Annotated in this window: 408 protein-coding genes, 2 tRNA genes, 3 rRNA genes, 2 pseudogenes and 1 riboswitch (2 of these 416 cut by a window edge); of the genes and pseudogenes, 255 read left to right on the top strand and 160 right to left on the bottom strand. The window is 40.9% G+C overall.

The window, feature by feature from the left end; all coding sequences use genetic code 11:
* The 4 genes from SJY38_RS10855 to glsB form a co-directional block, all read left to right on the top strand.
* Positions 1 to 899: ribosomal RNA gene (locus SJY38_RS10855) — 23S ribosomal RNA — on the top strand (it extends 1,988 nt beyond the left edge of the window).
* Between the two features lie 202 nt (positions 900 to 1,101).
* A 5S ribosomal RNA gene (rrf, locus tag SJY38_RS10850) occupies positions 1,102 to 1,216 on the top strand.
* Positions 1,217 to 1,279: 63 nt separating this feature from the next.
* Positions 1,280 to 1,394 (top strand): 5S ribosomal RNA (gene rrf / locus SJY38_RS10845).
* 575 nt (positions 1,395 to 1,969) lie between these two features.
* The gene (gene glsB, locus SJY38_RS10840; RefSeq protein ID WP_004588579.1) at positions 1,970 to 2,893 is read left to right on the top strand and encodes a glutaminase B; all 924 of its coding nucleotides are present in this window, start codon (positions 1,970 to 1,972) and stop codon (positions 2,891 to 2,893) included.
* Positions 2,894 to 2,927: 34 nt separating this feature from the next.
* Here the strand turns inward: glsB and SJY38_RS10835 are convergent, their stop codons facing one another.
* Positions 2,928 to 4,232, bottom strand: a complete 1,305-nt coding sequence (locus SJY38_RS10835; protein WP_004588578.1) for an inosine/guanosine kinase — start codon at positions 4,230 to 4,232, stop codon at positions 2,928 to 2,930.
* A gap of 178 nt (positions 4,233 to 4,410) precedes the next feature.
* On the opposite strand from SJY38_RS10835, the gene tadA reads away from it, so the two are divergent.
* Positions 4,411 to 4,914 (top strand): tRNA adenosine(34) deaminase TadA, encoded by a 504-nt coding sequence (gene tadA, locus SJY38_RS10830; RefSeq protein WP_004588577.1) that lies wholly within the window; start codon positions 4,411 to 4,413, stop codon positions 4,912 to 4,914.
* On the opposite strand, the gene SJY38_RS10825 is transcribed toward tadA, so the two are convergent.
* Together SJY38_RS10825 and mltF are read right to left on the bottom strand one after the other, a co-directional pair.
* A complete protein-coding gene (locus SJY38_RS10825) occupies positions 4,911 to 5,075 on the bottom strand; it encodes a hypothetical protein (RefSeq protein ID WP_004588576.1) in 165 nt (54 codons plus the stop codon). The genes tadA and SJY38_RS10825 overlap by 4 nt on opposite strands.
* A 246-nt stretch (positions 5,076 to 5,321) precedes the next feature.
* Positions 5,322 to 6,842, bottom strand: coding sequence for a membrane-bound lytic murein transglycosylase MltF (gene mltF / locus SJY38_RS10820; RefSeq protein ID WP_377109740.1), 1,521 nt, complete (start codon positions 6,840 to 6,842; stop codon positions 5,322 to 5,324).
* 211 nt (positions 6,843 to 7,053) lie between these two features.
* On the opposite strand from mltF, the gene purL reads away from it, so the two are divergent.
* The 4 genes from purL to SJY38_RS10800 all read left to right on the top strand — a co-directional run bounded on the left by purL (position 7,054) and on the right by SJY38_RS10800 (position 14,074).
* Complete coding sequence (gene purL, locus SJY38_RS10815) at positions 7,054 to 10,944, top strand: phosphoribosylformylglycinamidine synthase (protein WP_377109739.1); 3,891 nt, start codon at positions 7,054 to 7,056, stop codon at positions 10,942 to 10,944.
* Positions 10,945 to 11,077: 133 nt separating this feature from the next.
* A complete protein-coding gene (locus tag SJY38_RS10810; protein WP_377109737.1) occupies positions 11,078 to 13,534 on the top strand; it encodes a YdbH domain-containing protein in 2,457 nt (818 codons plus the stop codon).
* Positions 13,535 to 13,536: 2 nt separating this feature from the next.
* On the top strand, positions 13,537 to 13,734 hold the full coding sequence (locus tag SJY38_RS10805; protein WP_004588572.1) for a YnbE family lipoprotein: 198 nt from the start codon (positions 13,537 to 13,539) through the stop codon (positions 13,732 to 13,734).
* A gap of 10 nt (positions 13,735 to 13,744) precedes the next feature.
* Complete coding sequence (locus SJY38_RS10800; protein ID WP_377110210.1) at positions 13,745 to 14,074, top strand: YdbL family protein; 330 nt, start codon at positions 13,745 to 13,747, stop codon at positions 14,072 to 14,074.
* Between the two features lie 35 nt (positions 14,075 to 14,109).
* On the opposite strand, the gene SJY38_RS10795 is transcribed toward SJY38_RS10800, so the two are convergent.
* Both SJY38_RS10795 and waaA read right to left on the bottom strand, forming a co-directional pair.
* The gene (locus tag SJY38_RS10795) at positions 14,110 to 14,658 is read right to left on the bottom strand and encodes a DUF1415 domain-containing protein (RefSeq protein WP_377109736.1); all 549 of its coding nucleotides are present in this window, start codon (positions 14,656 to 14,658) and stop codon (positions 14,110 to 14,112) included.
* Positions 14,655 to 15,938 carry a lipid IV(A) 3-deoxy-D-manno-octulosonic acid transferase gene (waaA, locus tag SJY38_RS10790; RefSeq protein WP_377109735.1) on the bottom strand — a complete coding sequence of 428 codons (1,284 nt, stop codon included), beginning with the start codon at positions 15,936 to 15,938 and terminating at the stop codon, positions 14,655 to 14,657. Before waaA ends, SJY38_RS10795 begins: the two co-directional genes overlap by 4 nt.
* A gap of 182 nt (positions 15,939 to 16,120) precedes the next feature.
* On the opposite strand from waaA, the gene SJY38_RS10785 reads away from it, so the two are divergent.
* Positions 16,121 to 16,711: an SIS domain-containing protein gene (locus SJY38_RS10785; RefSeq protein ID WP_004588568.1), complete on the top strand. Its 591-nt coding sequence runs from the start codon at positions 16,121 to 16,123 to the stop codon at positions 16,709 to 16,711.
* Positions 16,711 to 18,150, top strand: coding sequence for a bifunctional D-glycero-beta-D-manno-heptose-7-phosphate kinase/D-glycero-beta-D-manno-heptose 1-phosphate adenylyltransferase HldE (hldE, locus tag SJY38_RS10780; protein ID WP_029773562.1), 1,440 nt, complete (start codon positions 16,711 to 16,713; stop codon positions 18,148 to 18,150). Before SJY38_RS10785 ends, hldE begins: the two co-directional genes overlap by 1 nt.
* A 98-nt stretch (positions 18,151 to 18,248) precedes the next feature.
* Here hldE and SJY38_RS10775 read toward each other — a convergent pair whose 3' ends face one another.
* Positions 18,249 to 19,754 (bottom strand): capsule assembly Wzi family protein, encoded by a 1,506-nt coding sequence (locus SJY38_RS10775; RefSeq protein ID WP_377110209.1) that lies wholly within the window; start codon positions 19,752 to 19,754, stop codon positions 18,249 to 18,251.
* Between the two features lie 211 nt (positions 19,755 to 19,965).
* Here SJY38_RS10775 and SJY38_RS10770 point away from each other — a divergent pair, with 211 nt between their 5' ends.
* Positions 19,966 to 21,039 carry a glycosyltransferase family 1 protein gene (locus SJY38_RS10770; RefSeq protein ID WP_377109734.1) on the top strand — a complete coding sequence of 358 codons (1,074 nt, stop codon included), beginning with the start codon at positions 19,966 to 19,968 and terminating at the stop codon, positions 21,037 to 21,039.
* The gene (locus SJY38_RS10765) at positions 21,036 to 22,118 is read left to right on the top strand and encodes a glycosyltransferase (protein WP_377109733.1); all 1,083 of its coding nucleotides are present in this window, start codon (positions 21,036 to 21,038) and stop codon (positions 22,116 to 22,118) included. The genes SJY38_RS10770 and SJY38_RS10765 overlap by 4 nt, the downstream gene beginning before the upstream one ends.
* Here SJY38_RS10765 and SJY38_RS10760 read toward each other — a convergent pair.
* The gene (locus SJY38_RS10760; protein ID WP_054983157.1) at positions 22,101 to 22,829 is read right to left on the bottom strand and encodes a 3-deoxy-D-manno-octulosonic acid kinase; all 729 of its coding nucleotides are present in this window, start codon (positions 22,827 to 22,829) and stop codon (positions 22,101 to 22,103) included. The two genes, SJY38_RS10765 and SJY38_RS10760, sit on opposite strands and share 18 nt — an antisense overlap.
* 124 nt (positions 22,830 to 22,953) lie before the next feature.
* Here SJY38_RS10760 and SJY38_RS10755 point away from each other — a divergent pair, with 124 nt between their 5' ends.
* From SJY38_RS10755 to glpG, 6 genes are all read left to right on the top strand, one after another.
* Complete coding sequence (locus SJY38_RS10755) at positions 22,954 to 24,015, top strand: glycosyltransferase family 9 protein (protein ID WP_289076023.1); 1,062 nt, start codon at positions 22,954 to 22,956, stop codon at positions 24,013 to 24,015.
* Positions 24,012 to 24,575 (top strand): D-glycero-beta-D-manno-heptose 1,7-bisphosphate 7-phosphatase, encoded by a 564-nt coding sequence (gene gmhB / locus SJY38_RS10750; protein WP_248531230.1) that lies wholly within the window; start codon positions 24,012 to 24,014, stop codon positions 24,573 to 24,575. Before SJY38_RS10755 ends, gmhB begins: the two co-directional genes overlap by 4 nt.
* A 168-nt stretch (positions 24,576 to 24,743) precedes the next feature.
* A complete protein-coding gene (locus tag SJY38_RS10745; protein ID WP_286740815.1) occupies positions 24,744 to 25,940 on the top strand; it encodes a glycine C-acetyltransferase in 1,197 nt (398 codons plus the stop codon).
* Positions 25,941 to 25,989: 49 nt separating this feature from the next.
* Positions 25,990 to 27,015 (top strand): L-threonine 3-dehydrogenase, encoded by a 1,026-nt coding sequence (gene tdh, locus SJY38_RS10740; protein WP_004588559.1) that lies wholly within the window; start codon positions 25,990 to 25,992, stop codon positions 27,013 to 27,015.
* Positions 27,016 to 27,079: 64 nt separating this feature from the next.
* Positions 27,080 to 27,397: a thiosulfate sulfurtransferase GlpE gene (glpE, locus tag SJY38_RS10735; RefSeq protein ID WP_004588558.1), complete on the top strand. Its 318-nt coding sequence runs from the start codon at positions 27,080 to 27,082 to the stop codon at positions 27,395 to 27,397.
* A complete protein-coding gene (gene glpG / locus SJY38_RS10730) occupies positions 27,394 to 28,215 on the top strand; it encodes a rhomboid family intramembrane serine protease GlpG (protein ID WP_096740041.1) in 822 nt (273 codons plus the stop codon). Before glpE ends, glpG begins: the two co-directional genes overlap by 4 nt.
* A 2-nt stretch (positions 28,216 to 28,217) precedes the next feature.
* Here glpG and SJY38_RS10725 read toward each other — a convergent pair whose 3' ends face one another.
* The gene (locus tag SJY38_RS10725; protein WP_024034357.1) at positions 28,218 to 28,616 is read right to left on the bottom strand and encodes a flagellar basal body-associated protein FliL; all 399 of its coding nucleotides are present in this window, start codon (positions 28,614 to 28,616) and stop codon (positions 28,218 to 28,220) included.
* A gap of 154 nt (positions 28,617 to 28,770) precedes the next feature.
* Here SJY38_RS10725 and SJY38_RS10720 point away from each other — a divergent pair, with 154 nt between their 5' ends.
* Positions 28,771 to 29,310, top strand: coding sequence for a chorismate lyase (locus tag SJY38_RS10720; protein WP_004588555.1), 540 nt, complete (start codon positions 28,771 to 28,773; stop codon positions 29,308 to 29,310).
* Positions 29,307 to 30,185 carry a 4-hydroxybenzoate octaprenyltransferase gene (gene ubiA / locus SJY38_RS10715; protein WP_377109732.1) on the top strand — a complete coding sequence of 293 codons (879 nt, stop codon included), beginning with the start codon at positions 29,307 to 29,309 and terminating at the stop codon, positions 30,183 to 30,185. The genes SJY38_RS10720 and ubiA overlap by 4 nt, the downstream gene beginning before the upstream one ends.
* A gap of 63 nt (positions 30,186 to 30,248) precedes the next feature.
* Here ubiA and SJY38_RS10710 read toward each other — a convergent pair whose 3' ends face one another.
* The 3 genes from SJY38_RS10710 to SJY38_RS10700 all read right to left on the bottom strand — a co-directional run bounded on the left by SJY38_RS10710 (position 30,249) and on the right by SJY38_RS10700 (position 32,882).
* Positions 30,249 to 30,869 (bottom strand): 2OG-Fe(II) oxygenase, encoded by a 621-nt coding sequence (locus SJY38_RS10710; RefSeq protein WP_377109731.1) that lies wholly within the window; start codon positions 30,867 to 30,869, stop codon positions 30,249 to 30,251.
* Positions 30,870 to 31,113: 244 nt separating this feature from the next.
* Positions 31,114 to 31,998, bottom strand: a complete 885-nt coding sequence (locus tag SJY38_RS10705; RefSeq protein WP_121637081.1) for a LysR family transcriptional regulator — start codon at positions 31,996 to 31,998, stop codon at positions 31,114 to 31,116.
* A gap of 446 nt (positions 31,999 to 32,444) precedes the next feature.
* Complete coding sequence (locus SJY38_RS10700; RefSeq protein WP_029773572.1) at positions 32,445 to 32,882, bottom strand: DUF2721 domain-containing protein; 438 nt, start codon at positions 32,880 to 32,882, stop codon at positions 32,445 to 32,447.
* A gap of 83 nt (positions 32,883 to 32,965) precedes the next feature.
* On the opposite strand from SJY38_RS10700, the gene SJY38_RS10695 reads away from it, so the two are divergent.
* The 3 genes from SJY38_RS10695 (at position 32,966) to tsaD (ending at position 35,085) form a co-directional block, all read left to right on the top strand.
* Positions 32,966 to 33,325: a DUF2007 domain-containing protein gene (locus SJY38_RS10695; RefSeq protein ID WP_024034351.1), complete on the top strand. Its 360-nt coding sequence runs from the start codon at positions 32,966 to 32,968 to the stop codon at positions 33,323 to 33,325.
* Complete coding sequence (locus SJY38_RS10690; protein WP_004588549.1) at positions 33,309 to 33,899, top strand: YjaG family protein; 591 nt, start codon at positions 33,309 to 33,311, stop codon at positions 33,897 to 33,899. Before SJY38_RS10695 ends, SJY38_RS10690 begins: the two co-directional genes overlap by 17 nt.
* Before the next feature lie 172 nt (positions 33,900 to 34,071).
* Entirely contained in the window at positions 34,072 to 35,085 is a 1,014-nt protein-coding gene (gene tsaD, locus SJY38_RS10685) for a tRNA (adenosine(37)-N6)-threonylcarbamoyltransferase complex transferase subunit TsaD (protein WP_054983164.1), read from the top strand.
* Between the two features lie 9 nt (positions 35,086 to 35,094).
* On the opposite strand, the gene plsY is transcribed toward tsaD, so the two are convergent.
* On the bottom strand, positions 35,095 to 35,703 hold the full coding sequence (plsY, locus tag SJY38_RS10680) for a glycerol-3-phosphate 1-O-acyltransferase PlsY (RefSeq protein WP_024034349.1): 609 nt from the start codon (positions 35,701 to 35,703) through the stop codon (positions 35,095 to 35,097).
* 230 nt (positions 35,704 to 35,933) lie between these two features.
* On the opposite strand from plsY, the gene folB reads away from it, so the two are divergent.
* The 8 genes from folB to SJY38_RS10640 all read left to right on the top strand — a co-directional run bounded on the left by folB (position 35,934) and on the right by SJY38_RS10640 (position 42,093).
* Entirely contained in the window at positions 35,934 to 36,293 is a 360-nt protein-coding gene (folB, locus tag SJY38_RS10675) for a dihydroneopterin aldolase (RefSeq protein WP_377109730.1), read from the top strand.
* Positions 36,294 to 36,782, top strand: a complete 489-nt coding sequence (gene folK / locus SJY38_RS10670; protein ID WP_377109729.1) for a 2-amino-4-hydroxy-6-hydroxymethyldihydropteridine diphosphokinase — start codon at positions 36,294 to 36,296, stop codon at positions 36,780 to 36,782.
* A complete protein-coding gene (locus SJY38_RS10665) occupies positions 36,779 to 37,579 on the top strand; it encodes an undecaprenyl-diphosphate phosphatase (protein ID WP_004588544.1) in 801 nt (266 codons plus the stop codon). The genes folK and SJY38_RS10665 overlap by 4 nt, the downstream gene beginning before the upstream one ends.
* 174 nt (positions 37,580 to 37,753) lie before the next feature.
* Complete coding sequence (gene mpl, locus SJY38_RS10660; protein ID WP_377109728.1) at positions 37,754 to 39,109, top strand: UDP-N-acetylmuramate:L-alanyl-gamma-D-glutamyl-meso-diaminopimelate ligase; 1,356 nt, start codon at positions 37,754 to 37,756, stop codon at positions 39,107 to 39,109.
* A 1-nt stretch (position 39,110) separates the two neighbouring features.
* The gene (locus SJY38_RS10655; RefSeq protein ID WP_004588542.1) at positions 39,111 to 39,731 is read left to right on the top strand and encodes a flavin prenyltransferase UbiX; all 621 of its coding nucleotides are present in this window, start codon (positions 39,111 to 39,113) and stop codon (positions 39,729 to 39,731) included.
* A complete protein-coding gene (locus tag SJY38_RS10650; protein WP_004588541.1) occupies positions 39,731 to 40,660 on the top strand; it encodes an ABC transporter ATP-binding protein in 930 nt (309 codons plus the stop codon). Before SJY38_RS10655 ends, SJY38_RS10650 begins: the two co-directional genes overlap by 1 nt.
* Positions 40,661 to 41,428, top strand: a complete 768-nt coding sequence (locus tag SJY38_RS10645) for an ABC transporter permease (RefSeq protein ID WP_004588540.1) — start codon at positions 40,661 to 40,663, stop codon at positions 41,426 to 41,428.
* Positions 41,428 to 42,093, top strand: a complete 666-nt coding sequence (locus SJY38_RS10640; RefSeq protein WP_054983169.1) for a tRNA (guanosine(46)-N(7))-methyltransferase TrmB — start codon at positions 41,428 to 41,430, stop codon at positions 42,091 to 42,093. Before SJY38_RS10645 ends, SJY38_RS10640 begins: the two co-directional genes overlap by 1 nt.
* Here the strand turns inward: SJY38_RS10640 and SJY38_RS10635 are convergent.
* Positions 42,090 to 43,970 carry an EAL domain-containing protein gene (locus SJY38_RS10635; RefSeq protein ID WP_377109727.1) on the bottom strand — a complete coding sequence of 627 codons (1,881 nt, stop codon included), beginning with the start codon at positions 43,968 to 43,970 and terminating at the stop codon, positions 42,090 to 42,092. The two genes, SJY38_RS10640 and SJY38_RS10635, sit on opposite strands and share 4 nt — an antisense overlap.
* A 276-nt stretch (positions 43,971 to 44,246) precedes the next feature.
* Here SJY38_RS10635 and panP point away from each other — a divergent pair, with 276 nt between their 5' ends.
* The gene (gene panP, locus SJY38_RS10630; protein ID WP_377109725.1) at positions 44,247 to 45,875 is read left to right on the top strand and encodes a pyridoxal-dependent aspartate 1-decarboxylase PanP; all 1,629 of its coding nucleotides are present in this window, start codon (positions 44,247 to 44,249) and stop codon (positions 45,873 to 45,875) included.
* Positions 45,876 to 45,947: 72 nt separating this feature from the next.
* Here panP and argE read toward each other — a convergent pair whose 3' ends face one another.
* The gene (gene argE / locus SJY38_RS10625; RefSeq protein WP_377109724.1) at positions 45,948 to 47,099 is read right to left on the bottom strand and encodes an acetylornithine deacetylase; all 1,152 of its coding nucleotides are present in this window, start codon (positions 47,097 to 47,099) and stop codon (positions 45,948 to 45,950) included.
* A gap of 218 nt (positions 47,100 to 47,317) precedes the next feature.
* On the opposite strand from argE, the gene argC reads away from it, so the two are divergent.
* The 12 genes from argC to SJY38_RS10565 all read left to right on the top strand — a co-directional run bounded on the left by argC (position 47,318) and on the right by SJY38_RS10565 (position 57,878).
* Entirely contained in the window at positions 47,318 to 48,328 is a 1,011-nt protein-coding gene (gene argC / locus SJY38_RS10620; protein WP_289076985.1) for an N-acetyl-gamma-glutamyl-phosphate reductase, read from the top strand.
* Positions 48,328 to 49,095 (top strand): acetylglutamate kinase, encoded by a 768-nt coding sequence (gene argB / locus SJY38_RS10615; RefSeq protein WP_024034342.1) that lies wholly within the window; start codon positions 48,328 to 48,330, stop codon positions 49,093 to 49,095. Before argC ends, argB begins: the two co-directional genes overlap by 1 nt.
* 7 nt (positions 49,096 to 49,102) lie before the next feature.
* Positions 49,103 to 50,035, top strand: coding sequence for an ornithine carbamoyltransferase (locus tag SJY38_RS10610; protein WP_024034341.1), 933 nt, complete (start codon positions 49,103 to 49,105; stop codon positions 50,033 to 50,035).
* A complete protein-coding gene (locus tag SJY38_RS10605) occupies positions 50,032 to 51,234 on the top strand; it encodes an argininosuccinate synthase (protein ID WP_004588532.1) in 1,203 nt (400 codons plus the stop codon). The genes SJY38_RS10610 and SJY38_RS10605 overlap by 4 nt, the downstream gene beginning before the upstream one ends.
* 51 nt (positions 51,235 to 51,285) lie before the next feature.
* Entirely contained in the window at positions 51,286 to 53,151 is a 1,866-nt protein-coding gene (gene argH, locus SJY38_RS10600) for an argininosuccinate lyase (protein WP_248442940.1), read from the top strand.
* Positions 53,152 to 53,441: 290 nt separating this feature from the next.
* On the top strand, positions 53,442 to 53,654 hold the full coding sequence (locus tag SJY38_RS10595; protein ID WP_377109723.1) for a hypothetical protein: 213 nt from the start codon (positions 53,442 to 53,444) through the stop codon (positions 53,652 to 53,654).
* A 1,039-nt stretch (positions 53,655 to 54,693) separates the two neighbouring features.
* Positions 54,694 to 55,185, top strand: a complete 492-nt coding sequence (locus SJY38_RS10590) for a hypothetical protein (protein WP_377109722.1) — start codon at positions 54,694 to 54,696, stop codon at positions 55,183 to 55,185.
* A 176-nt stretch (positions 55,186 to 55,361) separates the two neighbouring features.
* Positions 55,362 to 55,805, top strand: a complete 444-nt coding sequence (locus SJY38_RS10585; RefSeq protein ID WP_084554546.1) for a hypothetical protein — start codon at positions 55,362 to 55,364, stop codon at positions 55,803 to 55,805.
* Complete coding sequence (locus tag SJY38_RS10580) at positions 55,802 to 56,317, top strand: hypothetical protein (RefSeq protein ID WP_377110208.1); 516 nt, start codon at positions 55,802 to 55,804, stop codon at positions 56,315 to 56,317. The genes SJY38_RS10585 and SJY38_RS10580 overlap by 4 nt, the downstream gene beginning before the upstream one ends.
* Positions 56,310 to 56,831 (top strand): hypothetical protein, encoded by a 522-nt coding sequence (locus tag SJY38_RS10575; protein ID WP_377109721.1) that lies wholly within the window; start codon positions 56,310 to 56,312, stop codon positions 56,829 to 56,831. Before SJY38_RS10580 ends, SJY38_RS10575 begins: the two co-directional genes overlap by 8 nt.
* A complete protein-coding gene (locus tag SJY38_RS10570) occupies positions 56,824 to 57,336 on the top strand; it encodes a hypothetical protein (RefSeq protein ID WP_096042134.1) in 513 nt (170 codons plus the stop codon). The genes SJY38_RS10575 and SJY38_RS10570 overlap by 8 nt, the downstream gene beginning before the upstream one ends.
* Positions 57,336 to 57,878 (top strand): hypothetical protein, encoded by a 543-nt coding sequence (locus SJY38_RS10565; RefSeq protein ID WP_377109720.1) that lies wholly within the window; start codon positions 57,336 to 57,338, stop codon positions 57,876 to 57,878. Before SJY38_RS10570 ends, SJY38_RS10565 begins: the two co-directional genes overlap by 1 nt.
* Before the next feature lie 43 nt (positions 57,879 to 57,921).
* Here the strand turns inward: SJY38_RS10565 and coaD are convergent, their stop codons facing one another.
* Complete coding sequence (gene coaD / locus SJY38_RS10560) at positions 57,922 to 58,413, bottom strand: pantetheine-phosphate adenylyltransferase (RefSeq protein WP_004588523.1); 492 nt, start codon at positions 58,411 to 58,413, stop codon at positions 57,922 to 57,924.
* A gap of 327 nt (positions 58,414 to 58,740) precedes the next feature.
* On the opposite strand from coaD, the gene SJY38_RS10555 reads away from it, so the two are divergent.
* Positions 58,741 to 59,394, top strand: coding sequence for a TetR/AcrR family transcriptional regulator (locus SJY38_RS10555; protein ID WP_004588522.1), 654 nt, complete (start codon positions 58,741 to 58,743; stop codon positions 59,392 to 59,394).
* A gap of 97 nt (positions 59,395 to 59,491) precedes the next feature.
* Positions 59,492 to 60,949, top strand: a complete 1,458-nt coding sequence (gene thiI / locus SJY38_RS10550) for a tRNA uracil 4-sulfurtransferase ThiI (protein WP_004588521.1) — start codon at positions 59,492 to 59,494, stop codon at positions 60,947 to 60,949.
* Between the two features lie 26 nt (positions 60,950 to 60,975).
* Here thiI and SJY38_RS10545 read toward each other — a convergent pair whose 3' ends face one another.
* Positions 60,976 to 61,878, bottom strand: coding sequence for a ketopantoate reductase family protein (locus SJY38_RS10545; protein ID WP_273610685.1), 903 nt, complete (start codon positions 61,876 to 61,878; stop codon positions 60,976 to 60,978).
* Positions 61,871 to 62,224, bottom strand: coding sequence for a VanZ family protein (locus tag SJY38_RS10540; RefSeq protein ID WP_064386896.1), 354 nt, complete (start codon positions 62,222 to 62,224; stop codon positions 61,871 to 61,873). The genes SJY38_RS10545 and SJY38_RS10540 overlap by 8 nt, the downstream gene beginning before the upstream one ends.
* 150 nt (positions 62,225 to 62,374) lie before the next feature.
* Here SJY38_RS10540 and SJY38_RS10535 point away from each other — a divergent pair, with 150 nt between their 5' ends.
* From SJY38_RS10535 to SJY38_RS10525, 3 genes are all read left to right on the top strand, one after another.
* The gene (locus SJY38_RS10535) at positions 62,375 to 62,857 is read left to right on the top strand and encodes a YajQ family cyclic di-GMP-binding protein (protein ID WP_004588518.1); all 483 of its coding nucleotides are present in this window, start codon (positions 62,375 to 62,377) and stop codon (positions 62,855 to 62,857) included.
* Between the two features lie 267 nt (positions 62,858 to 63,124).
* On the top strand, positions 63,125 to 63,907 hold the full coding sequence (locus SJY38_RS10530; protein ID WP_288421949.1) for an ABC transporter substrate-binding protein: 783 nt from the start codon (positions 63,125 to 63,127) through the stop codon (positions 63,905 to 63,907).
* 86 nt (positions 63,908 to 63,993) lie between these two features.
* Positions 63,994 to 64,157, top strand: a riboswitch (cobalamin riboswitch).
* A 36-nt stretch (positions 64,158 to 64,193) separates the two neighbouring features.
* Complete coding sequence (locus tag SJY38_RS10525) at positions 64,194 to 66,023, top strand: TonB-dependent receptor domain-containing protein (RefSeq protein ID WP_288421947.1); 1,830 nt, start codon at positions 64,194 to 64,196, stop codon at positions 66,021 to 66,023.
* A gap of 245 nt (positions 66,024 to 66,268) precedes the next feature.
* Here SJY38_RS10525 and msrA read toward each other — a convergent pair whose 3' ends face one another.
* From msrA to SJY38_RS10510, 3 genes are all read right to left on the bottom strand, one after another.
* A complete protein-coding gene (gene msrA / locus SJY38_RS10520; RefSeq protein ID WP_273607304.1) occupies positions 66,269 to 66,805 on the bottom strand; it encodes a peptide-methionine (S)-S-oxide reductase MsrA in 537 nt (178 codons plus the stop codon).
* Positions 66,806 to 66,894: 89 nt separating this feature from the next.
* Positions 66,895 to 70,002 carry an efflux RND transporter permease subunit gene (locus SJY38_RS10515; protein WP_377109719.1) on the bottom strand — a complete coding sequence of 1,036 codons (3,108 nt, stop codon included), beginning with the start codon at positions 70,000 to 70,002 and terminating at the stop codon, positions 66,895 to 66,897.
* Between the two features lie 3 nt (positions 70,003 to 70,005).
* Entirely contained in the window at positions 70,006 to 71,058 is a 1,053-nt protein-coding gene (locus SJY38_RS10510) for an efflux RND transporter periplasmic adaptor subunit (protein ID WP_004587178.1), read from the bottom strand.
* A 246-nt stretch (positions 71,059 to 71,304) separates the two neighbouring features.
* Between SJY38_RS10510 and SJY38_RS10505 the strand changes: the two genes are divergently transcribed.
* The 6 genes from SJY38_RS10505 (at position 71,305) to SJY38_RS10480 (ending at position 76,884) form a co-directional block, all read left to right on the top strand.
* On the top strand, positions 71,305 to 72,009 hold the full coding sequence (locus SJY38_RS10505) for a DUF2982 domain-containing protein (RefSeq protein WP_286740229.1): 705 nt from the start codon (positions 71,305 to 71,307) through the stop codon (positions 72,007 to 72,009).
* 20 nt (positions 72,010 to 72,029) lie between these two features.
* On the top strand, positions 72,030 to 72,362 hold the full coding sequence (locus SJY38_RS10500; protein ID WP_024034321.1) for a hypothetical protein: 333 nt from the start codon (positions 72,030 to 72,032) through the stop codon (positions 72,360 to 72,362).
* A gap of 151 nt (positions 72,363 to 72,513) precedes the next feature.
* The gene (locus SJY38_RS10495) at positions 72,514 to 74,169 is read left to right on the top strand and encodes a DUF1566 domain-containing protein (protein ID WP_273607307.1); all 1,656 of its coding nucleotides are present in this window, start codon (positions 72,514 to 72,516) and stop codon (positions 74,167 to 74,169) included.
* 9 nt (positions 74,170 to 74,178) lie between these two features.
* Positions 74,179 to 74,697: a DUF1566 domain-containing protein gene (locus SJY38_RS10490; RefSeq protein ID WP_248442955.1), complete on the top strand. Its 519-nt coding sequence runs from the start codon at positions 74,179 to 74,181 to the stop codon at positions 74,695 to 74,697.
* A 175-nt stretch (positions 74,698 to 74,872) separates the two neighbouring features.
* Positions 74,873 to 75,790, top strand: a complete 918-nt coding sequence (locus SJY38_RS10485) for an ExeA family protein (protein ID WP_024034318.1) — start codon at positions 74,873 to 74,875, stop codon at positions 75,788 to 75,790.
* 11 nt (positions 75,791 to 75,801) lie between these two features.
* The gene (locus SJY38_RS10480) at positions 75,802 to 76,884 is read left to right on the top strand and encodes a general secretion pathway protein GspB (protein ID WP_377109718.1); all 1,083 of its coding nucleotides are present in this window, start codon (positions 75,802 to 75,804) and stop codon (positions 76,882 to 76,884) included.
* 49 nt (positions 76,885 to 76,933) lie between these two features.
* Here the strand turns inward: SJY38_RS10480 and SJY38_RS10475 are convergent, their stop codons facing one another.
* Together SJY38_RS10475 and putA are read right to left on the bottom strand one after the other, a co-directional pair.
* Positions 76,934 to 78,127 carry an HD-GYP domain-containing protein gene (locus SJY38_RS10475; RefSeq protein ID WP_377109717.1) on the bottom strand — a complete coding sequence of 398 codons (1,194 nt, stop codon included), beginning with the start codon at positions 78,125 to 78,127 and terminating at the stop codon, positions 76,934 to 76,936.
* Between the two features lie 119 nt (positions 78,128 to 78,246).
* The gene (gene putA / locus SJY38_RS10470) at positions 78,247 to 82,050 is read right to left on the bottom strand and encodes a bifunctional proline dehydrogenase/L-glutamate gamma-semialdehyde dehydrogenase PutA (protein WP_024034315.1); all 3,804 of its coding nucleotides are present in this window, start codon (positions 82,048 to 82,050) and stop codon (positions 78,247 to 78,249) included.
* Between the two features lie 207 nt (positions 82,051 to 82,257).
* On the opposite strand from putA, the gene SJY38_RS10465 reads away from it, so the two are divergent.
* Positions 82,258 to 82,740 (top strand): winged helix-turn-helix transcriptional regulator, encoded by a 483-nt coding sequence (locus SJY38_RS10465; RefSeq protein WP_004587169.1) that lies wholly within the window; start codon positions 82,258 to 82,260, stop codon positions 82,738 to 82,740.
* Between the two features lie 111 nt (positions 82,741 to 82,851).
* Here SJY38_RS10465 and SJY38_RS10460 read toward each other — a convergent pair whose 3' ends face one another.
* Positions 82,852 to 83,457, bottom strand: coding sequence for a TIGR04211 family SH3 domain-containing protein (locus SJY38_RS10460; RefSeq protein ID WP_024034313.1), 606 nt, complete (start codon positions 83,455 to 83,457; stop codon positions 82,852 to 82,854).
* A 215-nt stretch (positions 83,458 to 83,672) separates the two neighbouring features.
* Here SJY38_RS10460 and SJY38_RS10455 point away from each other — a divergent pair, with 215 nt between their 5' ends.
* The 3 genes from SJY38_RS10455 (at position 83,673) to SJY38_RS10445 (ending at position 88,399) form a co-directional block, all read left to right on the top strand.
* Positions 83,673 to 85,193 (top strand): CYTH and CHAD domain-containing protein, encoded by a 1,521-nt coding sequence (locus SJY38_RS10455; RefSeq protein WP_024034312.1) that lies wholly within the window; start codon positions 83,673 to 83,675, stop codon positions 85,191 to 85,193.
* Between the two features lie 163 nt (positions 85,194 to 85,356).
* Complete coding sequence (locus tag SJY38_RS10450; protein ID WP_377109716.1) at positions 85,357 to 86,166, top strand: phosphate/phosphite/phosphonate ABC transporter substrate-binding protein; 810 nt, start codon at positions 85,357 to 85,359, stop codon at positions 86,164 to 86,166.
* Positions 86,153 to 88,399, top strand: coding sequence for an ATP-binding protein (locus SJY38_RS10445; protein WP_377109715.1), 2,247 nt, complete (start codon positions 86,153 to 86,155; stop codon positions 88,397 to 88,399). The genes SJY38_RS10450 and SJY38_RS10445 overlap by 14 nt, the downstream gene beginning before the upstream one ends.
* 24 nt (positions 88,400 to 88,423) lie before the next feature.
* Here SJY38_RS10445 and SJY38_RS10440 read toward each other — a convergent pair whose 3' ends face one another.
* Complete coding sequence (locus tag SJY38_RS10440; RefSeq protein WP_377109714.1) at positions 88,424 to 89,941, bottom strand: S10 family peptidase; 1,518 nt, start codon at positions 89,939 to 89,941, stop codon at positions 88,424 to 88,426.
* Between the two features lie 337 nt (positions 89,942 to 90,278).
* Here SJY38_RS10440 and SJY38_RS10435 point away from each other — a divergent pair, with 337 nt between their 5' ends.
* The 5 genes from SJY38_RS10435 (at position 90,279) to SJY38_RS10415 (ending at position 99,267) form a co-directional block, all read left to right on the top strand.
* On the top strand, positions 90,279 to 91,499 hold the full coding sequence (locus SJY38_RS10435) for a response regulator (protein ID WP_029773860.1): 1,221 nt from the start codon (positions 90,279 to 90,281) through the stop codon (positions 91,497 to 91,499).
* Positions 91,500 to 91,720: 221 nt separating this feature from the next.
* Entirely contained in the window at positions 91,721 to 92,059 is a 339-nt protein-coding gene (locus SJY38_RS10430) for a P-II family nitrogen regulator (protein ID WP_004587162.1), read from the top strand.
* Positions 92,060 to 92,071: 12 nt separating this feature from the next.
* Entirely contained in the window at positions 92,072 to 93,301 is a 1,230-nt protein-coding gene (locus SJY38_RS10425) for an ammonium transporter (protein WP_154945526.1), read from the top strand.
* Positions 93,302 to 93,450: 149 nt separating this feature from the next.
* On the top strand, positions 93,451 to 95,793 hold the full coding sequence (gene mrcB / locus SJY38_RS10420; protein WP_377109713.1) for a penicillin-binding protein 1B: 2,343 nt from the start codon (positions 93,451 to 93,453) through the stop codon (positions 95,791 to 95,793).
* 453 nt (positions 95,794 to 96,246) lie between these two features.
* On the top strand, positions 96,247 to 99,267 hold the full coding sequence (locus SJY38_RS10415; RefSeq protein WP_377109711.1) for a carboxypeptidase regulatory-like domain-containing protein: 3,021 nt from the start codon (positions 96,247 to 96,249) through the stop codon (positions 99,265 to 99,267).
* Between the two features lie 76 nt (positions 99,268 to 99,343).
* Here the strand turns inward: SJY38_RS10415 and SJY38_RS10410 are convergent, their stop codons facing one another.
* From SJY38_RS10410 to SJY38_RS10390, 5 genes are all read right to left on the bottom strand, one after another.
* Entirely contained in the window at positions 99,344 to 101,185 is a 1,842-nt protein-coding gene (locus SJY38_RS10410) for a methyl-accepting chemotaxis protein (protein WP_377109710.1), read from the bottom strand.
* 157 nt (positions 101,186 to 101,342) lie between these two features.
* Entirely contained in the window at positions 101,343 to 102,623 is a 1,281-nt protein-coding gene (gene hemL, locus SJY38_RS10405) for a glutamate-1-semialdehyde 2,1-aminomutase (protein ID WP_377109709.1), read from the bottom strand.
* Positions 102,624 to 102,658: 35 nt separating this feature from the next.
* Complete coding sequence (locus SJY38_RS10400) at positions 102,659 to 103,675, bottom strand: aspartate carbamoyltransferase (RefSeq protein WP_004587156.1); 1,017 nt, start codon at positions 103,673 to 103,675, stop codon at positions 102,659 to 102,661.
* Positions 103,676 to 103,791: 116 nt separating this feature from the next.
* On the bottom strand, positions 103,792 to 104,226 hold the full coding sequence (locus SJY38_RS10395) for a CopD family protein (RefSeq protein WP_024034304.1): 435 nt from the start codon (positions 104,224 to 104,226) through the stop codon (positions 103,792 to 103,794).
* A gap of 7 nt (positions 104,227 to 104,233) precedes the next feature.
* Positions 104,234 to 105,916 carry a chloride channel protein gene (locus tag SJY38_RS10390; RefSeq protein ID WP_055252948.1) on the bottom strand — a complete coding sequence of 561 codons (1,683 nt, stop codon included), beginning with the start codon at positions 105,914 to 105,916 and terminating at the stop codon, positions 104,234 to 104,236.
* A gap of 248 nt (positions 105,917 to 106,164) precedes the next feature.
* Between SJY38_RS10390 and erpA the strand changes: the two genes are divergently transcribed.
* A complete protein-coding gene (gene erpA / locus SJY38_RS10385) occupies positions 106,165 to 106,503 on the top strand; it encodes an iron-sulfur cluster insertion protein ErpA (RefSeq protein WP_002958911.1) in 339 nt (112 codons plus the stop codon).
* Positions 106,504 to 106,551: 48 nt separating this feature from the next.
* Here the strand turns inward: erpA and SJY38_RS10380 are convergent, their stop codons facing one another.
* Positions 106,552 to 106,740, bottom strand: coding sequence for a hypothetical protein (locus SJY38_RS10380; RefSeq protein ID WP_004587152.1), 189 nt, complete (start codon positions 106,738 to 106,740; stop codon positions 106,552 to 106,554).
* 499 nt (positions 106,741 to 107,239) lie between these two features.
* On the opposite strand from SJY38_RS10380, the gene SJY38_RS10375 reads away from it, so the two are divergent.
* Entirely contained in the window at positions 107,240 to 107,479 is a 240-nt protein-coding gene (locus SJY38_RS10375; RefSeq protein WP_004587151.1) for a helix-turn-helix domain-containing protein, read from the top strand.
* 71 nt (positions 107,480 to 107,550) lie between these two features.
* Here SJY38_RS10375 and SJY38_RS10370 read toward each other — a convergent pair whose 3' ends face one another.
* Genes SJY38_RS10370 through SJY38_RS10355 form a run of 4 tightly spaced genes read right to left on the bottom strand, consistent with a single transcriptional unit; the run spans position 107,551 to position 111,301 of the window.
* Complete coding sequence (locus SJY38_RS10370; protein WP_004587150.1) at positions 107,551 to 108,930, bottom strand: AmpG family muropeptide MFS transporter; 1,380 nt, start codon at positions 108,928 to 108,930, stop codon at positions 107,551 to 107,553.
* 46 nt (positions 108,931 to 108,976) lie between these two features.
* Positions 108,977 to 109,594: a peptidylprolyl isomerase gene (locus SJY38_RS10365; protein ID WP_004587149.1), complete on the bottom strand. Its 618-nt coding sequence runs from the start codon at positions 109,592 to 109,594 to the stop codon at positions 108,977 to 108,979.
* A 2-nt stretch (positions 109,595 to 109,596) separates the two neighbouring features.
* Positions 109,597 to 110,157 (bottom strand): YajG family lipoprotein, encoded by a 561-nt coding sequence (locus SJY38_RS10360; protein ID WP_096042114.1) that lies wholly within the window; start codon positions 110,155 to 110,157, stop codon positions 109,597 to 109,599.
* Position 110,158: 1 nt separating this feature from the next.
* Complete coding sequence (locus tag SJY38_RS10355) at positions 110,159 to 111,301, bottom strand: methyltransferase (protein WP_273607318.1); 1,143 nt, start codon at positions 111,299 to 111,301, stop codon at positions 110,159 to 110,161.
* Positions 111,302 to 111,343: 42 nt separating this feature from the next.
* Between SJY38_RS10355 and SJY38_RS10350 the strand changes: the two genes are divergently transcribed.
* From SJY38_RS10350 to cyoE, 17 genes are all read left to right on the top strand, one after another.
* Complete coding sequence (locus tag SJY38_RS10350; protein ID WP_273607319.1) at positions 111,344 to 111,955, top strand: alpha-ketoglutarate-dependent dioxygenase AlkB; 612 nt, start codon at positions 111,344 to 111,346, stop codon at positions 111,953 to 111,955.
* A gap of 55 nt (positions 111,956 to 112,010) precedes the next feature.
* A complete protein-coding gene (locus SJY38_RS10345) occupies positions 112,011 to 112,322 on the top strand; it encodes a BolA family transcriptional regulator (RefSeq protein ID WP_004587145.1) in 312 nt (103 codons plus the stop codon).
* Positions 112,323 to 112,446: 124 nt separating this feature from the next.
* Positions 112,447 to 113,640 carry an enoyl-ACP reductase FabV gene (fabV, locus tag SJY38_RS10340; protein WP_024034299.1) on the top strand — a complete coding sequence of 398 codons (1,194 nt, stop codon included), beginning with the start codon at positions 112,447 to 112,449 and terminating at the stop codon, positions 113,638 to 113,640.
* Between the two features lie 353 nt (positions 113,641 to 113,993).
* Positions 113,994 to 115,337 (top strand): Na(+)-translocating NADH-quinone reductase subunit A, encoded by a 1,344-nt coding sequence (locus SJY38_RS10335; RefSeq protein WP_004587143.1) that lies wholly within the window; start codon positions 113,994 to 113,996, stop codon positions 115,335 to 115,337.
* A 3-nt stretch (positions 115,338 to 115,340) separates the two neighbouring features.
* Positions 115,341 to 116,543, top strand: a complete 1,203-nt coding sequence (locus tag SJY38_RS10330; RefSeq protein ID WP_004587142.1) for an NADH:ubiquinone reductase (Na(+)-transporting) subunit B — start codon at positions 115,341 to 115,343, stop codon at positions 116,541 to 116,543.
* Positions 116,536 to 117,288 (top strand): Na(+)-translocating NADH-quinone reductase subunit C, encoded by a 753-nt coding sequence (locus SJY38_RS10325; protein WP_004587141.1) that lies wholly within the window; start codon positions 116,536 to 116,538, stop codon positions 117,286 to 117,288. The genes SJY38_RS10330 and SJY38_RS10325 overlap by 8 nt, the downstream gene beginning before the upstream one ends.
* Positions 117,288 to 117,920 (top strand): NADH:ubiquinone reductase (Na(+)-transporting) subunit D, encoded by a 633-nt coding sequence (locus SJY38_RS10320; RefSeq protein WP_004587140.1) that lies wholly within the window; start codon positions 117,288 to 117,290, stop codon positions 117,918 to 117,920. Before SJY38_RS10325 ends, SJY38_RS10320 begins: the two co-directional genes overlap by 1 nt.
* 10 nt (positions 117,921 to 117,930) lie before the next feature.
* Complete coding sequence (gene nqrE / locus SJY38_RS10315) at positions 117,931 to 118,539, top strand: NADH:ubiquinone reductase (Na(+)-transporting) subunit E (RefSeq protein ID WP_004587139.1); 609 nt, start codon at positions 117,931 to 117,933, stop codon at positions 118,537 to 118,539.
* A gap of 18 nt (positions 118,540 to 118,557) precedes the next feature.
* Complete coding sequence (nqrF, locus tag SJY38_RS10310; protein WP_004587138.1) at positions 118,558 to 119,787, top strand: NADH:ubiquinone reductase (Na(+)-transporting) subunit F; 1,230 nt, start codon at positions 118,558 to 118,560, stop codon at positions 119,785 to 119,787.
* Positions 119,788 to 119,885: 98 nt separating this feature from the next.
* Positions 119,886 to 120,917: an FAD:protein FMN transferase gene (locus tag SJY38_RS10305; protein WP_377109707.1), complete on the top strand. Its 1,032-nt coding sequence runs from the start codon at positions 119,886 to 119,888 to the stop codon at positions 120,915 to 120,917.
* Positions 120,918 to 121,079: 162 nt separating this feature from the next.
* The gene (gene nqrM, locus SJY38_RS10300) at positions 121,080 to 121,292 is read left to right on the top strand and encodes a (Na+)-NQR maturation NqrM (RefSeq protein WP_004587136.1); all 213 of its coding nucleotides are present in this window, start codon (positions 121,080 to 121,082) and stop codon (positions 121,290 to 121,292) included.
* 1,162 nt (positions 121,293 to 122,454) lie between these two features.
* Positions 122,455 to 122,874 carry a hypothetical protein gene (locus tag SJY38_RS10295; protein ID WP_096042109.1) on the top strand — a complete coding sequence of 140 codons (420 nt, stop codon included), beginning with the start codon at positions 122,455 to 122,457 and terminating at the stop codon, positions 122,872 to 122,874.
* A gap of 310 nt (positions 122,875 to 123,184) precedes the next feature.
* Positions 123,185 to 124,138 carry a ubiquinol oxidase subunit II gene (cyoA, locus tag SJY38_RS10290; RefSeq protein ID WP_377109706.1) on the top strand — a complete coding sequence of 318 codons (954 nt, stop codon included), beginning with the start codon at positions 123,185 to 123,187 and terminating at the stop codon, positions 124,136 to 124,138.
* Between the two features lie 2 nt (positions 124,139 to 124,140).
* Positions 124,141 to 126,129: a cytochrome o ubiquinol oxidase subunit I gene (cyoB, locus tag SJY38_RS10285; RefSeq protein WP_004587446.1), complete on the top strand. Its 1,989-nt coding sequence runs from the start codon at positions 124,141 to 124,143 to the stop codon at positions 126,127 to 126,129.
* Positions 126,126 to 126,761, top strand: coding sequence for a cytochrome o ubiquinol oxidase subunit III (gene cyoC, locus SJY38_RS10280; protein WP_055252952.1), 636 nt, complete (start codon positions 126,126 to 126,128; stop codon positions 126,759 to 126,761). Before cyoB ends, cyoC begins: the two co-directional genes overlap by 4 nt.
* Positions 126,761 to 127,117 (top strand): cytochrome o ubiquinol oxidase subunit IV, encoded by a 357-nt coding sequence (cyoD, locus tag SJY38_RS10275; RefSeq protein WP_377109705.1) that lies wholly within the window; start codon positions 126,761 to 126,763, stop codon positions 127,115 to 127,117. The genes cyoC and cyoD overlap by 1 nt, the downstream gene beginning before the upstream one ends.
* Positions 127,118 to 127,126: 9 nt before the next feature.
* Positions 127,127 to 128,011: a heme o synthase gene (gene cyoE / locus SJY38_RS10270; protein ID WP_064386876.1), complete on the top strand. Its 885-nt coding sequence runs from the start codon at positions 127,127 to 127,129 to the stop codon at positions 128,009 to 128,011.
* Positions 128,012 to 128,078: 67 nt separating this feature from the next.
* Here the strand turns inward: cyoE and SJY38_RS10265 are convergent, their stop codons facing one another.
* From SJY38_RS10265 to SJY38_RS10250, 4 genes are all read right to left on the bottom strand, one after another.
* Positions 128,079 to 128,744, bottom strand: a complete 666-nt coding sequence (locus SJY38_RS10265; protein WP_377109704.1) for a hypothetical protein — start codon at positions 128,742 to 128,744, stop codon at positions 128,079 to 128,081.
* Positions 128,745 to 128,877: 133 nt separating this feature from the next.
* Positions 128,878 to 130,845, bottom strand: coding sequence for a phytase (locus tag SJY38_RS10260; RefSeq protein WP_377109703.1), 1,968 nt, complete (start codon positions 130,843 to 130,845; stop codon positions 128,878 to 128,880).
* Between the two features lie 11 nt (positions 130,846 to 130,856).
* Positions 130,857 to 131,831 carry a metallophosphoesterase gene (locus tag SJY38_RS10255; RefSeq protein ID WP_377109702.1) on the bottom strand — a complete coding sequence of 325 codons (975 nt, stop codon included), beginning with the start codon at positions 131,829 to 131,831 and terminating at the stop codon, positions 130,857 to 130,859.
* 63 nt (positions 131,832 to 131,894) lie between these two features.
* On the bottom strand, positions 131,895 to 134,189 hold the full coding sequence (locus tag SJY38_RS10250; protein WP_377109701.1) for a TonB-dependent receptor plug domain-containing protein: 2,295 nt from the start codon (positions 134,187 to 134,189) through the stop codon (positions 131,895 to 131,897).
* A gap of 285 nt (positions 134,190 to 134,474) precedes the next feature.
* Between SJY38_RS10250 and SJY38_RS10245 the strand changes: the two genes are divergently transcribed.
* Positions 134,475 to 135,392 carry a GGDEF domain-containing protein gene (locus tag SJY38_RS10245; protein WP_377109700.1) on the top strand — a complete coding sequence of 306 codons (918 nt, stop codon included), beginning with the start codon at positions 134,475 to 134,477 and terminating at the stop codon, positions 135,390 to 135,392.
* A complete protein-coding gene (locus SJY38_RS10240; protein WP_377109699.1) occupies positions 135,376 to 136,374 on the top strand; it encodes a helix-turn-helix domain-containing protein in 999 nt (332 codons plus the stop codon). The genes SJY38_RS10245 and SJY38_RS10240 overlap by 17 nt, the downstream gene beginning before the upstream one ends.
* A 22-nt stretch (positions 136,375 to 136,396) precedes the next feature.
* On the opposite strand, the gene SJY38_RS10235 is transcribed toward SJY38_RS10240, so the two are convergent.
* The 3 genes from SJY38_RS10235 to ettA form a co-directional block, all read right to left on the bottom strand.
* Complete coding sequence (locus SJY38_RS10235) at positions 136,397 to 137,305, bottom strand: histone deacetylase (RefSeq protein WP_377109698.1); 909 nt, start codon at positions 137,303 to 137,305, stop codon at positions 136,397 to 136,399.
* A gap of 62 nt (positions 137,306 to 137,367) precedes the next feature.
* Positions 137,368 to 137,724 carry a PilZ domain-containing protein gene (locus SJY38_RS10230; protein ID WP_029773844.1) on the bottom strand — a complete coding sequence of 119 codons (357 nt, stop codon included), beginning with the start codon at positions 137,722 to 137,724 and terminating at the stop codon, positions 137,368 to 137,370.
* A 119-nt stretch (positions 137,725 to 137,843) separates the two neighbouring features.
* Positions 137,844 to 139,517, bottom strand: a complete 1,674-nt coding sequence (gene ettA, locus SJY38_RS10225; protein ID WP_029773845.1) for an energy-dependent translational throttle protein EttA — start codon at positions 139,515 to 139,517, stop codon at positions 137,844 to 137,846.
* A gap of 235 nt (positions 139,518 to 139,752) precedes the next feature.
* On the opposite strand from ettA, the gene metA reads away from it, so the two are divergent.
* From metA to SJY38_RS10190, 7 genes are all read left to right on the top strand, one after another.
* Positions 139,753 to 140,700, top strand: a complete 948-nt coding sequence (gene metA, locus SJY38_RS10220; protein ID WP_377109697.1) for a homoserine O-succinyltransferase — start codon at positions 139,753 to 139,755, stop codon at positions 140,698 to 140,700.
* Positions 140,690 to 141,763, top strand: a complete 1,074-nt coding sequence (locus SJY38_RS10215; RefSeq protein WP_377109696.1) for a homocysteine S-methyltransferase family protein — start codon at positions 140,690 to 140,692, stop codon at positions 141,761 to 141,763. Before metA ends, SJY38_RS10215 begins: the two co-directional genes overlap by 11 nt.
* An 8-nt stretch (positions 141,764 to 141,771) precedes the next feature.
* Positions 141,772 to 144,402 carry a methionine synthase gene (metH, locus tag SJY38_RS10210; protein ID WP_377109695.1) on the top strand — a complete coding sequence of 877 codons (2,631 nt, stop codon included), beginning with the start codon at positions 141,772 to 141,774 and terminating at the stop codon, positions 144,400 to 144,402.
* Between the two features lie 153 nt (positions 144,403 to 144,555).
* Positions 144,556 to 145,314 carry a hypothetical protein gene (locus SJY38_RS10205; RefSeq protein ID WP_377109694.1) on the top strand — a complete coding sequence of 253 codons (759 nt, stop codon included), beginning with the start codon at positions 144,556 to 144,558 and terminating at the stop codon, positions 145,312 to 145,314.
* Positions 145,315 to 145,356: 42 nt separating this feature from the next.
* Positions 145,357 to 146,112: a hypothetical protein gene (locus SJY38_RS10200; RefSeq protein ID WP_377109693.1), complete on the top strand. Its 756-nt coding sequence runs from the start codon at positions 145,357 to 145,359 to the stop codon at positions 146,110 to 146,112.
* Between the two features lie 185 nt (positions 146,113 to 146,297).
* The gene (locus SJY38_RS10195; RefSeq protein WP_024034278.1) at positions 146,298 to 146,795 is read left to right on the top strand and encodes a (2Fe-2S)-binding protein; all 498 of its coding nucleotides are present in this window, start codon (positions 146,298 to 146,300) and stop codon (positions 146,793 to 146,795) included.
* Positions 146,792 to 149,053, top strand: coding sequence for a molybdopterin cofactor-binding domain-containing protein (locus SJY38_RS10190; RefSeq protein WP_377109692.1), 2,262 nt, complete (start codon positions 146,792 to 146,794; stop codon positions 149,051 to 149,053). The genes SJY38_RS10195 and SJY38_RS10190 overlap by 4 nt, the downstream gene beginning before the upstream one ends.
* A gap of 66 nt (positions 149,054 to 149,119) precedes the next feature.
* On the opposite strand, the gene SJY38_RS10185 is transcribed toward SJY38_RS10190, so the two are convergent.
* Positions 149,120 to 149,317, bottom strand: coding sequence for a CsbD family protein (locus SJY38_RS10185; protein WP_377109691.1), 198 nt, complete (start codon positions 149,315 to 149,317; stop codon positions 149,120 to 149,122).
* A gap of 273 nt (positions 149,318 to 149,590) precedes the next feature.
* Here SJY38_RS10185 and hrpB point away from each other — a divergent pair, with 273 nt between their 5' ends.
* The gene (gene hrpB / locus SJY38_RS10180; RefSeq protein ID WP_377109690.1) at positions 149,591 to 152,017 is read left to right on the top strand and encodes an ATP-dependent helicase HrpB; all 2,427 of its coding nucleotides are present in this window, start codon (positions 149,591 to 149,593) and stop codon (positions 152,015 to 152,017) included.
* Between the two features lie 94 nt (positions 152,018 to 152,111).
* Positions 152,112 to 152,576 carry a nuclear transport factor 2 family protein gene (locus tag SJY38_RS10175; RefSeq protein ID WP_377109689.1) on the top strand — a complete coding sequence of 155 codons (465 nt, stop codon included), beginning with the start codon at positions 152,112 to 152,114 and terminating at the stop codon, positions 152,574 to 152,576.
* 82 nt (positions 152,577 to 152,658) lie between these two features.
* Here SJY38_RS10175 and SJY38_RS10170 read toward each other — a convergent pair whose 3' ends face one another.
* Positions 152,659 to 152,874, bottom strand: coding sequence for a hypothetical protein (locus SJY38_RS10170; protein ID WP_004587424.1), 216 nt, complete (start codon positions 152,872 to 152,874; stop codon positions 152,659 to 152,661).
* 876 nt (positions 152,875 to 153,750) lie between these two features.
* Here SJY38_RS10170 and SJY38_RS10165 point away from each other — a divergent pair.
* The 8 genes from SJY38_RS10165 to SJY38_RS10130 all read left to right on the top strand — a co-directional run bounded on the left by SJY38_RS10165 (position 153,751) and on the right by SJY38_RS10130 (position 165,723).
* The gene (locus SJY38_RS10165; RefSeq protein WP_377109688.1) at positions 153,751 to 155,478 is read left to right on the top strand and encodes a DUF4856 domain-containing protein; all 1,728 of its coding nucleotides are present in this window, start codon (positions 153,751 to 153,753) and stop codon (positions 155,476 to 155,478) included.
* Between the two features lie 85 nt (positions 155,479 to 155,563).
* Positions 155,564 to 156,838: an imelysin family protein gene (locus SJY38_RS10160; protein ID WP_377109687.1), complete on the top strand. Its 1,275-nt coding sequence runs from the start codon at positions 155,564 to 155,566 to the stop codon at positions 156,836 to 156,838.
* Between the two features lie 8 nt (positions 156,839 to 156,846).
* The gene (locus SJY38_RS10155; RefSeq protein ID WP_273605680.1) at positions 156,847 to 159,081 is read left to right on the top strand and encodes a TonB-dependent receptor domain-containing protein; all 2,235 of its coding nucleotides are present in this window, start codon (positions 156,847 to 156,849) and stop codon (positions 159,079 to 159,081) included.
* Between the two features lie 10 nt (positions 159,082 to 159,091).
* Positions 159,092 to 160,132 carry a sterol desaturase family protein gene (locus SJY38_RS10150; protein WP_377109686.1) on the top strand — a complete coding sequence of 347 codons (1,041 nt, stop codon included), beginning with the start codon at positions 159,092 to 159,094 and terminating at the stop codon, positions 160,130 to 160,132.
* A 110-nt stretch (positions 160,133 to 160,242) separates the two neighbouring features.
* Positions 160,243 to 162,150 carry a DUF1800 family protein gene (locus SJY38_RS10145; RefSeq protein WP_096739978.1) on the top strand — a complete coding sequence of 636 codons (1,908 nt, stop codon included), beginning with the start codon at positions 160,243 to 160,245 and terminating at the stop codon, positions 162,148 to 162,150.
* Between the two features lie 9 nt (positions 162,151 to 162,159).
* Positions 162,160 to 163,500: a DUF1501 domain-containing protein gene (locus tag SJY38_RS10140; protein WP_126006262.1), complete on the top strand. Its 1,341-nt coding sequence runs from the start codon at positions 162,160 to 162,162 to the stop codon at positions 163,498 to 163,500.
* Positions 163,501 to 163,756: 256 nt separating this feature from the next.
* Positions 163,757 to 164,470 carry a DUF1499 domain-containing protein gene (locus tag SJY38_RS10135; RefSeq protein ID WP_377109685.1) on the top strand — a complete coding sequence of 238 codons (714 nt, stop codon included), beginning with the start codon at positions 163,757 to 163,759 and terminating at the stop codon, positions 164,468 to 164,470.
* Between the two features lie 203 nt (positions 164,471 to 164,673).
* Positions 164,674 to 165,723: an NAD(P)-dependent alcohol dehydrogenase gene (locus SJY38_RS10130; protein WP_273605684.1), complete on the top strand. Its 1,050-nt coding sequence runs from the start codon at positions 164,674 to 164,676 to the stop codon at positions 165,721 to 165,723.
* 69 nt (positions 165,724 to 165,792) lie between these two features.
* Here SJY38_RS10130 and SJY38_RS10125 read toward each other — a convergent pair whose 3' ends face one another.
* On the bottom strand, positions 165,793 to 166,995 hold the full coding sequence (locus tag SJY38_RS10125; RefSeq protein WP_004587418.1) for an MFS transporter: 1,203 nt from the start codon (positions 166,993 to 166,995) through the stop codon (positions 165,793 to 165,795).
* Between the two features lie 370 nt (positions 166,996 to 167,365).
* Here SJY38_RS10125 and SJY38_RS10120 point away from each other — a divergent pair.
* The 3 genes and pseudogenes from SJY38_RS10120 to SJY38_RS10110 all read left to right on the top strand — a co-directional run.
* Positions 167,366 to 168,136, top strand: a pseudogene (locus SJY38_RS10120) (PAS domain-containing protein); the annotation flags it as partial.
* Positions 168,137 to 168,184: 48 nt separating this feature from the next.
* Positions 168,185 to 168,667 carry a methyl-accepting chemotaxis protein gene (locus SJY38_RS10115; RefSeq protein ID WP_232510987.1) on the top strand — a complete coding sequence of 161 codons (483 nt, stop codon included), beginning with the start codon at positions 168,185 to 168,187 and terminating at the stop codon, positions 168,665 to 168,667.
* A gap of 98 nt (positions 168,668 to 168,765) precedes the next feature.
* The gene (locus tag SJY38_RS10110) at positions 168,766 to 170,892 is read left to right on the top strand and encodes a TonB-dependent receptor plug domain-containing protein (RefSeq protein WP_377109684.1); all 2,127 of its coding nucleotides are present in this window, start codon (positions 168,766 to 168,768) and stop codon (positions 170,890 to 170,892) included.
* 42 nt (positions 170,893 to 170,934) lie between these two features.
* Here the strand turns inward: SJY38_RS10110 and SJY38_RS10105 are convergent, their stop codons facing one another.
* Positions 170,935 to 171,108, bottom strand: a complete 174-nt coding sequence (locus SJY38_RS10105; RefSeq protein ID WP_004587415.1) for a DUF2986 domain-containing protein — start codon at positions 171,106 to 171,108, stop codon at positions 170,935 to 170,937.
* A gap of 215 nt (positions 171,109 to 171,323) precedes the next feature.
* On the opposite strand from SJY38_RS10105, the gene SJY38_RS10100 reads away from it, so the two are divergent.
* Positions 171,324 to 172,811 (top strand): dipeptidase, encoded by a 1,488-nt coding sequence (locus SJY38_RS10100; protein WP_377109683.1) that lies wholly within the window; start codon positions 171,324 to 171,326, stop codon positions 172,809 to 172,811.
* Between the two features lie 74 nt (positions 172,812 to 172,885).
* Here the strand turns inward: SJY38_RS10100 and SJY38_RS10095 are convergent, their stop codons facing one another.
* Entirely contained in the window at positions 172,886 to 173,671 is a 786-nt protein-coding gene (locus SJY38_RS10095) for a putative porin (protein ID WP_377109682.1), read from the bottom strand.
* A gap of 238 nt (positions 173,672 to 173,909) precedes the next feature.
* On the opposite strand from SJY38_RS10095, the gene SJY38_RS10090 reads away from it, so the two are divergent.
* Positions 173,910 to 174,098 (top strand): 2TM domain-containing protein, encoded by a 189-nt coding sequence (locus SJY38_RS10090; RefSeq protein WP_024034257.1) that lies wholly within the window; start codon positions 173,910 to 173,912, stop codon positions 174,096 to 174,098.
* 58 nt (positions 174,099 to 174,156) lie between these two features.
* Here the strand turns inward: SJY38_RS10090 and SJY38_RS10085 are convergent, their stop codons facing one another.
* From SJY38_RS10085 to SJY38_RS10075, 3 genes are all read right to left on the bottom strand, one after another.
* On the bottom strand, positions 174,157 to 174,594 hold the full coding sequence (locus SJY38_RS10085) for an OsmC family protein (protein ID WP_024034256.1): 438 nt from the start codon (positions 174,592 to 174,594) through the stop codon (positions 174,157 to 174,159).
* 147 nt (positions 174,595 to 174,741) lie between these two features.
* Positions 174,742 to 174,879, bottom strand: coding sequence for a DUF2256 domain-containing protein (locus tag SJY38_RS10080; RefSeq protein WP_126006276.1), 138 nt, complete (start codon positions 174,877 to 174,879; stop codon positions 174,742 to 174,744).
* A gap of 1 nt (position 174,880) precedes the next feature.
* Positions 174,881 to 176,383, bottom strand: a complete 1,503-nt coding sequence (locus tag SJY38_RS10075) for a deoxyribodipyrimidine photo-lyase/cryptochrome family protein (RefSeq protein WP_377109681.1) — start codon at positions 176,381 to 176,383, stop codon at positions 174,881 to 174,883.
* Positions 176,384 to 176,467: 84 nt separating this feature from the next.
* Between SJY38_RS10075 and SJY38_RS10070 the strand changes: the two genes are divergently transcribed.
* The 4 genes from SJY38_RS10070 to SJY38_RS10055 all read left to right on the top strand — a co-directional run bounded on the left by SJY38_RS10070 (position 176,468) and on the right by SJY38_RS10055 (position 181,476).
* Positions 176,468 to 177,076 (top strand): flavin reductase family protein, encoded by a 609-nt coding sequence (locus SJY38_RS10070; protein ID WP_289106556.1) that lies wholly within the window; start codon positions 176,468 to 176,470, stop codon positions 177,074 to 177,076.
* 70 nt (positions 177,077 to 177,146) lie between these two features.
* Positions 177,147 to 179,075, top strand: coding sequence for a prolyl oligopeptidase family serine peptidase (locus tag SJY38_RS10065; RefSeq protein ID WP_377109680.1), 1,929 nt, complete (start codon positions 177,147 to 177,149; stop codon positions 179,073 to 179,075).
* Between the two features lie 262 nt (positions 179,076 to 179,337).
* Positions 179,338 to 180,792, top strand: coding sequence for an ATP-binding protein (locus SJY38_RS10060; protein WP_248443043.1), 1,455 nt, complete (start codon positions 179,338 to 179,340; stop codon positions 180,790 to 180,792).
* 9 nt (positions 180,793 to 180,801) lie between these two features.
* Positions 180,802 to 181,476: a response regulator gene (locus tag SJY38_RS10055; protein ID WP_121637146.1), complete on the top strand. Its 675-nt coding sequence runs from the start codon at positions 180,802 to 180,804 to the stop codon at positions 181,474 to 181,476.
* Between the two features lie 18 nt (positions 181,477 to 181,494).
* Here the strand turns inward: SJY38_RS10055 and SJY38_RS10050 are convergent, their stop codons facing one another.
* Positions 181,495 to 182,349: a PA4780 family RIO1-like protein kinase gene (locus SJY38_RS10050; protein ID WP_024034251.1), complete on the bottom strand. Its 855-nt coding sequence runs from the start codon at positions 182,347 to 182,349 to the stop codon at positions 181,495 to 181,497.
* A gap of 254 nt (positions 182,350 to 182,603) precedes the next feature.
* Between SJY38_RS10050 and SJY38_RS10045 the strand changes: the two genes are divergently transcribed.
* Positions 182,604 to 182,879, top strand: a complete 276-nt coding sequence (locus SJY38_RS10045; protein WP_004587403.1) for an EF-hand domain-containing protein — start codon at positions 182,604 to 182,606, stop codon at positions 182,877 to 182,879.
* Positions 182,880 to 182,890: 11 nt separating this feature from the next.
* Positions 182,891 to 183,343 (top strand): hypothetical protein, encoded by a 453-nt coding sequence (locus tag SJY38_RS10040; RefSeq protein ID WP_273605694.1) that lies wholly within the window; start codon positions 182,891 to 182,893, stop codon positions 183,341 to 183,343.
* A gap of 128 nt (positions 183,344 to 183,471) precedes the next feature.
* Here SJY38_RS10040 and SJY38_RS10035 read toward each other — a convergent pair whose 3' ends face one another.
* From SJY38_RS10035 to SJY38_RS10015, 5 genes are all read right to left on the bottom strand, one after another.
* A complete protein-coding gene (locus SJY38_RS10035; protein ID WP_096739964.1) occupies positions 183,472 to 184,773 on the bottom strand; it encodes an MFS transporter in 1,302 nt (433 codons plus the stop codon).
* A 4-nt stretch (positions 184,774 to 184,777) separates the two neighbouring features.
* Positions 184,778 to 186,718, bottom strand: a complete 1,941-nt coding sequence (locus SJY38_RS10030) for a putative bifunctional diguanylate cyclase/phosphodiesterase (protein ID WP_377109679.1) — start codon at positions 186,716 to 186,718, stop codon at positions 184,778 to 184,780.
* A gap of 146 nt (positions 186,719 to 186,864) precedes the next feature.
* Complete coding sequence (yghU, locus tag SJY38_RS10025) at positions 186,865 to 187,704, bottom strand: glutathione-dependent disulfide-bond oxidoreductase (protein WP_273605696.1); 840 nt, start codon at positions 187,702 to 187,704, stop codon at positions 186,865 to 186,867.
* A gap of 90 nt (positions 187,705 to 187,794) precedes the next feature.
* Complete coding sequence (locus SJY38_RS10020; protein WP_024034245.1) at positions 187,795 to 188,376, bottom strand: rhomboid family intramembrane serine protease; 582 nt, start codon at positions 188,374 to 188,376, stop codon at positions 187,795 to 187,797.
* Between the two features lie 104 nt (positions 188,377 to 188,480).
* Positions 188,481 to 189,164 (bottom strand): type 1 glutamine amidotransferase domain-containing protein, encoded by a 684-nt coding sequence (locus SJY38_RS10015; protein ID WP_029773419.1) that lies wholly within the window; start codon positions 189,162 to 189,164, stop codon positions 188,481 to 188,483.
* 164 nt (positions 189,165 to 189,328) lie between these two features.
* Between SJY38_RS10015 and SJY38_RS10010 the strand changes: the two genes are divergently transcribed.
* The gene (locus tag SJY38_RS10010; RefSeq protein WP_377110207.1) at positions 189,329 to 190,252 is read left to right on the top strand and encodes a LysR family transcriptional regulator; all 924 of its coding nucleotides are present in this window, start codon (positions 189,329 to 189,331) and stop codon (positions 190,250 to 190,252) included.
* Positions 190,253 to 190,264: 12 nt separating this feature from the next.
* Here the strand turns inward: SJY38_RS10010 and SJY38_RS10005 are convergent, their stop codons facing one another.
* The 5 genes from SJY38_RS10005 to SJY38_RS09985 all read right to left on the bottom strand — a co-directional run bounded on the left by SJY38_RS10005 (position 190,265) and on the right by SJY38_RS09985 (position 195,985).
* Positions 190,265 to 190,999, bottom strand: coding sequence for a dienelactone hydrolase family protein (locus SJY38_RS10005; RefSeq protein ID WP_273605697.1), 735 nt, complete (start codon positions 190,997 to 190,999; stop codon positions 190,265 to 190,267).
* Between the two features lie 77 nt (positions 191,000 to 191,076).
* Positions 191,077 to 192,408: a glycerophosphodiester phosphodiesterase family protein gene (locus tag SJY38_RS10000; RefSeq protein WP_377109678.1), complete on the bottom strand. Its 1,332-nt coding sequence runs from the start codon at positions 192,406 to 192,408 to the stop codon at positions 191,077 to 191,079.
* A gap of 55 nt (positions 192,409 to 192,463) precedes the next feature.
* Positions 192,464 to 193,327, bottom strand: coding sequence for a carboxylate/amino acid/amine transporter (locus SJY38_RS09995; protein ID WP_273605699.1), 864 nt, complete (start codon positions 193,325 to 193,327; stop codon positions 192,464 to 192,466).
* A gap of 103 nt (positions 193,328 to 193,430) precedes the next feature.
* Positions 193,431 to 195,566: a M3 family metallopeptidase gene (locus tag SJY38_RS09990; RefSeq protein ID WP_377109677.1), complete on the bottom strand. Its 2,136-nt coding sequence runs from the start codon at positions 195,564 to 195,566 to the stop codon at positions 193,431 to 193,433.
* Between the two features lie 212 nt (positions 195,567 to 195,778).
* Entirely contained in the window at positions 195,779 to 195,985 is a 207-nt protein-coding gene (locus SJY38_RS09985) for a hypothetical protein (protein WP_004587392.1), read from the bottom strand.
* A 197-nt stretch (positions 195,986 to 196,182) separates the two neighbouring features.
* On the opposite strand from SJY38_RS09985, the gene SJY38_RS09980 reads away from it, so the two are divergent.
* The 6 genes from SJY38_RS09980 (at position 196,183) to yegD (ending at position 203,138) form a co-directional block, all read left to right on the top strand.
* The gene (locus tag SJY38_RS09980; protein ID WP_024034237.1) at positions 196,183 to 197,046 is read left to right on the top strand and encodes a mechanosensitive ion channel family protein; all 864 of its coding nucleotides are present in this window, start codon (positions 196,183 to 196,185) and stop codon (positions 197,044 to 197,046) included.
* 409 nt (positions 197,047 to 197,455) lie between these two features.
* The gene (locus tag SJY38_RS09975) at positions 197,456 to 199,720 is read left to right on the top strand and encodes a TonB-dependent receptor (RefSeq protein ID WP_024034236.1); all 2,265 of its coding nucleotides are present in this window, start codon (positions 197,456 to 197,458) and stop codon (positions 199,718 to 199,720) included.
* 106 nt (positions 199,721 to 199,826) lie between these two features.
* On the top strand, positions 199,827 to 200,126 hold the full coding sequence (locus SJY38_RS09970; protein WP_004587389.1) for a hypothetical protein: 300 nt from the start codon (positions 199,827 to 199,829) through the stop codon (positions 200,124 to 200,126).
* A gap of 53 nt (positions 200,127 to 200,179) precedes the next feature.
* Positions 200,180 to 200,836 (top strand): HAD family phosphatase, encoded by a 657-nt coding sequence (locus SJY38_RS09965; RefSeq protein ID WP_029773425.1) that lies wholly within the window; start codon positions 200,180 to 200,182, stop codon positions 200,834 to 200,836.
* A gap of 33 nt (positions 200,837 to 200,869) precedes the next feature.
* Positions 200,870 to 201,712 carry a DNA ligase gene (locus SJY38_RS09960; RefSeq protein WP_377109675.1) on the top strand — a complete coding sequence of 281 codons (843 nt, stop codon included), beginning with the start codon at positions 200,870 to 200,872 and terminating at the stop codon, positions 201,710 to 201,712.
* A 61-nt stretch (positions 201,713 to 201,773) separates the two neighbouring features.
* On the top strand, positions 201,774 to 203,138 hold the full coding sequence (gene yegD, locus SJY38_RS09955; protein WP_154944780.1) for a molecular chaperone: 1,365 nt from the start codon (positions 201,774 to 201,776) through the stop codon (positions 203,136 to 203,138).
* Positions 203,139 to 203,149: 11 nt separating this feature from the next.
* Here the strand turns inward: yegD and SJY38_RS09950 are convergent, their stop codons facing one another.
* From SJY38_RS09950 to SJY38_RS09940, 3 genes are read right to left on the bottom strand one after another with little or no spacing between them, the layout of a single operon-like run.
* The gene (locus SJY38_RS09950) at positions 203,150 to 203,614 is read right to left on the bottom strand and encodes a methylglyoxal synthase (protein WP_004587385.1); all 465 of its coding nucleotides are present in this window, start codon (positions 203,612 to 203,614) and stop codon (positions 203,150 to 203,152) included.
* A 60-nt stretch (positions 203,615 to 203,674) separates the two neighbouring features.
* Positions 203,675 to 204,316, bottom strand: a complete 642-nt coding sequence (locus tag SJY38_RS09945) for a LysE family translocator (protein WP_154944778.1) — start codon at positions 204,314 to 204,316, stop codon at positions 203,675 to 203,677.
* Positions 204,313 to 205,506 (bottom strand): multidrug effflux MFS transporter, encoded by a 1,194-nt coding sequence (locus tag SJY38_RS09940; RefSeq protein ID WP_055252998.1) that lies wholly within the window; start codon positions 205,504 to 205,506, stop codon positions 204,313 to 204,315. The genes SJY38_RS09945 and SJY38_RS09940 overlap by 4 nt, the downstream gene beginning before the upstream one ends.
* Positions 205,507 to 205,689: 183 nt before the next feature.
* On the opposite strand from SJY38_RS09940, the gene SJY38_RS09935 reads away from it, so the two are divergent.
* Entirely contained in the window at positions 205,690 to 206,163 is a 474-nt protein-coding gene (locus SJY38_RS09935) for a hotdog fold domain-containing protein (protein ID WP_029773430.1), read from the top strand.
* 7 nt (positions 206,164 to 206,170) lie between these two features.
* On the opposite strand, the gene SJY38_RS09930 is transcribed toward SJY38_RS09935, so the two are convergent.
* The 3 genes from SJY38_RS09930 to SJY38_RS09920 all read right to left on the bottom strand — a co-directional run bounded on the left by SJY38_RS09930 (position 206,171) and on the right by SJY38_RS09920 (position 208,268).
* Positions 206,171 to 206,662 carry a polymer-forming cytoskeletal protein gene (locus tag SJY38_RS09930; RefSeq protein WP_004587381.1) on the bottom strand — a complete coding sequence of 164 codons (492 nt, stop codon included), beginning with the start codon at positions 206,660 to 206,662 and terminating at the stop codon, positions 206,171 to 206,173.
* Positions 206,652 to 207,815: a M23 family metallopeptidase gene (locus SJY38_RS09925; protein ID WP_273586186.1), complete on the bottom strand. Its 1,164-nt coding sequence runs from the start codon at positions 207,813 to 207,815 to the stop codon at positions 206,652 to 206,654. Before SJY38_RS09925 ends, SJY38_RS09930 begins: the two co-directional genes overlap by 11 nt.
* Positions 207,816 to 207,953: 138 nt before the next feature.
* A complete protein-coding gene (locus tag SJY38_RS09920) occupies positions 207,954 to 208,268 on the bottom strand; it encodes a YebG family protein (RefSeq protein ID WP_024034226.1) in 315 nt (104 codons plus the stop codon).
* A 345-nt stretch (positions 208,269 to 208,613) separates the two neighbouring features.
* Between SJY38_RS09920 and SJY38_RS09915 the strand changes: the two genes are divergently transcribed.
* Positions 208,614 to 208,910 (top strand): ComEA family DNA-binding protein, encoded by a 297-nt coding sequence (locus SJY38_RS09915; RefSeq protein ID WP_004587378.1) that lies wholly within the window; start codon positions 208,614 to 208,616, stop codon positions 208,908 to 208,910.
* An 11-nt stretch (positions 208,911 to 208,921) separates the two neighbouring features.
* On the opposite strand, the gene SJY38_RS09910 is transcribed toward SJY38_RS09915, so the two are convergent.
* Positions 208,922 to 209,224 carry a DUF6170 family protein gene (locus tag SJY38_RS09910; protein ID WP_004587377.1) on the bottom strand — a complete coding sequence of 101 codons (303 nt, stop codon included), beginning with the start codon at positions 209,222 to 209,224 and terminating at the stop codon, positions 208,922 to 208,924.
* Position 209,225: 1 nt separating this feature from the next.
* Complete coding sequence (gene dsbB, locus SJY38_RS09905) at positions 209,226 to 209,744, bottom strand: disulfide bond formation protein DsbB (protein WP_004587376.1); 519 nt, start codon at positions 209,742 to 209,744, stop codon at positions 209,226 to 209,228.
* A gap of 525 nt (positions 209,745 to 210,269) precedes the next feature.
* Between dsbB and fadR the strand changes: the two genes are divergently transcribed.
* On the top strand, positions 210,270 to 210,983 hold the full coding sequence (fadR, locus tag SJY38_RS09900) for a fatty acid metabolism transcriptional regulator FadR (protein WP_004587375.1): 714 nt from the start codon (positions 210,270 to 210,272) through the stop codon (positions 210,981 to 210,983).
* A 235-nt stretch (positions 210,984 to 211,218) separates the two neighbouring features.
* Positions 211,219 to 211,824, top strand: coding sequence for a peroxiredoxin (locus SJY38_RS09895; protein WP_004587374.1), 606 nt, complete (start codon positions 211,219 to 211,221; stop codon positions 211,822 to 211,824).
* A gap of 88 nt (positions 211,825 to 211,912) precedes the next feature.
* Here SJY38_RS09895 and SJY38_RS09890 read toward each other — a convergent pair whose 3' ends face one another.
* Entirely contained in the window at positions 211,913 to 214,504 is a 2,592-nt protein-coding gene (locus SJY38_RS09890) for a TonB-dependent receptor (protein ID WP_024031815.1), read from the bottom strand.
* A 378-nt stretch (positions 214,505 to 214,882) separates the two neighbouring features.
* The gene (gene smpB / locus SJY38_RS09885; RefSeq protein WP_004587371.1) at positions 214,883 to 215,362 is read right to left on the bottom strand and encodes an SsrA-binding protein SmpB; all 480 of its coding nucleotides are present in this window, start codon (positions 215,360 to 215,362) and stop codon (positions 214,883 to 214,885) included.
* 145 nt (positions 215,363 to 215,507) lie between these two features.
* Between smpB and SJY38_RS09880 the strand changes: the two genes are divergently transcribed.
* Both SJY38_RS09880 and SJY38_RS09875 read left to right on the top strand, forming a co-directional pair.
* A complete protein-coding gene (locus tag SJY38_RS09880) occupies positions 215,508 to 215,945 on the top strand; it encodes a type II toxin-antitoxin system RatA family toxin (protein ID WP_055253005.1) in 438 nt (145 codons plus the stop codon).
* Entirely contained in the window at positions 215,945 to 216,262 is a 318-nt protein-coding gene (locus tag SJY38_RS09875; RefSeq protein WP_029773434.1) for an RnfH family protein, read from the top strand. The genes SJY38_RS09880 and SJY38_RS09875 overlap by 1 nt, the downstream gene beginning before the upstream one ends.
* A 64-nt stretch (positions 216,263 to 216,326) precedes the next feature.
* On the opposite strand, the gene SJY38_RS09870 is transcribed toward SJY38_RS09875, so the two are convergent.
* The gene (locus tag SJY38_RS09870; protein ID WP_004587368.1) at positions 216,327 to 216,686 is read right to left on the bottom strand and encodes an outer membrane protein assembly factor BamE; all 360 of its coding nucleotides are present in this window, start codon (positions 216,684 to 216,686) and stop codon (positions 216,327 to 216,329) included.
* A 107-nt stretch (positions 216,687 to 216,793) separates the two neighbouring features.
* On the opposite strand from SJY38_RS09870, the gene SJY38_RS09865 reads away from it, so the two are divergent.
* Entirely contained in the window at positions 216,794 to 217,108 is a 315-nt protein-coding gene (locus tag SJY38_RS09865; protein ID WP_004587367.1) for a GIY-YIG nuclease family protein, read from the top strand.
* Here the strand turns inward: SJY38_RS09865 and SJY38_RS09860 are convergent.
* The 3 genes from SJY38_RS09860 to ilvC form a co-directional block, all read right to left on the bottom strand.
* Positions 217,094 to 218,272 (bottom strand): tetratricopeptide repeat protein, encoded by a 1,179-nt coding sequence (locus tag SJY38_RS09860; RefSeq protein ID WP_286741371.1) that lies wholly within the window; start codon positions 218,270 to 218,272, stop codon positions 217,094 to 217,096. The genes SJY38_RS09865 and SJY38_RS09860 overlap by 15 nt on opposite strands.
* Before the next feature lie 79 nt (positions 218,273 to 218,351).
* Positions 218,352 to 220,271, bottom strand: a complete 1,920-nt coding sequence (locus tag SJY38_RS09855) for a methyl-accepting chemotaxis protein (RefSeq protein WP_024031820.1) — start codon at positions 220,269 to 220,271, stop codon at positions 218,352 to 218,354.
* Positions 220,272 to 220,435: 164 nt separating this feature from the next.
* Complete coding sequence (gene ilvC, locus SJY38_RS09850; RefSeq protein WP_029773436.1) at positions 220,436 to 221,908, bottom strand: ketol-acid reductoisomerase; 1,473 nt, start codon at positions 221,906 to 221,908, stop codon at positions 220,436 to 220,438.
* A 139-nt stretch (positions 221,909 to 222,047) separates the two neighbouring features.
* On the opposite strand from ilvC, the gene ilvY reads away from it, so the two are divergent.
* The 6 genes from ilvY (at position 222,048) to SJY38_RS09820 (ending at position 227,455) form a co-directional block, all read left to right on the top strand.
* On the top strand, positions 222,048 to 222,953 hold the full coding sequence (ilvY, locus tag SJY38_RS09845; RefSeq protein ID WP_377109673.1) for an HTH-type transcriptional activator IlvY: 906 nt from the start codon (positions 222,048 to 222,050) through the stop codon (positions 222,951 to 222,953).
* A 121-nt stretch (positions 222,954 to 223,074) separates the two neighbouring features.
* Positions 223,075 to 224,121, top strand: a complete 1,047-nt coding sequence (locus tag SJY38_RS09840; protein ID WP_377109671.1) for a GGDEF domain-containing protein — start codon at positions 223,075 to 223,077, stop codon at positions 224,119 to 224,121.
* 110 nt (positions 224,122 to 224,231) lie between these two features.
* Positions 224,232 to 225,095 carry a MipA/OmpV family protein gene (locus tag SJY38_RS09835; protein ID WP_282451978.1) on the top strand — a complete coding sequence of 288 codons (864 nt, stop codon included), beginning with the start codon at positions 224,232 to 224,234 and terminating at the stop codon, positions 225,093 to 225,095.
* Between the two features lie 13 nt (positions 225,096 to 225,108).
* On the top strand, positions 225,109 to 225,477 hold the full coding sequence (locus SJY38_RS09830; protein WP_036963332.1) for a DUF3019 domain-containing protein: 369 nt from the start codon (positions 225,109 to 225,111) through the stop codon (positions 225,475 to 225,477).
* 14 nt (positions 225,478 to 225,491) lie between these two features.
* Positions 225,492 to 226,184 (top strand): response regulator transcription factor, encoded by a 693-nt coding sequence (locus SJY38_RS09825; RefSeq protein ID WP_024031826.1) that lies wholly within the window; start codon positions 225,492 to 225,494, stop codon positions 226,182 to 226,184.
* A 23-nt stretch (positions 226,185 to 226,207) separates the two neighbouring features.
* Positions 226,208 to 227,455 (top strand): ATP-binding protein, encoded by a 1,248-nt coding sequence (locus tag SJY38_RS09820; protein ID WP_377109670.1) that lies wholly within the window; start codon positions 226,208 to 226,210, stop codon positions 227,453 to 227,455.
* A gap of 312 nt (positions 227,456 to 227,767) precedes the next feature.
* Here the strand turns inward: SJY38_RS09820 and SJY38_RS09815 are convergent, their stop codons facing one another.
* Together SJY38_RS09815 and SJY38_RS09810 are read right to left on the bottom strand one after the other, a co-directional pair.
* Entirely contained in the window at positions 227,768 to 227,989 is a 222-nt protein-coding gene (locus tag SJY38_RS09815; protein ID WP_138577502.1) for a DUF3820 family protein, read from the bottom strand.
* Between the two features lie 353 nt (positions 227,990 to 228,342).
* Entirely contained in the window at positions 228,343 to 229,968 is a 1,626-nt protein-coding gene (locus tag SJY38_RS09810) for a cation:proton antiporter (RefSeq protein WP_377109669.1), read from the bottom strand.
* A 266-nt stretch (positions 229,969 to 230,234) separates the two neighbouring features.
* On the opposite strand from SJY38_RS09810, the gene SJY38_RS09805 reads away from it, so the two are divergent.
* Complete coding sequence (locus SJY38_RS09805) at positions 230,235 to 230,978, top strand: sporulation protein (protein ID WP_004587355.1); 744 nt, start codon at positions 230,235 to 230,237, stop codon at positions 230,976 to 230,978.
* 58 nt (positions 230,979 to 231,036) lie between these two features.
* Positions 231,037 to 231,486, top strand: a complete 450-nt coding sequence (locus SJY38_RS09800; protein WP_377109668.1) for a GNAT family N-acetyltransferase — start codon at positions 231,037 to 231,039, stop codon at positions 231,484 to 231,486.
* A gap of 101 nt (positions 231,487 to 231,587) precedes the next feature.
* On the opposite strand, the gene SJY38_RS09795 is transcribed toward SJY38_RS09800, so the two are convergent.
* The 6 genes from SJY38_RS09795 to SJY38_RS09770 form a co-directional block, all read right to left on the bottom strand.
* Positions 231,588 to 232,940: a sodium-dependent transporter gene (locus tag SJY38_RS09795; protein WP_377109667.1), complete on the bottom strand. Its 1,353-nt coding sequence runs from the start codon at positions 232,938 to 232,940 to the stop codon at positions 231,588 to 231,590.
* A 471-nt stretch (positions 232,941 to 233,411) separates the two neighbouring features.
* On the bottom strand, positions 233,412 to 234,704 hold the full coding sequence (locus SJY38_RS09790) for an ATP-binding protein (RefSeq protein ID WP_377109666.1): 1,293 nt from the start codon (positions 234,702 to 234,704) through the stop codon (positions 233,412 to 233,414).
* 17 nt (positions 234,705 to 234,721) lie between these two features.
* Positions 234,722 to 235,429, bottom strand: a complete 708-nt coding sequence (locus SJY38_RS09785; RefSeq protein ID WP_054982162.1) for a response regulator transcription factor — start codon at positions 235,427 to 235,429, stop codon at positions 234,722 to 234,724.
* A 196-nt stretch (positions 235,430 to 235,625) separates the two neighbouring features.
* Positions 235,626 to 236,009, bottom strand: a complete 384-nt coding sequence (locus tag SJY38_RS09780; protein ID WP_004587350.1) for a DUF3019 domain-containing protein — start codon at positions 236,007 to 236,009, stop codon at positions 235,626 to 235,628.
* Positions 235,999 to 236,856: a MipA/OmpV family protein gene (locus SJY38_RS09775; protein WP_004587349.1), complete on the bottom strand. Its 858-nt coding sequence runs from the start codon at positions 236,854 to 236,856 to the stop codon at positions 235,999 to 236,001. Before SJY38_RS09775 ends, SJY38_RS09780 begins: the two co-directional genes overlap by 11 nt.
* An 87-nt stretch (positions 236,857 to 236,943) precedes the next feature.
* A complete protein-coding gene (locus SJY38_RS09770; RefSeq protein ID WP_286741359.1) occupies positions 236,944 to 237,747 on the bottom strand; it encodes a hypothetical protein in 804 nt (267 codons plus the stop codon).
* 136 nt (positions 237,748 to 237,883) lie between these two features.
* Between SJY38_RS09770 and SJY38_RS09765 the strand changes: the two genes are divergently transcribed.
* Positions 237,884 to 239,008, top strand: coding sequence for a serine hydrolase domain-containing protein (locus tag SJY38_RS09765; RefSeq protein ID WP_377110206.1), 1,125 nt, complete (start codon positions 237,884 to 237,886; stop codon positions 239,006 to 239,008).
* Positions 239,009 to 239,142: 134 nt separating this feature from the next.
* Here the strand turns inward: SJY38_RS09765 and yhbY are convergent, their stop codons facing one another.
* The gene (gene yhbY, locus SJY38_RS09760) at positions 239,143 to 239,439 is read right to left on the bottom strand and encodes a ribosome assembly RNA-binding protein YhbY (RefSeq protein ID WP_004587346.1); all 297 of its coding nucleotides are present in this window, start codon (positions 239,437 to 239,439) and stop codon (positions 239,143 to 239,145) included.
* An 88-nt stretch (positions 239,440 to 239,527) separates the two neighbouring features.
* Here yhbY and rlmE point away from each other — a divergent pair, with 88 nt between their 5' ends.
* From rlmE to SJY38_RS09720, 8 genes are all read left to right on the top strand, one after another.
* The gene (rlmE, locus tag SJY38_RS09755) at positions 239,528 to 240,157 is read left to right on the top strand and encodes a 23S rRNA (uridine(2552)-2'-O)-methyltransferase RlmE (protein WP_004587345.1); all 630 of its coding nucleotides are present in this window, start codon (positions 239,528 to 239,530) and stop codon (positions 240,155 to 240,157) included.
* 66 nt (positions 240,158 to 240,223) lie between these two features.
* Complete coding sequence (ftsH, locus tag SJY38_RS09750) at positions 240,224 to 242,167, top strand: ATP-dependent zinc metalloprotease FtsH (protein WP_377109665.1); 1,944 nt, start codon at positions 240,224 to 240,226, stop codon at positions 242,165 to 242,167.
* Positions 242,168 to 242,237: 70 nt separating this feature from the next.
* Complete coding sequence (gene folP, locus SJY38_RS09745) at positions 242,238 to 243,083, top strand: dihydropteroate synthase (protein WP_286740029.1); 846 nt, start codon at positions 242,238 to 242,240, stop codon at positions 243,081 to 243,083.
* A complete protein-coding gene (glmM, locus tag SJY38_RS09740; protein ID WP_288421504.1) occupies positions 243,083 to 244,423 on the top strand; it encodes a phosphoglucosamine mutase in 1,341 nt (446 codons plus the stop codon). The genes folP and glmM overlap by 1 nt, the downstream gene beginning before the upstream one ends.
* Before the next feature lie 80 nt (positions 244,424 to 244,503).
* Positions 244,504 to 245,253, top strand: a complete 750-nt coding sequence (tpiA, locus tag SJY38_RS09735) for a triose-phosphate isomerase (protein ID WP_055253015.1) — start codon at positions 244,504 to 244,506, stop codon at positions 245,251 to 245,253.
* 1 nt (position 245,254) lies between these two features.
* A complete protein-coding gene (gene secG / locus SJY38_RS09730) occupies positions 245,255 to 245,602 on the top strand; it encodes a preprotein translocase subunit SecG (RefSeq protein ID WP_004587340.1) in 348 nt (115 codons plus the stop codon).
* Positions 245,603 to 245,683: 81 nt separating this feature from the next.
* Positions 245,684 to 245,768, top strand: a tRNA-Leu gene (locus SJY38_RS09725).
* Positions 245,769 to 245,977: 209 nt separating this feature from the next.
* Positions 245,978 to 247,603, top strand: a complete 1,626-nt coding sequence (locus tag SJY38_RS09720) for a methyl-accepting chemotaxis protein (RefSeq protein ID WP_024031841.1) — start codon at positions 245,978 to 245,980, stop codon at positions 247,601 to 247,603.
* Positions 247,604 to 247,828: 225 nt separating this feature from the next.
* Here SJY38_RS09720 and SJY38_RS09715 read toward each other — a convergent pair whose 3' ends face one another.
* Positions 247,829 to 248,236 (bottom strand): phosphate ABC transporter substrate-binding protein, encoded by a 408-nt coding sequence (locus tag SJY38_RS09715; protein ID WP_286742163.1) that lies wholly within the window; start codon positions 248,234 to 248,236, stop codon positions 247,829 to 247,831.
* A 12-nt stretch (positions 248,237 to 248,248) separates the two neighbouring features.
* Positions 248,249 to 249,394 carry a porin gene (locus SJY38_RS09710; RefSeq protein ID WP_286742165.1) on the bottom strand — a complete coding sequence of 382 codons (1,146 nt, stop codon included), beginning with the start codon at positions 249,392 to 249,394 and terminating at the stop codon, positions 248,249 to 248,251.
* A 513-nt stretch (positions 249,395 to 249,907) separates the two neighbouring features.
* Here SJY38_RS09710 and SJY38_RS09705 point away from each other — a divergent pair.
* From SJY38_RS09705 to SJY38_RS09680, 6 genes are all read left to right on the top strand, one after another.
* On the top strand, positions 249,908 to 250,378 hold the full coding sequence (locus tag SJY38_RS09705; protein ID WP_024031844.1) for a hypothetical protein: 471 nt from the start codon (positions 249,908 to 249,910) through the stop codon (positions 250,376 to 250,378).
* 55 nt (positions 250,379 to 250,433) lie between these two features.
* Positions 250,434 to 250,910, top strand: a complete 477-nt coding sequence (locus SJY38_RS09700; protein ID WP_024031845.1) for a hypothetical protein — start codon at positions 250,434 to 250,436, stop codon at positions 250,908 to 250,910.
* A gap of 54 nt (positions 250,911 to 250,964) precedes the next feature.
* Positions 250,965 to 251,663: a molecular chaperone gene (locus SJY38_RS09695; protein WP_286742168.1), complete on the top strand. Its 699-nt coding sequence runs from the start codon at positions 250,965 to 250,967 to the stop codon at positions 251,661 to 251,663.
* An 86-nt stretch (positions 251,664 to 251,749) separates the two neighbouring features.
* A complete protein-coding gene (locus tag SJY38_RS09690) occupies positions 251,750 to 252,391 on the top strand; it encodes a hypothetical protein (protein WP_286742170.1) in 642 nt (213 codons plus the stop codon).
* Positions 252,388 to 254,799 (top strand): fimbria/pilus outer membrane usher protein, encoded by a 2,412-nt coding sequence (locus SJY38_RS09685; RefSeq protein WP_377109664.1) that lies wholly within the window; start codon positions 252,388 to 252,390, stop codon positions 254,797 to 254,799. Before SJY38_RS09690 ends, SJY38_RS09685 begins: the two co-directional genes overlap by 4 nt.
* Positions 254,789 to 255,634 carry a hypothetical protein gene (locus tag SJY38_RS09680; protein ID WP_286742173.1) on the top strand — a complete coding sequence of 282 codons (846 nt, stop codon included), beginning with the start codon at positions 254,789 to 254,791 and terminating at the stop codon, positions 255,632 to 255,634. The genes SJY38_RS09685 and SJY38_RS09680 overlap by 11 nt, the downstream gene beginning before the upstream one ends.
* Here the strand turns inward: SJY38_RS09680 and SJY38_RS09675 are convergent.
* Positions 255,624 to 256,214, bottom strand: coding sequence for a LuxR C-terminal-related transcriptional regulator (locus SJY38_RS09675; protein WP_096042048.1), 591 nt, complete (start codon positions 256,212 to 256,214; stop codon positions 255,624 to 255,626). The genes SJY38_RS09680 and SJY38_RS09675 overlap by 11 nt on opposite strands.
* 414 nt (positions 256,215 to 256,628) lie before the next feature.
* Between SJY38_RS09675 and SJY38_RS09670 the strand changes: the two genes are divergently transcribed.
* Positions 256,629 to 258,851, top strand: a complete 2,223-nt coding sequence (locus SJY38_RS09670) for a TonB-dependent receptor (RefSeq protein ID WP_024031851.1) — start codon at positions 256,629 to 256,631, stop codon at positions 258,849 to 258,851.
* A gap of 278 nt (positions 258,852 to 259,129) precedes the next feature.
* Here the strand turns inward: SJY38_RS09670 and SJY38_RS09665 are convergent, their stop codons facing one another.
* Positions 259,130 to 259,894: an outer membrane protein assembly factor BamD gene (locus tag SJY38_RS09665; protein ID WP_024031852.1), complete on the bottom strand. Its 765-nt coding sequence runs from the start codon at positions 259,892 to 259,894 to the stop codon at positions 259,130 to 259,132.
* Positions 259,895 to 260,035: 141 nt separating this feature from the next.
* On the opposite strand from SJY38_RS09665, the gene rluD reads away from it, so the two are divergent.
* From rluD to clpB, 3 genes are all read left to right on the top strand, one after another.
* The gene (gene rluD, locus SJY38_RS09660) at positions 260,036 to 261,013 is read left to right on the top strand and encodes a 23S rRNA pseudouridine(1911/1915/1917) synthase RluD (RefSeq protein ID WP_004587336.1); all 978 of its coding nucleotides are present in this window, start codon (positions 260,036 to 260,038) and stop codon (positions 261,011 to 261,013) included.
* Positions 261,013 to 261,744, top strand: coding sequence for a peptidoglycan editing factor PgeF (gene pgeF, locus SJY38_RS09655; protein WP_004587335.1), 732 nt, complete (start codon positions 261,013 to 261,015; stop codon positions 261,742 to 261,744). The genes rluD and pgeF overlap by 1 nt, the downstream gene beginning before the upstream one ends.
* A 97-nt stretch (positions 261,745 to 261,841) precedes the next feature.
* Complete coding sequence (gene clpB / locus SJY38_RS09650; RefSeq protein ID WP_273586177.1) at positions 261,842 to 264,418, top strand: ATP-dependent chaperone ClpB; 2,577 nt, start codon at positions 261,842 to 261,844, stop codon at positions 264,416 to 264,418.
* A gap of 46 nt (positions 264,419 to 264,464) precedes the next feature.
* On the opposite strand, the gene SJY38_RS09645 is transcribed toward clpB, so the two are convergent.
* The gene (locus SJY38_RS09645; protein WP_273586176.1) at positions 264,465 to 266,012 is read right to left on the bottom strand and encodes a methyl-accepting chemotaxis protein; all 1,548 of its coding nucleotides are present in this window, start codon (positions 266,010 to 266,012) and stop codon (positions 264,465 to 264,467) included.
* 616 nt (positions 266,013 to 266,628) lie between these two features.
* Between SJY38_RS09645 and gshA the strand changes: the two genes are divergently transcribed.
* Both gshA and SJY38_RS09635 read left to right on the top strand, forming a co-directional pair.
* Positions 266,629 to 268,215, top strand: a complete 1,587-nt coding sequence (gene gshA / locus SJY38_RS09640) for a glutamate--cysteine ligase (RefSeq protein WP_273586175.1) — start codon at positions 266,629 to 266,631, stop codon at positions 268,213 to 268,215.
* Positions 268,216 to 268,348: 133 nt separating this feature from the next.
* Positions 268,349 to 268,960: a transglycosylase SLT domain-containing protein gene (locus tag SJY38_RS09635; protein WP_024031857.1), complete on the top strand. Its 612-nt coding sequence runs from the start codon at positions 268,349 to 268,351 to the stop codon at positions 268,958 to 268,960.
* Between the two features lie 60 nt (positions 268,961 to 269,020).
* On the opposite strand, the gene SJY38_RS09630 is transcribed toward SJY38_RS09635, so the two are convergent.
* Positions 269,021 to 270,289 carry an HlyC/CorC family transporter gene (locus tag SJY38_RS09630; protein ID WP_004587330.1) on the bottom strand — a complete coding sequence of 423 codons (1,269 nt, stop codon included), beginning with the start codon at positions 270,287 to 270,289 and terminating at the stop codon, positions 269,021 to 269,023.
* 61 nt (positions 270,290 to 270,350) lie between these two features.
* Positions 270,351 to 271,157 carry an inner membrane protein YpjD gene (locus SJY38_RS09625; RefSeq protein WP_024031858.1) on the bottom strand — a complete coding sequence of 269 codons (807 nt, stop codon included), beginning with the start codon at positions 271,155 to 271,157 and terminating at the stop codon, positions 270,351 to 270,353.
* A gap of 253 nt (positions 271,158 to 271,410) precedes the next feature.
* Here SJY38_RS09625 and ffh point away from each other — a divergent pair, with 253 nt between their 5' ends.
* The 6 genes from ffh to tyrA all read left to right on the top strand — a co-directional run bounded on the left by ffh (position 271,411) and on the right by tyrA (position 276,388).
* Positions 271,411 to 272,790: a signal recognition particle protein gene (ffh, locus tag SJY38_RS09620; protein WP_024031859.1), complete on the top strand. Its 1,380-nt coding sequence runs from the start codon at positions 271,411 to 271,413 to the stop codon at positions 272,788 to 272,790.
* 250 nt (positions 272,791 to 273,040) lie between these two features.
* Positions 273,041 to 273,289 carry a 30S ribosomal protein S16 gene (gene rpsP, locus SJY38_RS09615; protein ID WP_004587327.1) on the top strand — a complete coding sequence of 83 codons (249 nt, stop codon included), beginning with the start codon at positions 273,041 to 273,043 and terminating at the stop codon, positions 273,287 to 273,289.
* A 17-nt stretch (positions 273,290 to 273,306) separates the two neighbouring features.
* A complete protein-coding gene (rimM, locus tag SJY38_RS09610; RefSeq protein WP_004587326.1) occupies positions 273,307 to 273,843 on the top strand; it encodes a ribosome maturation factor RimM in 537 nt (178 codons plus the stop codon).
* Positions 273,843 to 274,610 (top strand): tRNA (guanosine(37)-N1)-methyltransferase TrmD, encoded by a 768-nt coding sequence (gene trmD, locus SJY38_RS09605; protein WP_004587325.1) that lies wholly within the window; start codon positions 273,843 to 273,845, stop codon positions 274,608 to 274,610. Before rimM ends, trmD begins: the two co-directional genes overlap by 1 nt.
* Before the next feature lie 33 nt (positions 274,611 to 274,643).
* Positions 274,644 to 275,003 carry a 50S ribosomal protein L19 gene (gene rplS / locus SJY38_RS09600; RefSeq protein ID WP_004587324.1) on the top strand — a complete coding sequence of 120 codons (360 nt, stop codon included), beginning with the start codon at positions 274,644 to 274,646 and terminating at the stop codon, positions 275,001 to 275,003.
* Positions 275,004 to 275,254: 251 nt separating this feature from the next.
* The gene (gene tyrA, locus SJY38_RS09595) at positions 275,255 to 276,388 is read left to right on the top strand and encodes a bifunctional chorismate mutase/prephenate dehydrogenase (protein ID WP_029773468.1); all 1,134 of its coding nucleotides are present in this window, start codon (positions 275,255 to 275,257) and stop codon (positions 276,386 to 276,388) included.
* A 104-nt stretch (positions 276,389 to 276,492) separates the two neighbouring features.
* Here tyrA and SJY38_RS09590 read toward each other — a convergent pair whose 3' ends face one another.
* Entirely contained in the window at positions 276,493 to 277,650 is a 1,158-nt protein-coding gene (locus SJY38_RS09590; RefSeq protein ID WP_054982179.1) for a chorismate mutase, read from the bottom strand.
* A 358-nt stretch (positions 277,651 to 278,008) separates the two neighbouring features.
* Here SJY38_RS09590 and SJY38_RS09585 point away from each other — a divergent pair, with 358 nt between their 5' ends.
* A complete protein-coding gene (locus SJY38_RS09585; RefSeq protein ID WP_273586174.1) occupies positions 278,009 to 281,023 on the top strand; it encodes an EAL domain-containing protein in 3,015 nt (1,004 codons plus the stop codon).
* A 12-nt stretch (positions 281,024 to 281,035) separates the two neighbouring features.
* Here SJY38_RS09585 and SJY38_RS09580 read toward each other — a convergent pair whose 3' ends face one another.
* On the bottom strand, positions 281,036 to 281,365 hold the full coding sequence (locus tag SJY38_RS09580; protein ID WP_029773471.1) for a translation initiation factor SUI1: 330 nt from the start codon (positions 281,363 to 281,365) through the stop codon (positions 281,036 to 281,038).
* 129 nt (positions 281,366 to 281,494) lie between these two features.
* Between SJY38_RS09580 and SJY38_RS09575 the strand changes: the two genes are divergently transcribed.
* The 4 genes from SJY38_RS09575 (at position 281,495) to SJY38_RS09560 (ending at position 285,436) form a co-directional block, all read left to right on the top strand.
* Entirely contained in the window at positions 281,495 to 281,800 is a 306-nt protein-coding gene (locus SJY38_RS09575; protein WP_004587319.1) for an STAS domain-containing protein, read from the top strand.
* Positions 281,800 to 283,449, top strand: a complete 1,650-nt coding sequence (locus SJY38_RS09570; RefSeq protein ID WP_029773472.1) for a fused response regulator/phosphatase — start codon at positions 281,800 to 281,802, stop codon at positions 283,447 to 283,449. Before SJY38_RS09575 ends, SJY38_RS09570 begins: the two co-directional genes overlap by 1 nt.
* Before the next feature lie 56 nt (positions 283,450 to 283,505).
* Positions 283,506 to 284,165, top strand: coding sequence for a GAF domain-containing protein (locus tag SJY38_RS09565; protein WP_273586173.1), 660 nt, complete (start codon positions 283,506 to 283,508; stop codon positions 284,163 to 284,165).
* Positions 284,166 to 284,245: 80 nt separating this feature from the next.
* Complete coding sequence (locus SJY38_RS09560; RefSeq protein WP_004587316.1) at positions 284,246 to 285,436, top strand: amino acid aminotransferase; 1,191 nt, start codon at positions 284,246 to 284,248, stop codon at positions 285,434 to 285,436.
* A 264-nt stretch (positions 285,437 to 285,700) separates the two neighbouring features.
* Here SJY38_RS09560 and SJY38_RS09555 read toward each other — a convergent pair whose 3' ends face one another.
* From SJY38_RS09555 to SJY38_RS09515, 9 genes are all read right to left on the bottom strand, one after another.
* Positions 285,701 to 286,546, bottom strand: coding sequence for a Tim44 domain-containing protein (locus tag SJY38_RS09555; protein ID WP_286740451.1), 846 nt, complete (start codon positions 286,544 to 286,546; stop codon positions 285,701 to 285,703).
* Positions 286,547 to 286,706: 160 nt separating this feature from the next.
* A complete protein-coding gene (locus SJY38_RS09550) occupies positions 286,707 to 287,459 on the bottom strand; it encodes a DUF3379 family protein (protein WP_054982184.1) in 753 nt (250 codons plus the stop codon).
* The gene (locus SJY38_RS09545) at positions 287,459 to 288,016 is read right to left on the bottom strand and encodes a sigma-70 family RNA polymerase sigma factor (protein ID WP_039972214.1); all 558 of its coding nucleotides are present in this window, start codon (positions 288,014 to 288,016) and stop codon (positions 287,459 to 287,461) included. Before SJY38_RS09545 ends, SJY38_RS09550 begins: the two co-directional genes overlap by 1 nt.
* Positions 288,017 to 288,079: 63 nt before the next feature.
* Positions 288,080 to 289,744 (bottom strand): BatD family protein, encoded by a 1,665-nt coding sequence (locus SJY38_RS09540; protein WP_286740446.1) that lies wholly within the window; start codon positions 289,742 to 289,744, stop codon positions 288,080 to 288,082.
* Positions 289,738 to 291,645 carry a VWA domain-containing protein gene (locus SJY38_RS09535; RefSeq protein WP_288422261.1) on the bottom strand — a complete coding sequence of 636 codons (1,908 nt, stop codon included), beginning with the start codon at positions 291,643 to 291,645 and terminating at the stop codon, positions 289,738 to 289,740. Before SJY38_RS09535 ends, SJY38_RS09540 begins: the two co-directional genes overlap by 7 nt.
* Entirely contained in the window at positions 291,645 to 292,631 is a 987-nt protein-coding gene (locus SJY38_RS09530) for a VWA domain-containing protein (RefSeq protein ID WP_024031872.1), read from the bottom strand. The genes SJY38_RS09535 and SJY38_RS09530 overlap by 1 nt, the downstream gene beginning before the upstream one ends.
* On the bottom strand, positions 292,624 to 293,058 hold the full coding sequence (locus tag SJY38_RS09525) for a DUF4381 domain-containing protein (RefSeq protein WP_055253030.1): 435 nt from the start codon (positions 293,056 to 293,058) through the stop codon (positions 292,624 to 292,626). The genes SJY38_RS09530 and SJY38_RS09525 overlap by 8 nt, the downstream gene beginning before the upstream one ends.
* A 2-nt stretch (positions 293,059 to 293,060) precedes the next feature.
* Positions 293,061 to 294,005 carry a DUF58 domain-containing protein gene (locus tag SJY38_RS09520; protein WP_286740443.1) on the bottom strand — a complete coding sequence of 315 codons (945 nt, stop codon included), beginning with the start codon at positions 294,003 to 294,005 and terminating at the stop codon, positions 293,061 to 293,063.
* Between the two features lie 3 nt (positions 294,006 to 294,008).
* Positions 294,009 to 294,965 carry an AAA family ATPase gene (locus SJY38_RS09515; protein ID WP_377109662.1) on the bottom strand — a complete coding sequence of 319 codons (957 nt, stop codon included), beginning with the start codon at positions 294,963 to 294,965 and terminating at the stop codon, positions 294,009 to 294,011.
* A gap of 329 nt (positions 294,966 to 295,294) precedes the next feature.
* Here SJY38_RS09515 and fadI point away from each other — a divergent pair, with 329 nt between their 5' ends.
* From fadI to SJY38_RS09500, 3 genes are all read left to right on the top strand, one after another.
* On the top strand, positions 295,295 to 296,605 hold the full coding sequence (fadI, locus tag SJY38_RS09510; RefSeq protein WP_024031879.1) for an acetyl-CoA C-acyltransferase FadI: 1,311 nt from the start codon (positions 295,295 to 295,297) through the stop codon (positions 296,603 to 296,605).
* Positions 296,605 to 298,827: a fatty acid oxidation complex subunit alpha FadJ gene (fadJ, locus tag SJY38_RS09505; RefSeq protein ID WP_377109661.1), complete on the top strand. Its 2,223-nt coding sequence runs from the start codon at positions 296,605 to 296,607 to the stop codon at positions 298,825 to 298,827. The genes fadI and fadJ overlap by 1 nt, the downstream gene beginning before the upstream one ends.
* Before the next feature lie 287 nt (positions 298,828 to 299,114).
* Positions 299,115 to 299,624, top strand: a complete 510-nt coding sequence (locus tag SJY38_RS09500) for a GNAT family N-acetyltransferase (RefSeq protein WP_377109660.1) — start codon at positions 299,115 to 299,117, stop codon at positions 299,622 to 299,624.
* 37 nt (positions 299,625 to 299,661) lie between these two features.
* On the opposite strand, the gene SJY38_RS09495 is transcribed toward SJY38_RS09500, so the two are convergent.
* Complete coding sequence (locus tag SJY38_RS09495; RefSeq protein WP_004587303.1) at positions 299,662 to 300,048, bottom strand: MmcQ/YjbR family DNA-binding protein; 387 nt, start codon at positions 300,046 to 300,048, stop codon at positions 299,662 to 299,664.
* 194 nt (positions 300,049 to 300,242) lie between these two features.
* On the opposite strand from SJY38_RS09495, the gene yeiP reads away from it, so the two are divergent.
* Positions 300,243 to 300,815 carry an elongation factor P-like protein YeiP gene (yeiP, locus tag SJY38_RS09490; RefSeq protein ID WP_004587302.1) on the top strand — a complete coding sequence of 191 codons (573 nt, stop codon included), beginning with the start codon at positions 300,243 to 300,245 and terminating at the stop codon, positions 300,813 to 300,815.
* Between the two features lie 405 nt (positions 300,816 to 301,220).
* On the opposite strand, the gene SJY38_RS09485 is transcribed toward yeiP, so the two are convergent.
* The gene (locus tag SJY38_RS09485) at positions 301,221 to 303,479 is read right to left on the bottom strand and encodes an EAL domain-containing protein (RefSeq protein ID WP_377109659.1); all 2,259 of its coding nucleotides are present in this window, start codon (positions 303,477 to 303,479) and stop codon (positions 301,221 to 301,223) included.
* A gap of 55 nt (positions 303,480 to 303,534) precedes the next feature.
* On the bottom strand, positions 303,535 to 306,258 hold the full coding sequence (locus SJY38_RS09480; protein ID WP_138577470.1) for an insulinase family protein: 2,724 nt from the start codon (positions 306,256 to 306,258) through the stop codon (positions 303,535 to 303,537).
* A gap of 183 nt (positions 306,259 to 306,441) precedes the next feature.
* On the opposite strand from SJY38_RS09480, the gene sixA reads away from it, so the two are divergent.
* Together sixA and SJY38_RS09470 are read left to right on the top strand one after the other, a co-directional pair.
* Entirely contained in the window at positions 306,442 to 306,912 is a 471-nt protein-coding gene (gene sixA / locus SJY38_RS09475; protein WP_004587298.1) for a phosphohistidine phosphatase SixA, read from the top strand.
* A gap of 15 nt (positions 306,913 to 306,927) precedes the next feature.
* The gene (locus SJY38_RS09470) at positions 306,928 to 307,278 is read left to right on the top strand and encodes a RidA family protein (RefSeq protein ID WP_004587297.1); all 351 of its coding nucleotides are present in this window, start codon (positions 306,928 to 306,930) and stop codon (positions 307,276 to 307,278) included.
* A 6-nt stretch (positions 307,279 to 307,284) separates the two neighbouring features.
* Here SJY38_RS09470 and SJY38_RS09465 read toward each other — a convergent pair whose 3' ends face one another.
* Both SJY38_RS09465 and smrB read right to left on the bottom strand, forming a co-directional pair.
* Complete coding sequence (locus tag SJY38_RS09465) at positions 307,285 to 308,217, bottom strand: AEC family transporter (protein WP_055253036.1); 933 nt, start codon at positions 308,215 to 308,217, stop codon at positions 307,285 to 307,287.
* Positions 308,218 to 308,232: 15 nt separating this feature from the next.
* Entirely contained in the window at positions 308,233 to 308,790 is a 558-nt protein-coding gene (smrB, locus tag SJY38_RS09460; protein ID WP_024031888.1) for an endonuclease SmrB, read from the bottom strand.
* Positions 308,791 to 308,941: 151 nt separating this feature from the next.
* Between smrB and prmB the strand changes: the two genes are divergently transcribed.
* The 8 genes from prmB to SJY38_RS09420 all read left to right on the top strand — a co-directional run bounded on the left by prmB (position 308,942) and on the right by SJY38_RS09420 (position 316,060).
* Complete coding sequence (prmB, locus tag SJY38_RS09455) at positions 308,942 to 309,877, top strand: 50S ribosomal protein L3 N(5)-glutamine methyltransferase (RefSeq protein WP_286741761.1); 936 nt, start codon at positions 308,942 to 308,944, stop codon at positions 309,875 to 309,877.
* Positions 309,878 to 309,935: 58 nt separating this feature from the next.
* Positions 309,936 to 311,033, top strand: coding sequence for a chorismate synthase (gene aroC, locus SJY38_RS09450; protein ID WP_024031890.1), 1,098 nt, complete (start codon positions 309,936 to 309,938; stop codon positions 311,031 to 311,033).
* 119 nt (positions 311,034 to 311,152) lie between these two features.
* Entirely contained in the window at positions 311,153 to 311,530 is a 378-nt protein-coding gene (locus tag SJY38_RS09445) for a DUF4112 domain-containing protein (RefSeq protein WP_273586162.1), read from the top strand.
* A gap of 118 nt (positions 311,531 to 311,648) precedes the next feature.
* Positions 311,649 to 312,296, top strand: coding sequence for a glutathione S-transferase family protein (locus tag SJY38_RS09440; RefSeq protein WP_138684538.1), 648 nt, complete (start codon positions 311,649 to 311,651; stop codon positions 312,294 to 312,296).
* A 101-nt stretch (positions 312,297 to 312,397) separates the two neighbouring features.
* The gene (locus tag SJY38_RS09435; RefSeq protein WP_054982196.1) at positions 312,398 to 312,952 is read left to right on the top strand and encodes an elongation factor P hydroxylase; all 555 of its coding nucleotides are present in this window, start codon (positions 312,398 to 312,400) and stop codon (positions 312,950 to 312,952) included.
* Complete coding sequence (locus SJY38_RS09430; RefSeq protein ID WP_273586161.1) at positions 312,942 to 314,072, top strand: ATP-NAD kinase family protein; 1,131 nt, start codon at positions 312,942 to 312,944, stop codon at positions 314,070 to 314,072. The genes SJY38_RS09435 and SJY38_RS09430 overlap by 11 nt, the downstream gene beginning before the upstream one ends.
* 4 nt (positions 314,073 to 314,076) lie before the next feature.
* A complete protein-coding gene (locus SJY38_RS09425; protein WP_004587288.1) occupies positions 314,077 to 314,352 on the top strand; it encodes a YfcL family protein in 276 nt (91 codons plus the stop codon).
* Between the two features lie 151 nt (positions 314,353 to 314,503).
* On the top strand, positions 314,504 to 316,060 hold the full coding sequence (locus SJY38_RS09420) for an AbgT family transporter (protein ID WP_377109658.1): 1,557 nt from the start codon (positions 314,504 to 314,506) through the stop codon (positions 316,058 to 316,060).
* An 80-nt stretch (positions 316,061 to 316,140) separates the two neighbouring features.
* On the opposite strand, the gene SJY38_RS09415 is transcribed toward SJY38_RS09420, so the two are convergent.
* The 3 genes from SJY38_RS09415 to SJY38_RS09405 form a co-directional block, all read right to left on the bottom strand.
* Entirely contained in the window at positions 316,141 to 316,731 is a 591-nt protein-coding gene (locus SJY38_RS09415; RefSeq protein ID WP_286936739.1) for a hypothetical protein, read from the bottom strand.
* Between the two features lie 132 nt (positions 316,732 to 316,863).
* On the bottom strand, positions 316,864 to 318,681 hold the full coding sequence (locus SJY38_RS09410; protein WP_004587284.1) for a DEAD/DEAH box helicase: 1,818 nt from the start codon (positions 318,679 to 318,681) through the stop codon (positions 316,864 to 316,866).
* A 162-nt stretch (positions 318,682 to 318,843) separates the two neighbouring features.
* Entirely contained in the window at positions 318,844 to 319,107 is a 264-nt protein-coding gene (locus SJY38_RS09405) for a GrxA family glutaredoxin (protein WP_004587283.1), read from the bottom strand.
* 261 nt (positions 319,108 to 319,368) lie between these two features.
* Here SJY38_RS09405 and SJY38_RS09400 point away from each other — a divergent pair, with 261 nt between their 5' ends.
* The 9 genes from SJY38_RS09400 to SJY38_RS09360 all read left to right on the top strand — a co-directional run bounded on the left by SJY38_RS09400 (position 319,369) and on the right by SJY38_RS09360 (position 329,040).
* Positions 319,369 to 320,400, top strand: coding sequence for a response regulator (locus SJY38_RS09400; protein ID WP_289157156.1), 1,032 nt, complete (start codon positions 319,369 to 319,371; stop codon positions 320,398 to 320,400).
* Positions 320,401 to 320,421: 21 nt separating this feature from the next.
* Entirely contained in the window at positions 320,422 to 321,018 is a 597-nt protein-coding gene (locus SJY38_RS09395) for a cysteine hydrolase (RefSeq protein WP_024031899.1), read from the top strand.
* Entirely contained in the window at positions 321,011 to 323,830 is a 2,820-nt protein-coding gene (locus SJY38_RS09390) for a PAS domain-containing protein (protein WP_377109657.1), read from the top strand. The genes SJY38_RS09395 and SJY38_RS09390 overlap by 8 nt, the downstream gene beginning before the upstream one ends.
* Before the next feature lie 539 nt (positions 323,831 to 324,369).
* A complete protein-coding gene (locus SJY38_RS09385; protein ID WP_024033795.1) occupies positions 324,370 to 324,660 on the top strand; it encodes a hypothetical protein in 291 nt (96 codons plus the stop codon).
* A gap of 298 nt (positions 324,661 to 324,958) precedes the next feature.
* The gene (locus SJY38_RS09380; RefSeq protein WP_235207553.1) at positions 324,959 to 325,780 is read left to right on the top strand and encodes a bifunctional diguanylate cyclase/phosphodiesterase; all 822 of its coding nucleotides are present in this window, start codon (positions 324,959 to 324,961) and stop codon (positions 325,778 to 325,780) included.
* 87 nt (positions 325,781 to 325,867) lie between these two features.
* The gene (locus tag SJY38_RS09375) at positions 325,868 to 326,239 is read left to right on the top strand and encodes an Hpt domain-containing protein (protein WP_024033793.1); all 372 of its coding nucleotides are present in this window, start codon (positions 325,868 to 325,870) and stop codon (positions 326,237 to 326,239) included.
* Positions 326,240 to 326,250: 11 nt separating this feature from the next.
* The gene (locus SJY38_RS09370; RefSeq protein WP_377109656.1) at positions 326,251 to 327,645 is read left to right on the top strand and encodes a sigma-54-dependent transcriptional regulator; all 1,395 of its coding nucleotides are present in this window, start codon (positions 326,251 to 326,253) and stop codon (positions 327,643 to 327,645) included.
* Positions 327,646 to 327,815: 170 nt separating this feature from the next.
* Positions 327,816 to 328,346 carry a peroxiredoxin-like family protein gene (locus SJY38_RS09365; protein WP_377109655.1) on the top strand — a complete coding sequence of 177 codons (531 nt, stop codon included), beginning with the start codon at positions 327,816 to 327,818 and terminating at the stop codon, positions 328,344 to 328,346.
* Positions 328,347 to 328,593: 247 nt separating this feature from the next.
* Positions 328,594 to 329,040, top strand: a complete 447-nt coding sequence (locus SJY38_RS09360; protein ID WP_004585880.1) for an Hsp20 family protein — start codon at positions 328,594 to 328,596, stop codon at positions 329,038 to 329,040.
* Between the two features lie 58 nt (positions 329,041 to 329,098).
* On the opposite strand, the gene SJY38_RS09355 is transcribed toward SJY38_RS09360, so the two are convergent.
* Together SJY38_RS09355 and SJY38_RS09350 are read right to left on the bottom strand one after the other, a co-directional pair.
* Entirely contained in the window at positions 329,099 to 330,655 is a 1,557-nt protein-coding gene (locus SJY38_RS09355) for a cryptochrome/photolyase family protein (RefSeq protein ID WP_377109654.1), read from the bottom strand.
* Between the two features lie 90 nt (positions 330,656 to 330,745).
* Complete coding sequence (locus tag SJY38_RS09350; protein WP_121637199.1) at positions 330,746 to 331,207, bottom strand: globin; 462 nt, start codon at positions 331,205 to 331,207, stop codon at positions 330,746 to 330,748.
* A gap of 376 nt (positions 331,208 to 331,583) precedes the next feature.
* Here SJY38_RS09350 and SJY38_RS09345 point away from each other — a divergent pair.
* From SJY38_RS09345 to SJY38_RS09225, 25 genes are all read left to right on the top strand, one after another.
* A tRNA-Met gene (locus SJY38_RS09345) sits at positions 331,584 to 331,660 on the top strand.
* Positions 331,661 to 331,940: 280 nt separating this feature from the next.
* A complete protein-coding gene (gene rimP / locus SJY38_RS09340) occupies positions 331,941 to 332,396 on the top strand; it encodes a ribosome maturation factor RimP (protein ID WP_004585883.1) in 456 nt (151 codons plus the stop codon).
* A 38-nt stretch (positions 332,397 to 332,434) separates the two neighbouring features.
* Positions 332,435 to 333,934 (top strand): transcription termination factor NusA, encoded by a 1,500-nt coding sequence (gene nusA, locus SJY38_RS09335; protein WP_004585884.1) that lies wholly within the window; start codon positions 332,435 to 332,437, stop codon positions 333,932 to 333,934.
* A 25-nt stretch (positions 333,935 to 333,959) separates the two neighbouring features.
* The gene (infB, locus tag SJY38_RS09330; protein ID WP_004585885.1) at positions 333,960 to 336,617 is read left to right on the top strand and encodes a translation initiation factor IF-2; all 2,658 of its coding nucleotides are present in this window, start codon (positions 333,960 to 333,962) and stop codon (positions 336,615 to 336,617) included.
* A 109-nt stretch (positions 336,618 to 336,726) separates the two neighbouring features.
* Complete coding sequence (rbfA, locus tag SJY38_RS09325; RefSeq protein ID WP_004585886.1) at positions 336,727 to 337,134, top strand: 30S ribosome-binding factor RbfA; 408 nt, start codon at positions 336,727 to 336,729, stop codon at positions 337,132 to 337,134.
* Entirely contained in the window at positions 337,134 to 338,078 is a 945-nt protein-coding gene (truB, locus tag SJY38_RS09320; RefSeq protein WP_377109653.1) for a tRNA pseudouridine(55) synthase TruB, read from the top strand. The genes rbfA and truB overlap by 1 nt, the downstream gene beginning before the upstream one ends.
* Before the next feature lie 109 nt (positions 338,079 to 338,187).
* Positions 338,188 to 338,457 (top strand): 30S ribosomal protein S15, encoded by a 270-nt coding sequence (gene rpsO, locus SJY38_RS09315; protein WP_004585888.1) that lies wholly within the window; start codon positions 338,188 to 338,190, stop codon positions 338,455 to 338,457.
* 500 nt (positions 338,458 to 338,957) lie between these two features.
* Complete coding sequence (gene pnp / locus SJY38_RS09310) at positions 338,958 to 341,084, top strand: polyribonucleotide nucleotidyltransferase (RefSeq protein ID WP_004585889.1); 2,127 nt, start codon at positions 338,958 to 338,960, stop codon at positions 341,082 to 341,084.
* Between the two features lie 140 nt (positions 341,085 to 341,224).
* Positions 341,225 to 342,103, top strand: a complete 879-nt coding sequence (nlpI, locus tag SJY38_RS09305) for a lipoprotein NlpI (RefSeq protein WP_029773956.1) — start codon at positions 341,225 to 341,227, stop codon at positions 342,101 to 342,103.
* Complete coding sequence (locus tag SJY38_RS09300) at positions 342,087 to 343,220, top strand: hypothetical protein (RefSeq protein WP_377109652.1); 1,134 nt, start codon at positions 342,087 to 342,089, stop codon at positions 343,218 to 343,220. Before nlpI ends, SJY38_RS09300 begins: the two co-directional genes overlap by 17 nt.
* Before the next feature lie 154 nt (positions 343,221 to 343,374).
* A complete protein-coding gene (locus SJY38_RS09295) occupies positions 343,375 to 346,167 on the top strand; it encodes a monovalent cation/H+ antiporter subunit A (RefSeq protein ID WP_024033786.1) in 2,793 nt (930 codons plus the stop codon).
* Positions 346,167 to 346,520 (top strand): Na+/H+ antiporter subunit C, encoded by a 354-nt coding sequence (locus SJY38_RS09290; protein WP_377109651.1) that lies wholly within the window; start codon positions 346,167 to 346,169, stop codon positions 346,518 to 346,520. Before SJY38_RS09295 ends, SJY38_RS09290 begins: the two co-directional genes overlap by 1 nt.
* Positions 346,517 to 348,034: a monovalent cation/H+ antiporter subunit D gene (locus SJY38_RS09285; protein WP_377109650.1), complete on the top strand. Its 1,518-nt coding sequence runs from the start codon at positions 346,517 to 346,519 to the stop codon at positions 348,032 to 348,034. The genes SJY38_RS09290 and SJY38_RS09285 overlap by 4 nt, the downstream gene beginning before the upstream one ends.
* A complete protein-coding gene (locus SJY38_RS09280) occupies positions 348,034 to 348,570 on the top strand; it encodes a Na+/H+ antiporter subunit E (RefSeq protein ID WP_029772199.1) in 537 nt (178 codons plus the stop codon). Before SJY38_RS09285 ends, SJY38_RS09280 begins: the two co-directional genes overlap by 1 nt.
* Positions 348,564 to 348,833 (top strand): K+/H+ antiporter subunit F, encoded by a 270-nt coding sequence (locus SJY38_RS09275; RefSeq protein ID WP_004585896.1) that lies wholly within the window; start codon positions 348,564 to 348,566, stop codon positions 348,831 to 348,833. Before SJY38_RS09280 ends, SJY38_RS09275 begins: the two co-directional genes overlap by 7 nt.
* 9 nt (positions 348,834 to 348,842) lie before the next feature.
* Entirely contained in the window at positions 348,843 to 349,175 is a 333-nt protein-coding gene (locus SJY38_RS09270) for a Na+/H+ antiporter subunit G (protein ID WP_004585897.1), read from the top strand.
* A 292-nt stretch (positions 349,176 to 349,467) separates the two neighbouring features.
* Complete coding sequence (locus SJY38_RS09265) at positions 349,468 to 349,965, top strand: DUF2059 domain-containing protein (protein ID WP_054982209.1); 498 nt, start codon at positions 349,468 to 349,470, stop codon at positions 349,963 to 349,965.
* Between the two features lie 150 nt (positions 349,966 to 350,115).
* Positions 350,116 to 350,553 carry a MerR family transcriptional regulator gene (locus SJY38_RS09260; protein WP_024033781.1) on the top strand — a complete coding sequence of 146 codons (438 nt, stop codon included), beginning with the start codon at positions 350,116 to 350,118 and terminating at the stop codon, positions 350,551 to 350,553.
* Positions 350,550 to 352,793, top strand: coding sequence for a heavy metal translocating P-type ATPase (locus SJY38_RS09255; RefSeq protein WP_286742700.1), 2,244 nt, complete (start codon positions 350,550 to 350,552; stop codon positions 352,791 to 352,793). Before SJY38_RS09260 ends, SJY38_RS09255 begins: the two co-directional genes overlap by 4 nt.
* 10 nt (positions 352,794 to 352,803) lie before the next feature.
* Complete coding sequence (locus tag SJY38_RS09250) at positions 352,804 to 353,154, top strand: cupredoxin domain-containing protein (RefSeq protein ID WP_024033779.1); 351 nt, start codon at positions 352,804 to 352,806, stop codon at positions 353,152 to 353,154.
* 101 nt (positions 353,155 to 353,255) lie between these two features.
* Positions 353,256 to 353,471 (top strand): TIGR02450 family Trp-rich protein, encoded by a 216-nt coding sequence (locus tag SJY38_RS09245; protein WP_024033778.1) that lies wholly within the window; start codon positions 353,256 to 353,258, stop codon positions 353,469 to 353,471.
* Between the two features lie 539 nt (positions 353,472 to 354,010).
* Entirely contained in the window at positions 354,011 to 354,223 is a 213-nt protein-coding gene (locus SJY38_RS09240; RefSeq protein WP_004585903.1) for a calmodulin-like protein, read from the top strand.
* Positions 354,224 to 354,645: 422 nt separating this feature from the next.
* Positions 354,646 to 354,849 (top strand): calmodulin, encoded by a 204-nt coding sequence (locus SJY38_RS09235; protein WP_286939063.1) that lies wholly within the window; start codon positions 354,646 to 354,648, stop codon positions 354,847 to 354,849.
* Between the two features lie 73 nt (positions 354,850 to 354,922).
* Positions 354,923 to 355,129 (top strand): EF-hand domain-containing protein, encoded by a 207-nt coding sequence (locus tag SJY38_RS09230; RefSeq protein WP_029772194.1) that lies wholly within the window; start codon positions 354,923 to 354,925, stop codon positions 355,127 to 355,129.
* A 231-nt stretch (positions 355,130 to 355,360) separates the two neighbouring features.
* Complete coding sequence (locus SJY38_RS09225) at positions 355,361 to 356,305, top strand: EAL-associated domain-containing protein (RefSeq protein WP_248462488.1); 945 nt, start codon at positions 355,361 to 355,363, stop codon at positions 356,303 to 356,305.
* 52 nt (positions 356,306 to 356,357) lie between these two features.
* On the opposite strand, the gene SJY38_RS09220 is transcribed toward SJY38_RS09225, so the two are convergent.
* Complete coding sequence (locus SJY38_RS09220) at positions 356,358 to 357,980, bottom strand: M28 family metallopeptidase (protein WP_377109649.1); 1,623 nt, start codon at positions 357,978 to 357,980, stop codon at positions 356,358 to 356,360.
* Positions 357,981 to 358,135: 155 nt separating this feature from the next.
* Between SJY38_RS09220 and SJY38_RS09215 the strand changes: the two genes are divergently transcribed.
* Positions 358,136 to 358,285, top strand: a complete 150-nt coding sequence (locus SJY38_RS09215; RefSeq protein WP_024033773.1) for a hypothetical protein — start codon at positions 358,136 to 358,138, stop codon at positions 358,283 to 358,285.
* A 55-nt stretch (positions 358,286 to 358,340) separates the two neighbouring features.
* On the opposite strand, the gene SJY38_RS09210 is transcribed toward SJY38_RS09215, so the two are convergent.
* Positions 358,341 to 359,366: an MBL fold metallo-hydrolase gene (locus SJY38_RS09210; protein ID WP_371370264.1), complete on the bottom strand. Its 1,026-nt coding sequence runs from the start codon at positions 359,364 to 359,366 to the stop codon at positions 358,341 to 358,343.
* Between the two features lie 182 nt (positions 359,367 to 359,548).
* Between SJY38_RS09210 and SJY38_RS09205 the strand changes: the two genes are divergently transcribed.
* A complete protein-coding gene (locus tag SJY38_RS09205; RefSeq protein ID WP_024033771.1) occupies positions 359,549 to 360,142 on the top strand; it encodes a TetR/AcrR family transcriptional regulator in 594 nt (197 codons plus the stop codon).
* Positions 360,143 to 360,198: 56 nt separating this feature from the next.
* On the opposite strand, the gene SJY38_RS09200 is transcribed toward SJY38_RS09205, so the two are convergent.
* Positions 360,199 to 360,438, bottom strand: a complete 240-nt coding sequence (locus SJY38_RS09200) for an RNA recognition motif family protein (RefSeq protein WP_024033770.1) — start codon at positions 360,436 to 360,438, stop codon at positions 360,199 to 360,201.
* A 215-nt stretch (positions 360,439 to 360,653) separates the two neighbouring features.
* Here SJY38_RS09200 and SJY38_RS09195 point away from each other — a divergent pair, with 215 nt between their 5' ends.
* Positions 360,654 to 361,931 (top strand): VCBS domain-containing protein, encoded by a 1,278-nt coding sequence (locus tag SJY38_RS09195; RefSeq protein WP_286742681.1) that lies wholly within the window; start codon positions 360,654 to 360,656, stop codon positions 361,929 to 361,931.
* Here SJY38_RS09195 and SJY38_RS09190 read toward each other — a convergent pair.
* On the bottom strand, positions 361,920 to 362,858 hold the full coding sequence (locus tag SJY38_RS09190; protein WP_024033768.1) for a LysR family transcriptional regulator: 939 nt from the start codon (positions 362,856 to 362,858) through the stop codon (positions 361,920 to 361,922). The genes SJY38_RS09195 and SJY38_RS09190 overlap by 12 nt on opposite strands.
* A gap of 148 nt (positions 362,859 to 363,006) precedes the next feature.
* Between SJY38_RS09190 and SJY38_RS09185 the strand changes: the two genes are divergently transcribed.
* Both SJY38_RS09185 and SJY38_RS09180 read left to right on the top strand, forming a co-directional pair.
* Entirely contained in the window at positions 363,007 to 364,239 is a 1,233-nt protein-coding gene (locus tag SJY38_RS09185) for an efflux RND transporter periplasmic adaptor subunit (protein WP_029772185.1), read from the top strand.
* Between the two features lie 2 nt (positions 364,240 to 364,241).
* Positions 364,242 to 367,370 carry an efflux RND transporter permease subunit gene (locus SJY38_RS09180; protein ID WP_377109648.1) on the top strand — a complete coding sequence of 1,043 codons (3,129 nt, stop codon included), beginning with the start codon at positions 364,242 to 364,244 and terminating at the stop codon, positions 367,368 to 367,370.
* A 64-nt stretch (positions 367,371 to 367,434) separates the two neighbouring features.
* Here SJY38_RS09180 and lipA read toward each other — a convergent pair whose 3' ends face one another.
* The 13 genes from lipA to leuS all read right to left on the bottom strand — a co-directional run bounded on the left by lipA (position 367,435) and on the right by leuS (position 380,562).
* Positions 367,435 to 368,400: a lipoyl synthase gene (lipA, locus tag SJY38_RS09175; RefSeq protein WP_004585911.1), complete on the bottom strand. Its 966-nt coding sequence runs from the start codon at positions 368,398 to 368,400 to the stop codon at positions 367,435 to 367,437.
* Entirely contained in the window at positions 368,397 to 369,050 is a 654-nt protein-coding gene (gene lipB / locus SJY38_RS09170; protein ID WP_004585912.1) for a lipoyl(octanoyl) transferase LipB, read from the bottom strand. The genes lipA and lipB overlap by 4 nt, the downstream gene beginning before the upstream one ends.
* Before the next feature lie 19 nt (positions 369,051 to 369,069).
* On the bottom strand, positions 369,070 to 369,348 hold the full coding sequence (gene ybeD, locus SJY38_RS09165; RefSeq protein WP_024033764.1) for a DUF493 family protein YbeD: 279 nt from the start codon (positions 369,346 to 369,348) through the stop codon (positions 369,070 to 369,072).
* A 341-nt stretch (positions 369,349 to 369,689) separates the two neighbouring features.
* Positions 369,690 to 370,850, bottom strand: coding sequence for a serine hydrolase (locus SJY38_RS09160; protein WP_004585914.1), 1,161 nt, complete (start codon positions 370,848 to 370,850; stop codon positions 369,690 to 369,692).
* Between the two features lie 311 nt (positions 370,851 to 371,161).
* On the bottom strand, positions 371,162 to 371,926 hold the full coding sequence (locus SJY38_RS09155) for a septal ring lytic transglycosylase RlpA family protein (RefSeq protein WP_054982217.1): 765 nt from the start codon (positions 371,924 to 371,926) through the stop codon (positions 371,162 to 371,164).
* A complete protein-coding gene (rodA, locus tag SJY38_RS09150) occupies positions 371,926 to 373,032 on the bottom strand; it encodes a rod shape-determining protein RodA (RefSeq protein WP_054982218.1) in 1,107 nt (368 codons plus the stop codon). Before rodA ends, SJY38_RS09155 begins: the two co-directional genes overlap by 1 nt.
* Positions 373,029 to 374,909 (bottom strand): penicillin-binding protein 2, encoded by a 1,881-nt coding sequence (mrdA, locus tag SJY38_RS09145; protein ID WP_004585917.1) that lies wholly within the window; start codon positions 374,907 to 374,909, stop codon positions 373,029 to 373,031. The genes rodA and mrdA overlap by 4 nt, the downstream gene beginning before the upstream one ends.
* A 9-nt stretch (positions 374,910 to 374,918) precedes the next feature.
* A complete protein-coding gene (gene rlmH, locus SJY38_RS09140; protein WP_004585918.1) occupies positions 374,919 to 375,389 on the bottom strand; it encodes a 23S rRNA (pseudouridine(1915)-N(3))-methyltransferase RlmH in 471 nt (156 codons plus the stop codon).
* Between the two features lie 36 nt (positions 375,390 to 375,425).
* A complete protein-coding gene (rsfS, locus tag SJY38_RS09135; protein ID WP_024033760.1) occupies positions 375,426 to 375,743 on the bottom strand; it encodes a ribosome silencing factor in 318 nt (105 codons plus the stop codon).
* A 54-nt stretch (positions 375,744 to 375,797) separates the two neighbouring features.
* The gene (gene nadD / locus SJY38_RS09130) at positions 375,798 to 376,433 is read right to left on the bottom strand and encodes a nicotinate-nucleotide adenylyltransferase (protein ID WP_286740581.1); all 636 of its coding nucleotides are present in this window, start codon (positions 376,431 to 376,433) and stop codon (positions 375,798 to 375,800) included.
* Positions 376,434 to 376,444: 11 nt separating this feature from the next.
* The gene (gene holA / locus SJY38_RS09125) at positions 376,445 to 377,482 is read right to left on the bottom strand and encodes a DNA polymerase III subunit delta (protein WP_286740583.1); all 1,038 of its coding nucleotides are present in this window, start codon (positions 377,480 to 377,482) and stop codon (positions 376,445 to 376,447) included.
* Positions 377,482 to 377,973 (bottom strand): LPS assembly lipoprotein LptE, encoded by a 492-nt coding sequence (lptE, locus tag SJY38_RS09120; RefSeq protein WP_024033758.1) that lies wholly within the window; start codon positions 377,971 to 377,973, stop codon positions 377,482 to 377,484. The genes holA and lptE overlap by 1 nt, the downstream gene beginning before the upstream one ends.
* Positions 377,974 to 380,562 (bottom strand): leucine--tRNA ligase, encoded by a 2,589-nt coding sequence (gene leuS / locus SJY38_RS09115; protein WP_029772179.1) that lies wholly within the window; start codon positions 380,560 to 380,562, stop codon positions 377,974 to 377,976.
* 174 nt (positions 380,563 to 380,736) lie between these two features.
* On the opposite strand from leuS, the gene SJY38_RS09110 reads away from it, so the two are divergent.
* The 3 genes from SJY38_RS09110 to SJY38_RS09100 all read left to right on the top strand — a co-directional run bounded on the left by SJY38_RS09110 (position 380,737) and on the right by SJY38_RS09100 (position 384,173).
* Positions 380,737 to 381,195, top strand: a complete 459-nt coding sequence (locus tag SJY38_RS09110) for a hypothetical protein (RefSeq protein ID WP_121637210.1) — start codon at positions 380,737 to 380,739, stop codon at positions 381,193 to 381,195.
* A 77-nt stretch (positions 381,196 to 381,272) separates the two neighbouring features.
* Positions 381,273 to 383,696 carry a Lon protease family protein gene (locus tag SJY38_RS09105; protein WP_240452951.1) on the top strand — a complete coding sequence of 808 codons (2,424 nt, stop codon included), beginning with the start codon at positions 381,273 to 381,275 and terminating at the stop codon, positions 383,694 to 383,696.
* The gene (locus tag SJY38_RS09100) at positions 383,697 to 384,173 is read left to right on the top strand and encodes an FKBP-type peptidyl-prolyl cis-trans isomerase (RefSeq protein ID WP_377109646.1); all 477 of its coding nucleotides are present in this window, start codon (positions 383,697 to 383,699) and stop codon (positions 384,171 to 384,173) included.
* Between the two features lie 139 nt (positions 384,174 to 384,312).
* Here SJY38_RS09100 and SJY38_RS09095 read toward each other — a convergent pair whose 3' ends face one another.
* On the bottom strand, positions 384,313 to 384,765 hold the full coding sequence (locus SJY38_RS09095) for a DUF302 domain-containing protein (RefSeq protein ID WP_377109645.1): 453 nt from the start codon (positions 384,763 to 384,765) through the stop codon (positions 384,313 to 384,315).
* A gap of 452 nt (positions 384,766 to 385,217) precedes the next feature.
* Between SJY38_RS09095 and SJY38_RS09090 the strand changes: the two genes are divergently transcribed.
* Positions 385,218 to 387,353, top strand: a complete 2,136-nt coding sequence (locus tag SJY38_RS09090) for a TonB-dependent siderophore receptor (RefSeq protein ID WP_286740591.1) — start codon at positions 385,218 to 385,220, stop codon at positions 387,351 to 387,353.
* 29 nt (positions 387,354 to 387,382) lie between these two features.
* Here SJY38_RS09090 and SJY38_RS09085 read toward each other — a convergent pair.
* The 6 genes and pseudogenes from SJY38_RS09085 to SJY38_RS09060 all read right to left on the bottom strand — a co-directional run.
* Positions 387,383 to 387,742 (bottom strand): annotated as a pseudogene (locus SJY38_RS09085) (mechanosensitive ion channel family protein); the annotation flags it as partial.
* 301 nt (positions 387,743 to 388,043) lie between these two features.
* On the bottom strand, positions 388,044 to 388,775 hold the full coding sequence (locus SJY38_RS09080; protein WP_286744508.1) for a mechanosensitive ion channel family protein: 732 nt from the start codon (positions 388,773 to 388,775) through the stop codon (positions 388,044 to 388,046).
* A 169-nt stretch (positions 388,776 to 388,944) separates the two neighbouring features.
* Positions 388,945 to 389,346 (bottom strand): DUF6691 family protein, encoded by a 402-nt coding sequence (locus SJY38_RS09075; RefSeq protein WP_286744510.1) that lies wholly within the window; start codon positions 389,344 to 389,346, stop codon positions 388,945 to 388,947.
* A 4-nt stretch (positions 389,347 to 389,350) separates the two neighbouring features.
* Positions 389,351 to 389,764: a YeeE/YedE family protein gene (locus SJY38_RS09070; RefSeq protein WP_054982225.1), complete on the bottom strand. Its 414-nt coding sequence runs from the start codon at positions 389,762 to 389,764 to the stop codon at positions 389,351 to 389,353.
* A 1-nt stretch (position 389,765) separates the two neighbouring features.
* Positions 389,766 to 391,025, bottom strand: a complete 1,260-nt coding sequence (locus tag SJY38_RS09065; protein ID WP_286744515.1) for an OmpP1/FadL family transporter — start codon at positions 391,023 to 391,025, stop codon at positions 389,766 to 389,768.
* A 221-nt stretch (positions 391,026 to 391,246) separates the two neighbouring features.
* Positions 391,247 to 392,671 (bottom strand): sugar porter family MFS transporter, encoded by a 1,425-nt coding sequence (locus SJY38_RS09060; RefSeq protein ID WP_377109644.1) that lies wholly within the window; start codon positions 392,669 to 392,671, stop codon positions 391,247 to 391,249.
* Between the two features lie 442 nt (positions 392,672 to 393,113).
* Between SJY38_RS09060 and SJY38_RS09055 the strand changes: the two genes are divergently transcribed.
* From SJY38_RS09055 to SJY38_RS09045, 3 genes are all read left to right on the top strand, one after another.
* On the top strand, positions 393,114 to 393,866 hold the full coding sequence (locus SJY38_RS09055) for a hypothetical protein (protein ID WP_273607707.1): 753 nt from the start codon (positions 393,114 to 393,116) through the stop codon (positions 393,864 to 393,866).
* Positions 393,867 to 394,177: 311 nt separating this feature from the next.
* Positions 394,178 to 394,870, top strand: a complete 693-nt coding sequence (locus SJY38_RS09050) for a hypothetical protein (RefSeq protein ID WP_273607708.1) — start codon at positions 394,178 to 394,180, stop codon at positions 394,868 to 394,870.
* Between the two features lie 79 nt (positions 394,871 to 394,949).
* Positions 394,950 to 395,369 carry an N-acetyltransferase gene (locus tag SJY38_RS09045; protein ID WP_248462470.1) on the top strand — a complete coding sequence of 140 codons (420 nt, stop codon included), beginning with the start codon at positions 394,950 to 394,952 and terminating at the stop codon, positions 395,367 to 395,369.
* 293 nt (positions 395,370 to 395,662) lie between these two features.
* Here SJY38_RS09045 and SJY38_RS09040 read toward each other — a convergent pair whose 3' ends face one another.
* Positions 395,663 to 396,157, bottom strand: a complete 495-nt coding sequence (locus SJY38_RS09040; RefSeq protein ID WP_377109643.1) for a dual specificity protein phosphatase family protein — start codon at positions 396,155 to 396,157, stop codon at positions 395,663 to 395,665.
* An 89-nt stretch (positions 396,158 to 396,246) separates the two neighbouring features.
* On the opposite strand from SJY38_RS09040, the gene SJY38_RS09035 reads away from it, so the two are divergent.
* From SJY38_RS09035 to SJY38_RS09025, 3 genes are all read left to right on the top strand, one after another.
* Positions 396,247 to 398,484 carry an exonuclease domain-containing protein gene (locus SJY38_RS09035; RefSeq protein WP_377109642.1) on the top strand — a complete coding sequence of 746 codons (2,238 nt, stop codon included), beginning with the start codon at positions 396,247 to 396,249 and terminating at the stop codon, positions 398,482 to 398,484.
* Positions 398,485 to 398,619: 135 nt separating this feature from the next.
* The gene (locus SJY38_RS09030; protein WP_377109641.1) at positions 398,620 to 399,513 is read left to right on the top strand and encodes a hypothetical protein; all 894 of its coding nucleotides are present in this window, start codon (positions 398,620 to 398,622) and stop codon (positions 399,511 to 399,513) included.
* 62 nt (positions 399,514 to 399,575) lie between these two features.
* Positions 399,576 to 400,529: a hypothetical protein gene (locus tag SJY38_RS09025; RefSeq protein ID WP_377109640.1), complete on the top strand. Its 954-nt coding sequence runs from the start codon at positions 399,576 to 399,578 to the stop codon at positions 400,527 to 400,529.
* Here SJY38_RS09025 and SJY38_RS09020 read toward each other — a convergent pair.
* Complete coding sequence (locus tag SJY38_RS09020) at positions 400,513 to 401,859, bottom strand: S8 family serine peptidase (RefSeq protein WP_377109639.1); 1,347 nt, start codon at positions 401,857 to 401,859, stop codon at positions 400,513 to 400,515. The genes SJY38_RS09025 and SJY38_RS09020 overlap by 17 nt on opposite strands.
* Positions 401,860 to 401,998: 139 nt before the next feature.
* Between SJY38_RS09020 and SJY38_RS09015 the strand changes: the two genes are divergently transcribed.
* From SJY38_RS09015 to SJY38_RS08995, 5 genes are all read left to right on the top strand, one after another.
* Entirely contained in the window at positions 401,999 to 402,490 is a 492-nt protein-coding gene (locus SJY38_RS09015; RefSeq protein WP_377109638.1) for an RNA polymerase sigma factor, read from the top strand.
* Positions 402,487 to 403,227 (top strand): anti-sigma factor family protein, encoded by a 741-nt coding sequence (locus SJY38_RS09010; RefSeq protein ID WP_377109637.1) that lies wholly within the window; start codon positions 402,487 to 402,489, stop codon positions 403,225 to 403,227. The genes SJY38_RS09015 and SJY38_RS09010 overlap by 4 nt, the downstream gene beginning before the upstream one ends.
* A gap of 25 nt (positions 403,228 to 403,252) precedes the next feature.
* The gene (locus SJY38_RS09005) at positions 403,253 to 403,765 is read left to right on the top strand and encodes a hypothetical protein (protein ID WP_377109636.1); all 513 of its coding nucleotides are present in this window, start codon (positions 403,253 to 403,255) and stop codon (positions 403,763 to 403,765) included.
* Positions 403,766 to 404,259: 494 nt separating this feature from the next.
* Positions 404,260 to 406,614, top strand: coding sequence for a TonB-dependent receptor (locus SJY38_RS09000; RefSeq protein ID WP_377109635.1), 2,355 nt, complete (start codon positions 404,260 to 404,262; stop codon positions 406,612 to 406,614).
* Between the two features lie 351 nt (positions 406,615 to 406,965).
* Entirely contained in the window at positions 406,966 to 409,368 is a 2,403-nt protein-coding gene (locus SJY38_RS08995) for a TonB-dependent receptor (RefSeq protein ID WP_377109634.1), read from the top strand.
* A 531-nt stretch (positions 409,369 to 409,899) separates the two neighbouring features.
* Here SJY38_RS08995 and SJY38_RS08990 read toward each other — a convergent pair.
* From SJY38_RS08990 to SJY38_RS08975, 4 genes are read right to left on the bottom strand one after another with little or no spacing between them, the layout of a single operon-like run.
* Complete coding sequence (locus SJY38_RS08990; protein ID WP_024033728.1) at positions 409,900 to 410,754, bottom strand: nuclear transport factor 2 family protein; 855 nt, start codon at positions 410,752 to 410,754, stop codon at positions 409,900 to 409,902.
* The gene (locus SJY38_RS08985) at positions 410,751 to 411,854 is read right to left on the bottom strand and encodes an ester cyclase (protein WP_377109633.1); all 1,104 of its coding nucleotides are present in this window, start codon (positions 411,852 to 411,854) and stop codon (positions 410,751 to 410,753) included. The genes SJY38_RS08990 and SJY38_RS08985 overlap by 4 nt, the downstream gene beginning before the upstream one ends.
* A gap of 9 nt (positions 411,855 to 411,863) precedes the next feature.
* A complete protein-coding gene (locus SJY38_RS08980) occupies positions 411,864 to 412,829 on the bottom strand; it encodes an ester cyclase (protein ID WP_054982244.1) in 966 nt (321 codons plus the stop codon).
* Between the two features lie 9 nt (positions 412,830 to 412,838).
* Positions 412,839 to 414,449, bottom strand: a complete 1,611-nt coding sequence (locus SJY38_RS08975) for a sodium/solute symporter (protein WP_377109632.1) — start codon at positions 414,447 to 414,449, stop codon at positions 412,839 to 412,841.
* Between the two features lie 238 nt (positions 414,450 to 414,687).
* Between SJY38_RS08975 and SJY38_RS08970 the strand changes: the two genes are divergently transcribed.
* Positions 414,688 to 415,701 carry an ester cyclase gene (locus SJY38_RS08970; RefSeq protein WP_024033724.1) on the top strand — a complete coding sequence of 338 codons (1,014 nt, stop codon included), beginning with the start codon at positions 414,688 to 414,690 and terminating at the stop codon, positions 415,699 to 415,701.
* Between the two features lie 55 nt (positions 415,702 to 415,756).
* Here the strand turns inward: SJY38_RS08970 and SJY38_RS08965 are convergent, their stop codons facing one another.
* From SJY38_RS08965 to hisD, 5 genes are read right to left on the bottom strand one after another with little or no spacing between them, the layout of a single operon-like run.
* On the bottom strand, positions 415,757 to 416,779 hold the full coding sequence (locus tag SJY38_RS08965) for an ester cyclase (RefSeq protein WP_286744568.1): 1,023 nt from the start codon (positions 416,777 to 416,779) through the stop codon (positions 415,757 to 415,759).
* Positions 416,766 to 417,545 carry an HpcH/HpaI aldolase/citrate lyase family protein gene (locus SJY38_RS08960; protein WP_029772148.1) on the bottom strand — a complete coding sequence of 260 codons (780 nt, stop codon included), beginning with the start codon at positions 417,543 to 417,545 and terminating at the stop codon, positions 416,766 to 416,768. The genes SJY38_RS08965 and SJY38_RS08960 overlap by 14 nt, the downstream gene beginning before the upstream one ends.
* Entirely contained in the window at positions 417,542 to 418,243 is a 702-nt protein-coding gene (locus SJY38_RS08955) for an alpha/beta fold hydrolase (RefSeq protein ID WP_286744573.1), read from the bottom strand. The genes SJY38_RS08960 and SJY38_RS08955 overlap by 4 nt, the downstream gene beginning before the upstream one ends.
* 14 nt (positions 418,244 to 418,257) lie before the next feature.
* On the bottom strand, positions 418,258 to 419,265 hold the full coding sequence (locus tag SJY38_RS08950) for a LacI family DNA-binding transcriptional regulator (RefSeq protein WP_286744578.1): 1,008 nt from the start codon (positions 419,263 to 419,265) through the stop codon (positions 418,258 to 418,260).
* Positions 419,266 to 420,540: a histidinol dehydrogenase gene (gene hisD / locus SJY38_RS08945; RefSeq protein ID WP_024033719.1), complete on the bottom strand. Its 1,275-nt coding sequence runs from the start codon at positions 420,538 to 420,540 to the stop codon at positions 419,266 to 419,268.
* A 129-nt stretch (positions 420,541 to 420,669) separates the two neighbouring features.
* Between hisD and SJY38_RS08940 the strand changes: the two genes are divergently transcribed.
* A complete protein-coding gene (locus SJY38_RS08940) occupies positions 420,670 to 421,410 on the top strand; it encodes an SDR family NAD(P)-dependent oxidoreductase (RefSeq protein ID WP_024033718.1) in 741 nt (246 codons plus the stop codon).
* 18 nt (positions 421,411 to 421,428) lie between these two features.
* Positions 421,429 to 422,427, top strand: coding sequence for a cupin domain-containing protein (locus SJY38_RS08935; protein WP_289053756.1), 999 nt, complete (start codon positions 421,429 to 421,431; stop codon positions 422,425 to 422,427).
* A 29-nt stretch (positions 422,428 to 422,456) separates the two neighbouring features.
* On the opposite strand, the gene SJY38_RS08930 is transcribed toward SJY38_RS08935, so the two are convergent.
* Positions 422,457 to 423,341, bottom strand: coding sequence for a DMT family transporter (locus SJY38_RS08930; RefSeq protein ID WP_286741793.1), 885 nt, complete (start codon positions 423,339 to 423,341; stop codon positions 422,457 to 422,459).
* Positions 423,342 to 423,446: 105 nt separating this feature from the next.
* Here SJY38_RS08930 and SJY38_RS08925 point away from each other — a divergent pair, with 105 nt between their 5' ends.
* Positions 423,447 to 423,971, top strand: a complete 525-nt coding sequence (locus SJY38_RS08925; protein WP_377109631.1) for a sel1 repeat family protein — start codon at positions 423,447 to 423,449, stop codon at positions 423,969 to 423,971.
* Between the two features lie 2 nt (positions 423,972 to 423,973).
* Here SJY38_RS08925 and rsmS read toward each other — a convergent pair whose 3' ends face one another.
* From rsmS to dinG, 6 genes are read right to left on the bottom strand one after another with little or no spacing between them, the layout of a single operon-like run.
* Entirely contained in the window at positions 423,974 to 424,126 is a 153-nt protein-coding gene (gene rsmS / locus SJY38_RS08920) for a pleiotropic regulatory protein RsmS (protein WP_024033713.1), read from the bottom strand.
* Positions 424,110 to 424,391, bottom strand: coding sequence for a late competence development ComFB family protein (locus tag SJY38_RS08915; RefSeq protein ID WP_004585951.1), 282 nt, complete (start codon positions 424,389 to 424,391; stop codon positions 424,110 to 424,112). The genes rsmS and SJY38_RS08915 overlap by 17 nt, the downstream gene beginning before the upstream one ends.
* A 49-nt stretch (positions 424,392 to 424,440) precedes the next feature.
* Complete coding sequence (locus SJY38_RS08910; protein WP_377109629.1) at positions 424,441 to 425,337, bottom strand: histone deacetylase; 897 nt, start codon at positions 425,335 to 425,337, stop codon at positions 424,441 to 424,443.
* Positions 425,337 to 425,945, bottom strand: coding sequence for a primosomal replication protein (locus tag SJY38_RS08905; RefSeq protein ID WP_377109628.1), 609 nt, complete (start codon positions 425,943 to 425,945; stop codon positions 425,337 to 425,339). Before SJY38_RS08905 ends, SJY38_RS08910 begins: the two co-directional genes overlap by 1 nt.
* Positions 425,946 to 426,722, bottom strand: coding sequence for a TSUP family transporter (locus SJY38_RS08900; RefSeq protein WP_096739873.1), 777 nt, complete (start codon positions 426,720 to 426,722; stop codon positions 425,946 to 425,948).
* Positions 426,722 to 428,797, bottom strand: coding sequence for an ATP-dependent DNA helicase DinG (dinG, locus tag SJY38_RS08895; protein ID WP_377109627.1), 2,076 nt, complete (start codon positions 428,795 to 428,797; stop codon positions 426,722 to 426,724). Before dinG ends, SJY38_RS08900 begins: the two co-directional genes overlap by 1 nt.
* Positions 428,798 to 429,029: 232 nt before the next feature.
* Between dinG and SJY38_RS08890 the strand changes: the two genes are divergently transcribed.
* From SJY38_RS08890 to SJY38_RS08855, 8 genes are all read left to right on the top strand, one after another.
* Positions 429,030 to 431,372 (top strand): DNA polymerase II, encoded by a 2,343-nt coding sequence (locus tag SJY38_RS08890; RefSeq protein ID WP_377109626.1) that lies wholly within the window; start codon positions 429,030 to 429,032, stop codon positions 431,370 to 431,372.
* A gap of 245 nt (positions 431,373 to 431,617) precedes the next feature.
* Entirely contained in the window at positions 431,618 to 434,239 is a 2,622-nt protein-coding gene (locus SJY38_RS08885; RefSeq protein WP_064386740.1) for a TonB-dependent receptor domain-containing protein, read from the top strand.
* A gap of 67 nt (positions 434,240 to 434,306) precedes the next feature.
* Complete coding sequence (locus SJY38_RS08880) at positions 434,307 to 435,176, top strand: class I SAM-dependent methyltransferase (protein WP_377109625.1); 870 nt, start codon at positions 434,307 to 434,309, stop codon at positions 435,174 to 435,176.
* Positions 435,177 to 435,631: 455 nt separating this feature from the next.
* The gene (locus tag SJY38_RS08875) at positions 435,632 to 438,469 is read left to right on the top strand and encodes a TonB-dependent receptor (RefSeq protein ID WP_029774022.1); all 2,838 of its coding nucleotides are present in this window, start codon (positions 435,632 to 435,634) and stop codon (positions 438,467 to 438,469) included.
* A gap of 60 nt (positions 438,470 to 438,529) precedes the next feature.
* Complete coding sequence (locus SJY38_RS08870; RefSeq protein ID WP_377109624.1) at positions 438,530 to 440,353, top strand: putative 2OG-Fe(II) oxygenase; 1,824 nt, start codon at positions 438,530 to 438,532, stop codon at positions 440,351 to 440,353.
* A 14-nt stretch (positions 440,354 to 440,367) separates the two neighbouring features.
* Entirely contained in the window at positions 440,368 to 440,598 is a 231-nt protein-coding gene (locus SJY38_RS08865; protein WP_029774020.1) for a hypothetical protein, read from the top strand.
* A gap of 232 nt (positions 440,599 to 440,830) precedes the next feature.
* Positions 440,831 to 441,133: an H-NS histone family protein gene (locus SJY38_RS08860; RefSeq protein ID WP_004585960.1), complete on the top strand. Its 303-nt coding sequence runs from the start codon at positions 440,831 to 440,833 to the stop codon at positions 441,131 to 441,133.
* Between the two features lie 178 nt (positions 441,134 to 441,311).
* Positions 441,312 to 443,063, top strand: coding sequence for a DEAD/DEAH box helicase (locus SJY38_RS08855; protein ID WP_377109623.1), 1,752 nt, complete (start codon positions 441,312 to 441,314; stop codon positions 443,061 to 443,063).
* A 16-nt stretch (positions 443,064 to 443,079) separates the two neighbouring features.
* Here SJY38_RS08855 and SJY38_RS08850 read toward each other — a convergent pair whose 3' ends face one another.
* Positions 443,080 to 443,415 carry a ribonuclease E inhibitor RraB gene (locus SJY38_RS08850; protein ID WP_024033700.1) on the bottom strand — a complete coding sequence of 112 codons (336 nt, stop codon included), beginning with the start codon at positions 443,413 to 443,415 and terminating at the stop codon, positions 443,080 to 443,082.
* 237 nt (positions 443,416 to 443,652) lie between these two features.
* Here SJY38_RS08850 and SJY38_RS08845 point away from each other — a divergent pair, with 237 nt between their 5' ends.
* From SJY38_RS08845 to SJY38_RS08835, 3 genes are read left to right on the top strand one after another with little or no spacing between them, the layout of a single operon-like run.
* Entirely contained in the window at positions 443,653 to 445,356 is a 1,704-nt protein-coding gene (locus SJY38_RS08845) for an autotransporter assembly complex family protein (protein WP_377110204.1), read from the top strand.
* On the top strand, positions 445,356 to 449,039 hold the full coding sequence (locus SJY38_RS08840; protein WP_377109622.1) for a translocation/assembly module TamB domain-containing protein: 3,684 nt from the start codon (positions 445,356 to 445,358) through the stop codon (positions 449,037 to 449,039). Before SJY38_RS08845 ends, SJY38_RS08840 begins: the two co-directional genes overlap by 1 nt.
* 20 nt (positions 449,040 to 449,059) lie before the next feature.
* Positions 449,060 to 449,941 carry a peptidylprolyl isomerase gene (locus SJY38_RS08835; protein WP_377109621.1) on the top strand — a complete coding sequence of 294 codons (882 nt, stop codon included), beginning with the start codon at positions 449,060 to 449,062 and terminating at the stop codon, positions 449,939 to 449,941.
* Positions 449,942 to 450,006: 65 nt separating this feature from the next.
* Here SJY38_RS08835 and queF read toward each other — a convergent pair whose 3' ends face one another.
* Entirely contained in the window at positions 450,007 to 450,852 is an 846-nt protein-coding gene (gene queF / locus SJY38_RS08830) for an NADPH-dependent 7-cyano-7-deazaguanine reductase QueF (RefSeq protein WP_054982267.1), read from the bottom strand.
* A 59-nt stretch (positions 450,853 to 450,911) separates the two neighbouring features.
* On the opposite strand from queF, the gene syd reads away from it, so the two are divergent.
* A complete protein-coding gene (gene syd, locus SJY38_RS08825) occupies positions 450,912 to 451,451 on the top strand; it encodes a SecY-interacting protein (protein ID WP_377109620.1) in 540 nt (179 codons plus the stop codon).
* A 225-nt stretch (positions 451,452 to 451,676) separates the two neighbouring features.
* On the opposite strand, the gene SJY38_RS08820 is transcribed toward syd, so the two are convergent.
* The 3 genes from SJY38_RS08820 to SJY38_RS08810 all read right to left on the bottom strand — a co-directional run bounded on the left by SJY38_RS08820 (position 451,677) and on the right by SJY38_RS08810 (position 453,237).
* On the bottom strand, positions 451,677 to 452,450 hold the full coding sequence (locus SJY38_RS08820; protein ID WP_248450999.1) for a Zn-ribbon-containing protein: 774 nt from the start codon (positions 452,448 to 452,450) through the stop codon (positions 451,677 to 451,679).
* Between the two features lie 13 nt (positions 452,451 to 452,463).
* Positions 452,464 to 452,727 (bottom strand): hypothetical protein, encoded by a 264-nt coding sequence (locus tag SJY38_RS08815; protein ID WP_004585969.1) that lies wholly within the window; start codon positions 452,725 to 452,727, stop codon positions 452,464 to 452,466.
* A 270-nt stretch (positions 452,728 to 452,997) separates the two neighbouring features.
* Positions 452,998 to 453,237 carry a DUF2789 domain-containing protein gene (locus SJY38_RS08810; RefSeq protein ID WP_004585970.1) on the bottom strand — a complete coding sequence of 80 codons (240 nt, stop codon included), beginning with the start codon at positions 453,235 to 453,237 and terminating at the stop codon, positions 452,998 to 453,000.
* Between the two features lie 211 nt (positions 453,238 to 453,448).
* On the opposite strand from SJY38_RS08810, the gene SJY38_RS08805 reads away from it, so the two are divergent.
* Positions 453,449 to 454,093 (top strand): GNAT family N-acetyltransferase, encoded by a 645-nt coding sequence (locus SJY38_RS08805; protein ID WP_024033694.1) that lies wholly within the window; start codon positions 453,449 to 453,451, stop codon positions 454,091 to 454,093.
* 740 nt (positions 454,094 to 454,833) lie between these two features.
* On the opposite strand, the gene SJY38_RS08800 is transcribed toward SJY38_RS08805, so the two are convergent.
* Both SJY38_RS08800 and SJY38_RS08795 read right to left on the bottom strand, forming a co-directional pair.
* Positions 454,834 to 455,133: a DUF3301 domain-containing protein gene (locus SJY38_RS08800; RefSeq protein ID WP_004585972.1), complete on the bottom strand. Its 300-nt coding sequence runs from the start codon at positions 455,131 to 455,133 to the stop codon at positions 454,834 to 454,836.
* A complete protein-coding gene (locus tag SJY38_RS08795) occupies positions 455,133 to 456,161 on the bottom strand; it encodes a DUF3549 family protein (protein ID WP_024033692.1) in 1,029 nt (342 codons plus the stop codon). Before SJY38_RS08795 ends, SJY38_RS08800 begins: the two co-directional genes overlap by 1 nt.
* 105 nt (positions 456,162 to 456,266) lie before the next feature.
* On the opposite strand from SJY38_RS08795, the gene SJY38_RS08790 reads away from it, so the two are divergent.
* Entirely contained in the window at positions 456,267 to 456,587 is a 321-nt protein-coding gene (locus SJY38_RS08790; protein ID WP_377109619.1) for a YqcC family protein, read from the top strand.
* On the top strand, positions 456,580 to 457,329 hold the 5' portion of the coding sequence (gene truC / locus SJY38_RS08785) for a tRNA pseudouridine(65) synthase TruC (protein ID WP_377109618.1). 15 nt of this gene lie beyond the right edge of the window; 750 of the gene's 765 nt are visible here — the first part of the coding sequence; it begins with the start codon at positions 456,580 to 456,582; the stop codon falls past the right edge of the window. The genes SJY38_RS08790 and truC overlap by 8 nt, the downstream gene beginning before the upstream one ends.

Raw genomic sequence — 457,329 nt, 5'->3', positions numbered from 1 at the left:
TCAGTGAAATTGAAATCGCAGTGAAGATGCTGTGTACCCGCGGCTAGACGGAAAGACCCCGTGAACCTTTACTACAGCTTGGCACTGAACATTGAACCTACATGTGTAGGATAGGTGGGAGACTTTGAAGCAGCGACGCTAGTTGTTGTGGAGTCGTCCTTGAAATACCACCCTTGTAGTTTTGATGTTCTAACGTTGGCCCCTGAATCGGGGTTACGGACAGTGCCTGGTGGGTAGTTTGACTGGGGCGGTCTCCTCCCAAAGAGTAACGGAGGAGCACGAAGGTTGGCTAAGTACGGTCGGACATCGTACGGTTAGTGTAATGGTAGAAGCCAGCTTAACTGCGAGACAGACACGTCGAGCAGGTACGAAAGTAGGTCATAGTGATCCGGTGGTTCTGAATGGAAGGGCCATCGCTCAACGGATAAAAGGTACTCCGGGGATAACAGGCTGATACCGCCCAAGAGTTCATATCGACGGCGGTGTTTGGCACCTCGATGTCGGCTCATCACATCCTGGGGCTGAAGTCGGTCCCAAGGGTATGGCTGTTCGCCATTTAAAGTGGTACGCGAGCTGGGTTTAGAACGTCGTGAGACAGTTCGGTCCCTATCTGCCGTGGGCGTTTGAGAATTGAGAGGGGTTGCTCCTAGTACGAGAGGACCGGAGTGAACGAACCGCTGGTGTTCGGGTTGTCATGCCAATGGCATTGCCCGGTAGCTACGTTCGGAACTGATAAGCGCTGAAAGCATCTAAGCGCGAAGCAGGCCTCGAGATGATTTCTCACTAGACTTTTAAAGTCTCTGAAGGGCCGTTGAAGACTACAACGTTGATAGGCAAGATGTGGAAGTGGTGTGAGCCATTAAGCTAACTTGTACTAATTACCCGTGAGGCTTAACCATACAACGCCAAACGCGTTTTGTGACAGAAACAAGCGACAGAAGTTAATAGCTAAAGTAGATAAATACTTAGACTTAAAAAATATTATCAGAATTTTCCAAATTTATGAGGTGACTCTTAGCGCGTAGCGTTAACATTGAGGCACCTTGCGCAAAGGAAAAAGAAGCACTACGTGCTTGTCCTTACTCCTTTGCACCTAATTTGCTTGGTAACCATAGCGTTTTGGACCCACCTGACCCCATGCCGAACTCAGTAGTGAAACGAAACAGCGCCGATGATAGTGTAGCATTTGCTATGTGAAAGTAGGACATTGCCAGGCTCCAAATTCAGTCGAAGGACTTAAAGCTTAATAAATAAAAATAAGAAAATTGAACAGAATTTTCTTGGTAACCATAGCGTTTTGGACCCACCTGACCCCATGCCGAACTCAGTAGTGAAACGAAACAGCGCCGATGATAGTGTAGCATTTGCTATGTGAAAGTAGGACATTGCCAGGATTCAAATTAAAGAAACCCGTTACAGCGATGTAACGGGTTTTTTTCTGTCTGGGGTTTAGTAAATAACCAAGAGCCCACGCCAAACTCAGTAGTCAAACAAAACAGCTTGAAGGCGAGCCCCGGCCAACGATAATGTAGCATTTGCTATTTGACCCTCCACCGCTGTGGGCACTATGACATTACCAGGATTCAAATTAAAGAAATCCGTTACAGCGATGTAATGGGTTTTTTGCTGTCTGGGGTTTAATAAAAAGCCAAGATCTCATGCTAACTCAGTCTTTGTAATGCCCGCGCTTGTAAATTCTTTGAGCCATAACATTCATATCCTTATAAAAAGCTAAGCCATTATAGGCAAAGCCACGGCGCACATCCTGCTGAGTGTAATCAGTTTATAGCCCCGCAAAATGATTAAGGCTTATTGCGGATTAGTATTGCTTTGATATAGAAAATATCACTTTGAAAATAAACATTAAGTTCATGCTTATCTGCTATTTTATTCATGTAACATAGCTAGGCGTGCAGAAGTTGTGCGTGTTAAAATCAAATTTTTATAAATGCCAAAATAGAGGTGTCAATTGCCCACTGCTGATTACCAAACTGTACTAGATGAAATAGCACACGAGGTGCGCCCTTTGTTATCACAAGGTAAGGTTGCGGACTATATACCTGCACTTGCTGAGGTTTCTAGCGAGCAGTTTTCTATTGCTATTTATACCACTGATGGCGAAACCATTTGTGCGGGGGATTGCTCAAAACGTTTTACTATTCAGTCAGTTTCTAAAGTAATGACACTTACAATGGCGCTACAGCGCTATGGCGACGAGCTATGGCATCGGGTAGGTAAAGAGCCCTCAGGAACCGCGTTTAATTCTCTTACGCAGTTAGAGTTCGAAAAAGGCGTACCACGTAACCCTTTCATTAATGCTGGCGCGATTGTGACGTGCGATGCTTTGTACAGTCGATTATCCGCACCTCGCCACTCAATGCTTGAAACGTTTAGGTTACTTGCAGGTAATAGTGCAATAGTGATTGATAAAAAAGTGGCCAATTCTGAGTACGAGTTTAGGCATAGAAATGCGGCAATGGCGCATTTAATGAAGTCGTTTGGTAATTTTGAGAATGACGTCGATGACGTACTTTGGTCTTACTTCAATTTTTGTGCAATTGAGCTTAACTGTATTGAGTTAGCTAGAGCGTATAACTTTTTAGCGAATAAAGGGGTTGATTACAGCTCGGGTAAGCGCGTTTTGAGTAGTCGCCAGAATAAACAATTAAATTCGATTTTATTCACCAGCGGCTTATATGATGCGGCAGGTGACTTTGGCTACAGAGTGGGTATGCCGGGTAAGTCGGGTGTGTCAGGCACTATATTAGCGGTATTACCGGGTAAGTTTACAGTGGCAGTATATTCACCAGGGCTTAATGAATTTGGTAACTCGGTGGCGGGGATAGCAGCATTAGAGCTGCTATCTAAAAAGCTCGATATTTCGATTTTCTAAAATACCGCAATAGGGAGCACGTAAAGCTCCCTATTTATTGGTCCCAGTACACTTGCTCAAGGCAGTCTTCGCGCTCTGGTAACCCACGTGATAAACGTGGAGAGTGCTGCACTAATACCTCGTAACTTGCGCGGTTAGCGTACTTACTAATTTGTGCAAGAGAAGAGTAGGTAATGGCCTTTTGTTCGTGTTTTGCTGAGTTAGCGACATTTAACTTATGATAAACGTTTGCTGATAAATCGTGTAACACGGCAGCCAACGCACAATCGCCAGCACCATTGGTGTTTTTGATTGAATCAGGCCCCCCCATGAATGGCGCCGTATGGCTATACGCTTTTATCGGGTTTTCGCAATCGGATTTTTTCATTGCACGAGAAAACTCATAGCGATTAAAATCGGCAATGGCACCTGGTAAAAGTGGGTACTCGGTTGCACGTTTAAAGCTCTCATCAACGTAACCGGCCATAAATAAGCCTTTTTCGCCAGCGGTACAAATAACTAAGTCTACCCAGTCAAGTGCTTTGTCTGCGGCTAATAGCGGGTCTTCAAAGCCAGTAATTGCTAACCCTTCTTCTTCGTTCATGGCAAGTATATCGACATGCTCGTTTACAAAGTTAGCCCACCAGGTTGGATCTTGCTCAATTAAAAACTTAGTGCCGAGTGTTAAAACTACCGGTACACCTGCATCGTTAGCGTATTTAACTGCTTGCATGGTTGCTTCAGTCATTGTTTCATCACCCTGTGTACGCATTAGGTAGGCGCTGATCACAAGTGCTGATGACTGCTCAATTAAGTGTTTATCGATAGACTCAGGCTTTAAGTGATTCATTAAACCGGCGCTAATTGCGAATGTACGCTCGCCTGTTTCATCAATTAAGGTAAAACAACGGCCAATAGGGCCATCTACTGGTTGTAAATAGTCTAAATCAACGCGGCTTGATGTGTTACATAAAAAGCGGTAGGCATAGCTGCCAATTTTTATGTTTTCACTCATAACACCGAGCAATACTGAACGGTCATCTGCTAGTACAGAGTAGTTATGCATTGTGTTACCAATGGTGCCACCGGCAAATTCGTAATCAACCATGTCGTTTAGTTTTAAACGGTCGTAAAGTGCGTTAGTAATATCGCTATCAATAACTTGCGACATTCCTCGGCGAAGTTGAAACTCGTCTAAAAAAGCCTGATCGACTTTGGCCTCAATATCAACAACGATCTGATCGATACCCGTAATGTAGCTACGTTGTAATCGCTCAGTTGCGTTTAGCTGATTAGTAAGTGGATCTTTAGCTTCCACTGGAAAATAATGTTTATGTCTGCGGCGTCCAGGAAATTTCATTTGCTACCTGTGTTGTGAGCTAAATAAAAAAAGCGTGAGATTATAGCGTAAATCACACTCTATGAGCCACGATAAACCACATTATTTTGTTTTATTTTTGCAATAATTAAATCAATTACGCATTTTAAACAGGCAAGTTGATATAATACCGAAAGAAAATTTATTTAAAGTAAGCACTATGAACGATCTTAAAAGCGATGAGTATTGGATGGAGCAGGCATTAGTTTATGCCAATAAGGCGCAGCAATTGGGCGAAATTCCGGTAGGAGCTGTCCTTGTTAAAGATAACACGCTTATTGCAGCGGGTTATAATCGTTCAATTACTGATAACGACCCCTCTGCGCACGCTGAAATGATTGCAGTTCGTGAAGGAGGGAGAGCTTTAAATAATTACCGTTTAATTGATTGCACTTTGTACGTTACGTTAGAGCCGTGCTCTATGTGTGCCGGGCTGTTAGTGCATAGCAGAATAAAGCGGCTTGTGTACGGTGCGCCAGATGCTAAAACAGGCTCGGCTGGGTCTATTATGAACTTATTGCAAGAGCCTAGGCTGAACCATCAGGTAGAAGTATTAGGTGGGGTGCTTGGTCAAACCTGTGGGAGTACTATTTCGGCGTTTTTTAAACAACGCCGAGAACAAATTAAAGCGGCTAAAAAAGCAGCTCGACAAATTAGTGACTAGTTAGCCTTATCTGAATCTACTTCTATCATTTGCTGCATTGCAAACATACGACGACGCCAAATAATTTTTTTATGTAAGTTACGTAGCATAATACGACGTCTGGTGGCTGTTGAATGAATAATATTGCGTTTTAGTTTTTGCGTGCGTCTACGTTTTAGCATGTGTTCTCCTAATGCGTGAGAGTGAGAAAGGCACAAGATATATATTAAAAATCAGTTAAATATACTATAAACACACATTAGTGATCATTTCATGACAAGTAAACAGATTTTTAATTTAGTTACTACAGTGGTTAAGCCTGAAGGGGAAATTAGCGCCTGCTAAAACGAGGAAAGAATCGTTTAATGCCCACATTTTAATGTTTCACAGGCCTGAGCAGCCCATTTAATAACGTAAATATAAACGCTTTACTGAGACTGCTGCGTGTTATTTTCACCTTGCTTACTTTTTTCTTCAGGTGAAAGCGAAGGGGTAGGTTCGGTTTTATCGTTGTTTATAGGCTCTTTGCTTGGTTGAGCTGCTTTTTCAACTTTAGGTGCTTCAGGTTCTGATTCAGGTTCTGATTCAGGTTCTGGCTCTAGGGCATTATTTTCATCAAGCCATACAAGTGCATCGTAATACCTGCGAATGTTATCAACATATTTTACCGCAACATCGCCACGCGCATAGCCGTAACGGGTTTTACGGTAATAACGTTTTTTGATTAAAAGTGGTAAGCGCTTTTTAACATCGGCCCATTTATCAGGGCTCGCCCCTTGTTGTTCAGTAATAATGCGCGCGTCGTTAACGTGCCCCCATCCTACATTATAGGCTGCCAGTGCAAGCCAAGTTCTATCAGGCTGCGGGATTCTATCGGGGATGCGTTTAACGAGCTTAGCTAAGTATTTAGCTCCGCCACGGATGTTTTGCTCTGGCTCTAACCTATTTGTTACGCCCACCTGTTTAGCGGTACTGCGTGTCAGCATCATAATGCCTCTTACACCTGTAGGCGATTTAGCGCGAGGGTTCCACATAGATTCCTGGTAGCTAAGCGCAGCAAGTAAGCGCCAGTCAAGGCTACCTGCATATTGCTCAAACCAAGGCCTGTAAGTGGGAAGTGTTTCTTTTATAGCCTCTATGTATGCAAGCGTATTAACGTAGTTAAACTGGCGTACGTGTCCAAAGTACTTTTCCTCAAGCACATACAGTTGGTTACTTTGTTTTACGTCACCAAAAAAGGGCACTAGCAGTGCATAAAGCGAATCATCTTTTGATTTATTAAGGATCCAAGCTATGGGGTCATTTCGGGTAACTGAAAAGCCAATACTTAAATTTGGGTGGTAACGTCTAAACAGCGAAAGCGTGTGTGAGTCGGCGAGGGTGTAATCTATTTCGCCATCGATAACGGCTTGTAAAAGCTCCTCTTCATCGAGTTCTTCGGTTTCTTGCCAAGTTAAATCTGGGTTACTCTTTTTTATTTTTTGTAAGGTTAAAGAGTGGCTACTTTTGGCTATAACTGTAAAGTTTCCATCAAGGTCGTCAAATTCACGTGGGCGAACTCGACCTTGTTTATAAACCAACTTTTGGCTAATTGTTCTGTAAGTGGGGCCATAGCGGTATTGCTGTGCACGCACTTTGTTGTAGGTAAGTCCTGAGGCTATTAAGTCTAAATCACCACTTTCAAGGCGCTCAAACATATCGGATAAATTAAAAAACGGCACTATTTCTAGTTCAACACCTAGGTAGTCGGCAAAAGCTTGAGATAGCTCGTATTCAAAACCTTGCTCGCCTTGCACGGCTTGATAATAGTTGCTAGCACTGGCAAGGGTACCTACACGTATTTTATTTTGTGCTTTAATTTGGGCAAGTTGAGTTTGTTGCTCCTGCATATTACACGCACACAACAACATAACTAAAGTGATGATAATTATTAGCTTTTCTTTCAACATTAACCGCCCCATAAAGCTCATACCCCGTTATACCAAAACTTCACTATGGCGTCACTTAGCGTTTAGCTTTTATTGGTAATTTTGCTGCTGTTTATATAAATAAAAAGTTAATTTTCTGAAAAGCGCAATTTGGAGTTAAAACTCGGTGCTACATAGACTATAATGCCCGCCTAAAATATCGTTCAATCCCTAACCCCGGATGAAATTATCTATGTTGATCCTTCGTGGTGCACCAGCACTTTCAGAGTTCAGAGTTAATAAAATTTTAGCGCGTTGCAAACTATCGCAACTTCCAGTCACCAATGTATATGCCGAGTATGCACATTTTGCCGATTTAACCTCGCCTTTGAGTGTTGATGAGCAAACTAAGCTTGAAAAACTACTTACTTACGGTCCAACTATTGCCGAGCATACCCCAGCTGGCACACTTATTTTAGTTACCCCTCGCCCTGGCACCATTTCACCATGGGCATCTAAAGCAACTGACATAGCGCATAACTGTGGCCTTAAACAAGTTCACCGTGTTGAGCGTGGTATTGCTTATTACGTAGAAGGTGAACTAAGTGCAGAGCAGCTTGCTCAAGTAACGGCGTTATTACACGACCGTATGACTGAGGCAACGCATAGCGAACTTGCTTCTGCAGCGCAGTTATTCCGCAATGACTCACCTCGCGAAATGTCATCAGTTGACATTTTAGGTGGCGGGCGCGAAGCATTGGCTGCGGCAAACGTTGAACAAGGTTTTGCGCTTGCTGATGACGAGATAGACTACTTAGTAGAAAACTTTAAAAAGTTAGGCCGTAACCCTAACGACATAGAGTTATTTATGTTTGCGCAAGCAAACTCAGAGCATTGCCGTCATAAAATATTTAATGCTGATTGGACAATCGATGGTATTGAGCAGCCTAAATCACTGTTTAAAATGATCAAAAATACATTTGAGCACAATCCTGAAAATGTGCTGTCGGCGTACAAAGATAACGCAGCAGTAATGAAGGGCTCAAAAGCGGGTCGTTTCTTCCCGAATGCGCAAGGTGAATATGCGTATCATCAAGAAGACATAGAAATTTTAATGAAGGTAGAAACCCATAACCACCCAACAGCTATAGCACCATTTTCTGGTGCGGCTACAGGCTCAGGTGGTGAAATTCGCGATGAAGGCGCAACAGGCCGCGGCTCTAAGCCAAAAGCGGGTTTAGTTGGTTTTACTGTTTCTAACTTACGTATTCCAGGTTACGAGCAACCGTGGGAAAGCGACTTTGGTAAACCTAATCGTATCGTAAATGCGCTTGATATTATGATGGACGGCCCTTTAGGCGGCGCGGCATTTAATAATGAGTTTGGACGTCCTAACTTATTAGGTTACTTCCGTACCTACGAAGAAAAAGTAACAAGCCACAATGGTGAAGAGGTGCGTGGTTACCACAAGCCTATTATGCTTGCCGGTGGTTTAGGTAATATTCGTGCTGATCATGTTCAAAAAGGGGATATTCCAGTAGGTGCAAAACTTATTGCACTAGGTGGCCCTGCAATGAACATTGGTTTAGGCGGCGGTGCAGCGTCAAGCATGGCATCGGGCCAATCAAACGAAGATTTAGATTTTGCTTCTGTACAGCGTGAAAACCCAGAAATGGAACGCCGTTGCCAAGAAGTGATCGATAAGTGTTGGCAACTAGGGGATGAAAACCCAATTGCGTTTATACACGATGTAGGCGCCGGTGGTTTATCGAATGCGTTTCCTGAGCTTGTAGATGATGGTGGCCGTGGTGGTAAATTCCAACTACGTGATATTCCTAACGATGAGCCGGGCATGGCCCCACACGAAATTTGGTGTAACGAATCGCAAGAACGTTATGTACTGGCTGTTGCTGTTGAAGACTTTGATCGCTTTGAAGCCATTTGTAAGCGCGAACGTGCGCAGTACGCAGTAATAGGTGAAGCCACAGAAGAGCGCCACTTGACTGTTGCCGACAGCCACTTTGATAACAGCCCTGTTGATTTGCCGCTTGATGTATTATTAGGTAAAGCACCTAAAATGCATCGCGATGTAACTTCAAAGCAAGTTACCGGTAAGGCAATTGATGCAGAGTCGATTGATATAGCTGAGGCTGCTCAGCGTTTATTACGCTTACCTACTATTGCAGAAAAAACATTCTTAATTACTATTGGTGACCGCTCGGTTACCGGTTTAGTAGCACGGGATCAAATGGTGGGCCCTTGGCAAGTACCTGTGGCTAACTGTGCAGTTACCGCAGCAACGTACGACACTTACCACGGTGAAGCTATGTCACTGGGTGAGCGCACGCCGGCAGCACTATTAAATTACGGTGCATCGGCGCGTTTAGCCGTGGCAGAGTCACTAACCAATATTGCCTGTGCCAACATTGGTAGCCTAGAGAACATTAAGCTATCGGCTAACTGGATGGCTGCAGCAGGTCATCCTGGTGAAGACGCCGGCCTTTACGAAGCTGTAAAAGCGGTAGGCGAAGAGCTTTGTCCTGCGCTTGGTTTAACTATACCTGTGGGTAAGGATTCTATGTCGATGAAAACGACATGGAAAAACGAGGATGATAGTGCTGAGCAATCAGTTACTTCTCCGTTATCACTTATTATTACTGCTTTTGGCCGTGTTGACGACGTGCGTAAAACAGTGACTCCGCAGTTACGTACTGATAAAGGCGATACATCACTTATTTTAGTTGACTTAGGCGCGGGTAAAAATCGACTGGGCGCATCTAGCCTAGCACAGGTTTACAAGCAGCTTGGTGATATTACTCCAGATGTTGACAGCCCTGAGTTACTGAAAGGCTTTTACAATGCCATGCAAGCACTTGTCGCGGATAGCAAGCTACTTGCCTATCATGACCGCTCAGACGGTGGTTTATTTACTACGGTAACTGAAATGGCGTTTGCTGGGCACACCGGTGTGACTGTTGATTTAGCTGGTTTAACCGGGACAGATCTAGAAGCACTTTATAACGAAGAGCTTGGCGCGGTAATTCAAGTTGCTAACAGCGATTTAGATGCCGTAAATGCTGTATTTGAACAACACGGTGTAGCTGCAATTAGCCACGTGATTGGCTCACTTAATAGCGACGATAGCATTGTATTTAAGCGCGGTGAGCAAACAGTACTTAATCATAGTCGTACTGAATTACGTACTATTTGGGCCGAAACAACGTACCAAATGCAAGCACGTCGTGATAACCCTGATTGTGCTAAGCAAGAGTTTGATGCCAAGTTTGATGCAAAAGATCCAGGCTTAAACGTAAAACTTAACTTTGACTTAAACGAAGATATAGCCGCACCGTACATCGCAACGGGCGCTAAGCCGCAAATGGCTATTTTACGTGAGCAAGGCGTTAACTCGCATTTAGAAATGGCTGCTGCGTTTAACCGTGCTGGTTTTGCCGCTGTTGATGTACACATGAGCGATATCCTCGAAGGGCGTTTAACCCTTGAGCAATTTAAAGGCTTAGTGGCATGTGGTGGTTTCTCTTATGGTGACGTATTAGGCGCCGGTGAAGGCTGGGCTAAGTCTATATTGTTTAACGATATGGCACGTGATCAGTTCCAAAACTTCTTCCACCGTGAAGACACCTTTAGCTTAGGTGTGTGTAATGGTTGTCAAATGTTATCAACATTGAAAGAGTTAATTCCGGGTACTGAGCATTGGCCACGTTTTGTAACAAATAAGTCAGAGCGTTTTGAAGCTCGCTTTAGCTTAGTTGAAATACAAGAAAACCCGTCTGTGTTCTTCAGTGGAATGGCTGGGTCGCGTATGCCAATTGCTGTATCTCATGGTGAAGGCCATGCAGAATTTGCAAACGATGCCGCCACTAAAGCTGCGCTTGAAAGCGGCACTGTTGCGGTTAAATTTGTAGATAACTACGGTAACCCGACAACGCAATATCCGGCTAACCCGAATGGTTCACCAGAGGGTATTACCGGTATTACCTCTACTGATGGCCGTGCCACTGTAATGATGCCGCATCCTGAGCGTGTATTCCGCGCTGTTGCTAACTCGTGGCACCCAGATGAGTGGAAAGAGGATAGCCCATGGATGCGTATGTTCCGCAACGTACGTAAAAATGTAGGTTAAAAACGACATATACAAGTTAGATTCATAATCTAGCTGTAAAATAAAAAAGGCTGCACTGTGCAGCCTTTTTTGATTGCGTAGATTTAAAATTACGATAGTTTGTAAAGTATAAATAAAAGCTTATAAGGACAGTATGTTAAAGCGCGTTGGTTTAATTATGGGTGCTGTATTGCTAAGTATAGTTTTGCTTGGCTATATATTTCGTTTGCCACTATTACAATGGGTTGTAGCGCCTGAGCTTGAAAGAGCAGGTGTTACCTTAAGCTGCTTAGATTTCTCGCTTACGAGTAAGTTAAATGTGCACGTACAAAAAGCCTGTTTAAGTTACCAAAATCAAGAGTTTGCTCTTACAGGCATTACTGCTAATACTAAGCATGTTAAAGTTAAACACGCAGTACTTAATGTAAATCCATTTCCTCAAACTAGTAAAACAAGCACTGCTGCCACAATTTTAGATTTAGCGCTTCCTAAAAAAAGGCCAACAATTACAGTTGAGCATTTAACTATACACAGTGCGCTTTTAAAGCGCCCGCTAATGCTAAATATCACCGAGCCCACGCTTAACCAGTTTGTAGTCAATGGTGATTTAAACGCAAGCGCAACGCTTTACAATAATAAGGTACAAGGACAGCTTAAAATAAATGATGGATTATTGAAGCAACTACTTAAAACAGATAATGAGTTATTAAGTGGACTTAGCTTTAATGCAGCGCAGGCATTTAGCTTTAACGGAGTAGAGGCAAGCCTAACTGGTGATTTACAAGCCCAGTATGACTATAAAATACAAAGCTGCGATATAACAAACAGCTCCAAAGGTGTGCTAAGTGCTACCTATAATTTAAATAGCCAAAACCTTGAGCTTGACCCAAGCACGCTTAAAAACAATGTAAAACTTAGTAATAACTGCCAATCTCTTATTCCTGAAAATGCCTACAAGTCATTTGCTGTAAAGCAGCTTCCACTTAATTGGCAGTGGGCTTTAGCTAAACCAATTAGCGTTGCAAATAACAACCTAACTTTACCGTTAATAACGCTCAAAAGTGCAGAGCAAGCCAAGCAAAATATAGATATAACGGTTACAGATACGTTTTTAAATACTGCAGCACCGTTACAAAGTGCACGCACACAGCTAAAAGTACAACTACATACAGATGAAATAGACGCTATAACGCTAAATACGCAGCTTAAAAACGCTCAATTAAGCGGTAATTACGATATTGCGCTTACCGCTTTGCCTGAATTTTTACCGGCTGAGGCTAATAATATTAAAGCCAAGGGGGACTTTACAGTCACTCAACTTATTGACTTTAAGCCCGAAGGGAACGCACGTATTGAGTTTAGCGTTGATAGCGCAGCTGCTTATGGCAGCACTCTTAACGGCTACACAGGTAACCTTGAAGCAAGTATGAATGAAAAGCTCGATGCAAAAGTAACGCTTAAAAGTAAGCTTAAAAGCGTGCAATACAACGAATATAAACTCACCGGTATTAATAACACCCTTAATGCAAGAGCAAACTTAGGTGTGGGTGAGTTATTTGCTCACTTAAATGCAAACACTCAAATAAATACACTCATTAGTCCAAATATCGATTTAAATACAATAAACGTAACGTCAACCGGGCTGCAAAGTCGTGCGCTTAAAGCGTCTCATCATGTATTTGCAAATGGTGTTGAGCTGGTGGCCAATCATCATGTTTCAAAGGTAGCGCATCCGTTTGAAGTGATTATACCGCAGCAAAGTGTGCTTTCGTTAAATTCAATCGTTAGCCAATTTGAGCCGTTAGCTCAGCTAACCCAAGGAAAATTGGGTGGGCGTATAAGTGGTGATGTGAATTTACAAAAAGCAAATTTTACTTTAACGATGACTGATACCAGTGCACTGTATAACGACTACTTAGCTAATCAATTTAGTATGCAGCTAGGTGGGCAGTACGATTCAGGGCAGCTTAATGTTGCCCCTACTACCTTTAATCTTAATGAATTACGTGCAGGCGCTGTAGTTAAAAGTATCACTGGTAATATTAAAGTGGTTAATAATAGCACGCAGGCCTTTGATGTTGAAGGCGATATTTTTGGTGGTAAATTTTCTTTAGATAAATACACGCTTTTAAAGCAGCAGCAAACAGCTAATGTTACGTTTGAAAATGTTGATGCCAGTAAATTAATAACGCTTGACGATAAGTCGGGTATTACCCTAACTGGTAGGTTAAAAGGGTCGTTGCCGTTTTATTTTGATGACACAGGGGTTGAGGTAAAAAATGGCAGCCTAGCCAATCAAGGCCAAGGTAAGCTTATTATTAGTAATAACGAAGCATTTGACGCTGTTATGCGCCAGCAACAAGAGTTACAACCTGTGCTTGGGTTGCTAAAAAACCTTGATATACAAAAACTTAATAGTACAGTGGCGCTTAAAAGTGATGGCTGGTTAAACTTAGGTGTTAACTTACAAGGCTTTAATGAGCCAGAGCAGCAACAAGTTAACTTTAATTATAATCACGAAGAAAACGTGTTTACGTTGCTAAGAGCGCTTAGACTGAGCGACGAAATAACGCAAAAAGTTGAGCAGCAATACTCTAAAAAAGGAAACTAATGATGAAAAATTTGTTGAGCATTAAGGCCGTTATTGCACTTGCTGCTATTAGCGCTTTAAGCGCGTGTACCCACAGAGTAGAGGTGGCAGCGAAAGAGCCGATAACGATCAATCTAAATGTAAAAGTAGATCACGAAATTCGAGTAAAAGTTGATAAAGAACTCGATAACTTATTCAGTGACGACAGTGAATTATTTTAGGAGCTAAATGATGACTATAAAAAATAAATTAAGTATTGCTACTCTAGCAAGTGCGGTATGTTTGTCGTTTTCGGCGTGGGCTATTAGTTTAGATGATGCTAAAAACCAAGGCTTAGTGGGTGAAGATAGCTCAGGTTACTTAGGGCTTGTGGTACAAAACAGCGAGGCAAAAGCCGTGGTTGAGGAAATTAACGCTAAACGTAAAGCACAGTATTTAAAGTTGGCTAAAAAGAACGATTTATCGCTGGCACAAGTAGAAGCACTCGCAGCAGCTAAAACAATCGAAAAGACCAAAAGTGGCCACTATATTGAAGTGAATGGTAACTGGATTAAAAAGTAATACAGCAGCTAAACATATTACTTAAAACCGAGCGTTTAGGCGCTCGGTTTTTTTATATTTGCTAAAAGTTGCTGCCAAAAGTCGAATCCTTTGCGCCTTGCAAGCTTTATATTGTGCTCTGGTATAGATTCAGGCTCGTTATAGTTAACAAGCGCTTCGCTCATACTCAGTTCGCGAATTAAATGCAGTGTAGGGTAGGGGGCTCGGTTAGTGTAATTTGCCGCATCATCTTCATCGCTGTCGGCAAATACGTAATCGGGATGAAAATTAGCAATTTGGTATTTACCTTCAAACCCTTGTGCTACCAGTAAGGCATTGGCTAAATCGACTAAATCTAAAAAGTCTTCAAAATCGCTAAAGCCGTTATCAAACAGTATTAATGTGGTTTCGCGCTCTGGGTTTTGATCAAGCTGCACACACTGCTCTAGCATGTCCATTACAGCGTCATCAATTTTTGTTGCAGGGCTAAGCACATAATGAATACAGTTATTTTCTACTTCTTTACGGGCAAATGGGCAAAAGTTATATTTTACAATAACGGATGACACCCACTCGCGGGTTTGGGCGATTGCTTGATGAGTCATGCTTTTGGCTCTAAATACTGATTTATAATGGTTAATGTTTTTTCAATGGCGCCTTGGTTTTTTACTACACATTGCTGCGCTTTAATACCCAAGCTTTGGCACGCTTTGGTGTTTTGGCTTAAATTAATTAATTGTTTAGCAAGCTCATCGGTATTTTCAACAACGACAGCCCCTTTAAGTTTAATTAGCTCAGGGTAGATATGATCAAAATTATACGTATGTGGGCCTGTAATAACACCAACCGAAAAAGCAGCAGCTTCTAGTGGGTTGTGCCCACCTCGGCGAATTAAACTGCCGCCTATGTAACTTACATTCGCTGCGCCATATAAACACTGTAGTTCGCCCAGTGTATCAGCTAATAGTACTTGCTCGTTTTGATAGTTATTGTTGCTGCGACGACTAAAGCTAAGTAGGCTTTGAGTTAACGTATCGGCTACTTTATCAAATTGCTCTGGGTGGCGCGGTGCAATAACTAAAAGTGCATTAGGGTATTTTTTTAATAGCTGCTGATGGGCGTTTAATATCATTTCGTGTTCAAGCGGGTGAGTAGAGCCTGCCACCCATACAAAACGTTCTTTGGTTTTATATTCGGCTTTAAGATTTGCTACTTTAGTTAGTTGCTCATTGTTTGGCGTAATGTCGAACTTTATTGAGCCTGTAACACGGCTTTTTGAAGGGGGTAAACCAAGTTCAATAAAGCGCTTAGCATCATTTTTATTATGACTTGCAAGCACTGAAATTGAACGCATAATTATATGCGTTAATCCTGCCACCTTTTGATACCCCTGTTGCGATTTTTCGCTTAGGCGAGCATTAAGCACTAATACCGGTATATTCATTTTATGGCTTATTGCCATTAAATTAGGCCACAGCTCAGTTTCTAAAATACACAGTGCTTGTGGATTTACGCGCTTTAAAAATCGAGCGCTCGAACCTGCAAAGTCTATAGGTAAATAACAACACGCCACGGTATTTTTAAATTGTTCACTAATTTGCGCACGCCCGGTAGGAGTATTGCAGGTAATAAGTATATTAAGCTGCGGGTGTTGTTTTTGCAGAGCTTTAATCAGTGGCGCTGCAGCAAGGACCTCACCTACAGAAGCGCAGTGGAACACAACCGGTTTAGCGCTATTATTAAATAAGTGTTTGCTAATAAAACCAAAGCGCCCTTTAAAGTGCGCGCGGTAGCCTTTATTTTTTTTACCTCTTAGTACATACAAGTAAAATACAATCAGTGGGCTAATTAAAATTAAAGCGAGTGAGTAAAAAATGCGTGCCATACTGAACTTTTATTAAGGTAAGTGGCGCTAGTTTAACGCGAAAGTGATAATTTCTGAACATGTGAAGCACTAAATTATAATTCAGTTCAGCTATATTCCCATAAAATACACACAACTAAATAAAACTATGGAATAATGGATTTAATTTTTTCCTGCCATTTCAGTTCCTAGAGGAATTTTTCATGTCAATTATCGATTCTGTGGCAACAAGCTACGTTGAAAGTTTAAACCGTCATCAAGCCTTATTTGAAACGATGGAGGCTTATCATCAAGAGTCTATGCAATTATTAGAAGCGTGCCACAGTGCATTGCAAGCTGGTGGTAAGGTTATTTGGTTTGGTAACGGCGGAAGTGCTGCCGATGCACAGCATTTAGCTGCCGAATTTGTTGTGCGTTATAAGTTAGAGCGTGGCCCGCTTGCCTCAATGGCGCTGACCACAGATACCTCAATATTAACTGCGCACAGTAACGACTACCACTTTGATACGGTATTTGAACGCCAAGTTCAGGCTTTATGTAAACCAGAAGATTTAGTGATTGGTTTAACAACCTCAGGTACCAGCGCCAATATTAATTTAGCACTGGAAGCAGCTAACAAAATTGGCGCGTTTACGGTTGCCTTAACCGGTCGCGAGGGCGGTAAAGTAAAAGACATAGCTAAATTGCCCATTATTATAAAAAATGATGAAACAGCCCGTATCCAAGAGGCACATATGTTTATTGGCCATTGGTTATGTGAAGCTATCGATATGGTTGTTGCGGAGCAGCAGTAATGGATTTATCGCTATTAAAAAACTTATCTAAAGCGCGTATTTTAGTTGTCGGCGATGTCATGCTAGACCGATACTGGTATGGCGATACAGGGCGTATTTCGCCAGAGGCTCCAGTACCCGTTGTTAAAGTAAGCAAGTTTGAAGATAAAGCGGGTGGCGCTGCAAATGTTGCAAAAAACATTGCGCGACTTGATGCCAAAGTGGGCTTACTTGGTTTAATTGGTGAAGATGAAAGCGGGCAAATCTTAGAAACTATTTTAAAGGGTGAAAAAATACATTCACAGCTTGTTAGTGTATGCGATTTACCCACTATTTCTAAAATGCGTGTAATTAGCCGCCATCAACAACTTGTGCGCCTAGATTTAGAAGAGACCTTTAGCGAGCAGCATAGCCAGTTGTTATTAAACCGTTTAGAGCTGGTGCTTGATGATTACGACTTTGTGGTATTTTCTGATTACAGCAAAGGCTCGCTGAGCTTAATTAAAGAAATGGTTAGCGTTGCTAAAGCGGCGGGTAAAACAGTGCTTATAGATCCTAAATCGCCCGATTTACACTTATACGAAGGCGCAGACTATATTACCCCTAATTTACATGAATTTAATTTGGCTGGGGGTAAAACAGGCTCTGAAGAAATATTAGCACAAAGCGCGCGTGAGCTAATTAGTAAAAATGGTATTAAAGCCATGCTACTTACACGCTCTGAGCAAGGTATGTCATTAATTAACGCTGATGAAAAACACGACTTTGCAGCGCAGCAGCTAGAAGTAAGTGATGTAACTGGCGCAGGCGATACTGTTATAGCTACGCTTGCGGTGATGCTCGGGGCAGGTATGGAGCCTAAAGATGCGGTAGAAATTGCTAATTTAGCCGCAGGCATTGTAGTAAGTAAGTTGGGGGCGGCAACGGTTTCACCAGAAGAGCTTAGCCAAAAGCTTGGCCAATACTTACACACCAATGGCGAGCACTACCAAACTCCGTTTGACGATGTGCTGCAACACATTGAGTTTGCAAAGCAAAATGGCGAAACGATAGTGTTTACCAATGGCTGTTTTGATATTTTACACGCAGGCCACGTACGCTATTTAGCCCAAGCCAAAGCGCGTGGAGATAGACTCGTTGTTGGTTTAAATAATGATGATTCAATTACGCGTTTAAAAGGCCCTGAGCGCCCTATAAATCCACTTGATGAGCGCGCAATGGTATTAAGTGCACTCGCCTCTGTAGATTGGGTAATTCCCTTTGGCAGCGCGGACGAAAACGACACTCCCGCTAAATTAATCGAGCAAATAAGCCCCGATATTTTAGTTAAAGGTGGTGATTACACTGTAGAGCAAATAGCTGGCGCCGATCATGTGCTACGCCATGGTGGCAAAGTAGAAGTGCTGACATTTTTAGATGGTTGTTCAACCTCTAAGGTGATTAGCAAAATAAAGCAGTAATATTTACTGATTAAATAAAAAAGGGTTGAAAACTGCGTTTTCAACCCTTTTTTTGTTATAAATAGCTGGCTTTAAAATGCTATTTTTAAATATACGGTTTAAAAATTATATTCGTACTTAGCAAACGCTGATGTGTCGTTTTCTGCGCCATCGTTGTTTGATGCAAAAGCGCCGAGCGTTAAGCGCCCACCCATAGCCAGCTGCCTGTAGCGTAGCTCAACTTGTTTTGAGTTATAACCGGTTTTGGTAATTGTATTACCTAAATCGGGGTTGCTAGGGTAACGGTCGCGATTATCGCTGTTGTAATCCACACTACGTAGTTTTACTTGCCAGTCATCGCCATTTGAAAGCTGACCTAAAAAAGTTAATACCACTGACTGCGCATCATTATCAAAAGTTGAGCCAATAGTGCGGCCGTAGTAACGATAGCCCGATTTATAATCGGAGTGTTCGTAGTAGCAGTTTTCATTGGTTGATTCGGCCGAGCACGATACACCTGTATCTATGTATTCAACGTTAACGAGCACATTTTGATTGTAAATGCGCTGCGTAGTTTGTACGCCAAATAAGTACGCTCTGTCGGCTGGTTTGAATTGCGAGCTGGCATCTTCGCCAATTGTACTTGCGTAGATTGCATACGGGTGACTAAATAAAGTGTCAGACCAACGCACATCTATGCCTGCAAGCTGATTACCAATTTTAGACTCCAGTGAGCTATCACAATTTTCATTGCCATCAATACAATTAGTTTGCCCAGTAATAACATCAATAAAATCACCTGCTGAGCTTGGCTGGCCTTCACCGGCCCACTGCGCAGACCAACTTAAAGCAATTTCAAGCTGTTGCATCGGGCGAAAGTTTACACGGCTGCTCCAAAGCAGCGCATCAGGAATAACGCGGGTCGATTCTAACTTTGCCATTTGCGCGGTAAAGCTCCATTGGCCTAGCCAACTTAACCAAGGTGTTTCAAACGCTGTGCTTTGCTCACGGGTTACACTTAGTGCCGGCAGTGGCTTTGCATTACCCGACATAATTAAACTGTTATCAACACCTGGGCCCCAAAACTGCTCTACGGCACCGGCTCTAAAAATCCAATTGCCCAAGCGGTAGGCTAAGTAGCTATCGTCAAATGAGGTATCGTTACAATCTTCAAGTGCTTGTTCGTTAGTGGCTATATCATCGGTTGTTTTGCCATCAACTAAGCATTGCTTACCATCGTTACGGTAATTAATGGCTACCTTCGCCGCAAAGTTATCGCCAAGGTAGGCGTAGGCCGCAGAAAGCTCAGATTCTTGTGTGTTGGTTGCCCCAAAGCTGGTGGCTATAATTGGGTCTGATGCGGCAAACGCTGAGAGTTGCACACTGTGCGAGCTGCTGTTTTCTGACTTATAACGATGTTTTACACGAAGCAGTGCATCTTGCAGGCTGGGAGATAAAAGTTCAAGCTTGCTCGATTCTAGCTCGCCAATAAAGCTTTTCCACATTAGCGGGTAGGTGGTTACAGGCGCTAAAATAACACCGGCATCAGCCAGTTGTTGAATGTCGGCTCGTAGACCGTAATCGTCTGGCTTTACCCAGGGCTCTGCTGTTACTGATGCGCTCATAGCGCAAAAAAGAGAAGAAAGTAGAAAGATTCTGTTTCGCAAAGTTCAGATCCTTGTGATTAAGATTGCGGCTAAGTTTACCAATCTAACATGGCTATTGCAGTAAATAATCTATTTTAGGGCGTTAAATTTGTGTATAAAAATGTAACCTAGCTATCGTAAAAACAATGGGATTGATATACTGCTGCGCAAATAGGAAATAGAGAATGCAATGAGCAACAAACGACTTTTATTTATACCCGTATCATCGCCACAAGGAATAGGTGAATACATGCGCTCGTTGTTGCTAGCCCAAAGCCTTGAAAGTGAATGTCTAGGTTCACTTACCATCCACTTTGTTTTAAATAAATACACGAACTACGCTAAAAACTGCCCATATGATACCACCTTGCTTGAGCGCTCTGCGACTAAAGAGCGCGATAAAGTGTGTGAAGTTATAGCCGATTTTAAACCTGACATTGTAATATTTGATTGTGCAGGGCGCGCTGCTCACATGAAAGCTGCAAAAAAAGTGGGTGCCAAAGTGGTGTTTATTTCTCAGCATGCGAAAAAGCGAGCGAAAGGTTTAAAACTTAACCGTATCAACCTAATTGATAGCCATTGGGTGGTACAGCCCGATTACTGCATTGAACCGCTGAGCTGGGCTGAAAAAGCTAAAATAGATATGTTTTCTTTGGCTATGCCTAAAAATGTGGGCCCTTACATAGCATTTTCATCAGCGTGCGATACCAAACAGGTGTTAAAAAAGTATCAGCTTGATGAACAAGGCTACTTTATCGTGAGTGCAGGCTCTGGCGGTCATGTGCTAGATAATCAAAACTGTGCAGATGTATTTTTTGCCGCCGCAGAGCAAATTTCATTGCAAACAGGGTTAAAGGCGGTGGTGGTATTTGGCCCTAATTATAATAAAGCGTTGCCAGCATCAAATACGGTTATAAATTTGGATACGTTAGAAAATAGTGAGTTTTTGTCGCTTATGGAGCAAGCTAAATTTGCATTGTTAAGTGCTGGCGACACGCTATTGCAGGCGGTTGCTGTTAAAACGCCTGCTGTGGCATGTGCTATTTCAAAAGATCAAACACAGCGCCTAGCAAGTTGCGCCACAACTGGCGTGGTAATTAAAGCAAACTTTGAGATTGAAGACATAGTAAATAAAGCCAGCGCTTTACTAATAGAGCCGCATTTTAACCAGCTACTAGAAAAATACTCTTTGCTTGAAAGCGCGCATAGCTATGAAGAAATAACGCAAGGGGTTAAAAGCATGCTGATGGTTGCCGATAGATGAATATAGTGATTGTAATAGATTCGTTAGCGGGTGGTGGCGCCGAAAAAGTGATGCTAACCCTTGCTCAGCAGCTAGTAAAAACGCATAGCGTTACTATTTTATCGTTGGCTAATAAATATGAATACACGCTCCCTGCGAATATAAAGGTTGAAAGTCTATTCAGTGATAAAGCCACTAAAGTGGATCGTTTTTGGAAAATAAATAAAAGTGTAGCAAAACTAGAGGCGTGGTTTAATAACAAACAAAAACAAACTGGCCCCATAGATTTAGTACTTAGCAATTTAGATAGAAGCAATAACTTATTGGCTAAAAGCCAGATTAAAAATGTTCACTTTGTTATGCATAACTCTGTTAATGCAGAGCTAGCTAGGCAAAAAAAGTTAGGCCCGTTTTCTTATTACTATCTTAAAAAGTCAAAGCAAAACTTAAACGGGAAATCCTTGGTGTGCGTGTCTAAAGGGGTAGAGCAAGAAATTACCCAAGGGCGTTTAATTAGCCCAAGCGCCATCACAACTATTTATAATCCCTTTAATTTAGTGGATATAAAGCGCCTCTCAGATGAGGTTAATACGCAAATTCCACAATCGCCGTATGTTATTCATGTAGGGCGGTTAGCTAAACAAAAGCGCCACGATATTTTATTTGCGGCATTTGCAAAGCTTGATAAAAAATACAAATTAGTCCTTTTATGCAATAAGCCTAGCAAAGCATTCAAGCTTGCAAAAACGTATGGCATTGAGGGACAACTTATAGTGCCAGGGTTTGAACAAAATCCGTATAACTGGATTAAGCAGGCTGAGGCATTAGTATTAAGCTCTGATTTTGAAGGGCTCCCTACAGTGTTAATTGAAGCATTAGCTGTTGGCACGCCTGTAGTAAGTACTAACTGTACGTTTGGACCGAGCGAAATTTTAACAAACGACTTGGCTAAATATTTAGCGCCTGTAGGGCATAGCGATGAGCTAGCGGCTAAAATTGAGCTGGTTTTAAACACTAAGCCTAATGTAGATAATGCCGACATTTTACAAAAGGTAACGGCCGAACAAGTTGCTAAGCAATACCTAGCTTTGTGTGGTTAATTGCTCTTTATAAATAGCCAATAAAGTTTGCCAGTCATTACTTTGCCAATAAAAAGCGTTGTTACGTCCTTGCTCTTTTAAAAATGAGCGCTCTAAACGTGCCATATTACTTTGTTGCCATTGCTTGTTAGGTGGTTTTATTTCGCCGCGATCAAAGTCGATAATATAAACCTCGCCCGTTTCATTAAATAAAATATTATTTATATTCAAATCAGCGTGGTACACACCTTTTGAGTGAAATAGCGCAACAGTATTGGCAATGCGCTTGAGCTCATCTTCTGTTAGTGGGCGTTCAATTAAAATATCGAGCAGGCTTTTAGCCCCTTTTACAGCCTCTGTAATTATATCGCCACGATAAATTAAGCCTGTGGTTGTTACCTTAGCGGCAATGGGTTTTGGTACATTTAAGCCAAGCTCAATAAGCCTTATCATTAAGCTGAACTCTTTATACACACGGGTGTTTTTAAGCCCAGGGTAGAGATACTGATCGCTTAACAACTTGCCAACTAAACCGCCGCGCCAATAGTGCCTAAGTACAGCGGTTAAATCATCGTGTTTAAAAAACCAGGCTGTGGCGCGGCCTTTTTTAGCACCGACTATTTTATTTTGCTGTTGCCAATAATCTGCATTGAACCAGTTTAAATCAACCTCGTTAAAATAATCTGGGTGGCTTAAAATAGTGTGCTTACCTTGCGTTAGTGTTTTAAACATAGCTCGTTAAAATAATTCAATAATGCGTGTATATTAACGTGTTTTATAGCGCAGCATAAGTGCTTGCATTAGTGCGAGTATAATTTAAGATCGCAGTCTATTATTTAAAGCCAAAGTGGAACGCGTGACTCAAGTGCCTAATTACTCCTCAATTTGTATTTTAAGACTCTCTGCCATTGGTGATGTGTGTCATGCCGTTAGTGCTGTACAAGCCATTCAAAAAGCACACCCCAATGCAAAAATAACGTGGGTAATGGGTAAAATAGAAGCCATGTTACTTGCCGATTTACCTGGGGTTGAGCTGGTAGTTTTTGATAAAAAACAAGGTAAGGATGCACTTAAAAAGTTAACACATTCTTTTAAAGGGCATCAGTTTGATGTGCTGCTTAATATGCAAGTCGCATTAAGAGCTGGCTTTGTTGCACGCTGTATACCAGCTAAAGTAAAAATAGGCTTTGATTGGGCACGTTCAAAAGAATTACATAGCTTGTTTATAAATAAACGAATAGCCCCACAAAAAGAAGCGCATGTGCTAGAGGGATTTAAAGGCTTTGCGGGTGCCATTGGAGTTAAAGACTATTCACCTACCTGGGATATGCCTTATACCTTAGCGGATGAGAACAAAGCAGATGCATTATTAGGGCCTGCGTATTTGGCAAATAAGTTATTGGTAATATCGCCAGCGGCCAGTAAAGCACAGCGAAATTGGTTGCCTGAGCGCTACGCTGCCCTTGCTGATTACGCGCATGAGCAGGGCTTTAACGTGGTACTAACGGGCGGCCCAACTGAGCTTGAGATTAATTTAGCTAATCAAATTATAAAACACAGTCACTGCACTATTTTAAACTTAGTCGGTAAAACAAAACTTAAAGAGCTGTTATGTGTGCTTAAGCGCGCTGATTTAGTTTTAGCCCCCGATACCGGCCCTGCACATATGGCGGTAACGGTAGGTACGCCGGTTATTGGTTTATATGCGCATTCTAATCCTGCACGTACAGGCCCTTATTTATATCAAGACTACGTAGTTGAGGTGTATCATCAAAATCTGCTAAAGCAAACGGGTAAAACAGCTCAACAATTGCCTTGGGGTACGCGCGTTAAGGGAGATGACCTTATGAGCCAAATAACCGTAGACAGTGTTAAAGCTATGTTTGATCATGTGGTACAAAAAGAGTCTATAAAATGAGTGTAACAGAAAAAAACAAAGCGCTTTTTTTAGACCGAGATGGCGTGGTAAATATTGATCATGGCTATGTGTATCAAAGTGAAAAATTTGAATTTATAGACGGTGTGTTTAGTACCTGTAAAGCATTTTATGATGTAGGTTATAAAATTATCATAGTGACTAATCAATCAGGAATAGGGCGAGGTTACTACACTGAAGATGACTTTTTAGCTTTAACTCAGTGGATGAAAACACAATTTAGTAAGCACAATATTAAAATTACAGATGTGTATTTTTGCCCGCACCATCCCAAAAAAGCGATGGCGCAATATTTAAAACAGTGCCAGTGCAGAAAGCCAGCTCCAGGTATGTTGTTACAAGCTATGCAAGAGCATAATATTGACCCTTCGAGCAGTGTTATGGTGGGTGATAAGCTTAGCGATATTCAAGCGGCACAAAAAGCGGCTATTAGCACGCGAGTGCTAGTTCGCTCTGGCCAACAATTTGACGAAAACGCTAAACAATACGCCGATTTAGTGATTGACTCTATTAACGATTTACCAGCACACTACTTGGTATAAAGTGCGTTTATATTTTCGCAACTAAAGTGTTAAGTATTGCTACCATTACCTGTATTAGCGACGAGCTGCAAACAGTGCATTTTACTTGTTAAACTTTTACAATACACCCCAACATAAACAGTGGCTTTAATGTTGTTGTTTACCCGTTCATTTAATTGGAGACTACAGATGAGAGCATCTGCTTTTTTTAGCCAACTACAAGAGCAAATTGAAGACGTTAAAGCGCAAGGTTTGTATAAAAGTGAGCGTATTATTACCTCGCAGCAACAAGCTCAAATAGAAGTTGCATCTGGCGATAAAGTTATTAATTTTTGTGCTAACAATTACTTAGGCTTAGCAAATAGCCCTGAGCTAATTAAAGCAGCGCAAGGTGGTTTAGATGACCATGGCTTTGGTGTTGCTTCAGTGCGTTTTATTTGTGGCACGCAAGATATTCATAAAACACTAGAGCAAAAAATTAGTGCGTTTTTAGAAACCGAAGATACAATTTTATACTCGTCTTGTTTTGATGCTAACACGGGCCTATTTGAAACTATTTTAGGCGCTGAAGATGCTATTATTTCTGATTCTCTAAATCACGCATCAATTATTGATGGCGTACGCTTATGTAAAGCTAAGCGTTTTCGTTATGCTAATAACGATATGGAGGATCTTGAAAAGCAACTTATTGCAGCTGATGAAGCGGGCGCTAAAACAAAATTAATTGCCACCGATGGCGTGTTTTCTATGGATGGCGTAATTTGTAACCTTGAAGCTGTGTGTGACCTTGCTGATAAGTATGATGCATTAGTGATGGTTGATGACTCACATGCGGTAGGCTTTGTTGGCGAAAACGGTAAAGGCACGCCTGAGTACTGTAATGTGCTTGACCGTGTAGACATTATTACCGGTACGCTAGGTAAAGCGCTGGGCGGTGCATCAGGCGGTTATACATCAGGTAAAAAAGAAATTGTTGAATGGCTACGTCAGCGTTCGCGCCCTTACTTATTCTCAAATTCATTAGCGCCTTCAATTGTAACTGCGTCAATTAAAGTACTCGAAATGCTTGAAAATGGTGGCGAGTTACGCGCTAAACTTTGGTCAAATGCTAAATATTTCCGTGAGCAAATGGAAGCCGCTGGCTTTACGTGTGCGGGTAAAGAGCATGCCATTATTCCTGTAATGCTTGGCGATGCTAAAGTTGCTTCATTAATGGCAGACAAACTACTCGCTGAAGGCATTTATGTAACCGGCTTTTCGTTCCCTGTTGTGCCAAAAGGCCAAGCGCGTATTCGTACACAAATTTCTGCTGCGCACAGTATTGAACAACTAGACACCGCAATTGCTGCCTTTACCCGTATTGGTAAAGAAATGGGCGTTATTTAATTTTTTATAAACCGAAGTATTGCTTCGGTTTTTTAGTTGAGTGTTAACTATGAAAGCTTTATCAAAATTAAAAGCCGAAACCGGCATCTGGATGACCGACGTACCCAAGCCTGAAGTAGGGCATAACGATCTACTCATTAAAATTCGTAAAACCGCGATTTGTGGCACCGACGTTCATATTTATAAATGGGATGAGTGGTCACAAAAAACCATTCCGACCCCTATGGTTGTAGGCCATGAGTACGTGGGTGAAGTGGTTGATATGGGCCAAGAAGTACGTGGCTTTGCAGTTGGTGACCGCGTATCTGGCGAGGGACATATTACGTGTGGGCATTGTCGTAACTGTCGTGCTGGTCGTGTGCATTTGTGCCGAAATACAACCGGTGTGGGCGTTAACCGCGAAGGCGCATTTGCTGAATATTTAGTTATTCCGGCCTTTAATGCGTTTAAAATTCCTGACAATATTTCTGACGAGCTTGCGTCTATTTTTGACCCGTTTGGTAATGCTGTGCACACCGCTTTATCGTTTGATTTAGTGGGCGAAGATGTGCTTATTACAGGGGCTGGGCCAATTGGTATTATGGCGGCGGCCGTTGCTAAGCATGTGGGTGCTCGCCATGTTGTGATTACCGATGTTAACGAATACCGTTTAGAGCTTGCACGTAAAATGGGCGCTACACGTGCCGTAAACGTTGCGAATGATAAGCTTGAAGATGTAATGAATGAGCTAGGTATGACTGAAGGTTTTGATATTGGCCTTGAAATGTCAGGTGTGCCAAGCGCCTTTAATTCTATGTTAAATAACATGAACCATGGTGGCAAAATTGCCATGCTGGGTATTCCGCCATCAGATATGGCCGTAGATTGGAATAAAGTTATATTTAAAGGCTTAGTGATCAAAGGTATATATGGTCGCGAGATGTTCGAAACGTGGTACAAAATGGCAAGCTTGATTCAATCAGGCCTTAATTTAGACCCTATTATTACGCATCAATATTCGGTAGATGACTTCCAAGCTGGCTTTGATATGATGATTTCAGGTCAATCTGGTAAAGTAATTTTAAACTGGGAATAGTTTAAAGTTTGCATACAGAGGCGGCTTAAGCCGCCTTTTTATTATATTTTTAAAAGAGATTTCAATGGCATTTAAACATATATCTATAGCACAAACGCACGAACTGCTTGATAAAGAAGATGTAGTGATTGCAGATATACGCGATCCTAACTCGTACCAAGCAGGGCATATTCCTGGCTCTGAAGCGCTTTCAAATGCCAATATAGCTCAGTTTATGATGGAAAAAGAGTTCGATCAGCCCATTATTATTGTTTGCTACCACGGCATGAGCTCACAAGGGGCGGCTAGTTATTTAGTAGAGCAGGGCTTTGAAGATGTATATAGCATGGATGGTGGCTTTACGGCTTGGGAAGCGGCTTACAGCGAGAAAGTGGAACGATGATTGAGCTAGGTAGTTTAAATAATCCTCGTGCCGCACAGGGCTTTATAGATTATTTAAAAAGCCAAGGCTTTGAAGGGCAACTGCGCAGTGCTGATGGCAGTAATGTTATTATTTGTGTTGCGGGCGAGCACTTTCATCAAGTGCAACCTTTGTGGGCTGAATTCGTACAAAACCCCAATCATGAGCGTTATCAACAAGCCTCTTGGGATGTGGGCAGTACACAATCTGGCTTAACGTATCAAGGACAGTCGCTTAATTTAGTGGCGCGCTTTAAAGCACTAAGCTGGCTAAATAAAACCGTAAGTATTGTAAGCGTTGCTATTTACTTTGCATTTTTATTGGGTGGCTTTGAGCAAATTTATACTGCTTTGCAGTTTAGCCCGAGCCAACCACTGAACTGGTTAACGCCAGCACTTGTTCATTTTAGCGCAATGCACATTGTATTTAACCTAATTTGGTGGATGTCGTTAGGTGATAATATTGAAAAGCAATGCGGCAAGCTGAGCTTAGTTGGGCTATTTGTGGTTACTGCACTTATTAGTAACTGGGCTCAGTTTTTAATTGTGGGGCCTAACTTTGGCGGCTTAAGTGGCGTTGTGTATGGTTTATTGGGTTTTTGTTGGATCCACAGCTATTTAAATCCTAAGCAGCCAGCGCTAGTAAGCACTGCCATTATTGGCTTTATGTTAATTTGGCTGGTACTCGGTTTTGCTGATGTGTTGTTTGTTGGTATGGCTAATTGGGCGCATTTAGGTGGGCTTTTAAGCGGCATGGCTTATGCCGTAACCGCTAATTTATTTAATGCTAAAAAAGCGTAAGCTTAGTGGTATAAATACTTAGTAAATAATACTTCACGAATAATCTCTTGGCCTGTTTCTTCTTTTAACAGGCTTTTTAATTTTTCGGCACACTTTGCTCTAATTTCTTCACGCCCAGTAAGCGACTTTATTTTTTCTTCAGGTTCTTTAGATAGTATTTCTACTAACGCATCGCGTAAAAGCGGGGTATGGTGCTCTACAATAGCAATATCTGCATTATTGCTAAGCATTAAATCTATAGTCACGCGTACATAGCCCATTTTTTTACTTGAGGCGCCTATGTAATTGGTAATAATGTCTGGCTCAAAACCAAAATAGCCCACTGTCGATTCCGCTTTTGCCGAAAAGCTAAAACAGTTTAGGATCAGTGCTAAAAAACCTGCGTATACTATTTTTTTCATCTTTAGTGTGTTTCCATTTTCTTAATACAAATAGTTTATACTTAATAGCGCCTAATAAACAGCTCCTGCAATTATTTATCGGCAGTAAAACATCACTTTTTCAAATGCTTTGGCAATGTTATCATCGTCTCGGTTTTAATTTTATTGAGCTATTGTGATTACATTTCCGCTTTCTATATCTGCCAATTGGCAATGTGCTTCTTTGGTAAATAACTTATCTGCGTTAGAGCAAGAGTGGCTATTTGAGCCACATTCATTAACCGCTAAATTAAAAAGTAATGCACAAACTTTTAGTGTAAAAGTGCTTAATGAGCAAACTTTTACTCTAAGCGATGCACAGCAACAACTACTTGGCTCAAATACAAATAAAGCACTTAATCGCGAGGTGCTTTTATTGTGTGACAATACACCCATGGTGTATGCCCAAAGTTGGCTGCCCAGTACACAAACGCAAACAACACTGCATAATATGGGCGCACGTCCTTTAGGTGATGTTATTTTTCAGCACCCTGAACTTACCCGAAGTAATATTGAGGTAGGGCGCTTTGACTCAGAGCATGCGCTGCAGTCACTTGTTAAAGAGTTGAATTTAACTACGCACCCTTTATTAGGTCGTCGTAGTGTGTTTTCTATTAATGATTATCACTTTTTAGTGTGCGAAGTATTTTTACCCGGAGCCTATTTGTACTCATGAAATTAGCCCCTTTGCAATTACAGCATAGCCCTTTTTATATTCAGCTCATGCGCATTGACAAACCTATCGGTACATTACTATTACTGTGGCCTACTTATTGGGCTCTATGGCTTGCAAACGCTGGTATGCCAAGCCTAGTTAACTTTATTGTATTTACCTTAGGCGTAATTGTTATGCGCAGTGCTGGCTGCGTTATTAATGATTTTGCAGATAGAAAAATAGACGGCTCAGTTAAGCGTACAGCAGGGCGGCCTTTGGCCACCGGACAAGTAAGTGCAGGTGAAGCACTGAGTTTATTCATATTACTGATAGCCATTGCTTTTGTATTGGTATTACTACTTAGCATCAACACTATTTTATTGTCACTTGGGGCGTTGGCACTGGCATTTTGCTACCCGTTTATGAAACGCTATACACATCTTCCGCAAGTAGTCCTAGGCGCTGCATTTGGTTGGGCGATACCTATGGCATATATGGCATCAGTTGACTCATTACCGCTGCAGGCGTGGCTGTTATTTGTTGCAAATATTTGTTGGACGGTAGCGTACGACACTATGTATGCCATGGTCGACAGAGATGATGATTTAAAAATAGGGGTTAAATCTACTGCTATTTTATTTGGTAAATACGACCGCCATATTATATTTTTATTAAACGCTAATTTTATAGCGTTGTTGGCGCTTATTGGCTTAATTAACCAGCTAGGCTTGGCGTTTGTTGCAGGTTTATGTACTGCCGCTGGGTTACTTATTTATCAGCAAGTGCTTATTCATAAACGTGCGCGTGATGCATGTTTTAAAGCGTTTTTAAATAATCACTATGTGGGATTAGCTATTTTTGTTGGCTTGTTCTTGTCATTTGTATTTGCGCGTTAATTTCATCTCAACGCTATTAATTTAACCTCAGCATAGCCACTAGTTGTTGTGGCTATGTTGGTTTTATCGTGGCGGGTCAATTACTCCACTTATTGAGGCGTTTTTTCTAAACCAGCCAGCAATAGAGTAGCGCTCATTAATGGCAGGTAATACCTCGTGTGCAAAACGCTCGCTTTCAAACATAACGAGTGTCCCCGCGGTGGGTTTAATTATTATCTCTACTTGCTTACTTTTTGGCTTGTAAATAACAAGCTCGCCGCCTTGCTCGGGCGTATTTAAATAAAGGATTGTTGTAAATACGCGGTTAGATCGCCCTTTAAATGAATCAAAATGCTTTTTATAAAAGTCGCCTTGGCTGTATTTAGCGTAGTGGCACTCATAATCAAATAAGCCCATAAAAAACTGCCGATTAAGTGTGGTTTTTATACTTTCCATTGTTGCTTGATAAGTTAGCTGTGCTTGTGAGCTGCCATCAAACCAATAGGTTTTATCTTTACGAATGGTTTTATCTATTTGTAAGTCATTTAAACGGCCAATACCTGCAGCGCTAAAATGCGGGTTAATACGGTGGCAATCGGTGATTAAACTCTCTACTAGCTCGCTAATAAGTGCGTTAGGAATAACAACATAACCATGGGTTTCTATTGCATCTAAATAAACATCAGAACTAAAAAGTGTGTTCATTTATGTCTGTTGATTAAAAAAGGTGCGACAGTGTAGCCTAAAAAAATTTAATAGCTAGTGGTTTGTGCTCTGCTATTTAAGCAAATAAAAACCTAACGCGTAAGCATAAAAACTAAAAGGGCTTTTTAGGTTAAGCTGCTGTGCTGCAGGTTTTGGTAACAAGAAGAGTAAATCAGTAAGGGCTATCTAAATTGGTTGCCCTTAAAAGGTTTAAGGGCAATGCGGTATGCTATTTTATCTTGGCTTAATTAATAGTCGTAGATGCTTTTTTGATAAGAGATAATAAATGGTCAATGTGTTCGCCAACTGCTGCTTGTTGGCTTGTTTGTATAACAAGTTGTTCGTGACTTAAGTCTTTATTTGTTTTTAGCTGTACAAGCTCTGTGTGCTCTGCAAGAGTGCTCGCGTGTTCAATACTTGCAATAGCAAAGTGATCCGATTTAACCAGCCCTGACATTACTTGCTCAATGCTGCCTACCTTAATACTAGCCGATTTATTGAGCATGTCGATGGCTTCGTTAAGCATGCTTTGTACTTGTTTAGACTGAGAAAAACAGCCGTACATAGGGTAGCTATCTAAATCGTGTTTACTGATATCGCTTTTATTTGCTAACGGATGATGTTTAGAAACAAACAATACCAGTTGGTCTGGCAGGTGTATGTCGCTGCCGATGCTATTAATAGCCTGCGAATAAACACTAATATCAATCTCGCCCTCTTGCAGTTTGCGTGCAAGTTCGTGCTGCTCTTGCAATTGCATTTCTATTTTTACATGGGGGTATTGTGCTAAAAATTGCCCGCATGAGATAGGCACTACACTGCTGGCTTTGTTGGTATAGCCAATGACTAACTTTTCGTCAGTATTGCCGTTAACCGATTGAGAAATTCGTTTTTTTGTATGCTCAAGTTCGGCAAGGGTGTTTTTGGCGTAATCAAGGAATAGCTCGCCTTCGGGTGTTAACTTTACTGAACGTGTTGAGCGTTTCACCAGTTCGTACCCCATTTCGTCTTCTAGGGTTTGAATGCTGCGCGTTAGCGCTGATGTACTAATTTGAGTTTGTTCGGCTGCTTGTCTGAAGTGGCGTAACACACCAAGCGCTACAAATTGTTCTAACTGTTCAAATCTCACTTTATAGTCCCTTTTTATAAGTAAGTCGCGTGTGTCGCGAACATCAATAATATTAGATTCGAGCTTTCAAAAAGCGAAGCCTAATATGTAACTGTGTTTGCAAATTTATGACATATTTGCCTCAGCATATCCCTCTTTTAGTATTATTTAAAGAGAAGACGCATTTAAAAGTATTACCAATTAGGCTTATTTATAGTGATTTATTACTCTATTTAAAACTAAGCTATGTTAGCAAGTAAGACTAAATACAATGACTTAGGCGCTTTGATGCTTTTAAAAGTAATACTTTAGACATAATTTAGCATTAATTAATAAAAAAGTATGCCAGAAAAAAGGCTATAGGAAAATCCTACGTAGTGATTTGTAATGAAGTGAGGCATAAACGCTTATAGTTTTAGGTTATGCCATCGCTTTATTCTTGTTTAAGAATTTAGAAAAGTAAGCCGCTAAGGCTTACTACTTTTGTTAGTAAAGTTTTTAGTAATGCGGTTACTTAGAGGTTTGTCTTCAATACTTTGTAGCTCTATTTCTATGGCATCGCACGAAATATGAATTTCAAATAACGATGTTAATAACGAAAGGCTTAAGCACGCTAAGCTCACCCCAAACAAAATAATACCTGTGGTGTTAAATTCTATAAATAAGGCAAACATTGATAGCGTACACAATAAAAAAGAGGCCACCCCATACACTTGCATGGTACGTATTAGCTTAATGCGCTTTCTTAAGTTTGTTATTTGAGCCACAACAACGGGGCGAATAGACTCGCCTTCTCGTGAATTTAATTCTCGGATTAATTGCGCTAGTACTAAAAAGCGGTTTGTGTAAGCAAGCAGCAACAGTGAGATTGCTGGAAAAAGTAAACCTGGGGTAGTAAGTGTCATTGTTTTATCCTAAAAAGTTACCTGCTATACACTTTAGTAGAGTATCGTAGGATATTGTAAACACAAAATAATTGAGGTGATAATTGCAAAATATTAATACTCATAGTACTCAGCAAGCTTTTCAGTGGGTAACGCTCTACAAAGCAGATAACACATTAGAGGCAAATATAATCAAAGGGCTGTTATTAAGCGCGGGAATTGAGTGCCAAATTCAAGGTGAAATGCTTCAAGGCGCCTTAGGCGAAATCCCCTTTGAACAAACCCAAGTAAGTGTGCAGGTTTATTCGATAAAAGAGCGCCACGCGCGCGAAATATTGGTAAACTACCAACAAGTAAAACAATCCGCTCCAGATTGGGTATGCCCTAACTGTAATGAGCATAATGGATCAACATTTGATTTTTGTTGGTCATGTGAGACGTTAAGAAATGACAAAAGCGAATAACTTTCAACGTATTAGAGAGCTAAACTACTTACAAAAAGCGGTGTTAGCAAGTGCTTTAATTGAGCGTATGTTACCTAATTATGGTTTATTTAGTGAAGCCACCGGTTTTGGTGATGAAGCCTTATTACGCAGTGCGTTAAATGTTTGCTGGGAAAAAATATTACTACCAAAAAGTAAAATAGATCTCGAAAAACAAGTAGAAAAAATTGAGCCAAATGTACCTGAGCTTGCCGACTTTGATATGTTTGGCACTTACCCCGCAATAGATGCTGCAACGTCGCTTTTGAGCCTAATGCACGGCTTGATGGGGCAAGACGAGCAAGAATTTATAAGCGTTAGTAAAATATCGCAAGCAACAGTGGCGCGTTTTATTGAATACCAAATGACGGTTGAAGGTGAAGTGGCTGACAATAAAGCCGTACGAGAACACCCATTAATGCAATACGAAATTGAAGTGTTGAGTGAGCTAATCGACTTTGTAGAAAATATGGGCCGCGTGACTTCTGAAAACGTTAAGGCACTTAAAAAGCAGGCCGTTGCAGATGGACAAACCAATATTGGTTTGGCGTTATAGTTGTAATTAATTAACTGTGGTTAATTGCTCTCTAGCAATTTTTAGCGTTTATTACGTTGAACTTAGTAAAAACCTTAGCTAGAGAATGATAAAATTAAATAGTTTTAAATATGTGTGTAAATCTCTTAACCACAGTGCAGGTTAAGCAGTAAATAAAGGCAGGAGAAGTAAAGTGCGAATTTTAGGCATTGAGTCATCGTGTGATGAAACCGGTATTGCAATTTACGATGATGAAAAAGGCTTATTGGCTCACCAGTTATACAGCCAAGTAAAAGTACATGCAGATTATGGCGGTGTTGTACCTGAGCTTGCATCGCGCGATCACGTTCGTAAAACCCTGCCACTTATTGACGCTGCTTTTGCTCAAGCCGGTTGTGGCCCTGAAGATTTAGATGGCATTGCATACACCGCAGGCCCTGGTTTAGTGGGGGCGTTATTGGTAGGTACCTCTATTGGCCGTTCTTTAGCCTATGGTTGGGATATTCCAGCTGTTGCCGTGCATCATATGGAAGGGCATTTACTTGCACCTATGCTTGAAGAAAACGTGCCTGAGTTTCCCTTTATTGCTTTGCTAGTGTCGGGCGGCCATACCATGATGGTAAAAGTAGCCGGTATAGGCCAGTACGAAGTATTGGGTGAATCTGTTGATGATGCCGCAGGTGAAGCATTTGATAAAACAGCTAAACTATTAGGGCTTGATTACCCAGGCGGCCCTCGACTAGCTAAAATGGCTGAGCAAGGCGTTGCAAAACGGTTTGTTTTTCCACGCCCTATGACGGATAAGCCAGGCCTTGATTTTAGCTTTAGTGGCTTAAAAACAGCAGCTTCTATAGCGATTCGCGAAAATGATGATGACGCACAAACCAAAGCAGATATCGCCCATGCGTTTCAAACAGCAGTGATTGATACATTGGTTATTAAGTGTAAGCGTGCTCTTAAACAAACCGGGATAAAACGTTTAGTGATTGCCGGCGGAGTAAGTGCAAATACACAGCTGCGCTTACAGCTTGAGCGTGTTATGCAAGGGATGAAAGGACAGGTTTACTATCCACGTACTGAGTTTTGTACTGATAATGGCGCAATGATTGCCTATGCTGGTATGCAGCGCTTAAAAGCAGGCCAGTTTGCCACACTCGACATGAAAACCAAACCGCGTTGGCCAATAGACAGCTTAGAAGCGATTTAGCATCAATAATTATTGATTTTTTTCATTAGTGGGTGCTTTTTTAGCGCCCACTTTTGGTTCTTCACCTTTAAAAAGGCGAATAATATTAGTGCGATGACGAAATATAATTAGCACGGTAATAAAGGTTACCGGTAGGGTGTAAAGCGGTTTAATCAACCACGTATACAGTGGAGCAAGCGACACCGTGACCAAAGCGCCTAATGAAGAAAAGCGAGTAATAGCAACCACAATAATCCAAGTGCTTATTAATAGCCCCGCCAACGATAAACCAATCGGCAATAAAGAGCCAAACGCAGTGGCTACCGCTTTTCCGCCTTTAAAGCTAAAAAATAGTGGGTACATATGCCCTAAGCACGCGGCAACGGCGACCAAACCAAGTGCTAAAGGCGTTAGGTCTAAAAAATAAGCCCCCCATACGGGGATAGTGCCTTTTAAAATATCAAACACTAATACTAAGCACGCAGGAAAGGCTCCACCTAAACGATACACATTGGTGGCTCCTGGATTATTTGAACCGCTGCTGCGAGGGTCTGGCAGTTTGAATAGCCGAGACACTAATATAGCCGATGAAATCGACCCTAATAAGTAGGCTAAAACAAACAGTAAAATGGCTAACACAAAGTCCCTTATTTTTTAATTGCTATACCCATCGATAGCACTTTTACGCTATTATTGGCGGCACAATTTATCGTGAAAATTATTAACTGCTGTATTTTGCAGTTAATCTAGCTATTTGGCTATTGTAGAAGTAATTTTTACATATTTAAACACTGCTTAAAGCATATACAGTATTAATTTAATCAATGCATTGTATGCTTAGAGAGTGTTTATAGTTATTTGGAGTATCAATGGATAAGGTTTTTATATCTCAACTACACGTCGACACAATTATTGGAGTGTACGACTTTGAAAAAGAAAGTAAACAAAGCCTTTATTTTGATATTGAAATGCTCAGCGATATAAAGCCTGCAGCAGCAAATGATGACATTAATTTAGCACTCGATTATGCAAAAGTAAGCGAGCGAGTGATTGAGCACACTACGGCTAAGCCGGTTGAGTTACTTGAAACCTTAGTAGAGCAACTAGCAATTATTATATTAACCGAATTTAATACACCACAAGTAACAATTAGAGTGAGCAAACCGGCCGCTGTAGCGCAAGCAAACACCGTAGGTGTAGAAATAACACGCACAAAGGCTATGAGCTAAATGGCGCAAATTTATATCAGCTTAGGCTCAAATATAAATAAAGCGCATTATATTCGCTGTGCGCTTGATGCACTTGAGCACCACTTTACAGATATTGTGCATTCATCTGTTTTTGAAAGCGAAGCAGTAGGGTTTAAAGGTAATAACTTTTATAACTCGGTGGTGGCTGCTACCACATCAATGCCGCTTGAGCGTGTATGTAAGTTATTAAAACAAATAGAGCGAGATAACGGGCGTAAAGCGGATGATAAAAAATTTAGCCCCCGTACATTAGATTTAGATCTGCTCTTTTACGATGACGTTGTTTGCGATTCGCCTGCACAATTACCTCGCGATGAAATTACCAAAAACGCTTTTGTACTTCAGCCTCTTTGTGAAGTCGCCCCCAATTTTTATCACCCCGTTGCTAAGCAAACCATTGCTGCGCTATGGAGTGCGTATAACAACCCTCAACAAAAACTATGGAAGGTGGAGTTTTCTAACCCATGAGTATTTTAGAAATAATTATTTTAGCCCTGATACAAGGATTTACTGAGTTTTTACCTATTTCGAGCTCAGCTCACTTAATTTTACCTTCGCAAATTTTGGGATGGGAAGACCAAGGCCTTGCTTTTGATGTGGCTGTGCATGTTGGTACGTTAATAGCGGTTGTTATATATTTTCGTAAAGAAGTGGCTGATATTCTCAGCGCCTGGTTTAAATCGTTTGGCGCCCAAGGCACCACCGACGACAGTAAACTTGGCTGGTGGATTATATTGGGCACTGTACCTGCTGCGTTATTAGGCTTATTGCTAAAAGACGTTGTTGAGCTGTACCTGCGCAGTGCGTGGGTTATAGCAGCTACGACTATTATTTTTGGTTTATTACTTTGGTACGCCGATGCCAAAGGTAAGCAAATGAAAACAATTTATCAGCTTAACTGGAAAACAGCGCTGCTTATTGGCTTTGCTCAAGCGGTGGCTATGATCCCAGGTACCTCTCGCTCTGGCATTACCATGACAGCGGGTTTATTGCTGGGCATGAACAAACAAAGCGCAGCGCGTTTTTCGTTTTTACTCGCTATACCTATTATTTCTATGATGGGCCTTTACTACACGATAGAGCTGGCTTTAGGCGATCATGTGGTTGATTGGAGCACATTAATTTTAGGTGTAGTCCTCTCGTTTTTATCGGCGTACGCCTGTATTTTCATGTTTTTAAAAGTGATAGAACGAATGGGCATGCTGCCGTTTGTAATTTACAGACTTTTACTTGGCGTAGGCTTAATTGTATTTTTAACGCTGTAATTTAGCTTATTACCAGCAAGCCCTCTTACTTAGGTAAGAGGGCTTTTTTATTTTATTAACGCTGTTTTAGCATCAGTGAATTGACGAGACGCGCATAGTCACGAAGCCTAAAATTTGGCATTATAGCGCCATTAAACTTCACAGACGTGCGAAGTACGAAAGGATTTAAAAGTTATGCATATTCATATATTAGGCATTTGCGGCACCTTTATGGGCGGTATAGCGGCTATTGCTAAATCGCTTGGCCATAAAGTGACGGGCTCTGATCAAAATGTTTACCCGCCGATGAGCACTCAACTTGAGCAGCTGGGCATTGAGCTAACCCAAGGTTACGACGTAAAACAGTTAGAGCCAAAGCCAGACATGGTGGTTATTGGTAATGCCATGAGCCGAGGTAACCCCTGTGTAGAATATGTGTTAGATAAAGGCTTGCCGTATACATCAGGGCCAGAGTGGCTTAAACATAACCTATTGCAAAATGCTTGGGTGCTTGCGGTGGCAGGCACACATGGCAAAACTACCACAGCAAGCATGCTGGCGTGGATTTTAGAGTATGCAGGTTTAAAACCTGGGTTTTTAATTGGTGGTATAGTTCAAAACTTTGGTGTGTCAGCCAAAGTGGGCGAAACCCCGTTTTTTGTAATAGAAGCAGATGAATACGATACCGCTTTTTTTGATAAGCGCAGCAAGTTTGTGCATTACTTACCACGTACGCTCATTTTAAATAACCTTGAGTTTGACCACGCCGATATTTTTGACGATTTAAACGCAATAAAAAAACAATTTCATCACTTAATGCGTACATTACCTCATACTGGCAAGGTAATTTGGCCAAAAGACGATGTCGCACTTGATGATGTTATTAAGCAAGGGCTCTGGAGCGAAAGTGAAACCCTAAATGGTGATTGGCATTATGACTTGTTAAGCGCTGATGGCAGCCAATTTAATGTGCTTTTAAACAATGAACTTCAAGGCACAGTTAATTGGCAGGCTATAGGCGAGCATAATGTTAAAAATGCCATTATGGCTATCGCGGCAGCGCGCCACGTAGGTATAGCCGTTGAGCATAGCATTGCAGCGCTTGAAGAGTTTATTAGCCCTAAACGGCGTATGGAGCTTAAAGCCGACATAAATAACATTAAGGTGTACGACGATTTTGCGCACCACCCAACAGCCATAAAAACAACGCTTGCGGGGTTACGTGCAAAAGTGGGTGATGAAAAAATTATTGCTATTTTAGAGCCACGCTCAAACACCATGAAGATGGGTGTACACCAACATACGCTACTTGCTTCGTTAAGTGATGCCGATGACGTGCTGTTATTTGAGCCCGATAACCTAAATTGGTCTCTTAAAGCGCAAGCCGACAATGCCGGTATGCAGTGTTTTAATAGTACGCAAATGATTATTGACACTGCGCTTGAAAATATCATGCCAAATCAGCACATATTAATTATGAGCAATGGCGGTTTTAATGGCTTACATCAACACTTAGTTGATGGTTTAGCTAAAAAATACAGCGGAGAATAATGTGCAGTTTAAAGATAAAATTACACTGGCGTTTAGTGGTGCTTCAGGCGCGCCTTACGGTTTAAGATTGCTTGAAGTATTACTCGCGCAGCAATTTCAAGTGTATGTACTTATATCAAGTGCTGCGCGCGTGGTGCTTGATACAGAGTCAAACATTAAACTCTCAGCTAATGAAGATAAAGCAACCGAGCAGTTAAGCGCTTTATTTAATGCCAAGCCAGAGCAGTTAAAAGTATTTGGTAAAGATAACTGGTTTAGCCCTGTAGCTTCAGGCTCTGCGGCGCCTAAAAAAATGGTAGTATGCCCGTGCAGTGCAGGGTCTGTATCTGCTATTGCGCTCGGTGCATCAGATAACCTACTCGAGCGTGCAGCCGATGTGGTTATTAAAGAGCGAGGGCAATTAATTTTAGTGCCACGCGAAACTCCCTTTAGCGAAATTCACCTTGAGAATATGTTAAAGCTTGCGCGTTTAGGGGTCACTATTATGCCCGCTGCGCCTGGTTTTTATCACAAGCCACAACGTATTGAAGACTTAGTTGATTTTATGGTGGCGCGAATTTTAGATCATTTAAACATTGAACATAACCTAACTAAACGTTGGGGTTATGGTGAGGGTAAATAATGAATAAGCAAAATGTTGCTTTAAATATAGAAGGCCTGACCAAGGTTTATAAAAACGGTGTAGAGGCCGTGAAAGGTGTTGATTTACAAGTTTTTGAAGGCGACTTTTTTGCCTTACTTGGCCCAAATGGTGCCGGTAAGTCGACCACTATTGGTGTTATATCGTCCTTGGTAAATAAAACACAAGGTAAGGTGGAAGTGTTTGGTCACAACATCGATACCGACCTTGAAGCTGCTAAAGCGCATTTAGGCCTTGTGCCACAAGAGTTTAACTTTAGTCAGTTTGAAACGCTTGGCCAAATATTGGTAAATCAAGCAGGCTACTACGGTGTTACCCGCGCAGAAGCGCATAAGCGTGCCGATAAATATTTAACTCAGCTTGGCTTATTAGAAAAAAAAGACAAGCAAGCACGTACGCTTTCTGGGGGTATGAAACGCCGTTTAATGATTGCCCGCGCATTAATGCATGAGCCAAAGCTACTAATATTAGATGAACCCACAGCAGGGGTTGATATAGAGCTGCGCCGATCAATGTGGGATTTTTTACGCCAAATTAATGAGCAAGGCGTAACGATTATTTTAACCACGCACTACCTTGAAGAAGCTGAGCTGTTATGTAAAAACATCGCCATTATTGATACTGGCCGTATTGTTGAAAACACCACTATAAAAGCATTACTAGCTAAGCTTGATAAAGAAACCTTTGTGCTTGATTTAAAACAGCCAGCACAGCCAGTCACCCTTGAGGGATACTCGTTTAGCATGCCTGATGAGCACACCATAGAAGTTGAAGTGGCTAAATCTCAAGGGTTAAATGCAGTTTTCAGCGCGCTAACCGAGCAAGGTAACACTGTTTTGAGTATGCGTAATAAAGCAAACAGATTAGAAGAGTTATTTGTAGGATTACTAGAGCAAGGGCGGGGCGAATAAATGTTTAAATATGGCGTTGCCTTAAAGAGTTTATGGATTAAAGAGTGTATTCGTTTTTTACGTATTTGGGTGCAGACCTTAGTACCGCCGGCGATTACGATGAGTTTATACTTTGTTATTTTTGGTAATTTAATTGGCTCACGTATTGGTGAAATGGGTGGTTTTAGCTACATGGAATTTATTGTTCCGGGGCTAATAATGATGTCGGTTATTACCAACTCATATTCTAATGTTGCTTCTAGTTTTTATTCAACCAAGTTTCAAAAAAGCATTGAAGAGCTATTGGTTGCGCCTGTGCCTAATTACATAATTGTACTTGGTTATATGGGCGGCGGTATGACCCGCGGCATGATGGTGGGCTTTATTGTTACCTGTGTATCGCTATTGTTTGTTGATATTCAAATACACAATATATTTGTAATTATGGCAACGGTAATTTTAACCTCAGCGGTGTTTGCACTCGGTGGTTTAATTAACGCTATTTACGCCAATAGTTTTGACGATATTAGTATTATCCCAACCTTTATTTTAACGCCACTAACATACTTAGGTGGCGTATTTTATTCAATTACGCTACTGCCAGAGTTTTGGCAAAATGTATCGCAAATAAACCCAATTATTTATATGGTTAATGCGTTTCGTTATGGCTTTTTAGGCGTGTCGGATGTTGATTTAAGTGTCGCGCTTGGCGTTATATTAGTATTTATTACGGTGCTATTTACTTTAGCGCTAACGTTAATTAAAAAAGGTGTGGGGCTTAGACATTAATGAGCGATGCAAATTCACGCAGTATTGTATCTAATCAGGCGGGTATACACGAAAAGCTTGATGAAATCGTTAACAAGCATTTAAACGCAGAGTTTAAAAAGCCTATTGCTGAACACACTCAACAAGCGTTCGATGAAGTCAATGAGCAGGTTCAAGCTTTTAATGGACCGCTTATTATAGACTCATGTTGTGGAGTAGGGGAGAGCTCGGCTAATTTAGCTAAGCGCCACCCAGATGCATTAATTATTGGTATTGATAAATCGTCACATCGCTTAGATAAGCACGATGTTGAATATAAACAAACAGACAGCGGCCAGTACATTTTGGTCCAAGCTGACTTAAATGACTTTTGGCGTTTAGCTGTGGCTGCTAATTGGCAGCCTACTCATCATTATTTGCTTTATCCTAACCCATGGCCTAAATCTAAGCATATCCAGCGTAGGTGGCACGGCGCGGCTATTTTTCCGTTTATTGTTAAGCTAGGCGGTCGCTTAGAGGTGCGCAGTAACTGGGATATTTATGTAAAAGAGTTTGCCAGAGCGCTTGAACTAACGGGTCATCCTTGTGAGGTAACGCTGTATGAGTCAAACGAAGCAATTACTCCGTTTGAGCGTAAATACTGGGCCAGCGGCCAACAAAGCCATCGTTTAGTGATAGATCTTTAAACGGCCACTTCCTCTTGGCTTGATGAGTTAACATGTGGCGCTGGGTAAGCAAAGTAATTGCCTTGCATCAGCGCCACATCTACATTTCTAAGCGCATTTTCAATACTTATATTTTCTACCGACTCTGCCATGAGCGTTAAACTAAGTTGCTTTGCAGCATGAACTGTATGCTCAATAAATAAGGCTATATTTTCATCACTTACTGCTTGTTTTACTAATGCGCCGTCGAGTTTTATACCGTTTACTTCAAGCTTTAGCGCATTCGAAATATTTGAATAACCACTACCAAAACCAGTAATAATGACATTCACCCCTTTGGTTTTTACCATAGAAATAAACGTTTTAACCTCTAAAAAATTAGTAATAGCGTGTGACTCTAAAAGGCCAAGCGTTATGTTTTCTGGGTGCGGGTAGCGCTTAAGCTCGCTAGCAATGTATTCACTCAAACTAGGGTCGAGTATATCTTTATCGCTGATATTTAAGCTCCAGCATATATCTGTTTTTCTAAACCGCTCTATACACTGGCTAAATAGCGTGCGCGTTAGCAGTCCGCCCATTCTTGAGCGGCTCACTACATTTAAAAATGAGTCGGGTTTTAAAATTTCGCCATTTTTAGTCACCATTCTGGCTAAGCATTCGTAATGTACAACTTCATTATTGGTGGTGTTAAACATAGCTTGAAAATAAGGCACTATGCGGTTGTTATCAAACGCTTCTTGAACCTCTTTGGCAAGGCTAACATTGTATTGATATTGGTTTTTTACATCGCTCATTACTTTTGAGTAGCTAACAACTTTACCGCGGCCATGTTTAGCCTGAAGCGTTGCAATGTGCGCGTTTTCAATCAGTAGTGATTTATTACCACTGGCGATACCTGCGCAGTAAGTTATATAAATAAATGGGTTTGTTAATACCGGGCTGTTTGCGTTATACGACTCAACTAAATCGCTCAGTTCGCTGCTTTTAAAGCTTTTAGGGGTAAGAATGGCAATTTTATTGGTAGCAAGGCGATACACCTTACAGCTTTGCGGGCTGCGGCTTTGATAATGACTGAGCAAGTTTTTCATTACGTTGTCGCCAACTTGAGTGCCATAAAAGCTATTAATATCTTCAATTTCGTTCACCCAAATAATGGCAAGCTGCATGTGGTGTGAATTACTCTTTTTGATAAAGTACTCAAGCGCAATATGATTGGCAAAGCCCGTACTGGCATCTGTTGCTAGGGTGCGCTTTAACAAATATATATAAATAGCTGCAACCAGTACCGCAATAAAAAAGAAAAAACACGCCGTTATTATGGCTTTAGTGACGCTGTATTGAAGCTTTTTATTTAAATCATCTAAGGTTATGTCGGCACCCGTAATGTAGGTAGTACCATATTTATCTACAAAGGGAATAAAAACAGTTTTAAAATCACCCCATTGGTCGCTAGATTGTTCAAAAACAGGCTCGGTAGAATAAAACGCGCCCCTGTTAATGTCGGTGGCCTCTGGGTATAAATCAAGAAATTGCGTAACACGTGCGTTTTCTTGATCGTCTTTAGTGTAGCTGGATGAGGTAAAGTAAACTTTGTTATCGCGCATGATCATCGAATAGACGTAAGCTATATCAAGCGCTTGTGCAAGCTCTGAGAGTTGTTTGCTTTTAGTTTGGTAAACCGAAAAACCAATATCGTAGCCTTGGCTAATTCTATCGTGGTAACTTTGCCCTAAAATATGTTTTACGCTGGTGGCGGCATTTAGAAGGCGCTCATCGACAGCGTTCATAATTTCGCTACGCGCTGAGCTATAGGTGTAATAAACATAGACTAATAAACTGACCAAAAACAATGTAAAGCCAGCTATAAACCACTTCCCTTTTAATTTCCCTGTGAGCATACTTGTCCCTTATTGTTACACATATTAAGTATACGCATAAATGCAATTTGCCCAAAACTAAAATGTGACTTTTTAATAAAATCCTATTATTGAAATTTTTTTACAATATTTGTCATCCGTTTAGTCGCTTTTATGGCTTAAAGGGAGACATTTTACTTATATTGCAGTAAAGTTAGCGCAATTTTTAAAAGAAGCACGCCGCTTATAATAGCGCCATAGTTTGGCATTTTTAACTGTTAAACGCGTGTTTTAGCTACACACACACTAGGTATAAAGATGGATCAAAAGCGTTGTGCCGTCGCCTCTAAAGAAAGCCTTAAGCGTATATTTACTGTACCTGAAGCGCCAGACTCAACTTTAAGCAAAATTGAGCTTGAAATTTCGAGTAATTTAGCAGGGTTTTTAAACGAAAATATAGCGGCAATTGAAAAACCATTACACGAAATTGAAAAAGATTTTCAGGCTGCGGTGATCCCAGAAAACCCAACGTTTGTATCTGCTTACGCCCAAGATATTATGGAGCAGCTAGTTGCCCATTCGGTACACACGGCTGCGCCTAGCTTTATTGGGCATATGACATCGGCTCTTCCGCATTTTTTACTACCGCTTTCAAAATTGATGGTGGGACTTAATCAAAACCTAGTAAAAATAGAAACCTCAAAAGCATTTACGCCCCTAGAGCGCCAAGTGCTAGGCATGATGCATCATTTAGCTTACTCGCGAGATGAGTCGTTTTATTCTAAATGGATGCACAGCGCTAAAACATCACTCGGTGCTTTTTGTTCCGGTGGTACAGTTGCAAACATAACGGCATTGTGGATTGCGCGTAACCGTTTATTAAAACCCGACGGCAGCTTTAAAGGCATAGCCGCTCAAGGGCTCGTTGCCGGTATGCTGCATTATGGCTACAAAGGGCTGGCCGTTTTAGTGTCGGAGCGAGGGCATTATTCTTTAGGTAAATCAATTGATTTACTAGGCATCGGCCGTGAAAATTTAATTGGTGTAAAAACCTGCGAAAATAACAAGGTTGATGTGAATGCCATGCGCGAAAAAGCTTTAGAGCTTGAATCGCAAGGCATAAAAGTTATGGCAATTGTAGGGGTTGCTGGTACAACCGAGACCGGTAATATCGACCCTCTTAATGATATGGCCGATTTAGCGCAGCAAATAAACTGCCATTTTCACGTTGATGCAGCGTGGGGTGGGGCAACGCTTTTATCGCAAACGCATCGCCCGTTATTAAAAGGAATTGAGCTCGCAGATTCAATTACCATTGATGCACACAAACAAATGTATGTGCCAATGGGCGCAGGCTTGGTGTTATTTAAAGACCCAACTGCTACGGATGCAATAGAGCACCATGCAGAGTACATATTACGTAAAGGTTCAAAAGATTTAGGAAGCCATACACTTGAAGGCAGCCGCCCAGGTATGGCTATGTTAGTACATGCTTGCTTACGCGTTATTGGCCGCAAAGGCTATGAAATGCTTATTGATCGTAGTATCAAAAAAGCACATTACTTTGCTGATTTAATTAAAGCCGATGAAGACTTTGAGCTGATTTCAGAGCCTGAGCTGTGTTTGCTTACATACCGCTATGTGCCTAAACAAATTAAACAAGCCATAGCCCAAGCAGATGCCGCAACACGGTTAGAAATTTTCGCGTCGCTCAATCGCTTTACTGCCAGTATGCAAAAACGCCAACGTGAATCAGGGCGCTCGTTTGTATCGCGTACTCGCTTAACCCCGTCAAAATACGATAATCAACCGACGGTGGTATTTAGAGTGGTATTGGCTAATCCGCTCACATCAGGTGTTATATTAAAAGAGATTTTAGCTGAGCAAAAAGAGCTTGCTAAAACAGACCCTGTGTTTAAAAAGTACTTAAGTAAGTATATGCAGTAACGCCTAGGTATAAGCTAAAACAAAGGCGCCAATGGGCGCCTTTGTTATTTTTGCTGTGAGTTTTTAATACATTTAAGCGTTAAAGCAGTTTGCCCTAATAATGTCAGTTATAATTTTTTGCGATGGGTTTATTTTCTCCATTGCTAAAAATTCATCAGGTTGGTGGGCTTGATTAATTGAGCCTGGCCCCATGACTATTGTTTCACAGCCAAGTTGCTGAATAAACGGAGCCTCTGTGCAATAATTTACTGCAACGGCTTTTTCTCCTGCAATTTTTTCTGCCATTTTAACGAGTGCGCTATCAGTGCTGCCACTAAAAGCTGGAATGGGCTTGTGTAAATCAATTACGCTCACTGCGCTTGGGTATTGCGCGTTTATATCGCTGGTGGCATCAATAAGTAAAGCTTGTAAGTCTTTAATGCTTAACCCTGGGAGCGGACGCATGTCTATATGCATTTCGCAGCAGCCACAAATTCGATTTGCGTTGTCGCCACCATGAATATTACCTAAATTTAAGGTAGGGTAAGGTATTTCAAAATGTTCAACTGAATATTTATTCTTTAACTGCTCTTTTAAGATCAGCAATTTTGTAATCACTTTATGCATGACTTCGATGGCGTTAAGACCACGTTCGGGATCGGAACTATGACCTGAGCGGCCAATCACTCTTATAGCCGTGCTCATATGTCCTTTGTGAGTAAATACAGGAGTCATATCAGTAGGTTCACCAATAATACAACGCGCAGGTTTTAAATTAGGATGCTTACAAATTTGCTGCGCTCCCGCCATGGTGGTTTCTTCATCGGCAGTGGCGAGTATTAAAATAGGTTGTGTTTGCTGTTTTATATCAAGCTCACTAATAGCTTGTAATACAAAAGCAAAAAAGCCTTTCATATCAATACTACCTAACCCATATAAGTTATTATTATGTTCAGTGAGTTTAAATGGGTCGTGGTTCCAGCGGCTATCGTCAAACGGTACGGTGTCTGTATGGCCTGCAAGCATTAAGCCGCCATCGCCTTGCCCTCGCTTTGCAAGTAAGTTGTATCGGCCTTTTCCATCTTCTAACTCTATAATTTCGCAAGTAAAACCTAAACTTTCGCACCAACGTGCTAGCAACTCTATTACCCCTTTATTACTCATACAAAGCTCATCTTCTATTGCACTAATAGAGGGGGCTGCAATGAGTTGTTGGTACATAGAGATAAATGACGGCAAAGACATAAAAAAATCCAAAATAATTATTCAATTTAATTGCATAACAATATAAAAGTATTTATGATGAATATCAATTCACTTTTTAAGCATAAATATATTAAGTATAGCCATGAAGATAATGCGACGATAATCAACAATTCATTGAGAAAAGTATTAGCTAGCATCTAAGCTAGTGTAAGCGAACACCACACCTATTTAGTAGTAAATTTATAAACGAGTAAAAAATGAATGTAGCGATTATTGGCGCAAGCGGTTATAGCGGCGCAGAATTAGCAAGCTTAGTTGCTAAGCACCCTAATTTAACGTTATCGGGCTGTTATGTCTCTGAGGGAAGTTTAGATAAACATAAATTATTAAGTGATTTATACCCAGAGCATAGAAACCTTCTTGATATTCCTCTACTACCACTGAGCGAATCAGCGTTTGATGACATAAATTCGAGTGCCGATTACATCTGCTTATGTACTGATCACAAAGTAAGTGTTGATTTAGCCCCGCAGTTTTTAGCTATGGGTAAAAAAGTATTTGACCTATCAGGTGGTTACCGCCTTGCTAGCAACGACGACTATGTTACTTACTATGGTTTTGAGCACCAACATCCTGAGTTATTAAACGAAGCAGCCTATGGGTTAGCCGAGTGGAATAGCAGTGCAATTGCCAATGCAAACCTTGTGGCAGTAGCCGGCTGTTACCCAACCGCTGCGCTTAATGCGTTAAAGCCGTTGCAACAGGCAGGCTTGTTGAGTGATGAAAAAGTGATTATTAATGCTGTTTCAGGTGTTACTGGCGCAGGGCGTAAAGCCAGCGTAGGTACTCATTTTTGTGAAGTATCGCTTGCCCCGTATGGTTTATTTAACCATCGTCATGGGCCTGAAATTGAACAACACCTTGGCCACAAGGTGTTATTTACACCGCACTTAGGTAATTTTCCGCGTGGAATTTTAGAAACTATTTATGTACAGCTTAAGCCAGGCGTTACCAAGGAAAACGTATCTGATGCTTATCAAGTACTTAAGAACGAGCCGTTGATTCGTTTGTTAGCTGATAAAGTGCCATCTATTAAAAGCGTGGTAAAACAACCCTATGTTGATATTGGTTGGCAGCAGCAAGGCACTCAACTGATTGTTATGGCAGCGATAGATAATCTATTAAAAGGCGCTGCGGGCCAAGCCTTGCAATGTATTAACTTATCGATGAATTTAGATCACACCACTGGCTTAAAAGGAGCCTTTTAATGAGCACTAAAACGTGGGTAATTAAATTAGGTGGTGCTGTACTTAATACTGAAAACGCGGCAAAAGCTTTGTTTGATGTATTAAGCGCTGATCAAAATAATCAGTTTGTTATTGTTCATGGTGGTGGCTCGTTAGTTGACACTTGGCTAAAACAAGCAGGCTTTGCTAGTGCAAAGCACCAAGGACTGCGTATTAGCCCAAGTGAGCAAATGCCTTACATAGTGGGGGCGCTGGCTGGCTGTGCAAATAAGCAGCTGGTTAGCCAAGCTATTAATGCAGGCCATAAACCTGTTGGCCTTTGTTTGTATGAAGCCGGAGTTATGGCGTCTCAAAAGCTAAAAGCGCTTGGGCAAGTAGGTAAGTGCGAAAGTAATGATGATTCAATTGTTAACGATTTACTTAAGCTTGGTCGGTTACCTATCGTGAGCTCTATTGGGTTTGATGAGCAAGGTAACTGGTACAACGTTAATGCTGATGAAGCTGCCGCAGCGATTGCTAGCAACTTAAATGCAGAACTTATTTTTATGACAGATGTAGAAGCAGTACTTGATGCAAACAAGCAGCCGTTACATCAACTTGACACAAAACACATTGATACTTTAATTGATGAAGGGGTAATTTTGGGCGGAATGGAGGTCAAAGTTAAGACCAGCCTGCACGCTGCCCAACATTTACGACGCGGTGTGTATATTTCCAGCTGGCAAAAGCCAGACAATTTAACTGCTTTGCTACAGGGCGAGCATGTCGGAACAAAAATTACACCATAGGGTTATCATGTTAGAGAATTTTTTAACGGGTCTAGAATTAGACCAACAAGGCGCACTAAATTTACTAAAACTAGCGCGTGATTTAAAAGCAAAGCCAGAAAAGTACAGCCAAGTATTAGCGGGTAAGTCAATTGTTACCCTATTTGAAAAGCAAAGTTTACGTACACGTTTATCGTTTGATATTGGTATTAACCGTTTAGGCGGCCACGCTGTGTATTTAGATCAGCAAAACGGCGCTATGGGTGCACGTGAATCTGTAAAAGATTTTGCACTTAATATTTCTACGTGGGCTGATGGTATTGTAGCGCGTGTAAACCAGCACAGCACGTTAACCACCTTAGGTGAATACTCTAGTGTACCTGTCGTTAATAGCTTGTGTGATTTATATCACCCGTGCCAAGCATTGGCTGATTTTTTAACGCTACAAGAAGTACACGGCGATGTAAGCGAGCTAAAAGTGGCTTACTTAGGTGAAGGTAACAACGTTACTCATTCACTTATGCTATTAGCGGCAACGCTAGGCACTGATTTTGTTGCTGTTACACCAAAAGGCAGCTCGCCTGATTCGCAAATTCTTAAAAAGGCTGAGCAAATTGCTGCAATGAATGGCGCATCAGTAATGGTAAGCGACCGTGTAGAAGCCGCTGTAGGCGCTAATGTTGTATATGCAGATACGTGGGTGTCTATGGGCGATGATACGCCTCTTGAGCAAGTTAAAGAAAAATATATGCCATATCAGCTAAACCAAGCATTGCTAGAACAAACAGGTGCAACTACGGTATTACATTGCCAACCGGCACACCGTGAGTTTGAAATTACCTCTGAGGTAATGGATGGCCCAGCATCAAAAATTATTCAACAAGCAGAAAATCGTATGCATGCGCAAAATGCTCTGCTAGTTACATTACTAAATCCAAATTTTGTTAAGGAACACCTATGAGTTCAATTAAAAAAGTCGTTTTAGCCTATTCAGGTGGTCTTGATACTTCAGCTATCGTGCCATGGTTAAAAGAAAACTACGGTTGTGAAGTAATTGCCTTTGTTGCCGATGTAGGCCAAGGCGCTGAAGAGCTTGAAGGCGTTGAAGAAAAAGCCATCGCATCAGGCGCATCTGAGTGTTACGTAGTTGACTTAAAAGATGAAATGGTAAGTGAGTACATTTACCCAACGCTTAAAACGGGTTCTATTTACGAAGGTACTTATTTATTAGGTACGTCTATGGCGCGTCCTATTATTGCTAAAGCGCAAGTTGAAATTGCACGTAAAGTAGGTGCCGATGCACTTTCGCATGGTTGTACTGGTAAAGGTAATGACCAAGTACGTTTTGAATCATGTTTTGCAGCGCTTGCACCCGATTTAAAAGTAATTGCACCATGGCGTGAGTGGGATTTATCAAGCCGTGAATCATTATTAGATTACTTGGCTGAGCGTGATATTCCGTGTTCTGCTTCAGCAACAAAAATTTACAGCCGTGATGCTAACGCATGGCATATTTCGCACGAAGGCGGCGAGCTTGAAGATCCATGGTGTGAGCCTAGTGACCAAGTTTGGACCTGGACTAATTCACCAGAGCAAGCACCCGATAAAGCTGAGCATGTAACGCTTACGGTTATTGAGGGTGAAGTGGTTGCCGTAAATGGCGAGCAGCTTAAACCTTATGACTGTTTAGTTAAATTAAACGACATTGCTGCGCCACATGGTGTTGGCCGTGTAGATATTGTAGAAAACCGTTTAGTAGGCATGAAATCGCGCGGCTGTTACGAAACACCAGGCGGTACCGTTATTATGGCGGCACTGCAAGCCATTGACGAGCTAGTGCTTGATAAATCAAGCCGTAAGTGGAAAGAAGTACTGGGCGGTGAATTTTCGCATTTAGTCTATGACGGTCGTTGGTTTACACCACTAAAAGACTCTATTTTAGCCGGTGCAGAAGCGCTTTCTACACTAGCTACAGGTGAAGTTGTACTTAAGCTTTACAAAGGCCAAGTGACAGCCGTTCAGAAAAAATCACCTAATAGCTTATACAGCGAAGACTTTGCTACATTTGGTGAAGACGATGTGTATGACCAATCGCACGCTGAAGGCTTTATTCGTTTATTCTCGCTTTCGAGCAGAATTTCAGCAATGGCTAAAAAGTAAATTATTTATAGCCCCTTGTATAAGGGGCGTTACAGGGTTTGGAGAGATTTCATGGCATTATGGGGCGGACGTTTTTCTACGGGTCCAGATGAGGCGTTTAAACAATTTAACGACTCACTTCCGTTCGATTATCAGTTAGCAGAGCAAGATATTATTGGCTCTGTGGCATGGGCAGGTGCGCTTGAGCAAGTAAATGTACTTACAAGCGATGAGCACACCAAATTGGTTGCAGCACTAAATGAACTGCTTGAAGAAGTAAAAGCAGATCCACAAGCAGTGGCAACCTCAGGTGCAGAAGACATTCACTCGCACGTAGAAGCTGCACTAATCGAAAAAGTAGGTGATTTAGCTAAAAAGCTGCACACAGGCCGAAGCCGTAATGACCAAGTAGCCACTGACTTTAGATTATGGTGCCGCGATACTGCCGATCATTTACTCGGTGCAATTGCTGCACTAAAAGCTGAGTTTGTGGCGTTAGCTGAGCGCGAGCTGGGCACTATATTGCCAGGCTACACTCATTTACAACGTGCTCAACCTGTATTGTTTAGCCACTGGTGTATGGCCTATGTAGAAATGCTAGAGCGTGATGAAAGCCGCTTGCAAGATGCCAAAGCGCGTTTTAATTTTTGCCCTCTAGGCAGTGGCGCACTAGCAGGTACTGCCTACCCAATTGATCGCCAAGCTTTGGCGCAAGGCCTAGGCTTTACTGGCGCAACTAAAAACAGCCTTGATGGCGTATCTGACCGTGATTTTGTAGTAGAGCTTTTAAGCTGTGCCTCTATTTCGATGATTCACTTATCACGTATGGCTGAAGATTTAATATTTTATAATTCTGGTGAAGCCGGATTTATAGAGCTTGCTGATAATGTTACCTCTGGCTCATCGTTAATGCCGCAGAAAAAGAACCCTGATGCACTAGAGCTTATTCGTGGTAAAACGGGCCGTGTATTTGGTGCGTTTAGTGCCATGATGATGACCTTAAAAGCACTCCCTCTTGCGTACAATAAAGATATGCAAGAAGACAAAGAAGGTCTTTTTGACGCTATGCCAACTTGGCTTGCCTGTATTCACATGGCGCAAGCGTGTATTAAAGGCGTAAAAGTAAACGGCGATAAAACGCTTGCAGCGGCAAAAGGCGGCCATGCTAATGCGACAGAGCTTGCAGACTACTTAGTAGCTAAAGGTGTGCCATTTAGAGAAGGCCACCACATTGTGGGTGTACTTGTGCAGCTTGCTATAAGCGAAGGTAAAACCTTAGAGGAGCTTTCGCTTGAGCAGTACAAGTCAGTTAATGACGTATTTGAAGATGACGTTTACCCAGTACTTGAAATAGATGCCTGTATTAAAGCTCGTCAAGCGCTTGGCGGTACATCTATTGAACAAGTTACTAAAGCGGTTAAAGAAGCCAAAAAAAAACAGCAAATAACGGTTCGTGATGCAAATTTAGATGATGTTGAAGATATTGCTAGGCTAATACAGCACTGGGCTACGGTAGGTGAAAACTTGCCGCGTGCTAAAAGCGACATGGTGCATTCAATTAACGAATTTGCAGTAACAGAAATTAACGGCAAAGTGTCGGGGTGTGCATCGTTATACATTTACGATACGGGGCTTGCTGAAATACGCTCTTTAGGCATAGACCCACAAAGCGCGGTAACTGGGCAGGGTAGGCAGCTTGTAGAGCACTTATTAGCAAAAGCCAAAAAATTGGCGCTTAATCGCGTTATTGTATTAACCCGTGTGCCGGATTTTTTTGAACAGCAACGTTTTACTTTTTGTAGTAAAGAATCGTTACCAGAGAAGGTAATGAAAGATTGCGAACTTTGCCTTCGTAAAGAAAATTGTGACGAAGTAGCAATGGAATATATTTTAAAGCCAAGTACACGTGCGGAGATCCCGTGTAAATACGTGGCTTAAATTCCCTGGATATAAAAAACGTACGGTTACCCCTGTGCGTTTTTTTATGTGTATAATGAACTGGTCAGATGAGTGTGGTGTTAGCTAGGGTTTTAGATTTAGTTTTAATAAATAGTTGTAGGTAGCATGTATTTTTAATATGTCAAAAAATGTTGGCACATTGGTTGCTTTGTATAAGTCAGATAGCAAAATAGCTATCACTGCTTAAAACAGGTAATGCAATTACCTACATGATGGTGTGATTAAAAGTTGCGCCAAATAATATTAAAACTTTTACAAGGATCAATCACATGCAAGTTTCAGCTAATAGTCAATTACAAATGCAAGCATACAATAAAACACAACAATTACAGCCTGCAACGGAACAAACTGCTAGCCCTAAAACACTACAATCTGATACAGTAAGCTTCTCTCAAGAGGCGATGAGTGCTGCGAGTGCAGATGTTCAGCGTGGTGGTGGTACGGTAGTACCTAGTGGTGCGGTGCCTACCAGACCAAGGTAATAATTTAAGGTTTTAAATGATTTTAACTGAGCTTTTCGGGTTGTTCTCACTGTCTGCTTTTACGATGTGGGCTTTTTTGATGACATTCTTCTTTAATGTGTTCGTATACTCATTAGGTATAAAAAGAGGTACAACTCTTTTGCTCAGTTCATTTATCATGATGATATCTTACACCTTGTCTGATTATTTTTACACATGGCTCTCTATGAGAGATTCAATATATCTTGACTGGGCTTTGTATGATGTTATCACCATTACTGCGCTCGCATGTATTTATAGAATTTTTGGTAAAACAACTCCGTCTTTCTTATATTTAATTGTTGGATTGACTGTAAATTCGACTTTTTTCTTTAGTATGTATCTGGATATATACATCTTTGAGAATAAAAAAGCTTGGTTTTTATGGGATGCCTACACATATACAGTTAATTTAATAGACTTTATCATGATAGTTGTATTAATTATAGATCGAGACTTTTTAGGTCTCCACAAGCTCAAAAGTAAGCTATGCGATTTGTTTAAATCGACAAAGCCTCAGCCCACAACCTAGCTTAAATGTACTTATCTGAAGCCCTAATGGATTATGTAGCGGCTTTCTCCCAGTGGGGCTTTTTAATGGCCTTCCTTTTTTGTTTGGTCTCCAGCATAAACAAAGAAAATAAATCTCCTGTGTATTTATCTGCACTTATGCTTTGCTCATATATTTTTAGCAGCTATATAAAACTACTAGAAATATTATACCTTAATTGGGCTTTCTACGATTTTATTACAATTGTGGCACTGTTAATTTTACAGTACTTTAATGCCTTTAAACGAAATAAAGCTTTTCTGTTCCTTGTACTAGCATTAACAACCAATGCTTTGCTAACGTTGGTTCTGTATTATGATATATACGTTTTGTATAACTATGAGCCATGGTGGTACTGGAGTGCCTACTCCATCGGTGTGAACCTTATCGATGTATTAATGATGCTTTCATTAGTGGTTAACCACCGAATGGTAAACCCCTCTCAATCCGTTATATTAAATAGAGGGGAAAATGACAGTAAGTTATAATTATGCAATTTATCTTGGAGCAATTGTACAATGGGGTTTTTTGTTTGCATTTTTGCATGCATTAGCAAACTCGATTAACAAGCCAGATAAAGAGCTTGTATATATCTCACTTGTTATGTGCATTTGCTATTCGGGAAGTTTGTTCACTGATTATGGGCAAACTACTTATTTAGATTTTATTTTATTAGATGCATGTACATTACTTGCTCTACTCTTTTTAAAGCGCTTAAAATTTAAATCATACCCGGTAGCGTATTATTATGTCACTGCAGGGTTATGTACTAATATTATTTTTAGTTTTTTAATGCACCTAGATATGACTTTTTCAAAATATTATGAATATTGGTGGTTTTGGTCAGTATTTACGGTTGTGGTAGGAAGTGTAAATATTTGTATGATCATAGTGTGCTTTATTAACCGAGATTTTTTAGGTCTTGTTAGATTTAAAAGTTGGTTTTTTAATAGAACTTTGTAATTAATAATAATTGTTAAAAAGTTTAGTGTTAAGTCAGGTTGTTTAGTAAATGGTTGTTTTAATAAATTTCGAGATCTTTATTCTCCGAGCTTGCTTTTAAGATGGGGTTTATTTCTTTTATCTCAGATATAAGCTTTGCACATACTTTAAGTATTATTATGCAATGGGGATTTCTCATGGCATTTCTATACTCTTTAGTTTCATCTATTAACTCACGCTTTAAAGCATTAGTTATTCTTTCGCTTATAATGGCTGTTTCATATTTTCCAGGAATGTTCTTTAATTTTCAAACAGTTACTTATTTTGATATTGCTTTATTAGATGCTATAACCCTAGTTATATTGGCACTTGTGCAGAACTTATATATTAAAGAAAAAACAATTGCCTTTAACTACCTTATGTTTGGGCTGAGTATAAATATGTGTTTAGCTCTGGGTATGTACTTAGACCGTCATATTTTACAGAATTACACCCACTGGTGGTTTTATGATTTTTATGTAACGGTAGTACTGGTATTAGATTTAAGCATGATTTTAGTGCTGTTTATCAATAGAGATTTTTTAAAAATTATTTATTTAAAAAACCTTATTTACTCGTTCTTTGCTAAGAAACCGCAATAGTGAATAATGTTCTAATCCCTCCTGAAGTGTCAGTTTATATCGGTGTGTTGGTGCAGTGGGGGTTTTTAATGGCCTTTTTATATTCACTAACAACTAGCATTAACAATCCAACAAAACAGGCTGTATTGCTATCTTTAGTTATGGCCATATCTTATTGCTTTAGTTTCTTTATTGATATTTATGATATTACCTACATAGAGTTATTTTGCTATGACGTAGTCACTTTGTTTTTTATTTTTTTTCTGCGGTATTACTTACCTGAAAAGCGCATATCTACTTACTTATTATTTGGCTTGAGCATTAATTCGTTATTATTTTTAGCTATGCACATAGATGTGTTTGTACGTGGTAATTACGAACCGTGGTGGTTTTGGTCTTTTTATACGGTTGTGATTAATATTATGGATATCATCATGGTTAGTATTTTGTTCATTAAAAAGGATTTTTTAATGTTAGTGCATGCTACTGATAAGTGGGTGAGCGGTGTTATGAGATTGAAGCAAAGTGGCTGATATTCTTTGGGGACTGGTCGATTTAGGGTACAACGTAGGCGTTTTGTTTACGTGGTTTTTTATTCTTGCCTTTTTGTATAACTTATCGGCAAGTATTAATAAGTCAGATAAGAGCAGAGCACAGCTTTCATTTCTTATGATGGTATCCTACACAGCTAGTTTGTTTATGGACCCACTTATTGAAACGCCGCACTTAAACTATTTTTATCATGATGCTGTAACTATTCTGGTTTTACTTCTGTGGCGTAATTTCACCAAACAAACTATACCTACGCCCTTTTATTATTTAATTGTAGGGCTAAGCTTTAATGCCTGCTTATTTTTAGGTATGCATTACGATATCGAAGTGCGTGGCACATTGTATTATTGGTGGTTTTGGAATGTTTATGTGTTTGGCATGTATTTTACTGATTTATTAATGCCGTTGGTTTTAGTTGTTAATAAAGATATTTTAGGTTTAGTAAAGCTAAGTAATTATTTAACTACAAAGTTGAAGCGTTTCCGATATGCATAACCTGTTATGGGCGATGGCTGATCTTTATGATTACATAACCATTTTAATTACATGGCTGTTTGTTTTTGCATTTTTATATTGCTTATCTACAAGCATAAATAAGTCAGATAAAAGTTTAGCCCAAATATCATTTATTATGATGGCTTCATATACATCAAGTATGGTTATGGACCCGCAAACAGCCACACCTCACTTAAAACTGTTCTTATTTGATGCAGTTACCATAATCGCTTTGATGATATGGATGATTTTTTTATCGAAAGCTAAACCGATCGCTTTTTATTATTTAATCGTGGGGCTTAGTTTTAATGCGTTTGTATTTTACGGTATGCATTACGATAGTATCGTTGTTGGGAATATAGAGTATTGGTGGTTTTGGGGGCTTTATGGTATTGGGCAGCTTACAAGTGACTTAGTAATGGCATTGGTTTTATTTATAAATAAAGATATTTTAGGGTTAATAAAAGTCAAAAAATATCTCGTTAAAAAAATGGGTGCTTATTAATGCTCCAACATGTATTTATGGCATTGAGCACAGTAAATGACTACCTAAGTATTTTTATTACATGGGCTTTTGTAGTTCCATTTCTTTATAATTTTGCTTGTACAATAAACTGCCGCAATAAGCATATTATGTACATTTCTTTGGTGATGATGCTCTCTTATACGCTCAGCCTATTTATGTTCAAAGCATCATTTATCCTTACAGGCTCAATATATTTAGATTTAGTAATTGCAGATTTACTTACCATTTTCACGCTTGCTTGCCTCTCCTATAATTATAAACATGCTAACGCCACAGCCTATTATTATCTTCTTTGTGGTTTAACGTTTAATGCAACATTACACATGGCTATGCATTACGATTATGTGGTGTTGGTTAGTTATGACTATTGGTGGTTATGGGGGGTCTATGGGGTTGGCCAGTTTTCGAGTGACTTAATAATGGCAATAGTATTAATTATAAACAAAGATATTTTAGGCTTGGCAAAGCTTAAACGCGCTTTATTTAACCGCAATGAATTACAAGTTATGGCTAAAAAGTAGTTAGGTATATTAGCGCACCTAAAGTGCGCTAATTGTGTTTTTTTTAGCTTGCGTCGCAGCCTAACTTTTGTTTTAAAGCATCCACTACAAGTGGGCTTACAAATTCGCTCACATCGCCATTATGGCGGGCAACTTCTTTTACCAAGGTTGATGATATAAACGAGTTGCGCTCAGAAGGTGTTAAAAATACGCTTTCTAAATCTGGATTTAGGCGGCGGTTCATATTTGCGAGCTGAAATTCGTAATCAAAATCAGATACCGCTCTAATACCGCGAATAAGCACATCAGCTTTATGATCAAAAGCTAAATCGGCTAGTAAGCCTGAAAAGCCAATCACTTTTACATTACTCAAATGCCCTAAAATAGTGTTGGCTAAATCAACTCGCTCATCGAGACTAAAGCAAGGCTTTTTAGAAGGGTTATGAGCAATAGCAACAATAACTGTGCTAAACATTTTAGCTGCGCGCTGAATTAGGTCGGTGTGGCCGTTGGTTAACGGGTCGAATGTACCAGGATAGATTGCCGTAACGTTCATAGATTTCACTAACTATTATTTTTTAAGTAGTCTATCAGTGTTTGTTCTACAAATCAGCCTAGGAGATCAGGTTGAGCTTTTATGTTTGATATTTAATCAGTAAAAGTGCTTTAAATGCGTTACCGTTTTTTAAAGTGTAATTACGCTGCTTAGGCTTTGCGTTAGTTAACAGCACCACATTAATGCAAATGCCTGCGTGCAGCATAATCAGACCCCCGTATTTTAAAATAGTAAATTATGATGGTATTTAAACCTGCCTGATTTGTTTATACTGCAAGGCTGATATTTAGTGTAATGTAGTTTATAAGTTAATTTGAGTCGTCGCATATGAATACTAAGGATAAAATAATACACACCAGTATTTCGTTATTTAATGAACATGGTGAGCGTGCAATATCAACCAATCATATTGCATCACATTTAGGGATGAGCCCGGGTAATCTTTACTATCATTTTAAAAATAAAGAAGACATTATCCGACATATTTTTGCGCTTTACAGCGAGCATTTACATACTCATTTTAAACCTATTGAAGCAAACGATGATGCGTTTGATCATTTAACTGCTTATTTAGATTCGTTATTTGAGCTAATGTGGCGCTATCATTTTTTTTACGACAACTTAGGCGACATCCTCTCCAGAGATGAAAGCTTAAAACAAGCCTACATTGGTTTTCAGTCAACTTTATTAGAGCAGGTTCGCCAAGTTATTTTAGGCCTGCGCGATAACGAAATGATTGCCATAGAAGAGCAAGATGCGCTTGAACTTGCCCATACTCTTAAGCTAACCGTTAGTTTTTGGACTCCGTATATTAAAGCGCGTAGGCTCAGTGGTAATTTAGCTGAGCAAGATATTTATCATGGCATTTTAAAAGTATTAGCATTATTTAGGGCTTACAGCACCGAAAAAAGCATTCTTAAAATGAATCAGTTACGTGAAAAATACACCCAACTTGCAGAGCAAGCGCCAGCGCTTGCCTAACTGCTGTTAGTTGGTTAGTTCCTAGACGCAAAAATTTTTGCTATAATCGCGCGCCCAATGCCTGGGAGCGCGAATTCCCGCAGTCTAAGAGTGAACTATGCTTAAATTTATCGTCAAACTACATCCTGAAATTGCCATTAAAAGCCGTTCGGTACGTAAACGCTTTACTAAAGTGTTAGAAAATAACATTAAAATTGTATTGCGCCGTGTTGACGAAAAAGTACAAGTAAGAAACAACTGGGATAATATTTCTGTTGTAACTAAGCTTGATGATGCACAAACACGCCTAGACTTTATCGATAGCTTGCAGCGCATTCCTGGTATTGTGCAATTTATTGAAGTGACCGAAACTGACTTCACAACGCTTGACGATATCTATAAAAAAACCATAGACCTAGTAGGGCACACCATTGTTGGTAAAACGTTTTGTGTACGCGCAAAGCGTATTGGTCAACACGACTTTACTTCTACGGATTTAGAGCGTTACGTGGGTGGTGGTTTAAACCAGCACGTTGAAGGCGCGCGCGTTAAGTTAAGCCGCCCAGAAGTAACTATTCGCTTAGAAGTAAAAGACGATAAAGCCTACATAGTTACGCAAACTCACCTAGGTATGGCAGGCTTTCCACTGCCAACACAAGAAGACGTGCTTTCGTTAATGTCAGGCGGCTTTGACTCTGGTGTAGCAAGTTATCAGATGATCCGTAAGGGCGCTCGCACGCACTTTTTATTCTTTAATTTAGGTGGCGCAGCACACGAAATTGGTGTTAAGCAAGCCAGCTACTATTTATGGAAAAAATTTAGCTCTACCCATAAAGTTAAATTTATCACGGTTGATTTTGAACCGGTTGTTGCCGAAATTTTAGAGAACGTTGAAAACAGCCAAATGGGTGTTGTGCTAAAACGCATGATGATGCGTGCTGGCAGCCAAGTAGCCGAAAAATTAAATATTCAAGCCTTGGTAACTGGTGAGAGTATAGGTCAGGTTTCTAGCCAAACCTTAGCTAATTTAAGTGTAATTGACCGCGTAACAGAAACCCTGATTTTGCGCCCACTTATTCAGCACGACAAACAAGAAATTATAAATATTGCACGTAAAATTGGCACCGCAGAAATGGCCGAAACCATGCCTGAGTACTGTGGCGTAATATCTAAAAAGCCAACGGTTAAAGCTAAACTTGACGTTATTAAAGCCGAAGAAGAAAAGTTCGACTTTGATGTGCTTAATACTGTTGTTGAAAACGCTCGCATTATGGATGTGCGTGATATAGACGTAGAAGCTAAGCAAGAACTTAAAGAAGCTGAGTCGGTAGTTGATTTACCAGCGGGTGCAGTGGTTGTTGATATTCGCTCACCAGAGGAAGAGGATGCCGCGCCGCTTGAGATTGACGGTATAGATGTAGTGCATTTACCGTTTTTCCGCTTAGCGACTAAATTTGGTGATCTGCCAAAAGATAAGGATTACTACCTGTATTGTGAAAGAGGGGTTATGAGCCAGTTACAGGCGCTTATTCTTCATGAAGCAGGCTTTACGGGTGTAAAAGTTTACCGCCCGTAAAGGTTAACCGTAATTTAGAGCGTGGTTTATACCACGCTTTTTTTTGCCTTAATTTTAGCAAGTAGAGCATCGTTTTGCGGGGTGCTGATATTTAATCGCTTACCTTGTTGGCTAATATAGCCACAAATGGCGTCTATTTCGGTTTGTCGGTTATGCGCTACGTCTTGATGCATTGAAGAGTAGTTTTCAGCGGTTAGCATCATTACGTTGTAAGCGTTGTTAAGCGCATCGGCAAGTTTAATATCAAGCTTTAAAGCATGGGCTATTTGGCATGCCTCAGTTAATAAGTTAAAAATAATGCTATTAAAATAAGGGGCACGTAACTGACCATTTTTAATATCATACAGTGCGCTTAATGGGTTAATGGCAATATTTACTAATAGTTTTTCAAACCGTAGCTGCTCAATATTAGTACAGTAGCTTAGCTGCGGCACGTTTTGCAATTGCTCACACATTGCTTGGTGATAACTGTGCGCGCAAGGGTTGCAGGCACCTAATACGCTTTTACCTTCACCGGTGTGCTGTACTATAAAGTCGTTTGTTTTAAAGCCAGCCATGCTGGTGGTTAAAAAGTACAACGCTTGTCGCTTATCGAGTTGCTCATTGAGCGTTTCAACATTACCCATTCCGTTGTGCGATACAACAAGTACACTACTTGGCGATAAAAAGGGTTTAACTTGCGTAAAGGCCGATTGAACCTGAAAAGCCTTTACAGCAAAAATAACAATATCAAACCCGGGCTGTTCATTAATTTGCTTAAGCGTAATAAACCGCGCATTAATTTTTTGCGAAGGCTGTTTTGCTTTGCAATAAAAGCGTGTATTTGCAGTGGCTTTGCGTGTTAACACATGAACAGTGTGAGCTTTAGATAAAAAATGGCTTAGCAATAAACCAATAGCGCCGTCGCCAATAATAAGAATATTAGCCATAAGGGTTCTTTTTTCGAGGAGTAAAAATGGTTCTTAGTAAAAAGTACGTGGCCGCGCCGGCAAAATCAGCAATAAAATCACCTAAAGAGGCCTGCCTGTAGGGAAGCGCATCTTGCATTATTTCTATTGCTGCACCGTAGCCCGCAAGCAAAAGTACTTGCGTGTACAGCGGTAATTTAAAGGCTTTATCCATAATGATGGCAAGTATAAAAAAAATCCCAAAGTGGGCAACTTTATCAACATGTGGAAATAAGTTCGTAACGCCGCCTTTTATTTCTTTGGCAAATAAGAGGGTAAACACCACAATACTAATCAAAAAAACTGCTTGGTAAACACGCCTTGTCACGATAAATCCTAAAACCGCTTAAAAAAGAGGCTGCAGTATATCAAACTAAATTAGTATCGCACCTGAACAACTGGCAGAAAAATGTAAAGATTTATAATTTTAGCGTTATAATCGGCGCATAAATTTAGATTTAATAGTTAGGAGAACCCAATGCCTTCATTTGATATCGTATCAGAAGTAGAAATGAACGAAGCTAAAAATGCAGTAGATAACGCCAACCGTGAGCTAGAAACGCGCTTTGACTTTAGAGGTGTTGACGCATCAATTGAGCTAAACGACAAAACAATTAAACTAAAAGCAGAAGCTGACTCACAAGTTATGCAATTGTTTGATATTTTAGCAGGTAAAATTTCTAAGCGTGGTATGGACGTAGCAAGCTTGGAGCTGCAAGACATCACTCGTGCTGGTAAAAACGTGTTTCGTAATGTTGCACTTAAGCAAGGCATTGAGAAAGACATGGCTAAAAAAGTAGTTAAAGCCATTAAAGACTCAAAAGTAAAAGTACAAGCTGCTATTCAAGGTGAAGAAGTACGTGTAACGGGTAAAAAGCGTGACGATTTACAAGCCGCTATGCAAGTCGTTCGCACTGCAGATTTAGGCCAGCCTTTCCAGTTTAAAAACTTTCGCGATTAATTAGCTAAGTGCCTTTAGTATTTTAAAGTGAAAATTTAAATGTGTGGTTATTAAATATATTAGCCACACATTTTCCCCCGTCTTAATTACAGCCTTTACTTACCCGCAAGCCTAAACCCCTTTTACCTGTGTAAAATTAGTCCACTGTTATTCCATACTCTTTTAACGTTATTTAAATGCATTATTAAACCTGCTTATCACGCAGTTGCGTATATTAGGCTATTCTTAATATCAATATTACTTAATAGCGACTGTTAAAGGCTTTAAATGCTTAAGTTTTTTGTTTTTATACTTATTATTGCGAGCAGTAAGTTTAGCTTTGCCAAGCCAATAAATGTAGATGTGTTGGTAGAGGACGGTTACTTTCCAATTATTATTAATGCCGAAAAAGAGCAAGGGTTAGCGCCTGAGTTTGTAAAAATACTCAATGACTCTCAAAGCGAATATAAATTTACTCTTAACTCTTTGCCTGTAAAAAGGCTCAAAAAGTGGGTCGAATGGGGGGAGTTCGACATGTTGTTTTTAATGGCTATGCAATGGGTGCCTGAGGTAGCAAGAAGTGCCTTACAGGAAACGAGCTTTTATGTTATTGCTAAAAATGAGTTGTATACGCTGGCACAAAACGCCCAAAAGCAAAGCTATTTCGATGACTTACATGCTTTAACAAAAGCGGGAGTATTGGGGTACTCCTATCGTTTTGCTGATTTTAAAACCGATGCACAGTATTTAAGTGAAGAACACCAAGTTAGTTTAACAATCGATGAGTTTAACGTTGTTAAAATGCTGCTATTAAAGCGTGCCGATGTAGGGGTGTTAAATAACATAGCTTATCAATACTTTAAAAAGAACAACATTTTTAATATGAACCTGCTTTATAAGAGTAATACCCCAGATGCTATATACGATACTCATTTTTTAGTTAATCCTGCGCGCAGTAAAATTACGGTAAAACAAATGGATAAGCTTTTAAATTCGCCTGAAATAAAACCTAAAATCACAGCGCTTTTAAGTTCATACGGCGTAACATCCAGCTTTACTGAAAATAAATAATTTAACCTTTAGCTATATAGACGTCCGTTGACATTTGTAAACAAACTGCTCACAATAACCGCCTATTTTCAAGGTGCTTGCTGGTTGCTAAATACAGGGTTTAAAGTATTAAAACTAACAGCGAGATAATCGGGAAGTTGGTGCGCCTTTATGATAAAAGCAATCCCAACACTGCCCCCGCAACGGTAAAGTATTAACGCATTTATGTGTTTACTGAGTCCGGAGACCGGCCTTGAAGTAATCTTACTTACTTAAATCTTTGCGGTGGGCAAAGATAGGGAACATCATGCTAAATAAAACAACTCTTGGCGTTGCTATCTCGGCTGCGCTGTCTTTTTCTGTATCTGCTGCACAAAGCCCAATTGAAAAAATCACTGTTACCGCTAATAAATTTGAACAATCAATAAATAATGTATTAGCGAGCGTTAATGTAATTGAACGCGCCGAAATAGATGCAAGCAATGTACGCGATTTACCAACCTTATTAAGCACTCAAGTGGGTTTTCAGATTAATCCTAATGGTGGCTTTGGCCAAACGTCCGGCGTATCTTTACGTGGTACAGGTTCTGGCGATACGCTAATTTTAATTGATGGTGTACGCACGGGCTCAGCCACGCTAGGACAAAAAGCATTAAATAACGTGCCGCTAAATAGTATTGAGCGAATCGAGATCATAAAAGGCTCGCGTGCAGCTGTGTATGGCTCAGATGCATTAGCTGGGGTTATTAATATAATAACGCGTGAAGCGAGCAATGTATCACTTGATGCCACATTTGGCTCTAACGCTTATCAAAACTATCAGCTTGCAGGTTCAGTAAAATCAAATGAAGTGGTTAGCGCATTTAATGCAGGCTTTGAAAAAACCGATGGTTTTGATGCATTACAAGGTATAGCGCCCGATGACGACAGCTATGAAAATAAAAACGTAGGCTTTAAAGTAAACTATGCAGATGCACACTACGGTAACTTTAAGCTACTAGGCCAGTACAGCGAAGGCTACGCGGATTACGATAGCAGCTTTAGCCCGGCTACGAGCACGGTTGAAAGAGGGGACTTTAAAAACTATCAACTGTCGGCGCAGTGGAGCAAAAACTACACTAACCAATCTCATGCTATAGATGTTGCTTTTGCAACCGATGATTCTGACAGCACATATGTGGACTCTTTTACCGGCGGGCCATTAACCAGTACATTTATTACTAAGCGCTCGCAAGTAGATTACAGCGGCCAATACCGCTTAACAAATGAGCTTAATATTAGCGGCGGCGTTAATTGGTATAACGATGATGTATCGCAAAGCTCGCTAGCATTTGATGAGGATAGCCGCGATGTATTAGCAGTGTTTGTTGGGGCTTATTACGACACCGACACTGTGCTTGCCAATTTAACTCTTCGCCAAGACGACGATGAACAGTTTGGTGATGAAACAACCTATACTGCGGCGGCTGGTTATCATTTATCTGAAAATTCAACATTTAGAATTAGTCAAAGCACAGGTTTTAAAGCGCCAACATTTAACGATTTATACTACCCAAATTTTGGTAATCCGGATCTCCAACCTGAAAAGTCAATAAACCGCGAGCTTGGTGTAAATGTTAATTTTGACAGTGCACAAGTCGATTTTGCAATTTTTAGAAACGATATCGAAGATAAAATTGATTACGATGAAAACTTTGCGTTAGCTAATATAAACGAAGCTCGCTATGAAGGGGTTGAGTTTAGCCTTACACAGCAAATTTTAGGTTTTGATAGCCACTTTAATTTTGCATATTTAAGTGCCGAAAACAAAGAAACCGGCGATGAGCTACGCAATGTTGCCAAGCGCACTGTTAATTGGGAGCTCGCAAAGCAATTTGGTGATTTTGATGCTCGCATTGATATGCAATACCGCAGTGATCGCGAGGGTGCAGTCACGCGCCTAGGATCGTATACACTTTGGAACCTAGCGGGTAACTATCATGTAAACGATAATATTGAGCTGTCGCTTCGTGTAGAGAACCTATTTGACAGAGATTACAATGTGGTTGACTCAAGAGCTGACTTTACAAGCGGTGACGTATATTACTACAACACCCCAGAGCGCCGCTTTTTTGCAGGTGCAAGCTATCAGTTTTAATAGCGTTTTTTAATATACAAAAGCCCGATTTATATCGGGCTTTTTAATGTGTATTTATACCAATTCGCATTAATACTTAATCATTTTCAGGGGCTAAATGTGTCGCTATCTGCGTTAAAAAATTCTCATTTAGAACAACTAAATAGCGAATTTTTTGCCTTGCTATCAACACGTTTATCCATCCTCAAAATAGATCACTTAATTATGCGGATTGGTATTAGAATTATTTTAACAACGCAAATTAGCTAGTCAGCTAAAAATTCTTTAAATACAGTTTCAAACTTGTGTAACTTAGGCGCAATTAAAATACTACAGTAACCCTGCTGTGGGTTTTCGTTGTAGTAATCTTGATGATAATGCTCCGCTGGGTAATATGTGGTAGCAGGGCTAACCTCTGTCACTATTGGTTCGCTAATATGGTTTTGTAGCTGGGCTATCATCTCATTGGTTTGATTTAATTGTGCATCGTTGTGGTAATAAACAACACTTCTATACTGTGTGCCAATATCGTTACCTTGGCGATTTAATTGCGTGGCATCGTGTAACGTAAAAAACATGCTAAGCAGTGTTTCAAAACTCACTACAGCGCTGTCAAATTCCAGTTGCACAACCTCAGCATGGCCTGTTGTACCAGAGCAGACTGATTTATACGTGGGGTTGTCGGTATGGCCGCCGGTGTAACCTGAGCTTACGTTTAGTACACCTTTTACTCGTCTGAATGCAGCGTCTATACACCAAAAACAGCCTCCACCAAATGTTGCTAGTTGTGTTGATGTGCTCATAAGTTGTCCTAATTATGTCTGTTACAGTATTAAGGCGAGCATAAATTGAATACGCCGTAACAGCAAGTTACGGCGCAGTGTAAGCTCAGTTAAATTTCTTCGCTGTCTTTTAACGGGTGAGAGTCGGCTTGCTTATTTAATTTTTGCTGTAAAAACTCTGGCGACTGTGTGTTGCGGGCTAGGGCATAATACGCCGCAGGCACAACATAAAGCGTTAGCAATGTTGATACAATAACCCCTGTAAATACCACCACACCAATTACCATGCGGCTCTCTGCGCCTGGGCCTGATGCCAATACTAAAGGCACTGCGCTCATTACCGTAGTCAGAGAGGTCATTATTATTGGGCGCAGGCGCTGAGTGGCCGCTTGCAAAATAGCCTCACTAAATTCTACGCCTTTATCACGCAGTTGGTTGGTAAATTCGACTATTAAAATACCATTTTTAGCGCTTAAACCTATCAGCATTACAATACCAATTTGGCTATAAATATTAAGCGTTAAGCCAGTTGTCCATAGGCCAAACATAGCGCCCATTAGGCCAAGTGGTACTGTTAGCATAATGACAAACGGGTGCATAAAGCTTTCAAATTGGGCAGCTAAAACTAAAAAGGTTACAGTTAGGGCAAGCACAAATACATAGGTCATGGCCGATGCGCCTTCGTAATATAATTGTGATTCACCTTTATAATCTACAGCGCCGTCAATGTCGTTTTCTTCTGCGGCTACTTTGTTTAAAAAGTTAAGTGCTTGTTCAAGTGTATAACCGTCCGCAAGATTAGCGGTTAGTGTAATGGCGCGCATTCGGTTATAACGGTTTAAGCGCGATGCTGTGGCCTCTTCTTTTAAGCTTATAAGGCTATCTAGTGGGACCAGCTCACCACTGCGTGATTTAAGGTAAATATTTGAAATGTCAGTAGGGTTTGTAAAGTCTTGTTTAGTGCCTTTTAAAATTACATCGTATTCTTCACCTCGGTCAATAAAGGTGGTAACACGGCGCTGCCCTAACATGGTTTCAAGCGTGGTGCCTACATCTGATACCGACACACCTAAATCAGCGGCTTTGTTTTTATCTATGCTGACTAAAAATTGTGGAAAGGTTTCTTTATAGTCGTGATCGATTCTTACCAAGCCTGGATTTTTTTCTGCGCGCTCTATAATGCGGTCGCGCCAATCAGCAAGTTGCTCGTAATCGTTACCTTGTAGTACAAACTCAATGGGGCGAGAAGAGCCCCCACCGCCAATACCACGGCGCATAATAGCAAAGGCACGTACATCTGTTACTTCGGTCATTTTGGCGCTTATTTCGTCCATAACTTCCCAGGTAGAGCGTTTGCGCTTATCCCAATCGGCCATACCAACGATAGCAACACCGCCACTGCCGCCCCAGCCCGGTACGCGCACTAAAACACGGCTTAATTCGCCAGCTTCTGAGTAAGGAAGCAGGCGCTCTTCTATTTTGGCCATGTTGGCAGCGTTATTTTCATAACTTGCGCCTTCAGGGCCGCTCATCATAATAAAAAAGGTACCGCGGTCTTCTTTTGGCGTAAGCTCAGAGGGCACTTGCAAAAACAACGAGTAGCTAACAAAACCAGCAAGTACTAGGCTTATCATTAAGCCCCATTTTTTGGTCATATTTGAGGTAAGCGATTGGCGGTAACAGTTTTCAACTTTGCTAAAAACACGGTCCATCCATTGGCTAAATTTACTTTCTTTTTCTGACGCTTTTAAAACTTTAGAGCACAGCGCCGGCGAGAGGGTAAGGGCAGTAATACTAGAGAAAAACACCGCGGCACTTACAGCCATTGCAAACTCTGTAAACAAGGCGCCAATTCGCCCATCCATAAATACTAAAGGTACAAACACCGAAATAAGCACAAGCGTTGTCGCAATAATTGCAAAGCCTACTTCGCGGGCACCTCTAAAGGCCGCTAATAAAGGTGGCTCGCCAAGCTCAATCCGACGGTGAATATTTTCAAGCATTACAATGGCGTCATCTACGACTAGGCCAATTGCTAATACCAGCGCAAGTAAGGTTAATAAGTTGATTGAATAACCCATGGCAAGTAAAAACATAAAGCTGCCAACAAGTGCTACAGGCACAGTAACGGCGGGGATAAGCGTAGCGCGAATATTACCTAAAAAGATAAATATTATTAACACCACTAACCCCATAGAAATGGCAAGCGTGCTATATACTTCGTTGATTGACTCTTTAATAAAAATAGACGAGTCGTAGCTGTCTTGAATAGTGGTGCCCTCTGGCAAATTACGTTTTATTTTTTCAAGTTCACTGCGGGCGTTGTCTACCACTGTTAAGGTGTTTGCTTTAGCTTGCTTTACTATGCCAAGGCCAATCATGTTACGGCCGTTACCACGGAACAGGCTTTCATCGTCGGCGGCTTCTAAATGTACATCGGCAACTTCACCTAAACGCACAAGGTAGCCGTCTTCACCACGTTTAATAACTAAGTTTTGAAAATCACGTTGGTCTTTATAGCTACGCGCTGTTCGTACGGTAAAATCGCGGTCGATAGATTCAATTTCACCTGCTGGTAGCTCTACGTTTTCACTGCGTAGGGTGTTTTCGATATCACTCGAAGTGATCCCTCGAGCAGCCATGGCTTGGCGGTTTAGCCAAATTTTCATGGCGTATTGGCGCTCACCACCAATACGTACATTTGAAACGCCATCTACAACGGCTAATCGGTCGACAATAAAGCGCTGTGCATAATCGCTCAATTGCAGCGAGTTCATGGTTTCACTGTTAAGTACAAACCAAGCAATAGGGCTCTCGTCACTGTTTGACTTAGACACCTCTGGGGGGCGCACTTGCTCTGGTAGGTTATCTAGTGCGCGGGCTACTCTCTCTCGTACATCGTTTGAGGCTGCGTCAATATCACGGCTTATATCAAACTCAATAACGATATTAGAGCGCCCATTTCTGCTTGAAGAATTAATACTTTTAATGCCTTCAATACCCGATATCCGGTTTTCTAATATTTGCGTTATTTTTGTCTCGACTATTTCTGCCGAAGCACCAGTGTAGTCAGTACTAATACTGACAATAGGGGTTTCAATATCTGGGTATTCCCTAAGTGGTAGCATCGAAAAAGCCACCAAGCCAAATGTTAGCAGTAGTAAGTTAATTACTATGGCAAAAACAGGGCGTTTAACACTCGTATCTGTAATTTTCACCGATTAACCCTCAACACTTACTTTGCTACCAGGGCGAATTTTAATAATGCCTTCGGTAATCACTTGCTCGCCATCGCTAAGGCCTTCATCAATCGCTACCCAGCCGTTATTTCTGCCTGCAACATGCACTTCTACCTTGTTGGCAATACCCTCTTTTACTTGGTATACAAAATGTTTATCTTGCAGTGGGATCACGGCTTTTTCTGGCACCATAAGCGCCTGATTACTACTAAGCTCCAGAGCGGTGTTTAAAAGCATACCAGGGCGTAATAGCCCGGATTTATTAGCAAAGCTTGCGGTTACTTCTACACTGCGAGTAATCGAGTCGATACGAGAACTAATATGGGTCACTTTGCCGGTAAAGGTGCGCCCTGGGTAGGCATCGTTTTGAGTATGTACTTTCATGCCTAGGTTAAGTTGAGATAAATATTTTTCAGGGACTTTAAAGTCAACTTTTATAATACTAATATCATCAAGCGTTGTAATAATTGTATCGCTACTTACATAAGCACCAACCGACACTTCTCGTTTGCCTAATAAGCCAGAAAACGGTGCGGTAATTAGCATTTCATCAAGTTTGGTTTTAGCGCTTTCTAGTTGGGCTTGCGTGGCATCTACGCGAGAAAGCTGCTCTTCTAATAATGATTTAGCGGTAGATTGCGTACGAGAAAGCTCAGTAAGGCGGCTTAATTGACGTTTTTCTTCTTTTAAGTTAATGCCTAGCTCTTTTACAGCGTATTGTTCTTGCTGATTTTGCAGCTGCACAAGGCGTTGGCCTTTACTTACTAAGTCGCCATCTTCAAAATATATGTGTGTAACATAATCGCTTTGTGCGCTTTTTATATAAATTGCTTGGTTTGCGCGTGCACTGCCTATGGCTTCAATCATAACGATGTTTTCTTGAGACGATACCGTATGAGCCATCACCTGTGTGGGTGTATCACTTGAATTAGATTGTTCACCATGGCTAGATGGCAAATATAAGTACACACTTAAAATAACAAGAAGCGTAATTAAAAATGGAAAAAGAGCTTTACCTGACTGTTTTGAATACATCGTTTTCATACCTGAAAATAAATTGTAAGTATTGTACGAAATAAGACCGTGAAAAGGCGGTTATGTGTCTCATAAATTTGTGCGTTAGGCGTAAAAATTTATGAGACTAATTACTTGTTCCCATTTAACACTAAAATTATGATAAAACGATGAAGCAACCACCGCAGTGTAAAACCTGTTTAACAATGAGAAAAATAATACTTTGGGGTATTGTTATGTTTTTATTTTATATGGCTTTTTACCAATATGGGTAAGCCAAGTTCAATAATAAAATACAGGGCGCAAGGGGCGCGCAATGGCATTGAAGTACTTACTGTAGGCAGCGTAGGTTTAGTATTTATTATGCTGTTTAATTTACTGCGCCCGGGTGAAATTAGCTTAATAGAAATTTTTTTAGTAAGCATGTGCATAGCTGCTATTTTTATTGGTTTTTTAAAAACACAGGAACCTTATTACAGTTTAGTGCTTAGTGAGTCCTTACTTGTGTATCAGCATAAATATGGCCAGTGGCAGTTACATGTTAGTAACTTACACCACAGCGGTATTCCTAAGGTGGCTGATGGCCTTGAATACCTTGAATTAAATGCAGTAGGTTTAAAGCTCAATGATATGGACGAATTTTTAAGCGCTATACACCCACGCATTGCCGGAAAACTACTGATAGAGCAGCGTAATTTATTTATGCAAGCTGTTCAAAAATATTGCAAAAATGGCAATTGCCCATCAGAATGGTTAATAGAAGAGACGCAATACACCTCACCTAAAGGATTTAGCTATACTGGACTTATAGCTATGTTTGCTAACAGAGCCAAGCACCTTGAGTTGTTAACGGGATATAACTTACTGTTACCCGCAAGTGTATTAGAGACAGACATTTGGTCGTTCAGTGCCGATTTAAATAAATGGAAACGCGCACCTGAACGGTTTATAGCATCGCAAGTTGGACACTAAATGCGATAGTAGGAAAAATAATGAGCCAAGAAAGATCTTTTATAAAGAGTGGTCGCAATACCATCATCCATAAAGATAAAAAGCTTGATCTAGTCATTGTAAATGCAGAGCAGCACCCACGTATAAAGGTAACTCAAAATGGTTTGGAGCCATTTAAAGAGGATCTACCTAAAAACCGGCGTGATGCCAAAGAGCGTTACCTTGAAATTGTTAATGTAAGTAGCGCTGATATTTTTGGTGAAGAAAAACAGCTGTTGTTTATTCAGGCGCTTGATGGGCGTGAATACAAAGTAGATTACTCAAAAATAGGCACTAAGCTGTTTGTGCGTATTCATCAAGATACGTATATGTAATACTAATCCACAATAATGCTTAATCATTTTGCGACACGTTTTCCAGCCTCAAAATGGATCACTTAATTAAGCGAATTGGTATAACTCTAAATGGCACCTTTATTGCTAGTGATTACACTATAGTAATTATTTGACATTATAGGTGCGTTTTATGAAAGCGTTTGCTTTTACTCCCCTTATATCTTGTTTTTTATTGGCTGCCTGTGGCGGTGGAGGCGGCGGTAGTGAAGACTCTACTGTTGAAACCTCGGTTAATGCCGGAACCGATCTTCAAGTTGTAGAAAAAACAGAGTTTACAATCACCGCACAAGGCTCACCAGATGACGGTACCTTTACTTGGCAGCGCGTTAGCGGCCCATCTGTGGACGGCTTCCCGCTTGAAGGTGCAGAGCAAACAATTACTGCGCCCGATGTTAAAGCCGATAGTGAACTTGTACTATCTGTAAGCTATCAAACAGATAATGGCAGCTTAGTTAGTGACAACGTGAGCATATTTATTACCTCAAGTAATCAATTACCGCTTGCTGTTGTTAGTCAAACAGCCCCAGAAACACTGCCTTCAACCTATAACGACACCGTAACGTTAAGCGCTGAAGAGTCGAGCGACCCTGATGAAAATGGCCAAATTAATAGCTATCAGTGGCAATTAATTTCAGGCCCTGATTTAGATGTAACCGACTTTGACAACTCTACGGTAAGTTTTAGCCACCCGCTGCTTGAATCAAATACTAATTTAATATGGCAATTAAGCGTTACCGACGACGAGGGCGGCGAGGCAAGTACTGAATACAGTATGACATTAAATAAAACAGACGAGCTGGTTGTGGCCAATGCCGGAGATGACCAAAACGTTGAAGAATTTGAGGAAGTGACCTTAGATGCAAGTGAAAGTGACACCCTAACAGATACGTTTTCATGTAGCTGGCAACAATTAACGGGCAATGCCGAAACGCTGGCAAATACTAGCCAATGTACCACGACATTTTTTGCCTCCGACGTTGATTTAGATACCACGTTGAGCTTTGAAGTCACTGTTACTGATTCTAAAGGGCGCACTGACACCGATACCGTATTTATTGACGTATCACCAAAAGCATTAGGGTTAATTAACGACAGTGGCCTAGGCGAGTGTTATAACAATACCCAGCGTATCAATTGCCAAAGTAGTGACTTTCCGGGTCAAGATGCAGAGCTTGGTCGAGACAGCTTTGCCAACCAACTCGATAAAGCAGGCCAAGGTAACCTTGCGTTTGACTACACTAAGCTAAATCAGTTTGCCGATGAAGTGGCTGATGATAGTGACGACTTTACTTGTATACGCGACAACGTAACGGGGCTTGTATGGGAAGTGAAAAGTGTAGAGTCAGGTACATTACCTAATACCACCTTACGCGATGGCCAAAATCATTACTTTTGGGATTTAGGCACGACAACCTTTACCGATACCAGTACTGCTAATACCACCTGTCCAGATGATACAAGCTGTGGTGTGCAAACCTATATAAATGAAGTGAACGACTTAGATTTTTGCGGCGGTACCAATTGGCGCTTACCAACTTACACTGAGCTGTTGAGCTTAATTGATTATGGCAAGCAGGGCGAAAACGTATTAATTGATGAAGCGTTTTTTCCAAATATGCCAGAAGCAGGCGCTATAGATGATGTGAATTTACCGTACTGGACATCGCAAACTGCAGCCGATGGTACCAGCTTATCGCAAGCGTACATTATCGATATGAGCAACGGGAATGACTTAGCCTACCCGAAAGAAAAATACGCGTATGTACGTTTAGTCAGAAGCCGATAGGAGAAAATCATGAAAACATGCTTACTATTTTCAATGGCTGTATTTAGCGTAAGCTTTCAACTAGCCGCAGCGCAAACGTGTTACGACGGGGCGGATACAACAACACCAACCACTCGCTTCACTCTTAATGACGATGGCACAGTGTTAGATACAGAAACAGGCCTAATGTGGCAACGTTGTAGCTACGGACAAGTTTACGATAGCGACACTGAAACATGCACAGGCTCTACCCCGTCACTTAATTGGCAAGAAGCACTCAGAGGCGCAGAAAACGACACCACTGCCGATTACGACGATTGGCAGGTGCCTAATGTTAAAGAGCTTGCCAGTATTTTAGAGCACAGCTGCACCGAGCCAAGTATTAACGAAGAGGTGTTTTTAGGCACTAAATTGCAAAACTACTGGAGTAATACCTCAGGGGTAAGCACGATGAGCTCAGCATGGGTTTACCAGTTTGATAGTGGGCTTAATAGCTTACATGCTAAAACCAGTGACGTGTATTTACGTTTGGTGCGTTACGAAAACTAAGTAAAATAAAATAGCCAAGCACTTAGCTTTAATACAAACGCGCCGCTAAATTTAGCGGCGCTTTTTTGTTTTACATAAATTTACGTTATTTCAATAATAAAGCGCATACAACGTTGTTACTTTGTCGTTTTTTTTGCCATTATAGGCCGAGTTTTAATGACGAAGGAACATTGCGGTGTATTTAAGCTACTTTGGCTTGAGCGAAAAGCCATTTTCGATCTCGCCCAACCCCCATTATTTATTTTTAAGCGAACGCCACAAAGAGGCACTTGCCCACTTAACCTATGGTTTAGGCGAAGATGGCGGGTTTGTATTGCTAACCGGCGAAGTGGGAACAGGCAAAACCACCATTACCCGCAGTATGTTAGAGCAACTGCCAGAGAACACTCAAGTTGCAATGATCCATAATCCGGCGCTGTCGGAGCTTGAGCTTTTGGCCAGTATTTGTGATGAGCTAAACATTACTTACGATGCCCAAAATGCCACCCTTAAAAGTTTAACCGACATTATTAAGCAGCACCTAGAGGCTAATAACAAAGCGGGCGGGCACACAATTTTAATTATTGATGAAGCGCAGCTCCTTGCCCCCGATGTGCTTGAGCAATTACGACTATTAACCAACATAGAAACTGATCATAAAAAACTGTTACAAATAGTCTTAGTGGGTCAACCAGAGCTTCAGGCATTATTAAAACGTACTGAGCTTAGGCAGTTGGCGCAGCGAATTACAGCACGGTATCATTTATTACCGCTCACCCAAGGGCAAACAGTTGCGTATATAAAGCATCGTTTACATATTGCCGGGTGTGATAAAGGCGTGTTTTCGCTCGATGCTATGCAAGCTGTACATCAGTTAACTGGCGGCATTCCACGCTTAATGAATTTAGTCTGTGAGCGCGCGTTAGTCGGGGCTTTTTCTAAGCAGCAGCTTATTGTTGATAGTGATATTATAAAACAATCAGCCCAAGAATCACTGCCTATGGATTTTGTGGCTGCGCAGAATAATGCGCCTAAATCCACTGGCCGTGTTTATTATTACTTAGCATTTGCTGCTTTGTTTGCAGTAGGTGTTGGCATGTCGTTTATTATATAGTTAGGTAATTTATGTCTTATTTATTAGATGCATTAAAGCAATCTCAACAAGCAGATATGAGCGCCGAGCAATATGATTTGCAGTCAGCGCAGTTAAAACAGCAGCAAGCACTTGCGCGCTATAAAAAAATGGTGTGGCTACTTGGTGGCGCAATTGCAGCATTTATTGCCATAGCGGGTGGCTTTACAGCGGGTAAGTGGTTTCAAAGCAGCGCACTATTAAAAACAAGCCAGCCGGTTGACGTTGTTAGCACTGATAGCAAAAAACAAAAACAAGCTGTAACAGATGAGCCAACTACAGCGCAAAATAAAGCCGAAAAGCCTGTAACATCACCGTCTTCAGAGGCTGAAAAAAATAGTAATAAAGCAACGATTAAAGGGCAGTTGGTGTATGTACAAACACCTACCGGGGTACAAAAAATGTTGCTTACCCCACAAGGGCAGTATATCCCTATTAATGATAATCCGGCGCAGCAGCAACCAGGTTACAATGTGCAAACCCCTATAAATGCTAACGGGTATAATCAAAATGCGTTTAATCAGCAAACTTACAATGCACAGCTACCTAATACGCAAAGCTATAATCCACTTGCTTATAATGCACACGGCCAAAACACGCAATTTATGCAGCCGCAAGCACAAAATACAAGCTCAGCAGGTTTAGATATGAGCAAGTACAAAGTGCTTGGAAAACCACTGAATGGTGAAAATACGCCACACACGCAAGCGCCGCAAAGTAGTCCGGAGCTTGATGCTGTACCGAGTAAATTAAAAGATGCCTTTGCACAAGCGATAAAAGACTCGGAGCAAGAACAAGATTACGAAGTAACGCAGGCCTCACGCAGTTCATCTCGAGTTAAACCGGTTGAGCTATTACCAGATGGTTTACAAGCCATGCTACCAAGCATTAAATACCAAGCACATATATACTCTTCAAGTGCAGATAAACGCTGGATAAAGCTTAATGGCAGAGAGCTACACGAAGGGGAGAGCATAGGGGCACTAACAGTGCGCGAAATTACCCCAGAGCAAAGTGTACTTGATTTTGATGGTTATGAATTCAGTATTAAAGCTTTGCAGGATTGGCCGCAATAAAGCGCAGCTAATAAAGTAAAGCCGCAAAACTGCGGCTTTACTTTTTAACTCAAGGTAAAATAGCGTTTTTGTAAAAGCGCTCTAAATCAATGTTGTAGTCGGTCGGCTTAACAGTTGATTCGAGCTTGTCGGCTGTTTTTTTATTTGCCAAGTTTATATCTTGCATTTCCGTGTAGCGACCGTGTTTAGCACTATAAAATGTTTTAACCACCGGCTTTAAAGGTGTTTCAGGGTTACTCTGCGTAACCAAGCCTACTTTTTGGCTAGATAAGCGCACCAAGGTGCCTACTGGGTGAATGCCAATACATTGGATAAACTTAGTAAGTAGTTCACCATCAAAACTATCAGGGCAACCATCTTTTAAAATTTTAAACGCTTTTATAGGCTCCATACCGGCTTTATATACCCGCTCTGCCGTAAGTGCATCATATACATCTACAATTGACGCCATACGCACGTATTGGCTTATCTCATCACCTTTTTTGGCAAACGGGTAGCCTTTTCCGTCTAAGCGCTCATGGTGTAGGCCGGCAATATCTACAGCAATTCCCGTTAACCCTGCTTCTTCCAAAATTTGCTTAGAATACAGAGCATGGTTTTGCATAATTTTAAATTCGTCATCACTAAAGCGGCCTGGTTTATTGAGTACTTCGTCAGGAATTTTAATTTTTCCTATGTCATGTAACAAAGCACCTGTAGTGAGCTCTACAATAATGTCGCGCTCTATGCCTAAGTGCTTTGCAAAAATACCCATTAAAATAGAAACGTTGATAGAGTGCTCAAGTAAGTAAGCATCTTTTTGGCGCATTTGCGTTAAGCAGGCTAGGGCATCTTGGTTTCTAAAAATAGAGTCCATAAAGCCAATGGCAAGCTCTTTAAAAGGCGCTATGTCTATATCTCTACCCGCTTTAATATCGCCAAAGGCCTTTTGTTGAAGTGTTTTAGCTTCGTCGTAGAGCTTTTTAGCTTTGCCCATTTCTTGTTCGCTACTATGAACTTTAAGCCAAGGGTCGCGTTTTTTAATCTCTGCCTTAGGCGCAGGGGCTTGAGTGTCGGGCTCGGGTGTAGTTAATGTTTTATCTGGATCTATCTCTATTTCTAAAATGCCCGCTTTTTTGAGTTTATCGATACTCGCCTGAGTTTTAACCCAGCCTTGGTTTTTAATTTTAATGCGCCCAGTTTGTTTTGTAACACTTTGAACAAACATGCCAGGCTGTAATTGCGAAATAGAGATAACTTTCAATTTTTTTACTTCTGTAATGGGTCTTTGTTTAAATTAGCATCATTATACGTTGCAGGGTAAAAAAAAAGGCACTTTTAAGTGCCTTTTTTTACATTTTTAGTTAATTAGTACTAGATGGGCTATTCGTCATCTTCTACTAGGGTCATCAGTGAAGTATTACCACCAGATGCGGTAGTATCTATACTGATCGTTTTTTCAGTAATTAAGCGCTTAATTAACGTATCGTAATACTCTGAAGTAATTACTGGCAAAATAGCACCTTTACGCTGTGCAAGTTGTTGGCTGAAGTAACCTAAACGAGACGAACGTGCAGCAACCACCGCACCCGCTAAGTGAGGGTGAGCCAAAATAGCTTGTAGCTGATTAGGTTTTGCAACCTGGAACACGCCCTCAGCAACGCCTGTGGCAATAAACTTATCTTTAAAGGCTACCGCTTCATCGTAAAATAGCTCTGATGCTACCGTAATTACTGTATTACCTGCAGCAAGTGCTGTAATGATTGAAAGCGCCCAAAAGTTAAATGACGTGCTTTTATCTGCATAACATACTACACAACCACGTGCTTCAAGGTGCAAGGTGTTTGATTCACCAGTAGGCCCAGGCAAAGTAGTAAACTTACGCATGTGTTTTTCTAAACGGTTAAGTTGTGCACGCGCTTCTGAAAGCGTTAATGCCAAATCGTCCGCTAGGTCATCAATAATTTCGACCGTTGCTACTTTAGCAAGCAACTGACGAACAGCCGATACACGGTCATTTAACGGTGTTGCACGCCAAATTTTCTCATCGCGCATTGAGTTAGCCATTAGCTTTTCAACTTGCTCGTTTGCACCGCTGTAATGGTGTAAATCAAGCTCATCTGGCGTTAGGTTAGTCATTTGCACGTTATCAGGTGATGCTTTCTCTTTTACTAAACGCTGCAGGTAGTTAGGGCCACCGGCTTTAGGGCCAGTACCAGATAAACCACGGCCACCAAATGGTTGCACACCTACAATGGCACCAATCATGTTGCGATTTACATATACGTTACCCGCACGCGACATTTTAGCTAGGTACTCACAACGCTCTTCAATACGTGAGTGAACACCCATTGTTAAGCCATAACCTGTGTTGTTAATTTGGTCAATCACGTTGTCGATATCATTCGCTTTAAAGCGAACAATGTGCACACATGGACCAAATACTTCACGTTTAAGTACTGATAAATCTTCGATTTCGTATAAACGAGGGGCAAAAAAGTAGGCGCCATTTTCGGTGTTATCAGGGATCTTACACTCGTAATGAAGTGTTGCATTACCTTTTAAGTATTCAACATGATCATTTAGCGTTTTAAGGGCTTTTTCATCAATTACTGGGCCTACATCGGTAGAAAGTAATGACGGGTCGCCAATATGCAGCTCGGCGAGTGCGCCTTTAAGCATTTCAATAATGCCATCGGCTACATCTTCTTGTATAAATAATACACGTAGTGCTGAACAACGCTGGCCTGCACTTTGGAAACCTGAGCTTATTACATCATCAACAACTTGCTCTGGTAGCGCTGTTGAATCCACAATCATACAGTTTTGGCCACCGGTTTCTGCAATTAACGGTACTTGAATATCGTTACGCGCAGCCAGTGTTTGTGAAATCAGTGTGCCTGTTTCTGTAGAACCGGTAAACATAACTGCCTGAATACGCTCATCAGGTACAATTGTTTTACCTACCTCAGAACCACGGGCAATCACCGGCTGTACTACATGCTCTGGTAAGCCAACCGAAAGCATTAACTCAATAGCGCGAAGTGCGATTAAGCTTGTTTGCTCTGCAGGTTTTGCAATAACAGTATTACCAGTCACAATGGCAGCGGCCACCTGACCTAAGAAAATAGCAAGCGGGAAGTTCCACGGGCTAATACATAAAATTACACCGCGTGCTTCAAAGCGCTCATCGCTTGCAAGTTCTTCTGCACGTGCCGCGTAGTAACGACAAAAATCAACGGCTTCACGTACTTCGTCAATACCATCTTGCGCAATTTTACCGGCTTCTTTAATACATATAGCGACGAGCTCGTCGTGGTGACGCTCTAAAATATCTGCCACGCGGCGTAATAAATTAGCACGCTCTTTTACAGATGTTTGTGACCATGACTCAAACGCCGCTTCTGCATTGGCCAAAATGTCTTTCATCTCATCGCCAGATTGCAGTTTAACGTGGCCGATGATTTCGTTGTGATTAGCTGGGTTTTTAACCGCTAAAGCGCCTTCAGGTACTTGGCTTTGATCAATTAAATGCTCGTTAAACCAGCTTTCAAGGTTTTCTTTGAATGGCGTAATTACATTAATATCGGTTAAGTCCATGCCTTTAGAGTTAGCACGTTCATCGCCGTATAAGTCGATTGGCATTTTAATTTGCGTATTGTACTTATTACGTAAACCTTGCAGTGTTTCTACTGGATCAGGTAGTAACGACTCAACTGGTTTAGTGGTATCTACAATGGCGTTTACAAACGATGAGTTAGCGCCATTTTCTAGTAAACGACGCACTAAGTAGGCAAGTAGGTCTTCGTGCTGGCCAACGGGTGCATAAACACGGCATTGAATTTTTTCTTCATTTACGATTTGGTCAAATAAAGATTCGCCCATACCGTGTAAACGCTGGAATTCAAATCCGGTGTTATCGCCTTTAGCAACTTCTAAAATAGTGGCAGCAGTGTAAGCGTTGTGTGTTGCAAATTGCGGGTACAGTACATCGCGTGCTTCTAGCATTCTAATAGCACAAGCTTTGTAAGATACATCGGTAGTTGCTTTACGCGTAAATACTGGGTAGTGCTCTAAACCATCTTGTTGCGTGGTTTTAATTTCTGTATCCCAGTAGGCACCTTTTACAAGGCGAACCATCATTTTACGGCCTACACGAGTAGCAAGTTCAGTTACCCATTCAATAACAAAAATAGCGCGCTTTTGGTATGCTTGTACGGCTAAACCAAAACCTTGCCAGTTACCTAAATCTTCATCGCTAAATACCGCTTCTATAACATCTAACGAAATATCTAAGCGGTCAGCTTCTTCTGCATCAACTGTAAAGCCAATGTCGTACTTTTTAGCAGCAAGCGCGAGTTCTTTCAGTTTAGGTACAATTTCGGCCATTACGCGGTCTTTATGTGTGAACTCATAACGTGGATGAATAGCAGAAAGTTTAACTGAAATACCTGGGCTTTTAACTGGGCCACGGCCATTTGCCGCTTTACCAATTGCATGGATTGCGTTCATGTAGCTGTCGAAGTAACGCTTGGCATCTTTCATTGTGCGCGCGCCTTCGCCTAGCATGTCGTATGAGTAAACGTAGCCTTTTTGCTCTTTTTCAGCAGCGCGTTCAATGGCTTCGTCAATGGTGCGACCCATAACGAACTGCTTACCCATAATTTTCATGGCAAAGTTTACAGATTTGCGGATCACAGGCTCGCCTAAACGACCTATGGTCTTTTTAAGCATGCCAAATTGCTGTTCTTTGGTTTTATCTGTGTAGTTAACCATTTTACCGGTTACTAATAATCCCCACGAAGAAGCATTAACGAATAAAGAATCGCTGCTTCCTAAATGAGAACTCCAATCACCTTTAGCAAGCTTGTCACGAATTAACGTATCTTGCGTGGCTTTGTCTGGTACGCGAAGTAGGGCTTCGGCCAAACACATTAACACTACACCTTCCTCACTAGAGAGTGAGAATTCATTTAAAAGTGCGTCTACACCGCTTTGACCGTCTTGATCTTTTCGAATGTTTAAAACAATCTGGCGAGCTCTTTCCCATGCACGGCTTCGTGCTTTAACACCCACTTCTGCAAGTGGTAAAATATGATCAATAACAGCATTTTCATCAATGCGGTAAAAATCACGAATTTTCTGTCTTGTAGGACAGGTTGTTGTCAAATCGCCATTGAATAACATAAGCAACCCTTAGGAATGTTAATATGTAAATAGTAGAACAAAATTTATGTGCTTGGGCTGTTGAGCTAAAGCAACTTTGCTACCAATAAATTACCAGTGATGTAATGCGTGCATTCTAATTAAATTTCAGCAGAATATGCTGGTTAAATTTCACGATTTACGATAATTTACAGGGCATATTTTCAACTTATCCGTATAAAATTCTGTATGACAAGTCCAAATAGATTACGCCTGCTTGATCGTATCGATTTAGCAATATTAGACGTTCTTCAAAAGAACGGCAGAATTTCTAATGTTAACCTAGCAAAACAGGTTAATTTAAGTCCTAGTCCATGCCTTGACCGTGTAAAACGTTTAGAGCAAGAAGGCTATATAGAAGGGTACTTTGCAAAGCTTAGCGAACAAAAGCTGAATCAGAGCTTAGTAGCGCATGTGCAAGTATCGCTGGTGACATCTAACACGGCTGTTTTTAAAGTATTTAAAGAGCATATACTTAAAATTGAGCAAGTTGTAGAGTGCGATATGGTAGCGGGAGGGTACGACTACCTGCTAAAAATTAGGGTCTCGGATATGGATGAGTATCGACAGGTGCTAGGAGATTTGGTCGATATTCCGGGCGTAGGTACTCACCATACTTACATGGTAATAGAAAAAATTAAGCAGGATCCTGGTTTACGTTTGGATGTTTAAAAACCAAATGCTTATTGCAATACATTACACACACATTAAAAAAGCACCTAAGGGTGCTTTTTTAATGATTAGCCAGCGGCTTTAAACTTAGTTAACCAAGGTTTAGGTTAATTAAGCCCACCCTTCGTAGCGCTTACGGCGCGAAAGTACAACGGTAAGTATAATACCTAAAAACAAACCTATAAAAGCAATAGCGCCACCATAAGTAAGTAGTTGACGTTTTTCTTTTGCAGTTGCAGCTTGTTTTTGAGCACGTTCTTGCTCAAGCGTTGTTTGCAGCTCAGTAATTTGTTGATTAAGCAATTTATTTTGATTAGTTAAGCTTTGATTATGTTCTTGTAACTGAGGTAGCTCAACTTGTGCTTGGCGTAGTTTGTTTTGCACTGTGCTCATTTCGCTACTGAGTGTTTGATACTGCTGATGAAGCCCTGGCGTTTGCGATATAAATTTAGACTCAACCCAACCTTCACGGTCTTTATCGTCTTTTATTTTTATAAAGCCGTTTTCTTCTTTTGATAGCACGGTTAATTTAGTACCCGCATCTACAGAGCCAAGTAAGCGGTAGTTTTTACCTGCGCCAGAGCGCATAAAGGTATATAGATTATCGATTATATAAGCTGAATTTGCATCTGATGAATTGGCTGTTTGAGCTTCTTGTGCTTGGCTTATAAACGAGGTGGCTGTTAAAAGTAGCCCTAGTAAACAGTGTTTTAGCATTTATCTACCTTGTTAGTCTATCCGTGTCCGTTGTGGTTGTGATTGAGATTTTCACATAAGTAGTGAGATAGTATGGATTAAACGCGTTAATAGCAAGGTTGATATTGTAACCCAGTACGGGAGTTGCTCAGCCAAAAAGGTTAAAAAATTTGCAAAATGAGGTGGCTTTGTTTATTTTGAGCACTTATTTATTTTAAAGGTAATCCTCAACCCTAATGGATACTGAGATAGAACTGAAGTTTTTGGTATCAGATGCCGTTGTTCCACTGATCCCCTCGCTAATCACACAATTTGCTAAAACGGTTATTAATAAACCTTCACGTAGTTTGCAAAATGCCTATTACGATACCCCAAGTAGAGAGCTTAGAGCCCTTGATATAGGTTTTAGAACCCGCTGTGCCGACAGTAAATGCGAACAAACAATAAAGCTTGCTGGCGAAGTTGTGGGTGGGCTACACCAACGTCCTGAATACAACTTACCAATTGAATCAAGCCGTCCTGATTTATTAGCATTTAATAATGCTATTTGGCCTCATGGTATGCAAGTAAATGCTATTAGCGATAATTTATATCCTATTTTTAGCACTAACTTTATTCGTCGTACTTGGTTAATAGAAACCCCAAATGGCGCAAAAATTGAAGTCGTGCTAGATAAAGGCGAAATAGCTGCATCAGGTAAGGTTGATATTATTAGCGAGCTAGAAATAGAGCTTGTTGAGGGCAACAGAGACGAGCTATTTGCTTTGGCAGATAAACTTGTTAGCCAAAACTGTATTCGTTTAGGGCTTTATTCAAAAGCAGCTAGAGGCTACCGACTAGCCGATGAAACACCGCTTAAACCAAGTAAGTCTATTGGGTTTGTAAAATTAAAAAAACAAGCAACTCAAGAGCAAGCACTAATAGAAGCCATGAACTTTGGTATTCGTTTTGTGCAAAAACATGAGCAGTGTTACTTTGACAAACCAAGTTTAAAAACGCTCAAACGTGTGACTGATGGCATTAGCTTAATTAGGCATAATTTTTGGTTGTTTGACGATATTGTAAGTAAAGACAGTACTGAGCAATTAAGAACAGAGTTAAAGTGGCTGTTAAGTGAATTAGCCTGGGTTGAAAATGCAATTCAGCTAAAAACTTATACATCTAAACGCCATGCATTTTATAAAAAAATAAATGCAGCGCCTGCATTAGCGCAAGTTATTAACGATTTAAAAGAGCTACAGCCAAGCATTGATGATATTAATGCTTTGTTTCAAAGCGCGCGATACAACCGTTTATTGCTGTCGTTGACTACCTGGTTGGTAGATAAACAATGGCGTAAGTTTTGGGGGCAAACTCAACTACAGGCGGCAGAGCAGCCAGTAGCTAAAATTGCTAAACGTTTATTTAATAAAGATTGGCAAAATTTAGATAAGCTACTTCCTAAAGAGCAAACGCTTACAGCACAAGATTATTTAAGCTTACGCACCCAATTAGAAAACAGCTTATTAAGCGGTAATTGCTTAGGGTCATTGTTTGACAAAGAAGAGCGCTTAGAATTTAGACTACCGTGGCTGGATATTTCTCATGGTATGTACGAGCTCAGCACGCTGGAATATTTAAAGCAGCTTTGCGGCGGGCAAGAAGACGAGCAATTGGCTAAAATTCAACAGTGGCTAGATCAAAAGTCAGATTACTTAGTAAGTGCAATGGAGCAAAGCCGTTTAGCGTCTTTTGATATAGAGCCGTACTGGCAGTAATATATTTAAGCAGGTGTGTATTGGCGCCTGCTTTTATCTTTTTGTTGAAACTTTCTTAAACCTCCTTAATTAAATAACCTCTTAATTTCTACGTAATAAAAATGGTGCGTTAGTCACTCGTTAACTATGCTTATAGTCATAAACCTACAACGGTAAGACTAATATGAACTGTAGTGTTGTTTTGCTTTTTTTATTCAATAGTATGGGTGTCTATGCTCAAACCTTTACTTTTGGTGTAGTTCCGCAATATGAGCCTCAAAAACTCACTGCAATATGGCAGCCCTTTCTTAATAAAGTAACCGAAAAAACAGGCGTGCAACTACAGCTTGTTACCGTGGAATCAATCCCGGTTTTTGAGCAAGGTTTTGCAGATGGCGATTACGATTTTGCTTATATGAACCCATGGCATAGTGTGATTGCTTTCGACAAGCAAGGCTATTTACCGATAGTGAAAGATGCTGCGCGCCATTTGCAAGGCGTATTAGTGGTCAATAAAAACAGTAATATTGAATCCGTTGAGCAGCTTGAAGGCGCCGAAATTGCTTTTCCTGCGCCTAATGCATTAGGCGCTTCTTTATTAATGCGGGCGGAGCTTGCCCTATTATATGGCTTAACAATAAAGCCTGTGTATGTACAAACGCACTCATCTGTTTATTTAAACGTGGCACTTAGCGCATCGCCTGCCGGCGGCGGGGTAATGGGCACATTAAAGCAACAGCCTCAAAATTTGCAGCAAAAGCTAAAAGTTATTTACAAAACGCGTAAGGTTAGCCGCCACCCCATTGTGGTTCACCCTAGAGTAAATAATCAGGTACAAGCGCAAGTTCAACAAGCAATTATAGAAATAGGGAGCGACCCTAAACAAAAACACTTATTAGCGGGTATTCCTATAATTAACCCAAGTAAAGCAAGCATTGACGATTATAAACAATTAACGCAATGGGGTTTACGCTCGTTTTATGTTGAAAATTAACTGGTGGCGCAGCCTAAGGGTTCAAAGCTTTATTGCGGTAATGGCATTTGGCTTTTTATTAATATGCTTATTTATTTTTTACGCTTTGCCAGAGCAAGCTAGGTGGGTAAACAATGGCCTTTCGAGCGCAGCGCAGCGCTCTTTACAGCAACTATCCACATCAATAAAAACCCCTTTATTAACTCGCCAATACGCACAGCTTTATGAGCAAATAGACGCGCAACTTAATACAAACCCTAATTGGAAAGCAATTAGAGTAGTAGAGCCGACTACAGGTAATCAGTTATATCCTTTAGATGAGTGGCAGCTGTTAGCGCAGCAGGGCAATGTTACGTTAAATGAGCACATTACTTTTTTAGATAAACCTTTGGCTGAAATAACGTTAGTCGTTAATTTTGAAGACAAAATAAACGAAGCGGCTAAGCTACATTACACGTTAATTTATATTCAGTTTTTTATACTTGTGGTGTTTTTTATTGGCTTAGCTTGGTTGGTCGATTATAGAATTACCAGCCCTTTACGGGCGCTCGAAGTCGCCTTTTCTAAACTGGCTAAAGGGAACTTTGACTGCCACGTTAGCGTTCAGCAAAAAAATGAGATTGGCAGCGTCATAAATGCATTTAATAAAATGGCCGGTGAGGTTGCTACTAATCATCAAAAAGTAAACGCACTGAGAATTCAAGCCGAGTCGGCCAGTAAGGCTAAGTCTGACTTTATGGCGAGTATGAGCCATGAGCTTAGAACGCCGTTAAATGCGATTTTAGGGTTAGCGCAGCTTTATCAATATGACAGTAAAGCAACCGAGGTACACAAAGACAATGCGCAAAGTATTTACCAAGCTGGGGAGCATTTACTTTTACTAATAAACGACGTGCTAGATTTAACTTCTATTGAGTCGGGGAATATGCAGTTTAATTTTGAATATGCCCCCGTGAAAGACATGCTACAGCATAGTATTGAAATGGTGAGCGAACTTGCCAGAGTTGAGCTTGTTACTATAGATACTCACAATATTGACTCCCTTGAAGGTATTTACTTATATGTAGATAAGCGCCGTTTTAAACAGGTACTGCTTAATTTACTTTCCAACGCAATAAAATATAACAAAGTGCGAGGTAAAATAGATATACGCTGCGAGATTGCTGATTCAAGCCGCTGTAATATTGATATTGAAGACACTGGGTGCGGTTTTTCAGAAGATGATATTTTAAGGCTTTTTAAACCCTTTGATAGACTAGGGGCAGAGACCAGTAAAACACATGGTACGGGCATAGGTTTAGTTATTACTAAAGAGCTTGTAGAGCGTATGCAAGGGCAGTTACAAGTAAATAGCCATATAAATAAAGGCGCGTGTTTTACCATTAGCTTTAATAGTTTTAAAGAAAGCGCTTTAACCACTATACAAGCTGATGAGCCGATAAATCACCCCAGCAGTGAGCCTGCAAACTCAGCCACAGGTAAACTCCCAGTATTAAATGTGCTGGTGGCAGAAGATCAACTGACTAATCAGCAGGTTTTAAAGCAGCAACTGACCATGCTTGGTGTTAATTCAACGTTTGCAAATAATGGCGAGCAGGCCTGGCAAATGCTCCAAGATAAGTCCTTCGATATGCTACTTACCGATATTCAAATGCCGTTGCTAAATGGCCTTGAATTGGCTAAAAAAATCCGAAAAAATACACAGTTCAATGAGCTCATAATTATTGCTGTTACGGCCAACATAATGGAAAAAAACATTCAAGATTGTTACAGCGCTGGGATGAACGGTTTTTTAACTAAACCGATAGAGCTTGAAAGCCTAAAAGCACTGTTGATGAAACACTCGCAAGGCATTGTTCCTTCGCATACACAGCCGCTGCAAATCACAGCGCAAGCAAGCTCTATGTACAGTCAATTAGATATGCCTTTATTGTTTTCGATGTTAGGAAAAGATACGCATGTACATTGTTTAGTCTTTCAGGCGTTTTTACAGACCGCTTATGAGCAAGTTAAATTAATTGAAGCATATACACATAGTTTAAATTATGCCGATTTATCTTTTCAGGCGCATGGTTTAAAGTCATCTGCTAAATCGGTTGCAGCGTTAAAGTTAAGTGATACCTGCCAGCAGATAGAAATCTTAGCCGCGCAAAATAAGGTCGATGAAGCGTTATTATTTGCACTACAAACAGGATTTAATGAAGTGGTTACACAGTTAAAAGTGTACTGTAATAAACATGAGGCATCTTCGTAATGCCTCATGTAATGGCCCTTTTAATTAATATTTAGCGGCCTGCCCTTTAGCGGGTAGGGAGCTTAAAATGAAGTCGCGTAAGTCGTTATTAGAAAGCTTAAGATCTTCATGTCGTAGGTACATCATATGGCCGCTGCGGTACCCTTTAAAGCTTAACCTTTCTTTCATTTTACCACTTGGGTCAAGCTGCCATAACGTGTATTTAGCATCAAAGTAATTTGTTGCGCCATCGTAGTAACCCGCTTGAATCATGACGTTTAAATACGGGTTTTGCGCCATCGCTAAACGTAAGTTTTCGCCGGTATTATTTTTGCTGCGATCCCATGGGTGAACATTGCCAAATAAGTTGTATTTTACATCCGTTTTATAGTTGAGCTCTTCACGCAGGTAATAGTTAATTGCAGGCGTAAATGAGTGCAGCCAAGAGGTAAGCTCAGCCCAGTAATCAGGTGATTCGCCAGCATCGCGTTTATCAATACCTAAATAGCGCGAATCTAGACGTCCGACAGTTTGTCCACGCTCACGTAAAAGTTCCTTCCAAAAAAACCGAGTGGGAATATCTAAGTTGTTTTGCGCTACAAACTGCTCTGAAAGGCCTGCATATTCGGCCATTTTCTTTATTATTTGGTGTTTTTTATCGGCATCGATAAAGCCACCTTTCGCGAGGGCAGGAATAAGCTCATTAATAGTGAACTGCTCTACTTCGGGTAAAAGTTCATTGAGATCTTTTTCTTGCAAGTTTTTATTCAGTGCTTTGTGATACCACGCAGTTGCAGCAAAATAAGGTAAGCGATTAGCCGCTTTTATAGGGCCGTCGCGTTTTATACCAATATCGGTCGGCGATACTAATACCACCCCATTAATGTACATCCATTGACTGTTTTGTAGTTCATGGGCAAGGCCTGATACACGAGTAGTGCCGTAGCTTTCTCCAATTAAAAACTTAGGTGAGCGCCAGCGCTCGTTTCGGTTAACAAAGGTATTTAGCCATTCAGCTAAGTATTTTATGTCGGCATTGACACCAAAAAAGTGGTCTTTTTGTTGCTCTTTCGAAAGCATTTCACCTTTAGCGTTTTCTACTACGCGTGAATAACCTGTATTTACCGGATTTACATAAACAATATCTGCTACATCTAATACTGAGTAGGGGTTATCTTTTACGCCATAAGGCTGAATGGGGTAGCCTTCGTCATCAATTTTTAATACGCGTGGGCCAGTATAGGCTAAGTGCATCCATACAGATGCAGAGCCAGGACCGCCATTAAACGATATCAGTAATGGGCGAGCTGCGGTGTTATCGACTTTATCTCGTGTGTAATAGGTATATTGTAATGTGGCAATGGTATCGCCATTATCATTCCACACCGGCTGAGTGCCTGTTTTAACGGTGTAGCTAAAGCGTTCACCATTAATTTTTGCTTTATGCTTAGTGACTACGTGGCTATCAATGTCTATTTTTCGTTGGTTTTCTGCTGTTGCAGTACTGCTAAGCAATACGATGGCAAGCGCTAAGGTGTAACGAGTTAATTGGACAAGCTTCATTGTCGTTCCTTATTTTTGTTTAGATGCTATTTAAAATAAAAAACACACAAATAACAAAAGTATTGAGATTAATGGTCGATAATACTGGTTAAGTCTAAACTTATACACGGCGTGTTTGTTTATTTAGGGTTAATTTATCCTAGCGTGTTTAGCTTAGCTAAAAAATCAAGTATATTTGGTCGGCTTTGTATTTGAATTAAATACAAGCCTTGCGCTTACATTAATGGACCTAGCCTACTTACTGGCTACATAAACAGAACTTTACTGGATGTTTTTCATAGCTTGTCGCTTCAGTGCAAGTTTAAGTACGTAAAATAACAAGATTAAAGAGAAGTTTATGCAAAGAGTATTAGTGGTTGAAGACAGTAAAGTAGTGCAGCAGGTGCTACGCCACTTAACGGCTCAATATTTAGATGTCGCTGTCGATTTCGCATGGTCATTAAATGAATGCCAAGACTATATTGAGAAACATAAATACTCGCTGGCTTTAGTTGATTTAACTTTGCCTGATGCACCTAATGGCGAGGTCGCTAAATTTACACTTTCACACGCCATTCCTACTGTGGTACTTACCTCAAAAATTGATGAATATAAGCGCCAACAAATGCTAGAGCTTGGTGTTATTGATTACGTAATAAAAGACAATCGCGATTCATACCATTACGCTATCAAGTTAGTAGCTCAGCTTTTGAGAAATCAAGGCTGTAAGGCCTTGGTTGCTGATGATTCGGTGTTAAGCCGCTCCTTAATGAAGCAAATGCTAGAAAAGCAATTATTTGATGTAACCGATGCGCAAGATGGTCAGCAAGCACTCGAAATAATAAAAAGTAACCCTAATATAAAATTGCTCATGACCGATTATGCGATGCCATTAATGGATGGCTTTGAACTGGTTAAAGCGGTGCGTAATTTTAGAGGGCGCGATGATTTGGCCATCATTGGGCTTTCGGGTGCCGGTAAGCATGGGTTATCGGCTCGGTTTATTAAATACGGTGCCAACGACTTTTTAACAAAGCCATTTATGAATGAAGAGTTTCATTGTCGTGTTATGCAAACAATGGAGCAGTTGTCACTGATTGCGGATATTAAAGAAAGTGCTTACAGAGACTATTTAACGGGTATGTATAACCGCCGTTATTTTTACCAATATGCAGAGCAACTATTAAAAAAACAACAGCAAAATACGCTTGCATTACTCGATATAGATTTTTTTAAAAATATTAATGACACCTTAGGCCACGAAGCGGGCGATCAGGCACTAAAGCAGGTAGCCACGTTAATTAAAACTACGTTTTCTAAGTTTACCGTTGCGCGGGTGGGCGGCGAAGAGTTTGCCATTATATTAGATGATATAGACACGGCGCGTGGGCGAGAGTACTTAGAAGGCTTTAGAAAAAAACTCGCTAAACATGAGTTTTTAATCGATGAAAAACCGTTTTCTATCACCATCAGTATTGGTGTTGCTGATTTTCAAAACACTGATTTAACTCAGGCCATGCGCATCGCAGATGCGGCCCTTTACGAAGCCAAAAACAATGGCCGAAACTGTGTTGTGTAAATATAAAAAATAACACTAATTACAAGCTAGTAGGGCATCACTTTTGGTGATGCACCAATGTAGCTAAGTTGTTAAAAAAGCGCACCTTGATGGTGCGTTTTTTTTGTTTTAAATTTACTATTTACGTTTATCTTATTGATATTAAGTGTTTTTTAATAGTGGCACAAAGGTTGGATTATGTAAGCCAACAGGATAACAATAAAGCGTCCGAGGGGGCCACTATGAAAATGATTAGTGCAATCATAAAACCATTTAAATTAGATGATGTGCGTGAAGCGCTCGCTGATTTAGGTATTGAAGGGATGACCGTAGTTGATGTTAAAGGTTTTGGACGTCAACGAGGCCATACAGAGCTGTATCGTGGAGCAGAGTATCAGGTAGATTTTATTCCTAAGATCAAACTTGAAATTGCTACTCGTACTGAAAATTGCCAACGCGTAGTTGAAGCAATTACCAAAATTGCATCAACAGGCAAAATTGGTGACGGTAAAATTTTCGTGTACGACTTAGATCAAATTGTGCGTATTCGTACGGGCGAACTTGATGAAGAAGCAATTTAAGGGGGCTGATTAATGGAAAACACAATTGTAGAACTCAAATTTTCACTCGACACCTTTTATTTTCTGGTGTCGGGTATATTAGTAATGTGGATGGCAGCAGGTTTTGCCATGTTAGAAGCGGGTTTAGTTCGCTCTAAAAACACCACTGAAATTTTAACTAAAAACGTGGCGCTGTATTCTATCGCATGTACCATGTTTTTATTAGTTGGCTACAACATCATGTATGTAGACAACGCTGAAGGCGGCATCATCCCTTCAATTGGCGCATTAATTGGCACGCAAGCGGCCGATGCTGACCACTCTTTAGAATCTGACTTTTTCTTCCAAGTAGTATTTGTTGCAACGGCTATGTCGATTGTATCGGGTGCGGTTGCTGAACGTATGAAGTTATTTGCTTTCTTAGCATTTGCAGTTGTTTTAACTGGCTTTATTTACCCAATAGAAGGTTACTGGACATGGGGCGGCGGTTTCTTATCAGAAATGGGCTTTGTTGATTTTGCAGGCTCTGCCATTGTTCATGGTGCTGGTGCTGCAGCTGCTTTAGCAGGTGTAATTTTACTTGGCGCTCGTAAAGGTAAATACGGTAAAAACGGTGAAATTTACCCAATTCCAGGCTCTAACCTACCACTTGCTACATTAGGTACGTTTATTTTATGGATGGGTTGGTTTGGTTTTAACGGTGGTTCGCAATTACTTCTTTCAGACAAAGAAAATGCAACCGCTGTAGGTCAAATTTTACTTAACACCAATGCCGCAGCGGCAATGGGTGCAATTGCTGCACTGTTTGTATGTAAAGTGTTATGGGGTAAAGCTGATTTAACTATGGTACTAAATGGCGCATTAGCAGGTTTAGTTGTTATTACAGCAGACCCACTTTCACCATCTCCATTAATGGCGTGTTTACTAGGTATTTTAGGTGGCTCACTGGTTGTATTTAGCATTGTAGCTCTAGATAAAGCGAAGATTGATGACCCAGTAGGTGCTATCTCTGTTCACGGTGTATGTGGCGCGCTAGGTATTATGTTAGTGCCTGTATCTAACGGCGATGCAAACTTTGTAACACAGCTTATTGGTTTAGTGACTATTTTAGCCTTTGTTTTTGTAGCTTCATTTATTGTGTGGGCTATTTTAAAGCAAACTATGGGTATTCGCGTAACCGAAGAAGAAGAGCTAAGCGGTATGGACCAACACGATTGTGGTGTTGATGCTTACCCTGAGTTTGTATCTGTTCGCAGTAACTAATATTAAATAGATTAATCATTGTGTTCACAAAGCCCTACCTTGGTAGGGCTTTTTTTCGTTTCAGGGAAGGTTAACTTTTCAGGTGTTAGGCTATACCCAATATGCTAAGCTCACACTCGTGAATAAACCTTGGAATAAATTACACTTAAATGGCTGACAACAAAAAAACACCCAGTAGTAAAACCACTCCTAAGCGTGCACCTAAAGCAACCAGCTCGCCACGTAAAGCTAAATCAAAAACGACTAAAAAAACGTCAAATACTGTTGCTAAACACTCATTTATGCGAAAAACATGGTCTGTTTTTTGGAAATTGAGCTTAGCTGTTTTTATTGCTATGGCCATGTATCTTATTTATTTAGATTCAAAAACAACACGTATATTTGAAGGTAATAAATGGCAGTTACCTGCCCAAGTATACGCACGCTCAATGGAGTTTTACCCAGGGCAGTTTTTATCTAGCCAAGAGGTTGTGTGGGAGCTTGAGCGCCTCAATTATTCATCAGTTAATAGGCTAAGCCGCACGGGGCAGTTTGTAAAAACAGCCGATAGCATAAAAATTTACCGACGTGATTTTGAATTTTATGATGGCCTTGAAGAATCGCACATTATTGAGCTACGTTTTGCGGGGCAAAAGGTAGCAACCATTAAAGATAAATTTGGCAGACGCCTAAACAGCGCTCGCCTAGAGCCTGTGCAAATAGCCCGTATTGGAAATGATTCAAAGCAAGATAGAGAGTTTGTACCGCTTGATAAGTTTCCGCCTATGTTGAAAGACACGTTATTAGTGGTAGAAGATCGGGATTTTTACCAGCACCATGGTGTGTCGGTATTTTCTATTTTGCGCGCGCTTTATTCAAATATTAAAGCAGGGCGTACCGTGCAAGGTGGTAGCACCTTAACGCAGCAGCTTGCAAAAAATATATACCTAACGCGTGAGCGTTCTTTAGTGCGTAAAATAAATGAGGCATTTATTGCGCTTATTCTAGATTACCGTTATTCAAAAGATCAGATTTTAGAAGCTTATTTAAATGAAGTTTACCTAGGTCAGTCTTATAACCAAGGCGTGCATGGCATGGGCTTGGCCTCTGAGTTTTATTTTTCAAAGCCTGTTGATGAGTTGGAATATGACCAAATAGCGCTGCTGGTGGCGATGGTCAAAGGGCCTTCGTATTACAATCCTCGACGCTATAAAGAACGCACTATGGAGCGTCGCGATCTAGTACTGCGCTTAATGGTTGAAAACAAGCTACTAACTACAAAAGAATACCGTGCATCACTTAAACGCCCAATTGATATAGCGCCTATGAAAGCAAGTTTACAAAAGTCATACCCTGGCTTTTTAGAACTTGTAAACCGTGAGCTTAAGCAGTTATTACCTGATCAAAAAACACTAGATGCTGGGGTTCGTGTATTTACTTACTTTGATTTGCAAAAACAAACGGCGATGGAAGAGTCCATTCAAAAAAGTTTACCGTATTTAGAAAAACGCCCTAACACCGATAAACTCGAAGCAGCCATGATCTCAGTTAATGTAGAAAAAGGCGGTGTGTCGGCTTTAGTGTCGGGGCGCGATGTTCGCTACTCAGGTTTTAACCGAGTGCTCGATACTAAACGAAATATTGGCTCTTTAGTTAAACCCGCGGTGTACTTAACAGCCTTGCAGTTACCACATTATAACTTAGCCACATTACTTGATGACTCCCCTGTGCAGGTAACAAATGAGCAAGGTAAAGTGTGGCAACCTGAGAACTTTGATCACCAATACCGAGGTGCATTGCCACTTTATAAAGCCTTTAGTAACAGTATTAATATTCCTGCGGTAAATTTAGGCCTAGATGTAGGTGTTGATAAAGTAGCAAATACGCTCAAAGGATTAGGCGCAAAAGGTAATATTGATGAATACCCCTCGCTGCTACTTGGTGCTGTAGAAATGTCGAGTTTTGAGGTTGCCCAGCTTTATACCACTATCGCAGCAGATGGCGAGTATAGAGAGCTTACCTCTGTATCTGCGCTAACAGACTCGGTAGGTAACGTTTTGTATAAGCATAAAGTTAAGTCTGAGCCGCGCTTTGCAAAAGACGCTGTATATATGACTAAATATGCCATGAAGCGAGTAACAAAGGACGGCACCGCTAAGCGTTTAAATTTACACTTTCCATCAATTCAGCTTGCCGGTAAAACAGGCACTAGTAATGATTTACGTGATAGCTGGTTTGCAGGGTTTGATCAAAACACAGTGACCGTTGCATGGCTTGGTAGAGACGATAATAGAAGCACCGGTTTAACAGGGAGTGTGGGCGCGTTAGAAGCTTATATACGTTACTTAAAACCGCTCAACCCTGAAGCAATAGCAGATACACGCCCGCCATCAATAAGATGGGCTTTCGTCAATGAAAGAACGGGTTTACAAGCACCGCCCGGATGCGGAAAAGTCATTCAGTTACCACTAAGAGCCAGTGAGTTTGAACCTAGGCCGCAGTGTATACGCTAATAAAATGAAACCTTAATAATAAAACCGCTAACTCAGCGGTTTTATTATATTTGCTTCACTATCTAGCAATCAAAATTTGAAACTAAATAAATTTTAATTACTTTTATTAGCTTATTTTTTAGAAATAAATTAAAAAGTAGTAAGTATAATTAGAGTAAAATAGCACTTTGCGAGATTAAAAATAAGAGCCTTGTAACGAGTATGTTAATAGTTTAATTAACTGAATTGTTGTTAATTAACGGCCTGTTTTTGTTTCTTTAAATTAACATTGAGAATCTTATATTTCACAAATAAACATGTAAAAATAAATTTAAGTTGTTGTTTTTAAATTATTTTTATTTATATTTCATCTTTATTTAATTAACATATTTACAATTTGTACCCTTTTGTTACCCTCTGTATGCATTTTGTATAAAGTGCAAAAATAATTATAAACTTAACAGGGATAAGAGTATGAAAAATATTTTCAAAAAAAATCTTACGGCAATAGCGGTTCTCGCTTCACTAGGTGTAGCGCTTCCAGCAGTGGCATCTGATGTTGTAGGTTCTATCGATAATATTTCTACTACAGCAGGGTATACCGTAACAGTAAAAAATCCTGCAACAGGGTTAGAAAGAACATTAAATATTTCTGAAGACGGTTCATTTCGATTTGCTTCATTGCCTTCAGGTAGCTATCAAATACAAATCTTAAAAAACGGCGCCGTTGTAGCTGAAGATAGTGTGCGCGTTTCATTAGGTGCTAATGCAAAAGCGAGCTTTGATTTAGCACAAGTCAGTGAATCCGGTCCTGAAGTAATTCAAGTATTAGGCGCTCGTATTTCTTCGATTGATTTAACAACTGCCGATTCTGGCCTAGTTATTACAGATGCTGAAATAGACCGTATGCCGATAAATAGGGATCTTACCTCGGTTGCATTGTTGGCTCCAGGAGCTGTTAAAGGAGACAGTGCTTTTGGTAATACTGCGTCGTTTGGTGGCTCATCAGTAGCTGAAAATGCATGTTATATTAATGGCTTAGAGGTTACTAATACCCGCCAAGGCCTTGGATGTGGTGAAGTGCCGTTTGAGTTCTATGACCAGTTCCAAGTTAAAACGGGTGGTTACTCTGCCAAATTTGGCCGCGCAACCGGTGGTACCATAAATACAACTACTAAAAGTGGTACAAATGAGTGGGAATTTGCGGCAGTTGTGCAATTTCAACCAGACTCTTTGCAAGAAGAGGGAAGTATTTCTCGTGGTAACAATGGCGCAGGTCAAATATTTAGAGATGAAAGCTTAGACACTGATAGCAAAACAGATGTGACTATTTCTGCTGGTGGTCCTCTAATTGAAGACACGTTGTTTTTCTATGGATTAATTAACCCAAGAGATACTGAGTCTACATACACGTGGGGTGGAGATGAATTTTCGCCAAACGATCAATACCGTAATGAATCAGCTTCTGGCGGCGATAATTTATTTTGGGGCGGTAAGCTTGATTGGGATATTAATGAAAACCATAGGTTAAGCTACTTTGCTTATTCTAATCGTCGTGATATTGAGCGTTCAGTATACGAATACAATAACGGAACTGTGGGCGATCGTATCGATGGTGCCATTTTAAAGCGTGGTGGTGAAGCGCAAAGCTTAAGTTATACGGGTGTTTTAACCGAAGACCTAGTTGTTACTGCTATGGCTGGTAATATTAAAACAGAATATGAAACGCAATCAGAAAACTTGGTTTGTCCATCTATTACCGACTCTCGAGGTACTGCTAATCCAATCACTGGCTGTGGTGCAGGCGGTAGCTTTGGTGCCAATAATGATGAAAATACCCAATATCGCTTAGATGTTGAATATGTATGGAATGACCATGAAATAACATTTGGTATCGATTACCAAGAGCGTAAGTCTGAGAATATAAGTAGTCCTATTGGTGGCCACAGCTATGATTACAGAACTCTTGCAGATAATGGTAGTTGGCAAGCCGATAATGGCGCACTAACAAATAACACTGGTGCAGCGCTTGACTATGTTGAAGACCGTATCTTTGATGGTGGCGGCAGCTTTGAATCAGAGTTAACAGCTTACTACATAGAAGATCAGTGGCAAGTAACAGAGGATTTCTCAGTTAAAGTTGGCTTACGTATTGATGAGTTTGATAGCTGGGGTACGACTGGTAAGTTACTAACTAGCTTTGAAACAGATATTGCACCTAGACTAGGCTTCACTTGGGATCCTACAGGTACAGGCGACACTAAAGTTTATGGTACATATGGGCGTTATTACTTACCCGTAGCCAATAATACTATTTTTAGAGCCGCATCAGGGGTTAGTGATATAACCACAGCTTATACGTATACTGGTGTTGATTCACAAACTGGCGCACCAACAGGCCTAACGCCATTAGCTGACACGCTTGGGAATGGTGGTATTCAAAACTCACAGCAAGTGAGTGGTGTACCGGTTATACCTGAAAAAGATATCTTCCAAGCGCAAGAGGCTGATCCATTCTCTAAAGATGAATATATTATTGGTATACAGCAAGCTTTAAATGATGAATATACAGTAGGTGTTAAAGGTATATACCGCGAAGTTGCAACAGCATTAGATGACTACTGTGGGCGATATGCATACCCTTACTGCGTAATGATAAACCCTGGCGATTCGTCTAGCTGGTACAGTGACGGTTACTACTGGAATGGAACCGATTGGGGAGATTCATCATTCAATAACGACGGTGTTCCAGATAGTGGTTCTTTAACTACCTATTCAGCAGAAACAATAGGCCTACCTAAAGCAAATAATGAATACACCGCTGTAGAGTTTAGCCTTGACTATAAAGCTGACACTATTCGTTATCAGTTTGGTTATACATGGGCTAGAAGTGTAGGTAATTTTGAAGGTGCTGTTAAATCAGATATTGGTCAAGCTGATGCGGGTATTACCCAAGACTTTGACTTCCCAGCAGTTATGGATGGATCACAAGGTTATCAACCTAATGACAGACGCCATACATTTAAATTCTTTGGTAGTTGGGAGCCAATGGAAGACTTAACTGTAGGCTGGAATGCTACTTTACAAAGCGGGCGTCCTAAGAGCTTATTTGGTCAAGGCTATCCATCTACCGATCCAAATTTAAATGGCGGTTGGGGTGATACTTTCTACATTTATACTAATGAGTGTCCAGATACAAATGGCAACGGCGACTGTGATCAAGATGAGAAAATCTATGAAAAACATAGCCGAGGCACAAATGGCCGTACACCTTGGGTATTTAACTTAGATTTATCTGCTGCATATGATTTCACAGTATCTGATATCGACATGCGTGCATCGGTTAATGTATTTAACATTTTCAACTCGCAAACAGAGTCATCACTGAATGAACACTATGAGCAAAATGAAGGTGAAGTAAATGCGTACCATGATGCTGCATACTCTTGGCAAACACCACGTTACGTTCGTATAGGTTTGGAAGCTCGCTTTTAATACTTATTAATAATTAACCTTAAAAACCCTTCTTAATCGAAGGGTTTTTTGTAATTTAAAAGCACTTTTATTATTTTCAAGATTTAAAAAACTGCATTGATTTAGTTAAGTCATCAGATAGCTGACTAAGTTGCTGTGCGTCTTGCAGTGTAGATTGTGCAGAGAGAAGAGTGTGATCTGCTAAGTTACTGACTTCTTGTGCATCAGTTAATGCTTGGGTGGTTGCGTTAGATTGCTCTTTAACCCGCAGTGCTATCTCTTCGCCTTGGTGTTTTATATCGCCCATGCTTTGCTCTGCATTTTGTAAAATATCGTTTGTTTCGGTGGCGGCTTTTACCGATTGTTCCATCTTCTGGACACTTGAGCGCATTTTTTGTTGTGTATCGTCAGAAGCTTGTTGGAGAGAGCTAATAATTTGGTGAATTTCTTGCGTTTGAGTTTGTGTACGCTGCGCAAGGGTTCTTACTTCATCAGCTACCACGGCAAAACCACGGCCATGTTCACCGGCTCGTGCGGCTTCTATTGCTGCGTTTAGGGCTAATAAATTAGTTTGATCGGCTATTTCGCTAATGCCTTTGCTTACTTTACTAATTTCTTGGCTATCTTGGGCTAAGCGATTGAGGGCTTGTTGGCTTTCGGTAAATTCAACTTGAAGGTCTTGCATGTATTTGGCAAGTTCCATGGTGTTGTTAGAGCCTTGCTTTACATGCTGCGCGGCATCTTGCGCTGTTAACATCGCTTGATTAGCAGACTCTTCTACACTCACTGCACTTTGCTCCATATTACTTAGTGCATCATGAATAGCGTTTACCCGTATTTGCTGTTTTTCAACATCGTTACTCGTTTGGCTGCTTGCCTGTGAAAGCGATTTTGTGGCGCCGCATAGCTCCACAGTACTTGCTTTTACATTATCTAAAAGTTTTGAAAAGGCATTAAGAAGTGCGTTATATCGCGCTGCAATAATATCCATTTCATCATTAGTACTTGAGTTGATAACCGCATTTAAGTCGCCACTTGCTGCTCTTTGCGCAGCTTCGGCAAAGCGATTAATGGTATCGACCACAGCAAAGTAAAAACCTATCATCAAGTAAAACGCAAAGAGTAAACTTATTACAGATGCTGCTAATACTGTGTTTCTGATCCACTGCTGTGTTTGAAGTTTATTTTCAATAAGGGTTTCAAGGGTAGGGATGCTTTTATCAATTAGTTGACTAATACGACTAAGCACTTGGCTGGTAAGCCCTGCAAATTCGTTTTGTGTAAGCTGTATATCATCTGGTTCAAGCAGCTTTTTATCAATGGCTGTTTTAAAAGCGGCTATGGCGTTATGTAAATTAGTGAGAGAGGGCGTCAGTGCTTTATTTACAGATGCATCGGCCTTGGTGGCAATTGTAAGTATTTTATCGAGTTGCTGCTGGTACAAAGGTAGCGACTTACTTAAGTTTGAAAGCGCAATAAAAGTCTCTGGTGTAAAACGCTGATTAGTAAGAACAGTATTAGCGCTTTGCGCTGTCGCATTTATCTGCATGATAAGCGCAGGTATAGGCGTAACTAATGCGCGATTAACATAAGCACTCGCAAGTTGGTTATCTAAGGCTAAATTAGACTGTATTGAAACCAGCTCAAGTACGTCATTCATTTGCTCATCTTTTACATTAAAACCACGTGCTTTTGCTACTTTTACATTTTTATAGGTTTCACCCTGCATTTGATTTGCAAGAATGTCTCTGTAGGTCAGTAATCCTTGTTTTTGCATTTGAGAGACGCTGATACTCTCGCTTAATAAAGAGACTAAAAAAAACAAACTAAGCGCAAGGGGTAATAATAAAATTCCAAAAACTAAACCAATTTTAGTTTTATATTTTAAGTTGCCCATTAATGATATAGCAGGTGCTGCTAAGTGCCTTAAGCTCGTCATACGTTTCTCTTGTGGGGTAAAAGTGAGTCTAAAAAGTGAGACCGTATAAAGGCTAAAAACCATTCAATTATCAATACGCACAAATAAAAAAAGCCCGTAAGGGCTTTTTTTAACTTTAGAGTTAATAACTCACATTATTAACACATGTATTGGATGCTTATAGCTTAGCGAAGGCGCGCTCTGCAGCTTCAATAGTCGCTTGTACTTCTTGCTCTGTATGCGCTGCACACACAAAGCCTGCCTCAAATGCAGAAGGTGCTAGGTAAACGCCTTCTTCAAGCATTAGGTGGAAAAAGCGTTTAAAACGTTCTAAATCACATTCTGTAGCTTGTTTATAAGTGGTTACTTTTTCAGCTTCAGTGAAGAAAAAGCCATACATACCGCCAGCGTAGTTAGTGGTTAAAGGAATGCCTGCTTTTTTAGCGCCTGCTTCAAAGCCTTCACAAATAGCTTTAGAAATAGCTTCTAACTTATCGTGCAAACCTGGCTCACTTAATAGCTCAAGCGATTTTAAACCCGCAGCCATTGCAATAGGGTTACCAGAAAGAGTACCGGCTTGGTAAACCGGACCTACTGGCGCAATGTAATCCATAATTTCGGTTTTGCCGCCAAAGGCACCAACAGGCATGCCGCCGCCAATGACTTTACCTAAACATGTTAAGTCAGGTTTGATGTTGTAATACGCCTGAGCGCCACCTAAAGCAACACGAAAGCCGGTCATTACTTCGTCAAAAATAAGCACTGATTTGTGCTCATCACATACTGCACGCAAGCCTTCTAAAAAGCCTTCTACAGGAGGAATACAGTTCATGTTACCCGCTACTGGCTCAACGATAATACAGGCAATGTCGTCTGCGTATTTTTCAAATACCGCTTTTACTTCATCAAGGTTATTAAACGATACGGTAAGCGTGTGCTTTGCAAAATCCTCAGGGATACCAGGTGAATTTGGCACACCCATGGTTAATGCGCCAGAGCCTGCTTTTACTAATAATGAGTCGGCATGGCCGTGGTAACAACCTTCAAACTTAAGGATTTTATCACGCCCTGTATAGCCACGTGCTAAGCGAATGGCGCTCATTGTTGCTTCGGTACCCGAGCTTACCATACGTACTTTTTCGATTGAGGGTACAAGCGCTTTTACTTTTTCGGCCATTAAAATTTCGGCTTCAGTGGGCGCCCCATAACTTAAACCGTTTTCTACCGCTTCGTGAACAGCTTGCTTTATAGCTGGGTGGTTATGGCCCATGATCATCGGACCCCACGAACCTACGTAATCAATATAACGGTTGCCATCAGCGTCAAAGGTAAAGGCACCCTCGGCTTTGGTAATAAATAGTGGCGTACCACCTACACCGTTAAATGCACGTACAGGTGAATTTACGCCACCAGGAATTGAAGTTTGTGCACGATTAAATAAATCTTGGCTAATTGTCATGAAAAATCCTATTAGTTGTCGCTTGGTAAAAGTGTTTAGCTGTCGCGTTTGCGGCTAAACCAAGGTACGTCTACTTCATATTGCTCGACTTTGTTTTCTACGCCGAGGGTTAAAGCAAACAGTGCCATACGAATTAACACGCCATTTTGTACTTGGCGGAATATAGCTAAATTGTCGTTACTGTTTAAGTCGTTATCAAGCTCATTAGCTTCTAAACGGCTATCGCGTGGGAGCGGGTGCATAAGCACGGAATTTGGCTTACAGTGCGCGTTATAAATTGATTGGCTAATTCTAAAGCCGCCACGGTATTTATTGGCTTCTTCTTGTGAAGGGAAGCGCTCTTCTTGAATACGTGTTTGGTACACAATATCGGCTGCTAAGTTCCCTTCCATTTTGTTTACTAATTGTATTTTATGGCCTGCATTTTCTACCGCATCTAAAATACTCGTTGGCATTTGTAGGCCATCGGGCGCTACCATCGAAAATTTTACGTTTTTGTAATGGCACAATAATTTAGATAATGAATGTACTGTGCGGCCATATTTTAAATCGCCAACTAAGGCGATATGCATGCCATCAATGTTTTGATCAAATCGGTTGAGTTCGCGCTCAATAGTAAGCAAGTCAAGTAGTGCTTGAGTAGGGTGCTCGTTTGGGCCATCGCCACCGTTAATTACCGGTACGGTACAACCGTCTGCAAACTCGCTTACCGAGCCTGCATCAGGGTGGCGCATAGCGACAGCATCAGCGTAAGCCGAAATAACACGCGCAGTGTCGTAAAGCGATTCGCCTTTAGCAAGGGCTGAGCTTTGCATGCCGGTTGTTTCGCGCACGCCACCGCCTAGTAAATTAAAGGCAGTACCAAAGCTTACACGCGTACGCGTGCTTGGTTCAAAAAACAAATTAGCTAAAATAGCGCCTTCTAGCACTGTTGTTTGCTTTTGTTTTTTAGCATAAGGCTCCATTTTTTTCGCTACTGCAAAAATACGCTCAATGCAGTCTCTGTCGAGTTGATTTACCGACAGTATATGTTCACCTTGGAAACTTAACATGGGGTTATTCCTAATCAATCAAAGGGGCGCGATAATCCATAAAAATGGGGCACGCAATCGCGCGTGTTATAGCAAGTATTGTAAATTGCAGCGCAGTTTAACATGCGCTACACAGCTTATAAATTAGGTTTTATTACCGCAAGCGCAACAATAATTAGCAGTGCAATAACCGGAAGCTCGTTAAAAATACGATAAAAGCGGTCCGTTTTGGTATTTCTGTCGTGTTTAAAGTCGCTCAGTAATTTAAAGCAGTAGCCGTGATATAGATATAAAATAATGACCAGTACCAGTTTGTAGTGCAGCCACATGCTGTATCTAAACCACTCACGGCCATATTCTACAATAGTGAGTACACCAAAAACGGCCGTTAAAATAGCAAACGGGGTAACAAAAAAGAGTAGCCGGCGTTCCATCACTTTAAGCATTGAGTTACAGGCTTTTTCTTCGCTCATTGCGTGGTATACAAATAACCGAGGTAAATAAAAAATACCGGCAAACCAAGCAATCATAAAAAAAATGTGCAGTGTTTTATAAATTAGTAAAGCGCTCATAAGAATCCTAAAGTAGGCTGTTACGAATAGTTAAAATATTATTTATTTGATCCCAGCGTAATAGCCCCATTATTTGCTGATCATCTAGCAAGTTGTATACATACAGGGCGCCGCTGCGTTTATCTTTTAAAATATCAAAGGCATCAGCTAAGGTCGACTGGCTGCTAATGCCTTGTAAGCTAATGTAGTTTATATTTATGTTTTCGCCCGACATCAGGGTAAGGTCATACTCTGCTAGGCGATAGCCGTTTTCTTCATCGTAAACTATTAAAGGGGTTTGGCTGTCCATGGCGTCTAAGGTGTTTTTAATTTGCTCTTTATCGTCTGAATAAAGCAGTTTAAAGTCCTCATCCATATCATCCATTATGCCCACTTTTTGTAGCGCCTCCGTTGCGGGCGATACATGATAGGGTAGCCCCTGAAAATCAAGCTGTTGCAAAAATATAGACCGATTGCCAAATACTTGCAGCGCCGTTACATAGGCGGTTGTTATCACTAACATGGCCGGTACAATAATCTCTGGCGAGGACGTAAGCTCCATCACAGTTGTTAATGCTGCTAACGGCGCATGTAATGTAGCTGCGAGTAATCCTGCCATTCCTAATACGCCGTATGTGCCTGCAATGTCAGCACCTGGGCTTATAAATTGGGCAAAAAAGGCCATTAAAGTACCTGTTAATACACCTAGCCCAATAACGGGGCCTATTAAGCCGCCCGGTATTCCTAGGCCAATGGCAAACAGGGTCGCCAGCAGTTTAGCTATTAAAATAGTGGTAAGTAGCTGCGCGTTTTCAGGCGATTCAACCGCAATAGTAATCGCACTCATACCCGAACCCATTGCTTGGGGAACTGCATAGGCAATAATACTCGCAATACAACCTGCAATGAGTAAACGAGGAAACATGCTTAAAGGTTTAAATGTTTTTATGATCAGCATTAAATTTTGATTAAAGCTATAGGCAATTGCCCCTAAGGCCATGCCACATAAAATTAAATATGGGTAATGCCAACCACTCAATGGCGTAATGCTAATAAGTGCAAGCTCTGAGCCTTCACCAAACACAAATTGGGTTGCTAATGCACCAGTTAGTGCGGCAAGCATAATTGGTACAAAAATATGCACTTTGTACTCACGTAGCACCACTTCCATTACAAAAATAACCGCAGCCAGTGGGGTATTAAACGAGGCCGCAATACCAGCGGCGACACCACAGCCACTTAATGTACGCATGGCGTTATGCGGTAAATGAAGTTTATCGGCTAATATACTTGCGCCAGTGGCGCCCATATGAACAGATGGCCCTTCGCGGCCAACCGAAAAACCACTAATAAGTGCCAGTGCACCACCAACAAATTGGTTTACGGTGTTGTAAAGCGGCATTTGCCCGTAGTGGCGTTTAATGCGATGAATAACAAAAGGAATGCCTAATCGGTAGTGCTTAAAGCCAGTAAATGCAGCAAATGTAGCAATCAGTAGCGCAGCAATTAACGGCATTAAAACCCGTTCAAGAGTGGGGATAGTAGTAAAATTATCGGGAGTGTCTAAAAATAAGCTTTGAAAAAACAGAATCGTTAAGCGAAATAAAATAATAAAAAATGCAGCAATTAAACCAGCACTTACGCCTAATAAGCATAATTGCACAGAGGTTTTTGGTTTTGCTAATCGACGCCTGAGTTGCTCAAGCCACATGCTGTATTCTCCGCCACATTTTTTCAGCGAGCAGTTTAACAAAAGTGTGCAGGTAAGTCCTTGTGATTTTGCAATTTTAAACACTTATATTAACAAATATTACAGCAATCACTGAAAACACATTTTGCTATCGTATCGGCTAAAGCAATAGTTAAAAGCCTAAGATAGCGCAAGAGATGTTTGACTATACTTGATTAAAACACTCGGGTATTAGATAATCACGCCATTGCGATATTGAGGGTTTTAAAATGTCTGAAGAATTACCAATAAAGTTCAGCGATGCAGCTGCTGTTCGTGTTAAACAGTTAATCGACGAAGAAGAAAATCCAGATTTAAAACTGCGTGTTTACGTAACAGGTGGTGGTTGTTCTGGTTTTCAATATGGTTTTACTTTTGATGAAAAAGCAAATCCTGGCGATTTAGAAATAGTTAAAAATGGTGTAACCCTGGTTATTGACCCAATGAGTATTCAGTACTTAGTTGATGGCGAAGTGGATTACACAGAAGGGTTAGAAGGCGCACGCTTTTTTGTATCTAATCCTAATGCAACGACTACCTGTGGGTGTGGTGCAAGTTTTAGCGTTTAAGCAATTTACGCTTAGCTATTAAAGCCGCGTTAGCGGCTTTTTTAATGCCTAAAATTCAATTGGGCTGTAATGGGTAAACTGCATTATTAATACAAAAAAGCCTAATACAAAAGCAGAAAAGGCAAGTATGTATAAAAAGCCTTTTTTACCTTGTTTAATGGGTACTCCGTAGTGACGTAAAAACAAAAACCATAAAAAGCATAGTAAAATAGGCAACAAAAATAAGACTCTAAACATACTTCCTCTTTAGTCCCTCAATTAGGGAAAAACGTTATTTATGGGAACTTTTTTACCCTTACTGTTGTTTAAACATCAATACAGCAAGGTTATTCGCACGTTAATTTGTAACAAAGTGCTTTTATCTTACAATTAATTTTTTAGGAAAAAACTTAATATTTTTGGTACGTTAACTTAAATATTCAGCACAAGTAAAGGTTAGTGGTTGGGTAAATTTATGCAAACTATGTAATTAATTATTTAACCGAACTGTTAATAGTATATAATGTATCCAAGAGTGAGACGGGCAAAATTTCACTCTTAATAAAAATAAACCTATATCCTATTTTTGCGGGTTAGCACTGAATAGATTGGTAGGTTGAATAAGTAGCAATACCTTTGCTTATTTAAGCAATAGCTTGCTATTGAGTAATGTAGTGGGTATCTGCTTATATGCCTCCAATCATTGTGTGACTACTGCTTTGACGGGTATGTCATATCATCTAGTAGGAGATGTAAAATGATGGGCAAGACTGTTTCTTCTGAAGAAAACGAAAAGCTAACTAAATGGCTTAAAACAAAACGCCATGAAAAGGGTCATACAATGCGTAGCCTGGCACAAGTGCTAGGAACACCTCACTCATTTATCGGTAAGATTGAAAATCAAGAACGCCGCTTAGATGTTATTGAGTTTGTACGTTACTGTAATGCACTTGAAGTTGATCCGCATGAAGCGCTAGGCTTAATTAAAGCGGATTAATATTGTTTTGCTTAGGGTGTTATAAGGGGCACTTGAACGGCCTAAGCAAATCACGTTAATGCAGGGATGCATTACATATTTTTATGGTAATTTTGCTCTAACTGATAGAGCTTATGCCTAATCAAATATAAAAACACCAGCGAAGGTATTACCATTAATGCCGTTAACACAAAAAATAATGCCCAATTTCCCATTAGCCAATCATCAATAACTACACCACTGTAACTTGAAAGCAATGTACGCCCTAAATTCCCAAGTGAAGCCAGTAATGCATAATGTGTTGCACTAAATGCTCGGTCACATAACATCGATATAAATGCCACCATAGCCACTAACGACCAAGCCTGAGTAAAGCCATCAATTACAATAGCAAAAGCGTATAAGCCTAAATTAGGGCCAACCAGCGCAATAGCCGAAAATGCTAAATTAGACCCCGCCATAGCAACGCCACTTATAAATAACCCTTTTACAATGCCGTACTTTTGATTGAACAAGCTGCCCACAAAGGTAAAAGCAATGGTGAGTACTGCAGTGCCTACTTTTGAAAAAGTAGCTATGTCGCTGTTGCTAAAGCCTATTTCTTTATAAAAAACAATCGACATACGCCCTAAAAAAGCTTCGCCTATTTTAAATAAGAAAATAAATGCTAATAAGGCAAGGGCTGTTTTAACCCCATTTTTAGCAAAAAAGGTTTTAAAGGGATCAACCACTGTAACGCCAAGCCAAGCAATCACTTTAGTAAAGGGCGTTTGCTTAATGCTGGCTAGTTTTTCAAGGTATACGCGCTCAAGCTCTGCGTGAACAGCTTCTCGGTTTGATTTAGGCTCTTTGGCAAATAACACACCGCTCATTAGTATCAACATAACAGCGGCTAAAAAGTAATACACTTGTGGCCAATCTAAAGAGGGGATATCGGCCATGTAAAAAGGAATAGCCCCTAGTAATGCATAACCTGTCCACCAACCCGATGTGGCCATAGCAGCAGCTGCAGTGGCTTTATGAGATTCGTTTTCGCTTAACGTGTCTATTCTAAAAGCATCAATTGCTATGTCTTGTGTGGCAGAGGCGACTGCGATGAGTAAACACAAGCCGGCGGCAATCGCTAAGTTTGCTTTTAAATCAAGCCCCGCTAAAAGCAGGGTGCCAATAAACATAAAGCTTTGGCAAAATAAAATCCAGCTGCGACGTTGCCCGAACCATTTGTACAATAACGGCAGTTTGGTTCTATCAATAAGCGGCGACCACATAAAATTAATGCTATATGCGCCAAATACAATACCAAATAAGCCAATCATACTGCGGCTTAGGCCTTCGTCTTTTAGCCAAGCCGACATTACAGAGCCAATCAGTACCCATGGAAAACCACTGCTCATACCAAATATAAAAATATTGATTAAACGTTTATCTTTAAAATACGAGAAATATTCGCTTACTGAGAGGGTTTTGCTCATAGGGCCTTCATTGGCGTTGGGTGCAACTTAGTTGCACCTCAGTGATTTATAATGGGGTTTGCTCAAGTACTTTAATATTTAAAATAACAACAGGCGTTTTTGGTACAAAGTCGTAGCCAATTTTTTCATTAAAGCCGGTTTCTACAGCCATAATTTTATCTAGCGTGTCGTAACCATCCATTACATTGCCAAACACGGCAAAGCCCCAATCTCTACCTGGGTTTAAATGATCGTTATCATCCATATTAAAAAAGAATTGGCGAGTTCCTGAATGCGGTTCACGGTCTTGATATGCCATAGCGATGCTGTACATATCATTTTTCAAACCATTGCCACTTTCGTTAAATATAGGGTCGTTTTCGTGTAAGCCATCAAGGTCTTTATCGTAGCCACCACCTTGTATTACAAAGTCACGGTCGTTTTCAACATCACGTTCTACACGGTGGAATATACTGCCTTGGTAACTTTTATCCATTACGTAGGTTAAAAAGTTATTTACCGTAATAGGGGCTTTTGAGCGGTCTAGCTCAACCACAATGCTACCCAATGACGTGACTATTTCTACACGCGGAAAAATATTGTCTTTTTGGACAAAACGGCCTTCTTGCGCGGCAAAGGTGCTTACACTAAATAGTAGGCTTAAGCAGATTAAAAATCGTTTCATTGTTAACCTTCTAAAAATTCAATTAATTCTGGGTCCGATACAATGCGGGTTATAATTTGTTCCGTCAACTTATTGAGTTGACCTTCAATTTTGGCGCGGTCATGGCTCAGCGGCCCTTCTAAATTAGCACTGCCACGATACACTTTACTAAAATTGCTGGTAGAGCGAATGACCCGTACGCCTAGCTCAATGTGCGCTTCGCTGGTATGGCTCATGAGCTTTTCAGTCACCTGTGCTTGTAGGGCATGAATGTCTAGTTCAAAGCGGGTTGTTGCTAGGTTAGAAATGCTTGCCCCGTTACGGTTTAGCGCGCTATCTAATACGCTTTTAACAGAGGTTACAATATCTTGGCTGGCAAAGGTTTTGGTTTTGTCCGACTCAACAAGCTTAAGGGTTGCGCTATCACCACGTAAATCAATAACGCTGGTACTTAAACTGGCTGAAATAACGCTAATTTGGCCACTTTTATAAACCGGGTTTAATATCACTTGGTTTGGCTGGTTACTGCATGCGCTAAACACCAGCATGGAGCAACAGGCTAAAATAAATTTAGTTAATTTCATTTTATAGCATCCCACTATTTTTAGTTGCGCTGAGCACTACAAACTTTTTGTTTGAACCTAATAGCTTACAGTTACCAAACATACGATTTAATTTATCGTGATAATCTAAATGACGATTACCTATAATACGCAGCTCGCCACCTTCTTTTAATGTATCTTTTGCTTGTTTAAACATTTGCCACGCAATGTGGTCTGTAACCGCTTGGGCTTGGTGAAATGGAGGGTTACACAACACCATATCCACACTGTCTCTTGCAAAGCCGGTTAAACAATCGTTTTCTATAAATTGGCAATCATCAAATTTATTTGCTTGGTTAAGTTCTACATTTAAACGTGCAGATTCGACCGCCATGTACGACTCATCAACAAAGGTTACCGACGCATTTGGACAGCGTGATAACGTCATTAAACCCACCACACCATTACCACAACCTAAGTCGATAATGCTTTTTGCTTTTGAGGTTTGCGGCAAGTAATTAAAAAAGAACCGTGCACCTATATCTAACGAATCGCGCGAAAACACATTGGCATGGTTCGTTATATTAAAATCAGTGCCTTCAAGCTGCCAACTTACCGGGAAGTTAGCTTCTTTATAGCCGCCTTTAGCTGTACTTAATATTAAACGCGACTTTTTAACGGCCAAGCTTGTTTTGGTCTCGCCAATAAATTGCTCAAACGCTTTTATAGTTGAGTTATGAATTTCCTTTGTTTTACCCGCGGCAATAACCGGTGTGCCAAGGGCAAGTACTTCACTCAACTCGCTTAATTGAAACTGTAAAAACCCGACGTTACGCGGTATTTTTATAAGTACTAAATCAACCTCTTCAGGCAGCGCAGATAAGCTATCTAACTGTGTAAATTGGGCTGTTGATAGTTTATTTTCTTTTAAATTATAGGCTGCAGCTTGGTGGCTAATATAAGAATCGTTAACTGAACAAACCGTTAATTCACTAAAATAACAGGCAAGGGCACCAAACGCGTCGTTTAAAATTAGTAATGAGCGACAATCTGGGTGATGTTCGTTAACATAATTGATAAGGTACTCGTCGGCCGAATCCCACGCTTGTAAACTGCGGTTTTTTTGATCCAAAGGGAAACGTTCAAGAGTAAATGTTTTATCGCCTAGCTGGGCTTGCGTCGTCATAATGGTTTGTTGATCAGTAATCTAATGTAGGTAAATTCTAACATGCAACGGCAAAACGCCAACCCCCAACAGTTACCAAACGGCTTTTCTTATCAAAGTAAGGCGCTTAGTGCGCAAAAAAGCCTCGATTTATTTTATTATTTACAAAAAAATCTTAATTGGCAGCAGCCTAATGTCACTGTGTATGGCAGAACAGGGCCCATTCCACGTTTGCAATGTTTTATGAGCGACTTAAATATTGAATATGGTTACTCACACAGTAAACAAATAGTAGAGCCGTGGGATGAGGTGCTTTTAGCAATGCGAAAACGTTTAGAGCGACATTTAAATAAGCCGCTTAATTCGTTATTAGTCAATTATTACCGTGATGGTAACGACACCATGGGCTGGCACAGTGATGATGAAATAGAGCTAGGCTCTGAGCCTACCATTGTATGTATATCGCTTGGTGCTGAGCGCGTACTCAAATTAAAACAAAAAGCCACCAATAAAGTCACCGACTTAAAATTACAAAGCGGCAGTTGTTTAGTGATGAGTGGGCATAGTCAGCGCGACTACCAGCACGCAATCCCAAAACAAACTACGCTTGCTCACCCACGGATCAGCTTAACGTACCGCTTTATTGAGCACATTAAACAAAAGCAATTTAGTTAGTTAAATTAACTTGTTATAGTAGCTGCACAAATCAGTGACTAAATATGGTGTTTTAATGTCAATGCAACAACAAATTCAAGACAAGCTTAGTAGCGCGATTGCCTGTAAGCATTTAAACGTAATTAACGAAAGCCATATGCATAGCGCCGGTACTGAGTCGCATTTTAAAGTAATTGTGGTAAGTGAAGAGTTTGCGGGTAAGCGATTACTACAGCGCCACCGCCAAATTAACGAAGTACTAAAAGATGAGCTAGCAAATCACATTCATGCCTTAGCGATTCATACGTACACGCCAGATGAATTTTCAGAGCAAGGTGGCGAAGCACCTGACTCTCCAAATTGTATGGGCGGCTCAAAGCTAAATTAACCACAATGTAGGTTAGCCAATATAAATAGGGGTATTTGGTCAGGTTTAACTGATCAGATCAGTGTTTTTAGTATTAGCCTTTAAACTAGCGCTAATTTTTATTGTAAAAGATATAGGATGATCAATGGTCATTAAGCCTAAAATTCGTGGATTTATTTGTACTAACGCACACCCTGTAGGTTGTGCAGAGCATGTTCAAGAGCAAATTAACTATGTAAAACAACAAGGCGAATTAAAAGATGCGCCTAAAAATGTACTCGTAATCGGTGCATCTACTGGCTACGGCTTAGCGTCTCGTATTACGGCGGCATTTGGCGGTGGGGCTAAAACACTGGGTATTTTCTTTGAAAAAGAAGGTACAGAGCGTAAAACAGGTTCTGCTGGTTGGTACAATACAGCAGCATTTCAAGACGCTGCAGATGAAGCTGGGCTTTGGTCAAAAAATATTAATGGCGATGCGTTTTCTAACGAAATTAAGCAAAAAGCAATCGAGACAATCAAAGCAGATTTAGGCAAAGTAGACTGTATTATTTACAGCTTAGCATCGCCTCGTCGTACCGATCCAAATACAGGTGAGGTGTATTCATCTACACTTAAACCTATTGGCAGTGCTGTAACTACAAAAAACTTAAATACGTCAAAGCGCGAAATTGACGAAGTAACAGTAGAAGCCGCAAGCCAAGATGACATCGACAACACCATTAAAGTGATGGGCGGTGAAGATTGGGAAATGTGGATTGATGCATTAAAAGAAGCAGACGTACTAGCCGATAACTTTAAAACCACGGCTTATACTTATATAGGTAAAGAGTTAACGTGGCCAATCTACGGGCACGCAACTATAGGTAAAGCAAAAGAAGATTTAGACCGAGCAACTGCTGCAATTAAAGAATCGACAAAAGATTTAAATGGTCAAGCCTATGTGTCGTCGTTAAATGCTGTTGTTACTCAGGCAAGCTCTGCTATTCCTATTATGCCGCTATATATCTCTGCTTTATTTAAAGTAATGAAAGCCGATGGCACTTATGAAGGCACCATTGAGCAAATTCATGCTTTATTTAGCGAAAACCTATACGGTGAAAACCCACGCTTTGACGAGGGCGGCCACTTATTCCAAAACTACAAAGAGCTAGAAGACGATGTACAAGCACGTGTGCAAGCTGTTTGGGATAAAGTAGATACGAGCTCAATTGATGAGCTAACCGATTATGTAGGCTACCATAACGAATTTTTACGTTTATTTGGTTTTGGCATTGACGCTGTTGACTATGAGCAAGATGTAGATGCAGTGAAGCCAATTGCAAACATGATTGACTAATCATACTTTGTAATTATAAAAAGTCGCTTATTGCGGCTTTTTTGCTTTTAGTGTTTTAGATATTTTGTGGCAGTTAGGTGCTTAGGCTACCACTTTGGTCTACCTTGATTTTTATTTAAAACACTTAACAAAACTAAATAAGCGTTTCTGTCGTATAATTTTCATAAATACACTCGCATAGTCGTACATAATGATGTTAAAATCGAAGCAATATGTGAGGAGTTTTACTGCGTTGCTTGTTTGATATTCCTAGCAAGTTGTTCTTTTGTACCTTGATATATCTTGGATAACTCAAGTGGCGACGTGGTTGATACGATTTTTCAGTTTCTTTCCGTTAATTAATGCAAGTGCGTATGATCAACATAAAAAAAGGTCTGGATTTACCCATAGAGGGCGCGCCTCAGCAAGTTATTCATGATGGCTCTGCCATCAAACGTGTAGCTGTGCTAGGTGAAGAGTTTATCGGTATGCGTCCAACCATGCATGTTCGTGTGGATGACCAAGTCAAAAAAGGCCAGGTACTTTTTGAAGACAAAAAGAACCCAGGCGTCCTATTTACTGCACCAGCTTCTGGTACAGTAAAAGAAATTAATCGTGGTGCTAAACGTGTGCTGCAATCTGTTGTTATTGAAGTAAACGGCAGTGAGCAAATCACCTTTGACTCTTTCAATGCAGATGAGCTTGCAAGCTTATCACGTGAAAAAGCCAAAGAAGTACTTGTTCAGTCAGGTCAATGGACAGCACTTCGTGCTCGCCCATTTAGCAAAATAGCTGCGTTGGATGCAAATCCTAGCTCTATATTTGTAACCGCTATCGACACAAACCCTCTTGCTGCAGATCCTGCAGTAATTATTGCCGAAAATGCAGCTGCATTTGAAGCGGGTCTTGCTGTTGTTTCGCGTTTGACCGATGGCAAAGTATTTGTATGTAAGCAAGCTGGCAGTCAAGTTCCTAGCTCGTCTATCGCTCAAGTAGAAGTACATGAGTTCGGTGGCGTGCATCCAGCAGGCTTAGTTGGTACTCATATTCATCACCTTGATGCAGTATCTGTTAATAAACAAGTTTGGCATATTGGTTACCAAGACGTTATCGCGTATGGTCATTTATTCCTTACTGGTGAAATCAACACAGACCGTGTTATTTCGCTTGCAGGTCCTCGCGTTAAAAACCCTCGTTTAGTGAAAACACAACTAGGTGCTTCATTAGATGATTTAGTGGCAGGCGAATTAGAAGACGGTGATAACCGTGTTATTTCTGGTTCTGTTTTATCTGGCGCTATTTCTTCAGGTCCTCATGCATTCTTAGGTCGCTACCACGTTCAAGTATCTGTTTTACTTGAAGGTCGCGAAAAAGAGCTGTTTGGTTGGATTGCACCAGGTAGTGATAAATTCTCTGTAACGCGTACATTCCTTTCTCACCTTGCACCGAGTCGTTTATTTAAAATGACAACGTCTACAGGTGGTTCAAAACGTGCCATGGTACCAATTGGTAGCTACGAGCGCGTAATGCCGCTAGATATTTTGCCAACCCTATTATTACGTGACTTAATTTCACGTGACTTAGACAGTGCAATTTCATTAGGCGCGCTTGAACTTGATGAAGAAGATTTAGCGTTATGTACCTTCGTTTGTCCGGGCAAATACGAGTATGGTTCTATCCTACGCGATTGCTTAACAACGATCGAGAAGGAAGGCTAAGAGATGGGTTTAAAGAAATTTTTAGAAGACATTGAGCCGCATTTTGAACCAGGTGGTAAACACGAAAAATGGTACGCCCTGTATGAAGCAGCCGCGACTATTTTTTACACGCCAGGTTATGTAAATAAAGGCGCAACTCACGTTCGCGATAATATCGACCTAAAACGCATGATGATTTTAGTGTGGATGGCGACGTTCCCAGCTATGTTTTTTGGTATGTTCAACATCGGTCATCAGGCCGCAGGTGCTTTAGCACAAGGTTTTGAACTAGCAAACTCTTGGCAGGTTGGCTTGTTCCAGTTATTTGGTGGTGAATTAACCGCTGAGTCGGGCTGGGGCGCTAAAATGTTCTACGGGGCATGTTTCTTCTTACCAATATACGCCGTTACTTTTGCAGTAGGTGGTTTTTGGGAAGTACTGTTTGCTTCTGTGCGTAAGCATGAAGTTAACGAAGGTTTCTTCGTAACCTCTGTATTATTTGCACTTATTTTGCCTGCGACTATTCCTTTATGGCAAGTGGCGTTAGGTATTACGTTTGGTGTTGTTATTGCTAAAGAAATCTTTGGTGGTACAGGCCGTAACTTCTTAAACCCTGCATTAGCGGGCCGTGCGTTTTTATTCTTCGCATACCCTGCACAAATTTCAGGTGACACAGTATGGACTGCAGTAGACTCGTTCTCTGGTGCAACTATGCTAGGTCAAGCGTTTGTAGGCACTCTTGATTACAGCAACATGGAGCTATGGTGGAATGCATTTTACGGTTTCATTCAAGGTTCTGTAGGAGAGACATCTACACTTGCTGTGCTTATTGGTGGCTTATTCTTAATTTACGTTCGCATCGCTTCTTGGCGCATTGTACTAGGTGTATTCCTAGGTATGGTGGCAACTGCATTCTTATTAAATGCGGTTGGCTCTGAGAGCAACCCTGTATTTGCAATGCCTTGGCATTGGCATTTAGTACTGGGTGGTTTTGCGTTTGGTATGTTCTTTATGGCTACTGACCCTGTATCAGCTGCATTTACCGATAAAGGTAAGTTCGCATACGGCGCGCTTATTGGCTTTATGGTAGTTATGATCCGTGTAGTAAACCCTGCTTTCCCAGAAGGCATGATGCTAGCAATCTTATTTGCTAACTTATTTGCTCCACTGTTCGATCACTTTGTAGTGCAAGCTAATATCAAGCGGAGGTTGGCACGTAATGTCTAGTAATAACGAATCAATCGGCAAAACGTTAACGGTTGTTGTAGCACTATGTTTAGTGTGTGCAATTATTGTATCGTTTGCTTCTGTACAGCTTCGTCCTTTACAGCAAGCTAATAAAACTCAAGATATTCAACGTAATATCTTAGCAGCAGCTGATATTGAAATCGCAAACTCTGTATCTGACACATTCGATGGCAAAATCGAAGCACGTGTTGTTGATATGGATACTGGCGAATTTGTTGAAGATGCTGATCCAAACTCATTTGATTTCGAAAAATCGAAATTCGACCAACAAAGAAGTTTTGCACTTAAAGCAGAAGGGATTAAGGACATCGCTGGTATTCAGCGTATGACTAAAAACTCACCTGTTTACATCTCTAAAAAAGAAGATGGCTCTACAGATGCAATCATTTTACCTATCCAAGGTTACGGTCTTTGGGGTGTAATGTATGGTTTCTTAGCGCTTGAAAGCGATGGCGAAACAGTTAAAAACATCAACTTTTACAAGCATAGCGAAACACCAGGCCTGGGTGGCGAAATTCAAAACCCACAATGGACAGCTAAATGGCAAGGTAAAGAGTTACCTATTAACATTATGAAAAGCGGTGCTAGCAACGAACATCAAATTGATGGTTTATCAGGTGCTACACTAACTTCTAATGGTGTTGATCACACAGTTGACTTTTGGACTGGTGAAAACGGCTTTGGTCCTTTCCTTGCGAAGGTACGTGAAGGAGCGTTGAAATAATGGCTGATACTAAAGAAATGAAGTCGGTCCTATTTGGTCCGGTTTTAGCTAACAACCCAATCGCATTACAAGTACTTGGTATTTGTTCTGCTCTGGCGGTAACGTCTAGCTTAAAAAATGCCTTAATCATGTCAATTGCTTTGACATTAGTAACGGCGTTTTCTAGCTTGTTCATTTCAAGCATTCGTAACCACATACCTTCATCAGTACGTATTATCGTACAGATGACGATCATTGCTTCACTAGTAATTGTTGTAGACCAAGTATTACAAGCATTCTCTTACGCTACGGCGAAAGAGCTTTCTGTATTCGTTGGCCTAATCATTACTAACTGTATTGTAATGGGTCGTGCTGAAGCGTACGCAATGAAGTCGCCGCCACTTATGTCATTTTTAGATGGTATTGGTAATGGCTTAGGCTACTCAGTGGTATTACTTACTGTTGGTTTCATTCGTGAGCTATTTGGTAAGGGAACACTATTCGGTGTTGATATTATCCCATTAGTACAAGATGGTGGTTGGTATCAACCTATGGGTCTATTGATTTTACCACCGAGTGCATTCTTCATCATTGGTTTATTCATATGGGTACTTCGTACTTATAAGAAAGACCAAGTAGAAGCTAAAGCGTAAGGGGCAAGCAGTGGAACATTATATTAGTTTATTTGTAAAAGCGGTTTTTATTGAAAACTTAGCTTTAGCTTTCTTCCTAGGTATGTGTACTTTCTTAGCAGTATCTAAAAAAGTAACTACATCAATTGGCCTAGGTGTAGCCGTTATTGTGGTACTGGGTATTTCTGTACCAGTAAATAACTTGGTTTACCATGCCGTACTTGCACCGGGTGCATTAGAGTGGCTTGGTTACCCTGAAGCAGACCTTAGCTTTTTACGTTTCTTAACGTTCATTGGTGTTATTGCAGCACTTGTGCAAATTTTGGAAATGGCATTAGATAAGTTTTTCCCTGCACTTTACAACGCATTAGGTATCTTCTTACCACTAATCACAGTTAACTGTGCGATTTTTGGTGCGGTATCATTCATGGTTGAGCGTAACTATAACTTCGGCGAGTCTGTTGTTTATGGTGTTGGCGCTGGTGTTGGTTGGGCGCTTGCAATTACATTACTTGCAGGTATCCGTGAGAAAATGAAATATTCAGACGTGCCAGATGGCCTACGTGGTTTAGGTATTACCTTCATCACTGTTGGCTTAATGGGTCTTGGCTTTATGTCATTCTCTGGTATTTCACTGTAAAGGTAGCGAGGATAAATCATGAGTTATGAGATTTTCTTAGGCGTTGGTGTTTTCATCGCTATCGTTGTACTACTAGTTTTAGTTATCATTGGTGCTAAATCTAAGTTAGTTGCAAGCGGTGACATCATCATCGGTATTAATGGCGATCCAGACAAAGCCATTAAAACATCAGCAGGTAGCAAGCTTTTAGGCGCGCTATCTGAATCAGGTATTTTCGTATCATCTGCGTGTGGTGGCGGTGGCTCTTGTGGTCAGTGTCGTGTACACATTAAAGAAGGTGGTGGCGATATCTTACCAACAGAACTTGATCACATTTCTAAAGGTGAAGCCCGTGAAGGCTGTCGTTTAGCGTGTCAGGTAAATGTTAAAAACGACATGGAAATTGAACTTGAAGAGTCAATTTTCGGTGTTAAAAAATGGGATTGTGAAGTTATCTCTAACGATAACAAAGCAACGTTCATTAAAGAGCTTAAGCTACAAATTCCAGATGGCGAATCAGTGCCTTTCCGTGCGGGTGGTTACATCCAAATCGAAGCGCCTGCTCACCATGTTAAATACGCAGATTTCGATATTCCTGAAGAGTATCGTGGCGACTGGAATCACTTTGGTTTCTTCGACCTGGAGTCAAAAGTAGACGACGAAACAATTCGTGCATACTCAATGGCTAACTACCCAGAAGAAGAAGGCATTATCATGCTTAACGTGCGTATTGCTACGCCGCCGCCAAGAAACCTAAGCCTACCATGTGGTAAAATGTCATCGTACATTTGGTCACTTAAAGCAGGCGACAAGGTAACTATTTCAGGTCCATTTGGTGAGTTCTTCGCTAAAGACACCGACGCTGAAATGGTATTCGTAGGTGGTGGTGCAGGTATGGCACCAATGCGTTCACATATCTTTGACCAACTTAAGCGTTTAAACTCTAAGCGTAAGATTAGTTTCTGGTATGGTGCGCGTTCTGAGCGTGAAATGTTCTATGTTGAAGATTTCGACGGCTTAGCAGCTGAAAACGATAACTTTGTATGGCATACCGCATTGTCTGACCCACAACCAGAAGATAACTGGGAAGGTTACACAGGCTTTATCCATAACGTACTTTATGAAAACTACTTGAAAGATCATGAAGCGCCAGAAGATTGTGAGTTCTACATGTGTGGTCCTCCAATGATGAACGCGGCTGTTATCGGCATGCTTAAAGACCTAGGTGTAGAAGACGAAAACATCTTACTAGATGACTTCGGTGGCTAACACCCATATCAAAACAGCTTAGTTTTGGTTAAAATACGGGCCTCGTCGCACTTTGTGCTACGGGGCTTTTTTTATTTTATTTTACATGGGCTAATTTAATGAACAGAGTAAGCAGTTCTCAAGGCGCTATCAGTATTTTTTTATTAACTATAATGCTATTTATCTCTGGCTGTGGGGCTGATAAAACACCTCAGGAGGTATTTTTAGAAGGCAAAACGATGGGCACCACCTATCATATTAAATACTTTGCCGACGATAAAAGCGTTGATGCCACTAAATTACAGCAGCAAATAGATACGCAATTGAAAGCGGTTAATCAGTCTATGTCTACGTATATCCCCGATTCTGAAATTAACACATTTAATAAATTACCCGCCAACCAAGTTATGCCAATTAGTGAAGACTTTAGGGCTGTGGTGAGTGAATCGATTCGTTTAGGTAAGTCGGCCAAAACGCTCGATGTAACGATGGGCCCGTTAATAGATTTATGGGGCTTTGGACCTGATAAAAAACCAACTAAGCGCCCAAGTGATGAAGCACTTGCTGCAATGATTGAAAAAATTGGTGTAGATAAACTTAATCTTACTGAGCAGGGCCTTGCTAAAACAGTTGATGGTTTAGAGCTGTCGTTTTCGGCCACAGCGAAAGGGTATGGCATTGATAAAGTAGCGCAATTACTTGAAAGCCAAAACATTAGTAACTACATGGTAGAAATAGGCGGGGAGCTGCGCATTGGCGGTGAAAAGCCAAATAACCAAGATTGGAAAATCGCGATAGAGCAGCCAGATGCGCCACCAGGCGAGCGAAAAGTTCACCGTGTATTAGCGCCCGGTACGAATGGCATTGCAACATCAGGTGACTACCGTATTTTTTATAAAATGGATGGCGAAACTTACACTCATTTAATTGACCCAGTAACAGGCATGCCAATCAAACATGACTTAGTGTCGGTTACTGTATTACATCCTAGTGCAATGACCGCAGATGGCTTAGCAACCGCATTAACGGTTATGGGAATGGACGATGCTAAAGCATACGCTGAAAAGCACGATTTACCTGTGTACTTAATGGCTAAATCAGACAAAGGCATTGTGACTTACGCGAGCACTGCATTTAAACCTTATTTGTAATATAATAGCGTTTAGCTAAAACTTTATTAGTGCTAAACGCATATTACAACCGATTTTTTGAAATAGACTTCTCTCGCATCTATGTGGGTTTTGGGTGTATAATTTAGCGGTCGCTCAACAATGTTTGAGCATAATTTATTGCTGATCAATAGGGGCTAAGCAATGTCACTTTTTCTTCTTACATTTGGTTTATTAATTTTAATCGTGATAGCTATGGCTGTTGGTATGATCGTGCAAAGAAAATCTATGGCAAGTAGTTGCGGTGGATTAGGCTCGGTAGGTATTGATAAAGCCTGTGATTGTGACGATCCATGTGATAAGCGTAAAAAGCGTATGGCTAAAGAGCAAGCCTGGAAAGAAAACCAAATTATTTAAGCCGTAGCTTAATGACAAAAAGCGCCTTATGGCGCTTTTTTTGTACCTGTATATTTATTGTCCAACCTCTGTTTTAAATAAACGCAAGCTTAATGTATTAGACCAAGGTCTATAGTTTAGTTTTTTTCACCTATTAGGTTTATTTTTCTCGTTTGTCAAATTGGAGCTAACACTCTAAAGTTTAACCATAGACACAGAGCAAGGCTCTAGTCATAAGCTTGAGGCATAAAAGTTAGCCTCGCTTAAAAGAATCTTTATATTGTGTGTGAAGATGTTGTCAGTGTGAAAGGCAACTCAAGTTCGGTGGTGACTTAGCTTGAGTTGTTTTTATTCTCTACAATTGCCACGCAGTGTAAACCAAGAATCTTTATATTGTGTGTGAAGATGTTGTCAGTGTGAAAGGCAACTCAAGTTCGGTGGTGACTTAGCTTGAGTTGTTTTTATTCCCTACAATTGCCGCGCAGTGTAAACCAAGAATCTTTATATTGTGTGTGAAGATGTTGTCAGTGTGAAAGGCAACTCAAGTTCGGTGGTGACTTAGCTTGAGTTGTTTTTATTCTCTACTATTGCCACGCAGTGTAAACCTAGAATCTTTATATTGTGTGTGAAGATGTTGTCAGTGTGAAAGGCAACTCAAGGTCGGTGGTGACCGGTTTTGAGTTGTTTTTATTCCCTACAATTGCCACGCAGTGTAAACCAAGAATCTTTATATGTGTGTGAAGATGTTGTCAGTGTGAAAGGCGGCTCAAGTTCGGTGGTGACTGAATTTGGGCTGTTTTTGTTTGTGCGGCTTTATTTTTAACTTCATTAATCCCTCTTATCTCTACTGCTCACGCTTCCTAAATATAAAATATTTATAAACTAAGTCTTTATTTTTATTATGTTATTTTTTATTAACAAAATAGCTGCGAAAGCTTAACGCAAAACTTTATATTTTTTGTTGAACCGAAAACTGTCTTTGTTATACTCAGCATCGAACTTTCAGTAAGTTTTGAAAGTTTGTTTGATACGGATCAATTCTCACTAGGTAAATGTGTGCTAGCCGGTTTGATTGTATTTAGCACCTCGTTTTAGGGCTTACAGCAGCAATGTTTTTTTAATTTTTCCATTGCGCGCTTTATTACTCTAATTTTGTTATTAGTCATTTAGTAGGTTAATGTCTTTGAACACACTTTCTTTGCATCATACAAATACGGCTTTTGCTTCTAGCAAACCGCAAACGTGTGAGCGCTTGAATAAAGCGGGCAAGGGCGTGTGTGTCGCTATAACATTATTAGTGTTTAATACGGTAATGCTGCTAAGTGGTGCATTAGAGGATGCCTTTCAGCTTGAAGCGTTGTTTAGCAATGGCTCTATTGTTGAGCCTGTTTTGCTGCACGTTACGCAATTTTTAGCTCATCCGATCATATCTAGTCAGTTACTCATTGGCCTTTGCTGGTTATTGTTCCATATTTTTCCGGCGCGTCGTGCTGGAATAATCCTTCGTAAAGCCGCTTTCGCTTTTCGCGAGGCAAAAGTACACCAACCTGTGTCCGCTGCACATGGTTGTCGTGCTCCACCTAGCTTTACAGGTTGTCTGTAAGGCTTCACTTGTTGCTGGTTTTAATTATTTTTTCTTGCTGTAAATAATTAAAGTTTGCATTAGCAATGTAGCCGCGTGTTTTTATCACGTCAGCCAACCAACACTCACCCAAGTTAACTTTTATTACGTTAAATAAATGCGTTTAGAAGCTGGGTTTGTTGCTAGGTATTTTTTGCATCCACTTGCAGCGGGTTCAGTCCCCTTTATTTTTATAATTTAGTTCTAGTTAACTTGGGTTTTTATTGAAAAATCGTTGCTTAATTTTTATTCAAAGCAGCAAATTAAAACTCTAGGTTTGTAGGATATTCCCTTGTTAATTCGTAACCTTTGTAATATTGCTTTAGCTAGTACGGTGCTGACGTTGTCAGGCTGTAAAGGCGGGATACTCGATCCAAAAGGCCAAATAGGTATTGATGAGAAAAACTTAATCATCATTGCTACTGTCCTTATGCTGCTCGTAGTAATCCCCGTTATTGTGATGACTTTGTATTTCGCATGGAAATACCGAGACACACAAGATCATGAAATTTATGCACCAAAATGGGCTCATTCAAATAAGATTGAAGCCGTTGTTTGGGCTGTTCCTATTGTTATCGTTATTATTTTAGGTGTTATTACCTGGCAGTCTACCCAAGACTTAGACCCCTATAAACCTATTGAAGGTAAAGGCGAGCACCTCACTGTAGAGGTGGTTTCATTAAACTGGAAGTGGCTATTTATTTACCCAGAGCAAGGTATTGCAACGGTAAATGAATTGGTATTTCCGGCAAATGTGCCGGTGGAATACAAAATCACTTCAGAAAGCACAATGAACTCGTTTTTTATTCCTCAGCTAGGTAGTCAAATTTATTCTATGGCAGGCATGGAAACCAAGCTTCATTTAATCGCAAACGAGCCGGGCACATTTAAAGGCTTTTCTGCTAATTACAGTGGCGCAGGTTTTACCGGTATGAAGTTCAATGCCATTGCCACCCCAACACAAGCTGATTTTGACACGTGGGTAACAAGCGTTAAAGCCAATGCTAATAACCTCACTCATGCCAATTATGTTGAACTTGCAAAAGCCAGTGAAAACAATCCTGTTGCCTATTATGGCAAGGTCGACGACGGCCTATTTCATACCATTGTGATGAAATATATGCAGGCACATGGCGATATGAACAAAAAACATCAAGTGATGAGCGAGCATGGGCAAATGAGCAAAAAGCACCATGAAATGAATGAACACGCAATGCCTTCATCTCACAGCCAGGGCGAGGAATAATAATGTCGTTTTTAGGTAAACTTTCACTCGATGCAATTCCGTTTCATGAGCCAATTATAATGGTTACCATGACGGTGATAGCGATTGCCGGGCTTATTATTGCCGGGCTTATTACTAAATATAAAAAGTGGGGCGTGCTTTGGCACGACTGGATCACCTCTGTTGATCATAAACGCTTAGGCGTAATGTACATCTTTTTAGCATTAATAATGCTGTTTCGTGGTTTTTCTGATGCCATTATGATGCGTGCGCAGTTAGCACTTGCTACCAGCGGTGCACCTGGTTATTTGCCTCCTGAGCATTACGACCAAATATTTACAGCGCACGGCGTTATCATGATCATATTTATGGCTATGCCATTTATGATTGGCCTAATGAACATTGTATTGCCACTGCAAATTGGCGCACGCGATGTCGCTTTTCCATTTTTAAATAACCTAAGTTTTTGGTTTACTGCCAGCGGTGCCATTTTAATTAACTTGTCGCTTGTATTTGGTGAGTTTGCAAAAACAGGTTGGGTGGCGTATCCGCCGCTTTCGGAGCTGACTTTTAGCCCTGGGGTGGGGGTTGATTATTATATTTGGGCCTTGCAAATTTCCGGGCTCGGTACGCTTTTAACTGCAGTAAACTTTTTAGCGACTGTGTTTAAAATGCGTGCCCCAGGTATGACCCTAATGAAAATGCCAATTTTTACATGGGCATGTACATGGGCAAATATCTTAATTGCAGCATCTTTCCCTATTTTAACTGCTGTGCTGGGCATGCTAACGCTTGACCGTTACCTTGATTTTCACTTTTTTACCAATGCAGCGGGCGGCAACGCCATGATGTACATCAACCTGTTTTGGGCGTGGGGTCACCCTGAGGTTTATATTTTAGTACTGCCTGCTTTCGGTATTTTTTCTGAAATTATCTCAACCTTTGCCGGTAAACGTTTATTTGGTTACAAATCGATGGTGTATGCCAGCGGTGCAATCTCTATTTTAGGTTTTATTGTTTGGCTACACCACTTTTTCACCATGGGGTCGAGCGCCAACGTTAATGCGTTCTTTGGGGTAATGACCATGGTTATTGCCGTCCCAACTGGCGTTAAGCTATTCAACTGGTTGTTTACCATTTACCGCGGCCGTTTACGTATCAGCGTTCCTGTACTTTGGACATTAGGCTTTATGGTTACCTTTACAGTAGGCGGTATGACCGGCGTACTACTGGCTATTCCGGGTGCCGATTACGTGTTGCATAACAGTTTATTCTTAATTGCGCATTTCCATAACACAATCATTGGTGGCGCTGTATTTGGCTACCTTGCAGGTTTTGTATTTTGGTTCCCTAAAGCAATGGGCTTTAAGCTTAGCGAAAAATGGGGTAAAGCGTCTTTTTGGTGTTGGATAGTTGGTTTCTTCGTGGCGTTTATGCCGTTGTATGTACTTGGTTTCTTAGGTATGACACGTCGCTTAAACCACACTAATAACCCAGATTGGAACATGTGGTTATACATTGCAGCAGGCGGTGCTGTCATTATTATGTTTGGTATTATTTTCCAAGTCGTGCAGCTATTTGTCAGCTTTAGAGACCGCGAAGCACTTGACGATACAACCGGCGATCCGTGGAACGGGCATACACTAGAATGGGCAACTAGCTCACCTCCACAAGTGTATAACTTTGCCACTATTCCTCACGTTGATGACATTGATGCCTGGACCGAAGCGAAAGAAAAAGGCCAAGCGTATCAAACAAAAGCAAGCTACAGCCCAATTCATATGCCTAAAAACACAGCATCTGGGGTGTTAATTGCAGCAAGCTTAACTGTATTTAGCTTTGCCATGATCTGGCATATCTGGTGGTTAGCTGCCGTTGGTTTTGTTGGCGCAATTGCCTTATTTATCAAGCGTTGTTACACCAGCGATGTTGATTACTATATACAACCTGATGAAATCGCACGTATTGAAGCTGCGTATAATTCTAGTGGAAATAAGGAGCTAAGCGCGTGAGTACACTATCTGCGAATGTAGAAACTGCCCATTTAGACTCAGTTTCGCACGATGATCATGCACATGAGCATCACGATACCTCTGGCGATACAATTTTTGGCTTTTGGTTATACCTAATGACCGATTGCCTATTATTTGCCTCGTTTTTTGCCACTTACGCCGTGCTGTTTATGAACACAGCCGGTGGTGTATCAGGTAAAGACATTTTTGAACTCGACTTTGTTGCTGTAGAAACAGCGGCGCTACTCATTAGTAGTATTACTTTTGGCTTTGCCATGATTGCCGCACAAGGGCAAAAAAAGGCACTAACACTCACCTGGTTGTTTATTACCTTTTGTTTAGGTGCTGTGTTTATAGGCATGGAAATTTACGAATTTCATCACCTAATTGTGCATGGTAATGGTCCACAACAAAGTGCCTTTTTAACCTCATTCTTCTCGTTAGTAGGCTTACATGGTTTGCACGTAACTGCGGGTCTAATTTGGATGAGTATTATGATGATAGAAGTGGCTAAACGCGGCTTAGGTAAACAAACAGTGACACGCTTAAGCTGCCTAAGCCTATTTTGGCACTTCTTAGACATTGTTTGGATTTGTGTATTTACCGTTGTTTATTTAATGGGAGCAATGTAATGAGCCACAGCGAAGCGCACGCGTTAAAGCAAATGCAAAACGAGCACCATGATGAGTCTCATGGCAGCGTTAAAACGTACTTAATAGGCTTTGTGCTATCAATAATTTTAACCGCCATACCGTTTTACATGGTAATGGAAGGCGACTTTTCAAAAGTAACTACGCTTTGGAGCATTGTTACTTTAGCTATTGTACAAATTTGGGTGCACTTAAAATACTTTTTACACCTTAATTTTACGACAGAAGATGGTTGTGCAAGTACCTTCTCATTTTTATTCAGTGCCCTAATTATCGTCATGGTTGTTGGGTTATCGGTTTGGATAATTTACGAATCTAACGCAATGATGATGTACTAGGAGTTGAAGATGTTTCGTCGTTATTTATCAGTGACTAAGCCAGGCATTATTATGGGCAACCTTATCAGCGTTGCAGGCGGTTTTTTACTTGCCTCGCGCGGGGATATAGACCCATGGCTAATGGTTGTTACGCTTATTGGCTTGTCACTTGTGGTTGCATCGGGCTGTGCTATCAACAATGTAATTGATAGGGACATAGATGTAGCCATGGCACGTACTCGTACGCGGGTTACAGTAACAGGCGAAATGTCGGCCTTTGCTGCACTAAGTCACGGGGTTTTATTGGGGGTTGTAGGTTTTGGTTTACTCATTGCTTACACCACACAAGCCGCGGTATTTTTTGCAGCGTTTGGCTATATCATTTATGTTGGGGTTTATAGCCTTTACATGAAGCGCAACTCAGTTTATGGCACGTTTGTAGGTAGCCTTTCTGGCGCAGTGCCTCCTGTTGTAGGTTACTGCGCTGTAACCGGGCAGTTCGATATAGGTGCATTAATATTATTAGTTATGTTTAGTCTGTGGCAAATGCCACATTCATATGCCATTGCTATTTTTCGTTTTAAAGATTACCAAGCCGCAGGTATTCCCGTATTACCCGTAGCGCAAGGTATTGATAAAGCGAAGCGCCATATTGTACTTTATATTGCTGTGTACGCTTTAGTCGTCATGCTATTACCAATAAGTGGCTACACTGGCGCCGCCTTTATGGCAGTGGCGTGTATTACCAGTTTTTGGTGGTTACTTATGGCCCTGCGTGGCTATCGCCGTAATGTTAATTTAACGAGCTGGGCACGCCAAGTGTTTGCTTTTTCTATTATAAATATTACAGCACTCAGTATTGCTATGGCCGTTGACTACCACAGCGCAGCGCCACAACTGCTTACACTGATATAATTTTTTAAAGCTTTATATTTCCAAAGTTAATCCAAAGGCTCGAAAGGGCCTTTTTTCATGTTTGAAACTATTTTTTTAAACTTTCTGCTTCGTAAAATAAAGGTTTTAGGGTGCCGCAGTTTATAAATTTATACGTTAACTCATTCTGGCTAGGAAGGAGGGTTGAGGTTCTAAACTTTTGCATACAGGCATTTACCAAATCTACAAAAATTAAGTGGCTGAAACTAGGTGCTTGGCTAATTTTATGTATGTAAATTCGCTCTGTGCTACCTAGGTCTATCATGTCGTATTCTTGCCACTGGCTAGGTTTAGCTAAATCTTTTAATTGGCGAGCATATAGCTGCTTACTCATTTCTATTGTTCTGTTTGTGTAAATTAGGCTGCCTGCTTTTTTGTAATTGCCTTCGTACACATCTGCGGTAATGGTTATTTCTTCACCGCGCATTAAGCGTTGAATATTAAATGGTTTGGGCTTTAGCGTTATAAGCTCTGCGTTGCGTACAACATCTAAAAAAGCCACATCGGGGTTTTTAATCCTATACACCACTTGTACATCGTGCGGTGATTTATAGCCGGGTAAGTTAAACGCATAAATTCCTGAACCTTTATTCACCAGTGCTATTGCATGCTCAGCCTTGTATTTGGGGTTGAGTGGTGGCAATTCTGCTGCCTCTTCCTCAGCAAAAGCGTATCCGCTTATAGTAATGATCAACAAAGTAAGAAGTAAACGCATAATAATCTCAATTAATTTATGAGCTTAAATTGTAGTATATAGCTTTAATAACTCTAAATTTAATAGGTTTATTTTAAATACACATAGTAAAAAGGCTCGTAAGAGCCTTATTGCGTTTAAATATGGTAGGTTTTTACTTAATCGCTTTTTTAACTTCACGCCAGTCAATAATTTTAAAATTTTGTGGTTGTAGTGGCATACGGTTGTAGCCGTCTTGCACTATAAGCATGCCTTCAGGATAGCCTGGTAAAGGTTTTGCTGTAACGGTTAAGCCATCTGTTTCACCTGCGCCGTCAATGCCTTTATCTAGATTAGCAATCACATTAAATTTACCTGCAAAGCTTAGGCTAGGCTGTGTATCATCTGATATTTTATAAAGCACATAGCTATTATCGCCTTGGCTTGATACCACTAAATAACGAGTATCATCAGCATGATAGATTTCCATGCCTTCAACATCTGCCACAAGTTGCTCATTTACACCTTGTAGCATGAGCGCTTTGTTGCCAGAGGTTGGCTCTGCACCGATATACCAAATGCCTGCATCTTCTTCACCTGCAAATAATTGGCCTAGTTTATCATCGGCACTACAGCCTTCTGGTTGGCTTGGTAGGGTAAACTCTCTAACCAGTTTACCGCTTAAGTTACCTTGCTCACCGGTGAGTTTATATTGCTGGAATAAACCTGATTTATCATTAACAAATACGTATTGACCAGATTCAGACGAATACATACACATACCGTAAATCTCAGTCAGGTTTGTGGCTACTTCTGTTACATGGCTTACTTTATTATTACTATCCACAGTAAACACGCTAATACTGTTAAGCGTGCGGTTGCTGGCTGTGATCCAAGTCTGGGTTTCGTTGTTTATAGCCTGATGCTGGCGTACATCAACATTATTTAAACGCCCAACATTAAGCGATTGTACTTTGTTGCCAGCAAGATCATAAACCATTAAGCCGCGGCGTTTATCTGTGCCTAAAATTAAGCTGCTTTTAGCGTCGTGTTCATTTATCCAAATTGCCGGGTCATCCGCTGCATCACCAAATGCTGCAACTGGCGTTGTTTGTGCGCTGGCATAAATGTGAGTCATAGCGACTTGGTTTTGTGAAGTAACTGTTTGCGCTGTGTAGTTAACGTTTGCTTGAATATAGGCTCCTGTTTCATCATCAATTAAAACTAGCTGCGCTTGATTGTTATCGATCAAACTCGCTGCAACAGATTCAATGGTGTGATCGCCAGAAAGTGACCACTGACTTAGTTTTTCAGTATTTTCGTGGTAAGCATAGATCATATTGCCATCAGTGGCAGTAAGCCATAAAGTACCATCTTGTGATACTGATAATGCCCCGATTTCAGCTTTTAATTCACCGTAAGGCTCAACTAATGCCACTGGCTGTTTATTGGCATCGGATTCAGCATCAGCATTGATAGCCCAAACGCCGAGTTCAGCTTCGCCCACATACAAGGTTTTTGTTTCATCATTAACAGCACAGCCTGAAGCCTCAGTGACTGCAGAGAACTCACGTACTGCAATATTTTTAGCTTGTTTAGTGGCTAAATCATAAATAATGGTTTCGCTGATCAAGCCTCGAACATCCGGCACAAATGCTGAGACAGTCTTGTTATCAGTGTTTTTAAATAAACACACGGCATCAGGCTGAGCTTGAGGCGGGGTAATACGAGAGAGTTCATTTATCTGCCAAGTTTGACCATTTTTTTCAAGCTTAAAGATGGCGACGTTGTCTTGGCTTTTATCAATGCTTGAGAGTAAAAATTGCTGCGCTGATAATTGTTTTAGTGAAATTGACTCAAAGTTTCCGGCGAGCAGCACTCGGCTTTGCTCGTTATCGGCAATTAATAAGCCTTGGCTTTCACTGGCAATAAGCCATTGATTATTACCAAGTGCAGCGGCTTGTGAGCCTTGCATGTTTTGTTGTGGGCCGAATAATTTAGTTTCAATATCTGTTTTTTCAATATATGGCTTTGCAATAGCTGTATTATTTTGCGTATCGTCATTACTTGTACAAGCGCTTATTGCAGTTATTAGGAGTGCACTGCCAAGCACCGCTGAAATTGTATTTAGTTTAAAGTTCATTATTTTATCCTTTACTTATCTATGTGCTTTTCAGTGCTAAAACGTACTTCACCAAGGTGATTAATCGCACTTACACTGAGTGTTTCGCCATTGATAGATACACTTAAAAAACCAGGTGTTGCTTCTGCGTAGCGGGTAAATTCACGTTGTTTTACAAACCGTGCTTCACTGCCTCCACCAGAGACAAAGTGAGCCACTTTGCTATTTTTTGGTTGATTGTATTGCAAGTCGTGCTCGTGCCCTGCGATATAAGCGTGCACGTTATGACGCTCCAAAATAGGTTCTAAAATGTCGCGAAGCCCTTGGTTACGGCCAAAGCGTTTACCACTTGAATAAAGCGGGTGATGGCCTACCACAATTTTCCATTTTGCTTTACTGCCTGCAAGTTGGGTTTCAAGCCAAGTAAGCTGGGCTTTATAGCCTGGCCCTTGGGTTGAGCGGTATTTATCACGGTCTTTATATTCAGGCTGGATCGGATTGGTATCTAAAAAAACCATTAACACTTGCTCGTTGTTTTCAAGCGCAAATGTTTTACTGTAGTACCTTGCAGGTAACTGCCAACGCTGGCTTTTTTCTGTGTAGTCAATTTGTGCTTGGGCGTTACCCAAGTAATCGTGATTACCTAAAACAACATACCAATCTTCAAATGTGTGAGGGCCGTGGTATATGTTCTCAAAGGCTGATTGCCAAAGCGGATCGTTGACGCTTGCTACCCCATTTGGGTAAAAGTTATCGCCAGTTGAGACGATAAAGTCAGCATCAGTTTGGTACATGGCTATTTCTAATTGGTGAGCCACTTCTTTTTGATAAAAGTGGCCGTTGTGCCCCCAATCACCAATTACCATAAAGTTAAGGCTATCAGGTAGCGTATTTAACTTAGCTATTTTTTGCTGTTGATAAAGCTCATCTTTATAAATAACAGGCTCGACAGCACTGAGCGCTGATGAGCTCAGTAGGGCGGCCATTATGAAAGACAATTTAAACATGTTCTAACTCCAAAAGGCACGTAATAGCAAGCGATTACGTGCCTAATATGATGATGCCTGCTATTAAAATGCGTAGCGCAACATTACTTGAATGACTGGGCCTGCTTCTTCAGATTCAAGCTCGTACTCATCAAAGTCACGATTGTTTTGGTCATCAAGTGAGTCAAATTTGTTAAAAACTTCATCCTTACTGGCATCAAGTAGGTTTGAACCCACTAGGCGAAGGGTTACGTCATCCCAGCGCTTTTCAACAAAAAGCTCTAAATCAGCACCATAAGAGGTGGTAACTTCTTCCCCTACAAAGCGTCCGTATGCATCACCTTGGTTACGGTAAGTTGCACCAAATGATGCACGTAGTATTGGTAAATCTTGGATAAAGCCAATGTTATAAACATAATCTGATTGGTCGTTAAATTTACGTTTGCCAAAACTGTCTTCAACTTCACTGTCAAGCCAAGAGTAGTTTAAGAAAATACCAGTATTTGGCATGTTGATTGCGCTCAGTGGCGTTGATAAATCAAACTCAATACCTTGTACAGTGCCATCGCCAGTATTTTGTGGTTGCAGTACAAATGTACCTTCGCCTTCTGAGCCTTCAACACCTGTGCTGGCAATTTCAATTAGGTCGCTAACGACACGGTAAAATACGTTTACACCGACAACGCCACTTTTACCTAAACGGTATTCGTAACCTAAATCGATACCCCAAGAAGATTCTGGCTTAAGATTTGGGTTACCTAAAAAGTCATTATCAGCGAGCTCTTCTTCAAGTAGGGCGGGTGTTATGTAGTCAAAGTCAGGGCGACGTAAGCTACGTGCAATAGAGGCGCTTACTCGACCGTTATCGCTGACACTGTAACGAAAGTGAGCCGAAGGTAAAATAAAGTCATAGTCATTTTTTGCAGTAACGCCTTCATTGGTATCGGTAATGTTTGAGTCAGTTGACTCCCAACGTACACCCATCTCCCATGAGAACACATCAGCTTCGTGTTTGATTAATGCAAATAAGTCAAAACGGTCTTCTTCAAGCGTATTAACGCCACCATCTACTGCTTCAAATTCGTTGTTAAATTGTGCTAATGACATTGGCGTCTGGCTAAATTGATCCCAGCCAGTAAGTGTTTGCTCATTTTCATCTTCAGCTTCAAAAATTGCTGTGTCGCGCTCTTTTCCTTGTACAAAAGCACCGAACTGAACTTCTTTTGAGTCACCGAGCAGTAAGCTATGTTGCCATTGTAATGACCATTCTTTATCGTCAATATCAACAGTTTCTTCTGCTTCCTCAAAAACCATTGGGAGCTCAGATGTATCAAGCTCAACTTCTTGCTCGTAAACTGACTCTTCAAAGCTGGCATAGCCTACTTTAAATTTGCTGGTACCGCCTAATAACGGTAATTCATAACCTGAGTTAATGTTGTAGTTAGTTTGATCAATATAAGCGACGTTCGCGTTATCTGAGAGCAAGTTGCCACCTTCAACAAGCGATCCTGAGGTTGCAGATGCATCATCATATTCAAAAGAACGCTCGTCTTCGGTACGGTCTGTATCAACCCACATAGCGCTAATATCAAACTTGCCACCGTTATCAAATACCTTTTCAAAGCTGGCATTTAATGATGTGTCATCGCCATCACGAGTATCAGATTGATCTTCACGGTTATCAAAATCATCAGTTGCGTAATTAGGGTTATTTTCAGGGCTATCACCATAACGTATGCTTGATTTTTGTTTTGGGTTATAACGACCTTGAAAATTAGCGCCTAGTAGTAAACGTCCACCTGCAAACTCAGTACCGTAAACGCCCGCAAAGCTTTCTTTTAGTTCACCATCATCATAGCGTAATCCTCCTGCGCGAATATAACCGCCGTCTAAGCTGTAGCCATCGCGAAGTACAATGTTAAGGGTGCCCGCAATTGCATCGGCAGAGCGGTTGGCACTTGATGAACGAATTATTTCTACACGCTCGATTAATTCTGCTGGAATACGGTCAACAAAAAATGAGCGATCAGCACCAGCGCCTGGAACTTCTTCGCCATTGATCAGTACTTTTGTGTAAGCAGGGCTCAAACCGCGCATACGTGCGCCGTCAGACTCAAGCACATCTGATAAAAACGTCACACTCGGTACACGCTTTAGTGCATCACCTGCTGTTAGTGGTTCAAAACGCTGAAAGTATTCTTGAGAGTATTCAAGCGTTGGGGCTAGTTCTTGTGAGCGGTTGCGATAACCTATTTCGCCATAGACTACTAACTCTTCAGATACTTTTACATCAGTTCTGTGTTCTTCTTGTGCTGCATGTACTGCTAAATTGCAAAGTGATAGCGCTGTTACCAGTGCTTTAAGTTTAAAGTGTGCCATGTAATTTGCTCCTGTTGCTGCTTGGTTTGAAAGCAAACTAATTAAATTAAATGACGCAAATGTGACAACACCCTATTTAGATCAGCAGGTTATTAAGGTTTTAAAAGCTTTATCTTGGCGTGTGAGCTAATCGCACTCCCAAGCAATATAGCGTTAATGGGCTATGTGCAGGTTATAATTAAGTGCTTATCATTTAGCTGTCACATCATTGAGCTAATATGACCCTGCTACAAAAAATGCACTTCGGGTAGCATAAATACATACGCAATTTAAATAAGACAAACTATGCGATTTAATCCCTTTATTAGCCATCGGCTTTTAACAAACAGTATTATAGCTATGGCGTTATTAGCCATATTTTTATGTGCCTATTTAGGGGAGCTCAAAGAGCTGCAACACATACAATGGCTCGATATTATTGGTGAGGGCGGCATAGTGATTATGACCCTAACTTGGATTGTTGCCTTACTTATTTCGCGCCCGCCGGGCAAAGTTACTCGTTATTTGGTGCTTGGGCTTGGTTTATTTATGTTCTCGGCCACGCTCGATTTGCTCGATGAGTGGTTAATGCAACCTGCGCAGCAGTGGCTAAGCTGGATAGAGTCACTGCCAGCCCCCGTTGGGATGCTACTAACCAGTTTAGGTTTATACCATTGGCACCAAGAGCAATATGTTTTAAATAAACAGCTAAGGCGCCGTGAAGCACATTTACGTGAGCACGACAAAGTATGCCCCGTTACCGGCGTTTATACAGCCGAATACTTACAAAGCGTTTTAAACACGCAGCTTAAGGCGCCGCAGCCAGTTTTATTAGCCGCTATTGATATACGCGACTTCGCTCGTTTTAATAATGAGTTTGGTTTTAGCGAAGGGGATCGACTGCTACGCGAAATAAGCGAGCTTATACTAATGAACTGTCGGTTAAGCGATGTGGTATGTCGTTATGCGGGAGACTGTTTTATGGTGCTAATGCCAGCCACATCAAAGCAGCAAGGCCAAGAGCTTCTTAGGCAAATAACAGCCGCATTAAAACATTGTGCTTTTAAAGTAGAAGGCTCTGGGCTTGCTAAGTTTCAGTGTGTAACTACCCACATCATACAAGCGCAAAAAAGTGATACAGCTCACATGCTAATGCAACAATTGCACAGCGGCCTACAACTACAAAAACAACAAAGAGCCACCAGCAGTGAACAGTTATGTTAGCTTAAGTGACAAGTATTTAACTGCACAGGGGCTTATAACTGCCGTTGTAGAGCTTGCGCAAAGTAGGGGGGTTGCCTTACATAAGTTGTTACGGGGCACCGGGATTTTTGAGCAAGACTTACTCAGCGTTGAGCATTGCTTTAGTTTAGAGCAGCAAGTTAAATTACTAAGTCAATTTAAACGCCTAATGAACACCCCCGACAGCGGTTTTTTACTAGGTAGTCAATTAGTTAACGATTCAAGTAGCGCAGCACAAAGTGTATTGTACAGCGCTAAACTAGGAGCGGCACTGTTACAAATACAGCGAGCGCATTTACAGCTTTGCCCTTTGTTTTTTAGTCAGCACTATGTAAGTAATCAGCAATTTTATATTTTTTTAAATGCTGCTACAGGGCTTGATGACGACCTACACAACTACATTTTAGAAATTTACAGTGCTGCGTTTTATAGTTTATTAAAGCGTTTGAGCCCGCACTATCCGCAATGTGAGTTCGACTTTAGCTTTAAGCGACCGCGTCATATTCATCAGTACGAGCAACATTTAGGTTTAAAGCTGCGTTTTGAGCAGCCAACAACTCGTTGGGTTATTAGCAAAACATTACTTCGCCAAGCTAACCCGTGCGCCAGCGAATTACGCTTTATGCAAGCACGCGCTCAATTGGCTGTAAAATCTCACGAAAAATACACCTTTATAGAGGCTGTTTGGCGCTATCTACACACTTACAACGAGGCAAGTTTAGAGCAAACCGCCCAGTATTTTGCCATGAGCCCAGCCACGTTTAAACGAAAACTAAAATGCCATAGTATGCGCTTTTCGAGCTTAGTTGATGAGCAAAATAAACATAAAGCCATTTATTTACTTACCTTGCGCGCTAAGTGCAATGAGCAAGTTGCTGAGCGTTTGGCATTTTACGATATTCCTAACTTTAGGCGGGCATTTAAACGTTGGACAGGGCTAACCCCAAGCCAGTTAAAAGTATAAAGCGCACAGGTTAATACTTATTTTAAAAACCAGCAGCCTGCTCAATCACTATTGCATGGCGCTGCGCTAAACGCGTATGGTCTCTGTCGTAGCCGCCACCAATAACACTGGCAATAGCGGTGTTATGTTCAAGGCAGCGCTTAAACACTAAATGGTCACGCTGTTTAATGCCGTCCCAGCTTATATCTAGTTTGCCTAAACCATCGTCTTGCCAAATATCTACACCCGCATCGTATAAGACTAAATCGGGGTTGAGTTCTTTTAGTAAAAACTGCAGCGTATCATCCTCAATGCCTAAGTATTCTGCGTCTTGCATATTGTTAGCAAGGCCTATGTCTAAATCGCTGGGGGATTTTCTAAACGGGAAGTTTTTTTCGCAGTGTATAGAGCAGGTATACGCATACGGCTGATGTGCAAGCATTGCAGCTGTGCCATCGCCTTGGTGTACGTCTAAATCAAAAATGAGCACGTTGGTCACTTCACCGCTTTGTATTAATGTTTGCGCGGTAAAGGCTAAGTCGTTCACCATACAAAAACCTGAGCCAAAATCAGTGTGTGCATGGTGCGTACCGCCTGCTAAATGACAGGCTAAGCCATGCTTTAATGCTAAGCGTGCAGTTTGTAATGTGCCTTGTGGGGCGGTGAATGTACGGTTCATTAGCGGTTGCGACCAAGGTAAGCCAATGCGGCGCATGGCTTTTTCGTCTAGACGGTTATGCCATAAATCGTGAATGTAGTTTTCGCAGTGTACCAGTTCAAGTGGCTCGGGGGAGCCCAAAATAGGCTCTACTAAATTATTACCTGCAATGCCTAAACCTTTAACCTGCTCATATAAATGAGCAAATTTACTCATTACAAATCGGTGCTTAGGGTCAAAGCTAAACGAATAATTACTGTGATAGACCAAAGGTAAGTGAGGGTTTAGGCGCATAACCGTATCAATAATAAAGTTTGCGCTATGGTAATAAACTTAACTAAGGGAGTCTATTGCCGCTATTCAATCAATGAGGCAAGCTCGCGATGAAGTAATTGTTCATCGGCTAAATTAAGTTCAACTAACCGTTTTAAATAGGTAATGCTGTTTATATCTATATGGTGGCAATTAAGGCCGATGTGTTTATCTTCTATGTGGCAAATAAACACCTCCATTTTTATTTCTATATCACTTTGTGGCAAGGTAAAGCGCAAGGTGGCTTCGCTATTTTTTGTGCCACTAAACGCCGCGCATTTAGTAATGAGTGCGCCATGTAAAGATACATCGAGTAATTTGCATGGGTAGCTCTCTCCTGCAAATTCTAATTGAGCCGCGGTTGAAAAAAGAATACGCGAGAACTGACGTCGATTTTCCATAAAACGAGTTGCCTTTATTGTAATATTTAAATCAAGCATAGCGGGAAATAGCCCATAGCGATAAAAAATGGCATAAAAAAACCCCGCATAAATGCAGGGTTTGTTATATCAGTTAACAATTAACCAATTTTTTTGTACTTAATACGCTTAGGTTGTGCAGCTTCTGCGCCTAACGTCTTTTTAAGCCACTCTTCGTATTCTGTGTAGTTACCATCGAAGAAGTTGATTTGGCCTTCGTCGCGGTAATCTAAAATATGCGTTGCAATACGGTCAAGGAACCAACGGTCATGCGATATACACATTACACAGCCTGGGAACTCTAAAATAGCGTTCTCAAGGGCGCGTAGTGTTTCAACGTCTAGATCATTGGTTGGCTCATCCAGTAGCACCACGTTACCACCCGCTTTTAAAAGCTTAGCAAGGTGTAAACGGTTACGCTCACCACCTGATAAATCTTTTACAAACTTTTGCTGATCGTTACCTTTAAAGTTAAAGCGGCTAACGTATGCACGGCTTGGGAACTCAAAGTTACCAATTTTTAGCACGTCTTGTCCGTCAGATATTTCTTGGAATACAGTTTTGCTTTCGTCCATATTGCCACGGAACTGATCAACCGTTGCAAGCTCTACAGTTTCACCTACGCTAATGCTGCCGCTATCAGGTTGCTCTTCGCCGCTTAGCATTTTAAATAGGGTTGATTTACCCGCGCCATTGGCACCAATAATGCCCACAATCGCGCCTTTTGGCATACTAAAGCTTAAATCGTCGATTAATACGCGATCGCCAAAACTCTTACGTAAGTTATTAACTTCAAGCACTTGGTCACCTAAACGCGGACCAGGTGGAATAAATAGCTCGTTAGTTTCGTTACGCTTTTGGTAATCAGACTGCTGTAGCTCGCTAAACTGCGCCATACGCGCTTTAGACTTAGCTTGACGACCTTTAGGGTTTGAACGTACCCACTCAAGCTCTTGAGCAATTGATTTTTGACGTGCTTTTTCAGATTTTTGCTCTTGTTGTAAGCGCGCATCTTTTTGCTCAAGCCAAGAAGAGTAGTTACCTTCCCACGGAATACCTTCACCACGGTCAAGCTCTAGTATCCAGCCAGCTACATTATCAAGGAAGTAACGGTCATGCGTTACCGCCACAACAGTGCCTTCGTAATCATGTAAGAAGCGCTCAAGCCAAGCAACCGACTCAGCATCTAAGTGGTTAGTAGGCTCATCGAGAATAAGCATATCTGGTTTTTCGAGTAATAAACGACAAATAGCAACACGGCGGCGCTCACCACCTGAAAGGTGCTCAATTTTAGCATCCCATTCAGGTAAACGAAGTGCATCTGCAGCGCGTTCTAAAACGTTATCGATGTTGTGACCATCGTGCGCTTGAATAATAGCTTCAAGCTCGCCTTGCTCTTTTGCTAGGGCGTCAAAGTCAGCGTCTTCCATTGCGTACTCGTTGTACACTTCGTCAAGGCGGTTAAGGGCATGTTTTACTTCGCCAACAGCTTCTTCAACTATTTCGCGTACTGTTTTGCTTTCATCCAGTACTGGCTCTTGCGGTAAGTAACCAATTTTAGTACCAGGTTGAGGGCGAGCTTCACCTTCAAAGTCTTGGTCAACACCGGCCATAATGCGAAGTAATGTAGATTTACCAGCACCATTTAAACCTAGCACACCAATTTTAGCGCCAGGGAAAAAGTGCAACGAAATATCTTTTAAAATTGTGCGCTTAGGTGGCACAACTTTAGATACTCGACTCATCGAGAATATAAACTTATCAGGTAAAACCATGGAGGAAAGCCTTCAAATAATAATAAAAATTTCAATGTTGTATTGTAGTGGCTCACGGGTGAAACAGTCAACGAATGGCGGGTTTTAAAGCGCTAATGGCTGCAGGTTGATAAAGTATAAAATCATGAATAAATTTCATTTAGACATCTATACATCTAGAGGTTGAAATTTTTAGCATACTGTTCATAATGAGAGCGTATAAATTCTCGGTTTTTATGAGTAGGAGTAAAAAAATATGCCAATTACAGTGAAAGACGAGCTACCGGCTATTGCCCGTTTACGTGAAGAAAACGTGTTTGTAATGCCAAAAAGTCGCGCAAAAACGCAAGAAATTCGTCCTATGCGTTTGGCTATTTTAAATTTAATGCCTAATAAAGTAGAAACCGAAGTGCAGTTTATTCGTTTGCTTGCCAATTCTCCTTTGCAAGTAAATGTAGAGCTATTACGCCTAGATACGCATCGCAGTAGTAGCAACTCAGAAGAGCACCTAGATACCTTTTACCGTTATTTTTCAGAAGTGAAAGACAATAACTACGATGCGTTAATTGTTACCGGTGCACCACTCGCACACCTCGAATACGACGATGTTGCGTACTGGGATGAGCTAAAAGTGATTATTGATTGGGCAGAGCAGCACGTTACCTCTACGCTGTTTTCGTGCTGGGCGGCACATGCGGCGCTTTATTATCGTTACAATTTAAAACGCGATTTAAAAGAAGATAAACTTTGTGGTGTGTTTACTCACCAGTGTTACTTTGATCATGGGGCACTTACTCGTGGCTTCGACGACAACTTTTTAGTGCCGCACTCACGTTATGGCCACATAGATATAAATAAAATAAATGCCTGCGACGATATAGTGGTATTGGCAGGCTCTGAAAAAGTAGGCGCTTACTTAATGAAAAATAAGTCGGGCAGCCAAGTGTTTATAACCGGCCACCCAGAATACGATGCCGACACATTAAAAGCAGAGTACGAGCGCGATTTACAAAAAAGCCCTGATGCGCCAAAACCCGAAAACTATTTTCCAGATAACGATGCAAGCAAAAAGCCGTCAAAAACGTGGCAAAGCCATGCCTTTTTGCTGTTTTCGAACTGGTTAAATTACTACGTGTACCAAACGACCCCTTATGATATTAATTTAGTTAGCCAAGATGTGAGGACTAACAACTATGCCGAATAACGTGCAAAACAATAATAAACACAGCGAATTAAGCGCTGCATTAAAAGAGCGTATTTTAATTTTAGATGGCGCCATGGGCACCATGATCCAAACTCACAAGCTTGAAGAAGAAGACTACCGAAGCGAGCGCTTTAAAGACTGGCACGTACTAATTAAAGGCAATAACGATTTATTAAGCCTTACAAAACCTGAGCTAATTGCCGATATACACCGCAGCTTTTTAGCCGCCGGTGCAGACATTATTGAAACCAATACCTTTAACTCAACCACCATTTCGATGGAAGATTACGACATGGCAAGCATAAGCCGTGAGGTAAACTTAGAGTCGGCAAAACTCGCACGCGCAATATGTGACGAGTTCACCGCTAAAAACCCAGAAAAACCACGCTACGTAGCCGGTGTGTTAGGGCCAACCTCTAAAACCTGCTCAATTTCGCCAGATGTAAACGACCCAGGCTATCGTAATATTACCTTTGATAAGCTGGTTACTGCGTATGTTGAGTCTACCCTTGCATTAATGGAAGGCGGCGCTGATTTAATACTTATCGAAACCATTTTCGACACGCTAAATGCAAAAGCTGCCTCATTCGCAGTAGAAGAAGCGTTTGAGCAAGCAGGGCGCACATTACCTGTAATGATCTCGGGCACAATTACCGATGCCTCTGGGCGTACGCTTTCGGGGCAAACCACCGAAGCATTTTATAACTCTATTCGCCATATTAAGCCGCTTTCTATAGGCCTTAACTGCGCCCTAGGGCCAGATTTACTTCGCCAATACGTAGAAGAGCTTTCGCGCGTATGCGAAACATTTACCTCAGTACACCCAAATGCAGGTTTACCAAATGAGTTTGGTGAGTACGACCTAGAAGCAGAGGACATGGCGAAAGAGATTATAGACTGGGGCAAATCGGGCTTTATAAATATTGTTGGTGGCTGCTGTGGCACAACGCCTGCGCATATTCGTGCGTTTGCCAAAGGGCTTGAAGGCGTTAAACCTCGCGCGTTGCCAGAGCTTGATGTTCGTATGCGTTTATCAGGCCTTGAAGCCTGTAACTTAAACTAGGAGCCAACATGACCCAGCAAATTGCAGTATTTACCAATGTTGGCGAGCGTACCAACGTAACCGGCTCTGCCATGTTTAAACGCTTAATCATGGAAGAAGATTACGAAACCGCCCTGAATGTGGCTCGCGAGCAAGTAGAAAACGGCGCCCAAGTTATTGATATAAACATGGACGAAGCCATGTTGGACTCAAAAGCGGCCATGGTTAAGTTTTTAAACTTAATTGCCTCAGAGCCCGATATTTCTAAAGTGCCCATTATGGTCGACTCCTCTAAATGGGAAGTAATAGAAGCAGGCCTTAAATGTATTCAAGGCAAGGCTATTGTTAACTCAATATCGCTTAAAGAAGGGGAGGAGCCGTTTAAACGCCAAGCTAAAATTATTAAACGCTTTGGCGCAGCTGCTGTTGTTATGGCGTTTGACACCGACGGCCAAGCCGACACCGCAGACCGCAAATACGAAATATGTGAACGCAGCTACAAAATATTAGTCGAAGAGATTGGTTTTCCGCCGGAAGATATAATATTCGACCCCAATATATTTGCCGTAGCCACCGGTATAGAAGAGCACGACAACTACGCCGTAGAATTTATTGAAGGTACACGCCGAATTAAACAAAACTTACCACACTGTAAAGTGTCGGGCGGGGTGTCTAATGTCTCGTTTTCGTTTAGGGGTAATAACCCCGTACGTGAAGCGATTCACTCGGTGTTTTTATACCACGCGATAAAAGCGGGTATGGATATGGGTATTGTAAACGCAGGCCAGCTTGCCGTTTACGACGACATCCCCGAGGAACTTCGCAAAGCCGTAGAAGATGTAATCCTTAACACTGACCCAGGTTCAGGTGAGCGCTTAGTAGAAATAGCCCCTAAGTTTTCGGGTATGGCACAAGCCGAACGCGTAGAAGATTTAGAATGGCGCACATGGCCTGTTGAAAAACGTCTAGAGCACGCCCTTGTAAAAGGCATTACCACCTTTATAGATGAAGATACCGAAGAGTGCCGCGCAGCTGCCGATAAACCTATTCACGTAATTGAAGGGCCATTAATGGATGGCATGAACGTGGTAGGGGATTTATTTGGTGCAGGTAAAATGTTTTTACCACAAGTTGTTAAATCGGCCCGCGTAATGAAACGAGCAGTGGCCTACCTAGACCCATTCATAGAAGCTGAAAAAGAAGAAGGTGCCACTAACGGTAAAGTAGTTATGGCCACCGTAAAAGGCGACGTGCACGACATAGGTAAAAACATTGTAGGCGTAGTACTACAATGTAATAACTACGAAGTAATCGACTTAGGCGTAATGGTACCTGCTGAAAAAATACTACAAACCGCGATTGACGAAAAAGCCGACATAATCGGCCTTTCGGGTTTAATTACCCCATCGCTTGATGAAATGGTACACGTAGCCAAAGAAATGACCCGCCGAGGTTTTGAGCTACCACTTATGATTGGCGGCGCAACGACCTCTAAAGCGCATACTGCCGTTAAAATTGAGCCGCAGTACGACAAAGGCGTAGTGTATGTAAATAACGCCAGCCGTGCAGTGGGCGTGGTATCAAGCTTATTATCTAAAGAGCTAAAACCGGCCTTTTTAGAAAAAACTAAAGCCGAGTACGAAAAAGTACGCGAGCAGCAAGCGCGCAAAAAGCCACGTTCAAAACCGGTTACCATACAGCGTGCCCGAGATAACGCAGCCAAGCTTGATTGGGATAACTACACGCCACCGGTGCCTAAAAAGCTGGGCGTGACCGAATTTAAAAATGTATCAATTGCGACTTTACGTAAATACATAGACTGGACCCCGTACTTTATGACGTGGTCAATCGCTGGTAAATACCCGCGCATAATGGATGACGAAGTAGTGGGCGAGCAAGCACGCAGCTTATTTAAAGACGCTAACGACATGCTCGACGACCTTGAAAAGTCAGGTGCTTTGCAACCTTTAGGTGTAATTGGTTTATTCCCTGCAAACCGCGTGGGTGATGACATAGAAATTTACACCGACGAAACCCGCAAAGAGCTGTTAACTACCTCATGCCATTTACGCCAGCAAACCGAAAAAACCGACTTTGCTAACTATTGTTTAGCCGACTACATTGCGCCAAAAGGCACACCTGATTACTTTGGCGCGTTTGCAGTAACGGGCGGCTTAGAAGAAGACGACCTAGCCGACGCGTTCGATGCCAAGCAAGACGACTACAATAAAATAATGGTAAAAGCGGTTGCCGACAGGCTCGCAGAAGCGTTTGCAGAATACTTGCACGAACAAGTGCGCAAAGAGTATTGGGGTTACGCAGCCGATGAAAACTTAAGTAACGATGAGCTAATTCGCGAAAACTACCAAGGTATTCGCCCAGCGCCTGGTTACCCAGCGTGCCCAGAGCACACTGAGAAAAAGAAAATTTGGCAGTTACTCGATACCGAAAAACGCATTGGCATGCAGCTCACCAGCTCATACGCCATGTGGCCAGGGGCAGCGGTTTCGGGCTGGTATTTCTCACACCCAGAGGCAAAATACTACGCCGTAGCATCTATTCAAAAGGATCAGGTAGAAGATTACGCCAAGCGAACTAATATGACGCTCGAAGAGGCTGAACGTTGGCTGTCGCCTAATTTGGGGTATGAGCCAGAGTAAAAGAGCAGCGGTCAGTTTTTAGCTGTCAGCTATCAGTAAAAGATAAACGAGCCAAATTAGGCTCGTTTTTGTTTTTATTAAGAAAACTTATTTCTAAAGTATTATAAATAGTTAATATATCCATTATTTAAACATAAATTATAAGGAAGTATTTTGAGCTCTATTAAAGAATTTTTATTTGAAGAACAAAATAAGCAGGCTGAAAAGTGGGTACGTGAAAGGCTCAGCGATCAAGATTTAACAGTAGAATCGGATGAATGGCAAAGTTTACTCATTGAGTATTCTGCTTATCAGGACCATTTAAATGATGAATATGAGTGGGTTTCAGAAATAAAATGGTTAAAGGAAAATGGCTCAGTTGATATTTATCAAAACTTTATGACAGAGTTAAGCAATGTAAAGGAGCTTGCAAAAAACTCACTCTCCCAACCAATTCCTCTAGATGAAAACTTAATAATTAAAATGTGTTATTCATACTCGGTAACACTTCTTGAAGCTTTTTTAGGGGACACAATAAAAAGCTTAATATCTGAAAACAATGTCTATCTAAATAATGCGATAGAGCGTTTGGAGCAAATAAGGAATACGAAATATTCATTGTTTGATTTATCTAAATCAGGAATAGATTTAAGTGGGTTGGCAATTAAGTCCGTTAGTGAAGTATTATTTCACAAAATTGATAAAGTCATGGGAATGTACGAAAAAGTACTTGGTTGTAAAATAAATATAGACACGACAAAAGTAGAATCAATTATCGACATAAGACATGATATTGTCCATAGAAATGGGTATACCAAGGACAACGAAGTAATAGTTATACTTCCAGATGACTTATATCAGGCAATTACTGAAATAAATCATTTAGCTAATCAATTGCAAAAAATAATTGAGGCAAAAGAAGTATCAAACTAATACGAACTGCTTCGATAAAAAAACTGAGATAAAGGACTATTCATGAAGTATCTAAATTACATATTGCTTTGCCTATTCCTACTTTTCACATCAAACACATTTGCGCTTGAGCAGAAGTATCACGGGAGTGTTTTACCTGTTATTGCTGCTTTTAAAACGCAGGATAAAACTGTGATTGCTGCGCATATTCGCTACCCTCTAAAAAGGCAATATCCATTGCCCGACATTAAAAATGAAGCTGAGTTTATTAACCGCTTTGATGAAGTGTTTGACGATGAACTAGTTGCCGTTATTGGCAGCTCTAATATTAATACCGATTGGGATAAAGTTGGTTGGCGTGGCATTATGCTAAATAACGGCGTAATGTGGGTAGATACTAACGGTAAAATTATCGGAATAAATAGCCACACAGCCAAAGAGCAGGCATTTGCTAAACGCTTAATTGAACAAGACAAGCAATCAATTCATTCAAGTATTAATACATTTGAAGAGCCAGTGCTGGATTGGAAAACGGCTAGCTACCATATTCGCGTTGATGATTTAGGTGATAGAAATTACCGTTATGCGGTGTGGAGCAGTGATAAAAGGCCAAAGGACAAGCCTGATATGGTTTTATTTAACGGTGATATTACCTTTGAGGGTAGCGGCGGCAATCATCATTATACGTTTAAAAACGGACGCTATAGTTACGTATTACACGTTACTGTAATTGGTTGCGATACATCGCCACCTGGTTGGCTTGAAGTATATAAAAATGATGAGCAGCTATTAAATGAGCCAGTTATAAGTGCTAAGTAGAATCAGTAAACCCTTCTTATCTCTATCTAATAAAGCTGCCACTTAGTAACAGCTATAGGTTGGCGGTTCGCCGATAAAAATTTCAATAAATCAATCCTAAGTGGTAGGCTAAAAAAGTAGCAATTATTCAAACCGTTCTCGCGCAACAAGGCATTCCTTTAAAGCGCTTTGCCAAGGAGTTAAATATGATCACGCTTACCGTTAATGGTAATAAACATGAGTTTACAGGCGATCCGTCAACGCCGGTGCTTTGGTATCTTCGAGATGAATTAAATTTAACCGGGCCTAAGTTTGGCTGTGGTATGGCGCAATGTGGTGCGTGCACCATACATATTGATGGCGTAGCGCAGCGCTCGTGCATATTACCTGTATCGGCTGTGGCAGGGCGTGCTATTACCTCTATTGAAGGGTTAAGCGAGCAAGGCGATCACCCAGTGCAAAAAGCCTGGGTTGAGCATAAAGTGCCGCAATGTGGGTTTTGTCAGTGCGGACAAATAATGCAAGCGGCAAGCTTATTAGCCGCTAACCCAAATCCCACTGATGATGAAATAGTGAGTAATATGTCGGGCAATATTTGTCGTTGTGGCACGTATCCGCGTATTCATAAAGCGATTAAGTCGGCGGCTAAAACCATTGCGGGCGTTGAGTATTTTGACCCAAATGAACAAGGGGAAGAGGTATGAAAAACGACAATACGTACTTTGACCTAAACCGTCGCCAATTTTTAAAAACCAGCGCAATAGGCGCATTAGTATTAGGCACTTATTTTGTAGGCAGTGCACCAAAAGCGTTTGCAGGCGTGTTAGAGCAACCCTCTGAGCAAGCAAAACGTGCTAACTTATTTATAGCTCTGCGCCCTGATGGCATGGTTGAAATAACCTGCCACCGCTCTGAAATGGGCCAACAAATTCGTACCGCCATTGCCCAAATTGTGGCAGACGAAATGGAAGCTGCATGGGATAAAGTCGTTGTTATTCAAGGTAAGGGCGACCCTAAATATGGGGATCAAAATACCGATGGTTCGCGCAGTATTCGCTACAACATGCAACGCCTGCGCGAAATGGGCGCAAGTGTACGCTACATGATGCAGCACGCAGCCGCTAAATATTGGAACGTTGAGCCGCAAACCTGTACAGCTAATCAGCACGTGGTAACCCACAGCTCGGGTAAAACGCTTGCCTATAAAGACTTAATTGACCTCGCGCTTGGTATTACCCCGCCAGAGCCAGACAAGTTAACACTTAAAACACGTAAAGAATGGCGTTATATAAATACCGGTATGGCGCACATAGATTTAACCGATTTAGTAACCGGTAAAGCCACATTTGCTGCTGATGTTCGCGAACCAAAAGCGCTGGTGGCTATTATTGAGCGCCCGCCGGTAGTAGGTGGTGTGGTTAAATCGTTTGATGCCAGCGCCGCTAAAGCAATTAATGGCGTAGTCGATGTTATTGAAATGCCTGTACCAAAAGGTGCGCCGCAATTTCAGCCAAAAGGCGGCATTGCTATTGTTGCTAAAAATACCTGGGCTGCATGGCAGGCGCGTAAAGCACTAAAGGTGGTGTGGGATGATGGTAAAAACGGCGATTATAATTCAGAGAGCTTTAAAAAGTCGTTATTACAAACCGTTAATGAGCCGCAAGCGCATGTACGTGAAATAGGCGATACCGCCAGCGTATTGGCTAAATCGAGCAATAAGTTAGTAGCCGACTATTACGCGCCGCATTTGGCTCAAGCACCTATGGAGCCACCTTGCGCCACTGCAATGTACAATAAAGACAGGGTAGATATTTGGGCTGCAACGCAAAACCCGCAAGCTGATATGAAAACCGTAGCTGCGTTACTTGGTATGCAAGAGAGCCAAATTAACGTGCATGTCACCATGTTAGGTGGCGGTTTTGGGCGTAAATCAAAACCTGACTTTTCAGCAGAAGCTGCCTACATTTCAATGAAAGTAGGACAACCTATACGCGTACAGTGGACGCGAGAGGATGATATTCAGCACAGTTTTTATCATGCGGTATCGGCTCAACATATTGAAGCTTCACTAGATGAAAAAGGTAATATTGAGGCTTACTTACACCGTACGGCGTTTTCGCCAATTATGTCGACCTTTCAAGAAGGGGCAACGTCGCCTGCAGGTTTTGAGCTGCGCTTGGGCTTTACCGATAACCCCATAAACTCACCTAACTTAAAGTTAGAAAACGGCGAAGCACCCGCTAAAACAAGAGTAGGTTGGATGCGTTCGGTATCAAATATTTTTCATGCTTTTGCTATTCAGTCATTTATTGCTGAAGCTGCGCATAAAGCAGGGCGCGACCAAAAAGACTATTTACTTGAAACCATAGGCCCTGATCGCATTTTAGATGTAACCGAGCAAAATGCGTCTTACGATAACTATGGCGGCGATAAAGATGTTTACCCATTAGATATTGGTAAATTACGCCATGTTATTGAAAAAGTAGCTGAGATAAGTAAATGGGGCCGAAAGCTGCCAAAAGGTCGCGGGTTAGGCATTGCTGCGCACCGCAGCTTTTTAACCTATGTGGCTACTGTGGTTGAGGTAGAGGTATCGGACGCTGGTGATTTAAATGTGATTAAATCGTGGGTAGCTATTGATGCAGGTACGGTTGTAAACACCGATACCGTAAAAAATCAAACGCAAGGTGGCTCTATTTACGGTATTACAACCGCAATAAGCGATGGTATTACCTTTGATAAAGGCCGCGTGCAGCAAAGTAATTTTCACGATTATCGCGTACCGCGTATGAGCGATTCACCACTAGAGGTAGAAGTAGAAATAATACAAAGCGATGCGCCACCAGCAGGCGTAGGCGAGCCCGCAACACCGGTTTACGCCCCTGCGCTATGTAACGCTATTTTTGCCGCTTGTGGTAAGCGTATTAGGCAGCTGCCAATAGGTAACCAATTAAAAGCGTAAATAACGTCTTTTTTTAGCCGTTAAACAAAAAAACCGCCAAATGGCGGTTTTTTTAGAAGTTAGCGATTAGTGAGTTCTTTCAAACTCGTCTACTTCGCGCTCTGCTTCTTCTTTAGATTTACCGTACTGCTGCTGTATTTTACCCACTAGCTCCTTACGGCTACCTTCAATTTTGTCTAAATCGTCGTCAGTAAGATCGCCCCATTTTTGTTGCGCCTTACCTTTAAGCTCGTTCCAATTACCTTTCATACGATCGCTGTTCATAAGTATCTCCTTACTTAGTTTTAAATAACGTTCAGTATAAAAGGAGCAAAGCGTGTACCAATAAGTTAAACTTTTTATTTTGTGTTTATAATCATTGATTTATATATTTAAGCGAGGCGTTACTTTTATTGCAACGCGTATGTTCTTAAAAAATGTACAGAGCGGTCTGTAATTATTTCTGATTATGGATACGCGTAAACTCATCCGCTTTTGCGGCGCGTTTATTTTTGGTTTTTGTTACAATGCGCACAAAGCAATTTTGGGTAAATAGCAGTGCTGCCGGTTCAAAACATATATCAACAACTTTTAACTACATTACAAAGTAACCCCATAACGTTATTACAAGCACCGCCTGGTGCGGGTAAATCAACCTGGTTACCGCTACAGCTTATGCGCGACGGCCATTTTAAACGTATTGTAATGCTTGAGCCGCGCCGCTTAGCAGCACGTAATATTGCCAATTACTTAGCACAGTGCCAAAACGAAAAAGTGGGGCAGAGTGTTGGTTTGCGAGTACGCGGCGAGAGTAAAGTAAGTAGTAATACGCGCCTTGAAATAGTCACCGAGGGCATGCTTACCCGCATGCTACAAAACGACCCCGAATTAAGCGATATAGACTTACTGATTTTTGATGAATTTCATGAACGCTCAATTGCAGCCGACACTTCACTGGCCTTTGCTTTAGAGACCCAAAGTGCGCTGCGCGACGATTTAACCATACTACTTATGTCGGCCACCCTTGATACTGAGCGCTATACGCAGTTTTTTGATTGCCCGGTTATACAATCAAGCGGGCGTAGTTACCCCATTGACGAAGTATATATACCAATAAAAGATGAGAGCCGCTGGTTAGATGCCATTCCTAATATCGTTAAGCAAGCACTCAATGAGCAAAGCGGTAGTGCATTAGTCTTTTTACCTGGGCAATTTGAAATAGTACGTGTGCAGCAGGCCCTTAATGATTTACCAAGTAACTGCTTAGTTGCCACATTATTTGGCGAGCAAGATAAAGCCAATCAGCAAGCGGCGATTGCCCCTGCGCCTATAGGTATGCGCAAAATAGTGCTTACCACCAATGTAGCCGAAACCAGTTTAACCATTGAAGGCATTCGCATTGTTATTGACAGCGGCAAACGCCGCGCGGCGAGCTATAACTTGAAAACAGGCGTAACTGAGCTTACAACACAAAGTATATCGCGCTCCTCTGCTGTGCAGCGAGCAGGGCGTGCAGGGCGAATAGAGCCTGGGGTTGTTTACAGGCTTGGCTCAAAGCAAACCTTTGAGAGACGTAATAGCCACGATAGCCCGGAAATACTCACCTCAGACATAAGCCAACTTATGCTGGAGGCAAAACAATGGGGCGCAAATATTAGCGAACTCACCTTGCTTGATACGCCAACAGCGCAGCAATGCACGCAAGCGGCAAACTTACTAACCATGCTTGAAGCTATCGACTCTAAAGGTAAGCTCACTAAATTGGGCAGCAACATGCTGGGTTTTGGGGCAGATATTCGCTTAGCGCATATGCTTTTAAAAGCGCAAGCGCTTGAGGCAGAACTCCCTGGTATTTACCGTTTAGCACTTTATTTAGTGGCGCTGCTTGAGAGCCGAATAAACAGCGCCAACGAGCTAAGCTTGGCGCTACATAGCCAACAGCAAAGGCCACACCCAGTATTTAAACAGCAGTTAAAATACTGGCAAAGCCGTTTAAAAGTAACCGACAGTAACAGCGAGCTAAACACCGAGTATTTAGGTTTGCTGGTGGCATTAGCTTACCCCGACCGCATTGCAAAAAAACGCGGCAATGGCTACTTACTTGCCAATGGTGCGGGCGCTGATTTAAACACCGATTACTGGCATAACGATGACTACCTTGCTATTGCAAGCATGGGCGGCCATAAAGGCACGCGTATTTTTGCAGCCACCGCACTTAGCCCATTTGAGCTACAAGATTACTTACCGCATTTGTTTACTACGCTTACCCGCTGTGAGTTTGATGAAAAAACCGCGCGCTTTATCCATCAAGACGAAGTAAAGCTCGGCGCTATTACGCTTACAAGCCAACCAAGTAAGCAAAAGCTTGATAAAACCGAGCGCGCCAAAGCGTGGCTTAATTTATTTACCAAACATGGTTTTGCATTATTTAATGAACAACCCGATGCGCAGCAATTATTAATACGCATGAGTTTAGCCAGTCAGTTTATGCCAGATACGTTCCCGGCAATAAGCGAGCAGCAACTTATCGAAACAGCTGATGATTGGTTAGGCGTATATTTACAGGATATAAAAACGCTGGAGCAGCTTAAAAAGTTTAACTACTTTGAAGCACTGCAAAATTGTTTTGACTGGACACAGCAAACAGCCCTAAAAACCCTGTTACCGCTTAGGTTAACGGTACCGAGTGGCTCAAATATAAAAATTAATTACCAGCTAGATGGCCCCGCAAAACTTAGCGTGCGCATGCAAGAAGTGTATGGTTTAACAAGTACGCCAATGCTTGCAAATGGCAAGCTGCCTCTGCTTATGGAATTACTCTCGCCAGGTAAGCGTTCATTACAGCTTACGCAAGATCTTGCGCACTTTTGGGCTAGTAGTTATCGCGATGTACAAAAAGAAATGAAAGGACGTTACCCCAAGCATTTTTGGCCCGACGATCCAGCCAACAGCGTGGCAACCAATAGAGTAAAAAGCAAAATGTAGGTTTATTAACTTAAAAGTATTTGTTTTATTTTTGAACATGTGAATATAGTGTACCTATATATAAATCAATACTTTTAACTACAAGGAAGAAGTGATGAAACGAGTATTTACATTAGCTTTGCTATTAGTGAGTACCTTTTCGGTTAATGCTGAAGAGGCGCTGGACTTAAACAAATTTGCACAGCATTACTACAACACAATGACCGCCACGCAAGCGCCTAACGCAAGTGAAAAAGAGCTTGAAGCCTACCTTAATTTATTAACAGACGATGTAGGCAGCCAGCACATACCGTATCAAGTAGATGACTCTCGCACAGCAGAGGGTAAAAAACTAATGCGTAAGGGCATGCGTTTTTATTTAGGCGCGCATACTTTATACGAAAGCGAGCTGCTAAATACCTTTATATTTAACAATAGCGGCTTTGCGATTCGTTATAAAAACCACGCTAAGGGCATTCATCCGCAAAGTAAGCAGCCAATCGAGTACACATCAGTAATGATGGAAGTAATAGAAGTTGAAAACGGTAAAGTGGCGATGATCCGTAAATATCACGAATAAAACGTAAAGTGATAAAACGCGCTAGCCATTAAAGCAAAGTTAATGGCTAATTGGGCTGTAATAGCTTTTTGTTGTTAAGTGCTTAAACTTCTTTACCACCGTGTTGCTCTGCTAAATCATCTAGCTCGGCAGAGGTGTAATCAAACCCGCTTTCATCATACTCGTAAGTGACTTTTACACTGTCGCCGCCATTAAATAGGCGAGTTTTAACCTGGTTTACGGGCCAATCTTTTAGTACATGCACAAAGCGGTTAGCAACTTGCGAGGTTTCAAAGCGGTAGCGAATTTCTGTTTTCATAAAAAGGCTCTGTTATTGTATGGCTTAGCTAAAAGTGAGTAGTAAAATTACACTATTTAATGCATTACCACCTCTCATAATCTCTTGGGTGTGTTGATTTTTAATGGTTGAATTTGCAGCCGTATGTTTGGTTTTAAGGCAAGGCAGAGCCTATGTAACTTGGTTATTCCCCATAAATAGGCGATAACGCAGCATAAAAGCCAAACATGGGCTGCCCGTTGGGTTCTTTCTAGGGTGATAAACTCTTGTTTATTGGTTTTTACTTATTCTTACATGGATGTAAGTCATTAAAATAACGCAGGAGCCGTTATCGAGCCTACTAAGTTACAAACCACGCGCCGCGATTTAATCGCCCCTAGATTGAACAAATTTCTATCCGCCAAGGTCAACACGCCCTAGTATACCTTTAATCAATACGCCGATATAAGCCTCTAAAACAGTAAGTGAGGCAAAAAACCACACTTAAACGCTATAAGTGATGCGTTTTTAAAATAAATAATAATTATTACAAATAGCTTTTATATCTAAAAAGTTAATGTGATTTTATTTTTACGTAATGTTCGCACTTTGCTTTAAGGCGCAGTGTTCCTTTCTAAAAATACTTATCTAGTACAAACCAAGCGTTGTTATAAGTTTTTGATAGTTAATTACTTTAATAAGTAGATTAGCTTTGTACAGCGAATGTTTTGCTAAGCAATTTACGCGCTGTTTAGCTATGTTAAAAAGTATTTTTGCCGATCTCCCTTTGTTCTAAAAACTAAAACTATTTTAAAAATAAAACAAAAAAGAAACATTTAGGTTGATTGTTAGGTATTTGTAATTAGAATAGTCGCTATTACAAATAAGAATGATTCACATACAATATTAGGATTCAACATGAATTTGCGTAAATCTCTCCTTGCTAGTGCAGTAATTACTGCAACTATGGGTTTAACTGCGTGTGGCGGCTCAAGCTCTAGCGATAGCAACGAAACACCAACCACTCCAGCAGTGACTAATTCGGCACCTACCGCTATTAGCTTATCAACAGCGGCTGTAACAGAAGATGTAGTAGGCGCAGTAGTCGGTACTTTAAGTGCAACCGATGACGATGCAACAGGCATGGTATTTACACTTTCTGATGATGAACAGTATTTTGAAATTAATGACAGCAATGAGCTAACGCTTAAAAGCACGTTAGCGCTTAATGCTGAGCAAGTAGAAACAGTTGATGTAACAGTTACTGCAACCGATGCTGGCGATTTAAGTTTTACACAAACACTGAGCGTATCTGTAACTGATATTGAAGCGCAAGATGGCGTAAACGTTTACGAATTTGCCTCAACAGTTAATGCTAGTAAATCTGCGGTAAGTTACACAGGCCAAGTGGCTCGCCATGCACTTTCGGCGCAAATTAAAGCTTACATAAGCTTATTAAGTGTTGATTACATTGAAAGCGAAGGCTTAACGGGCGATGCCGTTAAAGCGCAGTTAATGGCTTATTGGAGCGATTACGAAGCCGTAAAAGATAACAGCTTTTTGTTTATTGATGGCGCAACTACGTTGCAACAGTCGTTTGCAGAAATTTCGAGTTCAGGCAAAACCTTAACAGGTAAAATTGCCGGTAACGATGCGTCTAAAATGGAAGAAGACTGGCTAACAGAAGGTACATTTGAAGGCTGGAGCGACTTCGGCACTCAAGCAAAAACGCCAGAAGGGCTTATTTTTCATTACTTTGATTTAATTGCCGCCAATGTAGATGCAATTGCAAGCGGTACGCAGTCTGAGGATGTAAACGGTAATGACATTACTGCGGCATACATCACAACAAGTGGCCTTGATTTAAACCAGCTTATTCAAAAGCACACGCTAGGTGCGTTAATGTTCTCGCAAGGCACTGACGATTACCTAGACGAAGGGCTTGATGAAGATAACACCGATGCAGCAGCCGATGGTACTTACAGTACTTTAGAGCATCAATACGATGAAGGTTTTGGTTACTTTGGCGCAGCACGTCATTATTTAGAATTTAGTGACGAGGCTATTTCAGATGGTAGCGCAAGCGCTGATATTGATGGCGATGGCAAAATTGACTTAGCGAGTGAATACAACTGGGGTAACTCTACCAATGCAGCTAAACGTGATAAAGGCGCGGTAATAGCAACTGACTTTAGCAGCGCAGCAATGACGGCGTTTATTGCGGGTCGTAAAATTATTAACGATGCTGCACCAAGTGCATTAACTGATGATCAAAAAACGCAGTTATTAGCACAACGTGATATTGCAGTAGCCAACTGGGAAAACGCAATTGCAGCCACCGTTGTACATTACATCAACGACACACTAGCCGACATTGATACAGTACAAGGTACAGAGGCAAGTGCTGACGATTTTGCTAATTTAGCTAAACACTTTAGTGAAATGAAAGGCTTTGCACTGAACTTTCAATTTAACCCATTTTCACCTTTTTACAGCGACGATAACGCAGGTAAATTTGCCGAGCTACATACATTGCTCGGTGAAGCGCCACTGCTAACAGATGCATACAAAGCGCAGTTAGTAGAGGCACGTGATTTGATGCAGGAAGTTTACGGCTTTGATGCTCAAAACGTTGAAAACTGGTAATAACCACCCGTTTTAGCACCAAGGAAGGTCAGCCCACGGGCTGGCCTTTTGCCGTTTAATTTTCAAAGTTTTTAGGGTTGAAATAATGATCAATTATGCAAAAAAAGGGGTTGTGGTTGCAGCTACTGTACTAACCCTTAGTGGGTGTGGTGAAAGTAGCTCAAGTAGCACAGGCAGTGATTTTCAAAGTAGTGATAGCGGGCAAACTACGACGCCTGCGGTTACTGAGTTTGATGAAGCACAACTCGTTGCTAACTTAGTCGATAATGTAATAACACCGACGTTTGTTTTATTTAATCAACAAGCACAAACACAAACACAGGCCGTTGCAAATTACTGCCAAGCTGAAATACAAAGCGTACAAGAAAGCTCAGAAGAGGCCATTGCGCTGCGTGCTCAAGCACAACAAGCCTGGCTAGATACCATGGCGGGTTGGCAACAAGCCGAAATGATGCAAATGGGGCCGCTTCTTGATAACGCAGGGCAGTTACGTAACCAAATATATTCATGGCCTACCTTTAGCCGCTGTGGGATAGACCAAGACGTGGTGTATAACCAAGACGGTGTTATTAACCAAGATCAAAATCGCCCGTATGCCATTAGCGAAAGAACAGCAACACGCCGTGGCTTATTTGCAATTGGGCATGTGTTGTTTAACGAGCAATTAGCGCATCATTGTAGTGTGGCAAATGATGCCCTTGCAGATTGGAATAACCGTACAGATTTAGCGCGTCGTCAGGCTCGTTGCGAGTTTGCTGTGGTGGCAAGTGAAGATGTTTTAAGTTCGTCAGCGCAGTTATTACAAGCTTGGCAAGGGGATAATGGTTTTGCTAACGAATTAAAAAATACCGGCCAAAGTGGCTCTCGTTTTAGCACAACTCACGAAGCACTTAATCATATTAGCGATGCACTGTTTTATATCGACACAATAGTAAAAGATAAAAAATTAGCAGAGCCGATTGGTATTTTTTCAAATTCGTGTGGCGCATCGGCGTGCCCTGAAGATGTAGAAAGCCTAGATGCGAAAAGCTCTTTAGATAATATTCGTAATAACTTAGCGGCGTTTGAAGCGTTAATTATGGGTAATTTAGACGCTGAGCAAGCAGGCACTGGCTTTGATGACTTTTTAGATGCAGAGCAAGCACAGGCTACTAAAACACGTTTAGTTGAAGGAATAGCAGCTCTTAAAGCCACTTTAAATAGCATAGATAGCTCGCTGGCCGATTTGCTAATTGATAACGAGCAACAGGTACGTGATGTACATGGGCAAGTGAAAGTGCTGACCGATGAGCTAAAAAATGACTTTATTAATGAGCTAGCACTAGAGCTACCCACCACCTCTGCAGGCGACAACGACTAAGGGCGACAATGAAATACAATAAACTTACAATTGCATTGCTTATGGCCGTAAGTTGCCAAGCAGTGGCAGAGCAAAAAAACGAATTAGAACATATTCAAATTATTAGCCATAACGATAAATTGCGCACCGAAGCAGGCTCGGCAACTTTAATTGGCGAAGCGCAACTTGAACAATTTGAGTTTGATGATATTCATCGTATTTTATCGCAGGTGCCTGGGGTAAACATACGCGAAGAAGATGGCTTTGGGCTAAGGCCTAACATTGGTTTTAGGGGCGTAACCCCTGAGCGTAGTAAAAAAATAACCATTTTAGAAGACGGTGTTTTAATTGGCCCTGCGCCGTATTCGGCACCGGCGGCTTATTATTTTCCGCTTACTACACGCATGACCGCAGTTGAAGTGTTTAAAGGCCCAGCAGCCATACATTATGGCCCGCAAACGGTGGCGGGTACGCTTAATTTAGTGTCGCGCCAAGTGCCTGATGACGCCAGCGGTATGCTTGATATTTCAGCAGGCTCTGATGGCTATAAAAAAGCGCACGCGTATTATGGTAATCGCGAAGGACAGTTTGGCTTTTTAGTTGAAGGCGTTCACCTAGAAAGTGACGGTTTTAAAGAGCTTGATGGCGGGCAAGATACAGGTTTTGAAAAAGACGATTTATTAGTTAAATTAGATTACACACTTAATAGCGAGCAGTTTAAGCAACGCTTTGAGTTAAAGCTGGCCTATTCAGATGAGCTTTCTAACGAAACCTACCTTGGGTTAACCGAAGAAGATTACCAGCAAACACCGTATCGCCGTTATGCCGCCAGCGGCCCTGCAAATATGGACACTAAGCATACGCAAGTGATGTTTACCCACCAGCTTAGCAGCGACAATTTTGCCCTTACAACCCGCGCCTATCGCAACGATTTTGAACGTGCGTGGCTTAAACTCAACGCGGTTACTAACAGCAGTGGTAGTTTGTCGGATATTTTGGCAGACCCAACACGCTTTGAGCGTGAATACAGCGTTATTAGTGGCCAAGCCGATTCGGTTCAAAGTGGTGAAAGCAATGTATTTTTAACCATGGGAACTAACGACAGAGCCTTTTTCTCGCAGGGCATACAGTTTGATGGTGATTGGCAAGTAGCTGCGTTTGGGCTAGAGCACTCACTCTCATTTGGGGTGCGTTTTCATCAAGATGAAATAGAGCGCGATCATTTTGAAGACACCTACGCCATGGTTAACGCGGTTAACACCCGTACAGACACCGCGAGTGTATTTACCACACAAAATACCGAATCTACCGATGCGTGGTCGTTATATATTGAAGACAAAGTAACCTTAGATAAGCTAACACTTGGTTTAGGCGTGCGTGGCGAGTTAATGGATATGTCGTATCAAAATGACGGCCCTGGACAAGCAAACGATTGGCAAGATAAATCGAGCCGTATCTGGTTACCTGGTTTAAGTGGCTTTTACCAATTATCGGCCAATGCAGGGTTACTTTTTGGTGTACACCAAGGGTTTGTGCCCTCAAGCCCATCTAGCCCTGTACGTGAAGGAGATGAAGAGTTTGAAAAAAGCGTAAACTATGAATTTGGTGGCCGTTACAACAACGGTAACAGCCAAGTGGAAGTCGTGAGCTTTTTTAATGATTATTCAAACTTAGTAGAAAGCTGTGGCCAGTCAAACTGTGGAATCGAAAACGAAATTGACCGCGAGTTTAGTGGTGGGGAAGTGGATGTATGGGGCGTTGAGTCTCAATTTGCACACACTTACGCATTAAATAAGCACATTGATGTGCCGGTACGCTTAACTTATACCTACACGCAAAGTGAGTTTAAAGAAGAGCTATTTAGCGAATTTACGCAGTGGGGACATATTCGCCCGGGCGATCATTTACCGTACTTGCCTAACCATCAAGCTGCGCTGAGCTTAGGCCTTGCACATAACGATTGGTCGGTTGATGTATTAATAAAATACACCTCAGAAATGCCAGAGGCCGCTGGCGTAGCTTATACCGCTGGCGAGCTTGGTAACACCACAGGGAATGATTTTTCATTACCGTTGGCAGGTGTCGAGGTACCCGCTACAACCGTTGTAGATATTGCTGCGCGCTACGAGCTTGATCAATATGGGCATATTTACGCTAAGGTAGATAATCTGTTTGACCAAGATAACATTGTTAGTCGTCGCCCATATGGCGCGCGCCCGGGTAAACCGCGTAGCGTAGCCGTGGGCTACAAATATCAATTTTAAGAGGTAAGTTATGCTCGAGACTATATGGCAAACGCTTCTTCAAACGCCAAATTATTTGTTTGATGCCAATAAACGTATTTTTATTGGCTATAGCATTGCGGCGTTAGTGATTGCAATGTTGCTGTATTTCTCGGGCCGTGCGCAGCAAAAAAAGCGCACGTGGCGTGGGCTGGGGCGCTATTTATTTAGTAAGCGTATTTGGCTGAGTAAAAGTGCCAAGCTCGACTACCAATTATTAATTATAAACCGCTTACTTAAAGCCGCGCTGTGGGTGCCTATAGTGTTAACTATGGTGCCTGTTGCTATTGGCGTAAGTGATGCCCTGCAATGGCTTTTTGGTGAGCGCGCAGTATGGCAGCTGCCAAGTACTGTGGTGTTAGTTATTTTTACCGTTTTATTGTTTATATTTGATGATTTAACACGGTTTTTATTACATTTAGCACTGCATAAAGTGCCGTTTTTGTGGCATTTTCATAAGGTACATCATAGTGCGTTAGTGCTCACCCCAATGACCATTTATCGCAGCCACCCGTTTGAAAGCTATTTATATGCCTGTCGAATGGCGTTAGCCCAAGGTTTTGTGGTGGGCGTTTGTGTGTATTGCTTTGGCCGAAATTTATCAATGTTAGATATTTTGGGGGCTAATGTATTTGTATTTGCCTTTAATGCTTTAGGCGCTAATTTACGCCACTCACATGTGTGGTGGAGCTTTGGTAAAAAAATAGAAAATTGGTTAATTAGCCCAGCTCAGCACCAAATTCATCACAGCGATAACCCAAAACATTTTGACCGTAACCTAGGCTCAGCGTTAGCCATTTGGGATAGAGCCTGTGGCACGCTGATAAAAGCGCATCAAGTAGGTAAAATTACCGTGGGGGTTGGCAATAACGACCGGGGGCACAACAGTGTAATGGATGCGTATTGGCGGCCAATTTACGAGAACCTACAAACGCCTTGGCAGCGTGTGGCTAAAGCCGCTAATAAGGTGAATGTTTTTAATAAAAAAAAGTCCATTATTGAGGTTAATATTAACGACAAAACAGTTAAATAGCGCTCGGTTACAAAAAATAAAAGGTTAAATTGTAAATTTTGTGTTTCAATAATCGTATCAAACTCGGTACATACACGCGTACCTTCTTTAATTTACGATGACGATTTAACATGCATTACAAATCAGTTTTATTAGCAAGTTGTGCTTTATTGCTAAGCGCCTGTGGTGGCTCAGGCGGCGATGACACGCCCACCGTCAATTCAAATAAAATTCCTACCTTGTCGGTTGCCGACATACCCAGCGAATTAACTAAAGGCCAAACCATTGAGCTAATTGCAACAGCAAGCGATGAAGACGGCACAATAAGCAGTGTGGTTTGGCAACAAACTGCGGGCACCACGTTATTGAATGAACCATTAGATGCGTTAAGTACCCGCCTTACTATACCCGCTGCGCAAAGTTATGAGCCTATAACGTATTCATTTAGCGTAACAGCCACCGATAATGAAGGGGCAACAAACACTCAAACCGTTACATTTGTAGCCAAAAACAGCATGGACATACACAGCGCCGCTAGGTTATTACACCAAGCTAGCATGGGGCCAACGCTTGCTGAAATAAACAGTGCTCAAGGTTTAAGTGAGCAACAATGGCTTGATAACCAAATAGCACTGCCAGTTAGCTACCATCGAAACTACTTGGTAAAACTTGAAGATGACGAAGACTTTAAATATATAAGCCGAATAGATGCATGGTGGAAAGCGGTGCTACAAAGTGACGATCAACTACGCCAACGCGTTGCATTTGCACTGAGTGAAATATTGGTCGTATCGGATGAAAATAGCGATTTGCGAGCACAACCAGAGGGCATGATCACTTACTACGATTTATTGCTCAAACATGCGTTTGGCAATTTTAGAGAGTTACTCGAAGAGGTAACGCTTTCGCCAATTATGGGCACGTACCTAAGCCATTTAGGGAACGAAAAAGCTGATGAAGCACTTAATATTCGCCCAGATGAAAATTACGCCCGTGAGGTTATGCAATTATTTACCATTGGCCTAGATGAGTTAAACCTTGATGGCACCGCTAAGCTAGATGCAAACGGTAATAGCATAGCAACTTACGGACAGGCTCAAATACAGGGGTTTGCGCGTGTATTTACAGGCTGGACACTTGCCGGCAGCGAAACCTTTAAACGCAAAAGCCGCGATTATATAAACCCTATGCAAGCTTACAGCGAATACCATTCTGATAAAGAAAAAGTACTATTAAATAATGAGGTTATACCGCCTGGTTATGGCCCAGAGGAGTCGCTAAAAATAGCCCTCGATAATTTATTTAATCACGACAACGTAGCACCGTTTATTTCTAAGCAGCTTATTCAGCGGTTAATTACCTCAAACCCTACTGCGCAATATGTAGAGCGCGTTGCCCGTGTATTTAACGATAATGGAAGTGGTGTGCGAGGCGATTTAGCCGCAGTTGTTAAAGCTATTTATTTAGATGACGAAGCACGCCATTTTGGCAGTGTACTTAGCTATCAAGGTAAAATTAAAGAACCACTTTTAAAAACTGTGCAGTTTTGGCGAAACCTTAATGCGAAGTCGCAGCAAGGTTATTATAAAACGTGGAACTTAGTAGATAGCTATGGGCAAGGCCCCATGCAGTCGGGCTCTGTATTTAACTTTTTTAGACCCGATTACCAAAGTGCGGCGTTACGCACGCAAGGTTTGGTAGCACCTGAATTACAAATAGCCAACGATGCGACTTTAATAGGCACAATGAATGCCTTATTTGCAAGTTTGGTTTGGAGTACAGCCGAAGCGCATACCGAGTTAAACCCTGCAGGAATTTATGTTTATGTTCAAAGCGATATGGATTACTTGGCGCAAAATGGCATTAGCGCACTGATAGAGCAATACAATACTCTGTATTTTGCCGGCAATATGAGCGCTGACACTACACAAGCTTTGCTTGATTTAGATGCCTATTTTGACGAGGATCAGTACCGCGTGAGGGTTTCGTACTTGTTATACATGATTGCTATTTCACCTGAATTTAACGTGCAGTATTAGGAGCGCATAATGAGCTTAAATAGAAGAGACTTTTTGTCATTATGTTTAAAAGGCGGGGTATCGGCAGCTGCTTTAACTAGCTTGCAGCTACAAGCGTTAACGGGGGCAACTAATGCAATTGAACTCGGTGATTATAAAGCCCTAGTGTGTGTATTTTTATACGGCGGAAACGACTCACTGAATATGTTGCTACCCCTTGAGGGAGAGCAGCGTAGTTTATACGAGCAAAGCCGGCAAAACCTCGCAGTAGACAATCCGCTAGCGTTAAGTGTTTCTCAGCAGTTTGCAGGTGGCGTGGGTATTCATCCCTCACTTGCGCCTTTACAGAGCGTGTTTGAGTCGGATGATTTAGCCTTTGTTGGTGGCGTAGGCACTTTACTTACCCCCACCACATTAACAGATTACAAAAATAACGCGGTGCCTTTACCTAAGCATTTATTTTCGCATAACGATCAGCAAGCATCATGGATGTACGGCCGAGAAAAAGCCTCTTTAAACAGTGGGTGGGGCGCACGTATGCTAGAGCGATTAGCTGTAGAGGATCAGTTTGCGGCAAATATCTCTCTCGATGGCACTAATTTATGGCAAACAGGCACAAATACCAGTGCCTTTGCGCTTAACAAAAGTGGCATAAGCACAATTAACGCCTTTGGAGGTTATCAGCCCCGCACTGAGCACGTTACTAACATAATGAACCGCTTGCTAGGCAATGCAAGCCATGTACTAGGGCGTGAATATGCGAATGGCTTAAATAGCGCAATTACCAACACGCAAACGATGAACAGTGCGCTTGAACAAGCCCCAGCGCTTACTACCACCTTTAGCGATACTAGCTTGAGTGAGCAATTAGCCGCGGTGGCCAAAGCTATTAGTGTGCAGTCGTCGTTAAGTACACAGCGCCAAGTATTTTTTGTCTCTATGGGGGGATTTGACACCCACGATGATCAGCTTACTGCGCACCCTGCGTTATTAAATACGCTAGCTCAAGGGCTCAGCGAGTTTAACAGTGCCATGAAAGAGCTAAACATGAATGATAAAGTCACCACGTTTACTATGTCGGACTTTGGCCGCACGCTCACCTCAAACGGCGATGGCACCGACCATGGCTGGGCGGGTAATCAAATAGTAATGGGCGGCGCGGTAAAAGGACGTTCTATTTATGGCCAGTTACTTACTCAGCAATTAGAGGGCGAATACGATACCGGTGGCGGGCGGTTAATTCCGCAAGTGGCTAACGAGCAATACTTTGCAACGTTAGCGCAGTGGTTTGGCGTGCCTGTTTCGGAGCTGGTTGATATTTTTCCAAATTTAAGTAACTTTAACAGCGCGACCTTAGACTTTTTTGTGTAATGATACTGACACGCCAGCCTAGGTTCGTTAGTTTAAGGTTAAAGCGCCGCTGCTTGATAATAAAAATTCGTTATTTAGTTGTTTTAATTAGCTTATTTTAAGGTTTTTGAACAAAGCTTATTATTTAAAGCACTTAAGTATCACTATACAGGGGCGCGAGCTGTTAATTGTAATCTAAACCCAGTGCTTGGCAGTATAATGTACTGGTTTCAAATACTTAAAATTAAAGATCACACATGATAAAGGAATCATAATAATGAAAATTTTAGTGAGCTTAGTAAGTTTAATCGCTTTTTTACTCGTTTTACTGCCAGGGCCTTTATATAAGTATGGGGTTGTTGAACTAAGTACTGCGTTTGCAGGGTTTAGATTTGGTGTGTATGTGGGTGGCGCTGCATTAGTGCTGCTTGTTATACAGGTTATTTTTATGCGTAAAACGCTTAGCATGGGCAGCACTTTAATGGCGTTGGGGTTTGCAGCCATCGCGATTGCAATGCCACTGAGCATGATGAGCAAGGCTAAAAGCGTACCCGCGATCCATGATATTTCGACCGATTTAATAAACCCGCCAAAATTTGTGGCAATTGTACCGCTGCGAGCGGATGCTAAAAACCCAGCTGAATACGCAGGAGAAGAAACAGCCACGCAGCAACGCAAAGCTTACCCTGAGCTAAAAACACTAAATTATGCACAATCAAAAACAGACTTATTGGCTGCTACCGAGCAAGCGGTTAAAAATTTAGGGTTTGAGCTTGTTAATGTTAATGCGGCTACGGGCATTGTAGAAGCAACGGATACCACCACATGGTTTGGTTTTAAAGACGATGTAGTTGTGCGTATCAATGATGAAGGCAGCCAGCGCTTTGTAGATATACGCAGTAAGTCACGCGTGGGGCGAAGCGATTTAGGAAAAAATGCTGAACGTATACATTCACTCATTGATGAGATAAATACGTTACTGGATAAGTAACCAACATTTAAGTTAAAAAAGCCCAACCTTGTTGGGCTTTTTTGGTCAGGGTGCATTCACAGCGCCGGCGTTAGTGTAAACCACATCAAAGTGCATACCGGTTTTATTTTTAGAGCTAGCCCTCATGGGATTAGTTTTAAAATAAAGCACTTAAATAAGCGAAAAGGTAGACGACTTAAATTTTTACAGACTATGGAGTTGTTATGAAAACAGTAGGATATGCAGCAAAAAGCGAAGGTGCGCAACTAGGTGAATATACTTTTGAGCGCCGCGATTTACGCGATAACGATGTAGAAATTGAAATTTTATATTGTGGCGTATGCCACTCTGATTTACATGCAGTGCGCAATGACTGGGGCGGAAGCCGTTACCCATTAGTCCCTGGGCACGAAATTGTAGGTAAAGTAAAAGCCATTGGTAGCGCTGTTAAAAACTATGAAAAAGGTGACACGGTAGCGGTAGGCTGCATGGTTGATTCATGCCAAAGCTGCAAACAGTGTGATAACGGCGAAGAGCAATTTTGCCAAGAAGGCATGGTAGGCACATACGCAGGTAAAGACAGAGTAACCGGCGAGATGACCCAAGGTGGCTATTCTAAACATATTGTTGTTCGTGAAGAATTTGTACTATCAGTCCCTGAAAGTCTAGAGCTTTCGCGCGTTGCCCCTTTATTATGTGCAGGTATCACTACTTACTCTCCATTACATAAGTGGGGCGTTACAAAAGGCAGCCGTGTTGCCGTTGTAGGGCTTGGTGGCTTAGGTCACATGGCTGTTAAAAATGCCGTAGCCATGGGCGCGAGTGTAACAGTGGTTGGGCGAAGTGAGTCTAAAAAAGATGACGCAGTAAAACTTGGCGCGCAGCATTATTTAGTGTCGACTGACGAAGGTGCAATGAAAGCGTCGCAGTCGGCTTTTGATATTATTATTGACACCGTACCTGTTAAGCACGATTTGTCTATTTACACACCCTTATTAGACATAGATGGGACGCTAGTTATTGTTGGGCAAGTTGGCCCCGTAGAAGAGCTAAACACTGTGCCTCTTTTAATGGGTCGTCGGCGCATCGCAGGCTCACTGATTGGTGGGATAGAAGAAACCCAACAGATGCTAGATTTTTGTGGCAAAAATAACGTATTGCCAGAGTGCGAAATGATTAATATTGACCAAATAAACACCGCGTATGAGCGAATGGAAAAATCAGACGTACGCTATCGTTTTGTTATTGATATGGCGTCGTTAGAGGCCCAGTAAGGTGGGTGATTAAATCCCCTTGTTAAAGTAAAAGAGCGGCTAATTGTATTAGCCGCTCTTTTTATATGCTTAACACGTTTGTGCTGCGGGTTGTTGTTTATTAAGTTGCAAGTAGCTTAAAAACCACATTACTAAGCCGCCTAAAAACAACGCCGCTGCGACATAACCTGTTTGGTTAGGCGCTGCACCTTGTGCAATAACAGCCCCGCCAACCCAAGGGCCGATAGCATTTGCGGTGTTAAATGCGCATTGTACTAATGCACCAATCATTGCATGGCCCTCTGGGGCTACATCCATTAATAAAGATTGAATAAGCGTTGCCAAACCCACACTGCAACCAATAAAAAATATAACCGCATACAGCATCCAAATATTGTAACTTGCGCTAACGTAGGCAATTGCAAATACGATGGTGCACACCAGTGCAAGGCCTGTGGTTTTAATGGCAGATTTATCGGCCGCTTTGCCTAATATGTAATTACCTAACGTACAACCAATACCAAACATCACCATAGCGATAGAAATAGTGTAAGGGGCTGTTTTAGTTACATCTAAAATTGTATCGGCAATGTATGTATAAATACAAAACACGCCGCCAAAGCCAATAATAACAATACCTAAAATAGACCACACCAGTTTATTTTTAAGTACGCCAAACTCATTAAGTAAGTTAGATGGCTTAGCGTTATCAATATTTGGCACTACTTTGTATACAAATATAAACGCAATAAACGCTAAAACCGCAGCGCCACCTAAGCAATAACGCCAGCTTAGGTTTTGCCCCACCAAGGTAACAATAGGCACGCCAACGATGGTCGCAATGGTTAAGCCCATAAATACTTTTGACATAAAGCTCGCGCGTTTACCCGAAGGGGCAATATCGGAGGCAAGCAAAATAGCGGCACCAAAGTAAGCGCCGTGAGGTAAGCCACTTAAAAAGCGAAAAATAACGAGCTGCTCTAATGAGGTTGCTAATGCACTCAAACCATTAGAAATACACATTAGGCTTAAAAAAATCAGCAAAGCTTTGCGTTTTCGCATATTGGCCGTTGTAAGCATTAATACCGGCGCGCCTACCACAACACCAATAGCATAGGCGCTAATTGCATAGCCACTTTGCGAAGGGGTTGAGCCAAACGTTTCACTGATCAGCGGCAGCATAGGCATCATTGAAAATTCTGATAATCCTAAAATAAACGTACCTAGTGCTAACACTAATAAAATAGCAGCTTTATTTAACTGATTAGATGCCGACGCAACATCTGCACTCATAGAAGATCCTTTAACTTTGATTTTAAAAATAGTGAATAGCCACACATTAACTGCGTGGAGAGTAAACATATATTAGGTGTGGAGTGTGTCAGTGAGATGGCTATTTTAAGTTAAAAAGTGTACTGCGTCATGTATAAAAAATAGTATTTTTGGCTTGTTTTACTTTTGTTAACAGGCAAAAAGTGCTACTTATTAAATTAATTTATAAAAAGTTTTTACAAAGCAGCTCACTAGCAAGTGTTTAATTGCTAGCAGAAAAACTAAAAAACACCTATATTTACAAAATTGTTACATTTATTGCTAGCTTACATATTATTTTTATATTTGTTTGTTATTGTCATCCTATTATTATTCCCTAAAGGTTTAACACATGTTTGGTCTACGAAAAGATAACGCCAAAGTTGAAGAATTGGAACGTCAACTCAATGAAAGTAAATCAGTACTATCCGCTATTTATAACCATGTAGCGTATATTGAATTTACACCCGAGGGAAAAATTTTAGACGCTAATGATCTTTTTTTAGATACCGTAGGCTACAAAAGAGAAGAGGTAATAGGCAAGCACCACCGGATGTTTTGCGATTCAGACTACGCTAAGTCGAGTGAGTACAGCCAATTTTGGCAAGCGCTGCAAGGGGCAAACTCAACAAGCGGTACCTTTATGCGATTTAACGCTAATGGCGAAAAGCTATGGCTAGAGGCTACTTATTTTCCTGTTGAAGTAAACGGGGTGGTTACTAAGGTTATTAAAATAGCGTCGGATATTACAAAAAATTATGTACAGCGAAAATCTCAAGAAGCGCTCACCGAAGCGCTTGATAAGGCGCTGGCTACAATAGAATTTCACCCCGATGGCACCATAATTAAAGCAAATCAAAACTTTTTATCTACGGTGGGTTATTCACTTGCAGAAATTGTTGGCAAACATCACAAAATGTTTTGTACTGACTCTTTTTATCAAAATAACCCTCGGTTTTGGGAAGAGTTAAGCGATGGGCAGTTTAAGTCGGGTAAGTTTAAACGCATAACCTCTGATGGCTCGCAAATATGGCTAGAGGCAACTTACAACCCAATTTTAGATAATAAAGGCAAAGTGACAAAAATAGTGAAGTTTGCCTCTAATATTACCGATCGCATAAAAGACAACGAAGCCGTTAGTGAGGCCGCACAAATTGCGTATGAATCGGCGGTGTCGAGTGCGCAAACGGCTAAAAGGGGCTCAGATATATTACACGATGCAATTGCAAACTCAGATGCAATTGTAAGCCAAGTACTTAAATCGGTTGATTTAATTAAAAACCTGAATGAGCAGTCAGCAGTTATCGGCTCTATTGTGTCGACCATAAGCAGTATTGCCGATCAAACTAATTTATTGGCGTTAAATGCAGCCATTGAAGCCGCCCGAGCGGGCGAGTACGGGCGAGGCTTTGCCGTGGTGGCCGATGAAGTTAGGCAGCTTGCAGCAAGCACCAGCAGTTCAACCAACGAAATTGCAACCGTAGTTAAAAACAACCAAGAGCTGACTAACGATATTTCAAAGCAAATCACCTCCGTCTCTGATTCGTCAGAGCAAGGCCGAGAGTTAATAGCGAAAGTCTCAGAAGTAATTCAAGAAATAGAACGCGGCGCAGATGCTGTTTCTGCTACAGTGTCTAAGCTTAACGCGAGTTAAGTGGCAGTAAGTTCTCAAAGTGCGACATTTTGTCGCGCTCTAAACTTGTAACTACATTATATAATTTATGCCATATATAACAGTGGCATAAATTATAAATGGCTCATATTCAACACACTTATTTATTCTCTCCTTTAGCACTTTTATTAACTGGCCTTTTTTCTCCTGCAGTATTTGCAGATGATAACACTTTAGAAATTATTGAAGTGCATGGGCAGGTACACAATAAGCACTTATCGCTTGGTTCGTCAGAGGCAATGCTTAGTCATTTAGGTGTTGATTTTTCGGCTGCGGGCGGCGTGTCTAACTTACCTATTTTAAACGGTTTAATGGGCGATAGAGTAAAAGTACTGATTGATGGCGCAGAGGTTACTGCAGCGTGCGCTAATCAGATGAACCCGCCTCTTTCTTACGTATCAGCTAATCAAGTAACGGCTTACAATGTAGTTGCTGGTGTCTCGCCAGTGAGTGCTGGTGGCGATAACATTGCAGGTGTAATACGCGTTAACTCAATTTCACCACAATACAGCGAAGATAGTGAGCTAGCATGGCATTCAGGCTATGTCTCGGCTAAGAACAGCAATGTGGATAATGGCCAAAAACTAGGTTTTGGAGCACGTTTAGCAAGCGATACTGTGAGCCTTAATTACCAAGGGTCGTTTAGTGATGCCAACAGCTACAAAGATGGAAAGGGTAATGTGGTACTTGATACATTATATCGGGCTCAAAACCACAGCCTTACTGGCGCGATACGTGACGATAAACAGCAATTTTTGATAAAGCTTACGCATCAAAAAATACCGTATCAGGGTTTTGCTAATCAGTACATGGATATGACTGATAACACCAGTTATGGCGCTATTGCCCAATATAAGCGCAGTTTTGAAAACAGTGAGCTAGAAGGGCAAGTTAATTGGCACAGCGTTAAACACAAAATGGGTTTTTTTAGTAAAGAAAAAACCGGCATGATGCCCATGAAAACAGATGCAAAAGACATAAGCACACAGCTTAAATGGCGCCTTACACTTGATCAAAATAGCTCATTACTACTTGGACAAGAATATTATAATTACCGCATTGATGATTGGTGGCCGGCGATTGAAGGCTCAACCATGATGGGGCCAAATGATTATATAAATATTAATAACGGTAAGCGTGAGCGTATTGCCTTATTGGCAGAATATGAAAGCCAAATCAATAACAAGCTCTGGTTAAATACGGGTATAAGGATTGAGCGTGTTAATACACAGGTTGATGAAGTACAAGCCTATAACGATGGCATGAGTATGATGAATATGGGCAGTATGAGCGCAATGACAACTGCCAATAATGCGCTAGCTGCCAATAACTTCAACAATGCTGATAGAGATAAAACCGACACCTTAGTTGATGTAAATGTATTAGCTAATTATCAAATTACACTTTATGACGAGCTGCAATTAGGCCTTGCCCGTAAAAACCGAGCCCCTAATTTATATGAGCGCTACAGCTGGGGTGTAAGTAATATGGCAAGCACTATGATTGGCTGGTACGGCGACGCTAATGGTTATATTGGTAACCCAAACCTCAAAGCCGAAACCGCTCATACCATCAGTGCAACGTATTCAAAAACAGCAAAAAATGATGCGTGGCGGGTAAGTGCTAATGTGTGGTACACCGATGTAAACGACTACATTGATGCAGATATTGTACGTAGTTTTAATAGTTATGGGTTAGCAAACACATCACGTAATATTTTGCAGTTTAGTAATGTTGACGCCACATTATATGGCGCAAAGCTTGATATAAGTAAGGCACTTTATCAATCAACACAGTTTGGCGAATGGCAATTAAAAGCAAACATAACGAGCACTCGTGGTAAGCGCCGCGACACTAACCAACCGCTTTATCAAATTAAGCCGTTACATACAGCGCTCTCATTAAGCCAGCAAATAGGGATATTTGAAAATGCACTGTTGTGGCAATGGGTGGATACAAAATCACGCGTTGATGTTAACCGCTTAGAAAACCAAACCGTTAGTTACAGCTTAGTTAATATAAGCTCTAAAGCTTCTTTTGATGCGCTTACGCTGGGTATTGAGGTGGTAAACTTATTTGATACGTTTTATCAATTACCCCTAGGCGGGGTAAGTATTGCAGCGCTTAAGCAAGGTAGCAGCACGGGGTTTACTCAATTAGCTGGGCAAGGGCGCTCATTTAATATAAGTGCCAGTTACGCATTTTAAACCCATATAAAGCGCTGAGAATAGGTTGCTTGGCGCTTTAGTTTAATCTGATGTTGGCGTAACTTGCTCTGCGTTGGTTGTTTGCTGCGCCTCTAAAGCTAGTTTTTCACGCTCTGCTTTTGATACATACGCCGGTTTATTACTTTTATGCAATTTAGCATTAGCACGTTTATCTTTTTTCTGAAATTTGGTGACAATTTTTTTGCGGCGGTTCATTAGTACTAATACTCTGATTAATTAAGGTCGCGCATTATACAACCAATGCAATGTAAGCCGCTATCTAAATTTAAAGCGCGATTGTTGTAACCCTGCCGCAAAGCGCTATTTAATACTATTGCTTGGCGGTATAATTTAGCTTTAATACCAATTTAATTATTTAAGCGATTTATTATTGCGCATTGGTAGTAATGATTCATACAAAAGGATACGTTTTGAAAAAGTTAGCTTTGCTTTGCAGTGCTTTATTTGCTTTTAGCGCACATGCACAATTACATACAAATATTGATAGTGTTGCCGATTACGCTGTGGATACTTATCAACAATCACAAATTCACACGTTAACTAATTTAGTGGCTTTTCCTACGGTAAATAAAGAGTCGATACCCGCGCCACAAAATCCTGACTTTATTAATTTTAAATCAGTATTAAAAATGAAAGCTGCAGAGCTTGGGTTTGATTATCAAGACTTAGGCTACACCGTGCTTATAGGCATGGGAGATCAAAACGAAAAGGTTACCGTTGTAACCCACGGTGACGTACAACCGGCCAATGCTAGTAAGTGGAAACAAAGCCCATTTATTATTGATACCTCAGAGCCTGGCAAATTAGTCGGGCGCGGTACCGAAGACGATAAAGGCGCAATAGCCACCGCACTATACGCCATGAAAGCGATTAAAGATAAAGGCATAGAGCTTGATAACCGCATAGAGCTGATGATTTACCTAGCTGAGGAATCTGACTGGGGCCCGCTTACAGAATTTATGAAAACCTACGAGCAGCCAAAATACGCCGTAACCATTGATGCATCATACCCAGTTGTAGTAGCCGAGAAAGGCTGGAGCTTAATTGCTCCTACTTTTAATGCTACCTCAAAACAAACCGGTATGTATGTGAGTGATTTAGCGGGCGGCGCGTTTAAAAGCCAAATACCAGAAGATGCAAGCTTAGTGCTGCATAACGCAAGCGCTGCAGTTATTAACTCATTAAAAGCTAAAGCTAAAACACTTAGTGAAGTTGAGTTTAACTTTGAAGAGCAAGGTGAAGGCTTAAAAATAACTGTAAAAGGGGTGTCTGCGCACTCATCAGAGCCAGAGTCGGGCGTTAATGCTATTGCACACCTGAGCGAGCTATTTAAAGACGTCGCACTTGAAAATAATAGCGATGGGCAGCTTATAAAATTTGTAAATCAATTAATTGGCTTAGATATTCATGGTAAGCAATTTGGTAATATTGCCTACGAGCATGAATTCATGGGCCCAATGAGCGTAGCCCCAACCGTAATTGAACGCGATGGTAACGCTCTAACGTTAGCCATTAACGCGCGCCGCCCAGTTGGTAAAGATGAAAACTTACTTAAAGCACAAATAAACAGCGCGATTAAGGAATGGGAAACTGCAAATAACGTAACGCTTACTAATGTCGAGACCATTATTGGTACACCTATGCTGTTAGATAACGCACCGCACGCACAAAGGCTGCTCGATATTTTTAAACATTTTACAGGTGACGAACAAGCTGACTTTGTATCAATAGGTGGCGGCACTAACGCAAAGCTATTTGATAATGCAGTATCGTTTGGCCCTTCAATGCCAGGCAAACGTTATACCGGCCACTCAGAGCATGAATTTATTACGCTTGAGCAATTAGCGCTTAATTTACGTATGTATACCGCAATGATGATAGAGCTAGGTAATATGTAAGCTATAGCTGTTTTAATATAAAAGCCGCCTTGTTTAGCTGAAGTGAATCCAGCAAGGCGGCTTTTTTGTATTTACTAAAACTGGGCTACAAAACTGAGATTGTATATATCGTAGTCATCGTTATCGGTGTAATTAGCGCTAAAATAGTAGTTATCGTTAATAAAGTATTTACCTTCAACAACTAAATCTGAGTCGTATAAACCAACGCCAACTGCAACATGCTTATTAAAGTAATAATTTGCCAACACATTAAAAATTGAATCATCACCAGCATCGAGATAGTCAGCATTTATAGTAAAGTAGCGTTCATCGTAAAGGTGAGCAAAGTAACGTGATGATAAGTCCCACGACTCTATTTCATCATCCGTCTCAACAGTAAAACCAATGTAGTCGGTGTCATTAATTTGGTGATTATATTGGGCTTTAAATAAATAAACTGTATCGCCATATTCGTAATCTACCATACGTGCAGATACTTTTAACGAATCAGCAAATAAGTAACCTATGCCAAGTGAATAGGTATCAGTATCGCCAATATTAGGCAGCTCTATGGTTGCAAAAGCATTACCGTAAAAGCCTTCTCCAAAAATCCCTTTTCCACTATAACCATCAGAATTAAAGTAATTTAAGCCTATATTACTATCTGTATCTAGGTAGCCATAATCATCCCATACTCCCGAGCTTTGTTGCTCTTCAAAGTAATAATGCGTAGATAATCCGTACACATTGTCGCTGTAATAGCGAGAATCAATTTTTGCGTAGTTAATTGTATTAAACCATTGCTTTGATGCTGATTGTTCAGCGTTTACTGATGCTGTACAGCTAAGTGCAAGCAAAGAGAGTGGTATTAAGCAGCGCATAAGTATCCTTTCTTATAATTAAATAGGTGTATCTAGAAAAGGTATTATATTAAACTCTCTTTAAAATACATTTAAATAATTGTAAGTAACTGTATGTTTGTATAAGTATTTGTAGAGATGCGCTTGAAGGGGCTGCTATAAATTTATGACTAATGTCATATTAACTAATGACAAATAACACCTCCAAAGCTTAAAAATTAAGGCAATAATAACCTTACATTTTAAGAGGAGAGCAAACATGAATACACCAGCATTTTTTGATAATTTAAAACGTTACTTTGTGGCTTTGGTATTTTTGACCGCGATAAACTTAATTACATCGCCAAATAATTTATGGGTAGTTTGGCCTGCTTTAGGGATGGGTATAGCACTGCTAAATGAGTTATTAAACTCAAATAACTCAAAAAGGGTTAGGGATGAGTGTTAAGCCAAGTAACAGGTTACCTGGCTTAACGCGTAAAACCGTAAGGTTTAAAAATTACGTTTTATGCGGTTGAGTCGAGCGTTGCGTTTAGGGAGATTTCTGTATTAAGTAGCTTTGAAATAGGGCAGCTTTTTTTAGTTTGCTCACACAATGCCTGAAATTGCTCGTTAGCAATATCATTAATACGTGCTTTTACTTCAAGCGCTATATGGGTGACTGCAAAGCCGTCATCAACCTCATCAAGGCTTACGGTGGCTTTAGTATCAATTTTATCGGCTTTAAAACCGGCATCGCCAAGTGCAAGCGAAAGCGCCATACTAAAGCAGGCACTGTGCGCAGCTCCCACTAATTCTTCTGGGTTAGAGCCTGGCTCGTCTTCAAAGCGAGTATTAAAACCAAATGGTTGTTTATCAAGTGCGCCGCTTTGTGTAGAAATACTGCCTTTACCTGTTTTAATATCGCCTGACCAGGTTGAGTTTGCCGTTTTTTTAATCGTCATCATCTTCTCCTTGCGTTGCATGTAAGCTTTTCAGGCTGAGTAAGTGCTATTTACATAAAACACCTAAATACAGCCTTAAAAGCCGAGTTATTCATACCGTTGCAAAATAGACGCCAGCTCACGTATAGCATAAAGGATTAATACCTTTTACTTTTTATTACGTTTACAACGCTCTGAGCAGTAAATAACGTTATCCCAATCGCGCTGCCACTTTTTACGCCAGGCAAAAGGCTTGTTGCAAACAGGGCACATTTTTTGTGGTAAGTGGCTTTTTTTATGTGGCATTTTAATTACTTTTTGCGGTGTTTTTTTGTGTGCGAGTAAGCCCTACATGCTTTTTTAATATGTTAGGAATTGCACGTTTAACATCGGCGCGCTCGCGATATTGCCATAAACGTTCGCGCGCTTGTTTAGAGGCTTGAGTTAAATCAAGCATTGGCTCGGGGTAGTCTTCACCAAGTTTAAAGTCGTTAAACAGCGCTTCCATTGGTGTTTGTTGCCAAGGCTCGTGTAAATATTCTATCGGCAGCTTTTCAAGTTCGGGGCACCATTTTTTAATAAAGGCGCCGGTTGGGTCTTGATCTTCAGATTGCTTAATTGGGTTGTAATGCCTAATGGTGTTAATGCCCGTAACTGAGGCCTGCATTTGTATTTGTGGGTAATGAATGCCAGGTTCAAAGTCTAAAAAGTAATTTGCCAAAGGTAAGCTTGCCTGCTGCCAGCTTATATTTAAATGATGCGTTACAAAGCTAACCAACATAGCGCGCATTCTAAAATTAATATAGCCCGTGGTTTTTAAACAGCGCATACAGGCATCAATAATGGGTATACCCGTTTGGCCTTGTGCCCAGCGCTCAATATCATGTTGTACGTTGTCATCGTTTCTATATGGGAACTGATGATACCCCACATTGAGCGCTTTAAACTCCATCGTACTCTCACTTTCAAATTTTTGCATAAAATGGCAGTGCCAATGCAAACGCGATACAAATGCAGCGAGCGGGCGCTTCCAGCCTTTTTTGCTTGGGTGTTTTGCATGGTATGTATCAATAGCCATTTGGTACACCTGTTTAAGGCTAATATTACCCCACGCTAAATAAGGCGAAAGCCTAGAGCAATGAATACGGCTTAAGCTGGGGCTAGATATGCCTTTTTGATATCCCTTACCGCGCTCAGCAAAAAAGCTTTGCAATATTGTGTGCGCAGTTAAAGGCCCACCTACTTGAAAGTTGTCATCATTATGCGTGTAGCTGTCGGGTAATTTAGGTGTTTGGTAGTTATCAAGTGTAATGGTTTTTATGTTTTTCCAATTAGGAATAGCAATAGGGGCCTGCATTGTTTGTTGCCAGCGTGCGTTCCAATCTTTACGGTTTTTTTTGCCACGAATAACGCCGCCCGTTTGTGACTCAAGCCAGTTAACTTTGTTAGCTTTACACCATATAGCCACGGCTTTATCGCGTTCAAAGGTATTGTTTAAGCCAATTTCTTGATGGCTAAATATGTTTGCTATTTGGTATGTTTGATTAAGCGTGTTTAACAGTGTCAGCATGTCTTGGTTAAAAATATACAGCGTTGCTTTGTAGCGAGTTAGCTGCTGATTTATTTCGCCTATTGATTGATAAACAAAACGCCAATGGCGCGCATTATAATGTGCATCCTCAAGCATTAGTGGCTCAAAGTTGTATAGCAGTAACGTGGGTAAATCATCACTAAATGCATTTTTAAGTGGTTGATGGTCGCTAAGGCGTAAATCGCGTTTAAACCACACTATGTTTATTTTTTCGCGCATATTTAAAAAAGTGGCTGCAGTTATGAAATACTGTACGCAATACAGCGCTTTTACGATTTGCAGTACGACGTATAAAGGAAAATTATGTTTTTAGATTTAACGCAAAACACGCAGCACAATGTTTACTCGTATTTAGTAGGGGGTATTAGCCCACGGCCTATTGCTTGGGTAAGCACACTTAGTAAGGAGGGGGTTGCTAATATTGCCCCGTACTCTTTTTTTACAGTGGCCAGCTGTAACCCGCCAGTGCTGAGCGTGACCCAAGTAAACCCACGCGACAAAGCCAATAAAGACACGCTTTTAAACCTTCAAGCCACTAACAACTGCGTGGTTAATATTGTTAGTGAAGAGCTAGTAGAGAAAATGAATCAAAGCTGCGCTAATTATCCACATAATGTGAGTGAATTTGAGGCGGCAAATATTGAAACAATCGCCAGTACACACGTAACATCCCCAGGCGCCGCAGCGGCTAAAGTAAGATACGAGTGCACCTTAAGAGACGTTATTCAGATAAGCGACGAACCAGGTGGCGGCAAAGTTATGCTACTCAACGTGGTGGGGATTTATATTGACGATAACGTGTTAGTGAATGGCTATATAGACCCCACGCGATTAAACAGCATAGGTAAAATGGGTGGAGACTACTTTAGCTCTACTAAAGATAAATTTGTACTAAAGCGGCCACAATTGTAAAATAACAGATTAACTTTATACACTTACTGTTAACTCATTAAGCGTTACCTATAAAACAAATGGATATTGAATGTCTAAACTTTACCTCACTTTAGTATTTGCCCTACTTAGTTTTAGCTGCCTATCAGCCTCTGATAAAAAGCTACCCATAGAAGCGTTTGCAGGCTTAAAAAGCATAAGCCAAGTTAAGCTCTCACCAGATGGAAATAACATTGCGTATGTTAGAAACCTTGATGGCGATTTAGTTTTAATGGTCCAAAGCCTTACAACAGGCAAGGGCAAGCCGATTATTAAATCGGATAACCACACTGTATTTTTTGACTGGTTTAGTTGGGCAAATAATGATGTGTTGTTATTGGGCGCACGATACATTAAATATCAATTTGGAGGGGTTAAGTATGCGTCTACATTAATGTATTCGTATAATCTAAGTGATGATAAAGGAATAAAACTGGCGTTTAGAGCAAACAACACGCGTGATGAAAAGCAGCCTCAGTTTTCTGACCGAATTATTAGCTTTTTACCGGAGCAAGAAAATAAAATACTCGTGCAGGGCGACTTTAAAATTGCCAATACCCCTGCGGTGTATGAACTTGACCTAACTACCTTACGCAAAAAACAAATACAACGTGCTCGTGCAGATGTAACCAGTTGGTTTGCTGATAGACAAGGCAAGGTTCGTATTGCTAAAAAAATGGATGGAACACAATTCACTTACGAGCTGTACAACGAGCAAAATGAGTCGTGGCAAACACTATTTAGCTACGAAGTATTTAGTGAGCAAAGCATTTCGATACTTGGCTTTGATAAAGACCCTAACTTTTTATACATCACTGCGCTACATGAAGGGCGTGATGCATTATTTAAGCTTAATCTATCAACTAACAAACGTGAGCTCATTTTTAGCGACGACAAGTATGATGTCGATGGCGATATTTTTTACTCCCGTAAAACTGGCGAAGTGGCAGGCTTTACGCATTCGCATTTAGAAGATGGTATTGCGTATTGGGATGAAGACTTAGACAAGCTACATCGCTCTTTACGAGCATCATTACCTAAAGATTCATTTGAAATGGATATTGTTAGCACCAGCGACGATCAGCAAAAATATGTACTTTATGTCAGCTCAGATAAAACATCAGGCGCCTACATGTTAGGTGACAGAAAGCGAGGTGATTTAACATTTTTTGCAGACGTTTACCCACACATTAACGAAAGCGTATACGCCGGTAAAGAGCACATTAGCTATAAAGCACGTGACGGGCTTATTATAGAAGGCTACTTAACGCTGCCTGTTGGCTATGAGAAAGGCGATAAGTTACCCACTATTATATTTCCACATGGTGGACCTATGGCGCGCGACTATGCAGGCTTTGACTATTGGACTGCGCTACTGGCATATAATGGTTATGCCGTGTTACAGCCTAACTTTCGTGGCTCAAGCGGTTATGGTTATGACTTTTTAATGCAGTCGATCCAAGGTTTTGGTTTAGCCATGCAAGATGACTTACAAGATGGAGCTAACTGGTTAATAGACCAAGGGGTTGCTCAACCAGATAAAATTTGTATTGGTGGCGCAAGCTACGGTGGATATGCCGCCTTAATGGCTGTTATTAAACACCCTGAAACATTTAAATGTGCGGCAAGTTTTGCAGGGGTAACTGACCTTGAGCATATTGTGAGTAAAGCCCGACACTTTACAAACAAAGACATAGTACGAAAACAGTTTGGAACAAATAGCGATAAGTTAGAGGCCAATTCGCCGGTCAATTTTGCTAAATCAATCAACAAACCTGTTTTACTTGTGCATGGTAGCGACGACAGTGTTGTCCCTATTTACCATAGTAGAGAAATGGAAGATGAACTAGATGACGAAGATAAAGATGTTACTTACATTGAGCTAGAAGATGGCGATCATTACTTGTCCTATCAGCCGCATAGAATTAAAACGTTACAAGCGTTTCTCGATTTTTTTGATAAGCATTTAAAAAACGATTAATAACAAAGGCGACTTAGGTCGCCTTTTTTGAGCGTAATTTTTTATATAATGCACATTGTTTGCACTTTTACTTGTTAACGTTATACGTTGTTATTAAAGGCGCTATTTATAAGTCGCTATAATAGAACACGCAATTAATACAATTGGTATTACAGGCTATTCTTAAAAGTGCTTAGAGCTTTTAAGAATACGTTTTAGCAGTAAAAAAATACGCAATAAATAACAGCTCAAATGCTTTTAGAGTCAGGTTTATAAAAAATAAATGAAAATTCATAACAAACTTTTTTTAATATTATTTAGCTTCACCTTTAGCATTATTGCGGGGCTTGTTGTGCTTATTCAGTACAGTATTGGCCAAGGTATTATTGATTTTGTAAACGCCAAAGAAGTAAAAGCATTAGAGCCATTAGCGGTACAGCTGGCTAATAAATACGCGCAAACTCCCTCGTGGGATAAAATTATAGGTAACGATCAGCGCTTTTTAAGATTGGTTGAATCGCAATTGCAATCAAGCCAGTTTTTACCTAGTTTACGCGATATGCCACAGCGCCCAGAAATTCGCGGCGAACGCAGACCCAGGCCCCCACAGCATATGGCGCAACGAGATCGTCGCCCACCGCCCGAGCATGCCGCGCACTATGCACTACTTGATGAAAACCAGCAGCGTATTTTTGGTAAATTATTTGAGGATTTAAAGTACATTAAAACGCCCATAGAGCTTGAAGGTAAAACAATTGCTTACCTTGCTGTTTCAAAAAGAAAAAGCCTAGCAGATGGGTACGAGCTGGATTTTTTAAAGCAACAAACTAACTATTTATGGCTTATTGCGTTAACCGCAGGGCTACTTACCTTAATGTTGTCTTTTTTACTGGCAAGGCATTTAGTTGGCCCTGTAAAGCAAATTGCCAGTGGTATGCATAAGCTAACCAAAGGGCAGTACAGCACCAAACTTTTATTAGATAGAAAAGACGAGCTGGGCCAGCTTAGTGAAGATTTTAATACCTTGGCCTTTACGCTCGCTAAAGATGAGCAAGTACGTAAACGCTGGTTAGCTAATATTTCTCATGAACTAAGAACGCCCATGAGCATTTTACTCGGTGAGCTCGAAGCTATGTTGCTTGGGATACGTGAACCAAACAATAAAAATATTAGTTCTGCTAACGATGAAGCGCTGCATTTAAAGCGTTTGATTGACGACCTACACATGCTAAACAGCGCAGAGCTAGGCGGCATGCATTACACCATGCAACCTACCGACGTAGGCTTTTTACTTAACTCCATAGAGCAAAAGTATCACGTTATTTTTGAGCAGCATGCTATTAATTTTTACCTTCTTAATAGTGCTAACAACACCACAGTAAACGCAGATAAAACACGTATACTGCAATTGCTAGATAATATCTTAATGAATGCGGTGCATTACGCCCAGTGCTCAACTATTTCTTTAAGTGCCAATAACGTAAATATTAAAGGCCAAGCCTATTTAGAGCTTATAATAGAGGACAACGGGATAGGCGTTGAGCAAACGCATTTATCGCACTTGTTTGAATATTTATACCGTGTAGACAGCTCTCGCAATCGCCAAGAGGGTGGCTCTGGTTTAGGTTTGTCTATTTGTCAGCATATTGTTAAAGGTCATAATGGCGAAATATCAGCCGAAAAAGCCAGTATTGGCGGGCTTGGCATTGTTATTAAATTACCCTTATTAGTTCAGTAGAGGATAAATATGAGTGAGCAAATACTCATTGTTGAAGATGAAATAAAACTTGCCAATTTAATGAGCGACTTTTTAACAAGTCATCATTATCAAACGCACCTTATTCATCATGGTGATGAAGTACTTAGCTGGCTTGAAAGTAATAAGCCAAGTGTTATTTTATTAGATATTATGTTGCCAGGGCAAAGCGGTATAGAGCTGTGCAAAGCGATAAGAAAGTTCTCTAATGTGCCCATTATTATGGTTTCGGCAAAGGTGGAGGAGATTGACCGGTTACTCGGACTTGAACTGGGCGCCGATGACTATATTTGTAAACCGTTTAGTTATGCTGAGCTGGTGGCGCGAGTAAAAGCAATTTTAAGGCGTGTTAATACCACAAAAGAACCGATAAATAATGCCATGACACTGGATGAAAGTACTTACAGTGTAAACTATAAAAATAGCAGTATAGAACTAACTAATTTTGAATTTCAGCTATTTAAGCCCTTGTATTCTAACCCTAACAGAATCTATTCACGCGATAGCTTAATGGACACCATGTACGCAGACCAACGTATAGTTAGCCACCGTACTATAGACAGCCACATAAAAAAGTTACGTAAAAAGCTTGATGAAGTAACGCAAACCGACAGCGTTATTCAGTCGGTTTACGGTGTGGGCTATCGGTTTGTTCATCCTCAATAGCTAAACGTGAGCGTAGTTTTACTCATCGTCAGCGTTTTTAATACGCTCTAAACGGTCGAACTCTTCGTATTCGGCCGCTTGTATTTCATCGAGTACCGCATCTACGTCTGCAGATTCGTTACTGTCTTCAAATTCTCCGCTGAGCACAGTGTTTGGCGTTAAGCTAGCCTCTTCAAACAGTGCCCACATTTCTTTAGCGTAATGGGTGTTTAATAGGCTAGGTGCAAACTGCGCATAATAACGGCGTATGTTGTTTACATCGCGCGTAAACATTGCTTGCGCACTGTTATTGGCTGCGGCGTTTACAGCTTGTGGAAGGTCAATAATTACAGGCCCTTTACTATCAACAAGTACGTTAAATTCCGATAAGTCACCGTGGATAATACCAGCGCACAGCATTAATTTAATATAATGAACCATCATACTGTACTGCTCAATAGCGTCTTGCTGTGTAAGGGTCACATGCCCTAACTGTGGAGCAACATCACCGTCTTCATCACATACAAGCTCCATTAACAACACACCATCAATACAGTAATAAGTATCAGGAACTCTGACGCCAGCGCGTGATAAACGTGAAAGCGCGTCTACTTCTGCATTTTGCCAAATTTCTTCTTCTAGTTGCCGTCCATAACTAGAGCGTTTACCCATGGCGCGGGCTTGGCGTCCGCCTCTTACTTTTCGGCCTTCTTGATACTGAGCTGCCTTTTTAAAGCTGCGTTTAACGGCATCTTTGTAGACTTTAGCACAGCGAATTTCGCCACCGCTGCGCACCACAAATACATCCGCTTCTTTACCGCTCATTAAGCGGCTTATCACTTCATCAATTAGGCCATCATCAACGAGTGGCTGGAGGCGTTTAGGTATTTTCACTGCGATACAACTAGAAAAATTGGAAGATTAAACATGTATGTTAATAAGTCCTTAGTATGTTAGCTCTCAAAACAGGTGTTGAAAGTGGTTTTAAGTAATTAGTTATCACAATAACCGAAATACCGAATAAGGTAAAAATAACATGATAAAAATCGGATTTATTTTTATTTCCTTATTGTTTGCACAATGTTTGCGTTTTTTAAGCGTACTTTATATTCATACCCTTTATTAATATTTAACCCAAGGTGACCACGATGAAGCATTTTTCTACTTTTGCCGTTGCTGCATTATTATCAATGGCTTTTTCAGCCAATGTTGCAGCCAGAGGCGGTGATAACCCACCACCTAAACCTGACTTTTCAAGCATAGATGCAGATGGTGACGGTGTGATTAGCCTTGCAGAATTTAGCGAAAGTGCGCCACCGCAAGGCGATGCGCAAACTATTTTTGACGAAATAGATGCCGATGGGAATGGCGAAATTAGCGAACAAGAGTTAAGTGAACACAAGCCACCACGCCGCGCACGTTAAGGGAGAAAAATATGATCAACAGTATTGGTAGCTCAACGAGTTTTATGACTCAACAATCTAGCCAAGTAAGCGCTTTAACTTCAGAGCAAACTGAGTTTGTTAAAGAAACACTTGCAGAATTTGATGCACAAAACCTCAGCACGGAAGATGCGCAAAGTATTCAAGCTGCATTTGAAGAGCAGGGGATCTCACCTACAAAAGAGTTAGCTGATTTAATGAGCGAACTTGATTTTGACGCTAAAAGTATTGGCTATGCAGGACGCCCTGAAGGGCAGCGCCCGCCACCGCCGCCGCAAAACTCGCTAGAATCTGTTGATACTGACGAAGTGGTTAGCTACTTAGATGAGTTATTAACTGAGTATTCAAGCCAGCTATCTGATGAAGATAAAGAATCAATTCTTTCATCGGTACAAGAAAAATTTGGTTTAAGTGAAGGTGATTCACTGCTAAATGTAACTGCTTAGGTGTTATAACTTGAGGTAAAGCTGACTGTTTATCCTTAGGTCTTAAGTCCAAAGCCCGGCAATTATTTTGTTGGGCTTTTTTAATATACCAATTCGCTTAATTGATCACGTATTATTGCGCATTGGTATTACTCCGCTTGAGGCAAAAAAATCGCGCTAATAGCACCTAACAAACCGAGCAGGCTATACAACAAAATAAGCTGTGCGGTTGATAAAAATGCTTCTAAAAGCCCTATACTCCCTAACATTAAAAGCAAAATGCCAATTACAGTATTACTAACCGACACATAATCAGTGCGTTTATTGCCTTGTGCCATATCTACTAAATAGGTTTTACGCCCGAGCCGTACGCCTTGATGAGCAATGCAAAGCAAAAAATAAAAACCAGGTATTACCCAAGCATATTCAAACAGCTGGCTATACCATGTAGCTATTACAAACACGCTCACGCCGTTTATGGTGACAAGCAACGCACTGATCACAAGCACCTTTTGGCTAGAAAAATCGCTGAGTCTTCCCCATATTGGCCCAGAAATTAAACTTGCTAAGCCAGACACGGCTAAAAATACTGCCAATAATGAAAATTCAAACTGCTGAGAGCTTGCTAAAATAATATAAAAAGGCGCGCTTAGGGCTGAGCAAAGTAAAAAGGCGCGGGTAATTACAAAGTGTGCAAATTGTTTATCTTGATAAAGCAGCTTTAATTTACTTAGCGCATTTAAAAAGCCATTTTTACCGCCTTGTGTCGCGCCTTTGTATTCGTTTATGCGGCTATAAAAAAGTGCAGCAACAACCCACAAAACGGCGCCTAAACACAGCGCAATTAATACCGTATTTTGCTCTTTTTGCCCCGAAAAAAACCACATCATTAAACCAAAAGTGAGTGTTGCAAAGCCAGCAATACTTGCCGCCAGGCCACTAATATTGCCCCGCTTTTTTTTAGGAATAACTTTACCTAATACATCTTTAGCGGCAATAGAATTAAACCCGCGGGCGAGACTAAAGAGCACCAGCAGAGCTAAAATTGCATAGCCAGCCTGAGCGCCTTCTAGCAAAAATGAAACACCAACCATGGCGCCAATACATACAGCTTGGGCAAATGCACCGCAAACCCATACCCACTTTCTTACTGAGAGTTTACGGATAATATTGGCTATCGCTAATTGTGGTAATAAAGAGCCCGATTCTCTTATAGGCACCAGCCACGCTATAAACGCGCTTGGCACGTTTAAGCTTTGCATTAACCAAGGCAGAGTGACTTTAGGGTTGAGGAGGGCATCGGCAAACTTACTAAAAAGCTGGCTTGTTAATAAAAGAATAAAGTTACCGGCCACTTCTTTGCAGTCATCTTCGTTTATGTCTTTACAGGCGCGTGCGTCTTCATCGTTGTTAAGGCGTTTATAGACTTGCTCTTTAGTGAGTTTTTTCATACTGCTAGCTACACAATTTGTTTTGCTCTTTGAGGTACGAATCTACAAAGTGTTGTTCCATAGGTTTAGAAAAGTAATAACCTTGTAGGTGAGACACACCAATTTCTTTTAGCATGTTGGCTTGCTCTAGAGTTTCTACACCTTCAGCGACTACTATAAAATCTAGTGTTGAGGCCATTTGCACAATCGCATGAATTATACTTAAGCCTCGCTTATCCATGTTTTGAATGAAACTTTTATCTATTTTTACTATGTCTACACCAATATCTAACATGCTCGACAAGGATGAGTACCCAGTACCAAAGTCGTCAATAGAAATACAAAATCCTTGTTTTTGCAGCTCTTTTACTGCTGCTAAAAAGGTGAGCTTATCCTCAGCAAACACAGATTCAGTGATTTCAAGGTGCAGGTTTTCTGGCTTTACGCCGTATTGTTCAACGATATTTACAACCTTAGTAACAAAATCAGGGTCTTGAAGTTGTATTACAGATACATTAACGCTCACAGCAATAGGGGGTTGTACGTTTTTAAACGTGCAAGCTTGCACACACGCTTGCTCAATAACCCATAAGCCAAGTTCGGTTATGAGGTTGTATTGCTCGGCAATGGCAATAAATTCATCAGGAAATATCGCTTCGTCATTTAATTGCCAGCGTAAAAGTGACTCAAACGAGGTCACCTTCGCTGTTTGGCTATCCACAATAGGCTGAAACACTAACCGCAAGCCGTTGTCTTTTATTGCACTTGCTAAGCGTTTACTGAGCAATTGTTCGCGTTCTTGTTGGCGCTTTAAGTCATTGTTGTAAATATTTACGCAGTCTTTGGCAATACGTTTTTGATGGTACATGGCTAAATCTGCTGAACGAATTAACGCGCTTAAATCACCCTCATGCTCAGGAAATAACGCTATGCCAATAGTGGCAGATACCCAGCTTTGGTATTTATATCGTTCATGCTCGGCACGAATGCTTTTAATAACCTTTTTGGCAAAATCAAATAAGTCTTGTTCATCCTCATAGGTTGTTAAAATTAAAAATTCATCTCCGCCCCAGCGGCATTTGTATAAGTGGCGGGTGCAAACGTTAGTGAGTCGCTCGGCTATTTCTTTAAGTACTTGGTCGCCAACTTTATGACCCATAGAGTCATTAATTTGCTTAAAGCCATCTAGGTCTACAAACAGTAAAGCGAGTTTTTCCTCGGGGTGATCTGCCAGCTGTTTATTTGCCACTTTTAAAAAAGCGGTACGGTTTAATAAACTTGTTAGTGGGTCAGTGTTTGATAAACGGTAAATTTCTTCTGTGCGTGTTTCTACTTTGCTTTCCATTTCGTTAAGTAGTTCGCGGTTTTGATTTCGTAATTTTATGGCTGTTTGGGTAAATGTGGCCGACTTATAAGAAGAGGCGACCATAATTGCCGAAAAAGTAATGCCCAAAAAGCCTAATACATAGTGGTAATAGTCATCAGATAAGGTTAGTACTATAGAGTAAGGCATTAATAAAATAATGCTGTAACACACTGAGGTAAAGCGACTACCCGAGAGCAAATTGGCTGAGCCTCCAGCAAATGCCGACAAAATAGCTATTGTGGTGGTAATTTCAACGGTGGATGAGCTTTTATGAAACCACAGTGCGTAACATGACCACGAAATCGCGGTCGCTATACACCCCACCGAAAAGCGTTTTAAAAAGCTATTTGCATTAAAAGGCTGGTTAACTTCTTTGGTGTAGTTAAAGTAAATAACATCCATTAGCCTTGCTGCTAAAACAACCAGCATAAAAAAAAGCCAAATTATTTTTTCTTGATTTGTTCTCTCATCCGTTAGGTCAAATGCAAATACAAGTACAAAGCTAACTAACGCCGAAACACCAATGCCAGATAAAGCATTAGAATATAAAAGTTTTACGGCTTCTCTGCGTTCATCACTATTTAAATTTTTATATTGCACTCATTAAAGCCTTATGAAAAGTAATGCGGGTAAAGCAGGTTACATTTTATAAAAACACAATAATAAATATAGTTTAATGACAGGGAAAATGCAGATTTTAAATAAAAAAATGCCCATAACACAATGTCTTGTTATGGGCTGTTAGATTAAATGTCGCTGGCGTTATGTCGTTCGCTAAGTTGCTCTTCTTCAGGGCCCCAGGTGCGATTAACACGTTGACCACGTTTAACAGCGGGACGCTTTGCTATTTGCTCTGCCCAGCGCATTACATGAGTGTAAGAAGCAACATCTAAAAACTCAGCGGCGTCGTATAATTTTCCAAGCACCAACGAGCCATACCAAGGCCAAATGGCAATGTCGGCAATAGAGTATTCACTACCCGCCATGTATTCGTTTTCACTTAAGTGGCGATTTAATACATCGAGCTGGCGTTTAGTCTCCATAGTAAAACGGTCTATTGGGTATTGCATTTTTGTTGGTGCGTAGCTGTAAAAATGACCAAATCCGCCACCTAAATAAGGCGCTGAACCCATTTGCCAAAATAGCCAATTACGGCACTCGGTCTTGGCTTTAAAATCTTTTGGGATTAGCACATCAAATTTTTCTGCCAAGTATTGTAAAATTGAACCTGACTCAAAAATGCGTGTTGGTGGCGTGGTAGAGTGATCCATTAGCGCAGGAATTTTAGAGTTTGGATTAATATCAACAAAGTCTGAGCCAAATTGGTCGCCTTCGCCAATGTTAATTAAATAGGCATCGTAGTCGGCATCGGTTAGGCCAAGCTCTAATAACTCTTCAAACATAATGGTCGCTTTTTGGCCATTAGGCGTGGCTAATGAATAAAGTTGAAACGCATGCTTGCCAATGTCTAAGGTTTTGTCATGAGTGGCGCCAGCAATAGGGCGGTTAATATTAGCAAATTTACCACCACTTTCGCTGTCCCACGTCCAAACTTTAGGCGGCGTGTATTTGTGTTCATTACTCATAAATAACCTCAATTTAAAAATGTAATTAATTTATATACTCATAGATAACAAGCTGGGGGCGTAAAAAATTAATTAAAGGCAATGAAAAAATTATCGTGCTTTTAATTTATCTGCTTTGGCAAGTTTATACCCTAAAAAGAACCCACTTAACGCTCCAAAAAGGTGACTCTCGAACGAGACATGAAAGCGTTGTGGTAGCACGCCCCAAATAAATCCGCTGTAAAGCACTGCCACTACTAGGGCAATAACAATAGACTTAAACGAGCGCCTAACCACGCCATAGCACAGTATAAATCCCCATAAACCATAAATAACGCCGCTTAATCCAACATGAAAACTACTTCGACCAAAGGCCCACACTAATAGCCCGCCAATTAACGCAGTAAATATAAACACGGTATAAAAGCGTTTTACACTGTATTGGCAAATTAGCCAGCTAAGTACAGCAAAAGGCAACATGTTGCTAGCAAAGTGCCACCAGCTGCCATGTAAAAATGGGGCGCATAAAATGCCGATTAACCCTTGAACGCTGCGAGGGTAAATACCTAAACCATTAAGCGTAATGCCAGGTAAACTATTGATCACTTGTAGTATTAGGCATATAAAAACTACGCTAAATATTGCAAATCGCGTACTGGTTATCAATGAAGATGATGATGGGGTAGTTGGCATATAAACGCTTTAGTAGGATTGTTTTGTACCAGTATAGGAGTATGTTTTCGCTATTAAAAGCGATTTAATAAGCGCGGCGTTATACGCCGCGCACAGGGTTTATTTTAACCTAGTTTAGTTAATAGTTTTTTCGCCGCAAGCTCTGAACTTGCTGGATTTTGGCCTGTAATCACTAAACCATCTTCGAGCGCTAATACGCCCCAGTCGTCGGTTTTTTGATAATCGCCGCCTTTTTTAATGAGTTCATCTTCAACTAAAAATGGCACTACGTCTGTTAATTGCACGGCGGCTTCTTCTGAGTTAGTAAAGCCTGTTACTTTTTTACCTGCAACTAAGGCATTGCCTTGCGCATCTTTAACATTTAAAAAAGCGGCACTTGCGTGGCAAACAGCCGCTACTGGCTTTTGCTCTTTTACAAACTTTTCAATAAGTGAGATTGAATCGCTGTTATCTACTAAATCCCATAGTGGGCCGTGGCCGCCTGGGTAAAATACCGCGTCAAAGTCGCTGGCGTTTACTTCACTTAACTTTTTGGTGTTTGCCATAAGTGTTTGTGCTGCGCTGTCGTTGTCATAGCGCTTTGTTGCATCGGTTTCAAAATCAGAAAGCGTGCTGGTTGGGTCAATCGGCGGTTGGCCACCCGCAGGGGAAGCAAGTGTTACCTCTGCACCAGCATCAACAAATGCGTAGTAAGGTGCTGCAAATTCTTCTACCCAAAAACCTGTTTTTTCGCCTGTGTTGCCAAGCTCTGAATGTGAGGTAAGTACCATAAGTATTTTTTTAGCCATAACAATATTCCTTCGATTAGTGAGTAAATTAAAGCTTGGTGTTAACCAAGGTGCTGTAATAACTATATGCACTTAAAAGGATTTAAACAACGATGATAAATTTAACTTTATTGGTTTAATTATTGATACAATTATTGGGTTGAATAATCATTGGTGGGTTTGTGATGAAAGTGTCGTTTGAGCAACTTAAAAGCATGGTGGTATTTGCGCAAATTGTCGAGCAGGGCAGTTTAACCGCGGCTGCAAAGCAGTTGGGGTTAACGCGTGCGGTGGTAAGTTATCACCTTAAAAAATTAGAAACGCAATTAGAAGTTACGCTGCTAAATCGCTCAACACGTACTATGGCGCTAACTGAGGCGGGCATTGCGTATTATGAGCGCTGTAGAGTGATCACAGAACAAGCAAACGCAGCTAATCAGCAAATAGAAAACATTAAAAGTGAGCCACAAGGAGTATTAAAAATTAGCTGCCCTGTTAATGTAGGCATGCAACTAATTGTGCCAGCAATTAATACGTTTAAACGCCAATACCCCAAAATTGAAATAGACCTGCAACTAACCGATGATGTGGTTGATATTATAAAAAACGGCTTTGATATTGCTATCCGTGGGGTCGCTTTAAGTGACTCAAACTTACAAGCCACTAAACTAACAACCATGAGTACCTGTATTTGTGGCTCAGCTGAATATTTTGAACACTTTGGCAAACCTAAAACGCCAGCTGAATTAGCCTTACATAAATGGGTGGTGTACCAACTTAGCAGTAAAACATTAACCCTTAGCAAAGAGGGCAAAAAATACGATGTAATACTACAAGGCGGCATAAGAACCAATAATGCCGCTGCGCGTACCGCGTTTGTAGAGGCCGGGCACGGGCTTGGGCGCATTCCGTTGTATGATGCGTGGCCTAAAGTGCAAGCAGGGCTGTTAGAAATAATACTCGATGATTATAAAACAAAAGATATTGAGCTTTATGGCGTGTTTCCACCTGGGGCGGCAGGCTCCAAAAAGCTCAGGTTGTTTATTGATTATTTAAAAGCATATTTTGTTAAACAGCATACTGCACTGGGCATGCTAAAAAGCACGTAAAACCGCACTTAATTACAAAGTACGATTAAATAATGCAACCGCTTGTTGGTACATAGTAATTGCAAGCGCGGCATCGTAACGCTCGCCCTCATCACGCATAAACGCATGCTGTGCGTTTACTTCTTGCCAGTGATAGTTAATACCCGTGGCTACACATTGCTGGTAAATTTTACTTCGGCCTTGTTGCGGTACATGTGGGTCTTGCTTACCCCAAATAAAGTGTATTTCACCTTGAATATCAGCCATGCGTTCAAACGAATTGTTACCTGCATTAGCCGTTAAGGTATCACTATGAATATCGGTGGCGTATAAACAAAATGCGGCTTTTATGTGTGGGTTTAATGCGGCTCTGTAAGCTAAATGCCCACCAATGCACACACCCATGGCGCCTACTGTGCCAGTGCAGTAATCTTGGCTTTGTACAAAGTCGATGAGTGCATGTGTGTCGCTGTCGTGGTGCTCAAGTGGCTTTTGCCATTTATCGGCATTGCCTTTATCTTTACCCGCGTCATCATACGCAAGTACAGTACCAATCGGGTTTAGCTCATGAAATACCTCAGGCACTAACACAACAAAGCCGTGGCTTGCTAAAATAGCAGCGCTGCGCGCAATAGGCGCGGTTTGCTGAAAAATTTCAGAGTAAAAAATAATACTTGGATATTGGCCAGCTGCTTGTGGGCGGTAAACGGTAGTACGCATTAAGCCTGTAGGGGTGGCTAGGTCGGTATTATGGTGTTGGATTATCATAAAAGCGCTCAGTTAAATAATTAATAAGGTTATGGTAACTGAGCGCAAAAAAATAAACGACCACTGATACTGGTTTTTTAAATGCTTGCAGGCATTTTATTACAACTTGCGTAGTAGCTTACGGTCGCAGGCCAATCCGAAAATATACCCATAACCCCGACATCCTGCGCGAGTACATCAACCACCGTCATCATGTCGCCATCGTTATCGATAACATCGGCGATTGATTGATAGTAGTAGCCTCCGCCCTCGTTAAGAGGCCCCGAGCGCTCAAGGCTCCATGCTATCAGTTCAAGCCCTGCAGCTTTTGCGTCAATGGCGTATTGTGAGGGGACAATATTACTTTCGTTGTCTATGGTGAGCATCATCCAAATAGGGGGCGCTAATATTTTAACGCCATCGGCTACTAGCTCTTCCATACTAGGCTGCCATGTTGCAGGGTTACTTGGATCAAAGCCCGCTTCGCTGTCACGGCCATCTAAATATACGCTTTGATTTGCAAAGTCGGGGTTGTTATTTATCCAATATTTCACATCATCAAGATTAAACGATTGCGGGTATACATCACTGCTTGGTACGTTCAATTGCGTGTACTCATCAAGCATTTTTTGTGCGTATTGCTGTTGTGTCATTCCCTCAAAAGGCATGCTCACTTGCGGCGATTTTAGCTCTGGGGTCATTTTTACACCCAAGCTTTTAAATAACTCAATACTTTGTTTATGAGTTACTAATGTTCCACCTGTGGCGTATAAATCGGTGCGCCAGCTGGGCGTGCCCTGCATATATTCACCAACAGTAGTGGCTTGGGTGTTGGCGCCATCCATTTTACCTTCAAGCGTTAAAAATTCGCTCAGGCTGATATCGCTTGTGCAGCATTTAGCGGTGGCAGGCGTGCCACTGGCCGCGTTAGCTGGAGTAAAAGGCACACTGCATTTAGCGGCAAGTTCATCAATGGCTAATATATTGGTGGTGGTGTGCAAATCGCACTGAGAGTGGCGACACACGAGCTCTTTGTCGCTGGTAAAGGTTACATCGCACTCGACAATACCTGCGCCCATACGCGCCGCAGCTATATAAGACTCCTTTGTATGCTCAGGGTATTGCATTGGCGCACCACGATGGCCAATAGAAAAATCTGTACGGTAAAATGGCCCATCTGTACACGATTCTAATTTTGTTTTTAAATCGCTCTGTGCCATATCGTTAATAAGGTAGTCGGCACGAGTACCTAATTGAATATCAGGCGCCTCGCCTTTTGCAACTTCAACAATTACAGGCGTCGGTACTTCAACAACCTCAACGGTGGTATTTGTAACGACTACGTCTTTTTCTACAACTTCGACATCGTCGTCGCAGCCGCTCAGTAGTGCAAGTATTACTGAGCTTGTTATTAGGGTGAGATGTTTCATGTTTGTTCCTTAACGTTATTTTATTCAACCCTAATCGCATTCAATGACAAATTAGCTACAAGGATGTGACGTTCTGTTTATTTGTCCCTATTTGATTAATTACCAGTGCCGCTAACATAATTGCACCCCCCATACTTAAGCGCATAATGTCGGCATTTTTATTCCATATAAGCACGTTAACAATAATACCGGCAGGAATAAGCACGTTGTTCATAACGGCTAATGCTCCCACATTTACTTTTGTTGCCCCTTTGTTCCATAAAAAGTAACCAAGGCCTGAGGCTACAATACCTAAATATATTAAAATACCCCACTGGGTAGGTGTACTCGGTAATTTGCTTGTATTGCCAAATAAAGCGTAGCAAGCACTCGCCACCACTAAGGCGCCAATAAAAAACCAACCAAATACGGTTTTGTCATCCAACTGATTAGTGGCCATTAAACGTTTATAAGTTACTTGTCCGGTGGCAAAACTAATATTGGCACCTTGAACCAGTAATAAACCGATGATGAAATGACTATTGAGGCTTTCCCAGCGAATAGCTACCGCGCCCAGTACGGCAATAAGCGCAACTGTAAAAAAGCGAGGGTTAAAATGCTTATTAAGTGCATCGTTTAAAAGCGTTATATAAAGCGGCGTCATAACGGTAAAGAGCAACACTTCGGGTACGCTTAAAAATAAAAAGGAGTGATAGTAAAAGCTGTACATAACACCTAGTTGCACAGCGCCTATCAGCATTAGCTTAAGTGCGAGTGGTTTTGAGGTAAGTTTAGGTTTTAAAAAGGGTAAAAAAACCAATGTGGCTAATGCAACTCGTATTAATACGCTAAACCACGCATCAACTTGGCCTGCTAGGTACACACCAATTAAACTAAATGAAAAAGCCCAAAGTAGGGTAACTGCAAATAAATAGCCCATAATTGTCGTTTTTTATAATTTATAGTGTGGCTAGTTTATCTGTTATAAACAATAAAAGCCCGCAAGCGGGCTTTTATAAGGTTAAAATTAATAAACGAGGTTATTAATCAACTAAACCACGGCGCTTAAGAAGTGCGTCTGTTGTTGGTTTTTGGCCTCTAAACTCAATGTAGCTTTGCATTAAGTCTCGGCTGTTACCTTTTGATAGGATTTCTTCACGGAACTTGTCACCGTTTTCACGGGTTAGGCCACCGTTATTTTCCATATGTGCAAACGCATCGGCTGCAAATACTTCAGTCCATAGGTAGGCGTAGTAACCTGCTGAGTAACCACCGGCAAAAGTATGGCTAAAGTAGTTTGATTTATAACGCGGTGGCACTGGGTAGTAATCAATACCGTGTGCTTTTAGCGCATCGCTTTCAAACTTTTGAACATCACTGATTTTTTTATCAGAACCAAATGAGTGCCATTCCATATCAAGTAAAGCAGCTGCTAAGTATTCAGTAGTACCAAAGCCTTGGTTGAATTTTTGCGATGCTAGTACTTTATCAAGTAATGCTTGTGGAATTGGCTCACCCGTTTTGTAATGCTTAGCGTAGTTAGCAAGTACGGTAGGTTCAATCATCCAGTCTTCGTGTGCCTGTGAAGGAAATTCAACAAAGTCACGTGCTGTAGCAGTACCCGCTAGGCTTGGGTATTTAACATTTGAGAATAAACCGTGCGCAGCATGACCAAATTCATGGAACATAGTCGATACTTCGTCGAAGGTCATTAGCGTTGGCTCACCTTCAGCTGGTTTTGGAATGTTTTGTGCGTTGTAAATAACTGGTTTAGTGCCTTTTAAGCCGCTTTGGCTTACGTATGCACTCATCCATGCACCGCCACGCTTACCTTCACGTGCGTATGGGTCCATGTAAAATAAACCAATAGCGCTGCCGTCTGCGTTAAATACTTCGTACGCTGTTACATCTTCGTGGTAAACAGGTAAGTCTTTACGCTCTTTAAAGGTGATACCGTAAAGCTTGTTCATTGCGAAGAATAAACCATCATGGATCACAGAGTTCATTTCAAAGTATGGCTTAACTAGCGCAGGATCTAGGTCGTACTTTTCAGCACGTACTTTTTCTGCGTAAAACGCCCAGTCCCATGGCTTAAGCTCAAAGCTTTCGCCAGAATCGTTAATTACTTTTTGGATAGCGGCCGCTTCTGCTTTGGCTTTTTCAACAGCTTTTGGTGCAAGGTCATCTAAAATACCGTACACGTTGTCGGTTGTTTGTGCCATACGCGAAGTCATTACATACGATGCCCAATCTTTAAAGCCTAACAGCTCTGCTTTTTGTGCACGCAGGTTAGTTTCTTCAATAATGATAGGGCCGTTAGTTTTAGCGGCACGGTTTGTAGAGGCTTTAAAAATTTGCTCGCGTAGCTCACGGTTTTCAAGGCTTGATAAGATAGGCTGCTGAGTGGTATTAACCAGGGTGATCATGTAGCCGTCTTTGCCTGCTTTTTTAGCTGCGGCTGCAAGGCCTGCAATTTCACCTTCAGATAGGCCAGCAAGTTTAGATTTGTCTGTAACAACAATAACGTCTTCTTTAAACGATTTTAAAATGTTTTGAGAGAACGCAGTAGATAGCTCTGCAAGCTGAGCGTTTATTTCACGCATTTTTGCTTTTTCAGCATCACTTAACTTAGCACCGGCTTTTACAAATTGCTTGTAGTAGAAATCAACTAAGCGTTGATCTTCAGCTTTAAGCGCATCTTTATTGTCGTAAATAGTTTGTACACGCTTAAATAACGCACCATTTAGGTAAATGTCATCAGAGTGAGCAGATAATACCGGCGCCATTTTTTTGCTTATACGTTGGTATTCGTCATCTGAAATTAAACCCGATAGGTTGTAAAAAGCAGCAGATACGCGGTTTAACAACTCACCAGATTTTTCCATCTCAACAAGTGTGTTTTCAAATGTTGCTGGTTCTGGGTTGTTTGCAATTGCTTGAACTTGCGCAGTGTGCTGAGCAATACCTGCATCAAAGCCTGCTTCGTAGTCTTTTGTACCAAACTTATCAAACTCTGGTGCCATGTATTGTAATGGGCTTGGTTTGAATAATACATTGTTTGCGTTCATATCTTGCACTTGTGCTGCGCTCTCTTTAGCTGTGTTCTGAGTTTCGTTAGATGAACAAGCAGATAGGATTAGGGCACTAGCAATAGTAGTGGCGATCAGTGTTTTACGCATAATAACTCCATAAAAAGATGAGCCGAAATAGGCTTTTCGAGTCGAAAACCCAGTTAACTTATCAAATTTTGGCGTTTATACAATAAAGTTTATCGGTATTAAGCGGGATTTAAACGCAAATTAGCTACTAAAAATGCGATTTGGAGGTAAAAGTAGCCTTAAAAATAAACGTAAGGCTACTTAAATATTGTATTGTGTGTGTTTTTAAAAGGCTAGTTATAGCCAAGAACAAAGCGTTTTTCAGAACCAAAGCTATTAGATTGCTGGCCAAATTCTTTATTAATAGTAGCAAGTGTTTGTTCTTGCTCAGCAAGAAGGCACAAAATTTTATTGCGATAATCTAGGCTGCTTTCAAACAAATTTAAATCTACCTGCGGCTGCAAAGTAGCGAGTCTTTGATTTAGAGTAAGTTGTGACATATGTAATCTCCAGTGCTTGTACACTATTTATATAGCACTCGGTGCAATAAAGAGTTAATAAATTGTTTAAACAAAAACGTTAAACCTATTAACTTAGCGTTTTAACACTATTATGCCGTGCTAAGCTTAGCGAAGACTGAACCACACTCATTTTTACTGAACAAATAACAAACAATCAATAATACTTTGGAAAATACATGACGCTCGAACACATTCAACATTATCTCAGCTTGGTTATTTTTACCTATAACGACGTACACATCACTGTGGCTAAGGTTATACAAGTTCCTTTAATTTTATTTGCTATGTGGTTTGTAGTAACGCGCATTGGCAAACTTATTAAAAAAACACTGCTGGCAAAAAAAATCAGCCAAGACGCGGTTCATCTATTTACGCGCATTTATTTTATTTTGAGTATCGCAATATTAATTTTCACCTCGTTAGAGGTTTTAAGTATTCCACTTACGGCCTTTGCATTTGTATCAGGGGCAATAGCCATTGGAGTCGGGTTTGGTGCGCAAAACATTATTAATAACTTTATTAGTGGCTGGATTTTAATGTGGGAGCGGCCAATTCGTATTGGGGACTTTTTAGAAGTAGGTAATGCAAAGGGCGTAGTAGAAACTATTAATACGCGCTCTACCCGCATTCGCCGTAACGATGGTGTGCATATGTTAATCCCTAATTCGCAACTTTTAGAAAACACAGTGACTAACTGGACCTTAATAGACGGTAATGCCCGCTCTTCGGTTAGCGTAGGTGTTGCTTATGGCAGCGATGTATTGTTAGTTAAAACGTTAATTCAACAAGTACTTGATGATCATGATGCGATACTAACAAATCCAAAAGCCTCTGTTTTATTTGACGACTTTGCTGATAGCTCACTGGTGTTTAATGCAATTTTTTGGGTTTGTGCAGAGTCAGAAACCATGCTCAGAAAAGTACGTAGTGATATCCGTTTTAGTATCTATGCTGTTTTTGAAAAACACGATGTGGTGATTGCGTTTCCACAGCGCGATATTCACATTGATGGAGAAATTGCGTTAAAGCGCACTCAATGAATTTAGCCTTTAAAATTTAGCAAGCATTAACGGGTTTTAACTGGGTGTTTCTAGTTTGGGTTTATTTGTAAAAATACGCAGTTTGCTACTTTAAAGTGGGTTTTGAAAGAAAGGACATATGTCCGCATTGTTAGTCTTTTGCATCTAAAAGCGGGTAAAAAAGCTATAAAATGAGGTTAAATGTTGCAAAAAAGTTTACTTTTTTGTACATATTTATGCAGTAAATTTGTAATACGATGGTATAATCTTCATCGTTCGTTCAGCCTCATTACTCCGTTTTTGTACTCTCGGTGATGAGGTCCGCGCGCCATAAAGCTAGACGCGAAAAATTGTACGAGCCCGCAATGAATACATTGCGCAACACAAAAAACCGTTGAACAAGAGTGCATACAAAAGGTTTATACCCGACATGAAAGCAATCAAAAAAACTGCAATAGCGACCATAATTAATGCTGCTTTATTATCTGCAGCTGGTACCTCTGTTTCTACTCTTGCTGCTGAAGAAGAAACTGCAAAAAAAAATAACCAATTAGAAGTTATTCAAGTTACTGCTCGTAAACGTGTAGAAAATGCACAAGAAGTGCCTGTTGCTGTATCTGCATTACAAGGTGATAACCTTGATGCTTATAGTTCTGCTGGTATGGATATTCGCTTTATGAGTGCGAAAATCCCAAGTCTTTCAATCGAATCATCGTTTGGACGTTCTTTCCCTCGTTTTTATGTTCGTGGTCTGGGTAATACCGATTTCGATCTTAATGCTTCACAACCTGTTTCATTAGTTGTTGATGAAGTGGTTCAAGAAAATGCCATTTTAAAAGGCTTTCCAGTATTTGATGTTGAGCGTGTAGAAGTACTACGTGGTCCACAAGGTACTTTGTTTGGCCGTAATACGCCGGCTGGCCTAGTTAAATTTGATACTGTTAAACCAAGCCAAGAATTTGAAGGTTACGGTGCTGTTTCTTACGGTAGCCGTGGCGCTGTAGATACAGAAGGCGCTGTAGGTGGTGCATTAACTGACCGTTTATCTGCACGTGTTTCTTTGCTATGGCAAGATAAAGATGATTACATCGACAACCAAGCGCCTGGCTTTGAAGCGAAAGACGAGCAGGGCGGCTACACAGAAAAAGCAGCGCGTATTCAGTTTTTATACGAAGGCGATGACTTTACTGCACTACTAAACTACCACACGCGTGACCTAGACGGCTCACCAATTGCGTTTCGTGCAAACGTTATTGAATCAGGCTCAAACGATTTAGTAGACAACTACGAGCATGATGTTGTTTATCAAGATGCCGCTGTACGCAATACCCAGCAAGTTGAATCTGAAGGCGCAAGCTTAAAGCTTGAGTGGGATATTAGCGATGAATACACGCTAACCTCTATTTCAGGTTGGGAAAGTGCAGAAATATACTCACGTGCAGATATTGACGGCGGTTACGGTGCTTCTTATATCCCTGATTACATGGGTCCAGGTTTTATTCCGTTTTCTTCAGAAAGTGCGGATGGTATTCCAGAGCAAGATCAGTTAACGCAAGAGCTTCGCCTTGCTAGTAACTTCAGCGGTGACTTAAACTACCAAGTTGGTCTTTTTTACTTTGATGAAGAGCTTACAATCGAAAACTTTAGTTACGATACGTTCTCTTCACCTGCTGGCGCTTTAAACGGTTATGTTCAGCAACAACAAGACACAACAGCATGGGCTATTTTCGGCTCTGTAGATTACATCTTCTCAGATAAGTTAAAAGTAACAGCGGGTCTTCGTTACTCTGATGACGAAAAAGATTTTGTTGCAGACCGTACAATTAGCCCAATTGGCGGTGGTGCTTTATACGTAGAGCGTAGTGTAAGTGACAGCCATGTAAGCTGGGACTTATCTGCAAACTACAAAGTTAATGACGATGTAAACTGGTACAGCCGTGTAGCAAACACGTTCCGCGCACCTAGCTTACAGGGTCGTATTTTATTTGGTGATGACGTAACAACAGCTGAATCAGAAACCGTTACTTCATTCGAAACCGGTATTAAATCAGACGTTCTTGATGGCCAAGGCCGTGTAAATGCAACGGTATTTTACTACACAATGGACGACCAACAGCTTACTGCTGTAGGTGGTGGTGCTAACTTTAACCGCCTAGTTAACGCTGATAAAACAACAGGCTACGGTTTTGAGCTAGATACAGAATGGGTATTAAGCGATGAGTTTAATGCAACATTTAACTTAAGCTACAACAAGACTGAAATTAAAGATGATGAGTTAGCTGTAGCGGTATGTGCTCAATGTATCGTGAATGACCCTATTAACGATGCAGGTTTAGCCGTACTAGATGGCAACAGCTTACCGCATGCGCCAGAGTGGATCTCTAACTTTACCCTTCGTTATACGAAAGAACTTGAAGATGGTAATTTCTTCGCATTAGGTGATATTTCTTACCGTAGCGAAATTAACATGTTCCTATACGATTCAGTAGAATTTGAAGGTAAAGCATTAACAGAAGTAGGTTTACGTGCAGGCTACGAGTGGGCTGAAGGTGACTACGAGTACCAAGTATCTGCATTTGTTCGTAACTTATTTGATGAGCAACAAGCAATTGGTGCGGTAGACTTCAATAACAATACGGGTATTGTTAATGAAGAGCGCTACATTGGTGCTGAATTTAAAGTTAACTTCTTCTAAAGATAACCTTAAATTTTATTAATTTTTAAAAGCCTGCCTTGTGCAGGCTTTTATGTTTTTATAAAGCTGGTAAAGTAGCGTTAATTAACTTTGATGAGATAGAAAAATGGCTGGATTTTGGAACTACCGTGTAATTTTTTGTGAAGCAACGAAAGATGAAGCAGCGCAATACCAAATACACGAAGTAGAATATAACTTAAATGGCAAAGTAACTAATTGGTCAGAAACAGGCGCAGCACCTTTTGGTACAACGCTAGATGAGCTAGCAGCTGATGCCGATCGTTTAAAAACGGCGCTAGAAAAACCAGTACTTAAGGTTGTGCGCAAAGCCCGAGGCTACGAATTGGTTGATGTTGAAACCGGTGAAGAAGCATTTGCTGAGCCACCTGCTGGCTTAACAGCATAATATTATAAAGGCGCCTAGGCGCCTTTTTTAACGTCAAAATTTAAGGAATGAGGATGAGCTTAAACGCAGTATTGTTTGATATGGATGGCACGCTAGTTGACTCTGAAAGCATGCACTTTGAGTGCTGGAGCCAGCTGCTTGCACCCTACAATGTAAGTTATAACGAAGTGGAGTTTTGTCAGCGCTTTTCAGGGCGCCCAACGTTAGAAGCAGCAATTGATATTAAAAATGAGCATAATTTAGCCGTCAGCGCACAGTTTTTAGCAGATGAAAAATATCGATTATTTGGTGAATACGTAAAGACTAATTTACCGCCTGTTATGCCTTTTACTAAGCAAACCTTACACGCTGTTAAAAACAGTGGGCTAAAAATGGCGTTAGTTACCGGTAGTGCTCGCAGCGAAGCTATGCCTATTTTAAAAGGGCTAGGTTTTTATGAGTTATTTGATACTGTAGTGACAAAAGACGATGTAACAAATCCAAAGCCAGCAGGCGATCCTTACCTTTTAGCGCTTGAGCACATACATGTAGCCCCAGAGCATGCAATTGCTGTAGAGGACACCTTTACGGGCGTTTGTGCTGCAACTAATGCACAGGTTAGAGTCGTTGCGATTGCAAATCATCATACAATTGACCATGACTTTAGTAAGGCGACGTACAAAATGGCTGACCTAGGTGAGTTTTGGCAGTGGGTCGAATCTCAACTATAGTTAAAGCCTTATTTTATTTGCAGGGATGCAGTAATGGCTCAGCTAAAGTACTTACTTTTAATTGTCAGCTTAATTGGCTCATCGCTTGTTTTTGCGGCGCAGCCTCAGGTGTTATTGGCAAAAGTATATGATGAATCTAAACATGGCAATATTAGTGAATACCTCGTCAGTGAAAAATTTGATGGTGTAAGAGCAATATGGACGGGCGATAAATTTATTACCCGTAAAGGAAATGCGATTAACGCCCCGAGTTGGTTTACGGCGCCATTACCAAATGTTTGGTTAGATGGGGAGCTGTGGATAGCGCGCACTCAATTTTCTTTGGTCAGTGGGATTGTAAGAACTAAACGCCCCAGTAATTCAGATTGGCACGCTATACGCTATCAAATATTTGATATGCCAGACTCAACCCTTCCTTTTAGTACGCGTTATAAAAACTACCAAGCCTTGGTAAAACAAATCAATAAGCAGCATATAACTGCAGTTAAGCAACACCGCTTTACTAGCACAGCCCAATTAACAGCGTACTTTGAAGATTTAACTAAGCAAGGGGCTGAAGGGGTGATGCTGCATTTAGCCAATGCTAAACATAAAAGCGGGCGCAGTAATACATTATTAAAGTTAAAGCCCTACCTTGATGCTGAAGCGGTTGTTATTGCACATTTACCGGGTAAAGGAAAATACACCGGTATGTTAGGTGCATTAAAAGTAAAAACACCTCATGGGCAAATATTTAAAATAGGCACGGGCTTTAGTAACGAACAGCGCCAAACACCTCCGGCTATAGGTAGCACGGTAACGTATCGGTACCATGGGTTAACAAAGCATGGCTTACCACGATTTGCGAGCTTTTTAAGGGTGAGGGAGGGTCATTAGCGTTTATAATTTTGGCAAAGTATGCTAAATTGCGCGGCCTTTTTCTAATGTATGGTGAAGTATGTTTGTAGGTTTTGATTACGGTAGTTCTAATTGTGCCATGGGTGTTATGGAGCAAGAGGAAGTACAGTTAGTGCCACTTGAGCAAGGAAAACATTATTTACCTTCTACTCTTTATACGCACCATAGCGCATTAGTTGTCGACTTTGTGGCAAAGCATGTAAAAGGCACTGCCCACGAGCATGACTTTTTAACGCAGCGCCAAGCTTTATTAAATACACTCCCACGTATTAAGTCAGATCTTGATTTACAACCTACAGATGAAACGCTTTTTATTGGCCGTGAAGCCATTAGTGAATATGTGCAGTTTCCTGAAGAAGGCTACTTTGTAAAATCTCCTAAATCGTTTTTTGGTGCCACAGGCTTAAAGCAAGGGCAAATTAATTTTTTTGAAGATATTGCTACGGCAATGATTTTAAAAATAAAGCAACGCGCAGAGCTTTCACTTAAAACCCCATTGACGCAAACGGTTATTGGTCGTCCAGTTAACTTTCAGGCTGTTGGCGGTGAGCAGTCAAATCAGCAAGCTGTAGGTATTTTAGAGCGCGCAGCTAAGCGTGCGGGCTTTAAAGACGTTGAGTTTTTATACGAACCGCTTGCAGCAGGGATTGATTACGAAAGTAGTTTAGTGGAAGACCAAAAAGTGCTGGTTATTGATATTGGCGGTGGTACCAGCGATTGCTCGTTTGTACAAATGGGGCCAAGCTTTAGAGGTAACAGTGAGCGCGATAGTGACTTTTTAGCCCACAGCGGTAAGCGAGTTGGCGGGAATGACTTAGATATAGCGCTTAGTTTTCATGGTTTAATGCCATTGCTTGGTTTAGGCAGTACCTTTAAATCCGGCCTACCTTTACCAAACCAACCTTTTTGGCAAGCCTGTAAAATTAATGATGTAAATTTACAAAGTCAGTTTTATAGTGAAAGCCACTATCGAGAACTCACTGCCCAATTACGCGATGTCAGTGCACCTGCGCTTTTCAAACGCTTAATTCATCTACAGCAAAATAAACAGGGCCATCAGTTAGTACAGCAAGGTGAGGCGGCTAAAATAGCGCTTTCATCGGCAGATGCTTTTGATTGCGATCTTCGCTTTTTAGATAATGACCTTAGTAAAAACCTATCGGTTAGCGATTTAGCGGTTGCAGTAGAAAGTAGTATTAGCCAAATAGTAACGTTAGCAAAACAAGCAATTACCGATGCAGGAACCACCCCAGACGTTATTTATTTAACAGGGGGGAGTGCGCAGTCACCACTTATTAAAGCCGCGTTAAGTGAGCATTTAGGTGATATTAAAATGCTGAATGGCGATCACTTTGGTAGTGTAACGGCTGGCCTAACAAAATGGGCCAGCATGCTTTATAAGTAGCTTAAAAGGCTTTAAAGACTGATTTGTCGGGTTGCGAGGTATTTTTCGTAATCTGGCAAAGTACGTTCAAGCTCAGTGTCCATTAAGGGCGAGCTTAATAACATGTCGGCGCTGACTTCATTACAGGCCACAGGAATATTCCAAACAGCAGCTAAACGCAGTAATGCTTTAACATCAGGGTCGTGTGGTTGTGATGCCAACGGATCCCAAAAAAACACCAATACATGAATTTCGTGCTCGGCAATTTTAGCTCCTAGCTGTTGATCGCCCCCCATAGGACCACTTAATAGCTGAATAACCTCTAGCCCGGTGGTTTTTTCGATTAAATGGCCTGTGGTGCCAGTACCGTATAAGGTGTGTCTGCTTAAGGCTTCTTTGTGTTTTTCGCACCATAATTTAAGCGCGGCTTTTTTACCATCATGCGCAACTAAGGCAATATTTTTATTAGCGGGTAGCGATTGTTTTTTTTGTTCCATGCTGCATCTTATTTTGTTGAGTAACCAAGGCTTTGGTTAAGTAATACCAATTTAGTGTAATTAGTATAATAAATTAATGGCCAGTGCAATAAATACCATGCCGGTCACTCGGTCTATCCAAAGTTGGCTATGTGGGTATTTTTTGAAAAATTGCGCTATTTTGTCGCCAAAGTAAATATACGTACAGTCAATTGGGAAAGCAAAAATAGGGTAGAGCAGGCCAAAAAATGCTAATTGAAACGTTGCCGATGATAAGCTTGGGTCTACAAACTGCGGGATAAAAGCAATAAAAAACAACGCGACTTTAGGGTTTAATACCTCGGTCATCATGGCTTGAAACATGACATTTGGCTTTTTACTGGTGCTTACATGGGGCTTATCATCACTAGCGCAATCGGCGGTATTTGGCTGCGAAAAAGTGCTTTTAATCATCACAAACCCTAAATAGCACAAATAAGCCGCGCCTAAGTACTGTACTGCACTATAAGCGGTGGGCGAGGCTTTTAACACCGCGCTTAATCCAATAACAGCAAAAAATGTGTGTATTACTCCACCTAAAGCAAAGCCAAATGCGCTTTGCATACCTGCCGCTCTGCCATTGGCAAATGTTTGCGCCATTAAAAATGCGTTTGATGGTCCAGGGGCCACCGCCATTAAAAAGCTCGCTAGTAAAAATGATGCTAAAAAATCAGGGTTGATCATGTATTAACCGGGTGCAATGTATGGGCTTTTTTACTCATTAAAATTAGCCAAAGTGGTGCCAGTAACAATAAATGAAAAGCAATTAGCCAAGGTGTGCTAAGGCCTAAATATTGCGTTAAAAACACAAGCACACTAGCGCCACTCATTTGCATAGCACCAATTAAGGCAGAGGCTGTACCGGCTTGTTTTGGAAAGCGCGATAACGCCATACCAGCCGCAGAGCCTAAGCTTAGGGCAAAACCAAGTGCTGCAATTAAAATAGGTAGCATAAGCGCAATGGCCGATTCTATATGGCTAAGTGCAATCATTAATATGCCAGAGGCCACCAATACTGTAACCCCAACGCGCAGGGCTTTTTGGCTATTACGTTTAATATAAATGGGCGTAATAAAGCTGGCTACAATACTTAATACGGCATTGAGCGTAAACCAAAAAGTAAAGTCGGCAACGGTGCCCCCTAAGTGCGTAATTATCCACCCAGGTGCCAAGGTGACATACACAAGAATCGCCGACATGGCGACCATACACAGTAAGCTATTAAATAAAAATATCGGTGTTTTTAATATTGGCACAAAGCGGCGTAAGTCCAATATATGCCCTTGGTAGTGACTATCAGCAGGGCGGGTTTCTCTAAATAAGGTGAGCGTAATAACTAGGCCCGCTAACGCAAATAAGGTTAAAAACATAAAGTTCATGCGCCAGCCAAATTGCACGGTAAGCCAAGCACCTAAAATAGGCGCAAGCGCAGGAATAAAACACACTATTCCATTTAAATAGGTAATCATTTGCCCGCTGCGTTCGCTGCCGTATTTATCACGTACAATGGCAAAAGCAACAACAAACGTAGCACATGCACCTAACCCTTGCAGAGCGCGTGCAAACATTAATACAGCAAAAGAGGGCGCCATGTAGGCAAGTAAGGCTGAGCCTGCATACAAGCTAACACCTACAACCGCTACCGGCTTTCGGCCAAACTTATCAGCAAGCGGCCCTGCAATTAATTGCCCTAAACCCACAGTAAGCATAAAAATAGCCACTGTTTGCTGAACCTGCTGTTCGGTTACGTTAAATTGCGTGGCAATAGTTGGAAAAGCGGGAAGATAAATATCAATTGCCATAGGGCAAAATATTACGAGTAACGCTAAGATGAGTAATAAAATTAAGTTAGGTTTAGCGGGCTGTGTTTGCATTAGGTCTCCTTTTGCTGGCTATTTTAGGTGCCCGCTTATAAAAAAGAAAGGGCTTATGAGTGAGCCACGCTTTATTGTGATAAATATTTCATGACATTAGGATTAACAGCGCGGTGAATTGCGCTTTTTTTAACTGGTCTGATGTGTTAATTTGAATTTATAAACACAAAATGGGAAATAACAATGAGTAATAAATCAGCCCTTTTAAAAACTTGGCTTAAATTTAAACGCTTACCTTTTGGCAATTGGTTGTTTAGCAAAGCGGTATGCATAAAAGCCCCGTATTTTGGCTCAATGAAACCTTACGTACTCGATTTAAGAGAAGGGCACTGTAGCGCTGTCGTAAAAAACCGCCGTAGTGTGCATAACCATATTGGGACTATTCATGCTATTGCACAATGTAACTTAGCTGAGCTGTGTGCTGGTGTAATGGTAGATGCCACCGTGCCTTATAAAACGCATCGCTGGATCCCTAAAGGAATGACGGTACACTATTTAGCAAAGGTTGATACCGATGTAACTGCTATTGCAGAAATCGACTTGCCTCGCCAATGGGTAGATAAAGAAGATTTAGTGGTGCCAGTTAAGCTTTACAATACCCGCAATGAACTGGTGTTCACTGCAGATATTACGATGTACATAACCGAGAAAAAGTAATGAGCGCTTAATTAGATTTGGCTTTATCAGCGGCTTGCTTATTAACAAACGACAAGTCGCTATCAGCATCGTCAAGCAAAGTTTTTACTTCTTTAGCCGGCTTTAAATCTTCGCTAATAAGTTCCGGTTCTTCTTTTTCAAAGCGCTGTTTTAAGCTGCCTTCAATAATGGCTCCCGCATCAATACTTAGTGTGTCGTGAAAAACATCGCCATGTACGTGAGCGCTGCTTTGAATATTCACTTCACTTGCGTTTAGTGAGCCAATAATTTTGCCTTTTACAATGACACTTTTAGCTTCAACCACACCTTCAACAATGCCGGTAGAGCCAATTACCAAGTGCTCTGCCTTTATATCGCCATCAATTCGGCCATCTAGCTGCACTTCGCCTTGGCTGGTAAGTGTGCCAGTTAAGCGCACATCTTCAGAAATAATAGAAGGGGTATGATTTACTCTTTTTAACGTAGTTTGACTACTTGGTTGCTTTTTTTTACCGAACACGAGAAAGCGCCTTTGTTATTTTTAGAGGATTGACATGTTTGCCATCGAGTAACACTTCATAGTGTAAGTGGGTGCTGGTACTTCTGCCAGTACTGCCCATTAATCCAATTACCTCATTTTTAGCAATTGTTTGGCCTTTTTTCACTTTAATTTTATTTAAGTGGCCAAAACGGGTGACCAAGCCATTTTTGTGCTCTAGCTCGATAAAGTTACCATAGCCGCCATTTTTACCAGCGCGCAATACACGTGCATCAGCAGGGGCAAAAATTTCGGTTTTATGCCAGCCGGCTAAATCAACACCTTTGTGAAAAGCGCGGCGGTTGTTCATCGGATCTTTACGTAACCCAAAGTTGCTCGAAATATAGTATTTAGCTGCAGGCAAGGGCAGTGAGTTAGGCAGCTCTGTTAAAAAGTTTTCAAGGTTGTTAAGTAATAATAGCTTATCAACAATGGCTAAAAACTGCCCTGGTATTTTAGTTTCGTCAAATACATCTAACGGGCCACCTTGCGCACTGGTTTGTGCGCCCAGTGCTAAATGTTGTTCAAGGGCTGATTCTAAGCCTGCGCCTTTTAACATCGCTAAAATTGCATCATGGCGTTTATTAATTTGCGCATCAATAAGCGTAAAATTATGCTCGTAGTATTTATTTAAGCGCTCATAACGTGCGGCAAAAGTGATTGGCGTTAGAAGGCTAGCGTGTTTGTTTTTTGGTTCTTCATCTACAAGTGGTTCATGAAACTCGCCTTTGTCTTGATTAACAGGCGATTCAAGTTGTTCTTCTAGTTTTATTGTCTCTTTACTAATAGATGCGGGGAGGGATTCAATCATACCTTGCAAAAGTGCCTGCTTTTGCTCTAGTACAGCAAGTTGTTCTAATTGCTTAGCGTGCAGTGCTTTTTGTTCTTGGACCTGCTTTTGCCACACTTGTTGTTTATCAATTTGGCTTTGTTCTATGTCGGTAATTTTATTTGTTTGGCTATAAACACGAAAACTAGAAATACCGACCCAAGTAATAGTGCCTAAAATAAGCAGTACTGTAAAAAGCTGAAACCAAGGCGCCAAAACAACATGCTTAACTTCGCCATTTTGACGAATAAGCAACTGACGGGCTGGGAAAAATTTTTGGTAAAAAGACTTAATAAATACTGACATGGCACATAAACACTCGCTATTAACCGGATTAATGTATCAATTTCAGTCTAAAAAGCCAGAAAAAATTTGTAACTGTTCAAAAATTAATAAAAAAGGGCTGCTATTTAGTAGCAGCCCTTTATTTAAAATAGTCACAAATTAGCTAGCTTGTTGCTCATCGTTATCTTTTATTGATGCTACGTTGTCGGCTTTTTTAGCTTTAGCTGTACCTTTTGTTGTGGGCTCTTTTGCGCCTTTTAACACCGCCATAAAGTCATCTTTACTCTTTGCAATTTCAAGCGCAAGCGATTCAACCTGTTGCTCGCTCAATGGTACATCTACTTTTTCCAGCATTACTTCAAGCGATTCTGCTATATCGAGCATTTTGTCATAGGCATCCGCTTCTTTTTTAGTAGTAAACGTCATTCGCTCAACTCCGTTTCGTTCTACAACATATTTAACAACAACAGCCATGATCTCTCCTGCTTGATTGCGTGGTAATGTGGTTACTGACCCGTAGGTCACTGTTTTTATATACAGTAAATGTTTGTGTGTAAAATTGCAAGTATTCGGTGCATTTTTAGCTTGTCATCAATTTGACAAAAAAGCGTAACTTTACTTTAGTTAAGCAATCACTTGTTGTACCAGCTGCATTTTAGGTTTTCGGATTTAGGTGATTATGCACTGGAAATAATATAAGTGATGCGCGTTGCTCCTTATTTAACATTATTTCCTCAAATAAAAATTAAGCACATGTTTAAAGCCAAATTAGCCGTTTAACTATAACGCTTTGGTATAAACAAAAATAAGGAATAACAAATGAAAAATCTATTAACGCTACTTATTATTAGCTTTTTAAGCTTTAGCGCGTTTACCCACGCTAACCCTGTTGAAGATAAGCCTATGGTTGAAATGCCGCAAGCGCCGGTTATTAATATTAATAGTGCCGATTCAGAAATGCTGGCCAAGTTGCCTGGTATTGGTAAGAAAAAAGCGCAGGCTATTGTTGATTACAGGGTTGAAAATGGCGAATTTGCCCAGCTGAGCGATTTAGCTAACGTAAAAGGAATAGGTAAAAAGCTTGTAGCTAAACTAGAAGGAAAAGTGTCTTTATAATAGGCAGGGCGCTAAGCGCCCTGTGAATACTGCTCAAGTGCTTTGGCTAAATATTTTTTAGCGAAGTTTATTTCAATCGGGGTTGTTAAAAGCGGGTAACACAGGCCACCTAAAATTAAAAAGGGAATGAGTTCCCACCCTTTAAAAACAGTAAATAATAAAAACAATGGGCTGAGCAATATCAGCTTTACTATTCTTAATAACACTCTATCGGTGGCAGGTAGCATACTTAGCGCAATAGCAACAACGGCTTGTCGCTGCCTTACTTTAAGGTGCTTTAGTTCAGGCAGCTGACTGGTAAAAAACGTAAACATATTAAATAGTCTTTTTAGTAAGTAAGCGAGTGGTAACAATTACAAAAAGCGTGATAGTAAATAACGCAAATAGTATTTCCATCCATGCTGGCATACTTAATCCCGCAAATTGCCAATCGATATTACCGCAATCCCCTGTGGCTTGAAAAAAGCTTGGGATCCATTCATGCAATGGCATAAATGAAGGAAAGTTTGGCTCAAACTCACAGCTAAACGCAAAGGGATCGGTGGTTGTTTGCATTTCAATGTGCTCACGTGCAATAAAGTAACCCCACACACTTGATACACCCCACACTAAATAAGCGATAGCGCGTACTAATTTACTTTGTGGTTTAGTTGCGCCAATAATGCCTGCCCCTAATAAGCCTAATACCGCAGTTCGCTGGTAAATACACATAATGCATGGAGCAAGGCCCATCTGGTATTGAAAAAACAGTGCGGTGACTTCTAATAAAAATACAATGCCTGTAAATAGTAGCCATGGAGTACGTTGAGTAGGGAGTTGTGCTAGCCAGTTCATAAAAAATCCGCATTGAAATAAGACGTTGAATTATGTACTAGGATAAAGTAACGAGCAACAAAAAGGGTAAAAAAGCTACCGAAGTGGCTTTTTTTAAGATGAAATTAATAAGCGGTTATGGCCAATCCTATTTAGGGAAAGGTTAAGCTTAATTTGCTAAGTGAAGATGTAATATAAGATTGGTTCGCTAAAAAGGCTTGATTAAACGTTACAGTTAACAGGTAACAGGCTCTGCTGTATGCGACTTTTAAATGTACTTGTTGTCGCACACGGGAATTATTGTAGTAATGTAATGGTGAAAAAATAACAATAGCATTAATGTACCTACTATGAATAGGGTTAATTTATTTAGCAAATTAGGCCTAATTTAAGCATGTTGAATTTTATTATTTACTATTGCGAAATTTTCAGCGGTTGGTTGGCACTTATATCAACGAGTTTACTTGTTAGTTATATTTCATCTGGTACAATCTGTCAGTTATTCGTATAAAACGATGAGTTGTGATTAATTCGAGTGGGAATTGAATGAGAATTTTTAAAGCTAAAAGCCCAGCAGGATTTGCTGAAGAGTATATAGTTGAATCTATCTGGAACGGCGATTTCCCTCCAGGTTCAATTCTACCTGCAGAGCGTGAGCTTTCTGAGTTAATTGGTGTAACCAGAACAACCTTACGTGAAGTACTGCAACGTTTAGCACGCGATGGCTGGCTAACTATTCAGCACGGCAAGCCAACCAGAGTGAATAACTTTTGGGAAACATCGGGTTTAAACATACTCGAAACGCTGGCGCGCTTAGATGAAGACAAAATGCCAGAGCTGACCGATCAGTTATTATCTGCACGTACTAATATTAGTGCTATTTATACCCGTGCAGCGATAAAGCTTAACCCTGAGCGTGTTATTGAGATTTTATCAAAAAGCGATGAACTTGAAGACACTGCGCAAGCTTTTGCAGATTACGATTACAAAGTACACCACGAATTAGCTGTCGCTGGTAATAACCGCATATACGTACTTATACTTAACGGTTTTAGAGGGTTTTACTTTAAAATTGGTTGTCATTATTTCTCAGACGCAGGCACTCGCCAGTTAGCACGTCAATTTTATAAAGATCTAACAGTATTGGCTGAAAACCGTGAGCATGATGGCGCGATTTCAATGATGCGTAAGTTTGGCCATCAAACCGGTGAAATCTGGCAAAATATTAAAGGCGATATGCCTTCCGATATCATGGATTAACCCATTTTTAAAACCTGCAAATGCAGGTTTTTTTATAGGCGTAATAAAGTTTTAATATCTGTTCGGTATTTTCGATTGTGCACATCGCTAAATACGATTGTTCTTTTTTCCTTATTAAATTTAAAATGCCACGTAATTATGTGTTGGCGCTATTGTTTTTTTATTTTTAGCGCCCATATAAGTATCAGCATTGCGTATGCAATCGACAACAAACTCAAAATATTTGGAGAATAAAATGGGTGTATTAGTAGGCCGCCAGGCACCAGACTTTACCGCTGCAGCTGTACTAGGTAATGGTGAAATTGTAGATAGCTATAACCTTCATGAAACAATTAAAGGTAAAAAAGCAGTAATCTTCTTTTACCCACTAGATTTCACGTTTGTATGTCCTTCAGAACTTATCGCATTTGATAAGCGTTACGAAGAATTCCAAAAGCGTGGCGTAGAAGTAATTGGTGTTTCTATCGATTCACAATTCTCACACAACGCATGGCGTAACACTGCTGTAGCAGACGGCGGTATTGGTAAAGTTCAATACGCACTAGTTGCAGACGTTAAGCACGAAATTTGTAAAGCATACGACGTTGAGCACCCTGAAGCGGGCGTTGCATTTCGTGGCTCTTTCCTAATCGATGAGGAAGGTAACGTACGTCACCAAGTAGTGAACGACTTACCACTTGGTCGTAACATCGACGAAATGATCCGCATGGTTGACGCGCTAGCATTTCACAGCGAAAACGGCGAAGTATGTCCTGCTGGTTGGGAAGAAGGTAAAAAAGGTATGGACGCAAGCCCTGAAGGTGTTGCTAAGTTCCTATCTGAAAACGAAGGCGAGCTATAATTTAGCCCCTACGTTTTAATAAAAAAAACCGCCATATGGCGGTTTTTTTGTTTTTAGCATAGCCCATTTAATAATGGGCTATATTAAATTAAAACGAGAAGGTTACTTTAGTGTAGAAGTAACGACCACGTGGGTTGTGTACACCCGATGCATACCCGTAAAGGTCGGCATCGCCATCACCAATAGCAAATGGTGGCTCTTCGTCAAATACGTTATTTACACCAAGCGACACTTTAGTTGCATCACTTACACGGTAAGATGTTTGTAAATCTACCAGTGCTTGCGAGTCAACCATACGCGATGTATTGCTATCAAAGTCTAAATTACCGTCAAAGTCTATATCTGGGGTATCTTCAAACTCGCCTACGTAGCTAATATTTACGTTGGTATTAAATTGGCCAATTTCCCAGTTAGTAGAGAAAATCCAGCGGTGCTCTGGGTAATTGTATTCACCCGTGTAATCGCGGCCGTCTTTTTCAAACTTGTTTTGGTACGCCCATTCTAAGTTAAATTTAAGTAAGCCTAAATCATCCAGCGAATGGTTGTAATTTGCTGATAAATCAACACCTGACACTTCTTGCGAAGAGACGTTTTCAAAGGTGCTGTATATTTTTTGAATGGTGCCTAAGCTATTGCCACCACTAGGTGCTAAGCGTACACACACCGTGCTATCTTGGTTATTACACTCAGAGTTATAAATTGGGCCAAATTCTTGTTCATCAATTTTATTATCTTGGGTAATACTCCACACATCTACGCTTAAACCAAACTCAGCAGAAGGTGCCCAAATAAAGCCAACGTTCCATGATTCTGACTCTTCTGCTTCTAAGTCAGGGTTACCAGCAAATTCAATGTTGTAATCTAGTGCGTCACAATCAAGGCCAGTTGCTTCACAGCGATAAGTATCTACAAAAAACTGACTTTCTTGTGATGGACCTAAACCTACTTGTGCAAGCGATGGCGCTCTAAACCCTTGTGCCCACGAACCACGAATGGTTATTTCGTCGGTAGGTGCCCAACGTAAAGCGACTTTAGGGTTTGTTGTATTACCAAAGTCGCTGTAATCATCGTAACGTCCAGCGAGTTGTAGCTCTAGGTTTTCAGCAAGTGGGATTGAAAATTCCACATAGGCTGCGTATTGGTCGCGCTCTGCTGCAGCAGACACAGACTCAGTACCAAAAATTAAACCGCGCTGAAATTGGTCATCCGGTGTATCGGTTACATCTTCTTCACGGTATTCAATACCCGCGGCCATCATAACCACATCATCACCAAAGCTGAATGCTTCACCAGAGATGTTAGCGTCGAATGAGGTCATATGAGACTCACCGCGGCGTACTAAGCTTGTGGTAATTCTGTCAATAACTTCTGGGCTGTTATACGTGCCCCCAAATGGGTTATAGTTACCGGCATCAATCTCTTGTTGTAAAAAGTCGGTGCGAACCCAACCTTGCGAGCGATCGCCTGTTTGAAGTGATTTACTACGGCCTTTTTGAACCGCAGCTTCCCAGCTCCATTCGTTAATTTCGCCTCTTAGGCCAGCTACAAAGCGAAGCGTGTCTGATTCAATATCCCATTGGCGAGCGCCCGCATCAACCGTACGGTAACGGCCAATTTGAATATCTTCACCAAACGGGTTGTTAGGGTGGCTAGCAGGTACTGTTAAACCTGCATCTTCATCAAGTGGGGTAGGGGCACCGGCTGCAACTGAGGTATTATGCTGCACTGCCATTTCTAAAAAGCCGGTAATACCATTATCAAAATTGTATTCAAATTGAGAAATAGCACCTACGCGCTCAGACTCAGGGGCGATGTAGCCAAATGGGCCGTAATCAAATAAACAACTGCCGCTTGATGTGGCGTTTTCTGCAGGGCAATCTGGGTCAATTGTTTTTACACCATCAACATAAAAGTAGCCTGGAAAGCCACGAGAAGAGCGAAAGTCTTCGCCGCCATAAGGCGATTGATTAGCGGTGCCTAAGCTGCCCATTTCATCTGACGAAAGCGAGGTGTTTTTAAAGTAATCAATAATAATTGAGGCACTGCTTTTTTCGCTAGTTGTACCCCATACTAAACTTGCTGTTGTTTCTTCGTAATTAGGGCCATCGGTACCGCCGTAGCCTAAGTTTAGTTCAACGCCATCTATGTCTTTTTTCAAAATAACGTTGACTACGCCCGCTACTGCATCAGAGCCATAAATTGCTGATGCGCCATCTTTTAAAATATCAATGCGTTCAATCGCCGATACCGGAATACTATTAATATCGACAAATGAGTTTGTTATACCTTCGGCAAAGGCACTAATAGCCACACGGCGGCCGTTGATTAGTACCAATGTAGCATCAGCACCTAAACCACGTAGGCTGACCGCGGCAGATCCATTTGCAGTTGAATCTTGGTTGTTGCCGCGTGTTGAGAAAGTACCGCTGCCTGCCACAGGCATTCTTTCGAGGAGTTGTTGAAGGTTATCGTAACCCATGTTTTCGATATCTGCTCTGCCAATAGATTGTACTGGCGAAGGCCCTTCGATATCGGTGCGTTTTATGCGCGAACCTGTTACTTCAATGCGTTCTACTTTTTTTGCTTCTTCAGCAGCATAAGCTGTTGTTGTAAACCCTGCTGAAAGTGCGATTGTAGCACCTGCAATTATGCTAGGTGTAAATGCAATTGATTGCTTCATCCTTAAGTCCTTGTTGATATGTTATAAATTTAGTTGCTTAACAAGCGCTGACATTAATACCATGTAACTTAAGTGTTATCAATCTACACCCTTTGCGATTTTAGTATGAGTTTTTGTAGAGTGTTGAGGGAAAAATATTCAATAATAGAAACAACGAAAAAGGATAGACAAGGCTAAATTACTCGCTTTGTACCATAAAATTTGCGCACTAAAATGGGTAGGCATCTAAAGAAATTAAAAAAATAAATAAAGTGTAATAATTTATTTATATCATGCACAGGGATGAATTAAATAAAGCTGAGGGGAATTTGATCAGGTTGTTTTAAATTTAACCGGTGAGAAATTAAAAAAAACGCCTAAATAAATTAGGCGTTGTGTTTATACTTTATGTTTCATGAGGCGTTCTTTCTCACGCGACCAATCTTTATTTTTGCCGTCTTCACGTTTGTCATGCATTTTTTTACCTTTTGCTAAGTGAAATTCAAGTTTCACCCAACATTTTTTCCAATACATGGCAGTGGCAACAAGTGAGTAGCCATCTCGTTCAGTGGCACCGACTAATCTATCAAGCTCTTTGCGGCTTAATAACAGTTTACGGTATCGCATTGGATCGCAAATAACATGAGTCGAGGCGCTATTTAAAGGCTGAATTTGACTGCCTAATAAAAAAGCTTCGCCATTTTTAAGATGAATATAAGTTTCTGAGATGTTTACCTTACCAGCTCGGATACTTTTTACTTCCCAGCCCTGTAGTTCAACACCTGCTTCAAACTTGTCGTGTAAAAAATACTCATGACGCGCTTTTTTGTTAAGCGCGATGGTATTACTGTTCGATTTTGATGATTTGTTCTTAGCCATAGTGCCCTATAATATACGTATTAAGAGATGTTTTACATCGATTTTTTATATGTGCCTTTAAAATAATCTGGTGAACTTAAGACCATGAAAATTTGGGGAAACGCGCAAAGCTTGCTAAAATTCGCCCACACAGTTGGGAGTGAGTATGCCACAAATAGAAAAAAGTGCGCTGGTTATGTACAGCACTAAAGAGATGTTTGACCTAGTTAATGATGTAGAAGCTTATCCGCAGTTTTTACCTAATTGCTCAGACTCTAAAATCGTTTCGCAGCACAATAATAACATGACCGCGAGTTTAGAAATATCCAAGGCGGGTATAAAAAAGTGGTTTACCACTGAAAACACCTTTATTGACGAGCAAACCGTGCAATTAAGGCTGGTTGATGGCCCATTTAAAACTCTTAAAGGGCGTTGGCATTTTCAAGCGTTAGATAAAAAAGCCTGTAAAGTTGAGCTTAAGCTTGAATTTGAATTCTCTAGCAAGCTTATAGAATTGGCGTTTGGTAAAATTTTTAATGATGTAGCTAAAAATATGGTTAGTGCATTCACGCAACGTGCAAAAGATGTATACGGAGCAAGATAATGATTAGCGTTGAGATAGTTTTTGCATTACCGACTAAAGCAACCACATTAACGGTGGAAGTAGCGCAAGGAACCACAGCCGAACAAGCTGTTATTCAATCGGGGATCATTGAAAAGTGCCCTGAAATAGACCCAACTGCGCTTACTTTAGGTGTATGGAATAGAACAGTAAAAGCGCATTACGAATTAAAAGATGGCGACAGAATAGAAATTTATCGTCCACTAATTGCAGACCCTAAAGATGCTCGAAGAAAGCGTGCTGAAAAAGCAAAAGAGGAAGGTCGAGCAAATAAAGTTACCGGTGGGCGTCCTTTATAAAGGTTATTAATGTAGTAAATAAAAAAGGTGAGCCATGCTCACCTTTTTTTAATAACTAAAGCGTTTACTGCTCTAGCGGAGTATCAAAGTTTTCTGGTTGATCATAATCACCCGAAACAGCAACTAGTTGATCATTTTCAAATTTAACCAGCAACTCTTTATGCTGCTCATTATCGCGGCCTTTGTTAAAGCTGTACACATAACGCCAGGTACTATTATCAAACGCATCTTCTGCTATTGGACGACCTAATACATAAATAACTTGCTCTCGTGTCATGTTTACACGAAGCTTATCTACATCTGATTGCTCTAAAAAGTTACCCTGTGGGATATTGATTCTATATACCCAGCTAGAACAACCTGCTAAAGAGCTGAATGTGAGAGCAACGATAAGCCAAAGAGAAAAAGTTTTTAACGACTGCATTGTTAGTTGTGATCCTTATTTTTTATAATCTGCATGATACCGATTAGTCACTGAAGGTAAAACCCTTTTAAGAAATTGTTTTTAGTTACGAGGGTTAGGGCAACGTTTTGACCACAAACACACAAAAAAGTTTAAGTATAAATATAAGCAAAGCACACAAAGTACCCTCAACGTGGTATTTGTATATAGTGCAAACGCGTTTAGGCCACTGGTATACAGGTATAACAACCAATGTTGATAAGCGCTTAGCCACGCATCAAGCGGGTAAAGGCGCAAAAAACTTAAAAGGCAAAGGCCCTTTAGTTTTAATTCATCAACAAAAGGTGGGCTCAAAAAGCGAAGCCAGCAAGTTAGAGTGGCAAATTAAAAAATTAAGTAGGGCCCAAAAAGAGCACTACGTACAACAGCTAATGACTAAGTGAAGCTGTGGCATTTTTTAATGCTTTTAATTTATTACGATAGCGGGCTTTGTCATAGTTAAACTCGGCGTTTATACCCGCTAAACGCATATAATGTGTTGCCTGCTTTATATTGCCGGTAAAATAATATGCTCGCGCAAGGCCAAAGTGGCTTTCGTGTAACTTAGCGTCAATTTTATAAGCGCTTTTAAAATGCTTAATCGCTTGAGAGTAATTTTTAAGTACCAGTTCACTATTACCTAATGATATATGGTAATACGGGTTAGCTTGGCGCTTTTTATTGAGCTGTTTTAGCATTTGCTGACCTTGTTTAGCGCGGTTACTTAAGGTGTACAGCACAGCGAGATTACCTATGGCAGTATGGTTATTTTTATCAAGCAATAATGCATAGTTATATGCCTGTTCAGCTTCTTTTAAATAATTAAGCTGCCTAAATACAATACCTAAATTTCCCCAGCCACCACTGTATAATGGGGCGGCTTCAACGGCGGCACTAAAGTAGCTATAAGCTAAATTATAATTTTTATTTACTAAAGCCAGAGCGCCTTTATTGTTATAAAACATAGCTGTAACAAACTTTTTGCTTATTGGGCTGGTTTTAAAGCGTTGTTTTCTTATATTTGGGTCGAAGTCTATGGTTAACTGTTTATCACGTTGATAAACCATTGTGGCTGGTATTGTTTGCATAAGCGCATTGTCAATTGATAAATTAATATGCCCTGTCAGTAAATTAACCCCTTTATTCATTGCCCAATATTCAGGAATATGGACTTTTTGAAAGCGCGCTTTTATACCTAAATAATCGGCTAAGCTATACGCTAATATCGATAACGACAGGCAATTAGCATTTAAATTAGCGTAGGTTTGCGATGCACTCAATGTGGCGCCACTTTGATAGGTTAACGAGTTATCGCCGTTTTTTAATAAAAAACTTAAAATACTGTTCGCTAAGTAATGCGCGCTGCGCTTACTGGTTAAGTGGGCATCAAGTTGGGAAGTGATTGTTTTGTCGAGCTTAAATATGTCTTGCTCGGTTTCAACGTTAATACGGTTAAATGTTGGATGGTTTGCAAGGGCAAGCGGTGGTGGTTCACGCACCGTGGTGTTACATGCGCTTAAATATAAGCAGCTACTTAGTAATAATGCGTTAAAACAAGATATGTTCATAAACCACCTCCAACATATTACATCTATAAGTGTAGATGCAATATGCGCAGGTGGTTTATTAAAGTGTTACAAAACGTGTTTAGTGGTGTTTTTCAAAGGTGGCTACGAGTGCATCAAGCGCTTGAGCGCTATTTGCTAAATCGCGAATTGCTTGCTCGGTGTTTATTTGCTCATTCATAGCACGGTCACTAATTTCACTTATTTGCTCAATATTACGTCCTACATCAGCAACCACGTTACTTTGCTGCTCAGTTGCGGTGGCAATTAAGGTAGCCATGTCGTTTATTTGATTTGCTGTTTCGCTTATCGCATCAAGCAATTCAACAGAGCTTTGCATTGCGCCTACGCTTTGTTGGGCTTTTTGCTTAGATTGACTAATATCGTTTACTACATCTTCAGAAATAGTGGTTAGCTCTTCAATCATTGACTGAATTTCGGTGGTTGATTGCGAGGTACGATTAGCAAGCGCGCGTACTTCATCGGCTACCACTGCAAAGCCTCTACCATGCTCACCAGCCCGTGCCGATTCGATGGCTGCGTTTAAGGCCAGTAAATTAGTTTGCTCTGAAATGCCGCGAATAGAGTCAACAATACTCGCTATATCAATTGTTTTTTTAGAAAGCAGTGTTACTTGCTCGGTAATGCCGTCAATATCAGTGGCAAGCGCTGAAATTGTAGCTTGGCTTTGCAGTACTTGCTGATGGCTTTGGCTGGTGTTTTCTTGACTGCTTTGCGTTAACTTAGCTGCATTAGCCGCACTTTGTGCTATTTCTTGTACAGTTGCGCCCATTTCGTTAATGGCTGCAGCAACCGAAATGGTTTGCTCTTTTTGATTATCAATAGACTGCGAGTTGTTTTTTGCTTGTTCAAATACATGATTAGAACTTTGGCGTATTTCTGTACTTTCGTTGGCAACTTGCTTGATGGCAGTTTCAATTTTATGAATAAACTGGTTAAAGCCATGGCTTAAATTGTTTAGTTCTGGCTGATTAGACTCTGGCAAACGGTACGCTAAATTAGCATCGCCTGATCCTAAACGTGAGAACAGCTCGGCCATATCCGAAAGCGGTGACGCTAAAGAGCGTGCTAACAAGTAACTTAGCATGCTAGCAACGAGGGCTATCACTAGCGTAAAGGTAAATATTTGCCACTCCAATGTACCTACTGTCGCAAACACCTCACTTTTAGGTACTTGGGCTAATACGTATAAGTCGGTATTGGCTATTGGCATGGCTGCTAAAAATGTGGCTTCGTTATTAAGTGATAATTCTGTAATTGCAAAACCAGAAGGGTTATACAAAGTACTATGAACATTACTGCCATAAAGTGTGTCTATGTTTACTTTAGCCACTTTATTTGCATCTTTATGTAACTGAATTAAGCCGCTTTTATCTGCAATAAACACAAAGCCAGTTTGCTCAATTTTAAATTGTTGTAATAGCTTTTGCATGTCGGTGATGCTTTTTGCAAGCCCCGCTAATCCAAGCCCATTTGTTTGTTGATGATTTACAAACATTTTTACATCAGTCGGGGATTCTTGATAAATACTGATTGAGTACGGATTATTTGAGTTGGTAAAGCCAAAAAACCACCCATCAGCCGCGTCGTTTTTAAGCACGCGTAAAAATCCGTGTTGGTTCCAATATTGTGCTGTATCACGGTTAGCCCACGACGCCGTTGCTAAATCAAACTGCTTTGCTACGCGGTTTAATTCTTTAAGCAGTAGTGTGTCGTCTTGGTTATTTGAGCGCGCCCACTCTAAGATAAATTCATTTGATGATAGTTGCTGTGCAGCACCTAGTAGTTCGTTTATTTCGCCACCAATTTGATTACTAATACTGTGTAATTTGCTGGGTAGCTCAGATTCAATCATACGTCGTTCTATAATATCTTCAGAGCTATATAAAGACGTTAAACCAATTAATGCAGCGACACAGATTGCAATGGTACTGCCTAAAATGGTGATTTTTTGAGTGATAGTTAGGTTTTTTATCGTCATATTATTTAACTTTACAACTAGGTAGATAGCCATGTTAGCACATTATTAATTAAGCGCTAATTATTGCAATATATCTAAAAGGGTATACTCGCTTTTTATTATTACTAGCACGAAAAAGCCCACAGCGTATGCATGTGGGCTTGGTTTCTAACAAGCGAAACTAGTTATACAATTTTCTTCATAGCTGACATGTAGCCGCGTAGTCTAGCGCCAACAATTTCAACAGGGTGCTCACGTAGTGCAGTGTTAATTTGAATCAGTGTTTGGTTATCTACTTGGTTACTTTGCTCATTTAAGCCTTTACCAATAACATCGGTGTCGATGTTTTTCATAAAATCGGCCAATAATGGTAAACACGCATGGTTGTATAAGTAACAGCCGTATTCTGCAGTATCAGAAATAGTACGGTTCATTTCGAATAACTTTTTACGTGCTATTGTGTTGGCAATTAACGGTGTTTCGTGTAAAGACTCATAATAAGCCGACTCGTCAATAATACCTGCTGCAGTCATGGTTTCAAATGCAAGCTCAACGCCCGCTTTAACCATAGCAACCATTAAAATACCGTTATCGAAAAACTCTTGCTCAGAGATTTCTACATCACCAGCAGGGGTTTTTTCAAAGTTAGTTTCGGCAGTTTCTGCACGCCATTTTAGTAAGTTTGCATCGTCGTTTGCCCAATCTTCCATCATTACGCGTGAGAAAGTACCGTCGATAATGTCATCTTGGTGCTTGTTATAAAGCGGGCGCATAATAACTTTAAGTTCTTCGCTTAGTTCAAACGCTTTTACTTTTGCAGGGTTTGATAAACGGTCAAGCATGTTAGTAACGCCGCCGTATTTAAGGGCTTCGGTAATTACTTCCCAGCCGTATTGAATTAGTTTTGATGCGTAACCCGCATCAATGCCTTTCTCAATCATTTTATCAAAACATAAAATTGAACCGGTTTGTAACATGCCACAAAGAATTGTTTGCTCGCCCATTAAGTCTGATTTAACTTCAGCGATAAACGATGACTTAAGTACACCGGCACGATGACCACCGGTACCCGCAGCGTAGGCTTTAGCTTGTGCTAAGCCGTGACCTTGTGGGTCGTTTTCTGGGTGAACAGCAATAAGAGTAGGTACACCAAAGCCGCGTTTGTATTCTTCACGCACTTCAGAGCCAGGACACTTAGGAGCAACCATGATTACCGTAATGTCTTCACGAATTTGCATGCCCTCTTCAACAATATTAAAACCGTGCGAGTAAGCAAGTGTAGAGCCTTGTTTCATTAAAGGCATAATGGCAGTTACAACGGCCGTATGTTGCTTATCAGGTGTTAGGTTTAATACTACGTCAGCGCTCGGAATTAGCTCTTCGTACGTGCCTACAGTAAAACCGTTTTCAGATGCATTTAGGTATGACTGACGACGCTCATCAATTGCTGATTGACGTAACGTGTATGATACATCTAGACCTGAGTCACGTAAGTTTAAACCTTGGTTAAGACCTTGTGCGCCACAGCCAACAATAACCAGCTTTTTACCTTTAAGTGCATCAACACCATCGGTAAATTCACTTGGGTCCATAAATTCACATTGCGCTAATTGAGCTAACTGCTCGCGTAAAGGTAAGGTATTAAAATAATTCGCCATGTTAGTGTCCTATAATTCGTGTTTGTTAGATGCAAAGCGTATTTGCTTTGCTTAAACACACCATAAAAAAAAACTTTGCTTGCGTAAAATGATATATTTGCACTAAAGTATTTCAAAAAATGAAACGTAGAGGCGTGTAATGGAACATAAGCATTTAAATTACTTTTTAGCGTTAGCTAAAACGCTCCATTTTGCCAGGGCGAGCGAGCTGTGCCATATAAGTGCACCTACTTTAAGTCGTAATATTAAGCAGCTTGAAGACGAGGTCGGCGTTGCTTTATTTATACGCGATAACCGAAGTGTAAAATTAACTAAAGAAGGGGAGTCGTTTATTGATTACGCCACCTCTACACTGGCTAATTGGCAGCGCTTTAAAGCGAATGTGAAAGACCCAACCCAGCATATTTACGGTAATGTGAGTATTTATTGCTCAGTCACCGCCTCGTATAGTTTTTTGCATCAAATATTAGAACAACTCCGCGCGCAGCATCAGCATATAGAAATAACGCTAAACACCGGCGATCCGGCGTTGGCAATAAACCGAGTACTGGATGCCCATGAATCAATGGCTATTGCTGCACGGCCAAGTAAACTGCCTGCCCAAATTGCTTTTGTTAATATAGGCCACTCTCCACTGGTTCTTATTGGACCTAAAATTCAATGCCCGATCAGCGAAAAAATAGCGAAAAACGCCCCACATATTGATTGGACAGAACTGGAGTTTATTGTACCTGAGCAAGGTTTTTCTAGGCAGCGGTTAGAGCAGTGGTGGCGGAAAAATAATGTGCATGGAAAAATTTATGCACAAGTGGCTGGGCACGAAGCAATGGTGTCTATGGTGAGCCTAGGATTAGGTGTCGCGATGGTTCCCAAAATAGTGCTAGATAATAGTCCGCTACAAGACAAGGTACACGTACTGCCCAGTGAAAATTACGAGCCAGAAGGGTTTGATATTGGTTTAGCGGTGCTAAAAAAAGAGCTTAACGACCCTGCAATCAGTGCATTATGGAATATTGCACAAACTTTAGGCGCAAATGTTATTTAAGCTTTTAACGATTAATATAATTCAGTAAATAGTATGATTAACAGTTGCGTATGAGTTTACTATTACTTAACATGAAAGCTTAATAATAAAAAATAATGACGCACGAGAGTTTATAATAATTATGGATCATGCTGTATCGCTCGCTCATTCTGCTCAATGTTTAAAAAAAGCAATTCCTCTGATGGTAAAATACCGAATGCCGGTAACGCCTATCAATTACGCTATTTGGTATTGCTATGTGCAAGGCAGTAAGCCAGCATTAAATGCTGAGCTTGATCACGTCATTGCTGAGCAACAAACATGTACTCAAAATAAAGCAAAAGAAATTTTTGATAAGCATTTAAGCGAAGATGACTTAATGTTTTTTCAAGAAATGGCAGATCGCTTCCATGGCACTATGGAGCAAGTACAGCATGATATAAGCGTTACCCTCGATCATTCTAAAAGCTTTACCACGTCGTTGGTAGATTCTCAAAATGAGTTGGCAAATTTAGCTAATGTAAATTCGTTTAACGAAATACTCGGTTGTGTTGAACGCTTAACCGACGAGTCGGTGGCTATGCAAGACTATGCGCGAGAATTTCAAACTAAGCTTGCGGTAGCCTATAACGAAATTAAAGATTTAAAAGAAGCACTTAACCTTTCTCAAGAAGCAGCCGATACAGACCCCCTGACAGGCTTTTTTAATAGAAGAAAGTTTGATGATGATATTCAGCAGTTTTGTCAAACCTATTCAGAGCAAGCTGACGAGAGCGTATTGGCGGTACTAATCATGTTTGATATTGATCACTTTAAGCGTTTTAACGACGATTTTGGTCATCAAAAAGGCGATGAAGTACTTAAATTAGTAGCCAAAAAAGTTTCGCAAAATATTTCCGATAGCCTGAATGTTTACCGCTATGGTGGTGAGGAGTTTTGTATTACCGGGTATTTTGACAGCATCAACGAGATTATGGTGTTTGCTGATAAAATTCGTTTAGATATTGCCTCATTAACTATCCGTAAAAAAGACGATGTAAATTCTAAACGTGCAATTTCTGCAAGTTTTGGGCTCGCTATTTTACGTCCATTCACGAAAGGTTCGGTACTTATTGAGCGCGCCGACCGAGCTTTATATATAGCTAAAACACATGGTCGCAACCGTATTGAAATAGCCCCTGACATTTAAATGTGATACGCATGTATAAAAATTGTGAATGATTGTAACCAGGTGGCGCACATTTGTGCTTACCTTGCTAGTATGGGTCACTTACTTATTTACTCATTTAGATTAGGTTAATGCGGCTCAATACTTTTATTTACATTTTTTGCTTTGTGGTGTGTCTTGTTTGCGTGCCTAGCACAGCTTCGCAGGCCTATAACGAACAAGAGTATGCGCAGCAACATATTACTGTTAAAAAGTGGCATGTAAATCTAAGTGTCGGCGCGGGTGTTATTACCAACCCTCTGCATGGCGGAAAAAACGTCCCGCTCCCTGTGATCCCACGCATTGCTTTTTATGGCGAGCGCTGGTTTTTCGATAATGGTCGCCTTGGCTACACACTTGTAGAAAATCAAAAGCATCATTTTAATATCGTTTCAGAACTTAACGCAGAGTCACGCTTTTTTATTGATTGGCATCCTAATAACCTCTTTGTTTTACCAGCAACCGCAGGTGCTTCTGCATTAGCGCAAAATAATCCCCAGCCTAAAAAAATAAATATCGATAATATTGATAATCGCCATTTAGCCCTAGATGCCGGGGGAAGCTATCATTATGTGCAGCAAAACCATGTGCTATCGATACAGTTATTACACGATATAAGTAATGTTTATAACGGTACTCGGGGCGCTATACAATGGCAGTACCACAGTGAAGTAGGGCGTTTAAAGTTAAAGCCAACGCTTGGGGTTAACTATAAATCAGCTGAATTAAACAGCTACTATTATGGTTTAAAAGCACACGAAACCTCATTAGGTAAAATTGACGTTGGTAGTAGCTGGCAACCTTATGCTAAAATCGACGCCAGTTGGCCATTGAGTGAGGCTAACAGTCTTCGTTTTCATGTAGCATATTACGACTATTCAGCTATGGATGGCAGTCCGCTTTTTGAACGTAACTATTCAATGACTGCTTTTATAGGATTCGATCATACTTTTTAATATGAAGTATTTAATGTTGATTGTGCTTACAGTTTTTCTGTTTAGCCCTCCCGTTGTAGCGCAAAATGCGTCTTTAAAGGTCTCTCCCAAAGTGTGTGTTGTGTCTGAGCAGCAAGCGTTTTGCGATCTCGATTTAAAGTTTAATTGGCAGCAACCATCGCCAAGCGATGCATGCCTGTACCAACAAAACAAACTGATTAAATGCTGGCAACAGCAGGCTGTTGGTGAGTTTGAGTATAAAGCGCGTGTTCAGGTAGAGACCATATACTCCTTAATCAATCCTCATACCGGTGTGTTAATTGCTAAAACACACGTTGAAGTGCAAAGTGCTGATGCTAAAAAAAGTAGGCGCAGGCTTCGCTCTCCATGGAGCTATTTTTAATTTAGGAGCAACTCATGCCAAAAATTTTACTTGTTGAAGATGACCTAGGTTTACAACAACTAACAAAAGATTATCTTGAACATAATGGCTTAGAAGTAGACGTATTAAGCCGTGGTGATGAAGTATTTAGTTATCTTGAGAATAACGCTGCTGATTTAATGATTTTAGATATTATGCTGCCAGGTAAAGATGGCTTTAGCGTATGTCGACAAGTACGTGATAAGTTTTCGTTGCCAATTTTAATGCTTACTGCAAAAGGTGAAGACTTTGATCAGGTGATTGGCTTAGAGCTTGGCGCAGATGACTATGTGGTAAAACCTGCAGAACCGCGTGTTTTACTGGCGCGTGTAAATGCATTACTGCGTCGCGGGCAACCCGTGGTTAAGGCCGCAGAAGAGATTCAGTTTGGTGATTTAGTCATTGATAAAACCAGCCGAATTGTTAAATTAAACGAAAACGAAATAGTACTTACATCGCATGAGTTTGAGTTACTATGGCTACTTGCCTCAAATGCAGGCGAAGTACTAAGCCGTGAACATGTTCATCAACATATGATTGGTCGTCAATACGATGGGCTTGACCGTACCGTTGATGTACGCGTGTCACGAATTCGCAAAAAGCTAGGTGATAACAGCGATAAACCTTACCGTATAAAAACCGTGTGGGGGCAAGGTTACTTGTTTGTATCAGACGCCTGGGAAAAATAATATATGAAGGTAAATAAGGAATAATGGGCAAACTATTTATAAGTTTATATGTTTATATCATTGTTTCTTTATTTATTGTTAGTGGTGTTATAGAACAAATTTGGCCTTACGAAGAGACACAGCAGCAAGTGCTGTTAGATGATGAGTTTGGCCAAGCACTTTGGTTATTATCGCAAACCGATGATGGTCTAGATAAGCTAAAACACAGCTTTGAAAGCCAAGTTATTGCCCGCAAAGATCTTATTTTACCCCTTAAGCAGCAAGCCTCATTAGATAAAAACCATTACCTGTATCTGTATGATAAAAAGCAGCGCATAGTGTGGTATGTTGAGCTTGGTGATAACAAACTACTTCAAATTGGTCCTGCAGGCGTTATAAAAGCACCTGAAAGCTCTGTTATTCCGTATTTAATGTTACTGGCTATTGTAGGGTTACCTGTGGGGCTGTGGAGCTTTTTACTATGGCGTGATTTTTCTAAATTAAGCCATGCGTGCGAAGCGGTAGATGGCTCGCAAGACTTTAACTTAAGCAGTCCTTCTAAATCGTTTTTTTTACCCGTTACTGATACTCTAAAAGTAATGCAGCAGCGCATAGAGCATCTTCTTAGTGCGCAACAAGAACTGACCTCCTCTGTATCTCATGAATTTAGAACGCCCCTTGCACGATTAAAATTTGGTATAGCCATGTTAGAAGACACACTGCAATCGGAAAAAGGGCAACATTACCTAACTAATATGCAGGCAGATATAAGCGAACTTGAAGCGCTTGTGTGTGAAATGCTTGAATATGCTCGGCTTGATTCGCAGCAACCAAGCTTAGCTAGAAGCGACGTTGATTTGGCTGCTTTGACACAATCGGTCATTAATAAGCTAAATTTTGCAAGCGGCATAGAGTTTAATGCGGTGTTACCACAGGCTCTAGTGTACAAGTGTGATGCGCACTTTATTGCGCGTGTAATGCAAAACCTGGTGGGCAATGCGTTAAAGTACGCCGTTAGTCGTGTTGATGTCACACTCAAAGCGCAGGGTGATGCAATTTACTTTATTGTGGAAGATGACGGAGAAGGTATTTTAAAAAGCGACAGAGAAAGCGTATTTAAACCTTTTACTCGTTTAGATAAAAGCCGTGATAAAAGCACAGGGGGCTTTGGTTTAGGCTTAGCAATAGTGGCAAAAATTGTATCGTGGCATAAAGGGCACTATTCAATCACTGACTCATCGATTGGTGGCGCTAAGTTTATAGTTACCTTACCTAATACCTATCCACAATAATATTTAATCATTTTGTGGGGCCAAATGTGTCGCTACCTACGTTAAAAATTCTCATTTACGATTGCATGGATGCAGAAGGTAGAGCAATGCAGGAGCAATTGCCGAGAACAACTAAATAGCAAATTTTTTGCTTAGCTATCAACACGTTTTTCCATCCTCAAAATAGATCACTTTATTATGCGGATTGGTATAAAAGCAACTTACCTAAAAACGCCAGACATAAAAAAAGCGCCTAAGGCGCTTTTTGTGGTTAAAAACCAAAATCAACAAGTAGCAAAATAGTAGACCCGGCTACGTGGAAAAAGTTCTCAATTATTTTTTATTTTTTTTAAGTAGGGGCATCAGCATTTGCTCAAGCCCGTTTAATTTAACCTCGTACATCATTGCAAGCTGCGCTCCGAGTTTACTTTCTGGAAACCCTTGCTGTTTAAACCACACTAGGTAGGGCTCTGGCAAAAGCAATAAGGGTCTGCCTGCGTATTTTCCAAAGGGCATAATTGTATTAATAGCGAGCTTGAGTTCGGCTGTATCCATAATAAGTCAGTAATTGATAAAACGTATAATAGTAATACTACTGCTTATTAATAATAAACGCATTAAATAGCGGCTGGGTAAGCGGGCAAGTAAACAGAAATAAAATAGGCTGTGACGGGCAAGAAACAGCCTATTGAACGAGGGAGTAGGCCCTCTGATTGAATAAATTTGTGTTGATAAATAAATACTTACCTTGCATTAATTAGCTGGAGTCTAATTATGCGACATAGGTGCGAAGGCGTTTATTTAAACAACACCGGTAGTTTATCTGTTTTTTTTACAGATAGAGAGAAGTAATGTAAAGGAATGTAAATAAAATGAGTTTTTAAACTAAAACTAATAAAAAAGCCTTATTAAAAATAAGGCGTTTTCATTTGGTTGTTTTTATTATTTAGTATAAAAGTGCTATTTTCGAATAGCTCTTGCTTTACGTGCTCGGCAAAACCACTTCCTGCTTCTAAATAAAAGTTATAGGTCGAGTTTACGCCCATTTGTTCAAGCTCTTTTTGTTGATCAGGGTAATTGGCGATAGCTGTTACTTGGCCGTTATAGCCTGAGGCTTGTAATTGCTCTAGTGCAAAAATATTTTGCATATGCTTTGGCATAGCTAACATGACCATTTCAACATGAGAGTGGTTAACGCGCTGCCAAAAGTCAGGGTCGGTGGCATCGGCAAGGAGTACCTTTCGATTGCGTTTAATATGTTTTTCTACCACCTCTGGTTTTATATCAATGCCCGCCACTACATTAGGGTGAGTCGCATTTATTGTTTCGTAAGCACCTGTACCTATGCGGCCCATACCAAATATAACGATTTTAGTGTCGTTTAAATTAACGGGTAACTCTTCAGCTAAGCGGGTTTTGCTTTCGAATTTTAATAGCCAGCGCTCAATTTTTACGTATAACTCGTTTGAGCGTTTATTAAGAGGCGATGCAATAACAAAGGTAATAGACACCGCAATAGCCATTACCGCCAGCCACTCTGAGGTGATCATGCCTGTAGAAGCTGCCACAGCACACACAATAAGGCCAAACTCACTAAAATTAGCAAGGCTAAATGCAGTGAGTAACGAGGTGCGCGCTCTGAGTTTAAAGGTATTCGTAAACACATAATAAAGTAAGGTTTTAACTGGCAGCACAAATATAAGGATTAACGCTACAATTAATGAATTAGCTGTAAGCTCTGCGTTTAAACCAATACTTAAGAAAAAACCGACCAGCAAAATATCTTTTAAATTAAGCAGCGATTTTGAAAGCTCTCCCGCCTTTTTATGTGGCGCAAACATCATCCCCATAATGAGCGCGCCTAAATCGCCTTTTAAACCTGCAAAATCAAATGCGTTATAACCGGCTACCAACGCAAAGAAAAAGCCAAATAACGGCAATAGCTCACCATGTTTAGAGCGGTTAAGCACTGCATACATAAGTGGGCGCACTAAAGGGAGTGCAATAATTAAAGCAAGAGCCCACATATTAGGTACTTTGCCGGTGCTAATGGCTAAAAATATAACCGCAAAAATATCCTGCATAACTAAAATGCCAATGGCTATTTTTCCGTGTAGGCTTGCCATTTCACCGCGCTCTTCAAGTACTTTTACCGCAAATACAGTGCTTGAAAAGCTTAGCGCAAACCCAACTAATAAAGCACTTTGCCAGCTTAAATCAACAAACATAGGCACAGCAAAAATACCTAGCAGTAACATAAAGCCACTAAATAATGCACTGCTAAAAATAATGTGTAGGGTAGCGGGTGCCCATACTTGGGGCTTGATTAAGCTGTTTACTTTAAGTTTTAAGCCAATACTAAATAAAAGAAGTGTTACACCCAGTGCCGCAATGGTATCGAGTAGTTCGGTGCTTTTATAGCCAGATAAATTTAATGCAAAACCGGCAAGTAAAAAGCCAATAAGGGGAGGAAGTTTTAATTGATAAACACCAAAGCCACAAACAAACGCGGCGGCAAAATAGATTAGTTCCATAATTCTTAATATCACTTCATTTGGGATTGCAGTGTAGCGAAAATTTTATACCATTGAAAATAAAAATAGCCCTAAAAATGAGCGCGTTTAATCAATTACTTGCCCAGATACGTATAAAAAATGCACATTAAACACGTATTTAATCGTAAATAGCATGTAAATAACATTTTTTCACTGACATTGGCTTTTAAATATGGTTAAGATGCTTTAACGAAGGAGTTTAAGCTTGAGCAACAAACTGAGCCGCTCAGCTTAAGGAGGTAGATATGTTTAAAAAGATTTTAGCGTCGGTAGGTATTGGCGCTGCAAAAGTAGATACAATTTTAGAAACTGAGCATCTTCAGCCAGGGCAACTTTTTAACGCTAATATCGTTATAACTGCAGGCGATGTGGCTCAAGAAATTGCTGGCCTTGATTTGTTTTTAATGACTCGCGTTAAAGTTGATGGCGAAGAAGGTGAGTACTTTACTAATCACGTAATTGATCAGTGGCGTATAACCGATATAGGCACTGTTGAGCCAGGTGAAGTTAAAAGCATTCCATTTGAAGCGCGCCTTCATCCAGAAACGCCAATTACTGAAATTAATGCCGGCTACAACCAATCACATGTATGGATTGAAACAGGTCTTGATATTGATTTAGCACTAGACCCAACAGATAAAGACCACTTGCATATTTACCCTAACGAAGCTGTTAAAACCTGTATGCAAGCAATGGATAAATTAGGGTTTAGTTTATTAAAAGCTGATGTTGAAAAAGGCCATTTACGTGCGCCCACTTTTCAGTCGGTATCGGGGTGTTATCAAGAGTTAGAGTACAAGCCTAATAGCCGCAGCTTATTTGGTATTCAAGAAATTGAATTATCGTTTGTACCAGAAGCACACAAAACGCATGTTTTAATTGAGCTGGATAGAGCATTTAGAGGCGATGGTTATGTTGATTTAACCATAGAGCACGACCATGTGAATTTATCGCAATTGTGCGACCAATTAGAGCGTTTGTTTGCCTAAGTGATGCGTAATTTAACTAAACCCAGCTTAGGCTGGGTTTTTTATTTTAGGATTTTATATGTCGTTTAAATGTGCGCATTTTGATGCGCTTGATACGCGTACTTTATTTACGATAATGCGCGGCCGTGTTGATGTATTTGTTGTAGAGCAAACGTGTCCTTACCCTGAACTAGATGAGGTAGACATTAACCCTAGTACTCAGCATTTATATGCAATTGCAGATAATAGTTTATTAGCTTATGCCCGCTGCTATGAAAAAAATGAGCAGTACAGCGCAATAGGCCGTGTACTGGTTTGCAAAAGTGAGCGAGGTAAAGGGCGGGCTACTGAGCTTGTAAATGCGGCCATAGCATGTTGTAAAAAGCAGTGGCCAGAGCGTCATATTTATATAGGCGCACAAACCTATTTATTAGCATTTTATCGCTCTTTTGACTTTACAGAAGTAGGGGAGCAATACCTAGAAGATGGCATCCCTCATCAAGATATGGTGTTAAATACACTAAGCTAATTTATTACGAGTAAATTTAAGCTATTAAAAAGCCCACTCAACGCGTGGGCTTTACTTAATTTAGAACTTAACCTGAACTCGGGTAAGTTAAAAATAACGTTTTAACTTAACACCGAATGTAAAAACACAGCACCAATAGCTATAGGGCACACAAACTTAGTGTATACAGGCCATACTTTCCAAAATAGTGTGTTATGAACCTCAGGGTTACCTTGCTGTATTGCTTTTAGTAGTGAGCCACGGTACCAAATCCAGCCAACAAAAATACAACACATTAAGCCAAGTAAAGGCTGAGCAACTTTAGTTGTTAGGGTGATCACTAAACCAAATAAGCTTCCTAAGTTACATACTATGGTAATGCTCACTGCGCTTATTAGCGCGCCAATTAGCCATGTTGCCTGCAGGCGGCTCATTGCAAAACGCTCCACAGTATACGATACCGGCGCCTCTAACATTGAAATAGAGGAGGTAAGTGCGGCTATACTCATTAGGGCAAAAAATGCAAAGCCTATAAATAAACCCACAGAGCCCATACCATCAAACAATGCTGGTAACACTTGAAACACCAGTGTGTCTTCAGAGAGAAGTTTGCCTGTAGATGAAAAAATTTCTACGCCTTGAGCTTGTGCGACATACATGGCTGGTATAATTAAAAGGCCCGCTACAAACGCGATAAACACATCTATTAATGTTACATATGCGCCTAGCGTGACTAGGTTTTCTTTTTTACTTATGTAAGAGCCATAAATAATCATCACGCTGGTGCCTAATGATAAAGAGAAAAACGCTTGCCCGAGTGCACTTACGAGTAAAGTTGCATCAAATATAGATGAAAAATCAGGCACTAAATAGGCTTTAAGCCCTTGTATAGCACCTTCTTGGGTCATAACGTAGGCAATTAGGGCAAATAAAATACCTAAAAGCGCAGGCATCAGACGCTTAGACCATTTTTCTATGCCGTTTTCTACGCCACGACTAATAATAGCCACGGTGAGTATAATAAATACCACTGTAAAAATGATGTTTCGTGTAAGTGATTGCTCACTTAACCACGCTGAAGCTTGGTTTGCACCAGCTAGTGTAGTGATAGGTTCAATTGTTGCGCTGAGCATCCAGCCTGCCACAATGGCATAAAAACTTAAAATAAAGCCTGCACATAAAATTCCGCCAAAACCCACGATAAAAGCAAAGCGCTTTTGCCACGCGTGTGATGTTATTTTTGTTAAAGAAGACACCGCATTAGCTTGTCCGTGGCGGCCAATTATAAGCTCAGCCATAAGTGCGGGGTATGCTAAAAAGAACGCGAGTACCAAATAAGCGACTAAAAAAGCGGCACCACCATTACTTGCTGTTTGGGTAGGAAACCCCCAAATATTACCTAAACCTACTGCAGAGCCTGCGGCGGCCATTATAAATCCAAAGCGAGAGCTAAACTCACCTCTAACTGCGCTCATATTGTTGTACTTCTCTATTTTTTGACGGCGCTGACAATCTACTGGAATTGCAAATAAATAAAAAGTACTTATTTGCCCAATTGTGACAATAATTATCGTCTGGTGTGTCTATCACGCGATGCATTTAATTAATGTTATCAACAGGTTTAGAATAAGGAGTTGATTTTGTGTAATAAATTTTAGGGCCTGTTTACCTTTCGAGGTTAAATTTGCAGCAGTCTGTTTGGTGTTTAGGCAAGGCAGAGCCTATGTAGTGTGGTTGTTCCCCATAAATAGGCGATAACGACGTATAAATGCCAAACAGGCGCTGCCCTAAGGGTTCTGCCTAGGGGCTATTTACTCTTTGTTACTCGGTTTTTACGTAGCCCACTAGGTTACAAACCTCGCGCCGCGATTAAACAGCCCCTAGATAGAACAAATTATAACCCTAAAAGGCCAACAGGCCCTAATTACAGTTGTGTAAATAATATTTTACGAATCGTGATGCTGGCCAATTTTAAGGGTAAAACACGCCCCTTGAAGCCGCGCACTTTTACTAACGCTTACACTGCCGTGATGCCAATCTGCCACTTTTGCAACAATGGCTAACCCTAAGCCATAACTTTTATCAGCACGGTTACGGTGGCTTTCTTCTCTAAAAAACGGGCTAAAAACGTTATTAAAGTTCTCTGGTGCGATACCTGGGCCATCATCTTCAACTGTAATATATAAATAATGCTCATCGCGCTTTGCACTGACATAGATAGTGTCTTTTGCAAAGTCGCAGGCATTGCCAATTAAATTACTAATAGCCCGAGCAAGCCAATGTAAGTCAGCAAAAACCATATCGTCACTACTGTTTAGTTGTATTTTAAGTTGGCTGGTTTCAACTTTAGGCGAAAGCTGAGTAAGTAAGTCTTCAAGATAGTGCGATAAATTAGTTTGCGAGTAGGTGAGCTGGTTGGCATTTTGCTCAAGGGTTGCAAAGGCTAAATAGCTTTTAAGCATCGATTCCATATGATCGAGATCTTTTTCCATACGCACAAGGTATTGCTTAACTTTAGGCATATCTGCGCTGTCGAGCGCAGCATCTAAGCCAAAGCGTAAACATGCGATAGGGGTTCTAATATCGTGCGATAAGCTCGACGCCATTAATTTGTTTTCCGCCACGAGCTTTTCTATTTGGCTAGCCATGCGGTTAAATGTAAGCTCAACATCTCTTATGTAGGTAAAGTGAGAGACCTTTATTCTCGCTTGTACATCACCTGCGGCAAACTTTTTAGCTGCATCGTTTAATACTGTTAAGCGTTTAGCAAGTGGGGCAATAATAAAGCCCATAAAAATGCAGAGCCCAGCATAAAACAACAAAGTTAAAATAATATCGTTGCGCTGATCTGTTTCAAAGCCTTTATCTAGGCGCATGGAAAGATGATAAGGCGACAATACTTCGCTACTGTAGAGCATATAAAAACCTTGCTGGTCTTCTAAAATAAGACCGCTTTGGGTATGCATTTGTAGTATTAATGACGGCGGCAGGGCTAGGGATTCATTATTTTTGTAATCAAGCTTTACATTAAAGTCGTTTGCCAATTGCTTTACATAAGCTGCGCGCTCTGAGGTCGCTACACTACTCAAATGTTTACTAAAGCCGTTGATCATTTGGCTTTGAAGGCTAAATTCATCATGCGGTGTTTGAGTTTGTTGGCTAAATGCATCGATTAGCCAGCCCAATACAACAATAGAAAGCAGCGCACTACCGAGTAGTGAAATGTAAAATTTTTTCATTTAAACCGCCACGGTTACTATTCCCACGCAGTGGCAACAAGTAAATAACCACGCCCCCAAATAGTTTTAATTTTTTCTGGGTTTTGCGGGTCATCATGAAACTTTTTGCGCAGCGCAGATATTAGTACATCAACACTTCTATCAAGCCCATCGTATTCACGGCCTTTGGTTGCTTTAAACACAGCATCACGCGAGACTACTTGGCCTGCATTACTGGCTAAATAGTGCAGTAGGAGGTACTCAGCACTAGAAATAGCCATATCTTGATTATTAAGCGTTACACTGCGTGATTGAGTATCAATACTGAGTGCGCCTACAGTAATCACACTCTCGTTAGTGGTTACTTTAGTCGGTTCGCTGGTAAGGCGCAGTGCTGCTTTTATACGGGCAAGTAATGCACGAGGGCGCACTGGCTTCATGATGTAATCACTCGCACCTACTTCTAAACCAATTACTTCATCCATTTCATCATCGCGGGCGGTCAGCATAATAATGGGCGCAGTGTAAAAGCTACGTAGCTCTCTGCACACACTTATACCGTCTTGGCCTGGCAACATAATGTCGAGCAACACTATGTTAGGGTTTAAGTTTTTTACCTGGCTTATTACTTCATCGCCGCGGTGGCAAACATGGGTGGTATAGCCTTGCTCGGTTAAGTACTCTGCAACCCATTGGGCTAAAGAGGTGTCATCTTCAACTAATAAAATAGTGCCGTAATTATCCATAAAGCTTCCTTAGTGCTAGTGGGTTGCCGTGTGTGGATTGAAACTCGCCCTTAAATAACCCTAAGGGCTGCATAGGTTTGGGATTTATGCTGCATTAGTGCCTATATAGGTAAACAACCACACTTTATAAGCGCTGACTTACTTAATTACCAAACACACATTGCTGTAAAATCAATCACGAAGGTCACACCTCTAATTAGAACAAGCGCCAGCGGCGTTTTTTTTGTCTATTTTGATAAACCCACTGCAGTTTAACCTCTGTTGTGGCAATAACTTGGGCTGTATTACTATCAAACAATTCAAAAGAAATACTTTGCTGGGAGTCGAAGGTATATTCAAATACGCCTTGTTGCTGCTTTAACCAGCATTGCATTATATATTTTGATGTTGCGTCTCTTAGGCAGTAATTACCAATAGTTGGTTGCTGCCAGCTAAGCGTTACATCAGCGTAGCAATTACGGCCCTCACGTAGTGCAACACAAGTGTCGGGCAGCGCAATTAATGGGGCCGTTTTATCTGTTGTTTTAGCAGATGAAATAGCAGGGAAGATCAATAATAAACAGATCCATCTAAAATACATAACGTAGGCCTACCTTGGCTTTATGTTGATACCCTTGAGAAATAATGGGGCTGTCGTCTATTTCTTTTGAAAACCACGTTGTTAACCAGCCAGACAAAAACACCCAATCTTGAGAAATAGGGTACTCAGCATGAAACTCAAACATAATACTGGTGCTGCCATTAGGGGTGTAAATAGGGCGATTAGCGGTGGCTTCGTCTGCATCTATACCAAAGTAATAGTTAGTAAAACTGCCCGAATAAGCGCTAATACCCACCCCAGATCTAAACTCCCAATTACGCCATGGCAAAATATGGCTAAAAAAGGTGTTAAACACCCAGCCATTATGTGTACCTGTAATATCATGTAAAAACTCAAACGAAATTTGCGAGTTTTCAAAGCGGCGCGTTAATCTTAGCCCAGCATCAAAATCGTAATTACGCGATTTTATACCCGCAAGCTCTTCTATTACACCGTGGTTGTAAAAACCTAAACCTTTGTCATCAAAGCCAGCCTGAGTATTGGTGCCTAATATATCCAAGCCCCAATCAAATTTATCTATAAGGCTGTAACCCACAACTAAGCCGCCGCTTAATTGGTTATGATCAAAGTCGAGATAAAAGTTTTCGTAGGAAATAGCCAGGCTTAAATCGAGTTCAATGCCATCGTCATAGGAATCAAGGCCAATTAGGTAAGAGTCTTCTACATAATAACCAGCCCCAGCGCTCCAATCCCACGCAAAGCCTTGGGTGGGCTCTAGCGTGTTATCAGCATAGTATCGATTGCTTGCCTGGCTTTGAAAGCTCAAAAAACTGGCGCAAAGCAATACGCTATTAATAAAAGTATGCTGTAAGAAAGCGTTTTTCATCCCTGGGGACCTAATTATTATTTGTTATTAAGCGTATTATATTGGTAAGTGAATCCTTGAATCTGTAAAAAAATGTAGTTTTTCACGTTATTGCACTTTTATTTTGTCAATTAAAATACTGCTTAAGTAATATTGCATCATAGGCGTTAAGGCACTCACCTCTGTACGCGTACATGGGCCTTGTAGTTTAGTTAAGCTGCTTAATTTAGTAATGGTTTTAAAGGGCGGTACAGTTACTTCCTTACCTGCGCGCGCTATACGGGCTTGCTCGGTATTTTGTTGATGTACAAATGTTGCCACTTCTAACTCATTAGTAATTTTTTGCTCTTGGGCAAAGCTAAACAATAAAGGCTCACGGTGGAAGCTTGCGCTGTCTATTGATGATTTTGCAAACCACACCACATCGCCAGAGGCGCGGTGCGTAATGCGCATGCTCACTTGCGCTAGTATGGTGGCGCATTGTTGAGTAGGGTATTGATGCGCTACTTTGGCAAATAAAGGGTACGGGTTTTCAGGTTGAGTTAACGCATATTTTGTATCGTCAGTAAATGCTAAATCTAACTGATGAATAGCTAACGTGTAGTCACTGTTTTTACTATCAATCACTTCTAAGCCTTTATCGTTCAAGGCTTGGGTTATTTGCTTTAATAGCGTGTCAGTTACGCTTGCTTTATCGGTTGTAATACGCACTGTTTGGCCGCGTGTTACTTTGTGCGCCGGTAACTGTACAGACTTAACTTTTGGCGATGCGTGCTCTGTTTTGTACTCAAGCTGGTAAGTTTCGCTCTTTAATGTTGGCTTTAACGGTAAAGCCAAAGGCTCGGCCGGCTGTTTGGTAATTGCACAACCTGCTGATAATAATATAAAAAGTGATACAACTATAAAACGCATAAATACTTAACATCCACTTAAAAAGCCAATAATCGCAACATTGTACGTTAGTCCTATCAAAACTTCATGATATTATGCACATAGATGTAGTTAAAAAAGAATAAATTTGTAACGAATGAAGTATCTCACTAATTTTATGTATGTTTGGGTCGCTATTTGTCTATCTTTACCGCTTCAGGCAATAGCTAAAGCAGACTCAAGCTGGGATGGATTCGTAAAACAGTATGGACGCTACGCAGAAAAAAAACTCAACAGTAAAGGTATTCCTGGCGCTGCGCTTTCGATAGTGAGTATTGGTAACGCTGATTATATCCACACCATGGGCCGCACTAAGGCAAGAAGTGGCACACAGGTTAACCGCCACACCCGCTTTAGGTTAGCTTCTGTGTCAAAAACATTTGCAGGGTCGTTAACTGCAAAGCTTGCAAGTGAAGGGGTAATAGATTTATTTAAACCGGTAAGTGAGTATATACCTGCCTTTAAAGGCACGGTTTATAAAGATAATTTAAAAGTGTTTCACTTATTAAGCCACTCCAGCGGTTTGGTTCCTAATGCGTATGACAATTTAATCGAATCAAGAATGAATTACCCCGATATTGTCGAAAAGCTATTAACAGTAAAGCCCATTTGCGAACCAGGCCAATGCTATGGCTATCAAAATGTGATGTTTAGTTTAATTGATGATGTCATTTACAGCAGTACCAATAAAAAATATGACCAGTGGCTGCAAGAGGGAATTTTTACACCATTAAAAATGAGCGATACCAGCTTAGGCTACGATGCAATGGTGCAGGATAAAAATTATGCGCTGCCGCACGTTAGAGGCAAAAAACGTTGGTACACAGCCAAGCTGAAAAAAAACTATTATAAAGTCGGCCCTGCTGCGGGCGTAAATGCAAGTGCCACCGATATGGCAAAATGGTTAAATGCGCAATTAGGGCAAAACCTAGATGTACTTTCTTTAGATGCACTTGCTACACAAACACGTCCTTATACACTTACAAAAAAAGAGCGTTATAGACGAGTATGGAAAAAGGAATTAGAACAAGCTTATTATGGATTAGGCTGGCGTGTTTATAACTATAACGATGAAACGCTTTATTATCATAGTGGCTGGGTGCAAGGCTATCGCAGTGACTTAGTGGTTATACCGCATTTAAATGTGGGTTTTAGCTTGATTGTTAACGCGGAAACAGGCGTGATAAATGAATTAACTACTGAATTTTTAGACCGTTTATTAAAATACAAACGCACTAAATAAAACAGGCCTAAAATTGCCTAAAAAGCGCCGTGCTTTAAATTTATTGTTTAAAGGTAAAAAGCATAAATAAGTACATATAATAAAAAAACCAGCTTAATGCTGGTTTTTTATAAAAAGCTCACTGCACAATTAACTTATGCGCGTGGTAATTGAATCTTTTTTTCTGCACTTTGACGATACAATACAACAGTGTGACCTATTGTTTGTAGCTTAGTAGCGCCGGTTTCACGAACGATTGCATCAAAAATAAGTGCTTTTGTTTCACGATCGTCAGTAGGTACTTTTACTTTAATCAATTCGTGAATTTCTAATGCACTTTGAATTTCCACTACTACGCCCTCGGTTAAACCGTTAGAACCTAGTAAAACTACAGGCTTAAGGCTATGCGCCTGACCTTTTAAAAACTGCTTTTGTTTGTTTGATAATGTCATGTTTATACAAATTTTGCTGAATATGGCTTGAATTAAGGGTATTCTAACGCCATCTAAAGAATATTACTAATTAGTTGCGTGTTAATTTATGACAAATAAAAAACATTCAGCCAGTTCAAAGCGATGGCTGAAAGAACATTTTGATGATCAATATGTTCAGCAAGCGCAAAAAAAAGGCTGGCGTTCTCGAGCTGTTTTCAAATTAGATGAGATCCAAAATAAAGATAAACTGCTTCGCCCTGGTATGACCGTTGTTGATTTAGGTGCTGCACCTGGCAGCTGGTCACAATACTTAGCCGAGAAAGTATCTGATAAAGGTCAGGTTGTTGCGTGTGACATATTACCTATGGACTCACTTGCGGGGGTTGACTTTTTACAAGGCGATTTTCGTGAAGAAGCCGTACTTGATGCATTGTTAAAACGCATTGATGGTAAAAATGTTGATGTGGTACTCTCTGACATGGCGCCAAATATGAGCGGTAATAACTCGGTAGATCAAGCGGGTAGCATGTATTTGGTAGAATTAGCACTTGATATGTGTCATCAAGTATTAAAGAAAAATGGTGCATTTGTTGTTAAAGTGTTTCAAGGTGAAGGCTTTGATCAATACTTGCAAGACGTTCGTAATAGTTTTAAAGCAGTGAAAATACGCAAACCTGATGCCTCACGTGCCCGTTCTCGGGAAGTATATATAGTAGCGACCGGCTACAAACTGTAGTACAGTTGCTTGGCGTTTAGTTGAATTTAAATTAATTGGATACAAGAGGTTAACCCCTTGAGCGATATGGCGAAAAATCTAATACTCTGGCTGGTTATTGCAGTTGTGCTAATGTCAGTATTTCAGAGCTTTAATGGCGGCGATCAAGTTGATCGTCAAACAAGTTACACTCAATTTGTAAAAGACGTGCGTAGCGGCTCTTTACAAGAAGTTATTATTGACCGTGGAACGGGTAATATTACAGGTACTAAAAGCAGTGGTGAGCGTTTTCAAACCACAATGCCAATGTACGATGAAGATTTAATTAATGATTTACTTAAAAATGATGTAAATGTGAAAGGCGTTCAGCCTGAAGAACAATCGTTTTTAGCAAGTATTTTTATCTCTTGGTTCCCAATGTTGCTGCTTATAGGGGTATGGATATTCTTCATGCGTCAAATGCAAGGCGGTGGCGGTAAAGGCGCAATGTCGTTTGGTAAAAGCAAAGCGCGCCTGATGAGCGAAGACCAAGTTAAAACAACTTTTGCTGATGTAGCAGGTTGTGATGAAGCAAAAGACGACGTAACAGAGTTAGTAGACTTTTTACGTGACCCTTCTAAGTTCCAAAAACTTGGTGGTAGTATTCCTAAGGGCGTACTAATGGTGGGTCCTCCTGGTACGGGTAAAACATTACTTGCAAAAGCCGTAGCCGGTGAAGCAAAAGTACCGTTTTTCACCATTTCAGGTTCTGACTTTGTTGAAATGTTTGTTGGTGTGGGCGCATCGCGTGTACGTGACATGTTTGAGCAAGCTAAAAAGGCTGCACCCTGTATTATCTTTATAGATGAGATTGATGCTGTAGGTCGTAAGCGTGGCGCTGGCATGGGCGGTGGACACGACGAACGTGAACAAACACTAAACCAAATGCTAGTCGAAATGGATGGTTTTGAAGGTAATGAAGGTATTATCGTTATAGCGGCTACTAACCGCCCTGACGTACTAGACCCTGCATTACTTCGTCCTGGTCGTTTTGACCGTCAAGTAGTGGTTGGCTTGCCTGATATTCGCGGCCGTGAGCAAATTCTTAAAGTACATATGCGTAAAGTGCCATTAGGCGATAACGTAGAAGCGGCAGTTATTGCACGTGGTACGCCTGGTTTCTCTGGTGCTGATTTAGCAAATCTTGTAAACGAAGCTGCACTTTATGCCGCACGTGGTAATAAACGTGTTGTAAGTATGACTGAATTTGATGCTGCTAAAGATAAAATCATGATGGGTGCAGAGCGCAAGACCATGGTGATGAGTGAGCAAGAGAAAGAAATGACGGCTTACCATGAAGCGGGCCATGCTATTGTTGGTCGTATGGTGCCAGAGCACGACCCAGTTTATAAAGTGTCGATTATTCCACGTGGCCGTGCCCTTGGTGTAACTATGTACCTGCCTGAACAGGACCGTGTTAGCCATTCTAAAGAGCTTTTAGAGTCAATGATTTCAAGCCTTTACGGTGGCCGAATTGCTGAAGCACTTATTTATGGCGAAGACAAAGTAACAACGGGTGCGAGTAACGACATTGAGCGTGCAACAGATATTGCACGTAAAATGGTAACGCAGTGGGGCTTGAGTGAAAAACTAGGTCCGTTACTTTACGCTGAAGATCAAAACGAGATGTACATGGGTGGCGGCGGTGGTCGCGCAATGAGCATGTCTGATGAAACAGCTAAAGTAATTGATGCCGAAGTACGCTTATTCTCAGACCGTAATTATCAAAGAGCAGAAGATATATTAAAAGAAAATATTGATATTCTTCATGCGATGAAAGATGCATTAATGAAATACGAAACAATTGATGCTAAACAAATTGATGATTTAATGGCGCGTCAGCCTGTGCGTGAACCACGTGATGCACACGACCGTTTAGACGATAAGCCAACTAAAACAGTCGCACCTCAAGAAAAGCCGGTTGATGAAAGCCAAAAACCGGATGATTCATCGAAAAAAGATGAAACAAACCTTGATGATAAAGCTGAATAATCGTTAAAATAATACTTTAAAAGCCCCGTACTTCGGGGCTTTTTTGTATCAAATAACTAAAAGGTTGGCGATGACTAACATAATAAACCTTCCCCGTGGGCGTAAACTTAATTTAGAAAAACCATGTGTGATGGGTATTTTAAATGTGACCCCAGATTCATTTTCTGATGGTGGAAAGTTTTTAGATACAGCGCACGCGGTGCAACAGGCAATGCAGTTGTTAGACGAGGGTGCGACTATCATTGATATTGGCGGGGAGTCTACACGTCCAGGCGCGCCAGATGTTAATTTACACGATGAACTTAATCGTGTGATACCTGCAATAAAAGCCATTAGAGCTAAAAGTGACTGCGTTATATCGGTAGATACCAGTAAAGCACAGGTCATGGAGCAGGCGATTTTAGCAGGTGCTGATATAGTTAACGACGTACGTGCATTACAAGAGCCCCACGCACTTAGCACACTCGCTAAGTATCCCGATGTAGCAATTTGTTTGATGCATATGCAAGGGCAGCCACGGACAATGCAAAGTGAACCCACTTATACTGACTTGCTAACGCAAATTAACCTCTTTTTTGAGCAGCGTATAAGCGCATGCGAAACAGCGGGTATTAAGGTGGATCAACTTATCCTCGACCCAGGTTTTGGCTTTGGCAAAACCCTAGAGCATAATTTTGAAATACTTGCTAAATTTAATGCATTTAATAAATTTGAACTACCGCTTTTAGCAGGTCTTTCACGCAAGTCGATGATAGGTAATTTGCTAAACAGAAAAACAGATGAGCGATTAGCGGGCAGCTTAGCCGGTGCGCTAATTGCCGCGCAAAATGGCGCAAAAATTATTCGTGTACACGATGTAAAAGAAACAGCAGATGTGCTTGGTGTACTCCAAGCTTGCGAAAAAGGAGCTTTATAATGAGCGAAAGAAAATATTTTGGTACCGATGGGGTACGTGGTTTAGTGGGCACAGCTCCAATTAACCCTGAGTTTGCAATGAAATTAGGCTGGGCCGCAGGTCGAGTTTTGTCTCTAAGTGGAACAAAAAAAGTAATTATAGGTAAAGATACCCGTATTTCAGGTTACATGCTAGAAACCGCGCTTGAAGCTGGTTTAATTGCCGCAGGAATAGATGTCGTACTGCTTGGGCCAATGCCCACGCCCGCTGTAGCATATTTAGCGCAAACGTTTAGAGCCGAAGCAGGTATTGTAATTAGTGCATCGCATAACCCTTACTATGATAACGGGATTAAGTTTTTTAATGGCCAAGGCTTAAAACTGGATGACGACGTTGAGCTACAAATTGAAGCGATGCTTGATGAACCAATGACCTGTGTTGCCTCAGATAAACTTGGTAAAGCCTCGCGCTTAGTAAGTGCTGATGGGCGCTATATTGAATTTTGTAAAAGCCAATTTCCACAAGGCTTATCACTTGAAGGTTTAAAAGTTGTACTAGATTGTGCCAATGGCGCCACCTACCATATTGCACCGTCGGTAATGCGTGAGCTAGGCGCTGAAGTGATTACTCATGCATGTGAGCCTAATGGGGTGAATATAAACCATGAATGTGGTGCTACACACGTTGATACGTTAAAGCGCAAAGTGCTAGAGCATAAAGCCGATGTGGGTATTGCTTACGATGGTGATGGTGATCGCGTAATGATGGTTGATCATAACGGTCGCGTATTTGACGGTGATGACTTAGTTTACATTATTGCCTGCCAAGCGGCTGAAGATCATATGCTAGGTGGTGGTGTTGTTGGCACGGTTATGTCGAACATGGGGCTTGAAAATGCATTAAAAGCAAAAGGAATTGAATTTGCGCGCAGTAAAGTTGGCGACCGTTATGTAATGGAAATGCTGCAGCAAAAAGGGTGGAGAATTGGCGGTGAAAGCTCAGGCCATGTATTAAACCTTGATTTAATCACCACGGGCGATGGTATCATTTCAAGCCTTCAGGTATTGGCTGCAATGGTGGCTCAAAATCGCACATTACAAGATTTAGGGGCTGGTTTTACAAAGTACCCAATGAAAATGATTAATGTACGTTACACACCTGGCACAGACCCTACACAAGCACCAGAAGTAAAAGATGCGGTTGCGCAAGTAGAGCAAGCTTTAGGCGAAAAAGGCCGTGTTTTACTCCGTAAATCAGGCACTGAACCGGTAGTACGTGTTATGGTTGAAGCCGAACAAGAAAAAATAGTCATAGACAGTGCGCAAAAAATTGCAGCAGTTGTCGAATCTATGAGCAAATAAACTGATTGAGAACAATAACCTCTTGTAACTTAGGGCGAGAAAAGTTAATATCTCGCCCGCTTTCTAATCTGGAGTGGAAAATGGCAATACGTAAGGCAATGGTCGCGGGAAACTGGAAAATGAATGGCTCTTTAGAGCTTGTCACTCAACTGTCTGATGCCATTAACAGTGTTAAATCAAATGAGATAGACATTGTTTTATTTCCTCCATTTCCATTAGTATCAGCACTGGTTGACAGTGGTGTTACCACGGGTACTCAAACGCTAAGTGAAAATACCCCAGGCGCCTTTACCGGTGAAGTGGATGCTCAGCTTATTAAAGATTTAGGTGCTAAGTACGTACTCGTAGGTCATTCAGAGCGACGCAGTATTTACAAAGAAAGCAATGCAACCGTAGCCGCAAAATTTGCCCGTGCACAGCAAGTAGGACTAACACCTATCTTGTGTATTGGCGAAAGCGAGAGCGAACAAGAAAACGGTCAAACCGAACATGTGGTTGCTGCACAAATTGATGCAGTAATTGAGAAATTAGGTGTAGCAGCACTGAAAGATTCTGTGATAGCATACGAGCCCGTTTGGGCCATAGGCACAGGTAAGACTGCATCGCCAGAACAGGCACAAGCTGTTCATAAATTTATCCGTGACAAAATTGCATCATTAGATAGCGATTTAGCACAAGGGCTTACCATCTTGTATGGTGGTAGCGTTAACGAAAAAAATAGCGAATTATTATTTGCACAACCAGATATAGACGGCGGCCTTATTGGCGGTGCTAGTCTAAAAGCAGATTCGTTCACTGCAATCTGTAACAGTGCAAAAGGGACCGTATAAGATGTACGAAATTTTATTAGTAGTTTATTTAGTTGTTGCTTTAGCTTTAGTTGGTATGGTTTTAATCCAGCAAGGTAAAGGCGCAGACATGGGTTCTTCATTTGGCGCCGGTGCTTCGGGCACAGTTTTTGGCTCATCAGGTGCAGGTAACTTCATGACCAAAACAACAACAAGCTTAGCAACAGTGTTTTTTGTTTTAAGTATTGTGTTAGGTAACTTAACTGCCGGTCAAATTAAAAAGACCGATGAGTGGGAAAACCTTGAAGCAGCACCTGCAGTAGAAACTGTAGCGCCAGCAGAAGAAGACGTACCTGTTACTCAACAGCAGAGCTCTGACGTACCAAACTAATTTAGTGTAAAGCTAACGTTAAACGACTTATACTCCTCAAGTAAGTCAATAAGTTTAACAGCTAAGCGAAAGCTTAAAAATGCGGATGTGGTGGAATTGGTAGACACGCTACCTTGAGGGGGTAGTGCTTTCGGGCGTGGGGGTTCAAGTCCCCCCATCCGCACCAAATTATAAAACCAGTAGCAGCAATGCTACTGGTTTTTTTATGGGAAATTCTCCAGTTGCTCACTTATTAATCGTTCAATCCTTTTTGCGTTTATTAGTTGTTTAAAACTCGCTGTATTTGTAAAAAAAACTAGAAATATTACAAATTTAGTTAACACTTATAGGTAATAAGCCGATAATAGATATAGACAATAAAATAAGGTATACACAATGGCTTCAGGCTTCTCTTTTCAAAACCTCAGCATAAGTAAAAAAATACATGCGATTACCAGCATTGCGGTTGTAGCATTTTTAGCAATCGTTTTGATTAATTACTTTGCAATGAATGACAATAGAATCGCACTTGATGAAATGGAAAAGTCTTCATATCAGGTTGTTAAGTTAACTTCAGCAAATGTAAGTCTTTTAGAAAAGCTCGATGAGCTTTATACGCAAGCAGTTACATTTGGTGAGCAGGAGTTAGTAGAGAAAGCAGCAGACACATACAATGCACTAAGCAACAACATAAATGCGGTTGAGCAAATAAACGCTTCGTATATTCATAGTGACACGAAAGTTCAGTTAGCAAATTACGAAAAAATATCAGCCAGTATTGCCAATGGCATGGTAAATGGAACAGCTGACTTCAGTAAAATTCAGCAACAAGCACAAAGAAAAACAGCACTGTATAATGATGTGCTTGAAAAGTTTAAAACCGCTCAAGCAAAAGCGGACGATCGCTTTTTTGAGTTAGTTGCAAGTACTAAAGAGCGTTCTGATCACGCACTAACACTTATGTTGGTGGTATCTATTGTTTCGTTAATTTTACTGCTATTTATGGCTATTTGGATTGCTAAACGTATTGCTGCCTCTGCAAGTGATGCCGCTAATAACCTGAGTCTGCTCGCAAACGGTAAAGGGTCGCTGAGCACTAATCTGAGCGTAAATTCAGAGGATGAAATTGGTCAAGTATCAATTAACTTCAACTCCTTCATCGCTTTGCTGAAAAAAACAGTACTTGAAGTAATCGCGGTATGTGAGCCACTAATGGAGAACTCAACTCGCTTAGTGCAAGGAATGGAGCAGGCTGAACGCGCAACCACAAAGCAAACAACAGAGGCTGAGGTGGTTAAACAGTCTATGGAAGAGATGAAGCAAAGCGTGGGTGATATTTCTCAATCGGCGGCAAGTGCATCAAATGCAGCGCAAACCGCAGAAAAAGAGGTAGAACAAAGCAGAACTCAAGTTCAAATGTCAGTCACCGCCTCACGTACATTAAGTGATGAAATAAATCAAGCCGCCTCAACCATCAATAAGTTAGCTGATGATACAAAAAATGTGTCTCAAATTCTTAATGTGATTACATCTATTGCTGAGCAAACTAATTTATTAGCTTTAAATGCTGCTATCGAAGCGGCTCGTGCAGGTGAGCACGGTAGAGGCTTTGCCGTGGTTGCTGATGAAGTAAGAGAGCTTGCATCACGTACAGCACATTCAACGAATGAAATTCGTGAGTTACTAAGCACCTTGACTGAGGCTGCAAATGAGTCTGTGACGGCGATGACATCAGCGCGAGATATGGCCACAGATAACGCAACAGCCGCAGAGAAAACTGGCGTTTCGATAGAAAAAATTGCAGAGCAAATGTTAGAAATAAATGGTATGAACTCACAAATCGCCGCTGCAACAGAAGAGCAAACATCGGTTGCTGCGATGGTTGTAGAAAATGTGACGAATATGCATGAATCGTTTGAAGACACCATGGACTCACTCGCGGCGGTAAGGGATGTAGCGAAAAACCTACACTACCTTTCAGATAACCTTCTAGATGCCACCGCGAAGTTTAAAATTGAGTAATATTACCTGTAATAATACTTAATCATTTTAGAGGCTAAGCTAGGCGCTCGCTGCATAAAAAAATCGTTATTTAGAGCAACTAAATAATAATTTTTTGCTTAGCTTACTACACACTTTGTCTGCCTCTCAATTGCTTATTTATTTAAGGGTATTACTATAAAGCCGTAATATTTAGATATAAAAAAACCACCTAATCGGTGGTTTTTTTATATCTAGCTATCGCGCTTAAAACGTAGCAACTACCTTAACTTTATCTGTTGCCTTACTGCTGTCTATGTAACCAATTGAGTCGCCATTACTAGCAACAAAATCAATAACAGCCTGGTCAGAATCAAATTTCTCTGGTGGTGTACCTTTACCGGTAAAAACAAGTTTTGACCAATAGGCATTTAATTGGCTACTTGATTTACCAACTACTTTAGAATTGAATTCATCAGCAACAGCTGTACCATTTTGAGTGGCTGGGTTCACTTTATTACCGTTAGCAAATGACTTTGCTTTTCCTAGGTAAATCTTTTTAATAGAATCGCCATCAAGTGCACTTGCATTGCTAGGGTTTACTATTACCGCAACTTCAGCATAGGCGCTAAACGCACATACCGACAGTACACTGGCTAGGATTAATTTTTTCATATTTCGCTCCAATTAGAATACTAAGTCAACGCCGACAGCTACTACATCAGTTTCAATGTTTGTTATGTCGTCATCTAAGCGACTAAAGTCGATTTTAAATGCAGCTGACGGGTGGAAGTCATAACGGGCGCCGATGGTGTAAACATTACTTTTTGCTTTAGAGCCTTCTAATGCTGAATTTATACCTGCATTTAATTGCGGCACAGCTGTAAGTGAATCATAACGGTTGTTATCGTGTTTATCGTCGTTGTTTTCATAGGTAACGTGAACAAGCCACTCATCCATACGATAGCCTAGAGAGGTATAGTATTGAGTTTGCTCAGCTAAAGCGCTGTTATCGACTTCAAACTGAGTATACTCTGCATCAAATAAAATATTGTTGTAGTCAATTGAAAAGCCAAGTGCGAAAAATGCTCCATCGTCTTCATCTACAGCAATGCTATCTGCTTGTTCAGTGAAACCCGAGCTGCGAAGAGTTGCCTCTAGGCCATTAAGGGCGATACCAGCATCAGTATCATTTTCAATGTCAATGGTGGTCTCTGCCACAAAATAGGCAACACGTGCGCTAAACCAATCGTAACTAAGTGACCAGTTAAGACCAGCGATATCATTAAGCTCAGTTTCACCATTGACCGACACTACTGCGATATTATCTTCAAAGCTACCATATATGACTTGAAGACTTGAGTCCCAATCACCGATTTGTGATGTATATAGTAAGCTCAACCCTTCGTAAGTAGAAAAAGGTAAATTGTAAACCGATTGAGGAGGGCGAACCCAGCGGTAAGTGTAACCTACATCTAGAAAGTCAGAGTATTTGTAAAATGGAGCACGCATTTTACCAGCGCTGAGTTGTAATTCATCACTAAACTCATAAGTTAAATACGCCCACTCAAAATCGGCATCAAAGTCATTCTCGCCGCGAGCCACAATTTGCGCTGTTGCGCTGAGCTTTTCCTGAAGATCGGCAGATAGTTGTAATGCAAATACACTCTCATTTTTAAATGAGATATCGTCATCATATCCGTATAAAGTTTGATCACTGTCTAGACTTTTGCCACCTACTATAGATGCAAAGCCATTTATGCGAACTTCAGCACTCGTGTAACTAGATGCAAGTGCGGCACATATTGCTACTGCTACAGATAGCTTTTTCATATGTATTTCCTATTTGTTATTTAGATGTTGATTTCATGGGGATTATAGAAGTGATTTTAGTTTTTATCTAATAATTTTAGCTAGTTAGTAAAAAAAGAAGTGAGCATTTAGTTTATATTGAAGTTTACAATTGTTAATTTTGAGGGTTTAGTAATCAAAGTTGTTGATTTAATTAAAGTTAAAAATTATTTGAATTTATTAAAGTTGTTTATCTAATAATTTATAAAATAGTAATTACTGTTTAATTGGTTGTTTATCTCTTATTTATCTTACGTTTTGCTTGTTTATAAACATTAAACATAGCGTTAAAGCGGACTTTAAGAGAGTGATAATAATAAAGAGGCTACCTTTATCGATTACGAGTCACTTAAATGTTTATAACAAAAGGTATGCTTAGCTACAGTGTATTTAGTCTTACCCTTTGTTTTGTAATCAAATAACAACTTTCTAAACCTGAATTTTAGCTTAACATTACCACTGTATTAGCAAGGTAGTTCAAAGGAAGTGACAGTGATGAAGAGGCTAGCATGGTTAGTACTATGTTGCTTTGCATCCTATGCATATAGTAACGATGAAGTAAGTATTACATTGGTGGGGCATATTTCTCCGGTGTGTGAATTTACCTCACAAAATAATAACCTAGAGTTTTCTTCTGATGGCGTTGCTAATACAACATTAGAGATAAACTGTAATTCGCCAATGCGAATATCAATGCAGTCACTTAATGGCGGTTTGAGTCATGAGCAAAGCAGTAGAATAAGTTCATATAATATTAACTGGAAGTTGGAAGGTGCCAACAACAATGTGTCTGTATCGGCACAGGCAACCAAATCGACATATAGTTTTAATATTAATGATATTTTATTTGATAGCATTGCTGAGATTCAGTTAACTCTAGATGAGCCCTTGATATATGCAGGAAGCTACCAGGATGTGATCCGCATAGAAATGACACCATCAGTAGTATCGGGTGGCGTGCTTTAAACGCACATTTATTAAACATAACAAACTATATGTCACATGGATAAGGAATATAACAATGAATAAACTAATCGTAATTTCAGCAATCGCAGCACTATCTTCAGGTTCAGCACTAGCAGAAAACTTAAATGTAGGTGGTGCCGTTGAGTCTGTATGTGAAGTAAGCAATATTGCAACAACACACTACTTTCCAGCTCTTGCGTTGGGGAATACAAAAACAGTTAATTTTGACTTGAAATGTAATGATGTGGATGGTGCAACACTTACTTTAACTACTTCTGAGGGACACCTTCAAAACGCTGATCACGAAGACAGAGGTGTAGGTTACACTGCTCATTTAACAGCAGGTCCTTATGACTTTACTTTGTCAGCTGAAGATGGAACGAATGATCAGAGTGCTTTTCAAAGCAATGGTGGAAGTAATACATTAGCAACGACAGGCGTAACAGGAATGATTGACCTAGAAGTTACTCAGACTCCTGTATATGCAGGTACGTATGCAGATACTTTAATGCTAACTGTAACAGCAAACTAAAGTTAAATAGAAAAGGCAGTGACTATGCACTGCCTTTATTCAGGAGGGAATTCTATGCATATTTTACTTATCTTTATATTTTGTTTGCTTTCATTTTCAGTCAATGCCTTTCAAGTGAGACCTATGGTAGCCGATCTCAGCTCTCAAGGTAGTCAGTCGCAGCAAACACTTCGAATAATAAACCCATCGGATAAACCCTTAACTATTGATGTTTCTGCTTTTAATATGAGTATAAGTGATAATGGCGTTGAGTCTTTAGAGGTAAACGAAGAAGACTTCTTAATTATTCCTATGACAACGATTATCGCACCGGGAAATAGTCAATCGGTAATCGTTCGATATATTGGGGAGCCCATTATTAACCACTCTAAGTCTTATCGAATCACCGTAGAACAAGTGTCAGTTAACTTGAACGAAAATGCCCAATCTGGTGTTGGTATGTCACTTAGTTTTAGAACGCTATTTAACGTTGTTCCCGATAATGCTAAAGCTAACCTAATAATTAAAGAAAAAACACAATTAGCAGAAAATCAATGGGGTGTGTCGTTAGAAAACCAAGGGAACAAATATGTACGCCTTTCAAAAGGTCAGTGGAATATTAAATCTAAGGGTAAAGTTTTAACTTTAGAAGGAATGGATCTGAGTAGAGCCCTATCAGGTAAAATTTTACTTCCAAATTCAAAAAGCAATATTTCAATTTCAATACCAAAAGAGTTTCAAGCTGCTGATAGTGAGTTAGAGGTTATATTCTAATGTTTTGTGTTCAGTGGCTCTCCCGATGTTTAATGATACTAATATGTAGTATTTTTATATCGGTAGAGGCTCTGGAAGTAACACCTATGGTGATTACATTATCTCCGGAGAAGCCTTCAAAAATACCTTCCAGTCTAATTTACAATCAACTGCCTAGAGAGATTGCATTTGACATTGAAATATATGAAATCGATTTTTCTACACCGAGTCCTTCTTTAATTAAGCTGGAAGATTCTCCATTATGGGTATTTCCTCCCTCACTATTTTTACAAGAAGGGCAAGGTCAGAGGATTCAATTTAGATGGATTGGACAGAGGCTCCCACAGCAGGATAAGAGTTATCAGGTCAGTTTAATAGAGCAGCCGTTAGCTTCTAATATCGGAAGTGGTACCTCGCAACTAAAAATATTAATGAATGTAAATTTAGTTGTTCACGTAGACAGGGATATATATTTACCTAACTTAAAAATACTGACTTCTAGAATAGAAAGTGGGGAGGTTTTAGCCCAAGTCAAAAATGAAGGAGAGGGGGCTGCGCGGCTCAGTGACTATAAAATTAAAGTAACTACAAATAAATCCGTTGTAACTACTTTTGAAAAACAAGCTTTATTGGAGAAGGGGTACGATGTTTTTTTTGCGCCTTATGCCACACAGACCATAAAAGTTAAGCTACCTGAACATATTGAAAGCCGTGAGGTAGAGTATTTAAGTTTAGATCTGGTGCAATGAAAACTTTAGCAGTGTTCCTTTTTGCTGTATTTTTTTTACCACTTAGCGTGTTAGCAAAAATAAACCCTTCTAGTAGGACAATTGAACTTAATGTGTCAGTTCAATTAAATAAAAGCCCTATAGGTCAAGTCTCCCTTAAAGTTGATAAAAATGATGCCCTTTTTTTAAAGTGGGACGAATTAGAGCCACACCTTCGTGAAATTTTACTTGAAGAAAAAGAGAGGGAGCTATTTAAGGTATTAAAAGGCAATACTTTAGCGGTAACTTCATTAAGGGAACTAGGTTTTAGTGTTGTGTTTGATATGAGTGATTTTAGTTTGGACGTTGTTGTTCCCGTAGAATTAACCCGCCCGCAAAAATTAAGTGCGCAAATGCAAAGGAAAAGGTTGAAGGCTATTGAACCAGCCAATGCGAGTGGGTTTGTTAACGCATATGCAAGCTACGTTCACCAAGATGATAAGGAGCAACAGCAAGTTCAAGAGCAATACGCATTACGATCCGAAATTGTAGCGAGTTGGCAAGGCTGGGTGGTAGAAAATGAATTCGAATATAATAAAATGTCGCAGCCAGCCTCATCAAGTTTTAAGCGGCGAGGAACTCGGCTTATTCATGATTTACCAAATTTAGGTATGCGTCTTTCTCTTGGAGACAACTTTAGCTCTGGTGGCTACTTCCAGAACTCTTCTCGTTTGTTAGGCTTTTCAATAGCACATGATTTTTCTCTATTATCAGACAGGCCCATAAGGCCAACCGCTTCACGTAGCTTTACTCTTCAAAGCCCTTCAAGTGTAGAGGTATATGTCGGTGAACGAATTATTCAGCGCCTTAATTTGGTTGCGGGTATTTACTCTTTAGATGACATACCTTTGAGCGAAGGCAGCAATAATATCTCTCTAAAAATTACTGATATAGCTGGCGTTGTGCGCTATGTAAACTTTGATGTTGCGACTGGCTTAGATCTATTTGCACAAGGGCAGCTTGAATATGAAATTCACTTAGGCGTTCCTGCTGAGGCTGGCGATAAACTCGAGTATGAACCAGATTCTCCCTTCCTCAGTGCCTATCTGGATTATGGCCTGACCCCAAGTTGGACTGCAGGGGTTACAGCGCAGGGAGATAAATACGCTCAGCAAATTGGCTTTAAACAAATCTATGCAGCTCAAATAGGCCAACTGGCATTTGAGGGCGCATTTAGCTTCGCGGAACGCCAAGGATACGCTTACCGTACTGTTTATAGTAGCTATAATATGAGCAACTTAGGAAGTGAGCTAACGCTCGGTTATGAATACAGTTCAAAAGACTTTACAGCTTTAGGTTTTAGGTCTCAAGATACGTTTAGTAACCGCTATAGAGAACACTATGCACAGGCGAGTTATAGTTATTATGTTAACGATAGAACGTTAGCCTCTTTTTTTACAAATATTTCCCGAGATCATCAAAGTGTTCAATTTGATAAATCGCTGGGAGTCAATTTCTCAGGCGACTTGGTAAATAGTCAGTGGAGATATACTGCAGGGGCGCAATGGGATGAGTTAAAAGGTGAGCGAGAGTGGGGTATAAATTTATCATTTACCTATAAATTTAATAATCAGCATAGAGTTAAACTATCCCACCAGTCTAGGCGTGATAAAACGAGACTAGAATTTACTCAAGACAGTAATCAGCGTTTTGTCGGTGCTTTGAACTTTCGAGCTGGTTTAGAGAGCAACGAGTTAAATAAAACTATCTTTGATTTAAACATGCAATATAACGCAAACCGTTTTGCTGCTAACCTTGAACATGCAAGTTTTTATAAAGATTTAAATGCTCGTTCTGCTTATCATCAAAGTCGTGTAAGCCTCTCATCTAGCATAGCTTTTGCAGATGATGCATGGGCATTTGGAAAGCCTATATACGATAGTTTTGCTTTGGTTAACGCCCACAAAAGTTTAGAAAATAAAGTGATTACATTAGGCCGAGTTGAAAATGACTATAGAGCTGATAATAGAGATTTCAAAACTATATTACTTAATGATTTGAGCTCTTATGACAATATCAACATTCCTGTTGATATTGATGATCTAGCCCCTGGCTATGATATAGGCTCTGGCATGCTTAGCTTTTACCCTAAATACAAAACTGGACATAAAGCAATAATTGGGACTGCAGCAAATATTTCTGTTATTGCAACTCTTCGGAGTAAGGACGAAAGCCCCTTAGCCTTAATGGTGGGAAAGGCTATTTGTCAAGATAAAGCATCGGCCAAAGAGTATACATTCTTCACAAATAAGCGGGGCCGCTTTGCAATAACTGGCCTTGCTCCTTGTCAGTATAAAGTGACCTTACAAAATAAAGATAGTACTACATTTTTAATAGAGGTTCATGATGCAGAGCAACTTCAACGAAAAGGGGTTATTTATGTTCATTAAAATTGTGTATTTAGCAATAAGTATATTTTTACTAACTATGGCAAGTAGAGTTAATGCTCAGTGCGATGCGAGTATTGGTGAAATAGCGTATTTGTTTGATGACTTATCTTTTTATCACGTAAAATCACAAAACGATGCAGAGAAAACAATTCGAGTAGATACAATAAATACGACGGATTGTACCTTGTATTTTAGTCTTTCTTCGCAAAACCAAGGGGCTCTTAAAGGTAATTCTCAATTTATTAATTACCAAATTCGTTTAGAAAATCAGTTGTTAAGCAAAACCAACAACCAAGTTAAACTTAACAATAATTCAGTAGATATCAGGTTAGTGATCCCTGCAGGGACCCCTGTAAAATCTGGATACTATACAGATAGACTTCAGTTGAAACTTTATGATGAGAACAAGCAAAGTCTTGATGAAGTAGAAATTGAAATAGAAACAAATATTCAACCCCGCACAAGCTTATCTTTATTAGGCTATAACACTTTTTCTAACACTGTTTTTTTAGGGGAGTTGAGGCCAGCAGAAAAATACACCATGTTACCTAGCTTACAAATAGTGACTAATACGGATGTTCAACTTAATGTAACCTCAGAGAATAAAAGTCGTTTATTACACTCTATTTTTAGTAATAAATATGGTATTAGCTATACATTGCAGTTAGGCTCAGAAGAAATTAACTTAGTAAAAGCTTCAAGTCTAAACTTTTCGTATTCTGGCCAGACTGAGTTTTACATTCCGCTTAGCATTCAATTGGAGGACTTCACACGTCAAGCCGCTGGAGAGTATTCAGATGTTATTCGTTTTCAAATAAGCCCACTCAATTATTGACTTTACTTAAGTTTTTTTGGCACCACAGCAATGCTTGTTGTTTGTTTTTTACAGATATTTTTTGATAAATTTTATGTAAATGCACTCTGACAGTGGCTTCACTTATAAATAAGCTATCTGCAATAGCGGTGGAGTGTAGACCGGAGAAAAGCAAGTTTAATACTTTAATTTCTTTACAAGTAAGGTTACTTGATTGCAGGGTGGTTTGCTGTTCACTGGCTAACATTTGTCTCATCCAGCTGTCTGTCACATCACGGGGAAACCAGAGCTTACCTTGTTCAATAGCTTCAAGGCCTTGTTGAAAAAGTGAGTCATCTGAACTTTCGTAAAAAAGTCCCTTTAAATTAGGCCATTCTTTTAAAGCTAATACGTCACTATTTTTTGGAACATCAAAAATAACTAAGCTTTTATAACCGTTATCTTGCATAAACTTATTGATAAGTTCATAAGTTGTGATTACATTAAGTGCTTGGTAATTAACCAATAAAATGTTGTAGTTAGCTGCCACACAGAAAAGTGAAGTATAGTCTGGACTATTAAAGCACTTTATATAGCGTATTGGAGTATTTTTAATATCCATAATTTCTGTCCGTAGATGCAATAGTAATACTATATTGCTATTTTTGGTTAATATCAATCATAGTGCATAGTTCGATAAGCTATACGTAGCTTTGATTAATGTGCTTTGTGGAATAATAGTTCTCCTATATGTAAACATAAAAGGTGCACAAAATTAGAGTGTGTATAACGTGATTACTTTTTAGCAAAAGGCCCATTTTTTTGTGTAGGTTATCCAACAATAATCAAAAGTTATAATTAATTTGTACCTGTATGTTTATTAAATGAAAATTTTTATACATTTCTTCACAAATATGTAATATAATACCCTTCCAGAGGAAAGATGCTATTAGGCGTCTTTTTTTATGCCCAAAACTTATTGCCCAAGCCAATAAGTTCGCATAACTAAATTATACGGTATCCTTTGGAGAATATTTTGAAACTACGCAAACTCTCACAGTTAAGCCTCGCAATTGTCGCTGCACTAACTACCTCAGTAAATGCTGAAGAAGCTAAAACAACAGCAAAACAAGACGCGTTTGAAAAAATCGAAGTTACAGCTCGTAAACGTACAGAGAGCTTGTTTGAATCTCCAACCGCTATCACATCAATTGGTGCTAACCTAATTGATAAAGCCAATATGAGTAACCTAGAAGATATTGGTAAATACGTTCCAAACTTAAATATCACTCGCTACGGTGTAGGTAATGCGGCGCATGCCTCTGTGTTTATTCGTGGTATTGGTCTACAAGATCACATAATTACAACCGATCCGGGTGTAGGTGTTTATTTAGATGGTGTTTACTTAGGCCGTCAAATGGGGTCAAACTTATCGTTACCAAATGTAGAGCGTGTTGAAGTTCTACGTGGACCACAAGGTACATTATATGGTCGTAATACCTTAGGTGGCGCAGTAAATGTAATTACTAAGCAACCAGGTGATGAAGGGATTGTTTCAACCACAGCTAAAATTGGTAGCCGCGGACGTATTGCTGGCGATGTATACTTTAATAACTCGCTAACAGATGAAGTAAGTATGTCTGCAAGTGCATCATACAAAACGCGCGATGGTGTGGGTGAAGCTGTCAATTTAGCTAACCCAGAAAAAGAAATTGGTGAAGAAGAAGAGTTTAGCGGTCGCGTAGCCCTTAAATGGCAAGCCAATAGCGATTTAGCGTTTACTTTTTCACTTGACGGTGTTGATAATGAGTCGGGTCAATCGCCTTACACTATTGAGTTAACTGAGCCGCTTGATGCAAATGATGTTTTTAATGGTGACTTTCCTTTATTAACACAGGATATGATCCCATCTGACCCCGATGATTTAGGCACTACCGTTGCTGGTATTGAATCTACGTCTTACTCAGGGTGGGGTACGTCATTTACTGCTGATTGGGCAATTGATGATACGTACACGGCTAAATTTATTTCAAGTTACCGTACTTCTGAATACGAAGGTGGACTTGATGATGATGCCTCACCACTTAACTTATCTGAGTTCCCAGAAGAGGGTGGTGCAGACCAATACTCGTTTGAAATTCAACTAAATGCGACTTACGATAATATGGACTTTGTATCAGGCCTTTACTTCTTTAATGAAGATGGCTTTACACGTTCAGGTCCATTTGTATTTAGCCCATTCAATACACCTAATGGCTTATTAAACGATGGTGTTACACCTTCATTTGGTGGTTATGGCGATTTTGAAATTAACCAAGAAACAAACTCATACGCTGTATATTTTAATACAAGTTACGATTTAACAGATGATTTAAGTATTGGTGGTGGCCTTCGTTACTCAAAAGATGAGAAAGATGCCGATGCGATTTTCCCAACATTTGCTGAACGTAAATACGTAAGTGCAGAGTTTGACGCTGTAACATGGGATGTAAACGCATCATATCAAATCAGCAATAACATGAATGTATATGGTCAAATTCAAAAAGGTTACCAAACAGGCGGTTTCCCTCCACGTCCATTTGGCGGCCCCGATCAGTTTGTATCGTTTGATGAAACTAAAGCAATTAACTACGAAATGGGCTTAAAAGGCCAAGTACATGAAAATGTATCTATGATGTTGGCTGTATTTGTAACTGATTACACCGACCTTGCTTTACCATTTTCTGACCCTACTGCAGGCGGTGGTTTTGTAACGATTGTTGAAAATGCAGGTGAGTCTAAAGCGCAAGGTATTGAGCTTGAAACTACCGTTGCCATTACAGACGATTTCACAATTCGCAGCTCTGTAGGTTACTTAGATTCTGAGATTACAGAAGTAGATGCAGGCGTACAAGGTATTGGTAAAGGTGATTCACCAGCATTAACACCACGTTGGACTGTAATGATTGCCCCTTCTTACTTTATGGATTTAGACAGCGGTGCAACCGTTGCATTTAACGCTAACTACTCTTACAGAAGCGAAATGCAAGGCCAGTCGGTTTACAATGAAAGCGAGACTATTGATTCGCGTGAATTAGTTGGTTTTAATATTTCTTACACTAACCCTTATGGGGATATGGAAGTAACCTTATACGGTGAAAACGTATTAAACGAGGTTTACGATGTAGGTCGTTTACAGCAGTCAGGTTTTGTTGGTGTAATGCGCAGTAATGACCGTAGCGAGTTTGGTTTAAAATTCAAAAAAGACTTTGAGCTTTAATAACCCGCAATGAGTTAATTAAAAGGTAAGCTTAGGCTTACCTTTTTTTTCACCTGTAAAAAGCAAAACTTAGATCAACAGCGAATCTTTTTGTAACAAGCGCTATACAATCGTGTAGTGCAATTGCTATTGATATATTTAGTGTGGTGCGAAGGCTAATCGCTAAGTATTAAAAAGCGCCACAGGCATCAACTAGTCTTATTTTTAGGCAATAAAAAAGCCCTCAGAGAGGGCTTTTAAACAATCAACATAGGTTTAAATAAAAACCTCTGCCATTCTTATTTGTTAGATTCATTGTATTCACGCGTTAGTCTTGCGTGCTCACTTAAATCTGTTAGGCCAAGCTTTTCGTAGCTTTTTTCCATCATCTCAAGCGCAGGCTCTAAATAGCTGCTTTGCGAGTAATGCTCAACAACGTACTTACCACGATTAGCGGCCGCTAGGTAAGCTTCACGTTCGTAGTAGTAATTAGCCACTTTTAGCTCGTAACGCGCCATGCGGTTTAAAAGCCACACTAAGCGACGTTTAGCCTCTGGTGCGTAATCACTTTTTGGAAAGCGTTTTACAAGCGTTGATAAATCGGTAAATGCAACACGTGTACGGTTTGCATCGCGGTCAGCTCTGTCTATACCAAAATACTCTTGGAAGGCATTTTTATCTGCTTTAATGTTAACCAAGCCACGCATGTAGTACATGTAATCTAAATCTTTGTGGTTTGGGTTTAAACGAATAAAGCGGTCAATGGTCGCTAATGCTTGCTCTGTATTACCTGATTGGTAATGGGCATACACTAAATCCATTTGTACTTGCTTTGAGAAAGGGCCAAATGGGTAGCGTGAATCAATAGCGGTTAACAGCTCAATTGCTCGGGCGTATAAACCAGAGTCGAGCGTTTGTTTTGCATCTTCATACAAAGCGTGTGCAGATTTGTTAGGAACGCGTTGGATATCTTCTTGGTCAGGCGCAGAAGAACAGGCCCCTAAAGTAAGTACAGAAGCTGAAAAAACAATGGCGAATGCACGTTTCCCTATTTTATTTATCATTTTATTTGTTACCTTCGATGTCTTCGGCTAGGCCACGGCGGTAAAACCGAGTAAACTATGCGTATTATATTATGCTTTTATTAAAAGCGATTCTAACCCAGTCAGGCACAGCTTGCACTGGTAAATTGGGTAAAGTTACTAATGTCAGAACAAATTTCACTTCAAGCCGAGGTTCCTACCGAGTTAGGTGGTAAACGTCTAGACCAAGTATTAGCGCAATTGTTCCCTGATTATTCACGTTCACGTATAAAAACATGGATATTGGATGATAAAATCACCGTTGACGGTGAAATCTATAACACACCACGAGAAAAACTACTCGGTGGTGAAGTTGTAAATGTTGAAACCAGCATTGAAGCACCACGCGAATACGAAGCACAAGATATCAAATTAAACATTGTTTATGAAGATGATGATATTTTGGTTATCAACAAACCTATGGGCCTAGTCGTTCACCCAGGTGCAGGTAACCCAGATGGCACAGTGCTAAATGCATTGCTGCATCATTTTCCGGATATTATTAACGTACCGCGTGCTGGTATTGTGCACCGTCTAGATAAAGACACCACAGGCTTAATGGTGGTGGCTAAAACTATTCAGGCGCAAACACATTTAGTTAAAGCACTGCAAAAACGCGAAAACTTTACGCGTGAATACGAAGCTTTATGTAATGGTACTATGACCGCAGGTGGCATGGTTGAAAAGCCGATTGGCCGTCATCCAACGCAGCGTACACACATGGCAGTTCACGAAATGGGTAAGCCTGCTATTACACATTACCGTGTTGCTGAAAAATTCCGTGCTCATACACGTTTACGCCTTCGTCTAGAAACCGGACGTACACACCAAATTCGTGTTCATATGGCGTATATAAACCACCCGTTAATTGGTGATAGAGCCTACGGCGGGCGTCCTCGTCCACCTAAAGGTGCTACGCCAGAGCTGTTTGAAATGTTACGTACATTTAATCGCCAAGCCTTACACGCAGTAAAATTGAGTATTGCGCACCCTATTACGGGCGAGATGATGACCTGGCAAGCGCCTATTCCAGATGACATGGTGGCAATGACTCAGGTGCTTAGAGAAGATACCAAAGCTAATCCTAACATAGAGTATTAATGGCTTTTTTGTCAGCCCCTTGGCCTAATTTAACCTCGGTAGGTACGCTTAGTACCACCCGAGAAGGCGGCGTGTCAAAGCCGCCTTTTAATAGCTTAAATTTAGGCCTACATGTTGATGATGATCCAGAGCACGTGCTAAAAAACCGTGCTTTGGTTGAGCAATCCCTGCCAAACCCGCCACTGTGGCTTAATCAAGTGCATAGTGGCGATGTGCTCTGCGTTGATGCAGATTTTAATTTTCAAACATTACACAGTGCTGATGCGTTGTATACAAAAGTTAAAAATCAGCCTCTTGCTATTATGAGTGCAGATTGCCTGCCTATTCTGTTTGCAAGTCATGATGGCCATGAAGTTGCAGCAGTGCATGGTGGTTGGCGCGGCCTTGAAAAAGGGATCATAAAAAATACGCTTGCCTGTTTTAGCGCGCCTAGTAAGCAAATATATGCGTGGCTTGGGCCTGCTATTGGTTCTGAGCAATTTGAAGTTGGTGCCGAGGTTGCTACGCGATTTATTGCAAAATCCCCGTTGTTTAAAGAGGCGTTTAAATTACAAAGCAATAATAAATACTTGTGCGATATTTATCTAATCGCTCGCATTGAGCTTGAGCAATTAGGCGTTATTAATATTAGCGGAGGCGATTATTGTACTGTTTCTCAGCCATCATTGTTTTTCTCTTATCGGCGAGAAGGTAAAACAGGACGTATGGCAAGTTTGATCTGGCGCAAATAAAACACTATTTCCCCACAATATTCTTCTTAACACCTTGAACAATTCTATTAACATACCCATTTATTAAGCAATTAGTTTATTAAATAGGTAAACCCTCATGCGTTTAGATAGATTCACAAGTAAATTTCAATCTGCGCTTTCAGATGCTCAGTCGCTAGCATTAGGGCGCGATCATCAATTTATTGAACCCGTACATTTAATGTATGCGCTTTTACAGCAAAATGGCTCTAGCGTGCGCGCCTTGCTTGCACAAGCAGGCGTGAGTGCGGATGAGCTCAACACCAAGCTTTCTCAAGAAATAGAAAAGCTGTTTAAAGTTGAAGGAGTCGGGGGCGACGTACAGCTTTCTAATAACATGGCTTCGCTTATTAACTTATGTGATAAGTACGCGCAAAAGCGTAAAGATAAGTATATTTCGAGCGAATTATTTGTATTAGCTGCCTGTGACGACAAAGGCCCTTTAGGTGATATTTTTAGAACGCTTAATATCACTGCAACTAAAATAGAAAGTGCCATAAAAGCAATTCGCGGTGGCCAAAAGGTCGATGACCCTAACGCCGAAGAAACCCGACAAGCACTTGAAAAATATACCATTGATTTAACCGAGCGCGCAGAGCAAGGTAAGCTCGACCCCGTTATTGGGCGAGATGACGAAATCCGTCGCACGATTCAAGTTTTGCAGCGCCGTACTAAAAATAACCCCGTGCTTATTGGTGAGCCAGGGGTAGGTAAAACCGCCATTGCAGAGGGATTAGCGCAGCGCATTATAAATGGCGAAGTGCCAGAGGGCCTAAAAAGCAAGCGTGTTTTATCGCTAGATTTAGGCGCGCTGGTGGCGGGTGCTAAATACCGTGGTGAATTTGAAGAGCGTTTAAAATCGGTGCTCAACGAGCTGGCTAAAGAAGAAGGCCAAGTGATTTTATTTATTGATGAAATTCACACCATGGTGGGCGCAGGTAAAACCGACGGCGCTATGGATGCTGGCAATATGTTGAAGCCAGCGCTTGCTAGAGGGGAGCTACACTGTGTGGGCGCCACTACGCTTGATGAATACCGCCAATACATAGAAAAAGATGCCGCACTTGAGCGTCGTTTTCAAAAAGTATTGGTTGAAGAGCCCTCAGTTGAAGACACCATTGCCATTTTACGCGGCTTAAAAGAGCGCTACGAGTTACATCACTCTGTAGATATTACCGACCCGGCAATTGTCGCCGCTGCGCATTTATCGCACCGTTATATTAGTGACCGACAATTACCAGATAAAGCTATTGATTTAATTGACGAGGCTGGCTCGTCAATTCGTTTGCAAATAGATTCTAAGCCTGAGTCATTAGATAAGCTTGAGCGCCGTATTATTCAATTAAAACTTGAAGATAACGCTTTAGCTAAAGAAAAAGACGATGCAAGCCAAAAGCGGCGCAGCGAAATGCAGCAGCTCATCACCGACTTAGAAGCGCAATATCGAGAGCTTGATGAAGTATGGAATGCAGAAAAAGCCTCGTTACAAGGCACGCAAGTAATTAAGGCTGAGCTTGAACAAGCGCGCCTTGATTTAGAGGTTGCCCGCCGAGCAAGCGATTTACAGCGTATGTCGGAGCTGCAATACGGAAGAATTCCAGAGCTTGAGCGAAAACTTGATTTAGCCTCGCAAGCTGAAATGCAAGAAATGAGCTTACTAAAAAACCAAGTAGGCGAAGACGAAATTGCAGAAATACTTTCTCGTTGGACCGGGATCCCAGTATCGCGAATGCTGCAAGGTGAGCGAGAAAAACTGTTAAAAATGGAAGAGCAACTTCACAGTAAAGTGATAGGGCAGGACGAAGCAGTTGTAGCGGTCGCGAATGCGATACGACGCTCTCGTGCGGGGCTTGCCGATCCTAATCGACCAATAGGATCATTTTTATTTTTAGGACCAACTGGGGTGGGTAAAACAGAGCTTACTAAAGCGCTTGCAGGTTTTATGTTTGATACAGAAGATGCCATGGTGCGTATCGACATGTCAGAGTTTATGGAAAAACACGCGGTAGCACGTTTAGTGGGTGCGCCTCCCGGTTATGTTGGTTACGAAGAAGGCGGCTATTTAACCGAAGCCGTTCGCCGTAAGCCTTATTCTGTAATTTTGCTTGATGAAATAGAAAAAGCGCATCCCGATGTATTTAATATTTTATTGCAGGTACTCGATGATGGCCGCCTTACTGATGGGCAAGGGCGTACGGTTGATTTTAAAAATACGGTTATTATTATGACCTCAAATTTAGGCTCAGATATTATTCAAGAGCAAGCGGGCACAAACGACTACGCAACGCTTAAGAGCAAAGTTATGAATGTGCTCGTCAATGAATTTAGGCCAGAATTTATAAACCGTATTGATGAAACCGTCGTATTTCATCCACTTGCCAATGAGCATATTAAAGAAATTGCCGATATTCAGCTTGTTAAATTGCGTGAGCGTTTAACAGAAATGGGCTACTTATTAGAGATCAGTGATGCGGCGCTTGAAAAAATAGCCTCTAGCGGGTTCGACCCTGTTTACGGTGCTCGCCCATTAAAACGAGCTATTCAGCAAACAATCGAAAACCCACTGGCTCAGCAGCTATTAGGGGGAGAGTACAACCCTGGCGATATTGTCGTGATAGATGCAAACGAGCAGGGCCTGATTTTTTCAAAACGCTAATACAGACGCACAATAAGCCGCCAAACAGGCGGCTTATTGTCTTGCTTTATACTTTAAATGTATAAAGTAGGTTGTTTACTTTTTGAGAGCCGGCAACTAATTCTGCGGCATCTTTAGCAACGTCAAAACTTAAAGCTAAGTTTTCGTTACTCACTTCTTTTATATTATCTACATTATTAGCAATATCATGACTCACCATCTGCTGCTCCTCTGCAGCCGTCGATATACTATTTGTTAGCAATGCTATTTCACTAATTTGATTGAATATACTATCGAGCTCTTGGTGTGTTTGCTCGGTTGTTTGTACGCAGCCCTCGGCTTGTAGTTTTGTACTTTGCATTACCTTTGACCAATTAACCAATGTATCCTGTATATCTTTAATCGAGCTGTGAATTTGCCCCGTAGCACTTTGCGTACGAGATGAAAGGGCACGTACTTCATCGGCAACTACGGCAAAACCACGGCCATGCTCGGCTGCTCTTGCGGCTTCTATTGCAGCATTAAGCGCTAGTAAATTGGTTTGCTCAGCAATACCTTCTATCTCATTCATTACTTGGCCTATTTTATCCGCTTCCTGGGCGAGGTTATTAGCCGTATTGGCAGCATGATCTACGTGGGTTGCCAGCTCAGATACCATTTTTTTGTTATCAGCAATATGTTGTTTTATATCCGCGCAGCTGTGCTGAGTAGAATTAACTTTGTCGGCGGTAGTTGTTGTACTATTCGAAATCTCACCAATAGTGGCGGTCATTTGCGCCATAGCAGTGGCGATTTGTGTAAGCTGTGTGCTTTGCGCCTCAATGCCTTTTTCGGTGAGCGTCGACTTATCATCTAGGTTTTCAGCAATGTTATTAAAGGCATAGGTAGCATCTTTTACGCGCCCCAATACAGTTCTGAGCTTAGCAAGTAGCATTTGCTCTTTATAGTCACTCACACTTAACGGCGAGTTATCGCAAAAAACATAGCGCGAGATAGAGTCAGAATGCTGTTTATAGGTGTTTAATTTAGCAGGGGTTGCCACTAGCTCTTGATAATTTAAGGCCAAAATAAACACGCAAATTAATACGTTGATAACCGCTGCCATGGTTGAAAAGGCAAACCCACTCATTATTAGCCAGCTAAATACAATGGCTAACGTAAGCATTTGGCGCAAGTGTGTGCGTTCTTTAAAATTAAAAGCGGCTTTACCTCTATTTAATTTTTCATATAGTTTATGGGCTGTTAAAACATGTTTTTTATCTGGTTTTGTACGTACAGATTGATAGCCAACTAACTGATCACCTTCAAAGATAGGGGTTACAAATGCATCAACCCAGTAATAGCGCCCATCTTTACATCTATTTTTTACTATGGCGCGCCATGAGTGGCCGCTTTTTAGCGTACTCCACATTTCTTTAAATGCTGCTTTGGGCATATCTGGGTGGCGCACAATATTATGATTTTTACCAACGAGCTCCTGGGCACTAAACCCTGCTACATCGCAAAATGCCTTATTTGCATACGTAATGACTCCTCGTAAATCGGTTGTGGATACCAATTGCTGAGCATCACTAAAGTGAACCTCTTCATTTATTAAGCTTTGATTATGACGCATGTTAGTTTTAACCATCCTTTTTAATTAACTTGTCATTGTATTGGGTAAACTAAAGGAGGTGAAGTAAAGGCGCTGCGCTAAATAAAATTGTCATCAAAATTGCGACTTTTTATGATCTATATCAAATACTGCGTTTAAAATGTTAAAGCTTATGAAGAGTAATCTATTAATTCAGGGTCTTTATGTTTGGGGCGTGAGGGTTTTTGGTGGCTAAGTTTACAGCAGTGTGTTTGGTTTTTAGACAAGGGGTATGAGCAGGACGCGAAAGCTTTGTTCGGTTTTTACTTATTCTTACATGGATGTAAGTCATAATAATAACGCAGGGCAGTTATCGAGCCAATTAGGTTACAAATATTGCGCTGCGATTGAATCGCCCTTAGTTTGGACAAATTTCAATTCACAAAGGCCAATACGCCCTAGCAAAGCGATTGTATATTAGCGTGAGCAGTGGCAAGATTAGCTTGCTGGTTGATGCTTATTGTATCAAGCGCATGCTCAACAGGGTAAATAGCTAAAAATTTTGAAAAATTATATTGTTCTTAACAATTTAATCTTGAGTATGGGCAATTAGCCCCCATAACCCTAAGATTAAGCCACGTGGCCGAGGAAGCATTTTTTGACTATACATGATTTATCTAGCGCGCTAAACGCGTTATCAGCAACACCGCATCAGCACGCAATTAAAGGGATCAAACGTGGTATTGAGCGAGAGTCGCTGCGTATTAAAGGTAATGGCGCCATTTCCACTTTAGGACATCCTAAAGGCGTAGGTAGTGCATTAACAAACGGACATATTACTACCGACTTTTCAGAGTCATTACTTGAATTTATTACCCCTGTTAGTGAATCAGCGACAGAAACCTTAGCGCAATTAAAAGACCTGCAAAAGTTTACACTTGAGCACATGGGTGATGAGCTTTTATGGCCCATCAGTATGCCATGCTTTATTGAAGATCAAGATGACATCGTACTGGCTCAATTTGGTAACTCAAATACTGCGCGTATGAAAACCCTATACCGTGAAGGATTAAAAAACCGTTACGGTAGTATGATGCAAGCGATTGCGGGTGTTCATTTTAATATTTCTTTTCCAGAAACACTTTGGCAATCTTTACACACCTTAAAGCAAAGTAAGCAAAGCCTAGAAGCATTTATTTCGGATGGTTATTTAGCGCTTATTCGTAATTTTAAACGCGAGCTTTGGTTAATTAGTTACTTGTTTGGTGCCTCACCTGCATTATGTAATTCTTTTTTACAAGGTCGCAAAACTGACCTACCGTTTAAAAAACTAGGTAAAGGTACACTTTATTTAGAAGTAGGAACCGCGCTACGCTTGGGTGATTTAGGTTACACCAACAGTGCGCAATCTTCATTACGCGTAATGTATAACTCGCTTGATGAGTACGTTGCTGGGCTTAAAAAAGCAATCAACACGCCTTCTGACTTATACGGCGATATTGATGACTACACCACAGCAACACCTAAGCAGCTTAATAAAAATATTCTGCAAATCGAAAACGAATTTTATTCGCCGATCCGCCCTAAACGTAATGCTAAAAGTGGTGAAAAACCAACGGATGCATTATTAAGAGCAGGCATTGAGTATGTTGAAATTAGAGCGCTGGATGTAAACCCGTTTAGTGAAACGGGCATTGATATAGAGCAAATTCATTTTTTAGATGTGTTTTTAACGTATTGTTTGTTGAAAGACTCTCCAGAAATGCAGTGGAAAGAGCAAGCCCGCAGCACTGAGAATTTAGACACAGTGGTTAATCAGGGGCGTCAGTTAGGTGTTATGCTGAACGACAACAACCAACAGCGTACGTTACAAAGTTGGGGGAGAGAAATTTTTGACCAACTAAGTGAAGTCGCTGAGCATATGGATAAGGCGTATGGGGTGACCTATTACAGCGAAACCATCGCACAAATGGCTACTTGGGTTGATAACCCTGCGCTGACTTTTTCAGGGCGTTATGTGCGCGAGCTAGAAAGTGCGGGTATAGATAACGGTTTATTTGCTATTCAATTGGCTAATAAATATAAGCAAAGCCATGCGCACGCCAACTACAATGTGTTTTCTAAAGAATGGCTAGAGCAACAAGTTGTACTCTCGGATAAAGCGCGAGAAGAAATAGAGCGCGCCGACACGCTAAGCTTTACTGACTTTTTAGATGAATATTTTAATGCCAAAGCACCCGCTTAAGCTTTTTTAAGCAAAAAAAACGCAGCCCAAGGTGGCTGCGTAAATATTCTTCAGGGATGAAACAATGCTATACTGCTGCATTCATATACTCAGACCCACGCTTTTTTAAAAAGTTCAGTGAGATCTTATAAAAATGAAAAAAAATGCAATTATTTTATCTTTTGCCCTCTCTTTAGCTGGGTGTGCCACTGCGCCACCAAAGCAACCTAATGATCTTTGTAAAATTTTTGAAGAAAAGTCAGATTGGTACTTTGATGCAAAAGATGCACAAGAAAAATGGGGCTCACCTAAACATGTTCTTATGAGCATGATGTACCAAGAAAGCTCGTTTCGTCATGATGCCGCACCACCCATGGAGTATTTTTTATGGATAATTCCAACTGGGCGTGCCAGTGATGCTTACGGGTACTCACAAGCAAAAACTCCAACTTGGTCTGACTATATTCGTGAAACGGGTAACAGTGGGGCTGATAGGGATGATTTTGACGATGCAATCGACTTTATGGCATGGTTTGTTTATAAAACACATAAAGTAAATGGTATCTCTAAATGGGATGCTTACGCCCAATACTTAAATTATCACGAAGGGTGGGGCGGTTATAAACGCGGTACCTATAAAAAGAAAAAGTGGCTAATGAGTGTTGCTAATAAAGTAAAACACCGCGCAAGCCGTTATGGTGCGCAGCTTAAACGTTGTGAAGAGGAGCTTGATAAAGGCTGGTTTGAGCGACTGCTTTTTGGCTAACTACATATCTTAAAAGCAAAAAAAGGAGCCAAGGCTCCTTTTTTAATGCATTATTTAAACTTACAACTTACGTTGATTTGGCTTAATTTTTACCTGTTTTATCATATTCTCTTTTACTTCTAACACCTCAACAGGGTAGCCGGCTATTTTAAGGCTTAAATTAGCATCTGGAATATCTTCTAGGTATTCCACAATTAAACCGCTGAGTGTTTTAGGGCCATCAAGAGGAAACTCCCAGCCCATCTCTTTGTTTAAGTCGCGCACGTTAGCGCCGCCATCAACAAGGTAAGAGCCATCGCTTTGTGTGGTCACTTCTTCACTTGGCGTACGTGTTTGCGTGGTAGTAAAATCGCCAACCACTTCTTCAAGAATATCCTCAAGGGTTACGAGACCTTGTATGTCGCCATATTCATCAACCACTATACCAATACGTTCTTTTGATTGTTGGAACTTTAATAGCTGGGTATTTAGGGACGTCCCCTCAGGAATAAAGTAAATCTCACGTACAGCACGCAATAATGACGGTTTATCAAATTGCTCTTTGGTTAAAAGACGAAGAGCGTCACGCGAATGGATAAAACCTACCGCGTCATCAATATTGTCGCGATAAAGTAATACACGGGTGTGCTGAGCATGAGTTAATTGGCGGCTAATGAGCTTCCAATCGTCGTTAATATCAATCGCCACTATTTCGTTACGAGGGATCATAATATCTTCAACGGTCACTTGCTCTAAGTCTAAAATAGAGGTCAGCATGCTTTGGTGACGAGCTGGCAGTAATGCGCCTGACTCATTCACCACTGTTTTAAGCTCTTCTTTACTCATGCTGTGCTCATCTATTTGTGCTGAGCTGATACCAAATAGACGTAAAATACCGTTGGTCATCCAGTTCACAACAACCACAAATGGGAATAGTATTTTGAGTAACCCTTTGAGAATTATAGAGCTTGGAAAGGCTACTTTTTCAGGGTACAACGCAGCAAGCGTTTTTGGGGTTACTTCTGCAAATATTAGTACCACTAGCGTTAACACACCGGTTGCAATACCAATACCTAAATCACCGTATAAACGAATACCAATGATAGTGGCTACCTGGGCAGCAGCGATATTTACAAGGTTGTTACCAATTAATATTAGGCCAATGAGTCTATCAGGACGGCTAAGTAATTTACTGACTCGTTTAGCTGCGCGATGTTCCTCTTTTGCAAGGTGGCGCAAGCGTATACGATTAATTGACATGATCCCGGTTTCTGAACCCGAGAAATAAGCAGAAAAAAGCACCAATAAACCTAAAATGATAAACAAGGTACTTGTCGATATGTCGTCCAACGATGGATCCTTTTTTTATAAACCAATGCGTATTAAGCTAGAGTGAGCTGACAGAGTCAAGTTAAAACTTATTTAACACCACTTCTTGTATAAAACGGCTGCCAAAATAAGCAAGTGTGAGGATAAATGCAGCGACCATGATGGTAATAACCACAGGTTTACCACGCCAGCCTTTTTTCATGTGCCCCAGCGCAACAGTGACAAAAATAACCCATGCGACAAGCGATAAAATGGTTTTATGTATAAATTCTTTTGCAAACATCCCATCTAAAAACACAAACCCTGTTAATAAGGCAAAGGTAAGTAACACCGTACCTAAGTTTAATAGTTGATAGAGCTGACGTTCTACCACCATTAATGGTGGCAAATGGCTATGCACAATTGCTAAATCTTTACGTTTTAAGCGTTTATCAATAAAGTAAAACTGCACGCCGTATAAAGTAGCAATAATTAACACGCAATATGCTAACAGTGATAGCGATATATGTGTAATAAGGCCTATTTCAATATTAAAGCTTTGTAATAAAATATGGTGCGGTATAAACAAACTCGCAATGGTGAGTAGGGCTGCAAAGCCATAGACGACCGGTAACAGCAATGTAGCAGGGAACTTTAACGACACCGCAGTAACCGACACCACAATAACCCAGCAGGTCAGTAGTGCAACATTAACAATACTTAAATCTTGCCCATCGGAGCGAAACACCGAATTAACCAACAGCAGCATGTGCGCTAGTATAGCCACGGTACTTAAAATAACCGTTACCTTTTGGCTAGGACCTTGTTGATGAAACAGGCGTGTTAACACGTGAGACGTTGCTAACACATAAAATAAACTGGCAATAATAGTTAAACTAATAATCAGCATTGTGCTTGGGCCACTTATAATTAGAGTCAAATAATTCTTGTTGTTATAAGCACATTGTATTTTATAGCAAAGCAATTGCATAGACCTAAAAAAAGAAACTCAATAAGCTGTGCTTCAATACTGTATTGTGCGCCATCATTTACGGTATACTGTTTTTAATTGAAATTTAATACTATTGCTCCCATCTAATAAGTAAAATGCAAATAAGCGTGAGCTTATTGGGTCAATATAAACGTCTTATCGGAACCGTTACATGTTTGAGAACCTCCAAGAACGATTAGGTAAAACCTTAAAAAATATTAGTGGCCGCGGCCGTTTAACAGAAGACAACATTAAAGATACGTTACGTGAAGTACGTATGGCGTTTTTAGAAGCTGATGTTGCGTTGCCTGTTGTTCGCGAGTTTGTAAAGCAAGTTAAAGAACGTGCCGTAGGTGTTGAAGTAACTAAAAGCTTAAGCCCTGGCCAAGTATTTATAAAAATAGTGCGCGAAGAGCTTGAAAAAGCGATGGGTGAAGCCAACGAAGAGCTTAGCCTAAATGCACAGCCGCCAGCTGTTGTTATGATGGCTGGTTTACAAGGTGCGGGTAAAACAACCAGTGTTGGTAAGCTTGCTAAGTTTTTAAAAGAGCGTAAGAAAAAGTCAGTGCTAGTTGTTAGTGCCGATGTATACCGTCCGGCGGCTATTAAACAGCTTGAAACACTTGCCAGCGAAGTTGACGTGGATTTTTTCCCAAGTGATATTTCGCAAAAACCAGTAGATATCGCCACCGCTGCTATTTCTCATGCTAAAAAGAAATTTATAGACGTAGTTTTAGTCGATACCGCCGGCCGTTTGCACGTGGATAACGAAATGATGGGCGAAATTAAAGACCTTCATAAAGCAATCAACCCAATCGAAACATTATTTGTGGTTGATGCAATGACGGGTCAAGATGCGGCGAATACCGCTAAAGCATTTGATGAAGCGCTACCTCTAACCGGTGTTATTTTAACTAAAACAGATGGTGATGCACGCGGTGGTGCTGCTTTATCTATTCGCCATATTACCGGCAAGCCAATTAAATTTATGGGTGTGGGTGAGCGTACGGATGCACTAGAGCCGTTCCATCCAGATCGTATCGCATCGCGTATTTTAGGCATGGGGGATGTACTTTCATTAATCGAAGAAGTCGAAATGAAAGTCGATAAGGAAAAAGCAGCTAAGGTCGCTGAAAAAGTATTTAAAGGCAACGGCTTTACCCTTGATGATTTTGCAGAGCAATTAAAGCAAATGAAAAATATGGGTGGCATGATGTCGATGCTAGATAAGCTGCCTGGTATGCAAAACTTACCCGATGCTGTAAAAGGCCAAATGGGTGACAAAACCTTCATTCAAATGGAAGCAATCATCAGCTCTATGACCAAACAAGAGCGCGCGCGTCCTGAGATTATTAAAGGCTCTCGTAAAAAACGTATAGCCGCAGGCTCTGGTACACAGGTACAAGAGATAAATAAACTGCTAAAACAGTTTACGCAAATGCAAAAAATGATGAAAAAAATGAAAGGTAAAGGCGGCATGCAAAAAATGATGCGCGGCATGAAAGGCATGTTACCACCTGGAATGATGGGTGGCGGTGGCCCTAAATTTTAATGTAGCGCTTAAATAGCCGCTATATAATGTATAACAAAAGGGCTAATTGGCCCTTTTTTGTTGAATAAATTATGCGCGTGGTGCATGATAATCTATTAATTGCGGCTCAGATCACAGTTTAACCTACTAAAGTGGCTTTTTGCTTCACTTCTTACTTGCATTGTTGCTAAAAACTCGTACAATTCCCCAGCTCCCCATACTGGGGAGTAAATCTTATTAATGAAAACAGTCAATCTATTTAGAGGACGGTATGGTAACTATTCGTTTGCAACGTGGTGGCGCTAAAAAACGCCCTTTCTATCAAATTGTGGTTGCGGATAGCCGTTTCTCGCGTGACGGTCGCTTCATCGAGAAAATTGGTTTCTTTAACCCAATTGCTTCAGGTCAAGAAGAAAAACTTCGTTTAGATTTACCTCGTGTTGATCACTGGGTAGGTCAGGGCGCAGGTCTTTCTGATCGTGTAGCTAAGTTAGTTAAAGACGCTCGTAAAGCGGCTTAATAGGCGTAAGTGTAACCATGAGTCAAGAGAACACCTCATCAATTATTGTCGTAGGAAAGCTCGGTGCCCCATATGGTATAAAGGGCTGGCTTAAGGTACATTCATTTACTGATGATCCCCAAGGGATCTTCGATTTCAGCCCGTGGTTGATAGGGCAACAAGGTAAATGGCAGACCTTAGAAGTGGTCGACTGGCGTCGCCACAACAAAGGCTTTATCGCTAAAATTGCGCAAGTAAACGACAGAGACGAAGCAATGGCTTATACCCATGCAGAAATATCTGTTGATTCAGCGCAATTACCAGAACTCCCGCAAGGCGAGTTTTATTGGCGAGATCTCATTGGCATGTCGGTTGTAACTGATAAAGGTTACAATTTAGGCACTGTTGATGACCTGATGGAGACAGGATCGAATGACGTACTGGTTGTTAAAGCAAACAGTAAAGATGCATTTGGTCAAGCTGAGCGTTTGATTCCTTTTTTAACTGATTCAGTAATTAAAGAAGTTAAATACGAAGCGAGAGAAATTACCGTAGACTGGGATCCTGGGTTTTAATGACTCAAACTAGTTCATTATGGGTAGGGGTAATAAGCCTTTTCCCAGACATGTTTGATGCTATTACACACCAAGGTGTCACTGGTCGCGCAGTGAAAAATGGCTTAATTGACTTTAACTGCTGGAATCCACGTGACTATGCTTTAGATAAGCACAGAACCGTAGATGACCGTCCTTACGGGGGCGGCCCAGGTATGTTAATGATGGTTGAACCATTAAAACAAGCCATTCTTGACGCTAAAAAAGCGGCAGGTGATGGCGCAAAAGTAATTTATATGTCCCCGCAAGGGCGCAAATTAGATCAGCAAGGGGCTAGCGAACTCGCAAACTCTGAAAAGCTGATTTTGATTGCCGGTCGCTATGAAGGTATAGACGAGAGAATAATAGAGTCATACGTTGACGAAGAATGGTCAATTGGTGATTTTATTTTGAGTGGTGGTGAATTACCTGCCATGACATTAATTGATGCAGTAGCGAGATTAGTGCCAGGCGTGTTAGGTCATAACCAGTCAGCAGAGCAAGACTCATTTTCGGATGGCTTGCTAGATTGTCCTCACTATACACGGCCAGAAACATTGGACGACAAACAGGTGCCTGCTGTACTACTCAGTGGAAACCACCAAGAGATAGCAAAATGGCGGCTTAAGCAGTCATTAGGCAGAACTTGGCTACGACGTCCTGACTTGTTGCATAACCTAGCTCTGACTGAGGAGCAAGCGGTATTACTCGCACAATTTCAGCAAGAGTACCAAAAAGCTTGTGGCTAGAAGACAGTTACACCTAGGAAAGTGAGAAACATAATGGCAAAAGTAAACCAAAATATTATTAAAGCGCTTGAAGAAGAGCAGCTTAAAACAGACGTACCAGCATTCGGCGCTGGTGATACAGTAGTTGTACAGGTACGTGTAAAAGAAGGTAACAAAGAGCGTCTACAGGCCTTTGAAGGTGTTGTAATCGCTAAGCGTAATCGTGGTCTTCACTCAGCATTCACAGTTCGTAAAATTTCGAGCGGTGAAGGTGTTGAGCGTGTATTCCAAACGCACAGCCCTCTTATTGATAGCGTAACAGTTAAGCGTCGCGGTGCGGTTCGTCGTGCTAAGCTTTACTACCTACGTGAGCGTTCTGGTAAATCTGCACGTATTAGAGAAAAACTTAACTAATACGCGCTGTTTATCAACGCAAAGAAAACGGGTTGCAGCCTCACGGTTGCAACCCGTTTTGGTTTTTAAGCATTAAATAACATACTACCTCTTCACAAAAGCATCCCTCTGTATTAAGTAATCTTCACTCGCGTTGTTACATTAGCCTTTTAACCCATACTTGATCCTGTTAGTATTTAACGTATTGATTAGTTTACTTAAATGTAAATATATATTTACGAAATGAGTTGTTTATAGGTGGAATGAGAAACGTGGCTGAATTAAGTGATTTATCACAATTACGAGATGGCATAGATGAGTGCGATGCGCAATTAGTTGCTTTACTTGCAAAGCGAAATGCAATAACCCAAAAAATTGGTGCTATTAAACAGCAAAATGGCGCCCCCCTGCATGCCCCTGAAAGAGAAGCTGCTTTGCTCGCTGCTCGTCGTGATGAAGCGATTAAACAAGGAGTCAGCCCTGAACTTGTTGAAGACATATTAAGGCGCATGATGCGCGAAGCCTATCAAAACCAACAAGCTAAACTTGCCTGTGCCGCCCCTGATTTATCACCTATTGTAATTGTAGGTGGGCAAGGGGCAATGGGCCAGTTATTTGCTCAGCAGTTTATTCGTTCAGGTTATGAAGTTAAGATTTTAGATAAAGATCAGCAAAACGATGCTAAAGCCATTTTAGCTGGCGCAAAATTAGTGATGATCAGCGTGCCTATCAATGCACTTGAGGCCGTTGTTGCTAAGCTACCTAAACTTGATGATGACTGTTTGCTTGTTGATATTACCTCAGTTAAGCAATCACCCATTAAGGCATTAAAGGCGGCGCACTCTGGGCCCGTTGTTGGCCTGCACCCTATGTTTGGCCCTGATATTTCTCACTGGGTTAAACAAACCGTTGTTGTGTGTGAAGGCCGAGCGCATGATGCTGCAAAAGGCTTACTGCAGCAGTTGCAAGTATGGGGTTGCCAACTTGTTGAGCTAGATGCTAAAAAGCATGATGAAGCAATGCAAATAATACAAGTAATGCGCCACTTAACGACCTTTGTTTATGGGCAGTTTTTAGCAAAGCAAAGCCATACGCTTGAGGAACTAAGAAGCTGCTCGTCTCCTATTTATCAGTTAGAGTTGATGATGGTAGGGCGCTTATTTGCACAATCTCCTGAGCTATACTCAGATATAATGTTGGCCCAGTTTGATAATGTTGAGAGTTTATTAGCGCAATACCAAGAGACCTTTGCACAAACTCTTGAAAAGCTAAAAGCGGGAGATAAAGGCGCACTCATCGATGCATTTGCTGATGCTAAAGCGTATTTTTCAGATTCTACCGCGCACTTTTTAACGCAAAGCCGTAGCCTGCTAAATAAAGCAAATGACGCCAAGGTATTAGATTAAAAGGGTTAAAAATGTGTAGTTACTTAAGCTATACGTTGAAAGCATTTTAAATGAGCGATTAAAAAAGGGCCTACTTAGGCCCTTTTTAGTATTTGCGTGTTAGGTTAGGTATTTACACTCACAGCTTGTAAAGACTCACTTTGATAACAGCCTAAAACGCGCACATATTGAGTATGCTCTTTTAGCTCCTCTAAGGCATGTTGTACTTGGCTATCGGCAAGGTTTGCTTCTAAGTCCACATAAAACACTTCTTCCCACGGGTTACCCGGTACAGGACGAGACTCTAGTTTAACTAAGTTTATTTGATGTTGCTTAAACACCATTAAAGCATCAGCCAATGAACCTGCTTGTTGTTTAGTGGCCATAATAAGGCTGGTTTTAGTCGGTATTTGTTTAGATACCTGCAGAGGTTTGCGCGCCACAACGATAAAGCGGCTGTGGTTTTCACTTTGATTCGCAAGGTTTGATTTAATCACTTCAAGACCAACGTTTTTACCTGCCTGCGCTGAGCCAATAGCCGCACTATTTGGCGTATTTAAAGCTGACTGAAGAGCACTTGAGGTTGAATCACAGGTTTCATGTTGTAAATCACCGAGGCCTTGTAAAAAGCGACTACATTGAGCAAATGGCTGAGGATGGGCATAAATTTTAGTTAATTGGCTTAATTCAGTATCTGGGGTAGCAAGTAAGCAGTGCTCTACACTGTGTGTAACTTCACCTACAATTGATACTTGAGCATGTTGTAATAAATCAAATACTTCGTTAATACTGCCCGAGCTGGTGTTTTCTATAGGCAACAAACCAAAATCTGCTTGGCCATTTTCTACTTTGCCCGTAATTTCATCAAACGAGGTACAGCCAATTTCGACTAACTTACCAGGGCGGCGGCTAAAGTATTTATGACATGCTAGTTGACTGTACGAGCCTTGCCCGCCTAAGTAAGTAACGCGATGGGTTTCGCTTAATGCATCGGGGTTTAAGTTTTTTTGCAGCATGGCCTGTTGATGCAGCACAGAGTCTTCCAAAATGGTTTGAAAAACGTTATTCACATAATACGCATCTAGACCAAGCGACTTGCCATAACCAATCAGCTTTTCGAGTAAGGCTAGTTCGCGCGCTTCATCACGAATCGGTTTGTTATTCGCAATTTTATACTCAACAACACCGTGGCTAATACGGCGGCGCTTAGCTAATAACACCAATAGATCAGAGTCTATTTCGTTAATATCGTGTCTGAGCGCGTTTAAAACATCGTTGGTCATTTTGGTTTCCTCATTCCAAAAATAAGTTGCTTAGTGCAACTAAAACAAAAAAGCCTCCCAAGTGGGAGGCTTTGCTATTCGATTGATTTTATCTCACAAACAGTTCAGCCTCTTTTATATAAAGAAGCTAAAAAAAGAAAAAAAAGTGCAAGATAAGATAATTTTCATGCTGTTAATGTATGAGGTGTTACTAGCAAAGTCAACAAGCAAGCCAGTTTAAATAGACATAATGAATAATTATCAGCTCCTAGCTAACATTTAGATAAAATTTACAAATAGTTTATAAATATGAATAGGGATCTGGTATATTTCAGGTATTAGCTAAAAATAACAACAACTAAAATAGTAAGGTTGGCCTGTGGTGTATAGACGCCCTCCATCGCGTTTTGGACTAAATTCTTTAAGTGTAAAGCTGTCGTTGCTTATATCTGCAATTTGTTTAATTGCCGGTGTGTGCGCTGCCGCGCTGATGCTTAAATCTGAAGAAAAACAATTAGTTTTCGAAGAGCATGAAGTACTTAAAAGCTCCACCGAATTACTTATCAGGCAATTTGACGCACTAATCAAAACAAAATCAGCCGTTGCCAAACAGGCTAATAATGTTGTGTCGGAGCAGCTATTTAGTGATAGTTCAGCAATCAATTTATCTAACAAAACCCAGTTACAATTTAATAGCGACGGCACTATACGCAGTGCATCGAGCGACGGCCTTTCAGCCGCATTTCTTCCTCAGCAGCATTATTCTCCTTTTTATAAGCGTTTATTTAATAACTCAGAGTCGTTATGGAAAGTCATTTCACCAACCTTAATTCACGACTTTTTTAATTTTTATATGATCACCAAAGACGATTTCATCCGTGTCTCGCCTCCCAATTGGGCGTTAAACGCACCGGCTGAACTCAGAGGCTCTAATGGTGCAACATTTAAGTATGTACAAAGTGATTTAAACCCCAGCAGAGAACCTGTTTGGTCTAAGGTTTATTACGATAAAGTATGGCATAAATGGGTTATTAGTTTGCTTGTCCCTTTGTATGTTGATAATGAATTTTTAGGGGTGACCGGCAGTGATATAGATTTAAACACGTTGATTTCATTTTTACCTGTGGGCGATAAAGAAAAACATTTACTGGTATTTGATAAAAAAGGCCAACTGCTTGCGCACCCGAGTCTTAACCCAGCGCTACAAGCAAGTTATGGCAGCAAAGATAAAACAATAACAACAAACGAATTTGTTAATCCGCAATTGCAAGCCATTATAAATGAAGCAATTACCATGAAATTACCAGAGTATGCTAATTCGTTTGTACAAAACGATGAAGCACACATTATTAATATTCGTAAAATTGATAAACTAGACTGGTATATTGGGGTTTATAAAAAACGCTCATCAACGCTCTCTGCTCTGCAAGATTTAAAACTGAAGTTTTTTGGTTTGTTTGTGCTTTATGCGGTCTTGGTTGCCTTATTGTTACACCAAGCGCTGTATCAGCTAGTGCTTCGCAGAATTCACACATTAGTACATGCAGTTACTGGCTTTGGTAAAGGGCAATTACTAACCGAATTCCCGCCAGAGAACAAAGACGAAATAGGCACGCTAAACGGCTCATTTAGAGATATGACCGTAGAAATTCGTAAGCTTATAGATGGGTTAAACCAACGAATTACAGAAAAAGAAATTGCCGAGAAAGCCGCTAATAGGCTCTCTAAAGCCGTTGCCTTCTCAGGAACCGGCGTGGTAATCACCGATGAAAACTTTGTTATAGAATACGTTAATCCCAAAATGCTGGAGATGACAGGCTACCCAGAGAGCCACTTTAACCGCGCGCCGCTGTTGAATATTATCGCATCTGAGATGGCCATTTTGGTTGAAGATATCAATATCGACCTTCGCAGTAGAAACTATTGGCGTGGTGATACCTTGATTCAGGGCAATGATAAACAGCCTATTTGGGTATCGTTAAGTGTTTCTCCTATTCGCGAAGACGGCGGTGAGATCACCAGTTATGTAGCCTCCGCACAAGATATTTCGTTTGTTAAAGAAAGCCAGCGCAAAATGGAGCAGCTTGCGTACTTTGACACGTTAACGGGCTTAGCAAACAGAACCTTTTTTAGAATGCAGCTGCGTAAATCAATGGCTTTGGCTGAGCGCGGCCATTATGCGTTTGCACTTTTTTACTTTGATTTAGATGAATTTAAGCGCATTAACGATACGTTAGGCCATGATGCAGGCGATCAACTACTAATTGAAGTTGCTAACCGCCTTAAAGCACGCTTACGCGCCGAAGATACAATTGCCCGCCTAGGGGGCGACGAATTTGCTGTATTACTCAGTGGTATTGAAAGCCAAGAGCATGCCAGTGATGTCGCAAATACTATTCAAAAAACACTTAATGTGCCTATAAAGCTTGGCAATAACGAAGTAATAGTCAGCGCTAGTATTGGTATTACAATGGCCCCTTACGATAGCCTAGAAGAAGATCAGCTTTTAAAACATGCTGATTTAGCAATGTATGAGGCAAAAGCCAAAGGGCGTAATACTTACCACTTTTATAGCCAAGAGCTGAACGCGGCTGCCAATGAAAGGCTGTTCATTGAAAACGAATTACGCCATGCGATTAAAGAAAAACAGTTTGAGGTTTATTATCAGCCGCAAATAAACTCATTAACTCAGCACGTTGTAGGCTATGAAGCGCTACTACGCTGGTTCCACCCAGTAGAAGGGCTTATATCGCCGACCAAGTTTATTCCTATTGCTGAGGCAACAGGGCTCATTGTGGAACTCGGTGAGTGGGTATTACAGCAATCGTGCGAGTTTGCCGTGCGTTTAGCGCAAGATGGACGAGATAACAACGTATCTATTAATTTATCGGCACGTCAGTTTAAAGACGCTAATTTAGTGCCCATGCTCAGCAGTATTATAAAACAAACAGGGGTAAGTGCTAAGCGGTTACACTTGGAGCTTACCGAAAGTATGCTAATGGGCAATGTTGAAGCTGCCATTACGCAATTACACGAACTAAAAGCACTGGGCATTTCAATATCGATTGATGATTTTGGTACTGGCTATTCGTCACTAAGTTACTTAAAACGATTCCCGGTCGACATATTAAAAATTGACCGCTCGTTTGTAAAAGATATCCCTGCTGATTCTAATGACATGGAAATTACCGCCGCTATTATAGCCATGGCGCAAAAGCTTAAATTAGACGTAGTTGCAGAAGGGGTTGAAACGATAGAACAAGTAGAGTTTTTGCAAAATAATAATTGTTATATTGTGCAAGGGTTTTATTACAGCAAACCGATTGCTGAGAACGAACTGCCAGTGTTATACAAAAAATTAAACGATGCGCCTAACATTGCTAGTAGCAAATAAAAAGTTGCGGGTTTAGCCACCCGCAATTTTTACTTTAAATTTAAGGGTTTCTAAAATCCCTTTTAATTTTTCGCGATCATCGCCTTGAACTTCAATAATCCCTTCTTTTACCGCGCCACCTTGGCCCATTTTACTTTTTATGGTTTTAGCTAGCTTTTTTAGCTCGTGCGCTTTTGGATCTATACCCACAACCAACATCACACCTTTACCTTTTCGGCCCTTAGTTTGGCGCTCTATGCGGATAAAGCCATCTTTAAATAGTTTTGCAGTGGGTTCTTGCTCAACCTTTGGCTGGCTAATTCGGCCCATATCGGTTGAATATACTAAGCGGTTATCACTCATAATTTACCTAAATAAACGTTTTTATTGATGTATGAAATAATAACAAATTTGCTGGCGAGTGTTTTTATTTTTGCTAAATACTTTTAACAGGTTATATTTAGGTCAAAGGAAATATTATTGGAGTTTATAATGAGTTTAACAAAGAGTTTATCGGTTGATGAAAGTACTTTAACGATACAAATTAAAGGCAAATTTGACTTTAATTTAGTGCAATCATTTCGCCAAGCCTATGCCCAAATTGAGCCTAAAACAAATAAAGTGATTATCGATTTAAGAGAGACCGACTACATGGATAGCTCTGCTCTTGGTATGTTGCTTAACATGAAAAAAACCATTGAAAGCCAGGTACAAACAATAGAGATCAGTAATTGTCAGCCTCAGCTTAAAAAAATACTGCAAATATCACGTTTTGATAAGAAGTTTGATATTAACTAATGACCCACGTACTTATTGTTGACGATCAGGCGCTTAATCGCATCCTGCTCGAAAAAATGCTGCTCGAAGAAAACTATAAAATATCAATTGCGTTTAACGGCTTAGAAGCACTTGAGGTGTTAGAAAAAGAAGCGATTGATATTGTTCTACTCGATGTACTTATGCCGGTAATGGATGGTTTTGAAGCTGCAAAGCTGATAAAGCAGCGATACAACGACGTTTATCTACCCATTATTTTTATTACTTCACTGGAAGATCAAAGCAGCTTTGAGCGTTGTTTAGAAGTAGGCGGGGATGACTTTATTCAAAAGCCGTTTGAAAAAGTAATTTTAAACGCAAAAATTAAAGCGCACAGTCGTACGCGCGAATTAAGTAAAAAAGCCCATCAACAAAACACCTTACTTGAGTATCATCGCAATCAAATAGAGCGCGAGCACGAAATAATTGAGCACATTTTTAATAACTCGCTCGAAAACCAAGATAAGTTTAAAGACCATTTAGACTTTAGCCTTTCTCCTGCTTCTATGTTTAACGGTGACATGTTTTTAGTCGCGCAAAGCCCAATAGGCAATTTATATTGCATGTTGGGTGATTTTACCGGGCATGGGTTAGCGGCCGCGATTGGAGCATTACCTGCATCACGGGTGTTTTACACTATGGTGCAAAAAGGCATGGCTGTTAACGATATCGCCTCTGAGATCAATATATTACTGCATAATTTACTGCCAGAGCACATGTTCTGCGCGGCGACTATTATTGAACTCAGTGCCTCGGGAAAAAGTATTTCAGCCTGGCTTGGTGGCTTACCAGATGCGTATTTAATAAATACCGATGGTGAAGTAAAGCAAACGCTTGAGTCGCAACATATGGCGCTGGGGATTTTAGACCGCGATGAATTTGAATATGAGCTAATTAATTTAGAAGTTGATAAAAACACCCGCTTGGTGCTTTCAACCGATGGCATAATAGAAACTAACAACGACGCGGATATTTTTTATGGTGAGCAGCGCTTTTTAGCAGCACTTAAAAGCAAGCCGATGATCAGCAGTCAGCGTGTTATAGATAATGTAAATACCTTTGCCAATGGCAGTGAGCAATTAGACGACTTAAGCTTAGTGCTGCTTAATTGTTTGCCGCTAACCCCTGAGCCTGAGGCCAAAGAGGCGTATTCTAATTTGGCATTTAACTTTTCACTTAGCTTAAACGCGCAGCAAATTAAATGCACAGACCCTGTGTATGATGTTGTTAATGTATTAAGCAGTGTTGAGGGGCTTAGGTCGCATCGCTCAAATATATTTTTATTGCTTTCTGAGGCGTATAACAATGCACTTGATCATGGTGTGTTAGGCCTTGATTCAGACATAAAAAAACAAGACGATGGCTTTTTTAAATACTATGAATTAAGAGAGCAAGCACTGAGTAAAATGAAAGAGGCGATGATTATTATTGATATGCGTTATTGCCCAGATACCTTGTGCTTGTACTTTATTATTTGTGACTCGGGTAGGGGGTTCTCAAGTGACTCTTCTACACGTACCGAACTCAACGCAGAGTTTGGCCGTGGCTTATCGTTACTCGAAGAAGTGGCAGAAAAAGTCACGTATAACGCAAGTGGTAACCAAGTCGAAATGTGTTACAAGTTGCTATAGCTCAGAAAAAATTTCCATGTTATTATCTAGAAAATTTTAGATGTATGGATGGCCAAATGATTTCTTCTTACCTTGATATTGCGCAATTAAATATAGACCCACAATTAATTGCCAAAGAGCTAGAGCAGCTAGAACAGTATATTGCTGCAAGCGCGCTGCCGTCTGTACGTTGGGAATATCAAATTCCTGAACTCGGTGAAGGCGGTGCGTGTAGTTTGTTTGGTTATTTACAAGATGAGCCATTTAAACTTACTGATCACGTGAGCGCGACTTCACAAAACGAGCAAAAACTAGCAAACCTACAAAATATAGTTAATTACATAGAGCAGCAAACACAGGTCGATTGGTATGGTATTTATCAAGCGGTTGACAGTGCTCAGGGTCCGCAATTATTAAAGCTGGCGTATCAAGGTGCGCCAAGCCGTCCACTGTTTCCTCTTACTGAAGCATTTGCAGCAGGCAGCAATAATGTACAAGTTGCATTGTCTAAGCGCGGGCGTGTAATTAACAACATAGAAAACTATTTAGCACAAGGTGGCGAGTACTATACGTGCGACCCTAAAGTGAAAGCTGAAACCTGTTTACCCTTATTTAATGAGCAACATGAATGCGTCGGTATTATAGATGCAGAGGCATTTAGTAACGACTTTTTTGATAGCCGTACACTGGCTGTATTAGTTGCGTGCTGCATTAAAATTCCTCACTTTCTAGTGTAAATATCACTAGCCAAGAAGGTAAGCTTTTATGTTAAGCTTACTACAACAGCCAACCCCTAATTAATGATAAGAGATAGCTAATGTTCTCAGAATTAAAACCATTACCAACAGATCCTATTCTTGGCCTTATGGCAGCCTATAAACAAGATACAAACCCTAACAAGATTGATTTAGGTGTAGGTGTCTATAAAGATGAGCAAGGCAACACACCGGTATTAAAAGCGGTAAAAAAAGCTGAAGCATTTCGTTTAGAAAACGAAACAAGCAAATCTTACATTGGTTTAGCGGGTAACTTAGACTACTGTCAAAAAATGGAAAACCTATTACTAGGTGAGCACCAAGCACTTTTAGCAAACCGCGTACGTACTGCACAAGCACCAGGAGGTACAGGTGCACTTCGCGTTGCGGCTGAATTTGTTAAGCGTTGCAATAAAGACGCAACAGTGTGGGTAACAACGCCAACATGGGCAAACCACATTAGCTTGTTTGAAGCTGCGGGCTTAAACGTTAAAGAATACCCGTACTACGATTACGAAAACAAAGATTTATTGTTCGACGACATGATAAACACCCTTAAGCAAGTACCAAAAGGGGATATTGTGCTACTTCATGCTTGTTGTCATAACCCAAGTGGTATGGACTTAAACGAGACACAGTGGAACACAGTTGCTCAGCTTGCAAAAGAAGTTGGCTTTACACCACTTATTGATATTGCTTACCAAGGCTTTGGCTCGTCACTTGAAGAAGATGCACGTGGACTGCGCATTTTAGCTGATGCAGTAGAAGAGCTAATTATTTGTTCATCATGTTCTAAAAACTTTGGTTTATACCGTGAGCGTATTGGTGCGTGTTCAATTATTGCAAAAGACACTGCAACCGCTGATATTTCAAATTCAGTGCTATTAAGCGTTGTTCGTAGTATTTACTCTATGCCTCCAGCGCACGGTGCTGACATTGTAAACACTATTTTAAGCAGCACAGAGCTTACACAAATGTGGCACAGTGAGCTTGATGAAATGCGTAATCGTATTAATGGTTTACGTAGCTTAATTAAAGAAAGCTTAGCAGCAAAAGAGATAGAGCAAGACTTTTCGTTTATTGAACGTCAACACGGTATGTTTTCTTTCTTAGGTATTAATAAAGAGCAAATTGCGCGCCTGCAAAAAGAATACGGTATTTACATTGTTGGTTCTAGCCGCGTAAATGTAGCGGGTATTAGTGATACTAACATTGAGTATTTCGCAAACGCCGTTGCTGACGTTTGTAAATAATACTATTACTTAACAGTAATAAAAAACCGCCCAGCCTAAACTTTAGGCTGGGCGGTTTTTTTAGCTGTTATTTATACCAATTAGCTAATACCAATCTGCAATAATACTTAATCATTTTACGGGCTAAACGTGTCGCTACCTGCGTTAAAAAGCTCTCATTTAGAACACCTAAATAGCGAATTTTTTGCCGAACTATCAACACGTTTATCCTCCCTCAAAGTAGATCACTTAATTAAGCGAATTGGTATAACTATAATTACAGCACTATTCGCTATCGATTAAGTCTTCTACGCCTACAATCAGCCATGGAGCATCTGAGGTGGTAGCACGCTCAAGGTGCCAAATCTCTAAAATAGGCTCTTCTTTTTTATCGTCTAAGTCGCGGTATTTGCCTTTAAATTGCACACTTACTTGCCACGAATTTGCTGTTGTTTCAGCGCGTACAAGCTCGGCATCAATAAACATCACCTCAGTCGCTACCCGTTCAATCGCTTCGCGCTCAGTTTTAAACTCTTGAGCTAACGATGGGCTTAAATACTCAGCCATCGTGGCGTAATCTGCATTATTCCACGCAGTTTGCATAGTGTGATAGTGGCTACGCGCGCCTTGTAAAAAGCCATTTACGTCAAAATTAGGGGGTAAATTGAAAGGTACTTGCTCAGTGTGTGCGCTTTGCTGGGTAAAACCACTGCTGGTAGGTTGCTCTGGGGCTGCTTGCTTAAAAGCAGAGTGCCCCGTAGCGTGAGTACCGGCTAATTGCGGGGAGTTGCGAGCGCGCATAAACCCCGTAATAAGTTTAAACAAAATAAAGGCAACGCCTGCTAATAAAATAATTTCTAATAGCTGCATGCCCTCAAAGTTATCTCCTAGCATAGCGGCAATTAAACCGCCGGCTAACAATCCGCCTAATACGCCGGCCATAATGCCTTTTTTACTGCTTTTTGTCTTGGCTGCAGGTGCTGTGGTATCGGCTTTTTGCTTTTGTGTGGTTTGTTGTGTTGCTGGGGTTGTACCGCGTTTACTACTACCAAACTTTTTGCGTGCGTGTGCATCAAAACTTGCTGTACACAGTAGTGCAAGTAATGAAAATATAACGATGATGTTCTTCATGTAATTCCCTAAGTTAAACTGAGCGGTGAGTATAATTAACTTTTCAGTAAAAATTAATAATTACATTTAAAATCAATTGTTTTGGATGAAAAATGAGCGCTGAATAGGCACAAAAAAACCGCTCAGTGTTACTCAGCGGTTTTTAGTCGTTAAGCGCTAGTTACAGCCAGCGAATGGCATTGGTAACCCGCTCGTTGTACACATTAATTGGCGCGCCGGAATTAGCCACTAAAATAGTATCGGCTTTGTCGCCTCGATTAATATGACCTGCAAAGCGCGCATCATGAAAATCATCTTCGCCAAACCCAAACGACTTATTCTCAGAAGGAACAATAAAGACCGTCATGGGGCCAAAGTCCGACTCAAAAATTAAGTGCAGACCTTTTTCACCTTTAAAGTCGCAAAACATTGCATAAGTAATTTTACCTGGCAGCTCTTCTATATGAGCGCCTAGCAGTGCAAGCTTATCGTTAACGCTTTGTAGGCTAATAGCATTGGTTTTTTCAAGGGCGGTAATTTCATGGTAAACATGGGTTAAAGCATGTTCGCCTGCTTCATGAGCAATGTGTTGCTCTGTGCTAAAAAAGAATGCGCCAATAGCTACAAAAAAAGACGCGGCTAGGGCTAAGTGAACACGGTCAAACTTAAAACGTGAGCGTGCATCTACAACGTTATCCCCAGTTGCTTGCTCTTCTTGCATTGCTTTTTCTTTTAACGAGGTGTTTAAAAGAATACGCTCAGCAAGGTTGTCAGGCACAGGCACATCTAACGCATCTTGAATTTGTTTATCAAAGTCTTTCATATCGCTTATAAAGTTTTGTCGCTCAGAGCTCTCTTTAGCAAACTCTAAAAGCTCCTTATCTAAATCGTTTGGCTGCGCAATAGTGCGTCGACGAAACTCAAGTTCATCCATTATTTTGATGCCCCTTTAAGTTGTTCATCATCACGGCTTAAAGCCTCTTTAAGTTGGTTTCTGGCACGGTACAAACGAGTCATAACCGTGTTTTTATTTAAATCGAGAATCTCTGCTATTTCTTCACCAGAGCACCCCATAACAACTTGCAGAAGTAAGGGTTCTCTGTATTCATCAGATAGCAGCGCAATTTGGCGTTGGATAACCGTTTGCTCCATTTCATCATCTAACGAATGGCTGGTTTCATCGACAAGTGTATCGTTTTCTACATCGCTGTAGTCAAACTGCTTGCGCTCAAAGCGACGTGCATTTTCTCTACGCAAAATAGTCAGCAGCCAAGGCTTGGCGGCTTTTTGATCCAATAATGAGTCAAGCGAGCGCCAAGCACGTAAAAACGTTTCTTGTACTAGGTCATCTGCAATATGTGGGTCACGGCATAACCAATAAGCAAAGCGATAAAGCTCCTTATTATATACATGGACCAAGGCTTCATAGCGCTTTTGTTTCTCTGCCATATCAACTAAGACCTGATTATTTGATTTTTTCTTTCCAAGCATAAGTACTTTTTTAATTAAAATTTATTATTTAATGCATGAAAAGACCTAAATTTATCAAACTAGTTAATAAAGGTCTTTTAATACAGCTTGTTGCGACTTTGTACGTTGAACTTGGTGCTGCTCAATTATGTTAATAATAGCATTAAGATCGACATCTGCACTGCTATTTGCATAAAGAGCTGACTGTAAACGGTTAACCTGCGTCGCCAGTTCATCATTATTGATGTTGTGTATTAACGTATCTATCGCAGCCACCTTTTTGCCTGTAAGCTTAATCGCTACCTCATTTAGTTCGCTATAAAATGCATTGAGATTATTTGATTTAGCTGCATTTTTAAGCGCGTTTAATGAAAGCGTTTGGGCTTTATTTACAGATACACTGTTATTTTTTTGCTCATTATTAGTAGAACGGCTTAACCAATAAAAAATTGCAGTGATTATCCAAAAAATATACCCAAGCACGGCAATAATAATTAACCAAAGCGGAATAACACTTTGCGGCGCGGCTATTGTTGTATTGGGCTGCTGTGTAATACTTACTTTATTAGCAGGCAAAGTTGGCTCACCTGTATTAAGGTTGTCGTTTGCAATAGCACCTGGGTTTATAGCATTGGCGCTAGGAGTTACCGTTATAGTGCGCTCAGGCAATGTAGCGTAACTAATGCGGTTTATTTTGGTGTTATACCAAGGCAGTGTTATTTCTGGGAGGGTGTAGGTGCCCGCTTTTTGTGGTAATAACGCAAATGACGCTGTTTGCTGAGATACAACCCGTCCGTTTCTTACGGCATTGTTTGTTTCTACATCATCGGGGTAACTGCGAATTCCTGCAATGGTTTTCATATCAATTTCGGGCAGTTGCTCTTTAGTAACCCCTAATGCGGTTAAGGTAATAGTGCGTGTAATAGGCGTGCCAACTTCTACAGTATTTTCATCAGGCTGCCACTGCTCATCAATATTAACTAACTCACTCGGTAGCCATGCGCCTTTATAGTTTGCCGGAATAGGTTTTATCTCAAGTTGCTGATCATCCCCTAAAGCCGACACCTCTAATTGGCGGTAATTTTGCTGTACACGACCTTGAAACGTAGGACCAACAATGGTGTATACACCACTTTTTTGCGGTTGTAGTAAGTATTCTCGGGTGATCACTAAATAACGTTTACCATCTACAAGCTCATAGCTTTCGGTTTGTTTACCTAATTGTGTAAGCTGTGCATCTTGCATACTGGGCGTACTTAGGCTGCCATCAAGCAGCTCTTTTGCTAGGTAGAGTTTAATCGTATATACGCCAGCTTCTTGAACAAACAACGAGTCACTTGAGAGCGATGTTTTTAAAAAAATATCGTTATTTTTATCAGCATCGGCAGCGCGCTTTGCCACTTTTAATTTTATTGGCTGCGAGCTTAAACCGGCCACGTTAAAAGCCGGAATGGTGTATTCACCTTCATTACGGGTCATTAACTTAACAGACCAGGTTGTTTGCTTATTAATGCTGCCATTTATAATGTTGGTGCGCGTACTTAAACTTGTTGGCCCAACTACAAAGTCTTTAAGTAACACCGAGGTGTCGGGTTGCTCGCTTTTTATTGTGTCGTCAACTGAAATGTTAAGCATAAAAAATTCGCCAGCAAGGACTGGGTTTTTATCTACACTTGCCTCTAATTTGGTGGCGGCCCATGATGGCATCGCACTTAATAGCAATAAACAGCAAAATAATCGCATTACCATGATTTTTCTACTCCTGTAGGGCGACGTTGATATTGTCTTTTTTGGGCTTCTAATTGCATTTTATTCCGTAATAAAATTGCCGGATCGTCCGGTACTTTTCTTAATAACTGGTTAAGCTGCTGGGCTTTTTCTTTCTCTTCGTTGGTGAGCTCACGCGTTTGTGCTTGCGCGGCTTGTTGTTGAGCGTTTTGCTTTTGCTCATCTGTTAACGTTTGCTGCTGCGCTGTTTGCGGCTGAGTATTTTCAGCCTGTTCTTCGTTTGTTTGCTCAGGCTGTTTTTGCTCTTGATTAGCTTGTGGCTGAGTTTCTAGTTCTGGCTCATTTTGTTTATCTGATTGTGAACCCGACTCAGCACTTTGTTGCTCTTGCCCAGTGTCAGACTCATCACTTGGCTCACCTTGCTGATCTTGTGATTGCTCGCCTTGACTTTGCTCTGATTGAGAATCGCTATTTTCACCTTGTTGGCTTTGATCTGATTGCTGATTGTTTTGTTGCTCACTTTGATCAGATTGTTGCTGGTTATCTTGCGAATCACCCTCTTGCTGCTGTTGCTGCTGTTGTTGCTCGAGCAACTGCTCAACCAAAGCTTGGTTATCAGCGGCTTCGCTAAAGTTAGGTTGTAGCGTTTGTGCTTGTTTGTAAGCATCTATGGCTTGTTCTAGCTGTCCTGATTTGGCAAGCGCGTTGGCATAGTTATAAAAACCAGTGGCTGATTTATCTTTACTAAAGGCTTCTAGTGCGGCATCAAAATTACCTTGTTGGTACAACGCAGACCCTTTTAAGCTGCTTGAGTCGGCATTGGCGGCCCGTTCAAAATCTTTATTTTTATAAGCATCTAGCGCTTGCTGATCAGTGTTTTTTAAAAAAGAGGGGAGCTCTAATGCACTTGCCTGTTGGGTTGGCAAAACGCTGAGTACTAAAAAGGCGCCTACAAATGCTGCACTTCTAAATAAATAAAGGCCTAAGGGAAGTAAAATAAGTAATCCATATATACCTGCGTCTATGCGCCACAGGGCATGGCTTTGTTTTTCATCTTTTAATAACTCACTGTTGGCACTTGGTGCAAAAGTGGCTATGTCACTGCTGCTTGGTTGGTAAAGGGCAAACTTTCCACCACTGCGGGTCGCTAGGCTTTTTAAGCGGCTTATGTTAATGGTGGGGATGACTATTTGACCGTAGCTGTCTTTTAAAAAACCGCCTTCAGGTAATTTAATTGGTGCGCCTTGCTCTGTGCCTACGCCATAAATATTTAGCCGATAAGAAGAATTACTGGTAAAGCTAGTAATATCGCTTTGCTCTTCTTGGTCTATGCCATCGGTGACTAATATTATATCGCCATCAATATAGCCTGCTTGTGTTAAAAGCTCTTTTGCCATATCAAGGCCAGCTAAAACATTAGAGCCTTTGTCGGGCATAATGTCGGGGCTTAAACTCGGAATTAAATTAGTAAGCGTAGTGGCATCGTTTGTAAGTGGCGAAATAGTAAATGCACTGCCGGCATAGGCAACTAAAGCGGTGTCGCCTTCTTTAAATAGCTCAATCATATCGAGTGCTTTAAAGCGTGATTGCATTAAACGATTTGGTGCTATATCGGTACTGTACATTGAGTACGACATATCCATTACAATCACACGGGCACTTTTACTTTGAAATACAGGAACCTGTTTTTCTTCAAAACTAGGACCTGCACTAAAAATAATAGCTAAACAGCAAAATACAGCGACCAGCCAAAGTGGCTGGCTGGCTTTAGTGTTTGACTCGTTCATAATAAACGGCGCCAAATGAGGGGCAATTAGGTTATCTGCGCTTTGTTTTTTATGCTTAATAAAGGCTATAAAAAACAACGCAAGTGCAGGTATTAAAAGCCACAAAACAGCGGGACGAATAAATGTAAAGTCCATTAGTTAGGCTCCTTTAATGCACGTAAGGTGCTTAACATTACTTTTAAACTAATGAGTAAAATAGCAATAAGTAGTGGGTAGTAAAACAATGAGCTTTGCGGGCGAAATGTTTGCTCATCTGCGCTAATTGGCTCTAATTTATCAAGCTCTGCGTAAATTTGCTGAAGGCCAGCCACATCTTTGGCTCTAAAATATAACCCACCGGTTTGTTCGGCAATGTCTTTTAACAAGCTTTCATCTAAGCTGCCCCCACTCATACCACCCATATTAAATAGGCTAAATCCTCGGGGGTTATCTGAGCCAACACCTATGGTATATACTTTTATGCCTTCCTCGCGGGCAAGGAGTAGGGCATCTTCAGGTTTTAAATTACCTGCGGTGTTTTGGCCATCAGTTAATAGCACCACAATACGGTTACTTTTATCTTTGTTGGCAAAACGCTTTACCGATAAACCTAGCGCATCGCCAATAGCAGTGGCACGCCCAACTAAGCCAATTTGAGACTCACTGAGCATTTTACTTACGGTTTTAACATCGCGAGTCAGTGGCGTTTGTAAAAATGCGGTGTCGCCAAATAATATCAGGCCTAACCTGTCGCCTTGGCGCTGCTCTATAAAGTCACTCAATACCGCCTTTACCATAGTGAGGCGATCAACATATTGGCCGTTGTAAGCCATGTCTTGTTCGGTCATTGAGCCAGATAAATCGACCGCAAGCATTATATCGCGCCCTTCGTTTGGTAATGAAATAGGGTCGTCTAACCATGTCGGGTTGGCTGCAGCAGTGACCAGTAATAGCCAAAGTAGCCATTCAAAAATAGTTAGTTTACGTGCGCTTTTTTCAAGGCTTTGGCTGGCTAAGTTATGTTTGGCAAAGCTTGGAATACGTAACCGGGTATGTGCGTTACTGGCAGCAGGTTTTAATAATAAAAGTAATAAGGGCAGAGGTAGTAATAAAAACAACCATGGCCAGCTAAATTCAAACATGTACTGGCTCCTTTAGTTTAAATTGCTTTATGCCTTGGCGTAATTTTTCGTTAAGCGCGTCATTGGTTTGCTGCGCATTATACAGGCTTAAAAGCTCATGCTCGGTAAAGCTTAAACCGGTTAAGGTATTAAGTGTGTTACACCAGTTAGCAGTTGATTGCGTTGCTAGGCGTTTATCGTAATACTCTATTACTAAGCGCTTTAAAATAATATGAAGTGTTTGCGCGCTTTGCTCGTTGTGGCTTAAATCGATTGCGTAGCGCTTAGGCTTTTTAAATTTATAATTTTTGTAAAACCAAAAAGCAGCTGCACAGATTGCTATGAACAGCAGGGTAATAATAACCCACCAAGCAGGGGCGAGTGGCCACCAACTAACTTGGCTTGGCGCTATTATATCGTGCAGGCCATCGAGTGGATTGGTTTGCATGGTTATTTTCTCACTAATTGCAGCTCAAGCGGGCTCGCTGCATTGAATGATATTAAGTTAAGACCCGATTTAGTTAAGCGATTTAGACGTGCGCTAAATGCTTGCTCGGCGTTTTTTGCAAAGCGTTCTCTAAAGCTTTTATCCATAAGCGGTAGCGCAAAATCTTGGCCGTTGGCATTAACAGTGACAGCGTTTTTAAACGCGGGGAGCGTATGTTCAAACGGATCACTTATATAACAGCCTATCAGCTCACAGTGGCGGCTTAGTATTTCTAATTGTTTAAAGCTTGCATCATCTAAGGCATTAAAGTCAGAGACTAAATACACTAAGCTGCCAGGTTTAGCTAAGTGGTTAAGGCGTTTTAAATTATCGCTAAAGTTGTTGGTTGCTTGTTTGTCTATATTGTTAAGTGCTTGCTGGTGGCTGTCGCATAGATTATGACACAGCTTTAATACCGCTTTTTCGCGGGCGCTGGGCTTTAGTTCTAAATGCGAGTGTTGATTAAACACAATACCGCCAATTCTATCTCCGCGTTGACACGCCGACCACGCAACTAGCGCGCTAATGTGCGCAGCCTGTACCGACTTAAGCAGCAGCTTTGAGCCAAATAGCATAGAGTTTGAAAAATCAGTAAATACAAAAACTGGGCGCTCTTTTTCTTCTTGAAAAAGCTTTGTATGGGTTTCGCCGGTACGCGCTGTTACTCGCCAGTCAATAGAGCGAATGTCATCACCTTGCTGGTAATGACGCACTTCGGCAAACTCCATGCCTCGGCCTTTATGGGGCGCAAGGTATTGCCCAGTTAAACTGTTTTTAATTTTAACTTTAGGTGCCAGCTCTAATAACTGTGCTTTAGCTTTGTAATACAGCAGTTCTTTTAGCGCTAAATTTACACCGTGGCTGTGGCTTTCTTTTAGCCACGCCTTTGAGTCTAATTGTGTTTGCATAACTTAGGGTACGGCTACAAGTTCAACAATGCGGCTAATAACCTGATCTTTAGTAATGCCATCAGCCTGTGCTTCGTAGCTTAAAATAATACGATGGCGCAGTACATTATTTACAACGGCTTGAATGTCATCGGGTGCTACAAAATCGCGGCCATGTAACCAAGCGTGGGCACGGGCACATTTATCAAGTGCAATGGTAGCACGCGGGCTTGCACCGAACTCAATCCAACGGCCAAGTTGCTCATCAAACTTAGCTCCTTCACGAGTGGCAATAATAAGCTGTACTAAATATTGCTCAAGCGGCTCGGCTAAATACAAGCCTAAAATAGCTTGGCGAGCGGCAAATAAATCGCTTTGGGTAATTTGCTGCATAACCACTTGTTGTTCATTAAGTGCTTCACCACGGGTTAACCGCAGTATGTCTAGCTCGTGCTCTGCACCTGGGTAATCAATGCTTAAATGTAATAAAAAGCGGTCTAATTGTGCCTCTGGCAGCGGGTAAGTCCCTTCTTGCTCCAGCGGGTTTTGGGTCGCCATTACCATAAACAAATCGCTTAGCGGATAGGTGTTTTTGCCTACCGTTACTTGGCGCTCTGCCATGGCTTCTAGTAGTGCTGATTGTACTTTTGCTGGGGCACGGTTTATTTCATCGGCTAAAATAAGGTTATGAAATAAAGGGCCTTTCTCAAACACAAACTCGCTAGTTTGTTGGCGGTAAATATCGGTGCCAGTTACATCGGCAGGTAATAAGTCGGGCGTAAACTGTACGCGCTGGAACGAGCCTTCAATGCCTTTAGCAAGGGCGTTAACAGCACGGGTTTTTGCAAGCCCTGGCGGGCCTTCTACTAATAGATGGCCATCAGCTAAAATGGCAATAAGGAGTGCTTGAGTAAGCTCTGGCTGGCCAATAATTTGTGTATCTAAGTACGTTTTTAATTGTTTGAATGCGTTAGCTGCCATAATAAATAGACTTCCTCGTCAGCTGGGTTTGTACCTAATTTATTTTAGGTGATTAATACTGACCTAGTTATAAGGTTTATAAGTGAGTAACTCAAGAGTTAGACTGTATTTTTAAAAATAGTTCGTTATTTTTTAACGGTTTTTAGCGTACCACAAAACTTTGTAAAAACGCGCAAAAAAGCCTATTGTGGTAGTCAATATTAAGCACTATGTATATATCTACCTTTAGTGCTTTTGTATAAATTTGTGTTTATCTATTGGCTTTAGCACACGGGTTGTTTAGAATCGAGGAAAACAAACAGGTCAGACCTGTCAGCGGGAGAGCATAAATGTCTGAGCAAAACATACTAAAAACACCAAAAGGCGACCGTATTGCCATCGTTAGCGGCTTACGTACTCCTTTTGCAAAACAAGCAACAGCGTTTCACCATGTACCAGCCCTTGATATGGGTAAGTTGGTGGTTAACGAAATGCTTGAACGATTAAATTTCGACAAGTCAGAAATCGATCAACTTGTATTTGGTCAAGTAGTACAAATGCCAGAAGCGCCAAATATTGCACGTGAAATTGTTTTAGGTACGGGTATGCCAGTAGGCGTAGATGCGTATTCTGTATCGCGCGCATGTGCTACCAGCTTTCAGGCCATTGCTAATGTAGCTGAGTCTATTATGGCAGGCTCTGTAAATGTAGGTATTGCCGGTGGCGCCGACTCATCTTCAGTATTACCTATTGGCGTAAGTAAAAAATTGGCAGGTAGCTTAGTTGATTTAAACAAAGCACGTACCTTAGGCCAGCGTTTACAAATATTCTCAAAACTGCGTTTAAAAGATTTATTACCAGTACCGCCTGCGGTTGCTGAATACTCAACAGGCCTTTCAATGGGGCAAACTGCTGAGCAAATGGCGAAAACACATAACATAAGCCGTGAAGATCAAGATGCACTAGCGCATCGCTCGCATTCACTTGCAACCCAAGCCTGGGCCGATGGCAAGTTAAAAGATGAAGTAATGACGGCGCACTTACCGCCATATAAAAGCTTTATTGAAGAAGATAATAACATTCGTAAAAATTCTACAGTTGAAGGCTACGCTAAGCTTAAGCCGGTATTTGACCGCCAACATGGCTCGGTTACTGCTGCAAATGCAACACCATTAACCGATGGTGCAGCTGCCGTTCTGATGATGAGCGAAAGCAAAGCAAAAGCACTAGGCTACGAAATTTTAGGTTATGTACGTAGCTTTGCGTTTTCGGCAATTGGTGTAGAAAAAGACATGCTAATGGGCCCAGCGCATTCAACGCCTATCGCACTTGATAGAGCAGGAATTACACTTGCTGATTTAGATTTAATTGAAATGCACGAAGCCTTTGCATCGCAAACACTTGCCAATATGAAAATGTTTGCATCAGATAAGTTTGCGCAAGAGCAACTTGGTCGTAGCAAAGCAATTGGCGAAATTAACATGGATAAGTTTAACGTTAACGGCGGCTCACTGGCATATGGTCACCCATTTGCAGCAACCGGTGCTCGCTTAATTACGCAAAGCTTACACGAGCTTAAACGTCGTGGTGGCGGTTTAGCATTAACAACAGCGTGTGCTGCTGGTGGTTTAGGTGCAGCCTTTGTATTGGAGAGCGCGTAATGACAGATTCAGTATTTAATTTAACGGTAGATGAAAACAAAATTGCCGTAGTAACCATTGATGTGCCGGGTGAGAAAATGAATACCCTGCGCGACTCATTCGCTGATGACTTAAAAGCTTTACTTGAACAAGCGAAACAAGAGTCAGTAAAGGGGATGGTATTTATTAGTGGTAAAAGCGATAACTTTATCGCGGGCGCTGATGTAAAAATGCTTGATAGCGTGCAAAAGCGTGAAGATGCATTAGCAATTAGTGAACTTTGTCATCAAGCATTTTTTGATATGACAAAACTACCTTATACAACAGTGAGTGCAATACATGGTGCTGCGCTTGGTGGTGGTTTAGAGTTTGCTTTAGCGTGTGATTACCGCGTAGGCACAGATAGCGATATGACTAAAGTAGGCCTGCCTGAAGTACAACTTGGTTTATTACCAGGTGGCGGCGGTACGCAGCGTTTAACTAAAATTGTAGGCATTCAAAAAGCACTTGAATGGATGCTAACAGGCAAGCAGATTCGCCCTAAGCAAGCTAAAAAAGCAGGCGTATTAGATGATGTAGTACCACAAAGCGTATTACTAAAAGTCGCTAAAGAATTTGCCGCTAAGAAAAAGCCAGCAGATAAAGAACCAAAACTTGATAAAGTAAGCAAATTATTAGAGTCAAACCCGTTTGGCCGTAACTTTATCTTTAAAAAAGCCAAAGAAAACGTCCTTAAAAAAACCGGCGGACATTACCCTGCGCCGCTTGCAATTATTAAGGCTGTGCGTGCAAGTGTAGAGCTTGATAAATTAAAAGCATACAAAACAGAAGCTGAAAGCTTTGCAACACTTGTAATGAGTGATGAATCTAAAGCGCTTCGCGGTATTTTCTTTGCAACCACTGAAATGAAAAAAGAGTGGCGCAACGACGATGCGCCAGCAATCAGTAAAACAGCTGTTTTAGGTGGCGGCCTAATGGGTGCAGGTATTGCGCATGTAAGCGCAGTAAAAGCCAAAGTACCTGTACGTATTAAAGATGTAGCAGAGCAGGGCATTAGTAATGCCATGAACTACACCTACAAAATTTTAGATAAGCGCCTTAAACGCCGCATTATGTCTAAAGCTGATATGCAGTTAACCATGAACCGTATTACCGGTACTACCGACTACAGTGGCTTTAAACACATTGATTTAGTAGTAGAAGCTGTATTTGAAGATTTAGCCTTAAAGCAAGGTATGGTTGCCGATATAGAGCAGCAATGCCAAAGCAATACTATTTTTGCAAGTAACACGTCATCACTGCCTATTTCACAAATTGCAGCACAGGCACAGCGCCCTGAAAACGTGATTGGCCTGCATTACTTCTCGCCAGTTGAAAAAATGCCACTCGTGGAGATTATTCCGCACGAAGGGACTTCACAAGAGACTATAGCGCGCGTAGTTAACTTTGCACGTAAGCAAGGTAAAACGCCCATTGTGGTAAAAGACATGGCAGGTTTTTACGTAAACCGTATTTTAGCGCCTTATGTAAATGAAGCAGCTAATTTAATGCTTGCCGGTGAGCCAATTGAAAAAATTGATGCAGCCCTTGTAGAGTTTGGTTTCCCAGTTGGGCCGCTTGCTTTACTTGATGAAGTAGGGATTGATATAGGCTCTAAAATTGCCCCAATTCTTGAAAAAGAATTAGGCGAGCGATTTAAAGCGCCTGATGCATTTTCTCGTATGATTGATTCAAAACGCCTAGGCCGTAAAACGGGTCGTGGCTTTTATGAGTACGATAAAAAGAGCAAAAAAGTTGACGAGTCAGTGTATGAGCTATTAGGTGTAACCCCTGCACCGCGTTTAAATAAAAGCGAAATTGCTAAGCGTTGTGTATCACAAATGCTTAACGAAGCCGTGCGTTGTTTAGACGATGGCATTATTGCCAGCCCACGTGATGGCGACATTGGCGCTATATTTGGTATTGGCTTCCCACCGTTTTTAGGTGGACCGTTTAGCTATATGGATAAATTGGGCGCCAGCAAGGTTAGCTCTGAAATGTCTACATTAGCTAATAGCAATGCAAATTTTGCCCCATGCGACACGTTAGTAAGTATGGCTGAATCAGGCGCTAAGTTTTATCAAACGCAGCCTGTTGCAGATGAGCCAAGCCCAGCACCTGTTGCTGAACAAGCTATAGAAGCAGAACCTGCTGATGAGCAACCTCAAGAAGAGAGCGTTGACTCACCAAAACAAGGCTCGTAAAAACAGCTTGATTAAAAAACCGCATTATATGCGGTTTTTTTATATCTGCTATTTGTAAATATAGAATTCTAGGGCGCAATAATACCAACCCGCAATAATACTTAATCATTCTGCGGGGCTAAACGTGTCGCTACCTGTGTTAAAAACGTGCATTTATAAAACCTAAATTGCCAGTTTTTATTTAGTTATCGACAGGTTTTTACCTTCAAATAAGACTTATAATTAAGTGGCTTGCTATAAAGTATGTTAGCTTAATTTGCAGCTAAGCAGATAAGAGGTAAACCATTATGCAGTTGTTTACAGCACGATTGGCAATGCGCCCACTTCAAAGCAGTGATTGGCCATTATTTTTGCAGTTACATCAAAATCCTACCGTGATCCGTTATTGCTACGATATGCCCAGCGAAGCGTTTGTACGCAGCCGGTTTGAACAACGTTTAAAAAGTTGGGATAGCACTTCTACTCATCCACTTTGCCTTGTGGTATTTGATAAGCATTCAAATGAGCCCATGGGTGTAACGGGGTTTACATACGAACTTGAGCAAGCTGAGCTAGGCTATTTGTTTTTACCCGCGTATTATAATCAAGGCTTTGCCAGTGAGTCATTGCGTGCCGTGATTGAGTGGGCATGGCAACAATGCGGTATTACACAGTTTAAAGCCGTGGTTACAAAGGGGAATATAGGGTCTGAAAAGGTATTACAAAAGTGTGGATTAACGTTAACTGGCATTAATACGCAAGCGCACACTATTAATAATGCACGTTATGATGATTTAATATACACATTAAAATTGTAGCAAATAGGGCTAGCAAGCTAGCCCGTGATGGTGGTTTCTATAGATGTGCTTCAATTGCTTTACGGTCTTTTTCTGGCATATTCTCAACAACTAATTTGAACGAATTATCGATCATTCTTTCAATTTCGCCTTGTGGAATAGAGCCATCTAATATCACCGTATTCCAAAGCCTCTTGTTCATATGATAGCCAGGGATCACCGCAGGAAAAATATCACGCAATTTAAGTGCTTCATCGGGATCGCACTTTAAATTAAGCCACCAAATAGGATCTCCATCATCATTTACGTCTCCATCATTACCTAAGGCAAGGGTGGCAAACATTTTATGATTTACTTTATAAACATCAACCTCTTGAGCAAATGGTTTTGTCACTTGCACCAAGGGCTTCTTTACTAAATACTCATGTACTGTGTTTTGGTCCATGATCCAATCCTTGAAGTCATACTCGGTAGAGATACCATAGCAGTTTTTTTCGCTTTTGATTATAGGTATTTAGTTTTAAATTAAAAATTTGCAAGTCTATATCAAATGCAGCCCCAAATTAACGTATTTTTAGTTGAACAATACCCAGTTCGTGGTATGTTTCTGGCAATCAAAAAAATAATAGGAAAACCCCTATGCCAAAGGCGAGTGAAGTTAAAAAAGGAACCGCGATTGAGTTTAATAATCGCGTGTTGGTAGTTAAAGATATTGTACGTTCAGTACCGCAAGGCCGTGCAGGCGGTAGTTTGTACCGTATGCGTTTATACGATGTAGTAACAGGTGCAAAAGTAGACGAAACCTTCAAAGACAGCGACATGCTAACCCTAGCAGATTTAACTCGCCGCGAAGCAATGCTTTCGTACATTGATGGCGATGAATACGTGTTTATGGATAATGAAGACTACACGCCGTATAACTTAAACAAAGAGGCGATTGCAGAAGAGATTCAATTCGTTAACGAAGAAACGCAAGGCGTACACGTTATTGTGATTGATGGCTCGCCTGTAGGTTTAGATTTGCCATCAAGCGTAGAGCTGGTTGTTGAAGAAACAGACCCTTCAATCAAAGGCGCTTCTGCCAGTGCACGCTCTAAGCCTGCACGCCTGAGCACGGGTTTAACCATTTCGGTGCCTGAGCATATATCTACGGGCGACCGTATCCGTATTAATACGGTTGAGCACAAATTTATGGGTCGCGCTGAAAAGTAACCCAAGCTATACAATAAAGCTGGCGCTATGCCGGCTTTTTTTATGCCTAAATTTTTAAACTAGGGAATAGTAATCTGCATCGATACTTAACTTATATGCGCTGAAAACTAAAATGGCGACTCATTGGCTTATCAAGCCTGCTGCTTTAAAAGTGTGTTATTTGCCGTTAAAATGCGCAGCGTTGTTTTGAGCTCAGTTGGGGTGATGTTTGCTTTTCGTTTTTATTAACGCTCTATGTGCTTTGGTCATTTACATTCAAGCGCTTAAAAAAGGTATGCCAATTAAACGGTGGATTTTATTAGGGGCGCTAATCGGACCGGGCGCATGGTGCTTATTTGGTTTGCATTACAGGCGTGCTTTTATACGCAACGTAGGAGCTGGTGCGTGTATATGGCGCCCGTAACATTACCTTATTTGCGCTAAATGTTTATTAGCACTAATAAGGCTTGGCGTAGAGTTGCTTTGTTGCTGTTTCAAAAAGGCCGTAAACTCATCTTTTGAAAGCGGTTTTGAATAGAAGTAGCCTTGTACGGTTTCACAATTTAGCGTTTTGAGTATGTCAATTTGGCTTGCTTGCTCCACACCTTCAGCAACCACATGTAAATCGAGGTTTTGCGCAATCGTCACGATAGAGTCAACCATGTTGCGGCCACGTTCGGTTTTCATGTCATCAATAAATGCTTTGTCTACTTTTAAGGTATTCAGCGGAAATTGTTTTAAGTACGCTAAAGATGAATAACCTGTACCAAAATCGTCCATGGCTAAATGAATACCACGGGCACTTAGCGAGCGCATAATTGCAATGGCTTCTTGTGGGTCGTCCATTACCGTGCCTTCGGTAATTTCCAGCTCTAAAAAGTAAGAAGGTAGCTCGTTTTTTTGCAATATCACGTCAATACGGGTCGTTAAATCTGGCAAGCTAAACTGCTTAGCCGATAAGTTAACTGCAACGCGGCCGCTAAATAGCCCATCGTCTAGCCATTGTTTTACATCGCGACACGCTTTGTTTAAAACCACTTCACCAATTTCTATTATTTGCCCGGTTTCCTCTGCAATAGGAATAAATACACCGGGGCTAATAACGCCTTTTTTAGGGGTTATAAAGCGCACTAATGCTTCCATTCCGGTAAGTTTACCTGTGCGAATATTCATTTTTGGTTGGTAATACACTTCAAAATGGTTTTCTTTTAGACCAAAGCGCATTAGGTTTTCTATTTGTAAGCGTTTAACCGCTTGGCGGTTCATGGTGTCGTTAAAAAACAGGTAACTATTGCCTTTCTTTTTAGCATGATACATGGCGGTATCTGCGTTTTTTAACAGCAGCTCTGGCGTACTGCCATCTTCGGGGAATAACACTATGCCTACGCTTGAGGTAATAGCGAGCTCGTGGCCTGCCATTTTAAATGGGGTCGCAATTGCAGCTAAAAATTGCTTTGCCATGCGAGTAATAACATGAATATCATTAGTATCTGCCATAACTAAGGCAAATTCATCACCCCCTAGGCGGTAAAAAACATCATTCTCTCGGGTTAACTTATTTAATCGCATAGCCAGTTTTGCTAATAGGCTGTCGCCTAGCTGGTGGCCTAATGAATCATTAATCTTTTTAAAGTTATCTAAATCAAATACCAAAAGGGCATGGTGGGTATTTTGTTTTACTAGCTTTTGTAGGTCAGTAAAAAATAAATTTCTGTTAGGTAAACTGGTCGTACGGTCTCTATTTGATAAATTATGCAGTTGCGATTGTGCATTTTTACGTTCGGTTAAATCTGAATAAACCACTACATAGTTTGTTATTTGGTGTTGATCGTTTTTTATCTCATCAATAGAAATCTCTATGGGCAGTAACACTCGCTCACTATTGCGCAGTTTTACCTCTTGTTGAATTCGCTCACGCTCTCGTACTATATTTTTAATGTTTTCTGTGTAGCTTTTATCGTAACCAGGTAAGTTAAAAGGCTTTTTGAGATATTGCTCTCTAACGCCACCAAAAAGCGTTAAAAAGCTGGGATTAATATCAACTAAGTTAAAGTTTTTATCATATATAGCAAGTGCATCAGTGAGTGATTCTACACACTTAGCAAATAAATTGAGGCGCTCTTGTGTTGATTTTAACACTGAAATATCGCGCACTGTGCCGGTCATTCTCAGTGGCGCTAAGTTGGCATCTTTTTCTATTATTTTTCCGCGGTCTAATACCCAGTGCCAGTGGCCAAAGGTGTCTTTAATGCGGTAAGTGGCTTCAAAAAAAGCAGACTTTTGAGCAAAGTGTTTTTTTAATAAATGCTCTACTGAGGCAATATCGTGTGGGTGGATCAAGCTTTTGTTTGGCGGAAAACCCATTAACGTTGTTGAATCCATCATGTATTTATCGTTAATACGAATAACTTCGCCTGTTTTTATATTCCAATCCCAAAGCGTATCGCCACTGCCTTCAACTGTGCTTTTTAAGCGCTTTTCCGAGAGGCTGTGCTGTAACCGAGAGCGCTTTAATTTATAAATTACAAATAATAGGTATGGCAAAGCCAACGCAAGTAGGGCACTGGCAATAATTAAAACGGTATTGGTATTTATATTTAAGGCGTGTTCAAAGGCAACCGCTGCGGGTGCTAGGCTTAGCAGCAACCAGTACAAACCACATTTTATTGTTGTTATTTTTATCATTTGTTTTATTACTACTAATTAACAAATGATAATTTAAATCATGCCACTTGCAGAGTCAAAGAGATTGCGAGCAAAGCGGCATTTTTTGCGATTTATTTACTTTTGCGCTACTTAATAACTCATACCTTGGCCTATCTTTTGAAAAAGTAGCTATGGCATAGCTTTTCATTTCTTCTAGGCTGAGGGCATGCAGTGCCTCTAGCAGGCGTTTTTGCATATGAAAGTCATGATCTTTATTGCCTATTGCAAGCCAAAAGCGCTGTGAGCGTAACCGTAAGTTTTTATCTTTTTCAGCAATATGAGTTGTCAAACCTTGTTTATGCTGCTGCCATGTTGTTTCATCCAGGGAGTCTAGGTTAGCAATAAATTGGCTTACAAAATGATTATGCCTGTGCAGTAGAGTCTGAGCTTCAAATTTTGGTGATTGAATATAAAAAGCAATACCGGCGCGGGTGTTAAATGGTGCATAGCCAGAGCCAACTAAGTAGCCTAGCTGTTGTGTGGTTCTCAGCTCGTTAAAATAGTCTTGGTTAATTATATGGTTAAGTGCCATTAATTTAACTTTTTCATCCACTTCTGCAGTTTGTGCTTGGTAGTAAATGACCATGGCGTTATCACTGCATGGCAGTTCAAGTTCGCAGCGAGTCACTTGGTCTATCTCGTGCAGCGGGCGTGTTAAATCTTCAATAGCCGTGGCGTTTTTTAAATGCTCAGCCACTTTTTTATGAAATACCTTCGCGTCTGTTTGTTGCCAATTACCGTGCAAAAACGACTCAACATGTAAGGCTTTAAAAAAGTCGGCTCTAAATTCATTAAATTGCTGAAAACATGTATTTTTAAGTGCAGTGGCTAACTCGTCAGGTTGTGGGTTCCATGGCATTATTTTGGCACCTAACACGCTAAATAATTCACTCACGGGTTTATTTTGGTTGCTGTTACGCCAGTGCCTTACCAGTTGCTTTTTGTATTCGGCAAAGCGGCGTGCGCAAATATCAACATTAAATAGCGCATCAAGTAATTGCTCCACCAACTCTAGCTGACTAGTCGATAGCCCAGCGGTGTGCAACGTAAGCCCGCCTTGGTGAGAGGTTAAATGATAACTTAAACCTGCCAATTCTGCGGGGTAAAACTGCTCGCCAACACTGTCCATAAATAAGTCACTAAAAAGGCGCGTTAATGCCATGTGCTTTACATCTTTTACTGCAAAGTGCGAGTCCATTGCTAAATAAAAATGACCTTTGGCCACTCTAAAGGTGTTGTCTTGTTTAAACCAAAAGTCAAACCCAGGCTCTTTAACTAACAGTAAAGGCTTGGTTTGAGGTTTTTCGACTTCGTATAGCACCACTTCTTTTGTTAAATAGGGGTTTGCTGTGGGCAGCAGCATAGTGCTCAGCGGTTTATTTATATGCGCAAGCGACTCCAGCCAATGCGGCGAAATTGGCTCAACTTTGTAAGGGGTGTTGTACCACGCGGTGGTGTGCTCTGCCTCTACGCCTGGATGAATAAGTACTAAGCGCATATTATGCGGGGTAAGCCATTGCATCGCCATTTCGTGAGTGGCTTTATTAAAGCCCTCCATTAAGTAATCGCCTTGCACATAGTTAGCTTCGTCGTAGTGTTGCATATTAATGCTTAGGTTACTTACCCAATCTATTAAGCGCGATTTTTCTTGGTTATCAAACGCAATTTGTAACAGGTTTTTTTTATCTTGATACAGGCGCGGTAGTTTGTCGGTGTTATCGTTGATTAGACAAATATACTCAAACACAATTTCTATTATGTCTTCAAAGTATTCAATGCCTTCATCGGTAAGCGCCATGCTAATGTTAAAATCTTTAAAGTTACTGCCATTTATACCGCCGCCGGCAGAAAGTGCGTTAATCCACCCTTGCTCTTTTAAAATAGAGTACAACGAGCCTGCGCCTTCGTAGCCTAGTAAGTGGGCTATAAAGCTGACGGTTTTGTGGCGATAAAAGTCATCGATATTTGGCATAGCAAAACTAATAATGAGTTTTTGCATGTGCTTGTGTGGTTCAATGTGCAGTACTTTGCCAATATCTTGCGCGCGATATAATGGCTCCTCAATAGGGGCTTTAAGCGCACCTTTATGGCCATTAATGCCACTAAAATAACGATGCGTCCACTGCGCGAGTGTATCAAGCGGTTCGTTGGCACAAATTACCAGTGTCATCCACTGCGCTTGATAGTGCTTATTAAAAAAATCTCTTAACTCGTCACTTATGCAGCGCTCTCTATCGGCGAGGGTATGTAAATTACCCACCGAAAATTTAGCAAAGGGGTGGGCTGGGTTTACGGTTTCTTTATGAGCCTGATAAATACGACGCCCATCATCTTTTATTTTTAATTTAAACTCAGCCTCTATGGCATTACGTTCTTTTTCGGTTTCCGCTGGGTTTAATAATGGGGCAATAAAAAAACGGCTAAATTGCGCAAGTGCTTTTTCAATGGCTTGGTTATTAATATCAAAGTAATAGCACGTGTGCTCAGTGCCGGTCCAGGCGTTGGTGTTACCGCCCGATTGAGACACAAAATTATTAAAGCTTCCAGAATCAGGGTATTGGTCGGTACCTAAAAAAAGCATATGCTCTAAAAAGTGTGCAAGGCCTTGCCTGTCAAGGGGGTCATCAAAATGGCCAGCGTTAACCGCCATAGAAGCAGCGGCTTTAGTTGAATCTTTATCTTGCACTAATAATACTTTTAGCCCATTGTCGAGTGTAATGGCGCGGTATGCTCTGTTATCATTGCGGCTGATATTCAAATGATGCTCCTGAAACTAGACGTTTACTTGTTAACAACAGATGATAGCTTCAGGACAGCGAAAAAATAGCGAAAAGATTTACCTGAATATCATGAGAGAATTATTCTTTGGAATAATAGTTAATATAGCGGACAAATGGGCAAACTGGCTACTGTTTTATATTCATTAATCGGTTGATTTTTTATGAAAACAATCTTAATTATGCGCCACGGCGAAGCGACACCGATGCAAGCTAACGACGCAGCAAGAAACCTAACACCGAAAGGCCATGCAGAAGCAGAAAAAATGGGCTTATGGCTACACAAACACTTTTCTGTTGATGCGTTATTGGTAAGTCCTTACTCGCGCGCGCAGCAAACAGCTAAAGAAGTTGAAAAAAACAATGTATTTAAATTTAGTGAAACCTGTAGCGACATAATCCCCGAGGGTAAGCCACAAATAGCAGCTGATTATTTAGAAACACTTATTGCTATGCATCCTCAGTGTAATACCTGGTTGGTGGTCGCCCATATGCCTATTGTGAGCTATATAGTTGATCAGCTCAGCCCGGGTAACATGCCTATTTTTAACACTGCAGCGGTTGCTGTAATTCAGTATGATGAAACATCACAGCGCAGTGAATATGTAAATATTAACGCGCCTGCCAACATATAGAGAAAAGAGATAACAATGAGTATAGAACGCCTTGAAACGGGTGCGCGCATGAGCCGTATAGTTAAACATAATGGAACCGTTTATTTATGCGGACAAGTATGCAGCGATGCAGAGCAAAACATTACAGAGCAAACGCAAACTATGCTCGACAAAGTAGAGGCCTTACTTGAGCAGGCGGGGAGTTCTAAAAAGCATATGCTAAGCGCAACTATTTACGTTAAGAGCATGGAATATTTTGCCGATATGAATGCTGTATGGGATGCGTGGGTGCCAGAAGGTTATGCACCAGCACGCGCCTGTGTTGAAGCTAAAATGGCGCGCGATGCGCTATTGGTCGAAATTTCGGTAGTGGCCGCACTTAAATAAGCGATTTTATAAAAGCACAGCAAGCCAAAACGAAAAGCTTACAACACTAAGCACCGTTGAAAGCACCACTGCACCGGCGAGCGTAACTTGATGCGTATTTAATTGGCTTGCAATTAAATACGCATTAACGCCAACAGGCGAGGCGCTCAGCAATACCAGTACGTTACGAATTTGCGTATCTAGTACAAACACCCACGTAGCTGCTACACACACAGCAGCAGGTAAAATCAGTATTTTTAACAGTGAAGAAATAAGGGCCGGCTGCCAATTTGCTGCCACCTTATAAAACACCAAATTAGCGCCTAACACAAATAAAGCACATGCAATAGCAGGGCTGGCGAGTAGCTCTAAGGCATTGGCTAAATTAGCAAATAATGTAATTCCCGACACATTTAAAAGTAATCCACAGCCAATACTTAACACTATAGGGTTAAGGACCATGTTTTTAGCAAATTTTGCCCACGAGAAGTCAGCTGTGTTTCCTTTCGCGCCTATTAAATAAGTTAACGCAAAAAGCAGCGTGCTATGAAATGTGATGATCATAAAGGCGATAGCAATCATGTCTTTGCCAAGTGAAGCAATAACAATGGGTATACCCACTAACACCATATTTGAATAACTACCGGCAAGACCAAACACACTATGCTGTTGATAATTTCCAGCATTGGCTTGTTTAGTTAAATAGTACCTATCAATAAGTATGCCCAAAGCAAATACCGCTAATACAGGAATATAAAAGCTTAAAAATGCTTCGAGGCTAATACTTTGATGCAAATTTATTTGCGACATATTGAGCATTAAAAAGGCGGGTAAGCTCACATAAAAAGTAAATTTACTTAAGCCGGCAATATGCTGCTGATTAAAAAACTTAAAATAACAACAGGTGTAGCCCAGTGCGACAATAAAAATTAAGGGAAAAATAATCGAAAAAATTTGCACGTATTCTTCCTTTAATTAACGTCTAAACTCATCGCTTTGTGGTAAATCAATTAAAATCAGCACGGCACCGCGCCCGCCGTATTCTAGCGGTGCTTGATGCATGGCAATTACATCGGGGTGCTGTACCAAATACTGCGGTACTTTGTGTTTTAAAACACGCTCGCCAATGCCATGCACTATGCACGCGCAGTAATAATGCTGTTTTTTGCACTCGTGAATAAGCCCCGCGAGTTCATCTTTTGCACGTTCTTTATTAAGCCCGTGCAGGTCGAGTGTTAAATCGGGCGCAAAGTCGCCGCGTCGTAACTGTTTTGCTAAAAAAGAGTCGTGGCCATTTTGCACGTAATTAATGGTGCTATTTGTGTCTATATCGGGAATATATTCGTCAGAGAAGAAAAATTCAGACTCAACCTGCTTTTTTTGCTGGGCAAATTGCTTCGCTTGTGACACCTTAGGTTTTGTATCAAACCTATGGGTATCTTGTTTAAACACCTTAGCGCCTGTAATTGTTTGGCGAAAAAGGTCAATGTCGTCATTGCTTAGGGACGATTGTGATGAGATGTCTTTTTTCATAAATTTTACCTAAACAAAAAAACGTAAAAACGCAGCGCAAAAGGCGGTACAATATAAAGGTGAGGGGCAATTGTAATTTGCTCAGCACAGTTAGGCAATGCAATCGTCGCAAAGACTCAAAACAGTCAGTTAGCTAAAACAGGTAAAAAATATGAGTGATTTACAAATAGAAGAAGCAACACTTGATGAAGCTGTTGCAGAACTGTCAACGTTACATGACTGGTTACGCTGGACTACAAGCCAATTTGCAAGTAGTGGAATATTTTTTGGACATGGCACAGATAACGCGTGGGATGAAGCAGTTAGCTTATTACTGCCTGCGCTAAGTTTACCTATTGATGCCCCCAAAGAGTTAATGCATGCGCGGTTAACAAGCACAGAAAAAAACCGCCTAGCAGGGTTAATCGCAGAGCGTATAAATGACTGCACTCCGGTTCCTTATTTAACAAACATTGCTTGGTTTGCGGGCATGCCATTTTATGTCGATGAGCGTGTGCTTATTCCGCGCTCGCCGTTTGCTGAACTTATTGCTAATAAGTTTTCACCGTGGCTTGAGCAGCCGCAAAGCGTTAACCGTATTTTAGATTTATGCACAGGCTCTGCTTGTATTGCTATTGCGCTTGCTCAGGCGTTTGAAACGGCGCAAGTAGATGCGGTTGATATTTCGTATGAAGCGCTTGAAGTAGCAGATATAAACATAAACGACTATATGCTAATTGACCGCGTACTGCCTATTCAGTCAGATGTATTTAGTGGTGTACCAGGGCAAAAGTATGACCTAATAGTAGCCAACCCACCGTATGTTGATGCTGAGGACATGGCTGATTTACCACGAGAATTTCATCATGAGCCTGAGCTTGGTTTAGCATCTGGGCATGATGGCTTAGACGTTACCCGTACTATTTTAGAGCATGCTAGCAATCATCTAACTGATAACGGTTTGTTATTTGTAGAAGTTGGTAACTCTATGGTACATATGGATGCTTTGTATCCGGGCGCACCATTTGAGTGGGTTGAGTTTGAGCAAGGCGGCTTAGGTGTATTTGTAATAAGCAAAGCACAGCTTGATACGTATTTTGCAAAATAAATTTTAGGCCGAGCGTATGCTCGGCAACTTTTGTAGTCATTAGGAATGAGGAAAGTTAATGGCAGGTAATAGCATAGGGCAGTTGTTTAAAGTGTCCACCTTTGGTGAGAGCCACGGCGTTGCCCTAGGCGGTGTTGTAGATGGTACTCCCGCAGGCCTTGAGATCACAGAGGCTGACTTACAAATTGATTTAGACCGTCGTAAACCTGGGCAAAGCCGCTATACAACGCAGCGCCGAGAAGACGATCAAATAAAAATTCTTTCAGGCGTTTTTGAAGGTAAAACCACAGGCACAAGTATTGGTTTACTTATCGAAAATACCGATCAACGCTCAAAAGACTACGGTAAAATTAAAGATGTGTTTCGCCCAGGTCATGGCGATTACACTTACTGGCACAAATACGGCCTGCGCGATTATCGCGGCGGTGGTCGCTCTTCTGCGCGTGAAACCGCAATTCGTGTAGCGGCAGGCGCAATTGCTAAAAAATACTTAAAGCAGTTTCATGGTATTGAAGTAAAAGCATGTTTAAGCCAACTTGGGCCAATAAAAGCCGAAAGTTACGACTGGGATGAAGTTGAAAACAACTTATTCTTTTTCCCTGATGCAAGTAAGCTAGAAGCGCTTGATGAGTACATGCGAGACCTTAAAAAGCAAGGTGACTCAGTGGGCGCTAAAGTAAAAGTAGTGGCTAGCAACGTACCGGTAGGATTAGGCGAGCCTGTATTTGATAGGCTAGATGCTGAAATTGCGCATTCACTAATGAGCATTAATGCCGTTAAAGGTGTAGAAATTGGCGATGGCTTTGATGTGGTAGAGCAAAAAGGCTCAGAGCATCGTGATGAGTTAACCCCAGAAGGCTTTACCTCAAACCACGCGGGTGGCGTACTTGCTGGTATTTCTACAGGGCAAGATATCATCGCTTCAATTGCGCTTAAGCCTACATCAAGTATCACTATTCCAGGTAAAAGTATTAATACTGAAAACGAAGCAGTAGAGATGATCACCAAAGGGCGCCACGATCCGTGTGTTGGTATTCGTGCAATTCCTATTGCTGAGGCAATGATGGCTATTACCTTAATGGACCATTTACTGCGCCAGCGCGGGCAAAACCCACATGTTAACCACGAACATGGACCAATTAACGGCTCTGTTTAACCGTTAATATTTTAAAAAAGCGCGGAGTACCGCGTTTTTTTGTGCCTGTAATTTGCTTTTAAGCCTTTCAGGGGTTGTTCAAGTTTGCGCTATATACTGTTTTAAGGAGGAGAGTAATCATGAACAATAATAAGCACGATAACACACACCTTGAAACCCAAGCTGCTATAGCAAGGCTAGAGCGCTTTAGTAAGCTTACAGACAGCAGCATTGGTATCCCTTTTACTAAATTTAATATTGGCTTAGAGGCTGTGATTGGTTTAATACCCGCTATAGGTGATGCCGCAGGGCTTATTTTATCAAGCTATGTACTGGTAGAGGCGCAGCGTTTGGGCGTAAGTAAACGCATAAAAACGAAGATGATCATTAATATGCTGATTGATTTTGTAGGCGGCTTAGTTCCATTTTTTGGCGATATATTTGATGCTTTTTTTAAAGCCAACACCCGCAATACCCGTTTATTAAAAAAACATTTAAATGCGCAGTTAGCTAATTGATAGTAATACTGTTTTTTTAGAGGCTTTAAATTTAACATTAAGAATAAAAAACAAAGTGTTGTTGGTTGTTTAATCACCTAGTAAGGTAGGGAAGCCTATTCACTTTGGTATATACAAAATGCAATTATTTATCGGTAATAAAAACTATTCTAGCTGGTCATTACGCGCATGGTATTTAATGAGTAAATTTGATGTCCCGTTTGACGAAACCCAGCTTGTGCTCGACACCAGTGACTTTTACGACGAACTAAAACAACACTTCCACGTTCAAAAAGTGCCGGCGTTAATTGATGGTGATTTGCAAGTGTGGGACTCGCTCGCAATTTGTGAATATATTAACGATGCCCATTTATCGGGAGCAGGGTGGCCTAAATATATTACTCAGCGAGCTACAGCGCGCGCATTAAGCGCTGAAATGCATGCCGGCTTTATGGCACTGAGAAACGAAATGCCGATGAATATAAGAGCCACACGTAAAGTAACGCTTTCAAGTGCTGCACTAAAAGATATTCAACGTATTGATGAGATATTTGCTCAGCAGCAAGATATGTTTCCTAATGAATGGTTTTTTGGCGACTTTAGTATTGCCGATGCGATGTACGCCCCCATTGTACTTCGTTTAAAAACGTATCAGATTACCTTATCCCCAGCGGCGCAGCAGTATTGTGATTTTGTGATGCGTTGCCCTGTTTTGCAAAAGTGGATAACCCAAGCACTTACAGAAACCGATATAGTGCAGTGCGATGAGGCGGGAGTAGAGGTATAACTCGCTCATCACTTTTACTTTAAAGGTAAAAGCCCGTACAATTCGTCTCGTTTTTAGTGCGCTAATTTTGCGCTGTAACCGAGACGAATTAATCAGTTTTTATGCATCACATAGCCGATCTTATATCTATTTTCGATAGTGTTTTTTATCAAAGCCATAACACTCGCTTAGTAAAAGGCGATGATGAGCCTGTTTATCTACCTGCCAATAATACCCATGGTTTTAATCAAATTGTATTTGCACACGGCTTTTACGCCAGTGCCCTACATGAAATAGCGCATTGGTTAGTGGCTGGCAATAAACGCAGAGAGCTTGAAGATTATGGGTATTGGTACTGCCCAGATGGGCGAGATAAACACCAGCAGGCTGAATTTGAAAACGTAGAAATAAAACCACAAGCCATAGAGTGGCTGCTCAGCACCGCTGCTGGCTTTGATTTTAATGTGTCGGTAGATAACTTGAACGGTGAGCAAACTTGCCGGTTTGACTTTCAGGCGCGAGTACACCAGCAAGTATTAATGTTATTAGAGCAGGGAGTTAACGCACGTACCCATGCATTATTAAAAGCGTTAAGTGATTTTTATAAAACACCGTGGCCGTTAACTGCTCAGCAATTTAATTGGCAACACCCTCAGGAGTTACAAAATGCAGTTTAAGTTAGGCTTAATTATTAACCCTGTTGCAGGACTTGGTGGCAGCGTTGCTTTAAAAGGCAGTGATGGCGAAAACACTGCTGCAAAGGCAATTGAGCTGGGTGCGCAAGCCAAAGCTAACAGCCGCACACAGGCAGCCCTGGAAGTACTTGTACCCTATAAAGAGCAGTTAACAATTTATACTGTAAATGGTGATATGGGCGAAAAAGCAGCACGCGCACTAGGCTTCAATGTTGAAGTAATTTATACCGCCAATACCGTAACAAGCGCCGATGATACAGAGGCTAGCGCTAAACTACTTAAAAATTTAGGCGTAGATTTAGTCCTGTTTGCTGGTGGCGATGGTACTGCGCGCAATATTTGTCATGCCATAGAAGATACCGTACCAGTGCTGGGTATACCTGCTGGCTGTAAAATCCACTCTGGCGTGTATGCAATTACACCTAAAGCAGCAGGGCGCGTAGTAGAAATGCTAGTAAAAGGCGAGCTAGTTACACTTACAGATGCCGATGTAATGGATATTGATGAAGAGGCGTTTAGGCAAGGCACCGTAAAAGCTAAGCGCTACGGTGAAATGCAAATACCAAGCGAAGTACGTTATGTACAAGCGGTTAAAAATGGTGGTAAAGAAACAGACGAATTAGTACTTGCCGACATTGCAGCGCATGTAGTGAGCGAAATGGATGAAGACACTTATTACATTATGGGTAGTGGCTCAACTGTTGAAGCAATAATGCAAGAAATGGGGCTAGATAATACTTTATTAGGCGTAGATTTAATTAAAGATCAAACCCTAGTTGCGCAAGACTTAACTGCTAAACAGCTACTTGAGTACACGCACGGGCAAGCTACTCAATTAGTTATTACATTAATAGGCGGGCAAGGCCATATTTTTGGTCGAGGGAATCAGCAGCTAAGCCCTGAGCTTATTCGCACCATTGGCAAAGAAAACATTATTGTGGTGGCAACTAAAACCAAATTACACGCGTTGAACGGGCGTCCACTTATTTGTGACACCGGCGACAGCGCTTTAGATGATGAATTAACAGGTTACATTAAAGTAACCACCGGCTATAACGACCATATTATGTATGCTGTCGGTTATGAAAACCAGGAGAAGTAACACAATGAGTTTAGTGAATTATATTGATGCTGCGCAGCAATACTTTGATGATTTAGTAATTAAAGCAACAGATGATGAGCTGTTCGCTGGTGGTTACTTGCGCGGACATTACGACCTTGCAGTAGGTTATGCAGAAGTAGAAGAGCTGACAATTTCTATTGATGAGCTCAACGAAACCGTGGAACAAAGCTTAGTAAAAGCATACCGCAATGGCGAGCTAAACGAAGAAGATAAAACCTTGGTTGTTAGGCTTTGGGAAGAAGTGAAAGCCCTCGCTTAACCAATGTTTAGTTCACAATTATAAAAACGCGGCGACGATAACGAAGCCGCGTTTTTTTATGCTCTATTTGTGCCCATAATAGATTTATTAGTTAATTTACTGTTACACATTAATAGTATATTGTTACTTAAACCTATTTTGGGAGCTTTAAATGAACAATAATAATCAAGCTGCGATACCTACAGGGTTAATCGCGCGTTTTTTAAACTTTGTGGAGCGAGTTGGTAACAAACTTCCCGATCCGGCGATTATTTTCTTATTCGCTATGTTACTTATTTGGTTGTGCTCGTGGTTACTGTCGGGGGTGAGCTTTGACGCGTTAGACCCACGGACAGGCCAAGCCATTGTTGTAAATAACCTATTAGAGGGCGACTCACTCGCCTCATTTTTATCTTCTATGGTAAAAACCTTTACAGGCTTTGCACCGCTAGGGGTGGTACTGGTTGCCATGTTAGGTGTGGGAGTGGCTGAGCACTCAGGTTATATCAATACAGGCCTTAAGCTAATGCTTAAAGTTACCCCAAGGCAACTGCTAACCCCTTCAGTCATTTTGGTAGCTATTGTAAGCCATACAGCAACCGATGCTGGCTACGTATTAGTGATCCCATTAGCGGGTGTTATTTTCTTTGCCGCAGGGCGACACCCATTAGCGGGTATTGCAGCCGCATTTGCTGGTGTGAGTGGTGGATTTGGCGCTAACTTTATCCCATCAGGAATAGACCCATTACTGCAAAGCTTTACCCAAAGTGCGGCGCAAATTATTAACCCCGATATGTCGATTAACCCCCTTAATAACTGGGCGTTCACTTCTGCCTCGAGTTTATTTATTGTGTTATTAGGCTGGTATATCACTGATAAAATAATAGAGCCTCGGTTAAAAAACACAGCACTTAATGAAGACACCCAAAACTTACCCGCGTTTGATGAAGCTAAAAGTGATGAAAAACGTGCTTTTTTTATAGCCAGTAGCGTAATGATTGCAGGACTTGCTTTACTTGCATTCGTATCCGCTCCTGCCGATTCAGCAATGCGCAGTGCCGATGGCTCACTAACTAATTTTAGATCGCCCCTGATGCAATCTATCGTGCCTTTAATCTTTTTATTATTTTGGATACCCGGTGCCGTGTATGGTTTTACCGTTGGTACCTTTAAAACCTCAAAAGATATGATAGATGCGATGAGTACCGCGATGAGTGGCATGGCCTATTACATTGTAATGGCGTTCTTTTGTGCGTTGTTTATTGCTGCGTTTTCTAAGTCTAACTTAGGGGCATTAATGGCCATTGAAGGGGCGCAGCTTTTAAAAGCAATGGAGTTACCCAGCGCCGTAACGGTTGTGGGTATTATATTTTTAACCGGCTTTGTAAACTTGTTCGTTGGCTCAAGCTCAGCAAAATGGGCATTACTGGGACCTATTTTTGTACCAATGTTAATGCAACTAGGTATATCACCCGATTTAACCCAAGCGGCTTACAGAATCGGAGACTCTAGCTCAAACATTATTACCCCACTTATGCCGTATTTCCCATTGGTTGTGGTGTACTGCCAAAAGTACGTAAAAGATACTGGTATAGGCACGCTCATCGCGCTTATGATCCCTTACTCAATCGCGTTTATGATTGGCTGGAGTATTTTCTTGCTAGGGTATTGGGCACTCGGTATTCCGTTAGGGTTAGATGCGAGTTACGTTTATCCGGCGTTACCTTAACTTAAACCTTAATTTATGAACCTCACTCACTTGAGTGAGGTTTTTATATAAAATTGCTGCAATGTAAAAAGAAGTTTTAATTACCTTTCTAATTCTCTCACTATATAGCCAAACAAACTGGCCTCACCAACAATATACACATAATCGTTTTTGTTATTCATTATTGTAGATTTATCGTCGTACCATCTAAAATCGTGCGTTTTGTTAGTTGTAGGGTCTTTAAAGTATAAACGAGTACAACTATCTTCATAATCAGACCCACATTCTTGTACATCAGTGAGGATATATTCCTTATACCAATAATCGCCTTGCGTGTAGTAAGCCCATAACTCAATGGGGGCAGAGAGTAAAAAATAGAGAGTTGCATAGATTAACAAAGGGAGTAATGGGTAGATGAAGATTAATGATAACTTCATTTTTGTATCTGAAAAGCTATCTTTAAGGTGCTCTCTATAGTCACTGCAACGTCTATATTTTTTGATTACAAGTACATGGAGATAGATAAATGATGCCCCGCAAAAAATAGGAAGCGCTATATAAAAAATAGCCTCATAAATTTTATTTTCGATAAATGGCGGGTCGGTAAAATCCATTAACATAAGCATGGCAATGCTCAGTATTGGAAAGCTTATTATTGCTGCAAAGAGCAAGTTGTCATAATATTTTTTCAATTTTAATTCATCCGTGAATTATAGTTTTTTCTTAGTTTACAGAATTTTTATTTTTTACAAAAGCAGTGGCTTTAAAACAAAAAAACCTTGGCACTTTCGTGGCAAGGTTTTTTATAACGTAAGCTATAAAGCCTAGTTAGATGTGAAGCTCACAGGGCGACGTTCTTTACGAGGACCGCCACGCTTATCACCGCGTTGGTTGTCTTTGTTAAAGCTACGCTTTTTATCACCACTTGGGCGCTCAGCGCGTTCACCACGTGGCTCAGCTGGGCCTTGATCTTGTGTTAGTGTCATACCCATTGGGCGTTTACAAATAAACACTTTTTGGAAGTGATCAAGTACATCTTTAGGCATGTTTTGCGGTAATTGTACCGTACTGTGACTGTCGTGTAGACGAATGTCACCAATAAACTTGCTTGAGATATCAGCTTCGTTAGCAATCGCGCCAACAATGTTTTTAACCTGTACACCGTGCTCACGACCCACTTCGATACGGTAAGTATCCATAGGGCCTGCATCGCGGCTGTTACGCTCGCGAGGTTTACGCTCAGGGCGGTCACCACGTTCGTTACGACGACGGTCATTACGATCGCCACGCTCGTTACGTGTATTACGCTCGTTGCGAGGTTGAATCTTAACTTCTTCAACTTTAATTGGCGACTGTTGCTGTGCTAAACACAGTAATGCACCCGCTAGGTCTTCTAAAGATAAGTCTAGTTTTTGTGCCATGCTAGCAGCAACTTCATTGAAGAACGTAATGTCTTTGTTTTCAAGAGCAAGCGTAAGCTTTTCTTTTAAAGCATTAATACGTTTTTCTTCAACTACTTTAGCTGTAGGTAGCTCAACCTGTGCAATTTCAGACTTAGTATGACGAATGATATTTTTAAGTAAATAACGTTCGTTATGCTTAACAAATAAAATTGCTTTACCAGTACGACCAGCACGACCTGTTCGGCCGATACGGTGAACGTAGGCTTCTGAGTCTTGTGGAATATCGTAGTTGATAACTAAGCTTAAACGGTCTACATCAAGACCACGTGCTGCTACGTCTGTTGCAATAACAACGTTTAGCATACCGCTTTTTAAGCGATCTACCGTGCGTTCACGTGCTTGCTGGTTCATGTCACCATTAAGTGGCGCAGCAGAGAAACCTTCGCGCTCTAGTAACTCAGCAAGTTGCACTGTGTCGTTACGTGTACGTACGAAAACAATAGCACCTTCGTATTGCTCTGCTTCTAAGAAACGAACAATGGCTTTGTTTTTATGTACGTGTGCATTCCAAAACACTTGCTCAACAGATGATACAGTTGAGTTACGCGCAGAAATATGAACCTGTTCAGGGTTATTCATATATTTGCTGCTGATGTTTTGAATTTGCTTAGGCATGGTCGCAGAGAAAAGACATGTTTGCTTTTCGCGCGGTGTTTTTTCCATGATGTTTTCAACATCATCGATAAAGCCCATACGTAACATTTCATCGGCTTCATCAAGTACAAGTGCTTGTAAAGCATCAAACTTGATAGTGCCACGGTTTATGTGATCGATTAATCGACCCGGAGTAGCAACAATAATTTGTGCGCCACGACGAAGTGCGCTTAATTGAATGCTGTAGCTTTGGCCACCGTACAGTGCTAATACTTCAACACCACGAGTACCTTTTGCATATTGTTCAAATGCCTCAGCAACTTGGATCGCAAGCTCACGTGTTGGTGTGAGTACAAGGATCTGTGGCTGTTTCACAGACGGGTCAATATTGTTTAGTAACGGCAGTGCAAATGCTGCAGTTTTACCTGTACCCGTTTGTGCTAGTCCCAGTACGTCCTTTCTTTCTAGCAATAACGGTATACATTGAGCTTGGATTTCAGATGGTGTCTTGTAACCCAACTCTTCAACTGCCTTTAAAATTGCAGGAGAAAGATTTAGAGATTCAAACGTGACTGGTTCTGACATTAATACGCCTCAACGAATTTAAAGAGGCGCGCATTGTATAGGAAATACGAGGCAATTGCTTGTATAAATTACAACTAATTTGTATGTGGTTGATGTTGGTCGAAATTTAACCAGTTTAAGTTTTTGATTTTTTAAACTGGTTAACAAGCTATATACAAAGCGTTATTTATATAGGCCTAGATTTTCTTTTGCGTAGGCTTCAAATTCAGTAAATCCACCAATGTGGGTTTGATCTACAAAAATTTGTGGCACAGTTGGGCATGGTTTTCCTGCAGACTTTTCTAAATCCGCTTTGCTAATGCCTTCTTTGATAATATCGATGTAACGAAACTTAAAATCATCACGCTCATTTGATAGTTGCTCGGCAACATCTTTAGCACGTACACAAAATGGGCAGCCTTCGCGGCCAAAAATTACTGTAAGCATAATACTCTCCTCAATTTAGTTGGGTTCATATTAAACGATTAATTAATAATTTAAAGCGCAAAAAATCGATTGGTTAATTCTGTTTTACTGTTAACTCGCTTAATTACTCATTTGCCATGCATTTTGAATTGCAATTTGCAAAAGCGCATTTATGCAAAGGATGTGTAATTTTTAAATCTAATGAATTCATCGTATTAGTAAAGACGCTGCAAGTGGCATGTAAATTGATATTTAACTACAGAGCCATTCTTATTAGGAACGATGATGAGTAATAACAGCCATGTTTTAGAAATTATTCAAGGGGTAATTGCCCGCTTTTGCAAAGCAGACAACACAAATGTGGCAATTACACTCATCAACAAATTACAGTGTAATTATATTTGTTTACAGGTGTCTCCTGAGCAAATGATTATCCAGTGTGAAGCGTTTATTTTACCTTCGCTAAAAGCCGCTAAAAGCCATTTTGTGCTAACAGTAGAGGCCAATTTACAGGGTATTAATTTAAATTACTGGGTAGATTCGAATCCTGAAATGCACACCATTGATATACACGGTTTACTTGCAACCCGTGAGCCAATTTCATCGGTAGATACAAACAAAGAGTTTATTAGCGCAGCCAATAGTAAAGACGACTTAGAGCAAAGCATTCATTACCTAGTTAATTTAAGTGCGCAAAACTATGGTTTAAAACTCGCCGACAGCAACCACACCAACGCTTTAAAAATTGAAGATTCGCGTCACCTATCTGCAGAGCAACTTGCGAGTAACTTTTTAAATAATGGGGCGTCTCAGAGTATAAAAATTTGCGCATTTGATGCGCTCAGTGAGCTGCAAAGCCATCACGCTATTTCTCAACCTGTATTGGCGTGGCCGTTTTTTGATACTGACTTAGTTAATGCGGTTAATAATTTAAATACCCACAGCAAATTATCTGTATTGGTTGCTGATGACAGCTTGCCAAGCCAAGTTGCGACCAAAGTCATGCTTGAAATGCTTGGCTGCGCAGTAACCTGTGCAGAAAATGGCTCAAGTGCCTTACTTATTGCCCAGCAAGAACCTTTCGATTTACTGCTGTTAGATGAGCGTATGCCAGGTATGTTTGGCAGTGATGTGGCTCAGCAGCTCATTAAACAAAACACCCCAAACGATAACACGCCAAAAGTTATTTTAACGGGCATTACTGAGGAGCAACAAATTGCTCAGTTGTTCGAAAAAGGGGTGACGCACTATCTTCAAAAACCGGTAACAAAAGCTGTATTAGAAGAGTTTATTAAGCCTTGGCAAGCTGCCTAAAGGCCCGTTTAGGAGGACGTTATGAACGATTTATCAAAAACAGCTTTGCTGCTCATTGGTTTTCAAAATGATTACTTTTCGCCTGATGGCATTTTATACCAAGTGGTTGAAGAGTCATCAAGAGTAACCGGCGTGGTAAATAACACGTTAGCGCTGCTCGACAAATACATAGATAAATTTGCATTAGTGCTCAGTACGCCTATTCACTTTACACAAGATTATAGCGAGCTTAAAAACCCAATTGGTATTTTAAAAGTGATTGCCGAAGTAGGGGCTTTTAAAGCCGACTCTTATGGTGCTCAAGGCATTAAAGAATTTGATAAATATGGCAAACGTATTATGCAAATACCCGGTAAACGCGGATTAAATGCGTTTACTCATACAGAGCTTGCAAATGTGCTTAATAAAAATGGCATCAATAACATTGTTTTAGCAGGCACGGTGACCTCTATTTGCATTGACTCTACGGCGCGTTCAGCGGTAGAGCTTGGCTTTAATGTGACGGTACTTAATGACTGTACATCAAGCAGAACGCCGTTTGAGCAATCATTTTACTGTGAAGAGGTTTTTCCACTTTATGCCAAGGTGTGCAGCCATACAGAATTAGTAAATGAATGAGGCGCATATGGAAGAAAAAGACGAGCTACAAGTACAAGTTCATTACGCGCTAATAGAGCAGCTTTCTGCAAATACCCGCAGGCAAACTAAGTTACTTGCCTTACTTGATGAATGTGTATTTGAATGTGATAAACATTTAGTGTTTAGCTACGTGAACGAAGCATGGCTTAATAAGTTGGGTTTTACGCCGGCCATGCTAATAGGTAAAAAAATCACATCACTGTTAGAGACCAAAGATTCGTTAAAGCTGTCAGCGTATATTGAGTCTATTTTTGAAGGCGTTTTTAGTGCCAGTATAGAGCTGCAAGTAAAAAATAATGACGGCCTTACTAACTGGTTTGAAATGCGCTTGGCCTGCGACGATAGCGGCGGGTTTATTGGCTCGTTACACGACATTCAACGACATAAAGATTACCAATACTTACTCACCCAGCAACAAGAGTACGCTAAGCGACTTTCTTTAGTGGCAAGCCACACCAATAATTTAGTTATAATTACCGACCGATTTGGCAAAATAGAATGGGTTAATAAAAGCTTTGAAACGCTTACTAGTTATAAATGTGAAGAAGTCATCGGGCTTAGCCCCGGTAAACTGTTGCAAGGGCCTAAAACAAGCCTAGAGTCGCGCCAGTTAATGGCTAAAGCGATTAAAAATGCCGAGCCTTTTCAAATAGAAACCGTTAATTATGATAAAAATAAAAACGAATACTGGGTTGCTATTGATGCTACCCCTGTAAAAGATGATGACGGTAATGTTAAGCATTTTATAGCCATAGAAACCAACATTACCCAGCGTGTAAAAGCTGAACAAGCCATGGCTGAAATAGAATATAACTACCACTCTGTGGTCGATAACATCCCTGATATTGTATTGAGGTTAGATGCGCAGGGCGGGTTATTATTTATGAACAAAGCATGGCAAGATTTTTTCCAAACAGACATAAATAAACACCTTGGCTTACCCATTGCTAATTTTGTAATGGGTGAGGATGTGGAAAAGCTAAACACAGCTCTTACAGGCTACAGTAATGGCAATCGAGAAGTTAAACGTTTGGATATTAGGTTAACCAACGCGCTTAATGAGCCAAATTGGGTTGAAATGACCCTCACACCCATTACCTCATTTAATGGCACACACTTAACGTCTATAGCGGCGACCGTGGTTGATATTCAAGAACGTGTGATAGCTGAACAAATACTCTTAGATGCTAAGCACCAGGCTGAATCGTTGGCTGAGTCTAAAAGTCGCTTTATGGCCAATATAAGCCATGAAATACGCACACCTTTAAATGCAGTGATTGGCTGTGCAGATATCTTACACGACACGGGTCTCACAACAGATCAAAAACGTTACACCCAAATGATTAAAACAAGTTCAGATGCATTATTGAGTATTTTAGATGATGTGCTGACCTACTCACGCTTTGAAGCGCAAGCAATCTCAATAGATAATCAGCCATTCAGCCTCGACATTTGCTTAGAAGAGGCTATTGATATTGTAAGTGAAAGCGCCGTGCAAAAAGGCCTCGAACTTATTTTTGATCTGCACCCTGATGTTCCTGCGCAGGTGGTGGGCGATCACGGTCGTATAAGGCAAATTGCAATAAATTTACTCTCAAATGCTATTAAGTTTACTCAAAAGGGTTCACTTATAGTGACAGCACAGTGTGTTGAGTTTGAAAATAATAAATTTACGTTGCAGCTTAGCTTTAAAGATACAGGAATAGGCATTGCGCAAAACAAGCTCGAGAGTATGTTTAAGCCGTTTATACAATCGGATAACTCTATCACTCGGGAATATGGCGGCAGTGGCTTAGGTTTAGCCATATGTAAGCAAATATGTGATGCTGCAGGGGGCAGCATTACTGTTAACTCGCAGTTTGGTAAAGGGAGTGAGTTTATTGTGAATTACCCTTTATTAATAGATACAAGCGAGCAGGTGCAAAGAGAAGGCTTTTCAGCCAGAACTAAAAAGCCCTATGTGTGTGTGATTAGTAAAAACTTGCAATTAAACACGGCGATAGAGCATATGCTTACTCGCCATTCGATAGGTTTTTCACGCCTTGAAAACATCGAAAAGCTAGACAGTATCGATACGCCCGACGCTATTGTTACCACTAACAAAGCCGATTTAGACGCAGCGCAACAATTTTTAAAAAGTTACAAAAGCCTAAATAAACCGTGTTTATTACTCATAGACCTACTGGGTAAAAACCAAAAAACAGAGGCGCCGAGCTCTGGTATGTTGATGTTTAATGGGCCTTTTAAGCCCTCGCATTTACCCAGAGCGATTGCTGCGCTTGAGGAAGAGCTTTTTCATCTTGATATTATTTTTACTAATAAAAAAGAAACCACACTAAACACAGCCACTATTAATGCTCAGCCATTTAAAGGTACGCACGTACTCGTGGTTGAAGACAATAAAAATAACCAAATTGTGATTCAGCAATTTTTAGAGCAGCAAGGGTGCTTAGTTAAAATAGCCAGTAATGGGCAAGAGGCGATTGAAAAAGTTAAAACGCAAACAATAGATTTAATATTTATGGATATTCAGATGCCAATTTTAGACGGTATTTCTGCCACTAAAAAAATCAGAGAGTTAGCTATTGTCACCCCTATTATAGCGTTAACAGCGAATGCGATTCATGGTGATAAAGAGCGTTTTATTAAAGCAGGAATGAATGACTATTTAGCTAAACCAATTATTAGCGAAAAACTCAATTTGCTCTTAAATCAATACTTACCAAAACTTAATGACGCTAAACACTCTAAGTTAGAGCGCATTAACGAAATTTGGTCATTATTAAAGTAACAAGCAATGCAACCGTGCTTTTAGGTAAATAGTTATAGATGGCCTTAAGGTATTTATGATTAAAGTTTTTAGTTGTTAAGTAAACAAACATAAATAGTGGGTTTAGCAAAAATTTAACCTCAAAAGGTTAAAATTGACTGTTTTCTCAAAAAAAGCGATGGCATTGAGTAATGCGTAGTCAATTACTTTTACTGCCTAAAAAGCCTTAATGTATTAAGCAAAACTGTAAATAATGCTGAAATACTAATCCTTTTTAATTGATTGGGTTGTGTAGGTTGATTCTTAATAATTATTTTTAAATTGGTTTGCATTTTGCAAATCAAAATGAAATTGAATCTCATAATGCAAATATCCGCTCAGCTATTTTTTATTATCCCTATCAAAGTAATTCATTTACCCATTGATTTATAAAGACTTAAATTTTTTATCATCATTAAATTTATTTTGGCATGGCTTTCGCAGTATAAACACCAAGTAGAGCGAAGTTATCATTGATATAAATTTGCTAAGTAGTTAAATAAATTTTAAGGGTGTCCATTATGCAAACTAATACTAAAGTTAAACAGCAACCAAAAAAAATGTCTTTTGTTCTTACTCCAGAGTTAATGGTGCTGTCTATTATTATTGTTGCAGCTGTTATTGTTGGTGCAACAGCACTGCGAGGCACCGTTACTATTGAACCTGTTAATAAAGGTAATACCGAGATGTTCACCAATAAATTTAGCAATAGTGATTTAGATAATGCCACTATTGAAAGCAACACATTAAACTACGCTCAAAACATAGATGAGCAATCTGCCCAATCAGGCACACAAGGTTTAAACAACTAAACAATACTTCTCCTTTAGTATTTATTTCGGCTGACTCTAAGCAATTAGGTCAGCCTTTTTATTTTTAAAGCCACTTTATTCCCAAACCATCGCTTACTCCTGCTCCCACTTTAAATCAGCTTGCGTGTCAGTGTGATTTGCAAAATGCAAATATACCCATCAATAATTTTAGACTAGCAGTTCAATTTTAACCAATTGAATTTTATGCGTTTATTTTTTATTTTGACGGGGCGTTTTGGTCTGTAATTTGCAATTTATGTAACAAGCTTACGGTGAGCCCTTATTTGTGGAGAAATTTATGAATGCTTTTAAAAGTTTAGAGCCTATCAATACGGTCAACATTGCACGCTGGCATGAACTTGAGCAAATTATGGCTCATGCAATGAAAAACCATTGTTTTAATATGGTGTACCAGCCGCTTGTATCTTTAACAAGTGGGCAATTAGTTGGCTTTGAATCATTAGTGCGCTGCGAATCTTCACGCTATGGTGTTGTTGGCCCAGATGAATTTATTCCGCATGTAGAACAGTCAGGTATGATTTTAGATTTAGGTGATTGGATTTTTAAGCAAACCCTAAGCGATTTAAGCCAAATGAGAAAAATAGGTATGAATGATATAACTATTTCATTGAATATTTCGCCGGTACAAATTATTGAAGGGGATGTGTTTTCCAAAGTAATGAGCTTACTTGATAAGTATCAAATAGACCCCGCAGCCATAAAAGTAGAATTAACAGAAACAGCATTAATAAAAAGTCCGCAGCGTATTGCTAAAACATTTGAGCATTTTCATAAAGAAGGGGTAAAAATTTGGCTAGACGATTTTGGAACGGGCTATGCCTCTTTAGGCCTTTTAAGGCAGTTTAATATTGATGGGCTAAAAATAGATCGCAGCTTTATAAGTGGCATTACAACGAACAATGAAGACTTTACTCTGTGTAGTGCAATTATTGCTATGGCGCAAAGACTCGGGTTAGAAACCATTGCTGAGGGGATTGAACAGCGCGAGCAATTACAAATATTAGAGCAGCTAGGGTGTGATGTAGCACAAGGTTACTTACTCGGAAGACCAAGTAGTTTAGCTAATAATACGGCGACATGGGTAAAAATGTACACTTAACTTAATGTTTAGATTTGCAAAATGCGAAAAACGACTTACTCTAAAAGTATAAAAACTTTGTATCACAATAATAAATAAAGGCCTAATATGCCAATACCTGAAGAATATATTGATAACACCATCACTCAAGCTCATGTGCTAGCGCAATTAGAGCAAGATGTTGGCTCACTCACTTTAGTAAGGCTGGTAAACTTATTTATTAATGAATTAGAAGAAATGCGAGTTCGTCTTAAAAATGCAATTGATGAGCAAGATGAAGATAATATTAAAGATATAATGCACGTACTTAAAAATTCTGCGGCGCTATATGGCGCATTAACTCTGGCAGCCCTTGCCAGTCAATTACATGATTACCCCCCCGTTACCATTGATGAAAATATTCACGCTGCTCAGATCGTTCAACATAATCTAGAAAAAACCCACGCTGCATACCAAGTTATTGCTAATAATATTACTTAAAAGGCTCTGCCATGAACGATTCTCAAAAAAAATCACAGGTTTATATAGTAGAAGACAGCATTGCAAGCGGGGCTCTTTATGCGAGTCAATTAGAGCAAGCAGGGCACGAATGTAGACACTTTACCGATGGCTACTCTGCCTTGGTAGGTATAAAAGAGATGATGCCTGATGTCATTGTCCAAGATGTTTGTTTACCCGACATTAGTGGCTTAGAAGTGCTGCAGTTTGTTAAAAAGCAAGAAAAGCCCGCTAACGTAGTCATGATCACCTCAAATAGCTCTATTGATGTTGCAGTAGAGGCAATGCGTTTAGGTGGTTTTGATTTTTTAGAAAAACCGTTTTCAGGCCAGCGCTTAGTGAGCGCCGTAGATAGCGCGCTTTCGCAAAAAGCACCTCCTGCAGTTAAAATTCAAGAACAAAAAGCGCAAAACACTTCCGGGTTTATTGGTGAATCGTTAGCAATGCAAACGGTGTTTAGGCTTTTAGATAGTGCAGCGCGAAGCAAAGCATGTGTTTTTATTACAGGTGAGAGTGGCACAGGTAAAGAGGTGTGCGCGCAAACTTTGCACGACACTAGCCCACGAAGTGAAGGGCCATTTATTGCAATTAACTGTGCTGCTATTCCAGGAGAGTTATTTGAGTCAGAGTTTTTTGGCCATGTAAAAGGGGCCTTTAGCGGAGCGCTAAGTGACAGGAAAGGGGCTGTAGAAGTTGCAAACGGTGGTACTTTATTTTTAGATGAGCTGTGTGAAATGGAGCTCAACCTACAGGCTAAGTTATTGCGTTTTTTACAAACGGGTGCGTTTAATCGGGTAGGTAGTAGCGAGGTTTTACACAGTAATGTAAGGCTAGTGTGTGCAACAAATAGAAGCCCTGTAGTTGAAGTTGCCGAAGGGCGTTTTAGAGAAGATTTATACTATAGGCTTAATGTTATTCCTGTAAAGTTACCTCCGCTACGCGAGCGAGCTGGCGATATAATGTTGCTTGCAAAGCATATTTTAAAGCAAAAAAGTGAAAGTAACGCTAAGTTATTCCATCGCTTTTCAAAAGAAGTTGAAAACCTTTTTTGTAACTACGATTGGCCAGGTAATATCCGTGAGCTGCAAAATGTTATCGAAAATATCGTTGTTATCAACGAGGGTGACGTAGTTGAATTAGATATGTTGCCAAGCTCATTTGGTGTTAATTCTGCTATTCCAATTAAAAATACCAGCTCGTCTCAATCTGCAGAGCAAATACAAACTAACTCGCTTATGGGCGTACACGACATAGAGCCCCTGTGGCAAGTTGAAAAAAGGGCAATAGAGTCGGCAATAGCTGTATGCGATGATAACATTCCACTTGCTGCGGCCTATTTAGGCGTAAGCGCCTCGACTATTTACAGAAAAATAAAAGGCTGGAGTTAGCTTTACGCTTCTTGCTCACATCTTCTTGGTGTTTATACTGTGCTAATGCTACTTAATAAAAGCGAGTCGCCTGCCATTTCGTTCTCAGTTACATTTTCATGGTTGAAATAAACAAAGATACCCTAAGCTCTATTACTACACCCTAAGTTTAATAGTAAAAGGAGATCATAATGAGTAACGTTAATTTACAGCCAGCGAGTGTAATACAGCCTTTAGTAGTAAGCGATTTAGATAACAATGACGTGAATTTAGTTGACCGCGTAAGCGACAAACCTTGGAAAATGATAGTGGTGTACAGAGGCCAGCATTGCCCTAAATGTACCGAGCAACTCAATGAGCTTGCAACAATGCATGACGATTTTGCCAGCGCAGGTGTAGAAGTTGTAGCAGTAAGTGGCGATAGCGAAGAGCAGCTTAAAAAGCATCTTGAAAAAATAGACGTAAATTTCCCTCTTTATTACAATTTAACCATTGAGCAAATGACTGATTTAGGCTTATACATTAGTGAACCGCGCAGTGATGCTGAAACAGATCACCCATTTGCTGAGCCTTGTATTATTGTCTTAAACGAAGATAACCAAGTACAGATGCTTGATAAATCAAATAGTCCATTTGTTCGCCCAAGCCTTAAGCAGCTGCTAGGCGGTATTAAATTTTCACGCGAAAACGACTACCCAATTCGCGGTACTTTTATTAAGTAACGTGTATTGAGTAATTTGATGAATATACGAAGAGGGCACTTTTTTGTGCCCTTTTTTATTTTTTTTCACTTTTTTTAATTTAATTACTTGAAAACTATTTTACTGCCCATAAATAGTTTAGTGAGGACGCCTGATGGGTCCCAAAAAATACAGAAGTTATTGAAATTTATATTATTAATTTAATTATGTTGTACTTGTTCAAACGAAAAGTAACAACATTATATCGCTTAAATATGAGGGTATTATTATGCGTACAGTAGACTTATCACCACTTTATCGTTCATTCATCGGCTTTGATCATTTAGCATCTTTAATGGATGCGGCAGCTCGTACAGACAAGCAGCCTAGCTTTCCTCCTTATAATATCGAAGCACTAGATAAAGACAAATACAGAATCACTATGGCCGTTGCTGGTTTTAGTGAAAATGAACTGACCATTGAGTCAGAGAACAACACTTTAAAAGTTGCAGGCACTAAACCAAACAAAGATGAAAATGAAGAGCGCAAGTTTATTCATCAAGGCATTGCGGAACGTAACTTTGAGCGTAAGTTTCAACTTGGGGATCATGTAAAAGTACTCGGTGCCGATTTGGCCAACGGTCTGCTTAGCATTGACCTGGAGCGCGAAATCCCAGAAGCACTTAAACCTCGTAAAATTGAAATTGGCGGTGGAAACCTAATCGAAGGTAAATAATCGCTAATAAACATTTTCCCTGATTGTAGCCGCCTCAACTGAGGCGGCTTTTTCGTTTTTATAACTCGTTTATATGCGTTAAATAATAATTTGCTTGGGCTAAGGTCTGCTGTTGAAGTTGGGGCGTTTGTTTATCCCAGTTTCTATAAACCATGCCAATGCGTGGGTTTTTTTCAAGTAATGCGCGGTGTTTATCCATAAATTGCCAATATAAGCTGTTGTAAGGACACGCCTTCTCACCTACTTTTTGCTTAACATCATAATGACAGTTTTTGCAGTAATCGCTCATTTTATTGATGTAATTACCACTGGCTGCATAAGGTTTAGTGGCAATAATGGCATCACCTGCAAATTGGCTCATGCCACGGGTGTTAGGCATTTCAACCCATTCAATGGCATCAATATAAACCCCTAAATACCACTGGTCGACTTCATTAGGGTCGATGCCTGTTAATAAGCAAAAATTACCAATGATCATTAATCTTTGAATATGATGAGCGTATGCGGTGTCTAAGCTCTGCGTTAATGCATGGCTTAAACAGTTCATTTTTACATTACCCTGCCAAAAGTACCCTGGTAATGACTGGTTGGCCTGTAATTGGTTTTTTTGTGCATAGTCGGGCATGTTTGCCCAATATATACAGCGAACATATTCACGCCAACCTAGGATTTGCCTAACAAAGCCCTCTACTTGAGAAATCGAAATTGTGTCGGGATGAGCATTAAATTCGTCAATTACACGCCTAATAACGTACAGCGGGTGGATTAACTTAGCGTTTAAAGCAAATGATAAACGGCTATGGTACAAGCTGGCGTTATTTGTAACTTGGTCGGTCATTGCATCTTGAAACTGGCCGAAATTTTTTAGTAGGTGGGTACAAAAATACTCTAAACACGTTTTGGCTTGTTTGCGAGTGAGCGGCCATGGCAGCTGCTGAGGATTTATTTCACCAAAGTAATTTACGTTATGTTTTTTAAGTCTGCGAATGATAGAGCTTACATCGTTATTAAATAATTTTGGCGGGGGGATAGCGTTTAAATCTGCTTTTTTAAATTTGTTTCTGTTATTACTATCAAAGTTCCATTGACCTCCTTGCGGGCTACTCCCATCCATAAGAATAGTGTATTGCTTGCGCATAGCGCGATAAAAGTGCTCCATAGTCACATGTTTGTTTTTTTCAAACCGCTCGTTAATACGCTCAAATGGCAGCATAAAATGCTCGGTGTCATAGGCTTTAACAAGAAGATCAGACTCTTTTTTAAATTTACTTAGCTGTGCTTTGAGGCGAAATTCATCAGGGTATTGATAATGTATTTCACTGCAACGATACTGCTTGGCTATGCGCGTGAGTAAATCAGGTAAGGTTTTGTCTTGGTGGGTATCATCAAGGGTGAGGTGCAGTGTGCTGTAATCCGCGCTTTGTAAAGCTGTAGCAAAACGCTCCATCGCATAAAAAAAAGCACATAACTTTTGCACATGGTGCTTAACGTAATTGGTTTCTTGTTTTAACTCGGCAATTAAATAAAGCGTATCAGGCTCTTTTTCTTTAAACCACGAATGCGAAGCATTAAGTTGATCACCTAAAATTAGGCGCAACACTTTATAATGAGCCATAAACCACCTAAATTTAGTTGTACGTAAAAAGCGACAACGTGGATCTAGGTAGTTTGCTCATACGTGTATAAAAGCTGGAGCTTGTGTTACTTAAAGCTTACTTGAGCGAAGTTGAGTGATTTTTTGCTCAAGCGAAATAACATTTGTTTTGTTAAACAAGGTTGTATTAGCAAAACTTTCAAAATAACGAAGCGCTTTTTGCCAAGCAAATTGTGTTTGTGCGGTGAATAAACGCCCTAAGTGCTCGTTTAAGGTGTCGTAAAAGGCATCGCACAGTAGCGATATTTCTTTTGGTGTAACGCCCATCTTTTTTAAGTATTGCAAGTGAAAGGTTAAAAATGGGGCAACAGAAGATGGGTTATCTAAATGCCTAACTATACGTTCTAAAACACAATATAAAATATAACTTTTTTCGTTAAAATAAGCGGCACTTGGGTACTGCATTGTTATATTTGACTCTTCAAGCTTTGCATGAAAGCGCGCGGTAAACGCATGAAAGTTTGGCTTAACTATATGCAAACTTTTAATTAACTGTGGCTGATAAGTATTCATTAGCAATCTCATTAAATTTTGTAATTTTTATTTTTATCCACATCGGTGAGCTTTTAGTATAGTGCGTTGCTCAAATATCGCACGTAATCTAAACGTAAAAAGCACAAAATTGTATCAGTTTTATGAATTTTAGATATTTTATTTATGAATATACGGCTTTTTACGTACATATTAGTGACGTTACGATTACCATTTTAACGTCTGCATAATCATAGTACATACTGGTGAAGCTTAAAATGGGGGTTCACTGATTTTATCAAACTTATTAGTTATTATGGTTGCTAATTACCCCGTATATCCTTATAATAGCCGCCATTGTTTAGCGGTTGATTAACCACTAACAGCGATATTGAATTTTAGGTTTAATATCTATTGGCGCGGGATGGAGCAGCCTGGTAGCTCGTCGGGCTCATAACCCGAAGGTCGTCGGTTCAAATCCGGCTCCCGCAACCAATTTTTATAGTAGGTATATCCTTACTAATTCTATATCGCGCATTCTAAGTAATGCGCGTTTTGCGTTTAAGCTAATGTAGTTTAATTTGGTCAGTGTAATGACCCGCAGCCAAGCTTGGCCTGAGGCCACACAGTTTTATGCTTTATTGGTGTGACGCCCCGCTTGGTTCGGGGCGTTGTTGTATCTGCACCATTGATTTATGGCCTTGTCATTAAATCAAAACTTAAACTCAGTATTTTAGGGCTATAAGCCCTTTTTTTGTTTGTATGGAGGATTTTCGTGACAAAACTTGAGCAAGATTTATTAACCATGCTTACGCCTGCAGTAGAAATGTTAGGCTTTGAATTACATGGTCTTGAGTTTGTACAAGCAGGCCGCCATTCTACCTTGAGGGTTTATATTGACCATGAGGATGGAATATCTGTTGATAATTGTGCGGATGCGAGTCGCCAAATTAGTGCGATTTTAGACGTCGAAGACCCAATTACAAACGAATATGATTTGGAAGTATCGTCTCCTGGTGTTGATCGTCCATTATTCAAACAAGATCACTACGAGAAGGCGCAAGGAGAGGAAGTACGCGTGCGTACTAAGCTTCCACAAGACGGTCGCCGTAATTTTAAAGGCGACTTAGTAGCAGTTAGCAGTGATATGATCACACTTAAAAGCGATGGCGAAGAGCACTTAATCATGCTTAGCAATATCGAACGTGCGAACATCATCGCAAAGTTTTAATTCGAGTGCGAAGGAATAGGGCAAGCGAGGCATTACCCATGGCAAAAGAGATATTATTGGTTGCTGAAGCCGTTTCCAATGAGAAAGCGGTTCCAAAAGAAAAGATTTTTGAAGCGTTAGAGTTCGCTCTAGCAACAGCGACAAAGAAAAAACACGATGGCGAAATTGAAGTACGTGTATCAATCGACCGTAAAACCGGTGATTACGACACGTTCCGTCGTTGGCAGATTGCAGAAGTTCAAGAAGATGGTTCTTTAGAAAACCCTTACAGCGAAATCACATTAGAAGCAGCTCAAGTTGAAGAACCTGACTTGCAACTGGGTGATTATGTTGAAGAACAGATTGAATCTATCAAATTCGACCGCATAACTACACAAATGGCAAAGCAAGTTATTGTACAAAAAGTACGTGAAGCTGAGCGCGCCTTAGTTGTAGAAGCTTATAAAGATCAAGAAGGCGAGCTAGTAACAGGTGTCGTTAAAAAAGCAACACGTGATGCAATCGTACTTGATTTAGGTAACAACGCAGAAGCGGTTATTTACCGTGACGATATGCTGCCACGTGAAAACTTCCGTCCAGGAGATCGTATTCGTGGTCTTCTTTACGAAGTTAAACCTGAAGCACGCGGCGCACAGTTATTTGTAACGCGTTCAAAACCAGAAATGCTGATGGAATTATTCCGCATTGAGGTGCCAGAGATTGGCGAAGAAATGATTGAGCTTCGTGCTGCAGCACGCGATCCGGGTTCACGCGCTAAAATCGCCGTTAAATCTAACGACAAGCGTATTGACCCAGTAGGTGCGTGTGTTGGTATGCGTGGTGCACGTGTTCAAGCTGTATCATCAGAACTTGGTGGCGAGCGTGTTGATATCGTACTTTACGATGACAACCCAGCGCAGTTTGTTATTAACGCAATGGCACCGGCTGAAGTAGCTTCAATCGTAATGGATGAAGACACTCATTCAATGGATATCGCTGTAGAAGCTGATAACCTAGCACAAGCAATTGGTCGCAATGGTCAAAATGTTCGTTTAGCAAGCCAATTAACTGGCTGGGAACTAAACGTAATGACTGTTGAAGACATGCGCGCTAAAAACGAAGCAGAGTCAGATAAGTTAATTAACTTATTTACTGAAAACTTAGATATTGATGATGAATTTGCATCATTACTTATCAACGAAGGTTTCTCAACACTTGAAGAAGTAGCGTATGTGCCAGCTTCTGAGTTTTTAGAAATCGACGGCTTAGATGAAGAAACGGTTGATTTACTGCGCTCACGTGCAAAAGATGCATTAACCACTAAAGCGCTTAAAACGGAAGAAAGCTTAGAAGGTGTAGAGCCTGCAGAAGACTTACTTGCGCTTGAAGGCTTAGAGCGTCATCTAGCATTTGTTATGGCAAGCAAGGGTGTAATTACACTTGAAGACTTAGCTGAGCAAGGTATTGATGAATTGGTAGATATTACAGAGCTAACACCTGAAAAAGCAGGTGAGCTAATTATGGCTGCACGTAATATTTGTTGGTTCGCAGACGAGTAATTTATTAACGGAGGTATTACACACTATGGCAGAAGTAAATGTTGAAAAACTAGCCGGCGATATAGGTACAACTGTTGATAAATTGCTTCAGCAATTTTCACAAGCGGGTATCACTAAAAAAGCAGGTGATAATGTAACTGAAGCTGAAAAAGCACAGTTACTTGATCACTTAAGCAAATCGCACGGTGGTACTGGTTCAGATGGCCCAGCACGTATGACTTTACAACGTAAGAGCAAAAGCACATTAAGTGTAACGGGCTCTACGGGTAAGGCAAAAGCTGTTCAAGTTGAAGTTCGCAAAACACGTACTTACGTGAAAAAGAGCGCAATGGAGCAAGAGCAAGAACAGCAACGTCTAGCCGCTGAAGAAAAAGCGCGTATCGAAGAGCAGCAAAAAGCTGCACAAGAAGCCGCTGAATTAAAAGCGAAACAAGAGGCAGAACGTAAAGCAAAAGAAGACGCTGATCGTAAAGCCAAAGAAGAAGCTAAACGCAAAGCAGATGCAGAGCGTAAAGCTAAACAACAGCAGATGACCCCAGAGCAAAGTGCTAAGTCTGAGAAAGATCGCATCGAAGCTGAGCGTCTGCAGAAAGAAGCAGAAGAGGCCGCATTGAAGAAAGCTGAAGAAGAAGCGAAACGTCAAGCAGAAGAGGCAAGAAAGCTAGCTGAAGAAAATGAAGCTCGCTGGAAAAAAGAAGAAGAAGAACGTAAGAAACGCGAAGAAACCGCGGATCACCACCTTACGACTTCTACTTATGCACGTGAGGCAGAAGATGTTGCCGATGCACGTGATGAGCAAGGTTCACGCCGCGCGAAGAAAAAGAAAAAAGCTCCAGCAAAAGATAAATTTGCAGGCGCTAAAGGCCGTAAAGGCAAGCTAAAAGCACCTACATCATTGCAGCATGGTTTCCAAAAACCAACTGCCGATGTTAAAAATGAAGTGCGTATTAGCGAAACAATTACAGTAGCTGAGCTTGCATCGCGCATGGCTGTTAAAGGCGCTGAAGTTGTTAAAACAATGATGAAAATGGGTGACATGGTTACCATTAACCAAGTGATTGACCAAGAAACAGCACAACTTGTTGCTGAAGAAATGGGTCACAAAGTTATCATCGTTAAAGAAAACGAATTAGAGCAAACAGTACTAAATGACCGTCATGAAGATGGTAAGTCTGAGCCGCGTGCGCCAGTAGTAACTGTAATGGGTCACGTTGACCATGGTAAAACATCGACGCTTGATTACATTCGTTCAGCTAAAGTTGCATCAGGCGAAGCCGGTGGTATTACACAGCACATTGGTGCATACCACGTTGAAACTAACGGCAACATGATCACTTTCTTAGATACACCAGGTCACGCCGCGTTTACATCAATGCGTGCACGTGGTGCTAAAGCGACAGATATCGTAATCCTAGTGGTTGCAGCTGACGATGGTGTAATGCCACAAACTAAAGAAGCGGTACAGCATGCTCGCGCAGCTGGCGTTCCTTTAATCATTGCTGTAAACAAAATGGATAAAGAAGGCGCAGATCCAGATCGCGTTAAAAACGAGCTAGCTCAGCTAGACGTTATCCCTGAAGATTGGGGCGGCGATACGCAGTACGTTCATATCTCAGCTAAAACAGGCTTAGGTATTGATGACTTACTTGAAGCTGTTCTTATGCAATCTGAGCTTTTAGAGCTTCGTGCTCCATCAGAAGGCATGGCAGCAGGTGTTGTAATTGAATCTCGTCTTGATAAAGGACGTGGTCCGGTTGCTTCTATCTTAGTTCAATCAGGTACCCTTAACCAAGGTGATATCGTACTGTGTGGTCTTGAATACGGCCGTGTTCGTGCAATGAAAGACGAAAACGGTAAAGACATTAAATCAGCGGGTCCTTCTATTCCTGTTGAGATTTTAGGTCTATCTGGTATTCCGGCTGCAGGTGATGAAGCGACTGTTGTTAAAGATGAGCGTAAAGCGCGTGAAGTTGCTTTATACCGTCAAGGTAAATTCCGCGACGTTAAATTGGCTCGTCAGCAAAAAGCGAAGCTTGAAAACATGTTTACTAACATGGCTGAAGGCGATGTATCAGAAGTTAACGTGGTACTTAAAGCAGACGTTCAAGGTTCAATCGAAGCAATTTCAGACTCACTAACTAAGCTTTCTACTGATGAAGTAAAAGTGAAGATTGTTGGTTCTGGCGTAGGTGGTATCACCGAAACTGATGCAACACTTGCTGCTGCATCTAACGCAATCGTAGTTGGCTTCAACGTTCGTGCCGATGCATCTGCACGTAAAGTGATTGATACTGAAAACTTAGACCTTCGCTACTACAGCGTAATCTATGCGCTAATCGAAGAAGTTAAGCAAGCCATGTCTGGTATGCTTGCTCCTGAGTTTAAGCAAGAGATTATTGGTCTTGCTGAAGTACGTGACGTGTTTAAGTCTCCAAAAATTGGCGCAATTGCTGGTTGTATGGTTACTGAAGGTACTATTAAACGCAGCGCACCAATTCGTGTACTACGTGATAACGTGGTTATTTACGAAGGTGAGCTTGAGTCACTACGTCGCTTTAAAGATGACGTTCAAGATGTTCGTAACGGCATGGAATGTGGTATCGGCGTTAAGAACTACAACGATGTTCGCGTTGGTGACCAAATCGAAGTATTCGAAACAGTTGAAGTACAACGTACACTTTAATTGCTCGTAAACTAAGATTGTAAATGGGGGCTTTGCCCCCATTTCTGTATCCATTATTTAATTAACTTATTATTTTAATTCAGTAAGTTATGATTTTAGGAAAACAATCATGAGAGAATTTTCTCGCACTGATCGTGTTGCTCAGCAAATTCAAAAAGAAATTGCTGTAATTTTACAACGCGAAATTAAAGATCCGCGCTTAGGCATGGTGACAGTGTCTGCGGTAGAAGTATCGCGCGATTTATCTTACGCAAAAGTTTTTATTACGGTGTTTAATACCGAAGATGAAAACAAAGCAAAAGAAAGCGCAAAAATACTTAACGAAGCAACGGGCTATATCCGCTCGTTATTGGGTAAGCGTATTCGTGCTCGTATAATGCCTGAGCTTAAATTTGTAGTAGATAACTCACTAATGGAAGGGATGCGTATCTCTAACTTAGTGGACTCTGTTATTCGCGAAGATAACGCTAAACATGTTGATGATGAAACTGATAGCGAAGAAGGCACTAAAGACTAATGGCAAGACGCAGTAAAGGCCGTCCGATTGATGGTATTTTGTTGTTAAACAAACCTCAAGGCATTTCATCGAACAAAGCCCTACAGCAAGCTAAAGGTATTTATTTTGCCCAAAAAGCTGGCCATACCGGTGCGCTAGACCCACTGGCCACTGGCATGCTGCCTATTTGCTTTGGTGAAGCGACCAAGTTTACCCAATTTTTGCTCGATACAGATAAAACTTATGTGGTAAGAGCAAAGTTAGGTGAGCGCACAACTACCTCTGATTCAGATGGCGAAGTGGTTGAAACACGTGACGTAAACGTTACCACTGAACAGTTAGCTGCAGAAATTGAAAAGTTTTTAGGCGAGTCAGATCAGTATCCATCAATGTACTCAGCGCTTAAATATGAAGGTAAGCCTTTATATAAATACGCGCGTGAAGGCATTGAAGTACCGCGTAAATGCCGAAAAATAAACGTGTTTAGCTTAACGCTTGATGAGTTTGATGAAGCAAATAACGAAGTACAAATGACCGCCCATGTATCTAAAGGGACGTACATTCGTACCATTGTTGATGATTTAGGTGAAAACCTAGGCTGTGGCGCACATGTTATTATGCTGCATCGCTCAGCGGTTGGCCATTACCCTAAAGATAAAATGGTATCGCTTGAGCACCTTGAAACCTTATTAGCCAAGGCTAAAGAAGAAGAGGTTGCCCCTTCTACATACCTTGATGAATTACTATTGCCAATGGATAGTGCATTGGTTGATTTACCCGTTGTAGAAATTAGCAAAGAGCAGGGTGTTTCGTTTAGCCATGGACAAGCAGTCGTACTAGGCACTGATTTACCCGAAGGGGCAATTAAAGTTCTTGCTGATGGTGTATTTATTGGCACCGGTGAGCGCCACCCTGACGGGCATTTAAAATCAAAGCGCGGCTTGTCTAATCAGCAACCCGAGTAAACTTTAACTTGTAGTTATTCTCATAGTTGGTAGAATACGCCCGCTTAATCGTTTTGGCTGAATTAGTGATCGGCTAAAGCACCTATTAAATTTAACTTTTGGAGTTATTATGTCACTAAGCAATCAAGAAAAAATCGATATCATTGCTAAATTTGCACGTGCTGAAGGCGACACTGGTTCACCTGAAGTACAAGTAGCTTTACTTACTTTTGATATCAACAAGCTTCAAGGTCACTTTGCTGACCACAAGCATGACTTCCACTCACGTCGTGGTCTGCTTCGTAAAGTAAGTACTCGCCGTAAATTGCTTGATTACCTTAAAGGTAAAGATATCTCGCGTTATACTGCGTTAATCCAAGAGCTTGGCCTACGTCGCTAAGAACTTGATTACGAGAAAAGGAGCTTTATAGCTCCTTTTTTTGTGCCTAAATTTAACGCTTCACACTCCATCGTTAACTTAATCTCCCTTTAATATAAATAACACCAACCTTGTGCTAGCACTTAACAATTAAGGGTAGGCAACGCTTGCAACCACTGCGTTAAAAATATCTTTAAGAACAATTTAATAGCGAATTATTCACCTAGTTATCTAAAGGTTTTTAATAGCTAAAAATTACACGCTTAATTAAACGCTTTGCGATAAAACAATTAAAAAATAATGTGGCAAAAGCGATTACGTTTTATCTTTGGGTAGGCTCGCAATTTTACGTCGCTTTGGTATATACTATGCGCGTAGATAAATAGGTTATCTGCAGTCATTAAAAATTTTGCCAATTGTAGTACTTAATTGATTTCCAACTGAATACAATTATGTACTGTAATTGGCCCTTTTAATGACACTTATTAATGAAATATAAAAACATTTAAGGAATATTTTAAGTGCAAGCAATTATTAAAGAATTTCAACTAGGTCAACACACAGTTACCCTAGAAACAGGTGCAATCGCACGTCAAGCAGACGGCGCAGTATTAGCAAGCATCGGCGACACGTCAGTATTAGTTACTGTAGTTGGTAAGCGTGAAGCTCAACCTGGTCAAGACTTTTTCCCACTAACAGTTAACTACCAAGAGCGTATGTACGCTGCGGGTCGTATCCCGGGTGGTTTCTTAAAGCGTGAAGGTCGTCCTAACGATGGCGAAACACTTATTGCACGTCTTATTGACCGTCCAATTCGTCCACTTTTCCCAAATGGTTTCGTAAACGAAGTACAAGTTATTGCAACTGTTGTTTCTGTAAACCCTGAAATCCAACCAGATATGGTTGCGATGATTGGTACATCAGCAGCACTTGCTATCTCTGGTATCCCATTTAGCGGCCCAATTGGTGCATCACGCGTTGGTTACATCAACGGTGAGTACGTACTTAACCCAACACTAAAAGAGCTTGAAGAAAGCCAACTTGATTTAGTAGTTGCAGGTACTGATAACGCAGTACTAATGGTTGAATCAGAAGCTGACGTACTAGCTGAAGACGTAATGCTAGGCGCGGTTGTATACGGCCATGAGCAATCTCAAGCTATTATCAACGCAATCAACGAATTTAAAGCAGAAGCGGGCAAGCCTACATGGGATTGGTCTGCACCTGAGAAAAACGTATCGCTTGAAGAAAAAGTAGCTGAACTTGCAGCTGATAAAGTAGGTGAAGCTTACCGTATTACCGATAAAGTAGCGCGTAAAGAAGCATTAACTGCAGCAAAAGACGCTGTAATTGAAGCGCTTACAAGCGAGCTTGCTGAAGATGAAACACTTGATAAGCAAGAAGTAGGTAAAGTATTTGGTTCTTTAGAGAAGAAAATTGTACGTGGCCGCATCACTGCTGGTGAAAAACGTATCGATGGTCGCGAACCAGACATGATCCGTGCATTAGACGTAATGACAGGCGTATTACCACGTACTCACGGTTCTGCAATCTTTACTCGTGGTGAAACTCAAGCATTAGTTACAGCTACACTTGGTACAGAACGTGATTCACAGTTAATCGATGATTTAACGGGCACACACAAAAACCACTTTATGCTTAACTACAACTTCCCTCCATTCTGTGTAGGTGAAACTGGTTTTGTAGGTTCTCCTAAGCGTCGTGAAATTGGTCACGGTAACCTAGCTAAGCGTGGTATTTCTGCTGTAATGCCTACACTTACTGAGTTCCCTTACTCAATTCGTGTTGTATCTGAAATCACTGAATCTAACGGTTCGTCTTCAATGGCATCTGTTTGTGGTACGTCACTAGCTCTTATGAACGCGGGTGTACCAATTAAAGCGTCTGTTGCGGGTATCGCGATGGGTCTTGTGAAAGAAGATGAGAAGTTTGTTGTTCTTTCAGATATCTTAGGTGATGAAGATCACTTAGGTGACATGGACTTTAAAGTAGCAGGTACTACTAACGGTATCACTGCACTACAAATGGATATCAAGATTGAAGGTATCACACAAGAAATCATGCAAATTGCGCTTAAACAAGCAAAAGCTGCACGTTTACACATTTTAGGTGTGATGGATGAAGCGATTTCTGCTCCTTCTGAAGAATTATCAATGTTTGCTCCTCGCATCTACACTATGCAAATTCCTGCTAAGAAGATTGCTGAAGTAATTGGTAAAGGTGGCGCTACAATCCGTCAACTTACTGAAGAGACAGGCACAACAATTGAAATTGAAGACGACGGTACAATTAAGATTGCTGCAACAGACGGTGAAAGCGCGCAAAACGCAATTACACGTATTGAGCAATTAACAGCAGAACTAGAAGTAGGTACTATCTACACTGGTAAAGTTGTACGTATTGTTGACTTTGGTGCGTTTGTAAACATTCTTCCTGGTAAAGATGGCCTAGTGCATATTTCTCAAATCAGCACAGAGCGTGTTAACAACGTAACTGACCACTTAAGTGAAGGTCAAGAAGTTAAAGTTAAAGTACTAGAAGTAGACCGCCAAGGCCGTGTACGTCTAAGCATTAAAGAAGCAATGGAATCAGCAGCACCTGCAGCTGATGAGTCAAAAGACGCATAATTGCTAAACTTTAACCCGTTAATATACGCGGGATAATAAAAAAGGGGCTGTTTAGCCCCTTTTTTTATGCTTTAATGAAACCTTATTAGACAAGGTCTGTCTTATTTTTATTGCGATATATCTTGGTATTAAGGATTTTAATGATACTCAAACATTTAGCTTTGGCATCTTTTGCTATTTTGTCTTTAAGCGCTTGCCAAACCACGACTGAATCAAAACCTACGCCGATTGTTAATGTGCCTTTTACTGCACCCCTTGCATCTGACTTTAGAAGTGAAATTGCGATTGCACGTTACTCTGAGCTATTAAATAGAGCCGATTTAAGTACCGAGCAACAAGCTAAGCTTTATTATGACCGTGGAGTATTATTTGATAGCTTAGGAATGACCACGTTATCGCGCATTGATTTTAACCGCGCTATAAAACTAAAGCCTGATTTAGCTGAGGTGTATAACTTTTTAGGTATTCAGCACACTTTAATGCAGCAATACGAAAAAGCGTATGAGTTTTTTGACTCAGCCCTTGAGCTTAATGAAGAGCATGAATACGCTTATTTAAACCGTGGCATTGCACTGTATTATGGTGAAAGAGCAAATCTAGCGCAAAGTGACTTTGATGAGTTTTTAGCGCGTTCACCCAACGATCCTTACCGTGTTTTATGGCTTTACCTTGCACAGTCGCAAGAGGATAAACAACAAGCATTAGCGGCTCTTAAAACAAATGCTGCAGCCCTTGATGAATCGCAATGGGCGTATCAGTTAATTTCGCTTTATACCGGCGATATGAGTGAGCATACGTTTTTATCGGGTATTAGCGAGGGCGTTAAATCAGAGCAAGAATACGCACAGCGCTTATGCGAGGCGTACTTTTACTTAGCCAAAATGCACCAAGCAGCCGGTGAGCAGTTTTTAGCTGCTGATTACTTTAGGTTGGCATTATCCACTAATGTGCATGAGTTTATTGAATACAAATATGCACGTTTAGAGCTTGAGCTTATGGCTGGTGCAGACGCTAGTTAAATACCCGTGTTATCTAATTGGTTTGCTTTTTAGCCTGCTTATTGCAGGCTCTAGCAACCAGTTAAGCAGCATTAGCTTTTGGCATGTACTTCACGCTCAGGCTAATCCTCTGCAAAGTTATTGGCAATTTCCCCGTTACTTTTCAAATAATATAGCGCATCTTCCCGAGCTGACCTTAGGCTTTTTAGCGCGTAAAAATATCCCATCAGCCCAGTACAATTATTCTTTAACGCTTATCAATGCAAGCAAAAACGAGCAAGCAAAGTTATTTTGGCTACAAAGTATTGAGCATGTTGGGCATAACAAGCGCCAACAACTCGCGCATGCTCTTTTAAAGCAAGGGCGCTGGAATGACCTTCAACTATTGTTAGCTCAAAACTTACTGCCTAAAGGCGCAGCATTTAACCATTTAGCGCTGCACAAAGGGAGTGACTATGAGCAAGTTTCGCCTTCCTTTTTACATCAGCTTGGTTTTGCAGCGTTAAATACACGCCCGCCGATTAACAATAGCTGTAGTTACAATGTGCAGCTATTAGGTGTAAATAGAGAAGCCTTGTTTAAGTTATCAAGTTTTGCCGCGCAGTATAATAAAAAACCTGAGCCGCAAAGCGGGGCGTATTGCTTAAGTAAACCGGTTTACGCTGGGGGCGCAATTGACTGCGCTACCACCTCGGGCATGGCTAATTGCTTATGGCAAAACGCGCACTTAAAAGCGCAGTCTACTAACGGCTATGACTACACTGTAATTATGGGTACGAGCGGCAGCGCCAATGTAACAGGTAAAAAAATGCAGCTAAGTACCCAGGCAAACTATAATGTATTTTTGCATGAGCTAATGCACTTTAGTGGTTTTGAAGATGAATATACGCTGCCTATTTCTAAACAGCGCTGGTTGTGTAAACGCCAAGGATACGTAGCCCCAAATTTATATATTTCGCAAGGTGAGGCTGCGCCAAATGGATGGCACAAAAGCTTAAGTTGCCAGCAAGGCGGCGTGGCATATAAGCCAGCTAAGCAATGGTCAATTATGCAGTATCAACAACTAGGTTTATCAAAGCGGTACAGGGCTTTGTGGGTTGATCAAATCAATGCTGCTAAAACCGCTCAGCTTGATTAAATTTAAATCGATTAGGCTTGCTATCTATAGACAAAATGGCCGTTTATAAGTATAACTGTACGTATTAATGTCGTTTAAAAACAGACAGTAAAAGCATCTTTTCGTGATGTATAAAACGTAAGGATAAACTTATGATTATAAAAGGCCCTACATTATGACTTTGCTCTGGATACCTTTGTTATCCTTAATTGGCAGTGTTATTTCTTCATGCACCGGCAAACTATCCCGTACGCAAGCTGCAGCTGTCACTGTACTTGCCCCTTTAGCAGCATTAGGTATTACGCTATACCACACCCCCGCTATTTTAGCAGGTGAAACGATTCGTTATGCTGTAACGTGGATCCCCGCTGTTGGACTGGACTTATCATTTCGTCTTGATGGCTTGAGCTTACTGTTTATGTTTATGATTTTAGGCATAGGCATACTGGTAATTACCTACGCACGTTATTATCTGAGTAAAAACGACTCCTTAGCTAAGCTGTATAGTTACTTATTGCTGTTTATGACCGCAATGCTGGGCATTGTTATGTCTAACAATGTTATTCAGCTTTGGCTGTTTTGGGAATTGACCAGCATTAGCTCGTTTTTATTAATTAGCTATTGGTGGCATAAAACAGAAGCACGAAAGGGCGCTCGCATGGCGCTAGCTGTTACCGGTGCTGGTGGCTTAGCATTGCTGGCAGGTTTAATGTTAGTGGCCGATATAGTTGGCAGTTACGACCTAGATGTAATTTTAGCTAGCAAGGCAATTGTTCAATCACATGATTTATACGAAACAGCACTGGTATTAGTTTTGCTAGGTGCATTTACTAAATCGGCACAGTTTCCATTTCATTTTTGGCTACCTCACGCTATGGCAGCCCCAACCCCTGTTAGCGCGTATTTACACTCTGCGACTATGGTAAAAGCAGGTATATTTTTGTTAGCGCGTTTTCACCCAGTACTTTCAGGTACAGATACTTGGTTTTTACTGGTTGGTTTAACCGGTTTAACAACGCTTTTATTTGGCGCTTATATCGCCTTATTTAAACACGATTTAAAAGGCCTGTTAGCGTACTCAACCATTAGCCATTTAGGGTTAATTACCCTGTTATTGGGCCTAGATACTGAGCTCTCTACTGTGGCGGCAATATTCCATATTATTAATCATGCCACGTTTAAAGCCTCGCTATTTATGGCAGCAGGTATAATTGACCATGAAACCGGCACTCGTGATATGCGTAAGCTTAATGGTATGTGGCGGTATTTACCGTATACGGCCACACTTGCCATGGTTGCGGCTGCTTCAATGGCGGGTGTACCATTGCTTAATGGCTTTTTATCTAAAGAAATGTTTTTTGCCGAAACCTTACATCAGCAAGTGCTTGGCTCTATGTCGTGGTTAATCCCGGTGTTAGCCACTATTGCAGGGGCGTTATCGGTGGCTTATTCGTCGCGTTTTATTCACGATGTATTTTTTAATGGCGAACCAATTGATTTACCACGCCAGCCGCATGAGGCTCCGCGTTACATGCGACTCCCTATTGAAGTACTGGTTGTGCTGTGTGTGCTGGTTGGTTTGTTCCCGCATTTTTCAGTCGATGGCATTTTATCTGCTGCGTCTTTGGCTGTACTTGGCCAAAAGGTACCAGAGTACGAACTGGCTATATGGCATGGTTTTAACTTACCGCTATTAATGAGCGCCATGGCGGTAGTGGGTGGTTTGTTTATTTATATAAATCGTAAATACCTATTTCAATTTCAAGCATCATTACCGCCACTTAATGCTAAAAAAACCTTTGAGCTAATTGTGCTTAAGGTTATTAATTGGTGCCAAAGCAGGGTAAACACTATCGAAAACGGCTCATTACAACGCTACATTTTTGTAATGCTGGCGGTGGTATTGTTATGTGCCGGTTGGCCATTATTTGAAATGCAACAATTAGCGGGAAGTATGCCGCGTATTCCGGTTGATGTGCATAACGCAATAGGTGCAGGCCTACTGATTATAGGTGCTTTTGCTACCGTTATTTGGCATCGCTCACGCGTAGTTGCGTTACTAATGATTTCTATTGTAGGACTTATGGTGTCGGTGGCGTTTACGCGTTTTTCTGCGCCCGACTTAGCGCTTACGCAATTAACGGTAGAAGTAGCAACCGTTATTTTATTAATGTTGGCGTTGTTTTTCTTACCACAACATACGCCTAAAGAGTCTAGCTCGTTACGAGTACTCAGAGATTTAGGGATAGCCTCAACATTAGGTGTTGTGGTGGCAAGTATATGTTATGCATTACTTACACGCCCACTCGAGTCGATATCAGATTTTTTCATAGCCAATGCCAAAACAGGTGGTGGCGGTACCAATGTAGTAAACGTTATTTTGGTTGATTTTAGGGGCTTTGACACCCTAGGCGAAATAACCGTATTGGGTATTGCAGCGTTGGGTATATTTAAAGTGCTTTCTCGTATTCCATTGTTCATGCCAGCTAGTGATGGTGAAGGGCGCCCATGGGCACGCGAGCGCCACCCTATACTACTTGCCAGTATTTCGCATAGCTTATTACCGCTTGCATTATTAGTATCGGCTTATATTTTCTTACGTGGTCATAACTTACCTGGCGGTGGCTTTATTGCAGGGTTAGTAACATCAATTGCCTTTATTTTGCAGTACATGGCTCATGGCTCAGCTTGGATTAGCGAGCGCTTTGCAGTCAACTACCGGAAAATTATTGCATCAGGTATCGGTATTGCCTTGTTTACTGGAGTCGGTAGCTGGTTCTTTGAACGGCCGTTTTTAACTACGTGGTTTGATTATTTCGATATCCCATTTATTGGCAAAACAGAACTTGCAAGCGCAATTGTGTTTGATTTAGGCGTTTATTTAACAGTGGTTGGAGCCACGTTAATGATATTAGCAAGCCTTGGCAACATGACAGCAGATACCCAGAAAAAAGAGGTAAATATTTAATGGAGCTATTGTACGCATCTTGCGTTGGTGTATTAGTTAGTTGTGGTGTGTTTTTACTGCTAAGAGCCCGTACGTTTCCGGTAGTGCTTGGCCTTACTATGATTTCCTATGCCGTTAACTTATTTTTGTTTTCTGCGGGTCGCTTAACCATAAATAAAGCGGTTGTGCTTGGTACAGGTGCTGAATATGCCGACCCTTTACCTCAAGCACTAGTACTTACTGCAATAGTGATAGGGTTTGCAATGACTGCGTTTGTGGTTATTTTAGCTATACGTGGTAGAGCCGATTTAGGGAGCGATCATGTTGATGGGCAAATCATCAAAAGTGCAACCGATAGCAAGGAGCAAAAATGATTCAACATTTAACCTCTTTGCCTATTTTATTACCTATGTTGGCAGCGGTAATATTGCTTTTGCCACCCTGTGGTAAAAGTTTACGTATTCGCCGTATTGCCTCGTCAATCATGGCGGTGATCACATTTATTGTCAGTGCATTGCTGTTAATCCATGTATATAACAGTGGTATCAATGTATACGCTATTGGTGATTGGTCTGCTCCTTTTGGCATAGTGCTTGTTGCCGATATGCTTTCTACTTTATTGGTTGCACTTACATCCTTTTTAGGAATGGGAGTCATTTTATATGGCTGTGCCGGCGATGATGCAAAAGGAAACTTTTTTCATCCATTAGTTCATTTTTTAATATTAGGTGTTAATGGGGCATTTTTAACGGGTGACTTATTTAATGTATTTGTATTTTTTGAGGTGTTGTTGATTGCCTCATACTCACTACTTATGCATGCCGGAGATAAACAAAATACCCGTGCAGCGCTCCAATATGTAATATTAAATTTGGTTGGCTCGAGCGTATTTTTAATTGGTTTAGGTATTTTATACGGCGTACTGGGTACATTAAACATCGCTGATATGACGCAAAAAGTAGCCCTGTTGACTGGCGATGATGTCTATTTGGCGAAGGCCGGCGGATTACTGCTGTTAGTTGTATTTGCTTTAAAAGCCGCATTGCTCCCTTTGCACTTGTGGCTACCAAATACTTATGCCAGTGCAAAGCCTGTGGTTGCCGCTTTATTTGCTATTATGACCAAGGTGGGTGTATACGCCATGCTGCGCGTTTATACCGTTATTTTTGGTGAGCAAGCCGGTGAGCTTGAACATATGGCGCAATCGTGGTTATGGGGCTTAGCCATTGCGACTATAGTGGTTGGTGCAATTGGCGTAATGGCTGCGCAAGATTTACGTAAGTTAACGGCAAATTTAGTTGTTGTATCAGTGGGCACGTTAGTCGCTCTAATTGCACTGCAAAACGTAACTGCAACAGCTGCACTGCTTTATTATTTAGTACACTCCACATTAGTCAGCGCTGCACTATTTTTATTAGCTGATTTAATTGCCACACAAAGGGGCAAAGTAGGGGATAGACTGGTTGCCGGACGAGCCGTAAACCAACCTTACTTATTAGGAGCATGTTTTGTAATTGCTGCATTAACCGTAGTAGGTATGCCGCCGCTATCGGGGTTTGTTGGAAAAGTTTGGATCCTCAAAACAACCTTAAATAGCGAGCAAGCCTTACTATTTTGGCCTGTCTATTTAATTGCTAGTTTTGTTTTATTAGTTGCACTTTCTCGTGCTGGTACAAGTATGTTTTGGGAAAGAAAAGGCAATAAAACAGAAAGCGCCGAGGGCGAAAATGCTCACCCATTACAGGTGATGATAATTGTAGCGCTACTTGCGTGCTCACCTTTGTTAGTTATTTTTGGCGGACCTATAAGTGAATACATGGTTAGTGCTGCTACGCAATTGCATGACATAAATGGTGGCATTAATGCAGTTATGAAGGGAGGTGAGTAATGAGGTTACAGGCCCGTTATCGTTGGTTGCCAACGCCGTTTCGTAGTTTGTTTTTATTTTTAATTTGGTTGTTGCTTAATAATAGTGTATCCGCAGGGCATATAGTATTAGCTACGTTTTTTGCGATATTTATTCCGCTATTAAGTGTTTCATTACGTGATCCGCAACCTTTAATACTAAAACCAGGTTTGGCACTAAAACAATTGCTCATTGTACTTTACGATATAGTGGTTGCTAATTTACAGGTAGCCTTATTAATCATTGGTCCAGCTAAAAAGTTACGTCCTGCTTTTGTTAAAGTGCCTATAGATTTAATACACGATATGCCCATTACTATTCTTGCCAGTTGTGTATCTCTTACACCTGGTACAGTAAGTGCCGAGGTATATCCTATTCCTGAGTCACTAGATGAAGGCGAAAAGCCTAAACAGCGCTATTTACTTATACATGTGCTTGATTTAAAAGATGAAGAGGCACTTATTAAACAAATTAAACAGCGCTACGAAGCTCCCCTAAAGGAGATATTTCAATGTTAGATACTGTATTACTTATTGTATTTGCCATGATTGGTTTATCGTTACTGTTAAACCTATGGCGATTAATTATTGGCCCCTCAGTGCCTGATAGAGTTTTAGCCCTAGATACTATGTACATTAATGTTATCGCGTTAATTATTTTATACAGCATTAGTATGGGCACTGGTTTGTACTTTGAAGCCGCGTTATTAATCGCGATGCTTGGCTTTATAAGTACTGTTGCAGTATGTAAGTATTTACTACGCGGCGACTTAATTGAATAGGATATTAAAATGATAAGCGAGTGGGTTGTATCAATATTACTACTTTTTGGTGGGCTATTTATTTTAATAGGGTCGCTGGGCTTAATTAAATTACCTGATTTTTACATGCGCTTACACGGCCCAACTAAAGCAACAACATTGGGTATGGCCAGCATATTAATTGCTGCAATGGTGTTTTTTGCAACGTCGGTGCACACCATAAGCGTAAAAGAGATTTTAATTACCGTGTTTTTATTAATCACTGCCCCTATTAGTGGGTATATGTTAATAAAATCAGCGATTCATCATAAGCTTAAAGCAAAAGAAGGCACAAAAGGGCTCGATAACGTAGAAGACGATTAGCCCCTGTGCACTGATAAAAAGGCCAAATAAACATGTTTTATTTGGCCTTTTTAGTATGGGTTTAAACATTTACAAACTATTTTATACCCGTTCGCATAATTAAGTAATTTATTCTGAAGCTGGTAAAACGTGTTGATAATTTAGTAAAAAAATTAGCTATTTAGTTGTTCTGAATGAGCATTTTTTAACGTAAGTAGCGACCCGTTTAGCCCCGCAAAATGAGTAAGTATTATTGCGGATTGGTATTAATCATGTGAGTATGGTCTAACTTTTTATATTTAAGGATATGACAATGGCTAAGGCACTATTACTTTCGTTACTTATATTTTCTGGCAGCGTATTAGCTGACGAGGCAACTAAGCAGCAAAAAATAGATGAGCTGATAAACGTGATGAACATGGATGCTATGGTTGATTCTATGTACGGGCAAGTTGAAGGCATGATGAAAAACATGTCTGCACAAATGGGTGTTAAGCCCTCTGAGCAAGCTATTTTTGATAAATACTATGCAGATATGACCAACGTACTTAAAACCGAAATGAGCTGGAAAAAAATGCAGCCGATGATGGTTAACGTTTACGACAAACATTTTAACGAGCAAGAAATTGCCGACATGCTGGCGTTTTATAAAACTGAAACAGGGCAAAAAATTCTCCAAAAAATGCCAGTAGTAATGCAAGAGTCTATGCAAATGTCGCAAAGCCTAGTGCAAGATGCAATGCCAAAAATTCAGCAAATAGCCGGTGAGCTAAGTGAAGAGCTAAAAGCCTCTCGCCAACAAGAAAATTAATCTCTCTGCCTCTTTTTAAGCGCGCTCATTAGCGCGCTTTTATTTTATCAGCTCCAGTAAATTTAAATTATGCTTTAATGCTCCCCTCTATTGACCTGTGTGTCACACATAGGTTTACAATTGAGCTCTAAAATCTAAGGGGGCTAAATTATGTATGTTAAGCAATTAGCGAAGTTAATGGGTGTAACGCCTGATACAGTTCGTCATTACACACGAATAGGCCTTTTAACGCCCATACGTAGCCAAAGTAATGGTTATCAACAATATACAAAAGCAGACCGCCAACGTTTACAGTTTATTATAAGCGCCCGAAAGCTCGGGTTTTCCCTAAAAGATATACAGCATATCATTGGCGAGTCAGAACAAGGGCATTGCCCATGCCCACTTACACGGCAAATTATTGCAAAACGTTTAGAAGAAACCGAAGCCTTGTTTCAAGAAACCCTTAAATTACGAGTGCGTATGCAAGCGGCGTTAAAACAGTGGGAAACATCGGCAGACGGCGCTGTTGCAAGTGATGTGTGTAGCTTAATAGAGACGTTTGTTGACCCACTTGTTGAGCCAAATAAAAGCGGAGATGTGCAATGAGTAGCAGTAAAACAACAGAGCAAAACTTTATTATTGAAGGTGCTAATTGTGGCAGTTGTGTAGCCAAAATAGAAAAAGCCCTCAATAGTGTGCAAGGCGCAAACAATGTCGAAATGAACTTTGCAGATCGCACGGTACGAGTAGAGGGCAGCGCGCAGCAAAGCACATTAATTAGCGCCGTTGAAAATATAGGTTATGGCGCAAAACCTATGGATAACACATCAGAGCAAGATGCGCTTGATGAAAAAGCCAAGTCAGACGAGGCACATTACAAAAAGCTAATGCGCAACATGATGCTGGCTTTAAGTGTGGGCGTACCGCTTATGATTTATGGGCTTATTTTTGATATGAGCGTGACAACCACTAACCAGCGAATTGCATGGGGTGTGGTCGGTATTATCACGTTTGTCGTTATGGCTTTAGCAGGTAAGCAATTTTATAAAGGCGCATGGCAGTCATTTAAAAATCATGGTGCTAACATGGATACGCTAATTGCTTTGGGAACGGGCACTGCGTGGTTATATTCAATGTTTGTTGTACTTGCGCCTAGCTTACTACCTGAGGTTGCAAGGCACGTTTATTTTGAAGCTTCTTCAATGATAATTGGGTTAATTAGTTTGGGCCTGGCTTTTGAAGTGAAAGCGCGTGGACGTACTTCGCAGGCTATTAAGCGTTTAATTGGCTTACAAGCAAAAACAGCCCGTGTAATACGTGATGGCGCAGAGCAAGATATAGACATTAGTGATGTGCAAAAGGGCGATCATGTAAGGGTACGCCCAGGCGAAAAAATCCCGGTAGATGGTGATGTGCTCGAAGGTAGCAGCAGATTAGATGAATCTATGCTCACGGGTGAGCCTATGCCAGTGAGTAAGCAAGCTGGCGATAAAGTGGTTGCTGGCAGCATTAATAAAAGTGGTACATTATTATTTGAAGCCACACATATAGGCCAAGAAACAACCCTTGCCAATATCATTAATATGGTAAAACGCGCGCAAAACTCTAAGCCTTCAATAGGGCGATTAGCCGATGTTATATCGGGCATTTTTGTGCCCACAGTAATGATAATTGCGATACTAGCAGCCCTTGCATGGTTGAATTTTGGCCCAGCCCCTTCAATTGCTTATGCAGTGGTAGCGTTAACCACCGTGCTGATTATTGCATGCCCGTGTGCGTTGGGTTTAGCAACGCCTATGTCGGTAATGGTGGGAATAGGTAAAGCCGCCGAGTTTGGCATATTAATTCGCAATGGCGAGTCACTGCAAACTACCTCTAAAATTACTACCATGATTTTAGATAAAACCGGCACTATCACCCAAGGTGCACCACAGGTAACAGATGTTGTAACGTTTAATAACGCAGATGAAAATAACGTAATGCAATTAGTTGCAAGCCTCGAGAGTAGCTCTGAGCACCCACTTGCGGAGGCGATTACACAGTACGCTCAAAAACAAAATGTAACCTTGAGTAAAGTTACCGACTTTGATGCCATTACCGGTAAAGGTGTAAGTGGAACGGTGAATGAGCAAACACTGTTATTTGGCAATAAAGCGCTTATGGATAAATACGAGATTGCAGTTGATGACGCCACAGAGCAAGCACACACCTTTGCAAATGATGCAAAAACCCCGATGTACTTTGCCTGTAATAACCAACTCATGGCCTTAATTGCGGTGGCGGACCCGCTAAAAGAAGACTCAGTACAGGCAATCAAGCGCCTGCAAAATGAAGGTATTCATCTAGTAATGCTCACTGGCGATAATAAAGCGACCGCACACGCTGTGGCTAAAAAAGTCGGTATTGATGATTTTATCGCAGAAGTGTTGCCAGAGGATAAAGTAAACGAAGTCACTAAACGTCAACAGCAAGGCGAGATTGTAGGCATGACGGGTGATGGGATCAATGATGCCCCCGCGCTTGCTAAAGCAGATGTCGGTTTTGCAATTGGCACAGGTACAGATGTAGCCATAGAAAGCGCCGATATTACCTTAATGCGTGGCTCACTGCATGGCCTTGCCGATGCTATTGCCATTAGCAGCGCAACAATTAAAAACATTAAACAAAACTTGTTTGGTGCCTTTATTTATAACGTTGCGGGCATTCCTATTGCAGCCGGAGTGTTGTATCCGTTTATTGGTGTACTACTAAACCCAGTAGTGGCGGGCGCAGCTATGGCGCTTTCATCACTGACAGTAGTCACCAATGCCAATCGCTTACGTTTTTATAAAACCAATAAGCGCTAAGGAGTCGATAATGTTAATGATAAATTTACTTGGTGCAGTATTAATAGTGGCCATTATTTATTGGTTTTGGCTTTATAAGCCAAAGCAAATACACAGTAATGATAATACGCAAACTATAGTGGTAGATAACGGCGTTTATCAACCAAGTCATATAAAGGTGGCGGCCAATAAAAAAGTAACACTTACATTTGATAGAAAAGACAGTGCACCGTGCGCCGAAACTATGGTGTTCCCGCAGCTTGATGTAAGTGAAAGCCTTGCAATGGGAGATAATAAAATCACTTTGCCTGCACTAAAAGCAGGTGAGTACGACTTTCATTGCCAAATGAAAATGTATAAAGGTAAGTTAATCGCTGAGTAACCAGTAAGTTGATTAAGTAACATTAATACGGCCTAACTTTATGTTGAGCTAAACAACGGGTTATGTCGTATTAGTGTTAATTAAGCACACTAGATTATTTAATGAATAACTTAAACCCTAAAAAATTACTAAACAGTAAGTGGACTGCCACTCCAGCTATCAACAAAGAAAAACACTTTATAATTGTGGAAGTAGAATACGATGAAGAGGGTAATGTAATTGAATGCATTACCGAGTCGGTATTTTCTAAAAATCAGTACTCAATACGCTGGCGAGATTTAAAAGACACACAAAAATGGCGTCAAGGCTGGAAGTAGTTAAATTGTTTTTATACTTTAAAAACGCCAATTTGTTTTGCCCAACTAAATGTAATGCACTCCCTTTTTAATCCCTGCCTTTTACTAAATTCGCCATTTGGCAACAAATGCCTGTTTTTTACAGGCTTGCCATGCTTTTAAAAAATAAACGCTAAATATTTTTTAAATGTCAATATATTTCAATTGGTTATGTTTTAGGTTTTATGGCGTTTAATTGTTTTAATTAAGCTGTTCAGCTTTAGTTTATTCTTAAACTTCCCCAGATTATGTTTTTAGTTAGCTTTTAGCTCATGTGTGGCTTTTTTATAAATCATAAGCTGTTGATTCTATTGTTTTATTTTAAGTGGCTCATCTAACTGTTGCTAAAAAGCAACAAAAATACCCCTCGAAACTTAATGTTTTCATATATCGACCATGTAACTTATTGTTTATTAAGTAAAAATAAAACATGGCACTGAAGTTGTAATAGCTAAGCTGTATTAAGCAAAACGTGGGTAACGCCAATTGGCTACTCCCCTAACCCTATGAAGGATTTCATTATGAAAAAGGCACAATCAACATTGGTATTAATGGCTTTAGCCTCTTCATCAGCGGCTTTTGCAGTAACAGATTTTGACACACTCGATAAAGATGGCAGTGGCACACTAAGCCCGTTAGAAGCATCTGCTGATGCTGAATTAATGAGTCAGTTTACAAAACTTGATACTGACAAAAACAACGAGCTATCTAAGAGTGAGTTCGACAAAGCATAAGTGAGTGCTTTGAGTAGTTAACGCCCAGTGACACGTTAATTCTGAGTTGCCAAAGACAACCTAAGTAGGCAAGGGAGCTTACCATAAAGAATAACAAGGACAGTGTAATACACAGGGCATTTTATTATAAACGCATAGCGAAGGAATCGATATGTAAAAGCGATACCCAACTTTGCTTGCAATAGCGCTGGTATTTTCTGGCACATTTGCAAAGTTTGATACCAACACAAACGGTAAACTTTTTAAAGCAGAGGTTTTACAAGCGTAGACGATTAATGCGCTGTGGTGTAAGCATAATTCTGAGTTGCCAAAGACAACCTAAATAGGCAAGGGAGCCTATTAAAAAGAATAACAAGGAAGTGAATTGTAACCACCTCAGTGCAAATTTATACAGGTGATGCATATTATTGAAGGATTACATTATGACTAAGCTGAAAACAACACTTGTACTTATCACCTTGGTGTCATCATCGGTGGTATTGGCAAATACAGAGTTTAAAACACCTATGCAAGGCGAAGGTGTTTTAATAAACCAAAGTGATCAATCAGCAGAACAAATAGTGCAGCAATTAAATATGCAAAGCCGAAATGGCCTAACCGAAAACGATTTTTTTGAATACAAATAACCGATTCTCCCTTTATGGATCTCAGAAAAGGATTTCTTCCCCTTTGCCAGGCACTTAGCCTAAGGAAATGATTATGAAAAAATTTATCGCACTTCTAGCCCTTGCCTCTTCATCTGCGGCGTTTGCCGCGGTCGACTTTAACAGTTTTGATGCCAATGGCGATGGCGTAATTAGCAAAACAGAAGCACAAGCCAACGCACAGTTAGCACGGTTATTTGATAAGCTCGATACAGATAAAAATGGTGAGCTTTCACAGCAAGAATTTTCTAAAGTACAATAATTTTATGGCGTAGTTTTACGCGCTTAAAATTTATCAGGTCATACTCACAAAGCAGTTAAGTAACATTTACTTAGCTGCTTTTTTGTGCATGGCGCAGGCATAACTGCTTTTTCACCAAATAGGTGCAAATGAGCGCAAGTTAAAATCTTAACCTTATGAATAAAAACATTTTTTATACTTGGTTTTAAACTTGCTTAGTTAACGCTATAGCAATTGAGTGAGTACACAATTATGGCGCGAATGAGTTATATAAGTAGTGTTGAGCGCTACCATGAGTATGAGCAAGTAATACACAGCTTGCTTGACTCTATTTTAATGAGTATTGAAGATGGGCTTAACAAAAATCGAGATACGCGTTTTTTAGTAAAGCAATATCCCTTTTTAGAGCTGCAATATTGTTTAAACGAATCTGGGCTTCAGCAAGGCAATAACGTTTGCTTTAAGCGTGCCTATAAAAAATTGGCTGAGCAAGGTAATCAGCAAGACTTAAGTGAGCGCCCTTACTTTTTACAATCTAAACAAACCGATTCGGTGTGCTTTACCGATCCGTATATTTCTATCGCAACTAACCATTTATGTATTTCGGCTATTAAAGAGCTAAAAAAGCCAATTAACCAGCAGCATTATTTAGTGTTAGACGTATGTTTAACCCAGTTAATTGAGTTTGTAATGGGAGACAGCGCGCGAGCCGGTATTTCGCCTTATTTTAAAGCGGGTTATGGGGTGATTGTGGCGTGTTTATTTACTTTGGTACTCTTTTTACTGAGCATAGTATTTAACGATATATATGCATTATTTACCCACTTTGACTCAGCGTCTGATCCCCTCGAGCCCTTTAGCATTATTATATATATTACTTTAGCATTGGCCGTGTTTGATTTAGGAAAGACCATTCTCGAAGAAGAGATCTTAATGCATAAGGATATATTTAGACACTCTTCTACACGGCGCACAATTACCCGGTTTATATCTACCGTGCTAATTGCAATATCTATTGAGGCGCTATTAACCATGTTTAAGGCAGCGTTGGGGCAGGCTGAATACTTATTACCGGCCATTGCGATGATGCTTGCGGTGGTAGGGCTTTTAATAGCCTTGGCTATTTATGTGTATTTAGGAGCAAAAGCCGAAACCTTACTAATGCGGGCGCGCTCAAAATTAAAATCCTCCAAGTAGGAGGATTTTAATGCGATTGGTATGATTATTATTTAGCTTTAAACTTTACCTGCTAATGCGGCTTATCTTGCTCGCGCTTTGCTTTAAAGTCTGAGTCACTCGTCCATGTAGGCCAATCGCCATTGTTAGCAAGCTGTGTGGCTATATCAACAATAAGCTCTATGTCTTGCTTTACGCCACCTAATGACCACTGCGGCGAGTAATCGTCGGCTTCTTTATGGTATTTATGCGCAATGTAATCAGGGTCGGTATCGCCAAGGCTCATAAATAATAAACTAGGCACACCTTGCTTAGCTAAAGAAAAATGATCTGATCTAAAAAACAAACCGTTTTGCGGGCGAGGGTCCATTTTAACAACGCGACCTTGCGCTTTTGCCGCGTTTGCTAGGTAGTTTTCTAGGGTGGATAAATCGTTACCGTATTGCAAAATGTAATCGGTGCCATCTAGCACGTTCATTCCGTCAATATTTAATAGCCCGACCATTTGTTTAGTGGGCACAACGCCACCGGTTGCAAACTCTTGCGAGCCAATGAGGCCAGTCTCTTCTGCGGTAAAATTAGCAAATAAAATAGAGCGTTTAAACGGTGTTTGCTGGTGGATTTGATTCATAATACGGGCAATTTCAAGTGTGGCCGCTGTGCCAGAGGCATTATCCACTGCACCGTTATAAATTTTAGGGCCGCTGTCGGTTTGCTTGGTACCAAAATGATCCCAATGAGCACCTATTACCACGTACTCATTAGGGGCGTCGCTTCCTGTAATTTGCGCAACTACGTTATGTGATTTGGCATGCGATACTTCGTTTTTAAATGAAAGGTTGGCTGTTAAATTAAGCGCTGTGGCTTTAAAGTCATCACTTAAAGCCTTTTGTTTTAAATTTTGATAGTTAAGCTGTGCGGCATTAAAAATTTGCTCAGTAGTATTAAGTGTTAGCCAGCCCATAACAGGGAGCTTAGAAGCGTTTAGGTTATTGTCCATCAGGGTGTATTTAGTCCCTGTGTTTGAGCTTTCAACCACGCCCCAAGGGTAAGCCGCAGGGGCAGTTTCGTGCACAATAAATACCGCTTTGGCACCTTGGCGTGCGGCTTCTTCGTATTTGTAAGTCCAGCGGCCGTAGTAGGTCATAGCATTACCTGTAAATAACGCATCGTTTTGTGTAGCAAAGCCTGGGTCGTTTACCAATACAATAACGGTTTTACCTTCAACATTAATGTTTTCGTAATCGTTCCAGTTGTATTCGGGGGCATTAATACCGTAACCCACAAATACAATGTCAGAGTTTCGTACATCTATTACTGGCTGTAATTGCTCTGTACGGGCGGTAAAATCGTTACCTGCTTTAAACTTTAAGTCGCCCACCTGCAATTGCATATTTTGATTGGCCGTGACCATTGCCATTTTTACCGGCTGTAAAAACTTGCCATTATACGCCCCAGTTAAACCCATAGCTTCGTATTGCTCGCTCAAGTAACCCACGGTTTTTACTTCACCATGAGTAAGTGGGCCGCGACCTTGAAAGTCATCAGAGGCTAGCGTTTTTATATGCTGTTTAACGTTATTTAGGCTTACGCCGGGCGTATTTTCTAAAGAAGAATGCTCGCTTGCAGGTTCAGAGCAACCAAAGAGAGCGACTAGCAGGCTTAGGCAAGCGCTTTTAAAAAAAGTAGAGGCCATAGTTTTCTGAATAGTTTTAAAAATTGGCTTTTAATATAAAGGAAGCACTGATGTGAGTCGAATATTTATCATCTTGCCAGTTCTATTTTTCAAAAATTGAAAATTGCCGGTGTAGGGTGTATAAATAATCGACAACAATAAATGGAGCACACACAATGAGCCAATCTAAAAAAAGCGGATACCTGTTTATAGGCAGCGGCGTAGCATTTTTTGCAGCAGCTTTGCTCGCACAGCAAGCGATGTTTTTTGCTTTAGCTGCATCTTTTGTAGTGTTAGGTACAATTAGTATAAAAAAAGCGGCTTAATAGCCGCTTATTTAATTAACACCTTGTAATAAATACCTTTAAAACACCTACCAAATTAGTTTTTCCACCATTTATGGGTTATTGCAGCGTCGGTAGGGGTAAATATTTGTCCAAACTCGGGTGTACTCAATGTTACGTTATTTATGTTGCTTGCAGCCGTTACTCGTTCAAATGGGTCAACCCAAGCATGAAACGCCAAGTCAAACGTACCGTTATGAATAGGCACTAAAGTTTTACCTTGTAAATCAATATGAGCTTGAACCGATTGCTCTGGTGTCATGTGTATATCGGCCCAATCTTTGTCGTAGGCGCCTGTCTCAATTAGGGTTAAATCAAAAGGACCGTACTTGTTACCAATTTCTTTAAAGCCTGCGAAATAACCCGAATCACCACTAAAATAAACACTTTGCTGGGAGGTTTTAATAACCCACGAACCCCAAAGTGTGTTGTTTGCATCACTTAATCCACGGCCCGAAAAATGCTGGGTAGGAGTAAAGGCAACTAATGCATGTTCGGTTTGTAACTCCTGCCACCAGTTAAATGTGCTAATTTTGTTTTCATTCACTCCCCACTTAACTAAATCGGTATCTACACCAAGTGGCACATAAAACTGCTTAGTTTTTGCAGACAGCTTTTTAATAGCTGATTTATCAAGGTGATCGTAATGGTTGTGCGAAATAAGCACCTTATCGATTGGTGGCAGTTCGCTAATACTAATAGGTAATTTAGAAAAGCGCTTTGGCCCTACAAAAGAAAAAGGAGATGCGCGCTCACTAAATACCGGATCGAGTAACCAGTATTCGCCATGCACTTTTAAAAGCACGCTAGAGTGGCCAAGTTTAATGACATGCACAGTATTATTTGCAAGGGAGTTAAGCATTTTTGCTGTAACACTTTTAATTGCAATGGGCTTTTTAGGTGTAATGTTGGTACGCTTTTCTGTTATGTAACGCCCTAAAATTCCGAGTGTTTTCTTAAAGCTATTCGGCTCAACCTGTTGATGGTTATGAAATCTACCATTTTCGTAGTTATCTACATTAGGTGCTTCATTAACACCTTGCGCAACTATCTGTTTATTCACGCTACAACCTCCAAAAACAATGATGGCGATGATCACAACTACCCATTTTATAAATGTCATCGTTAAACCTTAAAGTAAACTAATGAGTGTAGTTTTTCATCGTTTTGATGAAAAGTAAACTATGCAGTGCATTTTTTTATTGTTTAGTTAAAATGTAGCTATTAATAATTGCAGAACCCATTATGAAATTATCAGAAAAAAAACGCATAAATATTCTTCAAGCAGCAGAGCATCTGTTTTTTGAAAAAGGTGTAGAGCACACTAGTATGGATCAAGTTGCTGCAAAAGCGGAGGCTTCTAAGCGAACTGTTTATAATCACTTTGCGACAAAAGAAGAGTTATTTCAGGCTATTTTAACGACTATGCTGGCTAAAATTAATCATGGTGATGTTATTTACTTTAATAAAAATCAACCAATTGATTTGCAGCTTACTGCTATTGCCGAGCAAGAAGTGGCTATGCTTACATCGCCTGATTTTTTACGTTTAGCTAAAATTGCCTTTATGCAAATGCTACAAGAGCCGCAGCTAGCAAAGTCTTTAAGTAATAATACTATGGGGTGTATGACTTATTTAGAAGATTTTTTAGAGCAAGCTAGAACAGCAGGTGTTTTAAAAGGTGATGAGCTAAATATAGCTGCTAAACAGTTTGTGTATCAATTAAAATCGTTTGTGTTTTATCCGCTACTTTATGGGTTTGAAACAATAACAGAGCAGCAAAATAATAAAGTAATTGAACAAACAGTCAGCTTATTTCTGGCTAAATATAAAGCGTAAACTTAAAAGTAAAAAACCAGCAAATAGCTGGTTTTAATCATATAGCAAGTAACTAATTACTCATCTGCGTATTTTACGCGAATTTTGCTTTTATCAACACTTAATTGATTAAGTGCTTTAATAGCGCTTCTACTTTCTATGTCGTTTGGCATTTCTACAAAGGCAAAACCTTTTGATAAACCAGTGTCTTTATCTAGCACCAAGTTACAGGTAGTTACTTTACCGTGTGCTGCAAACAACGTGCGAAGGTCTTGCTCTGTGGTAGCGCGAGACAAATTACGAACTAATAATTTCATATATAACCTAAATAAGGGGTTCGCTGAGGATTATCTCAAGTAACTTGGCTTTAACCTAATTTTATTTTTACCCTTTTATTTAAAGTTGTTTTTCGCAAATAGCTCAGCTAACAATTATAAAGCCATACTGGTAATAAAGATCTAGTTATTAAAACAAATAATTGGTAAGTTATATTTTACTTTATTTACTTACCATTAACCTGGGCTGGTTGTTTATGTCAAAGTTTGGCTTGCGTGTTTTAACTATTACTTGTGTTTGTTCTTTGGGTATTTTAGCTGTAGGGTGCGGCAGCTCAGGGTCAAAAAGTGAGCCTGTAAATGCATCGGTTGTAGCGCAAAACGCCGCAGTAATTAGCGGTCAAACAGCTGTAAGTATTGAAAATACCCGCGATATAGCAATTACAGGTGAACTATCTATAACGGATGCACAAGCCAATGAGGCAGTATTTAAAACGCAAAGCAATAACACCACAACTTATGGTTCATTTAGCTTAACTGAGGATGGTAATTGGTCATATACACTTAATGGCGAGCATGCCTCTGTGAGTGCACTAAACGAGGGCGAAACCTTACTTGATGAGATAACCGTCACATCGGCAGGTGGCACCGAAGCGAAAGTGTCTATAAGCATTATAGGCACTGCAGGCCCTAATGACTTTATAGTAACGCAAGAAACAACCCTCAATGCCGATGGCGAAAATACAGGGCTAAGTGCTTATACATTAATAGAAAATGCGTTTAGTGAAGGTGCAATTGAATCGCCTGATATGTATAGCGGTAATCATCAAGATGTTGTGCATATTATTGAAGATACTGACCCAATCATAGGTAATCACTTTGTGTTTTTAGCACATCGTGATGAAGACCAAGATAAAGATAAGGGCGCAACCGACCGCCAGCGCAACGAAATAAAAGCCTTTGATAAATCGCCCGCCGCAACACTTGCCTTTAAAGACGAAACCGTACAATACAGTTGGAAGTTTAAAGTCTCTAGCGAGCTTGAGCTAAGTAGTAAATTCAGTCACTTTTTCCAAATAAAAGCCCGTAACGATAGCAACGACAATACCAATGGCAACGACGACCAACCTATTATTACGCTCTCTGGTGCACAAAAAAACAGTACAGGTAATCAGCTGCAAGTACGTTATAGCGCAGGCTTTGATGAAAACGGTAACAGCACAGGGCTTGATAAAAACCTTATCGAAACCGACTGGTCACTCATTACTGATGAATGGGTAGCGGTATTTGTACAAGCCACTTTTAGTGAAGCGGGGCAATTTGAAATGACCCTAACCCGCTTAAGTGACAACGAAGAGCTATTTAGCATTAGCGAGCAAAACATAGATATGTGGCGAGGCTTTAGCGATGATGATTTTGCCCGTCCTAAATGGGGTATCTATCGTTCAATAGTCGAAACCGATAGCCTTCGCGCTGAAGAAGAGCAGGTACGATTGGCTGATTTTGTGATTAAAAAAGGCGTTTTAGCGCAGTAAATATTTGCCTAGTTTTTTATCGTGGCTACTTACACGTTGTTGAATAATAGCCACTATGTGACGGCGTATCCACTGCAAACCGGCATCGTTGTCTTGGCGCTTATGCCAAATAACAGAGACAGGCGTTGGTGGCGTATCAATAGGGCTTTTTAAAACCACGAGCTTATTGGTAAATATTTCCTGCTCAAGCGCTATTGAGGGAATGACACAAATAAGATCGGTATTTTTAAGAATATTAGGTACATTTGCCGCGTTATTTACCGTCATCGCTACTCGGCGTTTTAACCCTAATACTCTTAGTGCTTGATCAGATGGCCCTAAAATATCGCCCGTAATTGATACTAATAAATGATCTGTATTAGCAAAGTCAGTAATACTTAATGGGGCATTAGCAAGCGGGTGGTCAGGGCGCATAAGTACAACATATTTAGGCTTTAATAAGTGCTCGGCTCTAATAACGTTTTCAGACAGGGTGTAGCGATTAATTGCCAGTTCGGCTTCGGCGTCTTTAAGTACATTGGCAGCCTCTACCGCCCGATTCGGGATTGCATGGATATTAATGCCTGGGGCCTGCTGCTCAATAATTTTACGAAGAGGTCCCCATATCATTTCTACAAATATATCAGCGGCAGAAATCCGAAAAGTGCGCTGCGCTGTCGCTGGGTTAAATTCACTTTGGTTTATAGCATGCTCTAATGATCCAAGTGGCCCCTGTATTTGCCCCCATAAATTGTTAGCAAATGCAGTAGGTTGAATATTTCGGCCATCTTTTATAAATAACTCTTCTCCCCACGCTGCGCGCATACGTGCAAGCGCATTAGATACCGCAGGTTGTGTCAGCGATAATTGCTCTGCTGCACGAGTGATACTGCCTTCAGTCATGATGGCATCAAAAATCATTAGTAAATTAAGCTCTTGAGGACGCATATAGCACCGTTATAAATTTTAAATGTAAGATTATTTTACATCATTTTTAGTGATGTGTTTTATACAATAATATAATTATTTTTATGCTTTAGTCGCGTTCATAATATAAGCAGATTTTAACACAACTCGTACAGCAAGAGAGTTAACCATGTCAGCTATATATAAATTTACATACACGTTTATTATTGCGCTATTAGCGATAATACTGGGTGCATGCAGCGATAAGCCAAGTTCTATTCAAAGTAATGATGATTCTACGCAAGGGGTGGCCGTAGAAGTGGCCGAAGTAATAAGTCAGCGAATAACCGAGTGGGACAGCTTTACAGGGCGGCTAGAGTCGCCGCAAATAGTGTCTTTGCGTCCTCGCGTATCTGGTTATATTGAAGCGGCAGTATTTGAAGAGGGTGAGCTGGTAAATAAAGGCGACACCTTATTTTTAATTGATAGCCGCGAATTTAATGCACAAGTAAACCGCCTAACAGCGCAACTTGATGAAGCAAAAAGCCGCTTAAAACTAGCAAAGCAAGATTTTAATCGAGCTAAAGAGCTATTTAAAAGTAAATCAATATCTAAAGAGTTATTAGAGACCCGAGGCGCAGAGGTTGACCAAGCAAATGCCTACGTAGCACAAAGTAATGCATCCCTTGAACTTGCACAGCTAAACAAAACCTTTACACGCGTAGAAGCGCCTATTTCTGGGCGAGTGTCTCGTGCGTTAATTACCGAGGGCAACTATGTCAGTGCAGGGCAAACTGTAATGACCTCTATTGTCTCTACAGAGCAGGTTTATGCCTATTTTGATATTGATGAAGCAACATGGCTTAACTATCAACAAGCGCACCTTGATAACAATCAACCTACCGCGTTACCTGTGGCGATGCGTTTAGCGAATGAGCAAAATTACCAACACTGGGGCAAGCTTGATTTTGTTGATAACCAAGTAAATACCCAAACCGGTACATTACGTGTGCGGGCTGTATTTAATAATCAAGACGGCGCGATTTTACCTGGGTTATTCGCCCATTTAAAATTAGCAGGGGGCAATACTGAGCAAGGTATTTTAATTGCTGAGAAAGCCATTGGTACCGATTTAAATAATAAATACGTTTTAACGGTTGATGAGCAAAATAAAGTGCAATACCGCGCCATTACTTTAGGCGACAAAGTGGGTGAGCTACGAGTTATTAAACAAGGTTTAAAAAGCGGCGAACGCATAGTAGTTAATGGCTTGCAGCGCGTGCGCTCTGGCGTACTCATTAAGCCAGAATTAATTAATATGGCAAAGCAAAGTACTTTAAACGAGTTACAAGCATGGCAGCAAAAGGTTGATAATCAAAACCGCTTAGCCAATGCCGAGCCAACACTTGAAATAGGCATGTAATAATGAATTTTTCTCAGTTTTTTATTCATCGACCTATTTTTGCAGCGGTTTTATCTATTCTTATTTTTATAGGGGGTGCCATAGCCATATGGCAATTACCTATTACAGAATACCCAGATGTAGTACCCCCAACAGTTGTTGTTACAGCTAACTACCCAGGTGCCAATCCTAAGGTAATAGCCGAAACCGTGGCCACAGTGCTTGAACAAGAGATAAACGGCGTAGAAAACATGCTGTACCAGTCATCGCTTGCAAACTCTGCCGGCACCATGACATTAACAGTCACCTTTGCGATAGGAAGCGATCCTGACGAAGCAACTACCTTGGTACAAAATAGGGTAAATAGAGCAATACCTCGCCTACCAGAGGAAGTACAAAGGCTAGGTGTAGTCACCGAAAAGTCATCACCCAACCTTACCCTCGCGGTACACATAACTTCGCCTACAGGGCGATACGACAGTTTGTACCTGTCTAATTATAGCGATCAATTTATAAAAGATGAGCTAAAGCGCATTAATGGCGTGGGCCAAGTACGTGTATTTGGCGCAGGCGATTACAGTATGCGTGTGTGGCTAGAGCCTAACAAATTAGCGGCGCTCAATTTAAATCCAAGTGATGTAGTCAATGCTATTCGCTCGCAAAATCAGCAAGCTGCAGCAGGAAGCCTAGGCGCACAACCCATAGGCACCAGTGAGTTTCAATGGCTTATCAATGTAGAAGGGCGCTTAATAGAGCAAGACGAGTTTGAAGAAATAATCGTAAAAACGGGTGATAACGGCGAAATTACACTGCTAAAAGATGTTGCTAGAGTAGAGCTAGGTGCAGATAGTTATACCCTTAGGCCACTTCTTAATAATGAATCCATTGCCGCTGTGCCTGTTTTTCAAGCACCAGGCTCTAATGCATTACAAATTTCTGACGATGTGCGCGCTAAAATGGCTGAACTATCGGCGCTATTTCCAGAGGGTATGAGCTATGAAATAGTGTATGACCCTACCGTATTTGTAAGGGGCTCTATTGAAGCCGTAGTCGATACATTATTTGAAGCGGTTTTATTAGTTGTGTTGGTCATCGTGCTGTTTTTACAAACATGGCGAGCATCTATTATTCCGCTAGTGGCAGTGCCAATTTCATTAGTGGGCACTTTTGCTTTTATGCACTTAATGGGATTTTCACTTAATGCGTTGTCGTTATTTGGCTTGGTGTTAGCAATCGGTATTGTTGTTGATGATGCCATTGTTGTGGTCGAAAACGTTGAAAGAAACATCAGTGAGGGATTAAGCCCCATTGATGCAACCACTCAAGCAATGAAAGAAGTAACAGGGCCTATTATTGCCACTACTTTAGTGCTTGCTGCGGTGTTTATTCCTACTGCGTTTATGAGCGGTTTAACAGGGCAATTTTATCGTCAATTTGCTCTTACAATTACTATTTCAACAGTGCTTTCTGCCATTAACTCGCTTACGCTGAGCCCCGCGCTGGCTGCATTATTACTCAAACCTCATGGGCAAGACAACGATTGGTTAAGTCGTGCCATTAATAAATTATTTGGCCGTTGGTTATTCGCGCCTTTTAACAAAATGTTCGATAAAGCCTCGGGTAAATACACAGGAGCCGTTGGCCGAATAGTGCATAAGGGCGGCATAATTGGTGTGCTATACGTTGGTTTACTGGCCTTAACGTGGCAGCAGTTTGAAAATACGCCAACAGGGTATGTTCCGCCGCAGGATAAAATGTATCTCGTCGCTTTTGCGCAATTACCTAATGCAGCATCGCTAGATCGCTCTGAAGCGGTGGTTCGCCAAATGTCAGAGATAATCAGGGCGCACCCAGGCGTTAGTGACGCCGTCGCCTTTGCAGGTTTAAGCATTAATGGTTTATCTATAAACCCAAGTTCGGGGATGATGTTTACACCCTTAGAGCCGTTTTCAAAGCGGCAGGGCCCGCGCATGTCAGCAGCTGAAATAGCGGAAGATTTAAATAAACAACTTAGTCAAATAAAAGGCGCTAATGTTGCTATATTTCCGCCTCCTCCAGTAAGGGGAATGGGCACTATTGGTGGCTTTAGGCTGCAGCTTGAAGATAGAGGCTCATTAGGGTTTGACACCTTGCAGCAAGTAACAAATGAAGTCATTGTTAAGGCTAAAGCCGACCCCGCCCTTGCTAATGCGTTTACCAGCTTTACAACCGACGTACCACAGCTAGATGTAAAGGTAGACCGTAAAAAGGCACTAAGCTTAGGGCTTGAAATAAACACCCTATTTGAAGCGATGCAAGGCTATTTGGGCACAGTTTATGTGAACGACTTTAATTTATTTGGTCGCACGTATCAGGTAAATGTGCAGGCAGATGCACCCTACAGAGAAGATGTAGAGCAAATTAAGCAATTAAAAGTGCGCAATAAAAATGGCGATATGATCCCCCTTGGCGCAGTGCTTAGTATTGAACATAGTTTAGGGCCGGATAGAGTAATGCATTATAACGGCTATGTTACGGCTGAGGTTAACGGCGTACCCGCACCAGGGTATAGCTCTGACCAAGCTAAAGCCGCAATAGAAAAAATACTCGATGAAACACTGCCAATGGGTATTGCGTATGAGTGGACAGACATAACCTATCAGCAAATTTTAGCGGGCGATACTTCAATGTATGTATTTCCACTTATTGTATTGCTTGTATTTTTGGTTTTAGCAGCGCAGTACGAAAGCTTACGTTTGCCTGTCGCTATTATTTTAATTGTGCCTATGACATTGCTAAGTGCGCTGATTGGTGTGGCTATTTATGGTGGTGATAATAATATTTTCACCCAAATTGGCCTAATCGTGTTGTTTGGACTGGCCACTAAAAACGCTATTTTAATTGTTGAGTTTGCAAAAGAGCTGCAAGATACCGGTATGGATGCATTTAATGCCATTAAAGAGGCGAGCCGGTTGCGATTACGCCCAATATTAATGACCTCAATAGCATTTATTATGGGGGTTGTACCTATGGTGTTCTCATCGGGAGCAGGCTCTGAAATGCGCCAAGCTATGGGCGTTGCGGTATTTTCTGGCATGATAGGCGTAACGGTATTTGGCTTAATACTTACACCTGTGTTTTATTATATACTTAAACGCAGTGGTAAAAATTAAACCGACAAAAAAGCCCTTAGCAATTTAATTGCTAAGGGCTTTTTTAATGCGTTTTAAAAAGTAACTATTTTACTTCTTTACCTGCAGCTTGTTGGTCAGCGTGATAGCTTGAACGAACAAATGGGCCAGAGGCAGCATGCGTAAAGCCAATTTCATCAGCGTATTCTTTTAGTGCGTCAAATTCCGCTGGTGGCACGTAACGTTTAACTGGCAAGTGATGCTTAGAAGGCTGTAAGTATTGGCCAACGGTAAGCATGTCAACGTTATGCGCACGTAGGTCACGTAATACTTCTTCTATTTCACTAATTTCTTCACCTAGGCCAACCATTAAGCCTGACTTAGTTTTTACCTCTGGGTGCGCTTCTTTAAAGCGACGAAGTAATTCTAACGACCATTTATAATCGGCACCCGGGCGCGCAAGCTTGTACAAACGCGGGGCAGTTTCTAGGTTGTGATTAAACACATCAGGTGGCGTTTCAATTAAAATCTCCAGTGCGCGGTCCATACGGCCACGAAAATCTGGCACTAAAATCTCAATAGTAATGGTTGGATTGTGCTTACGGATTTCGCGAATACAATCGGCAAAATGCTGTGCGCCGCCATCACGTAAATCATCACGGTCAACCGAGGTAATAACCACGTAGCTAAGCTTCATGTCTTTAATTGTCAGTGCAAGTTTTTCAGGCTCGGCTGCATCAGGTTTTAGTGGGCGACCATGGGCAACATCACAAAATGGGCAACGACGAGTACAAATAGCACCTAAAATCATAAAGGTAGCAGTACCGTGGTTAAAACACTCAGAAAGGTTAGGGCACGAGGCCTCTTCACATACTGAGTGTAAGCCGTGCTTGCGCATAGCTTGTTTTATACCGTCGATACGCTCGGTAGATTTTGGTAAGCGAATTTTAAGCCACTCTGGCTTGCGCAACATTTCAGTTTTTTCTGTAGGTAAAACTTTAACGGGGATCAACGCCATTTTTTCTGCGTCGCGTAGTTTTACACCTGGTTCCATTTTGACTGGTTTATTCATTCGTTTTCAAACCCTTCAGTATGCTTAACCTGTGTTGCATTAAGCTTCTTTATCATGTGTTTTACCAGCCCTTCACCTGCTTGTGCTAAGTTTTGAGGGCCGTTTAATTCTTTCGTTTGCACCATGTTCATGCCGGCATAACCACACGGGTTGATGCGTAAAAACGGGCTTAAGTCCATGTTAACATTTAATGCTAATCCATGAAACGAGCAACCACGACGAACACGTAATCCTAATGATGCAATTTTACTGTCGTTTACGTACACACCGGGTGCATCGGCTTTTGCGTAGGCTTTTATATCATACTCATTAAGGGTATCAATAATGCACTCTTCAAGCCATGTAACAAGCTCGCGCACACCGATTTTTAAGCGGCGCAAGTTAAATAATACATACATCATTTGTTGGCCGGGGCCATGGTAAGTAACTTGCCCGCCACGGTCTACCTTAATGACTTCTATGTCACCAGGGGCGAGTAAATGCTCATCTTTACCAGCTTGGCCTTGTGTAAATACACTCTCGTGCTCTACAAGCCAAATTTCATCTGGCGAGCTGTCGTCACGGGTGTCGGTATAGGCTTGCATTTTTTGCCAAATTGGCATGTAACGCTGACGGCCTAGTTGGCGTACGATTAAAGTGTTTTCGTTCACAACAAGTCTCAACTATGGCTTAAAGCATATGGCGTACGTCATCAATGTTGCTGATCACGTTGTAAATTTCTTCTATGTGTTTACCGCTTGTCACTGTGGCAACAAACGTTACCGACTCATAATTGCCTTTACTGCTTGGCTTTACTTTTGGTGCGTAGTCACCAGGTGCAATAGGTTGTAATTTAGCTAAAATTTGTTCCGTAAGGTTAACGTTTGCTAAACCCATAACTTTAAATGTGAACGGACATGGGTACTCAAGGTACTCATCAAATTTAGTATTTTTAACAGGTTGAACCACGACGGTGACTCCTCAAACAAAAAATGTTGGCTACGTGAGATAATATCAATCCGCAATAAGACTTAATCATTTTGCGGGGCTAAACGTGTTGCTACCTGCGTTAAAAATGCTCATTTAGAACAACTAAATAGCGATTTATTAGCCAAGTTATCAACACGTTTTTCCAGCCTCAAAATAGATTACTTAATTAACCGAATTGGTATAACGCTAAGCGTGACTGGCAGGTTTAGGGTGATCCTGCTTATATGGGGCGCATTCTAGCATTTTTCAAGCAAAAAAAAACGCCTCATAACAGAGGCGCTTCGTTTAACAACCCAACGACTGTCGGGTTATTTTTACGTTTACATAATTTGTAAACGTAAGTAGTCGTAAATTTTGCTAAAGAAGCTGCCTTCTTCCACTTCTTCAAGTGTTACTAGTGGGTATTGTGCAATGTCTTCGCCCTCTAGTTGTAAGAATAACGTACCTACTTTAGTGCCTTTCGCTAATGGTGCTTCAAGTGTGTTGTCTAGCTCAAAGTTAGCTTTAAGGTTTTTATGTTGACCACGTGGAATGGTAATTGGGGTATCTTCTAAAATACCTAACGATACATTTTCTTTATTACCCATCCAAATACGTTGTTCTGCAAAGCTGTCGCCTGCTTTGTAAGGTGTAATTGTTTCAAAAAAGCGAAATCCGTAGTTAAGTAGTTTTTTGCTTTCTACTTTACGTGCGCGCTCGCTTGATGTGCCCATAACAACCGCAATTAAACGCATGTCGTTTTTAGTCGCAGACGTTACTAAGCTGTAACCTGCTTCTGATGTGTGACCCGTTTTAATGCCATCAACATCTAGGCTTTCATCCCATAACAAAGAGTTACGGTTATATTGTTTAATGCCGTTGTAAGTAAACGATTTTTGCTTATAAAGTGCGTACTCATCAGGTACATCACGAATAAGTGCAGCACCTAGCGTCGCCATATCACGTGGGGTAGTGTAATGCTCGTCTGTATCTAAACCGTGGCTATTAATAAAATGGCTGTTGCTCATGCCTAATTTAGCGGCATGGGCATTCATTAAATCAGCAAATGCGCTTTCGCTACCTGCAATGTGCTCAGCCATGGCTACACATGCATCATTACCTGATTGAATAATAATACCATGGTTAAGCTCATCAACACTTATTTGCTTGCCTACTTCAATAAACATTTTTGACGATTCAGGGAAGTTTTTTGCCCAGGCTTTTTCGCTCACTGTAACCATATCGGTTGGTGCAATGTTACCGGCGTTAATTTCTGTACCAATTACATAACTGGTCATCATTTTAGTTAAGCTTGCAGGGGCTAGCTTTGTATCAGCTTCACCTTCAGCAATAACTTTACCTGTTGTAAAGTCTACTAAAAAATAACCTTTTGCATTAATTTGAGGTGGAGCCGGAATAATTTGGGCGCTGGCTGAAAATACGGCGGCTGTGCAAACTAAGCCGCATACACCTTTGAGGATTTTATGTTTAATTGATTTCATCATACTCATTAATGGTTAAAGTTAAAAATTCGCGTTAGTCCATCTTATACCCAAACTACCCCGAGATGCGAGCGTCGTTGGAATTAAAAACAACTTAGACAAGGTATTGATTGTCAATAATAGTCACTCTATTGTTCAAATCAATAACGCAGTATAAATCGTTTTTAAACCACGCTTCAGGGCGTTTCACTGAGGCTGATTTTCTGTGTTGTTATTTTTTAAAAGGGATTGCCATTTAAAAAATAACACCTAGATTTTAAGCCCCAATACAACGCTATATCCTACATTTTGGCGTGGTTTAGGTATTTGTCTTACTGAGTGTAAAGCAAGAACGCGTTTTGAAATTGGTTTTGTTTTAATTTTTTTAATACGTCTTGTGCATGCTGGGCATCTTTAATCGGGCCCAAATGCAAACGATATATGTTGTCTGCTTTTACTATATTAGTAGGTACTTGATACTGCAGGCGTAATGTAGAAGCTAATGCTTCAATATTGCTAAGCGTACTACCCGCAGCTACCTGTATATATGTTTTACGTGCAGGAATGCTGTCGAGCGTAATCGCCTCTAGCTTAACCTTGGCTGTACCGTGAGTGTAATAGCCTAATTTATAAGCAGCAGCATACGAAAGATCTATTATTCTGTCATCATGAAACGGCCCACGGTCGTTTACACGTACAATTACCGATTTATTGTTGGCAGTATTAGTAACGCGTACAAAGCTTGGCAGGGGTAAGGTTTTATGGGCCGCGCTCATGGCAAACATATCGTAAATTTCACCGTTTGAGGTATGGTAGCCATGAAACTTACGGCCGTACCACGAAGCGATCCCTTCTTCTGTATACCCTTTTTCATCAAGCATTGGCGTATAACGTTTGCCTAATACCTCGTAGGGGCGACTTGCACTGGCACTTTTTTTAACATCCACCACAACGGCATCTTGCATCTCAAGTGCGGTTGGCGCGCGTAAAGGTGCGGCATCGTGCTCCATATGATAACGACTATTAGAGCCGCTACTACATGCGCTTAACATAAATATTAAGGCTGAAATAAATAACAGCTGGGTAGGCTTATTCATTATTTTAAAAGCATCCTTTTATCTGTCGCAATTGACATAATAATGCCAAATCCGGCCATTAACGTCACCATAGAGGTGCCGCCATAACTAATAAGGGGTAAAGGTACACCTACAACAGGCAACAAGCCCGATACCATACCTATATTTACAAAAATATAAACAAAAAAGGTGAGGGTAAGGGCGCCGGCCAATAATTTACCAAACGCATCTTGCGCGTTTACCGCAATGTATAAACCACGGCCGATAATAAATAAGTACAGGCTTAATAAAACACATACACCAAATAAGCCAAACTCTTCACTTAATACCGAAAATATAAAGTCGGTATGGCGCTCTGGTAAAAATTCGAGTTGTGATTGCGTGCCTTGCAACCAGCCTTTACCTTCTATTCCACCTGAGCCGATGGCTATTTTGGATTGAATAATATGATACCCCGAGCCAAGCGGATCGCTCTCTGGGTCTAAAAACGTTAATACGCGCTGCTTTTGGTAGTCGTGCATACCGTAGTGCCAAAATGGCCATGCTGCCAGTGCGACAATCGAGCTTAAAAAGCCAATTAAACGCCAGCTTAAACCCGATAAAAACAACACAAATATTCCTGAGCTGGCAATCAAAATTGAGGTGCCTAAGTCGGGCTGTTCTTTAATTAATAAGGTAGGCAGCATCACGATGACAAAGCCAATAATTAGGTGTAATGGACGTGGCGGAAGTTGGTTACGGCCAATATACCAAGCCACCATCATAGGGACCGCCAGCTTCATCAGTTCTGAGGGCTGAAAGCGAGTAATGCCTAAATTTAACCAGCGCTGAGCGCCCTTTGAGCTCACGCCAAAGAGCAATACGCCCACCAACATGAGTAACCCAACACAGTAAAGGGGGATCACTAAGCGTTTAAGAGTCGCGGGGGAGAACTGTGCAAGCACTATCATGCCTATAATAGCGCCGCCCATACGGGTGATATGGCGGATCATCATGGCCGAGTCTTGGCCGCTTGCGCTATATACTATGGTGATACTGCCTGCCATCATAAGTAATAAGGCAATTAGTAACGGTAAGTCTAAATGCATGCGCATCCATATCGAGCGCTGGGTGTTTAATACGGTCATTGCGCTGTATTCCTAGCAACTTCTATTGGGTTTGCTGCAAAATAGTAATCCATTAGCTCACGTGCAATAGGTGCCCCCACAGAGCTGCCGCCACCGGTGTTTTCTACCACAATTGAAACCACAATTTTAGGGTCGTCATACGGAGCAAATCCAATATAAATCGCGTTATCGCGTTGGCGCTCCTTTAGTGATTTTGCATCGTAACGCTCACCTTGGGCAATACTCACTACTTGCGCTGTGCCTGTTTTACCCGCAGGATCATAATTAGCGCCTTTAAATGCACGGTGTGCCGTTCCTGTTACTTTTTTTACGGTATTGTGCATGGCATCGAGCGCGATACGCCAGTTATCAGGGTTATTAAGTACCACCGGCGGTTTTTCTTCGTTATTAATTTGCGTCACTTGGTCTTCTTTTTTAGCCACTTGTGCTAAATGCGGCGGGTGGTTTATGCCTTTATTAACCAATATGTTAGTCGCGTTAGCAATTTGAATAGGGGTGGCAGTCCAATACCCTTGGCCAATCCCCACTGAAATAGTATCGCCACGCCACCACGACTCTTTAAAGCGGCCTTCTTTCCACTCTTTTGAGGGCAGTATGGCTGTGGTTTCTTCGTGTATGTCTATTCCCGATAAGTCACCAAAGCCAAAGCGGGCCATAAAATTACTAATTTTTGTTATGCCTAAGCGATATGCCGCATCGTAAAAGTAAGTATCGCACGACTCTTCAATCGCTTTGTAAACATCTACGTGGCCGTGGCCCCAACGTTTCCAATCGCGCCATTTATGTTCAACATTCGGTATTTGAAAAAATCCAGGATCCCACACCGAGGTGCTTTCACTGACAATGTTTTCTTCAAGTGCCAGTATGGCCATATGCGGTTTTACTGTGGAAGCCGGCGCATAGCGCCCTTGAGTGGCACGGTTAATTAGAGGGCGGTCGGGGTTTAGCAGTGCTTTATAATCTTTACTGCTAATACCATGGACAAATAAATTAGGGTCATAACTTGGGTTTGAATAAAGTGCTAATACGCCGCCATCTTTGGCATCCATTACTACAACCGCGCCGCGCATATCTTTAAGTGCATGCTGAGCTATTTGCTGTAAACCTATATCTAAGGTAAGTACTAAATCACTGCCTGGCTGTGGGGGGGTCATACTTAATGTGCGAATAACACGGCCGCGGTTATTTACTTCAACGCGTTGAGAGCCGACTTGGCCATGCAAAAGCTGCTCGTAATATTTTTCTATGCCAAGTTTACCAATATCGTGCGTAGCGCGGTAATTTGTGGCTTGGTCTTCTTGTTCTAACTTATTAAGTTCTTTGCGGTTTAGTTTGGCAACGTAGCCTAATGCATGGGTTAGCGTATCGCCATATGGGTAAAAGCGTGCAAGGCGCGCCTCAATGCTAAAGCCAGGAAATTTATGCTGATTAACCGCAAATTGAGCCACTTCGGTTTCATCTAAGCGGGCTTTTAGTACTTGCGACTTAAAACGACGCGTATGCTTTATGTCATCAATAAAGTCTTTTTTTTGCTGCTCGGTAATCGTAATTATTTTGCTAACTTGCTCAAGCGATTTAGCTAAATCGTCGACCTCTTCAGGAATAACCTCGAGGTTATAAACGGGTTTGTTTTCAGCAAGCAGTACACCGTTGCGGTCGTAAATGAGGCCACGGTTTGGCGCAATAGGAATGACTTTAATACGGTTATCGTTAGAGCGGGTTTGATAGTCTGTGTGTTCTTCTACCTGAATGGTATAAAGATTAGAAAGCAAAATTGCCACTAAGCCTAAAACAAAAATAAAACCCACAAATGCGCGCCGTGCAAATAAGTTTGCCTCAGCGGAATGGTCGCGTATTGTGGGTCTTTGCTTAATCATAACAAGGCGTTACTCGCGATGATAAGGATGGTTGTTATTTAAGCTCCAGCCTCGGTATAGGCTTTCGGCAACAATAATACGCACTAAAGGGTGCGGTAACGTTAAGTTAGATAACGACCATTTTTGCTCAGAGGCGGCAATGCACTCAGGGGCTAACCCTTCAGGGCCGCCAATAAGCAAACTAACGTCGCGGCCATCGAGCTGCCACTTTTCCATATTTTTAGCAAGCTGGTGAGTATCAAGTGGTTTACCTGTTACCTCTAGGGTAACAATGCGATTGCCTTTTGGAATAGCGGCTAAGGTTTTTTCACCTTCGGTGTGTAAAATGCGTTTAATATCGGCATTTTTACCGCGTTTACCGGCCGGAATTTCTATTAACTCAAGCGCCATATCTTTAGGAAAACGGCGTTGGTACTCTGCAAATCCGGTCTCTACCCACGCTGGCATTTTTGTGCCAACGGCAATCATTTGTATTTTCACGTATTACTTCCAAGCTCAATTAAAAAATAGTGGCGCTTAGCCCCACAGTTTTTCTAGATCGTAATAGCTACGTGCGTGATCTTGCATCACGTGTACAACTACATCACCTAAATCTACCAGTACCCATTCGCCTTCGTCTTGACCTTCGTAACCTAAAGGTTCTTCGCCAGCGTGGCGAGCTTCTTTTGCTACGTTATCGGCAATTGATTGCACATGACGCTTAGAAGTACCCGAACACACAACCATGTAATCGGTAATGTCTGAGCTGTCACGTACGTCTAGTTGTACCACGTCGCGTGCTTTCATATCGTCAATTTTGTCTAGTGCAAAGGCAAGTAGTTGTTTCGAATCCAAGGTATTGTCTCAATTTTAAATTTAATAGCGTGCATTTTAACATGCTAGGGGGTTTTAATCATCACTTTGATAAAGCTGGTGTTGCTTAATGTAGTGACTGACAGGTTCGGGTAATAGTTCATTATTTTTATTGGTTTTTTTTAATTGCTCTCGAATAGTGCTTGAGGCAGCATCAAGGGTTTCACCAGGTAAAAAATAAAGCTTACCAAAGTTGTTTGTGGCAAGTTGCTGTGGCGCTTCAGTGTGGGCATTACTGATATAGCTTTTAAGCGCCTTATTTGGGTTACATGTTTGGCCCGGGCGATGATAAACCACTATATGGCATAGCTGTGTAATTGCTTGCCATTCATACCATTTGTCGAGGTTATTAAACGAGTCCATGCCCATTAAAAAAAGAATTGGCGTATCTGGGTGCTCAGCTCTTAGCTCTTGTAAACTCAACAATGAGTAAGAAGGCCCAGTACGATTAAGCTCTCTTAAATCAAGTGCAAAATGAGGGTAAGGGGCAATAGCGGCATTGAGCATATTAATACGGTGCGCTGTACTTATACCCGGCGCAGCTTTGTGCGCGGGCAGGGCACAGGGCATAAAGTACAACGTGGATAAGTTAAATGTATTTACACACTGTGAGGCCATATTTAGGTGGCCTAAATGCACGGGGTCGAAGGTGCCGCCAAAAATTGCAATCATGTTAAAAATCTTTAGTTAAGTGCGTGGCAAGGCATTGGAATATCAAGCGGCTGGCAAAACTTAATACAAATATGGGCAAGCGCTTGGTAAGGCGTAATTAAGTTACCTTGTTTGTAGCTTGAATCAAACAGTGCAAGCTCACTGCTTATTTGCTCAAGTGTATTAATATTTAAGCGGTTAATTGCATTTCGCACTGGGCCTTGCTGGTTTTTCCAAATACCATTTTTTTTAAATAACTGTGCGATAGGCTCGCCATTTAAAAGCCCTTGCTGAATAGTGAGCAAACTGGTGAGTTCTTTATTTATAGCCCATAAAATACTCACCACTTCGGTGTTATCGCTGGCCAGTTTATTAAGTACTTTAATTGCTTGCTTGGCGTGGCCATTTAATAGGGCATCACTTAAATCAAAAATATCAAACTTGGCTTGATTTAATAGCCCTTGCATCACAAGTTGCTGGGTTATTAAGGCATTACCATGCAGTAGCGAGAGCTTTTCGAGCTCCTGAAAACACGCTAACAAATTACCTTCGGTAGCGTTAATTAAGCTCAGCTTTGCTTCGTTTTGCATATTTAGAGAAAGGCGCGCTACTTGTTCATCTAACCAGCGTTTTAAATGATTCCCTGCAAGCGGGTAGCACGGTACAAATACACCGTGTTTATCGAGCGCTTTAAACCAGGCGCCACGTTGTACGTCTTGGCTGGCTTTAGCCCCTTTTACAATTAAAATGGTATCAGGGTTAATTAACTCGACTATTTTTTTAAAGGTATTACTTCCTGGGGTGCCAGGTTTTTGTTGGTTTAAATCAAGCTCAATTATAGTGCGCGCACTAAACAAAGACATGCTTTGATATTGAGCTATAATTTCTTGCCAATCAAACCCTTGCATTAGGGTAAATTTAATTACCTCATCAAAGCCTTGGGCTTTTGCTGTGTCGCGTATTTGCTGCACACATTGCGCTTCTTGAAACGGTTCTTCACCAAACACTAAATAAAAGGGTTTCAAACCTTTATTTAATTCACTCGGTAACTGATTAGCATAACAGCGCATTATAGTTGCGACAGCTCTCTAACAATACGACCACTGGCTTGCTTACGAATTTCGCTAATAAGCAGCTCAAGCTCTTTTGCTTTTGCAAGTGCGTGATCGGGGTCGTCTTGGTAGTTACGATAAAGCTCAAAGCGTTTTTCTATGGCTTTTTCGCCTGGGCGTTTAACAACATAGCTTACCCCGTAGGCAAGCTCGTATTCAGCCACCTGACCATTTTGAAACAACGATAAGGTTTGGCGCTCAATACTTTCTTTGCGTAAGTAAAGCTGGGCAACATTTTTAGCCGAAGGCGTCAGTTCTACGTTACTGGCTTTTAGCTCTTTTTTAAGGTTTAAAAATAACGATGATTTTTCATCATCACCTTTAAGTGTAAGCGTTTTAAGGTTATCGGGCAGGCTAGAGGCTTTCTTTAAATGAAAGCCACAGCTAGATAACACAAAACACATTAGCACTAAGGCTAATGTGTTTTTAAGGGTGTTAAAGCTAACCATTTAGTTAGCTACCACGTTAAGTAGTTTACCCGGTACGTAAATAATTTTACGAATGGTTGCGCCATCAGTAAATTTAGTTACGTTAGACTCTGCAAACGCAAGTGCCTCTACCTGCTCTTGTGTTGCATCGGCGGCTACAGTTAGCTTAGCGCGTAGTTTGCCGTTTACTTGTACGATGATTAATTTTTCATCTTCAACAAGGGCAGACTCGTCTACTTTAGGCCATGCTGCATCTAAAATGTCACCCTCTTTACCAAGCTCTTGCCATAACTGGTGCGATAAATGCGGCGTAATTGGCGCAAGCATAATAAGTAGGGCTTCTAATGCTTCGTTAGCAATAGCAACATCTTGCGTATCGTTTAACGGCGCTTTTAATAACTTATTAGAGAGCTCCATAATGGCAGCAATTGCAGTGTTAAACGTTTGACGACGCTCAATATCATCGCTCACTTTTGCAATGGCTTTGTGTAGCTCACGACGCAGTACTTTTTGTGGGTTACTAAGCGCTGATTTATCAAGTGCTTGGTAGCCAACTGTTTTCACATCTACTGCGTATTTCCAAATACGTTTTAAGAAGCGGTGCGCGCCTTCTACGCCTGAGTCTGACCATTCAAGCGTTTGCTCTGGTGGTGCGGTAAACATCATAAATAAACGCACAGTATCTGCACCGTATTGGGCAATTACTTCTTGTGGGTCTATACCGTTGTTTTTAGACTTAGACATTTTGCTCATGCCCGATGAGAACACAGGTTCACCATCTTCTTTGTGCCATGCTTTAGTTACGCGGCCTTTTTCGTCAGTTTCGGTATTTACATCGCTTGGCGAAATCCATACGTCACCGCCTTTTTCATCTTTACGGTAGAACGTTTCGGCAAGTACCATGCCCTGACAAAGTAAGCGATCGAATGGCTCGTCTGAATTTACTAAACCAAAATCACGTAATAACTTATGGAAAAAACGCGAATACAATAAGTGTAAAATAGCGTGCTCAATACCACCTATGTATTGGTTTACTGGTAACCAATAGTTAGCTGCTGCTGGGTCTAGCATGCCTTCATCGTGACGCGGGCTACAGTAACGTGCGTAGTACCAAGACGACTCCATAAAGGTGTCAAAGGTATCTGTTTCATGTGTTGCTGGTACGCCGTTTACCGTTGCTTTTGCCCATTCTGGGTCTGCTTTGATTGGCGAAGTAACGCCATTCATAACTACATCTTCTGGTAAACGTACTGGCAGCATTTCTTCGGTGGCGGCTAATTCGTTACCGTTTTCGTCGCTCAGCATTGGGATTGGTGAACCCCAGTAACGCTGGCGGCTAACACCCCAGTCACGTAAGCGGAAGTTAACTTTACGCTCACCCACACCCAGTGCTTCTAGTTTGTCGGCAATAGCGTTAAATGCGCCTTCAAAATCAAGGCCATCAAATTCGCCAGAATTAACTAACACGCCTTTTTCAGTGAATGCTTCTTCTTTTAAATTTACTTCAAGCTCTGAGCCTTCAACCGGTGCAATTACTTGTTTTATGTCTAGGCCGTATGCTGTGGCAAATTCATAGTCGCGTTGGTCGTGTGCAGGTACTGCCATCACCGCACCTGAGCCGTAATGCATTAATACAAAGTTAGCAACCCAAATTGGAACTTGCTCGCCCGTTAATGGGTGAGTCGCGTAAAAGCCTGTTGCAATGCCTTTTTTCTCCATAGTGGCCATGTCTGCTTCGGCAACTTTGGTGTTTTTGCATTCTTCAACAAACATTGCAATTGCATCGCTGTTTTTAGCGGCTTCTTGCGCAATAGGGTGGCCACCGGCAACGGCTAGGTAAGTTACACCCATAAATGTATCTGGACGTGTAGTGTATACGCTAAACTTTTCGTTGTTGTCGGTACGCGTAAACTCAATGTCTAACCCTTCAGAGCGACCAATCCAGTTACGCTGCATGGTTTTAACTTGCTCAGGCCAGTCTTCTAACTTGTCTAAGTCATCTAAAAGCTCTTGTGCGTAGTCAGTAATTTTAATAAACCACTGTGGAATTTCTTTTTGCTCAACCACTGCACCAGAGCGCCATCCGCGGCCATCTATAACTTGCTCGTTAGCAAGTACAGTTTGATCAACTGGATCCCAGTTAACCGTTGACATTTTTTTGTACACTAAGCCTTTTTCGTACAGCTTAGTGAAAAACCATTGTTCCCATTTGTAGTATTCTGGGTGACACGTGGCTATTTCACGATCCCAGTCGTAACCAAAGCCTAATTGCTTAAGTTGGTTACGCATGTAATCAATGTTTTCGTACGTCCACTTAGCTGGCGCTGTTTTGTTTTTGATAGCGGCGTTTTCTGCAGGTAAACCAAACGCATCCCAACCCATTGGCTGCATTACGTTTTTGCCTTGCAGGCGCTGGAAACGAGAAACAACATCACCAATGGTGTAATTACGCACATGACCCATATGCAGTCGGCCACTTGGATATGGGAACATAGAAAGACAGTAATACTTTTCTTTGCTCTCATCTTCGGTGACTTTAAATACCTGGTTTTCTTCCCAGTAACTTTGGACTTTTGACTCTATGTCTTGCGGGTTATATTGCTCTTGCATCTATGATTCCAGACTTCTTGCAAACTAATAAAAAATTGCCGATAGGATACCCCAAATAAAAGCCTAATCACAGCGTATAAGCACGGTTTTGTTAAAATCTCACTTTCAGTGCAGGTTAACCTATACTTATCTATGTTAAAGGCCAACACGCCCTTGATTTTGATGGAGTATAAAATGGCAGATTATAAAACATGGCTTAACGATTTAACTAATTGGCTAAAAGATGTAAAAGATCACGAAGTAAAAGATGCAATGACCCGATTTGTTGAATCTGAGCAAGCACTTAAAGACCTAGGCAAAGAAAAATACGGACTCTATAAAAGTTATTTGCAGCGCGACATAGAACACGTTCAAGAAAACGAATCGCACTATAATTCGCTTGCATGGCAAGAGCTTAAAGAGTCGTTATGGTATGAGCTTTCACACATAGAGGACAAAACCCAGCTTGAATGGCAGTCTCTTAGTCAAGATTTTAAGCACAATGGGATGTATCACGCAGGCGAATGGATAGCCATGGGCACATTAGTATGTAAGAATTGCACCCATAGTTTTGATATTTATCACGCTACACAAATTACACCGTGCATTGAATGTGATGGTATTTATTTTAGCCGTAAGGCATTACAACCCTAAATATATGTATTAAGTGGCTTGTAGGCCACTTAATACGCCCAAAGCCAGCGAGTATGTTGGTACAAAAAGAAGTTAGAATGACGAAAAAACTGCTGCCATTATCTGTTTCACAGCTCGCACCGAGCATTTCTACTAATCACGTTAGCACGTGTATGAGCAATCCATACCCAGAGCAACTTACCTTTATAGGCCAACAACGCGCCCAAAGTGCGCTCGACTTTTCACTTGGGATGGAGCTGCCAGGCTACAATGTATATGTAATGGGTGAGGCCGCGCATGGCCGATTTACACTCGTAAAAGACAAACTTAAACAGCACGCAAAAGATCGCCCCACACCTAATGAGTGGTTGTATGTTAATAATTACGACGACCACCGCGAGCCAATTGCGCTATTTATGCAAGCAGGGCAAAGCAAGCAATTAAGTGACGACATAGACTCATTTTTAGATGAGGTACTCGACACCTTTCCAGCAGCGTTTGATAACCCAGCTTATCAACGCAAAAAAAAGTCAATCGAGAGCGAATTTAACGACGCTTACGACAGCGCTATTACCGCAGTCGAAGAAATGGCGCTTGAGCAAAGCGTAGCGCTAATAGAAGAGAAAAACGCCGTAGGTTTTGCGCCTTTAGTTGAAGGCAGACAGTTAAGCGATAACGAATTTGCCGCCCTAGATGAAGAGCTTCGTGATGAGTTTTTTGAAAAAATAGAAAAACTAGAAGATGCCTTAATTGAAGCGCTGATTGAGCTGCCTCGCTGGAAACGCGAATCAAAAGAAAAACAGCGTAATCTAAAAAAGGCCACAGCCGAGCAAGCTACAAAGCCGCTACTAAAAGACTTAGAGCATAAATACGCTGCCCATATTGGAGTGCTGCGCTACTTAAAAGATATTCGTGTAGAAATAATTGATGCAGTACTTGAGTGGCTAGACGATGAAGATGAAAGCGAAGAAAGCAAAGAAGATTTTGACCGTAAAGGCATGCTTACCGACTTTTTTGCGCCTAACATTTTAGTTGAATTTAAAGAAGACGATGCCGCACCTGTGGTGTATGAGCCAAACCCAACCTTTGGCAATATATTTGGCAAAATTGAGTATTCAACATCGCAAGGCTCGCTTATAACCAGTTACCGCTCTATACAGCCTGGTGCATTGCACCGTGCAAATGGCGGTTACTTAATTATGGATGCCGAAAAAGTAATGGCCAACCCGCAAGTGTGGGATGGTTTAAAGCTTTCGCTTAAAACGCACCAAATTAAAAACGACCTACCGTATCAAGACAGCTCAGTAGGCAGCAGCTTTACACTGCGCCCGCAATTAATTCCTCTTGATGTAAAAATTATTTTATTAGGCTCGCGCGATTTGTATTACACCATAGGTGAGTACGATGAAGAATTTGCAGAGCTGTTTAGAGTACTTGCCGACTTTGATTACTATTTACCAAGTAGCGATAAGCTTCAGTACCAATTTATTACTAAAGTAAGTGAGTACTGCCAGCAAACGTTAAAGTGCACAACCACAGAGGCCGCCATGGTGCGGTTACTTAAATTTAGCTACCGCCAAGCAGAGCACCATAATAAATTATCGGCGCGCTTTGCCGATGTGCTTGAACTGGTGGCTGAGGCCAGCTTTTACGCCAAGCAAGATAAGCAAACACTGATTGATGCGCATCATATTGATGAAGCCATTGAAGGTAAGCAGTACCGCACCGGCCAAATAAGCGAAAACATGCTAAGCGATATAAAAGAAGGCCACACGCTTATTGCCACACAAGGCCAAGCCATTGGTAAAGTAAACGGCTTAACAGTGCTGCACATTGGCGATACGTCGTTTGGTACACCCGCGCGTATTACCGCCACCGTATACGCCGGCGCCGATGGTGTAATAGATGTTGAGCGTGAAGCCGAGCTAGGTAAAGCAATTCACTCAAAAGGTGTAATGCTACTTACCGGTTATTTAGGTAACAAATATGCCCAGCACTTTAGCTTAACGCTAAGTGCTAACATAGCCATAGAGCAAAGCTACGGTTATATAGATGGCGATAGCGCCTCACTTGCTGAGTTATGTGCGCTTATATCGGCTATTACCAGTTTGCCTATTAGCCAGTCTATTGCCCTTACAGGCTCTATTAACCAACACGGTGATGTGCAAGCTATTGGCGGCGTAAACGAAAAAATAGAAGGCTTTTTTAAGCTGTGTAAAATGCGCGGCTTAACAGGCGAGCAGGGCGTTATTATTCCAAAATCTAACCAAGTTAACTTAGTACTTGATGATGAAATACTTGAAGCGGTTGAGCGCGGTAAATTTAATATTTACGCAGTAGAAACTGTAGATCAAGCACTTAACTTATTAATGGATATTGATGCCGGCGATATTATTGACGGCGAATACCCAGAAGATTCTGTTAACGGTATTGCTTTAGCACGCTTAAAAGATATAGCCGACATAGTTAATGGCGATAGCGAAGAAGATAAAGAAGCCGGTGAAGATGAGGAAAAACACTAAATGATCAATATAATTTTAGCGGTGATCATCGCTATATTTTGTTTTTTAATTTTTCAAAATAGTAAAAAAGCAAAGCAACAAGCTGGCATTAATGCGCAAATTGAAGCCGACTACCTTGTCGCTAACGCAAAAGCAGAGGGCGTAATAGAAACCGCCTCAGGTTTACAGTACAAAGTGCTGCACAAAGGTGAAAGCGAAAATACACCTAACCCTACTAGTAAAGTAAACGTGCATTACCACGGCACGTTAATAGATGGCACCGTATTTGACAGCTCAGTAGAGCGTAAAACGCCAATAAGCTTTGGTTTAAATCAGGTTATTAAAGGCTGGACCGAAGGCTTACAACTTATGAGCCCAGGCGATAAATACATATTTTATGTACCGCACCAATTAGCCTACGGCGAAAAGCGAGTGGGCAGTATTCCACCTGCATCACTGCTTATTTTTGAAGTAGAGCTTTTGGCTATTGAGTCTTAATACACGCGTAAAAAAGTGTTATTAACTTTATAAAAAAACCCGTTAGCTAACGGGTTTTTTATTGCGTGTTTTTTTAAGTTATTTAATATTAATACCAATTCGCTTAATTAAGTATTATTGCGGTTTGGTATAACTTTAATTATTTGGCCACTGTTGCCATAGAAAGCTTATTAAGCACCACAGCTATTTTATTAAGTACTTCTTCGCAGCCTTTTATATTGTGGCGTTCTTGCAAATAAGTGGGGCTGTTGTAGGTAAGCCAAACTTGGCCATTGTTGTCTTGAGATATATGTACTTTTTGCGGTAAGTCTATCGCCACACTTTGCTGACACTGCATTAACGGTGTGCCTACCTTTGGATTACCAAAAATAATCACTTCACTTGGGGCCAATTCCATATCAACATTTTGAGCGTTTTTTTGATGATTTACCCGCGCAAAAATGGTTATCCCTTTGTTACTGGCTATTTTTTCAAAACGGTTAGCCGTTTCTTGAACAGAATAATTACTTTGAAAACGTACTAAGCTGTCATTCGCACTCGCCATGGCCGTGGCCGAGAGTAAAATAACCCCTAAAAATAGTCGGTTTAACATGGTTTGCTCCTCATAAAAAAGCTGATACCAATTCGCTTAATTAAGTGGTTTATTTTGATGCTAGAAAAACGTGTTGATAGCTAGGCAAAAAATTCGCTATTTAGTCGTTCTCGGTAATTGCTCCTGTATTGCGCTACCTTCTGCATCCATGCAGTCGTAAATGAGCATTTTTTAACGCAAGTAGCGACACGTTTAGCCCCACAAAATGATTAAGTATTAATGCGAATTGCTATTATAAAGCGTATGAAAAATACACACTATCTGAGTTCTTTATTTGGTTCAACACTGGGCAAAGGGAATATGTATAAAACGTGAGCAAAAAGTCTTTAAGTACCTATTTTAGTTGCGATTAATTCGAAAAATAAGGATGAATATGAAATTATTTGCATTGCATATAGTAATGATAGTCGTTATCATTCGCGGCGTTTTATACACCTCTTTTCAGGATCAACATGTTTAACCAAAAATACTTGGCGCTTAGTATTGCTGCGTCTTTTTCTGCTTTTTCTAATGTGGCATTTGCCGAGCAAAATAACGAAATTGAAACAATAGAAGTAACAGGTCGCGCTCAGCAGTTTTACCTAGAAACCGAAAGTAAAATTGGGACTAAAACGGATTTAGATCTTATTAAATTACCGCAATCTGCGCAGGTATTAACCGAGCAGCTTATTATTGACCAAGCCGCGCGCGATATCACCGATTTATACCGCTCAATAGCCGGGGTTAGTGAGTACAGTTATTCGGGCGTTACTTTTCGCGGATTTAGAGACGATGCCAATGTATTTTACGATGGCGTACGCGGCGACCCGTACTCGGGCTTTGGTGTACCGCAATTATTTAATGTTGCGCGTGTAGAAGTATTAAAAGGCCCAGCCTCTGCGTTATATGGTGGTGGTGAGCCAGGCGGTATGATCAACTATGTGACTAAAAAGCCAAGTTATACGCAAAGTAAAGAGCTAAAACTAACGCTTGGCAATTACAACACACATGGCGCCTCACTTGATATGACCGGCGGTTTAACCGACACCATGGCATACAGAGTAGGTGGTTATTACGAAGAGCAAGACAGCTTTCGTAATAATGCAGATTCAAAAAACAGTGAGTTTACCGCTGGTTTATTATTTGATTTAACCGATTCAACCACACTAACCACCACTATTGATTACATTAAGCAAGACTTAGGCGGTAACCGTTTACGTGGTGTACCGGTAGATGATAATGGCAACTTTTTAGTTGACCCTAGTTACAACGCAAATGAAGCATTTGACTACCAAGACATGGAAGCGTTAGTGCTGCAAGCCGAGCTAAAGCATTACTTTAATGATGATTTTTCTGTAAGTAGCACACTGCGTTACATGGATAACGAACGCGACCAAGCCTACCATGAGTCGCAAAGCTGGGTAGATGTAAACGGCGATGGTGAAGCAAACATTGATGACGAAACCATTAAACGCGAATACCGAAAGCAATACCGCGCCAACGAAGAAACAAGTTTAACCACTGACTTTGTTTATAGCTTTGAGCAAGGCCAATTAGCACACCAAGTATTATTTGGTGGCGACTACCACATAGTTGATACCGAGTACGATTACTTACGCGCCCGTTATGAAGCGGACGGCGTGGCTAACTTAAACATATTTGATTTAAATTACGGCGAAACCGACCCAAGTACTTATAACCTTACCGACATGAACCGCGATGGTGTTGAAACCGACCGTTTTGGCGTTTACGTACAAGATGTTGTAAGCATTAACGAGCAATGGACCGTGATTGCCGGCCTGCGTTACGACTATTTTAAAGAGCTAAATAAAGAAACCGGTTACAGTTACTCAGATAACGATGTAACACCGCGCGTGGCCGTTACATACCAACCTGTTGAAAATACCTCGTTATACATAAATTACTCAGAAAGCTTTAACCCAGCATCATCGGGTGACCAAGAAGATGTAGAAGGCGAGGGCAACTTAACCCCAGAAACCGGTAAACAAACCGAAATTGGTATGAAAAACCAATGGCTAGATGGCAAAATTATGAGCACCTTTGCTATTTACCAAATTAATAAAGAAAACGTAGTAATGAGTAACCCAGACGACACGGGCGCGGGTGACGGCATTGCAGCACTTTTAAATATTGGTGAGGTAGAAAGCCGCGGATTTGAAACAACGCTGGTGGGCGATTTAACCGAGCACTGGACGCTAACAGCTAACTACGCCTACAACGATACACTAGTTGTTGAAGGTGTAACCGGCGATACTATTTCAAGCACCTACGGTGATGGCTCTCGCTTTGCTAATGCGCCGCGCCACCAAGCAGGTTTATGGTCGCGTTTTGCGCTTGATAGCATCGACTCGTCTATAGCATTTGGCGCAAATTACGTAAGCGAGCAAATAAGCCAAGATGGCCAAAAAGTTAAACCCTTTACTGTATTTGATATGAGCTGGACTACGCGCTTTGACGATGTGTTATTAAGCGTAAATATTAATAATATATTTGATAAAGAATACGCAGTAAGTGGCTTTAGTGAGCGTAACGGTCACTTCCCAGGCAGCCCACGAGAAATAGTAGGCCAAGTAACCTATAAATTTTAAAGCAATTTAAGCGCGAGCCTATCTCGCGCTTAATTTTTATCGCTATTAAAATTAGCGGCTTCTTGCGCTGTGTTAATAGCTGTAATAGGGAAGGGGATCACAATACCTTCTTGGTTATAGCGTTTATGTAGCGCTTTAATAAAAGCAGATTTAACCCAAAACCGATTAAAGTACTCTTTTGCGCGCAGCATTACGGTAAAGTTAATGCTTGAGTTATCAAAGGTGTGATACACCACAAAGGTATTGTAATCATCAACCCCCCACTCATGGTCAATTAGTACTTGGCGAGCAACTTCAAGCGTTACTTGCTCTACAAATTCTAGGTCTGAGCTGTAGTGAACGCTTACATCAACAGGTACACTCAGTTCTTTTTCGGGGTAAAAGTAATTAGGGCGTGTTGAACTTTGCGGATTGAAATTTGTTCAATCTAGGGGCGATTAAATCGCGGCGCGAGGTTTGTAACCTAGTGGGCTAAGTAAAAACCGAGCAAAGCTTCCGCGTCCTGCTCACGCCCCTTACCTACATCCATGTAGGCAACAAATAGTTTATCGCCCCTAGGCAGAACCCTAAGGGCAGCGCATGTTTGGCATTTATGCTGCGTTATCGCCTATTTATGGGGAATAACCACACTTCATAGGCTCTGCCTTGCCTAAAAACCAAACACGCTGCTGCAAATTCAAACATCAAAGATCAACACGCCCTACTAATATGCGATTTAGAAAGCTGACTATTAGGAATAATAATCATATTATTTGGCAGCATTTTAACCCACGTAGAGCGCCAACCAATTTTCTCTACAAAGCCTTGCTCCTTTGACTCAAGCTCAATAAAATCCCCCACCCGTATGGGTTTATCTATAACAAGTTGTACGCCCGAAAAAAAGTTTTCAAGGGTGGGCTGCAGGGCAAGTGCCACCGCTAATGACGTAATACCTAACGAGGCAATTATAGGCGTAATAGAAATACCCAAGGTGCCTAACAGCACTAAAGCCCCGACCGATAAAACGCTTACCCTAATAATGCCTTTAATAATACTTTGCGAATTAAAAATTACCGCCGACTCTTTGCTGTAGTAATTAATGGTGCCCACAAAAAAGCGGTCAAAAAATAAAATAATAGCCACTAAGCCCAAAATAATATTAATGGTCGAAAACGAAATATAGCTCGCAACCGGCTCGCCTTGTATTAACAACCCTTGCTCTATAATGGTGAGTAGCACAATAATTGTGCAAAGGGTAAGCGGTTTAGAGATAGAGGCGATAAGTAAGCTATCGAATATAAATTTAGTATGAGAGGTCCACTTTTTAAGCCAGTACATTATAAAAAAGCGGATGCAAAACAAAGCTATAGTTATGGAAACTAAACAAATAGCAATAACTACCCAAGGTTGCTCTGTTAGGTTGTAAAAAGTAGTAGCAGACATTACTTACCTCTCTTTTATAAACTTAAAAGAGTAAGCAGCAAGTTATGTACCTATATGAATAGTTAGCCAAGGCAAGGAAAGAGGGGCTATTTAAATAGGGTTAGACTGGCAAGCTAATACCTGCCAGTTTTAATGAAGGACTAAGGCCGTATATCTTCCGAGGTTAAATTTATACTTTTTTAGCTATCCACATACCGCCAAGTACGGCTGCAAAAAATAACCAAAATTCCATTTTAAGTGAAGTAAGTTGCACAAGGCCAGGGCCTGGGCATATGCCGCTTAATCCCCAGCCTAAACCAAACAGTACAGAGCCAGTGATTAGCCGAGGGCTAATGTTTTTAACATCACTTAAAGTAAACGTTTCACCAAGCAGTGGTCTATCTTTTTTGGCAACCCAAAACCACGCCAGCATCATTATTCCCATAGCTACAGCCATTACAATAATTAAACTGCCATCCCATTGGTTTTGAAAATTTAAAAAGTTAAGTACTTTGTCGGGGTTTGTCATACCACTAATGATAAGCCCTAAACCAAATATAAATCCTAAAATAACATGAATTACTGCTGTCATTTTTTTACCCTACGAGGTTTGCTGTTATTATAGCCACGGCCATAAATGTACATGTTGAAACCCACGAACGGGTAGAAAAACGCGACATACCACATACGCCATGGCCACTTGTACAGCCATTAGCTAATGAGGTGCCCATACCGACAAGTAGCCCAGCTACAACTATAAGCACAGGCGATAAGCTCAGCTCACCTTCTAATAAAGACGGCGCAAATATACGCACCGCAATACCGGCTAATAATAGCCCTACAATAAAGTATAATTTCCAACGCGACTCAGCCGTTTGCTTATTAAAAACAGATTTAACAATGCCTGATATACCGGCTATTTTTCCGTATAAAACCAGTAATAGTGCGCACGCTATTCCTATTAAAGCACCCCCTATAGCTGCCGCTATTGGCGTAAACTCTGTAACCATTTTATATTCCCCAAACAACCGACACACCTAGGCCTGATTGCTCCATTTCAATTGATATTTGTTGGTTTGGCGCTAAGTAGTTAGCACCCGATACTTTTTTAGCTGGCGAGTAAAAAGCCATTGCATTTAATTGTACCGTGTTACTAATAGAATGGCTAAAACCCGTAGTAAAATGCCATTCTTGCACACCTGGCGCTAAAATATTAAGTAAAACGTTTGATGAAGGAATAGGTTGCTCTGTATACGAAATACCAAAGCGAATTTTTTGTTTTGCTGTACGCTGCCACTGATAGCCAAGTTTATAAATGGTCATATCGTCCCAACCAAAACCTGCGCCTGCATCGGCACCTAGTGGAGCCGACATTAAATTATCAATCGGGTTAGCAATGCTGTTTACTTCACTGTAATTTATTTTTTGCCAATCAAATACAAGCTGGTTGTTTGGCGTAATTTTATAAGCTGCGCCAATTTGAAGCGAACTAGGTAAATCAAATCCACCTTGCTCTGCAAACAAACCTTTATAGCTATCAAACTCTTGCATAGATACTGATGAGCGGTAACTTGCTCCCCAGCTTAATGACGAGTTTATATCTTGGCTAATACCTAATTGAATACCTAAGCCTGTGCTGGTGTCGGTACCATTATTTGTAAGGGCTTCGGGCGATTGCGAAAAAGGCGCAAAGTTTCCAAGGCCTGTAGCTTTAAACTGCTGCACTGCATAAATTGGTGATACACCAAGGCGTATTTGCTCGTTAAGTTTGTAGCTTATTGTTGGGCTAATAAACATTTGCTTTAAATCAACACCCGTAGTGCCAGCATAAAATGTGCCTTCAGGCTCTGAATCGGCGCTGTAGTCGGTGTTCATACCGCCATTACCGTAAACTAATAAGCCAATACTTACTTTGTCATTAAGCTGGTGGCCAATAGCAAACTCAGGAATAGCAAATAAAGTGTTATCACTTTTTTGGGTTTTTGCTTGCAGGTAAAATGCGTCAGGGTAAAAGGTATCTACATCAGATGCTGAGTATTTTCGATCAGGCGAAAAAAGCTCCAAGCCCACAGATAATTGCGTGCCATTAGCTAAAAAGGTAGCAGGGTTATTAGCGCCAGACATTAACTCTTCAGATAGCGCAACACCCGCACCCGCCATGCCTTTGTGGGTCATGCCATAACCATGAGTAAAATATCCATTGGTAGCAAATGCGTTAAACGAACCTAAAGTAAGGGTTAGGGCCAAACCAGATACTAACTTATTTTTCATTTTGATAGACATACGTAGTGGGAAAACGCGGACAATAGCTAATTTTCTATATTCAAAAAAGGAATTTAAATCGATTACTTATAGTAAAAAGGAATACTGAACGCGATTGATAAGCCACTGTTTAGCGCAGTAATTATTAGATGGTTTAATACTGCTATTGAATCAATCATTTACCTAAAAAGCACAAAGCGGTGAAAAGGGTTCACCGCTTTCAGGGCTAATTACATAGACTCAAGTGTTTTACCACGGGTTTCTGTAATGTATTTGGCCACAAAAAATATGCTAATAAGTGCAGATAAAGCATAAAATCCGTACGCTCCGGCAAGGCCTATGTTAGCCAGCATAATAGGGAAGGTCATGGTAATGGCAAAGTTAGCAATCCACTGTGCGCTTGCAGCAACAGCAAGCGCTGCCCCACGAATACGGTTATTAAACATTTCGCCTAATAACACCCACACAACGGGGCCCCAACTTAAACCAAAAAATACCACAAATAAGTTAGCCATAATAAGCGCAAACGTACCCATGTTATCGCTAAGTACAAGCTTGCCTGCTTCATCAAGGCCTGCGCTGCCAAATATATAAGTAAGCGCGCTTAAGCTGATAAACATACCAATACTGCCTACTAATAGCAGTGGCTTACGGCCAATTTTGTCAACAAGGGCAATAGCAATAAAGGTCGATACAATATTAGTCGTACCCGCTAATACATTTATAAATAACGATTGCGACTCATCAAACCCAGCAGCTTGCCAAAGCTCAGAGCCGTAATAAAACACCACGTTAATACCTACAAATTGCTGAAACACACTCAGCGCAACACCCGCCCATACAATCGGGTGTACTTTTTTACTGCCATCAATAAATAAATCGCGAATACTCGGCTTTTTATCGCTGCGTAAGGAGCTTTGAACATCGCTTATTTGCTCAGCAACGTTGTCGTTCGAAATTTTACTAAATACTGTTTTTGCATCGTCTACTTTACCTTGCGCCACTAAATAACGAGGCGACTCAGGAATAAACAACACACCCACTAAAAACAGTATTGCAGGCACAAGCTCAGCCCAAAACATCCAACGCCAAGCGGCTATATCAAGCATTAAAATATTTTGCGCACTACCTGCTGCATCAGCAATTAAATAGTTACTTAAAAATGCAGCAAATAAACCCAATACAATAGCGAGTTGTTGTAATGTAGCTAAACGACCACGAAGGGCAGGTGGAGCAACTTCTGCAATATAAGCCGGCGCTAATACCGATGCAGCACCAATACCTAAGCCACCAAATAAGCGGTAAAAAATAAACTCGGCCGAGCTTTCGCTAATGCCCGAACCAAACGCACTAATGGCAAAAATAATCGCGGTGATGATCATAATTGCACGCCGGCCAAACTTATCAGCCAGCGGCCCCGCAGCAAGTGCACCTAAGGCACACCCAAGTAATACAGACGATACGTTAAAGCCCGTAGCCACACTGCTTGAGTTAAAAGCATTACCGAGTGCCGACACTGTGCCGTTAATAACACCCGAGTCAAAACCAAATAAAAAGCCACCAATAGCAGCCACTGCAGAGATAAAAATTACGTAAAAAAGAGAGGTGTTTTCAGCTGTGTTGGCTGAGTGGGAAGGCGGTGTGTGCGTTGTCATTATATGCCCTGAAAGTTAATTTAAATTTAAAGGAGCATAATATCGTAAAGCGTTATGGCTGAATACATTTGTGCAGATATAACGATTTAGTGGGTTTAAATTGAGCTGTATTTTAAAGGTTTTAGCTTAGAGGAATTAGTCTAAAGGCGTTAGATTAAGTACTTTTAACTTAAGTACCGTTTTTGAATAGCGCAGACTGAATCTCAATAAACAATGTGCTTTATATGGGAAGTAGCTGTTGAATCAATATTACTGTTCTCACCCATTTTGGTGTTTTTTGCAATTGCGTAGCCTGTTCTGAAGTTAGGTAATTGTTTACAGGTGGTTATTTGGTGGTTAAAGTGAATGCATTATAAAATAGGGACATCTGTCGTTTATAAAGCGATAATTGTTGCAGAGTAAGTTGTTATAACTCTTTAATAATCAAAATAAGGCATTCCAAGTGCAAGATAGAAGTAGCTACGATTATATATTAATTGGAATAATAATTAGAGCCATGCAGGCAAGAGATCATACATTTGAATTCGTTTCGAGGGGTATAAAAGATCTTGAACGTATATTAACGGAAGTTAACTTAGAAGTAAGTATAGCTATGACACAGTCCGCTTCATTTCTTGACTTAATTGAACATATCTATGAAAGAGAAAACGAGACACCTAATGAAAAAATTGATACAGATACTATCGAGAAAATAATTAACGAGTTTTCTGGCTTAGAAAAAGTAGTATTCGCTGAATCGAGTACTAAAAAAACCTACACGATTCCTTCTAGGCGCTATAATACTGAGTTTCTTTTAAATAAACCAGATAAGTTGTTTAAAAATGGTCACTTTGAAAAATTAAGTGAGTTAGCAAAACAAGACATATCGTCATCGTCACGTTGTATTTTATTTGGCGAGGCAACTGCTTCTGCATTTCATATTTTACGAGCAACTGAAGATGTTCTAAAAAATTATTATTTTTATCATAGAAGACAAAAAAGACTACCAAAGCCAATGTGGGCTAATATGCTTGAACAGCTAAAAGCAAAGAAAAATAATAAGCCACCTAAAAATTTATTGGATTCACTTGATATGATTCGAGCTAACTACCGAAATCCAACTCAGCATCCGGAAGCTACTTATAATATTGATACCGCACAAGATTTATTCGGTGTATGTTTGGATGTAATTGGTAAGATGGCGGAAGAGTTATAACAAAGCAATCTAGGTGATGCGTTCCACTCAGCGGCTTTAGCATGTAGTTTGGTGCGCTTTGTTGGTTCAGAGGATAACATCTTATTGCGGGCGCTATGTGCCTCATTTTATGTGAAAATTTATTCGTGGTCTTTGGTTTATTACTCGTTGCGAAATAAGTTCCATTAAGAAGTTGGATATGGCAAGACTTTAGATACTAAGGTTAATGGTGCTTTTTTTAATAAAGAGTTTGGAGCATGGAATAAAATAGACATCCATCATAAATTTGTACGTGTTCCCCCTTATTTAAAAGTTATATTCACTAGGTGGTTATGGAGATATTGTTGTACATATTAGGGGCATTTGTAGCCTATTTAATCTTACTCCGTTTCATTTCTCATGAAAGAAAGTTGAAGAAGCGTTTCAATAAACCAAAGACTAAGTATTCTGCTCTTACTGACTCTGATGATGTTCATATTTCTGGCCGTACAAAGTTAATAGCATCATTAAATACACCTATATTAGGTTCAAAGTGTTGTTACTTTAAAACAACTGTTTTTGAAGTTAACAGATATGGAGAAGGCGATATAATAAAGAAGGATTCTGACTGGTCTGAGCTAAAGTCAGAAGTAGGCTCCAGCGATTTTATTTTGGAAGTTAACTTACAGCCCGTTTTAATCCTAACAGCTTCATCTGAGGCTCTAGTTAAGACAAATATTGATACGCATAGTGAACAACTATTAGATACTTCAGAATTCGAGAATTATTGGCTAAACATAAAAGCTATGCTCGAACGCGACGGGGTGAGAGTTTGTAACGTCTACGACAAGTTTGGCAAACGAGTCAAAGAGTCATTCGTTGGCAATGACGAGCCTTTATCTGTTGTAGGAAAGGGGTCTTGGAGACCTGTAATCGATTTTCCCGAGATTCAAAATATTATAGAAAGTGAACAAATTTACGTTGTCAGAGGTTCAGAAAAAAAGCCACTAGTATTTACAAACTCGAATTCGTTACTTTGGGGTTAAGTATAATTCAACGTGAACATAATAAATTAAAGTAGTTACTTAGTTTATAGAGTATTAATTCTTTTAGGAGACTCGATGGATGCTAGAGATTGTTGCTACTGAAGACCTAAAGACTGCCGCACAGTTTACGTTTAACAATATGAAACCCTATTACGAAATGTATGCGGTAGATTGGGATGTAGAAGACGTTTATCAAGCTACCAAAAACCTTAAAAATTTTGATATTTTGTGTAAGGAGCAACACATAGGTGTCGTGCGCTTATCGTTTGATGAAGGGCGTTGTCAACTTCGCGATATTCAGATTGCAGCTACTTATCAAAACAAAGGTTATGGTGCTCACGTTATTGCTAAAGTAGTTGATATAGCTCGACAACACAGCGTCAAATTCATAGACCTCAAAGTATTTCAGCGTAGCCCAGCATTTAAGTTATATAGCCGTATTGGATTTGCAGTCGATAGAAAAGATGATCGTTTCTACTACATGAGCTTGCGAGTCTAATAGCAACAGTATTAAGAGGCGTAAAGTACTTGGTTTCACTACTCTTTAGCTAACTTTAGTCAAGTCCGACTGTATTGCCTTATGCAGGCATTAGTTTTTAGGAGAGCGAGGTGTTCTTAATTGCTGTGTGGTTTGCTCAAAAATTTAAAAGTACATTTAGGCCTGCAGGTTTTGGCTCATTCCTATTTGGTGGTTTTATGGTTTACATAATTACGATTAGTTACCGCTAATAAGTGGCTAAGCTTACCAAGGGTAACTAAGAATGAGCGTTAACATATTCCCCCGTTTCTCCCTCACACCTCAAAGTTATTAAAGTATTCTTTTTGCAATTCTATAGTGAGTGCTTTAGGGCGAATACCTTGTACTAAGCTATATACCTCTTCTTTTGTGTAACCTGCCGAATTTAAAATAAGCGCAGCAACCAACCCTGTGCGGCCAGTGCCGCCTTTGCAATGTATGGCAATGGTTTGTTTTTGCTGTATGGCTTGTAGTATATCTGTTTTGTGGGTGTTCCAGCTTGATGTAAAAGGCTGTTTGGGTGCTTCGTCGTCATTTATTGGTAAATGAAACCAGGTTATATCGTGCTTTTTGCACTCATTATTAATTGTTTGTACGTTGTTTTTTTCAAGCTCCTTTTGCGGCATAAGCGATAACAGCATGTGAGTGCCAGCGGCTTTTAATGTAGCGATTGAATCCGCTAGGTTTTGCGTTTTTGTACCAGGGCAAGGCGTAAAAATAATATTTGCGCCGTTATTGAGTGATAAAACATCGTATGGGTGCGCGCTCATGGTAAGTCCTTTATTTTTAATAAATTTACTTTTATACGCTCACTATAGCGTGTTTTAGTTACAAGTTTAAGATTGAATAAAAAGCACAAATGCTAGATACTGTTTTTATATACAGTCTTGGCGATGTTATGAAAAAAGAATTACCAGCAAAATACTATTTAGCGCATTTTAGAGAGCTTATTGAGTTTGTAACAAGTAAATGTATGCACTTACTTGAGCCTAAACATAGTGAATTTATTAGTAAAATTAACCAGCTAGATGAGCAAAGCCAATGCATGTTGGCGCGTGTGTATTCGCGCAAGCCTTATTTAGTGCAGGCGCAATCGCTTAATTATGAAGAAATAACTTCGCCGCATCAGGCTATTTATACGCTAAAAACAGCGGGTATTTTATATGAGCCAAACGCACAGCATTACAAGCAGCTTATTGCGCATTTAACCAAGCCCATGTTGGTGGAGTTACTCAGTAATTACAGTGAGCAATTAAACTTTAAGAAAAGCGCAGCTAAAGGGGAGTTGGTCACTATTGCGTGTCATTTTTTTAGTGATCGCGCAGATGATTTAGCCCCTTTATATAGCCAATATGTGATAAATAACCGTGAAGATTATTACGAGTATTTTGAGTTTTTATTTGCAGGGCGCTTAAGTAGTGGCGATGTAAACCATCAAAACCGCTTTGTTATGCGCGATTTAGGGTTAACCGCTACCCGCGAAGGGCACAGCGAGAGCTTGTCACGCTTTAATACACTCGCTGAGGCGCAATCTAATTACGTTTTAAATCGTTACCGTTTAGCGTTTAAAAACATCGGCAAAACAGCCGGTAATACAAAAGATGAAACCTTTGATGACAAAACCCCTTACACCGAGCTTGCGCATTTAGTATTGGCGCAACCGGCGCATGGCGCACAAGCGCACGACATTAAAAACAAACTGCTGGTTAGGCTGTACAAACAACTTAAAAATACCGATAGCGAAATTGCTTTTAGCTTACTTGAAGGCTGCACCGATTACGCCGAAGCACAAGAAATTCAAATAAGAGAGCAATACCGCCTAGGTAATAAAGAGTGGGTAAAAGCGCAGCTAGAGCAAATTATAGAAAACCCACTCACCGACGATTTACTGTACTTTGCTGATGACTTTTTGATGCGAAAGTTTAATAAACAAACGCGTTCGCGCTTAAGCACTATGCTGGCCGACACCCAATGTGTGCTTGAAATTGACGAAATTTACCGAGGCGATGTAGAGCAAGGCGTAAATGAGCATTACAGTGCAAAAGGGTTAACGGTTTTTAATACCGAAAATACCTTATGGCTAAGCTTGTTTGGCTTGGTATTTTGGCACGAGTTATTTATTGAATCGCCATACCCGCCATGTAATGAATTTGATATTTACCCGCAAGTTTTACAGCTTGGTAATTTTTATGAAGCGCAAAGCACGCAAATTGACGCACGTTTAAAAAGCTGTAGCACTAATCAGGCGCTGCTTAATTTGGTATGTAAACATGCCGCGCAGTATTTTGAGCAGCCCAATGGTTTATTTAGATGGCGCAGCAATTTATTAGAGCCACTAGAGGCACTTATTTTAAACAGCCCGCTTGAAGCGTTAATTGCGCACTTAACGGCTATGAGCAAACACTATTTACAGCTAAAAGACGGCTACCCCGACTTAATGGTTATTAATAATAGTCAAGTACATTTTGAAGAGGTAAAAGCCCCAGGCGATAAGCTTAGGCGCAACCAACTTACCACTATTGATAATTTAAAAAATGTAGGCTTTACAGTACATATTGCTGCAGTTAGGTGGTTTGTAGACCCTAACCGTATTTACAGCGTGGTTGATATAGAAACCACGGGTGGCTTAAAAGGCGGTAACCGCATTACCGAAATTGGCATTGTTAAAGTGCAGCACGGTAAAGTAATTGATACCTGGACGACTCTTATTAATCCGCAGCGCCATATCCCAAGCTTTATTACTAAATTGACCGGCATAAGCGATGGCATGGTTTACAACGCGCCTGTATTTGCCGATATAGCACAGCCACTACTAGATAAACTTGCAGGCAGTATTTTTGTAGCCCATAACGTAAACTTTGATTACGGTTTTATTAAAAAGGAATGCGAGGTTGCAGGGCATTTTTTTAAAATGCCAAAAATGTGCACCGTGGTTGAATCGCGCAGAGCGTTTAAAGGCTTAAAGTCGTATTCGCTTGGTAACCTTAGCGCGCATTTTAATTTAAATTTAACCAGCCATCACCGCGCATTGGCCGATGCTACCGCCACTGCCGAGCTGTTACTGCTGATCCAAAACGGCGAAATGCTTACGCAGTAAACGAGTAATTTATATTTAAGAGTATGAAACTTAAATAATTAAGTAACGTTATTATAATTTTTAATTATTTTTGGAATAAAGTGTTTTTGTAAATCGTCTTCTTTATGTCAATCCGACAAACTAGAGGACAAAACAATGACTAAATTAAATAAAATTGTAAGCGTAATGATGTTAAGCGGTGTGTGTACTTTTACAGGTGCAGTGCATGCCGCTGATATTGAACTATCTCAGTCAACGTCGGCGCAGCAACAAACATCTACATCTATTGCGCTTTCACAAAATGGTTTAACAGCCAGTGGTAGCAACGAGTCAAACGTATCTAACGATACACAAGTAACGGCTGATGATTCGCAAAACACAGATTCAACGGCGAATAATACGCAAACTCCAGCGCAAGAAAGCAGTGAGGCCGCAGAGCCTGCAAATACATTAGTTGCATCTGCCAGCTCATCTTTAAATAATGCATTAAATGCATCGGCCTCGTCTTTAAATGCCACAGGCAATTCCACAAGCAATACCACAGCCAATACAGCGCTTGATACAACAACGCAGTTAACCTCATCGGCGGGTAATTTAACAACCGCTGTGAGCCAGTCGTCATTACTTTCTGTTACCTCTGAGCAAGGCACTCAGCCAGACTCTACCGATACACCAGCCGATGCCTCTTTACTTTCAAATGTGGGCAGCGCTACCGATTCAGTTACACAAGCTGATGCAACTAATGCAACTAATGCCGGTGAGCTTACAAACCAATTAGCAATTACTAATACGGCTGCAAACTCAGTGAGTTCTGCACTGCAAATGGGTGATGCAATTAATACCAGTAATGAAGTAGTAAGCAGTGTTCAGCAATCTTTAATTGCCAGTGTGCAAGACAGTACGGTTAGTAGTTTACAAAGCACGGTACAGCAAAGTGTTAGCGGGCAGGTGAGTGCAGCGGTTACTGATCAAATTAGTAACGATGTAGCACTTAGCACCGCAAGTGAAGTAGTAACCAACATTACTAACGATTTAGACCTAGGCCTTTAATACGCCAAGTGCTTGCACAAATGCCGAATGGGGAAACCTATTCGGCCTGTTGGAGAATAAATATGAAAGCAGTTATAACCGCCACATTGTGTGTTTTTAGTGCTCAAGCGGTGCTTGCACAAACTAACCACATTAAAACAGCTGAGCAAAATAAGCCCTTTAAAAGTAGCTTTGAAGTAAATGCAGATGCAGAAGTTGGGGTATTAAGTAACTCGGCGCTCTCTGTTCAAGAGCTTGACGATATTTCGTCGCAAAACGACAGCGGCATAAAAACCGCAGCCGGTGTTAATGCAAAATGGCAAGTAACCAAAAGCGCTAAATTAACCTCAAGCTATAAGTTTGAACAACAAGACTACGATGAATTTGATCAATACGATTTAGACCTGCATCAATACGGTTTAGATGGCAGCTACAGCTTTAATAGCCATGAGGTAGGGGTTCGTTACGATGGTGCAAAAGCAAATGTAGATGGCGATACATTTTTACATTTTAATCAAGCCAGCGCCTACTATGGCCATTTTTTAAACCCGCATACGTATTTGCGTATGAGTGTAAAAACCAAAGCTAAACGTTTTGCTACTGCAAAAGCACGTAATGCCGACGGCGTAGGCGGCGATGTAGCGCTTTATCATTTTATAAATAATGGGCAAACCATGCTAATGGCAGCGCTAAGTGCTGATAAAGAAAATGCCGACGACAACCAATACGACTTTAACGGCTACGGTTTTACTACTAAAGTTACGCACAAATTTACGGCCTTTAATTTAGCGAATAAAGTGGGCGCAGGCTGGCGTTATCAAAATAAAGATTACGATGAGCAAACAACGGATGATTTTTTTGAGCAAATACCGTCGCGAGATGAGCACAGAAATGTAGTTAATGCGTTTTATAACCTAGCTTTATTTGAGCACGTAACACTCATAGCCGAGGCTGAATATGGCGATTATCAATCAAAGCTTAGAAGCAATACCTATACGCAATCGGTTTTATCGGCGTCAGTTAAAGTGCATTTTTAGGTGGGTAAATGGCACCATAACCAAAGGTGGTGTCTTTGCCATGCTCGCCTAAATCGACGGCAAGCGATGTAAGCTCGTTAAGAGCTTTGGTTTTATTATTACCATGCTTTAACAATAAACAACTTAATGCCGCGCTTACATGCGGCGCAGCCATTGACGTACCCGACTCCCTACCAAATTTTCCACTGCCTTGGCTTGTAACAACATTTACACCAAGAGCTGCAAAGTCTATGTAATCGCCTTTATTTGACCATCTATAAATTTGGTTTTGTGAATCAATAGCACTTACCGCTATCACGCTTTTATACGCACCTGGGTATAACGGCTGCGACGCCGGCCCTTGGTTACCTGCAGCAGCTACAATTAACACGTTTTGTTTTATTGCTGCAGTAATACTTGCTTCTAAAACTGCGTTATTTGGCCCTGTTAGGCTCATATTTATTACGGGTATTTTATTACTGACTAGCCAGTTAAGTGCTTCTACTATGGCAAATAATGTAGCCCCTTGAGCATATTCAGATTGCCTATAAAACACCTCGGCACTGTAAAGCATGGCACTGCCTAAAAGCGGGTTAAGTTTTGCGCCTTTACCTGTAATTAGCCCTGCAATGGCGGTGCCGTGTAAATTTGGCGAGCTTAACCCTTGTGGTAAAAAGCTTTGCGTAGTGATATTTGCACCTTCAAAAGCACTGTGTTTGGTATTAATGGCGCTGTCGATCATGCCAATTTTTACGCTTTGTGTGCAGTAGGGGGCAATAGAGTTATTTGGTGTTACTTTTGCGGTAGGCTCGCCAGTTTGCGCTTGGTATATGTGGTTTCGGTCAAGTATTGCAGACTCATCTATGTTAAGCGCTTTTAATAACTCACTTTTAAAATTAACACCTTGGGGGGCGTTAAAGCGTACTAAGCTCATGTTAAGTGCGTTGTAATTTTTTACCGATACAATGGTTACATTTTGCTGCTTTAGGGTATTAAGTTGTTGGCTATTTGCCATTAATAACCATTGGCGCTCTATTGCTCTAAAGCCGTTTTCTAGCTCTACTTCAACAAATGCGGTGTTTTGGCTATTTATATTAATGTTAAGCACATTGGGTAAGCTGCTAATTGGCTCACTAATTTGCGCTTTTAGTTCATCAATCGAAACTTGTGGTACAGGCACCGGAAGCGGCAGGCGTTGTGCGCGCTCTATAGTTTGCTCAATACGCTGCTCTATTGGGTTTAGCTGCCCAAGCACTTGATCGACTCTCACTATATTGGCTGAGCTCGTTGCGCTAAATATGCAAAGCGAAGTGGCTATTATGTGTTTAACGCGTGTGTTTTTAATATTCATAGTGGGTTACTTCTATTAAATTTATCATGCTTGTAGTTAACGTTTAACACATAGAAATATTTCATTATTCAAATTATTTTGATTATTTGGGAATAAATGTTTTTTTGAATCGTCTTCTTTATAAAAGGGGTAAAAATCAATGAACGAAACATTAAAAACCTTATTGCCCATGCTTAGGCGTTTTGCCTATTCGCTAACGGGTAGTAAAGCAGATGCAGACGATGTAGTGCAAATAACAATTGAAAAACTATTAGTAAAAGGCATTCCGGATGACGTTGAGCCTGCTAAATGGGCGTTTAAAATTTGCCGCAATGTGTGGATAGACGAATACCGCTCACGCAAGGTAAGGCAAAATACGGCCCAGGCCGATGTTTTTCCAGAGCCAATTACAAGTAATGAGCACCAAACACTCGAAAACAAACAAATGCTTAAAAATGTAAATACAGCACTTGGGCAATTACCCGAAGAGCAACGTGCCATAGTATCGTTGGTGGCAGTGCAGGGCATGGCCTATAAAGAAGTAGCACATACACTCGATATACCTATAGGCAGTGTAATGAGTAAATTATCGCGAGCACGCAGTACACTTTATAACTTAATAAAACCCGACTTTAAAAAGGAGCAAGTATGAACATTAACGACGAAACACTTAGCGCCTTTTTAGACTCAGAGCTAAGCGAGCACGAAATGGAGCAAGTGCGCAAAGCCCTTGAAACCGATGATGAACTAGTAATGCGACTTGCAGAGCTAAGCGAAGTAGACATGCGAGTAAAAGAGCACGCAACAAGTATTGATGACGCACCCCTTAGTGACTCATTAGCTAAAACGGTGGCAAAGCTTGATACAGCAACGACAAAAAACACGTTAAATAGCAATGTAGTAACGTTAACGCCTTGGCAAAGGGTTAAGCAGTCGGCTAATAAAAGCTTAGCAATAGCTGCAAGCGTTGCCGTGGTATTTGGTATTGTAATGACTAGTTATTTACAACCCAATGAGTCGCAAAATTTAGTAGCCAGTAACATAGCCTCTGCCCTTGATACACAGCTAAGTAGTGGTGAGTATAAGCAAAGTGATGGCTCAGTATTTAGCGCGCAGCTTAGCTTTAAAAATCAGCAAGGTGAGCTTTGTAGGCAGTATGCGCTAAGCTCAAACAATACCACGCAAACAAGCATTGCTTGTAAAGCGCAAAGCGGTTGGCAAATTAAAGCGCAAACAGCCGCGCAGCAAAGTGATAATGGCGCGCAATATCAAACGGCGTCTAATAACAGTGAGTTAGATGCTGTTATAGATAGCATGATCAGCGGCGCACCACTAGATAGAGCGCAAGAGCAGCAAGCAATTAGTGCAAAGTGGCAGTTAAACCAATAATAGTTTTTATAAAACGAGGTGAATAATGAAAACATCTATTTTAATTATCAGTATTTTACTTATGGCGGGTTGCGCATCTAAACCAGACTACCGTCCAGCTAATAATGGCTCACAAGGTTATAGCGAGCAAAAAATTAGTGACGATCAATACCGCGTCGAGTTTAAAAGTGTGTCAAACAACGTAGCCGATGCCGGTGACTATGCATTGTTACGCGCGGCTGAACTTACCCAAGAGCAAGGCTACGACTGGTTTGTTGTAACAAATAAAGAAACCTTTGTTGAGTCTAAATCACAAGCGCCCGCGTCATCTATTAGTGCATCACACAGCCAGCAATATGAGCGAAACTGCGGTTTATTAACCTGCGAAACACGCGTACGCCCGAGCAATGGTGTAGGCGTACAAGTGGGCAATACTGATAAACGCAAAGAAGTGCACACCTTGATTGATATTAAAATGGGCAAAGGCATTAAACCCAGCGACAACAGCTATAGCGCACAAGACTTGATTGAAAACTTAAGCAAAAAGACACAAAACTAATTATGAGAATAGTTATTAGCTGTTGTTATTCTACATGTGATTATATTTCAGCCATACGCTTTAACTTTTAGTGACAGTGGGCATTTAATTATTAGTCGGTTAGGTGCCTACTTTAAATGTGATTACCCCTCCATGGACTTCGAAGTCCTTTAATCTGTATTTTCTCTACCATACTTCTTTCTTTGGTTGTTATTGTTAAATTAAACAGATCAAACCAGTGCTTTAAAGAATAAACTTGTAAAATAACTTTATAATTTTAAAGGATTTATTTTTGTTTAAATACGCTGCTTCGTTTTTAGTGTTATGAACATGTAAAACTTTTACATAATCTTTATTGCATTCGAATGCAAAAAGCGATAGTTTTTATAAGTCGAAAAAATAGGCATTTAAATCGCGCTTTTAATCATTATAAATACTTAAAATTCGGTTGCGGGTTATTTAGCCCTTAAATGCTTAATAAAATAACTTATATCAACAGGTGGAGAATTAATCTCATGGCCGCACATATTTTACGTAAAACACTTATTTTTGCTGCAGTAAACACGGCGATATTGGGCTCAGCCTCGGTATACTCGCAAGAGGCAAAGTTAAACCCTAACAAAGAGTTGGAGGTTATTTCGGTTACCTCTACTAAGCGTGTTAAAAGTATTCAATCAGTGCCGTTGGCTGTGACCGCTGTATCTGCTAAAGATTTACTAGAAAATGGCGTTACTGATATCTTAAACCTTGATAGCTTAGCGCCAGGGTTAAAGTCGGGTGTGTCGGGCAGTGATGCTCGCCCAGCTATGCGCGGTGCTAGAACAGAGCAAGTAGAGGCTAACGATGTTGCCATCGCGTTTTATTCTAACGGTGTTTATCGTCCTCGTCACGGGCAGGCGCTTGCTGGGTTTGTTGATTTAGAGCGTGTTGAAGTATTACGCGGGCCACAAGGTACATTGTTTGGTCGTAACTCATTTGGTGGTGCGATTGATGTTATAGCTAAAAAACCAGAGCTAGATATTACCGAAGGCGGTATGGCCGTTACATTTGGTAATTATGGTCATTTACGTGGTGAGGGCTTTTTTAATGCAGCGCTTACTGATGATACCGCGGTGCGATTTACTGGCGTTCGAGAAATAAGAGATCCCTACGTTGAAAATACATTTAATGAAGATGCAGGCTTAAAAGATGCTGATATGTATTTTTTACGTGGCCAAGTTTTTACTGAAATTAACGACGATATAAATTTAAATGTAAAAGTAGAAACGTGGCAGGATGAATCAAATGGCGGCGGTGCTTTTGGGTACCATATTTTAGGCGTTCCTATAAATCCTGCAACGGGTAAAACAAGTTTGTCGGCACCATTAACTGAGCGAATTGGTCGTGACGATGTGTGTGGCAGTAATTGTGGCCGCTTTGGCGCAGGTTTAGATAACGCTGCAACACCTGGGCTTGATACAGCACAGGCGGTATCGTCAGACCCATTTACTCAGCAGTTTGACTATAAACCATCGCGTGATGTAAGTGATGTAAGCATTAGTGCAGAGCTTAACTGGTCATTAGAGTCGGTAGATTTGAAAGTGATTGCAGCCTCAATGGATTACGAAGAAACGCGCCTTACTGATGGTGATTTTTCGACTTATGCAACCACGGTTGATGGGAATGCGATTGAATCAAAAACAAACTCGTTAGAAGTGCAGGTTAGCTCAACGTATGAAAGCGACTTTGAATGGGTAGCGGGTATTTATTTGCTTTCAGAAGATTTAGACAACGCATTTTTAAATGGCAGCTATGGCGCTGTGGTTGATAATGTGCCAGATACAACGCAACCCCAAGAATTTCAGTACGCGTCGTGGTTAAATCAAATTCAGTTAGAAACCAGATCAGCTGCTGCCTACTTTCAAGGTAATTACACATTTAATGATGATACACGCGGTATAGCCGGCATTAGGTATACAAATGACAGCCGTGAGTGGGATATTTACGGCCAAAACCCAGATAACTTAAGCACGCTCGATTTTTCTGTACTTGAGGTTGATAACGCAGACGATGATTGGAGTAAAGTAACGTGGAAGCTAGGTCTTGAGCACGATTTAGCAAGTTCTCAACTGCTTTATGCTACAGTTTCTACGGGCTTTTTAGCGGGTAACGCACAGGGCGCTTTTAATGGCGAAGATAGCTACGATGAGCAAACAGTAACGGCTTACGAGCTTGGCTTTAAAAGCATGCTGCTTGATAATTCATTAAGATTTAACGCTTCTTTATATTACAACCAGTACGAGGACCTACTTTCTACTCGTTTTCAAAACGTGGGTGGTACGGCGGTGTCGTTTTTTGGTAATGCCGGGGAAATTGATGCTGCAGGTCTTGAGTTAGAAATTGATTGGCAGGCAAGTGATGCATTGCGCCTAGGGGCACGCGCCGCGTTTACAGACTCAACGTATGGCGACTTTGTTACGCCAAATGTATTTGAAGAGGGTGGAGAGACCATTAATGGCGTAGATAACTTACTGCAACTAGATGGTAATGACGTGCAGCTAAGCCCTAAATACAATATTACACTATTGGCCAGTTATGAGTTTGATTTAGGTGATAAAGGCCGCGTTGTGCCTGCTACCAGTATTCAATTATTGGATTCGTATACAACCAACGATTTGCCTTTTTCATTTGGTACTCAAGAAAGTTACCAAAAGTACGATGCTAGCCTTGCATGGTATTCGGCAGATAATGAGTGGTCTGTACGTGCGTATGTTCAAAACGCAGGAGATGAGCTTATACTACTTAGGACAGTCCGCTTTGGTGGTAATGTGGCTGCGGCCGATTATGCTAATCCTCGCACTTATGGTGTAAGGGTAGGCTATAACTTTTAGGCATTTTTCAATAATGTATTTTAAGGTTTAAGTAAAAGTGTAAATTTGTGCATTTTGCTAAAATATAGCATTGAAATTTTAAATTAAACAATCGCTTACATAGAGCCAGTAATAAATTATTACTGGCTTTTTTTGTGTTTCGAAATCACTTTATTTTCATTTTAATACATTGTTTTATTTAGGCTAATTTCGATAAGGTTATTATTCGAGCAAAAAGTTGTTGATCTTTTTGACTTCGAAGTCTATTTTAGATCCATGCATTTTCAATTGATACAACTTGTTTACTGTAATAATTGAAAATGTAGGTTTGGGGAGAACTAAATACGTTTTATACTGGGGAGAATAACTATAATGAAAGCTGAATTTACACGGACTCTCGTTCACTTTGCTGTAACCACCGCTATTGCAGCAACCACAATGAACGCACACGGTGCGCAAGAGCCAGCACAAGCACAAGCGCAAGAACAAACCGCAGAGCCCGCGATAGAGCGTATAGCGGTAACGGCAAACCGTCGCTCACAAGACCTACAGGAAGTATCATCATCAATAACAGCATTAGGGGAAGGGGACATTGCCCGTGCTGGTATTATTGATGTTACGGGTCTTGAACAAGTGGTACCAGGCTTACGTATGGGCTCTTCGGGTGGTGAAGTTAGACCCGCTATGCGTGGCGCTCGCACCAACGAAGTAGGTGTAGCAGGCACCGGTATTGCTGAGCAAATTGTAGGTATATTTCAAGATGGTATTTATGTGCCGACTACCTCATCGGGCTTAGGCGCGCTGGTGGATGTTCAACGCATTGAGGTATTACGCGGGCCGCAAGGTACGTTATATGGCCGAAACACGTTTGCGGGCAGTATTAATATTATTACTAATCAACCTGTTTTTGACGATTTACTGGGGAGTATAAAAGTTGAAACAGGCAGTTATAACCGCAGCGCTTACGAAGGAATTATAAATATTCCAGTAAGCGACACCGTGGCAACCCGTTTTGTAGTGGCCTCTGATCGTCACGATGGTTATATCAATAATTTAGTTGTTCCAGGCCCTTCAGATGACTTGCGCGAGAAAAACCAGTTTTATATGCGTAACGTTACTAAGTGGGAGCCAAACGAAAAGTTTAATGCCACAGTACGCTTTGATTACTCGCGTAAAGACTCTAACTCAGAAGCTATTTGGGGTTACCAACAAATAGCGGGCTACCAAATTGAAGAAACCTCGCCGGGGTCGGGTGTATTTAACACTACGCCTACAATAACCGAGGGGCATATTTATCAGCCAAGTGATGCGCAGCACGAAGACCTTGGCCCGTATGATGTTTACCGCAATGGATTTTCACTTGATAAGCAAGAAAGCTTTTCGACCACATTAGCACTTGAATGGTATACCGATTTTGCTGATATTAAATGGACCACCAACTACTCAACGCTTAGTGGTAAGCAATATTACGATAACGACTACAGCGACGGTGGCATTGATTTTGTAGGTGGTTTTGGCCGTGAGGATGACCAAAAAACACTCTCATCTGAGCTGCAGTTTTCATCTAACGATGAGGGTGATTTTTCGTGGATTGGTGGCCTTTACTACTTTGACCAAGAAGCAGATTGGAGCTGGTTATCGCATGCAGATACCACAGGCGATGGTGTGTCAGATTCTGTTGTAGTGCCTTCATGGGGGAACCCGGATTACGACCCGCATACGGCAAAATCTATTGCGGCGTATGGGCAATTACGCTACCAAGTAACAGAAGATTTGCGCGTGGTAGGTGGGTTGCGTGTAAACCAAGACGACAAAACATTTACCGGCGATACAATTCCTGATTGGGATGACTCTGCGCTACTTTATAAAGCGGCTGCCGAGTACGACATTAATAACGATATTATGGTGTATGCAAGTGTAGCGACAGGCTACAGAACCGGTGGCGCAAACGATTCGCGCGTTGTAGCTCGCGGTGCTGACCCACTTTACGATAACGAAGATGTTATCTCTTACGAAATGGGTATGAAAAGCTATTTGCTTGATGGCGCAATGCGTTTAAATCTTTCGGTATTTATGAACGAATACGAAGATGTAAAAGCACAGTTATTTGCAACCTCATGTAACGATACAACCACTGGCGATACTGTTTTAGAGTGTGTTGCCGCAGGTACTGCTACCACCTTTGAATACTACGAAAACGGCGGCGATGTAGAAACTGTGGGCCTAGAAGCCGATATTCAATGGGTGCCAATTGATAACCTAACACTAACCGGTACTTTATCTCTGCTTGATAGCGAATTTGCTGATGGCTATGCAGTAGGTAATGAGCAGCTTCGCCCATTATTAGCATTAGGTAACTTAGAAGGCCGCCAAGATATAAACGACAGCTCTAGTCAGTTTAGTTTTGAAGGCTGGAGCCCAGCTATGGCGCCTAAGTACAGTGTTGGTTTTTCAGCTCGTTATGAGTTTAGCTTAGGGGGGGATTCGTACTTAGTACCGTACATTCAACTAAATTACTTAGACGATTACTACGCGTTTGATACGAACATCCCAGAGGTGCAAGTAGATGCGCACTTTATGGCTGATGCACGTTTAACTTGGTACATTAACGACAGTGTGCAAGTAGAAGCGTACGTTAAAAACATTGGTGATAAAGCGATTTTAACTCGTGGTGTAGTGCACTCACAAATTGTTGATGGCTTACCTGCAAACTCAGTACAAGCTAACTGGAACAATCCGCGTACGTGGGGCGCAAGCTTAAAATATCAGTTTTAGAATTTCCTAAATGGCCGCTACGGTCATTACTTTCAGCCAGCTATTTATTAGCTGGCTTTTTTTATTTTAAGCTTGTTAGTTAGCTCCAGTTAGCTCCAGTTAGCTCCAGTTAGCTGCTATTTAACCTTACTATTGTATTTACCCAACCTTTACTGGCATTTATTGAGTGCGCTTTTATTGGCTTTAGATTGCAAGCTTAACCCCTCTAACCAGCCCTTAATTTAAGTTTGCTAAATGCATAAGTGTATTTAAGCCATAAGTGCGTAACTTACAATGGGGGGCTTGGCTGTGAGTTGCATACTCGGGCTTTAGTAAGGCGAGGCTGATACTTTATTTATTGCCTTTAACTATTTTAAAGCGTTATTTTTTTAATAAGTAATACCCACTCGCTTAATTAAGTGAGCTATTTTGAGTTATAAAAGCGAGTCATAAATAGGGTAAAAACTGCTTAAGTATGATTACAGGTTGCTAAAAGGCCATCTATAAAAAAAGCGCTCAGTGAGCGCTTCAAGGGAAGTGGAAAAGGTGACCTTATAATGCAAACTGCTGGTTAAGTGCCAGCGTGTCGAATTGCATTACTTCGTGGGTTATTTGATTATCGCTGATGCTAATAACACTAATTATTTGCTGACGTACACGTACGTTTTTAGCATTAAAGCTGCCATCGAGAGTCCAGCATAGGGTGGCTTGGTTTTGCGTACTGTCATACTCAACGGTTTCTAGCTGAGCATAGCGTCTGCTTAGCGATTGCGTAAAATCTAAGTGGCAATCAAGCAGCGCGCTAATAGGTTGTGGCTGTGTGTTACCTGCAAGTACAGCCGTAGCGCTTGGAGTATAAAGGGTTTCAAAATGAGCCAAGTTATTAGTTTGCCAAATTTGCCACCAGTTATCTAAAGTACGAGCAGTGTGAGAGGGCAGCTCGCAAATAGCGCTGGGGGTTGCATGAAAAGTAGTAGGGTGCAGCTGGTTATCTAAATCGCTAACAATAATCGGGTCACTTTTTGGTAGTTTAGGAATAACCGAGCTGTTATTTACCGTTGTATTTACATACTCGTTATTGGCTAGCGACAACGTATCAACCACACATTTTACTGACTTAATAAAAGTCCCGTTGTGTTTTATTACAAACGTTAAACGCACTGGGTTTTTAAGCTTTTTAGGCTGTAAAACCAGCTGTAGGGTTTCACGTTCTGCGCCTACACTATGAGTGTGCGATACACACTCAGACACACCATATTGAGCTAAAAAGCTAAGCCACAAAGGCTGCGCCTGCAAAGCGCCCATGGCGGTAAAGTGGTGCTGCTGCCAACGGCTACTGCGAAGCAACTTGCTGCTTAGACCTTCAATGTCGGCTTTAGTGTATAAATCGATAATAGCGTTGATCATGCATTTTCCTCCCACTGTGATTTGTTGACTAATGCATGTGCTTTAAATAAGTTTGCATAAAGTGCTACTTCATCAAAAACGGTGATCTCTTCGATGATTTTTTTGTTTTTAATACGCAAATGCGATGCGCCTAAAATAAAGTAAGGCTGCTGTTTAAGCTCACTTAGCTCGCTATTTTGCGGATTAAAGTGGCCTGCTAGCGACCAGCGTATCGCTACATCTGTCGTGGTTTCGTCAAATGGGGTAATAGCTATATGATCAATCGTTAATTTGGCGTCGGGGCAGGTTGCAAAAAATTGTATAAATACGCCATTAATTTGTGCAAGTCCGGTGGCCATTCTGCCGCTAGGCCATTGCTGCGTTGCCGTTAAACTGTAAAATTCGTGCACTTTAGCAAACTGTTTTTGATTAAATAGCGTGTCTAACCAAGTATGGGCAAATGCCGCAAGCTCACCCTCTACAATAGGCGTACTTGCAACGCGGTGATCTATTGTAATTACACGGTTAAATTCGTCGTTTAGCCACTGCGTGTGTTTTTCTTTACTCGGAATGTTTGCCATGTGTTTGGCTACATTAATAATGTTTAAGCCAAGCTGCTTAACTAAAAAGCCGTTGTCGCGCACTAGCCACTCTTTAACTATTTTGTTTTCAAAGCATACGCAGTCGGCAATGGTTGTAACACGCCCTGTTTTATGTGTTGCTGGGCCAAACTCAGAGTTACCTGTGTTGGTCATTACACTGCTAATTAAATGTGATGAGTAATAGTGCTCGTTGGCTTCTTCTGAAAACACCACGTTTTCGCCAATTAGGCTTCTGTCGGGGAAGGCGGCAATAGTTTTAAGGGTGCCTTGAATAACATCTTCTATGTTTTCGCCATAGGCGCCAAGGGTAAAAACAGGGCATACATCGGCGTAATAGCGATAGCATAAGCCAATGTTTTTTTGCTCCCAAATACGGTGCGTTATGCGCAAAATGTAATCAACAATATCAACAAACTCGTCATCAAAACCGATTAAAGGCTGTTGTTTGTTACCTTGCGGGTTTAACACGCTCGATAACGGCAACCAGTAAGGTTGGGTCATATTATTGTGTTTGTTCATGCTCACCTCTTAATTAGCTGCGGCTATTTTGCGTTGCATTTGCTCAAAAATATCAATGCCCATTCCATCTAATAAATGAGGGATATCAATAGCGACCCAGTTTTCTTTTAATATGCCGTTTTCGCAGCGCCAAAAGTCCATGACACGCGGGAACAGCTTATTGCCAGAAGGCGGTAAACCTAACCAGTCTTCACCGGTATGGGTGCCATACATGTGAGGCCAGCCGCCGGTAGCAACAAAGTTATCGTGACTTACTAAACACAGTGTTTTATTAATACCGCGATCAGGAAAGCCTTTTAAAAACGGCCCTTGATGGTGCTCTCTAAAGCCGCTAATTCCGCGGGTTGTCCCAATGCCTGCTGGGCCATACCAAATAAAGTCTGGGTGCCAGTATTTTTCTAAATTAATGCTGTATAAGTCTTTACCGTCATAGCGGCCAAGCTCTGTGAGCATATCAACTACAAGTTGCTCGTTGGTTTTGCTAAGCGTTTCGTTTTTATCACCTGTTGGTACGCCATCAAGTGTGGTGGGGGGCATAACTAAACCTGGGTAACCTAAGCTTGGGCGTAATGGGTTTACGCCTACTTGGTTCATTACATCAATTAAATCTAAAAATGTGTAAACATTAACCACTTGGTTGTTTTCTATTTGCGCCATTTCGCTGTAGCGAATAAACACACTTTTGCCGCTGGCAGGAATACCCAATAAAGGCTGTGTAAATGTGCCGGTAAAATACCCTGTTGCACACACCCATTGCTCACCTTTGTAGTCGCCCTGGATAGAGATAAACGGTTTGCGCTCTATGTCAGGTAACGAATGTTTAAGTACGCCAAAGTAATCATTAATCACATTTTGCTTTGTGCTAATAGGCTCAAAAGGGTGGCTTACCTGCCATTGAACGGAGTCTGCAAGCAATGCTTGATTTGGCAATTCTGCAGCGCTGAAGTTTTCGAAAAGTTGTTCTAAAATATTCATTTTTTCACCTTACACAAAATATTCAAATAACATGAGAGAGGCAAAGCTCAGTACAAAAAAGCCAAGTAACCAGTAATTGATTGAGTCAAACTTACCCGGAATTAAGTACCAGCCGTTTTCTTTTTCTGGACGTTTTTGATCTTTAAATGCTTTTAACTGACCTTTAATGGTGTATTCGTTGTAATCCTCTTGATAGCCATCAAATGCAATACTTAACGCAATGCTAAATACAAGGCAGGTTATTGCCCCTATGGCGCAGTACCATGGCCATGCAATGTCGGTAAACAGTGCGCACACAGCAACGGTAATAAACGACACTAAGGTGCCTATTAATAAGCCTTTTTCGGTGGTGTGCTTAGAGAAAAACCCAAGGGCAAACATGCCAAGCTGAGCACCTACAAAGTACGAGCCTACTTTAGTGAGTATTTCTAAAATTGAGCCTTCGCTGTATAGGTGATACATAATGGCCGGAATAATAATGATCACCGCCCAACCTAGCGTAAATAAGCGAGTAACATTTAAATAGTGAGCGTCGTTTTTTTCAGGCGCAAAGTACTTTTTATAAAAATCGATAGTACTTATGGTTGAAAGTGAGTTAAGTGCTGAGTCGAGGCTCGACATAGATGCTGCCATTACCGCCGCGGCAATAATGCCCATTAACCCTGGTAAGCCATAATCAGCTGCAAACTGTAAAATAATTAAGTTGTCGTTTTCAAAAGTGCGCCCGCCGTAGTAGCTATAAAACAGCACGCCCATAAATATAAAAAACAAGTAAATAAAGAACGCGATAAAGCCCATTAGTAAGTAGGATTTTTTAGCATCGCCAATATTTTTAGCGGCAAGGGTGCGTTGCACCATCATTTGGTTAGTGCCATACACCGTAATGTGATACAGCGACATAGCCAGCACGCCAGACCACACGGTAGTTACTTGGGTAAAGTTGAGCGAAAAATTAAGTGGGTCTAATTTACCTTGGCTTTTTAGCTCGCTCAGTGTTGAGCTAAATGAACCATCCATAGAGGTAATAAGGGCATACATAATAATACCAGCCCCTATAAATAAGATGGCTGACTGAATTACATCGGTCCATATAACGGCGGTTATGCCACCTAGCATGGTATAAATAAGGGCGATTATGGTAACTAAAAATATCGCAGTTATAACATTTATATCAATAATAAAGGCCAATACTAAGGAGGTTGCATACAGCACTGCGGCTGAACCCATAGTTTGCGATATTAACCAAATAGTAGAGATAAGTAAGCGGGCCTTTTTACCAAAGCGGCGCTCTTGGTATTCGTAAATAGAGGCTACACCCGCGTTGTAAAAAAACGGAAAAAACAAACACACCACCGCCACAATAACCAGTGGGTAGTTAAGGTGTATGGCAATAACCGAGAGCCCCTCTTTGTAAGACCACGCTGGCGCACCTAAAAAGGTGAGCGCACTTACATAAGTAGCAACAACCGATATACCAATAGCCCACCAAGGTGTTGTTTTTCGACCTATGTAAAAGTCGTTAGCACTACTGATCTTTTTACTAATTACAAACCCAAGTATTAGGTTGGCAATTATGTACCCGATGAGAATGCTCCAATTCAACAATCCAAAATCATTCATAATTAATCCTGTTAGATTAGGTTTTACGGGCTTGAGAGCCTATTTGTATTTTTTATTTTGAATCATCATGAATCACTTTGACTTCGAAGTCAATTCTCATTAGTATTATTTTAAAGCAATTTATAACTTACTATTCACAGGCTTTTAATTACTCTTTAAATGCAATACATTTTGTTAAAGTGTGTTTAACGGCGGTTTGAAGACATTAATTTGACTGCGCAAACAATGAGGAATAATCATGGCAGATATACTTAAAGATAAACAACTAGTTCGTCAATTTCATACTGCATTAGAAAAAGCACAAGGCAATGATTTACAAGCCGTATTTAATGAGTTTATGGCCAATGAATACAGCTTTAAAGGGGTGCACCCGTTTAATGAGCTTGAGTGTGCGAATGATGTAATTGCCCAAGTTTGGCAGCCATTATTTAGCTCGTTTAGTGCGCTGCAGCGCCGTGAGGATATTTTTATTGCAGGGCAAAGCGAAGCCGACGGTGGCCAGTGGGTGATGAGCATGGGCCATTTTATGGGCTTATTTGATAAAGATTGGCTAGGTATTGCGCCAACCCATAAGCTTGCCACTTTGCGCTATGCCGAATTTAACTGTGTTAAAGACGGAAAAATAATTCAGACCGGTTTTTTTGTCGATATTATTGGCCTTATGATGCAAGTAGGTTTAAACCCGCTGCCGCTCTCAACCGGGCAATATTTTACGTATCCTGGGCCACGTACGCACGATGGTATTCGTTTGGGTAAAAGTAGCGACGAGCAAAGCGAAAAAACAATGGCGCTGGTAAATCAAATGATTGATAACCTAACCGCGCTTAATAAAAGTGGCGTTGATACGTGCCCGCCCGAAGTGCTTGGTAAAACCTGGGACGAAAACATGGTGTGGTATGGCCCAGCAGGCATTGGCGCAACTTACACAATTAAGCGTTATCAGCAGCAGCATATGTATCCGTTTAGAGAAGGGTTAACGGGTAAAGTATTTAACGGCCATATTTGCCGTTTTGCTGAAGATGAGTTTGCCTGCTTTTTTGGCTGGCCTAACCTAACTAACACGGCCATTGGGGGCTTTTTAGGCCTACCAGGTGCTAATACCCCAGCAGATATGCGCGTGGTGGATGTGTATCACCGCGAGGGCGATAAATTAGTAGAAAACTGGGTCATTATTGATATTCCTTATTGGTTAAAACAACAAGGTCTAGATATTTTAAAGCGCACGCAAAGTATTGCGAACCCTGGCGCATAGTCTATTTAAGTAATAAAAAAGCTCTGTTTAACAGAGCTTTTTTTGTTTATACGCCCTAGGGCGCAAAGTTTAAATAGCGCGCTTTGGTAAGCTCTTTCATGCGTGCGAATACATCTACCCCAATTTGATGGTACACATCAAGAATATCTATCAGCACCCAGTTTTCGCGAATTAAGTTATTCTCGGCGCGCCAAAAGTCGAGACTACGCATGGTTATTTGCTGATTTGCGGGCGCAATACCTAACCAACCATCATTACTAATAGTCATGCTCATACCCGGCCATGCGGTAAAGCCAACATAGTTTTCATCGGCAAATAAATAGCCTTTACTTGCATCACCTACTCGGTTTGGGAGGGCATTTAAAAACGGAATTTGATGCCAGTTTCTAAACCCTTTTATACCTCGTGCAGTGCCTATGGTACTTGGCCCATACCAGCTACAGTGCGGGTGCCAAAATTGCTCAAGCTTCATGGCCTCTATACCGCCTTTGGCATAAAAACCAAGGTGCTCACACATGTCGCCCACCAGTTTTAAGCTTTGTGCTGCGTGCTCTTCATTGTATGCGTTTGTGATTAATCCATCTTGCGTTGCAGGGCCTGGTACATGCCACTCTTTACCTAAGCTCACCGAAAGCGGCCATACATTAGCTTGCATCATTACTTCGGGAATATCCCAAATAGCTTGTACTTCTACCACTTTGTTATTTTTAATACGGTAAAACTCATGAAAACGCATGCTGACTTGGTGCCCAGTAGGGGGGATATCAAGCCATGGCTTTTCAAACGAACCGGTATAATACCCGCAACAACCTACCCAGTCTGAGTCGTTAATTGAGCTACCTCCCATAACGATTGTATCGCGGCGCTCTAAGCCTACAAATGCCTCGCTAAGCGGTAAATAAACTTGCTCAATAAGTGCATTAGGGTTGGCAAGTGTTTCAAACGGGTAACACAGCTGAATGAGCGCGTCATCGCTAAACACGGTATTAATTTGTGTATGCAAGGCGTTTATATCAAAGTTATACAGGGCCTGTCTAAAGTCGTGTATTAACGCTTTATTTTTATTATGAATGTTCATTGTTTTGGGCTCCTGTTGCTGTTTCAAATTGCTCTCGCAATTGCTTAGCGCCGCTTAATAAAAAGCTGTGATCTGAGCCTAATAAATAAAAGCTCACGCCTAATGATTGCCAATGGCTCAGCTCGCTCAAATTACCTACAAACATGCCACAGCATTTATTATATTTAGCCGCTGCCTTGGCTATTTTAGTGACTGCCTCAAGTACAATAGGGGCACTTGGGTTGGTTTCGCCAAGGGAAATGGTTAAATCCATACGGCCTATAAAAATGCAGTCTATTTCATCTATTTGGCACAGTTGCTCTATGTTATCCAGTGCATCGGCATCTTCTATTTGCGCAATAATACAGGTTGATGACTTATTGCTTGCTAGGTTATCGGTTAGGGCATGGGTTGTGTAACCAGCAAAGCGGCTTGAACCGGCATAGCCTCGGCCGTTATTGCCATAAAAGCAGTTTTTAATAATTGCTTTTGCTTGTTCGGGGGTTTTTATATGCGGCAGCACAAGGCCATCTGCGCCTATATCTAAGCTACTTAATAAAGTGGCGTGGTCTGTATTACTAACACGTATAAGCGTGGGCATATTTTTAGTACGTGCTGCCATTATGCAGCTATCTAAATCGCCTCTATCAAAGGGCGCATGCTCTGCATCAAGGCACAGAACATCAAGGTTAGTGTGAGCCAATACTTCTGTATTATGATAATGCGTGCTTTTAATAAAGGTACCTAGCAGTAGCTGTTTTGCATTTAACTTTTGCTTTAAATTCATGATAAAGACTCCAACCAGTCTAATAAAATTGCGTTTACCGTATTACTTCGCTCAAGCGGGGCAAAGTGAGCGCAATGACCAAGCAGTACAAGGTCACTATTAGGCGCTGCTTCATGCATACTTTGCTGAACACTTGCCGGGCATAACGGGTCATGCTCGCCCCCAATAATGAGTAGTTTTTTTGTACTTTGCTTTATTACGCTTAACGTATCTTCGCGGGTGGCAAGTGCACTCAGCTGGGCGCTAAAGGCGTTAATACCCAGATCGTTTGCCATGCTAAGTACGGTCTCTTCATGGGCTTTACTTGGTTGGTAAAAGTAGTGCGGCAAAAAGTCACGTTTAAGCAGGTCTTTTAAACTGGTGCTTTTGGCGTGTTCAATTTGTTTGAGTCTAATTGCAGGACGCTCAGGTTTATCGGCTAAATAATTGCTCGACATTAAACACAAGGAGGTAACAAGCTCAGGGTTTGATTTTAACAGGGCAAGCGCAACAATTCCGCCCATGGAAAAACCTATAAATGGGCCCGGCTCTTGTGCAACTTTTTTGCAAAGTTCTACCATTTGCAAAATGCTAGATTGCTCGGTTAAGGGTATTACACACGGTGCATAACCTGCATTTTGCAGTGCGTTAATTTGCGCTGCAAACATGCGGTCATTACACAGTGTACCAGGTAAAATATAAACAGGATTTTTGGCCACAAAAATTCCTTAATTTAACGTTTTTTAATAGAGTTCCCTTCAATTAATGAACCAGTAAATACCCGAACTTCTGCAGCCGCTTGAGGGTTTTCAATGCGCTCCATTAAAATATCAACAGCGGCTTTAGTAAGCTGTTTCATTGGCTGTTGTACTGTGGTTATTTGATAGTTGTACCACGAGGAGGCATTAATACCATCAAATCCTACAACCGACATGTCGTCGGGCACTTTAATGCAAAAGTTTTCTTTTAGTTCATCAATTACGCCAATTGCCATAGCGTCATTACTGCATATTATGGCATCGGGCTTGGGGTATTTTTTTAACCATTTTTTAAGTGCGTCGCGTGCCGATTTATACCCATAATCACCATAAATAACCGGCGTGTCTTTAACGCCTAGGGTTTGTAAATAATTTTCGGCTATTTCTCTGCGCTCGTTTGCAACATCTGAGTCGGTAGGGCCGGAGATAATTAAATACGATTTATGGTTAGCTTCGTGTAATAAATCAATTAACTGTTTAATGCCTTTGTCGTGATTACAGCAAACGGTGTTTGCATTCGACTCAGGCACATGGCGGTTATAAAGCACAATAGGCGTACTGTGTTTAGCAAATAAGTTTAAGCTTTTACTATCAAAGTGAGCAGCTAGGGCAATTACACCATCAACCTGAAAGGTCCATATGTTTTCGAGTAATTCATCTAGCTCTTCTGCGTTATCAAGTGTAAAGAGCAGCACACGTTTATTGTGCAGTGCCAGCTCTCTGTTTAGCTCAGAAAGCACCTCTGGGTAATTCAGGTTTGCTTGCGATGACAATATAACCGCAACCATACCCGATTGCTTGGTGATCAACATACGGGCAATAGCATTCGGGCGATAGCCCATTTCATTGGCCGTTGCGATTACTTTTTCACGGGTTTTTTTAGACACACTAAAACCAGGTCTAAAAACACGTGATACCGCCGATTGCGATACGCCCGCTACACGGGCAACATCGTATGAGGTGACTCTTTTTTGCTTCAAGATTTACTTCCTATATCGTCTTACACGAATGTCTGCTTGTTCTTTGTGGCCTGCGAACCCTTCTGCAGCACATAATCGTGAACAATACTCACCAACAACCACCGAGGCTTGCTCTGTTACTTGCTGAAAAGTACATGTTTTTATGAATTTTCCTACCCATAGTCCGCCAGTATAGCGCGCAGCTTTACCTGTGGGTAGTGTATGATTTGTACCAATACATTTATCACCATACGAAACATTAGTTTGCGGACCTAAAAATAAAGCGCCAAAGTTTTGCATGTTCTCTTTAAAGTAATCGGTATTGCTGGTCATCACTTGCACGTGTTCAAACGCTAAGTCGTTAGCAACTTGCAGCATTTCTTCGTAGGTGTCACATACAATTACTTCACCGTGATCTTCCCATGCTACGCCTGCAATATCGGCAGTGGGTAAAATAGTAAGCTGCCTTTGCACCTCAGCGATTGTATCTTTAGCTAGTTGCTCTGAGTTGGTAAGTAAAATAGCCGGTGAAGTCGGGCCGTGCTCTGCTTGGCCGAGTAAATCTGCCGCACATAGCTCGCCATCTACACTGTCATCGGCAATAACGAGGGTTTCGGTAGGCCCGGCAAATAAATCAATACCAACACGGCCAAATAGCTGACGTTTTGCTTCGGCCACAAACGCGTTACCTGGGCCAACTATCATATCTACCGGCGCAATAGTTTGTGTACCAATTGCCATTGCAGCTACCGCTTGCACGCCGCCTAAACAATAAATTTCATCAGCACCGGCCATATCCATCGCGACTACAATTTCAGGTGATGGCTTGCCATTAAACGGTGGAGCCATGGCTATTACGCGTTTAACACCCGCTACTTTAGCGGTTAATACGCTCATGTGCGCAGAGGCTAATAGCGGGTATTTACCACCTGGCACATAACAGCCTACGCTATCCATAGCGATATGTTTATGACCAAGGGTTACGCCCGGAAGAGTTTCTACCTCTACGTCTTTCATTGAGTCACGTTGTATTTGTGCAAAATTACGTACTTGGCTTTGCGCCCACTTAATATCGTTAATTAATTGCTCATCAAGTTGTGTATAGCAGGCTTTAATTTCGTCTTCTGAAAGTTTGAAAGACTCCGGAGTCCAGTTGTCGAACTTTTCAGAGTACTCACGAATGGCTGCGTCACCTTCGGTTTCAACATGCGCTAAAATATTCTCTACAATATCTCTTACTGATTGATTTTGTTTTTGTTTTGAGTCAATTGGTTGACCCTTTTTTAAATGCTTTATCATTGCTAGTGTCCTTAGTGAGTCGTTGTTATATACACATTTGATGAGACGTATTGGTTAAATAATGTCTTGCATCTAACTGCACTCTAATTAATAATGACTTCGAATGCAATATAGAATTTAGGTGAACAAATGGGATTTGATAAAACGCTTTTAGTGGGTAAAACCATTTTAGTGACAGGTGCAGGCAAAGGTATTGGTAAAGCATGCGTAGAAAAATGCGTAGATGCAGGGGCTCAAGTTATTGCAGTAGCACGTACCCTCAGTGATTTACAAACATTACAGAAATACGCGCCTGAGCAAATAGAAATTTGGCCGCTAGATATAAATAGCGATGCTTTTTTTGAGCGTTTAAAGGCGCTAAAAACACTTGATGGGCTGTTAAATAACGCTGGTATAAATCGGGTTGCGCCAATGCTTGAGCAAACAGATGAAAATATTGATGACGTAATTGCGATGAATATTCGCAGCGTTTACAAAATTAGCCAAGCGGCACTGCCAGCGCTAATAAATTCTGGCGCTGGGGCGGTGGTTAATATGTCGTCGCAAATGGGGTTTGTAGGTTCACCTAAACGTACTTTGTATTGCATGAGCAAACATGCGGTAGAGGGGTTGAGCAAAGCAATGGCGGTTGAACTTGCCGATAAAAATGTGCGCGTGAACACCGTAGCCCCCACCTTTGTAGAAACCCCAATGACCAAACCCATGCTAGAAGATGCGACGTTTAAGCAGTTTGTTTACGACATGATCCCACTGAAAAAAATTGCCCAAACCGATGATATTGCCAATGCTTGTGTGTTTTTACTAAGCGGCCTTTCGGCAATGATCACAGGTACAAGTATTAAAATTGATGGCGGTTGGACCGCACAGTAACCAATTTAGGAGAGAGTAATGAGTGTATTTGCAGATAGGTTAGTACGATACGATGATTTAATTGCGTGTAAAAATGCCTTTATTGATACACGCTCGCCGGGGAGCGATCAAAAAGAAAACTTTACAATTATTGGCCCAGGCGTTGCCGAAAACCCAAATCAACATGTGCATATTTCTATTCCTCATGGGTTTAATATTGGTGGTGCGCGCCAACCTGCAGGGTGTTTAAATTCGCAGCATAGCCATTTAACTGAAGAAATTTTTGTAGTACACAGTGGTACGTGGGCTTTTTACACTGGTGTTGACGGTAAAGATGCCAAGGTAATTTTAAATGAAGGCGATATTATTTCGATCCCGATGGATATATTTAGAGGGTTTGAAAATGTTGGTGACGGCGTAGGCTATTTATATGCGGTACTTGGAAGTGATAACCCAGGTAGAGTACTTTGGGCTCCGCAAGTATTTGATATGGCAAAAGAATACGGACTAATTTTGCTAGAAAATGGCAGCTTAGTAGATACCACGTTAAATGAAACCATTCCCGACGGCGTAAAGCCAATGGCCGTGACCAGCCAAGAGCAAATAGCGCAGCACAGAGTAATAACCGATGAAGAGCTGGCACAAACAGTGGTTAAAGCCAGCAACTTTAACTGGAATAAACGCTCGTACCTTAGCCAGTTTGATGGCGTATATGAAGCGCCATTAGTCGGTAATTTAAACGCCAAAACATGTATTCAAACACAACTAAATTGGCCTCATGGCTTTAATATTTCTGCGTTAAAGTTACAACCTGATGCACAGGTTGCGCCTCATATTCGCTTTGAAGAAGAGGTTATATTTGTTCATCAAGGAAGCGTAACAATCGACTTAGGTGATGAAGTATTAACGCTTAACCAAGGTGATACTTTTTCAGTGCCTATTGAGCACGTAAGAGCCTATAGCAATAATAGACAAACCGACTGTGTGCTTTATATAACGCGCCGCCACGACGCGCCAAAAGACCCACAATTTGTTTAAACTTTAATGCCATATAAAATTTAAGGCACTTAGCTTGCTTTAGCTAAGTGCTTTTTTCGTGGTAAAAAACCAGTAACCAACATAGTGCCCACAATAACAAATAATGCGCCGAGTAACGTGTTTGGCCCTATTTGCTCATCTAAAATTAAATGCCCCCAAAAAATGCCAAATAGCGGAATTAAAAACGTGACCGTTAAAGCTGAGGTTGGGCCTATATCGTCAATAAGTTTAAAAAATAAAATATAAGCAAGTGCGGTACACACCACGCCAAGTGCTAATACGCTAAGCATAACGTTGGTACTAGGTACTTCGCGCATTGGCATAAAAAGTATAAGGGGCAGTACTATAAAGCTGGCTGCCCACATAGAGCCGTGTGCGTTATCGAACGGAGCAAGCTTTGGGGCATTTTTTGTATAATGGGATGCAATGGCATAACACAGGGAGGCGCTTAGCGCTGCTGCAATAGCAATAAGTGACTGACTATTCAATACAAAATGATTTTGCCCAACTAAAATTGCCACGCCTATTAAACCCAACAGCAAACCTAACACCATGCTTTTAGTCGGTTTGGTTTTGCTCCAAATTATACCCACCACCGCGCCCCATATGGGCGTTGTAGAATTTAAAATAGATAAAGTAGAGGCGCTAATCGTTTGCGCGGCATAAGCAAACAGTAAAAAGGGTAGGGCGGAGTTAAGTGCGCCAATTATAAAAAAGTGCTTTGTGTGCTTAGTAAACGCCAAGCGGCGTTTTAAGTACAGCGCCACAATAAAGAGGGTGAGTGCGGCAAAGCCAACTCTAAACTCTATTAACACTGCTGGGCCTAAGCTGTTTGCTGCCATTCGCATAAATAAAAATGACGCGCCCCAAATTGCAGCCAGAAAAAATAACCGAAGTAAACTTGCTAAGCTCATGATAGTATTTTAATTATACAAATTAATTTACAGAGTAACAGGCTTTGCATTAACTGTAAGCCAGATTCGGTACTCGCATATAAAAATAATAAAAAAGGAATAGTCATGAGCCGATATTTACTGATCACAGCAATAATGGGAGTGGGTTTATTAAGTGGCTGTGGGTCTACGCCTATTAATTTATACGATGACATAACCATGAAAAAACATGAGTACAATGGCATAAAAGCGTATAAAAAAGGTGATTATAAACAAGCTTTTATGTACCTAAAAGACCCTGCAGCACTTGGCTATAAAAGCGCGCAATACACATTGTCGTTTATGTTTTTAAAAGGGCAGTACTTAACACAATCTACTAACATGGGTATGGGGTGGCTAGGCGTTGCAAAAGAGGCTGGCGTTGAAAGTTGGCAGGCGCAATATAATACCTTTTATAACGCGGCCAGTTCGGCGCAACAGCTTAAAATAGACGAAACCGTTGCGTTGTACATAAGCCAATATGGTAGTAAAGCACAAAAAATGACGTGCCGTCGCTCAACAACCCCAAGACGCACGTTTGGCGAGATTAAAATTGATTGTAACAAACACGAGGGCACTGTGACTAAATACGAAGTGCAAACAAAAGAGTAATGCTAAGCGGTGGCTTGTTTTTGTTCAAAGTCACTTTTTACAATTTCGAGCGCTTTTAATACATCCTCTGGAGCAACCTCGTGCTGCTCCAAAAGCATAATTAAATCTACTGCCAGTTTTACATGTGTAGGGGCGTTATCAAGTGGGCTGGTCATCTAAATCTTTCTTTTTTGAAATTTGGCTAATAGCAACGTCTATAGCGGTTTGTACGCGCTCTTCCATGTGAATACGTTCACTTTGTGGTAAATAAAAGGCCATATCTACATCGTATCTAATATAACGTGGCGGCAATTGATTAAGTACCGTGCAACAAAAATCGGCCATTACATCTTCACTGTAAACTTTATCTAGTTTACGTTTAATGATTTCTTCAACCACAATTTTTTCGTAAAAGTTATGTATGTCGTCGTGCAGTCGCATCGTGCTAGCGCCTTTTATAGAGTCCGTTTATTTGAGTGTATACTAAGCACTAAAATAAATCGATAGCAGCTTTAAATAGTTGTTTATGAACATTAATTAACGCATTTAAATTACGCTGATAACCGCCACCTAAAGCGCACATAAGAGGGATGTTATGGGCTTTGCAGTAGTTAACAATAAAATAATCGCGCGCATAAACCCCTTCAAGCGATACGTTAAATAACCCTAGCTCGTCTTTTTCGTAAATATCAGCCCCTGCGTTATATAAAATAATGTCGGGGTTATGAATACGCACGCAAAATTCGAGGGCTTGTTTTAACGTTATTAAGTACTCGGTATCTGATGTGTTGGCAGGTAGGGCGAAGTCGTAATCGGAGTGTTGCTTTAAGCGCGGAAAATTTTGCTCGCAGTGAATAGAGCAAGTAACTATAGCGTTATTATGTTGCGTAATTTGTGCTGTGCCATCGCCTTGGTGTACATCACAATCAAATATTAATATGGTATCGGCTTGGTTTGTATTGATTAAATGCGCGCCAGCCACAGCTAAGTCGTTAAAAATACAAAAGCCACTGCCGTAATCGCTATATGCATGATGATAGCCACCACTTAAATTAGCGCAAAAACCATGTTTTAGTGCGTATTCGCTACCTTGAATACTTGCCCCAACCGAAAGTAGCGTACGCTCTACTAATTCGCGTGAATACGGGAAACCCATTTTTTTAATTGCTTTATTACTGAGCGTGGCGTTTAAAAAATCATTTATGTAGCCTTGGCTATGGCACAGTGCAAGCTGCTCGGGCGTTGCTTTGGTTGGTGTACTAAACTGTGTAGCCCCAAAGCCCAAACCTTCTATTTCTGCTTTTAGCATTTGGTATTTTTGAATAGGAAAACGGTGGCGCTCAGGAAGCGTTAAATCACTGTAAAGCGGGTGGTAAAAAAGCTGCATTAGCGTAATTGTTGTTTTTCGACTTGTTGAATTTTATCTTCGGTGGCCGAAATAGCTTTACGACAACGGCCTAAACGCGCATGCGTGGTTAAAATTTCCATATTAAGTTTTTGCGCTTGCGCTGGGCTGGCTTTTTCCATTTGTAGTTTACGCTCTTCAATCATTAACACTAAGCGTCGTTCAAACTCATGGTTTTGTTTAAGCTCGTCGTATAGCTCGTGCGACGATTGCATTATTTTTTTTACGGCTTGCTTATAAACCGTATTTTTTGGCCTAGGTTTGTACTGGCTTTTATTTTCTTTTGCCCAGATGGGGGTCGATTTAATAACACTAAATACAGCTTGTACTTGATTACCTATGCGCTCGAGTGCATAAGCATAAGCATGGCGGTGACCACTTGGTGGTAAGCTGGTAATTTCGTCTTCAATTTCTGCTACGTAGTCAGTTAGGTTCATGCTTTTAGTACTAAATACGCCGCGGTCAAATAAACTAGGCTGCGCCTGCATATAGCGGTTTTTAGAAAACAACTTTGCGCTATCAAATTGCTCAGCTTGTTGTTTAAGCGTAGCAACTTGTTGGCGTAATTTATCTAACGCGTGGGTTTGCATTTACAAATAAGCCTCGTAAATCAGTTTTAATGCTAGCAGTATAACCATAGTGTTAAAAACAGGGCGAATAAACTTACCGCCAAAGCGAATGGCTGAGTGAGCACCAATCCAAGCACCTAACATAATAAAAAAGCCCATGATAAGGCCTAATAAAAAGTTTACATGACCAAGTGCCACAAAGGTAATAAGCGATATAAAGTTAGATACAAAGTTCATTGAACGGGCTAAACCACAGTTAAGCAGTAAGCTCATTTTATAAAATAAACTATTAGATGCGGTCCAAAAAGTACCGGCGCCTGGGCCTGCTACGCCATCAAAAAAACCTAATGCTAAGCCCTGCAACCACTGCTTTAGTTTAAGTACTGGTGTTACTTTTGGTAAATCATCGCCCTGTGTGGTGCTTAAACTACCAAACAAGCTATAACAGGCCACCATAATAATAATGATAGGCAAAAGCTTATTTAAAAATTCAATACTTAAGTGATCGACTATTAACGTACCAATCACAGCGCCTATGGCTGTAGCAAAAATGGAGTTTGCCCAAAATTTAGGACTAAATAGATTTTTTTTATAATACGTGTAGCTGGCCGTTAATGAGCCAAAGCTTGCCGCAAGCTTGTTGGTGCCAAGCGTTACATGCGGTGGCAAGCCTGCGGTGAGTAGTGCAGGGACTGTTAATAAGCCACCGCCGCCGGCAATTGCATCAATAAAGCCAGCAGCAAGGGCCGCGGCACATAAAACTGCCAATGTTGTGGGATCTAAAGCAAGTTCAAACATTAATAATCTATTTGTCTTTTAAAAGGTGGTAAGGTGTCGAGCATGGCTTTGCCGTAGCGCTTGGTAATTAAGCGTCTATCGAGAATAGTTATACGGCCTTCATCGCTCTCTTTTCGCAGCAGTCTACCACAGCTTTGTACCAATTTCTTTGCTGCATCGGGCACCGTAATAGACAAAAACGGATTACCGCCTTTACTTTGTACAAATTCGGCTTGGGCTTCTTCTATTGGTGATGTAGGTACTGCAAACGGTATTTTTGTAATTATTAAGTTTTCTAAATATTTACCAGGTAAATCAAGCCCTTCTGAGAGGCTTTGCGTACCAAATAAAATACTACCTTTACCGCTATCAATATTTTGGGTGTGTTTTTTTAATAATGCCTCGCGCGACATTTCGCCTTGCACTAATAAGTTAAAACCTTTTGTTCTAAGAAACTTAGCCACATGGTCCATTTGCCAGTACGAGGCAAACAACACCAAATTAGCTTTTTTTGTATTTAAGTACTCAGGCAAAGTTTGCGCTATATGGTCACTAAATGCTTTGTCGGTTGGCTCAATTTTACTTACCGGGATACGCAAAGTTGCTTGTTTAGGGTAATCAAACGGAGAGGGCACTTTAATAAATTTAACGCCTTCTTCTTTTGCTAATCCGCTTTCATAGGCAAAGTGGTCAAACGAACCGAGAGCACTTAAAGTCGCCGAGCATAGTACCGCCCCTGCGCATTCATTCCATAGTTTGTCTTTTAAGTAGTAGCCAACCTCGATAGGGCAATCACTTAATAGGTGATCGTGATGGTTTTTATATTCTAAACGTTTGATCCACCTTGCGTGAGGTGTGCCTTCGCCTTTATTTGCATAGCTATACCACAGCTTATTTAATTGCTCTAAGCGGTTTATATAGTGTCCGCTTTCGGCTAAGACAGGGTCGGCAACGTAGGGTTTTATATCGCCATCGCTTACATCTTGAGTGAGGGTATCGTGCATTTTATTTAAACAACGCAGTGCATCTAGTGTGGCGTCACTTATATCTTTAGCTTTGTTGTGCAATGATTTTGGTATTTCGCCATGCTCAAAACGGTATGTGTCGTCTTTTGAGTATTCAAAGTCGGCATTATCAAGAATATCACGCACCACTTTTAAGTCTTTATTCGCATCGTTGATGCTATCGCACAATTTGAAATTTTGACCAATGGCTTTTTGACCCACTAATACCTTAGACATTTTGCCACTAAATTTGGTGAGCTTATCGAGCCAATCAATGGTGCCTTTAATAGTGGCCGCTGCCGATGAAAAGTCGCGGGTAATATGCGCAAGGTGGTGCGCTTCATCTATTACATAAATGGTGTTATCGGGTTCGGGTAAAATTTTACCGCCCCCTAAATCCAAATCTGCCAGTAGCAGTGAGTGGTTAATAACAAGCACATCCATTTGCATAAGCTGATTACGGGCAAGCTGAAACGGGCAGGTTTGATGGGCTTTCATTTGGCGCTGGCAAGCGTGCTTATCGCATGCGATTAAGTTCCACACTTTATCGGGTATGGTGTCGGCCCAACTATCTCTGTCGCCTTGCCATTTTTTATTTACATAGGCATCGTAAAGACCTTTTAAGCATTTAGTTTCCATATCACTTAGCGGCGAGGTAAGTGTGGGGATAAACTCCATTTGCGTTTGGCTATCGCCATTAACAGCGTTATGTAATTTATGGGCACATATATAGCGTTGCCTACCTTTTACTAGGTCAAACTTAAAGTCGAGCCCTGAGTGTTTTTTAAAAAAAGGCAGCTCTTTTGCTATTAATTGCTCTTGTAGGGCCACGGTAGCAGTAGATATAACCAGCTTCTTTTTTTGAGCAAGGGCAAGCGGTAACGCGCCCAAACAATAAGCAAGTGATTTACCAGTCCCTGTGCCAGCCTCAATAACACATATTCGCTGTTTTTTATGGTATTCGCCAGCCAGTGTTTTTGCTATTTCGGCAACAAGGTAGTTTTGGCTACTGCGTGGGCGGTAATCAGTAAGGTTACTAGCCACATGCTGGTGTACTTGCCTAATTGTTTTTTTTAGTTGGTCAGAAAGCATGGGGAGATAAACCTAAAATATGTATATAATTACAGTGTATGGATTTTAGAGTTATAACCGTGTAACTACAAGCAAGGATGAAATTAATTTAGTAAATTAATGCGGCGATTTTTTAAGTTTATAAATTACTCCCTATTATGGCCTGTTTATATTTTGAGGTTGAACAATTTTCAATCCTTAACGCTCATGGCCCTAAAGTAGAAAAACAAAATATAAGTAAGGTTTATTGATAGTGTATTTAACATCTGGTTTTGTACTTTCTGCACAAGCGCACGATAGCGCTCAGGGTTTACAATATGAAATTTGGTTTGCTACCGATAATGGACCAATAAAGACAATTTCTGAGAATGAGACCGCACTATTTTTTATAAAAAACTCAGATACAAAAGCAGCTAAAGCCATTTTATCTGCCGAATCACTAAACTTTTTAATTAAACCTCTTTCACTTAAAAATTTTCAGCAGCAAGATATGTGTGGCTGTTACTTTTACTCACTCAAACACTTTTATAGCGCGAGCAAAGCGTTAAAAAGTCGCGGTATTACACTTTATGAAGATGAAATAAGGCCCATTGAGCGTTATTTAATGGAGCGCTTTATTAAAGGCGGGGCGTGGATCACGGGTAAACGAGTGGATCATGCACATTACACTGAAATTTTAGATGCTAAATTAAAAACCAACGCTGACTATACGCCTGTGCTTTCTAAGTTGTCACTTGATATAGAGTGCAATGAAAGTGGCGTGTTATTTTCTATTGGCTTGGTAGGCTGTGGTTTAGATTGCGTAATCATGATTGGAGAGCCTGAGCATCACGAACCAGTGATTGGTTATACTATTATATGGTGCGAAGACGAGGTTGCACTATTACAGCAACTTGTAACACTTATTAAGCAGTGCGACCCTGATATTATTATTGGGTGGAATGTTATTGAGTTTGATTTTGCAGTTATTTATGAGCGCTCTGTGGCACTTGGGGTAAAACTATTACTAGGAAGAGGAAACCTTCCTTTATATGTTCGAAAAGGCCATTTTACACGGGTTTCTATTCCCGGGCGCTGTGTAATTGATGGCATTGATACTCTAAAAAATGCCACTTATAGTTTTGAAACTTTTTCACTTGCTAATGTAGCTAAAGAAATTTTAGGCGAGTCTAAATTAATTGAATCTAGTAACAGCTTACAAGAAATTATTCGTCAATTTAATGAAGATAAAATCGCGCTTGCTAACTACAATCGCCAAGACTGCATACTCGTTAATAAAATCTTCGATAAGCTAAAACTTCTCGATTTTGCTGTTATTCGCACACAATTAACAGGCCTTGAGCTGGAAAAACGCGGCGGCTCAGTGGCGGCTTTTGTAAACATGTATTTGCCTTTATTACATCGCAGCGGTTATGTAGCACCTAATATGGGCGACCATGGGCTGACGTTTGAAAGCCCAGGTGGTTATGTTATGGAGTCGGTACCGGGGCTGTATAAAAATGTCATAGTGCTTGATTTTAAAAGCCTGTACCCCAGTATTATGCAAACCTTTTATATAGACCCGCTTGGACTAATAGAAGGGATTGAAAACCCTGAAAATAGTATTGAAGGTTTTAATAACGCATTGTTTTCAAGAGAGCAGCACCATTTACCAGCGCTTATAAAAAGCCTAGCGCTACAGCGCCAGCGGGCAAAAGATAATCACGATTTAATGCTATCCCAAGCGATTAAAATAATAATGAACAGTTTATATGGTGTATTAGGCTCACAAGGCTGTCGTTTTTATGACCCTCGACTCTCAAGCTCTATTACTTTGCGTGGTCATGAAATAATGCTGCAAACTAAAAAGTGGATTGAAGAGCAAGGTTATAGTGTTATTTACGGAGATACAGATTCGACCTTTGTAAAACTAACGGATGATTTAAGTGTTGAGGCCTGTAATAAAATAGGTAAACAGTTAGCTAAACACATAAACACATTGTGGCAGCAAAACATACACGCTAAACATAATTTAACTAGCCATTTAGAAATAGAGTTTGAATCGCTTTACAGCCCATTCTTTTTACCCACCATAAGAGGTAAAAGCGTGGGGTCTAAAAAACGCTATGTGGGGCAGTTAATAAAGCCGGATGAATCAAAATTGGTTTTTAAAGGCTTAGAAACCGTAAGAAGTGACTGGACTAGACTGGCTCAACAGTTTCAATTTGATTTATTTACCCTCCTTTTTGATCAACCAGAGCAAATAAATGACCTTGTACACGATTACATTAGTAAACTTTTACGTGGCGAATTTGATCATTTGCTGGTTTTTAAAAAACGTTTAGGTCAAAACTTAACCGACTATCAAAAAAATATCCCTCCACATGTGCAAGCAGTAAAAAAGTTTCAGAAACAAAATAGTGAATTTACGCTAAAAAGAGGTGAATTTGTTACATTTGTTTACACAACCCACGGTGTTGAGCTGTATCAAGGGCTGCATAGCTACGACTACCCATTGTATATAGACAAACAAATTGTACCTTTATTAGAAATGGTTACGCAATTTGTTAACGTTAACGTAAACAGTTTCGAGCTAAAACAGTTCGAACTATTCTAACTTGTACCTATTAATGCAATTTTTGATTACATAATCTACGCTTTAGCTTTATTTTTGTACAGTTATTCCTCATCCAAGCTAAAAAACAATAAAAAACCCTTTTTTAATTAATATTTGGTTAACAGTAGTTGGCTTTTAGATATTTTTTGTTTAGTATTTGGTTTAGTCGCTGTTAACAAACTGTGACAACAAAAAATAATTAAATAATAGTCGCTTCTAACAAGTGGTGACCCAGGGAGAATCAAATGTTAAATAATAAAGTTTCAAAGGCAGTTCGCTTAGCGATTGCATTTGGTGCAGTATCAACAGCTGCATTTTCGTCAAGTTCATTTGCTGCAGAAGAAGAGTCTGCAGAGAAAGTAGAACGCATCCAAGTAACTGGTTCACGTATCAAACGTACAGATTTAGAGGGTGCTTCTCCGGTAGTATCTATTACTTCTGCTGATATCAAGCTAGAAGGTGACTACACAGTTGCAGATGCACTACGTTCTAGTTCATTAAACTCATTCGGTTCGTTCTCAGAGCGTTCTGGTAGCTCAGCACAATCTCAAGCAACTATCAATTTACGTGGTGCTGGCTCACGTCGTACTTTAGTACTTTTAAATGGCCGCCGCTTCCCAGGTTCACCAACATTAGGTGGTGCTTCTGCTAACCTTAATGCTATTCCAATGGCTGCTGTTGAACGTATCGATATCATGACTGAAGGTGCATCTTCTATTTATGGTTCTGATGCAATGGCAGGTGTTGTTAACGTAATTATGAAAGAGAACTTTGAAGGTTTAACTTTCAACATTGGCGCGGGTCACCGTGACCAAGATGAAGGTACTACTTCTACAGAGTTTTCTGTAGTTGGTGGTGTTTCAAACGATAAAGGTAACATTACATTCTCTTTCGATCACCAATCTCGTAAAGGTATTTCAGATGCTGACCGTGACTACACTAAAGCTCAGCTTGGTGATTTAGACGGTGATGGCGACATTGAAGCTTACACTGCAGATACTGTAGGTTGGTCATACTTTGGCGCTACTGTACTTTCACCTGATTTTTCTACAGCGTCAGCTTCACTTTTATGTGATGATTTAATCTCTGAATACGGTGAAGATACTTTCCGCCGCGTTGATGCAAACGAAGATTGGGGCCCAGGTTCTGAGTACTGTATGTATGCATTCGCTAATGTATCTTACAACACAGCATCAATTGACCGTAACACATTATATGTTAGTGCTAACTACGAGCTAACAGACGACATAGAGTTCTTTGCTCAAACAATGTTTGTACAAAACTCTTCATTTGGTCGTTACGCTCCACCGGCTGCAGCATGGGAAAACATGGCAGCTGATAACCCGCATAACCCATACGGTGAAGACGGTGCATATGGTTTATTCCGTTGGGTAGGTATTGGTACACGTGATGGTAACGTAGATGATTACAACCAAGATTTAACAGCTGGTTTACGTGGTGACTTAGATTGGAACAACGCTTCTTGGGAAGTTTACTACCACCACAATAAAGCAGATAACAAATCTGTAGGTGAGTACTACCTTTCTTACAGTGGTTTAGCATACAACGAAGCTAACGATATCGATTTAGGCTCTGATGAAGGCATTGCCAACATGAAGTCGACTACGTTACAAAACTCAGGCTCTACTTTTGACCAATACTTTGCTGGTTTAGGTTTTGACTTATTTGAACTACCAGGTGGTGCTGTTGCTCACTATGTAGGTGTTGAATATTTTGAACAAACTTACGAAGATATTTACGATGGTCAATCTGAAGCTGGCTTAATCGGTGGCTCTGCTGGTAACTCTTCAATGGGTGACCGTGATGTGACAGCTGTTTTCTTCGAATCAGTACTACCAGTTTCTGATACAGTAGAAGTGAACTTAAAAGCTCGTTACGATGATTACTCTGACTTTGGTGACAACGTTGCTCCAGCAGTATCTGCTCGCTGGCAGGTTGCTGATAACGTAGTGATTCGTGGTTCTTACTCTGAGTCGTTCCGTGCACCAGGCCTTGATTTACTTAATGCAGCACGTACATTCTCTGCTGAATCTGCAATCGATTATAATAACGGTTCTACTACATCACGTCAGTACAACACATACTATACTCAGAACTCAGAGCTTGAGGCAGAGACTTCAGATTACATCAACTTAGGTGTGGCATGGGATGTAAACGATAACTTAAGCTTTAAGTTAGATTACTTCCAACTTTCTATTGATAATGTTATTCAGTCTAAATCTCTACAAGGCTTATTATCTGATGAGGCTGCTGGCCTAATCACTGCAGTAGGTGTTGATACAGATACGTCTGATGAAACTTTCTACCTTAAGCGCTCTGCTTCAGGTACGCTAATCGAAGCAGGTACTTCTTACTTTAACGGTGCTGGTTTTGAAATTGAAGGTTTTGATTTCACTATTAATGCAAACGTAGAGACTGATTTTGGTGACTTCCGCTTTAACAATGTTAATAGTGTAACACTTTCATACGATTCTGAAGTAGGTGGTGTTGTACAAGACACTGCTGGTTGGTCTGGCCAACCTGATCTTAAGTCAGTAGCAACAATTTCTTGGTCACTTGATGATCATACAGTATCTTGGAACTCTACTTACACAGCAAGCACGTCTGAAACTGAAGTTGATGAAGATGGCGATGGTTTCTACGAGCAATCAGGTGATTTAGATAGCTGGTTAATCCATAACTTAACTTACAGCTACAATGCAGGTCCTTACGGCGCTGTAACATTTACTGTAAGTAACTTAACTGACGAAGACCCAGTTCTTTCTTCAGCTGGTACATGGGATAACCAAGACCTTTACAACAACTTTGGTCGTGATTACCGTGTAAACTACTCAATTAGCTTCTAATATTAATTAGAAACAGGTTGATATATAGGGCTGAATTTATTCAGCCCTTTTTTTATGGGGATTTTTTATGGAAAATTATTGGAGTGAGTATTGGTCTCAAGGGTATTTAACTTCATTTGGGCAGGATATTAAGAAAAACTATACAGGCAAGCTCAAGCAGAGCTGGACAAGTTTTGCTACTGAGCTTAGTCCACAGTGTAAAATACTAGACATAGGAACAGGCAATGGTGCACTGATACAGCTTATACACGATAGTAGTAAAGATCTGCTGAGCTTTATTGGTATTGATAAAGCAACAGTGGCAAAGAGCGTTACAGGCGTGCCCGACTCTAGTATTTTATCAGATGTAAGTGCAGAGTCCTTACCTTTTGAAAATAATGAATTTGATGCGATAGTGGCTCAATTTGCAATTGAATACAGTGAGCTTTCGAAGAGCATTCCTGAATTATTTAGGGTATTAAAACCGGGTGGGTTATATCAAATTGTTTGCCACGAAATAGATTCAGATATAGTTAAACCAAATGTGCTTATATTGGAGTCTGCTGTACGTGTACGTAGTGACTTGTTAACTCCTTTAAAGCAGCTAATTGATGAGCTGAAAAAAGATGATAATGCTCAGGTTAATAGCTTGATAAAAACAATAAATAACCTTATCCAGCTTGAAAGGCAAGTACACCCTCACGCAGTTAATGGAACACGGTATCCCGACTTTTTTCAGTTTATTTTGAATAATAGAAAAATTGATTTAGAACGCGCTTATCAATTATTTACTCAAGAGCTCGAAGGGCTGATCTTTAGGTTAAGTGACTTAAAGGAAGCGGCGTTAAACTCTAAGGATATTAGCCAGTTGTTATTGTTAGGGGATAAAACATTTAAAGAGGCTTTAGTTGACTCTAATAATGAATATATCGGAACGCTTTACAAAGGACGCAAATAGCTAGCCCCATCACTCAAATTTGTTCTGTTCTGCGCATTAATAATCTAGCAGCTTTGATGGTATTCCAAAGGCCATATGAGCTGCAGCTCCCGATTCCTTTATTTTTTGGCGACTTGTTAAACATTGTTCTTGGTTACCTTTTCATTTATAAATTTTAAATTACCTTGTTAACACCTTTAAAAATGTAAATAAGTAGAAGTATTTTACGTTTTATTTTCAAAAATGCATTGTTCCGGTTATTGGTATATTCATCCTTTATTTTTTGTCCCCTTTATCGAAATAAACTAATATTAATTATATTTAAATTGATGTGAATTATTAGTTTTTAATATGTTGACTATGTTTATATGTTGATACTAACATTCACAAAAGAAGCGGTACTTTCACTTCTTAAGCTATTTATTTAATGGCTAAAATAATAAATATATAAATAAAATTATTTCAGGGAGAATCCAATGTTAAATAACCAAGTTTCAAAAGCGGTGCGCTTAGCGATTGCTTTTGGTACGGCATCTACAGCTGTATTTTCAGCAAATTCAATTGCTGCTGAAGAGGGAGTTGAAAAGGTAGAGCGTATAGAGGTTACCGGTTCACGAATTAAACGTGCAGATCTTGAAAGCGCTTCACCAGTGAGCATTATTACTACTGAAGATATGAAAGTTCAGGGTATTTCAAATATTTCCGATGCGTTACAAAACCTTACCGCTCAGTCGGGCGGATTAACTGCTGCTGTAAATAATGGCGGTAATGGTAATGCAACTGTTAACTTAAGAGGTATGGGTTCATCACGTACATTGGTACTTGTTAATGGACGCCGTATGATTGCCTCAGGTACTGGTGCATCTTCTACCGTGGATCTTAATGCCATTCCTTTTAGCGCTGTAAAACGCATAGAAGTTTTAAAAGACGGAGCATCAGCTGTTTACGGCTCTGATGCTCTTGCTGGTGTGGTTAATATTATCATGCGCGATGACTTTGAAGGCTTTGAGCTAGATGCCAGCTATGCAGAGACAGGTGAAGGTGACGGTGAAGAAGCTAGCTTAAGTAGCACCTTTGGTGTGAGCAGTGATAAAGGTAATGTTGTTGTAAACGTTGGTTTTTACGACCGTGGTACTGTACGTGCTAGCGACCGAGATTATTCAGCATGTCCATACGCTGAAAGTGGCGGTGAGCGTTTTTGTGCCGGTTCTGGTAACTCTTTAGGTATGAATGCAATCTTAGATGATGGTAGAAGAGTTCAGTTTGAGCCTGGCGGTAACGGTTCATCAACTGATACTGGCTATCACACATATGTGGGTAGTGGCGAAGGCAACGATACCTATAACTACTCTTCTGCTTCATACTTATCTACGCCTGCAACTCGTTATAATGTGAGCGTGTTAGGTAATTATGAATTAGCAGATAACTTAAACTTTTTTGCAGAAGCGTACTATACAAACCGTACCTCAACGCAACAAATGGCACCAGCACCTATCAACTACACATACAGTGTAGATGGTCGTAGTTGGGTATTAAGTCAAAATCCAGAAGTTTACCCATTCTCAGGCTTGTATGATTTTGCAACTCCTGGCGACAATGTAGACATGTTACCACTGCGTCGTATGTCAGAAATGGGTGGCCGTGTATTTGAGCAAGAAGTAAATACAGCACAATTTACAACTGGTTTAGAGGGCTTTATCGCTGATCAATACGCTTGGAATGTGTTCTATACATATGGTCGAAATAGCGCTATTGACCGTTCTAAAAACTACATCAACGTAGACAAAATGATAGCGTCAGTAAATGAAAACTGTGAAGGTGTCTCGGTTACAGGTTCGCCTAGTGACTACACGGTTACAGGCAACGATGCATCTGCTCCATGTATTAACTACTTTGGTGAAGGCGCGCTTTCACAGTCAGATGCCGATTACTTGCGTTACACCGATCAGGGTACTTCAGGTACAGAAATGCACCACTTAGGCGCTTCAATTTCGGGTGATTTATTTGAAATGCCTTCTGGTGTTGTTGGCTTTGCATTTGGTCTAGAGCACCGTGAAGAATCAGCATTTAATCAACCAGATGCATTCTCTTCATCAGGTATCGGTTCAGGTAATGCTGTACAGCCAACTTCTGGTGGCTATAAAGTTGACGAAGCATATGTAGAGCTTGTTGTTCCACTATTGAATGATTTACCACTGGTTCAGTCTTTAGATTTAGAAGCTGCGCTTCGCTACTTTGACTACGATACATTTGGATCAGATACTACTTATAAGTTAGGTCTAACTTGGCGTATGACAGACGAAGTTATGCTTCGCTCTGTATTATCAACAGCATTTCGCGCACCAAGTGTAAGTGAGCTTTACGGTGGTCAGTCAGATAGCTTCACCAATTATACAGACCCTTGTACTGGTTTTGGTGGTGCTGGCTTTGATTCTAGATACCAAACAGCCTGTGCTTCTGATGCAGCAGCCGGCCTAATTCCTTCAGATGGTACGTTTGCACAAAACAGTGGTCAACTTCGTGCGGTTGTTGGCGGTAACCCAGACCTAGGTCCTGAAACTGCTGATACATTTACAGTTGGTCTTGTTGTTGAGCCAATTGAAGGGCTAAGCTTTACTGTTGATTACTACGATATTGAAGTAGATAACGTAATAAGCTCTGTTGGTATTACGACTAAGCTAGATAAATGTTATAGCGCGGGTGAAGAAGGTGGACAAGGTGGTTCTTTTGCACTTTGTGAAGGTGTTGTACGTGATGCAACGGGTAACTTTGATGGTACTCCATCACTTGATCAAAACCTTTCTACTTGGAACCTATCGGGCGTAGATTTCAACGCTCAATATAGCTTTGACGCTGCTGGCTTAGCGTGGAGAGCTGATTGGGAAGCTTCTTACATCTCTAAATGGGAAGTACAAGAGTTTGCTGGTGAGCCTATTCAAGATTACGTAGGTGTTGCATCAAGTGGTTCTGGCTCAATTCCTGAGTGGAAACATAATGTAAGCTTACGTGCAGCCGGTGATGATTGGACTGTTTCATACAAAGTGATGTATGTAGATTCGCTTGTTACAGAATCAGTTGCATTATTTGATGGAGACCCTGCGGATTACTATTCACCAGAAGCTGACTCGTTTGTATCACATACACTAAGTGGTACTTACCAACTTAACGAACATGTTTCGTTACGTGGTGGTATAGATAACCTAACAGATGAAGAGCCTCCATATTATAGCGATTATGATGATGCCAATACAGATACTACGTTGTATAAGTACATCGGTCGTAACTTCTTTGTAGGTACAACTATTTCATTCTAAGCATAAGCTTTAATGCTAAGGCCGGTATATTATCGGCCTTTTTATTATTTAAGAGAACATATGCAAAGCCAAGGCATGTCATTTCAAGATGTAAGCAACTTAATCCTTAAGGAAATTAATAATAATAATTTCCTTAAGGCATTAAAAATTGCTAATTCGATTAAAAGTAATGAATCGAGTATTGTAGCGCACCTTCATCACTTAAAATCTATAGCATACCAAAAGAAAAAAGATTATATATTATGTTTAGCCGAGATTGAAAAAGGCATTAAACTAAGTCCACGTCATTTTCATTTAAATGTAAATAAAGCAAAGTTATATAACTTGTTGGGTGAACCTGATAAGTCAATAAAACAATATTTAAATGTATTGACTATATATAGTGACGATATAGAAACACTTTATAACATCTCTGTTTTATACTTTAAAAAGAATGAATTTACTAAAGCAAAAGAATACATTGATAAAGCATTTACACTATCCCCTCAAAATGCAGTTATTCTCAGTGCAAAAATAAAAACAGACTTAAAGCTTGAGAAGTTTACTGAGGTCGATAGGCTCACAGATGATTATATTCGCAATTTTGGTGCTGATGCTAGTATTCTCAATAGTAAAGGGTTGGCTTTAAAAGCTTTATGCTTTTGGGATAAAGCAATTATAACTTTTGAGCAAAGCTTAAAATTAAGCCCTGGTTTAGTTGAAGCTAAAAAAAATATGGCCAGCTGCTATCACTTAGCCGGGAAGTTTAAAAAAGCCAAAGCAATATATACAGAACTAACAACTATCAACCCGCTAGATTTAGACAGTCATCATTGGCTAAACCAAATGCTATGGGAAACTGCAGACTCTGGTTTTTTATCCTCATATAACCATGCTTTAAAAATAACTGGAAAAAATACTGCACTGGAAGCTGAGCTTGCACAAAAGCTTTATACATCGGGTAAGCAAACTGAGGCTTACAAAATAGCAAAGCAAATACTCTCTCAAAGCAATTGCCCACAAAAAGCGTTTTCTATAGTGGGTGATTACGAACGTGAAAACAGCTTATTTGATGAATCTTTAGAGACCCATTTAGCTGCCAGTAATAGGTTTAAGAATAATCACGCGTACATAGAATTAGCCAAAAGCTATATTGCGATAGATAAACCAGATCACGCATTGAACATTATAAATAAGTTATTAAATCAAGACGAATATAACCAAGAGTACTTGTGTATTAAAAATACAGCATTGAGATTACTAAAAAGCGAGCTGTACTCATATTACTGCAATTATGATTTATTTGTTATGCAGGAGAAAATAGCAACACCTTCTGGCTTTGCTTCTATAGATGATTTTTTAACTGAGCTTAAAGGTACGTTAAAACAGTATCATTATTATCAAAACCATCCTTTAGAGCAATCTTTAGTGAATGGTTCTCAAACCGCAGAAAAGTTATTTGATTATCAACTGCCGATACTAAAAATACTAAAGCAGGAGCTATACGAGTTAACGTCATGCTTTTTTTCAAGGCTTCCAAAAGATAATCAACACCCTTTTTTAAAAAGAAATGTTGGTGATTTTAAAGTGACTGATTCATGGTCGGTAATTCTGAAAGGTAAAGGTTTTCATAAAAATCATTATCACAGCCAAGGTTGGATGAGTTCACCATTTTATGTATCTATACCCACGCTGATATCTGAATCAACCAACCAAGAAGGGTGGTTAAAGCTAGGTGAGCCAGGATTTAATATGCACACTAAGCTTTTACCTGAGACAACATTAAAACCAGAGGAAGGCAAACTTATTCAATTTCCATCCTATTTTTGGCATGGGACTAATACCCTAAATAGTGAAATGGAACGAGTAACAATTGCTTATGACATACTCCCTCAACACACTTAAATTAAGGATAAACAATGAAACATCTTTGTACCGTATTATTAGTAATTTTAGCTTCAGGTTGCACTAGTGCAGCAGCGCTTAAGGCCAGTGAAAGCGATGGCAAAATATGTAAACTCGAAAAAACCACAGGTAGCAACATTGCAACAAGAGTGTGTAGAACACCTGAACAAATTGCTTACCAAGAAAAATTAAGCCAAGAGGCAATGAGAGAGATGACCCGTGGTAGTGTAAAAATTGATAAATAGACTTTAACTTTATAAGTTTATTAACCTCTATTAAAAATTAATAGAGGTTAAATATTTTTTATTTGATATTAAAGTCCATTACTATACTTATTTCATGCTGATTTCTCATGCTAAAGTATTTGCTTTTATACCTTTTGCTATGGAGTAAAATTGCTCATGGTAAAAATATATTGTTGGGTTTATACTTGCTTTGAAACTAAAAAGTTAACTCCAACAAGCAAGAGAGATATAAATGAAAGAAGTTCGATCTTTTATTAAAACAGCATCATTAACTGAGCTAGAAAAAGCACAACAATTAATCACTGATGCGATTGCAAAATATACTGAGCAGCTACAAGCTAAACAGGAAGTGTTGGATCTTTTAAAAGAAAAAGGACTTACGTTAGAAGATTTACAAGACGGTACTGCAGATAAACGTACTAAAGTAAAAGCTAAGTATCGTATTGAAGTAGATGGCGAAGTGATTGAATGGACCGGTCGTGGTCGTCGCCCTAAAGCGTTTGAAGGTGTTGATTTACAAAAGCACCTAGCTTAATAAAGTAACAGAGAAGCCACGGCTTCTCTTTTTAATGGCGTATAATTTAATAACTAAACCTTAGGCTAAGGCTTACGCTTTGTACGCGAGATTTAATTGGCCAAAACTTACCTTAAACTCCCCGCAGTCGCTTAGTATTTGTTAAACTGCATTTCTGGTTATTCTATTTACTATTTTCATGACCTATAAATTAAGGCCGTATCAGCAAGAGGCCGTAGAGCGCACTGTTTTACATTTTCGAAAAACAAATGATCCTGCCGTGATTGTACTGCCTACCGGTGCGGGTAAAAGCCTTGTTATTGCAGAGCTTGCGCGAATTGCTAAGCAAAAAATTTTGGTGCTTGCACATGTTAAAGAGTTGGTAGAACAAAACGCACAAAAATATAAAAGTTTTGGTTTAGAAGCGAGTATATTTTCAGCAGGGTTAAAAGAAAAATCACTCAGCCACCAAGTTACCTTTGCCAGTGTTCAGTCTTTATCGCGTAATTTAAATAAATTAAATGAGCATTATTCTTTGCTTATTATTGATGAGTGCCACAGAGTAAATGGTGATAAAAAAAGCCAATATGGAAAGGTTATAAATGCGCTCAAAGAATATAATCCTCAGTTAAAAGTATTGGGTTTAACGGCCACACCTTATAGATTAGGAATGGGGTGGATATACCATCATCATTACCATGGTTTTGTAAAAGGTAATAAAGAAAGTCCATTTAAAAACTGTATATTTGAATTACCGCTCAGGTATATGATCAAACATAATTACTTAACGCCGCCAAATGAAGTGGACGCGGCAATTAGTCATTATGATTTTTCGTCCCTGGCTACTAATGCGTTTGGTCAATATACGACTGATGACATGAATGCGCTTTTAAAAAATAGCGAGCGCGCAACGCAAGCTATACTGAAGCAGGTAATACAATACAGTGAAACCCGCCAAGGCGTGATGATATTTGCGGCAACGGTTATGCACGCGCAAGAAATTTTAACTTATTTACCCGCAGAGCAAAGTGCCCTTATAACTGGCGATACCCCAAATGCAGAACGCGATAAATTAATAAATCAATTTAAACAAAAAAACATAAAATACCTCGTTAATATTTCTGTTTTAACCACCGGATTTGATGCGCCGCATGTCGATTTTATCGCTATTTTACGTCCCACCGAATCGGTTAGCTTATACCAGCAAATTGTTGGCCGTGGGCTTAGGCTAAATGAAGGAAAAACAAACTGCTTAGTTATAGATTACGCAGGCAACGGCTTTGATTTATTTCACCCTGAGGTGGGCGATAAAAAAGGTGATAGCGATAATGAGCCCGTTCAAGTGCTTTGCCCTGGGTGTGGGTTTGCAAATATTTTTTGGGGAAAAACTGATGCTGATGGCAAAGTAGTTGAGCATTTTGGCCGGCGCTGCCAAGGTTTATTAGAAGATGACGAAGGCCATAAAGAGCAATGCGATTATCGGTTTAGGTTTAAAGAGTGCGAACAATGCGGCGCTCAAAACGATATAGCAGCTCGTAAATGCCATGATTGCGGCGCAGTAATGGCCGACCCTGACGACAAGCTACGTAACGCCCTTAATTTAAAAGATGCGTTAGTACTGCGCTGTAGTGGGTTATCAGTGGTAAAACTTAAAGATGATTTAATTAAAATAACCTACTTTGATGAAGATGGTGCAAGTTGCGATGAGGTATATAACCTTGCCAGTAAAGGCGGGCAGTATATTTTTAATAAACAGTTTGGTAAACGCCTAGGGCAGGGGCAAGCGCCTGTCGAATTTAAAAGTGCTGAGCAGGTTATTAAGGCACAGTTTGATTTAGTGCATCCCGATTTTGTTATCGCGCGTAAAAGTAAAAAGTATGGCTGGAAGGTATCTGATAAATTATTTGATTACACTGGCAACTTTAGAAAAGCTAATCAGTTAAGCGGCTAAGCTTAACTGATTTTTGTTAAGCGGCGTCTTCGTCCATTAAACCCCAGCCATCGCCATAGCCATTATAACTATTAGCAATACTTTCAAGGTATTGCTCTGCTTGGCCAAGCAATGTGTGCTCTGGCACCATTTGTACATGAGTAATCACTTCCCACACGCCAGTGTCTTTACACTTTTCAACGTTTGCGCTTTGTACTAATGCATCAGAGATTATTTCTTTGGCAAATTTTTCAGCATCAGCTTGTTGTTCAAATAAAATGAAAAAATCGATTTGGTGCATTTTGCTTAAATCAACGCCAGCAGCGGCTATTTCGGCTAAAAGTTGGCCGTTATCATCATCAGGGAATTGCATTAAAAACTCATTTAAAATTAATTTTGTATTCGTAGCCACTATTGTAACCAAAATATTGCTTTAAAGCGTATTAATTTTAACTTTATAGGCTTTAAAAGGGAGTGAAATTTGGTGCAAGATTACCATTAAGTTAATGTGTTGCTCATTATGGCTATGGTAGTATGCAACTCATTGGTGGTTAAATTTTAAAGAATAAAAAGTAAGGATATTTACTTGTTCAAACAGTTATTACGTTTTGTGTTTATTTTAGCTTTTTTTATAAGCACTCAAGCCAGCGCTGAGCAAAGGGTAATTGAAGATTACGAAATTAAAGGGATTAGTGGCGAGTTAGAAAGTAACGTTGAGCTCTATTTAAAACAACTGGTTGGAGAAAAACCCACCAGAACCTTGCGCCGCTATGCTAAAAAGCAAGTGCAAAGCAGTATTAAAGCGCTGGGGTATTACAACCCAACGGTAGACATTGAGTTTGATAAAGACGACAAAGAGCTTATCGTTAAAGTAGAGCGCGGCCCTGCAACTCGCATAGAAGCTATTAATATAACGCTTAATGGTGAGGGTAAAAACGACCCGCAATTGCAAAACGTTGTTAAAAATTTAAATTTAACCCAGGGCGATGTTCTTAATCATGGCAGGTACGACTCAGCTCATAAAAAAATAGAGTCAATGCTATTAGAGCTAGGCTATTTTGATGCTAAATGGCCAGCCCGAAAACTTGCTGTATCAGTGCAAAAAAACAGTGCCGTTATTACATTTAATATAGATACCGGCGTGCGCTACACGTATGGCAATATAATCATTGCCAGCGAAACCCCCGCAGAAAAATACATTCGTTCACTTGCACCTTTTACCCAAGGGCAAGCTTATAAAGCCACACAAATTGCCGATTATAACCTTGAGCTCTCAAGCACACCGTATTTTGCAAGCGTGCGTATTTATGCCGATATACCAGCAAGAGCCAACGGACAAGTGCCTATAAATATTGATGTGCTACACAAACCTGCTAATAGCTACGAAGTAGGCGGTGGCTTTAATACCGAGCTGGGCCCGAAAGTGCGTTTTAAATGGAGTAAACCCTGGATCACAGAAGATGGGCATTATCTGGAAAGCAATTTAAATGTAGCTGAGAAACAGCAAGATATTTCTATGGCGTACACCATTCCGGTAGATGACCCTAACGACGATTTATGGCGTTTATCAGTGGGTTACAAGTTAGAAGATGAACTTGCCGATGACATATACAGTGAAATACTGACCGGCCAACTGCAGCGCCAATGGTTAACTGAAGATAAATGGGTACGCACGGCCTTTTTACGTCGAGACCAAGAAACATACCGCATTGGTGATGAATCAGAAGAAAGCACCGAAATGCTTATGCCCGGTATTAGCTATGCCCGTAAAAAGTCAAAAGGAGGCACAACGCCTTATTGGGGTGAGCAGTGGCTAATTTCGGCTGAGTTTGGTTTAGATGATGTACTTTCAACCACCAACTTAGTGCGGGTGCAGCTGCAGCATGCGTGGCTGCGGACCTATTTAGATAAACACTTAGTTTTTTTAAAAGCAAACGTGGGCGCCATGCTGGTCGATAATATTGAAAACGTACCTTACTCGCTGCGCTTTTATGCCGGTGGTGACCAAAGTGTACGTGGTTTTGCTTATCAGTCTATATCTCCTGAAGATGAAGACGGTGATTTAATCGGTGGTAAATACTTACTAACCAGTACTATTGAATACAATTACCAATTTGCACAAAATTGGCGAGCAGCTTTATTTGTTGATGGCGGTACCGCCACAAATGATTTTTCGGACGACTTTGAAGTGGGCGCAGGCTTTGGCTTTCGTTATTTAACACCCATTGGCCCCGTAAAAGTAGACCATGCATGGGGGCTTACTAAAGAAAGTAAAAGCACACGTTTAAGCATTACCATAGGGCCAGAAATTTAATGTCAGTATTTAAAAAAATATCCGCTGCAATCATCGGCGTTTTAATCACGCTTGCCGTTATTATATTTTGCTTGTTATTTACTGCGCCCGGTAATCAATTTATTGCTTATAGTGCCAATAAAATGGTGGACGGCTTACATATCGAGATTAAAAAAGGGCGTTTTTTATATAACAACCCGTTTAATGTGAGCTTTAAAAACCAAAGTACAGATTTTAAAGCGCAGCAGCTTAAAATAGATTTATTTTGGTGGCAGTGCGATGGCCTATGTATTGAAAATGTAAGTGCGCGGTCAATCAAACTTGCCCTTGGCAATGCACCCGAAGCCACACAACAGAGCACCTCAGAGCCATTAGCTAAAATTACGTTTCCCTTTAATATTGCCGTTAAAAATGTAGCAATAAACGAATTTGTGTTAAATCATTCCAGTGCTGATGTAACCGTAAATAACTTTACCCTTGCAGCGAAAGCTGAAGATGCAACCTTAGCACTAAAAAGCCTAACTATTAGTGATGTATTGGTAAAGCTTAAAGAGCAACCCGCCTCATCTAATCAAGCAACGGCTAATCAAGGCCAGGCGCTAACAGCGCTACCTGCGTTACCAGATATAGAATTTACATCGCCCCTTAATTTACGGGTAGAGCAGTTTGACGTTAAAAAGGTGGATATTGAGCAAGGTGAGCAAACTCACACAATCGAAAATATAGCGCTTGTATTAAATGTAGAAGATGAAAAAGTTAACTTACAAACGCTTAGCGCGCAGTACCAACAATGGCAACTAAATACAGAGTTAACTAGTGAGCTTGCAGGTAATTTACCATTAAACGCTAAAGTAGCGCTAAGCAGCGACTTGCACCAAGCGAATTTAGCGTTAAGTGGTGATCTATCTGATTTAAATATAAATTTACACACGACTGGTCAGTACCCATTAAATCTAACGGCAACGGCTAATTTAAAACAAAAAAATTATCCGTTTGAACTTACTGGTAAAGTTGAGCAATGGTTGATTGACGCTCAAAGTAACGAGCTAAAAGTAAATAATGTTGATTTATCAGCCTCGGGTAATGCGGATGATTACACGCTAAGTTTAAAGGCGCATAGCCAATTAGGTGCCTATCCAGCTGTAGTATTAAACACGCAATTAAACGGCTCGCTTAGCCAAGCGCAGTTAAGTACCTTAAGCCTAAAAGCAAACGATAGTAGTGCAATATTTAAAGGTAATGTTAATTGGCTAAAGGGCATACAAGCCGACTTTACCGGTTCGTTAAATAGCTTAAAAGCGCAGTACTTAACAGATGCGCTTACAAGTAATATTTCTGGCCAGCTAGAAGGGCGCTTTAACAGCGAAGGGCAAAACTGGCACTTGCAAATGGATAATACACAACTTGCAGGTACACTGAACCAAACACCGCTTGAATTTGCCTCAAACTTTACACTTAACAATACGCTAAAAGCCAACATAGACAGCCTATATTTAAGTAGCGGTGCCAATAAACTAACCTTGAGCGGGCAAGTTGACGACACCTGGCAGGTTGACGGAAAAGTAACACTGACAGGAAATGAGCAAACTAATCTGCCATTCGTTGCAAACGGTAAGGCAGATTTAAAAATAAGAGGGCCCCGTTTAACCCCCGCCGTTGATTTATCGTTATTACTCGATAACTTTATGTATAACGACATAAACGTTAATAAACTCGCCCTTAAAGGTCAGCTCGATACAGCTGCAGATTGGCAAACCGATGTGAGCTTAAACGTAGGCTCCGCAATGGTTGCTGATCAGGTAATTAATAGTGTTGAGCTAACTGCCACTGGCGATAAAACCGACCATCAGCTGGTGGCCGCCATAGATGCAGAGCAAGGCGCTGCTGAGCTTGAAGTAACCGGTAAGCTCAATAATGACGTGTGGAATGGCTCGCTCAGTAATATAACGCTAAGTGACAAAAAGCTCAGCTTTAGTAATAGTAAAAAAATTGCGGTGATGTTTAATATCCAAACCAGCGATTTTGATGTGAGTGCACATTGCTGGCGCTCAAACAAAAGTGAGCTATGTATTAACACCCTAGCGCAAACTAAAAACTTGGGTCAATTTAATGCTACGTTGAGCAATTTAGCGCTTGAAGAGCTTAAACACTTTTTACCAGATAACATGCGTACGCGTGGCGATATAAGCGGCGACTTTGCTGCAAATTGGAACGAGGGCGCATTAAAAACACTTCGCGCTAATTTAAATGCGGATGACCTTGTTGCTGTTCTTACCTCTGAGGAAGACCGGTTTAGATTACCCATCGAAACGCTAAAAGTCAGTGCCTACACTGATTCTCAAACGGGTAAGCTAGAGGCCGATTTACGCTCAAGTGTGCTAGGTAAAATAGCCACCGAAATTAATATTGATGATATTCAAAATCAGCAAACATTAAACGGTCACCTTAATATAGATAAAATATTGCTATCAGACTTACATCCATTTCTCGAAACCCTTGAGCAATTAAAAGGCGATATAACAGGAAACGTGGCAGTTGCCGGCACTTTACAAGACCCTCTATTAAATGGTGAGCTAAATGTCAGTGATATCAATTTAGAAGGTGAGCAGTTGCCGGTGGTGTTGCAAAAATCTAACGTAAACATTTTATTTGATAAAACCACCGCCACAATTAAAGGTAATTTAAACGACACCCAAGGCGGTAAAATCAACCTAACCGGCGACGTAGATTGGCAAGGCGCCCAGCCTGAGGTAAATGTAAGCGTTAACGGCGAGCAGTTTTTTGTACGCGCGCAGCAAGGCGTGACGTTTAAAGTATCGCCTGATTTAACTATTGGACTTGCAAATAATGCATTAAAGCTGTCTGGCGAAGTGATTGTGCCTTATGGCAGGGTAATGATTGAAGAGCTGCCAGAGGGCGCCGTTCAAGTGAGCGACGATGAGATTATTGTTGATCAACAAACTGAAACGGCAGAAAACGTGCCGTTTGATTACGATGTAAATTTAAAAGTGATTGTTAAAAACGATGTAAAAATAGAATCGTTTGGTCTTGAGTCGAAAATCGCGGGCGATTTAGCCATCAAAATGAGCCAGGGCGCCCCTATAATTGCCACCGGCGAGCTAAATTTAATCGATGGTACGTATTTAGCTTTTGGCCAAGATTTAATTATTAGTACTGGGCAAATAGGGTTTAGTGGCTCGATTGAGCAACCATTTTTAAATATTAAAGCCATACGTAATCCAGACACCACAGCAAACGATGTTGTGGCAGGTGTTACGCTTACTGGTAACGTTGAGCAACCTACCTTAAAAGTATTTTCTGAGCCGGCAATGGATCAAGCACAAGCGCTGGCCTATTTACTCAATGGGCAGCCGCTAGGCGAGGGCGACAGTTCAAGCGATGCTATGCTTACTCAGTTATTGCTCTCACAAGGGGTGAGCCGTAGTGAAGGCGTTGTATCTAAAGTTGGCGAAACCATTGGTTTATCTGATGTAAGCTTAAGTTCAACGGGCTCTGGCGATAACACTAAGCTTGAAATATCGGGCTATGTAGCGCCTAGCTTACAAGTTAAATACAGCGTTGGGGTATTTGACTCGCTCAGCGAGGTCGCTATTCGCTATCAGCTGCTTTCGCAGTTTTATGTAGAGATCACCAGTGGTTTAAATCAAAATGTTGATTTACTCTATAAGTTTGATTGGGACTAAATAGGCAGTATAAGGATTATATGAAAGGACTATATTTAGCAGCACTAATAACAGGATTAACTGGCTGCGCCCAATACACAGAGCAACACGCGGGCACTCAACAAACCCCAACCCGTAGCGCAAGCGAGGTAATAAAGCACGCTAAAGCGCACGAATGGCGAAATGTAGACAAGCAAAATGTTTTAAAAATTACGCTGCCTACAGGGGCGGCTTATGTTGAGCTTAACCCACAGCTTGCAGCTAAACATACTGCGCACATAAAACAACTTGCACGAGAAGGCTTTTATAAAAATACCCGTGTTTATCGTTTTGTTGAAGGGTTTGTAGCACAAGGTGGCGACAGCTCAGGCAATAAAGCAATTAAAACGGCTAATAAAACTGTGCCTGCAGAGTTTTACCATAGCACCACACAGCCGCTTAAAATTACAGAGCTGCAAGGTGATGGGTACGCGCCTGTAACGGGGTTTTTAAACGGTTTTGCTGTCGCACAAAACGCCTCTAATACACAAACTTGGCAGGTACATTGCCACGGTGTGTTTGCCATGGCGCGTGGCAATGAGATAAACAGTGCAAGCACTGAATTTTTTGTCACCATTGGCCAAGGTCCGCGCTACCTTGATAAAAATATTACCGTATTTGGAAGAGTGCTTGAAGGTATGGAGCACTTTAATCGTTTACAGCGTAAGCCTGTTGCTAATACGCCGTTTAACCCAATTAAAAACATTGAGGTGTTAGCCGATATTAAGCGTGATAAAAGCACCTTTAATGTTATGAAAACAGACTCGCAATCATTTAGAGAGTTGATTGAGGCGCGAAAAAATCGTACCGAACCTTGGTTTGTATACGCCCATAATTATATTGATGTGTGCGCTATGCCTATTCCGACTAAGCGCATTGATTAGCTTATAACGGGTATAAAAAAGGAGCTTAAGCTCCTTTTTTATGGTGATATTTAAGTCGATTGGTATTACTGGCGATTAATTTTTACCGCAAAAGGCGTATCGTTATAGTGCGTTGAACGATAAGGATTTATATCCAGCCCACCGCGGCGTGTATAACGCGCATAGACTTCAAGCTCTTTAATGTTTAGCTGCGTGGTTAAATCACTATAAATACGCTCTACACATTGCTCATGAAACTCATTGTGGGTTCTAAATGAAATTAAATAACGCAAGAGTGCCTCGTGGCATATTTGCTCACCAGTGTAACGAATAATTATACTGGCCCAATCTGGCTGCGAGGTAATTAAGCAGTTAGATTTAAGCAAATGGCTATGCAGGGTCTCAGTAACCAGGGTGTCACTTTTTGATTTAAGTGAGTAGGCGTCAATATCGTAGTTATCTATTTCAATATCTAAATCGTCAATACATTGCCCTGGTAATGGCGTGCAAGGTAAGCAGTTATAGTCATCAGGTGCGTATAACGTTACCGCTACATCGCTATTTACCGCATTTGATAAGTCTTCAATTAAATGCTGTCTTACCACCTCAGTACTTTCAAAGCGGGTTTGATTAAAGCTATTCAAGTAAAGTTTAAACGACTTAGACTCAATAATATGGCTGCTTTGGCACGCAAAAGTAAACAGCGCCACGGCAACCTGCGGTTTACCTTTAGCGTTTAACCACGAAAGCTCATAACCTGTCCAAATATCTTGGCCTTTAAAGGGTAACTCGGCTTCGTCAATATTTAAAGCATCACGATTTAACTTGCGGGCAATAGGAAAAAGCAAGCTAGGCGAATATACATCTACATATTCAGTAGATTGTCCTAACACACTACCTTTAAGGTCTGGAGAATTGCTGTAATCTGTCATGTTTGCTCTTAAATAGTTACAATAGGGACATTATATCTAATTTAAATGAGTTTCGCAGTATGTCTGTTGCAATGCAAATGGCCCAACTTCACACGCAATTTTGTGAAAAAACCGTTAAAAACACCGCTAAATATCCGCTTATGGCACATGATGAACAATGGCCTAGCCCTTGCGAGTTTGGCGAGGTAGACGCACAAGGCAATATTCAATGGAAAAGTGCTTTGCAAACCCCCGCAGGTTCGTTATCAGATTTAGCTAGCGCGCTTGAGCTGAGCTTCCCAGTAGGGGTTGATGAGTTTTATGGGCACATGTATGGCGGTAGCATATTAGCCAGCATTGATGGTCACCGTGTGGAGTTATTACAAGCTTGGAATAAAGATGATTTTGACCTGCTGCAACAAAATATTACCGGTCATGTATTAATGAAACGAAAATTAAAGCAGCCAGAAACCCTATTTATAGGTTTAACTGAGCAAGATGACTTACTGGTTACCGTGCAGGTAAATACCGGTGAGGTATGTTTAGAGTACGTAGGTAAAAAGCCGCATCATGTACTTGCACCCAATATAGAATCTTTTTTAAAAGCGCTTGAGGTTTAGATTAATTAAACTAATGTGCAGTAATAGTAATTATTGTGCAGTATAAGCCCTTTGCAAGACGCGTTAAAGGTTGCTTAGTTATTACAGAAAAAAGTAACGATATTGTAGCTTTACTTGCCGCTTTTACTTAATTTAATCGAGCATTAAAAAATCAGCTTAGTGCAATGCATTAAGCTGATTTTGTATAAGGTGTGTAACTTTATTTTGCAAAGTGCAGGCTTTTAGTTACTGAAAATCCCACGAAACATTAGATACCAACCCACACGGCTCACACCTAAAATCAAATAACCCAAACCACGGCTCTGGCAATTTCCACTCACTATTGCAGCTAGGGCATTTACGCTCAAGTTCTGAGGCTTTATCTACACCGCCTACACGGTATAAATAATAATAAACCGGTTTTTGAGTTAAAAAGCGAATACGTTTAGCAATGTCTTTACCGCGGCGGTATAAGTCACTTTGTGTGCTTGATATTTCTTCAAGCGCTGGAAATTCACACCGAGTAGCGCCGTTAATTTGTATTTGATCGCAGGCTTGCCAATCTTCTTGCCATTTTATGAGTGTTTTATAATCCCCATTAGCAATGGCCGGAATAGTAAATAATGGCACGGGTAAAAAGTCATCACCACAATACAGTGGGCTACAGGTATGCACATAGGTTGTGTATAAAATATAGCTTGAAGGCGATTCACAGGTATCGGCACCGTTTGAGTGAATGTCTTGGCCAATAACTTTTATTTTAGGAGCAAGTAAACCTGCACTGTGCAGCTTCTCAATACTGTGTTTTACAAAAGGGCTATTATTTAATGGGTGCATGGCGTCTTCGGTTGGGCACATTACACGGGTAATAAAATAGCCATCTTTTAGTACAGTTGGGAATTCTTCACCCATAATTTGGCCGTTAAAACGCAGTGCATTAACTAATCGGTTAATGGCTTGCTCAGCGTGCTCTAGGGTGGTGTCTTGGTAGCAGTCAAACGTTAAATCAACAACGAACATTTATAGTCTCAAATTATTTTTGCTCTAACAGGGCTAGCAACCTATCGAGTTTTTTCTCAATGCGATCGAGTTGAGATGTTTTAGGCTCAACGATGCTCTGCTCAGGGTTTTTCATTAAATTATGAATTGAATCAGGATTATTTTTATATTGGCTTACTGCGGCAATAATAACCGGCATAGGCACAGGTTGTGCTAAACGGCTTTTAGTTAGGGCAACAGTAGGGGTTTTGCCTTCATCAAGAAGGACTTTAATTGCATCAAATACAACTGCATTCATTAGATTTGTAACTCTTTAATATATAAGCGCAGCAAGTGTTTGCTGCGCGGGTGCTATAGTAGCAACAATACCAAGGCGCATAAAGCCTTGGTATAAGCAGAGGGGGGATTATACCAATTCGCAATAATACTTAATCATTTTGCGGGGCTAAACGGGTCGCTACCTGTGTTAAAAATTTTTCATTTAGAACAAGCAAATAGTGAGTTCTTGTTTAGCTGTAAACACGCTTATCGAACCTCAAAATAGGTCGCATAATTAAGCAAATTAGTATTACTTACCTTCTTGGCGAAGCCTCACATCAAGTTCATCAATTACTTCGCTCCACGCGCCATCTTCTGCTAGCGATTCTGCTAAAAAATGCTGCTGTGATTCATCCCAAAAAGGAGCTTGTTGTAAAAGCGTTGTGTCTTCTAGTGAGTGAGAAGCAATAAAATCGTCAATCTGTTGTTCTGAGCTAGGTAAACCCAATTGTGCAAACAACGTTTTCATATCGTGTTTTGTCGTATCCATATTATTACTCCATCTGATTAAATTAAACCAAGCTTAGAGCCAGACTATAGGCTTTGCTAGTTAAACTCTCGCTGAATTGACGGTATTTTTGCTTTAGGTATATAGTTAACTTGCAGTATAGATAAACATTTTCGCCATTCAATTGCTAATTACTTTATATACGGTAAATAGTTTGGCAACGTTGAGGGTAGTAAAGCAAAAAGGATACATAATGACAGTCACCTCTAATGAGCACACATTAAGCGTACAATACCTTGCCCCTGAAGATATAAGCACTGCAGGGAGTTTAATCTATCAGGCCTATCATGATGATCCGCTACTTCAAAATTTATTAGGTTATGATCAACATAATATGGCTGCCTACGAGAAAAAATTACGCTCAGTGATACGCGAAGAACTCAGTGCTTTTTGGCAAGAAAAACTGCCATTAATAGGCTTGTACCGCGATGATAAATTAAAAGCGGTGGCGTGTGTATTTGAGTCAAGCAGCCAATTACAACCAGAGCGTTATTGGCATTGGCGCTTAAAGCTAATGCTGAGCGCAGGGTATTTGCAAACCAACCAACTAATAGAAAAAGAGCAAACAATACGCACTGCGCTTAATGAGATTGGCGATTACTACTATTTAGCGTTTATTGCGGTAGACCCGCACGTGCAAGGCCACGGGCTTGGGCGCTACCTGTTACGAGGCTTAGATGATTTAGCAACTAAAAACACAGGAGCTAAAGGGCTTGCCGTTTTTGTTACACGCCAAGAGCATAATACGTTTTTTAAATCAGAAGGATTTAGCACTTATAAAGCACTTGCCTTTAATAAAGTATCCGGAGAGCTTCTTTTTAAACCATATGCAAAGTAAGTCTGTAAGCGATAAGCGCCATTACGGACATATGCCCGTGAGATATATCTTACATTGACGTGCGCATTATCAGTTACGGTCGTTCATAAATGCAGCTTTAAAAGGGTAAGCCTTTGTTTAGTATTGGGTTTTATATTTTTTCATATATATTACGAAAAATTAATTTTGTTTACCTAGTAGGATGAAACCCAAACTCGCGTAATATTTAACTTGTCAAGACGACATAGCTTAATGACTAAGCTACTGCCAAGGATACGGAATAGGCAACATAGCAGATGCTAGCAGGAAGCATAAAGGACAAGTTAAAAAGGACGCAAGGACGAACTAGGAAGTGCATGAAGCGCTTAGTAGTTGGAACTACTTAAGGATATTTACGGATGAGGCTACAGGAAGTAGCAGGAGCGTTAGTTTACGCAGGATGGCCAAGGCGGCAAGTGGAAAATGCAGGATGCATTTAAAGTGGCAGGAGCTACTTAAAAGGATGACCAAGGATGATGCTACAGTAAGTAGCCAAGCGTTAGTTTACGTGGGTTAGCCAGGATGGTTATGGATTTTGCAGGATGCAATGTTGAGGGTAAATAGGGTTGTTTACTCGTTCAGGGGATGATAATACGGATTTTGGGTCAAGGATAACAAGCAGGATGCTGTAAGAGTGGGGCGTAACTTTTGTTACGCCTTAGTTTTATGTATTAACTTATTTTAGTGGTTCACTTTAACCCCACCGGTTTTAACGATTAAAGTTAAATTTTGTGTGGCGGCACAACAACGCTTTTTAGCATTTCATTTTCCATAATTAAAATACCTTGATAGGCATTTTCGCCATCACTTGAAAACTCAAACATAAATTCGCTTTTGATCCCCGGTTTGCCATTTTTTAAAATGCCAAAGCGGCGTTTTGTGCACGCTACGCTCATTAACTGAACCTGTAATTGCTCAGCTTGGCGCGCGGCATGACTGTTAGCAGCTTCTGCTACTTTTCGGTTTAGCCAAAATAAGTAAATTACAGCGCCAATGGCGATAAACGTCCACAAAGTAGCCATTAAGAGAACAACCTTCCAATTGCGCGAGCGAGCGTTTCGCTGCGGTTTTCTTTACGTAATAAGCCTAATAAATGTGGGCGTATAGTGGGTATTGCAACTAAATCAGCAAAGATACTGGGAAATAGCTCGGCAATTTGCTGGTGGTGCGCACAATTATCCATAAAAATATGTAAGCGCTCAGGCTCTTCTAGTTGAGAAAAGCATCGCCCTGCAATCGTTAAAAGTACATCTGAATCAGTGCCAACAGATGAGCTTAATGCAGCATCTACTAGTTGTGTACACAGCCCTTGGGCTTGGCCTTTTGAAAGTGAGCGCAGTGCGGCAGTTAGTGCAATTGTATCGTTATTTTCAATGGCAGTGTGGCCATAGGCGACTAAAAGCTCACTGAGTGATGGCGGTATTTCAACATGCTCAAGCATGGCGCTCAAAGGCTGCAATACCTCTAGTGGTAAATGCGGCCAAGCTTTTTGCAAGTTTGCTAAGTTGTTGTCGTTATTTAAGCGCAGTGCAAAATCGGCAATCCCTTGTAGCGCAACGCTTTGCCAATCATCAAAACCTAAAGCGCCACTAAAGTACAGCTGCGTGTGCTCGTAATATTTAGAGGCTGGTTGCTTTAACAATACTTTAAGTTGGGCGTTAAAAGCCGCTAATTTATTTGCATTAGGGGTAAACACATAAGGGTTATTATCTAGCTTACCATCGGCTTGCTCGCCGGTAATCTCGCTGCCTAGGGCTTCAATTACCATATTAGCGAAATGATCGCGGCTCGCGCTCACTAATTTACTTTGCTCATCAAGTGGAAACTTTAAAAACCATACATAAGGTTCTTTACTTGCTTTGCTATCCCAAAATTGAATAGCCAGCCATGCATGCCCCGCAAGCGGATAAGGATAAGGAACTTGCGCTTGCTCAATAGCTAAAAACTGTTTTTTATCAAGCTTAGTAATATGCCTACCAATATCAAAAGCACGCCATTGTGTACCGGCGCCATCTAAAAGTTGGCCAAGTGTCGCTATGTGTTCGCTCATCGTTATCTCAATTGTTTTTACTGCAAAGTTACCTTAATTATACGCCATAGCAGGCATTGAGGGAACAGGGTATAATTGCCCTATAACGTAAAAAGAAGAGTGGTTATGTATCAGCAAACGCAGGCTTATTTAAACCAATTAAGCACACTTTTAAAAAAACACAAGCTGTGGCAAAGCACGCCAATAGAGGCGCATAAATTACAATCTCAAGTGCCTTTTTGTCACGATACCATGGCATTTGAGCAATGGTTACAGTTTGTATTTATTAAAAAAATGCAGCAGTTAATAACGCTCAGCCAACCATTGCCGCAAAATTTTGCCATTGCGCCTATGGCTGAAATGGCGTTAGTGGGTAAAACCGGCAGCGGCGAAATTATAACGCTACTTAGTGAACTTGATGCTTTTTTAGGTAAACCCCATGACTGAAAAGGGAGAACCTGTAGAGTACGGCGAGCTTAATATTCTTTACCAAGACGAATACTTTGTTGCCATAGATAAGCCCGCAGGCTTATTGGTTCATCGCTCTTTTTTAGATAAACACGAAACCCAGTTTGCAATGCAAATGCTGCGCGACCAATTAGGGCAACATGTATTTCCGGTGCACAGGCTAGATAGACCAACATCAGGTGTGCTGCTATTTGCTTTAAGTTCAGAATCTGCCCGAGACATGAACAAGCTATTTATTGAAGGCACTATTACAAAGCGTTATTTAGCGCTTGTACGTGGTTTTGCGCCTGAATCGGTGTTTTTAGATAAACCGTTAAAAGAAGAGCTTGATAAAATAGCTGACAAATTTGCCTCGCAAAATAAAGCGCCACAAGCGGCGCAAACGCAATTTAATTGTCTGCATCAAGCCACGCTACCAATTCCTATTGGTAAATACCCCACGGTGCGTTACTCGCTCGTAGAGTGTTTCCCAAAAACGGGGCGAAAGCATCAAATTAGGCGCCACCTTAATCATTTATCAATACCTATTATTGGTGATGTAAACCATGGTGATAACCAGCATAATCAATTTTTTAGGGAGCATTTTGCACTGAGGCGGTTAATGCTATTTGCAACGCAGTTTAGTTTTGTGCACCCTTACACGCATAAACCCATCGTAATTAAAGCGCCACTAGGTGAAGACATGCTTTGTATATGTAAGCAACTAGGTTGGCCACAGCAA

This window comes from Pseudoalteromonas sp. R86517 (assembly GCF_042466295.1).
Lineage (GTDB): Bacteria > Pseudomonadota > Gammaproteobacteria > Enterobacterales > Alteromonadaceae > Pseudoalteromonas > Pseudoalteromonas atlantica.
This window is presented reverse-complemented; position numbering and strand designations above follow the sequence as displayed.

What these genes read in the sequence shown, in the direction of transcription:
- glmM (WP_288421504.1), top strand. Translation starts at nt 243,083, where the DNA reads ATGAGCGAAAGAAAATATTTTGGTACCGATGGGGTACGTGGTTTAGTG.
- SJY38_RS09960 (WP_377109675.1), top strand. Translation starts at nt 200,870, where the DNA reads ATGGCTCAGCTAAAGTACTTACTTTTAATTGTCAGCTTAATTGGCTCA.
- SJY38_RS09400 (WP_289157156.1), top strand. Translation starts at nt 319,369, where the DNA reads ATGATGAGTAATAACAGCCATGTTTTAGAAATTATTCAAGGGGTAATT.
- lipA (WP_004585911.1), bottom strand. Translation starts at nt 368,400, where the DNA reads ATGAATAAACCAGTCAAAATGGAACCAGGTGTAAAACTACGCGACGCA.
- SJY38_RS09795 (WP_377109667.1), bottom strand. Translation starts at nt 232,940, where the DNA reads ATGAGCGCAGTTAGAGGTGAGTTTAGCTCTCGCTTTGGATTTATAATG.
- rodA (WP_054982218.1), bottom strand. Translation starts at nt 373,032, where the DNA reads ATGACCGTATTAAACACCCAGCGCTCGATATGGATGCGCATGCATTTA.
- SJY38_RS09350 (WP_121637199.1), bottom strand. Translation starts at nt 331,207, where the DNA reads ATGAATACTTATCAGCCACAGTTAATTAAAAGTTTGCATATAGTTAAG.
- SJY38_RS09910 (WP_004587377.1), bottom strand. Translation starts at nt 209,224, where the DNA reads ATGTTTACGTTTTTTACCAGTCAGCTGCCTGAACTAAAGCACCTTAAA.
- SJY38_RS08980 (WP_054982244.1), bottom strand. Translation starts at nt 412,829, where the DNA reads ATGAATATTTTAGAACAACTTTTCGAAAACTTCAGCGCTGCAGAATTG.
- SJY38_RS10810 (WP_377109737.1), top strand. Translation starts at nt 11,078, where the DNA reads ATGTTAAAGCGCGTTGGTTTAATTATGGGTGCTGTATTGCTAAGTATA.
- SJY38_RS10450 (WP_377109716.1), top strand. Translation starts at nt 85,357, where the DNA reads ATGAACTGTAGTGTTGTTTTGCTTTTTTTATTCAATAGTATGGGTGTC.
- SJY38_RS09685 (WP_377109664.1), top strand. Translation starts at nt 252,388, where the DNA reads ATGAAAACTTTAGCAGTGTTCCTTTTTGCTGTATTTTTTTTACCACTT.
- nusA (WP_004585884.1), top strand. Translation starts at nt 332,435, where the DNA reads ATGGCAAAAGAGATATTATTGGTTGCTGAAGCCGTTTCCAATGAGAAA.
- SJY38_RS09540 (WP_286740446.1), bottom strand. Translation starts at nt 289,744, where the DNA reads ATGGTAATGCGATTATTTTGCTGTTTATTGCTATTAAGTGCGATGCCA.
- yghU (WP_273605696.1), bottom strand. Translation starts at nt 187,704, where the DNA reads ATGAGTAATGAACACAAATACACGCCGCCTAAAGTTTGGACGTGGGAC.
- gmhB (WP_248531230.1), top strand. Translation starts at nt 24,012, where the DNA reads ATGAGTGTAACAGAAAAAAACAAAGCGCTTTTTTTAGACCGAGATGGC.
- SJY38_RS09720 (WP_024031841.1), top strand. Translation starts at nt 245,978, where the DNA reads ATGGCTTCAGGCTTCTCTTTTCAAAACCTCAGCATAAGTAAAAAAATA.
- truB (WP_377109653.1), top strand. Translation starts at nt 337,134, where the DNA reads ATGGCAAGACGCAGTAAAGGCCGTCCGATTGATGGTATTTTGTTGTTA.
- cyoE (WP_064386876.1), top strand. Translation starts at nt 127,127, where the DNA reads ATGTTTCGTCGTTATTTATCAGTGACTAAGCCAGGCATTATTATGGGC.
- SJY38_RS09190 (WP_024033768.1), bottom strand. Translation starts at nt 362,858, where the DNA reads ATGCGTCCTCAAGAGCTTAATTTACTAATGATTTTTGATGCCATCATG.
- SJY38_RS10800 (WP_377110210.1), top strand. Translation starts at nt 13,745, where the DNA reads ATGACTATAAAAAATAAATTAAGTATTGCTACTCTAGCAAGTGCGGTA.
- SJY38_RS10410 (WP_377109710.1), bottom strand. Translation starts at nt 101,185, where the DNA reads ATGACGAGCTTAAGGCACTTAGCAGCACCTGCTATATCATTAATGGGC.
- SJY38_RS10665 (WP_004588544.1), top strand. Translation starts at nt 36,779, where the DNA reads ATGAGTATTTTAGAAATAATTATTTTAGCCCTGATACAAGGATTTACT.
- SJY38_RS10345 (WP_004587145.1), top strand. Translation starts at nt 112,011, where the DNA reads ATGTCAATGCAACAACAAATTCAAGACAAGCTTAGTAGCGCGATTGCC.
- SJY38_RS08880 (WP_377109625.1), top strand. Translation starts at nt 434,307, where the DNA reads ATGGAAAATTATTGGAGTGAGTATTGGTCTCAAGGGTATTTAACTTCA.
- SJY38_RS08805 (WP_024033694.1), top strand. Translation starts at nt 453,449, where the DNA reads ATGACAGTCACCTCTAATGAGCACACATTAAGCGTACAATACCTTGCC.
- SJY38_RS09230 (WP_029772194.1), top strand. Translation starts at nt 354,923, where the DNA reads ATGAAAAAATTTATCGCACTTCTAGCCCTTGCCTCTTCATCTGCGGCG.
- SJY38_RS10690 (WP_004588549.1), top strand. Translation starts at nt 33,309, where the DNA reads ATGACAAAAGCGAATAACTTTCAACGTATTAGAGAGCTAAACTACTTA.
- ffh (WP_024031859.1), top strand. Translation starts at nt 271,411, where the DNA reads ATGTTTGAGAACCTCCAAGAACGATTAGGTAAAACCTTAAAAAATATT.
- SJY38_RS10130 (WP_273605684.1), top strand. Translation starts at nt 164,674, where the DNA reads ATGAAAACAGTAGGATATGCAGCAAAAAGCGAAGGTGCGCAACTAGGT.
- SJY38_RS10445 (WP_377109715.1), top strand. Translation starts at nt 86,153, where the DNA reads ATGTTGAAAATTAACTGGTGGCGCAGCCTAAGGGTTCAAAGCTTTATT.
- folB (WP_377109730.1), top strand. Translation starts at nt 35,934, where the DNA reads ATGGATAAGGTTTTTATATCTCAACTACACGTCGACACAATTATTGGA.
- SJY38_RS10785 (WP_004588568.1), top strand. Translation starts at nt 16,121, where the DNA reads ATGTCAATTATCGATTCTGTGGCAACAAGCTACGTTGAAAGTTTAAAC.
- panP (WP_377109725.1), top strand. Translation starts at nt 44,247, where the DNA reads ATGGATCAAAAGCGTTGTGCCGTCGCCTCTAAAGAAAGCCTTAAGCGT.
- SJY38_RS10110 (WP_377109684.1), top strand. Translation starts at nt 168,766, where the DNA reads ATGGCTCATATTCAACACACTTATTTATTCTCTCCTTTAGCACTTTTA.
- ubiA (WP_377109732.1), top strand. Translation starts at nt 29,307, where the DNA reads ATGAAATTAGCCCCTTTGCAATTACAGCATAGCCCTTTTTATATTCAG.
- SJY38_RS10400 (WP_004587156.1), bottom strand. Translation starts at nt 103,675, where the DNA reads ATGTTAAGTTTCCAAGGTGAACATATACTGTCGGTAAATCAACTCGAC.
- SJY38_RS10700 (WP_029773572.1), bottom strand. Translation starts at nt 32,882, where the DNA reads ATGACACTTACTACCCCAGGTTTACTTTTTCCAGCAATCTCACTGTTG.
- SJY38_RS09970 (WP_004587389.1), top strand. Translation starts at nt 199,827, where the DNA reads ATGGCTGGATTTTGGAACTACCGTGTAATTTTTTGTGAAGCAACGAAA.
- SJY38_RS10045 (WP_004587403.1), top strand. Translation starts at nt 182,604, where the DNA reads ATGAAGCATTTTTCTACTTTTGCCGTTGCTGCATTATTATCAATGGCT.
- SJY38_RS10805 (WP_004588572.1), top strand. Translation starts at nt 13,537, where the DNA reads ATGAAAAATTTGTTGAGCATTAAGGCCGTTATTGCACTTGCTGCTATT.
- SJY38_RS10335 (WP_004587143.1), top strand. Translation starts at nt 113,994, where the DNA reads ATGATCAACATAAAAAAAGGTCTGGATTTACCCATAGAGGGCGCGCCT.
- SJY38_RS09025 (WP_377109640.1), top strand. Translation starts at nt 399,576, where the DNA reads ATGAAAGCAGTTATAACCGCCACATTGTGTGTTTTTAGTGCTCAAGCG.
- SJY38_RS09410 (WP_004587284.1), bottom strand. Translation starts at nt 318,681, where the DNA reads ATGTCAGAACCAGTCACGTTTGAATCTCTAAATCTTTCTCCTGCAATT.
- SJY38_RS09020 (WP_377109639.1), bottom strand. Translation starts at nt 401,859, where the DNA reads ATGAATATTAAAAACACACGCGTTAAACACATAATAGCCACTTCGCTT.
- rimM (WP_004587326.1), top strand. Translation starts at nt 273,307, where the DNA reads ATGAGTCAAGAGAACACCTCATCAATTATTGTCGTAGGAAAGCTCGGT.
- SJY38_RS09395 (WP_024031899.1), top strand. Translation starts at nt 320,422, where the DNA reads ATGAACGATTTATCAAAAACAGCTTTGCTGCTCATTGGTTTTCAAAAT.
- SJY38_RS10640 (WP_054983169.1), top strand. Translation starts at nt 41,428, where the DNA reads ATGAGCGATGCAAATTCACGCAGTATTGTATCTAATCAGGCGGGTATA.
- SJY38_RS10020 (WP_024034245.1), bottom strand. Translation starts at nt 188,376, where the DNA reads ATGCCAACTACCCCATCATCATCTTCATTGATAACCAGTACGCGATTT.
- SJY38_RS10585 (WP_084554546.1), top strand. Translation starts at nt 55,362, where the DNA reads ATGGCATTTCTATACTCTTTAGTTTCATCTATTAACTCACGCTTTAAA.
- SJY38_RS08815 (WP_004585969.1), bottom strand. Translation starts at nt 452,727, where the DNA reads ATGAATGCAGTTGTATTTGATGCAATTAAAGTCCTTCTTGATGAAGGC.
- SJY38_RS10140 (WP_126006262.1), top strand. Translation starts at nt 162,160, where the DNA reads ATGAGCTTAAATAGAAGAGACTTTTTGTCATTATGTTTAAAAGGCGGG.
- SJY38_RS09390 (WP_377109657.1), top strand. Translation starts at nt 321,011, where the DNA reads ATGAATGAGGCGCATATGGAAGAAAAAGACGAGCTACAAGTACAAGTT.
- SJY38_RS10235 (WP_377109698.1), bottom strand. Translation starts at nt 137,305, where the DNA reads ATGCGCCTAAACCCTCACTTACCTTTGGTCTATCACAGTAATTATTCG.
- thiI (WP_004588521.1), top strand. Translation starts at nt 59,492, where the DNA reads ATGCTTAAATTTATCGTCAAACTACATCCTGAAATTGCCATTAAAAGC.
- SJY38_RS10230 (WP_029773844.1), bottom strand. Translation starts at nt 137,724, where the DNA reads ATGGAAAATCGACGTCAGTTCTCGCGTATTCTTTTTTCAACCGCGGCT.
- SJY38_RS09225 (WP_248462488.1), top strand. Translation starts at nt 355,361, where the DNA reads ATGGCGCGAATGAGTTATATAAGTAGTGTTGAGCGCTACCATGAGTAT.
- SJY38_RS08820 (WP_248450999.1), bottom strand. Translation starts at nt 452,450, where the DNA reads ATGTTCGTTGTTGATTTAACGTTTGACTGCTACCAAGACACCACCCTA.
- SJY38_RS09995 (WP_273605699.1), bottom strand. Translation starts at nt 193,327, where the DNA reads ATGGGCTATTTATTTGCAGTTACCCTACTTTGGGCTTTTTCATTTAGT.
- putA (WP_024034315.1), bottom strand. Translation starts at nt 82,050, where the DNA reads ATGTTATTCAATGGCGATTTGACAACAACCTGTCCTACAAGACAGAAA.
- SJY38_RS09990 (WP_377109677.1), bottom strand. Translation starts at nt 195,566, where the DNA reads ATGCGTAAAACACTGATCGCCACTACTATTGCTAGTGCCCTAATCCTA.
- SJY38_RS09680 (WP_286742173.1), top strand. Translation starts at nt 254,789, where the DNA reads ATGTTCATTAAAATTGTGTATTTAGCAATAAGTATATTTTTACTAACT.
- SJY38_RS09425 (WP_004587288.1), top strand. Translation starts at nt 314,077, where the DNA reads ATGAGTTTAGTGAATTATATTGATGCTGCGCAGCAATACTTTGATGAT.
- SJY38_RS08915 (WP_004585951.1), bottom strand. Translation starts at nt 424,391, where the DNA reads ATGCGACTGCACGACGACATACATAACTTTTACGAAAAAATTGTGGTT.
- SJY38_RS09500 (WP_377109660.1), top strand. Translation starts at nt 299,115, where the DNA reads ATGCAGTTGTTTACAGCACGATTGGCAATGCGCCCACTTCAAAGCAGT.
- SJY38_RS10035 (WP_096739964.1), bottom strand. Translation starts at nt 184,773, where the DNA reads ATGAAAAAACTCACTAAAGAGCAAGTCTATAAACGCCTTAACAACGAT.
- msrA (WP_273607304.1), bottom strand. Translation starts at nt 66,805, where the DNA reads ATGAGCACATCAACACAACTAGCAACATTTGGTGGAGGCTGTTTTTGG.
- SJY38_RS10080 (WP_126006276.1), bottom strand. Translation starts at nt 174,879, where the DNA reads ATGCCACATAAAAAAAGCCACTTACCACAAAAAATGTGCCCTGTTTGC.
- SJY38_RS10395 (WP_024034304.1), bottom strand. Translation starts at nt 104,226, where the DNA reads ATGAGCGCTTTACTAATTTATAAAACACTGCACATTTTTTTTATGATT.
- SJY38_RS08925 (WP_377109631.1), top strand. Translation starts at nt 423,447, where the DNA reads ATGAGCCGATATTTACTGATCACAGCAATAATGGGAGTGGGTTTATTA.
- SJY38_RS09375 (WP_024033793.1), top strand. Translation starts at nt 325,868, where the DNA reads ATGCCAATACCTGAAGAATATATTGATAACACCATCACTCAAGCTCAT.
- SJY38_RS09695 (WP_286742168.1), top strand. Translation starts at nt 250,965, where the DNA reads ATGCATATTTTACTTATCTTTATATTTTGTTTGCTTTCATTTTCAGTC.
- SJY38_RS09935 (WP_029773430.1), top strand. Translation starts at nt 205,690, where the DNA reads ATGAGTAATAAATCAGCCCTTTTAAAAACTTGGCTTAAATTTAAACGC.
- SJY38_RS10165 (WP_377109688.1), top strand. Translation starts at nt 153,751, where the DNA reads ATGAATTTGCGTAAATCTCTCCTTGCTAGTGCAGTAATTACTGCAACT.
- SJY38_RS09710 (WP_286742165.1), bottom strand. Translation starts at nt 249,394, where the DNA reads ATGAAAAAGCTATCTGTAGCAGTAGCAATATGTGCCGCACTTGCATCT.
- SJY38_RS09385 (WP_024033795.1), top strand. Translation starts at nt 324,370, where the DNA reads ATGCAAACTAATACTAAAGTTAAACAGCAACCAAAAAAAATGTCTTTT.
- tdh (WP_004588559.1), top strand. Translation starts at nt 25,990, where the DNA reads ATGAAAGCTTTATCAAAATTAAAAGCCGAAACCGGCATCTGGATGACC.
- coaD (WP_004588523.1), bottom strand. Translation starts at nt 58,413, where the DNA reads ATGAACGTTACGGCAATCTATCCTGGTACATTCGACCCGTTAACCAAC.
- nqrF (WP_004587138.1), top strand. Translation starts at nt 118,558, where the DNA reads ATGAGTTATGAGATTTTCTTAGGCGTTGGTGTTTTCATCGCTATCGTT.
- SJY38_RS09810 (WP_377109669.1), bottom strand. Translation starts at nt 229,968, where the DNA reads ATGGAACTAATCTATTTTGCCGCCGCGTTTGTTTGTGGCTTTGGTGTT.
- SJY38_RS09030 (WP_377109641.1), top strand. Translation starts at nt 398,620, where the DNA reads ATGACTAAATTAAATAAAATTGTAAGCGTAATGATGTTAAGCGGTGTG.
- SJY38_RS10825 (WP_004588576.1), bottom strand. Translation starts at nt 5,075, where the DNA reads ATGCTAAAACGTAGACGCACGCAAAAACTAAAACGCAATATTATTCAT.
- SJY38_RS08810 (WP_004585970.1), bottom strand. Translation starts at nt 453,237, where the DNA reads ATGGATACGACAAAACACGATATGAAAACGTTGTTTGCACAATTGGGT.
- SJY38_RS09855 (WP_024031820.1), bottom strand. Translation starts at nt 220,271, where the DNA reads ATGACGATAAAAAACCTAACTATCACTCAAAAAATCACCATTTTAGGC.
- SJY38_RS10085 (WP_024034256.1), bottom strand. Translation starts at nt 174,594, where the DNA reads ATGACGATTAAAAAAACGGCAAACTCAACCTGGTCAGGCGATATTAAA.
- SJY38_RS10440 (WP_377109714.1), bottom strand. Translation starts at nt 89,941, where the DNA reads ATGAAGCTTGTCCAATTAACTCGTTACACCTTAGCGCTTGCCATCGTA.
- yegD (WP_154944780.1), top strand. Translation starts at nt 201,774, where the DNA reads ATGTTTGTAGGTTTTGATTACGGTAGTTCTAATTGTGCCATGGGTGTT.
- SJY38_RS08855 (WP_377109623.1), top strand. Translation starts at nt 441,312, where the DNA reads ATGACCTATAAATTAAGGCCGTATCAGCAAGAGGCCGTAGAGCGCACT.
- SJY38_RS09690 (WP_286742170.1), top strand. Translation starts at nt 251,750, where the DNA reads ATGGTGATTACATTATCTCCGGAGAAGCCTTCAAAAATACCTTCCAGT.
- SJY38_RS09515 (WP_377109662.1), bottom strand. Translation starts at nt 294,965, where the DNA reads ATGGCAGCTAACGCATTCAAACAATTAAAAACGTACTTAGATACACAA.
- SJY38_RS10325 (WP_004587141.1), top strand. Translation starts at nt 116,536, where the DNA reads ATGTCTAGTAATAACGAATCAATCGGCAAAACGTTAACGGTTGTTGTA.
- SJY38_RS09420 (WP_377109658.1), top strand. Translation starts at nt 314,504, where the DNA reads ATGAACAATAATAATCAAGCTGCGATACCTACAGGGTTAATCGCGCGT.
- SJY38_RS09915 (WP_004587378.1), top strand. Translation starts at nt 208,614, where the DNA reads ATGAAAAATCTATTAACGCTACTTATTATTAGCTTTTTAAGCTTTAGC.
- SJY38_RS09860 (WP_286741371.1), bottom strand. Translation starts at nt 218,272, where the DNA reads ATGAACATATCTTGTTTTAACGCATTATTACTAAGTAGCTGCTTATAT.
- SJY38_RS09035 (WP_377109642.1), top strand. Translation starts at nt 396,247, where the DNA reads ATGCTAGATACTGTTTTTATATACAGTCTTGGCGATGTTATGAAAAAA.
- SJY38_RS10500 (WP_024034321.1), top strand. Translation starts at nt 72,030, where the DNA reads ATGAGCCAAGAAAGATCTTTTATAAAGAGTGGTCGCAATACCATCATC.
- SJY38_RS10795 (WP_377109736.1), bottom strand. Translation starts at nt 14,658, where the DNA reads ATGACTCATCAAGCAATCGCCCAAACCCGCGAGTGGGTGTCATCCGTT.
- SJY38_RS08860 (WP_004585960.1), top strand. Translation starts at nt 440,831, where the DNA reads ATGAAAGAAGTTCGATCTTTTATTAAAACAGCATCATTAACTGAGCTA.
- SJY38_RS10505 (WP_286740229.1), top strand. Translation starts at nt 71,305, where the DNA reads ATGGGTAAGCCAAGTTCAATAATAAAATACAGGGCGCAAGGGGCGCGC.
- SJY38_RS10190 (WP_377109692.1), top strand. Translation starts at nt 146,792, where the DNA reads ATGAAAAACGACAATACGTACTTTGACCTAAACCGTCGCCAATTTTTA.
- cyoD (WP_377109705.1), top strand. Translation starts at nt 126,761, where the DNA reads ATGAGCCACAGCGAAGCGCACGCGTTAAAGCAAATGCAAAACGAGCAC.
- SJY38_RS08885 (WP_064386740.1), top strand. Translation starts at nt 431,618, where the DNA reads ATGTTAAATAATAAAGTTTCAAAGGCAGTTCGCTTAGCGATTGCATTT.
- metA (WP_377109697.1), top strand. Translation starts at nt 139,753, where the DNA reads ATGCCAATTACAGTGAAAGACGAGCTACCGGCTATTGCCCGTTTACGT.
- SJY38_RS09100 (WP_377109646.1), top strand. Translation starts at nt 383,697, where the DNA reads ATGATCAATATAATTTTAGCGGTGATCATCGCTATATTTTGTTTTTTA.
- SJY38_RS08970 (WP_024033724.1), top strand. Translation starts at nt 414,688, where the DNA reads ATGGCAGATATACTTAAAGATAAACAACTAGTTCGTCAATTTCATACT.
- SJY38_RS09075 (WP_286744510.1), bottom strand. Translation starts at nt 389,346, where the DNA reads ATGACAGCAGTAATTCATGTTATTTTAGGATTTATATTTGGTTTAGGG.
- SJY38_RS08835 (WP_377109621.1), top strand. Translation starts at nt 449,060, where the DNA reads ATGAAAGGACTATATTTAGCAGCACTAATAACAGGATTAACTGGCTGC.
- argH (WP_248442940.1), top strand. Translation starts at nt 51,286, where the DNA reads ATGGCATTATGGGGCGGACGTTTTTCTACGGGTCCAGATGAGGCGTTT.
- SJY38_RS09195 (WP_286742681.1), top strand. Translation starts at nt 360,654, where the DNA reads ATGTCAAAGTTTGGCTTGCGTGTTTTAACTATTACTTGTGTTTGTTCT.
- SJY38_RS09870 (WP_004587368.1), bottom strand. Translation starts at nt 216,686, where the DNA reads ATGCAGTCGTTAAAAACTTTTTCTCTTTGGCTTATCGTTGCTCTCACA.
- SJY38_RS09790 (WP_377109666.1), bottom strand. Translation starts at nt 234,704, where the DNA reads ATGAAAAAATTTTACATTTCACTACTCGGTAGTGCGCTGCTTTCTATT.
- SJY38_RS10215 (WP_377109696.1), top strand. Translation starts at nt 140,690, where the DNA reads ATGCCGAATAACGTGCAAAACAATAATAAACACAGCGAATTAAGCGCT.
- SJY38_RS09205 (WP_024033771.1), top strand. Translation starts at nt 359,549, where the DNA reads ATGAAATTATCAGAAAAAAAACGCATAAATATTCTTCAAGCAGCAGAG.
- SJY38_RS09440 (WP_138684538.1), top strand. Translation starts at nt 311,649, where the DNA reads ATGCAATTATTTATCGGTAATAAAAACTATTCTAGCTGGTCATTACGC.
- SJY38_RS10765 (WP_377109733.1), top strand. Translation starts at nt 21,036, where the DNA reads ATGAATATAGTGATTGTAATAGATTCGTTAGCGGGTGGTGGCGCCGAA.
- SJY38_RS09160 (WP_004585914.1), bottom strand. Translation starts at nt 370,850, where the DNA reads ATGAAATCAATTAAACATAAAATCCTCAAAGGTGTATGCGGCTTAGTT.
- SJY38_RS09445 (WP_273586162.1), top strand. Translation starts at nt 311,153, where the DNA reads ATGAACAATAATAAGCACGATAACACACACCTTGAAACCCAAGCTGCT.
- SJY38_RS09580 (WP_029773471.1), bottom strand. Translation starts at nt 281,365, where the DNA reads ATGAGTGATAACCGCTTAGTATATTCAACCGATATGGGCCGAATTAGC.
- syd (WP_377109620.1), top strand. Translation starts at nt 450,912, where the DNA reads ATGTCTGTTGCAATGCAAATGGCCCAACTTCACACGCAATTTTGTGAA.
- fabV (WP_024034299.1), top strand. Translation starts at nt 112,447, where the DNA reads ATGGTCATTAAGCCTAAAATTCGTGGATTTATTTGTACTAACGCACAC.
- SJY38_RS10510 (WP_004587178.1), bottom strand. Translation starts at nt 71,058, where the DNA reads ATGTATTCAAAACAGTCAGGTAAAGCTCTTTTTCCATTTTTAATTACG.
- SJY38_RS10635 (WP_377109727.1), bottom strand. Translation starts at nt 43,970, where the DNA reads ATGCTCACAGGGAAATTAAAAGGGAAGTGGTTTATAGCTGGCTTTACA.
- SJY38_RS08960 (WP_029772148.1), bottom strand. Translation starts at nt 417,545, where the DNA reads ATGAATTTAAAGCAAAAGTTAAATGCAAAACAGCTACTGCTAGGTACC.
- SJY38_RS09265 (WP_054982209.1), top strand. Translation starts at nt 349,468, where the DNA reads ATGGCTAAGGCACTATTACTTTCGTTACTTATATTTTCTGGCAGCGTA.
- SJY38_RS09625 (WP_024031858.1), bottom strand. Translation starts at nt 271,157, where the DNA reads ATGCTGATTATTAGTTTAACTATTATTGCCAGTTTATTTTATGTGTTA.
- SJY38_RS09180 (WP_377109648.1), top strand. Translation starts at nt 364,242, where the DNA reads ATGAATTTTTCTCAGTTTTTTATTCATCGACCTATTTTTGCAGCGGTT.
- SJY38_RS09700 (WP_024031845.1), top strand. Translation starts at nt 250,434, where the DNA reads ATGAATAAACTAATCGTAATTTCAGCAATCGCAGCACTATCTTCAGGT.
- mrdA (WP_004585917.1), bottom strand. Translation starts at nt 374,909, where the DNA reads ATGATTAAGCAAAGACCCACAATACGCGACCATTCCGCTGAGGCAAAC.
- SJY38_RS10725 (WP_024034357.1), bottom strand. Translation starts at nt 28,616, where the DNA reads ATGAAAAAAATAGTATACGCAGGTTTTTTAGCACTGATCCTAAACTGT.
- SJY38_RS10525 (WP_288421947.1), top strand. Translation starts at nt 64,194, where the DNA reads ATGCTAAATAAAACAACTCTTGGCGTTGCTATCTCGGCTGCGCTGTCT.
- SJY38_RS09705 (WP_024031844.1), top strand. Translation starts at nt 249,908, where the DNA reads ATGAAGAGGCTAGCATGGTTAGTACTATGTTGCTTTGCATCCTATGCA.
- SJY38_RS10595 (WP_377109723.1), top strand. Translation starts at nt 53,442, where the DNA reads ATGCAAGTTTCAGCTAATAGTCAATTACAAATGCAAGCATACAATAAA.
- SJY38_RS09830 (WP_036963332.1), top strand. Translation starts at nt 225,109, where the DNA reads ATGTTGATTGTGCTTACAGTTTTTCTGTTTAGCCCTCCCGTTGTAGCG.
- SJY38_RS09545 (WP_039972214.1), bottom strand. Translation starts at nt 288,016, where the DNA reads ATGCTTGGAAAGAAAAAATCAAATAATCAGGTCTTAGTTGATATGGCA.
- SJY38_RS10555 (WP_004588522.1), top strand. Translation starts at nt 58,741, where the DNA reads ATGAATACTAAGGATAAAATAATACACACCAGTATTTCGTTATTTAAT.
- fadI (WP_024031879.1), top strand. Translation starts at nt 295,295, where the DNA reads ATGTCTGAGCAAAACATACTAAAAACACCAAAAGGCGACCGTATTGCC.
- secG (WP_004587340.1), top strand. Translation starts at nt 245,255, where the DNA reads ATGTACGAAATTTTATTAGTAGTTTATTTAGTTGTTGCTTTAGCTTTA.
- erpA (WP_002958911.1), top strand. Translation starts at nt 106,165, where the DNA reads ATGTCTGAAGAATTACCAATAAAGTTCAGCGATGCAGCTGCTGTTCGT.
- fadR (WP_004587375.1), top strand. Translation starts at nt 210,270, where the DNA reads ATGAGAATTTTTAAAGCTAAAAGCCCAGCAGGATTTGCTGAAGAGTAT.
- SJY38_RS09380 (WP_235207553.1), top strand. Translation starts at nt 324,959, where the DNA reads ATGAATGCTTTTAAAAGTTTAGAGCCTATCAATACGGTCAACATTGCA.
- SJY38_RS09015 (WP_377109638.1), top strand. Translation starts at nt 401,999, where the DNA reads ATGAACGAAACATTAAAAACCTTATTGCCCATGCTTAGGCGTTTTGCC.
- SJY38_RS10255 (WP_377109702.1), bottom strand. Translation starts at nt 131,831, where the DNA reads ATGTTTAAATTGTCTTTCATAATGGCCGCCCTACTGAGCTCATCAGCG.
- SJY38_RS10835 (WP_004588578.1), bottom strand. Translation starts at nt 4,232, where the DNA reads ATGAAATTTCCTGGACGCCGCAGACATAAACATTATTTTCCAGTGGAA.
- nqrM (WP_004587136.1), top strand. Translation starts at nt 121,080, where the DNA reads ATGTCACTTTTTCTTCTTACATTTGGTTTATTAATTTTAATCGTGATA.
- SJY38_RS10090 (WP_024034257.1), top strand. Translation starts at nt 173,910, where the DNA reads ATGAATACACCAGCATTTTTTGATAATTTAAAACGTTACTTTGTGGCT.
- SJY38_RS10605 (WP_004588532.1), top strand. Translation starts at nt 50,032, where the DNA reads ATGAGTTCAATTAAAAAAGTCGTTTTAGCCTATTCAGGTGGTCTTGAT.
- SJY38_RS09520 (WP_286740443.1), bottom strand. Translation starts at nt 294,005, where the DNA reads ATGCAAACACAATTAGACTCAAAGGCGTGGCTAAAAGAAAGCCACAGC.
- SJY38_RS09435 (WP_054982196.1), top strand. Translation starts at nt 312,398, where the DNA reads ATGCATCACATAGCCGATCTTATATCTATTTTCGATAGTGTTTTTTAT.
- SJY38_RS09355 (WP_377109654.1), bottom strand. Translation starts at nt 330,655, where the DNA reads ATGGCTCATTATAAAGTGTTGCGCCTAATTTTAGGTGATCAACTTAAT.
- SJY38_RS10170 (WP_004587424.1), bottom strand. Translation starts at nt 152,874, where the DNA reads ATGAAAACAGAAATTCGCTACCGCTTTGAAACCTCGCAAGTTGCTAAC.
- SJY38_RS09285 (WP_377109650.1), top strand. Translation starts at nt 346,517, where the DNA reads ATGATTCAACATTTAACCTCTTTGCCTATTTTATTACCTATGTTGGCA.
- SJY38_RS08875 (WP_029774022.1), top strand. Translation starts at nt 435,632, where the DNA reads ATGTTAAATAACCAAGTTTCAAAAGCGGTGCGCTTAGCGATTGCTTTT.
- SJY38_RS09575 (WP_004587319.1), top strand. Translation starts at nt 281,495, where the DNA reads ATGAGTTTAACAAAGAGTTTATCGGTTGATGAAAGTACTTTAACGATA.
- SJY38_RS08840 (WP_377109622.1), top strand. Translation starts at nt 445,356, where the DNA reads ATGTCAGTATTTAAAAAAATATCCGCTGCAATCATCGGCGTTTTAATC.
- rpsP (WP_004587327.1), top strand. Translation starts at nt 273,041, where the DNA reads ATGGTAACTATTCGTTTGCAACGTGGTGGCGCTAAAAAACGCCCTTTC.
- SJY38_RS10545 (WP_273610685.1), bottom strand. Translation starts at nt 61,878, where the DNA reads ATGGCTAATATTCTTATTATTGGCGACGGCGCTATTGGTTTATTGCTA.
- SJY38_RS09360 (WP_004585880.1), top strand. Translation starts at nt 328,594, where the DNA reads ATGCGTACAGTAGACTTATCACCACTTTATCGTTCATTCATCGGCTTT.
- SJY38_RS10775 (WP_377110209.1), bottom strand. Translation starts at nt 19,754, where the DNA reads ATGAGCGCATCAGTAACAGCAGAGCCCTGGGTAAAGCCAGACGATTAC.
- SJY38_RS09880 (WP_055253005.1), top strand. Translation starts at nt 215,508, where the DNA reads ATGCCACAAATAGAAAAAAGTGCGCTGGTTATGTACAGCACTAAAGAG.
- purL (WP_377109739.1), top strand. Translation starts at nt 7,054, where the DNA reads ATGTTGATCCTTCGTGGTGCACCAGCACTTTCAGAGTTCAGAGTTAAT.
- SJY38_RS10710 (WP_377109731.1), bottom strand. Translation starts at nt 30,869, where the DNA reads ATGAACACACTTTTTAGTTCTGATGTTTATTTAGATGCAATAGAAACC.
- rsmS (WP_024033713.1), bottom strand. Translation starts at nt 424,126, where the DNA reads ATGACCAGCCCACTTGATAACGCCCCTACACATGTAAAACTGGCAGTA.
- SJY38_RS09775 (WP_004587349.1), bottom strand. Translation starts at nt 236,856, where the DNA reads ATGAAAAACGCTTTCTTACAGCATACTTTTATTAATAGCGTATTGCTT.
- dinG (WP_377109627.1), bottom strand. Translation starts at nt 428,797, where the DNA reads ATGCTTTCTGACCAACTAAAAAAAACAATTAGGCAAGTACACCAGCAT.
- SJY38_RS09095 (WP_377109645.1), bottom strand. Translation starts at nt 384,765, where the DNA reads ATGTTAAACCGACTATTTTTAGGGGTTATTTTACTCTCGGCCACGGCC.
- holA (WP_286740583.1), bottom strand. Translation starts at nt 377,482, where the DNA reads ATGCGCTGTTATGCTAATCAGTTACCGAGTGAATTAAATAAAGGTTTG.
- SJY38_RS09495 (WP_004587303.1), bottom strand. Translation starts at nt 300,048, where the DNA reads ATGGACCAAAACACAGTACATGAGTATTTAGTAAAGAAGCCCTTGGTG.
- SJY38_RS10005 (WP_273605697.1), bottom strand. Translation starts at nt 190,999, where the DNA reads ATGATAATCCAACACCATAATACCGACCTAGCCACCCCTACAGGCTTA.
- SJY38_RS10000 (WP_377109678.1), bottom strand. Translation starts at nt 192,408, where the DNA reads ATGAAACATCTCACCCTAATAACAAGCTCAGTAATACTTGCACTACTG.
- mpl (WP_377109728.1), top strand. Translation starts at nt 37,754, where the DNA reads ATGCATATTCATATATTAGGCATTTGCGGCACCTTTATGGGCGGTATA.
- SJY38_RS10070 (WP_289106556.1), top strand. Translation starts at nt 176,468, where the DNA reads ATGTTTTTAGATTTAACGCAAAACACGCAGCACAATGTTTACTCGTAT.
- SJY38_RS08940 (WP_024033718.1), top strand. Translation starts at nt 420,670, where the DNA reads ATGGGATTTGATAAAACGCTTTTAGTGGGTAAAACCATTTTAGTGACA.
- SJY38_RS09840 (WP_377109671.1), top strand. Translation starts at nt 223,075, where the DNA reads ATGGATCATGCTGTATCGCTCGCTCATTCTGCTCAATGTTTAAAAAAA.
- SJY38_RS10245 (WP_377109700.1), top strand. Translation starts at nt 134,475, where the DNA reads ATGCGATTTAATCCCTTTATTAGCCATCGGCTTTTAACAAACAGTATT.
- SJY38_RS09010 (WP_377109637.1), top strand. Translation starts at nt 402,487, where the DNA reads ATGAACATTAACGACGAAACACTTAGCGCCTTTTTAGACTCAGAGCTA.
- SJY38_RS09965 (WP_029773425.1), top strand. Translation starts at nt 200,180, where the DNA reads ATGAGCTTAAACGCAGTATTGTTTGATATGGATGGCACGCTAGTTGAC.
- SJY38_RS09565 (WP_273586173.1), top strand. Translation starts at nt 283,506, where the DNA reads ATGATTTCTTCTTACCTTGATATTGCGCAATTAAATATAGACCCACAA.
- SJY38_RS10570 (WP_096042134.1), top strand. Translation starts at nt 56,824, where the DNA reads ATGCATAACCTGTTATGGGCGATGGCTGATCTTTATGATTACATAACC.
- rlmE (WP_004587345.1), top strand. Translation starts at nt 239,528, where the DNA reads ATGACAAATAAAAAACATTCAGCCAGTTCAAAGCGATGGCTGAAAGAA.
- SJY38_RS09535 (WP_288422261.1), bottom strand. Translation starts at nt 291,645, where the DNA reads ATGGACTTTACATTTATTCGTCCCGCTGTTTTGTGGCTTTTAATACCT.
- SJY38_RS09245 (WP_024033778.1), top strand. Translation starts at nt 353,256, where the DNA reads ATGAATAACTTAAACCCTAAAAAATTACTAAACAGTAAGTGGACTGCC.
- SJY38_RS09975 (WP_024034236.1), top strand. Translation starts at nt 197,456, where the DNA reads ATGAAAGCAATCAAAAAAACTGCAATAGCGACCATAATTAATGCTGCT.
- SJY38_RS10055 (WP_121637146.1), top strand. Translation starts at nt 180,802, where the DNA reads ATGAGTGAGCAAATACTCATTGTTGAAGATGAAATAAAACTTGCCAAT.
- hisD (WP_024033719.1), bottom strand. Translation starts at nt 420,540, where the DNA reads ATGATAAAGCATTTAAAAAAGGGTCAACCAATTGACTCAAAACAAAAA.
- SJY38_RS09950 (WP_004587385.1), bottom strand. Translation starts at nt 203,614, where the DNA reads ATGGAACAAAAAAAACAATCGCTACCCGCTAATAAAAATATTGCCTTA.
- SJY38_RS09080 (WP_286744508.1), bottom strand. Translation starts at nt 388,775, where the DNA reads ATGTCTGCTACTACTTTTTACAACCTAACAGAGCAACCTTGGGTAGTT.
- SJY38_RS08930 (WP_286741793.1), bottom strand. Translation starts at nt 423,341, where the DNA reads ATGAGCTTAGCAAGTTTACTTCGGTTATTTTTTCTGGCTGCAATTTGG.
- SJY38_RS09105 (WP_240452951.1), top strand. Translation starts at nt 381,273, where the DNA reads ATGACGAAAAAACTGCTGCCATTATCTGTTTCACAGCTCGCACCGAGC.
- SJY38_RS09925 (WP_273586186.1), bottom strand. Translation starts at nt 207,815, where the DNA reads ATGTCAGTATTTATTAAGTCTTTTTACCAAAAATTTTTCCCAGCCCGT.
- queF (WP_054982267.1), bottom strand. Translation starts at nt 450,852, where the DNA reads ATGACAGATTACAGCAATTCTCCAGACCTTAAAGGTAGTGTGTTAGGA.
- SJY38_RS10760 (WP_054983157.1), bottom strand. Translation starts at nt 22,829, where the DNA reads ATGTTTAAAACACTAACGCAAGGTAAGCACACTATTTTAAGCCACCCA.
- SJY38_RS09780 (WP_004587350.1), bottom strand. Translation starts at nt 236,009, where the DNA reads ATGTATTTTAGATGGATCTGTTTATTATTGATCTTCCCTGCTATTTCA.
- SJY38_RS10260 (WP_377109703.1), bottom strand. Translation starts at nt 130,845, where the DNA reads ATGAACTTTAAACTAAATACAATTTCAGCGGTGCTTGGCAGTGCACTC.
- SJY38_RS09635 (WP_024031857.1), top strand. Translation starts at nt 268,349, where the DNA reads ATGAAAAAAAATGCAATTATTTTATCTTTTGCCCTCTCTTTAGCTGGG.
- SJY38_RS10535 (WP_004588518.1), top strand. Translation starts at nt 62,375, where the DNA reads ATGCCTTCATTTGATATCGTATCAGAAGTAGAAATGAACGAAGCTAAA.
- nlpI (WP_029773956.1), top strand. Translation starts at nt 341,225, where the DNA reads ATGATACTCAAACATTTAGCTTTGGCATCTTTTGCTATTTTGTCTTTA.
- SJY38_RS08865 (WP_029774020.1), top strand. Translation starts at nt 440,368, where the DNA reads ATGAAACATCTTTGTACCGTATTATTAGTAATTTTAGCTTCAGGTTGC.
- SJY38_RS10495 (WP_273607307.1), top strand. Translation starts at nt 72,514, where the DNA reads ATGAAAGCGTTTGCTTTTACTCCCCTTATATCTTGTTTTTTATTGGCT.
- SJY38_RS10135 (WP_377109685.1), top strand. Translation starts at nt 163,757, where the DNA reads ATGAAAATTTTAGTGAGCTTAGTAAGTTTAATCGCTTTTTTACTCGTT.
- SJY38_RS08870 (WP_377109624.1), top strand. Translation starts at nt 438,530, where the DNA reads ATGCAAAGCCAAGGCATGTCATTTCAAGATGTAAGCAACTTAATCCTT.
- SJY38_RS10610 (WP_024034341.1), top strand. Translation starts at nt 49,103, where the DNA reads ATGTTAGAGAATTTTTTAACGGGTCTAGAATTAGACCAACAAGGCGCA.
- SJY38_RS09240 (WP_004585903.1), top strand. Translation starts at nt 354,011, where the DNA reads ATGAAAAAGGCACAATCAACATTGGTATTAATGGCTTTAGCCTCTTCA.
- SJY38_RS10430 (WP_004587162.1), top strand. Translation starts at nt 91,721, where the DNA reads ATGAAAATGATTAGTGCAATCATAAAACCATTTAAATTAGATGATGTG.
- SJY38_RS08850 (WP_024033700.1), bottom strand. Translation starts at nt 443,415, where the DNA reads ATGCAATTCCCTGATGATGATAACGGCCAACTTTTAGCCGAAATAGCC.
- SJY38_RS08905 (WP_377109628.1), bottom strand. Translation starts at nt 425,945, where the DNA reads ATGCAAACCCACGCGTTAGATAAATTACGCCAACAAGTTGCTACGCTT.
- hldE (WP_029773562.1), top strand. Translation starts at nt 16,711, where the DNA reads ATGGATTTATCGCTATTAAAAAACTTATCTAAAGCGCGTATTTTAGTT.
- SJY38_RS09295 (WP_024033786.1), top strand. Translation starts at nt 343,375, where the DNA reads ATGACTTTGCTCTGGATACCTTTGTTATCCTTAATTGGCAGTGTTATT.
- mrcB (WP_377109713.1), top strand. Translation starts at nt 93,451, where the DNA reads ATGGCTGACAACAAAAAAACACCCAGTAGTAAAACCACTCCTAAGCGT.
- SJY38_RS09430 (WP_273586161.1), top strand. Translation starts at nt 312,942, where the DNA reads ATGCAGTTTAAGTTAGGCTTAATTATTAACCCTGTTGCAGGACTTGGT.
- SJY38_RS09365 (WP_377109655.1), top strand. Translation starts at nt 327,816, where the DNA reads ATGAGTAACGTTAATTTACAGCCAGCGAGTGTAATACAGCCTTTAGTA.
- sixA (WP_004587298.1), top strand. Translation starts at nt 306,442, where the DNA reads ATGAAAACAATCTTAATTATGCGCCACGGCGAAGCGACACCGATGCAA.
- folK (WP_377109729.1), top strand. Translation starts at nt 36,294, where the DNA reads ATGGCGCAAATTTATATCAGCTTAGGCTCAAATATAAATAAAGCGCAT.
- SJY38_RS09405 (WP_004587283.1), bottom strand. Translation starts at nt 319,107, where the DNA reads ATGCTTACAGTAATTTTTGGCCGCGAAGGCTGCCCATTTTGTGTACGT.
- SJY38_RS09805 (WP_004587355.1), top strand. Translation starts at nt 230,235, where the DNA reads ATGTTTAAAAAGATTTTAGCGTCGGTAGGTATTGGCGCTGCAAAAGTA.
- SJY38_RS10350 (WP_273607319.1), top strand. Translation starts at nt 111,344, where the DNA reads ATGCAACGGCAAAACGCCAACCCCCAACAGTTACCAAACGGCTTTTCT.
- SJY38_RS10650 (WP_004588541.1), top strand. Translation starts at nt 39,731, where the DNA reads ATGAATAAGCAAAATGTTGCTTTAAATATAGAAGGCCTGACCAAGGTT.
- yhbY (WP_004587346.1), bottom strand. Translation starts at nt 239,439, where the DNA reads ATGACATTATCAAACAAACAAAAGCAGTTTTTAAAAGGTCAGGCGCAT.
- SJY38_RS09825 (WP_024031826.1), top strand. Translation starts at nt 225,492, where the DNA reads ATGCCAAAAATTTTACTTGTTGAAGATGACCTAGGTTTACAACAACTA.
- SJY38_RS10160 (WP_377109687.1), top strand. Translation starts at nt 155,564, where the DNA reads ATGATCAATTATGCAAAAAAAGGGGTTGTGGTTGCAGCTACTGTACTA.
- infB (WP_004585885.1), top strand. Translation starts at nt 333,960, where the DNA reads ATGGCAGAAGTAAATGTTGAAAAACTAGCCGGCGATATAGGTACAACT.
- SJY38_RS10530 (WP_288421949.1), top strand. Translation starts at nt 63,125, where the DNA reads ATGCTTAAGTTTTTTGTTTTTATACTTATTATTGCGAGCAGTAAGTTT.
- trmD (WP_004587325.1), top strand. Translation starts at nt 273,843, where the DNA reads ATGACTCAAACTAGTTCATTATGGGTAGGGGTAATAAGCCTTTTCCCA.
- SJY38_RS09470 (WP_004587297.1), top strand. Translation starts at nt 306,928, where the DNA reads ATGAGTATAGAACGCCTTGAAACGGGTGCGCGCATGAGCCGTATAGTT.
- SJY38_RS09820 (WP_377109670.1), top strand. Translation starts at nt 226,208, where the DNA reads ATGGGCAAACTATTTATAAGTTTATATGTTTATATCATTGTTTCTTTA.
- smrB (WP_024031888.1), bottom strand. Translation starts at nt 308,790, where the DNA reads ATGAAAAAAGACATCTCATCACAATCGTCCCTAAGCAATGACGACATT.
- SJY38_RS10195 (WP_024034278.1), top strand. Translation starts at nt 146,298, where the DNA reads ATGATCACGCTTACCGTTAATGGTAATAAACATGAGTTTACAGGCGAT.
- clpB (WP_273586177.1), top strand. Translation starts at nt 261,842, where the DNA reads ATGCGTTTAGATAGATTCACAAGTAAATTTCAATCTGCGCTTTCAGAT.
- SJY38_RS10375 (WP_004587151.1), top strand. Translation starts at nt 107,240, where the DNA reads ATGATGGGCAAGACTGTTTCTTCTGAAGAAAACGAAAAGCTAACTAAA.
- metH (WP_377109695.1), top strand. Translation starts at nt 141,772, where the DNA reads ATGACCCAGCAAATTGCAGTATTTACCAATGTTGGCGAGCGTACCAAC.
- SJY38_RS09940 (WP_055252998.1), bottom strand. Translation starts at nt 205,506, where the DNA reads ATGCAAACACAGCCCGCTAAACCTAACTTAATTTTATTACTCATCTTA.
- SJY38_RS10125 (WP_004587418.1), bottom strand. Translation starts at nt 166,995, where the DNA reads ATGAGTGCAGATGTTGCGTCGGCATCTAATCAGTTAAATAAAGCTGCT.
- SJY38_RS10200 (WP_377109693.1), top strand. Translation starts at nt 145,357, where the DNA reads ATGAAGTATCTAAATTACATATTGCTTTGCCTATTCCTACTTTTCACA.
- SJY38_RS10150 (WP_377109686.1), top strand. Translation starts at nt 159,092, where the DNA reads ATGCTCGAGACTATATGGCAAACGCTTCTTCAAACGCCAAATTATTTG.
- SJY38_RS10455 (WP_024034312.1), top strand. Translation starts at nt 83,673, where the DNA reads ATGGATACTGAGATAGAACTGAAGTTTTTGGTATCAGATGCCGTTGTT.
- SJY38_RS09040 (WP_377109643.1), bottom strand. Translation starts at nt 396,157, where the DNA reads ATGAGCGCGCACCCATACGATGTTTTATCACTCAATAACGGCGCAAAT.
- SJY38_RS09895 (WP_004587374.1), top strand. Translation starts at nt 211,219, where the DNA reads ATGGGTGTATTAGTAGGCCGCCAGGCACCAGACTTTACCGCTGCAGCT.
- SJY38_RS10770 (WP_377109734.1), top strand. Translation starts at nt 19,966, where the DNA reads ATGAGCAACAAACGACTTTTATTTATACCCGTATCATCGCCACAAGGA.
- SJY38_RS09005 (WP_377109636.1), top strand. Translation starts at nt 403,253, where the DNA reads ATGAAAACATCTATTTTAATTATCAGTATTTTACTTATGGCGGGTTGC.
- SJY38_RS10185 (WP_377109691.1), bottom strand. Translation starts at nt 149,317, where the DNA reads ATGAACAGCGATCGTATGAAAGGTAATTGGAACGAGCTTAAAGGTAAG.
- SJY38_RS10320 (WP_004587140.1), top strand. Translation starts at nt 117,288, where the DNA reads ATGGCTGATACTAAAGAAATGAAGTCGGTCCTATTTGGTCCGGTTTTA.
- SJY38_RS10330 (WP_004587142.1), top strand. Translation starts at nt 115,341, where the DNA reads ATGGGTTTAAAGAAATTTTTAGAAGACATTGAGCCGCATTTTGAACCA.
- SJY38_RS09220 (WP_377109649.1), bottom strand. Translation starts at nt 357,980, where the DNA reads ATGGCCTCTACTTTTTTTAAAAGCGCTTGCCTAAGCCTGCTAGTCGCT.
- SJY38_RS10040 (WP_273605694.1), top strand. Translation starts at nt 182,891, where the DNA reads ATGATCAACAGTATTGGTAGCTCAACGAGTTTTATGACTCAACAATCT.
- SJY38_RS09110 (WP_121637210.1), top strand. Translation starts at nt 380,737, where the DNA reads ATGGCAGATTATAAAACATGGCTTAACGATTTAACTAATTGGCTAAAA.
- SJY38_RS09570 (WP_029773472.1), top strand. Translation starts at nt 281,800, where the DNA reads ATGACCCACGTACTTATTGTTGACGATCAGGCGCTTAATCGCATCCTG.
- SJY38_RS08795 (WP_024033692.1), bottom strand. Translation starts at nt 456,161, where the DNA reads ATGAGCGAACACATAGCGACACTTGGCCAACTTTTAGATGGCGCCGGT.
- SJY38_RS10370 (WP_004587150.1), bottom strand. Translation starts at nt 108,930, where the DNA reads ATGAGCAAAACCCTCTCAGTAAGCGAATATTTCTCGTATTTTAAAGAT.
- cyoB (WP_004587446.1), top strand. Translation starts at nt 124,141, where the DNA reads ATGTCGTTTTTAGGTAAACTTTCACTCGATGCAATTCCGTTTCATGAG.
- argC (WP_289076985.1), top strand. Translation starts at nt 47,318, where the DNA reads ATGAATGTAGCGATTATTGGCGCAAGCGGTTATAGCGGCGCAGAATTA.
- ftsH (WP_377109665.1), top strand. Translation starts at nt 240,224, where the DNA reads ATGGCGAAAAATCTAATACTCTGGCTGGTTATTGCAGTTGTGCTAATG.
- SJY38_RS09815 (WP_138577502.1), bottom strand. Translation starts at nt 227,989, where the DNA reads ATGGATACAGCCGAACTCAAGCTCGCTATTAATACAATTATGCCCTTT.
- SJY38_RS09000 (WP_377109635.1), top strand. Translation starts at nt 404,260, where the DNA reads ATGGCCGCACATATTTTACGTAAAACACTTATTTTTGCTGCAGTAAAC.
- SJY38_RS10480 (WP_377109718.1), top strand. Translation starts at nt 75,802, where the DNA reads ATGTCTTATTTATTAGATGCATTAAAGCAATCTCAACAAGCAGATATG.
- SJY38_RS09920 (WP_024034226.1), bottom strand. Translation starts at nt 208,268, where the DNA reads ATGGCTGTTGTTGTTAAATATGTTGTAGAACGAAACGGAGTTGAGCGA.
- SJY38_RS09200 (WP_024033770.1), bottom strand. Translation starts at nt 360,438, where the DNA reads ATGAAATTATTAGTTCGTAATTTGTCTCGCGCTACCACAGAGCAAGAC.
- SJY38_RS10365 (WP_004587149.1), bottom strand. Translation starts at nt 109,594, where the DNA reads ATGAAACGATTTTTAATCTGCTTAAGCCTACTATTTAGTGTAAGCACC.
- SJY38_RS09715 (WP_286742163.1), bottom strand. Translation starts at nt 248,236, where the DNA reads ATGAAAAAATTAATCCTAGCCAGTGTACTGTCGGTATGTGCGTTTAGC.
- SJY38_RS09835 (WP_282451978.1), top strand. Translation starts at nt 224,232, where the DNA reads ATGCGGCTCAATACTTTTATTTACATTTTTTGCTTTGTGGTGTGTCTT.
- ilvY (WP_377109673.1), top strand. Translation starts at nt 222,048, where the DNA reads ATGGAACATAAGCATTTAAATTACTTTTTAGCGTTAGCTAAAACGCTC.
- SJY38_RS09645 (WP_273586176.1), bottom strand. Translation starts at nt 266,012, where the DNA reads ATGCGTCATAATCAAAGCTTAATAAATGAAGAGGTTCACTTTAGTGAT.
- SJY38_RS10155 (WP_273605680.1), top strand. Translation starts at nt 156,847, where the DNA reads ATGAAATACAATAAACTTACAATTGCATTGCTTATGGCCGTAAGTTGC.
- SJY38_RS10355 (WP_273607318.1), bottom strand. Translation starts at nt 111,301, where the DNA reads ATGACGACGCAAGCCCAGCTAGGCGATAAAACATTTACTCTTGAACGT.
- SJY38_RS09215 (WP_024033773.1), top strand. Translation starts at nt 358,136, where the DNA reads ATGAGCCAATCTAAAAAAAGCGGATACCTGTTTATAGGCAGCGGCGTA.
- fadJ (WP_377109661.1), top strand. Translation starts at nt 296,605, where the DNA reads ATGACAGATTCAGTATTTAATTTAACGGTAGATGAAAACAAAATTGCC.
- folP (WP_286740029.1), top strand. Translation starts at nt 242,238, where the DNA reads ATGACTAACATAATAAACCTTCCCCGTGGGCGTAAACTTAATTTAGAA.
- lptE (WP_024033758.1), bottom strand. Translation starts at nt 377,973, where the DNA reads ATGGTTAGCTTTAACACCCTTAAAAACACATTAGCCTTAGTGCTAATG.
- SJY38_RS09370 (WP_377109656.1), top strand. Translation starts at nt 326,251, where the DNA reads ATGAACGATTCTCAAAAAAAATCACAGGTTTATATAGTAGAAGACAGC.
- SJY38_RS10105 (WP_004587415.1), bottom strand. Translation starts at nt 171,108, where the DNA reads ATGAACCGCCGCAAAAAAATTGTCACCAAATTTCAGAAAAAAGATAAA.
- SJY38_RS10145 (WP_096739978.1), top strand. Translation starts at nt 160,243, where the DNA reads ATGCATTACAAATCAGTTTTATTAGCAAGTTGTGCTTTATTGCTAAGC.
- SJY38_RS09550 (WP_054982184.1), bottom strand. Translation starts at nt 287,459, where the DNA reads ATGGATGAACTTGAGTTTCGTCGACGCACTATTGCGCAGCCAAACGAT.
- SJY38_RS08800 (WP_004585972.1), bottom strand. Translation starts at nt 455,133, where the DNA reads ATGGCTACTTTGTGGACGTTTATCGCCATTGGCGCTGTAATTTACTTA.
- SJY38_RS10745 (WP_286740815.1), top strand. Translation starts at nt 24,744, where the DNA reads ATGAGAGCATCTGCTTTTTTTAGCCAACTACAAGAGCAAATTGAAGAC.
- SJY38_RS09675 (WP_096042048.1), bottom strand. Translation starts at nt 256,214, where the DNA reads ATGGATATTAAAAATACTCCAATACGCTATATAAAGTGCTTTAATAGT.
- SJY38_RS09070 (WP_054982225.1), bottom strand. Translation starts at nt 389,764, where the DNA reads ATGGTTACAGAGTTTACGCCAATAGCGGCAGCTATAGGGGGTGCTTTA.
- SJY38_RS08985 (WP_377109633.1), bottom strand. Translation starts at nt 411,854, where the DNA reads ATGAACAAACACAATAATATGACCCAACCTTACTGGTTGCCGTTATCG.
- SJY38_RS09785 (WP_054982162.1), bottom strand. Translation starts at nt 235,429, where the DNA reads ATGGATAATTACGGCACTATTTTATTAGTTGAAGATGACACCTCTTTA.
- SJY38_RS09280 (WP_029772199.1), top strand. Translation starts at nt 348,034, where the DNA reads ATGAGGTTACAGGCCCGTTATCGTTGGTTGCCAACGCCGTTTCGTAGT.
- SJY38_RS09800 (WP_377109668.1), top strand. Translation starts at nt 231,037, where the DNA reads ATGTCGTTTAAATGTGCGCATTTTGATGCGCTTGATACGCGTACTTTA.
- SJY38_RS10360 (WP_096042114.1), bottom strand. Translation starts at nt 110,157, where the DNA reads ATGAAATTAACTAAATTTATTTTAGCCTGTTGCTCCATGCTGGTGTTT.
- prmB (WP_286741761.1), top strand. Translation starts at nt 308,942, where the DNA reads ATGAGTGATTTACAAATAGAAGAAGCAACACTTGATGAAGCTGTTGCA.
- SJY38_RS09270 (WP_004585897.1), top strand. Translation starts at nt 348,843, where the DNA reads ATGATAAGCGAGTGGGTTGTATCAATATTACTACTTTTTGGTGGGCTA.
- SJY38_RS08975 (WP_377109632.1), bottom strand. Translation starts at nt 414,449, where the DNA reads ATGAATGATTTTGGATTGTTGAATTGGAGCATTCTCATCGGGTACATA.
- hemL (WP_377109709.1), bottom strand. Translation starts at nt 102,623, where the DNA reads ATGACAATTAGCCAAGATTTATTTAATCGTGCACAAACTTCAATTCCT.
- SJY38_RS09985 (WP_004587392.1), bottom strand. Translation starts at nt 195,985, where the DNA reads ATGTCACAACTTACTCTAAATCAAAGACTCGCTACTTTGCAGCCGCAG.
- SJY38_RS10565 (WP_377109720.1), top strand. Translation starts at nt 57,336, where the DNA reads ATGCTCCAACATGTATTTATGGCATTGAGCACAGTAAATGACTACCTA.
- SJY38_RS10590 (WP_377109722.1), top strand. Translation starts at nt 54,694, where the DNA reads ATGACAGTAAGTTATAATTATGCAATTTATCTTGGAGCAATTGTACAA.
- SJY38_RS10425 (WP_154945526.1), top strand. Translation starts at nt 92,072, where the DNA reads ATGGAAAACACAATTGTAGAACTCAAATTTTCACTCGACACCTTTTAT.
- SJY38_RS10415 (WP_377109711.1), top strand. Translation starts at nt 96,247, where the DNA reads ATGAAAAATATTTTCAAAAAAAATCTTACGGCAATAGCGGTTCTCGCT.
- SJY38_RS08965 (WP_286744568.1), bottom strand. Translation starts at nt 416,779, where the DNA reads ATGAACATTCATAATAAAAATAAAGCGTTAATACACGACTTTAGACAG.
- SJY38_RS09060 (WP_377109644.1), bottom strand. Translation starts at nt 392,671, where the DNA reads ATGACAACGCACACACCGCCTTCCCACTCAGCCAACACAGCTGAAAAC.
- waaA (WP_377109735.1), bottom strand. Translation starts at nt 15,938, where the DNA reads ATGGCACGCATTTTTTACTCACTCGCTTTAATTTTAATTAGCCCACTG.
- SJY38_RS10460 (WP_024034313.1), bottom strand. Translation starts at nt 83,457, where the DNA reads ATGCTAAAACACTGTTTACTAGGGCTACTTTTAACAGCCACCTCGTTT.
- rplS (WP_004587324.1), top strand. Translation starts at nt 274,644, where the DNA reads ATGGCAAAAGTAAACCAAAATATTATTAAAGCGCTTGAAGAAGAGCAG.
- SJY38_RS09765 (WP_377110206.1), top strand. Translation starts at nt 237,884, where the DNA reads ATGTATGTTTGGGTCGCTATTTGTCTATCTTTACCGCTTCAGGCAATA.
- SJY38_RS09555 (WP_286740451.1), bottom strand. Translation starts at nt 286,546, where the DNA reads ATGAAGAACATCATCGTTATATTTTCATTACTTGCACTACTGTGTACA.
- argB (WP_024034342.1), top strand. Translation starts at nt 48,328, where the DNA reads ATGAGCACTAAAACGTGGGTAATTAAATTAGGTGGTGCTGTACTTAAT.
- aroC (WP_024031890.1), top strand. Translation starts at nt 309,936, where the DNA reads ATGGCAGGTAATAGCATAGGGCAGTTGTTTAAAGTGTCCACCTTTGGT.
- SJY38_RS09255 (WP_286742700.1), top strand. Translation starts at nt 350,550, where the DNA reads ATGAGTAGCAGTAAAACAACAGAGCAAAACTTTATTATTGAAGGTGCT.
- SJY38_RS10095 (WP_377109682.1), bottom strand. Translation starts at nt 173,671, where the DNA reads ATGCGCTGCTTAATACCACTCTCTTTGCTTGCACTTAGCTGTACAGCA.
- SJY38_RS09530 (WP_024031872.1), bottom strand. Translation starts at nt 292,631, where the DNA reads ATGTTTGAATTTAGCTGGCCATGGTTGTTTTTATTACTACCTCTGCCC.
- leuS (WP_029772179.1), bottom strand. Translation starts at nt 380,562, where the DNA reads ATGCAAGAGCAATATAACCCGCAAGACATAGAGTCAAAAGTCCAAAGT.
- SJY38_RS10015 (WP_029773419.1), bottom strand. Translation starts at nt 189,164, where the DNA reads ATGGCTAAAAAAATACTTATGGTACTTACCTCACATTCAGAGCTTGGC.
- SJY38_RS10175 (WP_377109689.1), top strand. Translation starts at nt 152,112, where the DNA reads ATGAAACGAGTATTTACATTAGCTTTGCTATTAGTGAGTACCTTTTCG.
- SJY38_RS10490 (WP_248442955.1), top strand. Translation starts at nt 74,179, where the DNA reads ATGAAAACATGCTTACTATTTTCAATGGCTGTATTTAGCGTAAGCTTT.
- SJY38_RS09945 (WP_154944778.1), bottom strand. Translation starts at nt 204,316, where the DNA reads ATGATCAACCCTGATTTTTTAGCATCATTTTTACTAGCGAGCTTTTTA.
- SJY38_RS09890 (WP_024031815.1), bottom strand. Translation starts at nt 214,504, where the DNA reads ATGAAGCAATCAATTGCATTTACACCTAGCATAATTGCAGGTGCTACA.
- SJY38_RS10065 (WP_377109680.1), top strand. Translation starts at nt 177,147, where the DNA reads ATGTCTAAACTTTACCTCACTTTAGTATTTGCCCTACTTAGTTTTAGC.
- SJY38_RS09665 (WP_024031852.1), bottom strand. Translation starts at nt 259,894, where the DNA reads ATGATAAATAAAATAGGGAAACGTGCATTCGCCATTGTTTTTTCAGCT.
- SJY38_RS09525 (WP_055253030.1), bottom strand. Translation starts at nt 293,058, where the DNA reads ATGCAAACCAATCCACTCGATGGCCTGCACGATATAATAGCGCCAAGC.
- SJY38_RS09290 (WP_377109651.1), top strand. Translation starts at nt 346,167, where the DNA reads ATGGAGCTATTGTACGCATCTTGCGTTGGTGTATTAGTTAGTTGTGGT.
- SJY38_RS08935 (WP_289053756.1), top strand. Translation starts at nt 421,429, where the DNA reads ATGAGTGTATTTGCAGATAGGTTAGTACGATACGATGATTTAATTGCG.
- tpiA (WP_055253015.1), top strand. Translation starts at nt 244,504, where the DNA reads ATGGCAATACGTAAGGCAATGGTCGCGGGAAACTGGAAAATGAATGGC.
- SJY38_RS08995 (WP_377109634.1), top strand. Translation starts at nt 406,966, where the DNA reads ATGAAAGCTGAATTTACACGGACTCTCGTTCACTTTGCTGTAACCACC.
- yeiP (WP_004587302.1), top strand. Translation starts at nt 300,243, where the DNA reads ATGCCAAAGGCGAGTGAAGTTAAAAAAGGAACCGCGATTGAGTTTAAT.
- SJY38_RS10465 (WP_004587169.1), top strand. Translation starts at nt 82,258, where the DNA reads ATGACAAGTCCAAATAGATTACGCCTGCTTGATCGTATCGATTTAGCA.
- SJY38_RS09185 (WP_029772185.1), top strand. Translation starts at nt 363,007, where the DNA reads ATGTCAGCTATATATAAATTTACATACACGTTTATTATTGCGCTATTA.
- rluD (WP_004587336.1), top strand. Translation starts at nt 260,036, where the DNA reads ATGTCAGAACAAATTTCACTTCAAGCCGAGGTTCCTACCGAGTTAGGT.
- smpB (WP_004587371.1), bottom strand. Translation starts at nt 215,362, where the DNA reads ATGGCTAAGAACAAATCATCAAAATCGAACAGTAATACCATCGCGCTT.
- SJY38_RS09065 (WP_286744515.1), bottom strand. Translation starts at nt 391,025, where the DNA reads ATGAAAAATAAGTTAGTATCTGGTTTGGCCCTAACCCTTACTTTAGGT.
- SJY38_RS09250 (WP_024033779.1), top strand. Translation starts at nt 352,804, where the DNA reads ATGTTAATGATAAATTTACTTGGTGCAGTATTAATAGTGGCCATTATT.
- SJY38_RS10390 (WP_055252948.1), bottom strand. Translation starts at nt 105,916, where the DNA reads ATGTGGCTTGAGCAACTCAGGCGTCGATTAGCAAAACCAAAAACCTCT.
- SJY38_RS10380 (WP_004587152.1), bottom strand. Translation starts at nt 106,740, where the DNA reads ATGTTTAGAGTCTTATTTTTGTTGCCTATTTTACTATGCTTTTTATGG.
- SJY38_RS09260 (WP_024033781.1), top strand. Translation starts at nt 350,116, where the DNA reads ATGTATGTTAAGCAATTAGCGAAGTTAATGGGTGTAACGCCTGATACA.
- glpE (WP_004588558.1), top strand. Translation starts at nt 27,080, where the DNA reads ATGGCATTTAAACATATATCTATAGCACAAACGCACGAACTGCTTGAT.
- SJY38_RS10435 (WP_029773860.1), top strand. Translation starts at nt 90,279, where the DNA reads ATGCAAAGAGTATTAGTGGTTGAAGACAGTAAAGTAGTGCAGCAGGTG.
- SJY38_RS09485 (WP_377109659.1), bottom strand. Translation starts at nt 303,479, where the DNA reads ATGATAAAAATAACAACAATAAAATGTGGTTTGTACTGGTTGCTGCTA.
- SJY38_RS09875 (WP_029773434.1), top strand. Translation starts at nt 215,945, where the DNA reads ATGATTAGCGTTGAGATAGTTTTTGCATTACCGACTAAAGCAACCACA.
- ettA (WP_029773845.1), bottom strand. Translation starts at nt 139,517, where the DNA reads ATGGTTTTACCTGATAAGTTTATATTCTCGATGAGTCGAGTATCTAAA.
- SJY38_RS10250 (WP_377109701.1), bottom strand. Translation starts at nt 134,189, where the DNA reads ATGGCACACTTTAAACTTAAAGCACTGGTAACAGCGCTATCACTTTGC.
- SJY38_RS09155 (WP_054982217.1), bottom strand. Translation starts at nt 371,926, where the DNA reads ATGAATAAGCCTACCCAGCTGTTATTTATTTCAGCCTTAATATTTATG.
- SJY38_RS08990 (WP_024033728.1), bottom strand. Translation starts at nt 410,754, where the DNA reads ATGATCAACGCTATTATCGATTTATACACTAAAGCCGACATTGAAGGT.
- SJY38_RS09560 (WP_004587316.1), top strand. Translation starts at nt 284,246, where the DNA reads ATGTTCTCAGAATTAAAACCATTACCAACAGATCCTATTCTTGGCCTT.
- SJY38_RS10265 (WP_377109704.1), bottom strand. Translation starts at nt 128,744, where the DNA reads ATGCGTTTACTTCTTACTTTGTTGATCATTACTATAAGCGGATACGCT.
- rbfA (WP_004585886.1), top strand. Translation starts at nt 336,727, where the DNA reads ATGAGAGAATTTTCTCGCACTGATCGTGTTGCTCAGCAAATTCAAAAA.
- nadD (WP_286740581.1), bottom strand. Translation starts at nt 376,433, where the DNA reads ATGATTGCAATTTTTGGCGGCACCTTCGACCCCGTGCATTTAGGCCAC.
- SJY38_RS10305 (WP_377109707.1), top strand. Translation starts at nt 119,886, where the DNA reads ATGAACAGAGTAAGCAGTTCTCAAGGCGCTATCAGTATTTTTTTATTA.
- mltF (WP_377109740.1), bottom strand. Translation starts at nt 6,842, where the DNA reads ATGTTGAAAGAAAAGCTAATAATTATCATCACTTTAGTTATGTTGTTG.
- ilvC (WP_029773436.1), bottom strand. Translation starts at nt 221,908, where the DNA reads ATGGCGAATTATTTTAATACCTTACCTTTACGCGAGCAGTTAGCTCAA.
- SJY38_RS09275 (WP_004585896.1), top strand. Translation starts at nt 348,564, where the DNA reads ATGTTAGATACTGTATTACTTATTGTATTTGCCATGATTGGTTTATCG.
- SJY38_RS10645 (WP_004588540.1), top strand. Translation starts at nt 40,661, where the DNA reads ATGTTTAAATATGGCGTTGCCTTAAAGAGTTTATGGATTAAAGAGTGT.
- SJY38_RS09090 (WP_286740591.1), top strand. Translation starts at nt 385,218, where the DNA reads ATGTTTAACCAAAAATACTTGGCGCTTAGTATTGCTGCGTCTTTTTCT.
- argE (WP_377109724.1), bottom strand. Translation starts at nt 47,099, where the DNA reads ATGTCTTTGCCGTCATTTATCTCTATGTACCAACAACTCATTGCAGCC.
- dsbB (WP_004587376.1), bottom strand. Translation starts at nt 209,744, where the DNA reads ATGAACTGGCTAGCACAACTCCCTACTCAACGTACTCCATGGCTACTA.
- SJY38_RS08790 (WP_377109619.1), top strand. Translation starts at nt 456,267, where the DNA reads ATGTATCAGCAAACGCAGGCTTATTTAAACCAATTAAGCACACTTTTA.
- SJY38_RS08910 (WP_377109629.1), bottom strand. Translation starts at nt 425,337, where the DNA reads ATGCAGCTTTTTTACCACCCGCTTTACAGTGATTTAACGCTTCCTGAG.
- tadA (WP_004588577.1), top strand. Translation starts at nt 4,411, where the DNA reads ATGAACGATCTTAAAAGCGATGAGTATTGGATGGAGCAGGCATTAGTT.
- SJY38_RS09980 (WP_024034237.1), top strand. Translation starts at nt 196,183, where the DNA reads ATGACGCTCGAACACATTCAACATTATCTCAGCTTGGTTATTTTTACC.
- SJY38_RS09770 (WP_286741359.1), bottom strand. Translation starts at nt 237,747, where the DNA reads ATGCGTTTTATAGTTGTATCACTTTTTATATTATTATCAGCAGGTTGT.
- pgeF (WP_004587335.1), top strand. Translation starts at nt 261,013, where the DNA reads ATGGCTTTTTTGTCAGCCCCTTGGCCTAATTTAACCTCGGTAGGTACG.
- SJY38_RS10010 (WP_377110207.1), top strand. Translation starts at nt 189,329, where the DNA reads ATGAAAGTGTCGTTTGAGCAACTTAAAAGCATGGTGGTATTTGCGCAA.
- SJY38_RS09045 (WP_248462470.1), top strand. Translation starts at nt 394,950, where the DNA reads ATGCTAGAGATTGTTGCTACTGAAGACCTAAAGACTGCCGCACAGTTT.
- SJY38_RS10075 (WP_377109681.1), bottom strand. Translation starts at nt 176,383, where the DNA reads ATGCGCGAAAAAATAAACATAGTGTGGTTTAAACGCGATTTACGCCTT.
- SJY38_RS09050 (WP_273607708.1), top strand. Translation starts at nt 394,178, where the DNA reads ATGGAGATATTGTTGTACATATTAGGGGCATTTGTAGCCTATTTAATC.
- SJY38_RS10060 (WP_248443043.1), top strand. Translation starts at nt 179,338, where the DNA reads ATGAAAATTCATAACAAACTTTTTTTAATATTATTTAGCTTCACCTTT.
- SJY38_RS09235 (WP_286939063.1), top strand. Translation starts at nt 354,646, where the DNA reads ATGACTAAGCTGAAAACAACACTTGTACTTATCACCTTGGTGTCATCA.
- glpG (WP_096740041.1), top strand. Translation starts at nt 27,394, where the DNA reads ATGATTGAGCTAGGTAGTTTAAATAATCCTCGTGCCGCACAGGGCTTT.
- rpsO (WP_004585888.1), top strand. Translation starts at nt 338,188, where the DNA reads ATGTCACTAAGCAATCAAGAAAAAATCGATATCATTGCTAAATTTGCA.
- SJY38_RS09590 (WP_054982179.1), bottom strand. Translation starts at nt 277,650, where the DNA reads ATGACCAACGATGTTTTAAACGCGCTCAGACACGATATTAACGAAATA.
- SJY38_RS08900 (WP_096739873.1), bottom strand. Translation starts at nt 426,722, where the DNA reads ATGTTTGAACTTGCTTTAGATCCCACAACATTGGCAGTTTTATGTGCC.